The organism is Streptomyces xanthochromogenes (assembly GCF_014650455.1).
Classification (GTDB): Bacteria; Actinomycetota; Actinomycetes; order Streptomycetales; family Streptomycetaceae; genus Streptomyces; species Streptomyces xanthochromogenes.
This window is the reverse complement of the sequence record NZ_BMUZ01000006.1, coordinates 1-461,373: the sequence shown is the minus strand read 5'-3', so window position 1 is coordinate 461,373 and position 461,373 is coordinate 1. Positions and strand designations below refer to the sequence as shown.

398 protein-coding genes, 3 tRNA genes and 6 pseudogenes (1 of these 407 only partly in view) are annotated in these 461,373 nt (G+C 71.7%); 250 read left to right on the top strand and 157 right to left on the bottom strand.

All coding sequences use genetic code 11. The annotated features are described in order from the left end of the window. The 8 genes from uraH to IE267_RS18845 form a co-directional block, all read left to right on the top strand. Nucleotides 1-110, top strand: the 3' portion of a protein-coding gene (uraH, locus tag IE267_RS18880; protein ID WP_161244859.1) for a hydroxyisourate hydrolase. It extends 280 nt beyond the left edge of the window; 110 of the gene's 390 nt are visible here — the last part of the coding sequence; its start codon lies off the left edge, out of view; the stop codon is at nt 108-110. Nucleotides 111-115: 5 nt separating this feature from the next. Then, the gene (pucL, locus tag IE267_RS18875; protein WP_100579974.1) at nt 116-1,039 is read left to right on the top strand and encodes a factor-independent urate hydroxylase; all 924 of its coding nucleotides are present in this window, start codon (nt 116-118) and stop codon (nt 1,037-1,039) included. A gap of 67 nt (nt 1,040-1,106) precedes the next feature. Further along, a complete protein-coding gene (locus IE267_RS18870) occupies nt 1,107-2,507 on the top strand; it encodes a nucleobase:cation symporter-2 family protein (RefSeq protein ID WP_167152620.1) in 1,401 nt (466 codons plus the stop codon). A gap of 83 nt (nt 2,508-2,590) precedes the next feature. Then, complete coding sequence (locus IE267_RS18865) at nt 2,591-3,982, top strand: 8-oxoguanine deaminase (protein WP_161244857.1); 1,392 nt, start codon at nt 2,591-2,593, stop codon at nt 3,980-3,982. A 496-nt stretch (nt 3,983-4,478) separates the two neighbouring features. Continuing rightward, complete coding sequence (locus tag IE267_RS18860; RefSeq protein WP_229861307.1) at nt 4,479-5,888, top strand: nucleobase:cation symporter-2 family protein; 1,410 nt, start codon at nt 4,479-4,481, stop codon at nt 5,886-5,888. Nucleotides 5,889-6,139: 251 nt separating this feature from the next. Then, nucleotides 6,140-7,408 (top strand): PTS transporter subunit EIIC, encoded by a 1,269-nt coding sequence (locus tag IE267_RS18855; RefSeq protein ID WP_189764013.1) that lies wholly within the window; start codon nt 6,140-6,142, stop codon nt 7,406-7,408. A 2-nt stretch (nt 7,409-7,410) separates the two neighbouring features. Continuing rightward, nucleotides 7,411-8,340: a DUF7916 family protein gene (locus tag IE267_RS18850; RefSeq protein WP_189764012.1), complete on the top strand. Its 930-nt coding sequence runs from the start codon at nt 7,411-7,413 to the stop codon at nt 8,338-8,340. Continuing rightward, a complete protein-coding gene (locus tag IE267_RS18845) occupies nt 8,334-8,582 on the top strand; it encodes a DeoR family transcriptional regulator (RefSeq protein ID WP_161244854.1) in 249 nt (82 codons plus the stop codon). Before IE267_RS18850 ends, IE267_RS18845 begins: the two co-directional genes overlap by 7 nt. 3 nt (nt 8,583-8,585) lie before the next feature. Here IE267_RS18845 and IE267_RS18840 read toward each other — a convergent pair whose 3' ends face one another. Beyond that, complete coding sequence (locus tag IE267_RS18840; RefSeq protein WP_189764011.1) at nt 8,586-9,068, bottom strand: excalibur calcium-binding domain-containing protein; 483 nt, start codon at nt 9,066-9,068, stop codon at nt 8,586-8,588. 189 nt (nt 9,069-9,257) lie between these two features. Beyond that, the gene (locus IE267_RS18835) at nt 9,258-10,124 is read right to left on the bottom strand and encodes a chitosanase (RefSeq protein WP_229861306.1); all 867 of its coding nucleotides are present in this window, start codon (nt 10,122-10,124) and stop codon (nt 9,258-9,260) included. A gap of 224 nt (nt 10,125-10,348) precedes the next feature. Between IE267_RS18835 and IE267_RS18830 the strand changes: the two genes are divergently transcribed. Continuing rightward, nucleotides 10,349-11,194: a pentapeptide repeat-containing protein gene (locus IE267_RS18830; protein ID WP_167152616.1), complete on the top strand. Its 846-nt coding sequence runs from the start codon at nt 10,349-10,351 to the stop codon at nt 11,192-11,194. Between the two features lie 20 nt (nt 11,195-11,214). Here IE267_RS18830 and IE267_RS18825 read toward each other — a convergent pair whose 3' ends face one another. Then, nucleotides 11,215-11,835: a TIGR03086 family metal-binding protein gene (locus IE267_RS18825; RefSeq protein ID WP_189764009.1), complete on the bottom strand. Its 621-nt coding sequence runs from the start codon at nt 11,833-11,835 to the stop codon at nt 11,215-11,217. A gap of 273 nt (nt 11,836-12,108) precedes the next feature. On the opposite strand from IE267_RS18825, the gene IE267_RS18820 reads away from it, so the two are divergent. The 3 genes from IE267_RS18820 to IE267_RS18810 all read left to right on the top strand — a co-directional run bounded on the left by IE267_RS18820 (nt 12,109) and on the right by IE267_RS18810 (nt 16,193). Beyond that, complete coding sequence (locus IE267_RS18820) at nt 12,109-13,059, top strand: fibronectin type III domain-containing protein (RefSeq protein WP_189764008.1); 951 nt, start codon at nt 12,109-12,111, stop codon at nt 13,057-13,059. An 84-nt stretch (nt 13,060-13,143) separates the two neighbouring features. Beyond that, nucleotides 13,144-14,502 (top strand): M20/M25/M40 family metallo-hydrolase, encoded by a 1,359-nt coding sequence (locus IE267_RS18815; protein ID WP_189764007.1) that lies wholly within the window; start codon nt 13,144-13,146, stop codon nt 14,500-14,502. A 125-nt stretch (nt 14,503-14,627) separates the two neighbouring features. Next, nucleotides 14,628-16,193: a YfcC family protein gene (locus tag IE267_RS18810; protein WP_229861323.1), complete on the top strand. Its 1,566-nt coding sequence runs from the start codon at nt 14,628-14,630 to the stop codon at nt 16,191-16,193. Between the two features lie 62 nt (nt 16,194-16,255). Here IE267_RS18810 and aceB read toward each other — a convergent pair whose 3' ends face one another. Together aceB and IE267_RS18800 are read right to left on the bottom strand one after the other, a co-directional pair. After that, entirely contained in the window at nt 16,256-17,875 is a 1,620-nt protein-coding gene (aceB, locus tag IE267_RS18805) for a malate synthase A (protein ID WP_189764005.1), read from the bottom strand. 266 nt (nt 17,876-18,141) lie between these two features. Then, the gene (locus tag IE267_RS18800) at nt 18,142-18,774 is read right to left on the bottom strand and encodes a nucleotidyltransferase family protein (RefSeq protein WP_189764004.1); all 633 of its coding nucleotides are present in this window, start codon (nt 18,772-18,774) and stop codon (nt 18,142-18,144) included. Nucleotides 18,775-18,927: 153 nt separating this feature from the next. On the opposite strand from IE267_RS18800, the gene IE267_RS18795 reads away from it, so the two are divergent. Further along, entirely contained in the window at nt 18,928-19,245 is a 318-nt protein-coding gene (locus IE267_RS18795) for a DUF5955 family protein (protein ID WP_167152610.1), read from the top strand. 91 nt (nt 19,246-19,336) lie between these two features. Here IE267_RS18795 and yczR read toward each other — a convergent pair whose 3' ends face one another. Beyond that, nucleotides 19,337-20,824, bottom strand: a complete 1,488-nt coding sequence (gene yczR, locus IE267_RS18790; protein ID WP_189764003.1) for a MocR-like transcription factor YczR — start codon at nt 20,822-20,824, stop codon at nt 19,337-19,339. Nucleotides 20,825-20,935: 111 nt separating this feature from the next. Between yczR and IE267_RS18785 the strand changes: the two genes are divergently transcribed. After that, the gene (locus IE267_RS18785) at nt 20,936-21,127 is read left to right on the top strand and encodes a hypothetical protein (RefSeq protein WP_189764002.1); all 192 of its coding nucleotides are present in this window, start codon (nt 20,936-20,938) and stop codon (nt 21,125-21,127) included. Nucleotides 21,128-21,364: 237 nt separating this feature from the next. On the opposite strand, the gene IE267_RS18780 is transcribed toward IE267_RS18785, so the two are convergent. From IE267_RS18780 to IE267_RS18760, 5 genes are all read right to left on the bottom strand, one after another. Continuing rightward, a complete protein-coding gene (locus tag IE267_RS18780; RefSeq protein WP_189764001.1) occupies nt 21,365-21,937 on the bottom strand; it encodes a hypothetical protein in 573 nt (190 codons plus the stop codon). A gap of 9 nt (nt 21,938-21,946) precedes the next feature. After that, nucleotides 21,947-22,756, bottom strand: coding sequence for a papain-like cysteine protease family protein (locus IE267_RS18775; RefSeq protein WP_167152606.1), 810 nt, complete (start codon nt 22,754-22,756; stop codon nt 21,947-21,949). Between the two features lie 9 nt (nt 22,757-22,765). After that, nucleotides 22,766-23,092, bottom strand: a complete 327-nt coding sequence (locus IE267_RS18770; protein WP_189764000.1) for a hypothetical protein — start codon at nt 23,090-23,092, stop codon at nt 22,766-22,768. A gap of 109 nt (nt 23,093-23,201) precedes the next feature. Continuing rightward, nucleotides 23,202-23,843 (bottom strand): response regulator, encoded by a 642-nt coding sequence (locus tag IE267_RS18765; protein WP_167152604.1) that lies wholly within the window; start codon nt 23,841-23,843, stop codon nt 23,202-23,204. Continuing rightward, nucleotides 23,840-25,021 carry a sensor histidine kinase gene (locus IE267_RS18760; protein WP_189763999.1) on the bottom strand — a complete coding sequence of 394 codons (1,182 nt, stop codon included), beginning with the start codon at nt 25,019-25,021 and terminating at the stop codon, nt 23,840-23,842. Before IE267_RS18760 ends, IE267_RS18765 begins: the two co-directional genes overlap by 4 nt. Before the next feature lie 133 nt (nt 25,022-25,154). Between IE267_RS18760 and IE267_RS18755 the strand changes: the two genes are divergently transcribed. Together IE267_RS18755 and IE267_RS18750 are read left to right on the top strand one after the other, a co-directional pair. Further along, complete coding sequence (locus IE267_RS18755) at nt 25,155-26,198, top strand: ABC transporter permease (protein WP_189763998.1); 1,044 nt, start codon at nt 25,155-25,157, stop codon at nt 26,196-26,198. Next, nucleotides 26,195-27,001: an ABC transporter ATP-binding protein gene (locus IE267_RS18750; RefSeq protein WP_189763997.1), complete on the top strand. Its 807-nt coding sequence runs from the start codon at nt 26,195-26,197 to the stop codon at nt 26,999-27,001. The genes IE267_RS18755 and IE267_RS18750 overlap by 4 nt, the downstream gene beginning before the upstream one ends. Nucleotides 27,002-27,098: 97 nt before the next feature. Here the strand turns inward: IE267_RS18750 and IE267_RS18745 are convergent, their stop codons facing one another. After that, a complete protein-coding gene (locus IE267_RS18745; RefSeq protein WP_167152600.1) occupies nt 27,099-27,902 on the bottom strand; it encodes an IclR family transcriptional regulator in 804 nt (267 codons plus the stop codon). Between the two features lie 339 nt (nt 27,903-28,241). Between IE267_RS18745 and allB the strand changes: the two genes are divergently transcribed. The 3 genes from allB (at nt 28,242) to IE267_RS18730 (ending at nt 31,635) form a co-directional block, all read left to right on the top strand. Then, on the top strand, nt 28,242-29,579 hold the full coding sequence (allB, locus tag IE267_RS18740; RefSeq protein ID WP_189763996.1) for an allantoinase AllB: 1,338 nt from the start codon (nt 28,242-28,244) through the stop codon (nt 29,577-29,579). A 4-nt stretch (nt 29,580-29,583) separates the two neighbouring features. After that, nucleotides 29,584-30,699, top strand: coding sequence for an allantoicase (gene alc, locus IE267_RS18735; RefSeq protein ID WP_189763995.1), 1,116 nt, complete (start codon nt 29,584-29,586; stop codon nt 30,697-30,699). A 309-nt stretch (nt 30,700-31,008) separates the two neighbouring features. After that, nucleotides 31,009-31,635 carry a dihydrofolate reductase family protein gene (locus tag IE267_RS18730; protein WP_189763994.1) on the top strand — a complete coding sequence of 209 codons (627 nt, stop codon included), beginning with the start codon at nt 31,009-31,011 and terminating at the stop codon, nt 31,633-31,635. Between the two features lie 109 nt (nt 31,636-31,744). Here IE267_RS18730 and IE267_RS18725 read toward each other — a convergent pair whose 3' ends face one another. Next, on the bottom strand, nt 31,745-31,951 hold the full coding sequence (locus IE267_RS18725) for a hypothetical protein (protein WP_189763993.1): 207 nt from the start codon (nt 31,949-31,951) through the stop codon (nt 31,745-31,747). A gap of 146 nt (nt 31,952-32,097) precedes the next feature. On the opposite strand from IE267_RS18725, the gene IE267_RS18720 reads away from it, so the two are divergent. The 4 genes from IE267_RS18720 to IE267_RS18705 all read left to right on the top strand — a co-directional run bounded on the left by IE267_RS18720 (nt 32,098) and on the right by IE267_RS18705 (nt 36,558). Then, the gene (locus IE267_RS18720) at nt 32,098-33,321 is read left to right on the top strand and encodes a sensor histidine kinase (protein WP_161250328.1); all 1,224 of its coding nucleotides are present in this window, start codon (nt 32,098-32,100) and stop codon (nt 33,319-33,321) included. Next, nucleotides 33,318-34,001 (top strand): response regulator transcription factor, encoded by a 684-nt coding sequence (locus tag IE267_RS18715; protein ID WP_161250326.1) that lies wholly within the window; start codon nt 33,318-33,320, stop codon nt 33,999-34,001. The genes IE267_RS18720 and IE267_RS18715 overlap by 4 nt, the downstream gene beginning before the upstream one ends. Nucleotides 34,002-34,027: 26 nt before the next feature. Beyond that, nucleotides 34,028-35,215, top strand: a complete 1,188-nt coding sequence (locus IE267_RS18710; RefSeq protein ID WP_189763992.1) for a cytochrome P450 family protein — start codon at nt 34,028-34,030, stop codon at nt 35,213-35,215. A gap of 140 nt (nt 35,216-35,355) precedes the next feature. Continuing rightward, nucleotides 35,356-36,558, top strand: a complete 1,203-nt coding sequence (locus tag IE267_RS18705; protein WP_189763991.1) for a cytochrome P450 family protein — start codon at nt 35,356-35,358, stop codon at nt 36,556-36,558. Nucleotide 36,559: 1 nt separating this feature from the next. Here the strand turns inward: IE267_RS18705 and IE267_RS18700 are convergent, their stop codons facing one another. Continuing rightward, entirely contained in the window at nt 36,560-37,576 is a 1,017-nt protein-coding gene (locus tag IE267_RS18700) for a Gfo/Idh/MocA family protein (protein ID WP_189763990.1), read from the bottom strand. Nucleotides 37,577-37,700: 124 nt separating this feature from the next. Between IE267_RS18700 and IE267_RS18695 the strand changes: the two genes are divergently transcribed. The 15 genes from IE267_RS18695 to IE267_RS18625 all read left to right on the top strand — a co-directional run bounded on the left by IE267_RS18695 (nt 37,701) and on the right by IE267_RS18625 (nt 51,500). Then, complete coding sequence (locus tag IE267_RS18695) at nt 37,701-38,450, top strand: GntR family transcriptional regulator (RefSeq protein ID WP_189764054.1); 750 nt, start codon at nt 37,701-37,703, stop codon at nt 38,448-38,450. A gap of 137 nt (nt 38,451-38,587) precedes the next feature. Then, nucleotides 38,588-39,592: a substrate-binding domain-containing protein gene (locus IE267_RS18690; RefSeq protein WP_189763989.1), complete on the top strand. Its 1,005-nt coding sequence runs from the start codon at nt 38,588-38,590 to the stop codon at nt 39,590-39,592. A gap of 98 nt (nt 39,593-39,690) precedes the next feature. Continuing rightward, nucleotides 39,691-40,704 (top strand): sugar ABC transporter substrate-binding protein, encoded by a 1,014-nt coding sequence (locus IE267_RS18685; protein WP_373304567.1) that lies wholly within the window; start codon nt 39,691-39,693, stop codon nt 40,702-40,704. After that, nucleotides 40,701-41,738 carry an ABC transporter permease gene (locus IE267_RS18680; RefSeq protein WP_161250265.1) on the top strand — a complete coding sequence of 346 codons (1,038 nt, stop codon included), beginning with the start codon at nt 40,701-40,703 and terminating at the stop codon, nt 41,736-41,738. Before IE267_RS18685 ends, IE267_RS18680 begins: the two co-directional genes overlap by 4 nt. Continuing rightward, on the top strand, nt 41,735-42,589 hold the full coding sequence (locus IE267_RS18675; protein ID WP_189763987.1) for an ATP-binding cassette domain-containing protein: 855 nt from the start codon (nt 41,735-41,737) through the stop codon (nt 42,587-42,589). The genes IE267_RS18680 and IE267_RS18675 overlap by 4 nt, the downstream gene beginning before the upstream one ends. Nucleotides 42,590-42,664: 75 nt before the next feature. After that, nucleotides 42,665-43,834, top strand: a complete 1,170-nt coding sequence (locus IE267_RS18670) for an ROK family glucokinase (protein ID WP_053725755.1) — start codon at nt 42,665-42,667, stop codon at nt 43,832-43,834. After that, nucleotides 43,834-44,421 carry a hypothetical protein gene (locus IE267_RS18665; protein WP_167152588.1) on the top strand — a complete coding sequence of 196 codons (588 nt, stop codon included), beginning with the start codon at nt 43,834-43,836 and terminating at the stop codon, nt 44,419-44,421. Before IE267_RS18670 ends, IE267_RS18665 begins: the two co-directional genes overlap by 1 nt. 326 nt (nt 44,422-44,747) lie before the next feature. Beyond that, nucleotides 44,748-46,121 (top strand): bifunctional 3-oxoadipate enol-lactonase/4-carboxymuconolactone decarboxylase PcaDC, encoded by a 1,374-nt coding sequence (gene pcaDC / locus IE267_RS18660; protein ID WP_229861305.1) that lies wholly within the window; start codon nt 44,748-44,750, stop codon nt 46,119-46,121. 44 nt (nt 46,122-46,165) lie between these two features. After that, the gene (locus IE267_RS18655) at nt 46,166-46,804 is read left to right on the top strand and encodes an MBL fold metallo-hydrolase (RefSeq protein ID WP_189763985.1); all 639 of its coding nucleotides are present in this window, start codon (nt 46,166-46,168) and stop codon (nt 46,802-46,804) included. A 30-nt stretch (nt 46,805-46,834) separates the two neighbouring features. Then, the gene (locus tag IE267_RS18650) at nt 46,835-47,614 is read left to right on the top strand and encodes an exodeoxyribonuclease III (protein WP_167152587.1); all 780 of its coding nucleotides are present in this window, start codon (nt 46,835-46,837) and stop codon (nt 47,612-47,614) included. Nucleotides 47,615-47,698: 84 nt separating this feature from the next. Then, nucleotides 47,699-48,133 carry a DUF6278 family protein gene (locus IE267_RS18645; RefSeq protein WP_161250283.1) on the top strand — a complete coding sequence of 145 codons (435 nt, stop codon included), beginning with the start codon at nt 47,699-47,701 and terminating at the stop codon, nt 48,131-48,133. 165 nt (nt 48,134-48,298) lie between these two features. After that, nucleotides 48,299-49,042, top strand: coding sequence for an amino acid ABC transporter ATP-binding protein (locus tag IE267_RS18640; protein WP_189763984.1), 744 nt, complete (start codon nt 48,299-48,301; stop codon nt 49,040-49,042). Between the two features lie 19 nt (nt 49,043-49,061). After that, entirely contained in the window at nt 49,062-49,967 is a 906-nt protein-coding gene (locus IE267_RS18635; protein WP_373304566.1) for a glutamate ABC transporter substrate-binding protein, read from the top strand. 7 nt (nt 49,968-49,974) lie between these two features. Further along, complete coding sequence (locus IE267_RS18630; RefSeq protein ID WP_100575132.1) at nt 49,975-50,619, top strand: amino acid ABC transporter permease; 645 nt, start codon at nt 49,975-49,977, stop codon at nt 50,617-50,619. Then, nucleotides 50,616-51,500, top strand: coding sequence for an amino acid ABC transporter permease (locus tag IE267_RS18625; protein ID WP_189763982.1), 885 nt, complete (start codon nt 50,616-50,618; stop codon nt 51,498-51,500). The genes IE267_RS18630 and IE267_RS18625 overlap by 4 nt, the downstream gene beginning before the upstream one ends. Nucleotides 51,501-51,555: 55 nt before the next feature. On the opposite strand, the gene IE267_RS18620 is transcribed toward IE267_RS18625, so the two are convergent. Next, nucleotides 51,556-53,166: a CocE/NonD family hydrolase gene (locus IE267_RS18620; protein ID WP_189763981.1), complete on the bottom strand. Its 1,611-nt coding sequence runs from the start codon at nt 53,164-53,166 to the stop codon at nt 51,556-51,558. 111 nt (nt 53,167-53,277) lie between these two features. Further along, the gene (locus IE267_RS18615) at nt 53,278-54,573 is read right to left on the bottom strand and encodes a L,D-transpeptidase (protein WP_189763980.1); all 1,296 of its coding nucleotides are present in this window, start codon (nt 54,571-54,573) and stop codon (nt 53,278-53,280) included. A 179-nt stretch (nt 54,574-54,752) separates the two neighbouring features. Here IE267_RS18615 and IE267_RS18610 point away from each other — a divergent pair, with 179 nt between their 5' ends. The 8 genes from IE267_RS18610 (at nt 54,753) to IE267_RS18575 (ending at nt 63,098) form a co-directional block, all read left to right on the top strand. After that, nucleotides 54,753-55,913: a lipid II:glycine glycyltransferase FemX gene (locus IE267_RS18610; protein ID WP_189763979.1), complete on the top strand. Its 1,161-nt coding sequence runs from the start codon at nt 54,753-54,755 to the stop codon at nt 55,911-55,913. Nucleotides 55,914-55,972: 59 nt separating this feature from the next. After that, nucleotides 55,973-57,550 (top strand): murein biosynthesis integral membrane protein MurJ, encoded by a 1,578-nt coding sequence (murJ, locus tag IE267_RS18605; RefSeq protein ID WP_229861321.1) that lies wholly within the window; start codon nt 55,973-55,975, stop codon nt 57,548-57,550. 34 nt (nt 57,551-57,584) lie between these two features. Continuing rightward, nucleotides 57,585-58,274 carry a response regulator gene (locus IE267_RS18600; protein ID WP_189763977.1) on the top strand — a complete coding sequence of 230 codons (690 nt, stop codon included), beginning with the start codon at nt 57,585-57,587 and terminating at the stop codon, nt 58,272-58,274. Continuing rightward, nucleotides 58,271-59,734, top strand: a complete 1,464-nt coding sequence (locus tag IE267_RS18595) for an ATP-binding protein (RefSeq protein WP_167152578.1) — start codon at nt 58,271-58,273, stop codon at nt 59,732-59,734. Before IE267_RS18600 ends, IE267_RS18595 begins: the two co-directional genes overlap by 4 nt. Continuing rightward, nucleotides 59,731-60,234: a hypothetical protein gene (locus tag IE267_RS18590; RefSeq protein WP_189763976.1), complete on the top strand. Its 504-nt coding sequence runs from the start codon at nt 59,731-59,733 to the stop codon at nt 60,232-60,234. The genes IE267_RS18595 and IE267_RS18590 overlap by 4 nt, the downstream gene beginning before the upstream one ends. Before the next feature lie 128 nt (nt 60,235-60,362). Beyond that, the gene (locus IE267_RS18585; protein WP_167152576.1) at nt 60,363-60,965 is read left to right on the top strand and encodes a hypothetical protein; all 603 of its coding nucleotides are present in this window, start codon (nt 60,363-60,365) and stop codon (nt 60,963-60,965) included. A gap of 115 nt (nt 60,966-61,080) precedes the next feature. Continuing rightward, on the top strand, nt 61,081-61,854 hold the full coding sequence (locus IE267_RS18580; protein WP_167152575.1) for an alpha/beta fold hydrolase: 774 nt from the start codon (nt 61,081-61,083) through the stop codon (nt 61,852-61,854). 11 nt (nt 61,855-61,865) lie between these two features. Then, nucleotides 61,866-63,098 (top strand): cytochrome P450, encoded by a 1,233-nt coding sequence (locus IE267_RS18575; protein WP_189763975.1) that lies wholly within the window; start codon nt 61,866-61,868, stop codon nt 63,096-63,098. Here IE267_RS18575 and IE267_RS18570 read toward each other — a convergent pair. Beyond that, nucleotides 63,095-63,838: a hypothetical protein gene (locus tag IE267_RS18570; RefSeq protein ID WP_189763974.1), complete on the bottom strand. Its 744-nt coding sequence runs from the start codon at nt 63,836-63,838 to the stop codon at nt 63,095-63,097. The genes IE267_RS18575 and IE267_RS18570 overlap by 4 nt on opposite strands. A 104-nt stretch (nt 63,839-63,942) precedes the next feature. Here IE267_RS18570 and ggt point away from each other — a divergent pair, with 104 nt between their 5' ends. The 11 genes from ggt (at nt 63,943) to IE267_RS18515 (ending at nt 75,550) form a co-directional block, all read left to right on the top strand. Further along, entirely contained in the window at nt 63,943-65,757 is a 1,815-nt protein-coding gene (gene ggt / locus IE267_RS18565; RefSeq protein ID WP_189763973.1) for a gamma-glutamyltransferase, read from the top strand. A 154-nt stretch (nt 65,758-65,911) separates the two neighbouring features. Next, complete coding sequence (locus IE267_RS18560; RefSeq protein WP_189763972.1) at nt 65,912-66,631, top strand: glycoside hydrolase family 75 protein; 720 nt, start codon at nt 65,912-65,914, stop codon at nt 66,629-66,631. A gap of 149 nt (nt 66,632-66,780) precedes the next feature. Beyond that, entirely contained in the window at nt 66,781-67,041 is a 261-nt protein-coding gene (locus tag IE267_RS18555; protein ID WP_161247401.1) for a helix-turn-helix domain-containing protein, read from the top strand. Between the two features lie 71 nt (nt 67,042-67,112). After that, complete coding sequence (locus tag IE267_RS18550) at nt 67,113-67,262, top strand: hypothetical protein (protein WP_229861304.1); 150 nt, start codon at nt 67,113-67,115, stop codon at nt 67,260-67,262. An 85-nt stretch (nt 67,263-67,347) separates the two neighbouring features. Next, nucleotides 67,348-68,598: an alginate lyase family protein gene (locus tag IE267_RS18545; protein ID WP_229861303.1), complete on the top strand. Its 1,251-nt coding sequence runs from the start codon at nt 67,348-67,350 to the stop codon at nt 68,596-68,598. 73 nt (nt 68,599-68,671) lie between these two features. Next, the gene (locus IE267_RS18540; protein ID WP_167152568.1) at nt 68,672-69,211 is read left to right on the top strand and encodes an HAD family hydrolase; all 540 of its coding nucleotides are present in this window, start codon (nt 68,672-68,674) and stop codon (nt 69,209-69,211) included. 135 nt (nt 69,212-69,346) lie between these two features. Then, the gene (locus tag IE267_RS18535; RefSeq protein WP_167152567.1) at nt 69,347-70,189 is read left to right on the top strand and encodes a nitrilase-related carbon-nitrogen hydrolase; all 843 of its coding nucleotides are present in this window, start codon (nt 69,347-69,349) and stop codon (nt 70,187-70,189) included. Next, nucleotides 70,186-71,469, top strand: a complete 1,284-nt coding sequence (locus tag IE267_RS18530; RefSeq protein WP_189763969.1) for an aspartate aminotransferase family protein — start codon at nt 70,186-70,188, stop codon at nt 71,467-71,469. Before IE267_RS18535 ends, IE267_RS18530 begins: the two co-directional genes overlap by 4 nt. A gap of 83 nt (nt 71,470-71,552) precedes the next feature. Beyond that, the gene (gene hydA, locus IE267_RS18525; protein WP_189763968.1) at nt 71,553-72,956 is read left to right on the top strand and encodes a dihydropyrimidinase; all 1,404 of its coding nucleotides are present in this window, start codon (nt 71,553-71,555) and stop codon (nt 72,954-72,956) included. Nucleotides 72,957-72,968: 12 nt separating this feature from the next. Beyond that, complete coding sequence (locus tag IE267_RS18520; RefSeq protein WP_167152564.1) at nt 72,969-73,970, top strand: TIGR03842 family LLM class F420-dependent oxidoreductase; 1,002 nt, start codon at nt 72,969-72,971, stop codon at nt 73,968-73,970. Between the two features lie 65 nt (nt 73,971-74,035). Further along, the gene (locus tag IE267_RS18515; RefSeq protein WP_189763967.1) at nt 74,036-75,550 is read left to right on the top strand and encodes an NCS1 family nucleobase:cation symporter-1; all 1,515 of its coding nucleotides are present in this window, start codon (nt 74,036-74,038) and stop codon (nt 75,548-75,550) included. Nucleotides 75,551-75,632: 82 nt separating this feature from the next. On the opposite strand, the gene lplAB is transcribed toward IE267_RS18515, so the two are convergent. Then, entirely contained in the window at nt 75,633-76,688 is a 1,056-nt protein-coding gene (lplAB, locus tag IE267_RS18510) for a lipoate-protein ligase LplAB (RefSeq protein WP_167152563.1), read from the bottom strand. Nucleotides 76,689-76,902: 214 nt separating this feature from the next. Between lplAB and IE267_RS18505 the strand changes: the two genes are divergently transcribed. After that, on the top strand, nt 76,903-77,727 hold the full coding sequence (locus tag IE267_RS18505; RefSeq protein ID WP_189763966.1) for an inositol monophosphatase family protein: 825 nt from the start codon (nt 76,903-76,905) through the stop codon (nt 77,725-77,727). Between the two features lie 27 nt (nt 77,728-77,754). Here IE267_RS18505 and IE267_RS18500 read toward each other — a convergent pair whose 3' ends face one another. Continuing rightward, a complete protein-coding gene (locus IE267_RS18500; RefSeq protein ID WP_189763965.1) occupies nt 77,755-78,573 on the bottom strand; it encodes a nucleotidyltransferase domain-containing protein in 819 nt (272 codons plus the stop codon). Between the two features lie 89 nt (nt 78,574-78,662). On the opposite strand from IE267_RS18500, the gene IE267_RS18495 reads away from it, so the two are divergent. The 3 genes from IE267_RS18495 to IE267_RS18485 all read left to right on the top strand — a co-directional run bounded on the left by IE267_RS18495 (nt 78,663) and on the right by IE267_RS18485 (nt 82,271). Then, nucleotides 78,663-80,078: a phytoene desaturase family protein gene (locus IE267_RS18495; protein ID WP_373304565.1), complete on the top strand. Its 1,416-nt coding sequence runs from the start codon at nt 78,663-78,665 to the stop codon at nt 80,076-80,078. 181 nt (nt 80,079-80,259) lie between these two features. After that, the gene (locus IE267_RS18490) at nt 80,260-81,729 is read left to right on the top strand and encodes an AlkA N-terminal domain-containing protein (RefSeq protein WP_189764053.1); all 1,470 of its coding nucleotides are present in this window, start codon (nt 80,260-80,262) and stop codon (nt 81,727-81,729) included. Beyond that, nucleotides 81,726-82,271, top strand: a complete 546-nt coding sequence (locus IE267_RS18485) for a methylated-DNA--[protein]-cysteine S-methyltransferase (protein WP_373304564.1) — start codon at nt 81,726-81,728, stop codon at nt 82,269-82,271. The genes IE267_RS18490 and IE267_RS18485 overlap by 4 nt, the downstream gene beginning before the upstream one ends. 34 nt (nt 82,272-82,305) lie before the next feature. Here IE267_RS18485 and IE267_RS18480 read toward each other — a convergent pair whose 3' ends face one another. From IE267_RS18480 to IE267_RS18465, 4 genes are all read right to left on the bottom strand, one after another. Then, on the bottom strand, nt 82,306-84,144 hold the full coding sequence (locus IE267_RS18480; protein WP_189763963.1) for a serine/threonine protein kinase: 1,839 nt from the start codon (nt 84,142-84,144) through the stop codon (nt 82,306-82,308). A gap of 201 nt (nt 84,145-84,345) precedes the next feature. Further along, the gene (locus IE267_RS18475; RefSeq protein WP_189763962.1) at nt 84,346-85,068 is read right to left on the bottom strand and encodes an SIR2 family NAD-dependent protein deacylase; all 723 of its coding nucleotides are present in this window, start codon (nt 85,066-85,068) and stop codon (nt 84,346-84,348) included. A gap of 62 nt (nt 85,069-85,130) precedes the next feature. After that, complete coding sequence (locus tag IE267_RS18470) at nt 85,131-85,625, bottom strand: NUDIX domain-containing protein (RefSeq protein WP_189763961.1); 495 nt, start codon at nt 85,623-85,625, stop codon at nt 85,131-85,133. 60 nt (nt 85,626-85,685) lie between these two features. Next, nucleotides 85,686-87,401, bottom strand: a complete 1,716-nt coding sequence (locus tag IE267_RS18465) for a BCCT family transporter (protein ID WP_161256315.1) — start codon at nt 87,399-87,401, stop codon at nt 85,686-85,688. Nucleotides 87,402-87,543: 142 nt separating this feature from the next. Here IE267_RS18465 and IE267_RS18460 point away from each other — a divergent pair, with 142 nt between their 5' ends. Continuing rightward, the gene (locus tag IE267_RS18460) at nt 87,544-88,698 is read left to right on the top strand and encodes a glycerate kinase (protein ID WP_189763960.1); all 1,155 of its coding nucleotides are present in this window, start codon (nt 87,544-87,546) and stop codon (nt 88,696-88,698) included. A 149-nt stretch (nt 88,699-88,847) separates the two neighbouring features. Next, nucleotides 88,848-90,383, top strand: coding sequence for an MFS transporter (locus IE267_RS18455; RefSeq protein WP_189763959.1), 1,536 nt, complete (start codon nt 88,848-88,850; stop codon nt 90,381-90,383). 683 nt (nt 90,384-91,066) lie between these two features. Here IE267_RS18455 and pssA read toward each other — a convergent pair. The 10 genes from pssA to IE267_RS18405 form a co-directional block, all read right to left on the bottom strand. After that, on the bottom strand, nt 91,067-91,921 hold the full coding sequence (gene pssA / locus IE267_RS18450) for a CDP-diacylglycerol--serine O-phosphatidyltransferase (RefSeq protein WP_167152553.1): 855 nt from the start codon (nt 91,919-91,921) through the stop codon (nt 91,067-91,069). Then, nucleotides 91,908-92,564 carry a phosphatidylserine decarboxylase gene (locus IE267_RS18445; protein ID WP_161253660.1) on the bottom strand — a complete coding sequence of 219 codons (657 nt, stop codon included), beginning with the start codon at nt 92,562-92,564 and terminating at the stop codon, nt 91,908-91,910. Before IE267_RS18445 ends, pssA begins: the two co-directional genes overlap by 14 nt. A gap of 173 nt (nt 92,565-92,737) precedes the next feature. Continuing rightward, nucleotides 92,738-93,943, bottom strand: coding sequence for an acyl-CoA dehydrogenase family protein (locus IE267_RS18440; RefSeq protein WP_161253663.1), 1,206 nt, complete (start codon nt 93,941-93,943; stop codon nt 92,738-92,740). Between the two features lie 2 nt (nt 93,944-93,945). Then, nucleotides 93,946-94,494 carry a MaoC family dehydratase gene (locus tag IE267_RS18435; RefSeq protein ID WP_189764051.1) on the bottom strand — a complete coding sequence of 183 codons (549 nt, stop codon included), beginning with the start codon at nt 94,492-94,494 and terminating at the stop codon, nt 93,946-93,948. A 5-nt stretch (nt 94,495-94,499) separates the two neighbouring features. Continuing rightward, nucleotides 94,500-95,468 carry an HpcH/HpaI aldolase/citrate lyase family protein gene (locus IE267_RS18430; RefSeq protein WP_161253666.1) on the bottom strand — a complete coding sequence of 323 codons (969 nt, stop codon included), beginning with the start codon at nt 95,466-95,468 and terminating at the stop codon, nt 94,500-94,502. Next, nucleotides 95,465-97,492, bottom strand: coding sequence for an ethylmalonyl-CoA mutase (locus IE267_RS18425; RefSeq protein ID WP_167152552.1), 2,028 nt, complete (start codon nt 97,490-97,492; stop codon nt 95,465-95,467). Before IE267_RS18425 ends, IE267_RS18430 begins: the two co-directional genes overlap by 4 nt. Nucleotides 97,493-97,506: 14 nt before the next feature. After that, nucleotides 97,507-98,844, bottom strand: coding sequence for a crotonyl-CoA carboxylase/reductase (gene ccrA / locus IE267_RS18420; protein ID WP_161253685.1), 1,338 nt, complete (start codon nt 98,842-98,844; stop codon nt 97,507-97,509). A gap of 422 nt (nt 98,845-99,266) precedes the next feature. Continuing rightward, nucleotides 99,267-100,073, bottom strand: a complete 807-nt coding sequence (locus IE267_RS18415; protein WP_229861301.1) for a TetR family transcriptional regulator — start codon at nt 100,071-100,073, stop codon at nt 99,267-99,269. A 91-nt stretch (nt 100,074-100,164) separates the two neighbouring features. Beyond that, nucleotides 100,165-101,946, bottom strand: coding sequence for a 3-hydroxyacyl-CoA dehydrogenase family protein (locus IE267_RS18410; protein WP_189763957.1), 1,782 nt, complete (start codon nt 101,944-101,946; stop codon nt 100,165-100,167). A 417-nt stretch (nt 101,947-102,363) separates the two neighbouring features. Then, nucleotides 102,364-103,731 (bottom strand): hypothetical protein, encoded by a 1,368-nt coding sequence (locus tag IE267_RS18405; RefSeq protein ID WP_189763956.1) that lies wholly within the window; start codon nt 103,729-103,731, stop codon nt 102,364-102,366. 94 nt (nt 103,732-103,825) lie between these two features. Here IE267_RS18405 and IE267_RS18400 point away from each other — a divergent pair, with 94 nt between their 5' ends. Further along, complete coding sequence (locus IE267_RS18400; protein WP_161246499.1) at nt 103,826-104,407, top strand: adenylosuccinate lyase; 582 nt, start codon at nt 103,826-103,828, stop codon at nt 104,405-104,407. A 35-nt stretch (nt 104,408-104,442) separates the two neighbouring features. On the opposite strand, the gene IE267_RS18395 is transcribed toward IE267_RS18400, so the two are convergent. Continuing rightward, the gene (locus IE267_RS18395; RefSeq protein ID WP_161246497.1) at nt 104,443-104,853 is read right to left on the bottom strand and encodes a RidA family protein; all 411 of its coding nucleotides are present in this window, start codon (nt 104,851-104,853) and stop codon (nt 104,443-104,445) included. 68 nt (nt 104,854-104,921) lie between these two features. Then, nucleotides 104,922-105,959 carry an Rv2578c family radical SAM protein gene (locus IE267_RS18390; RefSeq protein WP_167152549.1) on the bottom strand — a complete coding sequence of 346 codons (1,038 nt, stop codon included), beginning with the start codon at nt 105,957-105,959 and terminating at the stop codon, nt 104,922-104,924. Between the two features lie 161 nt (nt 105,960-106,120). On the opposite strand from IE267_RS18390, the gene IE267_RS18385 reads away from it, so the two are divergent. From IE267_RS18385 to IE267_RS18370, 4 genes are all read left to right on the top strand, one after another. Next, nucleotides 106,121-106,564 (top strand): SRPBCC family protein, encoded by a 444-nt coding sequence (locus IE267_RS18385; protein WP_161246493.1) that lies wholly within the window; start codon nt 106,121-106,123, stop codon nt 106,562-106,564. Between the two features lie 134 nt (nt 106,565-106,698). Continuing rightward, entirely contained in the window at nt 106,699-109,167 is a 2,469-nt protein-coding gene (locus IE267_RS18380) for an MFS transporter (protein ID WP_189763955.1), read from the top strand. A 134-nt stretch (nt 109,168-109,301) separates the two neighbouring features. Then, nucleotides 109,302-111,731 carry an ATP-binding SpoIIE family protein phosphatase gene (locus IE267_RS18375; RefSeq protein ID WP_189763954.1) on the top strand — a complete coding sequence of 810 codons (2,430 nt, stop codon included), beginning with the start codon at nt 109,302-109,304 and terminating at the stop codon, nt 111,729-111,731. A gap of 275 nt (nt 111,732-112,006) precedes the next feature. Continuing rightward, nucleotides 112,007-112,744: a class I SAM-dependent methyltransferase gene (locus IE267_RS18370; RefSeq protein WP_167152546.1), complete on the top strand. Its 738-nt coding sequence runs from the start codon at nt 112,007-112,009 to the stop codon at nt 112,742-112,744. 183 nt (nt 112,745-112,927) lie between these two features. Here the strand turns inward: IE267_RS18370 and IE267_RS18365 are convergent, their stop codons facing one another. Together IE267_RS18365 and IE267_RS18360 are read right to left on the bottom strand one after the other, a co-directional pair. Further along, a complete protein-coding gene (locus IE267_RS18365) occupies nt 112,928-113,320 on the bottom strand; it encodes a response regulator (RefSeq protein WP_189763953.1) in 393 nt (130 codons plus the stop codon). Nucleotides 113,321-113,639: 319 nt separating this feature from the next. Further along, entirely contained in the window at nt 113,640-114,365 is a 726-nt protein-coding gene (locus tag IE267_RS18360) for an alpha/beta hydrolase (protein WP_189763952.1), read from the bottom strand. Between the two features lie 248 nt (nt 114,366-114,613). Between IE267_RS18360 and IE267_RS18355 the strand changes: the two genes are divergently transcribed. Then, on the top strand, nt 114,614-115,744 hold the full coding sequence (locus tag IE267_RS18355) for a hypothetical protein (RefSeq protein ID WP_189763951.1): 1,131 nt from the start codon (nt 114,614-114,616) through the stop codon (nt 115,742-115,744). A 480-nt stretch (nt 115,745-116,224) separates the two neighbouring features. Here IE267_RS18355 and IE267_RS18350 read toward each other — a convergent pair whose 3' ends face one another. Continuing rightward, complete coding sequence (locus tag IE267_RS18350; protein ID WP_161247252.1) at nt 116,225-116,830, bottom strand: flavin reductase family protein; 606 nt, start codon at nt 116,828-116,830, stop codon at nt 116,225-116,227. 203 nt (nt 116,831-117,033) lie between these two features. On the opposite strand from IE267_RS18350, the gene IE267_RS18345 reads away from it, so the two are divergent. The 5 genes from IE267_RS18345 to IE267_RS18325 all read left to right on the top strand — a co-directional run bounded on the left by IE267_RS18345 (nt 117,034) and on the right by IE267_RS18325 (nt 124,034). Beyond that, a complete protein-coding gene (locus IE267_RS18345) occupies nt 117,034-117,867 on the top strand; it encodes a M55 family metallopeptidase (protein WP_167152542.1) in 834 nt (277 codons plus the stop codon). Further along, complete coding sequence (locus IE267_RS18340; protein WP_189763950.1) at nt 117,860-119,191, top strand: M20/M25/M40 family metallo-hydrolase; 1,332 nt, start codon at nt 117,860-117,862, stop codon at nt 119,189-119,191. Before IE267_RS18345 ends, IE267_RS18340 begins: the two co-directional genes overlap by 8 nt. Before the next feature lie 22 nt (nt 119,192-119,213). Beyond that, complete coding sequence (locus IE267_RS18335; protein WP_189763949.1) at nt 119,214-121,202, top strand: prolyl oligopeptidase family serine peptidase; 1,989 nt, start codon at nt 119,214-119,216, stop codon at nt 121,200-121,202. Then, nucleotides 121,199-122,134: a S66 peptidase family protein gene (locus tag IE267_RS18330; protein ID WP_189763948.1), complete on the top strand. Its 936-nt coding sequence runs from the start codon at nt 121,199-121,201 to the stop codon at nt 122,132-122,134. The genes IE267_RS18335 and IE267_RS18330 overlap by 4 nt, the downstream gene beginning before the upstream one ends. Nucleotides 122,135-122,246: 112 nt before the next feature. Further along, nucleotides 122,247-124,034 (top strand): CocE/NonD family hydrolase, encoded by a 1,788-nt coding sequence (locus tag IE267_RS18325; protein WP_189763947.1) that lies wholly within the window; start codon nt 122,247-122,249, stop codon nt 124,032-124,034. Here IE267_RS18325 and IE267_RS18320 read toward each other — a convergent pair. Next, complete coding sequence (locus tag IE267_RS18320; RefSeq protein WP_189763946.1) at nt 124,015-125,118, bottom strand: adenosine deaminase; 1,104 nt, start codon at nt 125,116-125,118, stop codon at nt 124,015-124,017. The two genes, IE267_RS18325 and IE267_RS18320, sit on opposite strands and share 20 nt — an antisense overlap. 44 nt (nt 125,119-125,162) lie before the next feature. After that, nucleotides 125,163-125,894: a GntR family transcriptional regulator gene (locus IE267_RS18315; protein ID WP_189763945.1), complete on the bottom strand. Its 732-nt coding sequence runs from the start codon at nt 125,892-125,894 to the stop codon at nt 125,163-125,165. A gap of 218 nt (nt 125,895-126,112) precedes the next feature. On the opposite strand from IE267_RS18315, the gene IE267_RS18310 reads away from it, so the two are divergent. Continuing rightward, nucleotides 126,113-126,352 (top strand): LapA family protein, encoded by a 240-nt coding sequence (locus IE267_RS18310; RefSeq protein WP_161248962.1) that lies wholly within the window; start codon nt 126,113-126,115, stop codon nt 126,350-126,352. Between the two features lie 31 nt (nt 126,353-126,383). Beyond that, nucleotides 126,384-126,977, top strand: coding sequence for a GNAT family N-acetyltransferase (locus tag IE267_RS18305; RefSeq protein ID WP_167152535.1), 594 nt, complete (start codon nt 126,384-126,386; stop codon nt 126,975-126,977). On the opposite strand, the gene IE267_RS18300 is transcribed toward IE267_RS18305, so the two are convergent. Then, nucleotides 126,974-127,315: a DUF6204 family protein gene (locus IE267_RS18300; protein WP_161248958.1), complete on the bottom strand. Its 342-nt coding sequence runs from the start codon at nt 127,313-127,315 to the stop codon at nt 126,974-126,976. The genes IE267_RS18305 and IE267_RS18300 overlap by 4 nt on opposite strands. A 333-nt stretch (nt 127,316-127,648) precedes the next feature. Between IE267_RS18300 and IE267_RS18295 the strand changes: the two genes are divergently transcribed. The 3 genes from IE267_RS18295 to IE267_RS18285 all read left to right on the top strand — a co-directional run bounded on the left by IE267_RS18295 (nt 127,649) and on the right by IE267_RS18285 (nt 134,703). Further along, nucleotides 127,649-129,616, top strand: a complete 1,968-nt coding sequence (locus IE267_RS18295) for a DUF5107 domain-containing protein (RefSeq protein WP_167152534.1) — start codon at nt 127,649-127,651, stop codon at nt 129,614-129,616. A 148-nt stretch (nt 129,617-129,764) separates the two neighbouring features. Then, nucleotides 129,765-133,163, top strand: a complete 3,399-nt coding sequence (locus IE267_RS18290; RefSeq protein ID WP_189763944.1) for a molybdopterin-dependent oxidoreductase — start codon at nt 129,765-129,767, stop codon at nt 133,161-133,163. A gap of 223 nt (nt 133,164-133,386) precedes the next feature. After that, a complete protein-coding gene (locus IE267_RS18285) occupies nt 133,387-134,703 on the top strand; it encodes a M48 family metalloprotease (protein ID WP_229861300.1) in 1,317 nt (438 codons plus the stop codon). A 169-nt stretch (nt 134,704-134,872) separates the two neighbouring features. Here the strand turns inward: IE267_RS18285 and IE267_RS18280 are convergent, their stop codons facing one another. Then, on the bottom strand, nt 134,873-135,226 hold the full coding sequence (locus IE267_RS18280) for a VOC family protein (protein ID WP_161248952.1): 354 nt from the start codon (nt 135,224-135,226) through the stop codon (nt 134,873-134,875). Between the two features lie 232 nt (nt 135,227-135,458). Between IE267_RS18280 and IE267_RS18275 the strand changes: the two genes are divergently transcribed. From IE267_RS18275 to IE267_RS18265, 3 genes are all read left to right on the top strand, one after another. Next, nucleotides 135,459-135,821 carry a hypothetical protein gene (locus IE267_RS18275; RefSeq protein WP_189763942.1) on the top strand — a complete coding sequence of 121 codons (363 nt, stop codon included), beginning with the start codon at nt 135,459-135,461 and terminating at the stop codon, nt 135,819-135,821. 71 nt (nt 135,822-135,892) lie between these two features. Then, on the top strand, nt 135,893-136,555 hold the full coding sequence (locus tag IE267_RS18270; protein ID WP_189763941.1) for an RNA polymerase sigma factor: 663 nt from the start codon (nt 135,893-135,895) through the stop codon (nt 136,553-136,555). Further along, nucleotides 136,552-136,881 carry a hypothetical protein gene (locus IE267_RS18265; protein ID WP_189763940.1) on the top strand — a complete coding sequence of 110 codons (330 nt, stop codon included), beginning with the start codon at nt 136,552-136,554 and terminating at the stop codon, nt 136,879-136,881. Before IE267_RS18270 ends, IE267_RS18265 begins: the two co-directional genes overlap by 4 nt. Before the next feature lie 13 nt (nt 136,882-136,894). On the opposite strand, the gene IE267_RS18260 is transcribed toward IE267_RS18265, so the two are convergent. Continuing rightward, a complete protein-coding gene (locus IE267_RS18260; RefSeq protein WP_189763939.1) occupies nt 136,895-137,728 on the bottom strand; it encodes a class I SAM-dependent methyltransferase in 834 nt (277 codons plus the stop codon). 345 nt (nt 137,729-138,073) lie between these two features. Between IE267_RS18260 and IE267_RS18255 the strand changes: the two genes are divergently transcribed. The 9 genes from IE267_RS18255 (at nt 138,074) to IE267_RS40435 (ending at nt 142,555) form a co-directional block, all read left to right on the top strand. Next, nucleotides 138,074-138,490 carry a phage holin family protein gene (locus IE267_RS18255; RefSeq protein ID WP_167152528.1) on the top strand — a complete coding sequence of 139 codons (417 nt, stop codon included), beginning with the start codon at nt 138,074-138,076 and terminating at the stop codon, nt 138,488-138,490. Nucleotides 138,491-138,554: 64 nt separating this feature from the next. After that, the gene (locus tag IE267_RS18250; RefSeq protein ID WP_167152527.1) at nt 138,555-138,953 is read left to right on the top strand and encodes a gas vesicle protein GvpO; all 399 of its coding nucleotides are present in this window, start codon (nt 138,555-138,557) and stop codon (nt 138,951-138,953) included. A gap of 255 nt (nt 138,954-139,208) precedes the next feature. Beyond that, nucleotides 139,209-139,631, top strand: a complete 423-nt coding sequence (locus IE267_RS18245) for a gas vesicle structural protein GvpA (RefSeq protein WP_161248930.1) — start codon at nt 139,209-139,211, stop codon at nt 139,629-139,631. Next, the gene (locus tag IE267_RS18240; RefSeq protein ID WP_167152526.1) at nt 139,628-140,344 is read left to right on the top strand and encodes a GvpL/GvpF family gas vesicle protein; all 717 of its coding nucleotides are present in this window, start codon (nt 139,628-139,630) and stop codon (nt 140,342-140,344) included. The genes IE267_RS18245 and IE267_RS18240 overlap by 4 nt, the downstream gene beginning before the upstream one ends. A 4-nt stretch (nt 140,345-140,348) precedes the next feature. Next, nucleotides 140,349-140,603, top strand: a complete 255-nt coding sequence (locus tag IE267_RS18235; RefSeq protein WP_189763938.1) for a gas vesicle protein GvpG — start codon at nt 140,349-140,351, stop codon at nt 140,601-140,603. Then, nucleotides 140,603-141,121 (top strand): gas vesicle protein, encoded by a 519-nt coding sequence (locus IE267_RS39665; protein ID WP_167152524.1) that lies wholly within the window; start codon nt 140,603-140,605, stop codon nt 141,119-141,121. Before IE267_RS18235 ends, IE267_RS39665 begins: the two co-directional genes overlap by 1 nt. After that, a complete protein-coding gene (locus tag IE267_RS18225) occupies nt 141,118-141,948 on the top strand; it encodes a GvpL/GvpF family gas vesicle protein (RefSeq protein WP_189763937.1) in 831 nt (276 codons plus the stop codon). The genes IE267_RS39665 and IE267_RS18225 overlap by 4 nt, the downstream gene beginning before the upstream one ends. After that, nucleotides 141,945-142,157, top strand: coding sequence for a gas vesicle protein (locus tag IE267_RS18220; RefSeq protein ID WP_167152522.1), 213 nt, complete (start codon nt 141,945-141,947; stop codon nt 142,155-142,157). The genes IE267_RS18225 and IE267_RS18220 overlap by 4 nt, the downstream gene beginning before the upstream one ends. Nucleotides 142,158-142,294: 137 nt before the next feature. Next, on the top strand, nt 142,295-142,555 hold the full coding sequence (locus IE267_RS40435) for a gas vesicle protein K (RefSeq protein WP_100575206.1): 261 nt from the start codon (nt 142,295-142,297) through the stop codon (nt 142,553-142,555). 290 nt (nt 142,556-142,845) lie between these two features. Here the strand turns inward: IE267_RS40435 and IE267_RS18210 are convergent, their stop codons facing one another. Next, a complete protein-coding gene (locus IE267_RS18210; protein WP_189763936.1) occupies nt 142,846-144,315 on the bottom strand; it encodes a bifunctional phosphatase PAP2/diacylglycerol kinase family protein in 1,470 nt (489 codons plus the stop codon). A 335-nt stretch (nt 144,316-144,650) separates the two neighbouring features. Between IE267_RS18210 and IE267_RS18205 the strand changes: the two are divergent. After that, nucleotides 144,651-145,448, top strand: a pseudogene (locus IE267_RS18205) (SigB/SigF/SigG family RNA polymerase sigma factor); the annotation flags it as partial. A 361-nt stretch (nt 145,449-145,809) separates the two neighbouring features. On the opposite strand, the gene IE267_RS18200 reads toward IE267_RS18205, so the two are convergent. Next, nucleotides 145,810-147,039 carry a PAS domain-containing protein gene (locus IE267_RS18200; protein WP_189763935.1) on the bottom strand — a complete coding sequence of 410 codons (1,230 nt, stop codon included), beginning with the start codon at nt 147,037-147,039 and terminating at the stop codon, nt 145,810-145,812. A gap of 162 nt (nt 147,040-147,201) precedes the next feature. On the opposite strand from IE267_RS18200, the gene IE267_RS18195 reads away from it, so the two are divergent. The 3 genes from IE267_RS18195 (at nt 147,202) to IE267_RS18185 (ending at nt 150,510) form a co-directional block, all read left to right on the top strand. Further along, complete coding sequence (locus tag IE267_RS18195) at nt 147,202-147,912, top strand: ANTAR domain-containing response regulator (protein ID WP_189763934.1); 711 nt, start codon at nt 147,202-147,204, stop codon at nt 147,910-147,912. 124 nt (nt 147,913-148,036) lie between these two features. Further along, nucleotides 148,037-149,254, top strand: a complete 1,218-nt coding sequence (locus IE267_RS18190) for an aminotransferase class I/II-fold pyridoxal phosphate-dependent enzyme (protein WP_167152518.1) — start codon at nt 148,037-148,039, stop codon at nt 149,252-149,254. A 128-nt stretch (nt 149,255-149,382) separates the two neighbouring features. Next, complete coding sequence (locus IE267_RS18185) at nt 149,383-150,510, top strand: MBL fold metallo-hydrolase (protein ID WP_189763933.1); 1,128 nt, start codon at nt 149,383-149,385, stop codon at nt 150,508-150,510. Nucleotides 150,511-150,796: 286 nt separating this feature from the next. Here IE267_RS18185 and IE267_RS18180 read toward each other — a convergent pair whose 3' ends face one another. Both IE267_RS18180 and IE267_RS18175 read right to left on the bottom strand, forming a co-directional pair. Continuing rightward, nucleotides 150,797-151,450: a DedA family protein gene (locus tag IE267_RS18180; RefSeq protein WP_189763932.1), complete on the bottom strand. Its 654-nt coding sequence runs from the start codon at nt 151,448-151,450 to the stop codon at nt 150,797-150,799. Next, complete coding sequence (locus IE267_RS18175; protein WP_189763931.1) at nt 151,447-152,217, bottom strand: MBL fold metallo-hydrolase; 771 nt, start codon at nt 152,215-152,217, stop codon at nt 151,447-151,449. The genes IE267_RS18180 and IE267_RS18175 overlap by 4 nt, the downstream gene beginning before the upstream one ends. Before the next feature lie 306 nt (nt 152,218-152,523). Here IE267_RS18175 and IE267_RS18170 point away from each other — a divergent pair, with 306 nt between their 5' ends. From IE267_RS18170 to IE267_RS18140, 7 genes are all read left to right on the top strand, one after another. Then, on the top strand, nt 152,524-152,946 hold the full coding sequence (locus IE267_RS18170) for a hypothetical protein (protein WP_167152515.1): 423 nt from the start codon (nt 152,524-152,526) through the stop codon (nt 152,944-152,946). Between the two features lie 52 nt (nt 152,947-152,998). Continuing rightward, on the top strand, nt 152,999-155,191 hold the full coding sequence (locus IE267_RS18165; RefSeq protein WP_189763930.1) for a phage holin family protein: 2,193 nt from the start codon (nt 152,999-153,001) through the stop codon (nt 155,189-155,191). Nucleotides 155,192-155,260: 69 nt separating this feature from the next. Next, nucleotides 155,261-156,607, top strand: coding sequence for an amino acid permease (locus tag IE267_RS18160; protein WP_189763929.1), 1,347 nt, complete (start codon nt 155,261-155,263; stop codon nt 156,605-156,607). Between the two features lie 122 nt (nt 156,608-156,729). Further along, nucleotides 156,730-158,181: an LmeA family phospholipid-binding protein gene (locus IE267_RS18155; RefSeq protein WP_189763928.1), complete on the top strand. Its 1,452-nt coding sequence runs from the start codon at nt 156,730-156,732 to the stop codon at nt 158,179-158,181. A 128-nt stretch (nt 158,182-158,309) separates the two neighbouring features. Then, nucleotides 158,310-158,504: an antitoxin gene (locus IE267_RS18150; protein ID WP_161257105.1), complete on the top strand. Its 195-nt coding sequence runs from the start codon at nt 158,310-158,312 to the stop codon at nt 158,502-158,504. A gap of 403 nt (nt 158,505-158,907) precedes the next feature. Beyond that, entirely contained in the window at nt 158,908-159,261 is a 354-nt protein-coding gene (locus IE267_RS18145) for a hypothetical protein (RefSeq protein WP_189763927.1), read from the top strand. Between the two features lie 60 nt (nt 159,262-159,321). After that, nucleotides 159,322-159,483: a hypothetical protein gene (locus IE267_RS18140; RefSeq protein WP_189763926.1), complete on the top strand. Its 162-nt coding sequence runs from the start codon at nt 159,322-159,324 to the stop codon at nt 159,481-159,483. A 150-nt stretch (nt 159,484-159,633) separates the two neighbouring features. Here IE267_RS18140 and IE267_RS18135 read toward each other — a convergent pair whose 3' ends face one another. The 3 genes from IE267_RS18135 to IE267_RS18125 form a co-directional block, all read right to left on the bottom strand. Further along, nucleotides 159,634-160,632 (bottom strand): glycoside hydrolase family 6 protein, encoded by a 999-nt coding sequence (locus IE267_RS18135; RefSeq protein ID WP_189763925.1) that lies wholly within the window; start codon nt 160,630-160,632, stop codon nt 159,634-159,636. A gap of 282 nt (nt 160,633-160,914) precedes the next feature. Then, the gene (locus IE267_RS18130) at nt 160,915-161,553 is read right to left on the bottom strand and encodes a GNAT family N-acetyltransferase (RefSeq protein WP_189763924.1); all 639 of its coding nucleotides are present in this window, start codon (nt 161,551-161,553) and stop codon (nt 160,915-160,917) included. A 171-nt stretch (nt 161,554-161,724) separates the two neighbouring features. After that, on the bottom strand, nt 161,725-162,303 hold the full coding sequence (locus IE267_RS18125; RefSeq protein ID WP_229861318.1) for a histone deacetylase: 579 nt from the start codon (nt 162,301-162,303) through the stop codon (nt 161,725-161,727). A 347-nt stretch (nt 162,304-162,650) separates the two neighbouring features. Here IE267_RS18125 and IE267_RS18120 point away from each other — a divergent pair, with 347 nt between their 5' ends. Next, on the top strand, nt 162,651-163,088 hold the full coding sequence (locus IE267_RS18120) for a nuclear transport factor 2 family protein (RefSeq protein ID WP_189763923.1): 438 nt from the start codon (nt 162,651-162,653) through the stop codon (nt 163,086-163,088). On the opposite strand, the gene IE267_RS18115 is transcribed toward IE267_RS18120, so the two are convergent. The 3 genes from IE267_RS18115 to IE267_RS18105 all read right to left on the bottom strand — a co-directional run bounded on the left by IE267_RS18115 (nt 163,078) and on the right by IE267_RS18105 (nt 165,844). Continuing rightward, entirely contained in the window at nt 163,078-163,923 is an 846-nt protein-coding gene (locus IE267_RS18115) for a helix-turn-helix domain-containing protein (RefSeq protein ID WP_189763922.1), read from the bottom strand. The genes IE267_RS18120 and IE267_RS18115 overlap by 11 nt on opposite strands. A 3-nt stretch (nt 163,924-163,926) precedes the next feature. Then, nucleotides 163,927-165,354 (bottom strand): glycosyltransferase family 87 protein, encoded by a 1,428-nt coding sequence (locus IE267_RS18110; RefSeq protein WP_229861298.1) that lies wholly within the window; start codon nt 165,352-165,354, stop codon nt 163,927-163,929. Nucleotides 165,355-165,454: 100 nt separating this feature from the next. After that, nucleotides 165,455-165,844, bottom strand: coding sequence for a VOC family protein (locus IE267_RS18105; RefSeq protein ID WP_161257090.1), 390 nt, complete (start codon nt 165,842-165,844; stop codon nt 165,455-165,457). A gap of 229 nt (nt 165,845-166,073) precedes the next feature. Between IE267_RS18105 and IE267_RS18100 the strand changes: the two genes are divergently transcribed. Then, the gene (locus tag IE267_RS18100) at nt 166,074-167,216 is read left to right on the top strand and encodes a molybdopterin-dependent oxidoreductase (protein ID WP_167152505.1); all 1,143 of its coding nucleotides are present in this window, start codon (nt 166,074-166,076) and stop codon (nt 167,214-167,216) included. Between the two features lie 83 nt (nt 167,217-167,299). Then, a complete protein-coding gene (locus tag IE267_RS18095; RefSeq protein ID WP_229861297.1) occupies nt 167,300-167,704 on the top strand; it encodes a hypothetical protein in 405 nt (134 codons plus the stop codon). A gap of 61 nt (nt 167,705-167,765) precedes the next feature. Here the strand turns inward: IE267_RS18095 and IE267_RS18090 are convergent, their stop codons facing one another. After that, a complete protein-coding gene (locus IE267_RS18090; protein ID WP_189763919.1) occupies nt 167,766-168,611 on the bottom strand; it encodes a TrmB family transcriptional regulator in 846 nt (281 codons plus the stop codon). Between the two features lie 846 nt (nt 168,612-169,457). Here IE267_RS18090 and IE267_RS18085 point away from each other — a divergent pair. Then, nucleotides 169,458-171,455 carry a putative Ig domain-containing protein gene (locus IE267_RS18085; RefSeq protein ID WP_229861296.1) on the top strand — a complete coding sequence of 666 codons (1,998 nt, stop codon included), beginning with the start codon at nt 169,458-169,460 and terminating at the stop codon, nt 171,453-171,455. A 248-nt stretch (nt 171,456-171,703) separates the two neighbouring features. Here IE267_RS18085 and IE267_RS18080 read toward each other — a convergent pair whose 3' ends face one another. The 3 genes from IE267_RS18080 to IE267_RS18070 are packed head-to-tail and all read right to left on the bottom strand — an operon-like array spanning nt 171,704 to nt 173,900. After that, nucleotides 171,704-172,372, bottom strand: coding sequence for a class I SAM-dependent methyltransferase (locus IE267_RS18080; protein ID WP_189763918.1), 669 nt, complete (start codon nt 172,370-172,372; stop codon nt 171,704-171,706). After that, nucleotides 172,366-173,100: a TIGR04282 family arsenosugar biosynthesis glycosyltransferase gene (locus IE267_RS18075; RefSeq protein WP_189763917.1), complete on the bottom strand. Its 735-nt coding sequence runs from the start codon at nt 173,098-173,100 to the stop codon at nt 172,366-172,368. Before IE267_RS18075 ends, IE267_RS18080 begins: the two co-directional genes overlap by 7 nt. Further along, entirely contained in the window at nt 173,097-173,900 is an 804-nt protein-coding gene (locus IE267_RS18070) for a glycosyltransferase family 2 protein (protein ID WP_167152499.1), read from the bottom strand. Before IE267_RS18070 ends, IE267_RS18075 begins: the two co-directional genes overlap by 4 nt. 85 nt (nt 173,901-173,985) lie before the next feature. On the opposite strand from IE267_RS18070, the pseudogene IE267_RS18065 reads away from it, so the two are divergent. The 4 genes and pseudogenes from IE267_RS18065 to IE267_RS18045 form a co-directional block, all read left to right on the top strand. After that, nucleotides 173,986-174,687, top strand: a pseudogene (locus tag IE267_RS18065) (response regulator transcription factor); the annotation flags it as partial. A 466-nt stretch (nt 174,688-175,153) separates the two neighbouring features. After that, entirely contained in the window at nt 175,154-176,272 is a 1,119-nt protein-coding gene (locus tag IE267_RS18060) for a sensor histidine kinase (RefSeq protein WP_189763916.1), read from the top strand. Between the two features lie 290 nt (nt 176,273-176,562). Next, nucleotides 176,563-177,132: an ArsR/SmtB family transcription factor gene (locus IE267_RS18055; RefSeq protein WP_189763915.1), complete on the top strand. Its 570-nt coding sequence runs from the start codon at nt 176,563-176,565 to the stop codon at nt 177,130-177,132. Beyond that, on the top strand, nt 177,129-179,918 hold the full coding sequence (locus tag IE267_RS18045) for an FtsX-like permease family protein (RefSeq protein ID WP_229861295.1): 2,790 nt from the start codon (nt 177,129-177,131) through the stop codon (nt 179,916-179,918). Before IE267_RS18055 ends, IE267_RS18045 begins: the two co-directional genes overlap by 4 nt. 7 nt (nt 179,919-179,925) lie before the next feature. Here IE267_RS18045 and IE267_RS18040 read toward each other — a convergent pair whose 3' ends face one another. Then, a complete protein-coding gene (locus tag IE267_RS18040; RefSeq protein WP_189763914.1) occupies nt 179,926-180,924 on the bottom strand; it encodes an NAD-dependent epimerase/dehydratase family protein in 999 nt (332 codons plus the stop codon). Nucleotides 180,925-181,004: 80 nt separating this feature from the next. Here IE267_RS18040 and IE267_RS18035 point away from each other — a divergent pair, with 80 nt between their 5' ends. Continuing rightward, a complete protein-coding gene (locus IE267_RS18035) occupies nt 181,005-181,316 on the top strand; it encodes a 4a-hydroxytetrahydrobiopterin dehydratase (protein ID WP_167152495.1) in 312 nt (103 codons plus the stop codon). Nucleotides 181,317-181,418: 102 nt separating this feature from the next. Here the strand turns inward: IE267_RS18035 and IE267_RS18030 are convergent, their stop codons facing one another. Beyond that, nucleotides 181,419-181,598, bottom strand: a complete 180-nt coding sequence (locus IE267_RS18030) for a hypothetical protein (RefSeq protein WP_189763913.1) — start codon at nt 181,596-181,598, stop codon at nt 181,419-181,421. Here IE267_RS18030 and IE267_RS39655 point away from each other — a divergent pair. Then, nucleotides 181,590-181,739, top strand: a pseudogene (locus tag IE267_RS39655) (AraC family transcriptional regulator); the annotation flags it as partial. The gene IE267_RS18030 and the pseudogene IE267_RS39655 overlap by 9 nt on opposite strands. Before the next feature lie 792 nt (nt 181,740-182,531). After that, a complete protein-coding gene (locus IE267_RS18025; RefSeq protein WP_444545459.1) occupies nt 182,532-183,602 on the top strand; it encodes a S1 family peptidase in 1,071 nt (356 codons plus the stop codon). Between the two features lie 172 nt (nt 183,603-183,774). Here the strand turns inward: IE267_RS18025 and IE267_RS18020 are convergent, their stop codons facing one another. The 3 genes from IE267_RS18020 to IE267_RS18010 form a co-directional block, all read right to left on the bottom strand. Then, nucleotides 183,775-184,491 (bottom strand): hypothetical protein, encoded by a 717-nt coding sequence (locus IE267_RS18020; RefSeq protein WP_189763912.1) that lies wholly within the window; start codon nt 184,489-184,491, stop codon nt 183,775-183,777. A gap of 235 nt (nt 184,492-184,726) precedes the next feature. Beyond that, entirely contained in the window at nt 184,727-186,112 is a 1,386-nt protein-coding gene (locus IE267_RS18015; protein WP_189763911.1) for a S53 family peptidase, read from the bottom strand. Nucleotides 186,113-186,450: 338 nt separating this feature from the next. Beyond that, nucleotides 186,451-187,287 (bottom strand): aldo/keto reductase, encoded by an 837-nt coding sequence (locus tag IE267_RS18010; protein ID WP_161245246.1) that lies wholly within the window; start codon nt 187,285-187,287, stop codon nt 186,451-186,453. A gap of 532 nt (nt 187,288-187,819) precedes the next feature. Here IE267_RS18010 and IE267_RS18005 point away from each other — a divergent pair. Beyond that, entirely contained in the window at nt 187,820-188,866 is a 1,047-nt protein-coding gene (locus IE267_RS18005; protein WP_229861293.1) for a chitinase, read from the top strand. Nucleotides 188,867-188,919: 53 nt separating this feature from the next. On the opposite strand, the gene IE267_RS18000 is transcribed toward IE267_RS18005, so the two are convergent. Next, nucleotides 188,920-189,966 (bottom strand): medium chain dehydrogenase/reductase family protein, encoded by a 1,047-nt coding sequence (locus tag IE267_RS18000; protein WP_229861316.1) that lies wholly within the window; start codon nt 189,964-189,966, stop codon nt 188,920-188,922. Nucleotides 189,967-190,344: 378 nt separating this feature from the next. Here IE267_RS18000 and IE267_RS17995 point away from each other — a divergent pair, with 378 nt between their 5' ends. After that, entirely contained in the window at nt 190,345-191,127 is a 783-nt protein-coding gene (locus IE267_RS17995) for a TetR/AcrR family transcriptional regulator (protein ID WP_189763909.1), read from the top strand. A 72-nt stretch (nt 191,128-191,199) separates the two neighbouring features. Here IE267_RS17995 and IE267_RS17990 read toward each other — a convergent pair whose 3' ends face one another. Further along, nucleotides 191,200-192,999, bottom strand: a complete 1,800-nt coding sequence (locus IE267_RS17990) for an AMP-dependent synthetase/ligase (protein WP_189763908.1) — start codon at nt 192,997-192,999, stop codon at nt 191,200-191,202. A 333-nt stretch (nt 193,000-193,332) separates the two neighbouring features. Then, on the bottom strand, nt 193,333-194,208 hold the full coding sequence (locus IE267_RS17985) for a LysR substrate-binding domain-containing protein (RefSeq protein WP_167152490.1): 876 nt from the start codon (nt 194,206-194,208) through the stop codon (nt 193,333-193,335). 429 nt (nt 194,209-194,637) lie between these two features. On the opposite strand from IE267_RS17985, the gene IE267_RS17980 reads away from it, so the two are divergent. The 3 genes from IE267_RS17980 (at nt 194,638) to IE267_RS17970 (ending at nt 196,874) form a co-directional block, all read left to right on the top strand. Further along, nucleotides 194,638-195,723, top strand: a complete 1,086-nt coding sequence (locus IE267_RS17980) for a bile acid:sodium symporter family protein (protein ID WP_189763907.1) — start codon at nt 194,638-194,640, stop codon at nt 195,721-195,723. A gap of 208 nt (nt 195,724-195,931) precedes the next feature. After that, nucleotides 195,932-196,465: an isochorismatase family protein gene (locus tag IE267_RS17975; RefSeq protein WP_189763906.1), complete on the top strand. Its 534-nt coding sequence runs from the start codon at nt 195,932-195,934 to the stop codon at nt 196,463-196,465. Between the two features lie 4 nt (nt 196,466-196,469). Then, nucleotides 196,470-196,874: a (2Fe-2S) ferredoxin domain-containing protein gene (locus IE267_RS17970; protein WP_167152486.1), complete on the top strand. Its 405-nt coding sequence runs from the start codon at nt 196,470-196,472 to the stop codon at nt 196,872-196,874. A 94-nt stretch (nt 196,875-196,968) separates the two neighbouring features. Here the strand turns inward: IE267_RS17970 and fdhD are convergent, their stop codons facing one another. Then, nucleotides 196,969-197,808: a formate dehydrogenase accessory sulfurtransferase FdhD gene (gene fdhD, locus IE267_RS17965; protein WP_167152484.1), complete on the bottom strand. Its 840-nt coding sequence runs from the start codon at nt 197,806-197,808 to the stop codon at nt 196,969-196,971. A gap of 43 nt (nt 197,809-197,851) precedes the next feature. Further along, nucleotides 197,852-198,006 (bottom strand): annotated as a pseudogene (locus tag IE267_RS17960) (2Fe-2S iron-sulfur cluster-binding protein); the annotation flags it as partial. Between the two features lie 245 nt (nt 198,007-198,251). On the opposite strand from IE267_RS17960, the gene IE267_RS17955 reads away from it, so the two are divergent. Then, the gene (locus IE267_RS17955) at nt 198,252-199,190 is read left to right on the top strand and encodes a beta-ketoacyl-ACP synthase III (RefSeq protein ID WP_167156011.1); all 939 of its coding nucleotides are present in this window, start codon (nt 198,252-198,254) and stop codon (nt 199,188-199,190) included. A 191-nt stretch (nt 199,191-199,381) separates the two neighbouring features. Then, complete coding sequence (locus tag IE267_RS17950) at nt 199,382-200,557, top strand: serine hydrolase domain-containing protein (protein WP_189763905.1); 1,176 nt, start codon at nt 199,382-199,384, stop codon at nt 200,555-200,557. 82 nt (nt 200,558-200,639) lie between these two features. On the opposite strand, the gene IE267_RS17945 is transcribed toward IE267_RS17950, so the two are convergent. Together IE267_RS17945 and IE267_RS17940 are read right to left on the bottom strand one after the other, a co-directional pair. Then, nucleotides 200,640-201,779: a DUF6891 domain-containing protein gene (locus tag IE267_RS17945; RefSeq protein WP_189763904.1), complete on the bottom strand. Its 1,140-nt coding sequence runs from the start codon at nt 201,777-201,779 to the stop codon at nt 200,640-200,642. An 81-nt stretch (nt 201,780-201,860) separates the two neighbouring features. Then, nucleotides 201,861-202,211 (bottom strand): hypothetical protein, encoded by a 351-nt coding sequence (locus IE267_RS17940; protein WP_189763903.1) that lies wholly within the window; start codon nt 202,209-202,211, stop codon nt 201,861-201,863. A 222-nt stretch (nt 202,212-202,433) separates the two neighbouring features. Between IE267_RS17940 and IE267_RS17935 the strand changes: the two are divergent. Beyond that, nucleotides 202,434-203,115, top strand: a pseudogene (locus IE267_RS17935) (GntR family transcriptional regulator). Nucleotides 203,116-203,174: 59 nt separating this feature from the next. On the opposite strand, the gene IE267_RS40155 reads toward IE267_RS17935, so the two are convergent. Further along, complete coding sequence (locus tag IE267_RS40155; RefSeq protein WP_268251561.1) at nt 203,175-203,309, bottom strand: hypothetical protein; 135 nt, start codon at nt 203,307-203,309, stop codon at nt 203,175-203,177. Nucleotides 203,310-203,606: 297 nt separating this feature from the next. Here IE267_RS40155 and IE267_RS17930 point away from each other — a divergent pair, with 297 nt between their 5' ends. Then, a complete protein-coding gene (locus tag IE267_RS17930; RefSeq protein WP_189763902.1) occupies nt 203,607-205,181 on the top strand; it encodes an aldehyde dehydrogenase family protein in 1,575 nt (524 codons plus the stop codon). Nucleotides 205,182-205,217: 36 nt separating this feature from the next. Here the strand turns inward: IE267_RS17930 and IE267_RS17925 are convergent, their stop codons facing one another. Continuing rightward, entirely contained in the window at nt 205,218-206,549 is a 1,332-nt protein-coding gene (locus IE267_RS17925) for a DUF2254 domain-containing protein (RefSeq protein WP_189763901.1), read from the bottom strand. A 172-nt stretch (nt 206,550-206,721) separates the two neighbouring features. Here IE267_RS17925 and IE267_RS17920 point away from each other — a divergent pair, with 172 nt between their 5' ends. Then, nucleotides 206,722-207,195: a hypothetical protein gene (locus IE267_RS17920; RefSeq protein ID WP_229861292.1), complete on the top strand. Its 474-nt coding sequence runs from the start codon at nt 206,722-206,724 to the stop codon at nt 207,193-207,195. Nucleotides 207,196-207,295: 100 nt separating this feature from the next. After that, a tRNA-Leu gene (locus tag IE267_RS17915) sits at nt 207,296-207,383 on the top strand. 126 nt (nt 207,384-207,509) lie between these two features. Here the strand turns inward: IE267_RS17915 and IE267_RS17910 are convergent. Further along, entirely contained in the window at nt 207,510-210,053 is a 2,544-nt protein-coding gene (locus IE267_RS17910) for a collagenase (RefSeq protein ID WP_229861291.1), read from the bottom strand. A gap of 294 nt (nt 210,054-210,347) precedes the next feature. On the opposite strand from IE267_RS17910, the gene IE267_RS17905 reads away from it, so the two are divergent. Continuing rightward, entirely contained in the window at nt 210,348-210,845 is a 498-nt protein-coding gene (locus IE267_RS17905) for an NUDIX hydrolase (protein ID WP_189763899.1), read from the top strand. A 42-nt stretch (nt 210,846-210,887) separates the two neighbouring features. Here the strand turns inward: IE267_RS17905 and IE267_RS17900 are convergent, their stop codons facing one another. Both IE267_RS17900 and IE267_RS17895 read right to left on the bottom strand, forming a co-directional pair. Continuing rightward, nucleotides 210,888-211,625: an SAM-dependent methyltransferase gene (locus IE267_RS17900; RefSeq protein WP_189763898.1), complete on the bottom strand. Its 738-nt coding sequence runs from the start codon at nt 211,623-211,625 to the stop codon at nt 210,888-210,890. Nucleotides 211,626-211,693: 68 nt separating this feature from the next. Further along, nucleotides 211,694-212,707 (bottom strand): helix-turn-helix transcriptional regulator, encoded by a 1,014-nt coding sequence (locus IE267_RS17895; RefSeq protein WP_189763897.1) that lies wholly within the window; start codon nt 212,705-212,707, stop codon nt 211,694-211,696. 117 nt (nt 212,708-212,824) lie between these two features. On the opposite strand from IE267_RS17895, the gene IE267_RS17890 reads away from it, so the two are divergent. The 3 genes from IE267_RS17890 to IE267_RS17880 all read left to right on the top strand — a co-directional run bounded on the left by IE267_RS17890 (nt 212,825) and on the right by IE267_RS17880 (nt 214,802). Next, nucleotides 212,825-213,229 carry a VOC family protein gene (locus IE267_RS17890; RefSeq protein WP_167152437.1) on the top strand — a complete coding sequence of 135 codons (405 nt, stop codon included), beginning with the start codon at nt 212,825-212,827 and terminating at the stop codon, nt 213,227-213,229. Nucleotides 213,230-213,344: 115 nt separating this feature from the next. Beyond that, complete coding sequence (locus tag IE267_RS17885) at nt 213,345-214,064, top strand: rhomboid family intramembrane serine protease (RefSeq protein WP_189763896.1); 720 nt, start codon at nt 213,345-213,347, stop codon at nt 214,062-214,064. A gap of 120 nt (nt 214,065-214,184) precedes the next feature. Beyond that, complete coding sequence (locus IE267_RS17880; protein WP_189763895.1) at nt 214,185-214,802, top strand: TOPRIM nucleotidyl transferase/hydrolase domain-containing protein; 618 nt, start codon at nt 214,185-214,187, stop codon at nt 214,800-214,802. An 18-nt stretch (nt 214,803-214,820) separates the two neighbouring features. On the opposite strand, the gene IE267_RS40150 is transcribed toward IE267_RS17880, so the two are convergent. The 3 genes and pseudogenes from IE267_RS40150 to IE267_RS17870 all read right to left on the bottom strand — a co-directional run bounded on the left by IE267_RS40150 (nt 214,821) and on the right by IE267_RS17870 (nt 216,474). Then, nucleotides 214,821-214,943 carry a hypothetical protein gene (locus tag IE267_RS40150; protein ID WP_268251560.1) on the bottom strand — a complete coding sequence of 41 codons (123 nt, stop codon included), beginning with the start codon at nt 214,941-214,943 and terminating at the stop codon, nt 214,821-214,823. After that, on the bottom strand, nt 214,940-215,986 hold the full coding sequence (locus tag IE267_RS17875) for a CopD family protein (protein ID WP_189763894.1): 1,047 nt from the start codon (nt 215,984-215,986) through the stop codon (nt 214,940-214,942). Before IE267_RS17875 ends, IE267_RS40150 begins: the two co-directional genes overlap by 4 nt. A 60-nt stretch (nt 215,987-216,046) precedes the next feature. Next, a pseudogene (locus tag IE267_RS17870) lies at nt 216,047-216,474 on the bottom strand (protein-tyrosine phosphatase family protein). Between the two features lie 253 nt (nt 216,475-216,727). Here IE267_RS17870 and IE267_RS17865 point away from each other — a divergent pair. Continuing rightward, entirely contained in the window at nt 216,728-218,068 is a 1,341-nt protein-coding gene (locus tag IE267_RS17865; RefSeq protein WP_167152429.1) for a serine hydrolase domain-containing protein, read from the top strand. 84 nt (nt 218,069-218,152) lie between these two features. On the opposite strand, the gene argG is transcribed toward IE267_RS17865, so the two are convergent. Further along, on the bottom strand, nt 218,153-219,601 hold the full coding sequence (gene argG / locus IE267_RS17860; protein ID WP_167152427.1) for an argininosuccinate synthase: 1,449 nt from the start codon (nt 219,599-219,601) through the stop codon (nt 218,153-218,155). A 232-nt stretch (nt 219,602-219,833) separates the two neighbouring features. Between argG and IE267_RS17855 the strand changes: the two genes are divergently transcribed. The 8 genes from IE267_RS17855 to IE267_RS17820 all read left to right on the top strand — a co-directional run bounded on the left by IE267_RS17855 (nt 219,834) and on the right by IE267_RS17820 (nt 230,131). Continuing rightward, the gene (locus tag IE267_RS17855; protein ID WP_189763893.1) at nt 219,834-220,850 is read left to right on the top strand and encodes a LacI family DNA-binding transcriptional regulator; all 1,017 of its coding nucleotides are present in this window, start codon (nt 219,834-219,836) and stop codon (nt 220,848-220,850) included. Next, nucleotides 220,847-222,397 (top strand): sugar ABC transporter ATP-binding protein, encoded by a 1,551-nt coding sequence (locus IE267_RS17850; protein ID WP_189763892.1) that lies wholly within the window; start codon nt 220,847-220,849, stop codon nt 222,395-222,397. Before IE267_RS17855 ends, IE267_RS17850 begins: the two co-directional genes overlap by 4 nt. Beyond that, nucleotides 222,387-224,339, top strand: coding sequence for an ABC transporter permease/substrate-binding protein (locus tag IE267_RS17845; RefSeq protein ID WP_189763891.1), 1,953 nt, complete (start codon nt 222,387-222,389; stop codon nt 224,337-224,339). Before IE267_RS17850 ends, IE267_RS17845 begins: the two co-directional genes overlap by 11 nt. Before the next feature lie 66 nt (nt 224,340-224,405). Beyond that, nucleotides 224,406-225,305, top strand: coding sequence for a ribokinase (locus tag IE267_RS17840; RefSeq protein ID WP_167152422.1), 900 nt, complete (start codon nt 224,406-224,408; stop codon nt 225,303-225,305). Nucleotides 225,306-225,446: 141 nt separating this feature from the next. Next, a complete protein-coding gene (locus IE267_RS17835) occupies nt 225,447-226,631 on the top strand; it encodes a low temperature requirement protein A (RefSeq protein ID WP_189763889.1) in 1,185 nt (394 codons plus the stop codon). A 130-nt stretch (nt 226,632-226,761) separates the two neighbouring features. Continuing rightward, nucleotides 226,762-227,949 carry an MFS transporter gene (locus IE267_RS17830; RefSeq protein ID WP_161249706.1) on the top strand — a complete coding sequence of 396 codons (1,188 nt, stop codon included), beginning with the start codon at nt 226,762-226,764 and terminating at the stop codon, nt 227,947-227,949. An 83-nt stretch (nt 227,950-228,032) separates the two neighbouring features. Further along, nucleotides 228,033-228,407 (top strand): nuclear transport factor 2 family protein, encoded by a 375-nt coding sequence (locus IE267_RS17825; RefSeq protein WP_100575281.1) that lies wholly within the window; start codon nt 228,033-228,035, stop codon nt 228,405-228,407. A gap of 113 nt (nt 228,408-228,520) precedes the next feature. Then, nucleotides 228,521-230,131 carry an FAD-binding oxidoreductase gene (locus IE267_RS17820; protein ID WP_189763888.1) on the top strand — a complete coding sequence of 537 codons (1,611 nt, stop codon included), beginning with the start codon at nt 228,521-228,523 and terminating at the stop codon, nt 230,129-230,131. Between the two features lie 79 nt (nt 230,132-230,210). On the opposite strand, the gene IE267_RS17815 is transcribed toward IE267_RS17820, so the two are convergent. The 6 genes from IE267_RS17815 to IE267_RS17790 all read right to left on the bottom strand — a co-directional run bounded on the left by IE267_RS17815 (nt 230,211) and on the right by IE267_RS17790 (nt 234,848). Continuing rightward, complete coding sequence (locus IE267_RS17815; RefSeq protein ID WP_167152415.1) at nt 230,211-231,041, bottom strand: SDR family NAD(P)-dependent oxidoreductase; 831 nt, start codon at nt 231,039-231,041, stop codon at nt 230,211-230,213. An 87-nt stretch (nt 231,042-231,128) separates the two neighbouring features. After that, entirely contained in the window at nt 231,129-231,578 is a 450-nt protein-coding gene (locus IE267_RS17810; RefSeq protein WP_189763887.1) for a VOC family protein, read from the bottom strand. 4 nt (nt 231,579-231,582) lie between these two features. Beyond that, nucleotides 231,583-231,963 (bottom strand): nuclear transport factor 2 family protein, encoded by a 381-nt coding sequence (locus IE267_RS17805; RefSeq protein ID WP_167152411.1) that lies wholly within the window; start codon nt 231,961-231,963, stop codon nt 231,583-231,585. Between the two features lie 27 nt (nt 231,964-231,990). Continuing rightward, entirely contained in the window at nt 231,991-232,791 is an 801-nt protein-coding gene (locus tag IE267_RS17800) for an ester cyclase (RefSeq protein ID WP_167152409.1), read from the bottom strand. After that, nucleotides 232,778-234,406 (bottom strand): GMC family oxidoreductase, encoded by a 1,629-nt coding sequence (locus IE267_RS17795; protein ID WP_189763886.1) that lies wholly within the window; start codon nt 234,404-234,406, stop codon nt 232,778-232,780. Before IE267_RS17795 ends, IE267_RS17800 begins: the two co-directional genes overlap by 14 nt. A gap of 28 nt (nt 234,407-234,434) precedes the next feature. Further along, entirely contained in the window at nt 234,435-234,848 is a 414-nt protein-coding gene (locus IE267_RS17790) for a nuclear transport factor 2 family protein (RefSeq protein ID WP_161249718.1), read from the bottom strand. Between the two features lie 353 nt (nt 234,849-235,201). On the opposite strand from IE267_RS17790, the gene IE267_RS17785 reads away from it, so the two are divergent. Genes IE267_RS17785 through IE267_RS17755 form a run of 7 tightly spaced genes read left to right on the top strand, consistent with a single transcriptional unit; the run spans nt 235,202 to nt 245,449 of the window. Beyond that, nucleotides 235,202-236,038: a type 1 glutamine amidotransferase domain-containing protein gene (locus IE267_RS17785; protein ID WP_100575289.1), complete on the top strand. Its 837-nt coding sequence runs from the start codon at nt 235,202-235,204 to the stop codon at nt 236,036-236,038. A gap of 47 nt (nt 236,039-236,085) precedes the next feature. Further along, nucleotides 236,086-237,765: a thiamine pyrophosphate-binding protein gene (locus tag IE267_RS17780; protein ID WP_189763885.1), complete on the top strand. Its 1,680-nt coding sequence runs from the start codon at nt 236,086-236,088 to the stop codon at nt 237,763-237,765. 2 nt (nt 237,766-237,767) lie between these two features. Beyond that, nucleotides 237,768-238,385 carry a DJ-1/PfpI family protein gene (locus IE267_RS17775; protein WP_189763883.1) on the top strand — a complete coding sequence of 206 codons (618 nt, stop codon included), beginning with the start codon at nt 237,768-237,770 and terminating at the stop codon, nt 238,383-238,385. Next, nucleotides 238,382-240,415 carry an alpha-1,4-glucan--maltose-1-phosphate maltosyltransferase gene (locus tag IE267_RS17770; protein WP_308428819.1) on the top strand — a complete coding sequence of 678 codons (2,034 nt, stop codon included), beginning with the start codon at nt 238,382-238,384 and terminating at the stop codon, nt 240,413-240,415. The genes IE267_RS17775 and IE267_RS17770 overlap by 4 nt, the downstream gene beginning before the upstream one ends. Continuing rightward, nucleotides 240,412-241,845, top strand: a complete 1,434-nt coding sequence (locus IE267_RS17765) for a maltokinase N-terminal cap-like domain-containing protein (protein ID WP_167152403.1) — start codon at nt 240,412-240,414, stop codon at nt 241,843-241,845. Before IE267_RS17770 ends, IE267_RS17765 begins: the two co-directional genes overlap by 4 nt. Nucleotides 241,846-241,896: 51 nt before the next feature. Then, on the top strand, nt 241,897-244,110 hold the full coding sequence (glgB, locus tag IE267_RS17760; protein ID WP_189764044.1) for a 1,4-alpha-glucan branching protein GlgB: 2,214 nt from the start codon (nt 241,897-241,899) through the stop codon (nt 244,108-244,110). Continuing rightward, the gene (locus IE267_RS17755; protein WP_189763882.1) at nt 244,103-245,449 is read left to right on the top strand and encodes a phosphohexomutase domain-containing protein; all 1,347 of its coding nucleotides are present in this window, start codon (nt 244,103-244,105) and stop codon (nt 245,447-245,449) included. Before glgB ends, IE267_RS17755 begins: the two co-directional genes overlap by 8 nt. Here the strand turns inward: IE267_RS17755 and IE267_RS17750 are convergent. Next, nucleotides 245,430-246,782 (bottom strand): helix-turn-helix domain-containing protein, encoded by a 1,353-nt coding sequence (locus IE267_RS17750; RefSeq protein ID WP_167152399.1) that lies wholly within the window; start codon nt 246,780-246,782, stop codon nt 245,430-245,432. The genes IE267_RS17755 and IE267_RS17750 overlap by 20 nt on opposite strands. 464 nt (nt 246,783-247,246) lie before the next feature. Between IE267_RS17750 and glgA the strand changes: the two genes are divergently transcribed. After that, entirely contained in the window at nt 247,247-248,443 is a 1,197-nt protein-coding gene (gene glgA / locus IE267_RS17745; protein ID WP_167152397.1) for a glycogen synthase, read from the top strand. A 4-nt stretch (nt 248,444-248,447) separates the two neighbouring features. Here glgA and IE267_RS17740 read toward each other — a convergent pair whose 3' ends face one another. From IE267_RS17740 to IE267_RS17730, 3 genes are read right to left on the bottom strand one after another with little or no spacing between them, the layout of a single operon-like run. After that, nucleotides 248,448-250,547, bottom strand: a complete 2,100-nt coding sequence (locus tag IE267_RS17740) for a dipeptide ABC transporter ATP-binding protein (RefSeq protein ID WP_189763881.1) — start codon at nt 250,545-250,547, stop codon at nt 248,448-248,450. Continuing rightward, on the bottom strand, nt 250,544-251,467 hold the full coding sequence (locus IE267_RS17735; protein WP_229861290.1) for an ABC transporter permease: 924 nt from the start codon (nt 251,465-251,467) through the stop codon (nt 250,544-250,546). The genes IE267_RS17740 and IE267_RS17735 overlap by 4 nt, the downstream gene beginning before the upstream one ends. Next, a complete protein-coding gene (locus tag IE267_RS17730) occupies nt 251,464-252,435 on the bottom strand; it encodes an ABC transporter permease (RefSeq protein ID WP_373304562.1) in 972 nt (323 codons plus the stop codon). The genes IE267_RS17735 and IE267_RS17730 overlap by 4 nt, the downstream gene beginning before the upstream one ends. A gap of 138 nt (nt 252,436-252,573) precedes the next feature. Between IE267_RS17730 and IE267_RS17725 the strand changes: the two genes are divergently transcribed. Next, nucleotides 252,574-254,268: an ABC transporter family substrate-binding protein gene (locus IE267_RS17725; RefSeq protein ID WP_229861289.1), complete on the top strand. Its 1,695-nt coding sequence runs from the start codon at nt 252,574-252,576 to the stop codon at nt 254,266-254,268. A 131-nt stretch (nt 254,269-254,399) separates the two neighbouring features. Here the strand turns inward: IE267_RS17725 and IE267_RS17720 are convergent, their stop codons facing one another. The 5 genes from IE267_RS17720 to IE267_RS17700 all read right to left on the bottom strand — a co-directional run bounded on the left by IE267_RS17720 (nt 254,400) and on the right by IE267_RS17700 (nt 262,100). After that, the gene (locus tag IE267_RS17720; protein ID WP_229861288.1) at nt 254,400-255,599 is read right to left on the bottom strand and encodes an IS701 family transposase; all 1,200 of its coding nucleotides are present in this window, start codon (nt 255,597-255,599) and stop codon (nt 254,400-254,402) included. Nucleotides 255,600-255,658: 59 nt separating this feature from the next. After that, complete coding sequence (locus IE267_RS17715; RefSeq protein ID WP_189763879.1) at nt 255,659-257,818, bottom strand: AGE family epimerase/isomerase; 2,160 nt, start codon at nt 257,816-257,818, stop codon at nt 255,659-255,661. Then, a complete protein-coding gene (glgX, locus tag IE267_RS17710; protein ID WP_189763878.1) occupies nt 257,815-259,920 on the bottom strand; it encodes a glycogen debranching protein GlgX in 2,106 nt (701 codons plus the stop codon). The genes IE267_RS17715 and glgX overlap by 4 nt, the downstream gene beginning before the upstream one ends. A gap of 41 nt (nt 259,921-259,961) precedes the next feature. Continuing rightward, nucleotides 259,962-260,696 (bottom strand): SDR family oxidoreductase, encoded by a 735-nt coding sequence (locus tag IE267_RS17705; protein ID WP_189763877.1) that lies wholly within the window; start codon nt 260,694-260,696, stop codon nt 259,962-259,964. Between the two features lie 63 nt (nt 260,697-260,759). Further along, nucleotides 260,760-262,100, bottom strand: coding sequence for a sugar phosphate nucleotidyltransferase (locus IE267_RS17700; RefSeq protein WP_167152383.1), 1,341 nt, complete (start codon nt 262,098-262,100; stop codon nt 260,760-260,762). 390 nt (nt 262,101-262,490) lie between these two features. Here IE267_RS17700 and qcrB point away from each other — a divergent pair, with 390 nt between their 5' ends. Beyond that, complete coding sequence (gene qcrB, locus IE267_RS17695; RefSeq protein WP_189763876.1) at nt 262,491-264,134, top strand: cytochrome bc1 complex cytochrome b subunit; 1,644 nt, start codon at nt 262,491-262,493, stop codon at nt 264,132-264,134. Between the two features lie 46 nt (nt 264,135-264,180). Here qcrB and IE267_RS17690 read toward each other — a convergent pair whose 3' ends face one another. Beyond that, nucleotides 264,181-265,425, bottom strand: coding sequence for an ROK family protein (locus IE267_RS17690; protein ID WP_189763875.1), 1,245 nt, complete (start codon nt 265,423-265,425; stop codon nt 264,181-264,183). Between the two features lie 486 nt (nt 265,426-265,911). On the opposite strand from IE267_RS17690, the gene IE267_RS17685 reads away from it, so the two are divergent. Together IE267_RS17685 and IE267_RS17680 are read left to right on the top strand one after the other, a co-directional pair. Further along, nucleotides 265,912-266,583: a DUF6445 family protein gene (locus IE267_RS17685; RefSeq protein WP_189763874.1), complete on the top strand. Its 672-nt coding sequence runs from the start codon at nt 265,912-265,914 to the stop codon at nt 266,581-266,583. Nucleotides 266,584-266,771: 188 nt separating this feature from the next. Continuing rightward, nucleotides 266,772-268,835, top strand: a complete 2,064-nt coding sequence (locus IE267_RS17680; RefSeq protein ID WP_189763873.1) for a phosphocholine-specific phospholipase C — start codon at nt 266,772-266,774, stop codon at nt 268,833-268,835. Nucleotides 268,836-268,931: 96 nt separating this feature from the next. Here the strand turns inward: IE267_RS17680 and metG are convergent, their stop codons facing one another. The 8 genes from metG to IE267_RS17640 all read right to left on the bottom strand — a co-directional run bounded on the left by metG (nt 268,932) and on the right by IE267_RS17640 (nt 278,458). Next, nucleotides 268,932-270,656: a methionine--tRNA ligase gene (gene metG, locus IE267_RS17675; RefSeq protein ID WP_167152373.1), complete on the bottom strand. Its 1,725-nt coding sequence runs from the start codon at nt 270,654-270,656 to the stop codon at nt 268,932-268,934. A 193-nt stretch (nt 270,657-270,849) separates the two neighbouring features. Next, the gene (locus tag IE267_RS17670; RefSeq protein ID WP_189763872.1) at nt 270,850-271,839 is read right to left on the bottom strand and encodes an NAD(P)-dependent oxidoreductase; all 990 of its coding nucleotides are present in this window, start codon (nt 271,837-271,839) and stop codon (nt 270,850-270,852) included. Nucleotides 271,840-272,252: 413 nt separating this feature from the next. Then, nucleotides 272,253-273,038 carry a hypothetical protein gene (locus IE267_RS17665; protein WP_189763871.1) on the bottom strand — a complete coding sequence of 262 codons (786 nt, stop codon included), beginning with the start codon at nt 273,036-273,038 and terminating at the stop codon, nt 272,253-272,255. 32 nt (nt 273,039-273,070) lie between these two features. Beyond that, nucleotides 273,071-274,354 carry a VWA domain-containing protein gene (locus tag IE267_RS17660; protein ID WP_189763870.1) on the bottom strand — a complete coding sequence of 428 codons (1,284 nt, stop codon included), beginning with the start codon at nt 274,352-274,354 and terminating at the stop codon, nt 273,071-273,073. Nucleotides 274,355-274,363: 9 nt separating this feature from the next. Continuing rightward, on the bottom strand, nt 274,364-275,845 hold the full coding sequence (locus IE267_RS17655; RefSeq protein WP_167152367.1) for an FAD-dependent oxidoreductase: 1,482 nt from the start codon (nt 275,843-275,845) through the stop codon (nt 274,364-274,366). Continuing rightward, nucleotides 275,842-277,029 carry an MAB_1171c family putative transporter gene (locus IE267_RS17650; RefSeq protein ID WP_189763869.1) on the bottom strand — a complete coding sequence of 396 codons (1,188 nt, stop codon included), beginning with the start codon at nt 277,027-277,029 and terminating at the stop codon, nt 275,842-275,844. Before IE267_RS17650 ends, IE267_RS17655 begins: the two co-directional genes overlap by 4 nt. A gap of 3 nt (nt 277,030-277,032) precedes the next feature. Continuing rightward, on the bottom strand, nt 277,033-277,563 hold the full coding sequence (locus IE267_RS17645) for a toxin-antitoxin system, toxin component (RefSeq protein ID WP_189764042.1): 531 nt from the start codon (nt 277,561-277,563) through the stop codon (nt 277,033-277,035). 229 nt (nt 277,564-277,792) lie between these two features. Then, entirely contained in the window at nt 277,793-278,458 is a 666-nt protein-coding gene (locus IE267_RS17640; protein ID WP_167152362.1) for a helix-turn-helix domain-containing protein, read from the bottom strand. A gap of 263 nt (nt 278,459-278,721) precedes the next feature. On the opposite strand from IE267_RS17640, the gene IE267_RS17635 reads away from it, so the two are divergent. Further along, nucleotides 278,722-279,489 carry an MmyB family transcriptional regulator gene (locus IE267_RS17635; protein WP_167152360.1) on the top strand — a complete coding sequence of 256 codons (768 nt, stop codon included), beginning with the start codon at nt 278,722-278,724 and terminating at the stop codon, nt 279,487-279,489. A gap of 335 nt (nt 279,490-279,824) precedes the next feature. Beyond that, nucleotides 279,825-281,969: a tetratricopeptide repeat protein gene (locus tag IE267_RS17630; RefSeq protein WP_189763868.1), complete on the top strand. Its 2,145-nt coding sequence runs from the start codon at nt 279,825-279,827 to the stop codon at nt 281,967-281,969. A gap of 131 nt (nt 281,970-282,100) precedes the next feature. Here IE267_RS17630 and IE267_RS17625 read toward each other — a convergent pair whose 3' ends face one another. Further along, nucleotides 282,101-283,345: a CDP-glycerol glycerophosphotransferase family protein gene (locus IE267_RS17625; RefSeq protein WP_189763867.1), complete on the bottom strand. Its 1,245-nt coding sequence runs from the start codon at nt 283,343-283,345 to the stop codon at nt 282,101-282,103. A gap of 232 nt (nt 283,346-283,577) precedes the next feature. Beyond that, complete coding sequence (locus tag IE267_RS17620) at nt 283,578-283,925, bottom strand: hypothetical protein (protein ID WP_308428818.1); 348 nt, start codon at nt 283,923-283,925, stop codon at nt 283,578-283,580. A 621-nt stretch (nt 283,926-284,546) separates the two neighbouring features. Here IE267_RS17620 and tdh point away from each other — a divergent pair. From tdh to IE267_RS17605, 3 genes are all read left to right on the top strand, one after another. Continuing rightward, nucleotides 284,547-285,575: an L-threonine 3-dehydrogenase gene (tdh, locus tag IE267_RS17615; RefSeq protein ID WP_161256643.1), complete on the top strand. Its 1,029-nt coding sequence runs from the start codon at nt 284,547-284,549 to the stop codon at nt 285,573-285,575. 116 nt (nt 285,576-285,691) lie between these two features. After that, a complete protein-coding gene (locus IE267_RS17610; RefSeq protein WP_167152354.1) occupies nt 285,692-286,873 on the top strand; it encodes a glycine C-acetyltransferase in 1,182 nt (393 codons plus the stop codon). 91 nt (nt 286,874-286,964) lie between these two features. Further along, the gene (locus IE267_RS17605) at nt 286,965-287,879 is read left to right on the top strand and encodes a LysR family transcriptional regulator (RefSeq protein ID WP_189763866.1); all 915 of its coding nucleotides are present in this window, start codon (nt 286,965-286,967) and stop codon (nt 287,877-287,879) included. A 76-nt stretch (nt 287,880-287,955) separates the two neighbouring features. On the opposite strand, the gene IE267_RS17600 is transcribed toward IE267_RS17605, so the two are convergent. Both IE267_RS17600 and IE267_RS17595 read right to left on the bottom strand, forming a co-directional pair. After that, the gene (locus IE267_RS17600; protein ID WP_373304561.1) at nt 287,956-288,348 is read right to left on the bottom strand and encodes a hypothetical protein; all 393 of its coding nucleotides are present in this window, start codon (nt 288,346-288,348) and stop codon (nt 287,956-287,958) included. An 83-nt stretch (nt 288,349-288,431) separates the two neighbouring features. Continuing rightward, the gene (locus tag IE267_RS17595; RefSeq protein ID WP_161244155.1) at nt 288,432-288,905 is read right to left on the bottom strand and encodes an ATP-binding protein; all 474 of its coding nucleotides are present in this window, start codon (nt 288,903-288,905) and stop codon (nt 288,432-288,434) included. Between the two features lie 206 nt (nt 288,906-289,111). Between IE267_RS17595 and IE267_RS17590 the strand changes: the two genes are divergently transcribed. The 3 genes from IE267_RS17590 (at nt 289,112) to IE267_RS17580 (ending at nt 291,202) form a co-directional block, all read left to right on the top strand. Continuing rightward, nucleotides 289,112-289,972: a Sco1979 family transcriptional regulator gene (locus tag IE267_RS17590; RefSeq protein ID WP_161244154.1), complete on the top strand. Its 861-nt coding sequence runs from the start codon at nt 289,112-289,114 to the stop codon at nt 289,970-289,972. Continuing rightward, nucleotides 289,973-290,239, top strand: coding sequence for a DUF397 domain-containing protein (locus tag IE267_RS17585; RefSeq protein ID WP_161244153.1), 267 nt, complete (start codon nt 289,973-289,975; stop codon nt 290,237-290,239). Between the two features lie 156 nt (nt 290,240-290,395). Continuing rightward, nucleotides 290,396-291,202, top strand: a complete 807-nt coding sequence (locus IE267_RS17580) for an SAM-dependent methyltransferase (protein WP_189763865.1) — start codon at nt 290,396-290,398, stop codon at nt 291,200-291,202. A 40-nt stretch (nt 291,203-291,242) separates the two neighbouring features. Here IE267_RS17580 and IE267_RS17575 read toward each other — a convergent pair whose 3' ends face one another. From IE267_RS17575 to IE267_RS17565, 3 genes are all read right to left on the bottom strand, one after another. Beyond that, entirely contained in the window at nt 291,243-293,024 is a 1,782-nt protein-coding gene (locus tag IE267_RS17575) for a hydroxysqualene dehydroxylase (protein WP_229861287.1), read from the bottom strand. Between the two features lie 100 nt (nt 293,025-293,124). Beyond that, nucleotides 293,125-293,784, bottom strand: coding sequence for a hypothetical protein (locus tag IE267_RS17570; RefSeq protein WP_189763864.1), 660 nt, complete (start codon nt 293,782-293,784; stop codon nt 293,125-293,127). Between the two features lie 148 nt (nt 293,785-293,932). Beyond that, complete coding sequence (locus IE267_RS17565; protein ID WP_189763863.1) at nt 293,933-294,544, bottom strand: GPP34 family phosphoprotein; 612 nt, start codon at nt 294,542-294,544, stop codon at nt 293,933-293,935. A gap of 342 nt (nt 294,545-294,886) precedes the next feature. On the opposite strand from IE267_RS17565, the gene IE267_RS17560 reads away from it, so the two are divergent. Further along, a complete protein-coding gene (locus IE267_RS17560) occupies nt 294,887-295,306 on the top strand; it encodes a YchJ family protein (protein ID WP_167152346.1) in 420 nt (139 codons plus the stop codon). Nucleotides 295,307-295,430: 124 nt separating this feature from the next. Here the strand turns inward: IE267_RS17560 and IE267_RS17555 are convergent, their stop codons facing one another. The 8 genes from IE267_RS17555 to IE267_RS17520 form a co-directional block, all read right to left on the bottom strand. Then, nucleotides 295,431-297,503, bottom strand: a complete 2,073-nt coding sequence (locus tag IE267_RS17555; protein ID WP_189763862.1) for an MDR family MFS transporter — start codon at nt 297,501-297,503, stop codon at nt 295,431-295,433. A 95-nt stretch (nt 297,504-297,598) separates the two neighbouring features. After that, on the bottom strand, nt 297,599-298,603 hold the full coding sequence (locus IE267_RS17550) for an urea transporter (protein WP_229861286.1): 1,005 nt from the start codon (nt 298,601-298,603) through the stop codon (nt 297,599-297,601). A gap of 239 nt (nt 298,604-298,842) precedes the next feature. Next, complete coding sequence (locus IE267_RS17545) at nt 298,843-300,261, bottom strand: M1 family metallopeptidase (RefSeq protein ID WP_167152344.1); 1,419 nt, start codon at nt 300,259-300,261, stop codon at nt 298,843-298,845. Continuing rightward, on the bottom strand, nt 300,258-304,205 hold the full coding sequence (locus IE267_RS17540; protein ID WP_189763861.1) for a Pls/PosA family non-ribosomal peptide synthetase: 3,948 nt from the start codon (nt 304,203-304,205) through the stop codon (nt 300,258-300,260). The genes IE267_RS17545 and IE267_RS17540 overlap by 4 nt, the downstream gene beginning before the upstream one ends. A 165-nt stretch (nt 304,206-304,370) precedes the next feature. Continuing rightward, entirely contained in the window at nt 304,371-305,579 is a 1,209-nt protein-coding gene (locus IE267_RS17535) for a PucR family transcriptional regulator (RefSeq protein WP_189763860.1), read from the bottom strand. A gap of 224 nt (nt 305,580-305,803) precedes the next feature. Beyond that, nucleotides 305,804-306,751 (bottom strand): hypothetical protein, encoded by a 948-nt coding sequence (locus tag IE267_RS17530; RefSeq protein ID WP_189763859.1) that lies wholly within the window; start codon nt 306,749-306,751, stop codon nt 305,804-305,806. A gap of 146 nt (nt 306,752-306,897) precedes the next feature. Next, nucleotides 306,898-308,427: a DUF6801 domain-containing protein gene (locus IE267_RS17525; RefSeq protein ID WP_189763858.1), complete on the bottom strand. Its 1,530-nt coding sequence runs from the start codon at nt 308,425-308,427 to the stop codon at nt 306,898-306,900. 130 nt (nt 308,428-308,557) lie between these two features. Next, complete coding sequence (locus IE267_RS17520; protein WP_167152334.1) at nt 308,558-309,190, bottom strand: hypothetical protein; 633 nt, start codon at nt 309,188-309,190, stop codon at nt 308,558-308,560. 782 nt (nt 309,191-309,972) lie between these two features. Between IE267_RS17520 and IE267_RS17515 the strand changes: the two genes are divergently transcribed. The 14 genes from IE267_RS17515 (at nt 309,973) to IE267_RS17450 (ending at nt 323,880) form a co-directional block, all read left to right on the top strand. Then, the gene (locus tag IE267_RS17515; protein WP_189763857.1) at nt 309,973-310,959 is read left to right on the top strand and encodes an ABC transporter ATP-binding protein; all 987 of its coding nucleotides are present in this window, start codon (nt 309,973-309,975) and stop codon (nt 310,957-310,959) included. 2 nt (nt 310,960-310,961) lie between these two features. Next, nucleotides 310,962-311,792 carry an MlaE family ABC transporter permease gene (locus IE267_RS17510; RefSeq protein WP_229861314.1) on the top strand — a complete coding sequence of 277 codons (831 nt, stop codon included), beginning with the start codon at nt 310,962-310,964 and terminating at the stop codon, nt 311,790-311,792. Between the two features lie 3 nt (nt 311,793-311,795). Next, a complete protein-coding gene (locus IE267_RS17505; protein ID WP_161249891.1) occupies nt 311,796-312,599 on the top strand; it encodes an MlaE family ABC transporter permease in 804 nt (267 codons plus the stop codon). Further along, nucleotides 312,596-313,849 (top strand): MCE family protein, encoded by a 1,254-nt coding sequence (locus IE267_RS17500; RefSeq protein ID WP_167152330.1) that lies wholly within the window; start codon nt 312,596-312,598, stop codon nt 313,847-313,849. Before IE267_RS17505 ends, IE267_RS17500 begins: the two co-directional genes overlap by 4 nt. Next, nucleotides 313,846-314,877: an MCE family protein gene (locus IE267_RS17495; RefSeq protein WP_161249895.1), complete on the top strand. Its 1,032-nt coding sequence runs from the start codon at nt 313,846-313,848 to the stop codon at nt 314,875-314,877. Before IE267_RS17500 ends, IE267_RS17495 begins: the two co-directional genes overlap by 4 nt. A gap of 119 nt (nt 314,878-314,996) precedes the next feature. Further along, nucleotides 314,997-316,001 (top strand): MCE family protein, encoded by a 1,005-nt coding sequence (locus IE267_RS17490; RefSeq protein WP_229861285.1) that lies wholly within the window; start codon nt 314,997-314,999, stop codon nt 315,999-316,001. Then, nucleotides 315,998-317,200: an MCE family protein gene (locus tag IE267_RS17485; protein WP_167152326.1), complete on the top strand. Its 1,203-nt coding sequence runs from the start codon at nt 315,998-316,000 to the stop codon at nt 317,198-317,200. Before IE267_RS17490 ends, IE267_RS17485 begins: the two co-directional genes overlap by 4 nt. Beyond that, the gene (locus IE267_RS17480; protein ID WP_373304570.1) at nt 317,200-318,441 is read left to right on the top strand and encodes an MlaD family protein; all 1,242 of its coding nucleotides are present in this window, start codon (nt 317,200-317,202) and stop codon (nt 318,439-318,441) included. Before IE267_RS17485 ends, IE267_RS17480 begins: the two co-directional genes overlap by 1 nt. Beyond that, nucleotides 318,441-319,748 carry an MCE family protein gene (locus IE267_RS17475; protein ID WP_189763854.1) on the top strand — a complete coding sequence of 436 codons (1,308 nt, stop codon included), beginning with the start codon at nt 318,441-318,443 and terminating at the stop codon, nt 319,746-319,748. Before IE267_RS17480 ends, IE267_RS17475 begins: the two co-directional genes overlap by 1 nt. Further along, nucleotides 319,745-320,251, top strand: coding sequence for an Rv1363c family protein (locus IE267_RS17470; protein WP_229861284.1), 507 nt, complete (start codon nt 319,745-319,747; stop codon nt 320,249-320,251). The genes IE267_RS17475 and IE267_RS17470 overlap by 4 nt, the downstream gene beginning before the upstream one ends. Before the next feature lie 619 nt (nt 320,252-320,870). Further along, the gene (locus IE267_RS17465; protein WP_189763853.1) at nt 320,871-321,284 is read left to right on the top strand and encodes a hypothetical protein; all 414 of its coding nucleotides are present in this window, start codon (nt 320,871-320,873) and stop codon (nt 321,282-321,284) included. Nucleotides 321,285-321,327: 43 nt separating this feature from the next. Further along, a complete protein-coding gene (locus IE267_RS17460) occupies nt 321,328-321,855 on the top strand; it encodes an Rv1363c family protein (protein ID WP_189763852.1) in 528 nt (175 codons plus the stop codon). A 31-nt stretch (nt 321,856-321,886) separates the two neighbouring features. After that, nucleotides 321,887-322,666, top strand: coding sequence for a hypothetical protein (locus IE267_RS17455; protein WP_189763851.1), 780 nt, complete (start codon nt 321,887-321,889; stop codon nt 322,664-322,666). 101 nt (nt 322,667-322,767) lie between these two features. After that, nucleotides 322,768-323,880 (top strand): lytic transglycosylase domain-containing protein, encoded by a 1,113-nt coding sequence (locus IE267_RS17450; protein ID WP_189764039.1) that lies wholly within the window; start codon nt 322,768-322,770, stop codon nt 323,878-323,880. Nucleotides 323,881-323,910: 30 nt separating this feature from the next. Here IE267_RS17450 and IE267_RS17445 read toward each other — a convergent pair whose 3' ends face one another. After that, entirely contained in the window at nt 323,911-324,987 is a 1,077-nt protein-coding gene (locus IE267_RS17445) for an ATP-dependent DNA ligase (RefSeq protein WP_189763850.1), read from the bottom strand. 61 nt (nt 324,988-325,048) lie between these two features. Here IE267_RS17445 and ligD point away from each other — a divergent pair, with 61 nt between their 5' ends. Next, entirely contained in the window at nt 325,049-326,068 is a 1,020-nt protein-coding gene (gene ligD / locus IE267_RS17440) for a non-homologous end-joining DNA ligase (RefSeq protein WP_189764038.1), read from the top strand. 12 nt (nt 326,069-326,080) lie between these two features. Here ligD and IE267_RS17435 read toward each other — a convergent pair whose 3' ends face one another. Both IE267_RS17435 and IE267_RS17430 read right to left on the bottom strand, forming a co-directional pair. Then, nucleotides 326,081-327,133: an SIS domain-containing protein gene (locus tag IE267_RS17435; protein WP_189763849.1), complete on the bottom strand. Its 1,053-nt coding sequence runs from the start codon at nt 327,131-327,133 to the stop codon at nt 326,081-326,083. Nucleotides 327,134-327,206: 73 nt separating this feature from the next. Further along, complete coding sequence (locus tag IE267_RS17430; RefSeq protein WP_167152311.1) at nt 327,207-328,538, bottom strand: PTS transporter subunit EIIC; 1,332 nt, start codon at nt 328,536-328,538, stop codon at nt 327,207-327,209. A 242-nt stretch (nt 328,539-328,780) separates the two neighbouring features. Here IE267_RS17430 and IE267_RS17425 point away from each other — a divergent pair, with 242 nt between their 5' ends. The 3 genes from IE267_RS17425 to IE267_RS17415 all read left to right on the top strand — a co-directional run bounded on the left by IE267_RS17425 (nt 328,781) and on the right by IE267_RS17415 (nt 331,773). Next, a complete protein-coding gene (locus IE267_RS17425) occupies nt 328,781-329,548 on the top strand; it encodes a GntR family transcriptional regulator (protein ID WP_161251500.1) in 768 nt (255 codons plus the stop codon). A 201-nt stretch (nt 329,549-329,749) separates the two neighbouring features. Further along, nucleotides 329,750-330,001 (top strand): WhiB family transcriptional regulator, encoded by a 252-nt coding sequence (locus IE267_RS17420; protein ID WP_161255495.1) that lies wholly within the window; start codon nt 329,750-329,752, stop codon nt 329,999-330,001. Between the two features lie 167 nt (nt 330,002-330,168). Then, a complete protein-coding gene (locus IE267_RS17415) occupies nt 330,169-331,773 on the top strand; it encodes a GMC family oxidoreductase (RefSeq protein WP_189763848.1) in 1,605 nt (534 codons plus the stop codon). A 55-nt stretch (nt 331,774-331,828) separates the two neighbouring features. Here the strand turns inward: IE267_RS17415 and IE267_RS17410 are convergent, their stop codons facing one another. From IE267_RS17410 to ssgD, 3 genes are all read right to left on the bottom strand, one after another. Continuing rightward, nucleotides 331,829-332,797 (bottom strand): acyl-ACP desaturase, encoded by a 969-nt coding sequence (locus tag IE267_RS17410; protein ID WP_161247625.1) that lies wholly within the window; start codon nt 332,795-332,797, stop codon nt 331,829-331,831. A 246-nt stretch (nt 332,798-333,043) separates the two neighbouring features. Then, a complete protein-coding gene (locus IE267_RS17405; protein WP_189763847.1) occupies nt 333,044-334,684 on the bottom strand; it encodes an ABC-F family ATP-binding cassette domain-containing protein in 1,641 nt (546 codons plus the stop codon). A gap of 457 nt (nt 334,685-335,141) precedes the next feature. Then, nucleotides 335,142-335,558: a spore wall synthesis regulator SsgD gene (ssgD, locus tag IE267_RS17400; RefSeq protein WP_161247621.1), complete on the bottom strand. Its 417-nt coding sequence runs from the start codon at nt 335,556-335,558 to the stop codon at nt 335,142-335,144. A gap of 357 nt (nt 335,559-335,915) precedes the next feature. Here ssgD and IE267_RS17395 point away from each other — a divergent pair, with 357 nt between their 5' ends. Continuing rightward, entirely contained in the window at nt 335,916-337,046 is a 1,131-nt protein-coding gene (locus IE267_RS17395; protein ID WP_373304560.1) for a WD40/YVTN/BNR-like repeat-containing protein, read from the top strand. Here the strand turns inward: IE267_RS17395 and IE267_RS17390 are convergent. Continuing rightward, nucleotides 337,043-337,342, bottom strand: coding sequence for a YciI family protein (locus IE267_RS17390; protein WP_167152301.1), 300 nt, complete (start codon nt 337,340-337,342; stop codon nt 337,043-337,045). The two genes, IE267_RS17395 and IE267_RS17390, sit on opposite strands and share 4 nt — an antisense overlap. Before the next feature lie 269 nt (nt 337,343-337,611). Here IE267_RS17390 and IE267_RS17385 point away from each other — a divergent pair, with 269 nt between their 5' ends. Further along, nucleotides 337,612-338,316, top strand: coding sequence for an endonuclease V (locus tag IE267_RS17385; RefSeq protein ID WP_167152299.1), 705 nt, complete (start codon nt 337,612-337,614; stop codon nt 338,314-338,316). Between the two features lie 59 nt (nt 338,317-338,375). Here the strand turns inward: IE267_RS17385 and IE267_RS17380 are convergent, their stop codons facing one another. Then, the gene (locus tag IE267_RS17380; RefSeq protein WP_189763845.1) at nt 338,376-339,557 is read right to left on the bottom strand and encodes a saccharopine dehydrogenase family protein; all 1,182 of its coding nucleotides are present in this window, start codon (nt 339,555-339,557) and stop codon (nt 338,376-338,378) included. Between the two features lie 211 nt (nt 339,558-339,768). On the opposite strand from IE267_RS17380, the gene IE267_RS17375 reads away from it, so the two are divergent. From IE267_RS17375 to IE267_RS17360, 4 genes are all read left to right on the top strand, one after another. Continuing rightward, nucleotides 339,769-340,953 carry a CaiB/BaiF CoA transferase family protein gene (locus tag IE267_RS17375; RefSeq protein WP_189763844.1) on the top strand — a complete coding sequence of 395 codons (1,185 nt, stop codon included), beginning with the start codon at nt 339,769-339,771 and terminating at the stop codon, nt 340,951-340,953. A 1-nt stretch (nt 340,954) separates the two neighbouring features. Further along, nucleotides 340,955-342,097: an acyl-CoA dehydrogenase family protein gene (locus IE267_RS17370; RefSeq protein ID WP_161247930.1), complete on the top strand. Its 1,143-nt coding sequence runs from the start codon at nt 340,955-340,957 to the stop codon at nt 342,095-342,097. Between the two features lie 89 nt (nt 342,098-342,186). After that, on the top strand, nt 342,187-343,401 hold the full coding sequence (locus tag IE267_RS17365; RefSeq protein ID WP_189763843.1) for an acetyl-CoA C-acetyltransferase: 1,215 nt from the start codon (nt 342,187-342,189) through the stop codon (nt 343,399-343,401). A gap of 50 nt (nt 343,402-343,451) precedes the next feature. Further along, nucleotides 343,452-345,626 carry a 3-hydroxyacyl-CoA dehydrogenase NAD-binding domain-containing protein gene (locus IE267_RS17360; RefSeq protein ID WP_189763842.1) on the top strand — a complete coding sequence of 725 codons (2,175 nt, stop codon included), beginning with the start codon at nt 343,452-343,454 and terminating at the stop codon, nt 345,624-345,626. A gap of 105 nt (nt 345,627-345,731) precedes the next feature. Here the strand turns inward: IE267_RS17360 and IE267_RS17355 are convergent, their stop codons facing one another. Both IE267_RS17355 and sph read right to left on the bottom strand, forming a co-directional pair. Then, complete coding sequence (locus tag IE267_RS17355; protein ID WP_167152288.1) at nt 345,732-346,505, bottom strand: MerR family transcriptional regulator; 774 nt, start codon at nt 346,503-346,505, stop codon at nt 345,732-345,734. Nucleotides 346,506-346,734: 229 nt separating this feature from the next. Continuing rightward, nucleotides 346,735-347,721: a sphingomyelin phosphodiesterase gene (gene sph / locus IE267_RS17350; RefSeq protein ID WP_229861282.1), complete on the bottom strand. Its 987-nt coding sequence runs from the start codon at nt 347,719-347,721 to the stop codon at nt 346,735-346,737. Nucleotides 347,722-347,907: 186 nt separating this feature from the next. On the opposite strand from sph, the gene IE267_RS17345 reads away from it, so the two are divergent. After that, the gene (locus IE267_RS17345; protein WP_189763840.1) at nt 347,908-348,366 is read left to right on the top strand and encodes a F0F1 ATP synthase subunit B family protein; all 459 of its coding nucleotides are present in this window, start codon (nt 347,908-347,910) and stop codon (nt 348,364-348,366) included. Nucleotides 348,367-348,725: 359 nt separating this feature from the next. Then, nucleotides 348,726-349,604, top strand: coding sequence for an oxygenase MpaB family protein (locus IE267_RS17340; RefSeq protein ID WP_189763839.1), 879 nt, complete (start codon nt 348,726-348,728; stop codon nt 349,602-349,604). Between the two features lie 50 nt (nt 349,605-349,654). Here IE267_RS17340 and IE267_RS17335 read toward each other — a convergent pair whose 3' ends face one another. Beyond that, nucleotides 349,655-350,680, bottom strand: coding sequence for a LacI family DNA-binding transcriptional regulator (locus IE267_RS17335; protein WP_189763838.1), 1,026 nt, complete (start codon nt 350,678-350,680; stop codon nt 349,655-349,657). Between the two features lie 170 nt (nt 350,681-350,850). Further along, nucleotides 350,851-352,383, bottom strand: a complete 1,533-nt coding sequence (locus IE267_RS17330) for a M1 family metallopeptidase (protein ID WP_167152276.1) — start codon at nt 352,381-352,383, stop codon at nt 350,851-350,853. Between the two features lie 211 nt (nt 352,384-352,594). On the opposite strand from IE267_RS17330, the gene IE267_RS17325 reads away from it, so the two are divergent. Then, nucleotides 352,595-354,580 carry a Xaa-Pro dipeptidyl-peptidase gene (locus IE267_RS17325; protein WP_189763837.1) on the top strand — a complete coding sequence of 662 codons (1,986 nt, stop codon included), beginning with the start codon at nt 352,595-352,597 and terminating at the stop codon, nt 354,578-354,580. A gap of 20 nt (nt 354,581-354,600) precedes the next feature. Here IE267_RS17325 and IE267_RS17320 read toward each other — a convergent pair whose 3' ends face one another. Then, on the bottom strand, nt 354,601-355,377 hold the full coding sequence (locus IE267_RS17320; protein WP_189763836.1) for a thioesterase II family protein: 777 nt from the start codon (nt 355,375-355,377) through the stop codon (nt 354,601-354,603). 171 nt (nt 355,378-355,548) lie between these two features. Here IE267_RS17320 and IE267_RS17315 point away from each other — a divergent pair, with 171 nt between their 5' ends. The 5 genes from IE267_RS17315 to IE267_RS17295 all read left to right on the top strand — a co-directional run bounded on the left by IE267_RS17315 (nt 355,549) and on the right by IE267_RS17295 (nt 361,929). Further along, entirely contained in the window at nt 355,549-357,186 is a 1,638-nt protein-coding gene (locus IE267_RS17315) for an ABC-F family ATP-binding cassette domain-containing protein (protein WP_189763835.1), read from the top strand. 123 nt (nt 357,187-357,309) lie between these two features. Further along, nucleotides 357,310-358,437: a PAS domain-containing sensor histidine kinase gene (locus IE267_RS17310; RefSeq protein ID WP_229861281.1), complete on the top strand. Its 1,128-nt coding sequence runs from the start codon at nt 357,310-357,312 to the stop codon at nt 358,435-358,437. Then, nucleotides 358,434-359,126, top strand: coding sequence for a response regulator transcription factor (locus tag IE267_RS17305; protein ID WP_167152266.1), 693 nt, complete (start codon nt 358,434-358,436; stop codon nt 359,124-359,126). The genes IE267_RS17310 and IE267_RS17305 overlap by 4 nt, the downstream gene beginning before the upstream one ends. Nucleotides 359,127-359,318: 192 nt before the next feature. Next, nucleotides 359,319-360,455 carry a non-hydrolyzing UDP-N-acetylglucosamine 2-epimerase gene (wecB, locus tag IE267_RS17300; RefSeq protein ID WP_229861280.1) on the top strand — a complete coding sequence of 379 codons (1,137 nt, stop codon included), beginning with the start codon at nt 359,319-359,321 and terminating at the stop codon, nt 360,453-360,455. A 145-nt stretch (nt 360,456-360,600) separates the two neighbouring features. Continuing rightward, nucleotides 360,601-361,929, top strand: a complete 1,329-nt coding sequence (locus IE267_RS17295; protein ID WP_189763833.1) for an XrtP-associated glycosyltransferase — start codon at nt 360,601-360,603, stop codon at nt 361,927-361,929. A gap of 66 nt (nt 361,930-361,995) precedes the next feature. On the opposite strand, the gene IE267_RS17290 is transcribed toward IE267_RS17295, so the two are convergent. Further along, nucleotides 361,996-364,422 carry a Tex family protein gene (locus IE267_RS17290; RefSeq protein ID WP_189763832.1) on the bottom strand — a complete coding sequence of 809 codons (2,427 nt, stop codon included), beginning with the start codon at nt 364,420-364,422 and terminating at the stop codon, nt 361,996-361,998. A 123-nt stretch (nt 364,423-364,545) separates the two neighbouring features. Beyond that, nucleotides 364,546-365,409 (bottom strand): SCO6745 family protein, encoded by an 864-nt coding sequence (locus IE267_RS17285; protein ID WP_189763831.1) that lies wholly within the window; start codon nt 365,407-365,409, stop codon nt 364,546-364,548. Nucleotides 365,410-365,550: 141 nt separating this feature from the next. On the opposite strand from IE267_RS17285, the gene IE267_RS17280 reads away from it, so the two are divergent. From IE267_RS17280 to IE267_RS17270, 3 genes are read left to right on the top strand one after another with little or no spacing between them, the layout of a single operon-like run. Then, the gene (locus IE267_RS17280) at nt 365,551-366,519 is read left to right on the top strand and encodes a GlxA family transcriptional regulator (RefSeq protein ID WP_189763830.1); all 969 of its coding nucleotides are present in this window, start codon (nt 365,551-365,553) and stop codon (nt 366,517-366,519) included. A gap of 10 nt (nt 366,520-366,529) precedes the next feature. Then, nucleotides 366,530-367,177, top strand: coding sequence for a DJ-1/PfpI family protein (locus IE267_RS17275; RefSeq protein ID WP_189763829.1), 648 nt, complete (start codon nt 366,530-366,532; stop codon nt 367,175-367,177). Nucleotides 367,178-367,216: 39 nt separating this feature from the next. Continuing rightward, nucleotides 367,217-367,855 carry a DJ-1/PfpI family protein gene (locus IE267_RS17270; RefSeq protein ID WP_189763828.1) on the top strand — a complete coding sequence of 213 codons (639 nt, stop codon included), beginning with the start codon at nt 367,217-367,219 and terminating at the stop codon, nt 367,853-367,855. Here the strand turns inward: IE267_RS17270 and IE267_RS17265 are convergent. Continuing rightward, nucleotides 367,846-368,595, bottom strand: coding sequence for an enoyl-CoA hydratase/isomerase family protein (locus tag IE267_RS17265; RefSeq protein WP_189763827.1), 750 nt, complete (start codon nt 368,593-368,595; stop codon nt 367,846-367,848). The genes IE267_RS17270 and IE267_RS17265 overlap by 10 nt on opposite strands. A gap of 74 nt (nt 368,596-368,669) precedes the next feature. On the opposite strand from IE267_RS17265, the gene IE267_RS17260 reads away from it, so the two are divergent. Beyond that, nucleotides 368,670-369,347 (top strand): HdeD family acid-resistance protein, encoded by a 678-nt coding sequence (locus IE267_RS17260; RefSeq protein ID WP_189763826.1) that lies wholly within the window; start codon nt 368,670-368,672, stop codon nt 369,345-369,347. A 133-nt stretch (nt 369,348-369,480) separates the two neighbouring features. Continuing rightward, nucleotides 369,481-369,984 (top strand): ATP-binding protein, encoded by a 504-nt coding sequence (locus IE267_RS17255; protein WP_167152254.1) that lies wholly within the window; start codon nt 369,481-369,483, stop codon nt 369,982-369,984. Here the strand turns inward: IE267_RS17255 and idi are convergent. Both idi and IE267_RS17245 read right to left on the bottom strand, forming a co-directional pair. Then, nucleotides 369,959-370,564, bottom strand: a complete 606-nt coding sequence (gene idi / locus IE267_RS17250) for an isopentenyl-diphosphate Delta-isomerase (RefSeq protein ID WP_161256128.1) — start codon at nt 370,562-370,564, stop codon at nt 369,959-369,961. The genes IE267_RS17255 and idi overlap by 26 nt on opposite strands. 115 nt (nt 370,565-370,679) lie before the next feature. Further along, nucleotides 370,680-371,621 carry a cation diffusion facilitator family transporter gene (locus tag IE267_RS17245; protein ID WP_167152252.1) on the bottom strand — a complete coding sequence of 314 codons (942 nt, stop codon included), beginning with the start codon at nt 371,619-371,621 and terminating at the stop codon, nt 370,680-370,682. A gap of 409 nt (nt 371,622-372,030) precedes the next feature. Between IE267_RS17245 and IE267_RS17240 the strand changes: the two genes are divergently transcribed. The 18 genes from IE267_RS17240 (at nt 372,031) to IE267_RS17155 (ending at nt 392,192) form a co-directional block, all read left to right on the top strand. After that, nucleotides 372,031-373,836 (top strand): DUF5941 domain-containing protein, encoded by a 1,806-nt coding sequence (locus IE267_RS17240; protein ID WP_189764036.1) that lies wholly within the window; start codon nt 372,031-372,033, stop codon nt 373,834-373,836. After that, on the top strand, nt 373,833-374,570 hold the full coding sequence (locus tag IE267_RS17235; protein ID WP_167152250.1) for a phosphocholine cytidylyltransferase family protein: 738 nt from the start codon (nt 373,833-373,835) through the stop codon (nt 374,568-374,570). Before IE267_RS17240 ends, IE267_RS17235 begins: the two co-directional genes overlap by 4 nt. Beyond that, nucleotides 374,558-375,619 (top strand): iron-containing alcohol dehydrogenase family protein, encoded by a 1,062-nt coding sequence (locus tag IE267_RS17230; protein ID WP_189763825.1) that lies wholly within the window; start codon nt 374,558-374,560, stop codon nt 375,617-375,619. The genes IE267_RS17235 and IE267_RS17230 overlap by 13 nt, the downstream gene beginning before the upstream one ends. After that, the gene (locus IE267_RS17225; protein ID WP_189763824.1) at nt 375,597-376,376 is read left to right on the top strand and encodes a CDP-alcohol phosphatidyltransferase family protein; all 780 of its coding nucleotides are present in this window, start codon (nt 375,597-375,599) and stop codon (nt 376,374-376,376) included. Before IE267_RS17230 ends, IE267_RS17225 begins: the two co-directional genes overlap by 23 nt. After that, nucleotides 376,373-377,257 carry a glycosyltransferase family 2 protein gene (locus IE267_RS17220; RefSeq protein ID WP_167152244.1) on the top strand — a complete coding sequence of 295 codons (885 nt, stop codon included), beginning with the start codon at nt 376,373-376,375 and terminating at the stop codon, nt 377,255-377,257. The genes IE267_RS17225 and IE267_RS17220 overlap by 4 nt, the downstream gene beginning before the upstream one ends. 55 nt (nt 377,258-377,312) lie before the next feature. Beyond that, entirely contained in the window at nt 377,313-378,194 is an 882-nt protein-coding gene (locus IE267_RS17215; RefSeq protein ID WP_167152241.1) for an ABC transporter permease, read from the top strand. After that, nucleotides 378,181-378,996 carry an ABC transporter ATP-binding protein gene (locus IE267_RS17210; protein ID WP_167152239.1) on the top strand — a complete coding sequence of 272 codons (816 nt, stop codon included), beginning with the start codon at nt 378,181-378,183 and terminating at the stop codon, nt 378,994-378,996. Before IE267_RS17215 ends, IE267_RS17210 begins: the two co-directional genes overlap by 14 nt. Nucleotides 378,997-379,415: 419 nt before the next feature. Beyond that, nucleotides 379,416-380,309, top strand: a complete 894-nt coding sequence (gene hpnC, locus IE267_RS17205) for a squalene synthase HpnC (RefSeq protein ID WP_161255417.1) — start codon at nt 379,416-379,418, stop codon at nt 380,307-380,309. Then, the gene (hpnD, locus tag IE267_RS17200) at nt 380,306-381,256 is read left to right on the top strand and encodes a presqualene diphosphate synthase HpnD (protein ID WP_167152235.1); all 951 of its coding nucleotides are present in this window, start codon (nt 380,306-380,308) and stop codon (nt 381,254-381,256) included. Before hpnC ends, hpnD begins: the two co-directional genes overlap by 4 nt. 136 nt (nt 381,257-381,392) lie before the next feature. After that, on the top strand, nt 381,393-382,775 hold the full coding sequence (gene hpnE, locus IE267_RS17195; RefSeq protein ID WP_189763823.1) for a hydroxysqualene dehydroxylase HpnE: 1,383 nt from the start codon (nt 381,393-381,395) through the stop codon (nt 382,773-382,775). Beyond that, complete coding sequence (locus IE267_RS17190) at nt 382,772-383,881, top strand: polyprenyl synthetase family protein (RefSeq protein WP_167152231.1); 1,110 nt, start codon at nt 382,772-382,774, stop codon at nt 383,879-383,881. The genes hpnE and IE267_RS17190 overlap by 4 nt, the downstream gene beginning before the upstream one ends. Nucleotides 383,882-383,988: 107 nt before the next feature. Continuing rightward, a complete protein-coding gene (gene shc, locus IE267_RS17185; RefSeq protein WP_189763822.1) occupies nt 383,989-385,983 on the top strand; it encodes a squalene--hopene cyclase in 1,995 nt (664 codons plus the stop codon). Next, nucleotides 385,983-386,627, top strand: a complete 645-nt coding sequence (locus IE267_RS17180) for a phosphorylase family protein (RefSeq protein ID WP_189763821.1) — start codon at nt 385,983-385,985, stop codon at nt 386,625-386,627. The genes shc and IE267_RS17180 overlap by 1 nt, the downstream gene beginning before the upstream one ends. 5 nt (nt 386,628-386,632) lie before the next feature. Further along, a complete protein-coding gene (gene hpnH, locus IE267_RS17175; protein WP_100575387.1) occupies nt 386,633-387,655 on the top strand; it encodes an adenosyl-hopene transferase HpnH in 1,023 nt (340 codons plus the stop codon). Between the two features lie 211 nt (nt 387,656-387,866). Then, on the top strand, nt 387,867-389,774 hold the full coding sequence (dxs, locus tag IE267_RS17170; protein ID WP_189763820.1) for a 1-deoxy-D-xylulose-5-phosphate synthase: 1,908 nt from the start codon (nt 387,867-387,869) through the stop codon (nt 389,772-389,774). After that, nucleotides 389,771-391,321, top strand: coding sequence for an aspartate aminotransferase family protein (locus IE267_RS17165; RefSeq protein WP_229861279.1), 1,551 nt, complete (start codon nt 389,771-389,773; stop codon nt 391,319-391,321). The genes dxs and IE267_RS17165 overlap by 4 nt, the downstream gene beginning before the upstream one ends. Nucleotides 391,322-391,389: 68 nt before the next feature. Continuing rightward, nucleotides 391,390-391,986, top strand: a complete 597-nt coding sequence (locus IE267_RS17160; RefSeq protein WP_161248373.1) for a helix-turn-helix domain-containing protein — start codon at nt 391,390-391,392, stop codon at nt 391,984-391,986. A 32-nt stretch (nt 391,987-392,018) separates the two neighbouring features. Further along, complete coding sequence (locus IE267_RS17155) at nt 392,019-392,192, top strand: DUF6126 family protein (RefSeq protein ID WP_229861312.1); 174 nt, start codon at nt 392,019-392,021, stop codon at nt 392,190-392,192. 6 nt (nt 392,193-392,198) lie between these two features. On the opposite strand, the gene IE267_RS17150 is transcribed toward IE267_RS17155, so the two are convergent. Next, nucleotides 392,199-393,014, bottom strand: a complete 816-nt coding sequence (locus tag IE267_RS17150) for a tyrosine-protein phosphatase (protein ID WP_189763819.1) — start codon at nt 393,012-393,014, stop codon at nt 392,199-392,201. Between the two features lie 165 nt (nt 393,015-393,179). Between IE267_RS17150 and IE267_RS17145 the strand changes: the two genes are divergently transcribed. Together IE267_RS17145 and IE267_RS17140 are read left to right on the top strand one after the other, a co-directional pair. Next, nucleotides 393,180-395,273: an alpha-galactosidase gene (locus tag IE267_RS17145; RefSeq protein WP_189764034.1), complete on the top strand. Its 2,094-nt coding sequence runs from the start codon at nt 393,180-393,182 to the stop codon at nt 395,271-395,273. Nucleotides 395,274-395,578: 305 nt separating this feature from the next. Further along, nucleotides 395,579-396,817, top strand: coding sequence for a S53 family peptidase (locus IE267_RS17140; RefSeq protein ID WP_189763818.1), 1,239 nt, complete (start codon nt 395,579-395,581; stop codon nt 396,815-396,817). Nucleotides 396,818-396,883: 66 nt separating this feature from the next. Here the strand turns inward: IE267_RS17140 and IE267_RS17135 are convergent, their stop codons facing one another. After that, nucleotides 396,884-398,047, bottom strand: a complete 1,164-nt coding sequence (locus IE267_RS17135) for an erythromycin esterase family protein (protein WP_229861278.1) — start codon at nt 398,045-398,047, stop codon at nt 396,884-396,886. A 213-nt stretch (nt 398,048-398,260) separates the two neighbouring features. On the opposite strand from IE267_RS17135, the gene IE267_RS17130 reads away from it, so the two are divergent. Further along, a complete protein-coding gene (locus tag IE267_RS17130) occupies nt 398,261-399,052 on the top strand; it encodes an SGNH/GDSL hydrolase family protein (protein WP_167152215.1) in 792 nt (263 codons plus the stop codon). Nucleotides 399,053-399,115: 63 nt separating this feature from the next. Here the strand turns inward: IE267_RS17130 and IE267_RS17125 are convergent, their stop codons facing one another. The 3 genes from IE267_RS17125 to IE267_RS17115 form a co-directional block, all read right to left on the bottom strand. Then, the gene (locus IE267_RS17125; protein ID WP_189763816.1) at nt 399,116-400,105 is read right to left on the bottom strand and encodes an NAD-dependent epimerase/dehydratase family protein; all 990 of its coding nucleotides are present in this window, start codon (nt 400,103-400,105) and stop codon (nt 399,116-399,118) included. Nucleotides 400,106-400,198: 93 nt separating this feature from the next. Further along, nucleotides 400,199-400,990, bottom strand: coding sequence for a polysaccharide deacetylase family protein (locus IE267_RS17120; protein WP_167152213.1), 792 nt, complete (start codon nt 400,988-400,990; stop codon nt 400,199-400,201). A 220-nt stretch (nt 400,991-401,210) separates the two neighbouring features. Then, entirely contained in the window at nt 401,211-401,810 is a 600-nt protein-coding gene (locus IE267_RS17115) for a GNAT family N-acetyltransferase (RefSeq protein ID WP_189763815.1), read from the bottom strand. A 70-nt stretch (nt 401,811-401,880) separates the two neighbouring features. Here IE267_RS17115 and IE267_RS17110 point away from each other — a divergent pair, with 70 nt between their 5' ends. The 3 genes from IE267_RS17110 to IE267_RS17100 all read left to right on the top strand — a co-directional run bounded on the left by IE267_RS17110 (nt 401,881) and on the right by IE267_RS17100 (nt 404,426). Beyond that, a complete protein-coding gene (locus IE267_RS17110) occupies nt 401,881-402,330 on the top strand; it encodes a TIGR03618 family F420-dependent PPOX class oxidoreductase (RefSeq protein WP_167152208.1) in 450 nt (149 codons plus the stop codon). Nucleotides 402,331-402,495: 165 nt separating this feature from the next. Further along, nucleotides 402,496-403,692, top strand: a complete 1,197-nt coding sequence (locus tag IE267_RS17105; RefSeq protein ID WP_189763814.1) for an MBL fold metallo-hydrolase — start codon at nt 402,496-402,498, stop codon at nt 403,690-403,692. Nucleotides 403,693-403,940: 248 nt separating this feature from the next. Continuing rightward, nucleotides 403,941-404,426 (top strand): hypothetical protein, encoded by a 486-nt coding sequence (locus tag IE267_RS17100; protein WP_189763813.1) that lies wholly within the window; start codon nt 403,941-403,943, stop codon nt 404,424-404,426. Between the two features lie 73 nt (nt 404,427-404,499). On the opposite strand, the gene IE267_RS17095 is transcribed toward IE267_RS17100, so the two are convergent. Then, nucleotides 404,500-405,600, bottom strand: a complete 1,101-nt coding sequence (locus IE267_RS17095) for an alpha/beta hydrolase (protein ID WP_189763812.1) — start codon at nt 405,598-405,600, stop codon at nt 404,500-404,502. Nucleotides 405,601-405,893: 293 nt separating this feature from the next. Between IE267_RS17095 and IE267_RS17090 the strand changes: the two genes are divergently transcribed. The 6 genes from IE267_RS17090 to IE267_RS17065 all read left to right on the top strand — a co-directional run bounded on the left by IE267_RS17090 (nt 405,894) and on the right by IE267_RS17065 (nt 412,237). Next, on the top strand, nt 405,894-407,960 hold the full coding sequence (locus IE267_RS17090) for a transglycosylase domain-containing protein (protein WP_161248101.1): 2,067 nt from the start codon (nt 405,894-405,896) through the stop codon (nt 407,958-407,960). A gap of 227 nt (nt 407,961-408,187) precedes the next feature. Continuing rightward, nucleotides 408,188-410,254, top strand: coding sequence for a sensor histidine kinase (locus tag IE267_RS17085; RefSeq protein ID WP_189763811.1), 2,067 nt, complete (start codon nt 408,188-408,190; stop codon nt 410,252-410,254). A 7-nt stretch (nt 410,255-410,261) separates the two neighbouring features. Further along, entirely contained in the window at nt 410,262-410,696 is a 435-nt protein-coding gene (locus IE267_RS17080; RefSeq protein WP_053730984.1) for a roadblock/LC7 domain-containing protein, read from the top strand. Between the two features lie 2 nt (nt 410,697-410,698). Beyond that, nucleotides 410,699-411,070 (top strand): DUF742 domain-containing protein, encoded by a 372-nt coding sequence (locus tag IE267_RS17075; protein WP_161248097.1) that lies wholly within the window; start codon nt 410,699-410,701, stop codon nt 411,068-411,070. Continuing rightward, nucleotides 411,048-411,665, top strand: coding sequence for a GTP-binding protein (locus IE267_RS17070; RefSeq protein WP_161248095.1), 618 nt, complete (start codon nt 411,048-411,050; stop codon nt 411,663-411,665). The genes IE267_RS17075 and IE267_RS17070 overlap by 23 nt, the downstream gene beginning before the upstream one ends. A gap of 2 nt (nt 411,666-411,667) precedes the next feature. After that, nucleotides 411,668-412,237, top strand: coding sequence for a GAF domain-containing protein (locus IE267_RS17065; RefSeq protein WP_161248093.1), 570 nt, complete (start codon nt 411,668-411,670; stop codon nt 412,235-412,237). 24 nt (nt 412,238-412,261) lie between these two features. On the opposite strand, the gene IE267_RS17060 is transcribed toward IE267_RS17065, so the two are convergent. After that, nucleotides 412,262-413,467: an acyl-CoA dehydrogenase family protein gene (locus IE267_RS17060; protein WP_161248091.1), complete on the bottom strand. Its 1,206-nt coding sequence runs from the start codon at nt 413,465-413,467 to the stop codon at nt 412,262-412,264. A 1,360-nt stretch (nt 413,468-414,827) separates the two neighbouring features. Between IE267_RS17060 and IE267_RS17055 the strand changes: the two genes are divergently transcribed. The 3 genes from IE267_RS17055 to IE267_RS17045 all read left to right on the top strand — a co-directional run bounded on the left by IE267_RS17055 (nt 414,828) and on the right by IE267_RS17045 (nt 416,604). Continuing rightward, entirely contained in the window at nt 414,828-416,009 is a 1,182-nt protein-coding gene (locus IE267_RS17055; protein WP_189763810.1) for a Gfo/Idh/MocA family protein, read from the top strand. A 65-nt stretch (nt 416,010-416,074) separates the two neighbouring features. After that, nucleotides 416,075-416,425 carry an MmcQ/YjbR family DNA-binding protein gene (locus IE267_RS17050; protein ID WP_189763809.1) on the top strand — a complete coding sequence of 117 codons (351 nt, stop codon included), beginning with the start codon at nt 416,075-416,077 and terminating at the stop codon, nt 416,423-416,425. Between the two features lie 105 nt (nt 416,426-416,530). After that, nucleotides 416,531-416,604 (top strand) — tRNA-Pro (locus IE267_RS17045). A 250-nt stretch (nt 416,605-416,854) separates the two neighbouring features. On the opposite strand, the gene IE267_RS17040 is transcribed toward IE267_RS17045, so the two are convergent. Continuing rightward, nucleotides 416,855-417,706, bottom strand: a complete 852-nt coding sequence (locus IE267_RS17040) for a LysR family transcriptional regulator (RefSeq protein WP_189763808.1) — start codon at nt 417,704-417,706, stop codon at nt 416,855-416,857. 95 nt (nt 417,707-417,801) lie between these two features. On the opposite strand from IE267_RS17040, the gene IE267_RS17035 reads away from it, so the two are divergent. Then, on the top strand, nt 417,802-418,533 hold the full coding sequence (locus IE267_RS17035) for an SDR family oxidoreductase (RefSeq protein WP_189763807.1): 732 nt from the start codon (nt 417,802-417,804) through the stop codon (nt 418,531-418,533). A 9-nt stretch (nt 418,534-418,542) separates the two neighbouring features. On the opposite strand, the gene IE267_RS17030 is transcribed toward IE267_RS17035, so the two are convergent. Continuing rightward, entirely contained in the window at nt 418,543-419,082 is a 540-nt protein-coding gene (locus tag IE267_RS17030) for a YbhB/YbcL family Raf kinase inhibitor-like protein (protein ID WP_167152190.1), read from the bottom strand. A 164-nt stretch (nt 419,083-419,246) separates the two neighbouring features. Between IE267_RS17030 and IE267_RS17025 the strand changes: the two genes are divergently transcribed. The 6 genes from IE267_RS17025 (at nt 419,247) to IE267_RS17000 (ending at nt 427,090) form a co-directional block, all read left to right on the top strand. Next, nucleotides 419,247-419,951: a GntR family transcriptional regulator gene (locus tag IE267_RS17025; RefSeq protein ID WP_167152188.1), complete on the top strand. Its 705-nt coding sequence runs from the start codon at nt 419,247-419,249 to the stop codon at nt 419,949-419,951. 58 nt (nt 419,952-420,009) lie between these two features. Next, complete coding sequence (locus IE267_RS17020; protein WP_167152186.1) at nt 420,010-420,873, top strand: SCO6745 family protein; 864 nt, start codon at nt 420,010-420,012, stop codon at nt 420,871-420,873. 107 nt (nt 420,874-420,980) lie between these two features. After that, complete coding sequence (locus IE267_RS17015) at nt 420,981-422,594, top strand: Na+/H+ antiporter (protein WP_189763806.1); 1,614 nt, start codon at nt 420,981-420,983, stop codon at nt 422,592-422,594. Between the two features lie 193 nt (nt 422,595-422,787). Then, nucleotides 422,788-424,305 carry a flavin-containing monooxygenase gene (locus tag IE267_RS17010; RefSeq protein WP_189763805.1) on the top strand — a complete coding sequence of 506 codons (1,518 nt, stop codon included), beginning with the start codon at nt 422,788-422,790 and terminating at the stop codon, nt 424,303-424,305. Between the two features lie 138 nt (nt 424,306-424,443). Continuing rightward, the gene (locus IE267_RS17005) at nt 424,444-425,412 is read left to right on the top strand and encodes an AurF N-oxygenase family protein (RefSeq protein WP_167152180.1); all 969 of its coding nucleotides are present in this window, start codon (nt 424,444-424,446) and stop codon (nt 425,410-425,412) included. Between the two features lie 67 nt (nt 425,413-425,479). Next, entirely contained in the window at nt 425,480-427,090 is a 1,611-nt protein-coding gene (locus tag IE267_RS17000) for an FAD-dependent oxidoreductase (RefSeq protein WP_189763804.1), read from the top strand. A 42-nt stretch (nt 427,091-427,132) separates the two neighbouring features. Here the strand turns inward: IE267_RS17000 and IE267_RS16995 are convergent, their stop codons facing one another. Beyond that, nucleotides 427,133-427,822, bottom strand: a complete 690-nt coding sequence (locus IE267_RS16995) for a TetR/AcrR family transcriptional regulator (protein WP_189763803.1) — start codon at nt 427,820-427,822, stop codon at nt 427,133-427,135. A gap of 81 nt (nt 427,823-427,903) precedes the next feature. Here IE267_RS16995 and IE267_RS16990 point away from each other — a divergent pair, with 81 nt between their 5' ends. The 4 genes from IE267_RS16990 (at nt 427,904) to acuI (ending at nt 433,922) form a co-directional block, all read left to right on the top strand. Beyond that, nucleotides 427,904-428,518, top strand: a complete 615-nt coding sequence (locus IE267_RS16990) for a class I SAM-dependent methyltransferase (RefSeq protein ID WP_167152174.1) — start codon at nt 427,904-427,906, stop codon at nt 428,516-428,518. Nucleotides 428,519-428,716: 198 nt separating this feature from the next. Continuing rightward, a complete protein-coding gene (locus IE267_RS40430; RefSeq protein WP_373304559.1) occupies nt 428,717-429,625 on the top strand; it encodes a DUF308 domain-containing protein in 909 nt (302 codons plus the stop codon). 510 nt (nt 429,626-430,135) lie between these two features. Beyond that, nucleotides 430,136-432,805 carry a glycoside hydrolase family 31 protein gene (locus tag IE267_RS16980; RefSeq protein WP_229861277.1) on the top strand — a complete coding sequence of 890 codons (2,670 nt, stop codon included), beginning with the start codon at nt 430,136-430,138 and terminating at the stop codon, nt 432,803-432,805. Nucleotides 432,806-432,935: 130 nt separating this feature from the next. Next, a complete protein-coding gene (acuI, locus tag IE267_RS16975) occupies nt 432,936-433,922 on the top strand; it encodes an acrylyl-CoA reductase (NADPH) (RefSeq protein ID WP_189763801.1) in 987 nt (328 codons plus the stop codon). A gap of 102 nt (nt 433,923-434,024) precedes the next feature. Here acuI and IE267_RS16970 read toward each other — a convergent pair whose 3' ends face one another. Next, on the bottom strand, nt 434,025-434,939 hold the full coding sequence (locus tag IE267_RS16970) for a DMT family transporter (RefSeq protein WP_189763800.1): 915 nt from the start codon (nt 434,937-434,939) through the stop codon (nt 434,025-434,027). Continuing rightward, on the bottom strand, nt 434,936-435,853 hold the full coding sequence (locus IE267_RS16965; RefSeq protein WP_189763799.1) for a phosphatase PAP2 family protein: 918 nt from the start codon (nt 435,851-435,853) through the stop codon (nt 434,936-434,938). Before IE267_RS16965 ends, IE267_RS16970 begins: the two co-directional genes overlap by 4 nt. Nucleotides 435,854-436,024: 171 nt before the next feature. Here IE267_RS16965 and IE267_RS16960 point away from each other — a divergent pair, with 171 nt between their 5' ends. Continuing rightward, nucleotides 436,025-436,624, top strand: coding sequence for a TetR/AcrR family transcriptional regulator (locus IE267_RS16960; RefSeq protein ID WP_189763798.1), 600 nt, complete (start codon nt 436,025-436,027; stop codon nt 436,622-436,624). 114 nt (nt 436,625-436,738) lie between these two features. Here IE267_RS16960 and IE267_RS16955 read toward each other — a convergent pair whose 3' ends face one another. After that, a complete protein-coding gene (locus IE267_RS16955) occupies nt 436,739-437,518 on the bottom strand; it encodes a DeoR/GlpR family DNA-binding transcription regulator (RefSeq protein ID WP_167152167.1) in 780 nt (259 codons plus the stop codon). A gap of 140 nt (nt 437,519-437,658) precedes the next feature. Here IE267_RS16955 and IE267_RS16950 point away from each other — a divergent pair, with 140 nt between their 5' ends. The 6 genes from IE267_RS16950 (at nt 437,659) to IE267_RS16925 (ending at nt 443,645) form a co-directional block, all read left to right on the top strand. Then, entirely contained in the window at nt 437,659-438,540 is an 882-nt protein-coding gene (locus tag IE267_RS16950) for an SIS domain-containing protein (RefSeq protein WP_189763797.1), read from the top strand. A gap of 53 nt (nt 438,541-438,593) precedes the next feature. Next, nucleotides 438,594-439,451: a class II fructose-bisphosphate aldolase gene (locus IE267_RS16945; protein ID WP_189763796.1), complete on the top strand. Its 858-nt coding sequence runs from the start codon at nt 438,594-438,596 to the stop codon at nt 439,449-439,451. 144 nt (nt 439,452-439,595) lie between these two features. Beyond that, entirely contained in the window at nt 439,596-440,825 is a 1,230-nt protein-coding gene (locus IE267_RS16940) for a cytochrome P450 (protein WP_189763795.1), read from the top strand. Between the two features lie 23 nt (nt 440,826-440,848). Continuing rightward, nucleotides 440,849-441,604: a (Fe-S)-binding protein gene (locus IE267_RS16935; protein WP_189763794.1), complete on the top strand. Its 756-nt coding sequence runs from the start codon at nt 440,849-440,851 to the stop codon at nt 441,602-441,604. After that, the gene (locus tag IE267_RS16930) at nt 441,601-443,019 is read left to right on the top strand and encodes a lactate utilization protein B (RefSeq protein WP_189763793.1); all 1,419 of its coding nucleotides are present in this window, start codon (nt 441,601-441,603) and stop codon (nt 443,017-443,019) included. The genes IE267_RS16935 and IE267_RS16930 overlap by 4 nt, the downstream gene beginning before the upstream one ends. Then, on the top strand, nt 443,016-443,645 hold the full coding sequence (locus IE267_RS16925; protein WP_189763792.1) for a LutC/YkgG family protein: 630 nt from the start codon (nt 443,016-443,018) through the stop codon (nt 443,643-443,645). The genes IE267_RS16930 and IE267_RS16925 overlap by 4 nt, the downstream gene beginning before the upstream one ends. Here IE267_RS16925 and IE267_RS16920 read toward each other — a convergent pair. Beyond that, a complete protein-coding gene (locus IE267_RS16920) occupies nt 443,635-444,117 on the bottom strand; it encodes a DUF309 domain-containing protein (RefSeq protein WP_189763791.1) in 483 nt (160 codons plus the stop codon). The genes IE267_RS16925 and IE267_RS16920 overlap by 11 nt on opposite strands. 93 nt (nt 444,118-444,210) lie before the next feature. Here IE267_RS16920 and IE267_RS16915 point away from each other — a divergent pair. Beyond that, a tRNA-Pro gene (locus IE267_RS16915) sits at nt 444,211-444,284 on the top strand. A gap of 150 nt (nt 444,285-444,434) precedes the next feature. Here IE267_RS16915 and IE267_RS16910 read toward each other — a convergent pair. The 6 genes from IE267_RS16910 to IE267_RS16885 form a co-directional block, all read right to left on the bottom strand. Continuing rightward, entirely contained in the window at nt 444,435-446,345 is a 1,911-nt protein-coding gene (locus tag IE267_RS16910; protein WP_189763790.1) for an anthranilate synthase family protein, read from the bottom strand. 26 nt (nt 446,346-446,371) lie between these two features. Further along, nucleotides 446,372-447,031 (bottom strand): isochorismatase family protein, encoded by a 660-nt coding sequence (locus IE267_RS16905; RefSeq protein WP_167152151.1) that lies wholly within the window; start codon nt 447,029-447,031, stop codon nt 446,372-446,374. Between the two features lie 135 nt (nt 447,032-447,166). Beyond that, the gene (locus IE267_RS16900) at nt 447,167-448,339 is read right to left on the bottom strand and encodes a 3-deoxy-7-phosphoheptulonate synthase (RefSeq protein ID WP_161251705.1); all 1,173 of its coding nucleotides are present in this window, start codon (nt 448,337-448,339) and stop codon (nt 447,167-447,169) included. 321 nt (nt 448,340-448,660) lie between these two features. Next, complete coding sequence (locus IE267_RS16895; protein WP_229861276.1) at nt 448,661-449,404, bottom strand: 4'-phosphopantetheinyl transferase family protein; 744 nt, start codon at nt 449,402-449,404, stop codon at nt 448,661-448,663. Nucleotides 449,405-449,504: 100 nt separating this feature from the next. Beyond that, complete coding sequence (gene car, locus IE267_RS16890; RefSeq protein ID WP_308428816.1) at nt 449,505-453,023, bottom strand: carboxylic acid reductase; 3,519 nt, start codon at nt 453,021-453,023, stop codon at nt 449,505-449,507. A 222-nt stretch (nt 453,024-453,245) separates the two neighbouring features. After that, a complete protein-coding gene (locus IE267_RS16885) occupies nt 453,246-454,112 on the bottom strand; it encodes a helix-turn-helix transcriptional regulator (protein WP_167152149.1) in 867 nt (288 codons plus the stop codon). A gap of 103 nt (nt 454,113-454,215) precedes the next feature. Between IE267_RS16885 and IE267_RS16880 the strand changes: the two genes are divergently transcribed. From IE267_RS16880 to IE267_RS16870, 3 genes are all read left to right on the top strand, one after another. After that, a complete protein-coding gene (locus IE267_RS16880; RefSeq protein ID WP_189763789.1) occupies nt 454,216-455,736 on the top strand; it encodes an MFS transporter in 1,521 nt (506 codons plus the stop codon). Nucleotides 455,737-456,352: 616 nt separating this feature from the next. Continuing rightward, on the top strand, nt 456,353-457,243 hold the full coding sequence (locus IE267_RS16875; protein ID WP_189763788.1) for an AfsR/SARP family transcriptional regulator: 891 nt from the start codon (nt 456,353-456,355) through the stop codon (nt 457,241-457,243). 231 nt (nt 457,244-457,474) lie between these two features. Beyond that, the gene (locus tag IE267_RS16870) at nt 457,475-459,442 is read left to right on the top strand and encodes a helix-turn-helix domain-containing protein (RefSeq protein WP_189763787.1); all 1,968 of its coding nucleotides are present in this window, start codon (nt 457,475-457,477) and stop codon (nt 459,440-459,442) included. Here the strand turns inward: IE267_RS16870 and IE267_RS16865 are convergent. Together IE267_RS16865 and aroC are read right to left on the bottom strand one after the other, a co-directional pair. Next, nucleotides 459,403-460,641 (bottom strand): IS701 family transposase, encoded by a 1,239-nt coding sequence (locus tag IE267_RS16865; RefSeq protein WP_308428815.1) that lies wholly within the window; start codon nt 460,639-460,641, stop codon nt 459,403-459,405. The genes IE267_RS16870 and IE267_RS16865 overlap by 40 nt on opposite strands. Nucleotides 460,642-460,815: 174 nt before the next feature. Next, the coding region (gene aroC / locus IE267_RS16860) for a chorismate synthase (protein ID WP_189763786.1) at nt 460,816-461,373 on the bottom strand (558 nt) is incomplete at its 5' end.

The following is a 461,373-nucleotide window of genomic DNA, read 5'->3' as shown; positions in this document are numbered from 1 at the left end:
GTGCGTTCTTCCCGGAGGTGGCGATCACTTTCGCCGTCACCCCGGGCGAGCACTATCACGTACCGCTGCTGCTCAACCCGTTCGGCTACTCCGTTTACCGAGGGAGCTAGCAGACATGCCCACGATTCTCGGCCAGAACCAGTACGGCAAAGCAGAGAACCGCGTCGTCAAGATCACGCGGGACGGCGACACGCACCACATCAAGGACCTGAACGTCTCGGTCGCCCTGTCCGGCGACATGGAGGACGTGCACTACTCCGGCTCGAACGCCAACGTGCTTCCGACGGACACCACCAAGAACACGGTGTACGCGTTCGCCAAGGAGTACGGCATAGAGTCCGCCGAGCAGTTCGGCATCCACCTCGCGCGGCACTTCGTGACCTCGCAGGAGCCGATCAAGGTCGCGCGCATCCGCATCGAGGAGTACTCGTGGGAGCGCATCGCGACCTCGGAGGCCAACTCGAAGTTCATCGGCTCCGACGACGTCAAGCACTCCTTCGTCCGCAAGGGCCAGGAGACCCGGGTCACCCAGATCACCTACGACGGTGAGAAGTGGGAGGTCATCTCGGGCCTCAAGGACCTCGTCGTGATGAACTCGACGAACTCCGAGTTCTGGGGTTACGTCAAGGACAAGTACACGACGCTCCAGGAGGCGTACGACCGCATCCTGGCCACCCAGGTCTCCGCCCGCTGGCGCTTCAACTGGAGCGACGACGAGCAGAAGGCGCCCAACTGGGAGAAGTCCTACGAGCAGGTGCGCAAGCACATGCTGCAGGCCTTCGCCGAGACGTACTCGCTCTCGCTGCAGCAGACCCTGTACCAGATGGGTTCGCGCATCATCAACAACCGGTCCGAGATCGACGAAGTTCGTTTCTCGCTGCCGAACAAGCACCACTTCCTGGTGGACCTCGAACCGTTCGGGCTCAAGAACGACAACGAGGTCTACTTCGCGGCCGACCGTCCGTACGGTCTGATCGAGGCGACCGTCCTGCGCGACGGCGTCGAGCCGCAGATCCCGGTCGACATGACCAACCTCTGACGCGGCACTGAGCCGGCCCCCGCCCGCCCGCAGTCGGGCGGGGGCCGGCCAGACCGGAGGGAATCTCATGGCACAGCCTGCAATGGGGCCGGCACCAGCCGACGGCCCATGTCCCACCCCACCTGAAGGTGCCGTGCACCCGGTGGACGAAAAGCTTCCTGCCTCGCGGCTCGTCCCCGCCGCGCTCCAGCACATCGCCGCCATGTACGCGGGCGTCGTCACCCCTCCGCTCATCATCGGCCAGGCCGTCGGCCTGGACACCGCAGGGCAGACCCGTCTGATCGCGGCCAGCCTGCTCATCGCCGGGCTCGCCACCGTCCTGCAGACCATCGGCCTCGCGAACTTCGCCGGAAACCGGCTCCCGTTCGTCAACGCCGCCTCCTCGGCCGGCATCGCGCCCATGCTCGCGATAGCCGAGACCAGCGCCCCGGGCCATCAACTCCCCGCCATCTACGGCGCGGTGATGGTCGCCGGAGTCTTCTGCCTCTTGGTCGGCCCCTTCTTCGGCCGGCTGCTGCGCTTCTTCCCGCCGCTGGTGACCGGTGTCGTGATCACGCTCATCGGCGTCACCCTGATGCCCGTACCCGTCTCCTGGGCCCAGGGCGGCGACAAGACCGCCACCGACTTCGGGTCCATGAAGAACCTGGCGCTCGCCGCCTTCACGCTCGTCGTGATCCTGCTCTTCCAGCGCTTCGGCCGCGGTTTCCTGCGCCAAGTCGCCTTGTTGCTGGGCCTGTTGATCGGCACACTCGCCGCGATCCCGTTCGGCATGGCCGACTTCGCGGCGATGAAGTCCGCCCCCGTCGCCGCCCTGCCGACGCCCTTCTCCTTCGGTGCGCCCGAGTTCCATCCGGCAGCCGTTCTGTCGCTGTGCATCGTGATGCTGGTCCTGATGACCGAGTCCAGCGCCGGCATGCTCGCCATCGGCGAGATCTGCGAGCGCCGCACCGACGGGCGCACCATCGCCCGCGGTCTGCGCACCGACGGCATCGCCACCCTCCTCGGGCCCGTCTTCGGCGGCTTCCCCACCAGCGCGTTCGCCCAGAACGTCGGTGTGGTCTCGCTGACTCGCGTACGCAGCAGGTACGTTGTCGCCGTCGCGGGCTGCGCCCTGCTCGTGCTCGGCGCCTTCCCGGTGCTCGGCGCGGTCGTCTCCCTGGTTCCGATGCCCGTCCTCGGCGGCGCCGGAATCGTCCTGTTCGGCTCGATCGCGGTGAGCGGTATCCGTACCCTCTCCGAGGCCGGGCTCGACGACAGCTCCAACATCATCCTGGTGGCCGTGGCGCTCGGGGCGGGCATCATCCCGCTCGCCTCGCCCACCTTCTACGCCGGTTTCCCCGCCTGGGCACAGACCGTGCTCGGGTCCGGCATCAGCGCGGGAGCGCTCACCGCGGTCCTGCTCAACCTTTTCTTCCACCATCTCGGCACCCGGAGCCGCGTCGCGGTCCCGGCACTCAAATCCTCGTAGGGTCCTGCCGTGCCCGCCCCCAAGCTCTCAAGGAGCAGGGGGTACCCCCATCACAGCCGCCACTGAACGAAGAAGGAAGCACCATGGCACCTTCGGCAGCCCCCCAGCGCATCGTCATCGAGAACTGTGCGATCGCCACCGTGGACGCGAATGACACCGAGTACGCCTCCGGCTACCTCGTCGTCGCCGACAACAAGATCGAGTCGATCGGAGCCGGCCAGGCCCCGAAGGGCCTGGAGAACGTGGTCCGCCGCATCGACGGCACCGGCCACCTGGTCACCCCCGGCCTGGTCAACACGCACCACCACTTCTACCAGTGGATCACGCGTGGTCTGGCCACCGACCACAACCTCTTCAACTGGCTGGTGGCCCTCTACCCGACGTGGGCGCGCATCGACGAGCAGATGGGGCGCGTCGCCGCCCAGGGTTCGCTCGCGATGATGGCCCGCGGTGGTGTCACCACCGCGATGGACCACCACTACGTCTACCCCCAGAACTCCGGCGACCTGTCCGGCGCGATCATCGGCGCGGCCTCCGAGATGGGCGTGCGCTTCACGCTGGCCCGCGGCTCCATGGACCGCAGCGTGAAGGACGGCGGCCTGCCGCCGGACTTCGCCGTCGAGACCCTCGACGGTGCGCTCGCCGCGACCGCCGAGACCGTCGACCGCTTCCACGACGCCTCCTTCGGCTCGATGACCCAGGTCGCCGTCGCGCCCTGCTCGCCCTTCTCGGTCTCCACCGAACTCATGAAGCAGGGCGCCGAGTTGGCCCGCGCCAAGGGCGTACGGCTGCACACCCACGGCTCGGAGACCGTGGAGGAGGAGCAGTTCTGCAAGGAGCTGTTCGGCATGGGCCCGACCGACTACTTCGAGTCGACCGGCTGGCTCGGCAGCGACGTGTGGATGGCGCACTGCGTCCACATGAACGACTCCGACATCGCCGCCTTCGCCCGCACCGGCACCGGCGTCGCCCACTGCCCGTCCTCCAACGCGCGTCTCGCCGCCGGCATCGCCCGCGTCCCGGACATGCTGAAGGCCGGCGTCCCGGTCGGCCTCGGTGTGGACGGCACCGCCTCCAACGAGTCGGGCGAGCTGCACACCGAGCTGCGCAACGCGCTGCTCATCAACCGCCTCAACGCCCAGCACCGCGAGGCCGCGCTCAACGCCCGCCAGGCCCTGCGCCTCGGCACCTTCGGCGGCGCCCAAGTGCTCGGCCGCGCCGACCAGATCGGCTCCCTCGAAGCGGGCAAGCTCGCCGACTTCGTGCTGTGGAAGCTGGACACCCTCGCCCACGCCTCCATCGCCGACCCGGTCACCGCGCTCGTCTTCGGTGCGGCGGCCCCGGTCACCGCCTCGTTCGTGAACGGCAAGCAGATCGTCGAGAACAGCCGTCTCACCACGGTCGACGAGGACGCCATCGCCGTCGCGACCCGCGAAGAGGCCCAGCGCCTCGCCCGGATCGCCGCGCAGGCCTGACCCCAAGGAGTCCGGCCGAGGGGGACGGCCCTCGGCCGGTCGCCGTGGACCCGAGCGGGGTCCACGGCAGCTGGACCGGGGGGTGCGTACTACAAGGACGTACGCACCCCCCGGAACGGTGAAACGTGCCAACCCCCGCACGGAATGCGTGAGTTGGCGCCAGCAGCGCCGACCGGTCCAGCACCACCGGACGCGCCGTGCGCGCTCCGCCCGCACCGTCCGGCACCCTCGACGGCGATCGCCGCCCGACCGGAGAACCGCCCGACCGGAGAACCGCCCGACCGGAGAACCGCCCGGCGGCCGGCAACGCCCGTACCACCCGCACCCGTTCGGTCCCATCCCCAACCGTCCGGCGCCACCCCGTACCACCCGACAGCCGAGCCGTGCTGTCCGTACTGCCTCGCACCACCTGTTCCAGCTGCTCAACGCACCACAACGCACCACCTCCAAGACACCCGCGTCCACCGCCGACGTGTAACCGACCGGAGGAACCGCCGTGGCCGCACAGCCCAGGTTTCGCAACTTCGCAGTCAACTCCGCCCAGACCGGCGAGAAGCACCCGGTCGACGAGACGCTCCCCCCGCTGAAAATGTTCACCAGTGGCCTCCAGCACGTGGCCGCGATGTACGCGGGTGTGGTGGCCCCGCCCATGATCGTCGGCCCCGCCGTGGGGCTCGACACCAAGGAGACCGCCTTCCTGGTCGCCGCGAGCCTGTTCACCGCGGGTCTCGCCACGCTCCTCCAGACCCTCGGGATCTGGAAGATCGGCGCCAAGTTGCCCTTCGTGAACGGGGTTTCGTTCGCCGGGGTGAGCCCGATGATCGCCATCGGCAAGGAACACGGCACCGACGCCATCCCCGTCATCCTCGGCGGGGTCATAGTCGCCGGACTGCTCGGCTTCATAGCCGCCCCCTACTTCGGCAAGCTCGTCCGCTTCTTCCCGCCGGTCGTCACCGGCACCGTGATCACCCTGATCGGCGTCTCGCTGCTTCCCGTCGCCTTCAACTGGGCCTCCGGGGGCAACGACAAGGCCTCCGACTACGGTTCGCTCTCCAACCTCGCGCTCGCCGCGATCACCCTGGTCATCGTGCTGGCACTGCGCAAACTGCTGCACGGGTTCATGCAGCAGATCGCGATCCTGCTCGGTCTGGTGGCCGGCTCGATCATCGCCATCCCGATGGGCAAGACCAGCCTGGACGCCATCAAGAACGCGGACGTCGTCGGCTTCCCGACGCCGTTCCACTTCGGCGCCCCGCAGTTCGACGTCGCCGCCATCGTCTCGATGTGCATCGTGATGCTGGTCTGTATGACGGAGTCCACCGCCGACATGCTGGCCCTCGGAAAGATCGTCGAGCGTCCGGCCGACCAGAAGACCATCGCCGCGGGGCTGCGTGCCGACACCCTCGGGTCCGTACTCAGCACCGTCTTCAACGGCTTCATGGCCAGCGCCTTCGCCCAGAACATCGGGCTCGTCGCGATGACCAAGGTGCGCAGCCGGTTCGTCGTCGCGACCGGTGGTCTCATCCTCGTCGTGATCGGGCTTTCGCCGGTCGCGGCCTCGGTCATCTCCCTCGTCCCGCTGCCGGTGCTCGGCGGCGCGGGCATCGTCCTGTTCGGATCGGTCGCCGCGAGCGGCATCCAGACCCTGTCGACCGCGGCCCTGGAGAAGGGCGAGAACGCGCTGATCGTGGCCGCCGCCGTCGGCATCGGCCTGATACCGATCGCCAAGCCGGACTTCTACCACGCCTTCCCCGACCAGGTCCTCGTCGTCCTCGACTCCGGGATATCCACCGGCTGCGTGGTGGCCATCGTCCTCAACCTGGCCTTCAACCACTTCGGCAAGCAGCGGCAGGAGACGGAGGTCGAGGCGCTCCAGGCGGCCGAACCGGAGGTCGCCCTGCACTGACCGGCGCATCGCGCCACTACGCGGTGCGCCCGCTGCGCACGACGTCTCATCCCTTCGGCCCGGCAGGCCACGGGACCCTCGGGGACCTGTGGCACCACCTGCCGGGCCGAAGGTCGTCCGTAGGCCACTCGGCAGCTGTTTTCGCTGGTCACGGTGTTAGAACGGAAGGGCCGCGGCTCCCTCACGGGGTCGCGGCCCGTTCGGATGTTGCGCCCCCTGCCATGGCAACACCCTGTCCATGGAGGAAGCAGATGAGTACGGCCGCACCGACGGACGCGACCGAGAAGAAGAAGCGGGGCGCCGGGTTGATGGCGGTCCTGCAGCGGATCGGCCGCAGCCTGATGCTGCCCGTGGCCGTGATGCCGGCGGCGGCCCTCCTGGTACGCCTCGGCAACACGGACATGCTCGGCAGGGAGTCCTTCCCGACCGTCGTCACCAAGATCGCCGGATACATGTCCGCGGGCGGCGGCGCGATCATCAGCAACATCGCCCTGCTCTTCTGCGTCGGCATCGCGATCGGCTTCGCGAAGAAGGCGGACGGCTCGACGGGCCTGGCCGCCGTTGCCGGATACCTGGTCTTCCAGAAGGTGCTCGCCACCTTCACCGACAGCACCCTGCCCAAGGTCGCGGCCGTGGTGGACGGCAGGATCGTCATGAACGACGCGCCGGTCGACGCCGGTGTCCTCGGCGGTGTGGTGATGGGCATCGTGGTCGCCCTGCTCTACCAGAAGTTCCACCGGACCAAACTGCCGGACTGGGCGGGCTTCTTCGGCGGCCGTCGCCTCGTGCCGATCCTGTCGTCCTTCGCGGGCCTGCTCATCGGTATCGCCTTCGGCCTGATCTGGCCGGTGCTCGGCGCCGGGCTCCACCACTTCGGCGAATGGCTGGTCGGCTCGGGCGCCGTCGGCGCCGGCATCTTCGGCATCGCCAACCGCGGTCTCATCCCGGTCGGCATGCACCACCTCCTGAACTCCTTCCCGTGGTGGCAGGCGGGCGACTACCGGGGCGCGCACGGCGACATCCCCCGCTTCCTCGCGGGCGACCCGACCGCCGGCCAGTTCATGACGGGCTTCTTCCCGATCATGATGTTCGCCCTCCCGGCGGCCTGCCTCGCGATCACCCACTGCGCCCGCCCCGAGCGCCGCAAGGTCGTCGGCGGCATGATGTTCTCCCTCGCGCTCACCGCCTTCATCACCGGCATCACCGAGCCGATCGAGTTCAGCTTCATGTTCATCGCCCCGGTCCTCTACGCGATCCACGCGGTGCTCACGGGCGTCTCGCTGGCACTGACCTGGGCGCTCGGAATGAAGGACGGCTTCGGCTTCTCGGCCGGCGCGATCGACTTCTTCCTCAACCTCGGCATCGCGCAGAAGCCCTGGCTGCTCGCCCTGGTGGGCCTCTGCTTCGCGGTCCTCTACTACGTGGTCTTCCGCTTCGCGATCACCAGGTTCAACCTGCCGACACCGGGCCGTGAATCCGACGAAGAACTTGCCGAACTCCTGAAGGCCGAGGCCAAGTAGCCATGCAGAACACGACAGTTGAGCCCAACACCCGCATCCTCGACCTCGACCGCGAAGACCTCGCGGCGCTGCGCGGACGGCGCCTCACCGCCGCCGTCGCGGCCGCCGAGGGCCGCACGATGGTCGCCGAGGTCTTCGCCGAACGCGCTGCGCTGATCCCGGGCGAGGACGGCCGGGGTGTCCACAACATGGAGCTCGTGGCGGCCTTCGGCGCCGACCTCGTCGTCCTGAACCTCATCGAACGCGCCTGGGACGGGCGCAGGTTGACGTTGCCGGGCCTCGGCACCTTCACCTCGATCGGCGACCTCGCGGCGCACATCGGCCGCCCCGTCGCCGTCAACCTCGAACCCGGTGACGTCCCGGAGATCCGGCGGGCCAGGCCCGAGTACGCCAAGCGCCTCGTCGACCTGGGCGCGGCCATGCTGTGCCTGACCGCGAACCCCGGCACCGGCGGCTCCTACGACGGGCTGGCACGCGTAACGGAGGAGCTCCGCAAGGGACTTGGGGACGAGGTCGCCCTGTGGAGCGGCAAGATGCACCACGCCGGGCACCCCGAGCGCGTCACCCCCGCCCGGCTCACCTCGCTCGTCGAGGCGGGCGCCGACGGGGTCGTGCTGCCGCTGCCCGGCACCATGCCCGGCGTCACCAAGGAGCTGGCCGCCGAGGCGGTCGCGGCCGTGCAGGACGCGGGAGCCGTGGTGATGGGCGCGATCGGCACCAGCCAGGAGGGCTCGCACACCCATGTGGTGCCCCAACTCGCCCTCACCGCAAAGGAGATAGGGGTCGACGCCCACCACTTCGGGGACTCCTTCATCCCCGGCATGTGCGACCCGGAGCTGCTCTACTCCTACTCCGTCGCGGTCCGCGGCCGGCGCCACACCTGGAACCGGATGGCGCTCGGCGGCCGCGGCCGCAGGTGCTCGCCGTGCTGACCGCTGACGTCCGTCGTGCCCGGATCGCGCGCTGGGTCGAGTACAGGGGCCATGTCTCGATCGCCGAGCTGATCAGGGAAATGCGAGTGAGCCGGATGACCGTCTACCGCGATCTGGCGCTGCTCGAAGCGGAGGGGCGGCTGCACCGCGTGCGCAGCGGTGCGACCGCCTTCCCCAGCGCCCAGTTCGCGGACGGCGCGGACTGGATGACCTGGCGGCTCGGGCAGGAACGCGCGGCCTGAGGCTCAGCGCTCACAGGCGACGCCGTCGCCGTCCCGGTCCAGATGGGAGTCGTAGCCGGGGTCGCCGCGGTGCAGCGGGGTGACCCCGGCGGCCCGGGCGGCGGTGCAGTTCTTGTAGTACACGGCGCCACCGGCCTTGCTGCCGCCGCCCTTGTTGCCGCCGCCGTTCATCGGGGGCGGCGGGACCGGGGCCGTCATCCTGGGCTTCGGCGGGGCCTTGGGGACCGGCGCCTTGGTGGCGGCGACGGGCGGTGCGGCGGGCGTCGCGCTGTGCGTCGGGGTCGGGGTCGCACTCGCGCTCCGGCTCCCGGCCGGCGACGGCGAGGAGGAGGGCGTGGCCGACTGCGTGGGGGTGGCGGCCGGGCTGCTCGCCGTGGGCTTGGCCGGCTTGGCGGCGTCGTCCTGGCAGCCGGCCGTGGTGAGGGCGACCGCACCGAGCAGACCGGAGATGAGCAGAGTGCGAACGGCTGGTCTTGATATGCGCATGCGGCGGCTCTCTCGGACGATCGTGGCTCTTGTGATGATCTGGTGAAGGAGAGAATACGGGCCGCAAAGGTTGCGTAAAGCGAGTTTCATCAACTCGGCCGATTTCGGCCATCGATGCGCAAGGGGCGGTCACGGCGGCCTGTCGCCGCCGTGACCGCCTTTCCTGTGGGGGGAGTTGGGGGATGGGGCCTAGCCGATGTGGTACGGGTCGCCGTACACCTTCCAGTCGAGCGGCGTGTTCAGGTCGAGGTTGCCCTTCTTCAGGAACACCCGCTGCTCGGTGTCGACGCGGCTGGTGTCGCTGTGCGCCTCCTCCTGCTTCATCGCCCAGACCCGGGCGTCCAGGAAGGCGTTGAGGTACGTCGTCTCGTTGCCGCCCTGGGCCGGGGTCTTGGCCTTGGCGAGCGCACGCTTGCGGATGGAGCTGAAGCTGGTCGGGTCGCTGCCGTCGCCGTGCATGACGATGGCGTCGTAGTAGATGAACTGGCCGAGCGTGCCGAGCCCGTCCGACTTGCCCCGGCCGACCGCGGGGTCGAAGTACACCCGGTCGCGCTCGTCGTTCTGGGCCTGCTTGAACTCCGTCTCCGAGGCCGCGGTCTTCCAGTCCTTGGTGAAGTTCGGATCGAGCCCCTTGTGCGAGTCCGTCCCGTCGACCTCCTCCAGGGCCGGAATGTACTTCGCCAGGACGTTGCCCGGGTTGCGGGCCGTGTACAGCTTGACCAGGTCGAGCATGTCACCGGTGCCGGAGCAGAAGCCGATGATGCCGGCGGTGTAGCCCCGGCCGTCCTTGATGTCCTCGATGTACTTGTACTGCGCCTTCCAGTCCAGCGAGGAGTTCTCCGCGCTGGAGACGAGCTGCATGGCTATGTCCTTCTTCGCCGGGTCGTCGAGCCCGGTCGCGGCGGCGTTGATCACCGACGCATTGTCCGCCGTGGGGGCGGCCGGGTTCTCCGCGGCGTACGCCGTGACCGGTACCGCGAGGAGTGCGGTGCCCAGCAGGGCGCGGACGGCGATCTTGGTACGACGTGCGGTGGCCTTGCGGTGGGGGGTGTGCACGTGGACCTCCATGAGGAAGTTCGTCGCTCGGTGTTCTGTTAGGAAACTTTCCTACCATTACCGGGAAGTGGTCGTACACCCCTGCGGCACAAGGAAGTTGGGGAGTCGGGCGGTGCGTCCTCGCCGGGTCCTGCCGTCGCGGAACGCTCGGCGCCGGTGCGCGACTAGACTGTCGGGTCGCCGTCACCGCAGGCCGGCGCGCCCGTCAGAAGGAGCCCCGCACGTTGTCCCAGAACCACGAGGCAGCCGTCCCGTCTCCGGGTGCGACCCGTCTCGCCCTCGTCTCCGACTGCGGCAGTTGCTTCGGCCTGTGCTGTGTCTCCCTCGCCTACTCGGCGTCCGCCGACTTCGCGATCGACAAGCCGGCCGGGAAGCCCTGCCCCAACCTCCAGCAGGACTTCCGCTGCGGCATCCACCGCGAGCTGCGGGGCCGCGGCTTCCAGGGCTGCACGGTGTACGACTGCTTCGGAGCCGGCCAGAAGGTGTCGCAAGGGACCTTCCAGGGCCGTGACTGGCGGGCGGCTCCGGAGACGGCCGCGGCGATGTTCGAGGTCTTTCCGGTGATGCGCCAGCTCCACGAACTGCTCTGGTACGTCACCGAAGCGCTCGCCCTGCCGAAGGCGCGGCCCGTCCACGCGGAGCTGCGCGCGGCCCTTTCGCGGACCGAGGCGCTGACGGCGCTCGCCCCGGAGGCCCTGGCGGTGCTCGACGTGCCGAGCCATCGTGAGGAGGTCAACCAACTGCTGCTGAGGGCGAGCGAGTTGGTCAGGGCCGAGTTCCCCGGCAGGAAGAAGGACCGCCGGGGCGCCGACCTCATGGGCGCCCGCCTGAAGGGCGCGGACCTGCGCGGGGCGAACCTGCGGGGCGCCTTCCTCATCGCCGCCGATCTGCGCGGGGCGGATCTGCGTCTGGCGGATCTGATCGGCGCCGACTTCCGCGACGCGCGCCTGTCCGGTGCCGATCTGACCGAGGCGTTCTTCCTGACCCAGGCCCAGCTGAACGCGGCGAAGGGCGACGCGACGACCAGGATTCCGCCGTCGCTGGTACGCCCCGCGCACTGGGAGGACTGACAGGTCGCGGGGCGGTCAGCTCAGCGGACGGTACGGGGGGTCCAGCCCGGGTCGCGGCCGCTCATGCCGATGAGGCGGTCCAGCATCGGGGCCTCGTCGGGGACGTCGACGGCGGGGCCGAAGGCCGTGCCGCGGGCGGCCGGGTCGTCCTTCGACGGGGCGAGGAAGGCGTAGGAGATCTCCAGGTCGTCCGGGGCCGCACGGAAGTCCTGTCCCGTGGACCTCGCCAAGTCCCAGCCGTGGACGACCAGTTCGTCGAGGCCGACGCGGCCCGTGACCGCGGCCGGGAGCGTGAGGCCGCCCACTTGCGCCATGCCCTCCCAGGCCGCCGGCTCCCGCCAGGCCGCGGCCATCGCGGCGAGGCTCCCGGGCAGCGCGGTGCGCCAGTCCGCGGGCAGCTCGGGCGGCGCCACCGTGCCCGGGGGAGTGCCGGTCGTCGGACCGGACTTCTTGTGCGCGGCGTCCTGGAAGGCGACGCTCAGGCCGAGCACATGGGAGAGGAGTTCCCGCAGCGCGTACTCGGGGCAGGGCGTCGGGCCGTCGAGGTGCTCGTCGCGGACGCCACCGAGCAGACGGCTCAGCTCGGCCGCCGCGGGGCCGAGGTCGGGCAGGGGCGCGTGGGCATTCGGTTGGCTGCTCATGCAGGGGAGACCGCGCGCGGGCCCGGAACTCATCGGGAGCGGCGCCGGGGTTCGGCGATCCCGGGCGAGGAGGGCCTGCCCATCCGGTGATCTCCGGTGCGGGCCACGATCTTGGCCCGCACTCTTGCCGTGTTCGCGTCACCGTGTCATACAGGTCTGGACCTTTTCCGTCGGGCGGAGGGCCCAGCCGTGCGCCGAGATGCAAGCCGCCGAGCCGGCGGTCGAACGTTTGGCCGGTCCGAGGGCCGGACCGGCCGCCGGACCGCGGGAGTCGTGGCCCTCGTCGCCGTGCTGCCCCTGCTGCTCACCGCGTGCGGCGCGGGCGGCGGCAAGGACCGTACGAGCCCCACCGTGCCCGGCGCGGTCACCGCGCAGGCGAGCAGCGCCACCTCGGTCCACGTCATGTGGCGGGCATCGTCCGACAACAAGGCCGTCACCGGCTACGAGATCCTGCGCGACGGGACGACGGCCAAGGAGGTCCCCGGCGACCGCAGCATGATCGACGTCGACGGGCTGACCGCCTCGACCCCGTACCGCTTCACCGTGCGGGCCCTGGACGCCGCCGGGAACCGGTCGGTCCCCAGCGCCCCCGCCTCGGTCACCACCCCGGCCGCCACCCCGGACGACAAACGTCCGCCGAGCGCCCCGGCCCGGCTCACGGGCCGCGCGGACGGCACCGGCGCGGCCGTCCTTACCTGGGGCCGGGCCACGGACGACGTGGGCGTGACGGCGTACGACGTCTACCAGGAGGGCGCCCGCATCCACAGCGTCGGCGGCGCCCTGACCACGGCCCACGTGACCGGACTTCGCCCCGGCACGGTCTACACCTTCACCGTGCGCGCCCGGGACGCGGCCGACAACTCCTCGCCGGACAGCGTCGCCGTCGACGTCACCACCGCCTCCGCAGCCGGCGCACCCCCGAGCACCGCGCCGGCCGGCCTGCGGGCGTCCGTCGCCCGGGCCGCGTCGGGGAGCGCCACGGAGATCACCCTGCACTGGGTTCCCCCGCGGACCGGCGGGGACATCGGCGCCTACCAGCTGTTCCTCAACGGCGCCCCGACCACCACGATCGTGCCCGGCACCCCGTCGCCCGAGGGCCTCGGCTCGTACAGGTTCACCGTCACCGACCCGCCCGGCACCCGCTACAGCGTGAAGATCCGGGCCAGGCTGCCGGACGGCAAGTGGGGTGACTTCTCGGCCCAGCCGACCGTGGCCGTTCCCTGAGTCCGGTCCCGGGGCGGCCCGGGGGTGCTGCACCCGGCCGAGCACCGGATGCGCGGCCGCCCACCTCGTGGTGCATTGAGTCCCATGGACGCGGACCAGGACCTGCGAGCGACGGTCGATGCGCTGATGGACGGGCTGCGGGCAGACCTGGAACGGCTGGCCCGCATCCCCTCGATCGCCTTCCCCGGCTTCCCTCCCGAACCGGTGCACCAGGCGTACGACCTGGTGGTGGAACTGCTGAAGGAGGCCGGAGTCGAGCACGTCGAGCGGCTCGACCTGCCCGACACCGCGCCCGTCGTCTACGCCGAGATCCCCCCGCCGCACCCGCACGCGCCCACCGTGCTGCTCTACGGCCACTACGACGTCCAGCCGCCCGGCGACGCGTCGCTGTGGCAGTCGCCGCCGTTCGAGCCGACGCCGGTCGAGGGCGGCCTTCGGGCCCGGGGCATCGCCGACGACAAGTCCAACATCCTTGTCCACGTCGGCATGCTGCGCGCGTACGGCGGACGTCCGCCGACCGGCATCAAGATCGTGATCGAGGGCCAGGAGGAGTACGGCAGCGCCTTCGACGACTATCCGCCCACCGACCCCGAGCGGTTCGCCTGCGACGCGATGGTCATCGCCGACATGGGCAACATCCGCCCAGGCTCACCCACCCTGACCACCGGCCTGCGCGGCGCGAGCGAAGTGGTCGTCGAGGTGCGCACGCTGGCCGAGGCGCGGCACAGCAGGGAGTTCGGCGGGGCCGCCCCCGACGCCCTGCTCGTGCTGCTGCACGCGCTCGCCACCCTGCACGACGCCGATGGCGATGTGGCCGTGCCCGGCCTTCGCCGCGAGGCGTGGTCCGGCACCTCGTACACGGAGGAGGAGTTCCGCGACCTCGCGGCGGTGTCCGACGGGGTGCCGCTGATCGGCACCGGCAGCCTCGGCGAACGGCTGTGGAGCGGGCCCGCGATCACGGTGATCGGCATCGACGCCCCGAGCGTCGACCACGCGGCCTCGGCGGTGGTGCCGTACGCCCGCGCCAAACTGAACCTCCGCTTCCACCCCGAGCAGGAGCCGAAGGAGGCGCAGGGCAGGCTCATCGCCCATCTGGAGGCACTGCGGCCGTTCGGAATCGAGCTGACCGTCACGGCGGGCGACACCGGCCCCGGGTTCGAGCCGGCGACCGGTGGCCCGGCCTATCGCGCGGCCCTCACCGCGCTGCGCGAGGGCTGGGGCGCGGAGCCCGCCTTCGCGGCGAGCGGCGGCTCGATCCCGCTGGTCAACGGGCTCGCCAAGGCGGTGCCGGGGGCCGAGGTGCTGCTCTTCGGCGCGCAGGACAGCCTGTGCGCGCTGCACGCCCCGAACGAACGCGTCCTCTTCTCCGAACTGCGCGGCGCGGTCATCGCGGAGGCCGCCTTCCTGCGGGAGTACGCGGCGGCTTTCGGGAGCGGGTCGTGACAGCGCCGCCCGGGCCGGGGCCGGACGCGGGCGGTCCCACGCCCGGGCCGGGGCCGGACGCGGGCGGTTCCGCCGGGGCCGCCGGAGCGGGGGCGTCGCCCCAAGTCCCGCCCCCGGAACCGCCGTTGGAGGAGCCGGAACCGTCGAAGAGTGCGGGGCTGCGGTTTCCCAGCGCCCTGACGATCCTGGCGATCGTCACCGTGGCCGTGTGGATCCTGGCGTTCGTCATCCCCTCCGGCACGTACGACCGCAACGCCGAGGGGGCGCCCGTCGAGGGCACGTACCACCGGGTCGACAGCGGCCGGAGCTTCGTGGACCGCCTGAACGACCTCTTCCTCTCCCCGGTGAACGGTCTGTACGGCATCCAGGACGCCAAGACGGGCCAGGTCGGCCCGTCGCTGGCCGGCGAACTGTACGGCAGCGCCGGGGTGTTCCTCTTCGTGCTCGCCATCGGCGCGTTCATCACCGTGGTCTTCGCGACCGGCGCGCTCGACCGGGGCATCGGCCTGCTGGCCCACCGGTTGCGCGAGCGCGGCGCGCTGCTGATCGCCGGCGTGATGACGGTGTTCTCCGTGCTCGGCACGGTGGAGGGCTTCGCCGAGGAGACCCTCGGCTTCTACGGACTGATCGTGCCGTTGATGCTGGCGCTCGGCTACGACCGGCTCGTCGCGACCGGCACGATCATCGTGGGCGCGGGCATCGGTGTGCTGTGTTCGACCGTCAACCCCTTCGCGACGGGCGTCGCCTCGTCCGCGGCCGACATCTCCCTGGGCGACGGCATCGTGCTGCGCTTCGTGATGTGGCTGGTCCTGACGGCGGTGTCGATCCTGTACGTGGTCCGTTACGGGCGGCGCGTACAACGGGACCCGTCGAAGTCCCTGTCGGGCTTCCTGCCGGGTGACCGGGACCACGCCCGGACGGAGCCGGCGGGCGGGGCCCGGGGACCCGGCGAGGTGAACCGGTCGCCGGGGTCGTCGCCCGGCCCGGAGGGCCCCCCGGAGCTGACCGGCACGCACAGACTCGTCCTCACCCTCCTCGTCCTCGTCTTCGCCTTCATGATCTTCTCGGTGGTGCCGTGGTCCAGCGCCCTGACGGGCAAGGCGGACGCCACCCCGTACGGCTGGGAACTGGGCTGGTCCTTCCCGCAGTTGGCCGCGCTCTTCCTGGTGGCCGCGGTCCTGGTGGGCGTCGCGGCCCGGCTCGGCGAGGCCGCACTGAGCTCGACGATCATCCAGGGCGCGGCGGACTTCATCTCGCCGGCCCTCGTCATCGTGCTGGCCCGGGGCGTGACCGTCATCATGAACAACTCGCAGATCACGGACACGGTGCTGCATTCCATCGAGGGCGTGGTGCGCGGCGCCCCGTCCGCCCTGTTCGCCGTGCTCGTCTTCGTGGTGAACCTGCCGCTGGCCTTCCTGATCCCCTCGACCTCGGGGCACGCCACCCTCGCGATGCCGATCCTGGCCCCGCTGGCGGACTTCGCGGGCGTCTCGCGGGCGGTGGTGGTCACCGCCTGGCAGGCGGCCAGCGGCTGGATGAACCTGTGGGTGCCGACCACCGCCGTCACCATCGGCGGGGTGGCCCTGGCGAAGGTCGGCTACAACAAGTACCTCCGCTTCGTGGCGCCGCTGCTCGCGATCCTGTTCGTGCTGATCTGCGCCTTCGTGGCCGCGGGCGCGGCCCTCACGTGAAACGGCTCCGCCCCCGGTGCTGTGCGGTACCGGGGGCGGAGCCGAAGGCGTAACTCGTGGGGTCAGCCCACCAGTTGGTCGTACGCCGGGAGGGTCAGGAAGTCGGCGTAGTCGGCGTCGAGGGAGACCTTCAGGAGGAGGTCGTGGGCCTGCTGCCACTTGCCGGCCGCGAAGGCCTCCTCGCCGATCTCCGCGCGGATCGCGGCGAGTTCCTCGGCCGCGACCTTGCGGGCGAGGTCGGCCGTGGCCTTCTCGCCGTTCTCGAAGACCACACCCGCGTTGATCCACTGCCAGATCTGCGAGCGCGAGATCTCGGCGGTGGCCGCGTCCTCCATGAGGTTGAAGATGGCGACCGCGCCGAGGCCGCGCAGCCACGCCTCGATGTAGCGGGTGCCGACCTGCACGGCGGAGACCAGGCCGTCGTACGTGGGCTTGGCGTCGAGGGAGTCGATGGCGATCAGGTCGCCGGGCGCCACCGAGACGTCCTCGCGCAGCCGGTCCTTCTGGTTCGGCTTGTCGCCGAGCACCGCGTCGAAGGAGGCCATCGCGATCGGGACCAGGTCGGGGTGGGCCACCCACGAGCCGTCGAAGCCGTCGCCCGCCTCGCGGTCCTTGTCCGCCTTGACCTTCTCGAAGGCGACCTTGTTCACCGCGGCGTCACGGCGCGAGGGGATGAACGCGGCCATGCCGCCGATCGCGTGGGCGCCGCGCTTGTGGCAGGTGCGCACCAGGAGTTCGGTGTAGGCGCGCATGAAGGGGGCCGTCATCGTGACCGCGTTGCGGTCCGGCAGGACGAACTTGGCGCCGCCGTCGCGGAAGTTCTTCACGATGGAGAAGAGGTAGTCCCAGCGGCCCGCGTTCAGGCCGGCCGCGTGGTCCTTCAGCTCGAAGAGGATCTCTTCCATCTCGTACGCGGCCGTGATCGTCTCGATCAGGACGGTGGCGCGCACGGTCCCCTGCGGGATGCCGACGTAGTCCTGCGCGAAGACGAAGATGTCGTTCCACAGGCGCGCCTCAAGGTACGACTCCGTCTTCGGGAGGTAGAAGTACGGGCCCTTGCCGAGGTCGATCAGGCGCTGCGCGTTGTGGAAGAAGTACAGACCGAAGTCGACGAGCGCGCCCGGGACCGGGCGGCCGTCGAACTGGAGGTGGCGCTCCTCCAGGTGCCAGCCGCGCGGCCGCATCACGACGGTCGCGAGCTGGTCGGCGTCCTTCAGTGCGTACGACTTGCCCGACCTGGGGTCGGTGAAGTCGATGCGGCGCTCGTAGGCGTCGATCAGGTTGAGCTGGCCAAGGACGACGTTCTCCCAGGTGGGAGCCGAGGCGTCCTCGAAGTCGGCGAGCCAGACCTTCGCGCCCGAGTTCAGGGCGTTGATGGTCATCTTGCGGTCGGTCGGACCGGTGATCTCCACACGGCGGTCGTTCAGCGCGGCCGGGGCCGGCGCGACCTTCCAGTTTCCCGCGCGGATCTCGGCGGTCTCGGGGCGGAAGTCCAGCGTGGAGGTGCGGGCGATCTCGGCGCGGCGGTCCTGGCGGCGGGTGAGGAGCTCGTCACGGCGCGCCGTGAAGTTCCGGTGCAGCTCCGCCACGAAGGCGAGGGCCGCGTCGGTGAGTACCTCGTCCTGCCGGGGCAGGGGCTCGGCATCGACGATGGCCAGCGGAGACGGCGCTGGTGCGGACATGAGCTGTCACTCCTTCGCGGGGCGGTGCCCTGACGGCCGCCGGGTCGCCAAGCATGGCACTCAGTGCCAGGGCTCCGAGGTACGACTGTGGGCGCCGGTTGATCTGACGGGCGCTTCTGAACAGTGGATACTAGTTTCCTCATGGTGGAAGTTCAATGGTTTGTTGATGTCGAGATTCTCCGGGTCGAGGGACCATGGCGCTGGGTGCCACCCCGTTCACTCCGTGTTTTCGGCGGCTGCCCGGTGTTCTCGCGTCCATTCCAGGTCTACTGGAGCCGGCGCAGATCCGCCTCCGTGTCGATGTCGTACGGCTCGGCCACGTCCCCGCATTCGACGAGCGCGATCTCCGTCTCGTGGGCCTTCAGATAGGCCCGGGCGCCCCGGTCGCCGGTCGCGCTCGCCGCGATGTCCGCCCAGCGCTCCGCGCCGAAGAGCACCGGATGGCCCCGCTTTCCGTCGTACGAGGCCGCCGCCAGGGAATCGCCCGAACGGTGGGCGGCGAGCACCCGGGCCACCGCCTCGGCGCCGATGCCGGGCTGATCGACGAGCGAGACCAGCGCGGCCCGCGCCCCGCCGTCCCGGCCGCCCTCCGTCGCCGCCTTGCCCAGCGCCTCCAGCCCTGCCCGCAGCGAGGAGCCCATGCCCTCGGACCAGTCCGGGTTGTCGATCAGCACGCAGCCCGCCAGGTCCGCGCGGGCCCGCACCTCCTCGGCGGCGGCGCCCAGCACCACGTACACCGTGCCGCAGCCGCCCTCGCGCAGGACCCGGACCGCGTTCTCCAAGAGCGGGCGGCCGCGGTGCGGGAGCAGGGCCTTCGGGCGGCCGCCGAGGCGCCGGCCGCCGCCCGCGGCCAGCAGCAGTCCGGTGGCCCGTGCCGCATTTGTCGTCGGTTGCGTCATGGCCCCAGATATACCCCGGGCTTCCTGCGAATTCCGTCCCCGGAGTGGCGCACGACACACCGTATGGCGTTAACTTGCCCGCGAATCCCGGCAGTTGACCTTCACTGCACGGTTTCAGAACACCTGCACGAGGACGTGCGTGGGGGAGGACTCTTGTTGCGAGGCGTGGGGCAGAGGGCCGTGACCGGCAGTGGTGAGGACCCCAGAGTGAGTGAGCTGCGAGCGGCCGTGTCGCGGCTGCGCCGCGAGCTGGCCGGTCATCCGGCGGAGTTTCCCGACCGGGCCGTCGCCGAGGACGAGCTGGCGGCGCTGGCCGCGATGGCCGTCAGCGGCGTACCCGAGGTGCCGCGGCTGCGTCGCTCGCTGCTGCTGATCGCGGGCTCGATCGGCTCGGTCAGCGCCCTGGCGGCCGCGGTGACGGACGTACGGAAGGCGGTCGAGCTGTTCGGCGGGCCGCCGGGCCGCCGCTGAACGGCGGGGCGGTCAACTGCTCGTGGGGCAGCCATAGGTGAGGCACCGTCACATCAAGTAACGCCTGAACGCCCTTCGGTAGCACACAAGTTCATGCCACCCAATGCGGGCGGTTCTGGCCGCCCGTGACGGCGGGCAGGCCGGCATCCAGGGTCGCGGCGAGGCGGCGGACCGCCTCCTCCGAACGTTGGGGCTCGTGTACGAACGGGAGCCGCAGGCGGTGTTCGTGGGTGCCGGCGTCCGCGGCGAAACGGGATCCCGGTTGCAGGTTCACCCCGTGGGCGAGCGCCGCCTGGGCCAGCGCGCCCGCGATCGGGCGGCCGAGGTCGACCCACAGGCTGAGCCCGCCGACCGGCGTCCGCCAGCGCCACTCGGGCAGATGGCGGCCCAGCGAGTCGGCGAGCGCATCGCGCCGCTCGCGCAGGAGCGGAAGGCGGGTGCGCAGCACGTCGTCCATGCCGGGGAGCAGCGTCTTGGCGAGGACCTGGTCGACGAGTGAGGGCGCCAGGTCCACGTGGATGCGCAGGGCGGCGAGCTCGTTGACGAGCCGGGAGCCCGCCCGGACCCAGCCGATCCGCAGCCCGCCCCAGTGGGTCTTGCTGAGCGAGCCCACCGTGACGATCTGTTCGGCCTCGCCCTGGTGGGCCAGGGACACGAAGGGCGCCGGGGCCGGTCCCTCCAGTGACATCTCGGCCATGGTCTCGTCGATGAGCAGCCAGGTGCCGGTGGCCCGGGCCGCGCGCAGGAGCCGTGTGCGCTGCTCGGTGCCCATCAGGGCGCCGGTGGGGTTCTGGAAGTCGGGGATGAGGTAGGCGAGGCGGGGTGCGGTCTGGCGCAGGGTGCACTCCAGGAGGTCGATGTCCCAGCCGTCCTCGGTCACCGGCACCGGTGTGATCCGCAGCCCGGCGTGCCGTACCGCGTCCAGGGCGTTGGGGTAGGACGGGCTCTCGACGACGGCCCGGTCGCCGGGGCGGCCCAGGAGGTTCACCACCAGGGACACCGCGGACTGGGCGCCGGTGGTGATCAGGATCTGCTCGGGCAGGGTGGGCAGACCGCGACGCGTGTAGCGCTCGGCCACGGCGGCCCGCAGCTCGGGCAGGCCCAGCGGGTGGTAGCCGTTGGTGGCGGCGTGGCAGGCCAGTTCGGGCCCGGCCAGCTCGAACGCGGCCGCCAGTTCCGCGGCCGGGGCGCTCGGCGCGGCCATCGCCAGGTCGATGACCCCGTCCGGCGCCTGGTAGCGGGCCACATTGGCCGGGGCCGCGCCTTCGGGAAGCCCCGTCCAGGTGCCCGCGCCGCGCCGGCTCAGCGCATAGCCGCCCTCCCGGAGCAGGTCGTAGGCGGCGGTGATGGTGGCCCGGCTGACCTCAAGGGCGGTGGCCAGCTCGCGCTCGGCGGGCAGCCGCGTGTGCAGCGGGATGCGGCCGTCGAGCAGCAGGGTGCGCACGCCCTGGGCGAGCGCCCGGTAGCCGGGGTGGGGGCCCGTCAGGGCGGTGATCTGCCCGGCGAGCTGTCGGCTGCCGAGCGTCCGCGCGGTACCGCTCACGGTGTCCACGGACCGGACCACCCGCATCTCTGCCATACCAACCTCCGCGAATTGGCCCTGCCGTCCAGGCCAATCAGCGTACAGACTCGGTGTTGGAAGCGCATTGGCATGGCGCAGTGGCCCGGTGGCCCAGAGAGGTGGGTAGTCATGGGACTCGACGTGGTGGCCGGCGATGTGGTGGTCACGGACCGGTTCGAGCGGGAGATGCAGCGGCGGTGCGAGGAGCGGCCGCGGGGGATTTCGCTCTCCTGGGTACGGGGGGTCGGGGCCTGGCTGGCCCGCCGCACGCCGGGGCTCCGCCCCGGGCCCCGGTTCGACCCCACCCCGCCCCTTCCCTGAACCCGCCGGGGGAGAGGTGGGTGGCTGCGGAACTGCGGGCGTCGAGCCGTGGGTGGTTGCTCGCGCAGTTCCCCGCGCCCCTGTAGGTGACCCGACGTCCCTTGGGGCGCGCCCGCGCGGCGGAGCCGCACAGGTCGCAGCCCCGCACCCCCAAGGGCCTCGGTGCCGGCCCGCGCAGGCATCTTCGGCCCCGGGGGCTGGGCCGTACCAGGGACGGCCCCATCTGCTCGGGCGCCGCTAGCCGCCGCCCCGGTCGTCGTCGGCCGTCAGGGCCGGTGGCGTGAACTCGGCCACCAGGGACAGGAGTTGGGCCGCCGGATAGGGGCGCCCCGCCTCGATGCCCGAGGGCGCCGGCGCCGCCGGGACGAGGGTGTCGGCGGAGTCGGCGTGCAGCCACACCGCAATCAGGTGCACGGCCGGAACGTGCAGCAGCCGCACCTCGGCGTCCCCGGGCCGCTCGCCCCCGGCGTCGCCCGCGGCCGCGAGCGCCGCCGCCGTACCGGCCACGAACGGGCCGTAGTTGAGCTGGCCGAAGACATGGGCGCCGGACGCGTCCCGTACCGTCTCGGCGAGCGCCACCGGTTCGTCGCCGTGCCGGACCAGATAGCGCCAGGAGACCGGCCGGGCGTCGGTCAGCGCACCCGTGGAGGCGACCGTGTACATCTGCACCGGGTCCACGAGGCGCAGGTCCTCGGGGGCGGCCGGGAGCAGGGTCGCCGTACGCACCCGGCCCAGGCCCGCGAGGAGTTGGAGACCGGCCTCGGCCGCCTCGCGGGACTCGTCCGGGGGCTGTGGTGACTGGAGTGTCATGATCGGTCCTCACGCCCTCGTGTAGTAGCTGTGCGTCCAGGTTCCGCTGCCCTGGTAGCTGGTGGCGAGGGTGTTGTACACCTGGTCCGACTTGCCGTAGATCGGGTCGTCCACGGCGACGATCGCCTGGTCGGCCGGGGCGTCGACGCCGATGGCGGTGCAGAAGTGCCCGCCCCCGGCCGCCCAGCCGATCCGGATGCACAGCGGCCGCCCCGCCTTGACCTCGCTCTCCACCTCCGCGAAGTCGACCCGGTTGCCCACCATCCGGTTCAGATGGCCGACGATGCGCAGCGGGTTGTCCAGCGGCTGCTGGCTGTTGCAGGCCGTGCCGGACGCGCCGGCCGGAGTGCAGCAATTGGTCTGACCGGTCTGGGAGTTGGCGACGGTGCACTGCGTCCAGGTGCTCGCCGCGTTGTAGTAGAGCGCGATGCTGGTCGCGACCGCCGCCCAGCACCAGTTGCTCTGGGTCTGCGCCTGCATGTTGAAGGCGAGCCGCTGGTAGTCCCAGAGCCGGTAGTCCGGTTTGCCGTCCAGGACCGTGATGTCGGTGACGATGTTCAGGGGCGCGCCCCAGTCGACGTTCACGACGAAGGTGACGCCGTGGTTGGGGTCGTACGGCGGCGAGTGCGGACTGATGTTGCCGACGCGGACGTTGGCGTCGCCCACGAAGCGCGGGCTGTGCTTGACGTCGGCCGCGTTCACCGAGTACTCGGACACGGTGACCCAGACCGTCGAGTCGTGGTCGATCTCGTTCCAGTTGAAGTTCAGCACGGTACGGCCGCTCAGGCCGTGCCAGTACTGGCGCACGGTGCGTGGCATCGGGCCCCCTCAGCCGTTCTGGTACTCGATGTCGACCGGTGGCCCGTCCAGGACCGTGATGTCGGTGACGATGTGCAGGGGCGCGCCCCAGTCGACGTTGACGACGAAGGTGACGCCGTGGTTGGGGTCGTAGGGCGGCGCGTGCGGGCTGATGTTCTCGACGGTGATGGTCGCGGCGCCGACGAAGCGCGGGCTGTGGCGCGGGTCGTTGCCGTTCACGCTGTATTCGGACGCCGTCACCACGACGGTCGAATCGTGGTTGATGGCGGCCCAGTTGAAGTTGAGCCTGCACCGCCCTTGAAGGTTCCACCAGTACTGGCGGCAGGTCTGGGGCATGAGGGCCTCCACAGTGTCCGGTTCATGCCTGGGACATGCCAGCAGCATGACGGACTCCGGGCCCTCTCGGCCCGCCTTTGCGAGCGGGGATCGGGTGCGCCGGGAGCATTCAGCCCGGCTGGCGGATCAGACGGCGCGCGCTCGCGGCGGCGACCGCCGAAGTGCGCGAATCCACCCCCAACTTGGCGTAGATGTGCACCAGATGGGACTTGACAGTCGCCTGGCTCAAAAACAGCTGCTTGCTGATCTGCTGGTTGGAGAGTCCGTCGCCGACGAGCTGGAGCACTTCGAGCTCGCGCCGGGTCAGCGCCTCCGCGGGCGTCCGCATCCGGTCCATGAGCCGGTGCGCCACGGCCGGGGCGAGCGCCGACTGGCCCGAGGCCGCGGTGCGGACCGCCGCCGCCAGCTCCTCGGGCGGGGCGTCCTTGAGCAGATAGCCCGACGCGCCCGCCTCCACCGCCGCCAGGATGTCCGCGTCCGTGTCGTACGTGGTGAGGACCAGGACGCGCGGGGCGCCGGGCCGGGCCGTGATCGCGGCGGTCGCCTCGGCGCCGTGCATCCCCGCACCGAACTGGAGGTCCATCAGGACCACGTCGAAGGCGTCGGAGGAGGCCAGCTCCACCGCGCGCTCGGCGGTGGCGGCCTCCCCGGTCACCGCGAAGTCCGGCTCGGTGTCGAGGACCGCACGCAGCCCGGCCCGCACGATGGGGTGGTCGTCGGCGAGCAGCAGCCGGATCGGCGCCGCGCTCATCGGACGCCCGCCACGGGCAGCGGCAGCGTGATCGCGACGGCCGTGCCCTGGCCAGGCGCGGACTCCACGCTCAGCGTGCCGCCGAGCGACTGGGCGCGCGAGCGCATCGCGGGCAGGCCGAAGCCGCTGGTCTCCCTCGGCCGCCGCCGCACCGGGTCGAAGCCGCACCCGTCGTCGACGACGTCCAGGGCGACCGAGGTGTCCATGAAGCTGAGGGTGATCTCGGCCCGGCCGGCCGCCGCGTGCTGCACGGTGTTGGCGAGCGCCGACTGCGCGACGCGCAGCAGCGCCACCTCGTACGGCGTCGGCAGCTCGACCGGGGTGCCGCTCACGCCGAACTGCACGGCGGGACCCGGCGCCGCCGCGCACAGCCGCTCCAGGGCGCCGGACAGCGAGCCCTGCTCCAGGTCCGGCGGGGTCAGCGCCTTCACGAAGCGCCGGGCCTCGGCCAGGTTGTCCTGGGCCGCGCGGCGGGCCTGCTCGACGTGCTCGCGGGCCGGGACACCGGCGGGCAGCGCGCGCTCGGCGGCGCGAAGCAGCAACTGGATCGAGGACAGGCCTTGGGCGAGCGTGTCGTGGATCTCGCGGGCCAGGCGCTCGCGCTCGGCCAGGGTGCCCGCCGTGCGCTCGGCCTCCGCGAGTTCGGCCCGGGTCGCCACCAGCTCGTCGATGAGCTCGCGGCGCCGCTCGCTCTCCCGGTACAGCGCGTCGTAGCCGAGCACGGTCGCCACGGCGACCGCGGCCCCGAGCAGCGGGCCGATGAAGGCGCCCGGGGTGATCTGCTGCCCGTGCAGCAGGAAGCTCGCGATGGCCGCGCCCGCCGTGACCAGGACCGCGGGCAGGGCCCAGCGCAGCGTCAGCAGGTGGAGCAGCAGGAAGTAGAGCGGGAAGGCCGCCCACAGCGCGTCGGGGGAGACCACGAGCAGTGCGAGCCACGCAGCGCCGAGCGCCCCGAGCCACACCGCCGCCGCCGCGGTACGCGGCCGCACCGAGGGAAGCGCCACCCCCGCCGCGTACACCGCGGCCATGGCGACGACCGCGCCGATGACGGCCCCCGCGTGCGGCGCGCGGTCGCCGACGGCCCGCACCGCGGCCAGCGCGAGCAGCCCGCAGAGCAGGGCGTGCAGACACAGGCGCAGCAGGTACGCGACGGGGGTGTGGGGGCGTGCGGAATCCATAGGACATCCAGCGTACGGGGGAGGCGGGCGGGCCCGGTCAACCGAAAGTTTGATGTGCGGATGCATCTTTCGATACCGGGGAGCATGCTCCGGCGCGATGTGGCGAAGGGCCCCGGCGACCAGGCTTGAGCCCATGTTCGTCGCATGGAGAGACCTCCGGTTCGCCAAGGGCCGGTTCGCGCTGATGGGTACGGTGGTGGTGCTCATCACCCTGCTGGTGGGGCTGCTTTCCGGGCTCACCGCCGGGCTTGCCCGGGACAACACCTCGGCCGTCAGCGCCCTGCCAGCCGACCGGCTGGCCTTCGCCGCGCCGCCCTCGGGGCAGTCCGCTTCCTTCACCAACTCCGTTGTGCCAAGCGGGACTTGGCACCAGTGGCGGCAGGCTCCGGGGGTGCGCGAGGCCCAGCCGCTCGGCATCTCCACGCTGAACGCCGAGGCGGGCGGGCGCACCGCCGCGGTGTCCTCCTTCGCGGTCCCGCCCGGCTCGGAGCTGGCCCCGGCCGCGGTCACCGCCACCACCGTCGTGCTGTCCCGGGGTGCGGCCGACGACCTCGGCGCCGGGGCGGGCGACACCGTGACGCTCGGCGGCCGCCCGCTGACGGTGTCGGCGGTGGCGGGGACGGACTCCTACAGCCACACCCCGGTCGTGTGGACCGCGCTCGCCGAGGACGCGCCCGCCACCGTCGTCGCGCTCACCCTCGCCGGCGGCGCGGACCCGGCCGCCCTCGACCAGCGGTTCGGCACCCGGAGCCTGACGCTCTCCGACGCCCTCGCGGCGCTGCCCTCCTACCAGGCCGAGAACGGCTCGCTCCAGCTGATGCGGGGCTTCCTGTTCGTGATCTCGGCGCTGGTCGTCGGCGCGTTCTTCACGGTGTGGACGATTCAGCGCAGCGGTGACATCGCGGTGCTGAAGGCGCTCGGCGCCTCGACGCCCTACCTCCTCAAGGACGCGCTCGGCCAGGCGGTCGTGATGCTGACGACCGGCACCCTCCTCGGCACCGGGCTGGCAGCCCTCGCCGGAGCGCTGGTCGGCGGCGCGGTGCCCTTCGTGCTCGACCCGGCCACCACGCTCGGGCCCGCCGCGGTCCTGATCGTCCTCGGCGTGATCGGCGCCGCCCTGTCCATCCGGCGCATCACCGCCGTCGACCCGCTGACCGCGCTCGGGAGTGCCCGATGACCCCTCGTACGAACCCGATCCCGACCCCGGGGCCGATCCCGGACCCGGCCCGCCCCGAGGGCCCGGCCAAGGCCTCGAACCACGAACCGGCGCCGGAGCGGGCCGGAGCCTCGGACCCGGCCCTGCTCCTCGACGACGTCACCCTGACCTATCCCGACGGCGAGGGCCGCCTCACCGCCCTGGACGCGGTGTCCCTCGGGGTCGACGCCGGGACCGTGACGGCGTGCGTCGGGCCGTCCGGCTCCGGCAAGTCCAGCCTGCTCGCGGTCGCCGCGACCCTGGTGACCCCGGACGCCGGACGCGTCGTGGTGGCCGGGACCGACACCGCCGGACTCGGCCCGGCCCAGAAGGCCAGGCTGCGCCGAGACTCCATCGGCATCGTCTTCCAGCAGCCCAACCTGCTGCCCGCGCTCACGGCCGCCGAACAGCTCCAGGTGATGGCCCACCTGGCCGGCCGGAAGCCGCGCGAGGCGCGGGAGCGCGCCCTGGAACTGCTGGCCGCCGTCGGCCTCGCCGACCAGGCCGGCCGCCGCCCGCACCAGCTTTCGGGCGGTCAGCGCCAGCGGATCAACATCGCCCGCGCCCTGATGAACGAACCCGTGGTGCTCCTCGTCGACGAGCCCACCAGCGCCCTGGACCACGAGCGGGGCGCCGCCGTGCTCGACCTCCTGCTCACCCTCACCCGCGAGCGCGGCACCGCCACCGTCCTGGTCACCCACGACCGCGCGCACCTGGAGCGGATGGACGCGGTGGTGACGATGGCCGACGGGCGCCTGAGCGCGGCGCACGCGGTCGTGAGCTGACAGCGGCCGGGCTGGGGCCGGTGCCCGGGCCCGGACGCGCGGAACCCCGGCGGTGTGCCACCGCCGGGGTTCCGCGCGTCCGGACCGAGGGACCGGCTCAGGCCTGGGCGGCCGTGTTGGCCAGCGCCGTCGAGAGTTCCTGGGCGATGCCCTGGAGGATCGGGACGATCCGGTCGGTGGCCGACTCGGTGACCCGGCCGGCCGGTCCGGAGATCGAAATGGCCGCGGCGGTGGGGGAGTTGGGCACCGACACCGCGAGGCAGCGCACTCCTATTTCCTGCTCGTTGTCGTCGACCGCGTACCCGGCGCGCCGCACCTGCTCCAGGGCGTCGAGGAAACCGTCCGCCGTGGTGATCGTCTTCTCCGTCGCGGCCGGCATGCCGGTACGGGCGAGGAGCGCGCGCACCTCCTCCGGCGGGGTGTGCGCGAGCAGCGCCTTGCCCACGCCCGTGGAGTGCGGAAGCACGCGCCGGCCGACCTCGGTGAACATCCGCATGGAGTGCTTGGACGGCACCTGCGCCACGTACACGATCTCGTCGCCGTCGAGCAGTGCCATGTTCGCCGTCTCGCCGGTCTCCTCGACGAGGCGGGTCAGATACGGCCGCGCCCAGGTGCCGAGGAGCCGGGACGCCGATTCGCCGAGCCGGATCAGGCGCGGGCCGAGCGCATAGCGCCGGTTCGCCTGCTGGCGCACGTAACCGCAGGCCACGAGCGTGCGCATCAGCCGGTGAATGGTCGGAAGGGGAAGGCCGCTGCTCGCGGAGAGCTCGCTGAGCCCGACCTCGCCCCCGGCGTCGGCCATCCGCTCGAGGAGATCGAAGGCGCGCTCAAGAGACTGGACTCCTCCGCTGGCGGCGGAGGGCTTGGAGGCGTCGGTGGTGCTGGCGCTTGACGTCGGCACGGCGCGTTCCTTTCGGTACTGGCAGGCGAAGGAGCAGCCTATCGGGCGGTTGTCCGTCCTACCCTGGACAGGTCAGGTGTCCCTGCCGGTCAGAGGCGGTTTGTCCGTTCGTCGGCAGCGCCCCGTGGTGATAACTACATTCTGCTTGGCGAAATTCTAATTCCATTCTGTGGAAACCTCCAAGACTCGCGTCCGTGTCGGCCGTCACGCCTCGGCCACCCTTGACGGCTTCGTCCGGCAGCGCGCAAACTCCTTCAACAGATCGTTGAATTCCGGTGTACGGAAAAGTTCCGGAGCACGGAAAGATTCCGCTGGGAAGTCTGGGAAGTGAGGGCTCGGGTGTCCGACGTCAACCTGGTACTGCGCTCGACGCGCGTCATCACCCCCGAGGGGACGCGTCCGGCGACGGTCGCCGTCGCCGACGGGAAGATCGCGGACGTACTGCCGTACGAGGCCGAGGTCCCGGCCGGCGCGCGCCTGGAGGACTTCGGTGACGACGTGCTGCTGCCCGGCATCGTCGACACCCACGTCCATGTGAACGACCCGGGCCGCACCGAGTGGGAGGGCTTCTGGACGGCCACCCGCGCGGCGGCCGCCGGGGGCATCACCACCATCGTCGACATGCCGCTCAACTCGCTGCCGCCGACCACCACGGTCGAGAACCTGCGGGTCAAGCAGGAGGTCGCGGCGAGCAAGGCGCACATCGACACCGGCTTCTGGGGCGGCGCGCTGCCCGACAACGTCAAGGACCTGAAGCCGCTGCACGAGGCCGGGGTCTTCGGCTTCAAGGCGTTCCTGTCGCCGTCCGGCGTCGAGGAGTTCCCCGAGCTGAACCAGGAGCAGCTCGCGCAGTCGCTCGCCGAGATCGCCGGGTTCGACGGCCTGATGATCATCCACGCCGAGGACCCGCACGAGCTGGATGCCGCCCCGCACCTGACCGGACCCAAGTACGCCGACTACCTGGCGTCCCGGCCGCGCGTCTCGGAGAACACCGCGATCGAGGGCCTGATCGCCGCGGCCAAGCGGATCGGCGCCCGGGTGCACGTGCTGCACCTGTCGTCGTCCGACGCGCTGCCGCTGATCGCCGCCGCCAAGCGCGAGGGCGTCCGGCTCACGGTCGAGACCTGCCCGCACTACCTCACCCTGACCGCCGAGGAAGTCCCGGACGGGGCAAGTGAGTTCAAGTGCTGCCCGCCGATCCGCGAGGACGCCAACCGCGACCTGCTGTGGGACGCGCTGGCCGACGGCACCATCGACTGCATCGTCACCGACCACTCGCCGTCCACCGCCGACCTGAAGACCGACGACTTCGCCACGGCCTGGGGCGGCATCTCGGGCCTCCAGCTCAGCCTCCCCGCGATCTGGACCGAGGCCCGCAAGCGCGGGTACGGCCTGGAGGACGTGGTCCGCTGGATGTCGAGCGCGACCGCGAACCTCGTCGGGCTGACCCAGAAGGGCGCCATCGAGGCCGGGCGAGACGCCGACTTCGCGGTGCTCGCCCCGGACGAGACCTTCACCGTGGACCCGGCCGAACTCCAGCACCGCAACCGCGTCACCGCCTACGCGGGCAAGACACTGCACGGCGTCGTCAAGTCGACGTGGCTGCGCGGTGAGCGCATCCAGCACCACGGCGTCATCGCCGAGCCCACCGGCCGCCTGCTCGAAAGGAACAACTGACACCGTGAGCACCCTTCCCTCCTTCACCGGTGACGCCAGCCCCTACGGCGGCGGCGACCCGTACGCGGACTACCGCAGCGCGGACTTCTCCTTCACCCAGTACGTCGACCTCGCCGACCGGCGCCTCGGCGCGGGCGTGATCGCCGCGAACGACGAGTTCTTCGCCGAGCGCGAGAACCTGCTCAAGCCCGAGGCCGCCGAGTTCGACCCGGAGCACTTCGGGCACAAGGGCAAGATCATGGACGGCTGGGAGACCCGGCGCCGCCGCGGCGTCTCGGCCAGCCGGCCGCACCCCACCGACGAGGACCACGACTGGGCGCTGATCCGCCTGGGCGCGCCCGGCGTGGTGCGCGGCATCGTCGTCGACACCGCCCACTTCCGCGGCAACTACCCGCAGGCCGTCTCCGTCGAGGCCGCCTCCGTGCCCGGCTCCCCGTCGCCCGAGGAGCTGCTCGCCCCGGACGTGAAGTGGACAACGCTCGTACCCCGTACGGCAGTTGGCGGCCACGCGGCCAACGGCTTCGCGGTGGACGTGGAGCAGCGCTTCACCCACCTGCGGCTCAACCAGCACCCCGACGGCGGTGTGGCCCGGCTGCGCGTCTACGGCGAGGTCGCGCCCGACCCGCGCTGGGTGGCCGCGCTCGGCACGCTCGACCTCGCGGCGCTGGAGAACGGCGGCCAGGTCGAGGACGCGTCCGACCGCTTCTACTCGCCCGCCACGAACACCATCCAGCCGGGCCGCTCCCGCAAGATGGATGACGGCTGGGAGACCCGGCGCCGCCGGGACAAGGGCAACGACTGGATCCGCTACCGGCTCGCGGCCCAGTCCGAGGTGCGCGCGGTCGAGATCGACACGGCGTACCTGAAGGGCAACTCGGCGGGCTGGGCGGCGCTCTCCATCCGCGACGGGGAGTCGGGGGAGTGGGTGGAGGTGCTGCCCCGTACGCGGCTGCAGCCCGACACGAACCACCGCTTCCTGCTGGACGCGCCGGCCGTCGGCACGCACGTCCGGATCGACATCTTCCCCGACGGCGGCATCTCCCGCCTGCGCCTCTTCGGCTCGCTGACGCCCGAAGGCGCGTCCCGTCTGATCGCCCGCCACCAGGAACTGGGCGGCTGATCCCCGGAATCGGGGGCCCGGCCCCCGATTCCCCCTGAACCGGGGGCGGTTGCCTCCCGGTTCCCCCTGAGCAGGGCGGCACGACACCCGCCCGCCGACGCGAGGCACCCCGACCCGACAGCACCGGGGTGTCTCGCGTCGTTTGTCCTCCCCTGCCCGGGGCTGAGCCCCAGGGAGGTCGGTCCGCGCAGCCTCCGTCGGCCGACGGCTCCGCGTCGGTCACCTGGGACGCCTCCGGCAGCCGGGAACCCGGGCCCGGGACCGGCGCGGCACGACCGCGCGCGGGCGGCACTGCGGAAGGCTCGGGCCATGCAGCTCACCTTCACCACCTTCATCACCCTCGACGGCGTGGTCCAGGCTCCCGGCGGCCCCGAGGAGGACCCCGGCGGCGGCTTCCCGCACGGGGGCTGGCAGGTTCCGTTCGACGACGAGGAGGCGGGCCGGTACGTCACCGAGTGGTTCGCCGGCGCCGACGCCTTCCTGCTCGGGCGGCGCACCTACGACATCTTCGCGGCGTACTGGCCCCGCGTCACCGACCCGGACCATCCGGTCGCGGCCCCCCTCAACGGGCTCCCCAAGTACGTCGTCTCCCACACCCTCAAGAACCCCGAGTGGCAGCACACCACCGTCATCGGGGGCGCCGACGCCGACATCGTCGCGGAGATCCAGGTGCTCAAGGAGCGGCCGGGCGGGGAGCTCCAGGTCCACGGCAGCGGCACCCTCGGCCGGTTCCTGATGGCGCACGGCCTCATCGACGAGTACCGCCTGTGGACCTACCCGGTCGTGCTCGGCGAGGGCCGCCGCCTGTTCGCCGAAGGCGTCGCCCCGACCTCGTTCGCGCTCGCCGACACCCGCACCACCTCCAGCGGCGTCTGTGTCAACAGCTACCGGCCCACCGGCCGTCCCCAGTACGGGAGTTACGACCTCGACGGGTGAGTCCGCCCCGGGAACGGACGGCCCTTCCCGGGCCGATCGCGTACCGGTACGGCGACCGTTCCCGTGCACCGGCCGGGGACGCCGGGCCGCACACGGATCACGCGGCAGGCTACCTCTGTCCCACCCGCTCCGACGCGATGAGCACCGCCACGCCCGCCACCGCCAGCACGATGCTCGCGAACACCTCGTGGCCCTGCAGCGCGTCGGGGCGGTGCACCACCGTCCACAGACCGAACCACCCGGTCCACTCGTGCACCAGTCCGCCGATGCCCTGGACCAGGAGCAGGAATCCGGCGGTCTCCAGGAATTTCCTCATGCCCCGAGCCTGCACGGACCGCCCGCCACGGCGCGTCGGCCGTCGGCACACCGCGTCCGCGTCCAAAGTCTCGGGCCCCGCGACTTTGGTAGCGACCCGCCCCCACAGAGCGCCGCCGGGCCGCGGGGCTGCGTAACTTTGCCGACATGACACGAGCCGGACCCGAGTTCCGCTGGCTGCTGCCCTCGGCGGTGGCCGATCCCGAGCTGCCCGGCGACCGGGCCCGGCCCAGGCGCACCGTGCGGGACTGGGCCGTCGACATCTGCGCCTTCCTCGCCGCCGCCCTGATCGGCATGATCACGGCCGACACCCTCGGCAAGAGCCCCGGCTACTCCGACACCGTGATGGTCCTCGACCAGCTGGTGGGCGCCGCGGCCTGCTGCGCGGTGTGGCTGCGCAGGCGCTGGCCCGTCGGGCTCGCGCTGGCGCTCACCGCGGTGTCGCTGGTCGCACCCGTCGCCTCGGGGGCGTTCCTGGTCGCCCTGTTCAGCCTCGCCGTGCACCGGCCGTTCAAGCCCGCCGTGCTCGCGGTGGGCGCCGCCGCCGTCGTCAGCTCGGTCTTCCAGCCCGTGCTCCGACCCGACCCGACCACCAGCCTGCTCACCAACGCCGTCGTGGGCACCGTGCTCATCCTGCTCGCCACCGGCTGGGGCATGCTCGTGCGCTCCCGGCGCCAGCTCGTCGTCGCGCTGCGCGAACGGGCCGCCCGCGCCGAGGCCGAGGCCGCGCTGCGGGCCGAGAACGCGCAGCGCCTCGCCCGTGAGGCCATCGCCCGCGAGATGCACGACGTGCTCGCCCACCGGCTCACCCTGCTCTCGGTGCACGCCGGCGCCCTCGAATTCCGGCCCGACGCCCCGCCCGCCCAGGTGGCCCGTGCGGCCGGGGTCATCCGGGACAGCGCGCACGAGGCGCTCCAGGACCTGCGGCAGATCATCGGCGTGCTGCGCAGCCCCGGCGAGGGCGCCGACGACCGGCCCCAGCCCACCCTCGCCACCCTCGACGCGCTCGTCGCCGAGTCCCGTGAGGCGGGGATGAAGGTCGCCCTCGACAGCCGGATTCCGGACGCCTCCGGAGTACCCGCCGCCACCGGGCGCAATGCCTACCGCATCGCGCAGGAGGCCCTCACCAACGCGCGCAAGCACGCCCCCGGCGCCGAGGTCACCGTCACCGTCACCGGCCGCCCCGGCGAAGGGCTCACCGTCGAGGTCCGCAACCCGCCACCCCCGGGCCCGGTCCCGGAGGTCCCCGGCTCGGGGCAGGGGCTCATCGGCCTCACCGAACGCGCCACCCTGGCCGGCGGCCGGCTCGACCACGGGCGCGGGTCCGACGGCTCCTTCGCGGTGGTGGCCTGGCTACCGTGGCCCTCATGACCATCCGCCTGCTCATCGTCGACGACGACCCCCTGGTCCGCGCGGGGCTCACCTTCATGCTCGGCGGCGCCGAGGACATCGAGATCGTCGGCGAGGCGGCCGACGGCCACGGCGTCGGCGAACTCGCCCTGGAACTGCGCCCGGACGTCGTGCTCATGGACATCCGCATGCCGCGCGTCGACGGCCTCAGCGCGACCGAGACGCTGCGCGCCCGGCCCGACGCCCCCGAGGTGATCGTCCTGACCACCTTCCACGCCGACGAACAGGTGCTGCGCGCGCTGCGCGCCGGAGCCGCCGGATTCGTCCTCAAGGACACCCCGCCCGTAGAGATCGTCGACGCCGTACGCCGCGTCGCGCACGGCGATCCGGTCCTCTCCCCGGCCGTCATGCGGCAGTTGATGACCCAGGTGTCGGGCGGCACGGCCGCGCCCGGCGACCGGGCGGCCCGCGCCCGCGAGCGGATCGCCCTGCTCGCCGACCGCGAACGCGAGGTCGCCGTGGCCGTGGGGCGCGGCCACTCCAACGCCGAGATCTCCGCGCGGCTCTATCTGAGTGTGCCCACCGTGAAGACCCACGTCTCGCGTGTCCTGGCCAAGCTCGGCCTCAACAACCGTGTGCAGATCGCCCTGTTGGTGCACGATGCCGGGCTGCTCGACGGCCCGGACACAGACGTAGGCTGAACGGCAACCGAACGGAGGGCGGGACCATGACGGTGGTCGATCTCAGCGAGTACGTGGCGGAATTCAACGCCGACCCCTACGCGATGTACGCCGAGCTGCGCGCCGCGGGCCCCGCCCATCAGGTGCGTACGCCGACGGGCGACGAGGTCTGGCTGATCGTTGGCCACGAGGCGGCGCGGGCCGCGCTCGCCGATCCCAGGCTCGCCAAGGACTGGCGGCCGCTGGCCGAGACGGGCTATGCCGAGCTGCCCGCCAGCCTCAACATGCTGGAGACCGACCCGCCGCAGCACACCCGGCTGCGCAAGCTGGTCGCGCGCGAGTTCACCCCGCGCCGCGTCGAGGCGCTCCGCCCGCGCGTCCAGGAGATCACGGACGGTCTGCTCGACACCATGCTGGCCGCGCCCGGACGCGCCGCCGACCTGATCGATGCGCTCGCCTTCCCGCTTCCCATGACCGTCATCAGCGAGCTCATCGGCGTGCCGGACCTCGACCGCGAGGCCTTCCGTACGCTGTCCAACCAGGCCGTCGCGCCGCTCTCGGGCGACGAGGGCCCCGAGGCCGTCGGCAAGATCGGCGAGTACCTCGCGGAGCTGATCGAGGACAAGCGCTGCTCCGGCCCCGCCGACGACCTCCTGAGTGCCCTGATCCGCGCCCGGCACGAGGACGGCGACCAGCTTTCGCAGGACGAACTCATCGGCATGGCCTTCCTGTTGCTCGTCGCGGGCCACGAGACGACGGTCAACCTCATCTCCAACGGTGTACGCGCGCTCTTGAGCAACCCGGACCAACTGGACGCCCTGCGCGCCGACTTCGACGGCCTGATCGACGGCGCCGTCGAGGAGATGCTGCGCTATGACGGCCCGGTCGAGACCGCCACGTACCGCTTCGCCCGCGAGGCCGTCCAGATCGGTGACGCTCTCATTCCGGCCGGCGCGTCCGTCCTGGTCGCGCTCGCCTCGGCCGGCCGCGACCCGCAGCGCCACCACGACCCGGACCGCTTCGACATCCGCCGGTCGCCGCAGAGCCACCTCGCCTTCGGCCACGGCATCCACTTCTGTCTGGGCGCCCCGCTCGCCCGCATGGAGGGCCGCATCGCCGTCCGCACCCTCCTGGAGCGTGCCCCCGACCTGCGACTCGACGTGCGGACGGATGAGTTGCAGTGGCTCCCGGGCATGCTCATCCGGGGCGTACGGCATCTGCCGGTGCGTTGGTAGATCCTTCCGGTTCCGTCCTCGTCCGCTGCCCAGGCGCGCAACGGCACAGCGGACCGGGGCGGGTTGGGGAATAGGCTACTGAGCAGTCGGGGTACCCCAGGGTCCGCCGGATCCGCCCGCCCCTCGTGAAGGGACACGCGTTGACCAGCGACGTCATAGTCGATCTCGCCGCGCTCGGCGAGGACTTCACCCGTGACCCCTACCCGGTGTACGCCGGACTGCGGGCCCGGGGACCGGTGCACCACATCAGGATGCCGGAGGGGGCCGAAGCCTGGCTCGTGGTCGGGTACGAGGCGGGCCGGGCCGTGCTCGCCGACGAGCGACTGTCCAAGCAATGGCGCAACGCCTCGCCCGCGCTCGGCGTGAAACAGGTCTCCGCCGGCATCACCATGCTGAGCTCCGACGCCCCGGACCACACCCGGCTGCGCAAGCTGGTGACCCGCGCGTTCACCCCCCGCCGCGTGGACGAACTCGCCCCGCGCGTACAGGAGATGACCGACGCCTTCGTGGACGCGATGCTGGCCGCCCCGGACCGCCGGGCGGACCTCGTCGAGGCGCTGTCCTTCCCGCTGCCGATCACCGTCATCTGCGAACTCATCGGGGTGCCCACCCTCGACCAGGACACCTTCCGGCACTGGTCCAACATCTCCGTCTCGGCGCCCCTGCTCGAAGACCGGCTCGACGCCGCCAAGACGATCAACGAGTATCTGACGGATCTCCTGGAGAGCAAGCGCAGCCGCCCCGGCGACGACCTGATCAGCGCGCTGATCCACGCGGCGGACCAGGAGGGCGGCGACCACCTGTCGCACGACGAACTCCTCGGCATGGCCTGGCTGCTGCTCGTCGCGGGCCATGAGACGACCGTCAACCTGATCTCCAACGGCATGCTCGCGCTGCTGAGCCACCCGGATCAACTGGCCGCCCTGCGTGCCGACTTCGACGGGCTCATCGACAACGCGGTGGAGGAGATGCTGCGCTACGACGGCCCGGTCGAGACGCCGACGTACCGCTTCACCAAGGAGCCCGTCGAGATCGGCGGCACCCTCATCCCCGGCGATGGCCAACTGGTGCTCGTGGCGCTCGCGGACGCCGACCGCGACCCGGCCCGGTACGCGGAGCCCGACCGCTTCGACATCCGGCGCGACGCACGGGGACATGTCGCCTTCGGGCACGGCATCCACTACTGTCTGGGCGCCCCGCTGGCCCGGCTCGAAGCCCGGATCGCGGTCCGTACCCTGCTCGACCGCTGCCCGGACCTCGCGCTCGACATCCACCCGGCGGCCATCCAGTGGCGCACCGGCATGATGATGCGCGGACCCGAACTACTGCCGGTGCGCTGGTAGTTCACCCCTCCCGGCCCGCCGCGCCCGGGATCTCGGCCAACGGCACCACCCGCCGCTCCCGGCGGGACACCTCGCACGCCTCCGCGATGCGCAGTGCGTGCAGCGCGTCCCGGCCGTCGCAGGGGTTCGCCGCCTCGCCCCGTACGAGCCGGACGAAGGCGTCCAGTTCGGCTTCGTACGCGGGGGCGAAGCGTTCCAGGAAACCGGTCCACGGCTTGTCGGGGCGGCCCGGGCCGTGCGGCTCGGCCGAGGTCAGCGGGGTGCGGTCGTCCAGGCCGACCGCGAACTGGTCGTACTCCCCGGCCAGTTCGAGCCGTACGTCGTAGCCCGCGCCGTTGCAGCGGGCGGCCGTCGCGGTCGCGAGCGTGCCGTCGTCCAGGGTGAGGACCACGGCCGCCGTGTCGATGTCCCCGGCCGCACGGAACATCGCGGGCCCGGCGTCCGAGCCCATGGCGTACACCTCGGTGACCTCGCGGCCGGTCACCCAGCGCACGATGTCGAAGTCGTGGACCAGACAGTCGCGGTAGAGCCCGCCGGACAGCGGCAGATAGGCGGCGGGCGGCGGCGCCGGGTCGGAGGTGACGGCCCGTACGGTGTGCAGCCGGCCGAGCCGCCCCGAGCGCACGAGTTCCCGGGCGTTGCGGTAGCCCGCGTCGAAGCGGCGCATGAAGCCGAGCTGGAGCTCGGTGCCCGCCGCCTCCACCGCGCCGAGCGCCTCCAGGGTGCCCGGCACGTCCAGGGCGACGGGCTTCTCGCAGAAGGCGGGCAGCCCGGCGCGGGCGGCGGCCGCGATGAGCCCGGCGTGCGCGGCGGTCGCCGAGGCGATCACCACCGCGTCGGCTCCGGCGAGCGCCTCGGCCACGGTGGCCGTCGCCGTCGCGCCGGTGAGCGCCGCGACCTCGGCGGCCCGCGCCGCGTCGGCGTCCGCGACCACCAGCTGTCCGACCTCGGGGTGGCGGGCCAGGACTCCGGCATGGAAGGCGCCGATCCGTCCCGTCCCGATCAGTGCGATACGCATGGCCACACCGTGGCCGGGACGGCTCATCCTGTCAAGACTTTGTCCTGACAATCGAACTTCACGACTTCCCGTCAACATCCCCGGGCACTACGCTCGCTCCGTGCCCAAGCAGCCCAGACCAGCGATGGACTTCCCGAAGCCGCTCCAGCTCGGCGTGGACCGCACCAGCCCGGTCCCGCTCTACTTCCAGCTCTCGCAGCAGCTGGAGGCGGCCATCGAGAAGGGCACCCTCACGCCCGGCAGCCTCCTCGGCAACGAGATCGACCTCGCCCATCGGCTCGGGCTCTCCCGGCCCACCGTCCGCCAGGCCATCCAGGCCCTGGTCGACAAGGGCCTCCTGGTGCGCCGCCGGGGGGTGGGGACCCAGGTGGTGCACAGCCAGGTCAAGCGCCCGCTGGAGCTGAGCAGCCTCTTCGACGACCTGGAGGCGGCCGGCCAGAAGCCGGCCACCACCGTGCTGCGCAACACCTTCGAGCCGGCCACCGCCGAGGTCGCGGCCGCGCTCGGGGTGCCCGAGGGCAGCGACGTCCACCTGGTGGAGCGGCTGCGGTACGCGCACGGCGAGCCCATGGCGCGGCTGCGCAACCACCTGCCGACCGGGCTGCTCCCGCTGGACACCGAGTATCTGGAGGGCACCGGGCTCTACCGGCTGATGCGGGGCGCGGGCATCACCCTGCACAGCGCGCGTCAGACGGTGGGGGCGCGCGCGGCCACCGGGCAGGAGGCCGACCTGCTCACCGAGGCGACGGGCGCCCCGCTGCTCACCATGCAGCGCACCACCTTCGACGACACCGGCCGGGCCGTGGAGTTCGGCTCGCACATCTACCGGGCCTCCCGCTACTCCTTCGAGTTCCAGCTGCTCGTACGTCCCTGAGCGACCGCCGCTCGGGGCCTGCCGCCGCGGAAGCGCGTATCGGGTCAGAATGTTCGGACAAAGTATTGACGGTGTCCCGGGCCCGCCGCTAGAACTCACGTGCCGCAACCGGGCGGCCGGGACAGAAGGCGGAACCCATGCGCACACCCCGCACGGCAACCACGGCGGCCGTGGCCGTCGCCGCACTGGCGCTCACGGTCGGCGGCTGCAGCAGCTCGGGGGGCAAGAGCTCCGAGGGCAAGGGCTCCGCGCCGGCGAGCGGCGGAAAGGCGGTGACCACCCCCCGCCTCAAGATCGCGATGGTGACCCACTCCGGCGAGGGCGACACCTTCTGGGACATCGTGCAGAGCGGCGCGAAACAGGCCGCGGCCAAGGACAACGTCGACTTCCTGTACTCGGCGAACAAGGAGGGGCAGCAGCAGGCGCAGCTGGTCCAGGCGGCCATCGACCAGAAGGTCGACGGGATCGTCGTCACGCTCGCCAAGCCCGAGGCCGTCAAGGACGTCGTCAAGAAGGCCGTCGCCGCCGGGATACCCGTCGTCACCATCAACTCCGGCGCCGACTACTCGGGGGCCGTCGGCGCGCTCGGCCACATCGGCCAGGACGAGGAGGTGGCCGGTGAGGCGGTCGGCGACGAGCTCACGAAACGCGGGAAGCGGAAGGTCCTCTGCGTCCTGCACGAGCAGGGCAACGTCTCCCTGGAACAGCGCTGTGCGGGTGTGAAGAAGACGTTCCGGGGCGGCGTCGAGAACCTGAACGTGGACGGCACCAACACGCCCGCGTCCACCTCCTCCATCGAGGCGAAGCTCCAGTCGGCCAAGGACATCGACGCGGTGGTCACGCTCGGCGCGCCGATGGCGGCGGCCGCGGTCCGGGCGAAGGCGGACGCGAGCAGCTCGGCCGAGATCGACACCTTCGACCTGAACGCGGCCGTGGTCAAGCAGTTCGAGGCGCAGCAGATCGGTTTCGCCGTCGACCAGCAGCCCTACCTCCAGGGCTACCTCGCCGTCGACGAGTTGTGGCTGAACAAGACCAACGGTGACGTCATCGGCGGCGGCAGGCCGGTCCTCACCGGACCCGCGATCGTCACCGGCAAGGACGCGCCGACGCTGGAGAAGTACACCGCCCGCGGTACCCGATGATCGCCCGTCGACCCGGCGTGACCCATACTTGGGCGGCCGGGGCAGGCCTGAACCAGCCCCGGCGGCACCCGGTGGTACAGCAAGAAGGGCACGGCGTCGTGGCAAGGGTTCGGACAGGGGTACGCGTCATGGGCGCGGTGCTGGCAGCGGTGCTCGGAGCCTCCTTGGCGGGGTGCAGCAGCACCGGCGGCAAGCGCGCCGAGGACGCGCGCAAGTCCGCTCAGGCCCAGGGCAGGGCCGCGGTGAACACCCCCCACTGGAAGTTCGCGATGGTCACCCACTCGGGCGACGGCGACACGTTCTGGGACATCGTGCAGAGCGGCGCCAAGCAGGCGGCCGTCAAGGACAACATCGACTTCCTCTACTCGCACAGCGACCAGGGGCAGCAGCAGGCGCAGTTCGTACAGGCCGCCATCGACCAGAAGGTGGACGGCCTGATCGTCACGCTCGCAAAGCCGGACGCCCTCAAGGACGTCGTGGCCAAGGCCGAGAAGGCCGGCATCCCGGTGATCACGGTGAACTCGGGCTCGGAGAAGTCCAAGGAGTTCGGGGCGCTCACGCACATCGGCCAGGACGAGACGATCGCGGGCGAGGCCGTCGGCGAGGAGCTCACCAAGCGCGGGAAGAAGAAGGCGCTCTGCGTCCTGCACGAGCAGGGCAACGTCGGCCACGAACAGCGCTGCGCGGGTACCAAGCAGACGTTCAAGGGCGAGGTGCAGAACCTCTACGTCACCGGCACCAGCATGCCCGACGTGCAGTCCTCCATCGAGGCCAAGCTCCAGGCCAACCCGTCCATCGACGCGGTCGTCACCCTCGGCGCACCCTTCGCGGACACCGCCGTCAAGGCCAAGCAGTCGGCCGGCAGCTCCGCCGAGATCGACACCTTCGACCTCAACGAGAAGGTCGCCACGTCCCTGAAGGCCGGCACCCTCGGCTTCGCCGTCGACCAGCAGCCCTACCTCCAGGGGTACGAGGCGGTGGACCTGCTCTGGCTCTACAAGTACAACGCCGATGTGCTCGGCGGCGGACGCCCGGTCCTGACCGGACCCCAGATCATCACCAAGGACCAGGCCGCCGCGCTGGAGGCGTACACGAAGCGGGGGACACGATGACCGCGACCGACACCGCCGGGGACGAGCGCCTGCTGCGCCGCTCGGTCTGGCGCAAGATCCTCGGGCGTCCCGAACTCGGCTCGGTGGTCGGCGCCGGCGCCGTCTTCCTCTTCTTCTCGGTCGTCGCCGGAAGCTTCCTGCAGCCCTCCAGCCTCTCGACCGTCCTGTACGCGGCCTCGACGATCGGCATCATGGCGGTGCCGGTCGCGCTGCTCATGATCGGCGGCGAGTTCGACCTGTCGGCCGGCGTCCTGGTGACGACATCGGCGCTCGTCTCCTCGATGTTCAGCTACCAGATGACGGCGAACGTCTGGGTGGGCGTGCTGGTCTCGCTGCTCGTCACCGTCGCCATCGGCGCGTTCAACGGCTTCATGCTGACCCGCACCAAGCTCCCCAGCTTCATCATCACGCTGGGCACGTTCCTGATGCTGACCGGCCTCAACCTCGGCTTCACCAAGCTGATCAGCGGCACGGTCTCGACGAAGTCCATCGCCGACATGGAGGGCTTCGAGTCGGCGAAGAAGCTCTTCGCCTCCCAGCTCACCATCGGCTCGGTCAACCTGAAGGTCACCATCCTGTGGTGGTTCGCCCTGGTCGCGATCGCCACCTGGATCCTTCTGCGGACCCGCTTCGGCAACTGGATCTTCGCGGTGGGCGGCGAGGCGGACGCGGCCCGTGCGGTCGGCGTCCCCGTCTTCAAGACGAAGATCGGCCTGTACATGGGCGTCGCCTTCGCCGCCTGGGTCTCGGGCCAGCACCTGCTGTTCTCGTTCGACGTGGTGCAGTCCGGCGAGGGCGTCGGCAACGAGCTGATCTACATCATCGCGGCCGTCATCGGCGGCTGTCTGATCACCGGCGGCTACGGCTCGGCGATCGGCTCCGCGGTGGGCGCGTTCATCTTCGGCATGACCAGCAAGGGCATCGTGTACGCGGAGTGGAACCCGGACTGGTTCAAGTTCTTCCTCGGAGCGATGCTCCTGCTGGCCACCCTGCTCAACGCGTGGGTGCGCAAGCGGGCGGAGGCGACAGCATGACGACGAACCCGGAGACGGCGCCGGACGCGACGCACGGGCGCACCGCGCTCGTCGAGCTCGACGACGTCAGCAAGTACTACGGCAACATCCGCGCCCTCGAAGGGGTCTCCCTGGAGGTCCACGCCGGGGAGATCACCTGCGTACTGGGTGACAACGGCGCGGGCAAGTCGACCCTCATCAAGATCATCGCGGGGCTGCACCGGCACGACGCCGGCACCTTCCGCATCGAGGGCGAGGACGTCTCGCTGAGCAACCCCCGCGAGGCCCTGGACCGCGGCATCGCCACCGTCTACCAGGACCTGGCCGTGGTCCCGCTGATGCCGGTCTGGCGCAACTTCTTCCTCGGCTCCGAGCCCACGAAGGGCAAGGGCCCCTTCCGGCGGCTCGACGTCGACAAGATGCGCACCACCACCCGCGCCGAGCTGCTGCGCATGGGCATCGACCTGCGGGACGTGGACCAGCCCATCGGCACCCTGTCCGGCGGCGAGCGCCAGTGCGTGGCGATCGCCCGCGCGGTCTACTTCGGCGCCAAGGTCCTCGTCCTCGACGAGCCCACGGCCGCCCTCGGCGTGAAGCAGTCCGGGGTCGTCCTGAAGTACGTGGCGGCCGCTCGTGACGCCGGACTCGGCGTGGTTCTCATCACGCACAACCCGCACCACGCGTACCTCGTCGGAGACCGTTTCGTGCTCCTCAAGCGCGGCACGATGACCGGCAGCCATCTGCGTTCCGACATCACCCTGGACGAGCTCACCCGCCAGATGGCGGGCGGCAGCGAGCTCGAAGAGCTCAGCCACGAGCTCCAGCGCGCACCCGCCCCCGGCCACCTGGGCGGCCCGGCCGAGAAGGAGTGAGCAGGCCGCCCCGGGCCACCGGGGCGGCCCCTCGCGCAGGGTCCGGGTCCGGCAGGGGTGGCAGAATCGGCCCCGATGACCACGTACCGCGACTTCGCCCTAGCCCACCGGGGTTCCGCCCGGGCCACCGTGCTGCGCACCGTAGGCACCCGGGAACGCCGCTCGCACCTGACGGCCCCCCGGGTCCCGACGGTCGGCATCGACATCGGCGGTACGAAGGTGATGGCCGGGGTCGTGGACGCGGACGGGAACATCCTGGAGAAGCTCCGCACGGAGACCCCGGACAAGTCCAAGAGCCCCAAGGTCGTCGAGGACACCATCACCGAGCTGGTGCTCGACCTCTCCGACCGGCACGACGTGCACGCCGTGGGCATCGGAGCGGCCGGCTGGGTCGACGCCGACCGTTCCACCATCCTGTTCGCCCCGCACCTCGCCTGGCGCAACGAGCCGCTGCGCGACGCCCTCCAGGCCCGTCTCGCGGTCCCGGTGATGGTCGACAACGACGCCAACACGGCCGCCTGGGCCGAGTGGCGCTTCGGCGCCGGCCGCGGCGAGGACCACCTCGTCATGATCACGCTCGGCACCGGCATCGGCGGCGCGATCCTGGAGGACGGGCAGGTCAAGCGCGGCAAGTACGGCGTGGCCGGCGAGTTCGGCCATATGCAGGTCGTGCCCGGCGGACACCGCTGCGCCTGCGGCAACCGGGGCTGCTGGGAGCAGTACAGCTCGGGGAACGCGCTCGTGCGCGAGGCCCGCGAACTGGCGACCGCCGACTCCCCGGTGGCGTACAACATCATCGAGCGGGTCGGCGGGAACATCCCCGAGATCACCGGGCCGCTCATCACCGAGCTGGCCCGCGAGGGCGACGCCATGTGCGTCGAGCTGCTCCAGGACATCGGGCAGTGGCTCGGCGTCGGCATCGCCAACCTGGCCGCCGCCCTCGACCCCTCCTGCTTCGTGATCGGCGGCGGCGTCAGCGCCGCCGACGACCTGTTGATCGGGCCCGCGAGGGACGCCTTCCGGCGCCACCTCACCGGCCGCGGCTACCGGCCCGAGGCGAGGATCGCCAAGGCCCAGCTCGGCCCCGAGGCGGGTATGGTCGGCGCCGCCGACCTCGCCCGTCTGGTGGCCCGCCGCTTCCGCCGGGCCAACCGCCGCCGGGTCGAGCGCTACGAGCGCTACGCCAAGGCGGCAGAAGCCGTCCGCAGGACGGGCACCACCCGCACCACCCAGGGATCCGACTGATGACACCGTCCGACCGCCCCGCGGTGCCACGCCAGTCCCCGCCGCCGGACGAGCGGCCGCCCGAGACGCATGAGCACATGGTCAGGCGGCGCTGGATCACCGCGGTGATCATCGTGCTGCTCATCGGGGTGCCCGCGGGCTATCTGGCGATCTCCGCCGAGCAGAGCCGCACCAGCGGCCGCGACAAGGAGGCCACGGCCGCGCCCAACGGCCTCCGGCACGACTGGCCGTCCAAGACCCAGCGGCGCATCTACAACGTGCCGATCCCGGCGGACGCCGTCGGTGTCGACTACTTCGAGTCCAACACCTGGAACGTCAGCAAGCTGTACGTCAACTTCCGGACGAGTGCGGCAGGCCTCGCCGAGTTCATGAAGGAGAGCGGCACGAGCACCGCCGCGCTCAAGCCGGGTGACGTGACGGTCTCCCCGCAGGACGCCAAGCGGGTCGGCTGGCCCTTCGCCGCGGGCCACGACTGGGCGGGCGCCACCCATACCCAGAAGGACCCGCTGCCGACCCGGAACATCACGGTCGACGAGACCGACCCGGACCGGCCGGTCGTCTACGTGGTGTCCACGGCGACTCCCTGACGGGCCTGCGGGGTGTCACTCCCGGCCCGGTCCCCAGGGATGTCGTTCCTGTTCTGCGGGCGGTTTCCGCCGACGGGCTTACGAGAAACCCCCAAGTGCCGGACGCAGCAACAGAACTGACCCTGCGTCAGAATGTTCCGCGACTTCGCTGGGTGACGACGGTCCGCGGGGCGGCCCCACGGGACGAAAGGGCCGGCCGCTCGGGCCTCCGCGTCGCCGGAGGCCGTTCACACAGCTGCGTACATAGGGGGCATGTCCCGAAACGAGGGGCCTGAGGTCCACCCCCGGCCATGGGGGGCCACGTGACGGATGAGAGGGTCGGAAGAGTGAGCGAGATACCACCGGACACCCTGCAATACCGCTGCGACGGCCCAGAAGACGCCCCGGTCCTGGTCGTGGGCCCCTCCCTGGGTACGACCTGGCACATGTGGGACCGCCAGATACCCGAGCTGGCCAACCACTGGCGGGTGGTCCGGTTCGATCTGCCGGGACACGGCGGCGCGCCCGCGAGCCCCGCCCACTCCGTCGCCGAGCTCGGTGACCGGCTGATCGCCACCCTCGACGGGCTCGGCGTGCAGCGCTTCGGCTACGCCGGCTGTTCCATCGGCGGCGCGATCGGCGCCGATCTGGCCCTGCGCCACCCGCACCGCCTCGCTTCGCTCGCGCTGGTCGCCGCCGCGCCCCGGTTCGGCACCGCCGACGAATACCGCCAGCGCGGCGTGATCGTCCGGACCAACGGCATGGACCCGATGGCGCGCTCCGCGCCCGAGCGCTGGTTCACCCCCGCCTACGCCGCGGCCCAGCCCGCGATCGTGGAGTGGGCCGTGCAGATGGTCCGCACCACCGACCCCGCCTGCTACATCGCGGCCTGCGAGGCGCTCGCCGCCTTCGACGTCCGGGCCGAGCTCGGCCGCATCACCGTGCCCACGCTCGCCCTGGTCGGCGCCGAGGACCGGGTGACCGGCCCCGGTGACGCGCGCACCCTGGTCGCGGGCATACCGGGCGCCGGCCTCGCCGTGGTGCCGGGCGCGGCCCATCTCGCGCCGGTCGAGCAGCCCGGCGCCGTCACCGATCTGCTGGTGCGCCACTTCTCCACGGCCTGGCAGGCCGCGCCCGAGACGACGACGGGTCTCACCGCGATGCCCGCGCCGGCCGCCGCCGCACCGATGGCCCCGCTCGCCCCCGCCACGCCCCTCGCACCCCCCGCACCCAGTGCTCCGCTCGCCCCCGAGGGCCCGCAGGCTCCGCCCGAGACCGCGGCTCCGGTCCTCGACCAGCCAGCCGCCGTCGAGCCCGCCGCCGTCGAGCCGCCCGCCCGGCCGGACGCGTACGAGCTAGGCATGAAGATCCGGCGCGAGGTGCTCGGCGACGCCCACGTGGACGCCGAGACCGCCGGTGCCGACGCCTTCGGCCGCGACTTCGACGAGCTCACCACCCGCCACGCCTGGGGCGAGGTCTGGGCGAGGGACGGCCTCGACCGGCGCACCCGGGCCGCGGTGGCCCTGGCCGCGCTCGCCTCGGGCGGTCACCTGGACGACCTCGCGGCCCACACCCGGGCCGCGCTGCGCGCGGGCCTCACCCCGGACGAGATCAAGGAAGTGCTGCTCCAGACCGGCGTGTACTGCGGCGTCCCCGCCGCGAACGCGGCGTTCCGGGTCGCGGGCGCGGTCATCCGTGAGGAGACGACTCCCCGCGGATGACGCGATCCCGTGCCGCTTCCCGGCCCCGGGAGCAGGATGGGGGCATGAGCCTGAAACTGACGAAGAAGACCCATGCCTGCGTCCAGCTGGAGAAGGACGGCCGCACTCTGGTCATCGACCCGGGCACGTTCAGCGAGAGCGACGCGGCGCTCGGTGCCGATGTCGTCCTGGTCACCCACGAGCACCTCGACCACTTCAACGAGGAGCGGCTGCGGACCGGCCTCGAAGCCAACCCCGCCGCCGAGATCTGGACCTTGCGCAGCGTCGCGGAGAAGATTTCGGCGGCCTTCCCGGGGCGCGTCCACACGGTCGGCCACGGGGACGCCTTCAGCGCGGCCGGCTTCGACGTCCAGGTGCACGGCGAGCTGCACGCCGTGATCCACCCCGACATCCCGCGCATCACCAACATCGGCTTCCTGGTGGACGGTTCGGTCTTCCACCCGGGTGACGCGCTCACCGTCCCCGACCGGGCGGTGGACACCCTGATGCTGCCCGTGATGGCTCCCTGGAACAAGATCTCCGAGGTCATCGACTACGTGCGCGAGGTGAAGCCGCGCCGCGCCATCGACATCCACGACGCCCTGCTCACCGACCTCGCCCGGCCCATCTACGACTCGCAGATCGGCGGCCTCGGCGGCGCCGAGCACCGGCGTCTGACGCCGGGGGACTCGACGGATCTGTGAGTGTCACAGCCGGGCGGTAGGTTGGGATCCATGCGCATCGCCACCTGGAACGTCAACTCGATCACCGCCCGGCTGCCCCGCCTGCTGGCCTGGCTGGAGAGCACCGGCACGGACGTGCTGTGCATCCAGGAGACCAAGACCACGGCCGAGGGCTTCCCCGCCGCCGAGCTCCGCGAGCTCGGCTACGAGTCCGCCGTCAACGCCACCGGCCGGTGGAACGGGGTGGCCCTGGTCTCCCGCGTCGGCCTCGACGACGTCGTGCTCGGGCTGCCCGGCGGCCCCGACTACGAGGGTGTCGAGGAGCCTCGCGCGATCTCGGCGACCTGCGGCGGAGTCCGCCTCTGGTCGGTCTACGTGCCCAACGGCCGCGAGGTCGAGCACGACCACTACGCGTACAAGCTGACCTGGTTCGAGGCCCTGAAGGCGGCCGTCGCCGAGGATGCGGCGGGACAGCGCCCCTTCGCGGTTCTGGGCGACTTCAACGTGGCCCCCACCGACGAGGACGTCTACGACCCCGCCGTCTTCGAGGGCCTCACCCATGTCACCCCGGCCGAGCGGGCCGCGCTTGCCGCGCTGCGCGAGGCCGGCCTGTCCGACGTGGTGCCCCGCCCGCTGAAGTACGACCGTCCGTACACCTACTGGGACTACCGCCAGCTGGCCTTCCCCAAGAACCGGGGCATGCGCATCGACCTGGTCTACGGCAACGAGCCGTTCGCCAAGGCCGTCAAGGACAGCTACGTCGACCGCGAGGAGCGCAAGGGCAAGGGCGCGTCCGACCACGCGCCGGTCGTGGTGGACCTGGAGGTCTGAGCCCCGCGCCGTCAGCCCGGGGTTGACGTGACCCGCCGCGTGCCCTGTAGTGCGATCAAGCCACCGAGTGGGACTCTGGATCGTATGAACTTCCTCCAGAACTGGCGCAAGCGGCACTCGGCGGCAAGCGGGGTGGCGGTCTCGGAGGCCGTCAGGGAAGACCCGGAGGGCGTTGCCGAGCTGCTCTCCGAATGCGAGCTGCTGCGGACCCGGGCCTGGCAGAGCAAGCTCGAACTCGACGACTCCCCGGGCTCGTTGCAGGCCCTCGATCAGCTGCCGCCGCGCTGGCGCGACGACCCGGAGGAGCTGCCCTGGCTGGGCAACGACGCCGGCCTGTATCTGGGGACCGTCATCGTCCGGACCGTTCCCGGCGCGCTCTGGGACGTGTGGCCCAGCGGCAGGCCCGTCGTGCGGCTCGCCTCGGGCCGGGAGATCGACGTCGTGGACGCCGGCCTGACCTGGGCCACCACCGGGGCCCCCGAGCTGTTCCAGGTGTACGCCGAGGCCTCGGAGGCCTGATCGGCGGCCGTTTCCCGGCGCCCGCCCGGCCGACGTGAGGACGGCGTGGGCCGGTTCGGTCAAAATACGGTTTATGCCCTATTCGTGCGTGTCGAGATGAAGTCCCTTACCCGGCTGGATAGTTTGCGCTGACCTCGACACAGCGATGAGTGGGCAGGACAGCGTATGGCCGTCGATCCGTTGATCGAGCTGCGTGGCGTCAACAAGTACTACGGAAAGCTGCACGTCCTCCAGGACATCGACCTCACCGTCGGCCGGGGGGAGGTGGTGGTGGTCATCGGCCCGTCCGGCTCGGGCAAGTCGACGCTCTGCCGGACGATGAACCGCCTGGAGACGATCGAGTCCGGTTCGATCGCCATCGACGGCCGGCCGCTTCCGGAGGAGGGCAAGGGCCTCGCGCAGCTCCGGGCCGAAGTGGGCATGGTCTTCCAGTCGTTCAACCTCTTCGCGCACAAGTCCGTCCTCGCCAATGTCTCGCTGGCCCAGACGAAGGTCCGGGGCCGCAAGAAGGAGGAGGCCGACAAGCGCTCGCACGAGCTCCTGGACCGGGTCGGCCTCGCCTCCCAGGCCGAGAAGCTCCCCGCCCAGCTCTCCGGCGGCCAGCAGCAGCGCGTGGCCATCGCCCGCGCCCTGGCCATGGACCCCAAGGTCATGCTCTTCGACGAGCCCACCTCGGCGCTCGACCCGGAGATGATCAACGAGGTTCTCGAAGTCATGCAGCAGCTCGCCCGCGACGGCATGACCATGGTCGTCGTCACTCACGAGATGGGCTTCGCCCGCTCCGCCGCCAACCGCGTGGTGTTCATGGCGGACGGCCGCATCGTCGAGGACCGCACCCCCGACGACTTCTTCACCAACCCGCGGAGCGACCGGGCCAAGGACTTCCTCTCCAAGATCCTCAAGCACTGAACGGGGGGTGTACGCAACGATGATGGCCACACGACGCGCGCTCGCCGCGCTGTTGCTCGCACTGGCCCTGGCCGGCTGCGGAAAGTCGGGCAGCCCGCCGGTGAAGGGCCCGAAGGCCGAACTGCTCCCGCACTACACGGTCGCCAAGGACTTCAGCCTCCCGGACTCCTCGGTGTGGCGGCGGGCCAAGAACCGCGGGCACCTGATCGTCGGCGCCAAGGAGGACCAGCCCTACCTCGGCGAGAAGGACCCGGCCACCGGCGTCTACACCGGCTTCGACATCGAGATCGCCAAGATGATGTCGGCCTCGCTCGGCTTCGAGCCGTCGTCCATCCAGTTCAAGACGATCGCCTCGGCCAACCGCGAGACCGCCCTGCAGAACGGCCAGATCGACTACTACGTCGGCACCTACACCATCAACGACAACCGCAAGAAGCTCGTGGGCTTCGCGGGCCCGTACTACATGGCGGGCCAGGGACTGCTCGTGCGCACCGACGAGAACGGGCTCACCACGCCCCAGGACTTCGACGGCAAGCGCGTCTGCTCGGCGGCCGGTTCGACCCCGTACCAGCGGATGGAGAAGGACTACCCGAAGGTCGACATGGTCGCGTACGACACCTACTCGGTGTGCGTGGACAACCTCCTCACCTTCCAGGTCGACGCCGTCACCACCGACGACACCATCCTGAGCGGCTACGCGGCCAAGGTGCCCGACGAACTCAAGGTCGTCGGCAAGCCGTTCTCCAAGGAGCCCTACGGCATCGGCGTCCCCAAGAGCGACAACGCGCTGCGGTTCGCGCTCGACGACGCCATCGAGGCCCACGAGAAGAACGGCGACTGGAAGAAGGCGTACGACGCGACGCTCGGCCTCTCGGGCCGGCCGCCCGCCCCCGCCCCGCCCATCGACCGCTATCCGGCGAGCTGAGGCCGCAATGGACGTACTCACCAAGAACTTCTCGCTGTACGGCAAGGGCTTCCTCGGCACCGTCGAACTGACCGTCTACGCCTCGGTCCTGGCCCTGGTGCTCGGCTTCGTCATGGCGTCCTGCCGGGTCTCGCCGGTCGGCTCGTTCCGGGTGCTCGGCACGGTGTGGGTGACCGTGCTGCGCAACACCCCGCTGACGCTGCTCTTCTTCGCCGTCCTGCTCGGCCTGCCCCGCTTCGGCCTGGTGCTGCCCTTCCAGCTCTTCGCGGTGATCGCCCTCGGCTGCTACACCTCGTCGTTCATCTGCGAGGCGCTGCGCTCCGGCATCAACACCGTGCCCAAGGGCCAGGGCGAGGCGGCCAGAAGCCTCGGGATGACCTTCGGGCAGACCCTGTCCACGGTGGTGCTTCCGCAGGCCTTCCGGTCCGTGATCCCGCCGATCGGCTCCACGCTGATCGCGCTCGCCAAGAACTCCGCGATCGCCGGGGCGTTCAGCGTCACCGAACTCCTCGGCACGTACAAGACGTTGAGCGAGCTCGGCTACAACATCATCTGGACGTTCGTCTGGATCGCGATCGGCTACCTGATCATCACCCTCTTCATCAGCGCCGTCTTCAACGTCCTCGAGAAGCGCTGGGGAGTCGCCCGATGAAAGCGCCACTGGCCACGGAGTCCACCGCCCTCTACGACATCCCCGGCCCCAGGACCCAGCAGCGGCACCTGGTGTACGGGATCATCTCGACGATCCTGATCCTCGCCCTGTTCGGCTGGCTCGTCTATCTCCTGTTCGACACCGACCAGTTCACCGCGGTCAAGTGGCGGCCCTTCGAGTACAAGGGCATCCAGGAGCTGCTCCTTCGCGGGCTCGGCAACACGCTGCGGGCCTTCGCGTTCACCTCGGTGCTCTCGATCGCGCTCGGCGCGGTGCTCGCGGTCGGCCGGCTCTCCGACCACCGGCCGCTGCGCTGGATCGCCACCGTGCTCGTGGAGTTCTTCCGCGCGATGCCGGTCCTGGTGATGATCTTCTTCATCTTCGTGGCCCTGAAGGTGCAGCCGCTGCCCGCCCTGGTGGCCGGGCTCACGCTCTACAACGGGTCGGTGCTCGCCGAGGTCTTCAGGACCGGCGTCAACTCCGTGGAACGAGGCCAGAAGGAGGCGGCATTCTCACTCGGCATGCGCAAGACGCAGGTCATGACGTACGTGCTGGTCCCGCAGGGAATCCGGGCGATGTTGCCGACCATCATCAGCCAGCTGGTGGTCGCCCTGAAGGACACGTCGCTGGGCTATCTGATCACCTATGAGGAGTTTCTGCACGCGGGAAAGCTCATCGCGTCGAATCTCGACTACGATTTGCCGTTCATCCCCGTGGTGATGGTGATCTCGCCGATCTACATCGGGATGTGCATGCTGCTCTCCTGGTTCGCCACCTGGATGGCCAGGAGACAGAAGCGCAATCCCAAGACGGAGGCCGTGGACGTCGCACCGGCCGAACCAGGGACCCTGCTGCCGAGGGGGGTCCCCCCTGGACCTTGAGTCCTTGGGGGAGCAGTAGCTGAGGGGCAAGAACCCACCCGGCAGCAGCCGGTGATCACTTCTCGCGGAGAGGGACCGTCAGATGCGACGGGTCTGACGCGGGCGAGGAGAAGGTCAGCTGCGCGCCGAGCGGGTTGTGCTCGATGTAGAGCGGGTCGACGGTGTCCACCACCAGTGCCAGACGATGGCCGGCCGGAACGTCGTACGACGTGGAGGAGAGCTCCAGGTCGACGGGGAACGGGCGGCCGGGTGTCTGGCCGTGGAAGGTGTAGGGGGCGTTGCTGACCAGCTTGCCGAGGCCGAGCGGGCCCACGTCGTAGAGGTATGCGACGAGGGTGCCGCTCTCCTTGGTGGAGGTGAGCGTCGTGTGCAGCTTCGCGGTCCCGCGAATCCTGCGGTCCTCGCCGTACGCACCCGACTGCCACACCGCCGCGAACGACCGCGGCAGCAGCGGGATGGACGCCATCGGCGGCAGCTTCGCGAACTGGTCCAGGAGGCTGGACAGGAAGATGACCCCGCCGTCCGCGCCCGAGTCGACGTTCGCCGTGATCTTCTTCGTGCCGGAGAGCGCCAGGTCCTCCTTGGCCGGGCCGACCGCCTGCCAGCTGGGATAGCCCTCGTAGGAGCCGTCGGTACGGGACTTGAGCTGGACCGGCTGCTCCTTGTCGATGCCGTTGTCGGCGCCCTTGAGGTAGTGGTCGAACCAGCGGTGGGCGTCCGTCCACACGTCGTTGGGCAGCCCGAGCAGACCGGTCGCCTCGGCCGTGGCGTGGTCGCCGGGGCGGAACTCCAGGCGCTTGGGGCCGGTCAGTCTGCCGAAGAAGTCGGCGTACTGGTTGGGCGGGAAGAGGCTGTCGCCCCAGGCGTTGCCCAGCATGAGGGCGGCGCCGTTGCGATTGATCTGGTCGACGTAGGCGGCGGGCGAGCGCTTCCGGCCCCAGTCGATCATGTCCTGTTCCTTGGCCAGGTCGGAGCCGAGGAACTCCTTGAGGATCCGGTCGAGTTCGGCGCTCGGGCGGCCGGTGATCTGCCCGGCGGCGCCCAGCAGGGCCGCGGCCTGGAGGTGCTGGGTGCGGCCGCTGTAGATGGACCGGATGAGGTCGGCCCAGCCGCTCATCGCCACAACTGCCTTGATGCGCTTGTCGTGTCCGGCCGCGAGCAGGCTGATGCCCGCGCCGTAGGAGACGCCGCCCATGCCGATCCGGGCCGGGTCGGCGGGGGTGTTGGCGAGCGCCCAGTCGATGACCGCCGACACGTCGGCGATGTCCGGCGGCCCCGCGACCTCGATGCTGCCGCCCGAGAGCCAGAAGCCGCGCGAGGTGTAACTCACCACCGTGTAGCCCGAGTCGGCGAGCTTCTGGGCCTGGGCGAGGTACTCGATCTGCGGCAGGCCCCAGCTCGTCGGGAAGACGACCAGCGGGTACTTGTCGCCGGTCTTCGCCCCGGCGGGCGTGAACACATTGCCCTTGAGGGTGATCTCGCCGGAGCCGGGGATGTCGTGGAACGTGAGGCTGCTGCCGCTCGCCGGGGCGGCGGCGGTGGCTCTCGCCGGGGCCGCCGTGGCCGCCGGGGCGAGACCGAAGGCGGCGCCCGCGAACAGGGCCGCGACGGTGACCGCCACCGCCGTGGTCCTGGATGGGCGGCCGGACGGGTGGTGGGGGGCCATGAATCGCTCCTCGCGTGCGCCGGTGCAAAGTGACCCGACGGTAACCGCGGAGCCTTACCTGGGGTAACTGGTCGGTAAGTTACGCGAGGGTAACGATTATTGGACGCGGTGTCAGTTACCGGTGGTGCCGGTGCTCCCCGTGGTGCCGGTGTTCCCCGCCGCGCCCGCGAGCGCGCTCTTCGCCTTCCAGGCGTCGTACGTCAGATTCCACTCGCCGTAGCCGTTGTTGAGGGCCTGGGTGCCCTTGGCGTCGTCGCCGGTGATCTCGAACGGGTCGCCCACCTGTACCGAGTCGTAGACGAACTTGGCGTTGGCGTCGCTCATGCCGATGCAGCCGGAACTCTTGTTGGCGGAGCCGAAGTACGAGGCGTTCCACGGCGCCGCGTGGGCGTACATGCCCGACCAGGTGAGCCGCATCGAGTAGTCGACCATCTTGTCGTAGGCGTCGCCGAGGCCGACGGTCTCCGACTTCATGTTGATCGTCCCCTCCTTCGACATCAGGACGGTCTTGCCGCGCCAGGACGCCTTCTCGCCGCCGGGGGTGCCGGCCGACATCGGGACGTCCTTGACCAACTCGCCGTCGCGGAACAGCTTCAGGTGGTGGCTGTCGAGGTCGATCTTCACGAGCTGGTTCTTGCCGACGGTGAAGCCGGTCTTGTAGTCCTTGGTGAACCAGCCGCCCGAGGGGCCCGAGTCGACGCCGTTGAGGTTCGCCTCCAGGGTCACCTTGGTGCCGGACTTCCAGTAGTCCTTGGGGCGCCAGTCCACCCGGGACTTGCCGGAGTAGTCCTCCATCCAGCCCCAGGAACCCTCGGTGTTGTTCGACGTCGTCACCTTCAGCTGCTTCTCCACCTCGGCCTTGTTCTTCACCGGGTGGTCGAACACGATCGAGAGCGGCTGGCCGACGCCGACGGTGGAGTCCTTGCCGGGCGCCAGGGTCAGCTTGTTGATTTTGTCGGGGGCCGCCGTCGCGAACTCGGCCTTCGCGCTGCCGCCCTTGTCGTCCTTGGCCTCTACGCTGTACGAGGTGCTGGGCGCCGCCGTGCGGACCGAGGTCCAGGACTTGCCGTCGGCCGACAGCCTGCCGTCGAGCCTGCCGCCCTTGGCGTCGGTGACCGACACCGTCTGGAGCCTGCCGTCGGCGAGCGTCACCTTCACCGGCTCGCCGGCCTTCGCCTGCTTACCGGTCAGATTCACCGAAATCTCGGTCTTCTTCTGGGCCTTGAGATCGGACTTCGCGTCACTGGACGAGGAGTCGCCGCCCCCGCAGGCGGTCAGCGCCGCGGCCAGGACCGCCGTTCCGGCGATGGCGGCGATACGGGCCGGACGGCGGGGCAGGGTGTGACGGCGTATGCGGCTCAACTGGAAAACCTCCGTTGCAAATGCTTTTCCGTAGGTGAGAGTCATCGATTGGACTTTAGGTTGCGGGACTCGCCGGAAAACTCTCAATTCGTTGTGTGACGAGGACCGCAGAGGAATGGTCATCGTCCCGTCACATACGCCGCGCGGCCCCGTCACGGACCGCTGTGAGCATCCTGTGAACCCCCGGAGGACCGACGACGGGGCGCACTTGGGAGGCCACGGACGTGTCCGCACTGCTGGTGACCGATGACCGGGATCAGGACGCCGGGGTCCGCGGACTCGGCACCGCCGAGTACCGCTCCTTTCTCGCGAGCCGCGCCGACGTCAGCTTTCTGCAGTGCCCGTCGTGGGGCGACGTGAAGGACCAATGGGTCGCCGAAAGGGTCGGATGGTCCCTTGACAACGGCGAATTGACCGGTGCCGCCCAGATCCTCTACCGACAATTCCCCGGCACCCGTAAATACTTCGCCTATCTGCCGGAAGGCCCGGTCGCCGACTGGGCCGACCCGGACATCGACCGCTGGCTCCAGCCGTTGCTGCGCCATCTGCGCAGGGCCGGTGCCTTCGCGGTACGGATCGGGCCCACGCCCGCCTACCGCCGCTGGGACGCCGCCCGCCTCAAGGCCGCCACCGGAGCCGGCCGCAGGATCGGCGACATCCTGGCCACCGAGGTCGACCCGCTCGGCTCCGCCGTCGCCGAGCGGCTGCGCACCCGCGGCTGGAGACGCTGCGGCGGGGACGACCACGGCGACGCCGACGCACAGCCCCGCCACGTCTTCCGGCTGCCGCTCTTCGGACGCGGCACCGAGCAGCTGTGGGCCGGGCTCAACCAGGAGTGGCGGCGCAACGTGCGCACCGCCCACAATGCCGGGGTGCGGATCGTGACCGGCACCGCCGCCGACCTCCCGGAGTTCTACCGGCTCCTGCGGATCACCGAGGAACGCGACGGCTTCCGGCTCGGCCGCTCCCTCGCGTACTACCGGCGTCAGTACGAGGCCCTCAACGCCGAGCAGCCGGGTCGGATGCGGCTGTGCCTGGCCGTCCACCGCGGTGAGGTGCTCGCCGCGCACACCATGATCACGGTCGGCCGGCGGGTCTGGTACCAGACCGGCGCCTCCGCCGACCACCGCCGCGAGGTCCGCCCCAGCAACGCGCTCCAGTGGCAGATGATCCAGGACGCCCACGCGCTCGGCGCCGAGGTGTACGACATGCGCGGGGTACCCTCCACTCTCGATCCGCAGGACCGGCCCTTCGGCCTCCTGCGCTGGAAACTCGGCACCGGCGGGCAGGTCGTCGAGACGCTGGGCGAGTGGGAGACATCCATGGGCGGGACCACCAACAACGCGCTGTACCGCGCCTTCCAGGCGTACCTGGCGCGCCGGTGACCGCGACCGCGACGACCACCGTCACCAAGGGTTCCGCGCTGCTGCGCAGCAGCGCGCTGATGGCGGCGGGCTCCGTCGTCTCGCGCGCGACCGGCTTCGTGCGCTCCGCGGTCGTCGCGGCGGCCCTCGGTGTCGGGCTGCTCGGCGACGGCTACGCGGTCGCCAACAACGTCCCCAACATCCTCTACATGCTCCTCATCGGCGGCACCCTCAACGCGGTCTTCGTGCCCGAGCTGGTGCGGGCCGCCAAGGAGCACGCCGACGGCGGGGCCGCCTACACCGACCGTCTCATGACCGCCTGCACCACCGCGCTCGTCGCCGTCACCGCGCTCGCGGTGGCCGGGGCCCCCTGGATCGTCGGCGCCTACACCGACTACAGCGGCGGCCAGGCCGACCTCACGGTCGCACTCGCCCGCTACTGCCTGCCGCAGATCCTCTTCTACGGCCTGTTCACGCTGTTCGGCCAGGTCCTCAACGCGCGCGGCCGGTTCGGCGCCATGATGTGGACGCCGGTGCTCAACAACCTCGTCGTCATTGGGGTGTTCGGGCTCTACCTCGCCCTCGCCGCCGGTGGCTCGGGCACGCTGAGCGCGGGCGATGCCCGGCTGCTCGGCTGGGGCACCACCGCGGGCATCGCGGTCCAGGCCCTCGCACTCGTCCCCTCGCTGCGCTCGGCCGGCTTCCGCTGGCGCCCCCGCTTCGACTGGCGCGGCAGCGGGCTCGGGCGGCCGCTGCGCTCGGCGGGCTGGGCGGTGCTGCTCGTCGTCTCCAACCAGCTCGCGTACTGGGTGGTGACCCGGCTCGCCACCACGGCCGGGGCCCGGGCGGCGGCCGAGGGCGTCGCCGGGGGAGCGGGCTACACCGCGTACACCAACGCCTATGTGCTCTGGATGGTGCCGCACGGCATCGTCACCGTCTCCCTGGTCACCGCCCTCATGCCGCGCATGAGCCGGGCATCGGCCGACGGTGACCTCGCCGGGGTGCGGTCGGACGTCTCCTACGGTCTGCGCACCTGCGGCGCGATGATCGTCCCCGCCGCGTGCGCGCTGTTCGCGCTCGCACCCTGGATCCTCGCCTCGGTCTTCGAGTACGGCAGGACCGGCGCGGCCGACATCACGGTGATGGCGGGCATGCTCATGGCGTTCGCCCCCGGACTGATCGCGCTCTCGGGGCAGTACGTCCTGTCCCGCGGCTTCTACGCGCTCGGTGACACCCGCACCCCGTTCCTGCTGAACCTCGTCATCGCCGGGGCGAACGCGGCCCTCACCTTCGTCGCCCACCTGACGCTGCCCCCGCGCTGGGCGGTGACCGGCATCGCCGGTGCCTACACGGTGGCGCTCCTCGCGGGGCTCGCGGCCACCGCGTACACCCTGAACCGCAGGCTCGGTGGCGGCCCGCTGCTGCGCTCCCCGGCGCTGCTCGCCCATCTGCGGCTGCTGCTCGGCTGCGTGCCCGCCGCGGCGCTCGGCCACGCGGCGGCCCGCTCCACCGACGGGCTCGGCAGTGTCGCCGCGGCCGGCGCCGGAACCGTGACGCTCGTCGTCGCGCTCGCGCTGCTCGCCCGGCCGCTGGGGCTCACCGACATCAACGCCGTACTCGACAAGGTGCGCGGCGGCGGCAGACACCGAGCCCGGTGACGGGACAAATGAGACGGTTGGGATACTGACGCCTATGCCACGCGTGCTCCTCATCGAAGACGACCCCTCCGTGCGCGAAGGGGTCGAGCTCGGCCTGCGCAGGCGGGGCCACGAGGTGCTGGCCGCCGGGACGGGTGAGGCCGGACTCGCCTCGCTGAAGTCCTTCCACCCCGATCTGGTGCTGCTCGACCTGATGCTTCCGGGCATGAACGGCGTCCAGGTGTGCCGGAAGGTACGCGAGACCAGCCAGCTGCCGATCATCATGCTCACCGCGCGCGGCGACGACTTCGACGTGGTGATCGGGCTGGAGGCCGGCGCCGACGACTACATCGTCAAGCCCGCCCGCACCGAGGTCATCGAGGCCCGCATCCGGGCCGTACTGCGCCGCCTCGCCGACCCGGTCACCCGCTCGGGACCGGAGTTCCACGGCGAGCTCGCCCTGGACCGGGCGGGCCTGACCGCCGCTCGCAACGGCGAGCGCCTCGCGCTCGCCCCCTCCGAGTTGAAGCTCCTGCTGCACCTGGCCGCCTCGCCCGAGCAGGTCTTCAGCCGTCAGCAACTCCTCGAATCGGTGTGGGAGCACAGCTACCACGGCGACGCCCGCCTGGTCGACGCCTGCGTGCGGCGGCTGCGCCAGAAGCTCGGCGACACCGCGGGACCCGACGGGGCACCCCGCTACATCCAGACCGTGCGCGGCTTCGGCTACCGCTTCGGTCCGCTGTGAGGTTCCCCCGCCGCCGCGCCCTGCGCCCCGGCCTGCGCACCCGTCTGATCGCGGCCTTCCTCCTGGTGGCCGCGATCAGCGCCGTCACGACCGCGGCCCTCACCTACCAGTCGGCCCGCTCGGCCATCCTCAAGCAGGCCCAGGACCAGGCCATCGAGCAGTTCCGCGAGCAGATAGGCACCGAGTACTTCGCGCTGCCCACCTCCACCGCGGCGCTGCAGAACGCCTGCCGCACCCTGGCCCGGGCCGGCAAGCCGCATCCCTGGTTCGTGTTCGCGGAGTACGGCACCCTGCGCGCCTCCTCCACCAACCGGCCGACCTCCACCGTGATCACCGACGAACTGCGCCGCAGGACGCACGCGAACGCGCACGGCTCGTTCCAGCGGGTGATTCAGGACGGCACCCCGTACCTGACCATCGGCATGCCGGTGATGTTCGACTCCTTCACCGACCAGCGCAGCGGGGTCTACCTGTACGCCGTGATGGACCTCACGACGGAGGGCGTCACCATCCAGGCCATGGTCACGGCGGCCAAGAACGGCGCGCTGCCCGCCCTCGCCATCGCCGTGGTCCCGGCCCTGCTCGCCGCCCGCAGCGTGCTGCGCCCGGTACGTGATCTGCGGCGGGCCGCGAGCAGCATGGGCAAGGGCAGGCTCGACACCCGGATCGAGGTCAAGGGGTCGGACGAACTCGCCGATCTTGCCTGGACGTTCAACGAGTCGGCGGAGGAACTGGAGCGTTCCGTCGAGGAGTTGCAGAAGGCGGAGGCGCGGGCGAGGCGCTTCGCCTCCGACGTCTCGCACGAACTGCGCACCCCACTGGCCGGCATGCTGGCGGTGACCGAGGTCCTCGACGAGGACGCCGACGGGCTCGACCCCGACACGGCCCGCGCGGTCCGCCTCATCTCGGCCGAGACCGGCAAGCTCGCCACCCTCGTCGAGGACCTGATGGAGATCTCCCGCTTCGACGCCAAGGCGGCCGAGCTCAACGCCGACGAGGTCGACGTCGGCGAGACCATCCGCAAGACCCTCCAGCGACGGCACTGGCAGGACCGTGTGATCACCCAACTCCCGGACGGCGTACGGGCGATGATCGACCCGCGGCGCTTCGACATCGTGGTGGCCAACCTCGTCGGCAACGCACTGCGGCACGGCTCGGAGCCGGTGACGGTACGGCTGCGCCCGGGAGCCGGCGACGGCCCCCTGGTGGTGGAGGTCGCCGACCGCGGGCCCGGCATCGACGCGGCTGTGCTTCCGCACATCTTCGACCGCTTCTTCAAGGCGGACGCGGCCCGTACCCGCTCGGCCGGCAGCGGACTGGGGCTCGCGATCACGCTGGAGAACGTGCGGCTGCACGGTGGCACGGTCCGGGCCGCGAACGGGCCGGAGGGCGGCGCGGTGTTCACGGTCGAGCTGCCCGCCGGTGTGCTCGGGGACGCTCCCGTGGAGGCCGCCCGATGAGGCCCGGGTCCACCGGGCTGCGGGGGCTGCGGGCCCTGGCCGCACTCGCCCTGCTCCCCGTCGGGCTGTTCGCGGCGGGCTGCGGCATCCAGTCCACCGATGTCGTCGCGGTGGGCGATCCCGCGACCGCGCAGGCGATGCCGCCCGCCCAGGGCGCCACCGTGCTGTACTTCGTGGGCGCCGACGGATTGCTGCCCGTGGTGCGCCCGGGCACCCCCCGGCCGGTCCTGCCCCTGCTCTTCGGGGGCCCGGACGAGGACGAGCGGGCCGCCGGGCTGCGCAGTGAACTGCCGCCGCTGCGGGGCGCGTTGAAGATGGCCGTCGAGGAGGGCGGGGTGACGGTGGTGCTCGGCCAGGACGTGTCGGGGCTCACCCCGCTCGCCCAGCGGCAGATCGCCTGCACCGCCCTCCAGATGGCGGCGCGCGGCCCGCGCCTCAAGGCGACGATCCTCGGCAACGGCTCCCCGAGCTCGCTGAGCCCGCTCGCCTGCTCGCCCTGACCGGGGCCGCCGCCCGGCCCACGTCCCCGGTGGGCCCGACGTCCGGGGCGCAGAGCTGTTGACTTCAATTCAGTAAACCCGTGGGTAACACTCTGGCGTCCGGGCCGCCGACCCACCAAGCTCTGCGTGTGGAGAATTCAGCCAACGCAACAAGGCCCACGGCCGCCCCGATGGTCCTCAGGCTGCGGCGTGCCCTGCTGTGGGTCCCGCTCGCCTCGGTCGTGGTGCTCGCGGTCTGGTACATCGCCGCCGCCGCGATGTTCGACGGCCCCAACGGCGGTGTCGCGGGCCCGGTGATGGCCGTCGCGGGTGTGTTCCTGCTGCTCGCCGCGGGCACCGCCCTGGGCTATCTGCTGCGCCCGCTGCGGATCGACGTGGACGACGACGCCTTCACCGTCCGGCTGCCGACCTGGCTCGCGGGGCGCATCGACTGGGACGAGGTGAACGCCGTGACCGCCGTCGCCGTGCGGACCGACCGGCGCGTCCGCCGCTTCCTCGTCGTGGACCTGCGCTCACCCGCGCTGCCCTACGGCAGCCGCCCCCGGTCCATGTACCGGCGCCTGGCACCCGTCCTCGGCCGCGCCAAGGGCACTCACGGACTCTGCTTCGAGGAACAGCTCTTCGACTTCGACGCGGCCCAAGTCCTCACCGTGGTGCGCCCGTTCGCGCCCGCGGAGGTCACCGTCGAGGACCGGACGGCGGAACCGGCCGACAGCCACTGGCAGTTCTGACGGGCTTCTTGCCTCGTGGCAGGGCGACCGCCACCGTGTACGCGTACGTCTCGCACGCCGACAGCACCACCGCGAGCACGTACGCCGACGACCGCTGCCCGGAATCGGAGTGCACATGGCCGGATTCACGCTGCCCCACACCCTCCACGGCGACGGCCCGCACCGGGTCGTCGCCGTGCACGGCTGGCTCGCCGACCGCGGCGACTACGCCGCCGTCCTGCCCGACCTCGACGCCGCCGTGTTCACCTACGCCTTCGTCGACCTGCGCGGCTACGGGGAGGCCAGGAACGCCTCGGGGGCCTTCACCACGAGCGAGGGCGCACTCGACGTCCTCGGACTCGCCGACCGGCTCGGCTGGCATCGGTTCTCGATGATCGGGCACTCGATGGGCGGTGCCGTCGTCCAGCGCGTCCTGGCCGCGGCCCCCGACCGGGTGCGGCGCATGGTGGGGATATCGCCGGTCCCGGCCAGCGGAATGCCGATGGACGAGGCGACCCGCGCGCTGTTCACCGGGGCCGCCGAGCACCCCGCCAAGCGCCGGGCCATCATCGACCTCACCACCGGAGGCAACCGCCCCGACGCCTGGCTCGACCGGATGACCCGCCGTTCGACGGAGCGCAGCGACCCGAAGGCGTTCCGCGCCTGGCTCGACTCCTGGTCGGGCGAGGACTTCCACGAGGAGACCGAGGGCTCCCCGGTACCTGCCCTCGCGGTGACCGGCGCGCTCGACCCGGCCGTCAACGCCGAGTTCCTGCGCGGTACTTGGCTGCGCTGGTACCCCGCGGGCCAGCTCGTCGAACTGCCCTTCGCCGGGCACCACGCCATGGACGAGGCGCCGCTCGACCTGATCCGTACCGTCGAGGACTTCCTGCGGGCCGACCATGTCTGACCCGGACCACCATGGCTGACGTCCCCGACGTCTTCGACCCCCGCGCCTACGCGGCCGGCCCGCCGTACGCCGCCTACCGCGAGCTGCGCGACCGCCGTCCGGTCGCGTGGCAGGCCGAGCCCGAAGTGCTCGGCTGGCCGGCCGGGCCCGGCTTCTGGGCGGTCACCCGGCACGCGGACGTCGTACGGGTCCTGAAGGACGCGGGCACCTTCTCCTCGACGCTCGGCGCCACCCAGATCCGCGACCCCGACCCGGCGGACCTGCCGTTCATCCGCCGCATGATGCTCAACCAGGATCCGCCCGAACACCACACGCTGCGCCGCCTGGTGAGCCGCGCCTTCACGCCGGGCCGCATCGAGCGCTTCGAGGCACTCGCGCGCGAGCGGGCCCGCGCCCTGCTCACGGGCGCCCGCGACGGTGCCGAGGACGGCGTCGTCGACCTGGTCGCCGACGTCACCGACGACTACGCACTGCTCAACCTCACCGACCTGCTCGGGGTGCCGCCCGGTGACCGGGGTCTGCTCCTGGAGTGGACCGAGCGCGTCATCGCCTACCAGGACCCGGACGAGCCCCCGGTGCGCGGCCCCGACGGGCGACCGGTCAACCCGCGCTCGCCCGCGATGCTGGCGGAGATGTTCGCGTACGCGCAGGAACTGGCCGCCCACAAGCGGGAGCACCCGGCCGACGACATCATGACCTCGCTGGCGCACTCCCGACTGGCGGACGCCGAGCTGGAGATGTTCTTCTTCCTGCTGACCGTGGCGGGCAACGACACCGTGCGGTCCGCGGCCCCGGGAGGCTTCCTCGAACTGGCCCGACACCCTCGCGAACGAGGCATGCTGATGGGCCGCCAGGTCCCGGTGGACACCGCGGTCGAGGAGCTCCTGAGGCGGCATCCCCCGGTGCTGAGCTTCCGGCGCACCGCCGCCCACGACACCGTCCTGGCCGGGCAGGCCGTCGCGCGGGGCGACAAGGTCGTCGTCTTCCACGCATCGGCCAACCACGACGAGCGCGTCTTCGGCGACCCGCACCGCCTGGACCTGGCCCGCAGCCCGAACCCGCACGTCTCCTTCGGGGACGGCCCGCACGTGTGCCTCGGCGCCCACTTCGCGCGGCTGCAACTGAGGGTGTTGCACGAGGAGGCGCTGCGCGTCCTGCCCCGTACGGAACTCGCGGCGCCGCCGCGCCGGCTCGTGTCCAACTTCATCAACGGCATCAAGTCCCTTCCTCTGAAGGTGACTTAGCCGGTCGCCCGGTGCGAGGTGCGGACCGCCGGGACCGGCTCCTGGGCGGCCCGGGTCACATCGGCGACGAGCTCGACGACATCGGGGCCGTAGGCCTGGGAGTTGACGACCTTGAGGAGCAGACAGAACGACCGGTTGCCGTGCTTTCGGGTCAACTGGGCCTGGTTGCGCGCGAGATAACGGGTGGCGGCCTGGTTGTTGATGGCGCGCTGGCCGCAGAAGAGGAACACCGGCCGGGCGTCCTGGCCCACCGTGATCCGGGCGAGGATCACGTATTCCGCGACACCCCGGTCCATGGTGTAGCGCTCGGCGCCGATCTGGAAGGAGCCGCGGTGCGGGCCCGGTTCGGTGTCCACGTCGACCTTCACGCCGGGCAGCAGCGAGGCGAGATGGGCCGCGGTGCGGCGGTTCGAGTACGGGCCCCCGACGCAGAACTCGGTGCGTTCGCCGAAGCCCTGCTGGGCGAGTTCACCCTGGATGATCTGCGCGTGCGCCCCGCAGTCCTTGATGAGCGAGGAGAGTTCGAGCAGGGCGAACACGTCGTAGCGGTGCACGGCCCCGTCGAGCCCGGCCTCGCGGTTCACGACGAGCAGGCACTCCGAACCGCCGGGCAGCCCGAAGAACTCCTGCTTGCGGCGGAGCGCGCGTCTCCAGAGCTGGGTGCGGCCGAGCCAGCCGAAGGCGGCGCTGATGCCCGCGGCCACCACACCGAGCACGATGTTGCGTACGTCGTCATTCATGGCCGCGCATGCTAGCGGGAGTTCGCCCCTCTGTTCGACGTGCTCATGACGTCACCCGCGGGCCGACGCTACGCTGCGCGGACGTTCGCCAATGGGAGGTATGCATGCGTCGTCCTGCAGTCCGCACCCTGTCCCTCCTCGCCGCGGCGGCCGCGGTGGCGGCCTCGGTCGCGGCCGCCCCGCCCACGACGGCCGCGCCCCCCGGCCGCACCCCCGCCAAGGTGCCGGAGGCGGTCGGCTACGGGGGAGCGGTGTCGAGCGTGGACGCCGACGCGTCCGCCGCCGGCCTGGAGGTGCTCAAGAACGGCGGCAACGCGGTCGACGCGGCCGTCGCCACCGCCGCGGCCCTCGGCGTCACCGAGCCGTACTCCTCCGGCATCGGCGGAGGCGGCTACTTCGTCTACTACGACGCGGCCTCCCGCTCGGTGCACACCCTCGACGGCCGCGAGACCGCGCCCGCCTCCGCCACCTCCTCGCTGTTCCTGGAGAACGGCAAGCCGCTCCCCTTCGCGGACGCCGTGACCAGCGGGCTCAGCATCGGCACCCCGGGCACCGCCGCCACCTGGGACCGGGCCCTGGACGCCTGGGGAAGCAAGTCGCTCGGCACGCTCCTCAAGCCGGCCGAACGGCTCGCGCGGGGCGGGTTCACCGTCGACGACACCTTCCGCTCGCAGACCAAGGACAACCAGGCCCGGTTCGCCGACTTCCCCGACACGGCCAAGCTGTTCCTGCCGGGTGGTCGGCTGCCGGAGGTCGGCTCCACCTTCAAGAACCCCGATCTGGCGCGCACGTACGAGGAGTTGGGGCGCAAGGGCGTCGACGCCGTCTACCGCGGCGACCTCGGCGCGGACATCGTCCGTACCGTGCGCAAGCCCCCCGTCGACCCCAAGTCGACCCGCAAGGTGCGCAGCGGCGATCTGACCCGGCAGGACCTGCGCGCCTACCGGGCGACGTTCCGGGCGCCCACCAAGGTCGGCTACCGCGGCCTCGACGTCTACGGCATGCCTCCCTCCAGCTCCGGCGGCACCACCGTCGGCGAGGCGCTCAACATCCTGGAGCGGACCGACCTGTCGAAGGCCTCGGACGTCCAGTACCTGCACCACTACATCGAGGCCAGCCGGATCGCGTTCGCCGACCGGGGCCGTTGGGTCGGTGACCCGGCCTTCGAGAAGGTCCCCACCCAAGGGCTGCTCTCGCAGCGGTTCGCCGACTCGCGGGCCTGCCTGATCAAGGACGACACGGCCCTGACCAGCCCGCTCGCGCCCGGTGACCCCAGCGATCCGCAGGCGTGCAGGACATCGGGCGCCGCGTCCCCGACCACGTACGAGGGCGACAACACCACGCATCTGACCGTCGCCGACAAGTGGGGCAACGTCGTCGCGTACACCCTCACCATCGAGCAGACCGGCGGCAGCGCGATCACCGTGCCCGGCCGGGGATTCCTGCTCAACAACGAACTGACCGACTTCTCCTTCGCTCCGGCCAACCCGGCCGTCCACGACCCGAACCTGCCCGGTCCGGGCAAGCGTCCGCGCTCGTCCATCTCGCCGACGATCGTGCTCGACGGGCACGGCAAGCCGGTCCTCGCGCTCGGCTCGCCGGGCGGCGCGACCATCATCACCACCGTGCTGCAGACCCTGGTCAACCACCTGGACCGGGGCATGCCGCTGGTCGCCGCGATCGCGGCGCCGCGCGCGAGCCAGCGCAACGCGGCGCAGACGGAGCTCGAACCGGCGCTCTACAACAGCCCGTTGAGGGCCCGATTGGAAGCGCTCGGCCACTCGTTCTCGCTGAACCCGGAGATCGGGGCGGCGACCGGAGTGCAGCGACTGCCCGACGGGCGCTGGCTCGCGGCGGCCGAGACGGTGCGGCGCGGCGGCGGCTCGGCGCTCGTGGTCCATCCGAGTGGAAAGCGGTAGCCGCGGCTGAAGCCGCCCCTGAGGCCCGTGGCCCCGACCTGAACGGCCGGGAGCCACGGGCCTCTTGTCGTGGGCGGGGCCGCGGTGCTGCGGGCCGAAGATCGGATCGGTCGCACAACGGGTAAGGACGCTTTCCTGACAGAAGGGTTCTTTCGTGCGCTCCAGAACGCTCGCCCTCGCCGCGGCATCCGGCGCCGCCCTGCTCTGCGCCGTCGCCCTCCCGGCGACCGCACAGCCCGCCACCGCGCCGGCCGGCCGCTCCGCGGACGCGTCCGGCCGGTCGGCCGCGGGGCCGGTCGGCGCGGCCGACCTGCTCGCCAAGGTGCAGACCTGCGCCCAGATCTCCCACGGCAAGTACCGCACGGACCCCAAGGCCGAGGCCACCGTCCCCGTCTGCGGCAGGAACGGCGCGGTGTACTGGCAGGCCGACCTGGACGTCGACTGCGACGGCCAGGCCACGACCGCCTGCAACAGGGCGACGGACCCGTGGTTCCAGCCCGACACCCGCTTCCACCAGTCGAACGACAAGCCCCTCAGCGCCGAGAAGGTGTCGTACGTGGTGGTCCCGAACGCGGGCCCGCTCTGGAACTACAGCGCGTCCGGCATCAAGGGCGGAGGTGTGGTCGCCGTCGTCTACGGCAGCCGGGTCGAGTACGCGGTCGTCGGCGACACGGGCCCCAGCGCCGTCATCGGCGAGGCGTCGTACGCCACCGCCAAGGCGCTCGGGATGGACCCCAGCCCGAAGACGGGCGGTGCCGAATCCGGCGTCACCTACATCCTGTTCCAGAACTCCCGGGCCGAGCCGATCGAGAGCCACGAAGAGGCCGTGGCCCTGGGCCAGGAACTGGCCAAGCGGTTCGTGGCCGCCGACTGACGCCGACGCCACCGCCCCGCTACGGCAGGGCGAGGACGCGGGGTCCGCGCGCTCGGCGTGCGCGGTCCCGGGCCCGCTCACCGTGCTCGGCGTCCGGGGGAACGCCACTCCTGGCCGTCGCCCCCGGCCCCGGCGCTAGACTCGGCCGCATGGTCCGCACCCCACTCACCCCCGCGGAGCGTGAACGAGGCGAGCGGCTCGGCCGGCTGCTGCGTTCGGCGCGCGGGGACCGCAGCATGACGGAGATCGCGGCGGCGGCGGGCCTCTCCGCCGAGACCCTCCGCAAGATCGAGACGGGCCGCGCGCCCACCCCGGCCTTCTTCACCGTGGCTGCCCTCGCCTCGGTCCTCGGCCTGTCGATGGACGAGATCGTGACCACCTGCGCGCTGCCCCCGGCGGTCGCCGCATGAGCCCGGCGACGACGCGCCCGCGCCCGCCGCGAGGAGACCGGCCGGGCCGACCGGGGACCGGGCCCGCCGCCGTGCACCTGGACCCGGAGGAGCCGCGGCGCACCGACGAGCAGATCCGGCCGCCCCGGCTCCACGCCCTGCTCGACGACCGGTCGCCCGGACAGGACCCGGTGGAGCTCGGTCATGTGTCCGTCCGCGGCCCGGCGGACCCCGTCGGCTGAGACCCCGCCCGCCCGCGGGGGAGCGACCAGCCTGTTCGGCGCAACAGATCCTGCAGCGGCGCGTGCCCCGGGCGACCGTGGGAGCGTGGTCAATCCGTCTCAGTCCCCCCGCCGGCTCCGCCGTCCGCTGCGGGCGGCCGCCGCCCTGGCCCTCGGCGCGCTCGCGCTGCTCGCGGCCTGCGCCCCCGACCCGCACGCCTCGGCCGCCTCCGCCGCCGGGCAGGCGGACCCCGCGACGCTGGTGTTCCACCATCCCGGCGTCGTCGTCGGGCGGGGCCAGCTCGACACCGTGCGGCAGAAGGTGCGGGCCGGGCAGGAGCCGTGGAGCTCGGCGTACGAGAAGATGCGGGCCAGCCGCTACGGCTCGCTGCGCTACGTGCCGCACCCCGCGGCGGTCGTGCCCTGCCCGCCGAACGCGGGGCCGCCCGCCTGTCTCGCCGAGCGCGAGGACGCCATCGCCGCCTACACCCAGGCGCTCCTGTGGTCGGTCAACGGAGACGAGGCGCACGCCAGGAAGGCCGTCGAGATCATGGACGGCTGGGCGCAGGTGATGAAGCAGCACACCGAGGGCAACGCCGACCTCCAGACCGCCTGGGCCGGCTCCACCTGGGCCCGGGCCGCCGACATCGTGCACGCGGGCTACCCGCGGTGGCAGGCCCCGGCCGTGCAGCGCTTCAAGTGGATGCTGCGCAAGGCGTATCTGCCGGCGGTGACCGCCAAGGTCCCGGACTACAACGGGAATTGGGAACTGGCGATGACGGACGCGGCCATCGGCATCGCCGTGTTCGTCGAGGACCACCAGATCTTCAAGGACGCCCTGGACCGCTACCGCGCGCGGGTGCCCGCCTACTTCTACCTCACGTCCGACGGCAAGCTGCCCAAGCCGCCGCCCGGCGGTTCGATGGACACCCCGGACAAGCTGGCGACGTACTGGTTCGGCCAGCGCACCTACGCGGACGGGCTCGGCCAGGAGACCTGCCGCAACTTCATGCACATCGGGTACTCGCTCGCCGCCTCCGCCCACATCGCGGAGACGGCCTGGCAGCAGGGCGTCGACCTGTACGGTCCGACGGCCGAGCGCCTGAAGGCGGCGGCGGAGTTCCACGCCCGCTACCAGCTGGGCGAGCCGCCGCCGAGCTGGCTGTGCGCCGGCAAGGTCGAGCGGTCCATGGGCCCGGACGTGGAGGTGCTGCTCAACCACCTCCAGAACCGGCTGCACATGTCGCTGCCCCGGACGCGGAGGCTGGCGGAGCAGCAGCGCCCGGCCGGCACCGACGACCTCTTCGTCGCCTGGGAGACGCTGACCCACGCGCAGAATCCGGGCACACCCGTGTGATTCCGGCCGGATTCAACAGAACGTTGAAGATTGGGGATTGAGGCGCCGGGCGGGCTGGGCATGGTCCCGGACAATGGACACGACCCGCCGCACCCGGCCAGACGACCGCCCGCGCCGGCCCAGCGCCGCCGCCTTCTTCGACGTGGAGGGCACCCTGCTCGCCGTGCCGGGCCTGGCCGGCCTCTCCGGGCCGCTCGGCCGGCTCTGGCACCCGCCGGTCCTCGCCGCGCTGCACGCCCATGCGGCGCTCGGGCACCTCGTGGTGCTCGTCGCCCTCGCCGGCGTCGCCGACCTTGCGCCGATCGTCCGCCAGCTCGCCCCCGACGCCGTGCTCTGCTCCCGCCCCGGGGCCCCCATGGTCGGCCAGGGCAAGGGGTACGCGGCCCGCGCCCTGCTGCGCGAGCACGGCATCCGGGCCAGGCGCTGCTATGCGTACGCGGACGAGGCGGCGGACCTGCCGCTGCTCGCCGAGGTCGGCCACCCCGTCGTGGTCGGCGAGGACCCGGTACTGCTGCGTCATGCCCGGCGTGGCAACTGGGGGCGCCTTCCGGGCCCGAGCCGCGCGCGAGGTGACGCCGCGTCAGCTGTCGGGGGCACGTCCACCCCGGGTTGACCTGTGGCGCCGCAATTAGCCTCGCCGAAGCTGCGATGGTCTTGCCACGGTGCGTAACGCGCCTTACGGTCTCATCCACACGCGGATCTACGCGTGTGGATTTGGCTGGCTGACGACCCGTCGAAGGAGCAGCTCATGGCCAATGTCGTGCGCGCCGCACTGGTTCAGGCGACCTGGACCGGCGACACCGAATCCATGATCGCCAAGCATGAGGAACACGCCCGCGAGGCCGCCCGGCAGGGTGCGAAGATCATCGGCTTCCAGGAGGTGTTCAACGCCCCCTACTTCTGCCAGGTGCAGGAGGCCGAGCACTACCGGTGGGCCGAGCCCGTACCGGACGGGCCGACCGTCACCCGGATGAAGGAGCTCGCCCGGGAGACCGGGATGGTCGTCGTCGTCCCGGTCTTCGAGATCGAGGGCGAGGGCTTCTACTACAACACCGCCGCCGTCATCGACGCCGACGGCAGCTATCTCGGCAAGTACCGCAAGCACCACATCCCCCAGGTCAAGGGCTTCTGGGAGAAGTACTACTTCAAACCGGGCAACCTCGGCTGGCCGGTCTTCGACACGGCCGTCGGCAAGGTCGGCGTGTACATCTGCTACGACCGCCACTTCCCGGAGGGCTGGCGTCAACTCGGCCTCAACGGAGCCCAGTTGGTCTACAACCCCTCCGCCACCTCGCGCGGACTCTCCGGGTACCTGTGGCAGCTGGAGCAGCCCGCCTCCGCCGTCGCCAACGAGTACTTCGTCGCCGCGATCAACCGCGTCGGCATCGAGGAGTACGGCGACAACGACTTCTACGGCACCAGCTACTTCGTCGACCCGCGCGGCCAGTTCGTCGGCGAGGTCGCCAGTGACAAGGAGGAGGAACTCCTCGTCAGGGACCTCGACTTCGGGCTCATCGAGGAGGTCCGCCAACAGTGGGCCTTCTACCGCGACCGCCGCCCCGACGCCTACGAAGGCCTGGTGAAGCCGTGACCCGCCCCCTCCACGACCGCCACCGGGCCGTCCTGCCCGACTGGCTGGCGCTCTACTACCGGCAGCCCATCGAGATCACCCACGGCGAGGGCCGCCACGTCTGGGACGCCGACGGCAACAAGTACCTCGACTTCTTCGGCGGCATCCTCACCACGATGACGGCCCACGCGCTGCCCGAGGTCACCAAGGCCGTCGCCGAGCAGGCCGGCCGGATCATCCACTCCTCGACCCTCTACCTCAACCGGCAGATGGTCGAACTCGCCGAACGCATCGCCCAGTTGTCGGGCATCCCCGACGCCCGGGTCTTCTTCACCACCTCCGGTACCGAGGCGAACGACACCGCGCTGCTGCTCGCCACCGCCCACCGGGGCTCCAACCAGATCCTCGCGATGCGCAACAGCTACCACGGCCGCTCCTTCAGCGCGGTGGGCATCACCGGCAACCACGCCTGGTCACCCACCAGCCTCTCGCCACTCCAGACGCTGTACGTGCATGGCGGCGTCCGCTCCCGGGGACCGTACGCACACCTCGGGGACGGCCAGTTCATCGAGGCCTGTGTCGCCGACCTCGAAGACCTCCTCGGCCACACCCGCAACGTGGCCGCCCTGATCGCCGAACCCATCCAGGGCGTCGGCGGCTTCACTTCGCCGCCCGACGGCCTGTACGCCGCGTTCCGCGAGGTCCTCGACCGGCACGGCATCCTGTGGATCGCCGACGAGGTGCAGACCGGCTGGGGCCGCACCGGCGACCACTTCTGGGGCTGGCAGGCGCACGCCCGGAGCGGTCCGCCCGACCTGCTCACCTTCGCCAAGGGCATCGGCAACGGCATGTCCATCGGCGGCGTCGTCGCCCGCGCCGAGGTCATGAACTGCCTCGACAGCAACTCCATTTCGACCTTCGGCGGCTCCCCGGTCACCATGGCCGCGGGCCTCGCCAACCTCTCCTACGTCCTCGAACACGACCTCCAGGGCAACGCGCGGCGTGTCGGCGGACTGCTCATCGAGCGGCTGCGCGCCATCTGCGCCCAGCTCCCCGTGGTCCGCGAGGTGCGCGGCCGAGGGCTGATGGCCGGCATCGAGCTGGTGCAGCCCGGCACGGACCGGGCCAACCCCGAGGCCGCCGCCGCGGTCCTGGAAGCCGCCCGCGAAGGCGGCCTCCTCATCGGCAAGGGCGGCGGCCACGACACCAGCGTGCTGCGCATCGCGCCGCCCCTCACCCTCACCGTCGCGGAGGCCGAAGAAGGCGCGGCCATCCTCGAACGCGCCCTGCGCACCGTGTAGTTGGAACGGATCAAGCACGAGCACGAGTACGTGTCCACGTACCTGGACGCGTACTCGGACGTGTACGAAAGGGAGCTCCACCCATGAGTACCCGCACCCTCATCCAGGGCGGCCTGGTCATCACCGCCGCCGACGAGACGCACGCCGACGTACTGATCGAGGACGGCCGCATCGCGGCCGTGGCGGCACACGCCTCGACCGTGGCGCAGGGCTGGACCGCGGACCGGGTCATCGACGCCACCGACCGGTACGTCATCCCGGGCGGCGTCGACGCCCACACCCACATGGAACTGCCCTTCGGCGGCACCTTCGCCTCCGACACCTTCGAGACGGGCACCCGCGCCGCCGCCTGGGGCGGCACGACCACGATCGTGGACTTCGCCGTGCAGGCGCAGGGCCAGGCCCTGCGGGCCGGCCTGGACGCCTGGTACGCCAAGGCCGACGGCCAGTGCGCCATCGACTACGGCTTCCACATGATCCTCTCCGACGTCAACGAGGGCTCCCTCAAGGAGATGGACCGCCTCGTCGAGGAGGGCATCACCTCCTTCAAGCTCTTCATGGCCTACCCCGGGGTCTTCTACAGCGACGACGGACAGATCCTGCGCGCCATGCAACGCGCGGAGTCCAACGGCGGCCTGATCATGATGCACGCCGAGAACGGCATCGCCATCGACGTCCTGGTCGAGCAGGCGCTCGCCCGCGGCGAGCGCGACCCCCGCTACCACGGCGAGGTCCGCAAGGCGCTCCTGGAGGCCGAGGCCACCCACCGGGCGATCCAGCTCGCCCGGGTCGCGGGCGCCCCGCTCTACGTCGTCCACGTTTCGGCCGAGGAGGCGCTCGCCGAACTCGCCACCGCCCGTGACAAGGGGCTGCCGGTCTTCGGCGAGACCTGCCCGCAGTATCTGTTCCTGTCCACCGACAACCTTGCCGAGCCGGACTTCGAGGGCGCCAAGTACGTGTGCTCAACTCCCCTGCGGCCCAAGGAACATCAGGCCGCGCTGTGGCGGGGGCTGCGCACCAACGACCTCCAGGTGGTGTCCACCGACCACTGCCCGTTCTGCTTCACGGGACAGAAGGAACTGGGCCGGGGCGACTTCTCCAAGATCCCCAACGGGCTGCCGGGCGTCGAGAACCGCATGGACCTGCTGCACCAGGCGGTCGTCGACGGCCACATCACCCGCCGCCGCTGGATCGAGATCGCCTGCGCCACCCCGGCCCGGATGTTCGGCCTCTACCCGAAGAAGGGCACCCTCGCCCCCGGCGCCGACGCGGACGTCGTCATCTACGACCCGCACGCCGAGCAGACCGTGTCCGCCGAGACGCACCACATGAACGTCGACTATTCGGCGTACGAGGGGAAGCGCCTGACCGGGCAGGTGCAGACGGTCCTCTCGCGCGGTGAACTGGTCATCGACCAGCGGAAGTTCACGGGACGGGCCGGACACGGCAGTTACGTCCCGCGCGCCACCTGTCAGTACCTCGGCTAGGAGCACCGCACCATGGACTTCGGACTCGTCCTGCAGACCGACCCGCCGGCCGCCCAGGTCGTCAGCCTCATGAAACGGGCCGAGCGCAACGGCTTCCGCTACGGCTGGACCTTCGACTCGGCCGTGCTCTGGCAGGAACCCTTCGTCATCTACAGCCAGATCCTGGCGAACACCCGGCGGCTCACGGTCGGCCCGATGGTGACCAACCCCGGAACCCGCACCTGGGAGGTCACCGCCTCCACCTTCGCCACCCTCAACGACATGTACGGCAACCGCACCGTCTGCGGCATCGGGCGCGGCGACTCCGCGATGCGCGTGGCCGGCCGCAAGCCCAACACCCTGGCCCGCCTCGGCGAGGCGATCGGCGTCATCCGCGACCTCGCCGAGGGCCGGGAGGCCGACGTCGACGGGCAGAGCCTGCGACTGCCCTGGGTGAAGGACGGCAGGCTGCCCGTCTGGATGGCCGCCTACGGTCCCAAGGCCCTCGCGCTCGCGGGCGAGAAGGCGGACGGATTCATCCTCCAGCTCGCCGACCCGTTCCTCACCGAGTGGATGGTGAAAGCCGTCCGCAAGGCCGCCACCGACGCGGGCCGCGACCCCGCCTCGATCACCATCTGCGTCGCCGCCCCCGCCTACGTCGGCGACGACCTCGCGCACGCCCGCGAGCAATGCCGATGGTTCGGCGGCATGGTCGGCAACCACGTCGCCGACCTGGTGTCCCGCTACGGCGAGCACTCCGGCCTCGTGCCCGAGGCGCTCACCGAGTACATCAAGCAGCGCCAGGGCTACGACTACAGTCACCACGGCCGCACCGGCAACCCCGACACCGCCTTCGTGCCCGACGAGATCGTCGACCGCTTCTGCCTCCTCGGCACCGCCGAACAACACATCGCGAAACTGAGGGAGTTGAAGGCGCTGGGCGTCGACCAGTTCGCGGTGTACGCCATGCACGACGCCCGCGAAGAAGTCATCGACGCCTACGGGCAGCAGATCATCCCCGCCCTCACCCGATAGGCCCCGACTCCCGCTCCCGCACGGCCCGTTCGCCCCCCTCGCCCTCCCGAACGAATGGCCTGCCCATGACCGAAACCACCTCGATACCCGCCACCGCCGCAGCCGAGGACGGCAGGTTCGCCAACGCGGACCTGCGCCCGGTGCCGCCCGAGGGGCGGACCTGGACGACGTACAACTTCGCCGCCCTGTGGGTCGGCATGGCCCACAACATCCCCTCCTGGACGCTTGCTTCCGGTCTGGTCGCACTCGGCATGGACTGGAAGCAGGCCGTCTTCACCATTGCGCTCGCCAACCTGATCGTGCTCGTCCCGATGCTCCTGACCGGACACGCGGGCCCCAAGTACGGCATCCCCTTCCCGGTGCTCGCGCGCGCCTCCTTCGGGCTGCGCGGCGCCAATCTGCCCGCCCTGATCAGGGCCGCCGTCGCCTGCTGCTGGTTCGGCATCCAGACCTGGATCGGCGGGCAGGGCGTCTTCGTACTGCTCGGCAAGATCTTCGGCGGCTGGACGGACGTCTCGGAGGTCGGCGGCCAACCCTGGACGCTCTGGCTGTGCTTCCTGCTGTTCTGGGCCCTCGAACTCGCCCTGATACACCGGGGGATGGAGACCCTGCGCCGCTTCGAGAACTGGGCGGCGCCCTTCGTCCTCGTCGGCGCGCTCGTGCTGCTGATCTGGATCGCCCACAAGGCCGGCGGCTTCGGCCCGCTCCTCGACCAGCCCTCGAAACACGGCTGGGGCCCCGGCTTCTGGCCGGTGTTCTTCCCCTCCCTCATGGGCATGATCGGCTTCTGGGCCACGCTGTCCCTGAACATCCCCGACTTCACCCGCTTCGGCCGGAGCCAGGGCGCCCAGGTGCGGGGTCAGACGCTCGGGCTGCCCACCACCATGACCGCGTTCGCGCTCCTGTCCGTCCTGGTCACCTCCGGCTCCCAGGCGGTGTACGGGGTGCCGATCTGGAACCCGGTCGACCTGGTCGCCAAGACCGACAACGTCTTCGGACTCCTCTTCGCGCTGCTCACCGTCCTCGTCGCGACGATTTCCGTGAACGTGGCGGCGAACATCGTCTCGCCCGCGTACGACCTGGCGAACCTCGCGCCGAAAGTCATCAACTTCCGCCGGGGCGCGCTCATTTCGGGCGTCGTCGGGGTGCTGATGTTCCCGTGGAAGCTGACCTCCACTCCCGAGCTGTACATCTTCACCTGGCTCGGCGTGGTGGGCGGCCTGCTCGGCACCGTCGCCGGCATCCTCATCGCCGACTACTGGGTGGTGCGCCGCACGGTCCTGGACGTCGCCGACCTCTACCGGCCCGGGGGCCGCTACTGGTACACCGGCGGCTGGAACTGGCGGGCGGTGGCCGCGTTCCTGGTGGGCGGGGTGCTCGCGATCGGCGGCTCGTACTCGACATTGAACGACAAGGGGGCCAAGGCCGGCCCGTTCCCCACCGGCGGCCTCATCCCCTTCCTCAAACCCCTTGCCGACTACGGCTGGGCGGTCGGGCTCGGCTCGGCGCTGCTCCTGTACGTCGCGCTCTCGGCCTCGACGCCGGCCCGGCGCGGGCGAGTCGAGGCGTCACCGGGCTAGGGCCCGGGTCACCGGCCCGGGGCCCGGCTCGGCGCGGGCGGCCGCCTGGCCGCTCGCGCGCGAGCGGACGGCGCCTACGGCGCTAAGGGACCCGCGCCGTCCACTCCTCGGTGGCGAACTTCGTCGCCGCGAGTTCGCGTGCCCGGGCCATCTCCTCGTCCGTGACGCGGCCCTCGGCGAGCCCGTACCGGGAGCGGAACGACGCGATCATCCGCTCGATCACGGCCTCCCGGGGCAGCCCGGTCTGGCGGCGCAGCGGATCGACGCGCTTCTTCGCGCTGCGGGTGCCCTTGTCGGACAGCTTCTCCTTGCCGATGCGCAGGACGTCCAGCATCTTGTCCGCGTCGATGTCGTACGCCATCGTCACGTGGTGCAGCACCGCGCCGTCGTCCGCGACCATCCGCTTCTGCGCGGCGCCCGCGATCTTGCCGGCCTCGGTCGCGATGTCGTTGAGCGGCTGGTACCAGGCCTTGATGCCCATGTCGCCGAGCGCGCTCAGCACCCAGTCGTCGAGATAGGCGTAACTGTCCGCGAAGGACAGCCCCTGCACGAGGGCGTCGGGCACGGAGAGGGAGTACGTGATCGTGTTGCCCGGCTCGATGAACATCGCGCCGCCGCCGCTGATCCGGCGTACGACGGTGATCCCGTGCCGCTCGGCGCCCTCCGGGTCGACCTCGTTGCGCAGCGACTGGAAGCTGCCGATGACGACCGCGGGGGCGGCCCACTCCCACACCCGCAGCGTCGGCGGGCGCCGGCCGGCCGCGACCTCGGCGGTGATGACCTCGTCGAGCGCCATGTGCAGGGCGGGGGACTGCGGCGCCTCGTGGATCAGCTGCCAGTCGTAGTCGGTCCAGTCGGTGGCGTGCGCCAGCGCCCGGCGCACGGCGACCGCCACGCCTTCCGAGGTCAGCCCGTACATGGTGGTGCCCGGTGGCAGCGCCGCGTCGATGCGGGCCGCCAGCTGGGCCGCGCCCGTATCGGCCGGGGCGCCTTCGAGTGCCGTATTGATCGCCAGGATCGCCTCGTCGGGTTCGAGGAAGAAGTCGCCCGCGACCGTCACGTCCCGCAGGACCCCGTCGCGACTGTCCAGATCGACGACCACCAGCTTGCCGCCGGGGACCTTGTATTCGCCGTGCACCGTTGTGCCTCCATTTGTTCCGCGCGGTCCAACGGTAAATCCCTGGGCCGCATTCCCGCGCCGGGCGGGCCGCGCCCGATGCGCCGCTGGACGCACCGGTACCGGACCGGCCCGCCCGGGACCGGCCGTTCGCGGGGGCCGACCGCGCCGAGCGCCGAGCGGCCGGTTCGAAAGCGGCTCGCCGATTGTCGGTGCCGCGTGCTTTGCTGGACGCATGATCGACGACTTTCTCGCAGGTGACCTGGCAGTAGTGGAAGAGGCGGTCCGCAAGGCGGCCGCGGCCGAGATCATGCCGAGGTTCCGGCAGCTCGCCGCGCACGAGATCGTCGAGAAGAACGGCCCGCACGACCTGGTGACCGTCGCCGACCGGCTCGCCGAAGAGCACCTGACGGCGGCCCTGACCGCGATACTTCCCGGCTCGGTCGTCGTCGGCGAGGAGGCCGTGCACGCCGACCCGGCGGTGTACGAGGCACTGCGCGGAGACGCGCCGGTGTGGATCGTCGACCCGGTGGACGGCACCCGCCAGTTCGTCCGCGGCGAAGCCGGATTCTGCACCCTGGTCGCCCTCGCCCACCGGGGCGAACTGCTGGCTTCCTGGACGTTCGCCCCGGCGCTCGACGAGATGGCCGTGGCGGTGCGGGGCCGGGGCGCCACCCTCAACGGCCGTCCGCTGCAAGCCGGTTCGCCCGCGGACGCTGCCGTCCTCGAAGTCGCCACCTCCCACCCCGACTACACGACGCCCGACCAGAAGCGCGCCCTCCTCGCGCTCGACACCGAGGGCGTCCGGCCGCGGCCGTGCGGCTCGGCCGGTCTCGAATACCTCGCGATCGCCCGCGGCGAGCTGGACGGCCTGGCCTTCTCCTGGGAGTACGCCTGGGACCACGCGGCGGGGCTGCTGCTGGTCGCCGAGGCGGGTGGCGCCCACACCACCGTCGCCGGCGAGCCGTTCCGCATCGCCGGTGGCAATGCGCTGCCCTTCACCGCGGCCCGCGACGCGGCGACGACCGAGCGGCTGCGCCGTCTGCTCGCGGGGGAGTGACAGCCCCACGACGGCGTCCCGGCCACGTCACACGAGCGCCGCGCGTACCTCGGCGACCAGAACGGCCGCGTGCTCGACGGCCTCGGCGTCCAGATCGGCCAGGGCCGCCCGCACACGCGCCGCGAAGTCCGGCGGGGCCGCGGGCAGCGCGGCGGCCGAGGCCAGCGCGCCCTTCTCGTTGAGCAGCCAGCGCCGGTGGTGGGCGTGCAACGACTGGGCGAGGATGCCGAACGCCCGGGACAGACAGAGCGAGACATAGAGCGCGTCGCCCGACCCCACCGCCTTGCGGGCACCCGCCACCGAGAACTCCGCCTCCCACGCCGCAGCCACCAGGGCCGCCCGCAACGGCTCGGGATAGTGCCGCACCGCTCGCTGAAGCTCCGTCAACTCGCCCCGGGGATCGGCCAGTACGCGCCCCAGGGCCACCTCGCCGGGGTAGACCGGCGACCAGAACCCGAGCGGGTGGCCGGGCTGCGTGGCGACCTCGTAGCGGCCGTCCCGGCACTGCGCCCAGACCCGTTCGACCCGGTCCAGGTCGCGCAGGATCCAGTCCACCGCGACGCCGTCGACCACCAGCCAGGCGCCGCCGTTCACCCACGGCCCCCAGCCGCCCGGCCCCGCGACCTCGACCGGAGTTCCCGTGAGTTCCCGGGCGAGGCGGGCCAGGGCGGGGACATCCAGGTCGCCGCGGTAGTAGAGGCCGAGATCCCAGTCCGAGTCCACCCGGTGCGTGCCGCGGGCCCGGCTGCCGCCCAGGGCGACGGCCACGACCCCTGGGACCTCGGCGAGCCGCTCGGCGACGGCGGCGATACGGGCGCTGAGGGCGGAGTCCGCGGGCGAGTTCACCGGCCGGACGCTACCGGGCGTCGCATTGTCGGTGCACCGGAATATCCTGGGGGCCCTGGCCGTGGCGTGAGGAGTCCGAGGTGCCGTCGATGCTCGATGCAGTCGTCGTGGGGGCGGGCCCCAACGGGCTGACCGCCGCCGTCGAACTGGCCAGGAGAGGACTGCGTGTTGAGGTCTTCGAGGCCAAGGACACCGTGGGCGGCGGTGCGAGGACCGAGGAGCTGACGCTCCCCGGCTTCCGCCACGACCCGTGCTCCGCCGTCCACCCCCTGGGCATCGGCTCGCCCGCCTTCCGCGACATGCCGCTCGGCCGGTACGGGCTTGAATGGCTCCATCCCGAGCTGCCGATGGCCCACCCCTTCGACGACGGCACGGCCGCGGTCCTCTCCCGCTCGGTCTCCGAGACCGCCGCGTCCTTCGGGCCGCGCGACGCCGGGACGTACCGGCGTCTGATCGCCCCCTTCCTCGGCAAGTGGGACGTCCTGGCACGGGACTTCATGTCGCTCCCCCTGACCGCGCTGCCGCGCGATCCGCTCGGCCTCGCCCGCTTCGGCGCCGTGGGCCTGCCCCCGTACACCTGGCTGATGCGCCGCTTCCGCGACGACCGGGCGCGCGCCCTGATGGCCGGGCTCGTCGCCCATGTCATCGCCCCGCTGGGCGGGGTGGCCACCGGCGGTGTCGGCATGCTCTTCGCGCTGGCCGCGCACGAGAACGGCTGGCCGCTGCCGCGCGGCGGCTCCCAGTCCATCTCCGACGCGCTCACCGCCTATCTGCGGGACCTGGGCGGGGAGGTGCACACCGGGTTCGAGGTCAAGCGCCTCGACGATCTGCCGCCGGCCCGCACCTACCTCTTCGACACCTCGCCGACCGCGCTGGCCCGGATCGCGGGCCTGGGCCGGGCCTACGACGGGTACAAGTACGGCGCCGCGGTCTTCAAGATCGACTATGCCCTGGACGGGCCGGTCCCGTGGACGGCGAAGGAGCCGCAGCGGGCCGGGACGGTCCAGATCGGCCCCTCCAGCCACGAGATCGCCACCGCTCTGGCCCAGGCCTCCGGCCGCACGGCCCCCGACACACCCTTCCTGATCACCGCCCAGCCCAGCCTGGTCGACCCGTCCCGCGCGCCCGAGGGCAAGCACGTGTTCTGGGCCTACGGCCACGTGCCCAACGGCTGGGAGGGCGACTTCACGGACGCGATCGAGCGGCAGATCGAGCGGTTCGCGCCCGGCTTCCGCGACCGGGTCCTGGCCCGGGCGACCGCGGGCCCGCCCGAACTCGTCGCGCGCAACGCCAATTACGTGGGCGGCGACATCGCGTGCGGCGCGGCCCGCGGCCTCCAGCTGCTGCTCCGCCCCAAGGTGTCCCTGTTCCCGTACGCGACCCGGCACCCGTCGGTGTTCCTGTGCTCCTCGGCCGCGTGGCCGGGCCCGGGCGTGCACGGCATGTCCGGCCACAACGCGGCGAAGGCCGCGTGGCGCGCCCTGCGCAGGGCGGACCGGGGCTGACCCCTGGCCACCTCTCCGGCCCGCGCAGCGACCCGCGCCCTGGTGGGGCCGGTGCTGGGCGGGGTCGGCGGCCTGGGAGGTTTCGCGGTGCCGGTCGGGCGAGGTCGATGTCGGATTCTCGCCAGCGCCGAGCGACCCCGTGCCGGATGCTTGACGCATGGCTCCCGTCGCTCCCGCCCCGATGCACACCGACACCGAGCGCTGCGTACGCGCCGTCCAGTCCAAGGACGCCCGCTTCGACGGCTGGTTCTTCACGGCGGTCCTGACCACCCGCATCTACTGCCGGCCCAGCTGTCCCGTCGTGCCGCCGAAGGTCGAGAACATGACCTTCTACCCGAGCGCGGCCGCCTGCCAGCAGGCCGGGTTCCGGGCCTGCAAGCGGTGCCGCCCCGACACCACGCCCGGCTCACCGGAGTGGAACGCCCGCGCCGACTCCGTCGCCCGGGCCATGCGCCTCATCAGGGACGGAGTCGTCGACCGCGAAGGCGTCCCCGGGCTCGCGGCCCGCCTCGGCTACAGCGCCCGCCAGATCGAACGCCAGCTGCTCGCCGAGCTCGGCGCGGGCCCCCTCGCCCTGGCCAGGGCGCAGCGGGCGCAGACCGCGCGGCTGCTCATCGAGACGACCCCGCTGCCCATGGCCGAGGTGGCCTTCGCCGCCGGGTTCTCCTCGATCCGTACCTTCAACGACACGGTCCGCGAGGTGTTCGCGCTCGCCCCGACCGAGCTGCGCACCCGTGCCGCCCGCGGCATCGCCCGCCAGACACCCGGCGCGATCACCCTGCGGCTGCCGTTCCGCGCCCCGCTGACCCCGCACAATCTGTTCGGCCACCTCGCCGCGACCGGAGTCCCCGGGGTGGAGGAGTGGCGCGACGGCGCGTTCCGCCGCACCCTTTCCCTGCCGTACGGGCACGGCATCGCCGAACTCACCCCGCAGCCCGAGCACATCGGCTGCGTCCTGCACCTCACCGATCTGCGGGACCTGACCATCGCCATCAGCCGCTGTCGCTGGATGCTCGACCTGGACGCCGACCCCGTAGCCGTGGACGACCGGCTGCGCGCCGACCCGCTGCTCGCGCCGCTGGTCGACAAGGCCCCCGGGCGACGGGTGCCGCGCACGGTCGATGCGGCGGAGTTCGCCGTGCGGGCGGTGCTCGGGCAGCAGGTCTCGACGGCCGCCGCCCGCACCCACGCGGCCCGGCTCGTGCTCGCGCACGGCGAGTCCGTCGATGACCCGGCCGGCGGCCTCACCCACCTCTTCCCGACGCCGGAGCAGCTCGCCGCCATCGACCCCGAGACGCTCGCGCTGCCGCGCAGCCGCCGCGTCACCCTGACCACGCTCGTCGCCGCTCTCGCCGACGGCACGCTTCGGCTCGGCCTCGACAGCGACTGGGACCGGGCCAGGGCCCAGCTCATCGAGCTGCCCGGCTTCGGGCCCTGGACGGTCGAGGCGATCGCGATGCGGGCGCTCGGCGACCCGGACGCCTTCCTGCCCACCGACCTCGGCATGCGCCGGGCCGCCCAGAACCTCGGACTGCCGGCCACCCCCGCCGCGCTCACCACCCGCGCCGCCGCCTGGCGTCCCTGGCGGGCCTACGCCGTCCAGTACCTCTGGGCGACCGACGACCACGCCATCAACCACCTGCCCGCATGAGTCCCCGATCCGACAACCCCCGTCCCGTTCAAGGGAGTTCAGCCGTGCGCGTCACGCACACCGTCATCGAGAGCCCCTACGGCCCGCTCACCCTCGTCGCCGCCGACGGGGTCCTGAGTCGCCTCTACATGGAGGGCCAGCGCCACCGGCCGCCGCAGGAGACCTTCGGCGAGCGCGCCGAGGGCGGGCCCTTCCCGGAGGTCGTCCGTCCGCTTGAGGCGTACTTCTCGGGCGAACTGACCGAGTTCGACCTGGACTTGAACCTGCTGGGCACCCCGTTCCAGCAGCGCGTCTGGCACCAGCTCCAGCAGATCCCGTACGGCGAGACCCGCTCCTACGGCGAGCTCGCCGAGGCGCTCGGCAGCCCGAGCGCCTCGCGTGCGGTGGGCCTGGCCAACGGGAAGAACCCGGTCGGCATCATCGTGCCCTGCCACCGCGTCATCGGAGCCAACGGCAGCCTGACCGGCTACGGCGGTGGCCTCGACCGCAAGCAGCGGCTGCTGGCGTTCGAGCGGGGCGAGTCGGCGGACGCCCTGTTCTAGCGTCCGCCGCGGCTCAACGCCCTTTCGCCCAATGTCAGTTGCTCGACTTCGGCTCCTCGGCGTTGCGCCAGATCCTGAGGTCGAGCGTGATGTAGGTGCTCGGGTCGTTCGCGCCCGACTTGCCGCGGTACGTCGCCACCGCGATGTGGCCCGCGTCGCTGAGCACACAGACCTCCGAGCCGTCCGTGAGCTGATCCAGCCCGATCTTGTCGGTGTAGCGGGTCTCGGCGCGGCAGGTCGCGAGCGACCCCTTCTGCGAGTTGTTCAGGACGACCAGCTTGCCGTTGTCGGTACCGAGCTTGGTGTCGCCGAACATGGTGTCCTTGTAGAAATACAGATCGCCATGGTTGTACGTCACGCCGGCATCGCCGCCGGAGCCGGGCCGCGGTGGGCTGTCGGCCAGCATGAGCTGGTAGTTGGCCGTCAGATTGATGCCCTGGTACGAGGCGGGGGCGGGATCGGCGCGCTTCTGGCCGCTGCCGCTCGCCCCGGAGCCGCCCGCCGGGCTCTTGGCGCTCGCGCTCCTCGAACTCCCGCCGCTGCTCGCCTTGTTGTCGTTGTCGCTGCCGTCCGGCAGCAGGGACACGATGACGGCGATGCCGATGACCCCCGCCGCGACGCTCCCCGCGATGATCGGGCCCGTCCGCCTGCGGCGCGGCGCGGGGGCCGGATAGCCGGGCACGGGGTGGCCAGGCGCCGGGTACCCAGGCCCGTAACCCGGCTGCGGCGTCCGGTAGTTGGGGTAGTTGGGGGCGGCCTGCGTGGGGTGGCCGGGCTGGGCCGGGTGGCCGGGCGGCGGCGTCGGGTGCGCGGGCTGAGTGGGCTGGGCCGGGTAACCGGCCTGCGTCGGGGCCGCGGCCACGGCATGACCGGCCGGCGGGTACGGGGGCGCGGCCTGCGCCGGAGGCTGCGGGGAGAACTCGGTCGGCGTCGGCGGCACGGCGGGCGGCGGCGGGGTCTTCGCCGGCTCGGGCAGGTGGAGGCGCTCGGTGATGGAACCGGCGACCGCCTGCGGCAGCCAGTCCTCGCCCTGGCGGAGCGGCACGGGGGAGAGGTCGTGGCACAGCTGGATGACCTCGGTCAGACTGGGCCGGTCGGCGGGGTCACGGCTCAGGCAGCGCGTCACCAGGGGCCGCAGCTCGTCCGGCAGCGCGCCGAGGTCGGGGTCCTCGTGCACGATGCGGTACAGCACGGCGTGCGAGGCACCCTCGCCGAAGGCGGGCGCGCCGATCGCCGCGAACGCCACGATCTGGCCGAGCGCGAAGATGTCGGTACCGGCGGTGACCGTACCGGCGGAGGCCTGCTCGGGCGCCATGAACGCCGGGGTGCCGACGCTGACACCGTGCCCGGTCAGTGACGTGGCGTCCGCCGCGCGGGCGATGCCGAAGTCGATCACGCGGGGGCCGTCGCCGGCGAGCAGGACGTTCGCGGGCTTCAGGTCGCGGTGGACGATGCCCGCGCCGTGGATGACGTGCAGCGCCTCGGCCACCCCCACCGCGAGCAGCAGCACGCTGCGCAGCGGCAGCGCCCCGTGCCGGCCCACGGCGTGCGCGAGCGAGGGCCCCGGCACATAGGCCGTGGCCAGCCAGGGCCGCGCGCCCTCGGTGTCGAAGTCGATGACGGGCGCGGTGTAGAGCCCCTGCACCCGCTGCGCCGCCCGCACCTCCTGCTGGAAGCGCCGCCGGAACTCGGGGTCCTCGCTGAACTCGGGCCGGATCACCTTGAGCGCGATCGGCCGCCCGCCCGGCGTGTAGGAGAGGTACACCTTCCCCATGCCGCCCGCTCCCAGCAGGGCGGTCAGCCGGTAGCCGCCCACGACGGCCGGGTCGTCCGGACCGAGCGGCTGGAAAAGGTCGTTGGAAGGTGCACTCATGAAAATCCATCCCCTGTCACGGCAGTTCAGCCCGCCGATGCCCCGAAGTCAACCGAGAGGGTATCCAACTCCCTGACTCGTTCCGGCCACGAACGTGGGGGGAGTTGGTGCAGGCTGCGCCGTACGCCCGAGTGCGGTGCCGACGGCCCGGGGCGACGGGACGCCGACAGCCGGGGCGGCCTTCCGGCGGGGCAGCTCAACTCATCCGATTTTGCTCAGCAGTTGGGGCAGAGCCGTCCCGATCGGCTCCCGTACGATCTCGTCGGCCAGCGGGTCGTAGGGGGTCGGGTCGGCGTTCACGACGATCAGGCGGGCGCCGCTGTCCGAGGCGATGCCCGCCAGGGAGGCGGCGGGCTGGACCTGGAGGGTGGTGCCGACCGCGATGAGGATCTGGCACGCCTTGGCGATGGCCATCGCCCGGGCCAGCACTTCCGGGTCGAGCCGTTGGCCGAACATGACCGTCGCCGCCTTGAGGACGCCCCCGCACACCGTGCACGCCGGGTCCGCCTCGCCCGCCGCGACCCGGGCCAGTGCCTCCTCCATCGAGGACCGTACGTGGCATCGGGTGCAGGTCACCGCCCTTGCGGTGCCGTGGAGTTCGAGGACCTTGCGCTCGGGGAGACCGGCCCGCTGCTGCAGCCCGTCGACGTTCTGGGTGATCACCCGAACCGGCACCCCGGACCGTTCGAGCGCGACGATCGCGTGGTGCGCGGCGTTCGGCTCGGCCGTGATCGCGGGGCTGTCGCGCCGCATCAGCCAGGACCGGCGCCGGATCTCCGGGTCGGCCATGTAGGAGGAGTACGTCACCAGCTTTTCGGCCTCGGGGTCGCGCCGCCACAGCCCGTTCGGCCCGCGATAGTCGGGGATGCCCGAATCGGTGGAGATCCCGGCACCGGAAAGAATCGCGACGAGTGGCTTGCCCATGCCGGGAGCGTAGGCGGACCCGGCGTGGGCGGCGAACGTATTTCCGCAGCCGCACCCCCGGCTCACCCCACCCGGTGCCCGTTCTCCAGCTCCGCTGTGCCGTGGCCTTCCGCCAGGACGTCGAGCGAGGTCATGACGCGGTGGCTCAGGGCGCCCAGCAGATGGCCGGGGAGGTCCTCGCGGGGGACCAGGCGCCAGGAGAGGAGTTCCTCCTCCTGGAGGCGGATCGAGTCCAGGGCCTTCTCGTCGAGCACACCGCCGTCGTAGAGGTAGGCGACGATGGGCGGGCGGGCCGCGCCGTGCACCCAGTCCACGGCGAGCAGGCGACCCGGCTCGACATCGAGGCCGATCTCCTCCAGGGTCTCCCGGCGGGCCGCCCGGCGCGGGGTCTCGGCGGTGTCGGACTCCACGGTCCCGCCGGGCAGCACCCAGCCCTCGCGGTAGTTGGGCTCGACGAGCAGCACCCGGCCCTCGGCGTCCCGGAACAGCATGGCCGCGCCGGCGAGCACCCGGGGGAGGCCGGCGATGTAGGCGGCGTAATCGTTGTCGGTCGTCATGGGGTGAAGCGTAGGGGGCCAGGTCAGCGGCTGACGTGCGACGCCGGGGGCCCGGCCTTGTCAGGGCTGTGCGGGGCCCGAACTGTCGTCACCCGTACGGGACTTGGCGGCCCGGCGCAACCGGTGGTGCCGGGCGCCGCTCTGCTCGCTGATGGCGTCGCCGACCATCGTCCGTACCGCGTCGCGCATGCCGTGCAGCGCGCCGTGCCGGGACGGCCCCGCGCCCGGGTCCTCGCGCAGCTCCTTCACCAGCGACCAGCACAGGCCGAGCATCACCACGACGAAGGGCAGCGCGACCAGGATCGTCGCGGTCTGGAGCGACTTGAGGCCGCCCGCAACCAGCAGGACCGCGGCGACCGCCGCCATGAGCACGCCCCACATCACCACCAGCCAGGTCGGCGGGTGCAGTGAGCCCCGACTGGTGAGCGAGCCCATCACCAGGGACGCCGAGTCCGCGCTGGTGATGAAGTACGTCATCACCAGGACCATCGCGATGTACGAGGTGACCGAGCCGATCGGCAGCGCGTCCAGCATCGCGAAGAGGGAGGCCTCGGCGCCGTCCTTCACCGCCCCGGCGAGATCGGCCGCGCCGGTGGAGGCGATCCGGATCGCCGTGCCGCCCATGACGCAGAACCAGATGACCGTCGCGCCGCTGGGCACGAGCAGTACCCCGACGAGGAACTCGCGGATCGTGCGGCCCTGCGAGATGCGGGCGATGAAGGTGCCGACGAACGGCGCCCACGAGAGCCACCAGGCCCAGTAGAAGATCGTCCAGGCGCCCAGCCAGTCACGGTCGCTGAAGGCGCCGGTGCGGCTGGCCATCGGGAGCAGATCGTGCAAGTAGCCGCCGATGGAGGCCGGAATGGTGTCGAGGACGTACACGGTGGGGCCGAGCACGAACACGAAGACCATCAGGACCGCGGCCAGCACGATGTTGATGGTGGACAGCCACTTCACGCCCTTGTGCAGGCCCGAGAACGCGGACAGTACGAAGGCCGCCGAGAGCGAGGCGATGATGACGAGCTGGGTGGTCTGCGAATTGGCGACGTTCGAGGTGATGTGGAGGCCCTCGGCGACCTGGAGGGCCCCGAGGCCCAGGCTCGTCGCGGTGCCGAAGACGGTCGCGAACACGGCGAGCAGGTCGATGCACTTGCCGGGCAGGCCGTCGGCCCGCCGTGCGCCGATCAGCGGCACGAACGCCGAGGAGAGGCGGTTGCCGCGCCCCTTGCGGAACCCGGCGTAGGCCAGTGCGAGGCCCGCGATGCCGTAGATCGCCCAGGGGGTGAGCGTCCAGTGGAAGAAGGAGTACTCCAGGGCGGTGCGCGCGGCATCGCCCGTGCCGGGCAGGGCGCCGCTGGCCGGGGGCGGGCTGAGGAAGTGGGTGAGCGGTTCGCCGACCCCGTAGAACATCAGGCCGATGCCCATGCCCGCGCTGAACATCATCGCGATCCAGGCCAGGTTGGTGAACTCCGGCTCCGAGTCGTCCGCGCCCAGCCGGATCCGCCCGTACCGGCTGATCGCCAGGACCACGCACAGCACCAGGAAGGTGTCGGCGGCGACCACGAAGAGCCAGGCGAAGTTGTTCAGGACCCAGGCGAGCGCGGTCGAGGAGGCGCTGTCGAAGGAGCTCTTGCCCAGCGCCGCCCAGGCGACCGCGGCCACCACCGCGAGCACACCGATGACGATCACGGTGGTGTCGGGGGAGGGTTCGGGGGCCGGGGGCGGGTCGCCCGGCGGGGGACCCGAGGCGGAATGATCGATCGAATCCATGCTCATGTCGCCCCACTATGGTGTGGGATGTATGCATTTTGTGGGGTGGCGCGCCGTCCGTGGACCCCGGTGGCTATGGGCAGGCGCGCGCCGGGCGGATAGGGTCTGAAGCGGCGCGACTGCCTGTTCGAAAGCAAGGGATAGCAAGGTGACGGACGGCGCAGTTTTGGAGACCGCCCGCGTACTCGTGGCGGCGGACAAGTTCAAGGGCTCGCTCACGGCCGTACAGGTCGCGGAGCGGGTGACGGCCGGGCTGCGGCGGGTCGTCCCGGATCTGCGGGTGGAGACCCTGCCGGTCGCCGACGGCGGCGACGGCACGGTGGCGGCCGCGGTGGCGGCCGGATTCGAGCGCCGCGAGGTGCGGGTGACCGGCCCGCTAGGCACCCCGGTGACCGCCGCGTACGCGGTACGCGACGGTGTGGCCGTGGTCGAGATGGCGGAGGCCTCCGGGCTCCAGCACCTGCCCGAGGGGGTCTTCGCGGCGCTCACCGCCACCACGCACGGCTCCGGCGAGCTGCTGCTCGCCGCCCTCGACGCGGGCGCGCGGACCATCGTGTTCGGTGTCGGCGGCAGCGCCACGACCGACGGCGGAGCTGGCATGCTGGCCGCGCTCGGCGCCCGTTTCCTGGACGCCTCGGGCGAGCCCGTCGGCCCCGGCGGCGGCGCGCTCGCCGACCTCGCGACGGCCGACTTCTCGGGGCTCGACGCCCGCTTCGAGGACGTGGAGCTCGTCCTCGCCAGCGATGTCGACAATCCGCTGACCGGCCCGAAGGGCGCCCCGGCGATCTACGGCCCGCAGAAGGGCGCCTCGCCCGAGGACGTGGCCACCCTGGACGCGGCTCTGGCCCACTACGCCAAGGTCCTGGAAGGCGTGCTCGGCGAGAAGGCGGCCGAGGCCGCGCTCGCCCCGGGCGCGGGAGCCGCGGGCGGCATCGGCTACGGCGCGCTCGTGGCGCTCGACGCCACCTTCCGGCCCGGCATCGAGGTCATGCTCGACGTCCTCGGCTTCGCTCCCGCGCTCGCGGGGGCCACCCTGGTCATCACCGGCGAGGGTTCGCTCGACGAGCAGACCCTGCACGGCAAGGCCCCGGCGGGTGTCGCGGCGGCGGCGCGGGCGGCGGGCATCGAGGTCGTCGCGGTGTGCGGCCGCCTGCTGCTCCACCCGGGCCAGCTCGGCGAGGCCGGCATCCGCCGCGCCTACGCACTGACGGACCTCGAATCCGACCCGGCTCGCTGCATGGCGAACGCGGGCCCCCTCCTGGAGCAGGTCGCCCAGAACATCGCGAACGACTTCCTGCGTTAGAGCGCCCCGCCTCGGAACGGCCCCCCTCGCACTCGCGAGGGGGGCCGTTCTGTCGTTCCCTGAAGCAGCCGGCGGTGCGCGTGCGACCAGGTGTGCGAGTTCCTTCAGATCATGAGACACTAATGTCTCATTCGATACTGGAGTGTTCCATGACGTCGCCCCTCGGCACGCCGGCCCTCGACCCCCGGCGCTGGCTCGTTCTCGCGATCCTGTCCGGCAGCCTGCTGCTCATCGCGATGGACACCACGATCCTCAACGTCGCCTTCCCCTCCCTGGTCAGCGACCTTCAGCCCAGCTCCGTACAGCAGCTGTGGATCATCGACGTGTACGCGCTCGCGCTCTCCGGCCTCCTGGTGACGGCCGGCGCGCTCGGCGACCGCTGGGGGCGCAAGCGACTCCTGCTCACCGGCTTCGCGATCTTCGCGCTCGCCTCCCTGATGGCGGTGTTCGCGACCGCGGCCTGGCAGGTCATCGGCGCCCGTGCGCTGCTCGGCGTCGGCGGTGCGGCCATCATGCCGTCCACCCTGTCGATCCTGCGCGACGTCTTCACCGACGCCCGTGAGCGCGCCCTCGCCTACGCGGTGTGGGCGGCGGTCTTCGGCGGCGGCATGGCGCTCGGCCCGGTGGTCGGCGGTCTGCTCGTGGAGCAGAACGGCTGGCAGTCCGCGTTCCTGATCAACATCCCGGTCGCCCTGGTGATCATCGCGTTGGGTGCCTGGATCCTGCCCGAGTCGCGTCAGCCCCGCGAAGGCCGCTGGGACTGGTGGGGCGTGGGCCAGTCCGTCGTCGGCATGCTTGCCCTGGCCGGCGGCATCAAGCAGCTCGGCAAGGGCGGCCCGGCCGACCCCGTCGCCTGGGTGCTGCTCGTGGTGGCCGCCGTCGCGCTCACCGTGTTCGTCCGCCGTCAGCTGCGGCTCGCCCACCCGCTCTTCCATGTGCGGCTCTTCACCAACCGCTCCTTCAGCATCGCCGCCGCGTCGATCTTCCTCGGGATGATCGCGCTCGGCTCCGCGCTGTTCCTCGTCACCCAGTGGTTCCAGTACGGCCAGGGCTACAGCCCCCTGGAGGCCGGTGTGCGGCTGCTTCCGGCGCCGCTCGGCCTGGTCGTCACCTCGCTGGTGACCCCGGTCCTGATGCACCGGCTGCCGATCCGGCACGTGATCGGAGGCGGGCTGCTCCTGATGACGGCGGGCCTCGCCCTGCCCTGGCTGTTCCAGCAGTCCGGGCCGCTGGCCTACCCGGGCGTCGCCGTGGCGCTCGGCGTGCTCGGCTGTGGTGTCGGCATCGCGACCACGGCGGCCTCGGTGACCCTGATGGCCTCGGCCCCCAAGGAGCACGTCAGCGGTGCGGCCGCCGTCGAGGAGACCTGCTACGAGCTGGGCGCCGCCATGGGCGTCGCCATCCTCGGCAGCATCGCGGCGGCCCTGTACCGGGCCAAGCTGCCCGAGCTCGGTCTGGACGGGGCCGCGACCGCGTCCGTACGCGACTCGGTCGGCGAGGCGGCCCATGTGGCGTCCTCGCTCGGCGGGCCGGCCGGGGCGCTGCTCCTGGAGCGGGCCTCGGCGGCCTTCACGGCGGGCATGACGCCGACGTTCCTGCTGGCCGCGGTGTTGCCGTTGGCCGCCGCGGGCCTCGCCTGGGCGAAGATCCCGGGCGACCTCCGCCCCACGGACAACGCCCACTGACCCCGGGGGCTGCGCCCCGGGCCCCGGGGGGTCTGCCCTCCCGCCCGCCCATATAGCGGGTTGCATCGGCTGAGCCCTGGGGCTGCGCCCCAGACCCGCTGAGGGGCTGCGCCCCTCGAACCCCCGCAAGGGGCTCCGCCCCCTGCACCCCCGTTCGCGCCTGAACGGCGCTCGTCCTCAATCTCCCCCAAGGCCTTAAGGGCCAGGGGGGACCCCCATGACAGGCTGAAGGTGCCCCAGAACCGGTACTGCCAGGGGCGCGAGGAACTGCGCGAGAAGCGGGCACGGTCCGCAGCCGAAAAGGGGGTTGGGGGCGCGGGGAACTGCGCGAACGGCCCCGCGGTCCGCGGACGAAGGCGGGTTCAGGGGCGCGGGGAACTGCGCGAGCAACCACGCACGGTGCGACGCCGACCGGCAACGGGTTCTAGGGGCGCGGGGAACTGCGCGAGCAACCACGCACGGTGCGACGCCGACCGACAACGGGTTCCAGGGGCGCGGGGAACTGCGCGACAAGCGACCACGGCCCGCAGCCGAGTAACCGGCAAGCGGTATCGTGCCCCGCCGGCAAGCAAAAGCAGCCCGCCCCGCACGCACGCGAAACTGGGCGGAGCACGGCGGTGCGGGAGCACGGAAAGGGGCCCCGGGTTCAAGAACCCGGGGCCCCTTGCCAGCGCCGTGAGGAACTAGGGCAGCTGCGCTGCCCGCGCCTCGCGGCGGTTGTCGCGGAAGGTGTTCACCCGTCGGGCCGTCGCGAAGAGGGGGATCGTGGCGGCCAGGACGATCTGCAGCGCACAGCCGGTCTGGAGCAGCGTCTGACCGCCGGGGGCGTCGAACGCCCACGCCGCGAGCAGACCCATCGCACCGATGATCCAGCTGAGCATCGCCACCGCGAGGATGCCCCGCGGCTTCGGGTACTCGACCCGGCTCACCATGAGCCAGGCGACTCCGATGACGGCGAGCAGCGTCGGAACGAACGGCAGCTCCAGCAGGACGATCGAGACGACCGTGAGGGCGCCGAACGGGCTCGGCATGCCCTGGAACATGCCGTCCTTCAGCGTCACGCACGAGAAGCGCGCGAGTCTCAGCACCACGGCGAGCAGCACCGTGATCGCCGCGACCGCGGCGACCCGCTGGTGGGCGTCGTCCGCGACCATGCCGTACACGAGCACGAAGTAGGCCGGGGCGAGCCCGAAGCTGATGAGGTCCGAGAGGTTGTCCAGCTCGGCGCCCATGGGGGAGCTGCGCAGCTTGCGGGCGACCAGGCCGTCACAGAGGTCGAAGATCGCGGCCAGCAGCATCAGGATCACGGCGGTCGCGGCGGAGTGCCGCGCCATGCCGGTCTCCTGGCTGCCGGAGAGGTGCGGGATGAGGATGCCGGTGGTGGTGAAGTACACCGCCATGAAGCCGCACGTGGCGTTGCCCAGCGTGAGGGTGTCCGCTATCGACAGCCTCAGTGAGAGCGGCATGTCCTCGACGTCGTCCTCGGACTCCGCCTCGGGGACCCAGCCGGCCTGCGTCTCGGGATCAATCACGGTCAATTCGAGTCACCCCCGCCGTGGTCGCCTGACCGACCTCGACCGCGACCTCGACACCCTCGGGGAGGTAGATGTCGACCCGCGAGCCGAAGCGGATGAGGCCGATGCGCTCGCCCTGCTCCACCTTGGTGCCCTGAGGGACGTACGGCACGATGCGCCGCGCGACCGCGCCGGCGATCTGGATCATCTCGATGTCACCGAGCTCGGTGTCGAAGTGCCAGACGACGCGCTCGTTGTTCTCGCTCTCCTTGTTGAACGCCGGAACGAAGCCACCGGGGATGTGCTCCACCGAAGTCACCGTGCCCGCGAGGGGCGCGCGGTTGACGTGGACGTTCAACGGGCTCATGAAGATCGCGACGCGGGTACGCCCGTCCTTCCACGGCATGATGCTCTGCACCACACCGTCGGCGGGGGAGATGACCCGCCCCTGCGTGATCTCACGCTCGGGGTCGCGGAAGAACCACAGCATGCCCGCCGCGAGAGCGGTGGTGGGTACGGCCACGATCGCGGCGCCCTTGGAGCGGCGCGAACGGGCCAGGCTGAGGGCTGCGGTGGCGACGGTCGGCAGAAGCCACGGCGATGCTCCGCGAGCAAGGCGTCCCTTGAGGAAGCCGTCGCGTGGTGCAGAGGTTTGGCTGTGGGGCATGGATGACCTTCGTAGCGGATGATGCCGCGCTGGCAACGGGGGACGGCGGCAGGTTTACCGGCGATGGTATCGGTTGCGAGCCGCAACTGGGCAAGCCAGAAGCCGAGTCGGCGGCCGGAAGACGATGACAGGGTGTGATGTTCTTCGCGGCCAGACCGACTCAAAAGCGACAATCAACCCTGGAACCGGTACTCCTCAAGAAGTCGACGCCCAATGATCATTTTCTGGATCTCGGCGGTACCTTCACCGATGAGCAGCATCGGCGCCTCGCGGTACAGGCGCTCGATCTCGTACTCCTTGGAGAAGCCGTAACCGCCGTGAATGCGGAACGCGTCTTCCACCACCTCCTTGCAGTACTCGGAGGCGAGGTACTTCGCCATCCCTGCTTCGAGGTCGTTTCGTTCCCCGGAGTCCTTTTTGCGTGCTGCATTGACCATCATCGCATGCGCCGCTTCGACCTTGGTAGCCATTTCGGCGAGCTTGAACTGGATGGCCTGGTGCTGGGCGATCGGCTTTCCGAAAGTGTGCCTTTGCTGGGCATAGGAGACACCCAACTCAAATGCACGCTGAGCGACTCCACAGCCACGTGCCGCGACGTTGACCCGGCCGACCTCGACGCCGTCCATCATTTGGTAAAACCCTCGGCCGGTGGTCCCGCCGAGCACGCGATTGGCCGGAATTCGCAGTCCGTCCATGACCAGTTCGGTGGTATCGACGCCCTTGTATCCCATTTTGTCGATCTTGCCGGGAATTGTCAGGCCCGGCCGGACCTCGCCGAAGCCCGGCTCCTTCTCCACCAGGAAGGTCGTCATCGACTTGTGGGGCGCGGTGCCCTCGGGGTGGCCTTCGTCACTCCGGCACAGAACGGCTACGAGCGATGACGTTCCGCCATTGGTCAGCCACATCTTCTGGCCGTTCAGGACGTACTCGTCGCCGTCCTTGACGCCCTTGGAAGTGATCGCCGACACATCCGAGCCGAGCGCCGGCTCGGACATCGAGAACGCGCCGCGCACCTCGCCGAGCGCCATGCGCGGCAGGAAGGTGTCCTTCTGTTCCTGGGTGCCGTGCTGCTTGAGCATGTAGGCCACGATGAAGTGCGTGTTGATGATGCCGGACACCGACATCCAGCCACGCGCTATCTCTTCCACGCACAGGGCGTAGGTGAGCAGCGACTCTCCGAGGCCGCCGTACTCCTCGGGGATCATCAGGCCGAACAGGCCCAACTCCTTGAGCCCCTCGACGATCTGCGTCGGGTACTCGTCCTTGTGCTCCAGCTGGGTCGCGACCGGAATGATCTCCTTGTCGACGAAGTCCCGCACGGTGGCCAGGATTTCCTGCTGGACGTCGGTCAGACCGGCGGTCTGCGCGAGACGGGCCATGGCTACTTCTCCGTCTTCTCGGCGGGCTTCTCGGCCGCCTTCTTGGCGGGCTCGACGAGCAGGGGCCGGCCGGGCTGCTCGCCGCCGCGCTCCTTGATGTACGTCTCGGTCGGCACCATCACCTTGCGGCGGAAGACGCAGACCAGGGTGCCGTCCTGCTTGTAGCCCTTCGTCTCGACGTGGACGATCCCGCGGTCGTTCTTCGACTTCGAGGGGGTCTTGTCGAGGACCGTCGTCTCGCCGTAGACCGTGTCGCCGTGGAAGGTCGGCGCCACGTGCCGCAGGGACTCGATCTCCAGGTTGGCGATCGCCTTGCCGGAGACGTCCGGCACGCTCATGCCGAGCAGCAGCGAGTAGATGTAGTTGCCCACCACGACGTTCTTGCCGAAGTCGGTCGTGTTCTCCGCGTAGTTGGAGTCCAGGTGCAGCGGATGGTGGTTCATGGTGAGCAGACAGAACAGGTGGTCGTCGTACTCGGTGACCGTCTTTCCGGGCCAGTGCTTGTAGACGGCGCCGACTTCGAACTCTTCATAGGTACGGCCGAACTGCATGGTGCTCACGCCTCCGGGATCTCGAACTTGGACGTGCGCTGCATGCCCGCCGCCCGCCCCTTGCCGGAGATGACCAGGGCCATCTTGCGACTGGCCTCGTCGATCATCTCGTCGCCGAGCATCGCCGAGCCCTTCTTGCCGCCCGCCTCGGACGTGCAGTACTCGTACGCGTCCAGGATCAGCTCGGCGTGGTCGAAGTCCTCCTGCGACGGCGAGAAGATCTCGTTCGAGGCCTCGACCTGGCCCGGGTGCAGCACCCACTTGCCGTCGAAGCCGAGGGCGGCCGCACGCTGGGCGACGGCGCGGTAGCCGTCGACGTTGCGGATCTGGAGGTAGGGACCGTCGATCGCCTGGAGGTCGTTGGCGCGCGCGGCCATGAGGATCTTCATCAGGATGTAGTGGTACGCGTCCGCGCCGTACCCGGGCGGCTGCTCGCCCACGACCAGGGACTTCATGTTGATGGACGCCATGAAGTCGGCCGGGCCGAAGATGATCGTCTCGGTCCGCGGCGAGGCCTCCGCGATCGCGTTGACGTTGTTCAGTCCGCGCGCGTTCTCGATCTGCGCCTCGATGCCGATCTTGCCGACCTCGAAGCCCATCGTCTTCTCGATCTGGGTGAGCAGCAGGTCGAGGGCGACGATCTGCTGGGCGTCCTGCACCTTCGGCAGCATGATGCAGTCGAGGTTCTGGCCCGCGCCCTCGACGACGGTGACGACGTCGCGGTACGTCCACTCGGTCGTCCAGTCGTTCACGCGCACCACGCGCGTCTTGCCCGTCCAGTCGCCCTCGTTGAGGAACTTGACGATGGTGTGCCGCGCCTCGGGCTTGGCCAGCGGGGCGCAGGCGTCCTCCAGGTCGAGGAATACCTGGTCGGCCGGCAGGCCCTGGGCCTTCTCCAGGAAGCGGGGGTTCGACCCGGGGACCGCGAGGCAGGAGCGGCGGGGGCGGAGCCGGTTGACGGGGGTGGTGCTCATGCGGGGACCTCCAACGGGTCGAGCTTGTTCGCTTTCCGGATCTCGTCGACGATACGGCCGATGATCTCCGTGATACCGAAGTCCTTGGGAGTGAATACGGCGGCCACGCCCGCCTTGCGCAACTCTTCGGCGTCCGCCGGCGGGATGATCCCGCCCGCGATGACCGGGATGTCGGGCGCGCCCGCCTCGCGCAGACGCACCAGGACGTCCGGGACGAGTTCGGCGTGCGAGCCGGACAGGATGGACAGGCCGACACAGTGCACGTCCTCGGCGAGGGCGGCACTCACGATCTGCTCCGGGGTGAGCCGGATGCCCTGGTAGACGACCTCGAAGCCGGCGTCCCGCGCCCGCACCGCGATCTGCTCGGCCCCGTTGGAGTGCCCGTCGAGACCCGGCTTGCCGACGAGCAGGCGCAGCCGGCCCGAGCCCAGATCGGCGGCCGTTCGCGCCACCTTCTCGCGGACCGCGGCCAGGGGGGTGCCCTCCTCCGCGGTGACCGCGACCGGGGCCGAGGAGACACCGGTGGGTGCCCGGAACTCGCCGAACACCTCCCGCAGCGCCTCGGACCACTCACCGGTCGTGACACCGGAGCGCACGCACTCCAGGGTCGCCTCCATGAGGTTGCCGGTGCCCTTGGCCGCCTCCTTCAGCTTCTCCAGGGCCTTGCAGGGCCGCGGGTGGTTGAAGGGCGGCTGGTAGCGCGTGTCGCGCCAGTTCTTCAGCGCGGCGACCACCCGGGCCTCGACGGCCGGGTCGACCGTCATGATCGCCCCGTCCAGGTCCGCGGTGAGCGGGCTCGGCTCGGTGGACTCGTAGCAGTTGACGCCGACGATCTTCTCCTCGCCGGCCTCGATCCGGGCCCGGCGCTCGGCGTGCGAGGAGACGAGCTGCGACTTGAGGTAGCCCGACTCGACGGCGGCGAGCGCCCCGCCCATCTCCTGGATGCGGTCGATCTCGGCCAGGCACTCCTCGACGAGGGAGCTCACCTTGGCCTCGATCACATGGGACCCGGCGAAGATGTCCTCGTACTCCAACAGGTCGCTCTCGTGCGCGAGCACCTGCTGGATGCGCAGCGACCACTGCTGGTCCCAGGGGCGCGGAAGCCCCAACGCCTCGTTCCAGGCGGGGAGTTGGACCGCGCGGGCGCGGGCGTCCTTGGACAGTGTCACGGCCAGCATCTCCAGGACGATCCGCTGGACGTTGTTCTCCGGCTGGGCCTCGGTCAGGCCGAGCGAGTTGACCTGGACGCCGTAGCGGAACCGGCGCTGCTTGGCGTCCTCGATCCCGTACCGCTCCCGGGTGATCCGGTCCCAGATGCGGCCGAAGGCGCGCATCTTGCACATCTCCTCGACGAAGCGGACGCCCGCGTTCACGAAGAAGGAGATGCGGGCGACCACGTCGCCCTTGCGGTCGTCGGGGATCTGGCCCGACGCGAACACCGAGTCGAGCACGGCGATGGCGGTGGACATCGCGTAGGCGATCTCCTGGACCGGGGTGGCCCCCGCCTCCTGCAGGTGGTAGCTGCAGATGTTGATCGGGTTCCACTTGGGGATGTTGTTGACGGTGTAGCAGATCATGTCCGTCGTCAGGCGCAGCGAAGGGCCCGGCGGGAAGACGTGCGTCCCGCGCGAGAGGTACTCCTTCACGATGTCGTTCTGGGTGGTGCCCTGGAGCTTGGTGATGTCCGCGCCCTGCTCCTCGGCGACCACCTGGTACATGGCGAGCAGCCACATCGCGGTGGCATTGATCGTCATCGAGGTGTTCATCTGCTCAAGGGGGATGTCCTGGAACAGCCGCCGCATGTCACCGAGATGGGACACCGGGACCCCGACCCGGCCCACCTCGCCGCGGGCGAGGATGTGGTCGGGGTCGTATCCGGTCTGCGTCGGAAGGTCGAACGCGACCGACAGACCCGTCTGGCCCTTGGCCAGGTTGTTGCGGTAGAGCTCGTTGGACGCCTCGGCGGTCGAATGACCCGCGTACGTCCGCATGAGCCACGGCCGATCCTTCTGACGCTCTGTCATGAATGGTCCTGGGCCTAGATGTTGCGGAAGCGGTTGATGGCGTCGATGTGCTTCTCGCGCAGCTCGGGGTCGCTGACGCCGAGGCCCTCGCGCGGGGCGAGCGCGAGCACGCCGACCTTGCCCTGGTGCAGGTTGCGGTGCACGTCGTAGGCGGCCTGCCCGGTGTCCTCCAGGGAGTACACCTTGGAGAGCGTCGGGTGGATCTTGCCCTTGGCCACCAGGCGGTTGGCCTCCCACGCCTCGCGGTAGTTGGCGAAGTGCGAACCGATGATGCGCTTGAGGGACATCCACAGGTAGCGGTTGTCGTACTCGTGCATGTAGCCCGATGTGGAGGCGCAGGTGGTGATGGTGCCGCCCTTGCGCGTGACGTAGACGCTCGCGCCGAAGGTCTCCCGGCCGGGGTGCTCGAAGACGATGTCGATGTCCTCGCCGCCGGTGAACTCGCGGATGCGCTTGCCGAAGCGCTTCCACTCCTTGGGGTCCTGGGTCCGCTCGTCCTTCCAGAACCTGTAGTCCTCGGCGTTGCGGTCGATGATCGCCTCGGCGCCCATCGAGCGGCAGATGTCCGCCTTCTGCGGGGAGGACACCACGCAGATCGGGTTGGCGCCGCCCGCGAGCGCGAACTGCGTCGCGTAGGAGCCGAGTCCGCCGCTGGCGCCCCAGATCAGGACGTTGTCGCCCTGCTTCATGCCGGCGCCGTTGCGGGAGACCAGCTGGCGGTACGCGGTCGAGTTCACCAGACCGGGCGCCGCCGCCTCCTCCCAGCTCAAGTGCTTCGGCTTGGGCATGAGTTGGTTGGACTTGACGAGCGCGATCTCCGCGAGGCCGCCGAAGTTCGTCTCGAAGCCCCAGATGCGCTGCTCGGGGTCGAGCATCGTGTCGTTGTGCCCGTCCGAGCTCTCCAGCTCGACCGACAGGCAGTGCGCCACGACCTCGTCGCCGGGGTGCCAGGCGTTGACGCCGGGCCCGGTGCGCAGCACGACGCCGGCGAGGTCGGAGCCGATGATGTGGTGCGGCAGGTCGTGCCGCTTGGTGAGCTCGCTGAGCTTCCCGTAGCGCTCCAGGAAGCTGAAGGTCGAGACGGGCTCGAAGATCGAGGTCCAGACCGAGTTGTAGTTGACCGAGGAGGCCATGACGGCCACCAGGGCTTCGCCCGGGCCGAGTTCGGGGATCGCGACCTCGTCCAGGTGCAGGGACTTGCGGGGGTCCTTGTCGCGGGTGCTGAGCCCGGCGAACATCTCCGCCTCGTCCTTGTGCACGGTGATCGCGCGGTACGACTCGGGGAGCGGCAGAGCGGCGAAGTCGGCGGAGGTGGACTCCGGCGACTGGATCGCGTCCAGGATTTCCTTCACGGTGTTGCCTCCGTCGAAGCGCCCCTGAGGGGCGTTGAGGGTCTTCGGGGGTGGTGCTGTGGAGGTGTGCCGTCGGTTCGGCGGTGTGGTTCGAGTGCGGCAGCGCCTGGTGGGCGCGGGAGGGTTGCCTGTGACGCAGGCGTCCGGGCGCACGCGCCAGTGGCGGCTCGTGGGGACAGTCGGCATATGGCGGTTGCGCCGGCCGCCGACCGCCCGGACAACATCAACGTATGGCACCCGGTGCCAAGTGACAAGACACTGCGTGCCAAGAGTTTCTCTCAATTGCGAAATGGCCCGCGCATATGAGCGATGATCGATCGTTGCAGGTCAGCAGGGTCCAGCGGGGTCCTCCGCGGACGCGCAGACGCCGATGGCCGGAGCCCCGGGAGGGAGCTCCGGCCATCGGCGGTGCGGGCGGAGTGCTACTTGGCCCTGAGGGCCTGCTTGATGCTCTGCATGATCTCGTCGAGCGGCGCGTCCGTGCGGGCCACCGCGACCAGCACCTCGTCGCTGGTCGACACGGACGCCGCGGCTGCTCGCGGCTTGGCCGTACGGCCCGCTCCTATGCCCGAGCCGAAGGTCTCCCGCACGATCGCGAAGGCGTGGTCGAGCTGGCTCTCCACGTCGCCCTGGCCGCCGGCCCGCAGCCAGCGGCGCAGCACGTGGTTGTGCGCGGTGACGACCGCCGAGGCGGCGACCTCCGCGAGCAGCGGGTCGTCGTTCCCCGGCTGGTGGTCGTGCTCGTCGAAGTGGCCGAGCAGATAGCGGGTGAAGAGGCGCTCGTAGCGGGCGACCGAGGCGATCTCGGCCTCCCGCAGGGTCGGCACCTCTCGGGTCAGCTTGTAGCGGGCCACGGACACCGTGGGGGAGCCCGCGTACATCTTCATGACCTCTTTGATGCCCCGGCACACGGTGTCGAGCGGATGCTCGTGCGGCGGCGCCGCGTTCAGGACCGCCTCGGCACGCACCAGCGTGTCGTCGTGGTCCGGGAAGATCGCCTCTTCCTTGGAACGGAAGTGACGGAAGAAGGTCCGCCGGGCGACCCCGGCGCGAGCCGCGATCTCGTCGACGGTGGTGGCCTCGTACCCCTTCGCGGAGAACAGGTCCATCGCCGCGGCCGCCAGCTCGCGGCGCATCTTGAGGCGCTGCGCGGCCGCCCTGCTGCCCGCGGCGGTTTCCGGGGCGTCGGGCACAGCGTTCGTACGGGAGGACCTGGCTGGCTGGGGCATGGACCGAACGTACTGCATATCCGCAGGAAGTCGCGCCCACGGGGGCGGGCTGCCCGGAGGTTCGAGCAGCCCGCCCCACCCCGCCTCCGGATCAGCGCCGGGCATACTCGCGGAATCCGCGGCCCGTCTTGCGGCCGAGGCAGCCGGCCGCGACGAGGTGTTCGAGCAGCGGCGCGGGGGCCAGGCCCGGGTCGCGGAACTCGGCGTGCAGCACCTTCTCGATGGCCAGCGAGACGTCCAGGCCCACCACGTCGAGGAGTTCGAACGGGCCCATCGGGTAGCCGCCGCCCAGCTTCATCGCGGCGTCGATGTCGTCCAGGGTCGCGTAGTGCTCCTGCACCATCTTGATCGCGTTGTTGAGGTACGGGAAGAGCAGCGCGTTGACGATGAATCCGGCACGGTCGCCGCAGTCCACCGGGTGCTTGCGGATCTTCGCGGTGACCTCGCGGACGGTGGCGTGCACCTCGTCGGAGGTGAGCACCGTGCGGACCACCTCGACGAGCTTCATCGCGGGGGCCGGGTTGAAGAAGTGCATCCCGATGACGTCCTGCGGGCGCGAGGTGGCGCGGGCGCACGCGACCACGGGCAGCGAGGAGGTGGTGGTGGCGAGCACCGCGCCCGGCTTGCAGATCTTGTCCAGGGCCGCGAAGAGCTGCTGCTTGACCTCCAGGTCCTCGGCGACCGCCTCGACGGCGAGGTCGACCTCCGCGAAGGACTCCAGCGCCCCCGCCGCCGTGATCCGGTTCAGGGTCTCGTCGCGTGCCTCGGCGGTGATCCGGCCCTTGTCGACGGAGCGCGAAAGCGACTTGCCGATACGGGACTTGGCGGTCTCCGCCTTCTCCAGGCTGCGCGCCGCGAGCACCACGTGGTAGCCGGCCTTGGCGAAGACCTCGGCGATGCCGGAGGCCATGGTGCCCGAGCCGGCCACGCCGACCGAGCGGATCTCCCGGCCGCCGCCCGCGCCCGCGATGCTGCCCGGCGTCTGGGCGTCGGGCACCACGACCGAGCTGCCCTCGCCCTCGTACGTGTAGAAGCCGCGGCCCCGCTTGCGGCCGGTCAGCCCCGCCTCGGTGAGCTGGCCGAGGATGGGGGCGGGCGCGTGCAGCCGGTCCTGGGAGGAGGCGTACATCGCCTCCAGGACGGTCCGCGCGGTGTCGATGCCGATCAGGTCGAGCAGTTCCAGCGGGCCCATCGGCAGCCCGCAGCCCAGCTTCATCGCGGCGTCGATGTCCTCGCGCGAGGCGTACTTGGACTCGTACATCGCGGCCGCCTGGTTGAGGTAGCCGAAGAGCAGCCCGTCGGCGACGAAGCCGGGTCGGTCGCCGACCGCGACGGGCTCCTTGCCGAGGTCGAGGGCGAGCGCGGTGACCGCGTCGACGGCCGGGGGCGCGGTGAGCACGGACGACACGATCTCGACGAGCTTCATCGCGGGCGCCGGGTTGAAGAAGTGCAGGCCGATGACGCGCTCGGGGTGCGCGGAGTCGGCGGCGAGCCGGGTCACCGAGAGGGCGTTGGTGCCGGTCGCCAGGATCGTGGTGGGCGCGACGATGGAGTCGAGCGCGTGGAAGACCTGCTGCTTGAGCTCGTACGACTCGGGCACGACCTCGATGACGAGCTCGGCCTCGGCCGCGGCCTGGAGGTCGGTGAAGGTACGGAACCGGGCGAGGATGTCACCGCGCTCCTGCGGGGTGATCCGCTCACGGGCCACCGCGCGGGCCGTGGAGGCCTCCAGGGCGGCCACGGCCTGGCGGCCGGCGCGCTCGCTGATGTCGATGCCGATGACCTCGCGCCCGGCGCGGGCCAGGACCTCGGCGATGCCGGTGCCCATCGTGCCGAGTCCGACCACGGCGACAGTGTTCAGGGGGACGTCCATCACGGGACTCCAGGGATGAGTGACGACTGAGAGAGGGCGCACGCAACCGGCATCAGGGGGCGCTCGAATACGCCAACGGGCGCACGGCGTGCGGGAGTTGTGTCGTGGTGCAAAGGCCGACGGCCCTGTCCCGGGGCACGTCGTACAGAACTGCCGAACCGACGATCACTCGCGGTGGCTGCGTCACCAGGCCACCGGAGTCGCGGGGGTTACCCGCTCACTTGAGGTTAACCGGCGAGTAACGAGCGCGCCAGACCCGCGGTGCCACCTGTGTGTGTGATCTGGCTCGCCCTGGTCGAGGACGGGTCGACCACGGGGCGAGGGGCGGGGCGAGGGCGGCCCCGGGGACGGGGACGGGGGCGGGGGCGGGGCGGGGCCCTTCGCCGACTGGCCCCCGACCGGTCGTCGGGGGTCCGGTCAGCCGGACGGCCGGGGCGGTTCACCCGCGGCCCGCAGTTCGTCGGCGGCCCGTTCCGCCCACGGCCGGGCGCCGATCCGCTCGAAGGCGAGCCGCGCGGACCGCAGCAGCGGGCGCGCTTCGGCGGTCCTGCGCTGCAGGCGAAGCCAGCGGCCGTACGCGCACTCGGCCCGGGCCCGCGGCCACGGCCAGCGGGCCAGGTTGTCCGCGAGGGCCCGCCGGAACAGGGTCTCCGCCTCCACGTCGTCGGCAAGCACCGCGGCCGCGTACCGCAGCTGGACGCGGAGCAAGGAGGCCGGGGAGCCCGCGGTGCGCCGCGCGAGGGAGCCGGCCACCGCCGCGGCGTCGCCCCGGCGCCGCAGGTGCAGGGCGGCCTCGGCCAGGAAGCCGATCGCGCCGAAACTGTCACGGCACGGCGAACCGCCGTCCGGCGCGGGCGAGTCGGAACCCTGCCCGTCCCCCTCGGGCGGGTCGAGACCGACCCCGTACGGACCGGGCGCACCGGGATCGGGTCCGTCCTCCTCGGGGAACAGCCCCCGCAGCAGGTCGTACGCCGCTTCGTACCGCCCGTCCGCGCAGGCGGCGATGCCCCGCACCAGGCGCACCCGCGCGCCTGCCTCGGCGCTGTGGCCCGCGGCCCGGTCCACGAGGAGCAGTGCGGCTTCGGTGTCTCCGCGCAGGGCCGCGGCCTGCGCCCCGGTCGTCACCGCCTCCACCGTGCACGCCTCGTGCCCCGGGGCGGAGGTGAGCCGGCGGATCTCCTCGGCGGCCCGGGCGGCCCGGTGCCGGTCGCCGAGATCGAGCAGGGCCCGGGCCTGTGTCGCGAGGACGCAAGGGAGCGGGCCGAGCCGGTCCTGAGCGCGGAGCAACGACTCCGCGCGGTCGAGGAAGTCCGCCGCGAGCACCGGTTCGCCCACGGCGTGCGCGGCCGTACCGAGCAGCCGCAGATCTTCGGCGTCGCTCATCTGCTCCGCACGGAACCGGCCCAACTCGCCCATCACCCAGGCGGCTTGACGCACTGGCTGGGCCAGGGCGAGGGTCGCGATCCGGCGGATGCCCGGCTCCTGCCCGGCCGGTGACGCCGCCAGGGCGGCGATGCGTTCGCGCGCGGCCGCTCCCGTCCGCGCCCGCCAGCCGCGCAGCGCCGCGGCGAGCAGGAGGTCGGGAGCGAGCGACGGATCGCCCCCGAGCACGGCCCGCTCGGCCGCGGTGCAGAGGTCGAGCACCTCGGCGGTGGCGTCCGTCGGGCCGGCTGTGCAGCTCTCGTCCGGACACGTCGCCGGGGCCGGGTCGCGCTCGGCCCGGCGGCCGGGTAACCAGGGGCGCGCGGGGCGTTCATCCCGCGCGGGGACACCGTTGGGCTCCATGGAACCGCTCCTTGCCCGTGGCATTTTCCCGGCGGACGCCGGGATCCGATCATCCTTGGGGTGCCAACGCCCTTGCGCTACTAGGCTTTTGGACATGGACGAGGAGTTCCGGTCCCTGGTGGACCGGGTGCGGGGCGAGAGCGGTGGATCAGCGGCGTACGAGCGGCTGATCGCCACCGTCGACCAGGGCGAACTGGCGGCGGTGCTCATCGAGCCCGAACGCCCGCTCTGGGCACGGGAGATCGCGGCGTTCCGGCTCGGCGTCGCGGGGGACCGGCGGGCCTTCGAGTCGCTGATCCTGCTGCTCAACCACCGCGACCCGGAGCGCTGTGTGACCGCGGCGTACGCGCTGGCCAAGCTCGGCGACCCGCGCACCGCGCGTGCCGCCGCGGCCCTCGCCACCAATGAGCTGCGCACCGCCTACGCGCTGCACCCCGTACGGCTGCTCACCGCGCTGCGCGCCCCGGAGTCCGTACCGGCCCTGATCAAGACCCTGCGTCCGCTGCTCTCGCCGCACAACCCCTACGGACGCGTGGCCACGGCCTGCATCGAGGGGCTGGGCGAGCTCGGCGACAAGCAGGCCGTCGAGGTGCTCAACGAAGCCCTGGCCCACCCCAGGCTCGCCCGCTCGGCGGCCTGGGCGCTGCGCCGGATCCAGGCGGGCCGGGGGCGCTAGCGCCGTCGGAAGCGCTCGGGGCGGGGCGGGGCAGCTCAGGCGTGATCGGCCGGGTCCGTCACCGCGAACGCCTCGATCTCCACCAGGAGTTCGGGCCGGAACAGCGCGCTGACCTGGACCGCGGAGCTGGCCGGCAACTGGTCGGGGGAGATCACGGCGTCCCGGGCGGCGCGCACGGCGGGCAGGTGCGCCACGTCCGTGACGAAGTAGGTCAGCTTCACCACGTCCTCGAACGTGGCGCCCGCCGCGGCCAGGCAGCGGCGCAGGTTCTCGAAGACCTGGTCGGCCTGCGCCCGTGCGTCGCCCTCGCCGACCACCGCCCCCTTCTCGTCCAGCGCGCACTGCCCCGATATCGCGACGAACCGGCCGGTGCCCCAGACCACATGGCTGTAGCCGTTGCCGGGAGCGATGCCTTCGGGGGCCAGGATGCGCGTCGGTGAAGTCATGGTCACCATCCTCGCGCACGCCACTGACAATCGGGCCCGGACCCCGGAGTTGGGGGTGTCCGTCCTGTTCAGAGCAGCGTGAGCTGGGTCGGTTCCGGCTCGGCGGGCGCCTGGACGACCGGGATGCGCCGGGCGGCGCCCCGGTGCGCCGGGCCGATACCGAACTCGGTGGCGAGCTCGTGCACCTGGCCGGTGATCCGGCGCTGGTACCACTTCGGCGCGTACGCGCCCTCCGCGTACAGCCGCTCGTAGCGCCGCACCAGGTGGGGATGGTGCTGTCCCAGCCACGCCATGAACCATTCGCGTGCGCCCGGCCGCAGATGGAGCACGAGCGGGGTCACCGAGGTGGCGCCCGAGGCGGCGATCGCCCGCACGGTGGCCCGCAGTTGGTCGGGGTGGTCGCCGAGGAAGGGGATCACCGGCGCCATCAGGACCCCGCAGCCGATGCCGTGCTCGGTCAGTGTGCGGACCACGTCGAGCCTGCGCTCGGGGGCCGGGGTGCCCGGTTCGACCGTGCGCCACAGCTCCCGGTCGACGAAGCCCACCGAGACCGAAATGCCCACCTCGGTCACCTGGGCCGCCTGCTTGAGCAGTTCCAGGTCGCGCAGGACGAGCGTGCCCTTGGTCAGGATGGAGAACGGGTTCGCGTGGTCGCGCAGTGCGGCGATGATGCCGGGCATCAGCTGGTAGCGGCCCTCCGCACGTTGGTAGCAGTCGACGTTGGTGCCCATCGCGATGTGCGCGCCCTGCCAGCGGCGCGAGGCCAGATGCCCGCGCAGCAGCTCGGGGGCGTTCACCTTCACCACGATCTGCGAGTCGAAGCCGAGGCCCGTGTCCAGGTCCAGATAGCTGTGCGTCTTGCGGGCGAAGCAGTACACGCAGGCGTGCGAGCAGCCGCGATAGGGGTTGACGGTCCATTCGAACGGCATCCGCGAGGCGCCCGGCACCCGGTTGACGATCGAGCGGGCCCGGATCTCGTGGAAGGTGATCCCGCGGAACTCGGGGGTGTCGAACGTGCGGGTGGTCACCGTGTCCGCGGCGAACAGCGCGGCGGTGCGGCCCGCGGCCTCCGGGGCGTCGTCGTCGGCGAGATTCTCCCAGCGCATGAACGCCTCCTCCGTTCCCGTGGGCCCTGTTCGGTCACGCCCACCCCTGAATAGAACACATGTTCCCTTCTTGATCGCAACCCGGATTATGACCGGAGACCCCGAGGTGGTTGGCTTGGCCCACCCCGAACCCCGGAAACACAAGTGCTGGAGGAAAAGCCATGGCGCAGGTCGAGGCCACGACGGAGCGGATCGTCACGGCGGATCCGGAGACCGTGTTCGACATGCTGGCCGACTACAAGGACGGCCGCCCCAAGCTCCTGCCGGAGCACTTCAGCGAGTACGAGGTCCGCGAGGGCGGCGACGGCGAGGGCACCCTCGTCCACTGGAAGCTCCAGGCCACCAGCAAGCGCGTCCGCGACTGCCTCCTGGAGGTCACCGAGCCGACCGACGGACAGCTCGTCGAGAAGGACCGCAACTCGTCCATGGTCACCACCTGGACCGTGACGCCCGCGGGCGAGGGCCGCTCCAAGGTCGTCGTCAGCACCGTGTGGAACGGCGCGGGCGGCGTCGGCGGTTTCTTCGAAAGGACCTTCGCGCCCAAGGGACTTGGCCGCATCTACGACGCGATCCTCGCCAAGCTCGCCGCCGAGGTCGAGAAGTAGCCCGCTCGAACCCTTTCGTACGGTCACCGGTTCGGGTGGATTTCCGTTCCGGCCCGTTGTGCGCCGTAGGTGCTCCCGCCAGCGCTTAAGCCCCCGGCGCACGCCCGTCGCCCCCCTCGTCTCGCTTGCCCCGGATGTCGGCCAATGCGAGAAATGCCTCGGCGCAAGCGCGACGAGGGGAGAGTTACGTGGGCGGGATCACTCTGGTGAAGGACGACGAGCGGGCTGTCGAGCCCGTTCCGGTCCCGGCACCACCACCGGAGGACCAACTCCCGCAGCCCGAGGCCGCGTTGGACCCGCGCCGGGTGCGGACGGTCTTCCTCGGGCTGATGCTCACCCTGCTGCTCGCGGCGCTCGACCAGATGATCGTGGCGACCGCGCTGCCCAAGATCGTCGGCGATCTGCACGGCCTGGACAAGGTCTCCTGGGCCGTCACCGCCTACCTCCTCGCCTCGACCATCGGACTGCCGATCTACGGCAAGCTCGGCGACCTCTTCGGGCGCAAGCCCGTCTTCCAGTTCGCGATCGTCGTGTTCGTGATCGGCTCGGCGCTCGCCGGCTGGTCCCGCACGATGAACGAGCTGATCGCCTTCCGCGCGATGCAGGGCATCGGCGGCGGCGGCCTCATGATCGGTGTCCAGGCGATCATCGCGGACATCGTGCCGCCCCGACAGCGCGGCCGGTTCATGGGCCTGATCGGCGCCGTCTTCGGGCTCGCCTCGGTGGCCGGTCCGCTGCTCGGCGGCTTCTTCACCGACCACGCCTCCTGGCGCTGGTGCTTCTACATCAACGTGCCGTTCGGCCTGGTCACCCTCGCCGTGATCACCGTCGTACTGAAACTGCCCCGGCCCCGCGTGCGGCCCCGGCTCGACGTACTCGGCATGCTGCTGCTCGCCGCCGCCTCAACCTGCCTGGTCCTGCTGACCAGTTGGGGCGGCACCGAGTACGCCTGGGGCTCGCGCACCATCCTGGGACTCGCCGCGGGCGCCGCCGGAACGACCCTGCTGTTCCTGGTCGTCGAGAACTTCGCGGCCGAACCCGTCATCCCGCTGCGGCTGTTCCGCGACTCGATCTTCAACATCTCCGGGCTCGTCGGCGCGGTCATCGGCGTCGCGCTCTTCGGCGCCGCCAGCTACCTGCCGACCTATCTGCAAATGGTCGACGGGGCCAGCGCCACCGAGTCCGGACTGCTGGTGCTGCCCATGATGGGCGGCATCGTCGGCGCCTCGATCATCTCCGGTCAGCTCATCAGCCGGACCGGTCACTACCGGATCTACCCGATCCTCGGCGGCGCGATCTCCGCGGTCGGCATGTGGCTGCTCTCCAAGCTCGGCACCGACACCCCGCGCCTCGACTACAGCCTCTGGATGGCCGTGCTCGGCGCGGGCATCGGCCTGGTCATGCCGGTCCTGGTGCTCGCCGTGCAGAACGCGGTGGCCCCCGCCGACCTTGGCACCGCCACCAGCGCCAACAACTACTTCCGGCAGATCGGCGGCAGCGTCGGCGCGGCGATCTTCGGCACCCTGTTCACCAATCGCCTCGCCCACGCGCTCACCGAACGCCTTCCGGCCGGAGCCCGTCTGCCCGACCCCGAGTCGATCACCCCGCAACTGGTGCACGCCCTGCCGCCCGCGCTGCGCGACGGGTACATCCGGGCGTACGCCGACGCCATGCCGCGGATCTTCCTCTACCTCGTGCCGGTGCTCGTGCTCGGCTTCGTCCTCGCCTTCTTCCTCAAGGAGAAACCGCTGGTGTCCCACAACGCCCCCGCCACCGAGAACGCCCCCATCGGCGACACCGCACCCCTGCCCCACGCCCGCACCGCGCCCACCTCCGGTTACGTCAGCGGCGTTCCGGTCACCGGCACCGTCCAGCACCACGACGGCAGCACCGTGCCGCGCGCCGCCCTCACCCTCGTCGACGTACGCGGCCAGCAGGTCGGGCGCGGCGCCAGCGGTGCGGACGGGCGGTACGCGCTGAGCGTGCCCGGCGCCGGCTCCTACGTCCTGATCGCCGCGGCCGGCGGTCACCAGCCGCAGGCCGTCGCCGTCACCGTGGGCGAGCGCCCGGTGGACCTCGACGTGGTGCTCGGCGGCGCGGGCCGCCTCGCCGGGACGGTGGTCACCGCCGACGGCACTCCCGTACGGGACGCCGCCGTCACCCTCACCGACGTACGCGGCGAGGTCGTCTCCGCGACCCGCAGTGGACGCGAAGGGACTTACGTCATCGGGGAGTTGGTGGCGGGCGAGTACACCCTGGCCGCCAGCGCCCCCGCCTTCCGCCCCGCCGCCCTCCCGGTCAGCGTCCAGGCCTCCCGCGAGACCCGCCAGGACATCGAGCTGGCCGGGGGAGCGGTCCTGCGCGGCACGGTCCGCGCGGGCGGCGGCCGCCCGGTCGAGGACGCGAGGGTCACCCTGCTGGACGCCGCGGGCAACGTGGTCGACACCCTCACCACGGGCCCCGACGGCACCTTCCGCTTCGTGGACCTGTCCTCGGGCGAGTACACGGTGATCGCGGCGGGGTACCCGCCGGTGGCCACGGTGCTCCAGGTCGCGGGCGGGGGGCGGACCGAGCGGGACCTTCAACTGGGGCACGAGGACTGACCTTTGGTCAATGCGCCCGGCATGTGCGCGCGGGCGCACGCCCATTCACAGGTTGGCTCCCGCGCGGCACCGCGGACCCCGTACGGTGGTGGGACAGCCGCCGTTCCTCGCGGCGGGGAAGGAGCCTTCCACCCATGGACAGTGGTACTCCGCCGAAGCTGCCGCACCAGCTTGCCGCGGCCGGCCGGATCCCGCTCGCCGTGATCGTCGTGGACGGTGACGGCCTCGTGTCGCACTGGTCTTCGGGTGCCCGCAGGCTGTTCGGCCCCGGCAAGGAGGAGGCGGTCGGCAGGCCGGCCGCCGATCTGCTGCCCGTCTCCGGGGCCCTGGAGCAGAGTTACGACGACTACGACGTGTTCGACGAGTTCGGCCCCGGGCTCGACGCGCCGCTCGCCGGGCGCACCGCCTACCCCAGCGCCGGCCGCGCCACCCTGTCCGAACCGGGCCGGGAGCGTACCGATGTGCTGTGGTGGGCCTACCCGTTGGTCGGGCCCGGGTCCGAGCGGCTGCTGGTGCTCGCGGCCGACGCCCGGCAGTTCCAGGAGGACGGCGATGGCGACGACGCCTCGGTCGAGCGGATAGCTCCCGGCTTCGCCCTGCACACCGACTTCCCCGGCGCCGACGAGCTGGCCCGGCGGCTGCCCGAGATCCTGCCCAGCATGAGCGTCGGCGAGAGCTCCCGGATAGTGTCCCAGGTCCTTGAACTGGGCTATCCCGTGCTGGAGTTCAGCCAGCACGACCGCGTGCCGGTCACCCCCGACTGGGGCGTGCCCCGGCGCGCCGAGCACCGGGCCGCACGGCGCCGCCACCCCCTGGAGCCGGTCACCCAGCCCCAGGGGCCCGCGCCCGAGTTCGCTGCCGACCTCGAATACGCGGCGGTCCGCGAGCGGCTCGAATTCCTCAACGAGGTCAGCGGCCGTATCGGTTCCTCCCTCGATCTGTCCCGCACCATCCAGGAGGTCAGCGCGGCCGTCGTGCCGCGCTTCACCGACGTCGCGGGCACCTATCTGCGCGAGCAGGTCATCGCGGGCGAGGGCTTCCTCGACGGGCCGCCCGACGAGCGGACCCTGTGGCACCGGGTGGCCGTCGAGCACGTCGACGCCCCGGGCCGCTGGGACGACGTGGTGCCGGTCGGCGAGTCCATGCCGTTCCCCGCGCACACCCCGTTCTTCCAGTGCATGACGTCGGGCGACCCCGTCCTGGTGCCCCGGATCAGCGAGCAGATGGGCACCGCCATCGCCTCGCAGTTCGAGAAGCGCGACATCCGTCCGCTCATCAACGGCCGCTCGATGCTGGTCGTACCGCTCAAGGCGCGCAACGTGGTGCTCGGTTTCATGGTCCTGCTGCGGCACGCCGAGCGGGCCGAGTTCAACGACATGGACCGTGTCACCGGCGCCGAACTGGCCGCCCGCGCCGGGCTCGTCCTCGACAACGCCCGCATGTACACCTACCAGGAGAGCGTCGCCGACACCCTCCAGGATTCGATGCTGCCGCAGGTCACCCCGCGCATGGCCGGCTGCGACACGGCCACGCGCTATCTGCCCGGCACCCTGCTCGGCCGGGTCGGAGGCGACTGGTTCGACTCGATCAAGCTGCCCGGCTCACGCACTGCCCTGGTGGTCGGCGACGTCATGGGTCACGGCCTCAACTCGGCCGCCATGATGGGGCAGTTGCGCACGGCGGTGCAGACGATGGCCGCGCTCGACCTGCCGCCCGACCAACTCCTGCGCAATCTCGACGACTTGGCCCAGCGCCTGGGCGAGCACTACCTCGCCACCTGCCTGTACGCGGTCTACGACCCGATCAGGGGCGAGCTCCTGATGGCCAACGCGGGCCATGTGCCACCGGTGATCGTACGGTCGGCCGACGGCCGCAGCGAACTCCTCGAACTGCCCACCGGCGCCCCGATCGGCGTCGGCGGAGTGCCGTTCGAGACGGCCCGCATCAGGGTCGAACCCGGCGACCGGCTCGTCATGTGCACCGACGGGCTCGTCGAGGTGCGTGGCGAGGACATAGGGGTCGGCCTCGCCACGCTCTGCGAGTCCGCCGCCCACCCGGCGGCCTCCATGGACGACGCCTGCGACACGATCATCCGCGCCCTCAACACCTGCGGCGGCCGCAAGGACGATGTCGCGCTGCTCCTGGCCCGGCTCAACGGCATCGCCCGCGAGGACGTCGCCGAATGGCGCCTGGACGCGGACCCGCGCGAGGTCGGCCGGGCCCGCCGCCTGGTCCGCGAACAGCTCGCCCAGTGGGGCCTTTCGGAGGTCGCCGAAACCGTGGAGCTGCTGGTCAGCGAGGTCGTCACGAACGGCGTCCGGCACGCACACGGCCATCGGGTGGAGCTGCGTCTGGTGCGCAGCGAAGCGCTGCTGTGCGAGGTGGTCGACGACGACCACATGCTGCCCACGCTCCTGAGCGCGGGCCCGGACGACGAGACGGGCCGGGGCCTGCGCGTCGTCAACGCGCTCGCCCGCGAGTGGGGCACCAGCCGCACCGGCAGCGGCAAGACCGTCTGGTTCGACGTGGCACTCCCGCGCCGCACGGGGCGCCGCACGCGCTGACCTCCTGCCCCGGAGCGCGGGCACGGGCCCCGGAGCGCGGGCACGGGCCCCGCCGGGCGGCCACGGGCGGCGCTCCCCAACTCCCCGCGCACGGGGCTTTGTTCGTGCCAGTACTCCCGCGGCGTACGGGCAGGGTGGCCTCCGGCTGCGCCCCGACACGCCCCAACTTCGCCTGGTCGAACGGCTGGTGAAGGTATCGGCACGCTTCTTGTCCGGCGTGCGCCCCGCGGGGTACACCGATCTTGACACTGTGCATGCTGCCTGGGGAGTCGGTCATGAGCGTGACGAGCAAGTATCTGGACGCCTGGGAAGGGTTCTGGCGAGAGGCGCCGGACGAGCAGGGTGCGGTCTTCTGGGACGCGGAACCCGCCCTGACCGCAGCCCGTCACCTCGCCCACTTCGCCGCCCGCATCGACCGCCCCGACCTGCCCCTGGTGGACCTCGGCTGCGGCAACGGCACCCAGACCCGCTATCTCGCCGCCCGCTATCCGAAGGTGACCGGCGTCGATCTCTCGCTCGCCGCCGTCGAGCACGCCCGGGGCCAGGACCCGGACGGGGAGGCCGAGTTCGAGCAGCTGGACGCCACCGACCCCAAGGCCGTGGCGGAACTGCACGGCCGCCTCGGTGACGCCAACGTGTACGTACGCGGCGTACTGCACCAGTGCGATCCCGTCGACCGGCAGCCGGTGGCCGATGCCATCGCCACGCTGCTCGGGGAGCACGGGCGGGCCTTCGTGGTGGAGCTCGCCGAGGCCGCGAAGGCGGTCCTGGCAGGTCTGGCCCAGAGCCCGCAGGGCCCGCCGCCCAAACTCCGCCCCGTCTTCGCGCACGGGCTCGCGCCGGCCGAGGTCTCGGACGCCGCCCTCGGGCAGCTCCTCACCGACGCGGGTCTGACGGTGGTGGCCGAGGGCCAACTCCCGCTCATCAGCACGGAGTACACGGCCGACGGCCGTCGCATCGAGCTGCCGTCGAGATGGCTGGTCGTCGGCAGGGCGGGCGCGACGGCCTCCTGAACCGCGGGACGGCTCAGCTCCCGCCGGAGGTGGGCCGCGCGACGGTGCGTCCGCAGTCCCAGGAGCCCTCGCTCCCGGGAATGTCGGCATACCGACGCATGCGCCACTTCAGCATCCCGCGCCCCACCGCAGCCCGCGTGGCGCGACCCCACGGGGACCGGCGGCGCCGGGGCCGCGCGCGGCTCACTGGTCCGGGTCGCAGCTCTCCCGGCGCCGCCCGATCGTGATCAGCGCGTCCATGAGCGCGTCCTGGTCGTCCCGCGCCGCCAGATGTACCGCCCCCTCCTCCAGGACGGCGTGCAGTTCGGGCAGCACGGCGGTGGCGGGGGTCGTCCGCAGGATGACTCCGCTGGGCGGGGTCAGCGAGCGCAGCCCGATGAACAGGGCGGCCGGATCGCTGTCGCCGTGCATGCTCGGGTCGAGGACGGTGACGTCGGGCAGCAGGACATGGGCCTGTGCCAGAGCGAGCCGGGGGCTCGGGGTGTGCGAGATCACGCGGAAGTGGTGGTTGCGGTGAATGCGCTCACGCAACAGCGCGGCTTCCTCGTCAGTGGCTACGAGCAGGACGGTCATCACCCGTCCAGCATGGGCGAACCCGCCGCCACCAGCCACGCGAGCCGCCGCCGGCAGCCACGCGAGCCGCCGCCGGCAGCCACGCGAGCCGCCGCCGGCAGCCACGCGAGCCGCCGCCACCAGCCACGCGAGCCGCCGTCCCGGCCCGCCAGGGCCCGGCGCCGACCGGGTGCGACCCGCGCGTGGGAGGGACCCGGCCCCGCCGGCGGGAGCGGTACGGGCCTGGGCGCGCGGCGGGTGGGCCCAGGTCCGGGAGGGGCGGACCGGGTCGCTCCTGCGCCCGGGTGCACAGCAGGGCCGACGACGTTCCGGGTCGGCCGGGTCAGGCCGCTCCGGTGAGGGCCGCCGCCGCGATGAGCCGGGCCGTCTCGCGGCCGGCCCGCAGGGCGTCGGCGCCGGTCGCGGGCACACAGTGGCCGAGGGCCGGGTCGTAGCAGGTCATGACGATGCCCGCGTGGTCGGTGTCCGCCTCGTGCAGGGACACGGGCCACTGGCGCTTCTCCAGCTCGGCGGCGAAGGTGCGCGAATGGTGGCTCTCCACCACCGTGTCCGCCGTGCCGTGGATCAGGACGGCGGGCACGCGGGGCCCCTCGGCCGCGGCCAGGTCCTCCAGCGGGACGGAACCCGTGCTGCGCCCGGACCGCGAGTACAGACCGGCGATGCCCACGACGGCCTTCGGCACGAAGCCGTCCATCAGGTCGGGGCGCAGCGCGGTGCCGATCGCCGCCCCCGCCCCCACCGACCAGCCCGCCACCACGAGCCGCCCCGCGGCGTCGGCACCGGCCGCGTTCTCCCGTACGTATCGCAGGGACGCGAGCAGCTGCGCGCGGCCGCCGTCGGGTGCGTCCGAACGCCAGTCGGGCACGAAGACGGTCAGCCCGTGCGAGGCGGTCTCCGCGGCGAGCGTCGCGACCTCGAACCGCGTGTCCGGGCCCATGCCGTGCCACAGCAGCACCGCCGGGGCGCCCTCGGGCCCGTACACATCGAGGAGTTGGGGTGTGTCCCCGTCCTCCCGGTAGGTGACGGTCCGGACGGTGCTGATCGGCATGGGGTGTCCTCGGGTCGCGCGGCTCGGCACCGCTGAAGTGACCTTCACCGTAAGGGTGGCCGTGGGAGGCGGGCCCGCCGGGGTGGGGATCGGGCGTATCCGACAATCGTCGCGCCTCGGCGCGGGATGCGACCTAAATTGCCCATTGCTGGGACCAATTGCGTCCATTTACGGGAATTGCCGTTGCCCTGGCGCGAGTTGGGGAACGCGTGGGGCAGTACGGGCCGTCGACCGGATACGGTGCTGGTGTGCTGATCAAGGGGGATGACCCGGGGACGGCGTTGCTGCTGGCGGCCGCCCCGGTGAACAAGAGCCGTCTCGTGGACGCGGCCTCGGTCCTGCCGGGCCTGGCGGCGGTCGCTCCGGCCGTGCTCACCGGTACTGCCGCGGCCACCGTCGTGGAGCTCGCCGACCCGGTGGACCCGCAGACCGTGCTGACCCGGATTCGTGCCGTGGCCGCCTCGCCGGGGCCGCTGTTCCTTTTCGTGGCGGGCCAGTTGCACATCGACGGCAAGCAGCACCAGGTGCATCTCGCGCTCGCCCGCACCACCCCCGCGAGCCTGCGCTACACCGCGCTGCCGTGGGCCTGGCTCGCCCACGAACTCCAGGTGCGGGCACCCGGTACGACGACCGTGCTGGTCGACCTGGCCTGCGATCCGGCGGCCTGGGAGCGGGTGGCGCAGGAGGGCCTCGCGCTCGGCCCCGGGGTCCGTCTGTACGGCAGGGTCGCCGCTCCCTCCGGGCGCGGAAGGGCGGTCGCCCCGGACTATCTGAAGACGTACGCCGAGGTGTGGCGGGGCGGCGCCCGTCCCTCGCTCGCGGAACTCCACGCGTACGCCGCGGACCGTGCGGGCCACGAGAACGCCCGCTACCTGGCGCTCGACGGCCCGCCCCTGGGCCCCGGCCCCGCCCCGGTCCAGGCGCCGGCCGGCCCACCCGCCCAGGCCGACCCGCATCCGGCGATCCTGGCCGCCGCCCACGCCGGGCGGCACGGCGAGGCGGCCTCGATGGCGGCGGTGTGGGAGAGCGAGGCGATGCGGATGTACGGGCCCGGGTCCCTGGAGGCGGTCCACTGGCTGGAGGTCCGCGCCGACCTCGCCCGCCTCGCCCTGGAGCCCGCCCGCTCCTGCGAGCTGTGGATGGCCGCGGCCCAGGCCAGGCTCGCCAGGCACCAGAGCACCGACAACACCGATGTCGAGGCGGCCGTCGACCGGGCCCACCACCAGTGGGAACAGCTCCGCGACGCGGAACGGGCCCGTTCCCTCGGCCCGGCCCTCGTCACCCTGCGCCGCCAGGTCGCGGGCCGTCGGCGTGGGGCCCTCGAAGCGGTGCAGCGCAGGATCGAGCAGTTGCAGGCGGTCCCGGCCGCGGGTCGTTAGTCCCCTTGCCCCACAGCGCGGCCGCGCGCGACGGACGGCCGCGCCCGTCCCGTCCGGTCCGGTGGCGCTGAGGTCAGGGCCCGCCGCCCCCTGCGGGGCCGTTGCCGCCAGGTCCGCAGCGCGCACCCGGAGCGGCCGGGGCCCGCTCCGGTGCTACCGCCGCAAGCGGCGCAGGCGCTCCTGCCAGCGGCCCGTGAAACGCCCGGCCAGATAGACGCGGCGTGCACAGCTGCGCGCGCGGCGGGCCGCCCATGCCGCTCGACGGGCCCGGGTCCGCAGCGGGCCGGTCCGTACGGAAGGGAGCGAGCCGTGTGCCCTAGGTCTGCCCATGCCTCCAGGGTGGTCCGCCCGCACGGCCCGCGCACGCCGAGGGAACGCAGGCCCGCGTCCGGCACGCCGGGGGTCAGGGGAGGGAACCCCGGCCCTCGCCAGGCACGCCAGGACCCCGCTCGGCCCGGCCCCGCTCGCCGGGCTGTTGCCTCAGCCGCGCCCGTGCTCCGCGTACGGCACCCGTGCCAGCTCGCGCACCTGCCCCAGGGTGCTCCACTCGTCCTTGCCGAGCCGGGCCAGCGGGAGGAGGCGGGTGATCTCGGGGTGGCCGTCGACCATGACCTCCTCCGACACCACGGCGTGCACCACGCGTCCGAACACGACCGTCGAGTTCCCGATGCCGAGCGTGCTGTGCAGCTCGCATTCGAGGGCCACCGGCGACTGGGCCACCCGCGGCGGCTTCACCCGCAGGCTCGGCTCGGTGGCCAGACCCGCCTGCTCGAACTCGCTCACCCCGTGCGGGAAGTCGGTCGCGGTGCCGTTGACCGCGTCGAAGAGCGGCTCGGAGGCGAAGTTGACCACGAACTGCCCGGTCGCCTCGGCATTGCGCAGCGAGTCCTTGCGTCCCACCGAGGTGAACTGGACGACGGGCGGTGCCACGGAGGAGATCGTGAAGAAGGAGTGCGGCGCCAGGTTGGGGGTCCCGTCCGCGGTCACCGTCGACACCCAGGCGATGGGCCGCGGCACCACGGTGGCGGTGAGCAGCCGGTAGAAGTCCTGGGGGGCGACGCTCGCGGGATCGAAGTCGATACGCATGCGGCCCAGTATCCAACGCGGCCTCTTGCGCGCTGCCCCGGCCGGGTCGTGCCGGACCCACCCGGCGCCCCCGTGTCCCCGGCCGGGCCGTGCCGGACCGACTCGGGCGCCCCCGCGTCCCCGGGCCGCGTCACAGGTATGGACCTCTGGGTGTCCGTGCGGTCCCTGGCCCGGGTATTGCGCTGCGGGTACGGTGGGGCGCCATGAAGATCCTCATCAGTGCGGACATGGAAGGCGCCACCGGAGTCACCTGGCCGGCCGACGTGCTCCCCGGTACGCCGCAGTGGGAGCGCTGCCGGAGCATGTTCACGTCCGACGTGAACGCCGCGGTGCTCGGGTTCTTCGACGGGGGCGCCGACGAGGTGCTCATCAACGAGGCGCACTGGACCATGCGCAATCTGCTCCTCGAACGGCTCGACGAACGGGCCCAGATGCTCACCGGCAAGCACAAGTCGCTGTCCATGGTGGAGGGCGTCCAGCACGGTGACGTCGACGGGATCGCCTTCGTCGGCTACCACACGGGCGCCGGTACGGCCGGAGTGCTCGCCCACACCTACCTCGCCAACTCCATCACCGGAGTGTGGCTGAACGGCACCCGCGCGAGCGAGGGGCTGCTCAACGCCCATGTCGTCGCCGAGTACGGGGTGCCCGTGGTCCTGGTCACCGGCGACGACCTCACCTGCGCCGACGCCGAGGGCTACGCGCCCGCGGCCCGCAAGGTCGCCGTCAAGGACCACGTCTCGCGGTACGCGGCGGTGTGCCGCACCCCGGCCCGCACCGCCGGGGACATCAGGGCCGCCGCGAAGGAGGCCTGCGCGCTGGCCCGCAGAGCCGCGCCGCTGGCCGGCGGTCCCTTCACCGTGGAGATCGAGTTCGACGCCGAGCACCTCGCGGACGCGGCCACCGTGGTGCCCGGCGTGGAGCGTACGGGTGAACGGCGCGTCTCCTACACCGAAGTGACGATGTATCAGGGAATCCGCACTTTCAAGGCGGTCACCACGGTCGCCTCGTCCGCGGTGGAGGAACAGTATGGCTGAGGTGGAGACGGCCGATCAGGTGGCGCTCGACGAGGCGGTGACCTTCACCTCCGAGCTGATCCGGATCGACACCAGCAACCGGGGCGGCGGCGACTGCCGGGAGCGGCCCGCCGCCGAGTACGTCGCCGAACGCCTCGCGGCGGCCGGCCTGGAGCCCCGCATGCTGGAGCGCACCGAGGGGCGCACCAACGTGGTCGCCCGGATCGAGGGAACCGACCCGTCGGCCGACGCGCTGCTCGTGCACGGACACCTCGACGTGGTGCCCGCCGAGGCCGCCGACTGGAGCGTGCACCCCTTCTCGGGCGAGATCGCCGACGGCATGGTCTGGGGCCGGGGCGCCGTCGACATGAAGAACATGGACGCGATGGTCCTCGCGGTCGTCCGCGCCTGGGCCCGGCACGGAGTGCGCCCCCGGCGGGACATCGTCCTCGCCTACACCGCCGACGAGGAGGCCAGCGCCGTCGACGGCTCGGGCTTCCTCGCCGACCACCACCGCGAACTCTTCGAGGGCTGCACCGAGGGCATCAGCGAGTCGGGCGGCGTCACCTTCCACGCCGGCCGCGGCATGGAGATCTACCCGGTCGGGGCGGGGGAGCGCGGCACCGCCTGGCTGCGCCTGACCGCACACGGCCGCGCGGGCCACGGCTCCAAGGTGAACCGGTCCAACGCGGTCAGCCGGCTCGCCGCCGCCGTCGCCCGCATCGGCGAACACGAGTGGCCGGTCCGCATCACCCCGACGGTCCGCGCGAGCCTCGTCGAACTGGCCGCCCTGCACGGCATCGACGCCGACCCCGACGCCCCCGACTTCGACGCCGACGAACTGCTCGGCAAGCTCGGCCCCGCCGCCGCCTTGGTCGAGCCGGTGATCCGCAACAGCGCCAACCCGACCATGCTGGACGCCGGTTACAAGGTCAACGTCATCCCCGGGCACGCCACCGCACACGTCGACGGGCGGACCGTGCCCGGCGGCGAGGCCGAATTCCGCACCGTCATGGACGAGTTGACCGGGCCCTACGTCGACTGGGACTTCCACCACGGCGAGGTCGCGCTCCAAGCGCCCGTCGACTCGCCGACGTACCGCAAACTGCGGGCCGCCATCGAGCGGTTCGCGCCCGAGGGCCATGTCGTGCCGTATTGCATGTCGGGCGGCACCGACGCCAAGCAGTTCTCGCGGCTCGGCATCACCGGATACGGTTTCGCACCGCTGCGCATGCCGCCCGGCCTCGACTACCAGGCGCTGTTCCACGGCGTCGACGAACGGGTCCCCGTGGACGCGCTGCACTTCGGCGTCCGCGTCCTCGACCACTACCTGCGCTCCGCATAGCCTCCCGAGGAGAGTCCCCACGATGGTGCCCACCGCGCCCTACGGAAGCTGGCCTTCACCCATCGACGCGGCGCTCGCCGCCGCCCACGAGGGCCGCGCCGACGATGTCGCCGTCGTCGGCGACCACGTGTGGTGGACGGAGCCACGCTCCGCGGAGGGCGGCAGGCGGACCCTCGTGCGCCGAGGCCCCGACGGCACGGCACGCCAGGTCCTGCCCGAGCCGTGGAACGTCCGCAGCAGGGTCATGGAGTACGGAGGACGGCCCTGGGACGGCGTGGACCGCGGCGCCGACGGCCCGCTCGTCGTCTTCGCGCACTTCACCGACCAGCGCCTCTACGCGTTCGAGCCGGACGGCACCGCCGCGCCACGGCCGCTCACCCCGCTCTCGGCGGTCGGCGAGGGGCTGCGCTGGGTCGACCCCCGGATCGACCTCGACCGGGGTGAAGTGTGGTGCGTGCTGGAGGAGTTCACCGGTGCGGCGCCCACCGACGTGCGCCGCGTGATCGTCGCCGTCCCCCTGGACGGATCGGCTGCCGAAAACCGGTTCTCGGTAAGGGAGTTGAGTGACGGAAGGCATCATTTCGTCACCGGCCCCCGGCTCTCGCCGGACGGCCGCCTGGCCGCCTGGATCGGCTGGGACCACCCCCGGATGCCGTGGGACGGAACCGAGTTGATCGTCGCCGAGGTCGGCGAGGACGGAGACCTGCGGCGCACCCGCACCGTGGCCGGCGGGCCGGAGGAGTCCGTCGCGCAGGCCGACTGGGCCGCCGACGGCAGGCTCCTGTTCGCCTCCGACCGCAGCGGCTGGTGGAACCTGTACCGTGCCGACCCGGCCGACCCCGCCGACGGCCCGGCCGTCGCGCTGTGCCCCCGCGACGAGGAGTTCGCGGGCCCCCTGTGGCAGGCCGGGCGGCGCTGGTTCCAGCCCCTGGACAGCGGCCTGATCGCCGTCGTGCACGGAGCCGGCGCCACCACGCTCGGCATACTCGACCCCGAGAGCGGCGAGGTCGTCGACGCCGCCGGACCCTGGACGCAGTGGTCCTCCACGCTCGCCGCCCACGGCAGCCGCGTCGTGGGCGTGGCCGTGAGCCCGCGCACCTCCGCCGAACTCGTCGAACTCGACACCGCCACCGGCCGCGCCCGCGTGATCGGCTGCGCCCACACCGACGCGGTCGACCCGGCGTACTACCCCGAACCGCTGGTCCGCACCTACACCGGACCGGGCGGCCGGGAGATCCACGCCCACGTCTACCCGCCGCACAGCCCCGACCACACCGCCCCCGCCGGTGAACTGCCGCCCTATGTGGTCTGGGCACACGGCGGCCCCACCGGCTGTGTGTCCCTCGCACTCGACCTGGAGACCGCCTACTTCACCTCGCGTGGCATCGGCGTCGTCAAGGTCGACTACGGCGGCTCCACGGGCTACGGGCGCGCCTACCGCAACCGGCTGCGCGAACAGTGGGGCATCGTCGACGTCGAGGACTGCGCCGCCGTCGCCCGCGCCCTGGCCGAGAACGGCACCGCCGACCCCCGCCGCCTCGCGATCCGCGGCGGCAGCGCGGGCGGCTGGACCACGGCCGCCTCCCTCGCCGGCACCGACGTCTACGCCTGCGGCACGATCCTCTACCCCGTCCTCGACCTCGCGGGCTGGCTCGACGTCACCCACGACTTCGAATCGCGCTACCTGGACAGCCTCATCGGTCCCTACGCCGAGGTGCCCGACCGCTACCGCGACCGCTCGCCCGCCCAGCACACCGATCGCATCACCGCGCCCTTCCTGCTGCTCCAGGGCCTGGACGACGCGATCTGCCCGCCGGTGCAGTGCGAGCAGTTCCTGGAGAAGCTGACCGGGCGCGGCATCCCGCATGCCTACCTCACCTTCGAGGGCGAGGGCCACGGCTTCCGTCGCGCGGACACCGTGATCCGTGCCCTGGAGGCCGAACTCTCCCTGTACACGCAGGTGTTCGCGATCGACCGGAACGACATCCCGCTCCTGGAGCTCACCAAGTGAACGCCGCCGGACTCACCCGCCCGCACCGCCTCGCCCCCGGCGCCAGGATCGCCGTGGTGGCGCCCAGCGGACCCGTCGTCGAGGAACGCCTCCAGGAAGGGCTCGACGTCCTGCGCGGCTGGGGCCTCGATCCCGTCGCCACCCCCCAAGTCACCGACCGGCACCCACAGTTCAGATATCTGGCGGGTGAGGACGAGAAGCGGGCCCGGGACTTCCAGGACGCCTGGTGCGACCCGGGCGTCGACGCCGTGATGTGCGGCCGGGGCGGCTACGGCGTCCAGCGCATGGTCGACCTGCTCGACTGGGAGGCGCTGCGGGCGGCCGGGCCCAAGGTGCTCATCGGCTACAGCGATGTGACCGCCCTGCACGAGGCGTTCGCCGTCCGGCTCGGCCTTTCCACCCTGCACGGCCCGATGGCCTCCACGCTCGCCTTCATCAACAACGCCACCACCCAGCAGTCCCTGCGCACCACCCTGTTCGAGCCCGAGGCCGCCCTGGTCCTCGGCCTGCCCGGCGCACGGCCCCTGGTCCCGGGCCGCGCCCGGGGCGTCACGGTCGGCGGCTGCCTCTCCCTGCTGGCCGCCGACCTCGCCACCCCCCACGGCCGACGGTCCGCAGGGGGCGGGCTGCTGCTGCTCGAAGACGTCGGCGAGGAGGACTACCGGCTGGATCGCACCCTGACCCAACTCCTGCGCGCGGGCTGGCTGGAGGGCGTCACCGGCGTCGCGCTCGGCTCCTGGAAGGACTGCGGACCGTACGAGGAGCGGGTGCGCCCGGTGCTGCGCGAAAGGCTCGGCCGGCTCGGCGTGCCCGTCGTGGAGGACCTGGGCTTCGGCCACTGCGACACGGCCCTGACGATGCCGCTCGGGGTGCCCGCGGTCCTCGACGCGGACAGCGGCACGCTGACCCTCGAGATGCCCGCTCTGGCATGAACTCCCGCCTGAGGCAAGAAGGTTGTGTCCCAGCCGTTGACGCGGAGTTTCACGTGTCACAGCATGAGGCGGGCCTACCGGTCGGTAGGCCCGCCGTGCCGTGGAGGACGCCGTGACCCGTCGCCGTACCGTGCCCCGAACCCGCAAGCCATTGGCGGCCGCCCTCGGCGCGGCGCTCGCCGTGCCGCTGCTCGCCTCCGCGCCCGCCGTCGCGTCACCGGGGGCGGATGAGGGCCAAGTCACGGTCACCGCACTGAAGTTCACCGTGCGGGCGGGAGGCCGCACCTGTGCGGTGGACGCCGACCTCTACCGTCCGGCCGGCGTCGACAAGGCGCACCCCGCGCCCGCCGTGCTCACCACCAACGGCTTCGGCGGCAACAAGGCGGACGGCTCCACGGCCGGCACGGCCAAGGCGTTCGCCGCCCGTGGGTACGTGGCCCTCGCCTACTCGGGGCTCGGCTTCGGCAAGTCGGGCTGCCTCATCTCCCTCGACGACCCGGCGATCGACGGCCGCGCGGCCTCCCGTCTCATCGACTTCCTCGCCGGGACCCGGGCCGCCGACGACGGCACCCGCGTCGACTTCGTCACCAGGGACCGCCCGGGCGACCCCCGCGTCGGAATGATCGGCGGCTCCTACGGTGGCGCCGTCCAGATGGCCACGGCCGCCGTGGACCACCGCGTCGACGCCCTTGTCCCCATGATCACCTGGAACGACCTGTCGTACGCGCTCGACCCCAACAACGTGGCCGACCGCAAGGTGCCCGGCGCCTTCAAGTGGCAGTGGACCAACGGGTTCTACCTCATGGGCGAGAGTCAGCCCATCACGCTGCCGAACCTCGACCCGTCCCGCTGGGGCACGCTGGGCTGCGTGCACTTCGTGTCCGACGCCTGCAAGACGATCGGCCTGCTCAACTCGGGCAGCTACCCGGCCGCCCGGACCGCCGCGATGCTGCGCTACGCCCGGAGCGTCTCCCCGGTCAGCTACCTCGACCGCGTCGAGGCGCCCACCCTGCTCATCCAGGGCCAGACGGACAGCCTGTTCAACCTCAACGAGGCCACGGCCACCTACCAGGCGCTCAAGGACAACGGCACCACGACCAAGATGATCTGGCAGTCCTGGGGTCACAGCGGCGGCCAGGCCCCGGGCGAACTCGACCTGACCCAGGGCAACTTGGAGACCAGTTACACGGGGCAGCGCATCCTCGCCTGGTTCGACCGGTACCTGCACAAGGACCGGCACACCGACACCGGGCCCGCGTTCGCCTACTACCGCGACTGGCAGAGCGGCTACGGCGAGGCGTCCAAGGTGCCGCCGCTCTCGCAGAAGGTGTACCTCTCCGGCGACGGCAAACTCGTCGACAACCGGGCGAAGGTGGCCCGTGGCAGCCGTACGTACACCAACTGGCTCGTCCCGACGAGCCATTCGGAGAGTTCCCTGGCCGGCACGATCGGACTGCCCGACCCGGCGCCCTACGACACCCCCGGCACCTACCTCGGGTGGGACACCGCCCCGCTGAAGGCGCCGGTCGACGTCGTAGGCTCGGCGAAGGCCATCCTCAAGGTGTCCTCGCCCGCCGCGCGCGCGACCCAGGACTCCGGCGACGCCGCCGACAAGCTGGTCCTCTTCGCCAAGCTGTACGACGTGGCACCCGACGGCACCAAGACGCTGGTGCGCCGACTGGTCGCGCCGGTGCGGGTGCCGGACGTCACGAAGCAGTTCACCGTCGCCCTGCCCGGCATCGCACACCGCTACGAGGCCGGGCACCGCATCGAGTTCGCGATCGCCGCGAGCGACGACGCCTACCTCGGCAACAAGGGCGTCAAGCCGGTGACGGTCGTGAGCGCCCCCGGTGACACGGGGACGCTCCAACTGCCCTTCGTCAGCGGGACGTTGAACTGAGCGCCGCGTAACCCGGGCGCACCAGCTCGTCGATGATGCGACGGCGTTCCGGCAGCGGCAGGAACGCCGCCTCGACCGCGGCGACGGTGAACTCCTCGAAGACCTCCGGGCCGTAGCCGAAGGCGTCCGCCATGTGCTGGAACTCCTCGCTCATGGTCGTGCCGGACACCAACCGGTTGTCGGTGTTGAGGGTCACCGTGAAGCCGAGCCGGCGCAGCTCGTCGATCGGGTGCTTCTCGTACGAGATCGCGGCGCCCGTCTGCAGGTTGGAGGTAGGGCAGACCTCCAGGGCGATCCGGTTGTCCCGGACGTACGCGGCGAGGTGGCCGAGCGTGCCGTCGGCGCCGATGTCGTCGGTGATGCGCACGCCGTGACCGACGCGCTCGGCGCCGCACACCTGGACCGCCTCGTGCACCGACTCCGCGCCGACGGCCTCGCCGGCGTGGATGGTGATGTGGCAGTTGGCCCGCTTGAGGTGCTGGAAGGCGGGCAGGTGCTCGGCCGGCGGGTTGCCGATCTCGCCGCCAGCGATGTCGAAGCCCGCCACGCCCCGGTCCCGGTGGGCGACGGTCAGCTCGGCTATCTCCAGGGAGCGCCGGGTGTGCCGCATGCCGGTGAGGAGCGCGCGCACGGTGATCCGCCCGCCGGTGCGGCGCTCGCCCTCGCGCAGGCCCTCGTTGACGGCGTCGACGACCTCGTCGAGGGTCAGGCCGCCCTCCAGGTGCTGCTCGGGCGCGTAGCGCACCTCCGCGTACACGACGCCGTCGGCCGCCAGGTCCTCGGCGCACTCCGCCGCGATGCGGTGCAGCGCCTCGCGGGTCTGCATCACCGCGCAGGTGTGGGCGAAGGTCTCCAGGTAGCGCTCCAGCGAGCCGGAGTCGGCGGCGTCACGGAACCAGAGCGCGAGCTCGGCCGGGTCCTCGGTAGGCAGTGCGGCGTACCCGCAGGAGCGGGCCAGCTCGACGATGGTGGCGGGGCGGAGGCCGCCGTCGAGGTGGTCGTGCAGGACGGCCTTCGGGGCGCGGCGGATCCACTCGGCGGGGGTGACCGAGGGGGTGGCGGCAGGGTTGTCTGACAAGTGCATGAGGCGGGAGTGTACAGCGTGCCGTGCCCGGGCCCGCCCGGGTGCTAGCAGGACTGGAGTACGGGGAGCGCCGGGGCTCCCGTCGGCAGCATGTGCTTGGCGGCCATCACCGGGGTGCCGTCGACCCGTACGACCTGGGTGATGAGCACGGCCGGGGTGTCCGCCGGGCGGTCCAGCTGCTCGCCCCTGCGCCGGCCGAGCAGCGTTGCGCTGATCCCGCTGTGCGCGGTGAGCTGGACGCCCCGGGAGGCCTCGGCGAGGACGGTGAGCATGGAGGCGGCGGGCTCGGCGCGCAGGGCCTCGGCGAACGCGGGGTGCAGGCGCTCGACGACGTCCTCGGGGGCGGCCCACTCATGGCTGAGCGCGACCGCGAGAGACTCCCCGACCAGCACGGATTCCCAGAATCTGAGGTCCGATCCGGCGGGCGCGAGCAGATGCTGGGCGGTGAAGTCGGTGGGTTCCTCGCGGCTGCGCAACAGGGCCCGTACGCGGACCGGCCCGAGGAGGTCGTCGAGCGGCTGGAGCTGCTCGAAGCCGCGCCGGGGCGGCCGGTCGTTCACGGTCCGGCCCACCCCGCGCCGCACCGAGAGGAGACCGTCCTCCTGGAGCAGGAGCAGCGCCTCGCGCAGGGCCGGGCGGCTCACCCCCAGCTCGCCCGCGAGCTTCGGCTCCGAGGGCAGGGTGGAGCCCCGGGGATAGGTGCCGTCGTGGATCGCGTCCGCGATCCGCTCGTACAGCGCCACGACCGGCCTGCGCTGCTGCCCGCCCTCTGCCATGAACTCGCCTCTCGCCGTACCGGAAGGCCAGCATGCCCGGCCCCTACTTGTCTGACAAGCACGGGAGGTCGTCTCCGCACGGACGGGGGGACGTCCCCGTCCGTGCTGCCGCTCGCCCTCACCCGTACGGCCCGCAGGACCGCACGCCGGTGTGCCCAGTCCCGCAACCTGGGACGAGGGGAGCCGCTACAGCGCGGCACGAACGAAAGGGCCGGACCATGAGCCCCAAGGGCGAGACGAGCAGTACGCAACGCACGGCGGGCGGTGTCGTGACCCCGGGCCGGATCGCGGTCCTGGTCCTCGCGATCCTGGCCCTGGTCTTCATCTTCGAGAACACCCGGCACGTCAAGATCCGGCTGCTGATCCCCGAGGTCACCATGCCCCTCTACCTCGCGCTGCTGGCGGTGTTCGTGGTGGGGCTGTGCTGCGGCTACTTCCTGAGAAGGCGGAACCGGTAACGCCTCCGTAGTGGATCAGTAATCTGAGGCGATGCGCACTGAAGCCGGCTTCCTGGCCGAGGGCCCCCGCGTGGGCATACGCCATTTCACCCTGGAGGACGCGGCGGAGTTCACCGCCCTCGCCGCGTCGAGCCGGGCACTGCACGGCCCCTGGCTCGCCCCGCCCGCCGACCCCGAGTCCTACGCGACCTACGCGCGGCGCCTGATCGAGGAGCCGACCCGGCACGGCTTCCTGGTCTGCGAGCGGGGCGACGGCCGCATCGCCGGGTTCATCAACATCAACAACGTGGTGGAGGGCGCCTTCCTGTCCGGCGCCCTGGGCTACGGCGCCTTCGCCCACGCGGCCGGGCGCGGCCTGATGGGCGAAGGCCTCGCGCTGGTCCTGCGGTACGCGTTCGGCACGCTCGGCCTGCACCGGCTGGAGGCGAACGTCCAGCCCGCCAACACGGGCTCGATCAACCTCGTCCGCCGCGCGGGCTTCCGCCTGGAGGGCTACTCGCCGGACTTCCTCTTCATCGACGGCGCGTGGCGCGACCACGAGCGCTGGGCGGTCACGACGGAGATGTGGCGGGCGCGGGGGACCGAGGACGCCGGAGCCGCCGGGCGGACGGGGCAGGGCGGCTAGCGCCGCCCGCCCTTGTAGTTGATCTTCATTGTGTCGAGGTCCGTGACCGTCGAGCGGAGATCGCGGAAGCCATGGCCCTGCGCGGTCAGCGCCGACTCCGCCCGGTCCTCGGCGATCGCGGCGGCCATCTCGTCGCCGTCGGCGGCGTCCGACACGACCGTGAAGCGCCAGGAGAAGTGCTTCAGGACGCGGTCGTAGGCGAGCGAGCCCTCCTCGGTGAAGGTCATCGCGGTCAGGCCGTGGTCGTCGGCCTCGGCGAGCAGCCTCGCGCGCGAGTCCTCGCTCAGGCCGTCCCACACTCCGCGCACGATGACCCGGTAGGTGTGCTGCTCACTCATGTCCTGCTGTCCTTCCGTACCGCACGTCCGTTGCGGGCCGATCGTCCCCCACGGGGCGGAACGTGTCGATCGATATACCGGCGGGCGGGCTCCACGCGGCCCTGACGGGCCGGGGCGGGTTCGGCGAGCCGTCCCCACGACGTCCCCGCCGCGACCCCGCCCCGGACCCCGGACGGCACGGCCTCGGCTCCGCCCGCCGGCCTCGCCGCGGCGGCTTTTGCGCAACCGTGACCGGGGTAGCCCCTGGCCGTTGTCAGTGGCGCGGTGTTCCATGGTCATCGGGGGACCGGCCGAAAGAGCCGCCGAAACCCCGTACGAGGGAGTGAGGTTGCCTTGGCCACGACCGTGCGACGTGCCGTACTGACCCTGCCCGGCGCCCCGTTGGGCGAGGCGAACCCGCTGCCCGCGCTGCGCCCGCGCGACGAACTGCATCAGCTCGACGAGCGCGCACGCCAGGGCCTGCCGAGGGACATGGCCCGCCAGATCGGGTACGCGCCGCTGGAGACACTGCTTCCGGTGCGGGTCCTCGACGGCTACGGGCGCGAGCGCGAGACCGTCGAGCTCGACACGATCGTGATCGAGAACGACCGGCTGCGGGTCACCGTCCTGCCGGGCCTCGGCGGCCGCGTCCACTCGCTGTTCCACAAGCCCACCGGGCGTGAACTCCTCTACACCAACCCGGTGTTCCAGCCCGCCGACTTCGCGCTCAACGGTGCCTGGTTCTCCGGTGGCATCGAGTGGAACATCGGCGCCACCGGACACACCACCCTGTCCTGCGCCCCCCTCCACGCCGCCCTCGTCCCGGCGCCGGACGGCGGACAGATGGTCCGCCTGTGGGAGTGGGAGCGGCTGCGCGACCTGCCCTTCCAGGTCGACCTGTGGCTCCCCGACGACTCCGACTTCCTGTACGTGGGCGTCCGCGTCCGCAACCCGCACGAGCGGACCGCACCGGTCTACTGGTGGTCCAACATCGCGGTGGAGGAGGGCGAGCGCACCCGTGTCCTGGCCCCCGCCGAAGAGGCCTGGCACTTCGGGTACGAACGCACTCTGCGCCGGGTGCCCGTGCCCGAGTTCGACGGCGCCGACCGCACCTATCCGCTGCGCAGCGAACACCCCGCCGACTACTTCTACGAGGTCCCCGACGGCGCCCGCCGCTGGATCGCCTCGCTCGACGACGGCGGCCGGGGCCTCGTCCAGACCTCCACGGACACCCTGCGCGGCCGCAAGCTCTTCCTGTGGGGCTCGGGCCGCGGCGGCCGGCGCTGGCAGGAATGGCTGACCGAGCCCGGCACCGTCGGATACGCGGAGATCCAGGCGGGCCTGGCCCGCACGCAGCTGGAGCACGTACCACTGGACGCGGGCGCCGAGTTCGCCTGGCTGGAGGCGTACGGTCCGCTGAGCGCCGACGGGGCCGTGGTGCACGGCGACGACTGGGCCGCGGCCCGCGCCGAGGCCGAGGGCAGACTTGAGCAGGCCCTGCCGCGGGCCACGGTGGAGGAGGCCTACGCCGCCTGGCGCCCCTTCGCCGACACCGAGCCCGGCGAGCGCCTGGCCACCGGATCCGGCTGGGGCGCCCTCGAAGTCCTGCGCACCGGGGCGAAGCTCCCCGGCACCCCCTTCCCCGACCTGACGCTCACTCAGGAGCAGCAGCCCTGGCTTGAGTTGCTGCACAATGGCGTGCTTCCGGAGCCGCGCAGGGTGACCCCGCCGGGGCCCACCCTGGTCGCCGCGCACTGGCGGGACATGCTGGAGACGGCACCGGCCGACCCGCTCACCGAGTACCACCTCGGCGTCGCCCAGTGGCACGCGGGCGACCACGCCCAGGCCGTGCGCAGCTGGGAGCGCGGCCTGCCGCTCGCCCCGTCCCGCTGGCCACTGCTGCGCTGTCTCGCCGTGGCCGACCAGCTGTCCGGGCACGCGAGCCGCGCCGCCGACCGCTATGCCGAGGCGTACGACGACTTCTGCCAGGAGCGCAGGGAGGGCGAGCCCTGGACGGCGGCCGACGCCGCGCTCGGCCGCGAGGCGATCGAGGCACTCCTCGCCGCCGGCCGCCCGGCGGACGCCCGCGCGATATGGGACCGCCTGCGTCCCGCCGTCCGCGAGCGCGGCCGCTTCCGCCTCGTCGAGGCCCAGCTCCTGCTCGCGGAGGGCGAGCCGGCCGCCGCCCGGGCCCTCTTCGACGCCGGCTTCGAGGTCGCCGACCTGCGCGAGGGCGCTGAGATACTGAACGAGGTGTGGGCCCGCCTCACCGACGAGCCGCTCCCGGACCGCTACCAGTACCGGATGCGCCCCGAGGACTAGACCCCGTGCCTTCGCCGGGGCCGGGGCAGGATCTCCCGGGCCCGGCGGGCCCTTGGGCCCTGGCGCAGGGGGCCAAGGGCCGACGAAATGATCGATCAAACCGGGCTTCAATGGGGGAGGCAACGACGCCGGCGTACGGAGGCCTGTCATGGCGGTCGAGGAGAAGCGCGGATTCTGCACGTTGTGCAAGTCCCGCTGCGGTGCGATCTTCACCGTGGAGGACGGCCGCCTCACCGGCGTCCGCCCCGACCCGGACCACCCCACGGGCGCCGCGATGTGCCCCAAGGGCCGGGCCGCCCCCGAGATCGCCCACAGCACCCGCCGCCTGACCACACCCCTGCGCCGCACCAAGCCCAAGACCGACCCCGACCCCGGCTGGGTGGAGATCTCCTGGGACGAGGCGATGGCCGAGATCGCCGCCAGGCTCGCCGCCGTCGCCGCCGAGAGCGGGCCGGAAGCGGTGGCCTTCGCGGTCGCCACCCCGAGCGGCACCGCCGTCTCCGACGCGACCGAGTGGATCGAGCGCTTCGTACGCCACTTCGGAAGCCCCAACACCGTCTACAGCGCCGAGATCTGCAACTGGCACAAGGACTTCGCCCACGCCTTCACCTTCGGCACCCCGATCCCGCCGCCGGACTACGAACACGCCGACCTCGCGCTCCTGTGGGGCTTCAACCCGGCCAAGACCTGGCTCGCCCAGTCCGCGGCCGTCTCGGCGGCGCAGGCCCGGGGCATGAAGCTGGCCGTCGTCGACCCGCGCCGCTCCACCAGCGCCCTGCGCGCCCACCACTGGCTCCGCGTACGCCCCGGCACGGACGCGGCACTCGCGCTCGGCCTGGCCCACCTCCTCATCCAACAGGGCGCCTACGACGAGGAGTTCGTGCGCGCCTGGACCAACGGGCCCCTCCTGGTGCGCCGCGACACGGGCCGCTTCCTGCGCGCGGGAGAGCTGTCCGGGACCGCCGACGCCGAGGGCTTCGCCGTGCTGGACCTAGACACGGGCCGCGTCGAGGCGTACGACACCCGCAAGGCGGCCGTCCGGCCGGAGCGGTTCGCGCTGCACGGCACCGTCGAGGTGCGTACCGCCGACGGCCGCCGGGTGGAGTGCGTCCCGGCGTTCCAGGAGTACGCGGACGCCTGTGCGCGCCGGCCCATCGAGGAGGTGGCGCGGACCACCTGGATCCCGGAGAGCGAGATCCGCGCCCTCGCCGCCGAGATCGCGGCCGCCCGCTCGGTGACGTACTACGGCTGGACCGGCGTCGGCCAGAGCGCCAACGCCTCCCAGACCGAGCGCGCCCTCGCCACCCTGTACGCCCTCACCGGCTCCTTCGACGCGCCCGGCGGCAACCACGTCGTACCGCCGCCGCCCTACAACGCCGCCACCAGCACGGCCCAGTTCGCTCCCGAACAACGGGCCAAGGCGCTCGGCCTCGACCGGCATCCGCTCGGCCCACCCGCATCCGGCTACATCAACGCGGGCGACCTCTGCACGGCCATTGAGACACAACAGCCTTACGCGGTGCGGGCGTTGGTGGGTTTCGGCTCCAACCTGGTCGTCGCCCAACCGGACTCGGACCGGGTGGCCCGGGCCCTGCGACAGCTCGAATTCCAGGTGCACCTGGACCTGTTCGCCAACCCGACCAGCACCACCGCCGACATCGTCCTGCCCGTCAACAGCGCCTACGAGCGCGAGGCGCTCCGCTTCGGTTTCGAGATCGGCCACCGCGCGCAGGAGCAGGTGCAACTGCGGCCGAAGCTGGTCGAGCCGCAGGGCGCCTCCCGGTCGGACACCGAGGTCGTCTTCGACCTGGCGTGCCGGCTCGGCATGGGCGAGCTGTTCTTCGACGGGGACATCGAGGCCGCCTGGAACTGGCAGCTGGAGCCGCTCGGCCTGACCGTGACGCAGCTGCGCGAGAGCCCCGGCGGCGTACGGGTCCCGCGTCCGCTCGCCCACCGCAAGTACGCGGCCTGCGACGGAACGGGGGTGACGGGCTTCAACACCCCCACCCGGCGCGTCGAGTTGTACTCCCAGCGCCTGCGCGACCACGGCTATCCGCCGGTGCCGGAACACCGCGACCCGGCGCCCACCGGCACGGCCTTCCCCCTCGTCCTGACCTGCGCCAAGCACGGCTACTTCGTGCACAGCCAGCACCGCTCGGTCACCTCGCTGCGCCGCCGCGCCACCGACCCCTCGGTGGATCTGCACCCCGGGACGGCATCCGCGTACGGCATCACCGAGGGCCAGTGGGTCGACGTGGCGACCCGGCTCGGCTCGATCCGGCTGCGGGCCCGCTTCGACGACTCACTGCACCCGTCGGTGGTGGTGGGGGAGTACGGCTGGTGGCAGGACGCACCCGACCTCGGCCTGCCCGGCTCCGACCCGACACGGCCGAGCGGCCACAACCTCAACCGCCTGATCGACCACGCCGACGCCGACCCGCTGAGCGGCTCCGTCCCGTTGCGCTCCGCGGCCTGCCGCATCGCCCCGGCACCGGCCGACGGCCACTGGGACGGCACCCGGCCCTTCGTGGTCAGCGCGCTCGGCACCGCGGGACCCGGGGTGCGGACCGTACGGCTGGCGGCGGCGGACGGCGGCGCGTTGCCCGACTTCCGCCCGGGCCAGCACCTGACCGTACGCGCCGAGAACGCCGACGGCACGCTCCAGACGCCCGCGCGGGGCCGGAGCTACTCCCTCATCGGCTCGGCCATCGACCCCGACCGCCGCTCCTACGGCCTCGCGGTACGCCGCGTTCCCGACGGCGCCTTCTCCGGATACGTCCACGAGGACCTGAAGGTCGGTGACCGGCTCCATCTCGCCCGCCCCGGCGGCACGTTCGTCATCCCCACCCACACGGACGCGCCCGTCGTCCTCGTCGCGGGCGGCATCGGGATCACCCCCTTCCTCGGTTACCTGGAGACGCTGGCGACGCGAGGCGGCACGGTTCCCGAGGTGGTCCTGCACTACGGCAACGCGAACTCGACGGACCACCCCTTCCGCGACCGCATCCACGAACTGGTCCTGCAATTGCCGCAGTTGACAGTGATCAACCACTATGCGGCCCCCGCCCCGGACGACGTCCTGGGCCGCACCCACGACCACGAGGGCTTCATGACGCCCGAGTCCTTCGCGGACGACCTGATAGCCCGAAGGGCCCGGTTCTATCTCTGCGGCCCCGCACCGATGCTCGACTCCCTGACGGCGGGGCTGCGGGCGCGAGGCGTGCCCGCGTTCGAGATCTTCAGCGAACGCTTCCGGGCGGCGGCCCGCGATGTCGCCCTGCCGGACGACGCGGCCTTCACCGTCACCTTCGCGCGCTCCGACCGCACGGTCCGCTGGACCAAGGAGTCCGGCACCCTGCTGACCACGGCCGAGTCCGCGGGCCTCACCCTGCCCAGCGGCTGCCGCGTCGGCCAGTGCGAGAGCTGCGCGTGCCCGGTGCTGTCCGGGAACGCCGCGCATTTGGTGGCGCCCGACGAGGGCCTGCCCGACACATCGGTCCTGACGTGCCAGTCGGTCCCGACGTCCGACCTGGTCCTGGACGCCTGAGCCGCGCACCATGACGGGCTGAGGACGCTCCCGTGCCCGGTGCCGTCGAGGGGCGCGGGAACCGCGCGAACGGCTCTGCTCGCCGCGGGGGCGAGGGCGTGGCCGAGGGTGCGGGCGTGGGCGAATCGTGACCCCGGCCATGGCCGTCGACCGCCGGGAGCGGGTTACAGTGCGGCTTTGCGCAACGGCCCTGGGGAGGGCCGCGGGGGAGAGGAACAGTTCGGTGGGGGAATCGCTGGATGCCCGACTCGGTTCGACCGTCGGCCAGTTGGGGGCACGCACGTGCCCACAGTGCGCGGCGGACGTTCCGTACGACGAACGCTTCGTCATGTGGTGCTCCGCCTGTGACTGGAACGTCGACCCGGAGGGCGAGGCACCGGCCCGCGGGCGGTTCGAGGCGATGCAGCGCCGCCTCGCCCACCGCCACGGGGAGCAGTTGCACGCCGAACTGCTCGCAGCGCCGAACGCCTCCGCCGTAACGAACCGTGGCGTGGTCGCCCGGCTCGTGGCCGTTTGCGTGCACGCCCTCACGGCCGTACTGGCCGTCGCCGGAACCCTGCTCGTCGTCCTCGGCTGGAGCACGCTGGTCCAGCCGATCATCGGTGTGATCCTGCTGCTGGCCGCCTTCGTGCTGCGGCCGAGGTTCCCCAGGCTGCGGCGCGACGGGCGGGTGCTGCGCAGGGCGGACGCGCCCTGCCTGTACGCGCTGGTCGACGAGGTCGCCGCGGCGTTGGGGACCCGAGGCGTGGACACCGTCGTCGTGGACGCGCAATTCAACGCCTCCGTCGCCGACTTCGGCCTGCGGGGCCGTCGGACGCTGCATCTCGGACTTGGCCTGTGGGAGGTGCTCGACCAGCAGGAGCGCGTCGCGCTGCTCGGCCACGAACTCGGGCACTACGCCAACGGCGACCCGCGGCGTGCCCGCCTCATCGGTGCCGCCCTGTACTCGCTGCACACCTGGCTGTACCTCCTGACTCCGGTCCGCGCCGTACACCTGCGCCGGACCGCGCTGGAAATGGTCACCGACCTCCTCATGGACGTGCCGCGCTGGGCCGTCTACGGCGTCACCCTGCTTCTCGAACGGCTGACCCTGCGGGACGCGCAACGCGCCGAATACCTCGCCGACCGCGCCGCGGTACGCGTCGGCTCGGCGGCCGCGGCGGCGGGCCTGATGGACCGGCTGCTCATCGGCGAGTCCATCGCGGCCGCGCTGCGCACCGAGTCCGTACGGGCGCAGACCAGGATCGGCGGTGTCGAGCCGCGGGCTGCGGCGGCCGGCCTGTGGGAGCGGATCGCGGAGCGCGCGGCCACCGTGTCCGAGCGCGAGTACGAGCGGCTGCGCCGCGTCGGCGTGCTGCGCGGCCACAGCGTCGACTCCACGCATCCGCCCACTCACCTGCGCCGGAGCCTGATCGAGGCGGGGGAGTACGGGTCCGCGGCCGTCGTCGTCGGACCGGAGACGGCCGCCGGCATCGCCGCCGAGCTGGCCCCGGCCCGCAGCGCCGTCGCCCACGCGGTCATCCGCGACCTCGCGGGCTGAAGCCCCGCGGTGCTGCGGAGCTGAAGCGCTACGGTGCTGCCGAGCTGAGGCTCTGCGGCGTTGCAGTGCTGCGGTGTTGCAGCGGCGCTGAAGCGCTGCCGTGCCGCAACGCCGAAGCGGGCCGGGTGCGGCCCGGCCGCGGGCCGGTCCCCCCGGTCCGTGCCGTCGCTCAGTACGCCGGTTTGCGGTCGACGTACTCGAAGACCGAGCCGTCGGGGTGCAGGGCGATCAGATTCCGGCCCGCCGGAGTCGCGACCGGGCCCGCGATGACGTGCGCGCCCGCCGCGGTCAGGGTGACGTTGGCCTCGTCGACGTCCTTGACCGCCACGGTCGCCGCGACCTTGCGCAGCACCTCGATCTCCTCCTCGGGACCGCTCATCAGCAGAAAGGCGCCGACCGCGGCGACGGACACCCCGCCGCGGTCGAAGCGGAGCGCCTGACTGCCGGTGACGCGTTCGTAGAAGACGATCGCGCTCTCCAGGTCGTCGACGCAGATGCGCAGCGTGGTGCCCAGAATCTCCATGACACGAAGCCTAGTTGGGGGAGATCGTCCCCGGCAGGGGGTCCGGCGGTCCGGTCGGCGGCCATGGCGCGGCACATTCCGTGCGGGTGCCCGTGCCACGCGGCCGGGCGTGCGCCGCGGAAACTTTCTCCGACGGGGTCGCAACCCCGGGGGGCGCCGGACGTCTGGTGGGGTGAAGGCGCCCTTCAGCAGTTCGTCCCGAGCGTGTTTCCCCACTTCCCCGGAGAGTTCCATGTCCCAGCACGTCAAGCGCGACCGCAGCCCCCGCCCCCGGTTCCTGGGCGCCGCCGTCACCGGTGCCGCACTCCTCCTGGGTGGCGCCTTCGCCGCGCAGGCCGCCGCGGACACCGGTGCGAAGCCCGCCGCACCCAAGGTCGCCACGAGCGGCGACACGGCCGCGGCTGTCTCCGCACCCGGCGGCGCCAAGGCATCCGGCTCCGCCGCATCCGGCTCCGCCGCATCCGGCTCCAAGGCCGACGGCACTGCCAAGGTCACCGGCGCGGGCAAGGGGGCCGCCGCGGCCGAGCCCGCCGCGGGCGGATCCTCCGACGTCGCGCCCAAGGTGATCAAGCCGGGCAGCGGCGTCGGAAAGTAGCGGCAGCAGCACCACGGGGCGGGCCGGCTGTCACGCGCCGGCCCGCCCCTCCCGGACACGGATCGAGGCCCATGCAGTACGCCATACCCGCAACATCGCGGTCGCCCTGGTGGTCCCGGCTGCTCGCGCGGATGCCCCGCACCGAGGAGGCGCCCGCACGGGCGCGCCGGCTCCGGGCGGTGCCCCCGCCGGTCGCCCCGGTGTACGGCGGGACATATGACGACGGGGCGCGGGACGAGGAGCCGGCGCCCAACCTGACCGAGCTGTACTTGGCGCGCCGGCTCGACATGGTGCGTCTGGCGCTCTTCCTGGTGGACGACCTGCCCACCGCCGAGGACGTCGTTCAGGACGCCTTCGCCGCCCTGTGCCGCAGCTACGGCACCTCGCTGCACGGCCTCCAGGACCCCGCGGCATATCTGCGGACCGCCGTGGTCAACGCGGCGCGATCCGTATTGCGCAGACGCCGCACTTCCCGTGCCTACACCCCGCCCCACCAGGGTGCCGGTGCGCCCGTGGACGAGCGGCTGCTCCTGGCCGAGGAGCACCGCCAAGTCCTGGACGCCATGGCACTGCTGACGCAGCGTCAGCGCGAGGTTCTGGTGCTGCGTTACTGGTCGGAACTGACCGAGGCGCAGATAGCGGAGACCCTCGGCCTGGCCCGGGGCACAGTCAAGTCCACCGCGAGCCGCGCGCTGGACGTCCTGGAGAAGAGACTGGGGGCGGCTGTCAGTTGAAGCCGAACACCGAGGACCGACGGTTCGCGACCGATGCCCGGATACGCGCCGCGCTGCTGGCCGGTGGCGCCCTGGTCGCCCACGCCGACCTGCGCCGCGACCCGCCGCCGCAGGGTCGCGCCCGGGGAGTCCGCCAGGTGCGGGGACTCGCCCTGGCGGCACTCGGCGTCGCGGCCGCCGTGGTGGTCGTATGCCTGTTGGCGCTGCTGCCCGGCGGCCCGCTGGAGCCGGCCCCCGTTCCACCCGCCCGCACCCCGGGCGTGGACCGGGCGCCGAGCGTACCGAGTTCGCCGTCCGGCCCGCCCCGCGTGATCCACACGCCGTAGCGGGCGGGGGCGGTCACACCCGGCAGAGGATCTCGCCGTGCGGCACCATGAACCACCCGTCGTCCCGGCTGCTCCACTCCCGCCACGCCTCGGAGATCGCGGCCAGTTCGTCCGGGGTGGCGTGCCCGCCGTCGACCGCCAGCTCCGCGTACGAGGACGCGACCGTACGGTCCGCCCACAGGCCGCCCCACCACGCACGCTCCTCCTCGGTGGCGAAGCACCACGTGCTCGCGGAGGTCCTGAGGTCGTTACAACCGGCCTGCAGGGCCCAGGACTTGAGCCGGCGTCCGGCATCCGGTTCGCCCCCGTTGGCCCGGGCCACCCGGTGGTACAGGTCCAGCCATCCGTCCAGCACCGGTGACGCGGGGAACCAGGTGAAGGCGCCGTAGTCGCTGTCCCGCACCGCCACGATGCCGCCCGGCTTGGTGACCCGGCGCATCTCGCGCAGCGCCTGCACCGGGTCGCCGACGTGCTGCAGTACCTGGTGCGCGTGGACCACGCAGAACGTGTCGTCGGGGAAGTCGAGCGCGTGCACGTCCGCCACCGCGAACGACATGTTGTCCAGGCCGCGTTGGGCGGCGTGCGCACGGGCCTGCTCGACGATGCCCGGCGCGTGGTCGACCGCCGTCACATGGCCGTCCGGCACCAGCGCGGCCAGGTCCGCCGAGATGGTCCCCGGCCCGCAGCCGATGTCCAGGACCCGCATGTGCGGCTTCAGCTCACCGACGAGGTACGCCGCCGAGTTGGCCGCCGTGCGCCAGATGTGCGAGCGCAGCACCGACTCGTGGTGGCCGTGGGTGTAGACGGCGGTCTCGCCCGGCGTGGCCGGGGGCGTCTCCTGGGACATGAACGGACTCCCTCTCCGAGAACTCGACGGCGAGCGGCCCATCGCCCGGCGCTCCGCGCCCGAGCGGTGAACTGCCCCGATGGTGAGTCCACTTTAGAACCGCTCTCCAGATGATGAGATACGCGTCTTGCGATGTGGACATCCTGGAGGTGTCGGAGGTGTCGGAGGTATCGGAGGTATCGGAGGGGTCGAAGGGGTCGCCCAGGGGGCACCGAGAGGAGGCGCTCGGAGAAGGCGTGGAGAGCATCGAAAGGGGGCGCCCGGAGGGGCGTGAAGAGGAGCCGTCGAGAGGGCGCGGAGGGCGGCGGAGGGACTGTCGAACGCCTGCGCGGGTACTCGGGCGCCATGGACACGAACCTGCCGAACCTGCCGGAGCAGCTCTCCCAGGTCGTCCGGGACGCCATCCGGGACGAGCTGCGCGAACAGACCAAGAAGCAGCGCCGAGCCGCGCGGATGTACGCGGGAGCAGGAGCAGCCGGCCTCTACGGCGGCGCCGCCCTCACGGTGTTCCTGCTCCTCGTCCTCGCGATGGCAGTGCCCTACTGGGCGGCCGCGCTGATCGTCGCCGTGCTGCTGCTCGGTGCCGCGGCACTCCTGAGCCGGGGCGCCCGCAGCAGCCGGAGCGAGCTTCCCGACCGGCCCGCCGCACCCCTGGAGCCGGGAGTGCCGCCGGGCGCTCCGGTCATGCCGTCGATGGCACCGCCGAGCGTCCCCGAGCAGTCGCGCGGCCCGCTGGGCAACCCGCGCGACACCGGCCGCTGACCACCCGCAGGGGTTTGATCCGGCGCTGAGGGGCTACCCGAACGTTCCGACCCGGGAGGTGAACATGGCCGACGAGGACGAGGACGCATCGACGACGCCGTCCAGAACTGCGGCGAAGAAGACCGCGGCGAAGAGGACCACCTCGAAGACCACCGCGAAGACCACCGCGAGAACCGCCGAGAAGAGCCGTGACGACGAAGGCCTGCCCAGTGCGATGGAGGTGCTGCGGGGCGCTCGTGCCCAGCTCTCCGAGCTCATCGGCATGCCCGCCGAGTCCGTCTCGTCCTTCGAACGCAGCGAGGACGGCTGGCAGTTGAGGATCGAGGTCCTCGAACTGAACCGCGTCCCGGACACCATGAGCCTGCTCGCCTCCTACGAGGTCGAGCTCGACCCCCGGGGCGAACTCACCGGATACCGCAGGCTGCGCCGCTACGAGCGCGGCCGGGCCGACAAGGGCAACTGACCGGAGCGTCATCGGACGGCCTGGTAGCAAGCCGCCGGCCCCGCGAACGACAGGCAATCCGCGAACCGCCAGTACCCGCGAACGACCATCACCCGTGAACCGCCAGTACCCGCGAACCACTTGCGGAACGACAGGAACCACCCGACGGCGAAACCGATGGGCGAAGCCCAGCGACCAAGCCCCTCGACGGAGCCGGACGGCACAGCAGACGACGACACAGAACATGACGCCAACAGACAAGGAGGGCCGGAGACCATGACGGTTGTCCCGGCACAACAAAGCGGCAGTGGCGGCGGCTCCAGTGGCCTCTACGACGTCCTGGAGCTCGTCCTCGACCGAGGGCTCGTGATCGACGCGTTCGTGCGTGTCTCCCTCGTCGGCATCGAAATCCTCAAGATCGACATACGAGTCGTGGTCGCCAGCGTCGACACCTATCTGCGGTTCGCCGAGGCGTGCAACCGCCTCGACCTGGAAGCCGGTCCGAAGCGCAGCCCCGGCCTGCCCGACCTGGTCGGTGAGATCACCGAGTCCGGTGCTCGCGGCAAGTCCAAGGGAGCGCTCTCGGGCGCCGCTCAGACCATCTCGGAGGCATTCAAGGAGGCGCGCAGCGAGGGCGAGGAATCCCCCCGGCCCCGGTCCCGTCGCACCACCACGCGCCGTAAGGAGGAGCAGGAATGACCACGTACGTCTACGGCATCGCCCGTCGCGGGCACGGCCGCCTTCCGGAGCAGATGGGCGGCATCGGTGATCCGCCGCGCCCGGTCCGCACGGTCGAGCAGGGCGACCTGGTGGCGCTGGTCAGTGACGCGCCGGAAGGGCTCAGGCCCAAGCGCCGCGACCTGCTGGCCCATCAGAACGTGCTCGCCGAGGCGGGCGCGGGCGGGGCCGTGCTGCCGATGCGGTTCGGCGGGGTGTCGGCCGACGACGAGGCCGTGCGGGCCGTGCTCGCCGAGCACGAGGAGCGCTATCTGGAGCGGCTCGAAGCGCTCGACGGCAAGGTCGAGTACAACGTGAAGGCCACCCACGACGAAGAGGCCGTTCTGCATCAAGTGCTCGCGGAGAACGCCGAGTTGAGGGCACTGAGTGACGCCAACCGCAAGGCCGGCGGCGGCAGTTACGAGGACAAGCTGCGGCTCGGTGAGCGCATCGCCGCGGCCGTGCAGCAGCGCGAGGTGTCCGACGCCGCTCTTGTCGAGAGCGCTCTCGACGACTCGGCCGAGGAGCGCAGCCCCGGTCCGCAGTCCACGGGCTGGCTCGCCAACATCTCCTACCTCGTGCCGCGGGACGCCACCGCCGAGTTCGTGGCCGCCGTGGACGCCCTGCGCGAGCGTGCCCCGCACCTCGTCGTCCAGGTTCACGGGCCGCTGCCGCCCTACAGCTTCACGGGGTGAACCCGTGGGACTCCTGAAGGAACTGCTGCTGCTTCCGGCGGCGCCCGTCCGCGGCACCTTCTGGGTGCTCGGGCAGGTCGCCGCGGAGGCGGAGCGGCAGTACTACGACCCCGCCACCGTGCGCCGCGAACTCGCGGCACTGGAAAAGCAACTGACCAGCGGTGAGATCGACGAGGCAGAGTTCGACCGGCGCGAGGACGAGCTCCTCGACCGGCTCGAACACCTCGCCAAAGGCGTAGCCGATCCGCGGAGGACCTGATGGTGACCCCGGCACGTTTTCCCGACGCGTACCAGCCCGATGGCGGCGGTGCGAACCTGGCCGACATACTCGAACGCGTCCTCGACAAGGGAATCGTCATCGCCGGGGACATCCGCATCAACCTCCTCGACATCGAACTTCTCACGATCAAACTGCGGCTCATCGTCGCCTCGATCGACAAGGCGAAGGAAATGGGCATCGACTGGTGGGAGGACGACCCCGCCCTCTCCACCGGCGCCCGCCGCCGTGAACTATCGCGTGAGAACGATGAGTTGAAGGCTCGAATAGCGGCCCTGGAGGCCGCGTCCCGCCCCCTTGAGAGCGCTCCCGAAGCCGCTCCTGAAACCGTCACCGAAGCCAGGGCGCAGAAGAGCGCGAGCTCCCCATCGACCAAGACGGCCGGGCGCTCCACGGCGGCGAAGGGGGCCGGGCGCTCCATGTCGGCCAAGGGGGACGAGAGCTCTACACCGGCCAAGGGTGACGAGAGCTCCGATCCGGACGGCAGTGGTGACCGATGAACGACGGCGGCCAACTGCTGTACGTGTACGCCGTGACGCGCCCCTTCGCCGCCGCGCTCCCCGACGCGGTGCGCGCTCTCGACGGCGAACCACCCGCACTGATCGAGCACCGGGGGCTGTGCGCGGCGGTGAGCCGCGTCCCCGCGGAACACTTCGACGCCGCCCCGCTCCGCGCCCATCTGGAGGACCTGGACTGGCTCGCCGAGGTCGCCCGCAACCACCAGGCGGTGATCGCGGCGCTCGCCACGGTCGGCTGCCCCGTGCCGCTCAGGCTCGCCACGGTGTGCCGGGACGAGAACGGGGTGCGCCGCCTCCTGGACTCCGGGAGGGCCCGTTTCGAGTCCGCCATCGAGCGCCTGGACGGGCGCGTCGAGTGGGGCGTCAAGGTGTACGCCGAGTCCGCACCTCCCGAACGGGCGGCGCCCGCACCGGAGTTGACGGCGGCCACCGGACGGGAGTACCTGCGCCGACGGCTCGGCCAGCGCCAGAACCGTGACCGGAGCTGGCAGCGCGCGGGAACGCTCTCCCGGGCCCTGCACGCCGACCTGTGCGAGCGCGCCGAGGCCGGGCGCCTGCACCCGCCGCAGAGCGGACGGCTCTCCGGTGCGCCCGGTGAGAACGTTCTCAACGCCGCCTACCTGGTGCCGCGCGAGCGGAGCGAGGAGTTCGTGGCGGCGGTGCGCGAGCGCACCCCGCAGGGCGAGGACGTCCGCGTGGAGCTGACCGGCCCCTGGGCGCCCTATTCCTTCGCGTCCGGCCAGGACGACGGCCAGGACGACGGCCAGGACGACGGCCCCGAAGGCGGCCCGGGCCAGGGGGAGTCGTGAACGACGGCGATGCGCTCGCCCAGCGCGAGATCGCCCTGGTCGACCTGCTCGACCGGCTGCTGGCCGGTGGCGTGGTGATCACCGGCGACCTCACACTGCGGATCGCGGACGTGGACCTCGTACGCATCGACCTGAATGCCCTCGTGAGCTCGGTCAGCGCCGAAGTCCCGTCACCCTTCCAGGATCTCGACTACGAGGAGCCCGCGTGATCGACGACCTGCTGAACGGCGACCTGCTGAACGACGTGACCGAGCGCGCGCTCGGAGGGCTGGGAGACCCGGCAGGTCCGCAGCCCGCGCGCGAGAGGACGGACAGCGCGGAGAGCGCGGGCAAGCCCCGGCGCCGGGTGGAGCTCGATCCCGACACCGTGGAGCGCGATCTCGCGCGGCTCGTTCTGACCGTCGTGGAGCTGCTGCGTCAGCTCATGGAGCGCCAGGCGCTGCGCCGGGTGGAGACCGGCGAACTCACCGAGGACCAGGAGGAGCGGATCGGGCTCACGCTGATGCTCCTGGAGAACCGGATGGGCGAGCTGCGGTCGAAGTTCGGGCTGCGCCCGGAAGACCTCAACATCGACCTCGGCCCGCTCGGTCCCCTGCTCCCGAGGTAGACGGACGGCCTGCCGGGGTGGACGGGCGGCGGCCTGCCGAGGTGACGGTTTGCCGCGGCAGTCGGCAGACGTCCGATTCCTCGTCCGCTCCGGGGTGTTCCAAGGGGACCGGCCGGGCCTTCCTCCTCCCCCCGAGCGCCGCCGAGCAATGTCGCGCCGTGCTGAGCGACGCGTTCGAGGGTTCGAGGGTTTCGGGGTTCGAGAGGGGAGGGCCCGGATGGCGGGCGATCGGTGGTCGTCGGCTGCCTCAAATGCTGTCCGCAGCAGCGATGTTGGGGCGCCCGGAAGCGTCAGAGGCGCACCTGCGGGCGGTAGACCGTGAGGGCCTCCGGGAGCTTGTCCAGCGTCAACTCGGCCGGTGCTCGCGCTACTTCACCGTCGTACGCCAGTGAAGTGCCCTCGGCGAGACCCGCGACGTCGAGGCGTCCGGTGCGGTGCGTGGCGTGCACGGGGGAGCGGCGCAGCGGACCCGCGAGGGCGGCGGCCAGGAGATGCAGTCCGGGCAGTCGGCCGCCGCGTACCGCACGCACATCGAGGAGTCCGTCGGCCAGGTCGAAGCGGCGGGCGGGCGCCGGGCCGAGCCGTTGGTAGACACAGTTGCCCGCGAACAGGAGCCACAGCGCGGGACGACTGCCGTTCGGATCGGCCGGCAACGGCCGCTCGCCGCGCAGCACCTTGTAGGCGCCGAGAATCCCCGCCGCCCAGCCGCCGATCCGGGGCGACCAGCGCTCGCGCACCCGCACCAGCTCCGGATAGACGCCCAGGCTGAACGTGTTGACGAAGTACCCGGCGTCCGCGCCGTCGGGTCCCGGCCTGAACCGGCCGAGGTCCACCCGCACCGCGTCGCCCGACACCAGGGCCCGGCAGGTGTCCTGCACCTCTTCTATGCCGAGGTCGAGCGCGAAGTGGTTGAGCGTGCCGCCCGGGAACACGGCGAGCGGCACACCGACGCGGGCCGCGACCGACGCCGCCAGATTGACCGTGCCGTCGCCACCGCACACCCCGAGCACCCGGCCGCGCCCCGCTGCCTTCTCCAGGGCCGTCGGCAGTTCGTCGGGATCGCACTCGACGACCTCCGCGAGCGGCAGCGCCCGGCGTACCAGATCGGCCTTGGCGAGCGCGGTGCCGGAGGCCCGGTTGGCGACGACGACCAGGTCCCGACCCGCGGGCAGCGCGGGCGCCTCGGCGTGCGGGCGCCCCGGCGGCGGGAGTTGGGCCCGGGTCGGCACCAGACCGCGCACGGCGAAGGCGGCACCCACGCCGAGTGCCGCACCCGCCAGCACATCTCCCGGATAGTGCACCCCGGTGTACACACGGGATGCGGCCACCGAGAATCCCAGCGGGGCCAGGGCCGCGCCCCAGGCCCGCGACTCCAGGGCGACACCCGCGACGAACGCCGCGGCGGATGCGGAGTGGCCCGAGGGGAACGACGTGGTGATCGGCCGACGCTTCAACTGCCGTACCAGCGGCACCGCGTCGGCCAGCGGACGGGCCCGGCGCACCGAGTGCTTGGCCACCGTGTTCACGGTCAGCGAGGCCAGCGCGAGTGAGGCGACGCCGCGCAGCGCGGCACGCCGGGCCCGGGGTGAGCGGGTCGCGTTCATGACGGCGGCGGTCGCGAACCAGAGGGCGCCGTGGTTGGCGGAACGGCTCAGCCGGGGCAGAACCGCTTCGGCGGCCGGCCAGTGCCGGGTGGCCGCGAAGTCGAAGAGCGCCTTGTCCCGGGCGCCGAGTCGCTTGTGCCAAGGAGAGTCAGTCATGGCACGCGACTACCCGGCCGCCTCCCGCCCAACCGGCCCCCGACCTGCGGCTCGGCTCCCGGCGGCAGGTCTGCGCGATGACGACCGCCGCCGCGTGCACGTGGCTGTCCCCACCCGGGCCGGGTACCGGCCCCGGCCCGCGGGAAACACGTTTTCCCAGCCCTTGGGGTTTACGCCACGTTTGGCCCGACAAGGCCCGGGCAGGCGAATTCCGTGCTTCGGACCGGAGGCACGTCCGTGGGAGCGGCTGTCCGCTCCGGGCGTGCCACGACGCCCGGCCGCAGGCTCCCCGGTGACAACCAACCGCCGCACCGTTCCAGGGAGCTGGATCGCATATGCGTACCGACACCAGCACGGCGAACCACAGGCACCCGCACGACGACGCGCCCAGGACCGCGGCCGCCTTCGAACGCCTCGCGGCACTGCCGGACGGGCCCGAACGGGACACCCTGCGCCAGGACCTCGTCCGCGCCTGGCTGCCCATGTCCGAGCGCCTCGCCGGCCGCTTCCGGAACCGGGGCGAGGCCCTTGAGGACCTCCGTCAGGTCGCGGCGCTCGGACTCGTCAAGGCCGTCGACCGGTACGACCCGAGCCGCGGTGCCGCCTTCGAGAGTTACGCCGTGCCCACCATCACCGGTGAGATCAAGCGGCACTTCCGCGACCACATGTGGACCCTTCATGTGCCGCGCCGGGTACAGGACTTGAGGGGTCGCGTGCGTTCGGCGACGCAGGAGCTCGCCGCGAACGGCTCGGCCCAGCGGCCCAGTACGGCGGATCTCGCGGCGCACACCGGCATGACCGAGGACGAGGTCAGAGCGGGGCTCGAAGCCATCAACAGCTTCAGCGCGCTTTCCTTGGACGCCGAACTCCCGGGGGATGGCGAGGGATACAGCCTGAGCGACTCCCTGGGGAGCGCCGACCCGGCCCTCGACGTCGTAGTCGACCGCGAGGCCATCAAGCCGGGCCTGCGCTGCCTGCCCGAGCGCGAACGGAAGATCCTCTACATGCGGTTCTTCCGGGAGATGACCCAGAGCCGGATCGCGGAGGATCTCGGCATCTCGCAGATGCATGTGTCCCGGCTGATCACGCGCTGCTGCAGCCGACTGCGGGAACAGGCCCTGCGCGAAGAGGCGCCGCCGGGTGAGGAGTTGAAGGGCCGGGAGCCGAAGGGTCGGGAGTCGCGGGGCCGGGAGTTGTGGGGCAAGGACTTGCGGGGCCGGGAGGCGCGGGTCCAGCGCGTGCGAGGCCGACGTGTCGAGAACCCCCGAGCGTTCCGCCCGGGAGCGGGAGCGGGAGCAGGGGTGGCGGCCGCCGCGGGGACGGAGCTCAGCGGGACGGCACCCGCAGGAACGCGACCCGCGGGAACGAAGTCCGCAGCAACGGCGCCCGCGGGAACAGGAACGAAGTCCGCAGGAACGAGGCCCGCAGGAACGAGGCTCTCAGGGACGAGGCTCTCAGGGACGGCGGCCGAGAGGGCGAAGGCGAAGGCGAGGCTCAGGGCCGCGGCAGCACGGCGGGCGGAGGAGGTGACCCGGCCGAGGAAGGTGATACGGGCGCTTCAACCGAGGTGCAGGGAGGAGCTTCTGCCGGTGCGTCAGGAGCCGGACGCCGCATAGCGAGAGCGATATGACGGGCCATCACGTCCAGCGCGCGGCCCTCGGCCAGGGAGAAGGGCCGCGCCGATCCGGTACGGAACAGGGTGAGCACCCCGGCCACCGGCCCCGGCGACCCCAGCGGTACGCACATCAGGGACGACGCCTCGGCGCGGGCCAGGACCGGGGTCCCCGCGGCGTCGTGGCCGAACCCCTCGATGTCCTCGGGCTGTACCTGCAGCGCCCCGTTGCCGGCCCGTGCGGCCTCGACGACCAGAGGGCAGTCCGCCGGGTCCTGGCCGGCCACCATGTGAAGGAGCGGAGCCACCGCGGGATCGGAAGGGCCCAGGACGGTGACGCGCCGCAATGCGCCGCCGGCCAGGTCGGCCACGATCCAGTCGGCGAACCGCCCGCACAGCACTCCGGCTGCCGCGGCGAGCACGGACTCCTTTTCACCTGGAGGCAGTTGGAGCAGCTCGGACGCCATGGCCTCGATGACATCCATGAGTTCGGCGTGCCGGGTCGAATCGACCAGGTCGGGCAGTTCCGACGGCGGGGGAACGGCAGCCGAACCGCGCGCGCTGCCCTCCTGGAACACGACGAGCACCGCCGGTTGCGGTTCGTCCGGCGGTCGCAGCGCGGTCAGTGTCGCCAACAGGGGCTCGTACGGCCGCTGTTGGAGATGGACCGTGAGACCGCGATCGCCCTCGCCCCGGGCCACCGCGGCGGCCTGCGAGCGGAACGCCGCCCGGTCGTCCGGCGTGAGCAGCGACGCGAGCGGCCGTCCGGTGGCGTAGCCGGCCCGCACCCCCGTCAGGCCGGTCGCCGCGACGTTCAGCCGGCGTACGACGGTCTCCCGGTCGACCAGGACCACCGGCAGCGGCAACTGCTGGAACAGGGCCTTGAGGAACTGGCGTTCCTGCCGGTCGACCGGTGCTGCTGCCCCCGCCCCGGCTGCGATCCGCTCGTACCGCGGCCACAACTGCTCGGCCACGTGCTGGAGTTCGAACAGGGCCGCGTCCAGTACCACGGACTGCTCACCGGCCGGGCGGGCGCGCGCGGTGCGCAGCTCGCCCACCCGTCTGACGAAGTCAGCCAGTTCCTCGCCGAAGCCGTCCTGCGTCTGCGTCATGGGAGAAAGCTAACTCTTCACCCCCGTGCCGGAGCCTCGCTGTTTCGGAGCCCCGCGGTTTCGTCGTTCCCCGCCGTTGTCCACCTCCGTCGTCCTGCGCCGTCGGCCCCGCCGTTTCGGGAGTCGGGGGCCGGGCAGCCGCAGGAGGAGGAGGTTTCTGTGATGCTGCCCGAGCCGGAACATCAGGAACCCGAAACCACCACCACCGCACGGCGTCTCTCCCTGCTCGCCGAACAGTCGGTGCGCTGCGCGCCGGCGTGCTGCGGCGCGGTGACCACCATCAGCGGCAGCGGCCCCGAACGCCGGATCACCGCCACCCACCCCGACCTCGCGCCCCTCGCCGCCGTCCAGCTCGCCTGCGGCGACGGTCCGATCCCGAGCGCGCTGGAGGCCGGTGAACCCGTCGACACCGAGGACCTGTTGACGGAGGACCGCTGGCCCGGCTATCGCGCCCTCGCCCTCGAATCCGGCGTACGCTCCAGCGTCACCCTGCCCTACCGGCGATCGGGGATCGAGGTCACCGTCAGCCTCTACGGCTACCGGCCCGGCTCCCTCGAACAGAGCGTGCGCGGCCCCGTCGGCATCCTGGTCAACGAGATCACCACCGGCCTGCTCCGCGACCGCCGCTATCGCGCCGCGCTCGCCGAGGTCGGACAGCTGGAGACCGCGCTGCGTTCGCGCTCGGTCATCGACCAGGCGAGCGGCATCGTCATACACGTCCTGGGCTGCGAGGCCGAGCAGGCCTTCGGACTCCTTCGCACCATCTCGCAGCGCACCAACCGCAAACTCGCCGAAGTGGCCGAGGCGGTCGTACGCGCCAAGGGCCGGGGCCTGGAAGCCGAACTGTCCGCCCTCGCGGGCCACCAGCGCTGACCCCGTCGCCTCCGGGTGCCCGCAGCACCCGTATAAGCGGCGCGGTGTGCCAAACCTCCGTATAAAGGCAGGAAAGGCATGAAAGGCACGGCTCGTGCCGGACAGGGCCCGAGGAGGAAACGGGATGCAGGGGACGGCGGCCACGGGGCGCGGACCGGTGCGCTACGGACCGCCCGCGCCCGGACCCGGGCTGCCCGTGCTCCCGGAACTCGCCGAGGCCCTCGCCTCGGCGGCCGGGCGCACCGAGCCCGAGCCGCCCGGCGGCGGCCCCGAACTGCGCGAGGCGGCCCGCGGCTACTGGCTGCGCCGAGGCCTGCCCACCCCGGCGGAGCGGGTCGTCGCCGCCCCCGGAGCCCAGGCCCTGCTGATCGCCCTGCTCGGCGCCTACGGCGGTGACGTCCTGCTGCCCCGGCCGTGCCCCGCCTGGTGGAGCCCGCAGGCCCGCCTGCTCGGCCGCCCCTCCTACCACGTGCCGACCCCGGCCGAGTGCGGCGGCGTACCCGACCCCTACGCCCTGCTCGAAACCGTCCGCCGGGTACGCGCCGAAGGCGGCAGGCCCCGGCTGCTCCTGCTGTGCGTGGCCGACGACCCGACCGCCACGGTAGCGCCGCCCGAGACCGTGAGGGAGGCCTGCGAGGCGGCCGTCGGCGAAGGGCTGCACATCATCAGCGACGAGACCTGGCGCGACACCGTCCACCACCCGCACGAGACGGTGCCGATCAGTCCCGCCGAGATGTGCCCCGAGGACGTGACCGTCCTCGCCGACCTCGGCGGCGCCTTCACCCCGCCCGGCTGGCCCGCCGCCGTCGCCCGCTTCCCGGACACCGCGGCCAACGCCCCGCGCCGGGCCCGCACCCTGGACGTCCTCGCCGCACTCGGCGCGGTCGTCGCGGCCCCGCTGGCCGCGGCGGCCGCCCTGGCGCTCACCGAGCCGGCCCCCGTCGTCGAGCGCACCCGCCGGGCCGCGGCCCTGCACGGCCGTATCGCGGCCGCCGCCCACCACGCCGTGCTCGACGCCGGCGCCCTCGCCAGGCCCCCACAGGCCGGGCGCCACCTCTACGCCGACCTCGGCCCGTTCCGTGCCCGTCTCGCCGCCCACGGCGTCACCGACTCCATGGAACTGGAGGACTACCTGACGGCCCGCCTCGCGGCCCCCGCCCCCGGCGGCCACCGTTTCGGCGACGAACTCGGTGCCCTGCGCGTCCGCCTCTCCACCGGCCCGCTCCTCGGTGCGACCGAGGAGCAGCGCCTGGACTCCCTCGAAGCGGCCGACCCGCTCCAACTTCCGCACGTGCGCGAGGCGTTGGACCGGTTCGCCGCGGTGTTCACGGAACTGCGCTGACCCGTGACCGACCGCCGCCGCGCCCCCACCGAGCGGCCTCCCGCACCGGCCACCCCGGGCCGCCCCCTGCTACTGCACCGCCCGCCCTGCCACCGACCCGTGCGACGCCACCGAACGGAGTTGCCTCGATGACGGAACAGACGGAACAGACGGAACAGACGGAGAAGACGGAGAACTCGGCCCAGGTGCATCCGACGGATCGGCCGGATCGGGCGGATCGGCCGGATCGAGCGGATCGGCCGGATCGGGCGGATCGGAGTGAGCCCCCGGGGCCGGGCACGGGCCCGGGGGCTGCGCTGCAACCGCTCGGTGAGCTGCGGCGCTGGCCCCGCTCGTTCGCGGACCGCCTCACCGCCCCGCTCCCCGGGGTACGTGCCATGGCCCGTCTCGCGCGCGAGGGCGCCATCCGGCCCCGCCCGGAAGGGCTGCGTGCCATCCCCGACCTGCCGTTCGCGCCGGGGCCCCTGCCGGCCGCCGACACCGACACGCTGGCCGTGACGTGGGCGGGGCACGCGAGTTGGATCGTCCGCATCGGCGGGCTCACCGTTCTGACCGACCCCGTCTGGTCGCGGCGCATTTTCGGCATCCCGCCCCGGATCACCCCGGTCGGAGTGCGCTGGGAGGACCTGCCGCCGGTCGACGCCGTCGTCATCAGCCACAACCACTACGACCACCTCGACGCCCCCACCCTCAAACGGCTCCCGCGCGACACACCGCTCTTCGTCCCGGCGGGTCTCGGCCGTTGGTTCCGGCGCCGCCGCTTCCACCACGTCACCGAGCTCGATTGGTGGGAGGCGGCCGAATACAAGGGCGTCCGTTTCGACTTCGTACCGGCCCACCACTGGTCCAAGCGCGGGCTCACCGACACCTGCCGCTCGCTGTGGGGCGGCTGGGTCCTGGGCGACCGAAGGCAGCGCAGGCTCTACTTCGCCGGGGACACCGGGTACGGGCACTGGTTCAAGGAGATCGGCCGCCGGTACCCCGACATCGATCTCGCGCTGCTCCCCATTGGCGCGTACGCCCCGCGCTGGTGGCTGCAGGACGTCCACACCGACCCGGAGGAGGCCGTCCAGGCCTTCGCGGACCTGGGTGCCCTGCGGATGGCACCGATGCACTGGGCGGCCTTCGTCCTGTCCGCCGAACCGGTCCTGGAGCCGCTCACCCGCGTGAGAGCCGCCTGGGCGCGGGCCGGCCACCCCCGAAAGGACCTGTGGGACCTGCCGGTGGGCGGTTCACGGGTGCTGGCGGAGTCCTGAGCCGAGCCCTTTCGGAGGACAGCGTGGAGGTGACGCGTGAGAGCGCTCTCGCGCGGCCTGATGCCATGCCTTGCTGAGCCCTCACTGAGACCGAGAGCGCTCTCACGCGCCGCGCCGACGAGCGGCCATACCGCAGCCGAAAGACCGAGAGCCCTTTCACCGGCCCTCCCCCCGGCGGGAGCGCTAGCACTGGCCCCCTGCGGGCTCGCTATCACTAGCCCGGGTGGGATCGCTATCACTAGCCCCGGGTGGGAGCACTACCATCAGCCCCCCCCCGGGAGCGCTCTCACCCACCCTCCGGCGCAACCGGCCCACCCCGCCGTCGCCGGAGCCGCCGCCACCCCGCCGGAGCGCCGCTGATCAGCAGCGTCAGGACCACGGCCACCACCACGCCCTTCCACGGCTCGTCGAACAGGGAGCCGCCGAGGATGCCGATCAGGCCGTACGCACCCGCCCACGCGAGGCACGCCGGGATGTCGCCGTGTATGAACGCCCGCAGCCGCATCCCGCCGAGCAGGCAGGCCAGCATGATCGGAATCCGCCCGGCCGGCACCAGACGAGAGAGCACCAGGACCACCACCCCGTGGTCGTCGAGCTTGCGCTGGGCCTGTTCCAGGTGGTCCGGCGCGACCCGTCCGCGCAGGGCGGCGAGCCAGCGCGAGCCGTTCTTCGAGCGCACCCCGCGCTGCCCGAGCCAGTACAGCGCGACATCACCGATGAACGCGGCCAGCGCCCCCACGCCGAACACCAGGAGCAGCGAGAACCAGGCGGTCTGGTGGAAGGCCACCACCGCGGCGGTCGAAACCAGGGCGCCCGTCGGCACCACCGGAAGCAGTGACCCGAGGGCGACCAGGACGAAGAGCGTCGGGTAGCCGGCGGCCTGCTGGGTCGTCTCGGGCGTCACCACCCCGGCGACTGCCAGCAGCCGGTCGGCGTTCATCGGGTGGCCTCGATCCGCACGTTCTCGCCGTGCCCGAGCCGGTGCACCGCAGCCTTCGGAGCGAGCCGGGCCGCATGGCGTACGAACTCCTCGCCCGGCGCGTGGAACTCGTGCGGCCGCACCCCGTCCATGCCGATCGGCCAGTAGGTGCCGTAGTGCACCGGCACCGCGGAGAGCGCTCCCAGCAAGGCCAGTGCCTCGGCCGCACGCCCCGCGTCGAGATGGCCCTGTCCCAGGTACGGGCCCCAGCCGCCGACCGGGAGCAGCGCCGCGTCCACGGGCCCTACTGCGTCCGCCATGCTGTCGAAGAGGCCGGTGTCCCCCGCGAAGTACGTCCTGGCCGTCCCCTCGACGACGTAACCGAGTGCGGGGGAGCGGAGCGGTCCCACCGGCAGCCGGCGGCCGTCGTGCAGGGCGGGCACGGCCCGCACCCGGACGTTCCCGATCTGGACGGTGTCGCCGGCGCGCACCTCGGTGACCTGTGCCCCGAGCCGTCGCAGCCCGGGCACCGCACGGGCCGCCCCGGCCGGAACGATCAGCCGGGTGCCGGGCGCGACCCGGGCGAGCGAGGGCAGGTGCAGATGATCGGCGTGCAGGTGCGAGACGAGCACCGCGTCCGCCACCGCGGCCTCGGGCGGCGGGACCGCGCCCCGGCGCCGGCGCAGATGCGCGAGACGGCGCGCGAACAGCGGATCCGTGAGCAGCCGCACCCCGGAATCCTCGATCGTGCAGGTGGCATGACCCCACCAGGTGACCTCCACCGGCACGAAAACCTCTTCTCCGCTCGACGACGACGCATGACGACCGATGACGAGCCTAAGTCTCCCCGCGCGCAAAGCACGGCCCGGCCATTGCGGTCCGCCCGTCCGGGGTCGTCCCGTCCGCCGGGCAGGACGTCCGCGGTGGTCCCCGCCCGCCGGGCAGGCGTCGCACACCAGCAGCCGTCCGTCGGCGAGGACGTGGAGCCCGAGCCGTCGCCCTGTCGGGAGGACCGGGCCGCTGTCAAGGCAGGGAGAGGGAGGGGATAGAGGGGGAGTAGGGTCGGCCCCCGGCAGTTCGTACAGGGGGACGACATGGGCGACACGGACCGCACGGACGATGTACGGGTGGCGGCGATCGCCAGTCTGACCCCGCTCGAGGAACTCGATCGTGACCCCTTCCTGGTGGACACCCGCAGCCAGCACGAGATGTGCGTGAAGTGGGCCGCGGGCCGCGGCTACGTCATCACCCGACAGCTGCTCATCTACGGTCTGCGACCGGACCACGTGGGCCTGTGGGCGGACGTGGACGCGGGCCTCGTCGACGTCTTCGTGGCGCCCAACGAGCGTGTGCTGGCACGGGCGTTGACGTCCGCGGCGGAGTTCGCCGCCGAGTGCGAGCGCCGCGGGGTGCGCCTGGAGACGGCGGGCCTCGACGAGCCGGGCTACGACGGTGCCAAGAAGGCGCACATCCACCGGCGCCTGTCGATGCCCACCGCCGGGTACGACGGCTGCTGACCCGGCGGGCGCCCCTCGCGGCAGGCCGACGCCACGGCTCCCACCTCCCCTTATGGCAGGGTTGGGAGGCAACAGGCGAGGCGAGAGGCGGGCGGCAGTGGGGCGATGGCGGACGACGGGCAGCGCCCTGCTCCGGGTGATCGTGGTGTGGGTCGTCTCGACGCTCACCATGATGCTGCTGGCCGGTGTCCTGCCCGACTTCAAGCTGACCTCCGACAACGGCGAGAGCATCACCCGCGTCGCGCTCACCGCGGCGTGGGGCGCGGGCGCGTTCGGGCTGCTCAGCGCGCTGGTCTGGCCGCTGGTGGTGCGGGCGTTCCTGCTGGTTCCTGCGCTGGTGCTCGGCCTTCTGGTGTTCTTCCTCAACGGTTCGCTGCTCCTGGTCGCGCTGCGCCTCATCCCGACCGGCCACGGCGCGGCCGAGCCCGAGACCGCGGTGATCGTCGCCGCCGTGATGTCGGCGGTGGCGTCGGCGACCTCGACCGCGCTGGCCGTCCGTGACGACGACGCCTACCGGCGCAGGCTCTCCCGGCTCGCCGACCGGCGCCGGCGCGGGCGCGGCCTCGATTCGTCGCCGCAGCCTCCGGGCGTCGTCTTCATCCAGCTCGACGGCGTCGGTGAACGAACGCTGCGGCACGCCGTCGACACCGGCCTGATGCCGACCGTGGCCGCCTGGCTCCAGGACACCCACCGGCTCACTCCCTGGCGCACCGACTGGTCGAGCCAGACCGGCGCCAGCCAGCTCGGCATCCTGCACGGCAGCAACTTCGACGTGCCGGCCTTCCGCTGGTACGAGAAGGAGAGCGGCGAGGTGATGGTCTCCAACCGGCCCGCCTCCGCCGTCGAACTCCAGCGCCGGGCCGTCGAGCGCACCGGCGACGGCGGGCTGCTCGCCCACGACGGGGCCAGCCGCGGCAACCTGTTCTCCGGCGGCGCCGAGCAGGTGGCCCTCGTTCTGACGGCGGCCGCCCGGCGCGGGCGCCGCAACCGCTCTCGCGCCGGATACTTCGCCTACTTCTCCGACCCCGCCAACGCGGTCCGTACCGCGGTCTCCTTCATCGCCGAGGTCGGCCGCGAGCTCGCCCAGTCGACCCGGGCCCGGGTCCGCAAAGAGACACCGCGCATCAAGCGCGGCGGCCTCTACCCCTTCATCCGCGCCTTCGCGACCGTCGTCGAGCGGGACGTGGTGGTCGCCGCCGTCATGGGCGACCTGCTGGCCGGGCGCACCGCCGTCTATGCCGACCTCGTCGCCTACGACGAGGTCGCCCACCACTCCGGGCCGCGCGGCCGCGACACCGACCAGGTGTTCAGGCGCCTCGACCGTTCCCTCGCCCTCATCGCCGGCGCCGCGGGGCAGGCCCCGCGGCCCTACCGGATCGTGCTCCTGTCCGACCACGGCCAGAGCCCCGGCGAGACCTTTGAGAGCGCTTTCGGGCTGACCCTGAAGGACCTCGTGCGGGCCGGGTGCGGGCTGCCCGTGCCGCGCCGGGCCCGGCGCACCCGCAGCGGCGCGGAGGCCCGGTACGCGGTGCGGGTCGCCCTGCACCGGCCGGTCGAGGAGGGCGAGACCCACCCGCCGCAGCGCGAGTCCGACCCGGTCGTGCTCGCCTCCGGAAACCTCGGCCTGGTCTCGTTCCCCGACACCGAGGGCCGCATGACCCGCGAGCAGATCGACCGCCGCCACCCGGCGCTGCTCACGACCCTGGCGAACCACCCCGGCATCGGCTTCCTCCTCGTCCGCAGCGAGGAACACGGTGCGGTACTGCTCGGGCGCGCCGGAAGCGCGGTGCCGCTGGCCCAACTCGCCGACGGAGAAGGCCCGTTGAAGGGATTCGGGCGTGGCGCCGCCAACGCGGTGCGGCGCACGGACACCTTCCCGCACACCGCCGACATCATGGTCAACTCGATGTACGACCCGGCCACCGGACAGGTGCACGCCTTCGAGGAGCAGATCGGCTCGCACGGCGGGCTCGGCGGCGAGCAGTCGCACCCCTTCCTGCTCTCCCCCGTGGAGCTCACCGAACCGGTGCCGCACGGCGGACAACTGGTCGGCGCGGAACAGGTCCACCACGTCCTGCGGCGCTGGCTGGGCGAGGGGCAGGGGCCGCAGATCCCGGTGGGCGCCGCGGCCGTGACCGGGATGGAGGCCGAGGCCGCGACCGGGCTGGAGGATTCGCCGCCGACCGCGCGAACGGAAGGATCATTTCCGGTTCTTGGCCGGGCGGCACAGGACAAAACCTGCTGATTTGGCGCACTGCCTCACGTACCCGACCATGGTCAGGTTTGTCCCGTACGAGAGGCCTGCCACCCCGTCATGACCACGCAAGAAACCCAGAGCAAGCACGCCCGGCAATTCGGCCTGCCGGTCGCCACCGCGCTGGTCATGGGCAACATCATCGGCGGCGGGATCTTCCTGCTGCCCGCCTCCGTCGCCCCGTTCGGCACCATCAGCCTGGTCGCCTTCGCCGTGCTCACCGCCGGAGCGATCACGCTGGCCCTCGTCTTCGGCCGGCTCGCCGAACGCCATCCCCAGACCGGCGGCCCCTACGTCTACGCCCGTGCGGCCTTCGGCGACTTCGCCGGGTTCCTCGCCGCCTGGTCCTACTGGATCACCACCTGGGTCTCCAACGCCGCCCTCGCGGTCGCCGCCGTCGGCTACCTCGACGTACTCATACCCGTACGCGAGTCCAAGGCGGCGACGATCACCGCGGCCCTGGTGCTCCAGTGGCTCCCGGCCCTCGCCAACCTCGCCGGTACCCGCTACGTGGGAGCGGTCCAACTCGTCGCCACCGTACTGAAGTTCGCTCCGCTGCTGCTCGTCGCGGTCGGCGGCCTGTTCTTCTTCGACCCGGCCAACCTCGGCCCCTTCCAGGCGGGCGGCCAGTCCGGACTCGGCGCGATCTCGGCGTCCGCCGCGATCCTGCTCTTCAGCTACCTCGGAGTCGAGTCCGCCGCCGTCAGCGCGGGCGAGGTCCGCGACCCGCGCCGCAACGTCGGCCGCGCCACCATTCTGGGCACGCTCGGCGCCGCCGTGATCTACCTCCTGGGAACGCTCTCCGTCTTCGGTACGGTCCCGCACAACACGCTCGTCGCCTCCACCGCACCCTTCACGGACGCCGTGAACTCCATGTTCGGCGGCTCCTGGGGCGGCACCGCGGTCGCGCTCGCCGCCCTCGTCTCGATGGTCGGCGCGCTCAACGGCTGGACGCTGCTCAGCGCCCAGACCCCGTACGCCGCCGCCAAGGACGGCCTCTTCCCGCAGGTGTTCGGCAAGAAGCGGCGCGGCGTCCCGACCGTCGGCGTCCTGGTCACCGCCGTCCTCGCCTCGCTCCTCACCGTCTACAACTACACCGCCGGGTCCAAGGGCGTCTTCGAGATCCTGGTGCTGGTGACCACGTTCACGGCCACCGTCCCCTACCTCCTGTCGACCGCCGCCCAGATCTACTTCCTCGCCTCCGGCCGGCCGGAGCGCGTCAGCCGCTCCCGCCTGGTGCGTGACGCGGTCCTCGCCGTCCTGGCCTTCGGCTTCTCGATGTGGCTGGTGGCGGGCTCCGGTTACGAGGCCGTCTACCAGGGCGTCCTGTTCCTCTTCGCGGGCGTCCTCGTGTACGCCTGGATGGCCGCCCGCAAGCAGCGCGACCGGGCCGGGGCCGAAGCCTGACGTGTTGTTCACCACGATCGCGGCCCCCGGAAGGGGCGTGCGGGCGGCGGGGTCCGGGGCATAACGGACGTACCGCCGGTAGCGGTTGCGGACGAGTGGATCATGTGTGGTGGGATGAGGTGATGCGAACCCCCACCCGCATGCATCCCCGTTACCGCAACCCCTATGACGAACTGGCCGCACTGGCCGACCCCGAGCCGGACCCCCACCCGGCCGACGAATCCTGGACGAACCCCGCTCCCACGTCCCAGGAAACGACGTACGCCACCCAGGAACCGGCTCGTGCCGCCCAGGGGCCTGCCCCTGGCAGCGCCGAGATATCCCAAGCGGCGGCCCGCCGGGCCCCGGCGGATGCGCTGGGCGGACCCGCCCCGGGACCCGGGACGCACACCTTCGTCGACGGCGACATCGACGGCGACATCGCCGGAGCCGGAGCCGGAGCCGGGACCAGGACCGGCCCCGGCCCCGGCGAGGACTTCTTCGCCGAGCCGCGTGGCCGCCGACGCCCCGGGCCCGGGCGTCGCGCCAGGCGCGGCCGCCGACGGCGCAGCAGCCTGCTCGCCGCCGTGCCCCGCACCGCGAAACTGCTCGTCGCCCTGGCCGTGGGCGGCGGATTCCTGGTCCTCGGTGACCGGTGTGCGGTGATGTACGCCGAGAAGAAGGCGCAGCAGGAGCTGCAGTCCGAGCTCCACCTGGAGGCCGCGCCCGAGGTGGACATCCACGGCTTCCCCTTCCTCACCCAGGTGCTGGACAAGCGCCTGCAGCGCGTGGACGTGACCGTGCCGCACGTGCCGGCCGACCGGATCTCGCTGGCGAAGGTGCAGGCCGGAGCCCAGGACATCCGGCTGACCGGCCATCTGCCGAGCGACATCAGCGGCGCGGTCATCGGCCGGCTGAACGGCGAGATCACGCTCTCCTTCGACGACATGAACCGCGAACTGGCCGCGTCCCAGGTCAAGTTCAGCCGCCGAAGCGACAACACGGTAGGCGCGGAAGGCAAGTTGAACATCGCCGGCCAGGAGCTGCGCGTCAGCGCGGAGGCCCGGCTGAGGCTCGTGGGCGACCGCGGCCTGTCCACCGACGTCGGTGGCATGAGCCTGGACATGCCCGGCATCGCCACCTATCGGCCGGGCCGCGACCGGGGCCTGACCCTGCACCGCGAGACCGCCGAACTCATCAGCCGCGACACCGCCCGCGCGAAGGCGCTGCTCGCGGTGCCCGCCGTGGTCAAGCGGCTCGGAGTGCCGGACAAGGACGTCCAGTTGGCCCTGCACAATGAGGAGAAGCTCCACGAGCTGGTCGGCACCCCGCGGTTCGCCGAACAGCTGACCCACGTCAATCTCGTCGACGTGGTGGTGGACCACCCCTGGCTGCTCTCGAAGATCGGCATCGACCCGAAACTGATCGCCGGCGTGCTCGCCATGCGCCCCCCGGAGCTGTCCGACCGCCTGTCCTTCTCCTTCACGCTCCCCAAGCAGGCCCAGGACCTGCACCTGCGTGCGGTGCGCGTCGAGAAGAACGGCATCGTGGCGACCGCCTCCGGCGCGGGCCTCGCGATCGGCAAGGGCAAGTAGCGCGTGCCCTGCGCACGGCAGGGTGCCGCCAATGCCTCCGCCCGCCCCCGGTGCGGGCGGACTCTGGGGGTGCGAACCCTGCCGAATGCGCGGATGCTGGGTGTGCCAGCATCCGCAAGGAGGCAGATATGTCCATGCTCGACAAGCTCAAGGGTCTGATCAAGGGCCACCCGGACCAGGCGCGACAGGGCGTCGAGAAGGCGGGTGACGCCTTCGACGCGAAGACCGGCAACAAGTACCAGAGCCAGGTCGACACGGCGCAGCAGAAGCTCAATGAGCAGCTGGGCACCGACCGGCCGCAGAACCCCCCGCCGGGAACCTAGCCCCGCCGGAAACCCGGCCCGCCGGGAACCTGGGCGGCCGGGAGTCTCGCACGGCCGTCCCACGACAACCCGGCCCTCCGTGCCGTGACCACGCCTCCGCCCCCCGCCGGCCCCGCTGGACCGCGCCCGGGGGCGGCGCGTGGCGGGGCGACCCGCTTCCGGCACTCCCGGCACTCCCGGCCCTTCCGCGCGACGCGCCGAGGCCATCGACACCTGGCTGTGCGCGTACGTGTGGGACAGAACGGCCTCAGGTGCCCGGTGAGGCGCCTGGCTCCGCCCGACCGGCGGGGTCGATACGCCAGGAGTGGCGAGGTCGACGCGCCGAGCCCGGCGGGGTCAATACGTCAACGGGAGTCACCCGGTAGAGCGGATCTGTCCGGTTCCGCGCACGTCACCGGCACCGATGGGCAGAGCTGTCCTCGTGCCGTCCGCCTCCCTCGCCACCCTGCGCCGCGCCCTCGTGGTGCTGCTGGTGCTCGGTGCGCTGTTCGGGGCGGCGCCCGGCGTGCAGGCGTGCGAGGGGCGGACGGTGGCTTCGGTCGAGGTGTCGATGGCGCCCGAACCGTCCAACGAGGGCGTGCCCGACGCGGCCGACGCGGTCCTTCCCGTCCAGCCGGGCCGGATCGCCCGCCCGGACCGCCCCACGGCGGTCGACGCTGGTCGGCCCGAGCCGGCACCGACACCCGCCACCCCGAACGAAGACGCCCGCAGGCCTGCCACGGCCACGGGCGTCCGCTGTGTGGTGCTGCGCTGCTGACCGTTCCGTACGGAACCAGGTCGGACAGCCAACTCACATACACAGCAAGGTGGTTCAGCCATGCCCATCGACCCCTTCGCGGCGCTCAACGCCATGATCCGCGCCGAAGCCGCACGCGTACGGCCCCCCGGTGTCGGGGTCCCCGAGGACGGGACGAGCCCGGCCGAAGGCGAGGAGGAGCGCGCGAGGCAGCAGCGCCAGGACGACCGACAGACCGGCTAGGAGCGGTCGGTAGCGGGCCCCACTGGGAGCGGGGGCCGCCAGAAAGGGAGGGGGCGGGCTCCCGAGAGCGCTCTCGGGAGCCCGCCTGGCCAGATCGGGCGCCAGGTCTGCGCGCCGCCGAACCCGGTGTTCGACGCGCTCAGCGAGGCATTATGGCTGCGCCGCGCGGGCCAGCCCGAGGGCGTACTCGGGCCACCAGCGCCCCGCCGCCGGGCCGCCCCGGCAGGCGCCGTCCGACTCGCCGGGGCGCTTGATCCACAGGTAGGCGTCGATCAGGGCGTCCCCGGTGGCCGTCGTGGGCGGCGTACCCAGGGCCCGTCCTGGCGGGTTGCACCAGTTGTCGGTGCCCGTGCCCGCGTAGGGGCCGTTGCCGTTGCGACTGGTGTCGACGACGAAGTGCTTGCCGCCGAGTGCGGCCGACAGCCGGTGCCCGTACTCGGCGCTGGAAGCGTTCGTCTGGAACGACGAGACGTTGAGCGCGAAGCCGTCCGCCTGCTCCACCCCGGCCTGCCGCAGCGGTTCGAGCAGCGTCGACTGGTCGCTGATCCAGGCGGAGTGCCCCGCGTCGAGGTACACCTTGGTCGCGGGCCCGCGCTTCAACTCCTTTACCGCATAGGCGAGAAGCGAGAGCCGCTCGGCCGACGGCGCTCCCTGGCAGCCGCTCACCAGGTGGGCGATCGCGTCCGGCTCGACGACGACGACGGCGGAACGGTCGCCGATGCCGCGCGCGAACGCGTCCACCCACGTCCGGTAGGCGGCCCCGTCCTCGGCGCCGCCGCGCGACTCGCCGTCGCAGTCGCGGTAGGGGATGTTGTACGCGACGAGGACCGGGACCCGTCCGGCGCGGGCGGCCGCCCCGGTGAGGCCGCGCACCTCCTGCTCGACCCCCTCCGGATGCGGCCAGTCGGCCTGGGGCCGCAGCGAGATGCGCTCGATCAGCGCCGCGTCCGCGTCCCGGCCGGCCCGCCGCCACTCGGCGACCTGCTCTGCGGCCGGCCCTGCCGGGTTCACCCAGTACGGGCCCGGATACGGATCGGCGGGGGCGGGCACCGGGGCGCCCGGAGCGGCCGGAGCGGCGAACCCGAGTGAGAGGGCGGCGGTGAGCGCCGCGAGGCCGTAGCGGATACGGGAGCGTGACCAGCCGGACATGAGGACTCCAAGGATGCCGAACCCACTGATTCCGGAGATCTTGGCATCCGGGACTGATCGACCGCCCGGATCCGGGGCCGTACGGGGGAACCGGCGTGTACGGCGTGGCCCCTTCGCTGCCGGTGCTCCGGCCGCTTGTGGGCGCTCTCCTGCGAGCGCTCTCCTACGACGGGGTTCGTCGGCGGGGTTCGTCGGCGGGTTTTGCGTGCTGTGCCCAGGTCGGCCTGTACGGCCGGGGCAGCCAGGTAGGCCAGATCGGTCAAGTCGGCCTGTACGGCCGGGTCAGTCCGCCTCGCGCACGTGGAGGTGACCGTCCCGGGGGTAGGGCGGCTCGGCCGGGAGGAGCCGTTCGAAGAGGTAGCCGGTCTTCGCCGCCACGCGGCACGAGGCGAGGTTGTCGACCTGGTGGATCAGTTCGATGCGGCGCAGGCCGTCGTCCGCGAACGTTGCGAACGACCAGCGTGAGAGCGCTTCCACGGCGCGTGGTGCCACACCCTGCCCGCGCGCGTGCGCCATCACCCAATAGCCGACCTCGGCGCTCCCGGGGCCGGAGGCATCGGTCCACCTGAGGGAGACGTTCCCCAGCACGAGGCCTTCCAGAGCGCCGAGTTGATCGCCTCGGCCCGATTGGCCCGAGTGGTCTGACCGGCCCGACCGGTCTGCGTGCACTGCCTGCTCGGTGTGCGCCTCCACGGCGGCGCAGACCGCGAAGGAGAGCCGAGTGCCGTTCTCCCTGCCCCGGCGCTGGATGTCGAGCCAACACCGCGCATCCTCCCGGCTCGTGATCGGCCTGGGGGTCCAGCGGGATATCTCGGGATCGCCGTAGGCCTCGATCACCGTCTCGACATCGTCCGCCCGCCACGGCCGCAGCACGAGCCCGCCCGTGGCCGCAGTCCCCGCCACCCGCAAGGTTTCCGTCATCCCCGTCATCCCCGTGGCCCCTCGACAACGCGCTCTGTGAAGTCCCGGCGTTCGGAGTCCATGTCGAGGACCCGCGCCGGAGCCACCAGGGTACGGAGGGCGGACCCGACGGCTCCTCGTGGGTCGGGGCCCCGTCAAATGCGTTACTCCGGAGAGTAGTTGCACGGGCTGTCACTCCGTCAGGAGGTTGGCTACCGCGCGCTCGGTCCACAGGCCCGCCGTGCCGGGGCGCCCCGCCAGATACGCGGTCACCGTGCTCTCGTCCCACGCGCCCGTCTCCAGGAGTCCTTCCGCGAGATGCCTGAGGTAGGCGGCCGAGGGCGCCGTCCAGGGCACCTCGTCCATGCGCCAGGGTGCGGTGAACGTGAGCACGGGGCGCCCATCGAGCCGTCCGCCATGGACGAGGGTCTCGTAGCGTCCTGGGCCGAGGGCGGACCGCCCCGTACTCAGTACCTCGCCGAGGTCGAGGTCCGACCCGGGGTCCCGGTACATCTCCTGCGCCGCGATATCGGCGAACTGACCGACCGTCACCAGATGGGCGCGCGCGTACACAAGCCCGTCCGCCGCCGGGTCGTAGAAGGCACGGCCACCCCGCCAGACGGGGGACCGGGTCGCGAAGTACAGTGCGCCCGGGAGTTCCACCGGCACCGACCGGGCGGGCGGCCGCCGGTCCCGGCAACCCGGGTAGGACCGGGCAGCCCCCTCCGGACGCCCGCCCTCGATGTAGTGGGCGAGGCGGTCGAGATGCATGTTGGAGCCGTACGAGGCGTACCAGATCAGCCCGCCCGATCCTGAGCCGTTCGGCTCGCCGGAGTCGTCCGGTCCGGAGCCGTCGGGGCTCGGGGTGTCCGATCCCGGGGTGTCCGAGGTGACGGGACGCCGGTCAGGCGTGCTGTCCTCCACCGCAGTTACCTCCGCCCTCCGCAGCTGTTGCGCCGCAGCCCGTCGGATCTCGTCCGTCCGCCCATTACCTCGGCGGTAATCGACCCCCGGTCCGCCTCGCGGCACAGTGGGGGACATCGGGACCCGGGCGGCGCACTCCGGCCGGGTCTCGGGTTCCCGACCAGGTAGAACGTACTTCACGGAGGCTGATTTCCATGTCCGAGAACCGCTACGAGACCGCCGTCGCACGCTACTTCGAGGCGTGGAACGCCCGCTCGGCCGAGGCTGTCGCCAGGGCCGTGGCCGCCGGGTGGACCGAGGACGGCGGCTACACCGACCCGCTCGCGGAGGTCACCGGACACGACGCGATCGCCGCAGTGATCGCGGGGGCGCAGGCGCAGTTCCCGGGGTTCGAGTTCCGCCTGCTCGGCGCGGTCGACGGGAACCACGACATCGCCCGCTTCGGATGGGAACTGGTGGCGGTGGCCGACAGCTCCGCGCCCGTCGCGGGATTCGATGTGATCGCCCTTGCCGAGGACGGCCGGATACGTTCCGTCGCCGGATTCCTGGACCGCGTACCGGCAACGGCAGAGGCAACGGCAACGGTCCCGGAGCCCGCTGCGGCCTCGGCTACGGCTACGGCTACGGCATGAACGACTGAAGGTACTTCGCCGTCTCCGGGTCCGCCGGCAGGAACGTCTCGATGGCCAGCTCGGAGACGGTGACGTCCATCGGCGTGTTGAACGTGGCGATGGTCGAGACGAAGGAGAGCACCGTGCCCGCGTGCTCGATGCGCAGGGGCAGCGCGAAAGGGAACGTGGGGTGGGCGGCGGCGTCTCCCGGCCGTGGTGCGGCGTCTCCTGGTTGTTGTGCGTCGGCCGGCCGGGAGTGCGCGGGGGGCACGAGATGCGCGGCGACCTCCTCGTACAGTTCGCGCAGGGTGTCGCTGCGCAGCAGGGCGATCTGCCGCTCCATCTGTTCCAGGAGGTGGCCGCGCCACTCGGGAAGATTACGGATGCGCGGGGCGAGGCCCTCGGGGTGCAGGGTGAGGCGCATCGCGTTGACCGGCGGGGCGAGCAGATGCGGAGCCACACCGTCGAGCAGCATCCCCATGCCCCGGTTGGCGGCGACCACCGTGTACGTCGCGTCCACCACCAGCGCCGGGTAGGGGTCGTAGGCCCGCAGCAGCCGCTCCATTCCCTCGCGCAGGGCGCTCATCGACGGGTCGTCGAGCGGGGTCTGTGCGTAGTGCGGGGCGTAACCCGCCGCCAGGAGAAGGGCGTTGCGTTCACGGACCGGCACGTCCAGGTGCTCGGCGAGGCGCAGGACCATCTCCTCGCTCGGGCGGGACCTGCCGGTCTCGATGAAGCTGATGTGACGGGCCGACGAGCCGGCGCGCAGGGCGAGCTCCAGCTGGCTGATCCGGCGCTGCTCGCGCCAGCCGCGGAGCATCAGCCCGACTCCCGTCTCGAGTGAGGCAGTTGTCATACCTCAGACACTATCTCGCCCCTGTGACAGCGCCCCGGCCTGACCCGCGTCGCACTCCGGGCGTCGCCGCAGGCGCAGCAGGGACCCCGCGAGGACGGCGCCCGCCGCGACCGCGTACGCCGTCGTCGCCACCGGGAAGCCCGGTGCGGCCCGGGCCGTCACGTAACAGGCCGCTCCCGCTCCCGCGACCGTGAGCCACTCCCAGCGCCCGTCCAGTGCCACGAGGGCGACCAGGAGCAGGGCGTACCAGGAGTAGCCGGGGGTGAGGAGCAGGAACGCCGAGCCGAGCAGCAACAGGCCGCCCGACCACGGGCGTTCGGGCCTTCCGCGCCGCAGGACGTGGACCGTCACCGCGCACAGAACGACGAGAGCCACCGGCAGGGACCAGCTCGCGGGCAGTGCCAGGCGCAGCAGGGCGAAGCGGCCGCGCGCGTCGGGATCGTCGTACCCCTCCTCCTCGGTGTATCCGCCGAGGTAGCCGAACACCGAGGAGTGCGAGGCGAGCACGTACGGGAGGTAGGAGAGCGCGATCAGAGCCGCCGTCGAGAGCAGTACGGTGACCGGCCGCCGCCGCAGCACCGCGGGCAGCACCACGGCCGGCAGCATCTTGACCGCGACACCCGCGCCGATCAGCGCCCCGCCCAGGGCGGCCCGCACGCGGCTGATCGAGCTCTCGGGACCGTGCCCGGTCGTCAGCGCGCCGAGGCCCGCGACCGTCAACAGGACGGCCAGCACATCGACATGGGCGTTGTTGACCGCCTCTACCGGAAGCGCGGGACACCACGCCCAGTACGCGGCACCCGACACCCGACCCGGTGCTCCGTCCGGTCCGCGCCGCCGCAACAGGCGCACCAGGACGAGCGTCGTGCCCACCGCACACAGCGCGCCGCCGATCTGGAGCGGTTTGATGCGGGCGGAGCCGGGCGAGATCTCGTTCACCACAAGGAAGTACGCCTCGGCGACCGGCGGGTAAATGGTGTGCACCGACGGCCTGTTGAGGCGGGTGCAGCCGCCGTCCACCCGGGCGTGGTCGGGCAGTGCGCACTGGGCCGGGTCGGTGGGGAACAGCCAGGGGTCGCGCAGCCCGGCCAGCTCGCGGTCGCGCGGCGCGTGGTCGTAGGGGGAGATCCCGGCCGCCTGTACCCGGCCGTCCCATGCGTAGCGATAGGAGTCGGTGCTGGTGCGCGGCGGGGCGAGCAGGCCCGTCGAGGCGATGGCGATGCCGCCCGCGACGATCAGTGCGGCCTGCCTGCGCACCGGAACCTTGCGCAGCGACCAGGCGGTGGCACCGAACAGCAGCCAGGAAGCCGCGTACCACCAGGAGAGCCCGCCCGGGTCGGTGTTGTAGCCGTCGTGCAGGACGGTGAGGGCGAGCACCGCGGAGAGCGCGGCGAGCAGGGCGGCGGTGCGAACGGTGGATCCATGAGTCACGCCGTGAGCCTGCCAGCTCCGGGGCGCTCCGGACGGCAGGCCGCCCCCGCCGTCCGCGAACCGTAAGGTTCTGCCGCACATGCGGAGGCGGCCCGGTGAATTACTTCCAGCCGCCGTACGGAACGGTCAGGATTTCCATTCCGTGTCCGGCCGGATCAGGGAAATACACCCCGCGCCCGCCGTCGTTGTGGTTGATCTCGTTCGGGTGCTGCTGATGCGGATCGGCGAAGTACGGCAGCTTCATCCGCTTGATCCGATCGAATGCCGCGTCGAATTCCTCTTCGGATACGAGGAACGCGTAATGCTGCGGTGTGATGTCCGTTCCCTCGGGTGCCGTGGCGAAATCGAGGGTGACGCCATTGCTGGTCGAGACGGGGATGAAGGGTCCCCATTCCTTCCCGACCTCAAGGCCGAGGACTTCGCCGAGGAACTCGGCGGAAACCCGCTTGTCGCGGGCGAAAACGATCGTGTGGTTCAACTGTACTGACACGGTGGAATGCCTCCAACAGGCATCTCACAGGCACCTCCATGTCTCACCCGGCCGGTGACCGACACGCGATGCTGCCGGAAGATCCTAACCGCACATCGACGGCCTTGTCACGGAATTGATCGCGTCGGCCCATTCCTCTTCCGGACACCGGCCATCCGGGCGCCGGCGTTCGCGAACCGTAAGGTGTCGACCCGCCCGGAACGACGGCCCCTCGCGGTGGGATGGGAGCATGAAGCCACGACTCCCCGCAGTGCGGCCGCCCACCTTCCGCGGCCGGCTGCACGACGCCCGTACGGCGACCTCCATCGGCCGCTGGCTCGGCGCCGCGATCGCGGTCTGCTTCGGCACCGGACTCGTCAGCCACTACCTCCAGCACCCGCCCGACCGGCTGGTCGACGTGCTCCCCAGCCGGCCCCTCTGGGGATACCGGCTCACCCAGGGCCTGCACGTGGCGACCGGTATCGCCGCGATTCCGCTGCTCCTCGCCAAGCTGTGGACCGTGTACCCGAGGCTGTTCGCCTGGCCGCCGGTGCGTTCCGTGCGCCACGCCCTGGAGCGGCTCTCGGTCGCGGTCCTCGTCGCGGGAGCGCTCTTCGAACTGTTCACCGGGCTCCTGAACACCGTGCAGTGGTACCCCTGGCCCTTCTCCTTCGTGCCCGTGCACTTCGCGGTGGCCTGGCTGCTCGTCGGCGCGCTGCTGCTGCACATCGCCGTCAAGTACCCGGAGATCAGGGCGCATTGGAGCCGCGAGTCGTCGGGAACGCTGACCCTTCCCGCGACCGACGGGCCCGACCGGCGCTCCCTCCTGACCGGCGTGGCAGCCGCGGTGGGCGCGGTCACCCTGACCACCGTCGGCCAGTCCCTCACCCCGCTCAAGGCCTTCGACCTGCTCGCCCCGCGCCACCCCGACCACGGTCCCCAGTCGCTCCCGGTGAACCGGACCGCGGCGGCGGCGGGAGTCGCCCAAGTCAGCGCTGCTGCCTACCGGTTGACGGTGTCCGGACCGAATCCGTACACCCTCACCCTCGAAGAACTCGCCGCCCTCGCTCAGCACGAATCCGTCCTGCCCATCGCCTGCGTCGAGGGCTGGAGCAAGTCCGCCCACTGGACGGGCGTGCGCATGACCGACCTGCTGCGCCGGGCCGGCGCGCCGCCGGACGCGCGGGTGCGCGTGACGTCCCTGGAGCGCTACGGCGCGTACCGCGTGATGGAGATGGGCCGGGAGTACGCCCACGACCCGCTGACCCTGCTGGCCCTGAAGCTCAACGGGCAACCCCTGACGCCGGATCACGGCTACCCGGCCCGCATCATCGCGCCGAACCGCCCCGGCGTGCTGCAGACCAAGTGGGTCACCAGGCTGGAGGTCCTGTGATGCGTACGGGGATGCGGAGGCTCAACGGGATGAGGATGCCCATGGGAATGCGGAGGCCCACGAAGATGCGCAGGCTCACGGGGGTGCGTACGGTGCTCGGTGCGGCGGGCCTCGCGCTGATGGCGCTCGGCGCGGTGCTGCTCTGGGGGCAGGCCACGCGCTGGAACGTAGTGATCTGGCTGGCCGGGGCCATCGTCGTGCACGACGGGCTGATCGCGCCGCTGGTGCTGGGCGCGGGCCTGATGCTGGGCGGCGTGAGGAACCGTGGCCTCCTGCGCGGCGCGTTGCTCTCCGCCGCGTGCCTCACCTTGATCGCGCTTCCGCTCCTCCTGCGTCCGCTGCCGACGGCCAACTCATCGGTGCTGCCGCTGAATTACCCGCGGGGACTGCTGATCTCCCTGGCGGTGGTCGCCGCCGTCGCGGGGCTGGTCGGGGTAGTGCGTCGAGGGAGGGCGAGGTCCAACAGGCGTCGTCCGAACGCTCGTTGAGGCGTGCGCTCGATGCCGCGTGACGTGACCGGCCGTCCGATTCATGCGGCGGCCAGCCCCCTCAGTCCAGCTCCAGAGCCGCGTCCTCCATCGGCTCTGCTGCCTCCCTCATCGGCTCCGCAGCCTCCCACACGCTCTGGAACGCCAGCCGCAGACAGGCCGCGAGCGCCGGGTGCTCGATGTACAGGGCGGTGGTGGCGCCCGTTCCCGCGACCGGGTCCGGCATGTCGCACAGCACCAACGAGGCGTCCGCGATGACCAGTTTGAGCGGAAGGTGCTGTGCGAAGCGGGCCTCCTCGCCCGCCTCGGTGAAGCGGCGTACGTTCTCCAGGACCTCCTCGTCGGCGAGCGCGTCGTGCGTGTAGAGCGCCCGCACCGTGCCCTTGGCGCGGCGCAACCGTCGCGTCGCCTTGATCCCGCTCGTGTTCGCGGCCGGCGCGACGAACGGCGGCATGCAGAAGGTGAGGAGTTCCGAGTCGGCCTGCTCCTGGATGTCGGCGAACCGCTCGGCGATCTGCCGTTGGTCGCGCAACACCTCGATGTAGTCGAGGGGGTCGGTGTGCGCCCGGCCGTCAGCCCACAGTGGGAGCAGCGTCGAGGTGAGCCCCGCCGACACCTTCTCCAGCCTTTCCAGGGACTCCCTTTGACGGCTCATCAGACGGGTGAGCGCGAGCTCCGGCGCGACTGCCGTGAACGTGGCGACCCTGCCTCGGTGGGCCACCGCCAGCTGGGCGCGCACCAAGCCGTCGAGGACGTCGTAGATGCGCTGCCGCGGCACCTCCGCCTCCCGTGCCACCTGCGCGGCGGTGTAGGAGTCGCGCCTGACGAGGGCGAGGTAGACCCGTGACTCGTAGCGGGACAGGCCCAGCTCGACGAGATCGTTGACCGACCCTTCATCAGCCTCCATGCGCATCCCCGTCCGGCTCCGTGTATGTCTTCCCCCGGCAAGCTGCCCGCCACCGTATACACGTACACCCGGCTCTGAGCAGCCCCGTGATCCTTCGGATTCGGCGGGCGCGCCCTGCGGTGATCCATCCCCTTTCGAGGGAAAGGCTTTGCCTCGGGCTTGCCTAACGCTGTTGTCGCCCTCGTCGGCCGTCGCTACCTTCGTCCCTGCCACCACTTGAGCGGGTGGCAGTATTCGCGAGGCGCCACCGTCACGCACTGATCACGCAATGCCGCACTCGCTGATCATGTGCACCTACGTACCGCCGAACGTGCCGCACACACCGCCGATCGCACCGCACGCGTACCGCGATCACATCGCACACGCACCGCATCGCACACGCACCGCATCGCATACGCACCTCATCGCATCGCACACGTACCGCACAACGGGCCGCACTTGTGACGCCGATAGCGCATCCGCCTTCGACCGGCGTTCCGCACACGCCATACGTGCTCCCGTCATACGTGCTCCCGCCATATGTGCTCCCGCCATATGTGCTCCCGCAACACGTGCTGCCGCACTACGTGTTCCTGCACCATGCGTCCCGCACCACGTACGGGCGCACGTACCGCCCCTTGACGCGCCACGTACGGCCACACCACCACGGAGTGCCGTACCGCGCACTTCCGCACCGCAACACCACGTACTGCCGACCGCGCCGGATCAGTTCCGCCGAACACCCGAACGCTCAAGACCCGGATATCAGGACACCCGGATGGACTCGGATGTGCCCGGATGTCCAGCTCCCGGCACCTCGCCGCTCGCCCCGATCCGGCGAACCAACCCCCCATGGAGGGCAGTTCCTTGTACTCGAAGAGACCCTTCGGCTTCCCCGGATTCACCCGCCGGGCCGCCACCGCCGCGCTCTCCGCGGCGGCCCTGGTCACCGGCGGACTCATCGCCGTCGCCCCGTCCGTCGCCGCGGCCACCGACAGCGGCAGCGCTCAGCCCGCCAACGTCCAACGGCTGTGTGCCCAGCAGGCCAAGGCCGGGATGATGTCCTGCCTGGCCCTGGCGCGTACCGACGTCCAGCACCACCTCGGCATATCGCCGGCCGCGGCTCCCTCCGGCTACGGCCCCACCGACCTCCAGAGCGCCTACGCCCTGCCGTCGAGTGCCGGCGCCGGTGCGACCGTGGCGATCGTGGACGCGCAGGACGACCCGAACGCCGAGTCCGACCTGGCGACCTACCGCTCGCAGTACGGGCTGCCCGCGTGCACCACCGCGAACGGCTGCTTCAAGAAGGTCGACCAGAACGGCGGCACCAACTACCCGACGGCGGACTCGGGTTGGGCCGGTGAGATCTCGCTCGACGTCGACATGGTCAGCGCCGTGTGCCCGCAGTGCCACATCCTGCTCGTCGAGGCGACGTCGGCGAACATGGACGACCTCGGTGCTGCCGTGAACCGCGCGGTCACCATGGGCGCCAAGTACGTCTCCAACAGCTACGGGGGCAGCGAGGACTCGACCGACCCGAGCTCGGACGCCTCCTACTTCAACCACCCGGGCGTTGCCATCACCGTCTCCTCCGGTGACAGCGGCTACGGCGTCGAGTACCCGGCGGCCTCCCAGTACGTGACCTCCGTCGGCGGAACTTCGCTCAGCCGTGCCAGCAACACCCGCGGCTGGTCCGAGTCGGTCTGGGGCTCCAGCTCCGGCGGGGAGGGCGCGGGCTCCGGCTGCTCCGCGTACGACCCTAAGCCGTCCTGGCAGAGCGACACCGGCTGCGCCAAGCGCACCGTCGCCGACGTGTCCGCGGTCGCCGACCCCAACACCGGTCTCGCGGTCTACGACAGCTACCAGGCTTCCGGCTGGAACGTGTACGGCGGCACCAGCGCCTCCTCACCGATCATCGCCGGCGTGTACGCGCTGGCCGGCACCCCCGCCGCGAACACCAACCCGGCGTCCTACCCGTACGCCCACACCTCATCCCTCAACGACGTCACCTCCGGCGCCAACGGCAGCTGCAGCCCGGCCTACCTGTGCAAGGCGGCCGCCGGTTACGACGGCCCGACCGGTCTCGGCACCCCGAACGGCACGGCGGCCTTCACCGGCGGCACCAGCACCGGCAACACCGTGACGGTGACCAACCCGGGGAACCAGTCGACGCAGGTCAACACCGCGGTCTCGCTCCAGATCCACGCGACCGACTCCGGCAGCGGCCAGTCGCTGACCTACAGCGCCACCGGCCTGCCGGCGGGCCTGTCCATCAACGCCTCCACCGGACTCATCTCCGGCACCCCGACCACCGCCGGCTCCTCCAACGTCACCGTGACCGCCAAGGACGCCACCAATGCCAGCGGCTCGACGTCCTTCACCTGGAACGTCACCACGTCGGGCGGTGGCTGCACCGCGTCCCAGCTGCTCGGCAACCCGGGCTTCGAGACCGGCAGCGCCGCACCCTGGTCCGCGACCTCGGGCGTCGTCGACAACTCCACCGGTGAGGCCGCGCACTCCGGCTCGTGGAAGGCCTGGCTCAACGGTTACGGCACCACCCACACCGACTCGCTGTCCCAGACGGTGACCATCCCGGCCGGCTGCCACGCCACCCTCAGCTACTACCTGCACATCGACACCAAGGAGACGACCACCACCACCGCCTACGACAAGCTGACGGTGACGGCCGGTTCGGCCACCCTGGCGAGCTACTCCAACCTCAACAAGAACACCGGCTTCGCACAGAAGTCCTTCGACCTCTCCTCGTACGCGGGGCAGACGGTGACCCTCAAGTTCAACGGAGTGGAGGACAGCAGCCTGGCCACGTCGTTCGTCATCGACGACACGGCGGTCAACGTGAGCTGACCTCAACACGCGCGGGGCGGGGCGGGGTTGAACCCCACGGGATCGACCCCCCCACGGGATCAAACCCCCACGGGATCAAACCCCCACGGGATCAAACCCCCACGGGATGGAACTCCCACGGGATCAAACCCTCACGGGATGGAACTCCCACGGGATGGAACTCCCACGGGAGGGGAATCCCACGGGAGGGGAATCCCGTGGGGTGGATCCCCGCCCCGCCCCTTCGCACGTCGTACCGGCGCCTTCCCCTAACCGCGCCGAAGGGCCACGAACGGGCGGCCCGCCGAGGTCCAGCGCCCGGCCGGACGCCAGCCCAGGGGACGGGCGCAGGACAGCAACGCGGCTGTACCGAGCCGTGCCCAGGGGAAGTCCCCGCCCACCGCCCCGTGCGCGCCGGAGACCCGGACCCGGAGTCGCTCGTCGATCTCGTACGGAGCCGTCTCAACGATCAACATGCCGTCAGATACGACGAGTTGAGCGATCCGGTCGAGCAGCTTCGCCGGGTCGCCGCCGATCCCCACGTTGCCGTCCATGAGCAGTGCGGTGTCCCAGCGGCCCTCGCCCGGCAGCCGGTCGAAGACCGAGCGGCACAGGGCGCTGCCGCCCCAGTCGCGGGTGCGGCGGACCGCTTCGGGGCTCACGTCGACGCCCAGGGCCGCGACTCCGTCGGCGGCGAGCGCGGCCACCAGGCGGCCGGGCCCGCAGCCGATGTCCAGGACCGTGCCCCGGCAGCGCCGCAGCACCGTCCGGTCCGCCAAGTCCGGTTCCGCACACCAGCGTTCGACGTCGAGCGGCAGCAGCCAGCCGTCGGGTCTGCGCAGGAACAGCGGGCCACGCCCGGAGCGCAGGGCGTCGGTATAGGGGTCGGCATGCCAGGCGGCCGGAGCAGCGGCGGGGGCTGAGAGCGCTCTCACCATGCGTGCGGCCAGGGTGTCGAAGGCGCGCCCTGGCCGGACACGGCCGCGAGCGGCGCCGGCGGGTGAGGCTCGGGGCCGGTAGTCACCGGGCGGCCCGCATCGAGGGCCCGGGCGAATCGGCCCAGCGGCGCGAGCTCCGCGACCAGGCGGGCATCCCGGGCGGTGTCCACATCCCGCAGCCACGCCAGCTCGCGCACCACGAGCCCGGCGTCGACCAGCCGCTGACGCTGGACGCGCCCGGTCTCGGCCACCGACATCGGCACCCCGAGCAGCAGGGCGGGGTCGGGGTCGGTCAGGCCGAGCGCCCAGAACCCGCCGTCCTCGGCCGGCCCGAACCACGCCTCGCCGGGGCGGGGATCGGCGAGCGCGGGCGCGAGCAGGGCCGGGCTCACCTGCGGGGTGTCCATGCCGATCAGCAGTGCGGGCCCGGAGCACGCCGCGAAAGCCGCCGCGATCCGCTCGTCCAGACCTCCCGCGCACTGCGGCAGGACCTCGAAGCCCGGCGGAAGCCACGGCCCCGCCTCGCCGTCGAGGACCAGGACCCTTCTGCGTACGGGGGTGGCGAGCGCCGCGTCGAGGGTGTCGGCGAGCGAGGCCTCGGCGATGCGCGCCGCCTCCTGCGGGGTGTACGGCGGAGTGAGCCGCGTCTTGACCCGGCCGGGCACCGGCGCCTTCGCCAGGACGATCAGCGTCGTGTCCGAGGCCCGCCCGTCTGCCGCGCCGCTCATCGCACGCCTGCCGGAACGCGCTCGGCCACCGCGGGCTCGGCCAGCACCTTGCGCATGTCCCGCACCGCGTGCCAGGTGCCCCGCCATGTTCCGGTCACCTTGGACTTACCGGTGCGCGGCAGATAGGGCACGTCGTACTCCGCCACCCGCCACCCCGCGTCCGCCGCGCGGACCACCATCTGCAGCGGGTAGCCGCTGCGCCGGTCGGTGAGGCCGAGCCCGAGCAGCGCCTCGCGGCGTGCCGCCCGCAGCGGGCCGAGGTCGTGCAGCCGGAGTCCGGTGCGCCGCCGCAGCATCCGGGCCAGGGCCAGGTTCCCGGCGCGTGCGTGCGGTGGCCAGGCGCCGGGACCCTGCGGCCGCCGTCGGCCGAGCACCAGATCCGCGGTGCCGGACGCCACGTCCCGTACGTAGCGGACGAGCTCGGCCGGATCGAGGGAGGCGTCGCAGTCGCAGAAGCAGACGTACTCGGCCTCGGCGGCGAGCAGCCCGGCGTGACAGGCCGCGCCGAAGCCCCGGCGGGGCTCGTGGACAACGGTCGCGCCGAGCGAGCGGGCCACTTCGGACGAACCGTCCGACGAGCCGTTGTCGACCACGACGGCTCGCCAGCCGTCCGGGATGCGGGCCAGCACCCAGGGAAGTGCCTCGGCCTCGTCGAGGCAGGGAAGCACCACGTCCGCGACCAACCCTCGCGGCGCGGAGGGGGGAGTCGGAGGGGGAACGGGAGGCGGCGACCCGGGGGTTGCGGAGGGGGATTCAGTCACGCCCTCACCGTACGAATTCAAACCGGGCAAAACAGACATCGGGTTCTTACGAAACGCGGACGTCCCCCGGTCGGGGCCCACCCGGAGCTGACGGACGCCTGCGCGCGGTGCGAGGGTGGATGCCATGCACAGCACCGAGAGCCGCATCCTGGTCGTCGATGACGATCCGACCGTAGCCGAGGTCGTCACCGGCTACCTGGAACGCGCGGGCCATGCCGTCGACCTCGCCGTCGACGGCCCCGCCGCCCTGCGCGCGGCTGCCGCGCGCCGCCCGGACCTGGTGGTGCTCGACCTGATGCTGCCGGGCATGGACGGTCTTGAGGTCTGCCGCCGCCTGCGCGCGACGGCTCCGGTGCCCGTGATCATGCTGACCGCTCGCGGCGACGAGGACGACCGCATCCTCGGTCTGGAGATAGGTGCGGACGACTATGTGACGAAACCCTTCAGCCCGCGTGAACTCGTCCTGCGGGTCGAGTCCGTTCTGCGCCGGGCCCGCGCCGCTGTCGCACGCCCGGGGCCGCCGGTGTCCCGCTCCGGCATCACCCTCGACCCGGCCGCCCGCACCGCGGCGAAGGACGGTCGCGAACTCGCCCTGACGCTGCGGGAGTTCGACCTGCTGGCCTATCTTCTGGACCGCCCCGGCGAGGCCATCACCCGGGAGCGGCTGATGCACGAGGTGTGGGGCTGGGAGTTCGGCGACCTGTCGACGGTCACCGTCCACGTACGCCGCCTGCGCGGCAAGATCGAATCCGACCCGGCCAAGCCGGCCCTGATCCGCACGGTGTGGGGAGTCGGCTACCGCTTCGAGGCCGAGTCGCAGACGGCGGCGCACCCGACGACGGGGATGGGCGCGGAGCCGCCCGCGGACGTGGCAGTGGTCGCGGACGTTGGGGTGGCCCCGGACGTGACGGTGGCCGCGAGCGCGAGCTCGACCGGGACGAGTGGCGTTGAGCCGAGTGGCGCCGGGACAGTCGATGCGTCGGCGGGTGCTGCCGGGCGGAGTGGCATCGACCTGGGCGAGGCCGGACTGGGCGAGGCCGAGTTGAGGGGGGCCGGATCTGGCGCGGCCGGGCTGAATGGGGCTGGGCGCGGTGCGGCCGTGGCGACTGATGCTGTGGCGACTCACGCCGCTCTGACCGGTGCCGGGCCGACCGGTGCCGGGCCGAATGGGGTTGGACCGAGCGGCGTGGGGCCGGTCGGCGTGGGGCCGCTGGGGCCGGGCGGCGTGCGCCCGGGCGACGCAGCACCGAGGCGGGCGGGGCTCGACATCGGCCTGCGTCAGGTAGCCGACCATGGGTGACATCCTCCTCATCGCGCTGTACGCCTTCCTCGGCGCCGCGGCCGCCGGTCTCGCCGGGGCGATGGCCCTGCGGCTGCTTCGCCACCGTTCGCTCACCGCGTCCGTGGCCGTCGTCGCGGCCGTGGCGGTCCTCGCGATGCTGGCCGGCACGCTGGCCGTGGCCCGTGCGATGCTCCTGAACTCCCACGACCTGACCGTGGTGACCGTGGTCGTCGCCATGGCCGCGGTCGCCTCCCTGGTGACCGCGCTGCTGCTCGGCCGACGCGTCGTGGCCAGCAGCCACCGACTTGCCCTGGCCACTCGCTCGTTCGGCGACGGTGGCAGTTTCGACGCCCCGGCAGGCCCCGCGACCGCCGAACTCGCCGCGCTGAGCCGCGAGTTGGCCGCCACCAGTGCCAAACTGACCGAGTCGCGCGAACGGGAACGGGCGCTGGAAACCTCACGCCGTGAACTCGTTGCCTGGATCTCTCACGACCTGCGCACCCCGCTCGCGGGTCTCCGCGCGATGGCCGAGGCCCTGGAAGACGGCATGGCCAAGGACCCGGACCGCTACTTCCGCCAGATCAGAACCGAGGTCGAACGCCTCAACTCCATGGTGGGCGACCTCTTCGAGCTCTCGCGCATCCACGCCGGAGCACTCTCGCTCAACCCCGCCCGCATGTCCGTCCACGACCTGATCGGTGACGCACTGGCCGGTGCGGACCCATTGGCCCGCGAACACAGAGTACGCCTCGTGGGTGAGCGCGTGGACGCCGTGCCCGTCGAGGTGGACGGCAAGGAGATGACCAGGGTACTCGCCAACCTGCTGGTCAACGCCATCCGGCACACCCCGGCAGACGGCACCGTCGCGGTCGCCGCAGAGGACCGCGACGGCGCGGTCACCCTCTCCGTCACGGACGGCTGCGGTGGCATTCCCGACGCCGACCTGCCGCGTGTCTTCGACACCGGCTGGCGCGGTACCGAGGCGCGTACCCCGCCCGGCGGAGCCGGCCTCGGCCTCGCTATCGTCCGCGGCATAGTGGAGGCCCACTCCGGACGCGCCGAGGTACGCAACGTGGCCGGCGGCTGCCGTTTCGAACTCACCCTCCCCGCGGCCTCCGCCGGGCGCTGACAACCCCATCCGCCCGGCCTCCGCCGGGGGCTGACAACCTCATCTGCCCGGCCTCCGCCGGGGGCTGACAACGCCATCCGCCCGGCCTCCGACGCAGGTCCCGCGCCGAAGGTCACACCCCAGGGGCCCTGTCGCACATCGCAGGACAGCCCCGGCGCCGACGCTGTGATCGGGTCTGTCCCGAGGCGGCACGCCCCGGGGCAAGGCAGCCCTGCGGGGGGTTACCCCCACCCTCAGGACGCCGGGACGCTCCAGTGCACAGGAACCTGTGCGCCGACGACTGTGTACGCATGGCACAGACACCCCGCGCCACCGAGGTCGTGGAGCTCGCAGCGCTCAAGGCGCTGGCGCAGCCGCGGCGCCAGCAGATCCTCCAGAATCTCACCCTCGGCGGCCCCGCAACCGCGGCCATCCTGGCCCGCAGCCTTCGCCTGAACACCGGCGCCACGAGTTACCACCTGCGCGAACTCGCCCGGTACGGATTCGTTGAGGAGGCCGAAGGGCAGAGCCCCCGGCGGGAACGGTGGTGGCGGGCCGTCCCGGCCGACCGGCGGTTTCCGCCACGCAGCCGGCAGACCCCCGAGATGCGCCTCGTCATGGACGAGCTCAACCACCACGCCTATGCGGCGGACGTCGAACTCTTCGAACGCCTCCAACGAGCCTCCACCACCGACGACTTCGTCTACTCGCGCAGCGAGATCACCCTCACCGAGGCAGAACTCGGCGCGTTCTTCGAGGAGTACATCGGACTCCTCAACCGCTACAAGCGCTCCCCGGACCAGACACCTCCGGACGCCCGCACCGTACACACCCGGCTGATGGCCTTCCCTGTTCTGCCCAACCCCGAGGACGCGTCATGATGCTGCGTTACGCCCTGCAGAGCATCCGGCACCGCAAGGGCGCATTCCTGGGCTCCCTCATCGCCTTGATGTGCGCGGCCGCCCTGATCACCGCCTGTGGCACCCTCCTCGAAACCGGTCTGCGCGGCAGGATCGCCCCCGAGCGCTACGCCGCCGCGCCGCTCGTCATCTCCGCCGACCAGAACGTCTACCAAACCACGGTCGAGAAGAAGAAGGGCAGGACCAGGGTCAAGCACAAGGCGAAGCCGGTGGCCGAACGCGCGTGGCTGCCCGAGAGCACGTTGCAAACCGTCCGTGCCCTGCCCGGCGTCAAGGCGGCGACCCCCGAACTCACCTTCATGGCAGTGGCTTTGCTCCCCAACGGGCCGTCGAAGACGCCCAGCTCGTCCAGCACGTCGAGCCCGCGGAGTGCTTCGGGTGCGGCGGAGATGGCGGACACCGCGAGGACCGAGGGCGCGTCGGGCGTGTCGAATGTGTCGGGTGCGTCGCTCGGGGCGAGGGTGAGGAGCACGGCGCGCGGGGCGAATGTCACGAATACGGTGGACGCGTCGCGCCGGGCGGACTCGCCGCCCGAACTGCGGCCCGACACCGCGAGCACCTCCTACGGACACAGCTGGGACTCCGCGTCCCTCACCCCCTTCAAGCTCACCCAGGGCCGCGCCCCCGTCGCCCCCACCGACCTCGTCATCGACCAGGCACTCGCGACGCGGGCGCACATCGGGCTCGGCGCCCGGCTGACCGTGCAGTCGACCCAGTCACCGCGTACCTACACCATCACGGGTATCGCCGCTCCCGGCGCGGGCGGCCGACTGAACCAGCAAACCTCCCTCTTCTTCTCCACCGCCGAAGCAGCCCGCCTCGCCGCCCGCCCCGGCCAGATCGCCGCCATCGGCGTCACGCCCGAAACCGGCACCACCCAAGCCCAGTTGGCCGATGCCCTCCGCAAGGCGCTGGCCGGAAGCTCGGCCCAGGTTTCCATGGGGGAAGCCCGTGGACCGGTCGAGTTCCTGGACGCGGCCGGAGCCCGGGTCAAGCTGGTCTCCCTGGGCGGCGCCATCGGAGGGACCGCTCTCCTGGTCGCTCTCCTTGTCGTCGTCGGCACGTTCGCACTGTCCATCCAGCAGCGCCACCGCGAACTCGCCCTGCTGCGCGCGATCGCCGCCACGCCGCGCCAGATGCGGCGGCTGATCAGCCGCGAGGCCCTGATCGTGGGCGCTGTCGCGGGGGTGCTCGGTTCGCTCGCCGGACTGCCGCTCGGTGCCTGGTTGCACGGCAGATTCGTCGAGATGGGCGCCGTCCCCGCCACGCTCGAACGCGCCGTCAGTGTCTTCCCCATGGCTGCCGCCGTAGCGGCGACCCTGCTCGCCGCCTGGGGAGCGTCCCGAATCTCCGCCCGACGTATCTCGCGCATCCGGCCGGCCGAAGCGATGGCCGAGGCATCGGTGGAGCGCCATCCGGCCCGGGGCCGGATCATCGTGGGTCTCGTAGTCCTCACCGCGGGTGTGGTCCTCGTCGCCGTGCTGAGCGCGCTGCGCACAGAGGCTTCCTCAACTCCCGTCACCTTCCTGTCGGTTGTGATCCTCTCCGTGGCGGTCGCCCTGCTCGGGCCGGTCGTGGTCAGGGCCGCGGCGGTGCTGCTCTCGGGCCCGCTCGGCGTCAGTGGCCCCGGTGGCCGGCTCGCCACCGCCAATCTGCGCGGCAACGCGGCCCGCATGGCCGCGGCGGCCACGCCGCTCGCCCTGCTGATCGGTATGACCTGCACCGTCCTCTTCGTCCAGCCCACCCTCGGCGATGCCGCCCGCGCCCAGACCCGCGACGGCATCCGCGCCGACTGGGTGCTGGCCGCCCAGGGCCCGGGCGTGCCGGACGAAGCGGCGCGCCGGGTCCGTGCTCTTCCGGGTGTGGCCGCCGCCACCGAGATCGTCCACAGCACGGTGCACGTCGGCCTCGACAAGTACGCGGCCCAGGGCGTCACTCCGGGCGGTCTGGCCCGGACGTGGAATCCCGATGTCACAAGCGGCAGCATCGAACGCTTCAGCACGGACAACGCGACCGAGGCCCGCTCCGCCGCGGTCAGCCAACTCGCCGCGGACCGGCTGGGCCTCCACCCCGGCAGCCGGCTCCGCCTCACTCTCGGTGACGGCACCCCGGCCACGCTCACCGTCGCCGCCGTGTATGCCCGCGGGCTCGGCTTCGGTGACGTAACCCTCCCGCACGACCTTCTCGCACGCCACATGGACAACCCCCTCGCTTCAGCCGTCCTCGTTTCTCTGGACCGGTCAGGCCCGTCCGTTACGCACAGTGAACTCGCGAGCAGCGTCCGGGAGTTCCCCGGCATCTCCGTCCTCACCCGTTCGAGTGCCGACGGGATCCAGGCTGACAAGCAGCAGAGCAACGCCGAGGTCAACTACCTCGCGATGGGACTGGTCCTGGCCTTCACCGCGATCGCCGTCGTCAACACCCTGGCGATGTCCGTGTCGGAACGCGTCCGCGAGTTCGCGATGCTGCGGCTCGCCGGCGCGACCCGCAGGCAGGTCCTGAGAATGCTCCGGGCCGAGGCACTGGCCGTCCTGTTGATCGCGGCGGTGCTCGGCTCGGGAATCTCGCTCGCGGTCCTGACCGCGTTCAGCATCGGCATGACGGGCAGCGCCGCCCCCACCGTCGTGCCCCTCGGCTACGCCACGGTGGTGGGGGTAGCCGCCTTGCTGGCACTCGTCGCCACCGCAGTGCCGGGCCGCCTCGCGCTCAAGCCCCGCCCGGTGGAAGTGGCGACCGCCAGGCAGTAGCCCGGGTCTAGGCCTCCGCGGCCGCGAACTCGGCCATGCCCTCCGCGAAGCCCACCGCAGGCTTCCATCCCAGCTCGCCGCGCAGCCGCGCCGAGTCCGCCGTGATGTGGCGTACGTCTCCGAGCCGGTATTCGCCCGTCACCACCGGCTCGGGGCCGCCGTGCGCCGACGCCAGCGCCCGCGCCATCTCGCCCACGGTGTGCGGGGTTCCGCTGCCCGTGTTGTACGCGGTGAGCGCACCGGGCGGGCGGCCCGAGAGCGCTTCCAGGGCCACCACGTTCGCCCCCGCCACATCACGTACGTGCACGAAGTCCCGGCGCTGGCGGCCGTCCTCGAAGACCCGCGGCGCCTCGGCTCGCGCAAGCGACGAGCGGAAGAACGAAGCCACCCCTGCATAAGGCGTATCGCGCGGCATCCCCGGCCCGTACACATTGTGGTAGCGCAGCGATACCGCCCGCCCGCCCGTCGCGCGCGCCCACGCAGCGGCCAGGTGCTCCTGAGCCAGCTTGGTGGTGGCATACACATTTCGAGGGTCGGTCGGGGCGTCCTCCGCCACCAAACCGGGGCTCAACTCGGCCTGACAGTAGGGGCATTGAGGCTCGAACCGGCCGGCATCCAGCCATTCGACCGGCCGCGGCGCAGGACGTACGACGCCGTGCTCGGCGCATTCGTAGCGGCCCTCGCCGTAGACCACCATCGACCCGGCGAGCACCAGGTTGCGCACCCCCGCGTCGGCCATCGCCGTCAGAAGCACCGCGGTGCCGAGATCGTTGCAGCTCACATAGTCCGCCGCGTCGCCGAACCCCGTTCCCAGGCCGACCATCGCCGCCTGATGGCACACCGCGTCGACTCCGCGCAGCGCCCGGGCGACGACCGCCGGATCACGGACGTCGTCCCCCGGACGTACCGCCCGGTCCAGGACGGACGGCTCATGGCCGTGGGTGGCAAGGGCTGTGACAATGTGCGAGCCGATGAAGCCCGCGCCTCCCGTGACAAGTACACGCATAGGGGGAACGCTACGGATGCGGAGCCCCTCCGTCATCACTCCACCCCGCCGTGTCACCACCCCGTAAGGAGTACCCGGACATGCCTGTTGAGCCGCTGTCGCAGAAGGACATCGAGGACCGGCTGCGCGAACTGCCCGGCTGGTCGCTGTCGGACAACCATGACCGGATCTCCCGCAGCTACCGGCTGGCGGGGCATTTCGCGGCGACGGCCATGGTCGTCCACGTCGCCCAGATCCAGGAGGAACTCGACCACCACTCCGACCTCACCCTCGGCTACAACACGGTCGCCCTGACCGTGAACACCCATGAGGCGGGCGGCGCGCTCACCGAGCGGGACTTCCAACTGGCGCACCGGATCGAGGAAATCGCTCCCGTACACGGCGCGGCATGATCCTGGGCGTCGCCGCGAGGGAGCGCTCTCAGAGGCGCGGGTGGGCCGACCCCCGTGCGGCCCTGCCCCGTCCCTGTGCGGCCCCGCCCCGCTGAGGCGGTCTCAGCCCTGCCAGTCGCCGGCCGCGGCCGCGTCCCGGGCGAACTCGGCGAAGTCGCGCGGCTCCCGGCCCAGGACCCGCTTCACGCCGTCCGCCGTGAACGCATTGTGGCCGTCGAGCAGCGTGGAGAACAGCTCGGCCAGCCACTCCACCTCCGGTACGGGCAGCCCGTCGTCGCCCACCAGGTCGGATACAGCGGAGCTTTCGCGCTGAGCGCCGCGTTCAAGCGGGTACGCGGCATCAGCCCACAGGAACATCGGACGCCGGGCGAGAGAGGTGCGGGGGAGCGGGGATCTCCGGTGACGGCGGGCGCCGAGCGCTGAGCGTCGGGGGCCGGGGGCCGGGGCTCGGCCTGGTGCGATGTGCCGGAAGCGCTCGCTCACGTCGCGCCAGTCGGAAGGGCGCGTACACGCCGCGGGGTTGGGAGCGCTCGCACACCTCGCGTGAGCTGGAAGCGCTCGCACACGCTGCGCCTGTCGGAAGCGCTCACACACGCGGCGCGGTTCGGAGCGCTCTCACACCTGGCGTGCGTAGAAAGCGCTCACACGCCCCGCGCGGTTGGGAGCGCTCTCACACCTCGCGTGCGCCGGAAGCGCTCTCTTCGCCGCGGCTTGATGCGGCGCGCTGAAAGCGCTCGCGCAGGTAGTGCGGGCCGGAAGCGCTCTCTCCGGACCTGGGCGGGTGCCGAATGTGCCGGTGTGCCGGGTGCTTCGTACGCGCCGTGGATTTCATGTGGCCGGCTGTCGGGACATGGAGGGGAGATCTGCGGGGCCTGAACCGCGGCCGTCGTCGGTTGTCGCAAGCCGTTGGCGGCGCGGCCACCCCCGACGGAGGGGCGTTTCAACCCCCTTACGAACGGCTTCGGTTCCTTCACGAACGGCCCGCAGTCCTTCGCGTAACACCTCTGCTTGCGCTCAAGTGGCGTCAACCCCCTTACGTATCGCGCGAGTTCATTACTTGCGCAACGGAGCAATGGATGGCAATACTCGACCCGGCGAGTTGACATGAACGCGCTTTGTGCCGGGGATCCCGGCCGCTGCGCCCGGGTCGGCGCGCACATGGGCCCGGAGTACGACCCGAGGCCGGGCTCAACCCCCCCCACAGGAGGTTGTGAGTTGAAGCAGCGATGGATGTCAGGCCGACGCGCGGCCACCGCCGCGGCGGGAGCCCTGGCGCTCGGCGCGACCCTGACCATGCAGAGTGCCGACGCCGCCCCCGCACCGAACGCCGCTCCGCTGACCGCCGCATCGGCCGGCCGGCTGGCGCACCGGATCGACACCACTCTCGCAAGTGGCACGGCCGGCTCGTACTACGATGCCAAGACCAAGAAACTCGTGGTGAACGTGGTCGACGCCGCGACCGCCGACGCTGTTCGCGCGGCGGGTGCCGAGCCTCGTGCAGTCAGGCACTCGATGGCACAACTCGACGCGACACGGCAGAAGTTGAAGGCACAAGCCTCCATACCGGGCACCGCATGGGTAATGGACCCCGTCAGCAACACCATGGTCGTCAAGGCCGACCGTACCGTGACGGGTGACCGGCTCGCCCGGCTCGACAAGGTGGTCCGCGGCCTCGGTGACACGGTCACCCTGAAGAGAGCGGCGGGTCGCTTCCAGCCCCTCATCGCGGGCGGCGACGCGATCTGGGGCAGCAATGCCCGTTGCTCGCTCGGCTTCAACGTCACGGTGGGCGGCCAGCCGTACTTCCTGACCGCGGGGCACTGCGGTAACGCCGTCTCCAGCTGGTCGGACCAGCAGAGCGGTTCGGAGATCGGTGTCACCCAGGCCTCCACGTTCCCCGGCCATGACTACGCCCTGGTGCGCTACACCAGCGGCATCGATCACCCGAGCGCCGTGGACCTGTACGACGGTTCGTCGCAGCAGATCAGCGGGGCGGGCGAGGCCACGGTCGGCGAGCAGGTCCAGCGCAGCGGCTCCACCACGGGCGTCAACGGCGGCCAGGTCACCGGCCTCAACGCCACCGTGACGTATGAGGAGGGCCAGGTCGACGGACTGATCGACACCACCGTCTGCGCCGAACCCGGCGACAGCGGCGGTTCGCTCTTCGACGGCGGCACGGCCCTTGGCCTGACCTCCGGTGGGAGCGGCGACTGCTCCTCGGGCGGAGAGACCTTCTTCCAGCCCGTTCCGGACGCGCTCCAGGCGTACGGGGCGCAGATCGGCTGACCCCGGCCGGCCTGTGATGGGCGTCCCGTGCCGCTCGACCTCCCCCCACGGAACGGGACGCCCATTGCGCGTCAGGGAGTGGCCTGCTTTGGGGCAACTCCCTTCAGTGCATGGAGAATTGACGACAGGAGTTGCCCCGTCACGACCCCGGCCATCAGGGCAACGGCGATGTTCAGGCGTCGCTCGGCAGTAGATGCTGGGGGACCGACTGAAACGTCCAGGTGCCGGCCCGCCGGGTGAACACCCACACCAGATCGAACCGGTCGGGCCACTCCTCTGGAACTCCGGCAACCTGCGCGGCTCCCAGCGCTTCGACGATCGACGGGATCTTGGAGTGCTCCCAGCAGATGAGCACCGGGGAGGCAGCCGCGAGAGCGGCGGCGGCCAATTCCTTCTCCTCGCCCTCGGCGAACTCCGTGTTCACCCGGACATGCAGAGCCGCGCCGAGCGGTGTCACGGTCTGCCGCATCCGGTGGGCGCCGGCGTGTGGGCCCTGATCCGCCGCGGCGTAGAGGGCCGAGGGTCGGGGGAGGCCCGCTGAGCCCGCCGTGCTGGCCGATCGCGCGGAACCCGCGGAATCCGCCGAACTCGCCGAACCTGCGGCCGCCGAACCCGCGGAACCCGCCGTGTTGGCCGTGCGGGCGAAAAGTCGAGGTAGTGCGTGAGAGCGCTCCCAACCCTGTCGGGTCAGGGACTTCTTGTCCTGCTTCCCGGTCTCGTCGAAGCCCGGATCGCCGGAGCTGGGCTTCTCGCCGTGCCGGATGATCATGATGGTGGCGTCCCGTCCCGAGTCCGGCGGTGGACCGGCCGTCGATGCCGACGCGGACTGCTTGTTGGTGCTTCCGCCGCAGCCCGCCGCCACCACCGGTGTGGCCAGCGCAAGGCCCAACAGAACGGCCCGTCGGCTGGGGCCATCGCTCGCCCGACTCACCTTCGTATGCCTCTTCCCTCGATCTTCACAGTTGTTCCCAGGGGAGCGTGTCAGGTCGGCGCACACAAGACGGTGGCGATCAACGACCATAATCCGAGGGCCAGTTGGGTGGTCCACTCGCAGACGCGCAGGACGCCGCCGCCCAGTGGTCGGGGCGGCGGCGTCACCTGCGGGGCGCGTGGGCACGGGGCCGTCAGTGGTGGTGGCGGCTCTCGCGGGCCAGCGCGGGCACGAAGCGGGCCGCGTCGATGGTGCCGACGCCGGTCGCCATGTCGTAGCCCTTCACAGCGGTGTAGCCGGTGACGCCGGCGTAGCTGTTGTTCGTGCCGTCCTTGACGTCGACGAGGCCGGAGCCCGGCTTGTACCCCTCGTTCTTGTAGAGGGAGTACAGCGCGTCGTTGATGTTCCCCAGGCGGTGCCCGGCGGCCTGGTCGGCCAAGGCCACGATGCCCGAGAAGAGCGGGCTGGCCTCACTCGTTCCGCCGGACACGTCCCAGCCCACGGCGGTCGGGTCGTAGCTGGAGTACACCCAGGCGCCGCCGTTGACCGCGGCGGACATCGAGATGTCCGGGGTGCCGCGCCGGTTGCCGACGGCCGCCCGTACGCCGTTCTGGTAGGAGGGTCGCTCGAAGACGTGCGACTGACCGCCGCCGCCCGAGCCGTTGTCGTTGTACACGCTCTCGGGGCTGAGGCGGTTGCCCTTGTCGTCGAGGTGCAGCTGGGTGCCGCCGATGGAGGTGACCAGCGGGTCGGAGGAGGGCCAGGAGTTGACGCGCTCCTTGTAGTAGCCGCTGCCGTCCGCGGTGTTGTCGGTGGCGCCGCCGTCACCCGAGGAGGCGAGCACGGTCACCCCGTGGTCGGCCGCGTCCTTGAACGCGTACCGCAACTTCCTGATGCTGGAGAAGTCGCCCTTGTCGAAGCCGGGGAACGTGTTCTCCGTGGCGCCGAAGCTCTGCGTGATGACGTCGCCGATGCCGCGGTCGATGAGGTGCTTCTCCGCGTCCATCATCTCGGGCAGACCGGTGACGCCCTCGGTCTCCGCGACGGCGGTCTCCACCAGGACGATCTTCGCCTCCGGGGCCACGGCGTGCGCCATCTCGACGTCGAGGGTGGACTCACCGGCCCAGCCGGTCATGTCCTTGTTCTTCGGGTCCCACTTGGGAACGTTGCCCCACTTGACCACGTCGACCTTGCCGCTGGGAATGCCGTACGCCTTGCTGTACACGTCCAGGTCGTGCTGGATCGTCGGCGAGCCGAAGGAGTCCACGATCACGATCGTCCGGCCCTTGCCGGTGATGCCCGCCTTGTAGAGCGGGTTCAGGTTGTACGCCTGGCGGTACTGCAGGGGGCCGTAGCAGGCGATCTTCCACTTGGCCTGGCACTGCTCGGTGCTGAGCGGGCCGCTGGTCGAGTGGGCGAGCAGGTGCCCGGCGATGGCCGGAACGGGCTTTACCTGCGGGACGGCAGGCGCGGCGGTGGCGGACCCGGACAGCGGGGTGGCTATCACCGCGGCGGCGGCAAGGGCGGTGGCCCCGACTGTCGCTGCTGCGGTACGAGTCCGGGGGCGGGCTATGCGCATGAAAGCTCCCTGAGTGGGGGTGAAGCCGCGCGGGGCGGTCTTCGCGATCCCATCGGGAAGGTCATGGGCAGGACAAGAGCATTTAGCGCTTGATGTCGAACGCTTTGCCTGGATGGTGCACTTGAATGAACATTCTTGGTTGGGAGCTGACCAACCAAAGTCGGAAACCGACAAAAGGGCCGGGTTGGCAGCTGATGAAGAACCGGCCTGGAAAGTGGCAAAAGGGGCGCCGCGCGACCGGAGTCGGGCGACGCCCCTTCTTTGCCGCGCTGGTCAGCGCGGGTGTGCTGGGCGCCTGCTCGAAGGCAGGGGCCGGGGCAGGTGCCAGGAGCAGATGCTCAGGCGCCGAGGTTGAACTCGGCCGGGTTGGGCCCCAGACGCTTGCCCTCGTCGAGCGCGGCCAGCGCCGCCAGGTCGTCCGCGTCGAGCTCGAAGCCGAAGACGTCGATGTTCTCCTTGATGCGCGACGGCGTCACGGACTTCGGGATTACGACGTTGCCGATCTGGAGGTGCCAGCGCAGCACGACCTGGGCGGGGGTGCGGTCGTGCTTCCGGGCGATCGCGACCACGGTCGGAACCTCCAGGAGGCCACGGCCCTGACCGAGCGGCGACCAGGCCTCGGTCGCGATGGAGTGCTTGGCGTGCAGGGCTCGGGACTCCGCCTGCGCGAGCTGGGGGTGGAGCTCGATCTGGTTGACGGCGGGGACCACCGAGGTCTCGCCGAGCAGCCGGTCCAGGTGCTCCGGCTGGAAGTTGGAGACGCCGATGGAGCGGGCGCGGCCGTCCGCGAGGATCTTCTCGAAGGCCTTGTACGTGTCGACGTACGCGTCCTTCGCCGGCACCGGCCAGTGGATCAGGTACAGGTCGACGTAGTCGAGGCCCAGCTTGTCGAGCGAGGCGTCGAAGGCGCGCAGGGTCGACTCGTACCCCTGCTCCGAGTTCCAGAGCTTCGTCGTGATGAAGAGCTCCTCACGGGCTACCCCGGAGGAGGCGACGGCCTTGCCGGTGCCCGTCTCGTTCTCGTAGATCGCGGCGGTGTCGATGCTCCGGTACCCGGACTCGATGGCCGTGGCGACCGCCTTCGCGGCTTCGTCGTCCGGCACCTGCCAGACGCCGAAACCGAGCTGCGGCATCTCGACGCCGTTGTTGAGGGTGATGGAGGGGACCTTGCTCACGAGCGGTCGATCCTTACGTCGTCGGTTGGTACTCTCCTCGACAACGAACGAGCGGAGCGTCGCATTCCCGACGCGCCGTCCGATTCGAGCCGCGTGGTGCGGCCGAGCCGCGGCTTTCCGTCGCCCCCATCGCGGCCCCCCACCGCTCCCATCCGGAGCTCCCCACGGCTCCCGTCAGGGACTCCCCGCCGCCTCGACCTGCGGGCCGACGCCGTTTTGACCTGCGGCTGCGCGTCGCCATGCCCTGCGGCTCGGAGTCGGCTGCATGTCGCTGCCATCTCCTACTCCGCGCCGCTCTCGCCTCGCGGCCGCTCGTCGCCCGTCATGCCGGGCGTGCCGCTCCTGGCCTGTCGTCCGGGCCCCCTTGTCGCCCGCCGCGGTCGGGCGACAAGGGGGCCCGCCTTCTTGGTCCAAACCATTGACCGTGGCCCGACAAGGCGCAACTCTATGGCAGATGTCTGAACGTCGATCACTTATGTGAACGACGTCTCTGATCCCGCACGCTCAACTCGCGTGGAAGGAACCCCCCCTCATGAACGCTGCCGTACCCCCGCGCCGACTCGTCCCTGCCCTGGCCGCACTCGGCTGCCTGCTGCTGCCGCTGCTCGCCACGGCCCCCCAGGCCGACGCGGCCGACGCTCCCCCTGCCGGAAGTGCCGCTCCCGCCAGGGGAGTTGCCCCCGTCGCGGCCGGCACGATGGCGGTCGCCCCGTACGAATACCTCGGCTGGGGCGACCCGCAGAAGCCGACCGATGTGATGGCGGCGACCGGCGTCAAGTGGTTCACGCTGGCGTTCATCCTGTCCGACGGCGGCTGCAACCCGAAGTGGGACGGCTCGCGCGCCCTGACCGGCGGCTCGGATGAGAGCGCGATCAAATCCATTCGCGGGGCGGGCGGCGACGTGGTCGTCTCCGTCGGCGGCTGGAGCGGCAACAAGCTGGGCGAGAAGTGTTCCAGCGCCTCCGCGCTCGCGGGCGCGTACCAGAAGGTGATCGACGCGTACCACCTCAAGGCGCTGGACATCGACATCGAGGACACCGAGTTCTCCAACGCCACTGTGCGGCAGCGGGTGGTGAGCGCGCTCAAGATCGTCAAGACGAACAACCCGGGAATCGTCACATACGTGACCATGGGGACCACCACGAGCGGGCCCGACAGCAACGGCAAGGACCTCATCAAGAAGGGGGCTGCCGCGGGCCTCGCCAATGACGGCTGGACGATCATGCCCTTCGACTTCCAGGGCCACAGCGGCAGCATGGGCTCGACCACTGTGAGCGCTCTCGAAGGCCTCAAGGCGGCGGTGAAGAGCGCCTACGGCTACAGCGACGACGCCGCCTACCGGCACATCGGCGTCTCCTCCATGAACGGCAAGACCGACGAGGCCGACGAGACGGTCACCACGGGCGACTTCCAGACCATTCTCGGCTACGCCAAGCAGCACCACATGGCGCGCTTCACCTTCTGGGCGGTCAACCGGGACCGCCAGTGCGGCTCGGGCGGGGATGCCGGAAGTTCGTGCAGCGGCGTCAGCCAGTCTCCGTACGCCTTCACCAAAATCGTTGCCCAGTACGGGGGTTGAGGTTCTGCCGTAGTCGGCGGGGGTGCGACACCTCGCCGGCTACGGCACTCCGGCTACGGCGTCAGGACGACCTTGCCCGTGACCGTGCCGGACTCGGCAAGTCGCAGCGCCTCGGCGGCGCGGCCGAGCGGGAGTTGGGCGGCGATCTGGGCGGTGATGTCACCGCGTTGGAGAGCCGCGAACACCTCGGTCAGGTCGTTGCGCAGCCGGGTCCGGAAGCGGCCCTTGGCCAGGGCCCGACCGGCCCAGACGTTGAAGAAGTAGGCGTGGCGCCCGTTGGGCAGGCTGTTCCACAGCCACACCCGGCCGAGCAGCTTGAGTACCGGCCACTGCTTGGAGCCGGAGTCGTCACGGGTGGACGCGCTGCCGTAGGAGACGAGGGTGCCGCCGGGGGCGAGGAGGCGCCAGGAGTCGACGATGCCGCGACCGCCGACGTGGTCGAACACGGCGTGCACACCGTCGGGGGCGAGGCTGCGGATGCGTGCGGCGACGTCGTCGTCGCGGTAGTCGACGGGTTCGACTCCCCGTTCCCGCAGCGCGTCGTGGTGACGGGCGGAGGCCGTGCCGATCACCCGTGCGCCCGAGGCGAGGGCGAGCTGGACCAGGACCGATCCGACGCCCCCGTTGGCGCCGTGCACCACCACGGTCTTCCCCACCCGGACGCGGGCCTTGCGGTGCAGCATCTGCCAGGCGGTGATGCCGTTGACGACGAGGGTCTCCGCCTCCGCCGCCGCGACGCCCTCGGGTACCCGCACCACATCAGCCGCGTCGACGCGTACGTGACTCGCCCAGCCGCCTACTTTGAGCAGCACGGCGACCCGGCTGCCGGTGAGGGCTGCGTCGACGCCCTCGCCGGTCGCCACCACCGTGCCCACCACGTCGTAGCCCGGCACGAACGGGAACGGGGGCTGGTCGTAATACCGCCCGCGGCGCATCTGCTGCTCGGCGAAGGAGACGCCGGTCGCCTCCATGCGGATCACCACCTGGCCCCGGCCCGCGACGGGGACGGCGCCGTGCCGGATCTGGAGCCCCTCGGGCTCGACCTTGCCCGGAAGCACGACCTCGACGAGTCCTTCGGTCTCCGGCCCCGGGCCGCCCAGCACCTTGTCGTCCTCCGATGCCTTGACGCCGTCCTGGGTCTTGCTGCTGCCCACGGTCTCCACGATGTCCTCCACTGTCTGTCCCAGGAACCAGGACCGAGACCGGGACCGGACCCACTCCCACGCACGCATGCACGCATGCACGGGTCGACGTCCGGCCTGCCGTCACTGTCTGTTCCACACCGCTGTTCCACACCGCTGTTCCGCCACGCTCGGCGCTGGTTGTGTGCTGTGCGCCGGTCGAGACGAATTAGTTATGTGCTGTCGTCTTCGTTATAAGTTCTAACACTCCCGAGATGAGTGCGTCAATAACCTTGGTGATAGCCTCTAACCAAGTCTTGCGACTGTGGTCGTGAGGATGTGGAGAGGTGGCTGGTCATGGCGGAAGCGGACGGTGCGGGGACCCCGCGAGAGCGGTACCGGGCGCAGGTGCGCGCGGAGATCAAGCAGCACGCGTGGGAGCAGATCGGTACGGCGGGCGCCTCCGGGCTGTCGCTGAACGCGATCGCGAAGCAGATGGGGCTCAGCGGTCCGGCGCTCTACCGCTACTTCTCCGGACGTGACGAGTTGATCACCGAGCTGGTCCGGGACGCCTACCGCAGCCTGGCCGACACCCTGCACGCGGTGGCCGCGGAGTCCGGCTCGGCGAGCCCCGGCGCCGAGCCGTCGGGCTCCGGGAAGGCGGCCGGCGCCGAGCCGTCAGTCTCCGGGAAGGCGGCCGGCGTCGAGCCGTCGGCCACGGGGAAGGCGGCGCCCGGGACATCCCGCACCGCCGACCTCGCCGAGCTCGCGCACGCCCTGCGCGGCTGGGCCCTTGAGGACCCCAACCGCTACTTCCTCGTCTACGGCACGCCTGTGCCGGGCTACCACGCGCCCGCTGACACCACCCTCATCGCCGACGAGATCATGCGCATGCTCCTGGACGCCTGCATGGCGCTGCCCCCGCGGCGCGAACCGGCGCCGTTCGCGGCCCACATCGTCGAGCACCGGCAGTGGGCCGAGGGCCACCCCGCGCCGCCCGCCGCACTCCACAAGGCGGTGACGTTCTGGACCCGGTTGCACGGCGTCCTGTCCCTGGAGGCCGCGGGCCACTTCAGCGGAATGGGCTTCGATCCCGCCCGGCTCTTCGAGGCCGAACTCGACGACCTCCTGGACGGCTAGCCCAAGTCCCCTGCTGGCAGGGCGAGTTGGGGTCGGGTCGCTTCGGCCGTGTCGTGGCTCCGCCCCGACACCTCACCGATACAGCGCGTCCACCTCGACCTCGTACGCCTCCTCGATCGCCCGGCGTTTCAGCTTCAGGGAGGGGGTGAGCAGGCCGTGTTCCTCGGTGAACTGGTGGGCCAGTATGCGGAACGTACGGATCGACTCCGCCTGCGAGACCAGGGTGTTGGCGGCGACCACAGCGCGCCGCACCTCGGTCTCCAGATCGGGGTCACGGACCAGTTCGGACGGAGTGAGCGGCGGCTTGCCGCGCATGGCGAGCCAGTGGTCGATGCCCTCTTGGTCGAGGGTGACCAGCGCCGCGATGTACGGGCGGTCGTTGCCGACCACGATGCACTGGGCGACCAGGGGATGCGCCCGCACCCGTTCCTCCAGGGCGACCGGCGACACGCTCTTGCCGCCCGAGGTCACCAGGATCTCCTTCTTGCGCCCGGTGATGGTGAGGTAGCCGTCCTCGTCCAGCATGCCGATGTCCCCGGTCGACAGCCAGCCGTCCCTCAGTACCGCCTCGGTGGCCTTCGGCTCGTTGAGGTAGCCGGAGAAGATCTGCCCGCCGTGGACCCACACCTCTCCGTCGTCCGCGATGTGGACCGTGGTGCCCGGGATGGGCTGTCCGACCGTGCCGTACCGGGTGCGCTCCGGGGGATTGGCCGTCGCGGCGGCCGTCGACTCGGTCAGGCCGTAGCCCTCGTAGACGGTGACACCGGCACCCTCGAAGAAGAGGCCGAGCCGACGCCCCATGCTGGAGCCGCCCGACATGGCGTGCCGCACCCGTCCGCCCATCGCCTCGCGGACCTTCCCGTACACCGTTTTCTCGAAGAACTGGTGCTGCATGCGCAGCGCCGCCGAGGGGCCGGGGCCGACGCCGAAGGCCTTCTGTTCCACGGCCTCCGCGTACTTGACCGCGATGTCCACGGCCTTGTCGAACGGACCGGTCTTCCCCTCGGCCTCGGCTCTGCGGCGAGCCGCGTTGAAGACCTTTTCGAAGATGTACGGGACCGCGAGGATGAAGGTCGGCCGGAACGACCGGAGGTCGGGCAGCAGCGCGGAGGCGGAGAGGGCCGGCTGGTGGCCCAGCTTCACCCGGCCCCGGATCGCCGCGACCTCCACCATCCGCCCGAACACATGGGCCAGCGGCAGGAAGAGGAGGGTGGACGCCTCGTCGCCCGGCCGTGAGTGGAACACCGGCTCCCAGCGGGAAATCAGCATGTCCGTCTCGAACATGAAGTTGGCGTGGGTGATCACACACCCTTTGGGGCGGCCTGTGGTGCCCGAGGTGTAGATGACGGTCGCCACCGACTCCGGTGTCACGGCCCGCCGGTGGCGGTGCACCACTTCGTCGTCGATGGAACCGCCCAGCCCGAGCAGCCCTTCCAGCGCCCCGGTGTCCAGCTGCCACAGCCGTTTCAGATGGGGGAGGCGGTCGACGACCGAACCGATGGTCATCGAGTGGTCCTCGTGTTCCACCAAACATGCCGTGGCCTCGGAGTCGTGCAGCATCCAGAAGACCTGCTCGGCGGAGGACGTCGGGTAGATCGGGACGGACTGGGCGCCGATCGTCCACAGGGCGAAGTCGAAGAGCGTCCACTCGTACCGGGTGCGAGCCATGATCGCGACCCGGTCCCCGAATCGCACTCCATCCGCGATCAGCCCCTTGGCCAGGGCGAACACCTGGTCCCGGAACTGCGCCGAGGTCACGTCCTGCCAGTGCCCCGCGCCGTCCTTCCGGCAGAGGGCGACGCGCCGCGGGTCGTCCAGGGCATGGTCGAAGACGGCGTCCGCCAGCCCGCCGACCTGAGGCGCCGTGTCCATGGGTGGGACCGTGAACTCGCGCAATGACCTGCCTCCCTCCGGGGTGGCCACTCCCGGTGGCGCTCCGCACAGCGCGGTGACCGTACCCCACGGGCAAGTCCAGTGGCAGGGGTCTTCTGGAAGTCGAGACGTACGACGTCTTCACAGGTCAGCGGCCGAAACAGGCCCACATGGGGACTGCTCGGGCGCTCAGCTGACTCAAAGGCAGGCTCTGCGCAAGGCAATCTCCACGGAATCTGTACGCTCCGGTCACCCTCGGCCCACGGCTGCACCGCGTCTGGTCCGGACCGCGTTCCGTGTCCGGTGCCGGGACCGTGCGGAACGGGCCGGCGGTCAGCCGGTCCCGCGCCCCCGGTGCAGCCGGTCGCCACCTGCCAGGATCGCCGAGGCCAGCGCGCCCGCGGCCTCCTGCGCGGCCGAGCCCTTTCGATTGTGCAGCAGGACGAAGTCGACGCCGCCGAGGTCCGGAAGGCCCGCCCGGGCGGGCAGCGGGTCGAGACCGGGCGGGATCAAGCCACGGGTGTGGGCCATCACGCCGAGACCGGCCCGGGCCGCGGCGATCAGGCCGCTCAGGCTGCCGCTCGTACAGGCGATGCGCCAGGAACGCCCGTGTTCCTCCAGGACTTCGAGCGCCCGGGCCCGGGTGATGCCGGGCGGCGGAAACAGGATCAGAGGCACGGGGCGCTCCGCGTCCAGGCGCAGCCCCGGTGCCCCGATCCAGCAGAGCTCGTCCGTCCACACCAGCTCTCCGTGGCTGTCGCCGTCCCGCCGCTTGGCGAGCACCAGGTCGAGGCGGCCCGCTTCGAGCCGCCGGTGCAGGGTGCCGGACAGCTCGACCGTCAGCTCCAGGTCGACCTCGGGGTGGTCGCGGCGGAAGGACTGGAGGATCTCCGGCAGCCGGGTCAGAACGAAGTCCTCGGAGGCGCCGAACCGCAGCCGGCCGCGCAGCCGCGTCCCGGTGAAGTAGTTGGCGGCCCGCTCGTGCGCGGCCAGGATCGTCCGGGCGAAGCCCAGCATCGCCTCGCCGTCCTCCGTCAGCCGCACGCTGTGGGTGTCCCGGCTGAACAGGAGCCGCCCGGCCGCGTCCTCCAGACGCCGCACGTGCTGGCTCACCGTCGACTGCCGCAGCCCGAGCCGCCGCGCGGCCTGCGTGAAGTTCAGGGTCTGCGCGACGGCGAGGAACGTCCGTAGCTGAGAGGCGTCGTACATGCCCCCACGCTAACGCTGCCCATCGCCGAACGTGATGACAGTGAGAGTGGTGTGCGGGATTCCCGATCGGAGAGGAGGGGAGGACCATCGAAAGGGCACGATCCGGGCTCGTACGCCGTGGCGCGCTCACGGTGTGGTGCATCGCCATGGCGCGAGCATCGCGAGCCCGCGTACGCGTAGCGCGCCCACATATGACCCGCCCCTACATGATCCGCCCACACGTATCCCGACCACATATTCCGAGCACGCCGACATCCAGAGCACGCAGGCATCGCAAGCACGCAGGCATCGCAAGTACGCAGACATGCAGAACACGCAAGCACGCAGGCATCGCGAGCACGCAAGCGTCCAGAACACGCAAGCGTCCAGAACACGCGAGCCCGCAGGCATCGCAAGCACGCAGACACCCCGAGCACGTAAGTGGAGCACATGAGCCGCCGCACCCCGAAGCTGCCGTCCTGGCTGCCGGTCGACCCGTACATCCTGGCGCTGCTCGGCACGGTGGGGCTCGCTGCCCTGCTGCCCGCGTCCGGGGCTGCGGCCCCCGTGGCGAGCGGCGCCTCGACCGGCGCCGTCGCGCTCCTCTTCTTCCTCTACGGCGCCCGGCTCTCGACCCGCGAGGCGCTGGACGGGGTACGTCACTGGCGGCTCCATGTCGCCGTCCTGGCCTGCACGTTCGTGGCGTTCCCGCTGCTCGGCCTGGCGGCCCGGGGGCTCGTCCCGTTCGTCCTGACGCCGGACCTCTACAACGGACTGCTCTTCCTTTGTCTGGTGCCGTCCACGATCCAGTCGTCGATCGCGTTCACCTCGATCGCCCGCGGCAACGTGCCCGCCGCGATCTGCGCGGGCTCCTTCTCCAGCATCGCCGGAATCGTGATCACGCCGCTGCTCGCGGCCGGCCTGCTCGGCAACAGCGGGGGCGGCCTCTCCGCGGACTCGCTCCTGAAGATCGTGCTGCAACTGCTCGTGCCCTTCCTGGCCGGGCAGTTCCTGCGACGCTGGGTCGGCGGGTTCCTCGTCCGGCACAAGAAGGTGCTCGGCTATGTGGACCGGAGCTCGATCCTGCTGGTGGTGTACAGCGCGTTCAGCGAGGGCATGGTGCGCGGCATCTGGCACCAGGTGAGCGTCGTCAGGCTCGGCGCGCTGCTCGTCGTGGAGGCCGTCCTGCTGGCCGCGATGCTCGCGCTGACCTGGTACGGGGCGAAGCGGCTCGGCTTCGACCGGGGTGACCGGATCGCGATCCAGTTCGCCGGATCGAAGAAGAGCCTGGCCGCCGGGCTCCCCATGGCCAGCGTCCTGTTCGGCGCCCAGGCCTCGCTCGCGGTGCTGCCGCTGATGCTGTTCCACCAAATGCAGCTGATGGTCTGCGCGGTGATCGCCAAGCGCCGCGCCCGCGACCCGCTGCCCGAGCGACTCGCGCAGGCGGGCGTGGACACGGACGTGAACACGGACACGGGCGCGGACACGGCTTCCGACGGGCAGGGCCGCACTCCGGGCGTACGGACGGGAAGCTAGCGGACCTCTGCGACGGCGGGCGACGACGGTGCCGGGAGAGTGTGACGAAGTGGCGCCGGGGGCAACGGAATTCACCCCTCCCGCATCCGGGCCACCCGCCGCGGTGCGGGACGCCCCCGCGCCCCCCGAGCCCCGCGCGCCGTGCCCGCATGGCCAGAACAGGTCCCCGGTCTCCGGTCTAGATCATCGGGGCCGGTACGGTGCGGCCATGACCGCAATCGAAGGCGAGCCCGCCATTCTCGACCCCGCGCACACCGCGCTCGTCCTCGTCGATCTGATGGACCGGATCACGGCGCTTCCGCTCGTCCCGCACTCCGGGGATCAAGTGGTCGACGTGTCAAGGGAGTTGGCGGGACGGTTCCGGGCGGCCGGCGCGGCCGTGGTGCTGGTCCGGGTGGAGCGGCCCGGTGTCGCCGTGCAGCCGCCCGGCAGCGATCTCGTCGCCGGGCTCGCCCAGGACGGCGACCTGGTCGTGGTGAAGCGCACCATCGGCGGCTTCCACCGGACCGGTCTGCACGAGACGCTCGCCGAACGCGGCGTCACCACCCTCGTGTTCGGCGGCATCGCCACCAACCTCGGGGTCGAGTCCACGGCCCGTGCGGCCGGCGACCACGGCTACGAGCTTCTGTTCGTCGAGGACGCGATGACAGCCCTGACCGAGGACGAGCACCGGGCGGCGGTCGCCCTGAACTTCCCCCGCCTCGGCCGGGTCGTCGCCGCCTCCGCCGTCGGGTTCGGCTGAGCGCATGCCCAAGTTCTCGATATCCGCGGCCGGTTCACGCCCCTGCACCCTCGTCGTCTGCCGCGGCTGCTGCTGCGGGGACGCCCGCAAGACCCCCGGCACCGACCACGCGCGCCAGCTGGAGCGGCTGCGCGCCGCGGCCGCGGAGTCCGGTGGACGGATCGCCGTGCGCACCACCGACTGTCTCGGCCCGTGCGGCCAGGCGAATGTGATCGTGGTCCAGCCCTCCGGCCCGGCCCGGCGGAGCGGGGCCCGCGCGGCCTGGATCGGCTGGGTCCTCGACGACGACGCCACCGACGACATCCTGGCCTGGGCCGAACAGGGCGGCCCCGGAGTCGCCGAGCCCCCGGCCACCCTCGCCCTCCAGCTGATCCCGGCCCCCGCCGAGGCCCGCAGGCGCGTGCGCTAGCGGGCCGGTCGCGGGCGGTCGGCCCGGACAAGGGGAAGGCCCGGCCGGCGCAGGGAGCGCTCCCCGCCGGCCGGGCCGCTCGTTCGGAACGGGGTCAGACGCCCGAGTGCAGGGCGATGCGCTCGTCCCCCGCGTACACGTTCATGGAGCTGCCGCGCAGGAAGCCCACCAGTGTCAGGCCGGACTCGACGGCCAGGTCGACGGCGAGCGAGGACGGCGCGGAGACGGCCGCGAGGACCGGTATGCCCGCCATCACCGCCTTCTGGGCGAGCTCGAACGAGGCCCGGCCCGACACGAGGAGGATGCAGCGCGACAGCGGGAGCCGGTCGTCCTGGAGCGCGCGGCCGACGAGTTTGTCGACCGCGTTGTGGCGGCCCACGTCCTCGCGTACGTCGAGCAGTTCGCCCTCCGGCGAGAACAGCGCCGCCGCGTGCAGACCGCCGGTCCGGTCGAAGACCCGCTGCGCCGCGCGGAGCCGGTCGGGGAGGATCGCGAGCAGTTCGGGCGCCACCCGGACCGGGGGAGTGTCGGCGATCGGGAAGCGGGCCTGCGTACGGACGGCGTCCAGGCTGGCCTTGCCGCACAGGCCGCACGAGGACGTCGTGTACACATTGCGTTCGAGGGTGATGTCCGGCACCTCTACGTCCGGCGCGAGCCGCACGTCGACCACGTTGTAGGTGTTCTGGCCGTCCGCCGTGGCCCCCGCGCAGTACACGATGGACCGGAGCTCGGCCGCGGCGCCGAGCACCCCTTCGCTCACCAGGAACCCGGCCGCGAGCGCGAAGTCGTCGCCCGGCGTACGCATCGTGATCGCGAGCGGCTTCCCGTTCAGCCGGATCTCCAGCGGCTCCTCGGCCACCAGGGTGTCCGGGCGGGCCGACACCACCCCGTCCCGGATGCGGATGACGCGGCGGCGTTCGGTGACCCGTCCCATGTCCTCAGTCCCTCGATCGCTCTCGTCAAACTCGTCGGGCTCGTCAGTCTCGCGTCTGCACGTGCTGGAAGCCGAAGCGCCCCTTGATGCAGAGGTTGCCGTGGGTCACCGGGTTGTCGTGCGCGAGGTGACCTCGACGATCTCATTGTCCTGCACATGGAGGGGGAGGTTGCAGCAGCCGCCGCAGTACGCGCGGACGTGTGCGGCACCGCGATCCGCCGCTCCGCGGAGACTTGTCTACAGTTTGTGCCTCGAAAGGGCCAGGACGCTCGATGCGCTTCGCGCGGGGGCCTCGCGGGCGAAACGCTGACACAAGGCTCCAAAGGTGCGGCAGTGAATCCTGTGGGATCTCGCGCCCCTGTACCCATCAGTAGCCACGAAGACTGGATGGCTCCGGATGTCAGCAGTCAATGCTCGTACCGAGGGGATCCGCCATGACCGGCATGCGAGGCTCACGTCTAGTCGCAGTCGGGCACTACCAGCCCGCCAAGGTGCTCACCAATGAGGACCTCGCCGAGCTGGTCGACACCAGCGACGAATGGATCAGCAGCCGGGTCGGCATCCGCACCCGGCACGTCGCGGGGCCCGACGAACCCGTGGACGAACTCGCCGCGCACGCGGGGGCGAAGGCGCTGGCCGCCGCGGGGCTGACTCCCGCCGACATCGATCTGGTCCTGGTCGCCACCTCCACCGCCGTCGACCGCTCCCCGAACACGGCGGCCCGGGTCGCCACCCGTCTCGGCATGGGCTCGCCCGCCGTCCTGGACCTCAACGTGGTCTGCGCCGGTTTCACCCACGCCCTCGCCACCGCCGACAGCCTGGTGCGGACCGGAACCGCCAGGCGGGCCCTCGTCATCGGTGCGGACAAGATGACGGCGGTGACCGACTGGACCGACCGCAGCACCTGCGTCCTGGTCGGCGACGGCGCGGGCGCGGCGGTGGTCGAGGCGAGCGAGGAAGCGCTGATCGGGCCGGTGCTGTGGGGTTCGGTGCCGGAGATGGGGCACGCGGTGCGCATCGAGGGCACCCCGCCGGTGTTCGCACAGGAGGGCCAGTCCGTCTACCGCTGGGCCACCACCCAACTGCCGCCCATCGCCCGTCAGGTGTGCGAGCGAGCGGGGCTCACCCCCGAGGACCTCGCCGCGGTGGTGCTCCACCAGGCCAACCTGCGGATCATCGAGCCCGTCGCACGCAAGATCGGTGCCGTCAACGCGGTCATCGCCCGCGATGTCGTCGAATCCGGCAACACCTCGGCGGCCAGCATTCCGATGGCCCTGTCCAAGCTGGTGGAGCGCGGCGAGATCGCCACCGGCGACCCGGTCCTCCTCTTCGGCTTCGGCGGCAACCTGTCGTACGCGGGGCAGGTCGTGCGCTGCCCGTGACGCGCCGCGCGGGGTCCGGGCCCGACCGGGCCGGCGACCGCCGCCGCACCGTCGGGCGGGGAATCCGCAAGGCTCCACGACACAGTGTCCATCCCAGTGGCCCCCGTCGCGGTGTCCATCCGGGTGGCCCCCCTTCAAGAGGGGGAGGAGGCCGGATGGATGGGGGACCGTGCCGTTCCTAGGCTCGCGACATGATCTTTCGTCGTGTGTGGTTGTCGGCCGGGGCGCTCGGCCTGGCCCTGTCCTGCCTGCCCTGCGTCGCGGCTTCGGCCGCGCCGGTCCCGAGCGGTCCCGGGTGGTCCCTGCAGCGCGATGCCGACGCGGTGCGGGACGCGGGGGTCACCGGGGTGGAGGTGCGCCTGGACACGCCGGGCGGGACGGTCACCGCCCGTTCCGGGGTGGGGGATTCGGCCACCGGCCGCCCGGTCCCCGCGGACGGTTATCTGCGTCTGGGCAGTACCACCAAGACGTTCGTCGCCACCGTCGTGCTCCAACTCGTGGGCGAGCGGCGGATCTCCCTCGGCCAACGGGTGGAGGACTTGTTGCCCGGGGTCGTGTCCGGTGCCGGCAACGACGGCCGGACCATCACCGTCCGCGACCTGCTGCGGCACACGAGTGGCCTGCCCGAATACGTCTCCGATGTCCTGCCGGAACCCACCGCGCGGGCCTACTTCGCCAACCGGTGGCGTACCTATCGGCCCGAGGACCTGGTGCGCCTGGCCATGCGTCACGCGCCCGCCTTTCCGGCGGGCACCCGCTGGGCCTACTCCAACACGAATTACGTACTCGCCGCGATGATCGTCGAGAAGGTCACCGGCCGCACCTGGGAGCAGCAGGTCCACGACCGCATCCTGCGCCCGCTCGGCCTGCGGGGCACCGACACCCCCGGCACCGATCCCCTTCTCCCGTATCCGCACGCGGCCAACTACCAGCAGTTCACCGTGAACGGTCCGATGGTCGACACCACGATCCCCTACCGGCCCTTCGACAGCGGGGCCGACGGCTCCATGACCGGCACGGCCCGCGATCTCAACCGCTTCTTCGCCGCGTTGGCGAGCGGCCGGCTGTTGAAACCGGCCGAACTCGCCGCCATGCGCACCACGGTGGCGATGCCGGACGACAGCGGCCACCCGAAGGGAACCCGGGACGGCCTCGGGCTCTTCTTCAACCCCCTTTCCTGTGGCGGGGGTTACCTCGGCCACGGAGGCAACGGTTTCGGCTACGACGTCCAGGCGGCGACCACCATGGACGGGCGACGGACGATCACCGTCGCCGCGCACAGCCGGTCGGCCGATCCGGGGACCTCGGCCCGACAGGAAGCCGCGGTGCGCGACCTCATCGACCACGCCCTGTGCCAACCCGCGTGAACCCTCGGGCTAGCCGATCGGCCCCGGCTGCCCAGCGAACGGTCGGACAGACCGGTCGAAGCTCCCGGCCGCCCGGCTGCACTCAACCGGTTAGGCGCTTGCGCCAGTCGAGCCGTGTGATGTCGAGGGCGCGTCCGGGATCGCCGTTCCACTCCACTGGCAGGCCGGAACGCTCCAGTGCGGCCACCACCTCGCGGCCCACGGACGCGGTGGTCCCCGGCAGGCCGTCGAACCCGCCGTAGTGCAGGGTCAGTCCGTGGCCCGAGGCGGCCGCATCCGTGCTCTGGGAGTGGAAGTACACGAAGCCGCGAGCCTCCGGCGATCCTGCCGCGCCGATCTCCGACTGGCCGCAGGAACGGCAGCAGCTGAAGTTCTCCCGGGCCGTGATGCCCGCCGCCTCCAGCGCGGTGAAGGCCCGGGTGAGCCGCTCGGGATCGGTCTCGCCCTGCCAGGTGGCCTGTTCGGCCACGCGCTCCAGCCATATGCGGTCCACCAATTGCCGGGCCTGTGCGAGTGAAATGGGGTGGACTCCGCCCGACACGAGATAGTCCTCGGCCAGCTCCGCGAGCTCCGCCCGTGTCGCATAGCCGCCCGCGATCACCTCACGGACGCGTGCTTCGAGCAGTCCCCGGTCCTCGTCCGTGAGGTCCAACTCGGGTACGGGCGCCGGGGGTTCGAACTCCAGCCGCTCCCACTGGAGCTCTGCCTTCCAGGTCTCGTCGGCGCGCGCCCAAGCCGTCATGGCGGCGATCACCGGGTCCGGCGAGCCGAGCGTCGCCCGGAAGTGCCGGTCGTACGCGCCGTCGCGGTACTCCAGCATGTAGCCGCCGGGGCCGGGGCCGGGGCCGGGGCCGGGGCCGGGGCCGGAGCCGGAGCCCGAGCCGGGGCTGGAGCCCGAGCCCGAGCCGGGGCTGGAGCCCGAGCCCGAGCCCGAGCCGGGGCTGGAGCCCGAGCCCGAGCCGGGGCTGGAGTTGGAGCCCGAGCCTTCGCTCAAGCCCTCGCCCGCACCTGCATCCGTACCCGCACCCACACCCTCGCCCGCACCCATTTCCTCGCTCTCGTGCCACACCTGCAGGAACACGTCCGGCAGGTCCGGTATCCGCTGGAGCACCAGGAACCTGTCGCCGTCCGCCCCTATCCGGCGCACCAGAGCGGCCAGTTGACCGGCCGTGACCCCGTTGTGCCGTCGGCCGTTCTCCGTGTCCACCGTGATCGCGAGCATGTGGCCCACTGTCGCACGGGCCACTGACAACGCCCTCGCGACGGCCCCCGTGCGGGGAAGGGCAACCACCGCGTCCGCCCGTCAGAGCCGGCGCCGGGCAGCCTCTACGCTGTCGCCCCCGCTGGTGTTGAATGCGATCGCGGCCCCCGGAGCGTGCCGGCGGACCAGGTTCACCACCAACTCGAAGAAGACGAGCAGAGGCTCGGGCTTGCGGATGCCGCCGCCGATGACGACAACGTCCCAGGCGCGCTCGGTGAGCGCCGCCACCACCGTGGACTCGGCCGTTTCGTCCAGCGTGATCAGCGTCATGGACGCCTCGATGCCGTGCTCGGCGAACCGGGCCAGTTCCCTGTCGAGGGCGGCGCGCACTCCGTCACCGTCCATGCCGGGCACGGAGTGCGGATCGATGCCGAGAATCAGAGTGGAAGACATGCTCCGAAGGACGTCCGGCGGGTCTGCCGAGTTCCGCCGCAGGGGCATGGCGTTGGACAGGTCCGCGGGACCGGTCGACAGTCATCGGCACTCGAAGAAGGAACCACGAACCTGTGCAACCGAATCCGGTCGAGCGTGTGCTGCGGGATTGCGTCGGTAGAAGGTGGACGATATTCAATTCGCTCGACCGGCTCTACACCCGTGGTGCCAGAGGGGGAAGCGATGTCGTCCGCAGGACTGCCGCAGGGGACCGTGCCCAAGCTGGAGCGGCCCGGGGCCGCTGCGCGAGCGCGTCCACGACGCCCTCCTCGAACTGATCGCCACCCGAACCCTGCGCCCCGGCCAGCACCTGGTCGAGAGTGAGCTCGCCGGCCGGCTCGGGGTCTCCCGGCAGCCGGTGCGCGAGGCGCTCCAGCGACTCAGCACCGATGGCTGGGTCGATCTGCGTCCCGCGCAGGGCGCGTTCGTGCACGAGCCCACCGAGGAGGAGGCCGACCAGCTGCTCTCGGTGTGCAGCCTCCTGGAGGCCGAGGCGGCCCGGCTTGCTGCGGCCAACTCCGGTTCGGCTGGGATCGCCGCCCTGGAGAGGCTGTGCGCCCAGGGCGAGCAGGCCGTCGCGGACGACGACGTGGACCTCGCGGCGGCGGCCGACGCCGCGTTCCGTGCCAAGGTCATGGAGCTGGCAGGAAACGTGGTGCTCGCCGAGCTGGCGGGCCAGGTCGACCGGCGGGTGCGGTGGTACTGCGCGCCGGTCGTCGGCCGACGCGGGAAGCAGTCCTGGATCGAGCACCGGGAGCTGGTTGCCGCGATCTCGGCGCGTGACGAAGGGCGGGCCGTGGAGGTCATGCGCGCCCACGCCGAGCACACGCGCACCACCGTCCACGAGCGATCCGACCGCACCTGACCGCACTGGGCCGCACCTGACCGCACGGGCCGCGCCGGGCCCCATGGCGGGTCCACCATCTACGTGCTGCTGTGGCCGAGCAGATCGCGGCCGCTCTCGCCGAAGCGGTACCCGCGCCCCTTGCCGTCCGTCACTTTGCGGTACCCGACACCCGCCGCGTGCCGCGGTTCACCGGATGCGGAACTGCCGCCCACGGGCGACCCCTTGGCGTCGAAAGAACCGTCCTTCGGAAGGGGAAGGGGAAGGGGAAGGGGAGGGGGAAGGGGAAGGGGAGGGGGAAGGGGAGGGGGAGGGGTAAGGGGGGGCGGGGTGGGATGAGGCGGGGAACAGGCCTCGCCGCGGGCGCTGGCCCCTCGCCGCGCCCCATCACGTGACGTCACTCACCTTCACGCCGTGTGCGTACCCAACCCCGCCCCGCCTCGCTACCGTCCGGTAACACAAGCCATCGCACCCCCGCCCCGACAGCCGTCGCACCGAGAGCGGAGTCCCTCATGGCACCCGGTCCCACCCCCAGCCCCACCGGTCTGAGCGCCCGCCCGACCCTCAAGCCCGGCACCGCCTGGTCCGACGCCTGGCGGCGCAGCCGGGCCGCCGCGCCGGAGGCCTTCCGGGACGACCGTGTCCTGAACCTCTGGGCGGGCCGGTGGCACGCCGACGGCCGCGTCCTCCCGGCCATCAGCCCCGTCGACGCCACCCCCATCGCGGGCCCGCCCCGACTCGACGGCCCGGCCGCCGCGCAGGCCGTACGAGCCTCGCTCGACCAGCACCGCGCATGGCGCCACGTCCCGCTCCCCGAACGCCGGGCCCGGGTGGGCGCCGCCCTCGACGCCCTGACCGAACACCGCGACCTGCTCGCCCTCCTCCTCGTCTGGGAGATAGGAAAGCCCTGGCGCCTCGCCCGGGCGGACGTGGACCGGGCCATCGACGGTGTGCGCTGGTACGTCGACACCATCGACACGATGCTGGACGGACGCACCCCGCTGCCCGGCCCGGTGTCCAACATCGCGAGCTGGAACTACCCGATGTCGGTCCTGGTCCACGCGATGCTGGTGCAGGCCCTCGCCGGCAACGCCGTGATCGCGAAGACCCCCACCGACGGCGGCGTCGCCTGCCTCACCCTGGCCGCGGCCCTCGCCGTACGCGAGGGCATCCCGATCACCCTGGTCAGCGGCAGCGGGGGCGAGCTGTCCGAAGCCCTGGTCCGCTCCCCGGAGATCGGCTGCGTCTCGTTCGTCGGCGGGCGCGACACGGGCGCCCGTATCGCCACGGCCGTGGCCGACCTCGGCAAGCGGCACATCCTGGAACAGGAGGGCCTCAACACCTGGGGCATCTGGAACTTCAGCGACTGGGACGCCCTCGCGGCCGTCGTTCCGAGGCTCTTCGACTACGGCAAGCAGCGCTGCACCGCCTACCCCCGGTTCGTGGTCCAGCGTGCCCTCTTCGACCGGTTCCTCGCCGCCTACCTGCCGGCCGTGCGGTCGGTGCGCACCGGCCATCCGCTGGCCGTCGAGCACCCCGAAGACGCCCTGCCCGCACTGGACTTCGGGCCGCTCATCAACGCGGCGAAGGCCAAGGAACTCGGCGATCAAGTGGCCGAGGCGATCGACCGGGGCGCCGTCCCGCTGCACCGCGGGAGCCTCGCCGACGGCCGTTTTCTGCCCGGACAGGACACCGGCGCCTATCTGCCGCCGGTCACCCTCCTGAACCCGCCGCCGTCCTCGCCCCTCTTCCACGCGGAACCGTTCGGCCCGGTCGACACGATCGTCCTGGTCGACACGGAGGCGGAGCTGCTCGCCGCGATGAACGCCTCCAACGGCGCCCTGGTCGCCACCCTGTCGACCGACGACCCGGCGACGTACGACCGGCTCGCCCCGCACATCAGGGCGTTCAAGGTGGGCCGCGGCAAACCCCGCTCGCGCGGTGACCGCGAGGAGCTCTTCGGCGGCTTCGGCGCCTCGTGGCACGGCGCGTTCGTCGGCGGCGAACTCCTCGTACGGGCCGTCACCGAGGGCCCGGCCGGCGAGCGCGCCCCGGGCAACTTCCCGGCGCACCAGCTGATCCCGTAACGCCGGGTCCCACGACGTCGGACCGGCACGGCCATCTCACCCGATGCCCTGCCGGTCCGGTTCCAGCGCGAAGGCGCGCTCCGCCTCCGGGACCGCGAGCGCGACGGACCGAACGAGCAACTCCCTTTGCCGCAGCAGCGGTTGGCGCCGCTCCTCGGGCGCGATCCGGAGCAGATCGTCGAACCCCGCCATGATGCGCCGGGTCACCTGCGGGCTGCCGACCGCGCAGATCCGGATCTCGGCGAAGGCGAGATCGACGAGGTCCGCCCAGCCCGGCACGTCCTGCACCAGCCGGATCTCGCCCTTGCCGTCCGGATGGCCCACGGCGCCCAGCGGCCGGTTCGCCAGCACCGTGAGCAGCTGGACGATCCGGTCGAGGCACAGGACGGCGGTGGTCGGGTCGTTGATGGCGCGGGACAGCGCCCGCAGAGCGATGTCGCACAGCTGCCGAAGCCCGAACGCCAGGTCCTGGTGGAACGTGCGCTCCACCCCGACCATCACCGTGTAGCGCAGCGCCCCCCGCGCGGGCTCCCTGCCCTGTTCGCTGCCGTGCACCGAGAGCAGGGGTGTGCCCGGCACCACGAAGTCCCCGATGCGGGGCAGTAGCCGCAGCACGACGCCCTGCCCCCTGGCGGCACGTACGAGGCGGGCGATGTTGACGTCCCGCAGCACCCCGGCCTGCCCGGCGTACCCGACCCGCCCGATCTCCGGGCCCACCACCGCCTCGTCGAAAGCACCCCGCGGCATCCTGTCCAGGACCCGCAGACACTCCCCGGTGATCCGGTCGACGACGTGCCCGACCCGCATGAGCCGCAGCGTCGAGTTCACGTAGGCGATGAACAGGAACAGGCTCAGCGCGACCATGAACAGCGTGAGGACGCTCTGCACGAAGGGCACGGTGGTCACGCGCCGCGCCTCGGCCTCGCTCTCGAAGGAGGTGAGGACGAGCAGCGACAGCGTGAACGTGGCCAGGAAGACCGCGAAGGTCAGCTTGGTGATGCGGGACCGCACGAAGATCCGCACCACGCGCGGGGTGAACTGGCCGCTCGCCATCTGCACGGCGACCAGGGAGATGCTGAACACCACACCGATGAACGTCATCATCGCCGAGCTGACCGTGCTGACCACGGGCTTGATGTCATTGACGATTCTGATGAGCTCGTCGATCTCGGCGAAGTTCCGGTGCTCCTGGAGCAGCCGGACGAGGGCCGCGTCGAGTTCGGACGCGCCGGTCCACAGCAGGAGGATCAGCACCATGGCGGCGGTGGGCGCGAACCAGAAGGTGTCGCGCAGGTGCTCCCGCAGCGGCGAGAGCGCACGCGGCCGCCGGTATCCGCTGCCTCTGTCCTTGTCCTTGCCCTTGCTCACCCGGCGAGGCTAGGCCTGCGCCTCAGTGCTGAGGCCGCCACGCCACCGAGTGGTCCCACAGTCGTACACACATTGGTCCTCACGGAGTACGAATCTGTACATCCGCGTCAGAAGAATGGAAGGAAACCAAGCAGGCCCCCATCCAGCCCGAGCCGAACCAGGAGCGATTGCCATGCCTCCGAAGCGCACCCCCCGCCGGCCCCGGACCATCGCCGTCACCGCGGTCTCGGTCCTGGTGGCCCTGGGCTTCGCGGCCTTCGTCGCCGTACCGGCCGCGAAGGACTGGTACCAGAACCGCCACGACGAGGCCGCCTCCTACCGCTCGGGCAAGGAGGCGAAGGGCGACCGCATCTCGGTGCCCCGCTGGCTGCCCGACGAGGCGAGGCGCATCGAGTACGCGATGAAAACCACCGGCGGCGACCGCCTCATCAAGGCCGCCCTGCCCTCGCGGGCCTTCCCTGCCGGCTGCAAGCCCCACAAGCCGGACACGACCCCGCGCCCCCCGGCCATCAGGTCCACCTGGTTCCCGAAGAACGCCGAGCGGCGCGCGGAGGCGCGCTGCGGCCTGTACTACGCGTACATGGAGGGAAACACGCTGTACGCCTGGCAGGCCAACGACGACTGGGCCGCGGAGAGGGGGGTCTGACGCTCCCCTGACCACGCAATATGCGGGTGAACAGCACCTCGAACCCCTGGTAGAGTTCTCTATGTCGCCGCGGGGAACACACCGCGAAGACAGACACCTTGTCCGGGTGGCGGAATGGCAGACGCGCTAGCTTGAGGTGCTAGTGCCCTTTATCGGGCGTGGGGGTTCAAGTCCCCCCTCGGACACCAGCAGAAACCCCAGTTGATCTGGGGTTTTTCGCGTTTCTGGGGGATGTGCCCCGCCCCTCCCGCCACCGCGGTCGGTGCCGTCCCGGGGATCCGGAACGGCACCGCACACGGTCGACGGGCCCGGGGTCAGTACGCCGTCGTCAGCGTCACCCCGCTGAAGGCGCTCTGCCCGTACAGGCTGATGTAGCGGTAGCCGGCGGCGCTGTTCGTGACCGTGATGCTCTCCGCGTTGCCGGACTTCGCCGAGCGGGCGGTGTAGGCCGTGGTGGTCGCCCAGGTGCTCGGGTTGTAGTAGAGGTCGGCGTTTCCGGTGCCGCCCGTGCTGGTGATCTTCAGGGTCACCTTTCCGGCCGGCAGGTAGAGGTAGAAGTAGTCGAGCCCGCCCGCGGCCGCCGAGAGGGCGGAGCGCGAGCAGTTCCGGCCCAGGACGCGGGTGTCGGGGTCCGTGCAGTTCGGCGGGGCGCCGGTCACCGCGACGGACCGGGAGGTGGTGGCGGTCAGGCCCTTCGAGTCCGTGACGGTCAGGGCGATCGTGTACGTACCGGCGGCCTGGTAGGTCTTCGACGGGTTGGCGGCCGTGGAGGTGGTGCCGTCGCCGAAGTTCCAGGAGCGCGCGGTGATGGTGCCGCCGGTGTCGGTGGACCGGTCGGTCAGGCCCACGGTCAGGCCGGAGACGGCCGCGTCGAAGGCCGCCGTCGGGCCGCTGCCCGTGCTGCCGCCGCAGGCGCCGGCGGCACACGCGTCGAGCCAGGTGTTGAAGTCGGCGTCGTAGCGCGTGCCGATGCCGGTGCCGTAGACGGCGTACGCGCCCTGGTAGTCCCCGGAACGGAACTTGGCCAGCATGTTCTGGACGTCCGCGGGGTGCTTCTCGACCATGTAGCGGGTGGCCAGATAACCCCACGGATAGGTGCGGGTCAGGTCGGAGTTGGCGTACGAGCTCTGCCACAGGGTGCTCAGCGCGTAGGTGTGCTGGGCGGCGTCCGCGATGGCCTCGGTGTCGGCCATGCCGCGGTAGCTGTACGAGACGTACTCCGCGAAGCCCTCGATCCACCAGATGTCCGGCACGTCCTGCCCGGCGTTGAAGTCACCGGCCATGTCGTAGCGGCCGTCGAGGTAGTGCGTGTACTCGTGGTTGAGGTTCCAGATGTCGCCGGGGAAGCCGTCGCCCACGCTCTTCACGTAGGACAGGAAGCGGGCCTGGTTGGCCGGGTCGGAGGGGTCGCCCTCCAGGTACTCGCCGCCGTTGTCGGTGCTGTTGCCGAAGATCCAGCCGGAGTACGTCTGGTAGTCCTTCGGGCTCGCGAACGTCACGATCTGGATGTTGGTGTTGTGGTCGTTCGCCACCGGGCCGCTGTCCTTCACGATGCCGTGGAAGTAGGCGTCCTGGCCCTTGACGCTGGTGCAGGCCGCGGCGAGGGCGGCGTCGCTCAGCGACTGGGCGCGGAAGGTGTGGTCGGCGTCGCAGTTGTACGTGATCGGCAGCGCGGCGGCGGTGAGCTGGCCGACGAAGTCACAGGTGCCGTAGTACGAGCACTGGGCCTGGTCGTAGGCGTCCGTCATCGCGGCCACCGCGACCCACAGGGGCGCGGTCGGGCCGGTGATGGCGGAGACGCCCAGCAGGCTCTTGACCAGCGGCCGCACCTTGGCCTGCAGCGCGGGCGTGTCCAGGAAGCGGGCCATCTCGCTGCCGGCGTTGGCGTCCAGGTAGAACCACGCGTCGTTGAGCTTGGCCAGGTGGTTCTGGGCGAAGGCGCTCAACGTGTCGATGATGCTCGGATCGGCGGTCACCGCCGCGATGTACGCCGGGTTCCAGTGGCCGCGGAAGAGCGGGGTGAACACGTCGTTGACGGCGGTGTCCATGCTCCAGTACGCGTCGTAGGAGCTGTTGTAGGCGTTGAGCACCTTCTTGTACGTGGCCAGGTAGCGGGCCTGCTCGTTGGCGCTGTCGGTCAGGATCAGCACCTCGCCCATGATGTCGCCGTTGGCCGCGCTGACGTCCATGAAGTGCGGGGACGCGGTGAACGTGTCCAGGGCGGCCTCGATGGCACCGGCCAGGGCCGTTCCATAGGGACCGACGGCATCGGCGTTGTAGGACTGCACGTAGTATCCGGCGCGCAGGAACAGCACGAGCTGCCACACGTTGGCGGAGTTGTCGCCCGGGTAGGAACGGGCGCTGCTGTCAAGGGCGTTGGCGACGGTGACCATCTGCGGCTCACGGAACGCGTTGTGGGCGTCGGTCCCGGTCAGGCTGAACAGGGTGTTGACGCAGCCCGTGGTCGACGCCTGGATGAAGGCGACCAGTGCGGACCCCGTACGGCTGCCGAAGTCGCCCGGTGTGCAGGAGGCGGCGGCTCCCTTCGTGGCCCCGTTCCGTGTCTTCTGCGGCACCGGTGAGGTTGTCGGGCGCTTGGGGGGAAGGTGCGCCTTGTCGATCGGGGTGCGCCGGGCATCGGAGCGGTCGGACACCTCGGCCGTCGAACTCAGCGGCTTGGGAGCCGAGTTGGGCTTGGGCGCGCTCGCATAGGCGGCGGTGCGGGCCGCGCCGGTCGGGCCGTCCGCGGCGGCCGCGCGGCTCGGCTGCGCCAGTACGGCGATGCCCAGGCAGAGTGCGAGGGCGAGGATCAGGAAACCGGTGAGACTTCGTCTCAGTCCCTCTGGTCGGGTGTTCACGTGCCGCCTCCCAGCGGTGTGAAGGCCGCGCCCGGGGCGCGACGGTGGGGGATACCGCGGGCCGGGCCACCCCGCCGCCCCTGGCTCCGGGGCGTGCGTCCCCGGCTCGGGGACGCGATGCCCCGACCTCGGGGCGTGGCGGAGCGGACCCGTCGACCCACGGGCCTGGCCGATCATTTGGCATGAACGCGACTTACGTCTGTGCGCTCTGTAAAATTGCATATGTCACATGGCTTGGGAAGGGAGTGCGGGTAAACCCGAGGCAATTCCTGGGGGGTGCCCTACCGTGAGCGCATGGTGGAGAGGCAGCGCGGCCCGGTGGTGGTCGACCGTGGCGTCGAGGTGCCGGTGCCGGCCGACGACGAGGTCTGGGTGGTCGGCGCGGTGATCCTGAACCGGCAGGGCAGGGCCTTCGCCCAACGGCGCAGCCCCGACCGCCGCCTCTTTCCCGGCTGTTGGGACATCGTGGGCGGCCACGTCGAACCGGGGGATTCCCTCATGGCGGCCCTCGCCCGGGAGGTCGAGGAGGAGACGGGCCGGCGGCTGCGCCGGGTGCGCGCCCTGCTGGGGACCGGCAGCTGGACGGGCGACGACGGGGGCGGACCGCGGCGCGAGGCGGACTACCTCGTGGAGGTCGACGGCGACCTGGACCACCCCGCCCTGGAGTGGTCCAAGCACACCAGCTACGGCTGGTTCGGCGCCGAGGACCTTCCTCGGCTCAAGGCGGGCCGGGCTCCCGCGGAGCATTTCATCCATGACCTGATCGCCACGGCGCTGGGGAGCGAAGGCTGAACTGGCGCACCTGTGGCGCCAGTTGGACCTACCTAGTTGGACCTACTTGGACGAGCGGCGCAGGACCAGGGACGCGAAGCCGAACGCGTCGCGGTAGGCGCGCAGCCATTCGTCGCGGTGGGTCGATGCCGCCCGCAGGGCCTGGGCGCTGTCCGGGTCGTCGGGGTGGTCGAGGGCCCACGAGGACAGCGATCCCGTCCAGGACCACTCGTAGGCGTCGAGCTCCGCACGGGTGCTGAGGTGTCCGTGGACGGGGGTCCATCCGTCGGTCACGACCTGGTCGAGGAGGCTCGGCAGGGCGTGGAGATCGCCGAGCAACTCCTCGGCCTCGGCGGAGGGTTCGCGCTCCCAGTAGCCGTCGCCGATCAGGACGCGGCCGCCCGGTGCGAGATGGGCGCGGGCCGCGGCGAGCGTGGGGAGCAGGCCACCGAAGGCGTGCGCGGAGCCCACGCTGACGACCAGGTCGAAGACGGGTTCGGCGGCGAAGCGTGCCGCGTCCTCGCGGTGGAGCACGAGCCGGTCGTCCACGCCTTGCTCCCGGGCCGCCTCCCGGGCACGGCTGAGAGCGCTCTCGGCGATGTCCACGCCCTCGGCCCGCAGCCGGGGATGCGCGGCCAGTGCCCGCAGCAGCCACTCGCCGCCGCCGCAGCCGAGGTCCAGTATGCGGGCGTCGTCGCGCGGGACGCCGTGTTCCAGGAGGAGGCGTACCGCGTCGTCGTCGAGCGGGGCCGCGATCGGGTGGCCGGCGTGGGCGAGTCGGGAGATCTGTTCACGGTTCATCGGGGGAGCGTGGCACGGGGTGCGCCCGTGCGCACCGGCTTTCTCCGAGTTTTCCGACGCGCCCTGGTTCACGGCCCCTTGGGGTCGGGCGGTGCGGCCGCGCGGGCGAGCCGCTCGGCGAGGGCGGCGACGAGGTCGCGGAGTTGGGCGGGGCGCTCGATGGTGAACGGGAGGTCGAGCGTCGCCAGCACGCCGGGCAGCCAGTTGAGGCGCTCCACCCTCAACTCGGCCCGGAAGCAGGGGGGTTCGGAGTCGCCCTCCGCGCTGGGCGGCAGTTCTGTCAGGGTGGCCAGATCGGCGGGCAGGTGGAGGCGGATCTGCTCGGCCGTCCCCTGGATGCGCAGGCTCACCTCGTGCCGGTACGGGGCCTTCGCGAGCCCGGACAGGACGCGGTCGGCGGGGTCGGGGCCGGTGGGCGCAACGAACGAGCCGGGCAGGGTTCGCGCCACCGAGATGCGGTCGAGCCGGAACGTCCGGTCGGCGCCGATCGCGGGATCCGTACCCGTGACGTACCACTTGCCCGAGTGGGCGACGAGCCCGTGCGGATGCAGTGTGCGTTCACTGCGTCGGCCGTCCCCGCCGGTGTACCGGATCATGACCGGCCGGTGATGGCGCACGGCGTCGGCGAGCGGCAGCAGGACGGCGCCGGGGGGCGGGCCGGGCGGGGCCGGAAGAGCACCGCGCGGAGCCGTGAACGTGAGCGCGCCGAGGACGGCGTCGAGGCCTCGGCCGAGCCGCTCCGGCAGCACCCGGCGGATCTTGGCCGCGGCCGTCTCGCTCGCCACCCCCGTACTCGTCATCAGGCCCGCCCGCTGTCCGGCGACGAGCCCGAGGAGCACGGCGAGCGCCTCGTCGTCGCTCAGCATCAGCGGAGGCATGCGGTAACCGGGGGCCAGCCGGTAGCCGCCGTACCGGCCGCGCACCGATTCGACCGGGACGTCGAGGTCCAGGAGGTGCTGGGTGTAGCGCCGCACGGTCCGCTCGTCCACGTCGAGTCGTGCGGCCAGTTCGGCCACGGTCCGGGTGCCGCCGGACTGCAGGAGTTCGAGGAGGGTGAGCACGCGGGCTGTGGGTCGGGCCATACCCGGAAGTCTCTCGCGAATACCGGGCGGATTCTGTCCGGTATTCGTCCTAGCGTGTGACCGGAGGCGCGGAACGCCCGCCTCCGGACAGCCCCTCACCCACCTCGGGAGATCACCATGGACTTCGTCTCGATCCGCGTCATCACCGGCGACATCACGCGCCTCGTCGGCTTCTACGAGGGCGCCACGGGGGCCACGGCGCACTGGTCCACCGAGGACTTCGCCGAGCTCAGGACCGCCTCGGCCACCCTCGCGATCGGCAGCACCCGCACGGTGGGGATGTTCGCGCCGGGCGCCGCGCACCCGGCCGACAACCGGAGTGTCATCCTCGAATTCCGTGTCGAGGACGTCGACGCGGTGCACCGGAAACTGATCGACTCCGGTCTGGTCGACGCGTGCGTCCAGGCGCCCACCACCATGCCCTGGGGCAACCGCTCACTGCTCGTGCGCGACCCCGACGGCCACCTCGTCAACTTCTTCACGCCGGTCACCGAGGACGCTGCCGCGCGGCTCGCCCGCTGACGCCCGAGGGTGGCCCGTACCGGGTCCCACCTGGGACGTCCGTCGTCCGCCGGACTCCGCGCGGCCTACTATGCACCCGGGGAGTTCCGGACACAGGGGCAAGGGGGCACGGCGCATGGGCAGGACCACGCAGGGGTGGGACGGGGCCGGGCGAGGGACCGCCGACGACCTGGTCGCGGAGGCGCGCAGGGCACTCTTCGTCATGTTCGGGTTCATGGCGGCGGTGTGGGCCCTGCAACTCGTGAACTGGCTGGGTGACTACCGGTTGGACCGGGAGTTCGGGCTCGTCCCGCACGACGTGAGCCGGCTGCCGGGCATCCTGGTCGCGCCGTTCCTGCACTTCGGCTGGAGCCATATCGAGGCCAACTCCGGGCCGCTGTTCGTCTTCGGCTTCCTGGCCGCCTACCGGGGCGTGGTCCGCTTCCTGTGGCTGACCCTGCTCGTCGCGACGACGAGCGGCCTCGCCGTATGGCTCTTCCAGGACACCCACACCCTCGGAGTGGGCGCCAGTGGCGTGATCTTCGGATACTTCGGATACGTGGTGCTGCGCGGCCTGTTCGACCGGCGGCTGATCGACACGCTGATCGGCGTGGTCATGGCGGCGTCCTTCGCCTACCTGGTGACCGTGGCCGTCCCTGGCACCCCCGGGGTGAGCTGGCTCGCGCACCTCGGCGGCCTCGTCGGCGGCATGGCCGGGGCGTACCTCCTGCGCGACCGCCGCGATCCGGTGCCGGCCGCCGCGACCGCGACGCCCGCCGTGACCGGGGCGCCGGCCGCGCCGGACCCGGCCCGTGCCGAACTCCACAAGGAACTGCGGGACTTGGGCCTGCTCTGAGCCCTGATGTGCGCGCACGTCGCGCGCTCTCCCGCCACGTCCGGCGGGTGCCGTGGGGGGAGTGCGGGGCGGGAGGCGAAATCAGGTGCCGTGGCGGCGGCCGGAGTGCAGACTCGCCCCATGGCGGATCCATGGGCATTCCGGGAGGCGGTCGGGCTCTGGGCGGCCGGCGGCTCCTGCGGCCGGGCGACCGAGCTGGCGGCCGAACTCGGGCTGCGGACGGCGGTGTTGCTGGAGGGGCCGAGCGATCTCGCGGCCGTCGAGGCGCTCGCCGGGCTGCGCGGCCGCGATCTCGGCGCGGAGGGGGTGTGCGTCGTGCCCATGGGCGGGGCGATGAGCGTGGGCCGCTACGCCGGTCTCCTCGGCCCGCCCGGCCTGGGCCTTCGCCTCACGGGGCTCTGCGACGAGCGCGAACGGCGCTACTACGAGCGCGCCCTGCGGGGCGCGCGGGCGCCGCTCCCCGGCTTCTTCGTGTGCGCGGCGGACCTGGAGGACGAGCTCATCCGCGCCCTGGGCACCGCACGGGTCGAGGGCATCATCGCGGCGGAGGGCGATCTGCGGGCCTGGGAGACCTTCTTGCACCAGCCCGCTCAGCACGACCGTCCCCGCCACCCTCAACTGCGCCGGTTCCTGGGCACCAAGAAGGGCCGCAAGATCCGGTACGGGCGGCTGCTCGCGGAGTCCCTCGACCCCGCGAACGTGCCGGCTCCGCTGGACGCCCTCCTCGCGAGCCTGTGACCGCGCGCCCGTCAGGGATCAGGCGACGGCCGCGTCCCCGCGGCGGGCCAGCGCGTCGGACGTCCGCACGGTGATGCAGAGGGAGGCCGCGAGGGTGAGGACAGGGGCCGCGCCCGCGGTGACGATGCCGGCGCTCGTCACCGGCTGCGGGCTGCCCGCCTCGGACCGGGCCGAGCCGCTGAGGAAGGGGGCACGCCCAGGACGGCGATGCCGAGGGCGACCTCGGCCCGGACGACCTTCGGGAAGTGACACATCGTCAGATGCAGGAGCGAGCCCGTGGCGTCGGCGCGGCGGGCCCGGGCGATGCGGGGCATCAGCCAGAACTGGTTGACCCCGCCGGCCGTGACCATGGCGAGCACCAGCAGGACCTTGACGAGCAGGAAGAACCCGTAACGCGTGGTCCACAGCTGGCCGATGCCGCCGACGTGCTTCCAGCTCATCCAGAGCCCCGAGGTGAGGACCGCGCCGACGCAGACCAGCGCGACGAGGCTGAAGCGCCGCCACACGTCCGCCCACAGCGCGCCCGCGCCCGCGCTCAGGCGGCCGCGCGTCGTGGTGAGCGCGGCGAGGACGGCCAGACCGCCGATCCACACGGTGCCGCTGACGATGTGGATCTGGTCGAAGACGAGGTCGAACGTCTTGTCCGCGTTCTTCGGCGCGGTGGCCGGCACCGCACCGACCGGCGTCACGGCGAGCGAGAGGGGCAGGGCGGTGAGCGCGAGCGCGTCGAGGCATCTTCGCGCGCGGGGCAGGAACAGGGCGATCAGGGCCGCCGACGCCAGGGTCAGGAGGACGTTCTGCACCACGTAGACGGTGCCCTGCGCCACCCAGGCGCCCTTGGCCGCGGGCGCCCTCAGGAAGTCCCCGATGTTCCCCGGGGCGAGCGCCTCGCCGAACGGCATGCCCTTGCCGGCCCGGGCGACCCTACCGGCGAGCTGGAAGTAGCCGCTCACGAGCAGGACCGCCCCGGCCCAGGCGAGGTACAGCGCGGTGCGCCGACGCAGCACCTCGACGTCCCCGCGCTCGTTCCCCGGTGCGCGCAGGGCGGGGCGGAAGGTGGTGGCGTGGGTGACGGTGGCGCCGATGGCCCCGGACAGGCCGAGGAAATAGCCCGATTTCGTCAGGATGCGCCAGAGCGGGGGCGTGCTGTATCCGGCCGAGGCGGCCAGGTGAACGAGAGTCATGAGAGGTGAGGCCAACCTAAGTAAGTCAAGGCTTGGTTAAGCAGCCCAGGGCCTGGCTCCTCAGGCGAAACGGGTCACGAAGCGCCGCTGCCAGGGTGTTTCGACCGCCCGGTGCGCATAGTGCCGCCGCACATGGGCCACGGCGTCCGCGGCGGGACGCCGTCCAGGACGGCGAGACAGGCCAGGGCCGTACCGGTGCGGCCCAGGCCGCCGCCGCAGGCCACCTCCACACGCTCCCGCCCGGCTCGCGCCAACAGCGTACGCAGGGCCGTGGCGAACCCTGCCCGGTCGGACGGCAGCCAGAAGTCCGGCCAGCGCACCCACTGGTGCTCCCAGCCGGTCGGCTCCGGGCGGCGGCCGAGCAGGTAGAGGGCGAATTCCGGCTCGGGGCCCACGGGCGGCGGGTTCCTCAGGCCCCTGCCGCGTACCAGGCGTCCCGACGGGAGGCGCAGGACGCCGTCCGCCGCGGGGTCCCAGGTCGTGTTCATGAGCCGAGGGTAGTGGGTGGATGCCCGGCCCAACGGCCTTTCACGGTGCGGTCGTTGGCGGTGGCGCAAGCGCGCGTCGGCGGCCGGTGGCGCACGGCCGCGGGCGGGGCGCAGCACGGGGGCGGCCGTCCCGCAAGCCGGGCGCCACCATGCGGGGCCGACCCGGCGGGCCTAGCGTGGTAGCGGAGTGACGTCCCTGTCCGGATGCCGAACGCGGCGTCCGGACGTTCCTCGACCGGCAGGAGGCCTGCCCGTGAGGTACTCACCGACCCAGTGGCGCAGAGCGTGCGCGGGAATCGCCGCCGCCGCGTTGCTGACCGTACCGGCGGGCGTCGGCAGCGCTTACGCCGCCACCACGCCCCCTGCACCGACCCCCTCCGCCTCCGCGTCCAACGGCTCCGGCTTCGCCCGGATCACTCCCGCCGTCACGGCGCGACTGGACGCCGCGATCCAGAAGGTGATGCGCGAGGCGAACGTCCCGGGTGTGTCCGTCAGTGTGTCGGCCCCCGGCAGGGGCACCTACCTCAAGTCCTTCGGGGTCGCCGACAAGGCGACGGGCACGCCCATGACGCCGGACCTGTTCGTGCGGATCGGCAGCGAGACCAAGACCTTCACGGTGACGGCCCTGCTCGAACTGGTCGACCAGGGCAAGGCGGGCCTGGACGACCCGATCGCGAAGTACATCAAGGGCGTCCCCAACGGCGACAAGGTCACGCTGCGCCAGCTCGCCGAGATGCGGAGCGGCCTGCCCAGCTACACGGAGGACCCCGCCTTCGTCCAGGCGCTGCTCTCCGACCCGAAGCGGCCGTTCACGCCCCAGCAGCTGCTCGCCTACGCCTACAAGCAGCCGATCCAGTTCCCGCCCGGTACCAAGTACTTCTACTCCAACACCAACCTGATCCTGCTGGGTCTGGTCGTGGAGAAGCAGGGCGGCATGCCGCTCGGGGACTTCATCCAGCAGAAGGTCCTCAAGCCCGCCGGTCTCAAGAACACCAGCTTCCCGACCGGCGCCGAGTTCCCGAGCCCGCATCCGCAGGGCTACACCAACCAGACCCTGGACGGCAAGGAAGCCGTCACCACCGACTGGAACCCCTCCTGGGGCTGGGCGGCGGGAGCGATGATCTCCACGCTCCCTGACCTCAAGAGCTGGGCCCGTACGGTCGCCACCGGCACCCTGCTCTCCCCGAAGACGCAGGCCGAGCGCCTCAAGGTCCTCCCGACGGGCATTCCGGGTGCCGGGTACGGCCTGGGCATCATCAACGTCCAGGGCTGGATCGGTCACAACGGATCGCTGCCGGGCTACGAGACCTTGACCGTGTACCTGCCCGAGTCGCAGGCCACGATGGTGGTGGTCCTGAACACGGACATCCTGGACGGCAAGACGGAACCGAGCACGCTCTTCGGCCAGGCGGTCAGCAGCATCGTGACGCCGGGGCACGTGTTCAACCTGCCGGTGCCGGAGCCCCGTCCGTCCTCGTCGACGTCGGCCTCCTCGTCGCCCTCGGCTTCGTCCTCGCCGTCGTCGAGCTCGTCACCCTCGTCATCGGCCTCGCCGTCGGCCTCGTCCTCCTCGGCCACCCCGTCGTCCGGGTAGGCGGGAGGCGGCAGTCGGACCCCCACGACCGCGGCGGCCCGTTCCCCTCGGGGAGCGGACCGCCGCGGTCGTGGGCGCGGAACGTCAGTCGGTGCCGAACTCCATCGCCGCACGGTCGAGCAGCTCGTCGTCACCGGAGACCTGGCCGCGCGAGGCGATGACCTCGGCGCCGCCCTCCGGCATCGAGCCGATGAGGCCGGTCGCCGCCGCCTGGGCGGCGCCGATCAGCTCCGGGTGCGCGGTGCCGACGATGCCGAGGCCGGCGTACTGCTCAAGACGGGCACGGGAGTCCGCGATGTCGAGGTTGCGCATCGTGAGCTGGCCGATCCGGTCCACCGGGCCGAAGGCCGAGTCCTCGGTACGCTCCATCGACAGCTTGTCGGGGTGGTAACTGAACGCGGGGCCCGTGGTGTTGAGGATCGAGTAGTCCTCACCGCGCCGCAGCCGCAGCGTCACCTCGCCGGTGACGGCCGAGCCGACCCAGCGCTGGAGCGACTCGCGGACCATCAGCGCCTGCGGGTCCAGCCAGCGGCCCTCGTACATGAGCCGGCCGAGACGACGGCCCTCGTTGTAGTACTGGGCGAGGGTGTCCTCGTTGTGGATCGCGTTGACGAGCCGCTCGTAGACGGCGTGCAGCAGCGCCATGCCGGGCGCCTCGTAGATGCCGCGGCTCTTCGCCTCGATGATCCGGTTCTCGATCTGGTCGGACATGCCCATGCCGTGGCGGCCGCCGATGGCGTTGGCCTCCATGACCAGGTCGACCGGCGAGGCGAACTCCTTGCCGTTGATCGTGACCGGGCGGCCCCGGTCGAAGCCGATCGTCACGTCCTCGGTGGGGATCTCGACGGAGGGGTCCCAGAAGCGCACGCCCATGATCGGCTCGACGGTCTCGACACCCGTGTCCAGGTGTTCAAGCGTCTTCGCCTCGTGGGTGGCGCCCCAGATGTTGGCGTCCGTGGAGTACGCCTTCTCCGTGCTGTCGCGGTAGGGCAGCTCGTGGGCGAGCAGCCACTCCGACATCTCCTTGCGGCCGCCGAGCTCGGTCACGAAGTCCGCGTCCAGCCACGGCTTGTAGATCCGCAGGTGCGGGTTGGCGAGGAGGCCGTAGCGGTAGAACCGCTCGATGTCGTTGCCCTTGAAGGTCGAACCGTCGCCCCAGATCTGGACGTTGTCCTCCAGCATCGCCCGCACCAGGAGCGTGCCGGTGACGGCACGGCCGAGCGGGGTGGTGTTGAAGTAGGCGCGGCCGCCGGAGCGGATGTGGAACGCGCCGCAGGCGAGTGCCGCCAGGCCCTCTTCGACCAGCGCGGCCCGGCAGTCGACCAGGCGCGCGATCTCGGCACCATAGGCCTTCGCACGGCCGGGCACCGACGCGATGTCGGGCTCGTCGTACTGGCCGATGTCGGCGGTGTAGGTGCACGGGACGGCACCCTTGTCGCGCATCCACGCGACCGCGACGGAGGTGTCGAGGCCGCCGGAGAAGGCGATGCCGACGCGCTCGCCGGCGGGCAGGGAGGTGAGAACCTTGGACATAGGAAGAGTATGCATCTTCCTGAATGTTTATGCAACCCGACTTCGGTGCTCGGTGGATTCTCGGTCACGATCCGGTCTCGCTACCCCACAAGGGGCTTGCCCCGTCTCGATGTAATCGATTCCATGAGGCGTGTAATCGATTCCATCGCGACGGTGCAACGGGTCCCGCGCCGGATGCGGGGCGGGGGATCGGGGACGAGGTTCCACGGTTCCACGAGGAGGTGGTCCGGCGATGGCGGGCATCAAGGACGTCGCGGCCGAGGCGGGGGTGTCCGTCGCCACGGTGTCGCGGGTGCTCAACGCTCATCCGTCGGTCAGCGAGGCGGCGCGGGCCCGGGTCCTCGCCGCCGTCGAGACGCTCGGCTACCGGCCCAACGCCGTGGCCCGCTCGCTGCGCACGGACCAGACGCGCACCCTGGGCCTGGTCATCAGCGACGTGCTGAACCCGTACTTCACCGAGCTCGCGCGCTCCGTGGAGGAGGCGGCCCGGGCCCTCGGCTACAGCGTGATCATCGGGAACGCGGACGAACGGCCCGACCTCCAGGACCACCACGTCCGCACCCTCCTGGACCGCAGGATCGACGGGCTGCTCGTTTCGCCCACCGACGGCGGTTCGCCGCTGATGCTGGAGGCCGCGCGCGGCGGCACCCCCATCGTGTTCGTGGACCGCTGGATTCCCGGCATCGACGTCCCCGTGGTGCGCGCCGACGGCCGGGCCGCCATTGGCGACCTGGTCGCCCATCTGTACGCGCTCGGCCGCCGCAGGCTCGCCATCATCGCGGGCCCGGCGGCCACCACGACCGGCAGTGAGCGCGTCGAGGCCTTCCGGGCCGCGCTCGCCGGACACGGCCTCGCCCTGCCCGACGCGTACGTCGGCCAGGGCGACTTCCAGGCGGCCAGCGGGCGCCGGGCCACCGAGCGGTTCCTGGCCCTTCCCGAGCCGCCGGACGCGGTGTTCGCCGCCGACAACCTGATGGCCCTCGGCGCGCTCGACGCACTGCGCGCCCACGGGCTGCGCATCGGCGCCGACATCGCGCTCGCCGCGTTCGACGACATCCCGTGGTTCGTGCACACCGATCCGCCCGTCACCGCCATCGCCCAGCCGACCGGCGAGCTCGGCCGGGCCGCCGTGCACGCGCTCGCCGCCCTCATCGACGGCGGCACCCCGCCGTCCGTCACCCTCCCCGCCCGCCTCGTCGTACGCCGTTCCTGCGGCGAGGACGCCCCGAACCCGAGGAGCGAGCAGTGAGTCAGGACGAACGCCAACCACCCCTGCAACAAGGGGAGTTGCTGCGCATCGAAGGGGTGCGCAAGGTCTTCCCCGGGGTGCTGGCCCTGGACGGCGTGGACTTCGATCTGCGCCGCGGCGAGGTGCACGTCCTGCTCGGCGAGAACGGTGCGGGCAAGAGCACCCTCATCAAGATGCTCTCCGGCGCCCACCGCCCCGACGGCGGCCGCATCCTCGCCGAAGGGCGCGAGGTACGCATTCACGGTGCGCAGGACGCCGAGCGCCTCGGCATCGCGACCATCCACCAGGAGTTCAACCTGGTGCCCGAGCTGAGCGTCGCCGAGAACATCTTCCTCGGCCGCCAGCCCCGGCGCTTCGGCATGATCGACCGCCGGGCGATGGAGGCGGCCGCGGGCGAGCTCCTGAAGCGGGTCGGCGTCGATGTGCCGCCGCGCACCAAGGTGCGCGAACTCGGCATCGCACGGCTCCAGATGGTGGAGATAGCCAAGGCGCTCAGCCTGGACGCCCGCGTCCTGATCATGGACGAGCCGACGGCCGTGCTCACCTCCGAGGAGGTGGACAAGCTCTTCCGCATCGTGCGCACGCTGCGCGACGACGGCGTGGGCATCGTCTTCATCACCCACCACCTTGAGGAGATCGCGGCTCTCGGCGACCGGGTCACCGTCCTGCGCGACGGCCGCAGCGTCGGCCAGGCCCCCGCCACCACCCCCGAGGACGAGCTCGTACGTCTGATGGTCGGCCGGAGCATCGAGCAGCAGTACCCGCGTGAACGGCCCGATCCCGGTAGCCCGTTGCTCCGGGTGAGCGGCCTGACCCGGCACGGCGTGTTCCACGACGTGAGCTTCGAGGTGCGGGCGGGCGAGGTCGTCGGCCTCGCCGGTCTCGTCGGCGCGGGACGCACCGAGGTCGTCCGCGCGGTGTTCGGCGCCGACGCCTACGACACGGGCAGCGTCGAGGTGCGGGGCGAACGCCTGGCGCGGGGCGATGTGCACGCGGCGATGGGCGCCGGGGTCGGGCTCGTGCCCGAGGACCGCAAGGGGCAGGGCCTGGTCCTCGACGCCTCCGTGCAGGAGAACCTCGGCCTGGTCACGCTGCGCTCGGCCGGCCGGTGCGGGTTCGTCGACCTCAAGGGCCGGCGGGCGGCCGCCGCCCGCATCGCCGGACAGCTCGGGGTGCGGATGGCCGGGCTCGACCAGCGGGTGCGCACCCTGTCCGGCGGCAACCAGCAGAAGGTCGTCATCGGCAAGTGGCTGCTCGCCGACACCAGGGTGCTGATCCTCGACGAGCCGACCCGGGGCATCGACGTCGGCGCCAAGGTCGAGATCTACCGGCTCATCAACGAGCTGACCGCCTCCGGCCACGCCGTCCTGATGGTCTCCAGCGATCTGCCCGAGGTGCTCGGCATGAGCGACCGGGTCCTGGTCATGGCCCAGGGCCGGATCGCCGGCGAACTCCCGGCGCACGAGGCGACCCAGGACGCCGTGATGGCGCTCGCCGTCGCCGCACCGAACGTACAGGAAGATGTGGAGGGCTCCCGTGGCCACTGACACGCTCGACAACCGGACCGGCACGGGCGTGGCCCCGGGCCTGCGCCGCCTGCTGCTCGACAACGGCGCGCTCAGCGCCCTGGTGGTCCTCGTGGCGGCCCTCGCGCTGCTCTCCGGTGACTTCCTCACCACCCAGAACCTGCTGAACGTCGGCGTGCAGGCCGCGGTCACCGCGATCCTCGCGTTCGGTGTCACCTTCGTCATCGTCTCGGCGGGCATCGACCTGTCGGTCGGCTCGGTGGCCGCGCTCTCGGCGACCGTGCTCGCCTGGTCGGCGACGTCCGAGGGCGTGCCCGTGTGGCTGGCCGTCCTGCTGGCCGTCGCCACCGGCATCGCCTGCGGCCTCGTCAACGGCGTACTGGTCTCGTACGGCAAACTGCCGCCGTTCATCGCGACGTTGGCGATGCTGTCCGTCGGCCGGGGCCTGTCCCTGGTGATCTCCCAGGGCAGCCCCATCGCCTTCCCGGGCTCGGTGTCCCACCTCGGCGACACGCTCGGCGGCTGGCTGCCGGTCCCCGTCCTGGTGATGATCGCGGCCGGACTCCTCACGGCGCTCGTGCTGTCCCGCACCTACATCGGGCGCTCGATGTACGCGATCGGCGGCAACGAGGAGGCGGCCCGGCTCTCGGGGCTGCGGGTGAAGCGGCAGAAGCTCGTCATCTACGCGCTGTCCGGTCTGTTCGCGGCCGTCGCGGGCATCGTGCTCGCCTCACGTCTCGCCTCGGCGCAGCCGCAGGCGGCCCAAGGGTACGAGCTCGACGCGATCGCCGCGGTCGTCATCGGCGGGGCCAGCCTGTCGGGCGGTGTCGGCAAGGCGTCGGGCACACTGATCGGCGCGCTGATCCTCGCGGTGCTGCGCAACGGGCTCAACCTCCTTTCCGTGTCGGCGTTCTGGCAGCAGGTCGTCATCGGCGTCGTCATCGCGCTCGCGGTCCTGCTCGACACCCTGCGCCGCAAGTCCGACGGCACGCCGGGCGCCACCGGCGGCGCGGCCGGGGCCGGCCGCAAGGGGCCGGGGGCGAGGAAACTCGCCGTTGCCGCGGTGTGCCTGGCGGCCGTCATCGGCGCCGGGTACCTCCTGAACCCCGGATCGTCCGGCAGCGGCACCACCAAGCTGGGGATGTCCCTGTCCACCCTCAACAATCCCTTCTTCGTGCAGATGAAGGCGGGTGCCCAGGCCGAGGCGAAGGCCGAGGGCATCGACCTGACCGTCACCGACGCCCAGAACGACGCGTCCCAACAGGCCAACCAGATAGAGAACTTCACCAGCTCCGGCATGAAGTCGATCATTGTGAATCCGGTGGACTCGGACGCGGTCGGCCCCGCCGTCCGGGGCGCCAACAAGGCGGACGTTCCGGTGATCGCCGCCGACCGCGGTGTCAACAAGGCGGAGACCGCCACGCTGGTCGCCTCCGACAACGCGGCCGGTGGCCGGCTCGCGGCGCGGACCCTCGGCGAGAAGCTCGGCGGCAAGGGCCGGATCGTCGTCCTCCAGGGCACCGCGGGCACCTCGGTCAGCCGGGAGCGCGGCGCCGGCTTCACCGAAGGCCTCAAGGCGTACCCGGGCATCGAGGTCGTCGCGAGCCAGCCCGCCGACTTCGACCGCACCAAAGGCCTGGACGTCATGACCAACCTGCTCCAGTCCCACCCCGACATCACCGGAGTCTTCGCCGAGAACGACGAGATGGCCCTCGGCGCCGTGAAGGCCCTGGGCGGCCGGGCGGGCAGCGCGGTGGCCGTCGTCGGATTCGACGGAACTCCCGACGCGATCAAGGCGGTCGGGGCGGGTTCGCTGTACGCGTCGGTGGCCCAGCAGCCCGGGGAGCTCGGCCGGATCGCCGTACGCAACGCGGTGCTCGCGATCCGGGGCAAGAAGCCGGACAGTGCGGTGAAGGTGCCGGTCAAGGTCGTGACCCGGGAGAACGCGGCCGCGTTCTCCTGAAGTCGCACGACACACCCGGCGCCTGACGGGCCATCATCATCTACAGCACCACCGAAGGATGAACCCATGCACCACCACGACCTGTTGATCGTCGGGTCGGCCAACGCGGACCTCGTCGTCGCGGTGGACCGCAGGCCCGCCGCCGGCGAGACCGTGCTCGGCTCCGACCTCGCCGTCCACCCCGGCGGCAAGGGCGCCAACCAGGCGGTCGCCGCGGCCCGTCTCGGGGCCCGGACGGCCCTGCTCGCCAGGGTGGGCGACGACGACCACGGGCGGCTGCTCCTGACGTCGTTGCGGGCGGCCGGGGTCGACACCGCCGGTGTGCTGGTGGACGAGGCGCCCACGGGCGTCGCCCTGATCGTCGTCGACCCCGGCGGCGACAACAGCATCGTCGTGTCCCAGGGCGCCAACGCGCGCCTCACCCCCGACGACATCCGCGCCGCCGGGGCCCTCCTCGCGTCGGCGCCCGTCGTCTCCGTACAGCTGGAGATCCCTCTGGCGACGGTCACCGAGGTGGCCCGGGCACTGGCGCCGGGCGCCCGTCTGGTCCTGAACCCCTCGCCGCCGGCCCCGCTGCCGGACGAAGTCCTCGCGGTCTGCGACCCGTTGATCGTCAACGAGCACGAGGCGCGCGTCATGCTCGGCGACTCGGCCGGGGAGCGCCCCGAGGACTGGGCCCCGGCGCTCCTCGCGCTCGGCCCGCGTTCCGTGGTCGTCACCCTGGGCGCGGCGGGCGCCCTGGTCGCGGGGCCGGACGGTTGCGAGCGGGTGCCGAGCCCGCGCGTCGAACCGGTCGACACCACCGGCGCGGGCGACGCCTTCACCGCGGCCCTGGCCTGGCGACTCGGCCGGGGCGATGACCTGCCGCGGGCCGCCGCCTACGCGGCCCGGGTCGGGTCCGCGGCCGTCACGAGGAAGGGCGCCCAGGAGTCCTACCCGACCGCCGAAGAGCTGCCCGGCGCCTGACGGTCGAGTTGGGATAGCCCCCGCCCCGACTTACGGCAATGCGCCCCCGCCCCGCCGGCCGGCCCCGGGGGCTTCCGGGCGTACGGACAGATTGGACACCGCAACCGCAATTCCCGTCGTCCGAGGGGAGCAGGTGCAGCGGTGGTCTACCTCGCTGGTCAAGTACGGTCCGCGGAAGCCGGGTTCGTCGATGTCAGGGACCGGGCTACCTGGACGGAACTCTTCTACGATCTCGTGCTCGCCTTCGGGGTGAGCCAGATCGCCCATGTGCTGGCCCAGCATCCCGACTGGGCGACCCTGGCCGGCTGTCTGCTGGTCCTGGTGCCGCTCTGGTGGGCCTGGGTCGATGTCGTCATGGCGATGAACGCCGTGCACGAGACCGTCATGCAGCGGGTGTTCCTGCTGCTCGCCGGCCTCGCCACGTACGGCATGAGCGTCGCCGCCCCGCACGCCCTGGAGACCCGCTCCGAGGCGTTGCTCTACGCCGGGTGCTATCTCGCGCTCCGGCTGCTCATCGGGGAGGCCATCCGGCGCGAGTGCGCCGTCTACACCATCCACCCCTACCGGGCCGGGCTCGCCTTCGCCCTCGTCCTGTTCGCCACGGCCGTGCTGCCACCGGGCCTGCGGACCGCGGGCTGGGCCCTCGCGGTGGTCGCGGAGATCCTCGCGCCGCTCGTACTGAGCGGACATCTGCGGCAGTTGGCGTTCGGCGTCAATCATCTGCCCGAACGGTTCGGCCTCTTCATCATCATCGCGCTCGGCGAGAACGTGGTGTCCGTCGGCGCCTGGGTCGCCGGGCGACGGCTCGGGCTGCTCGAACTCCTCGCCGTCTCCCTCGCGTTCCTCACCGGCTGCGCCCTGTGGTGGCTCTACTTCCACCTGGTCGCCTCCGCCATCGCCCACGCCCTGCGCACCCATCCCACCCCGTCCGTCGTGGTGCGTGACGTCCTCAGCTACGGCCATCTGGTGCTGGTGCTCGGCCTGTTGCTCGTCTCCGTCGGCGCCGACCGGATCGTCGTCGAGCCCACCCATGTACCCCATCGGTTCGCCGCGGCCCTGCTGCCCGTCGGCGCCGCCCTGTTCACCCTCACCTTCTGCTACACCCGCCGCCGGATGTTCGGCGCGGCCTCCCTGACGCGGTTCGCCGGGGCCCTCGCCCTGTTCGCGCTCGGCGGCGCCGCGCCGTGGCTGCCGGGGCTCGCCACGCTCGGCTCGGCGGCCGCGCTCCTCGTCGCCGTGAACGGTCTCGAACACTGGCTGATCAGCAGCGGACGAGAGGTGCCGATGATCTTCAGGAAGACTCAACTCGCCTCGTCAGGCGCTTAGTTGACGTAGTACGAGGGGGGACCTCGCAGAGTGCCGCGAGGGGTGCCCGCCGAACGCGAAACCCAGGGTCTTCGGACCCTACCGTTCCTGCGTACTCAAGTTTCTCCGGCATGGAAAAGGAGGTGGCGTGATGCCGTCCCGCAGTTCGACACCGGCCCTGCTCGCGTTGTCGCTGGGCTATTTCAGTCTGGGGACGATCTCACTTGCAGTGGTCGGCCTCAACGGTCCCATCGGGGACGACCTGCACGTCGCGCCGGCTCGCGTGGGCTTCCTGGTCACCGTCTTCGCGCTCACGTTCGCCCTGTTCGCCCCGGCCGCCCCGATCCTGCTGCGCCGCTGGAACCGCAAGCGGGTGCTCCTGCTCGGCATCGGCCTGCTGACCGTGGGCGCGGCGCTCGGCGCGCTGGCCCCCAACTACGGCTTCCTGGTCGTGACCCGGGTCGTCGGCGCGATGGGCGCGGCCGTGTTCGGACCCGGCGCCTCGGCGGCTGGCTCGCTGATCGTCCCGCCCGAGCGCAGGCAGCGCGCCCTGGCCACCGTGTTCGCCGGGATGACGGCGGCCGCGGTGCTCGGCGTCCCGCTCGCCTCGTTCCTCGGCGGCAGCCTCGGCTGGCGCCCGGCGATGCTCGGAGTGGCCGCGCTGTCGGCACTCGGGTGTCTGCTGGTCGCGGTGTACGTGCCGGAGATCCCCTCCGGTGAGCCGCCCACGGTCAAGGCCTACCGCTCCGCACTGCGCACCCCCGCCGCGCTCTCCACCGTCTCGACGACGCTGCTGTTCATGGCGGCCCAGTTCACGGTCTACGGCATCGCGGGTGCCTATCTCAAGGAGCGCTTCGGAGCCTCGTCCGGCCTGATCTCGGTCACCCTGCTCGCCTTCGGCGTCATCGGTGTCCTGGGCAACGCCTCGTCGCCCCGGATCGCCGAGAAGCTCGGCGGCTCGCGGACCATCACCATCGCGGTCGCCGGCCTCGCCGCCGGGTTCGTGCTGCTCCTGGTGGCCCCGCACTCCGAGCCCGGACTCGTGCTCTTCGCGATCTGGGCGTTCTTCAGCCAGATGTACCAGGCGCCCCAGCAGGCCCGCCTCGTGGACCTGCTGCCCACCCAGCCCGGTCTCATCCTGGCGATGAACGCCGCCGCCCTCTACCTCGGCATGAGCCTGGGCAGCTTCATCGGCAGCGCCCTGCTGCCCGGCACGGGCGCGGGCCCCATCCCGGCCGTCGCCCTCGTCATCCTCGCCGTCGCCGCCCTCGCGCACGCCTCGTCGGCCCGCAAGGTCACGGTGGCCGAACGGCCCGCCACACCGGTCCCCAGCTCGTAACGGGGCCACCACCGGTCCCCGGCTCGTAGCGGGACCACCCCCGAACCCCACCTCGCAACAGGCAGAAACAACAAGGAGACACCGTGTCCAACCACCACGTGCAGCTCGTGCGCGACTACATCGAGAACATCTGGAACGAGGGGCAGACCGAGCGGGCCGACGAGTACCTGGCCGACCGCCTCATCCAGCACAACCCGAACCTGCCCGACGGCCGCAAGCCGCTGGTCGAGTTCATCGAGGGCTTCCGCAAGCAGCTGCCCGAGGCCCGGTTCGAGATCCGCCGGATCGTCGGCGACGACGGACTGGTCTTCACGCACTCCCACTTCCGGCCGCAGCCGGGCCACCGCGGCACCGTCGTCGTCGACGTCTTCCGCATCGACGACGGCCGCATCGTGGAGCACTGGGACGTGCGCGAGGACGTGCCGGAGACCACCGTCAGCGGCCACGACGTCTACTGAGCCGGCCCCCGGCCCACCCCGCTGCCGCTCCTCGAAGCCCCTGCTTCGAGGAGCGGCAGCTCCTTTTGACCCACCTGTTGACGGCACGTCCACGGATACTGAAGGAGACAACCATGGCTGGAGTGACCCGCCGGGGATTCCTCGGCACCGCCTCCAAAGTCGGCGGCGCCGCCGCGCTCGGCATCACCGCGGCAGGGCCCGCACGGGCCGCGTCGAGCGCGCCGGCCACCACGAGCACCACGGTCGCCGCCGTGACCGTCACACCCGGCGACCCGCGCTATCTGGACCTCACGGCCCGCGGCTACAACGCCAGATTCGCCGCGAAGCCCGACTCCGTACGCCTGGTGCACTCCTCCGACCAAGTGGTGGCGGCCGTCCAGGAGGCCGTGTCCGGCGGCAAGAGAATCGCCGTCCGCGGCGGCGGACACTGCCTCGACGGCCTCGTCGACGACCCGGACGTGCGGATACTCGTCGACATGTCCGAGATGGACGCCGTCACCTACGACGCCGCACGCCGCGCCTTCGCCGTGGAGGCGGGCGCCATGCTGGGCCATGTCTACCGCACCCTCTACCTGGAGTGGGGCGTCACCATACCCGGCGGCACCTGCCCCACCGTCGGCGTCGGCGGCCATGTCAGCGGCGGCGGGTACGGGGCGATGTGCCGCGAGTACGGCGCGGTCGTGGACCACCTGTACGCGGTCGAGGTGGTGTACGTCGACGCCTCGGGCACCGCCCGCTGCGTGGTCGCCACCCGCGACGCCGCCGACCCCAACCGGGAGCTGTGGTGGGCACACACCGGCGGAGGCGGCGGGAACTTCGGCATCGTGACCCGGTACTGGTTCCGCTCCCCGAGCGCCACCGGAAGCACCCCCTCGACGCTGCTCCCCAAGCCCCCGGCCACCCTCCTGAAGGCCAGTGCCAGCTGGAAGTGGAGCGACCTCACCGAGGCGGACTTCAACCGCCTGGTGCGCAACCACAACAACTGGCACCACGCGAACAACACCGTCGGCACCCCGTACGACAGCCTCAACAGCGTGTTCATCCTGAACAACTACGTGCAGGGTGCCCTGGTGCTCAGCGCGCAGATCGACGGCTCGCTCGCCAACGCGGCAGCGCTGATGGACAGTTACATCGCGGCCGTCGCCGACGGGGTGGCAGCCCCGCACACCACCGCCACCTCCAGCTGGCCCTGGCTCAAGGCCACCCTGAAGGACCCGTACGACACCGGGGTGTTCAACCGCGGCAAGTTCAAGGGCGCCTATCTGCGCCAGAGTTGGTCCGACGCGCAGCTCGCCGTGCTGTGGCGGGGCCTCTCCGACAAGACCTACGACGGCCACGCCGGCATCCTGCTCTACACCTACGGCGGCCAGGTCAACAGTGTCGCGCCGAGCGCCACCGCGCTGGCCCAGCGCGACTCGATGCTGAAGGCCAACTTCACCACCTACTGGAGCGACCCCACCCAGGACGCCCGGCACATCGCCTGGATGCGCAGCCTGTACCGCGACATGTACGCCGACACCGGCGGGGTGCCGCTGCCCGACGGGGCCGCCGACGGCAGCTACATCAACTACCCCGACACCGACCTCACCGACCCGGCGTGGAACACCTCGGGCGTGCCCTGGCAGACCCTGTACTGGAAGGGCAACTACCCCCGCCTGCAGAAGGCCAAGAAGACCTGGGACCCGCGGAACGTCTTCCACCACGCCCTGTCCATCACGGCCTGAGCCGCCGCACGCGAAGGTGCCCCGCCCCGGTTCGGCCGGGGCGGGGCACCTTCGCGCAGGGGAGGCGGGGTAGAGGGAGTCAGGCCAGGGCGGGCAGGGCCACCCCGGTCAGGGACTCGCTCAGCTCGCGAAGGCGGGCGCGGGCCGCCGGGTCGTAGGCCTGGGCGCCGGCCCGCGAGCGGCGGTCACGGTCGAAGTACTCGCCGGTGACCTCCGCGAGCGCGGGGTCGGTGATCAGACGCGCCACATTGCGCATGCCCTCGGCGACCGTGCTCTGCGGTGTGAACAGGTGCACCACCATCTTGGTCGGCATGTACGAGGCCGGGTGCAGGGCGTTGACCGTGACACCCGTGCCGGCCAGCTGCTCGGCGAGGTCCACGGTCAGGCTGATCTGCGCCAGCTTCGCCTGGCAGTACGCCTGCACCCCGTCCCAGCGACGCTCCAGCATCACATCGCCGAAGTCGATCGGGGCCTGCCCGGCCGAGCTGACGTTGATGACGCGGGCCGGCGCGGAGCGCACGAGCAGTGGGGCGAGGCGGCAGCTGAGCATGTAGGCCGCCAAGTAGTCGACCTGGAAGGTCAGTTCATAGCCGTCCTGGCTCTCCTGGCGGGCCAGCTCCACGCCGATGCCGGCGTTGTTGACCAGGACGTCGAGCCGGTCGTGCCGCTCCAGAATCCGGTCGGCGAGCGCACCGATGTCCTTCAGCGAGGCGAAGTCGGCCAGCTCGTAGCTGATGTTCTGGTTCCCGGTCTTCTCGCGCAGCTCGTCGAGGAGCTCCTGCCCCTTGGCGGCGCTGCGGCCGTGCAGGATCAACGAGTAGCCCTGGGCGGCCAGTTCATGGGCGAGGGCCCGGCCGAGGCCGTCGGTCGCACCGGTGATGAGGACGGTCTGCTCGGTGACAGCGGTCATGCGGTTTCACTCCGTGGGATGTCGGATGGTGCCCATGGGGGCACGGCCGGTCCTGCGACCGGCCGTGCCCCCTGCGGTCGTGCGGATTCACGCGTACGTCCGCAGCTCCTGTGCGGACTGGTCGGTGTAGCCCTGGCTCACCTCGATGACGACACCGTCGGGGTCGCGGACCCAGACGGTCCGCCAGCCGGGGATGAACTCGTCGAACGAGAGCGGACCGAGCGTGATCTCCAGCTCGCCGCCCGCCGCCGCGAGGAACGCGTCGACGTCGTCGACCTGGAAGGCGAGGTGCCGGGCAGCGCCCGGGTTGTCGGGCCCGTCCTTGACGGTGTCGAAGGCGGGCGCCGAGTCGGTGGGGAAGAGCTCCAGATAGACCGGGCCGCTGCGCAGGAACACCACGCGGCTGCCGTCGGCCTCGACGACCCGGGCCCGGCCGAAGCCGAACCAGCGGGTGTAGAACTCCTCGGTGGCTTTCTGGTCCAGGCAGTTGAGCCCGACGTGCGACCAGCGGACGTTCACATCGACGGGTGCGGACATGGCCTCACGCCCCGGTGACGGCCGCGAACGGCACGCTGTCGTGGTGGTTGGACATGTAGTGGATCAGGCTGCCGGAGACCTGGAAGTAGTTGCAGACCTCCGCCTCCACACGGTCGCCGCCGGTGGTGACGGCCGAGATGTGCGAGACCACGGCCGCCTGCTCGCCGTCCACCACGATGTGCACCGGGGTGTTGGAGAACGAGGCGTACATCTCGGGGAAGCCCTTCATCATGTCCCGGAGCGTCTCGCGTCCCTCGACGTGCCCGGCGAGCTGCTCGTCCATCGTCTGGTCGACGGCGAACAGGTCGCACCACTCGTCCCACTCGCCCGCGTTGGCGAGCCGGTAGTAGGTGTCGACGATCTCTCGCGTGCTCTTCGTGCTCATGGGGAGTCCCTTCCTCGGTGGACGTGACTACGGCAGCGGTACGTCGAGCTGGCGCATGAGGCCCGTGGTGTCGGCCTGGACCCAGCGCTCCACGACCTTGAAGTCCTCCAGGCGGTAGACCTCCAGACTGGTCCAGGAGACCTCCTTGCCGCTGGCCTCCATGCCGAAGAACGGCGCGATGTGCTTGCCGTGGAAGGTGATGTGCATGATCACCTTGTCCGGCGCGGCGGCGTACAGGGCGTCCAGGGTGACCCGGAAGTCCAGCGCGTCGTGGGCGGCCTTGATGATGCCCTTCAGCTCGTCCAGGCTCTGCACGTCCCAGGCCGGGTTGTTGTCCTTGAAGGTGGGGCCGAACAGGGCGTCCAGGTCGTCGTAGCGGCGCTCGTTGACCGCGTCGGAGACCTTCTGCACCACCGCGACGTTCTCCTCGTCGGGCGAGAGCTGGCCGCGCAGGCCGAACAGGTCGTCCTCCGCCCAGCGCTCCACCAGCCGGCCGTCCTCGGCCCGCCAGATCTCGGTGGTGGTCCACTCCACCTTGCGTCCGGTGGGCGGGATGTCGAGGACGGGTTCCTGGTGGGTGCCGGTAAGGCGGACCCGGGTGATCACCTTGTCGCCCGACTCGATGGTCTCCAGGAGCTCGCCCCGGATGCCGAGCGTGCGGTGCGCGCCGCGCAGGGCGTCCAGGTAGGAGTCCAGGCCCAAGATGTCGAAGCCCGGGTGGTGGTCCTCGAAGTCGGCGCCGATCACACGGGCGATCTCGGCGTAGTCCTCGGTGTTGAGCGCGGTGAGGAACCGCTCGTACAGCCGGATGTTGTCAGACGTGGGCATGGGGATTCCCCTCGGTCCGAAGTGAGGTGTGCGACTGGGACTGCTGGATGAGAGCGGCCGCCTTCTCGCCGATCATCACGCTCGGTGCGTTGGTGTTGCCGGCGACGATCGTCGGCATGACGGAGGCGTCGGCGACCCGCAGCCCGTCGATGCCGTGCACCCGCAGCTCGGCGTCGGTGACCGCGTCGGGCCCGGTGCCCATGCGGCAGGTGCCGACCGGGTGCCACAGGGTGGTCGCGTGGGCCGCGACGTAGCCGCGCAGCTCGCGCGGGTCGGTCACCCGCTCGCCGGGACCCAGCTCCGCGCCGCGGAACGGGCCGAAGGCGGAGGTGTGGGCGAGCTCCCTGGCGAGCAGGATGCCGTGCACCAGGACATCCGTATCGGCGGGCGAGGCAAGGTAGTTGGCGCGTACGACCGCGTTGGCCGTCGGGTCGGCGCTGCGCAGCCGCAGCCGGCCGCGGCTCTGCGGGAGCAGCGAGATCGGCGCGAAGGTGAAGCCGGGGCCCCGGTGGTGGTCGGCCGGGGCGTCGGGCGCCAGGAACTTGATGGGCCCGAAGGTGAACTGGAGGTCGGGCGGTGCGGCGGGCCCGGCGTCCTTGGTGTGGGTGAACAGACCGGCCTCGGAGATCAGCGCGCCCTCGGGGTGCTCCTGGAGCGACTGGTAGCAGACCGGCACGAACAGATGGTCCTGGAGGTTGCCGCCGACACCCGGCAGGTTCTGTACGCAGTCGATGCCGTGCGAGCGCAGATGCGCGGCCGGTCCGATCCCCGAGAGCATGAGCAGCTTCGGCGACTCGAACGCGCCCGCCGAGACCACGACCTCCTGCTCGGCGCGGACCCGGTGCAGGCGTCCGCCCCGCTCGTACTCGACGCCCGTCACCCGGCTGCCGTCCAGGATCAGCCGGGTCGCCCGGGCCCCCACCTCGACCGTCAGGTTGGGCCGCTTCAGGGCGGGGCGCAGGTAGCCGTCGGCCGTGGACGACCGGCTGTTGGCCGCGTCCCGGGTGGTCTGGTACAGGAAGCCGTAGCCGTCCTGGCGTTCGGCGTTGTAGTCCGACTCCGGCGCGGTGTAGCCGAGTTCGGCGGCACCCGCGACGAAGGCCTCGGCGAGCGGGGTGGGGTCGTCGAGGTCGCGCACCCGGACCGGGCCGCCGGTGCCGCGCAGCGCGGAGGGGCCGCCCGAGTAGTCCTCGGAGCGCCGGAAGTAGGGCAGTACGTCCTCGTAGGACCAGCCCGGGTTGCCGAGCGCCGCCCAGCGGTCGTAGTCGTGGCGGCTGCCGCGCACCCACATCAGCGCGTTCACGGAGCTGCAGCCGCCGGCCACCTTGCCCCGGGCGACCGGGATGCGGCGGCCGTCCAGGGCCGGTTCGGGCTCGGTGGCGTACCCCCAGTCGATGTCGGGGCTCCACTCGGAGGCGAGCAGTGCGAACACCGCGGCCGCGTCCGTGCGGTGGATCTCCGGGCGCTCGTCCCAGCCGCCCGCCTCCAGGACGAGCACCGCCGCACTCTCGTCCTCGCTCAGCCGGCTCGCCACGGCGCAGCCGGCCGACCCGGCGCCGACCACGATGTAGTCGAAGGCGCGGCCGGGGGAAGTGCCCGCCAAATCGGGGGACATGGAACCTCCAGGATCAACTAGGGCGCACTCAGGCCGGGTTGAGGTCGCCGACGCGGTAGCCGGAGATGAGCGGACGTCCGGTGCCCGCTTCGCGCACCAGGCGCCAGGTCTGGTCGATGCGGAACGAGCCGACGGTGCCGTCGGAGGTCTGCTTGGCCGTCCACACGACGGTGAGCGAGATGTCGACGCCGGCGTCGTCCTCGCTCACGTCGAGGCGCTCGACGACGTGGGTCTGGTCGCTGAAGGCCTCGCCGACCACGTCGTACCAGTCGCGGAAGTCGGCGTGGCTGCGCAGGGTGCGCTCGGGGAAGGCCATCTCCAGGCCGTCGTCGACGATGTGGGCGAGGAGTTCCTCGACCGGCTCGTGGTCGCTGAGAATGTCGAACCAGTGCTGGACGAACGCGGCGATGCCCGTGCCGGGCGCGGTCTTTTCGGCCGTCATGGCTGACTCCCTTCCGGTGCGCGGGCCCAGGGCCCGCGGCACGTCTCGGCGCGGCGCCCATGCCGGGGTGCCGCCCCACGATTTCGGCACGGCCCCCGCCGTCGCGCACGGCCCGGCCGGTGGCCGGTACGCACTGCGTGAAGTCGCCCCACGGGCTGCGGCAACTCGCCGCACAAAAGGGCCCGTTGAGCCCTCCCACCCCCTGTGGCCTGGGCCGGAGCATGACATGCCGTAGTGCGTCCGCCCACTTGTGGATGTCCGTCCGGCGGGCCGCGGGGGGCTGGTCCCGGCCGAGTGCGCGGACCTAGACATGACCCCGGCACCACGTGGAACCCCCAAGGAGAGGAACTCCCGTGAGCAAGCGCATCCTCGTCGTCCTGTCCGAATACGGTTACTGGGGCGAGGAGTTGATCGGCCCCCTGGAGACGTTCGACAAGGCCGGCTATCACGTCAGCTTCGCGACCCCGACCGGCAAGCGGGCCCCGGCCCTGCCGCCGAGCATGGACCCCGACTACATCGACCCGCCGCTCGGCCGCTCGGTCACCACTCCCGAGATGGCCGCCAAGGTCCGGGCCATCGACACCTCGGACCGCCTCGACGACCCGCTGGACCTGTCGTCCTGGCTGCCCGACCGCCCCTACCGCAGCAAGCCGTACTTCCTGCGGGACTGGGAGGCGTACAACACCCGCCTGGAGCAGGTCCGCGAGCAGATCGCGGGCCGCTACGACGCGCTCCTCATCGTCGGCGGCAGCGGCCCCATCGTCGACCTCGCCAACAACTGGCGGGTCCACGACCTGATCCTCGCCTTCCACGGCCTCGACCTGCCGATCGCGGCCGAGTGCTACGGCGTCGCGGCGCTCGCCTTCGCCCGTGACCAGGAGGACCGCACCAGCATCATCCGGGGCAAGCATGTCACCGGTCACTGCATCGAGTACGACTACAAGGACGGCACCGGCTTCATGGGCACCGACTTCGTGATCGGCCCGCCGCCGTACCCGCTGGAGTACATCCTGCGCGACGCGACCGCTCCCGGAGGCGCCTATCACGGCAACTTCGGCAAGGAGACCTCGGTCATCGTCGACTACCCGTTCATCACCGGGCGCTCCACGCCCGACTCCTACCTCACCGGCGAAAAGGTCGTCGAGGTACTGGAGCAGGGTCTGCGGCAGTGGGGCTTCCTCGCCAACTGACGCGCCGGGCAAGGCAGTTACCGTTCCGCACGAGAGGTGAGCACACCATGGTCAGCAGGCCCGCGCGGGTCGCGATGCTGGAACAGCTGCAGGCCGACGGGGTCCGGTACATGTTCGGCAACCCCGGCACGGTCGAGCAGGGTTTCCTCGACGAACTGCGCCACTTCCCCTCACTCGAGTACGTTCTCGCGCTGCAGGAGGCCGTTGCCGTCGGGATGGCGGACGGCTACGCGCGGGCCACCCGGCGCCCCACCGTCGTCCAACTCCACACCGGAGTGGGCCTCGGCAACGGCATCGGAATGCTCTACCAGGCCAAACGGGGCCACGCCCCGCTCGTGGTGATCGCCGGCGAGGCCGGTCTGCGCTACGAGAACATGGAAGCGCAGATGGCCGCCGACCTGGTGGCCATGGCCGAGCCGGTCACCAAGTGGGCCACCCGCGTGGTGGACCCCGAGTCCACGCTGCGCACCTTGCGCCGCGCCTTCAAGGTGGCCGCCACACCCCCCTACGGTCCGGTACTCGTCGTCCTGCCCGCCGACGTGATGGACCGGCCCACCACCGAGGCGGCCGTCCCGGTCAGCTACCTCGACACCGCGAGCGCCCCCGACCCCGCGACGCTCGGCCGGGCGGCCGATCTGCTCGCCGGCGCCGAGCGGCCGATCGTCGTCGCCGGTGACGGGGTGCACTTCTCCGGCGCCCAGCAGGAGCTCGCCCGCCTCGCCCAGACCTGGGGCGCGGAGGTGTGGGGGGCGGACTGGTCCGAGGTCAACCTGTCCGTCGAACACCCGGCCTACGCGGGACAGTTGGGCCACATGTTCGGCGAGAACAGCCGCCGGGTCACCGCGGCCGCCGACGCCGTCCTCATCGTCGGCACCTATGCGCTGCCCGAGGTGTATCCCGCCCTGGACGGCGTGTTCGCGCCGGGCGCCCCGGTCGTGCACATCGACCTGGACTCCGACGCCATCGCCAAGAACTTCCCCGTCGACCTCGGACTCGTCGCCGACCCCAGGCGCACCCTGGCCGGACTCACCGACGCGCTGGAATCCCGGATGAGCCCCGAGAGCCGGCGGCGCGCCGAGGACTGGCTGGGGCGCCGGGCCGCCGAGCGGTCCTACGAACTCGCCGCGAACCAGCAGAAGAACGAGGCGGCACTCGACCCGCTGGCCCTGCCCACCACCGCCTTCGCACAGGAGTTGGCCCGCCAGCTCCCCGAGGACGCGATCCTGTTCGACGAGGCGCTCACCGCCTCGCCCGACCTCTTCCGCCATCTGCCGCCCACCCGGCCCGGCCACTGGTTCCAGACCCGCGGCGGCTCCCTCGGCGTCGGTATCCCGGGCGCCATCGGAGCCCAACTGGCCCATCCGGACAAGACGGTTGTGGCCTTCACCGGTGACGGCGGCTCGATGTACACCGTCCAGGCGCTGTGGACGGCGGCCCGCTACGGCATCGGCGCCAAGTTCGTCATCTGCAACAACGGCAGCTACAAGCTCCTTGAGGACAACATCGAGCAGTACTGGCGCTCGGTGGACGTGCCGGCCCACGAGCACCCCGAGATCTTCGACCTGAGCCGGCCCGCCATCGACTTCACCGCCCTGGCCAAGTCGCTGGGGGTGCCGGCCGTACGCGTCGACAAGCCCGGGCAGGCCGGAGCGGCCGTTGCCGAGGCGCTGGGGACCCCGGGGCCGTTCCTCATCGACCTGGTCACCGGCCGAGGGAAGGAGGAGTAGCCATGCGGCTCACCGGCCACAAGATCGCCGTCCTGATGGAGAGCGACTTCTACGAACCGGAGATCCTCTACTACCAGCACCGCTTCCCCGAGGAAGGCGCCGAGGTGCACTTCCTCACCCGCCTCTGGGGCCAGGACCGGATGACCTTCACCGGGCACGAGCACCGGATGCCGTTCGAGGTGGACCGATCCTTCGAGGACATCGACGAGTTCGCGCTCAAGGAGTTCTCGGCGGTGATCGTGCCCTCCGGCATGGTCTCCGACCGGCTGCGCTACACCGAGGACCCCGACCGGCTGCCGCCCGCCACCACCTTCCTGCGCCGGGCCTTCAACGACCCGGCGATCGTCAAGGGCATCATCTGCCACGGCATGTGGCTCGCCGCCCCGGTCCCGTCCCTGGTGCGCGGACGCAAGGCGGTCGTCCACAACAACCTGCTCGGCGACCTGCGCAACATGGGCGGCGAGTACGTCGACCAGGACGTGGTCGTCCACGACGACCTGGTCACCGCGCGGACCGGCGCCCACTGCCATCTGTTCGCCCGCACCATCATCGACCTCCTCGCGGACCGGGAGCGCCCGTCCCGCGCCGGGGCCCGCACCGTGGTGAGGAGTACCCGATGACCTCCATGACCTCCGCCCGTTTCACGACCCCGGCCGCCCCGCGGGGCGGCCGCATCCCCGTCCTCGACGTCACGCCGCAGGTGCGCGGCGGCGAGGCGCCGGCCAAGGCGGTCACCGGGGAGAGCGTGACCATCGGCGCCACCGTCTTCCGCGAGGGCAGCGGCCTGGTCGGCGCCAACGTGGTCCTGCGCGACCCGGCGGGCCGGCCGGGACCCTGGACGCCGATGGAACTGGTCGACGCGGACGCCGACCGCTGGGAGGCGACGGTCGTCCTCGAAGCCCCCGGGCTCTGGACCTACACCGTGGAGGCCTGGGCCGACCCCGTCGGCACCTGGCGCCGCGACGCACAGCTGAAGATACCCGCCGGGGTCGATGTGGAGCTCACGCTCGCCGAGGGGGCCGTGCTGCACGAACGGGCCGCCCTCGCGACCCCGGACACAGGCCGCCGGGAGGCGGTGACAGCGGCAGCGGGTGCGCTGCGCGACGAAGCGAGCCCCACCCCCCGTCGGCTCGCCGCGACCACCGACCCGAAGGTGATCGCCGCGCTGGACGCCCGTCCGCTGCGTGAACTGCTCACCGTCTCCCGGCCGTTGCCCCTCCTCGTGGAGCGGCGGCGCGCCCTCGTCGGCTCCTGGTACGAGCTGTTCCCGCGCTCCGAGGGGGCACGGCTCACCCCGGGCCTCCCACCCGTCAGCGGCACCTTCGAGACCGCCGCCGAGCGGCTGCCGGCGGTGGCCGCGATGGGCTTCGACGTGGTGTACCTGCCGCCCGTCCACCCCATCGGGCGCAGCCACCGCAAGGGCCCGGACAACGCCCTCACCGCGGGCCCCGACGACGTGGGCTCGCCGTGGGCGATCGGCTCGGCCGACGGCGGGCACGACGCCGTCCACCCGGCCCTCGGCACCCTGGACGACTTCCGTCAATTCGTAGTCAGAGCAGGGGAGTTGGGGATGGAGGTGGCCCTGGACTTCGCGCTCCAGTGCTCGCCCGACCACCCCTGGCTCACCGAGCACCCCGAGTGGTTCACCCACCGCGCGGACGGCACCGTCGCCTCCGCCGAGAACCCGCCGAAGAAGTACGAGGACATCCACCCCCTCGACTTCGACACCGACTTCGAGGGCCTGGTCGCCGAGACGGTACGCGTCCTGCGCCACTGGATCGCCCAGGGCGTGCGCGTCTTCCGCGTCGACAACCCGCACACCAAGCCGGTCGCCTTCTGGGAGCGGGTCATCGCCACGGTGGGCGTCACCGACCCCGATGTGGTCTTCCTCGCCGAGGCGTTCACCCGCCGGGCCATGGTGCACGCGCTCGCCCAGGCCGGCTTCCAGCAGTCGTACACGTACTTCACCTGGAAGAACACCAAGGAGGAGCTCACCGAGTACGGCAGCGAACTCGCCCACGACAGTGCCGACTTCCTGCGCCCCAACCTGTTCGTGAACACCCCCGACATCCTGCACGCCTACCTCCAGGACGGCGGAAGGCCCGCCTTCGAGGCGCGCGCGGTGCTCGCCGCGACCCTCGCCCCGACGTGGGGCATGTACGCGGGCTTCGAGCTGTACGAGGGCGAGGCCCTGGAGCCGGGCACCGAGGACTACGCCCGCTCCGAGAAGTACGAACTGCGCCCGCGCGACTGGGCCGCCGCCGAGGCCGAGGGCCGCACCATCGCCCCGCTGATCACCCGCCTCAACGCGGTGCGCCGCGCCCACCCGGCCCTGCAGGAACTGCGCAACCTCCGCTTCCACCCCACCGATCACGACCAAGTCATCGCGTACTCCAAGCAGTTGACGCGGCCGGACGGGACCAGCGACACCGTGCTCGCGGTGGTCAACCTCGATCCGCACCACGCGAGCGAGGCCACCGTCTCCTTCGACCTCGCCTCGCTCGGCCTGCCCGACGACGGCTCCCTGAAGATGCGCGACGAGCTGACCGGCGCCCTGCACGCCTGGCATCCGCACACCTATGTACGCCTGGAGCCCTCGCGGGGTCCCGCCCATCTGCTGACCCCGGTCGTCGAGGGACAGGCGCCATGAGCGTCACCGCCACCGAGGCCGGGGTCCTCGCCCCGCTGCTGCCCGCGCTCGAACCGTGGCTGGTCACCCGCCGCTGGTTCGCGAGCGGCGGCGGCCCGCTCGCCGAACTGGCCCCGCTGGCCGTCACCGTCGTGCGGGAACAGTCCCCGGCCCTGGTCCACGCCGTGCTCAGAGCCCGCCACACCGGCGGCCCCGAGCGGCTCTACCAACTGCTGCTCGGGCTGCGCCCGGACCTGCCGGCCCGCCTCGCCCCGTCCGCCATCGCCGAGGTGGCGGACGGGCCCTGGCGGGGCTGGACCCTGTACGAGGCCGTCGAGGACCCGGCGCTGCTCGGGGTGCTCCTGCGCACCCTGGCCGTGCGCGGCGGTTCCGGCGGCCCGCGCCTCGCGCGCACCTCGTCCCTGCCGCTGCCCGTCGGCCTCGTGCCCCGCGCGCTGACCGCCGAGCAGAGCAACAGCACGGTGGCGTACGGCGAACGGCTGCTGCTCAAGCTCTACCGGCGGCCCGAGCCGGGCCCGCACACCGAGATCGACACCCTGCGCGCCCTCACCGAACAGCGCTGCGCCCGCACTCCGCGCCTGCACGGCGCGCTGCACACCGACGCGCCGGGCGGCGAGGGCCTGGTGCTCGGGCTCGTCGAGGACTTCCTGCCCGCCGAGTCCGATGGGTGGCAGAGCGCGGTGCGGCACGCCGCCGACTGCGTCGAGGGCAGCTGCCGCACGGTCCCGGCCACCGGCGGGTTCACCGCGCACGCCCGCACGCTCGGCCAGGCCGTCGCCGAGGTGCACACCGCGCTCGCCGAGGCCTTCCCGAAGAGCCTGGTCGGGCCGGGCGAGGTGGCCGACGACGCCGCCCGGATGCACCGCCGTCTGAAGGAGGCCATCGAGGAGGTGCCCGCGCTTGCCCGCTACCGCGCCGCGCTCGGCGCCCTGTACGACGACTACGCGGCGATGGCCGCCCGCGGCTGCCCGCTCTTGGTCCAACGCACGCACGGCGACCTGCACTTGGGACAGGTGCTGCGCACCGCGGACGGCTGGCGCGTCATCGACTTCGAGGGCCAGCCCGCCACCCCCGCCGCCGAGCGGGCCCGCCCGCAGTCGGCCCTGCGCGACGTCGCCTCCATGCTGCGCTCCTTCGACTACGCCGCGCGCACCGCGCTCGCCGACGTCCTCGAACGCGCCGACGACACGGGCCCCGGGCCCCGGACGCGGCGCACCCGCAGGGCGCAGGCCTGGGCCCTGCGCAACCGGCGCGCCTTCTGCGACGGCTACCGCGACGCGGGCGGCGCCGACCCCTACTGCCGGCCCGTGCCGCTGCGCGCCTTCGAGGCCGACAAGGCGGTGTACGAGGCCGTCTACGAGGCGCGGCACCGCCCGGCCCTGCTGCCCGTCCCGCTGGCCGCCGTCCACCGGCTCGCCCACTCCCGCTGACCCCGAGAGGAATACCGACCCGTGCTCCAGACGCGGCAGTTGACGACCCGTATGGCCGATGCCGAGCTCGACCGGCTACTGGCGGGGGCCCACCACGACCCGCATTCCGTGCTCGGCGCCCACCCGGTGGCCGACGGCGTCGCGGTCCGGGTGCTTCGCCCGCTCGCCCGCCGCGTCGCGGTGGTCACCGGCGACGGCGACCGGGTCGAACTCGCCCATCAGCGCGACGGGTTGTTCACCGGGCTCCTGCCGGGCCGGGCCGCCCCCGTCTACCGGCTCCAGGTCGCCTACGGCGAGCGGGCGCCCGGCCCACAGGAGAGCCACGAGGACGGCTACCGCTTCCTGCCCACCCTCGGCGACCTCGACCTCCACCTGATCACGGAGGGCCGGCACGAGGAGCTGTGGCGGGTGCTCGGCGCCCGGGTCCGCACCCTGGAGGGCATCACCGGCTGCGCCTTCGCGGTGTGGGCCCCGAACGCCCAAGGGGTGCGCGTCATCGGCGACTTCAACGGCTGGAACGGTACCGCGCACCCCATGCGGTCGCTGGGCTCCAGCGGCGTATGGGAGCTGTTCGTGCCGGGGGTCGGCCCCGGCACCCGCTACAAGTACGAGATCCACACCCGCGACGGCCGGATGCTCCAGAAGGCCGACCCGCTGGCCCGTGCCACGGAGTGCCCGCCCGCGACCGCCTCCGTCGTCGACGCCTCCGCCTACGAGTGGGGCGACGCCGAGTGGATGGCGGAGCGCGGCGGCGCCGACTGCCGGCAGCGCCCGATGTCGGTCTACGAGGTCCACATCCCGTCATGGCGCCCGGGGCTCGACTACCGCCGGCTGGCCGAGGAGTTGCCGAAATACGTCGCCGGGCTCGGGTTCACACATGTGGAGCTCATGCCGGTGATGGAACATCCCTTCGGCGGGTCGTGGGGCTACCAGGTGACCGGCTACTACGCCCCCACCGCCCGCCTGGGCACCCCCGACGACTTCCGGTACCTCGTGGACGCGCTGCACGGCGCCGGGATCGGCGTCATCGCGGACTGGGTGCCGGCCCACTTCCCGAAGGACGAGTTCGCCCTTTCCCGATTCGACGGCGAACCCCTCTACGAGCCCGCCGACACCCGGCGCGCCCACCATCCGGACTGGGGCACCCTGGAATTCGACTACGGCCGCCGGGAGGTGCGCAACTTCCTCGTCGCCAATGCCGTCCACTGGTGCACCGAATTCCACATCGACGCGATCCGCGTGGACGCCGTCGCCTCGATGCTCTACCTCGACTATTCCCGCGACGAGGGCGGCTGGAGCCCCAACGAGTACGGCGGACGGGAGAACCTGGCCGCCGTGGCCTTCCTGCAGGAGTTGACCGATACTGTGCGCCGCCGCGCCCCCGGTGCCCTCACCATCGCCGAGGAGTCCACGTCCTGGCCGGGCGTGACGCGCCCCACCTACGAGGTGGGCCCGGACGGATTCGGCGGTCTCGGCTTCGACCTGAAGTGGAACATGGGCTGGATGCACGATTCGCTCGGCTATGTCGCCCGGGACCCGGTGCACCGCGCCTATCACCACGACGAGTTGACGTTCTCGATGGTCTACGCCTACAGCGAGGCCTATCTGCTGCCGCTCTCGCACGACGAGGTGGTGCACGGCAAGCGGTCCCTGGTCGCGAAGATGCCGGGGGACTGGTGGCAGCAGCGTGCCAACCTCCGCGCCTACCTCGGTCACACGTGGGCCCACCCGGGGAAGAAACTGCTCTTCATGGGGCAGGAGTTCGGACAGGGCGCGGAATTCGACCACGACCGGGGGCCGCAGTGGTGGGTCCTCGGCGACGACTGGCCCGGCCACGCCGACCACCACGGCATCCGCGCACTGGTCAGCGATCTGAACCAGGTCTATACCTGTACCCCCGCCCTGTGGGAGCTCGACCACGACCCCGCGGGCTTCTCCTGGATCGACGGCTCGCAGGCCGAGCACAATGTGCTCTCGTTCGTGCGGTACGACGCCGACGGCCGGCCCCTGGTCGTCGTCTGCAACTTCTCGCCGGTGGTCCGCACCGGCTACCGCATCGGCCTGCCGGACGCGGCCGCGTGGACCGAGGTCCTCAACAGCGACGCCGAACGCTACGGCGGCAGCGGCGTGGTCAACCCCGGTGTCATCACGCCCGAGCCGGTGCCCTGGCACGGCCGCGCGCAGAGCGCCGCCCTCACCCTGCCGCCGCTCGCCACCTTCTGGCTGCGGCCGGCCCGGGGCTCCGAGGTGAGCGCCGATGAGTGAGGTGCGCGGTGCGGCCGAGCGCATCGTCGGTGCACACGGCATCAGGGGACGGGTGCCGGAGGAACTGGACCCGGGCGGTGCCTACCGCACCGGAGCCGCCTTCGCCCTGCTCACCGGCGCGCCCGTGATCGCGGTGGCGCACGACCTGCGGGGCTGTTCGCCGGCCCTCGCCGACGCCTTCGCCCAAGGCGTCCTCGACCAGGGCGCGGACGCCCTCGACGCGGGCCCGGGCCCTGCCGACTGCCTCACCTACCTCTCGGGCTACCTGGAGGTGCCCGGCGCCCTGGTCACGGCGGGACGTGGCCCCGGCGCGCCGCACGGCATCCGGCTGTGCCGCGCCGGTGCGGTCGCGGTCGCCGAGGGCACCGGGCTCGAAGTGATCCGCGAGCGGCTCGCGGGCCCCCGCCCGGCGCTGACCGGCCGCCCGGGCTCCGTGGTCCGGGCGCCGGTGCTCGACGACTACGCCGGGCATCTGCGGTCCCTGGTCGACCTCGGCGGCATCCGCCCGGTGAGGGTGGTGGTCGACGCGGCCCACGGCATCGCCGCGCTGACCGCGCCCAGGGCGCTGCACCACCCGGCCGTGGAAGTCGTCCCCGTACGCCTCGCCCACGACAACGGGCGTGCCGGTCAGCCGGGTTGGGACCTCGGGGAGCGGGTGCGCCGATGCGGCGCCGACCTGGGGCTAGCCTTCGACGAGGGCGCTGACCGGTGCCGGGTGGTGGACGAGCGGGGCGCCGCCGTCCCGCCCGCCGCGGTCGTCGCGCTGGTCGCGGCGCGCGAACTCGCCCGCCGCCCGGGGGCCGCGGTGGTCCACGACCTCATCACCTCACGGGCCGCCATCGAGGCGGTCGAGGAGGCCGGCGGCATCCCGCTGCGGTCCCGGGTCGGCCGTGCGGCCATCCGCTCGCTGATGGCCGAGCAGGGCGCGGCGTTCGGCGCCGCCCACTCGGGGCGCTACTACTTCCGCGACTTCTGGTGCGCCGACTCGGCGATGCTCGCGGCGCTGCACCTGGTGGCCGAGGTGGGCGAGACCGGCCGCGACCTCTCGGAACTGACCGCGGGCCACGACCGCTACCCGCGCTCCGGCGAGATCGGCATCCGGGTCGAGGACCCGGCGACGGCGCTGCGCCGCGTCGCCGCGTACTTCGCGGGCTCCGGCGCCGAACTGGACCACCTCGACGGCGTCACGGGGGAGTTCGGCGACGGCTCCTGGTTCAACGTACGGGCCGCGCGCGGAGCCCCGTTGGTCCGCATCCACGTGGAGGCGGAGGCCCCGGCCGCGATGGAGGCGTTGCGCGACCGGGTCCTGGCGGTCCTGACTAGCGCGTCCGCTCGCTGAGCGCGTGGCGCGGACTCGGGGTGGGCTGGAGCCCGGAGGCGGAGAGGGCGGCGTCGTAGGCCGCGAGGGCCTGCTTGGTGTGCCCCTCGTCCCGCCACAGATCACCGATGCGGCGCCAGTACTCGGCGGTCTCGTGCGAGGCGCGGAAGTGCCGCAGCTGTCGGGTCGCCGCTTCGAGCACCTGCTTGCCCAGATCGTTCTCCTCGCGCAGGAAGTGGAGTTGGGCGAGCGCGGTGCGGGCGGCGACCGCGAGTGCGCGGGGTTCGCTGCCGAGGAGACCGAGGGCGCGTTCCGCGTGGGCGGCCGCCTCCGCCCAGTTGCCCAGGGCGGTGTCGGCCTCCGCCAGATGGAATTCGCAACGTGCCAGTTCCTCGGCGTTGCCGGCCTCCGCCAGCGACTGCTGTGCCCCTTCCAGGAGTTCCTTCGCCCGCTCCCGGTCACCGGACTCGGTCTGGAGCAGCAGCCACCCGTAGTTCATCTTGAGCATGGCCACATGGCGCGCGTTGTCGTCCTCGGCCATCATCGCCAGCGCGCGCTCGGTCAGGGCCAGGGCCTCGGTCAGCTGCCCGCGTGACTGCGCGACCAGACCCGCGTTCCAGTACACCGCGCCCCGCGCCGCCCGCGCTCCCTGCTTCTCGGCGACGGGGATGAGGCGCTGGGCGAGCAGATGTGCCCGGGTGTGGTCGCCGCGCATGCGGTAGGACCCCATGAGGGTGGAGCCGAGCTGGACGTGGTCAACCGTCACGTCCAGGCCCAGCGAGTCCAGCTTGCTCAGGGCCCGTTCGCCGATCTCGATGCTGACCGTGATGTCGCCCATGTTGCGGTAGCAGCGGCACAGCGCCACGGCCGTACGGCACCACTCGTCCGAGCCCGCCGCCATCGCGCGGTCCGCGAAGATCTCCTCCAAGAGGGGGATCGCGGCCTCCAGGCGCCCGAGCTTCTCCAGCGCGGTGGCCTGTCCCACGCGGGCGCGCCGCTTCATGGCGGCGTCCAACGGGAGCGCGCTGCCCAGCAGTTCGCTGAAGGTCTGCAACGCCTCGCCGTCGGCCCCGTTGCGCAGGGCCATGTCGCCGAAGGCCAGCTTGAGCCTGGCCTCCTCCAGTTCGTGCTGGTCGCGGCCCGTGCGCAGGTATTCGGCGGAGCATCCGAGCTTCTCCGCCAGGGTGCCGAGCACCGCGCCCGACGGGGCCCGCTTGCCCGACTCGATCAAGGACACGTAGCTGGTGGAGATCTCCTCGGACGCGAGGTCCTGCTGTTTGAGTCCGCGCCGGATCCGGAGCTCCCGGATGCGCTGCCCGAGGCCAACGGGAGAGGAAGGCTCAGAGTGATCCACGGCGACTCCTTGAGCAACGGTACTTGACTCAGATCATTACAAGTGATGCTACCCGTAAGTCAGGCACCCGCAAGCGTCCTGACTCCTACTTCTGGGGCCCGTTGGGCACAGAATGGCTGCTTCCGCCCCCTCCCTCTACGGCTGAAATCGGAATTCCTCCCTCCGCAATGCCCAAGATCGGTCATTGCCCAATCTAGACTTGACTCAAATGGTCACTCCTGATTGACTCATTGAGTCAAATTGAGTTGCTCAAGTGGGGGGCTATTTCAATGGGATCGAAGGGTATATGGCTGATCTTCGTCGCGATGTTCTCGGCGGGGATATTTCTCAGCGGCTGCCTGATATTCGAATCGGGGCCTCCGTCGGAATCTCCCTCCGTACGTCACGCCGCGATCTCGTTGCCCTCGACGGCCGGGGGTTGCTGCTGAGCAGCGCCGTGGGACTGCACGACGGAAGGAGGGAACATGCGGGTCGATCTGCTCACCCGTGAATATCCGCCCGAGGTCTACGGCGGAGCCGGCGTTCACGTGGCGGAGCTGACGCGGAGCCTTCGCCGGCTTGCGGATGTGCGTGTGCGATGCCTGGGAACGGCCAGAACAGAAGCAGGGGTCGACGCGTACGAGCCACCGGCGCATCTGGCCGCCACCGATGCCGCTCTGGGATTTCTCGGGGCGGACGCGGCGATGGCCGCGGACTGTGCCGGCGCGAACGTCGTGCACAGTCACACCTGGTACGCGAACATGGCCGGGAACCTCGCAAGCCTGCTGCACGGCGTCCCGCACATCATGACGCTGCACAGCCTGGAGCCGTTGCGCCCCTGGAAGGCCGAACAGCTCGGCGGGGGCTATGCCCTGTCGTGCTGGATGGAGCGCACCGCCGTGCGCTCCGCCTCGGCCCTCGTCGCGGTGTCCGCCGCGATGCGCGACGACATCCTGCGGGTGTATCCGGAGGTCGAACCCGAGCGGGTGCACGTCATCCACAACGGCATCGACCCCGAGGCCTACCGGCCCGACCCGCGCCTGGACGCGCTGGAGCGCCACGGCATCGACCCGGATCTGCCCATCGTGCTGTTCGTCGGCCGCGTCACCCGGCAGAAGGGCCTGCCGCATCTGCTGCGGGCCGCCTTCGGTCTGCGTTCCGACGCCCAGCTGGTGCTGTGCTGCGGGCAGCCGGACACGCCCGAGATCGCCGCCGAGGTCGCGGCACTCGTCGAGGAACTGCGCGCCGTGCGCACCGGGGTCTTCCGCATCGACGGGATGCTGGACCAGGACTCGGTACGCCAACTGCTCACCCGCGCAACGGTGTTCGTGTGCCCTTCGGTGTACGAGCCGATGGGCATCGTGAACCTGGAGGCGATGGCCTGCGGGACCCCGGTCGTGGCCTCCGCGGTCGGGGGGATTCCCGAGGTCGTCGTCGACGGGGTGACCGGGCGGCTCGTCGAGTTCGAGGCCCGTACCGACGCCACGGGCGAGCCGGTCGACCCCGACAAGTTCGCGGCCGGACTCGCCGACGCCGTCAACACCCTGATCGAGGACCGGGGCCGGGCCGCCGCCCTCGGCGCCGCGGGCAGGGCGCGGGCGGTGGAGCACTTCTCCTGGGACAAGGTGGCCGAGCGCACCCTGGAGGTCTACCGCGGCGCGGTCTCGGCCCACCAGGGATGAACTCTCAGCGCACCGGGGGGTGTTCCTCCGGCTCGGAACCGAGCCGGCCGGGCGCCCCCTCGGTGTCGTGGGGGAAGTGGCAGGCCGCGGTGTGCCCGGACAGGGGATCGGCGCCGACCGGCACGGGTGTCACCTGCTCGCACCGCGTCCGCTCCACGCCGAGCGCCGCGTACACCGGGCAGCGACCGCGGAAGCGGCAGCCCGCCGAGCGCTCGGCCGCCTCCGGGGGTTCGCCCGGCAGCACGACCCGGACGCGGGCCCGCGCGGCCGGCGGATCGGGCAGCGGCACCGCCGAGAGCAGGGCGCGGGTATAGGGGTGGCGCGGGGCTCCGAAGACATCGGGGACCGCTCCGCTCTCCACGGTACGGCCCCCGTACATCACCACCACCCGGTCGGCGATCTGGCGCACCACCGCCAGGTCGTGCGTGACGAACAGGCAGGCCGGGCCGTGCTCCGCGCGCAGCCGTCGCAGCAGATCGAGGATGCCCGCCTGCACGGAGACGTCGAGCGCGGACACCGGCTCGTCCAGGAGCAGCAGTTCGGGTCCGACGGCCAGGGCCCGGGCGAGCGCGATGCGCTGGCGCTGGCCGCCGGAGAAGCGGTGCGGACGGCGCTCCGCGTCCGACGCGTCGAGGCCGACCCGGCGCAGGAGTTCGGGCACCTTGGCCGCGATGGCGGCCTTGGGGTACCGCTGGGCGTGCAGCGGCTCCGCGACGAGGTCGGCAACGCGCATGCGGGGGTCCAGGCTGGCCATCGGGTCCTGCACCAGGATCTGCACCGCGCCGCGCAGCCTGCGGACGTCGGCACGGCTCAGCGCGGACGTGTCGTACCCGGCGATCTCGATCGACCCGGACTCGGGCGCACCGAGCGCGATGATCTCCATCAGGGTGCTGGTCTTGCCGGAGCCCGACTCGCCGACCAGGGCCACCGTCTCGCCCCGACGCACCTCCAGGTCCACCCGCTCCAGGGCGAGCCTGCGCTGCCGGGGCCGTCTTCGCCCCAGCGCGGCCGAACGGCCCGGCAGCGGGTACGACTTGGCGAGGCCCGTGACGCGGAGCAGTGGGGCACCGCCCGGGGGAGTGCGGCGCGGCGGAGCCGAGGCGGGGAAGAGGCCGGCGGCGGAGCACTCGGCGAGGGCGTCCTGGCGCACGCAGGCCGCCAAGTGGCCTGCGGAGCCTGCCAGTCGGGGCTCCTCGGTACGGCACTGCGCGGCCACGAGCGGACAGCGCGGGGCGAACGCGCAGCCGGGCCCGGCACCGCCCGGCGCGGGCGGGGTGCCCGGTATCGGGGTGAGCGGCACGGCGGCGTCCGGGCGGGGCACCGAGCCGAGCAGGCCGAGGGTGTACGGCATGCGGGGAGTGGCGAACAGGGCGTCCACGGGCGCGGTTTCGACGATGCGTCCCGCGTACATGACGGCCACCCGGTCGGCCGTGCCGGCGATCACGCCCAGGTCGTGGCTGACCAGGAGCAGGGCGGCTCCGGTGGCGCGCCGGGCGCCGTCCAGGGCGTCCAGGACCTGCGCCTGCACGGTGGCGTCGAGGGCGCTGGTCGGTTCGTCGGCCACGATCACGTCGGGGGCGTTGGCGATCGCCATGGCGATCATGGCGCGCTGGCGGAGCCCCCCGGACAGTTCGTGCGGGTAGGAGCGCGCGACGCGGGCCGGGTCGGGAACCCGTACGCCCTCAAGCAGCTCCATGGCGCGGCGACGCGCTAACTCTCCTGTGGGACGCGGCCGTTGATGGATGCGCAGCGCCTCGCCGATCTGGTCGCCGACGCGCTGGGCCGGATTGAACGCGGCGAGCGGGTCCTGGAAGACCATCGCGATGTGCCGGCCGCGCAGCCGGGCGAGTTCGCGCACCGGCAGGCCGATCAGCTCGGTGCCGAGCAGCCTCGCCGACCCGCCGGCCCGGGCGCCCGGCGGCAGCAGTCCGAGGAGGGCGAGGGCGGTCGCGGTCTTGCCGGCCCCCGACTCGCCGACCAGGCCCAGGACTTCACCGCGCCGCAACGTGAACCCCACGCCGCGCACGACCGGCAGCGCCCTGCCACCGGCGTCCCCGTAGGACACGCGCAGATCCTTGACCTCCAGCACCGTGGGCGCCGTCATCGCAGAGCCCCCGCCCGGTCCGACCCGATGTCGAGGACGTCCCGCAGCGCATCGCCCACCAGGTGCACGGCGAGGACGAAGAGCAGCAGCAGCCCCGCCGGGAAGAAGAACATCCAGGGGCAGGTCAGGGCGACGTCGGTGCCCGACGCGATGAGCGTGCCGAGCGACACGTCCGGCGGCTGCACCCCGAACCCGAAGTAGGACAGGCCCGTCTCGCTGATCACGGCGGCGGCCACGGCGACGGTGGCGTCCGTGATGAGGAACGAGGCGAGGTGGGGCAGGACGTGCCGGGCGATGATCCGGAACGGGCCCACGCCCATGTGCCGCGCGGCGGCGACGAAGGGCCGCTCCCGCAGGGAAAGGGTCATGATCCGTACCGCCCGTGCCGTGATCATCCAGCCGAGCGCGGCGAGCAGCCCCGCGAAGGCGGGCCAGCCGAAGCCGCGCAGCCGGGGCGCGAGCAGCACCAGGAGCAGGAAGCCCGGTATCACCAGCATCAGATCGACCACGAACATCAGCACCCGGTCGACCCAGCCGCCGAAGTACCCCGCACAGGTGCCGAACGCGGCCCCGAGCGCCGTACTGGCCAGGGCCACCAGGGCGCCGATGAGCAGTGACTTCTGCAGCCCGCGCACGGTCTGGGCGAACAGGTCCTGACCGATCCGGCTGGTGCCCATCCAGTGGTCGGCGCTCGGGGCGCCGCGCAGCGCCGTGTAGTCGATGTCGGTGTAGCTCCAGCGGGTCAGATACGGGCCCGCGTATGCCAGCACGAAGAGCGCGGCGACGAGCGCGAGGCCGGCCAGGGCGCGGGGTGAGCGCAGCAGTGCCCGGCCGGTGCTCGCGCCGCGGCCACGCAGCACGAGCGTCTCCGTGCTCCTCTCCGTGCTCGTCGGGCCGGCGCTCATCGGGTCGGCGCTCACCGGGACCGCACCCTCGGGTCGAGCACGGCGTGCAGGACGTCCGCGACGAAGCCCGCGAGCAGCACGGTGACCGCCGCGAACAGGTTGACCGCGACCACCGAGTTGATGTCGCCCTTCTGCGCCGACTCCATGAACCAGCTGCCCATGCCGGGCCAGCCGAAGATCTGCTCGGTGAACACGGCCCCGGTGAACAGGGTCAGGAAACCGAACGAGAAGAAGGTGGTCAGCGGGATCAGGGAGGTGCGCAGGCCGTGTCGCAACAGGGCCCGGCCCGGCGTGAGCCCCTTGGCCTGTGCGGTGCGCAGATGGTCCGAGCCGAGCACGTCGAGCGTGGCGGCCCGCTGGTAGCGGCTGTAGGAGGCGACCGCGCAGAGGGCGACCGTGGCCGCCGGGAGCGCGAGATGCACCGCCCGGTCCTTGACATGGGTGGCGAGCGAGCCGGTCAGGCCCGGCGTGCGCTCGCCGGTGTAGCGGATGACGGTGTGGCCGGCGCTCTGGTTGAACCACAGGGCGCCCTCCTTGAAGAGCAGTGCGAGCACGAACGTGGGCACCGAGAGGACGAGGAAGGAGAAGACGGTCAGCGCCCGGTCGGGCAGCCGGTGGCGGCGCACCGCGGCCCATACCCCGGCGAGCACGCCGAGCCCGGTGCCGACCAGGGTGCCGATCAGCAGCAGCCGCGTGGACACCCCGATCCGGCGCCCGAACTCCGCGTTCACCGCGTCCCCGTCGACGGTGCGCCCGAGGTCGCCGTGGACCGCCCGCCACGACCACTGCCCGAAGCGCGCCAGGACCGGCGTCCGGTCGTCGGTGCCCAGGAGCGCCAGTTCGTGGTTGACCGTCGCGGCCGACGGACGCGGCTGGCGGTCCTCGAAATAGGCGCGCGGACTGAGCGCCGCGGAGGCGATGACGTACGAGAGGAAGACCGAGCAGAGCAGCAGCAGTGCGCCGTGGGCGAGGCGCCTGGACAAGCGGCCGACCAAAATGTCTCCTCGAACGGGGCGCGGGCGTGGACGGTTCACCGGCCTGACAGGCGGCAATGTTAAGGTCCGGCCCATAAATCGCAGATCAGTTCGGCTAATTGACGGTTCGTCAGAATGGGGGCTGGAGTGACTCGGTTGCGGCGGGTGCGCATGTGGGCGGCCTTGGGGGCGGCGGTGGCGATGACGCTCGCCGGGTGTACGTCCTCGTCCCATCCGGCGCAGTCCCCCCGGGCGAAGAGCGTGCCGGCCTCCGGAACCGAGGACATGGGCCGCGAGCCACCGGGGACCCTCCGCCAGGGCGGCACCCTGACCCTCGCCACCTCCCAGTGGATCACGCAGTACAACGTGAACCAGGCCGCCGGAACGATCGGCGAGGCCCTGGAGATCGACAGCCTGGTCGAGCCCCAGCTGTTCCGCCGCGACGCCAAGGGCGTCCCGCACGCCGACCCCGACTATCTGCTCTCCGCCTCCGTCACCACGTCATCGCCGCAGACCGTCACCTACCGGCTCAACCCGCACGCCCGCTGGTCCGACGGAAAGCCGCTGGGCGTCGCCGACTTCCAGGCCCAGTGGAAGGCGCTCGGCCGCGGCGACGACCGCTATCTGGTGGCCGACCCCTCCGGCTACGACCAGATATCCGACGTGCGCCAGGGCAGCGGTCCGGGCGAGGTGCAGGTCGTCTTCCGCTCGCCGTACGCCGACTGGCAGCGTCTGTTCGATCCCCTCTTCCCGGCGTCCGCCACCAGCACGCCCGAGCAGTTCAACGACGGCTGGCGGGCCCGCATCCCGGTCACCGCGGGCCCGTTCAGGATCGCCTCGATGGACCGGACGACCCAGTCCGTCACGGCCGTGCCGGACCCGGCCTGGTGGGGCACCAAGCCGCGCCTCGACAAGGTGGTCTTCCGCGCGCTGCTGCCCGCCGCCGCCCTGCAGGCGTACCTGAACGGTGAGATCGACGCCGTGAACGCGGCCACGGCCGAGGCGTACCAGCAGCTCAAGTCGGCCCCGAACAGCACCGTACGGATCGGCTCGGCCTGGGACGAGGTGCATGTCAGCCTCAACGGGGCGGGCGGTCCCCTCCAGGACGTCGACGTGCGCCATGCCGTCCAACAGGCCGTCAACAAAGGGGCGTTGGCGGACGTGGCGGCCGAGGGGCTGCCGGTGGGCGTGCCGTTGCTCGGCAACCACATCTTCATGACCAACCAGCCCGGATACGCCGACAACTCCGGCCAGTGGGGCAGATTCGACCCCAAGGCGGCCGAACGGCTCCTGGACAGGGCGGGCTGGACGTCACCCGGCACGGGCAAGCCGCGCGTCAAGGACGGCCAGACCCTCAAGCTGCGCTTCGTGATCGCGGAGTCCACCAACCGGCTCGGCCTGGACCTCGCCCAACTGCTCCAGCAGATGCTCGGACAGGTCGGCATCACGGTGGAGATCCAGAAGGTGCCGGCCGACGACTACGGGCCCAAGTACCTCGACCTCGGCAACTTCGACCTGGCGATCTTCCGCTTCACCGACCTCACCTACCCGAGCCAGGCCCAGGCGATCTACCGGCTGCCGCGCGGCGCCCAGAGCTTCCAGAACTACGGCCGCATCTCGGACCCCGTGCTCGACGGCCTGCTCAAGCAGGCGTCCGGCACGCTCGATCCGGCCGCCGCGGCCCGCCTCTACAACCAGGCGGACGCGGAGATCTGGAAGCTCGGTCACGACGTCGAGCTCTACCAGCGCCCCCAGCTGATGGCGGTCCGCAAGGGGCTCGCCAACTTCGGGGTGGCCGGTCTCGGCGACCTCGACTTCGCCGCGGTCGGCTGGACCAAGTAGCCCCGGCCGTCCGCCGGACCCCAAGTGGGCCCGGCGGACGGCCGGTTGGAACCTCTCGCGGCGGCGGACGCCGCCCGGCGCGGCCACTCTCGGGACCCGGGCGGCGTCGTCGGCCCGGCCGCTCCCGGGTGTCAGGCGCCCTGCCCGCTCAGCCACTCCTCCTCGCTGTGCCGGCTCAGCGCGTCGAAGGCGAGCGCCGCCGAGGCGAGGGTGACGTGGTGGTGCCAGCCGCGGAACGAGCGGCCCTCGAAGTCACCGAGCCCGAAGTCGTCCTGGAGCCTGCGCAGACCGTCCGCGGACAGACTGCGCAACTGCGCCAGCGGAATCGCCTCGGCGAGGCGGCGGGCCGGCAGATTGGTCAGCCAGTAGGCACGCGGCGCGGGCCGGCCGTAGGGCCAGTCCGTGACCAGGTGCCGGGGCCGCTGCCGGTGCGCCGAGTGCTGCGCCCCTTCCGAGCAGAGCAGCGCCGGAGCGGACAGGAACTGCGAGCGCCGCATCCGCTCCGTCGTCCGGTCGTGCCAGGCGATCGGGGTGCGCTCGTCGCGGCGCGCCACGTGTTCGGCGAGCTCGGTCACCGTCCCCCGGGTCGCGGGAGAGGCGGCGTGCGGTCGCGGCAGGGTGACCCCGGTGCTCGGGGACACCTCGATCAGGTAGCCGTGACCGCGCGCCTCCAGACCCCGGAGCAGCGGCTCCACATCGCTCTCGCAGCGCCAGTCGGCGAGCACCGGCTGCGGCTCCAGGAGCCATTCCTCGGTCATCTCGTCGAGCGCCTCCAGGACATAGCTCCAGCGCGGCCGGCAGTGCTCCTCCTCGGGCAGATGGGCCTGACCGCGCAGCCGCTCGTCGCGGTCCCAGCGCTGGGGGAGCAGCAGCCGCCAGTTCACCGGCAGCCCCCCGCCGGTGCCGACCAGCGAAGTGGCGTACGCGAGCTGGCAGTTGACGGTGCGCTCCTGGGACGGTGCGTACTGGCGGGCCACCCCGACCGAGCGGTCACCGTTCTTCGCGAACACCACTTCGTCCACGGCCCACGCCTCGGTGCGGAACACCGCGCCCGTCCGTTCGGCGATCCTCCGGCGGACCGGCCCCGAGTCCCACGGGCTCTGGTGCACGAACTGCTGGAGCTGCTGCACGGCCCGGTGCCCCAGGACGTGCTCGGAGATCCGGGTGGGCGTCTTGCGGCCCGGTACGTCGAGCAGACCGCGCAGATACACCTCTCCCCAGCGTCTCTGGTCCGAGCGCGTCAGCGCGACGAACAGGTCCCGGCAGTAGGCGGCGAAGTCCGCCGTGGCGGGAGCCTCGCGGGCCTCGGAGAGTTGGAGGATGGAAGACACGGTGCCCCCGGATGTGTCCGAATCGATCGGTGACGCTGGAACCCAGCGGACGAGAGAGGTCATTCATGGGCGCACTCGTCGCCGCCTTCGAGCAGGAAGGCATCGGTGGCGAGCAGGGCGTCGGCCACGTCCGGCAGGGTGCAACCCACGATGACGAAGTCGGCGTCGAGCCCCGCCTTGGTGCGCTGGAAGAGGAGCTCGTTGATGGCGGGCCGGCACATCTCGGTGACCTGGCACAGGTGGAACTCCACCCGCTGCGGCTGCGCCGCCATGACCTCGCCCAGAATGCGGCGGAACTTCTCCAGCTCGGCCGCGTCGATGATCCCGTCGCAGCGGATGTGCGCGGTGTCGCCGTCGAACTCGGTGCGCATCCGCAGCCGCATCTGCGCCGGCTCCAGCTCGACGCGCACCCGCACCGGCAGGTCCCCCTCGGGCAGCTGGACGGTGAGTTCCTTGTTGTCGAAGCGGTGGTACGGCACGCCGTCCACCCACACCCGGGTGAGCTCCACCGACCCCGCCGGCAGTAGATCCGGCGCCACCCGCAGGACGCGCTCCGGCAGGTCGCACGGGCGCGGCCGGAAGTGCAGGGTGAGCGGGTCGTTGCTGATCAGGAGGCCGGTGTAGACGGCCGACAGATAGCAGAGTTCGAGCGCGTGGTAGCCGGCCATGGCGTGGCTGCCCTTGAGCCGCTCGGTGCCGAGCAGATACGGAATGCCGTTGGCCAGGACGTTGAAGTAGACCCCGCCGTCCTCGTAGTCGAGGAAGAAGGCGTTGTAGAACGAGGCCGCCTCCCGGGCCAGGCGCAGCTGCTCGGGGTCGCCCGAGGTGCCGGCCAGGATCAGATAGGCGAGGATCGCCTGCTCCTGCTGCCACCACGCCTTGCGGTCGTGCCACACCATGCGGTGGATGCCGCTGTCCGGGTCGGGGCGCCGCTCGACCACGTCGTACCAGCCGCCGCGCAGCTGGTCGCTGCCCACGGCCGGCATGATCTCGCCGATCCGGTCGGCCGTGACGCCGTACTCGCTCTTGTCGTGCAGCGCCTTGATGCGGGTCAGGTTCCAGGCGATCTTCAGGTTGTGCCCGACCACGGCCCGGTCCTGCTGCCAGCCCCAGGTGCGGTCGGGGCTCCAGTCGGCGTGGAAGCGCTCCTGCACGAACGGGCTGGTCTCCTCGTCCGGGAAGCGCTCCACGATGGTGTCCGCGGTCTCTTCGAGGAGCGCCGCGAAGTCCTCGCGCCCGGTGGCGAGATAGGCGTTGATCAAGTACGCGGGGGCGTGGTCGCCCACGGAGTTCCAGTTCTTGCGGGACCGGTTGCGGCCCAGCGAGTCCGCGTTCGGGTCGAGCGTGATCGGGTCCAGGTGCGAGAAGAACCCGCCGAGGTGGCGGTCCCGGAAGTAGCGCTCGAACAGGGCCACCGTGCCGTCGATGTCGCCCAGGATCCGCGGGTCGCCGGTGATGCGGTAGGTCTGGGTCGGCCCGGCGAGCGCGTAGATCTGCTCGTACATCGGGATCGCGTCGAAGTCGTCACCGAACTCGGAGGCGAACACCTTGCGCTGGCCGGTCCGGGTCACGTCGATGCCGTGGTACCAGTAGATGATCCCGTCCTGCGCGTCGGTGACCCGCATGTGCTCGCGCAGATACTCGGTACCGCTCTCGGCCGCCTCCAGGAAGCGGTCCTCACCGGTCAGCAGGTACGCGGTGGACAGGCCGTACACGAGCCGCGAGATGGTGTCGGTCTCCTGGCGCACGTCGGCGCCGTCGAAGTCGGGCAGATGGGTGCCACTGAGCGTCAGATTGGTCCGGAAGTTGCGCCAGTCGTACGTGCCGTCGGGGAAGTGTCCGCGCAGATAGAAGTCGGCGACGGCGGCGGCCTGTTGGACCCACCACGCCGGGTGCTCGAAGACGTAGGAACCGCGGCTCTCCTCGGGGAAGGTGATCTCCTTCGCCTCGAACCGCTCACCGCCCTCCCACTGGTAGGTGATCCCGTACGCGAACAGATAACGGCCCTCGGCGAGCATGTCCAGCGTGTTCGCGGTGGTGTCGCGGTAGTCGTCACCGAGGTTGCGCACGATGCGCGAGGAGACATTGCGGGGCAGGTGGACGGTGAATTCCCGGTCGTCCGAGGTGCGCAGACCGAAACGGTGCTGGGTGGGGCTGTAGTACGTGACGTAGCCCGCCAGGGTGTCGGAGAACGTGCGGCGTTCGGCAGATCCACTCATCGAAAGGTGCCCTTCTCGTCAGGCAGGGCCGCCAGCAGCACGACGCTGCGGCCGTGGGCATGGAAGGTGTGGTCGTCGATCAGCTCCTCTTGTCCGGCGGGGAGGATGTCGTACGGGCCGGGGCGCGCGGTGTCGAGCACGCGGTGCCAGCGCCGGCCGCGGATCCGGGGCAGCTCGAAGTCCAGACCCAGGTGGTACATGTTCAGCATCAGATGCAGGTCGGGGTCCTGGTTGAAGCCGCCGAGCGTGCAGGCCAGGACCCGGGCGTGGGTGTCCTCCCAGCCGGGCTGCTCCAGTCGGGTGCCGTGCCAGGTGACATCGGGCAGCAGACGGGAGTTGAGGTGTCCGTTGTAGAAGCGCGGTTCACGGAACGTGCGGTAGCGCCTGCGCAGTTCGATCAGTCGGCGGGTGAAGTTCCAGGTCTCCTGCTCCTTCTCGGCCTGGTCCCAGTCGAGCCATGACGTCGGGTTGTCCTGGCAGTAGGCGTTGTTGTTGCCTCCCTGGCTGTTGCGGAACTCGTCACCGGCGAGCAGCATCGGCACGCCGCGGCTGAGCATCAGCACGGCGAGCAGGTTCTTCATCTGCCGCACTCGCAGCCGTTCGACCTCGGGGTCGTCGGTGGGGCCCTCGACGCCGCAGTTCCAGCTGAAGTTCTCGCCGGCCCCGTCGGCCCCGGCCTCGCCGTTGGCGTAGTTGTGCTTCTCGTCGTAGCTGACCAGGTCGTTGAGGGTGAAGCCGTCGTGGCAGGTGATGAAGTTGATGCTGTTGGTGGGCAGTTCCTGCTGCGGTCCGAAGAGGTCCTCGGAGCCGCCGATCCGCGCGGCTATGTCCCCCACGAGCCCGGCGTCGCCGCGTACGAAGCGCCGCACGTCGTCCCGGAAGGGGCCGTTCCACTGCGCCCACCGCTTCCCCGGGAACCGGCCGACCTGATACAGGCCGCCACCGTCCCACGGCTCCGCGATGATCTTGGTCTCGGCCAGCACCTGGGACAGCTCGATCGCCCACAGAACCGGCGGCACCGCCATCTCGTACCCGAGCGCGCCACGCGACAGCTCGGAGGCGAGGTCGAAGCGGAAGCCGTCCACATGGTGCTCGGTGACCCAGTACTCCAGGGACTCCAGGATGAACTTGGTGACCATCGGATGGTTGGCGTTGACCGCGTTCCCGCAGCCCGTGAAGTCCATGTAGTGGCTGCGGTCCTGCGGCCACAGGTGGTAGTACGCCTCGTTGGCCTGACCGCGGAAGCTGATGGTGGGCCCGTACTCGTTGCCCTCGCTGGTGTGGTTGAAGACGACGTCGAGGATGACCTCGATGCCCGCCTTGTGGAACGCCTTGACCATGTCGCGGAACTCCGCGATGTGGCCCGCGAGATGGGGCTCGGAGCAGTAGCCGGTGTGCGGGGCGAAGAACCCGTACGGATCGTAGCCCCAGTAGTTGTGCAGCTCGCTCCCGTCCGGGCCGGTGCGCAGCACCTGCGTCTCGTCGAAGTCGAAGACGGGCAGCAGTTCCACCGCCGTGATGCCGAGCTCCTTGAGGTGCCCGATCTTCTCCGTCAGGGCCGAGAAGGTGCCGGGGTTCTCGGCGTGCGAGGTCGGTGACGCGGTCGCGCCCCGGACATGGAGCTCGTAGATGACCGTCTCGGACATCGGGGTGCGCAGGGGCTGGTCGCCCTCCCAGTCGTAGTCGTCGAGGTCGACGACCAGGCTGCGCATGGAGTGCGCGACGTTGTCGTCAAGACCGATGGCCTGGGTGCGCTGCCAGCGGCTGTTGATGTTGGCGCGGGCATAGGGGTCGAGCAGTACCTTGCGGTGGTCGAAGCGGGCGCCAGACCGGCTGGTGTCGTGCGGCCCGTCCATCCGGTACGCGTACACCTGCCCGGCGCCGAGGCCGCGGACATGGCAGTGCCAGAAGTGGAAGCTGCGGTGGCGGTCGGGGTGCAGTTGGATGGTCCGGGAAGGCTCGGGGTCGTCACACTTGTCGAACAGCAGCAGGTCCACGCGCGTGGCGTGCTCGGAGAAGACGGAGAAGTTCACCCCGTCGGCGTCGACCGTGGTCCCCAGTGGCTGCGGCCGTCCTGCGGTGATCTGCGGAGCCTCGGTCACGGGTGCCTCCCTGGTCTGATGACTCGACGTCAAGCGGATGGTCAAGCAATGGCCCGGTCGGGGACCGGATCCAGTAACTGGCGGGCACCGGCATCGAGGGTCGGCTCGTCGGTGCGGAGCCGGGCGAAGAGCGGCTCCCAGTCGGTGGGGCCGCTGCCGGGCTCGCTGCGCATCTCGAAGGTGACCCCGCGCGCGGACGGGCAGTACAGCGCCTGCACACACGCCTCCGCGACGTCCTGGCGGGAGACGTAGCCGTCCCTGCGGTCGCCCTGTTCGAGGGTGATGCGCGAGTCCCCGTCCAGATCGGTCAGCCAGCTCGGCCGCACGACCGTGTAGGGCAGGCCCGACAGGCGTACCGCGTCCTCGCCGGCAAGACGCCAGTCCAGCATCCGGCCGTAGGCGTTCATCGGGTGGTCCCTGCGGGTCACATAGCGCTGGCTCACCAGGACGAACTGCGGAAGCACGGTTCCGCCGAAGGCCGCGGTGAGCGCGTTGCGCACCCCGGTGTGCAGGGTGGACTCGGGGCTGTCGGGGCCGGCCGGATCGGTGCCGGGCTCCACGGTGTAGACGATCGCGGAGCAGCCGCGCAGCGGAATGCGCAGCGTCTCCGGTTCGCGGACGTCCCCGAGGAAGAACTGGGCCGGCTCCGGCAGGTCCCGGCCGCGCTCGACGCTGCGGCCGACCACGCGCACCGCCTCGCCGCGGTCGAGGAGCCGTTCGGTTATGAGCCGGCCGACCCGGCCGGTACCGCCTATCACTGCGATCGGACTGTTCACGGAAGTCTCCTGAAAGAGCATCAGATCGATCGATCGGTCAGGGAGTCGAGGCAGGTCCTCGGGTCAGACCCACTGGAGGATGTCGTCGGAGCTGGTGAGCTGCGTCCCGGCGGGGAGCCCCGATACGGTCGGCACGCGCAGCCTCGGATAGACGCTCACCCCGGACAGGCGGGTGCCCGGCCAGAGGTGGGCGCCGTCGCCGACGGCCGAGTGGTCGTCGAGCCGGACCGGGCTGCGCCGCTCGGAGTGCACATGGGCCATCGGCCCGATGTAGGAGTCGCTGATCTGCGCGTACGCCCCGACCACCGCGGCGTCGCCGAGGGCGGCACGGTGCAGGTGGACGCCCTCGTGCACATCGACGCCGTCCCCGATGTCGGTGTACTGGAGGTGGACTCCGGCGCCGATCTCGGCATGGCGGCCGATGCGCACCCCGGGGCCGATGACGACACTGCCGTCGGCGATCTTCTGGGCGAGCGTGGTGCCGGTGAGGTTGTCCTTGGTGCGCAGGCTGGACTCGTGTATCCAGTACCTGGGCTCCACGCTGAGCGGGCTCTCCATCGCCCGGTTCATCTGCGGGTACTCGCCGGTGAGCACCTCGCCGAGGGTGGTGAGGTAGTCCCCGATGCTCCCGAGGTCGCCGAGCCGGCCGATCCGCTCGACGGCCACCGGCAGGTCGTGGCCGACCAGCCAGGGCAGCAAGTCCGCGCCCCAGTCCAGGCGTTGCTGGGCAAGGCGGATCAACTCGGGGTTGCGGGCGGCGAGTCGGAGCCTTCCGCAGTCGATGAGATACATCCCCGCGCTGGTGGCGATGGTGCGCGCGTCGGGAGTGGTGAGCGCCTCGGGGAAGAGGTGCTCGATGAGCTGGAGCCGCGGCTTCTCGACGAAACCGGAGATCAGCCCCTGGTCGGTGGTGCGCATGACGCCGTACTTGCCCGCGGTCTCCTGCGGGGTACGGGTGACGGCCGCGACGGTGACCAGGGCGTCGGACGCGGTGTGGGTGGCGAGCAGCCGGTCGAGCGAGAAGTCGAACAGCGAGTCGACCGGCATGACGAGCGCGGGCCCGGTGAGGTCCCACTGCTCCAGGTTGTGCAAAGTGGCGGCGCCCGAACCGACGTTGTACTGGTCGAACCGGGACCGCGAATAGTTGATCTCGACCCCGTACCGCTCGCCGTGCCCGAGTACGAGTTTGATCTGGCTCCGGTTCTCCATGCCCTGGGCCACCACGTAGAAGCGGCGGATGCCCTGCTCGCGGCAGGCCTCGACGATCCACTCGATGAGCGGCTTGCCCGCGAACGGGATGAGCGCCTTGCTGCGGATGTAGTCGGCGGACTGCAGGGTTATGGGCTTCGCCCGTTCCCCCCGGCCGCCCGCCAGGATGATTCCGGCGGTGCTGTCGTCCCCCATCGTGTCCTGCCTCCTCGGCTCACTTTGCGACTCCACAAATTCAACAGCGGCAGTCATCTTGAGTCAAGTAACAAGTAAACCTGGCTGGTTGGAGGCGGTATGGCGGCGTCTTGCCCCTTCCGGAGGGTGGTGCTGGAGGGGTGCGAGTGAAGGCTGTGACGGGTGGTCGGGGCGCTCGATCGAATTCGGCCCCGATGGCTCACCCGGACCGGTTCCCGCCGGTTCCCACCGGCGCCGACCGCCGTGCCCGCCTCCTGTCGGCCGCCGCGTCGCCTCCGGTCGAAGGCGGTGACGCGGTCACCTGACGGCCGATCATGTTCCTTTACTCATAAGGCTGTTGGTCAATTCGGCGCATGTGTCTACCCTGGTATCCGCCTGAGGGGGAATCGCATGAGCGGACGCATCGAGCGCACCCGGTCCGACGGACGGCCGCCCGAGACGGGCAAGGGCGAACGGCTGGCCGACTGGGCCGACGGCCGCCTCGGCATCCACGCCCTGGCAAAGGCCAACATGCGCAAGATCTTTCCGGACCACTGGTCGTTCATGTTCGGGGAGATCTGCCTCTACAGCTTCCTCATCCTCATCCTGACCGGCGTCTATCTCACCCTGTTCTTCGAGCCGAGCGGCGTGGAGGTCGTCTACCACGGCTCGTACGTGCCGCTGAACGGCGTCCGTATGACCCGGGCCTACGAGTCAGCCGTGAACATCAGCCTGGACGTGCGCGGCGGGCTGCTCATCCGGCAGATCCACCACTGGGCGGCGATCGTCTTCGTCGCCGGACTGCTCGTGCACATGATGCGGGTGTTCTTCACCGGCGCGTTCCGCAAGCCCCGCGAGGTCAACTGGCTGTTCGGCTGGACGATCCTGATGCTGGCCCTGATCACCGGGCTCACCGGCTACTCGCTCCCCGACGACATGCTCTCCGGCACCGGCATCCGCTTCGCACAGGGCGCGATCCTGTCCGTCCCGGTGATCGGAACGTACCTGTCGTTCTTCCTCTTCGGCGGCGAGTTCCCGGGCCACGACATCATCTCGCGGCTCTACCCGGTGCACGTCCTGCTCCTTCCGGGCATCATGCTCGGCCTGGTCGTGGCCCATCTGATCCTGGTCTTCCACCACAAGCACACCCAGTTCGCCGGGCCCGGAAGGACCGAGAAGAACGTCGTGGGAGCGCCGTTCCTGCCCGTCTACATGGCCAAGGCCGGCGGCTTCTTCTTCCTGGTGTTCGGGGTGCTCGCGGTCATGGGCGCCGTCGCCACCATCAACCCGCTGTGGGCGATCGGCCCCTACCGGCCCGACCTGGTCTCGACGGGAGCACAGCCCGACTTCTACCTCGGCTTCTCGGAGGGCCTGATCCGGGTGATGCCCGGCTGGGAGATCAACGCCTGGGGGCACACCCTCCAACTCGGCGTGTTCATCCCGTTCATGCTCTTCCCGCTGATCATGCTCGCGATCGCGGTCTACCCCTTCATCGAGGCGTGGGTCACCGGTGACCCACGTGAGCACCACATCGCGGAGCGGCCGCGCAACGCCCCCGTCCGCACCGCCATCGGCGTCGCCTGGCTGGCGTTGTACGCGGTGCTGCTCGTGGGCGGCGGCAACGATCTGTGGGCCACCCACTTCCAGATCTCGATCAACGCGATCACGTGGTTCGTGCGGGTCGGCGTCTTCGTGGTGCCCGCCCTCGCCTTCGTGGTCACCAAGCGGTTCTGTCTGGGACTTCAGCGCCGCGACCGCGACAAGGCCCTGCACGGCCGCGAGTCGGGCATCGTCAAACGCCTGCCGCACGGCGAGTACGTGGAGGTCCACAACCCGCTCACCCAGGCCGAGTTGTACACGATCACCGCCCATGAGCAGCCCGGGCCCTACCTGCTGGGCCCCACCGTCGACGCCAACGGCGTGACGCGCAGAGCGCGCCGCTCCGACCGGCTGCGGGCGCGCCTGGCTCAGGCCATGTACGGCCCCGGCAGCCAGATCCCCAAGCCGACGGCCGAGGAGTACCGGGAACTGGAACGGGGCGACGGCCACCACTGACCGGCCGTGAACGCCCGTGGGCCGGGAGCGTGGCGGCCCCGTGGGCCTACCGGTACGCCAGCGGGTCGGCCAGCACACCGCGCACGACGCGGGCCGCCGCGCCCCGGGCGGCGTCCCCGGCGAGCGAGGAGGCGCGGAGCCGGCCGCTGCCGGGGGGCCAGAGGCCGGACACGGTCCGGCGGGTCAGCTCGCGGTCGGCGGCGGGCGCGAGCCAGGGCATCAGGGTGCGGTAGATGCCGCCGAGCACCACCGCCTCCGGATCGAAGAGGTTGACCGCACCGGACAGCACGACCCCCAGGGTGCGGCCCGCCTCGGCGAGCGCGCCGAGAGCGCTCTCCTCACCGGCACGGGCCCGGCGTTCGAGCTCGGCGACACCCGGAACCCCGGCATCCTCGTCCAGGCCCGCCGCGCGCAGCAGGGCCAGCTGCCCCGCGTACTGTTCCAGGCAGCCCTGGGAGCCGCAGCGGCACGCGGGACCCTGCGGGTCCACCACCGTGTGCCCGATCTCCCCGGCGAATCCGTGGGCGCCGCGCAGCAGTTCACCGCCGACGACCAGCGCCCCGCCCACGCCGATCTCCCCGGTCAGATACAGGAAGTGGTCCACCCGCTCCTGCGGGGCGCCGAACCACAGCTCGGCGAGGGCCGCCACATTGGCCTCGTTGTCCGAACTGACGGGCAGGGCTGGGGAGTCGGGCCGCAGCCTGCCGAGTGCCGCGCTGAACAGGTCCTCGGCCCCGACCTGGTTCCAGCCCAGGTTGGGGGCCTGGCGCACCGACCCCTGCGAGACGAGGCCCGGCAGGGCGAGCTCGACGCCGACCGGGTCCAGTTCCTGCTCGGCGGCCGATTCCACGGCGCGGGCGGCGATCCGGGCCGCCCGCTCCAGTACCTCGGCCGCCGGCTCGCGCCGGTTGTCCAGGTGCTCGGTCAGGCGCACCCGGTCGGTGCCCGCGAGGTCCACCACACAGACCGAGACGTAGTCGACATTGACCTCGACGCCCGCACCGGCGGGGCCGGTGCGGGCCGGAGTCAGCATCGTGCCCGGCCGCCCGGCCTGCCCGCTGAACGACTTGCCGGACTCGGTGAGGAACCCGCCCCGGATCAGCTGATCGGCGAGTGAGGACACCGCGGCCCGGGTCAGTCCGGTACGCGCGGCGGCGCCGGCCCGGCTGAGAGCGCTTTCGTCGTGCACGGCCCGCAGCACCAGGCTGAGGTTGTGTCGACGCACGGTGTCCTTGTCCGCCTTGGGTGCGAGCGGGGCGGGCCGGCCGCGCGGAGTCGATTGGTCGTCCATGTCACCCACGAGCCTAAGCCCAGCCCGGGGGCCACAGGAGGCCGAAGGCGCGGGGCGCGGCCGCCGGGAGCGCTTCCCGGCCGCGCCGCAGGCGGGCCGAGGGCAGAGGGCCGAGGGTCGAGGGGGGAGGGGAGAGGGGAGGGGGCAAGGGCTGTGCGAGCGGGAGTGCATGCGTTGGGGAGAGCACGCGACCGTGGGCCGGGAGCGCTCTCGGGAGATGGGCGGAGCGTTGGGCACGGGGGTGGTCGGCCGGTGGTGGGACGCCCGGCATCCCCGGATGCATGTATGCGCCAGCTGGTGGAATGCGGAGCAATCCCTTACCCGCCGATGGATCGCTCTTGGCCTGCCTTTTCTTTCCGTGCGATGACGCCCAGGACATATGCGAGGCCGCGTCCGAAATACCTCGGCCCGCAATTCCCTTATATTGGCGAAGGGTTGACCTTTTCGGTGGAGAGCCGCAGTTGGCCTGTCAGTAGGGTCGGCCGCATGCCCCCCAATCGTCCGGTGCTCCCGGTCCTTCCCTATCGCAAGCCCAAACTCGGCCGGGATTATTGGGTGTTGGACGATGTGCTGCCCAACATCGATGAGGTACGGGCGCGTTGTGTCGCCAAGGACGACTGGGTCGAGGGGTACCCGCACAAGCCCGAATCCTGGCCCGGGCTGCGCACCATGCCCGGTCTGGCACCGGCCGAGCTCGCCCGGGTGGAGCGCCTGGTCAAGCAGCACACGGGCGCCAAGGAACTGTGGCAGGCCACCGCTCCCGGCGGCGCCACCCTGAACCACAACTGCATTCAGGTCGTCGGCGCCGGTGAGAGCGAGCCGCGCCCGCACACCGACTCGCGGGCACTGTGCCGATTCGCGGCGGTCCTCTACCTCAGCCCGAAGGCGCCCAATGACTGCGGCACCAGCTTCTATCGGCAGAGCCTGCCCGGCGGCGTACTGGGCGGCAACATGGTCACCGCCCCGCACAACAATCTCGTCGAGGCGCTCGGCACACGCTTCGTCCCCCCGGACTCCTTCACCGAGGACGTACGCGTCGCCCACCGCTACAACCGGCTGCTCCTCTACACCGCCAACACCATGCACAGCGCCACCGGATACTGCGGCAGCACCATCGACGACAAACGCATGACCGCGGTCTTCTTCTGGATGGCGTGACCCGGATGGAATGAGCGAAAAGTACGGATACGCGCAAGCCCGGGGCGGGAGCCTCGGCGCGGGGTTCCTGTTCGTTTGACGTACCGCCGAACGTCACAGTGACGACATGGGGTCTTTCGCGGCCCCGGGTGTTCTTGATACACCCCTCTCGCCACCCTGTTCCCTCACGCTTGCAGAGGCCCCCACTCATGGCTGAACTCAACCGGCGCCGGTTCATGCAGCTCGCGGGCGGCACCGCCGCCTTCGCCGCGCTGTCGCAGAGCATCGCGCGGGCCGCCGCCATCCCGGCCGCGGGCAGCACCGGCACCATCCAGGACGTGGAACACATCGTCGTCCTGATGCAGGAGAACCGTTCGTTCGACCACTATTTCGGTTCCCTCAAGGGGGTTCGCGGCTACGGCGACCCGCGGCCCGTCACGCTGCCCAGCGGCAAATCGGTGTTCCACCAGGTCGGCGCCGGCAAGGAGGTGCTGCCCTTCAGGCCCCAGGCGGACAAGCTCGGCCTGCAGTTCATCCAGGACCTGAACCACGACTGGACCGGCAGCCACAAGGCGTTCAACAACGGCAAGTACGACCAGTGGATCCCCGCGAAGACGTCCACCACGATGGCGTACCTCACGCGCGAGGACATCCCCTTCCACTACGCGCTCGCCGACTCCTTCACCATCTGCGACGCCTACCACTGTTCGTTCATCGGCTCCACCGACCCGAACCGCTACTACATGTGGACCGGCTACACGGGCAATGACAACACCGGTGGCGGCCCGGTCCTGGGCAACGACGAGAAGGGGTATGGCTGGACCACATACCCCGAGCGTCTGGAGAAGGCGGGCGTCTCCTGGAAGATCTACCAGGACACCGGCGACGGCCTGGACGCGGCGGGCGGCTGGGGCTGGATCAACGACGCCTACCGGGGCAATTACGGTGACAACTCGCTGCTCTACTTCAACAGTTACCGCAACGCCAAGCCGGGCGACCCGCTGTACGACAAGGCGCGCACCGGCACCAGCGCCAAGAACGGCGACGGCTTCTTCGACATCCTCAAGGCGGACGTCAAGGCGGGCACCCTGCCCAAGGTCTCCTGGATCGCCGCCCCCGAGGCCTTCACCGAGCACCCCAACTGGCCCGCGAACTACGGCGCCTGGTACATCTCGCAGGTCCTGGACGCGCTGACGTCCAACCCGGCCGTGTGGGCCAAGACCGCGCTGTTCATCACCTACGACGAGAACGACGGCTTCTTCGACCATGTGGTCCCGCCCTATGTGCCCGCAGGCGCCGGCCAGGGCCTCTCGACGGTGGCGACCGGGCCGGACTACTTCCCGGGCAACGCGAGCTACGCGGCGGGCCCCTACGGGCTCGGCCAGCGCGTGCCCATGCTCGTCGTCTCGCCGTGGAGCACCGGCGGCTACACCTGCTCCGAGACCTTCGACCACACGTCGATCATCCGGTTCATGGAGCGCCGCTTCGGTGTGCAGGAGCCCAACATCTCGCCCTGGCGGCGCGCGATCTGCGGTGACCTGACGTCGGCGTTCGACTTCAGCCGGTCCAACTCCTCGGCGCCCGGGCTTCCTTCGACGACGGCGTACATCCCGCCGGACCACAACCGGCACCCCGACTTCGTACCCGTGCCGCCCGCGACCGGCACCCTGCCCAAGCAGGAGCGCGGCTCCCGCCCGACCCGGCCGCTGCGCTACGCGCCGTTCGTGGACGGCTCGGCCGACGTGGGCACCGGCAAGTTCACGCTCACCTTCGGCGGGGGAGCCTCGGCCGGGGCGCAGTTCCTCGTCACCTCGGCCAACCGCACCGACGGCCCGTGGACGTACACCACCGAGGCGGGCAAGACGATCGCCGACGCCTGGAACACGTCCTATTCGAGCGGGGCCACCAACCTGAGCGTCTTCGGGCCCAACGGGTTCCTGCGCACCTTCCGCAGCCCCGGTAAGACGGCGGGGCCCGAAGTCACCGCCCGGCACAACGCGGCCACCGGCAACCTCGACCTCACCATGACCAACGCGGGCAAGACCACCGTCCACCTCAAGGTGGCGAGCGCGGCGGCCTACGGAGGGGCAACCCAGACCTTCACGGTGGCGGCCGGGGCCACCGTCAAGTTCACCGTCGACCTGCGTGCCGGCAAGAGCTGGTACGACGTGTCGGTGACCTCCGACGCCGACGCCACCTTCCTGCGCCGCTTCGCCGGACACGTCGAGACCGGCGCGTCCGGGGTGAGCGACCCGGCGCTGCTCACGGTCTGACCCGTACCTGCACCCCCAGCCGTACCCGTGTGGCGCGACGGAGCGGCACACGACGAGGGCCCCCGTCCGCACCGGACGGGGGCCCCTCGTCGTGCGTCACGCCTCGTCGGCGCCGCCGAAGCGCTCTCGGTAGGCTTCCAGGTCCTCGTCCGTGATCTTCGCGAACAGGACGGGCGGCACCGTGAAGGCCGTACCGGCCGGAACCGTGTCGAGGGCCCTGGCCTGCTCCGGCGTGACCCAGGTCGCCGTGTCGTCGGAGAGCGCGAACGCCGAGCGCATCGCCTTCGCCGAGGACGGAATGAACGGCTCGGAGACCACCGAGTACAGGTGGATCAGGTTCATCGCCGTACGCAGCGTGAGCGCGGCGGCCTCCGGATCGGTCTTGATCTCCAGCCAGGGCGCCTTCTCCTCCAGGTAGGAGTTGCCGGCCGACCACAGGGCCCGCAGCGAGGCCGCCGCCTTGCGGAACTGGAGCGCTTCCATGTGGCCCTCGTACTCGGCGAGCAGCCCGGCGATCTCCTCGCCCAGCTTCGCCTCCGCGGGACCGGCCGCGGCGCCCGCCGGGACGTCGTCCCCGAAGCGCTTGCGCGAGAACGACAGGACGCGGTTCACGAAGTTGCCGAGCGTGTCCGCGAGGTCCTTGTTGACCGTCGCGGTGAAGTGCTCCCAGGTGAACGACGTGTCGTCGGACTCCGGGGCGTTCGCCATCATGAAGTAGCGCCAGTAGTCGGCGGGCAGGATCTCCAGGGCGTCGTGCGTGAAGACACCGCGGCGCTGGGAGGTGGAGAACTTGCCGCCGTAGTAGTTCAGCCAGTTGAAGGCCTTGACGTAGTCGACCTTCTTCCACGGCTCGCGCACGCCCAGCTCGGTCGCCGGGAACATCACCGTGTGGAACGGGACGTTGTCCTTGCCCATGAACTCGGTGTACCGCACGTCGGCCGCGCCCTCGGGCTCGTACCACCACGACTTCCAGTCGCGGTTCGCCGGGTCGAGGTCGGACCACTCCTTCGTCGCGCCGATGTACTCGATCGGCGCGTCGAACCATACGTAGAAGACCTTGCCCTCGGCGGCCAGCTCCGGCCAGGTGTCGGCCGGGACCGGCACGCCCCACTCCAGGTCCCGGGTGATCGCGCGGTCGTGCAGTCCCTCGGTCAGCCACTTGCGGGCGATCGACGACGCGAGCTGCGGCCATTCGCCACCGACGCGGTCGATCCACTCCTCGACCTCGCCCTGGAGCTTGGACTGGAGCAGGAACAGGTGCCGGGTCTCGCGGACCTCCAGGTCGCTGCTGCCGCTGATCGCCGAACGCGCTTCCAGCAGGTCCGTCGGGTCCAGGACGCGGGTGCAGTTCTCGCACTGGTCGCCGCGCGCCTTGTCGTAGCCGCAGTGCGGGCAGGTGCCCACGATGTAGCGGTCCGGCAGGAACCGGTCGTCGGCGACCGAGAAGACCTGGCGGATCGCCCGCTCCTCGATGAACCCGTTCTCCTTCAGCTTCCGCGCGAAGTGCTGGGTGATCTCCACGTTCTGCTGCGAGGAGCTGCGGCCGAAGTAGTCGAAGGCCAGCTGGAAGCCGTCGTAGATCGCCTTCTGGGTGTCGTGCGCCTGCGCGCAGAACTCGGCGACGGAAAGACCCGCCTCCTTCGCGGCCAGCTCGGCGGGGGTGCCGTGCTCGTCGGTGGCGCAGATGTACAGGACGTCGTGGCCGCGCTGGCGCAGGTAGCGGGAGTACACGTCCGCGGGAAGCATCGACCCGACCATGTTGCCCAGGTGCTTGATCCCGTTGATGTACGGCAGCGCGCTGGTGATCAGGTGTCGAGACATCCTCGGATGCTCCTTATGTTCGTACGTGCGGCACCGCGGCGCGGCCGCGGCGAACCCAGGTAGGGAGGCCCACCCGCGGGGTCACACCAGGTGACGCCCCCGCCCGATGGGCAGAGCCATGCTATCGAACCGGCCGCGCCCTTCTCGCCGGAGTTTCGGGTGCCCGCCGCCCCGGCGCGGCCGGTCGCTCCTCTCACTCCTCGGCGCGGCCCGCGTAGTACGTGGCGATCATGTCCTCGGAGCCGTGCCCGGCCGCCTCGGCCCGGGCGAACCGCTCGGCCGAAGCCTCGGTCAAGTCGAGCCGTACACCCGCCTGTTCGGCGGCTTCCAGGATCAGCCGGGTGTCCTTGAGGGCGGTGGACAGGGCGAAACTCGGGGTGAGGTCCCCGGTGAGGAGGGCGGCGGACTTCGCGTGCAGATAGCCGGTGTCCAGCGGCCCCCCGGCCACCGCGTCCAGGAAGAGGCGGGGGTCGACCTGGAGCCCCTCCGCGAGCCCGAGGCACTCGGCGACCGCGCCGACGAGGTTGATCACCCAGGTGTTCGCGACCAGCTTCAGCCGGGAGGCGCCGCCCGGCTCATGGCTCACCCAGACGGTCCGCTGCCCGATCGCTTCGAGCACCGGCGCGAGCCGCTCGCGCCCTTCGGGTGCCCCCGACACGAAGACGGTCAGCTTGCCCTGTTCGGCCGGTGCCTTCGTGCCGAGGACGGGGGAGTCGTAGTAGGCCACCCCCAACTCACCAGCTCGGGCGGCGAGTTCGAGCGCTGCGTCCGGACCGACGGTGGAGGTCTGGAGCCACAGCTGACCGGGGTGCAGGCCATCGGCGGCGGCTTCGAGGGCGGCGGACACGGACGGCCCGTCGTTCAGCGCGGTCAGCACGACATCCGCACCGCGCACCGCCCCGGCGGCGTCCGGGTGCACCGCGGCCCCGTCGTCGGTCAGCGCCCGGGCCTTGGCCTCGGTCCGGTTCCAGACCCGCACGACGAGCCCGGCCCGCAACAGGCTCCGGGCCATCCCGGACCCCATGATCCCGGTGCCGAGTACGGCGACGGTGGGCTTTCCGGACGTACCGGAGCTGCTGGACGTACTGGAGCTGCGGGCCGAGCCGGAGCTGCCGGACGGGCTGGACGAGCCGGACGGGCCAGACGAGCTGGACGGCCCGGACGGGAGGGAGGCTGAGGTCACGAGGAAACTCCTTCGCGTGGAGGGTGGTGCCCGGTCGGGCCGCTCGGGACTCGTGAGGAGAGCCGGGTACGCAGAGCCCCGTGCGGCCGAGTGTCGCGTACCCCGAGTCTCGTACGGATGGGGCGCCGCCGGGGCGACCGGCACCGCCGGAAACCAGCCCTGCCCGCCGTCCCCGGGTGGGGGACCCGCCGTCCCCGGGTGGGGGAGTGCGGGCAGGGCTGGTACGGCGGGATGGGGGGGCTGGGCTGGGCAGGACGGGGTGGAGCGGGGCGGGTGAGAGCGCTCCCGCGGTACGAGGGGCCGGAACGCGAGCGCGAAGGCGATGTGGTGAGAGCGCTCACGAGGTCGGCGAGCGGCCCGGGGTGTGGGTCGCCGGACGGACCGGGAGCGCTCTCAGCCTTCGCCTCTTCCTCTCACACCCCCCGCGGCACCCGCGAAGGCCGGCCGCGGCCGCGGGTCAGGTTGTAGCCGGCGACGCCCGCGAGCGCGGCGAGCAGGCCACCGCCCACGGTCCACAGCCAGCGGTCGGTCCACCGGCCGGAGGCCCAGCCGCCGTCGGGCTCGACGCCGGACTTCGCGCCGAGCGGGGTGGCGAGCTTGCCGTCCACGGCGTGCGCGCCGCCGGTGTCCAGGACGGTCGGCTCGACCTCCGCCTTGAACGGCAGGCCCCGGTCGGCGTCGGGCAGCGAGAGCGCGGTCAGCCGGATGTAGTACGTGCCCGGCAGCGGATCGGTCGACCAGGTGTCGGCCCAGGCGACGGTCGGCCGCAGGGTGCAGGACAGCTCCACGGTGGCGGCGTCCTGCGCCGCGGACCGGGACTGCATCCCGTACATGCAGGGCTGGCGGCGGCGCAGTCCGTCGTACACGTCCAGGCGCCAGGTGGAGGCGCCGTGCCGGGAGGCGGCCTCGGGGAGCGTGACCTTCGCGGTGACGGTGGGGCGCTGCCCGGCGTCGGCGGGGAACATCCAGTACAGGTAGTCGCCGCTCGACGCGGACGCGGTCGCCTGCTGGCCCTGGTGCACGGCGACCGCGGTACGGAAGGCGGTGCCGGCTTCGGTGGGTGCCGCGTCGTGTGCGGACGCGGAGGGGCTCGGTGCGGGCGAGTCGGCGAGCGCGGAGGAGGCCGCGCCGAACAGTGCCGCCCCGGTCAGCGTGGCTCCGGCCAGGCCCGCGGCTGCCAACTTCCGTACGGTACGCATCAGTTGGTTCCCGGGGTAAGTGGTGTTCGGCATCAGTTGGTCCGCCAGACCGCGATGCGCCAGCGCGAGATCCAGCCCCACACCAGGCCCGCGACGAGCCCGGTCAGGGCGAGGGTGCCGAGCAGCCACCAGCCCCGGCCGAGTCCGAAGGAGGCCACGTCGGACGCGTGGTCGGGGCCGTTCACCACGTCGATGGCGAGCTCGACCGGCAGACCCGGATCGGTCTTGACGCCCGGGCCCGCGGAGAAGGAGTTCGAGACCTGCAGACAGACGGTCTCGGGGGTCTTGTCGTCCGAGTCGTCGGCGGGCGCCTTGGGGTAGCGCAGGCCCGTCGAGATCAGGTCCGTACGTCCGTCGCCCGCCTCCGAGCCGCGGACGATCTCCCGGCCGTGCACGGTCACCGCGCGCAGCATTACGCCGTAGTCCGGGTTGGTCTGGCGGTCCATGCCGATGCTGGCCGAGGCGCGCAGCTCCTGGCCGGGCAGCACGTCCACCTTGTACGAGCGGTGTTCCGCGAACTTCTCGCGGTCCGTGTACAGGCCGGGCTTGAGCTGGGGAGCGCTCTCACAGCTCGCGGTGCCGGTGGTGGCGACGGGCACGGCGACGGGGTCGGCCGCCCGGTCCACCAACTGCTTGACCTTGCCCGAGAGTTGGTCGGTGTGCTGGACCGAGGTGTAGGTGCCGCCGGTCGCCTCGGCGATGCAGGTGAGCTGCGCGCGGGTCTTGGCGTCCGGGATCAGACCGAGGGTGTCGATGGTGAGGTGGATGCCCTGCGCCGCGATGTCGCGGGCCACCTCGCACGGGTCGAGCGGCTGGCAGGTGTCCTCGCCGTCGGTGATGAGCACGATCCGGCGGGTGGCGTCACCGCCCTTGAGGTCCTCGGCCGCGCCCTGGAGCGCCGGGCCGATCGGGGTCCAGCCGGTGGGCGCGAGGGTGGCGACCGCGGTCTTCGCCTCGGTGCGGTTCAGCGGGCCGACCGGGTAGAGCGCGCGGGTGTCCTTGCAGCCCACCTTGCGGTCCTCGCCCGGGTAGTTGGCGCCCAGGGTCCGTATGCCCAACTGGACTTCCTGCGGGACCGAGTCGAGGACCTCGTTGAACGCCTGCTTGGCGGCGGCCATCCGCGACTTGCCGTCGATGTCGGCGGTCCGCATCGAGCCGGAGACGTCGAGGACGAGGTCGACCTTGGGTGCGGCCTGCGCGGGCTGCCCGTCGGGCTGCGGGGCGGCGGAGGCCGTGCCCGCGGCCGGAAGGATGCCGGTGGCGAAAGTGGCGACCAGTGCGCACACTCCGGCCGCCAGCCGTTTTCTGGTGATCATCGCCGGATCCTATGGAAGATCGGATCCGGCCCTCAAATCCGGTGCCACGCAAGGTGCGTGGGAGTGTGCCCGCGTTGGCTTCCGGGACTCTCGCACCAACGCGATCTCACGGTCCGTCAGGGGAGGCGCCGTCAGTTGCGGTCGCCGGGGGCCGGACAGGGTGGCCAGCACCACGCCGGGCCGGGCCAGTGCGGTGACCGGAGCCGACAGGGTCATGACGTCGGTCAGTGCGGTGGCGACGGTGTAGTTGCCGGTCGAGGTGTGCATGAGGCGGTCGACGCAACGGCCCAGCAGCCGCTGGGCCGGCCCGGGCCGCCGGGAGGTGGCTCCGTCGTAGAAGACGTCCTGGCCCGCCAGCAGCCATGCCGTGCTCACCGGGCCCGCCACGGCGCGCTGGACCCGCCGGGCGAGCCGCGGGGCGTCGACGCCGTGTGCGGTCAGCAGCTCGCGGAGCGCCAGCGCGCCCTGGGCCGCGACCGACATGCCGTGGCCGTACACCGGGTTGTACACCGCGACCGCGTCCCCGAGCGCTGCGTAGCCCTCCGGCCACCCCTTGACCTTCTCGAAGAACTGCCGCCTGCTGGCGGTGTGCGCGAAGGTGGCCACCTCGCCGAGGGGCTCCGCCCCGGCGATGAGCTCACCGACGACGGGGTGCCGGGCCCCGAGTGCGAAGGCGTGGAAGGCCTCGGGATCGCCGCTCGGCCGTCCGCCGCGCGTGCCCGAGAGCGTGACCATCCACTGGCCGTCCTCGATGGGGAGGATCACGGCGGTCCGGCCGGGCTCCGACGCTCGCGCTCTCGCCTGTACGTTGACGACGGGGAAGGGCTGGTCGCCGACCGGTGAGCGAAAGACGCGGCTCGCATAGACCACCCCCGGATCGATGACCTCCTCCCGAGCGGCGCGTACGCCCAGGGCGTCGAGCCATCGCCGGGTGTGCGTGCCGCGGCCGCTCGCGTCCACGGTCAGTTCGGCCCTGACGAGTTCCTCGGTGCCGTCGGCTCGCCGTACGTGTACCCCCGTGACGCGGCCCGGGCTCCCTTCGAGCGCGGTCACCCGCGTCGAGTGGTGCACGGTGACCCCGGGGAGGGCGAGGACCAGGTCACGGACCGTGGCGTCCAGGAGGTCCCGGCCGCAGGCGATCAGATAGTGGGAGTCGGGCCAGCGCCGGTACCAGCCCTGCGATGAGAGCGCGACCATCTGCGAGGTGAGCGGGACCCGGCGGGCGCCTGCGGCGAGCCATGCCTTCGTGACTCCGGGCAGCAGTCGTTCCATGGCCTCCGCGCCACCCGACCACAGGATGTGCGCGTGCCGGGCCTGCGGCAGGTTCCGGCGCGGCCCGGGGCCGGACGGAAGGACATCCTGCTCGATCACGGTGACTTCGTCGACCGAGCCGCTCAGTGCGGCGGCGGCCAACATGCCGGCGAGCCCGCCGCCGATGACCACCGCTCTGCGTCTGTGGGCCGGTTCCGACAGGGCGTCCGATGCGCTCATGATTGCGTGCTCTCCGACCGTGCCGCGTTGTTGCGGACTGCTTCGACGATGGCTGAACGCCGGTACGCCTGGGAGACACCTATCAGATCACGGGCACGGGCGATGGAGGGGGTGGCGTCCGGGGCGTTGGAGTCCAGGGCCATGCCCTTCGGGTCCCTGGCCCGGGCCGTGAGGGCGGCGGCGACCATGGCCGCGTCCGCGACCGCCTCGGCCTGCTTCGGCTCGATGCCCGAGCGGATCGCGGCGCTGCGCGCGTCGCCGTGCAAAGCGCGGTCGCAGTACGGGGCGAGGGCGAGGAAGCCGTCGAGGATGCCGGATTCGCGCTGCGTCAGCCGCAATTGCACCGGCGACCACCAGGCCATCTTCACCGAGGCGCTCGGCGGTGCCGGTGCTGCGTGCAGGGCGCGCCACAGCGGACCCAGTTTGCGGTACGCGGACCACGACCGCCAGGTCTCCGAGAGCCGGGGTCCGACAAGGGGGACGATGAAGCCCGAGCCGATGAGCAGCGCGGACATCGACGCCACGGGCGGGGCGGCGCCCGTGCTGAGGTAGTCGAGGTCCCGTCCGAGCCAACGCGCGGCCACAGCAGTGTATTTGACGGTGTCGAAGACGAGGTTGAGCAGATACCCGATGACGATGAGGACGAGCCCGGCGCGCAGCCAGCCGTGGACCTTCACCGACCACCCCCAGCACAGCCAGGTGGTGACCAGTGCGGCGACGGTGTGCGCCACCAGGTACAGGACGATCATCTCGCGCATGTACGGGGTGTTGGCGTAGTAGGTGTCGAGGTCCCGCAGGCGCTCGGCCGGGGCATCGGCGAGCGCGAACAGCGTGAACAGGGCGACGATCACCAGCGAGTACGCGGTGACGCACCGTACCGTCGCCCGGCGTGCCGCCTCCGGGGGGCCGCCGCGCCAGTTGATGATCAGCACGAGGCACGAGGCGCTGAAGGCGGTGAGGATCGAATACACCAGGGGTGCCGAGAAGTTCGGCACTCCGGTGAGCCTGTTGACCGCCGCGATGGTGGTGGGAGCGGCGAAGAAGAACACCGAACTCGCCACGGCCAAAAGGGCGTTCACCGTGCGCAGCAGCGGGTCCCGCCACGTCTGACGCATGCCGGGAAGCCGACAGGCGAAGGCTGTGACCAGCAGGATCGCGGGCAGGTAGAACTCAGGGTCCTTCACGCCTCAGCCTTGTGGCCAGCGGTAGCCCAGCGCTGCTTCGATGCGGCCGGCGAGCAGTTCGCGGTCGGGCCCCCGCGCGCCGCTGGAAGCCTCCAGCCACGGGCGGCACTTGCTCCCGAGGAGCAGTCCGAAGCTCTCGGCCTCGGTTTCCTCGGAGAGGTGGGAACGCGTGCGGGCAGCCACTTTGCGCACGGCGGCGCTGAGGTCGCCCTCCGCGGACAGCAGTCGTGACGCGACGACGGCGCCCTCCACGTGGTGGCTTCCGTGGCCCGCGTTCATGTGCCACAACTCATGCCCCAGAATGACGAGTTGATGGTCAGGGGCAGTGCGCTCCTCTACCACCACCAGGTCCCGGTCCGCCATGTCGAGCCAGAGCCCGCTCGCGGTGCCCGAGGGAAAGGCCGCCATGCGGAACTCGACGGGGCGGCCCCGTCGCCTGCTCATGCCCTCGCACAGGGCGGTGTACAGATCGGCCGGTTCCGCCGGGGCCGGGATCGTGATGCCCGCGACCAGCTCGCCGCACAGCCGGCGCATCTCCTTGCCTATGCCCACCGTTCTCCCCGCCAGCCGTTCATGGAGCAGCACTTCGTCGAGCAGCCCGTCCTTGTGCAGCCTGCCGAGCCGTACGGGATTGATCCAGTCGACATTGAGACGGAGTTCGTTGAACTCGGCATCACATGAAGGCCGGAATTGAGCGAACGGCGACGTCCGGGCAGGCTGAGGGGTGCGGCGCGGTGCCGCCACCGGGTGGTGCGGGCCATGGTCAGGACTCCGACCGCTTGACGCTCTCCAGGAGCATGTCGAGCCATTCGGTGACCTTGTCGCGGTGCTTGTCGGTGGGCAGCTGGGCCGCCCGCCACGCGATGCCGCGGACCCCGTGGTCCTGGAGCAGCCGTTCAAGGGCGTCGCCGCCCGGGGTCCCGGCGTGCGCCACCTCCCGCTCGCGGCCCGCGAGTTGCTGCAGGAGCTCCTGCTCGGTGCGCAGCAGGGCGCCGCCGAGCGCATCGGTGTCGTCGGCGGTCAGGAAGCCCGCGTGGACGCCGAAGAAGCGCTGGATCGCGTCACAGTGCTCCATCGTCGGCCGCCGGTCACCGTTGATCAGGGCGCCCGCCTGCTGGCGCGACATGCCCGCGCCGTCGGCGATCTCCTGCTGCGTGTGCGGGCGCCCGTTGGGCTTGCGCCGGGTGCTGCGCAGCAGGCTGAACCGCTGGAGGAAGCGCGCCTGGAGATCGGGTTCACCGGCCGGCTGCCCGTCGAGCAGGGCGGCCACGACGTCGGCCGGGACGCCCGACGCCTCGGAGAGCCGGTGGACGTCGAACACGTCCGCCTGCCCCGTTCCGAGCTTCCCGGCGAGCTCGGCCACACGGGCGACGACGGCCGCGAGGGGGCCCGTGGCCGCCGGTCCCGGAACCAAGAAGCCGTCCGTCACCAGTAGTTCTCCTAGATCATGCGAGGTCGGTGGGCACAACAGTGGATGCTCCGGAGGTTAGCGGGTCCCGGCAACAACAACCAGAACTTGCCACAGTTGTGGCGCAATCAAAGCTTCGGGGGGCCGGAATGCCACGATGCTTGACATCATTGTGTCGGCGGTATCAGGATCGCCACGCGGTGTGAAGATCGCCCTCCGAGCCCCGGGCGGGCCCGAAGGCCGGCCGCCGCACTCGCGGGCCAGCAAGAGGAGTCGCGTACTCGATGGCGGAAGAATTGGTGGCGAAGGACTCGGTGACCAAGGTTCCGGCAGCGCATGCCCCCGTGGTGGGGCGCCCGTTCGCCCTGGTCCAGGAGCCGCCCGGACAGCAGACGGCAGCGGGGGAGCGTGCCGCCGACGACACGACGACCGTGGGAGCGGACACCCCCGGGGTCCCGGACGACCCCGAGATCCGGGCCTACGTCCACGACTACTTCGCGATGACGGACGCCCTTCCGTTCCCGTCCGTGGTCCTCGACCCCGGGTGGGGCGTGGCCCACACGAACCCGGCGTACGACGCGCTCTTCGGCGCTGTCGGGCCGCACCCCACGGCCATGCCCGACGACAACTTCCTGCGCTTCGTGCTGTTCCACCCGGACGCGGCGAGCGTGCTCGCGGAGCACGAGACGGCCTGGTGCCTGCCCCTGCTCGCCCAGTTCGCCGAGGCCTACGCCGACGACGAGAGCGCTCCCGGGCTCCAGGACATCCGTCGTGAGATCGCCGACGACCCGATCATGGATGCCGCCTTCCGCCTCGGACTTCCGCACTGGGTCGAGGCGGTCGGTGACGCCGCGGTCCACCACGACGGCGCGCTGCGCCACCTGCGCCACCCCGACCCGGAGCGCGGCCGCACCAGCTGTCGTCTGGTCAGTGAATCCCCGCGCACGCTCCGGAAGTTCGGGCTGCGCCGACTGACCCTGGTGCTGCGCGAGACCGAACCGTCCGCGGCCCGCCGGGGGCGCGCCCACCTCAGCGTGGTGCCCGCCCGGTAGTCCTCACGGGGCGCCCCCCGGCATGGAGCGGGCCGACCTTGTGGTGGCCCGCCTCCTCGGCGCGGTACGTCCCCGGGAGCGCTTCCGGCGCCCGCTCGTCGCGTCGCCGACACCTCGCCCATCGGGCACTCGGCGCCGGTCGATCGCGGGCCCCTCGGGCGAAAGGCGCCCCCGGACCGCACGATTTCAGCCAACCTCGAACGAACTCGGCCGACTGTAAAGGATGTTGCTAGGGTCGGTCCGGCGGTGGGCCCGCCCGCCGCCCGACGGGCCCGGAAGCCTCGGCCGCGGCGCCGCGGGCAGGACGGCGTGAACCGGGGCATCGGGGGCGGACAATGCTGGATCCCACATCGACGGCGGCCATCGCCGCCGTACTCGGCGCGGTCGGCTCGGGCCTGGCCAACGAGGCGGGCAAAGCGGCCTGGGAGAACGCCGGCGGTCTGGTCCGCCGCATCGTCGGCCGCGAGGTCCGCGCCCCAGGGGGCCGCCCCGAACTGGACGGCATCGCCCAGCAGGTGCACGACGCGGTACGCCACGACCCCGACCTCGCCCGCGCCTGGACGGCGTTCGCCCGCAGCGCCCCACGCCCCGGCCGGGGCGGCCGGGTGCCCGTGCTGGGCGCCTCCACTCGCTTCTTCACCGACCGCGACGGGGAGCGCAGGGCGCTGACCCGCGAGGCCTCCCGCAAGGCGGACGGCCGGCCCCGCATCGCCGTGCTGCACGGCCCCCAGGGCATCGGCACCAGCGCCCTCGCCGTCCACTGGGGCTGCGCGGAGGCGCGCCGCTTCCCGGACGGGCAGCTCTACGCAGACCTGCGCGGCACCGGCACCGCCTCGGGCACCGACCCGTCGACCGTACTGCGGCTGCTGCTCCAGCAGTTGGGCATCCCGGCCGCGGAGGTCCCGCCCGGCCGCGACGACCGCCAGGCCCTGCTGCGCGCCTGCACGGCGGACCGCCGGATGCTGATCGTCCTCGACCATGCCCGGTCCGCCGCGCAGATCCTCCCCGTACTCACCTCCGCCCCCGGTGTGTTCGTCGTCGTGGCGGCCCGCCATCCGCTGCCCGGCCTCGACGCGGTGGGGATTCCGGTGGGGCCGCTCGCCGACAAGGACGCCCGGCGGCTGCTCACCGAGGTCGCCGGGGCCGGGAACGTTCCGCTCGACCGGGCCGCCCTGCCCGCCGTACTCGCGCGCTGTGCGGGCTCGCCCTTCGCCCTGCGTGCCGCCGCGGCCCGCCTCACCGCGCAGCACTGGCGGCAGGAGGGCCACCCGGGCGCCGACGCGGCCCGCACCGCGGTGGCCGACGGGATGCGCGCCCTCGCCCCGGGTGCGGCCCGCGCCGTGCGGCTGCTGGCCCAGCGCGACTGGCCGGCCATCGGCGTACCGCTGGCCGCCGCGATCCTCGGCCTCGACGAGGCCGCAGCCGAACGCATCCTGGCCGAACTGGCCGGCAGCCACCTGATCGAGAGCGCTCACGACAGCGCGAACGGCCACGACGGCACGTACTGGATCAGACCGCTGATCCGCGAGTACGCCGCCACGGAGGCCCTGCGCGAGGACGGCCTGGCCGCGGCCGAGCAGGCCGTACGCGGCGCGGTGCGCTGGTGCGTCGCCTTCGCGGAACCGGCGAGCCGGGCGGCCCTCAGGCAGGGCTGGCGCCTGGGCGATACGGATGGTCCAGGGCCGGACGGTGTGCGCTACGCGGACGCGGGCGAGGCGCTGACCGCACTGCGCGAGGAACTGGGCAACCTCCTCCAAGCGGTGCGCGCCGCCGAGGAGTTGGGCGATACGGACGCGGTCTTCCGGCTGAACCAGGCGCTGTGGCCGGTGCAGCTGAAGATGGGCTGCCACGACGAACTGCTCCCCGCTCTGCGAGCGGGCGTCCGGGCCACCGAGGCCCGCGACCCCGATTCGCGCGAGGCAGCCCGTATGCACACCCTGCTCGGCCTCGACCTGACGGAGCTCGGGCAATGGCCCGAGGCCGAGAGCGCTTTCACCGCGGCCGCCCGCGCCGAACAAGCGGCGGGCCACTCCCGGGGGCGTGCCACCGCCATCGAGTCCCTCGGGCTGCTGCGGCTGCGCGAATGGCGCTTCCAGGAGGCGTACGACTGCTTCGAGGCGGCGGATCGCGCTCTCGACGGCGTGGCCGCCGACGGCGAGGAGAGCCGCGACCTGCCGCGTGCCCGCGCCCTCCTGGAGCGCCATCGCGGTCGGGCCCTGCGGGGTCTCGGCCGCTGGGCTCAGGCCGAGGCCCGGCTCGAGAGCGCTCTCGCCTTTTTCCGGGAGACCGGTGAGGCCTACAACACGGCCCGTACGCTCACCGATCTCGCCGAGACGTTCGAGGCGAGCGGCCGACCGGTGGACGCGCTTCCGCTTGTCGACGAAGCCATCGCGGCACTGGCCGGCGAACAGGCCCACTACCCCCTGGTGCACCTGAGAGCGCTCCGCGAGCGCTGCGTGGACGACCGCCCGGAATCCTGAACGCCCCCGTCTCCGGGCGCCGTTGGATCGGACCGCTCAGGTCCGAGCGCCCGGCTGCGACCGTCCAGCTCCGACCGTCCAACTGCGGTCCGTAGCTGTGATCGTCGATCCAAGCGGCGTGTCAGGGCGTGTCAGGGCATGACCGTGACATGGTGCGTGGTGCTGCCGGTGCGGACGGTCAGCCCCTCCTTCGTCGCCCGGTCGATGGTCCGTCCTGCCGCCAGCCACGCGTGCAGAGCCGAGGCCGAGGCCCCCGGGGCAAGGCCGTCCGGCTCGCCGGCGAGGCGGAGGAGCCGACCGGTACGGGTTCGTACGGTGCACGTCCGGGGACCGGTGACGTAGGCGGCGAGTGAACTGTAGGGGTGACGGGCCAGCACCTCGGCCGTCCACTGCTCGGGCGAGCCGAAGCGCGGATCGTCCGCCGCCCCCTCGCGCAACAGCACGTCGGCCAGGGCCAGTTGGCCGGGATCGCGAGTGTCCTCGGGGACGGCCAGGTGGACGTCACCCTCGCCCAAGGGCTCGTACCAGGGGTCGGAGTGCCGGGCCAGATGGATCGCGTACGGGTTCGTGGTCACCCGGGTGAGGACCTTCAACGGGGCGGTCGGGGAGGGGTGTTGGTGCGGCGGGAGCCTCAGCGGTTCCAGGAGTGCGGGGCGCTGGGGCTCGGGGGTGTTGAGCAGGCGGTAGAAGAGGCTGCGCAGCAGGGCGGCCGACGTGCCGGGAGCGGAGGTGGTGAGGCGGGCCGGGCCCGGCAGGGGGCGGTGGTTCGCGATCAGGCCGTGCAGGTGGTCGGCGAGCGGTGCGTGCGGGTCGAACTGCGGCGCCTGGGCGACGAATTGGGCCACGGGGGATAGGGGATCGAGCCCGGCCGACGGGGTCGTGCCGAGCAGTACGGGAATGCCGAGGGCCGCCGCGTAGTAGCTGACCGAACCGTGATCGCCGATGACCGCGTCCGCCGCGAGAAGTGCCTGGCGCCAGTCGTGCAGGGGGTCGACGAGTACGAGTCCGGCACGCAGGGCGCGGTCCAGCCAGGCCCGGATCTGCCCGGGGCCGTGGCCCTGCCAGATGTTGGGGTGCAGCACGGCCGCGACCCGGTACTCATCCGCCGGCAGCTCCGCGGTCAGCCGGGGCAACAGGGACGGGAACACGTCGGCCCCGCCGCCGTCGCCGAACAGGGACTCGGGGTTCCAGGTCGAGTTCAGCACCACCAGGCGTTGGCCCCGGCGCACCCCGAACGCCTTCCGGAAGCGCTCTCGGTACGGGCGGGCGGCCAGCATCCGGTCGAAGCAGGGGCCGCCCGCGAGGACCGCGGTGGCAACCGCCTCGGGGCAAGCGGTCCGCAACCGGTCCAGTTGCTCGGGGTGGGAGAGAACCATTGCGTCCGCGATCGGGATGCCGTCGTGGAGCAGCCAGTCGGGGGAGAGTCCGAATACCGGTGGGGCCGCGAGTGGGACCCGGGGTGGGGCCGGGGCTGGGGCCGCGAGAGCGCTTTCGGCGGCCTGCCCGAGCGAGAGAGCGCTCTCGGCGGCCCGCCCGTGGCGATGCGGGACAGCTCTTGGGCCCGCATCCGGGTCCGGGTCTGTACCCGGTCCCGCGTCCGGGGGCGAATCAGAGGTGAGAGGCGACTCCGGCGTCCGGCGTCCGGCGTCCGGCGTCCGGCGTGGCGAGCGTCTTATTGTAGCCAACACCGTGTGAAAGCAGGGCCAACTGCCCTGAAATGCGGTGCAGTTGACCACCCAGACTGGCCGTAATCGCCAGGTCCACCTTCGTTTCGAGTGCCTGTTCCCACGGGAGCACCGGCACCCCGGTCTCGGCGAGCAGGGCCGCCACACCGCCCTCGAACGCCGAGGAGCCGGTGCAGGTGGCCAGCAGTTGGATACCGAAGTCGTCGTGGAACAGTGGCAGCACATCGAGCAGCCGGGTAGCCGATGTCACGTTGTGCACCACGAACAGCACCCGCTTGCACCGGCCGCGGGACGCCCAGCGGGCAGCCTCGTCGCCGACCGGCACCCGTATGTACCGATCGCCCGCGCCCGCTCCCGTCACCGTGCCGCCCCCTGCTTCACGCCCGCGCCGTCCCCTCGTTGTGGTGCGGCCACGATAGCCAAGGGCCTTTCCCCGGGTGCGCTGCTCCGGGTACCGCTGCTCCGGGCGAAGCCGAGCAGCTCGCCGACCCCCGCGCGCTCAGCCGACCCCGCGCGGCACCCGACCCGCTCCCGCTCGCTCGCGCCCGCCACCCGCCCGCTCCGCTCGTAGACCCCGGGCACCCCACTGCTCCATACGGCTGCTCCTCCCCACCCCCGGGGCGCGCGCCGGGCCCGGACGACCCCCGGGTGGGTGGCGGCGGGCTCAGGGCGGGCGGTGCCCGGTCGCGGGGCCGTGCGAGGGGGCAGGCGCGTGGGGCGCGAGGGGCGCGCGTGAAGCTTGGCTGTTGCCCCGCTTAAGAAATCCTCGATGGACTCGGCGCCCCGCTCTCGGCAGATTGGTGATCAGCAACAGCTTCACCACCCACCACCTCGTACGCCCGGCCCCGATCCGTGGCCGGCCGCCCCTCTCCGTACGCCGGGAGCACCGCCCATGAAGGCACTTGTCAAGCAGCACGCCGAACCCGGACTGTGGCTCATGGACGTACCCGAGCCGGAGACCGGGCCCGGCGATGTGCTGATCAAGGTGCTTCGTACCGGGATCTGCGGCACCGACCTGCACATCCGCTCCTGGGACGGCTGGGCGCAGGGCGCCGTCAGGACGCCGCTGATCCTCGGCCACGAGTTCGTCGGCGAGGTCGCCGCCGTCGGAGCGGACGTCCAGGACATCGCGGTCGGCGACCTGGTCAGTGGCGAGGGGCACCTGGTCTGCGGAAAGTGCCGCAACTGCCTGGCCGGGCGCCGGCACCTGTGCCGTTCCACCGTCGGTCTCGGTGTGGGACGCGACGGCGCGTTCGCCGAGTACGTGGCGCTGCCCGCCTCCAACGTGTGGGTGCACCGCACCAAGGTGGACCTGGACGTCGCCGCGATCTTCGACCCGTTCGGCAACGCCGTGCACACCGCCCTGTCCTTCCCGCTGGTCGGCGAGGACGTGCTGATCACCGGCGCGGGCCCGATCGGCATCATGGCCGCGGCCGTCGCCAAGCACGCCGGCGCCCGCAGTGTCGTGATCACCGATGTCAGTGAGTCCCGTCTGGAGATCGCCCGCAAGGCCGGGGCCACGCTCGCGCTCAACGTCGCCGAGCACGACATCGCCCACGCGCAGAAGCAGCTCGGCCTCAAGGAGGGCTTCGACATCGGCCTGGAGATGTCCGGCCGTCCCGAGGCCATGCGCGACATGGTCGCGAACATGACGCACGGCGGCCGCATCGCGATGCTGGGCCTGCCGGCGCAGGAGTTCGCCGTGGACTGGGCGAAGATCGTCACCTCGATGATCACCATCAAGGGCATCTACGGGCGCGAGATGTTCGAGACCTGGTACGCCATGACCGTGCTGCTCGAAGGCGGGCTCGACCTCAGCCCCGTGATCACCGGCAAGTACGGCTACCAGGACTTCGACGCGGCCTTCGACGAGGCCGCCACCGCCCGCAGCGGCAAGATCATCCTCGACTGGACCGTCTAGCCCTTCCCGCAGGCCAGCCCTTCCCGCAGGCCCTCCCGTCCCAGAGGCCCGTCCCTCCCGCGGGCCCGCCCGGACGCCGGCCCCTCCCGCCTCCCGCCGCCTTAGGAGCACCCCGCATGTACGCGAACGTCCGAGACGACATCCAGAAGACCCTCGACGAGATCAAGGAAGCCGGTCTCTTCAAGCCCGAGCGTGTGATCTCCACCCCGCAGAGCGCCTCCGTCTCGGTGCCCTCGGGCGACGTCCTCAACTTCTGCGCCAACAACTATCTCGGCCTCGCCGACCACCCCGAGGTGGTCGCCGCCGCCAAGGACGCCCTGGACCGCTGGGGCTACGGCATGGCCTCGGTCCGCTTCATCTGCGGCACCCAGGACGTGCACAAGGAGCTGGAGGGCCGCCTGTCGGCGTTCCTCGGCCAAGAGGACACGATCCTGTACTCCTCCTGCTTCGACGCCAACGGCGGGGTCTTCGAGACGCTGCTCGACGCGCAGGACGCCGTCATCTCCGACGCCCTGAACCACGCCTCCATCATCGACGGCATCCGGCTCTCCAAGGCCGCCCGCTTCCGCTACGCCAACCGCGACATGGCGGACCTGGAGGCCAAGCTCAAGGAGGCCTCGGGCGCGCGCCGCCGTCTGATCGTCACCGACGGCGTGTTCTCCATGGACGGCTACATCGCCCCGCTCCAGGAGATCTGCGACCTCGCCGACCGTTACGACGCCATGGTCATGGTCGACGACTCGCACGCGGTCGGCTTCACCGGCCCCGGCGGCGCCGGCACCCCCGCCCTGCACGGGGTCGGCGACCGCGTCGACATCATCACCGGCACGCTCGGCAAGGCCCTCGGCGGCGCCTCCGGCGGCTATGTCGCGGCCCGCGCCGAGATCGTCGCCCTGCTGCGGCAGCGCTCCCGCCCGTACCTGTTCTCGAACTCGCTCGCCCCCGTCATCGCGGCCGCGTCCCTCAAGGTCCTCGACCTCCTGGAGTCGGCCGGTGACCTGCGCGAGAAGCTCGCCGCCAACACGACGCTCTTCCGTACTCGGATGGCCGAGGAAGGCTTCGAGATCCTGCCCGGCGAGCACCCCATCGCGCCCGTCATGATCGGCGACGCGGCCGAGGCGGCCCGCATGGCAGAGCTGCTCCTGGAGCGCGGCGTGTACGTGATCGGCTTCTCCTACCCGGTGGTACCGATGGGCGCGGCCCGTATCCGCGTCCAGCTCTCGGCGGCCCACTCGACCGAGGACATCGAGAAGACCGTGGCCGCCTTCGTCGACGCACGCTCGGCCATGCAGGCCTGACCTGCGGGCGGCCGGGCGGGCCCGGCACTCACGGGTCCGCCCGGATTCCCGGGCGTCGGTGCGGGCCCCGCGTCCGGGCGACAATGGCTGGGTGATCGACCCCCGCCGGCTCCGCATCCTGCGTGCCGCGGCGGACCACCGTACGGTGACCGCCGCGGCAGCAGCGCTGTATCTGACCCCCTCCGCCGTCTCCCAGCAGCTCGCCGCCCTGGAGCAGGAGACCGGGCACACCCTGCTCACCCGCAGCGGCAAGGGCGTACGGCTCACGGCCGCGGGCGCGATCCTCCTGGAGCACGCCAACGCGGTCCTGGCCCAGCTGGAGCGGGCCGAGGCGGAGCTGGCCGCCTACGCGGGCGGCGCGGCCGGAGAGGTCACGGTGGCCGCCTTCGCCACCGGCATCGCGGAGGTGCTCGCCCCCGCGATCACGCGGCTGCGCGACACATACCCCTCGATCCGGGTCCGGGTGCGCGACGCCGAGGGTGACGAGGCGCTGCCCCTGGTCCTGGACGGAGAGGCCGATCTGGCGCTGGCCGTCGAGTACCGGGGCGCGCCCCGCGAGGACGACAGCAGGCTCTCGCGCGTCCCGCTGTACGCCGAGCCCTTCGACGCCGTGCTGCCCGCCGGGCACCCCCTCGCGCAGGTCCCGAACGTGCCGCTCTCGGCGCTCGCCGACGACGACTGGATCGGGCCCTACCCGGGCAACCCCTGCCACGACGTGATGCTGCTCGCGTGTGAACTCGCCGGATTCCAGCCCGAGTTGGTGCACTCGTCGGACGACTTCCGGGCCGTGGTGGCCCTTGCGGGCGCGGGGGCGGGCGTGGCGCTCGTGCCGCGGTCCGCGCTGCGCGGCATGGCGCAGAAGGGCACCGTGGTCCGCCCCGTGGACGGTCCGGCGGCGACCCGGCGGGTGTTCGCGGCGGTCCGCAGGGGAGCGGAGCGGCACCCTTTGTTCCACCCGGTCCTCGACGCCCTGGCGGAGGCGGCGCGCGGCCTGCCCACCGACTAGCGCCGGCGCCGCCCGAGGAGCGGCCCCTGGGCGGTACTGCGGGACGGACCGGCGGCCCTACGGGCTCGGGCTCGGCTCAGGCCCAGGCCGGAGCGGTGCCGGTCAGCTGGCAGACCACCAGGTACAGCGGGATGGGCGGGGTGTAGGGCGTCGCGCCCTCCGGGAAGTTGATCAGGCGGGGGCGGTCGGCGTCCGGGACCACGGCCCCGGGTGCGTAGCGCACCGGCCGGGGCCAGGGCAGCTCGTGGTCGGAGCCGGCCGGCACGATCCACCACCACCAGTCGGCGGAGGCGAACACGCAGCCGGACCTCGGCAGCCGGGACAGCAGCCGGAAACCGTGCACGGCGGGCACGCCCACCGCGTCACGGCCCAGGGCGGCGGGCCTGACCTGCGGCAGCAGTACTCCGCCGCCGGGTCGAGCGGCGGAGCCGCCGGGCCCGGGCACACCGTGCGCACCCCCACTGCGCACGGGGCCTCGGGGCCCGGCGGTTCCGGACCCATCGGTTCGCGAGCCCTGTCGCTCGGACCGGGGTCCCCAAGGAAGCTTTTCTCTCAGCACGGGCGGGCCGCCCGACCCGGCCCGTCGTGCGCGAGCTCGGCCCAGACGATGCGGCCGGGGCCGTACGGGGCGTCGTGCGAACCCCAGGCGCTGCTCACCGCGTCCACGAGGAGCAGCCCGCGCCCGCGCTCCTCGTCGTCGCCCGAGTTGCACAGGCGAGGCCCGGCCGAACCACAGCCCAGGTCCCTGACGGCTATCCGCAACGCCCGCTGCAGATCGGTGAGTTCGCACAGTATGTGGTCGCCGGCGGTGTGCACGACGGCGTTGGTGACGAGCTCGGAGATCACCAGCGAGGCGGTCTCGTGGAGCTCGTCGTGGTGCCCCCAGCCGGTCAGCATGTCCCTGCTGCGCAGCCGGGCGAGGGAAACCGATTCGGTACGGGCCGGCACGTCGAAGGCGTACCGCCGCACGGCGGTCCCGGAGCAGGCGCCTGTGAGCCGAGGGACGAGCGCGTTACCAGGGGCCACGACCGGGATCCTCACAGTGGGGAGGCGGCTCGGGACGCAGCCCCTTTCGAGACCGCGCACGTTCACCGCGTGTGAACTGGTTCACCGACCTACCTTGTACCCGCGGCGGACACTTGGCAAGGGGCACTCTGAAAAATGCAGAGTGCCGTTCTCCTATCTGCAACGACGTGGCACACTGCTCGGAACAGCGCGTGGGGAGGTCTGTCGTGAGTGAACCCCGGTCCGCCCCGACCGTGGGCCAGGTCGTGCTGGGCAGACGCCTGCAGGACCTGCGCGAGCGGGCCGGTCTCCGGCGCGAGGAAGCGGCCAAGGTGCTGCGGGTCGCTCCGGCCACCATCCGCCGCATGGAAATGGCCGAGGTCTCCCTCAAGATCCCCTACGTGGTGCTGCTCCTGCAGGCGTACGGGATCGCCGACAGCGAGGCGGAAGGTTTCGTCGCCCTGGCCGAGGAGGCCAACAAGCCCGGCTGGTGGCAGCGCTTCCACGACATCCTGCCCGACTGGTTCAGCATGTACGTGAGCCTGGAGGGCGCGGCCTCGCTGATCAGGTCGTACGAGCCGCACTTCGTGCCCGGCCTGCTGCAGACCGAGGAGTACGCCCGCCACGTGATGCGCAGCGGCGCGCTCGGCGCGACCAGCCACGCGGACATAGACCGGCACGTGGCGCTGCGCATGGCCCGCCAGTCGCTGCTGACCCGCGAGGACGCCCCGCGCCTGTGGGTGATCATGGACGAGACGGTGCTGCGCCGTCCGGTCGGCTCGGCGCAGGTGATGCGGGACCAGATCGACCGCCTCCTGGAGGCATCGACGCTGGCGAACGTCACCGTGCAGCTCGCCGAGTTCGCCTCCGGGCACCATCCGGGAACGTACGGGCCCTTCGTGCTCTTCCGCTTCGCCGTGCCCGAACTGCCGGACATGGTCTACAGCGAGTACCTGACCGGCGCCGTCTATCTGGACGCGCGCCCCGAGGTGGCCACGCACCTGGAGGTCATGGACCGCATGGCGGCTCAGGCCGCGACTGCACAACGCACGAAGGAGATCCTCAGGGACCTCCGCAAGGAGCTGTGAATGGATCACATATACGACGGCGGGCCGGCCGGCGGGCACATCTACAACGGCATGCCCGCGGCCCTGCTCGGCGCCGAGGGCTGGCACAAGCCGTGGAGCGGCGGCAACGGCGGCAACTGCTTCGAGGCGATGAAGCTGGCCGACGGCCGGGTCGCGGTGCGTCAGTCGGCCGATCCCGAGGGCCCCGCGCTGATCTACACGCCCGGCGAGATCGCCGCGTTCATCCAGGGTGCCAAGTCCGGCCAGGCCGACTTCCTCCTGACGTGATCCGCCCGGCCCGCCCGGTCCCTCCGGCGTTCCCGGCCCTTTGATCCTCCCGGCTCCTGATCATCCGGACCCCTGACCCTCCCGATCCATCCGCCTTTCGCTCGACTCCCTTGATTCCCCCACCTGTTCACTGACCTTCATCCCCATGGAGCGCACATGACCGGGCAAGACCGCAGCGCCGTGACGATCGACACCAGCAAGCCCCACCCGGCCCGGGTGTACGACTGGTTCCTCGGCGGCAAGGACAACTACCCGGTCGACGAGGCGCTCGCCGAGCAGCTGCTCGCGCTCGACTCGCGCGGCCGGGACATCGCGCGGGTCAACCGGGCCTTCATGCACCGCGCCACCCGCTGGCTCGCCGAGCAGGGCGTGCGCCAGTTCCTGGACATCGGCACCGGAATCCCCACCGAGCCGAATCTCCACCAGGTCGCCCAGAGCACGGCCTCCGACGCGCGCATCGTGTACGCGGACAACGACCCGATCGTGCTGCGGCACGCGGAGGCCCTGCTGCGCTCCACCCCCGACGGCGTCACCGAGTACATCCAGGCCGACGTCCGCGAACCCGAGCGCATCCTCGAACTCGCCCACGGCACCCTGGACTTCGACCGCCCGATCGCGCTCTCCCTCATCGCCCTGACCCACTTCATCGGGGACGGCGACGATGTGTACGGGATCGTCGACCGCCTTCTGGATGTCCTGGCGCCGGGCAGCTATCTGGTCCTGTCGCAGATCACCGGCGACTTCGACCCGGAGAGCGCGGCCCGTGCCGTCGAGCTCTACAAGGAGGGCGGCGTCACCCTGCGCCCGCGCACCAAGGCCGAGGTCACCCGGTTCTTCCACGGCCGCGAACTGGCGGAACCGGGCGTCGGCCTGGCCGCCGAGTGGCACCCGGAGCTCGGCGAGAGCGCGGCCGAGGGCGACCACACCATCCCCGTGTACGCGGGCGTGGCCCGCAAGGCCTGAGCCCCCGGGCGCGGTCCCGGCCGGGACCGCGCCCGCCCGCTCACCCCAGGTCGAAGACGTTGGGCAGGCCGATCCGGTAACGCAGCCGGTCGGTGTTCTTCAGGAGGTCCAGCTCCGGCGCGCTGTAGAGCCGGGTCACCGTGCAGCGCGGCGCGGTCGAACCGACCCTGTCCAGAAGGGCGTTGGCGGCCAGGCGGCCCGAGGTGTTGGCGCCCTCCATGGTGGCCAGGTCGATGGGGACGGCCACGTAGTCGCCCGCGAGGTAGAAGTTGGGGATCTTCGTGGCGGCCGAGGGGCGGTTGTGGAAGGTGCCCGTGGGGTGGATGAGCAGCTCGTCCTCGTTGCGCGGATCGGGTGTACCGATGCCGGAGACACCGGGGTCCAGGAACCACGAGTGCAGCCTGGAGTCGCTGAGGACCGTCCTGCCGGTGTCGTTGAGCGCGGCCTTCAGCTGCGCCCACACCTCGCGCGCGACCTCGTCGCGGGTGCACTGCTTGGCCGTCTTCCCGTACAGGATGCCGGGCTTGTCCCATTCGGATATGTCCACCGAGAGGCAGTCGGCCACCGACCCGTCCCCGTAGTCGTCTGCGAAGGGGTGCCGGGGCCAGTGCTCGGCCTGGGCGATGGCGGTCAGCGACCACTGCGAGTCGATGCAGTCGACGTGCCCGTGCACGATGTCCGGCCGTTCGGTCAGATAGAACTGAATGCCCGTCATCCAGTCGGTGCGCAGCAGGTCGCAGCGCGCCAGCTGGGGGTCTGCGGCGCGCATCGCGGCACTCCAGGTGGGCCGCGCGTGCTCGACGGGGAGCGCCGAGACGTAGTGGTCGGCGGTCACCGTCCGCACGACGCCGCTCGCGTCGGTGATCTGAATGCCCGTCACCCTGCCGCCCGCGTAGGTCACTTCCCGTACCGTCCAGCCGACGTTGAACTCGACCCCCAGTGAGCGGAGTTGTGCGACCCAGGGATCGATCCACGCCTCATTGGTCGGGGCGTTGAGGATGCGGTCGAGGGGGCCGTCCGCGCCCCGGCCGAGCGCGTTGAACGCGAAGGCTTCGAGGAGGCTGCCCACCGTGCGGGTGCTGGCCTCCTCGGCCTTGGTCGCCACGATGTTGCGGGTCACGCCCACGGCGAGGATGCGCTGGTAGTCGTAACTCATCTGCGCGGCCCGGGTGAACGTCCACCACGGGACGCTCTCCCACTGGTTGTCCCGGCGCTCCTGGCAGCTGGTGAGGAAGACCGCGAGCCGGTCCACGAAGTAGGCGACCTCGCGGGCCGGCAGTCGCTGGAAGGTGCCGAGGACGCCGGTCAGGGCGCGGCGGATGTCGTCGAGGGTGAGCGGCTGGGGGGTGCCCGCACCCGGCATCGGCAGGCGCAGGTCCTCCTGGCCGGTCCGGGCGAACATCATCTCCTTGGGTGCCACCAGGTTGTCCCAGACGCCATGGGCGTTGCCCGGGAACGGAATCCGCCGCATCGTGTCCGGCAGGTTGTGGTAGATGCCGGGGATGAAGCGGAAGCCGTGCTCGGCGGGGAGCGGCTTGCGGCCGCCCTTCGCGCTGTCGGGGACGTCCATGGAGCGGGCCTTGCCGCCGAGTGCCCGGCGCTCGAAGAGGGTGACGCGGAAGCCGCGCTCGGCCAGCTCGTGAGCCGCCGTCAGTCCCGCGACCCCGCCGCCGAGCACGGCCACGCTCTGCCCGCTCGCCGTGCCCGGTGCCGTGTGTGCGGCGGCGGAGGCGACGGGCGCCTCCATTCCCAGGGCGGCGGCCGCGCCCGCCGCCGCCGTACCCGCGACAAAAGTCCGTCTCGTGCTGCCCGTGCGCGTCACAGTGCTCCCTATTACCGGTGGTAACGGTCACGTCCGGCGCAGGAGCATACGGTCGCCCCGTCCATCCCGGAAGACTGATCGGGTGTGCGACGCACGGCGATTACGAGACGAATTCCTCGTCCCCGTAACGGACTTGGGCCTTGTTCCAGTCCACGCCGAGGGACGCGGTGAACTTCCTCGCCAGCGGCAGATCGGCGAGCGGGGCGATGAGAACGAGCCGCCCGTCGAGGGTTACCGAGCCGCCGCCCAGCTCGTCCCGCGCCTCGGGGTCGTCGACCAGCGCGTCGTGCAGCCGGCTCGCCGAGACGCCCGGCGCCTGGATCTCCACGGCGTCGGCCCCGGGCGCCGTCCGCGGCAGGCAGCGGAAGGTCAGCACCGACTCCTGGTGGTACTGCTTGGCGATCACCCCGGCGATGTGGTGCAACCCGTCCCGGTTCACCCGGGTGACGTCGAACTCGCGCGAGCGCTCGTAGGTGGTCTGCTTCAACTCGCCCGACCAGAAAACCCCGTTGAGCAGCTCGGAGGCGCCGGCCCGCGCCCCGTTGGCGTGGATGATCCCGCGCACCTCGCGGTCGAAGCGTTCGAGCCGGGTCCTGAGGCGCGGGTCGGCCGGATCGGTGATGATCGCCGTGTTGTTCGTCGCGAAGATCTCCGCGGGCGGGCAGCCGTGCCCCGCCTCGGCGGCCCGCGCGGTGCCGGCGCCCGCCGTTCCCAGGGTCAGGGCCCCGACCGTGACCAGGACGCGCAACCTCTGTCTCATGCCTCAACTCCCTTGCCAGTGGCTCGATCTGGTGCGCCGAGGCGCATCTGGATCACCGTAGGGGTCGTGGCACGGAGTTAACCGCGGTAACTCCACGTATGGCCGACATCGGATGCCGCACCTGCGGCACGTACGCGCGCCGCCCGTGTCACTGGCCGCGCCAGATGTTGTCGAAGGCCGCGTCCTCGATGCTGCGCCGCTGGCGTACGGCGGCCAGTTCGGTCACCGCGTCGTCGACGGCCGTCACCACGGTCACCGCCGTGTCGCCCGCGCGGGCCGCGAGGGCCTCGGGGGCCTCGTCGCGCAGCCGGGCGGCGACCCCGAGGCCCGCGAGGACCGGCTCGCCCGAGGCCCAGCGCTCCATCGCCGCACGCCGGTCCGGTGAATCGGCCGCCGCCGCGCGCCCGGTGCGCAGCGGCAGCCAGCGGTGGTGCTCCCGGGTCACGCCGCCGTCCGTCTCCAGGGCGGTGAGATAGGCCGCGTACAGGCCACGGCCCCGGCGCCACAGCCAGTCCTCCACGGACTCGTACGGGCTCTGCCGGACGAGGGCCGCGGCCGCTTCGGTCAACTGCCGGTCGGCGAGACCGCTCGGCGCTGGGCCGGGGACGATGCGGTCGCCCTCCAGGGTGAGCGCGAAGAGGTCGGCGAGATCGAGGAGTTCGGCTCCGGCGAGGGCCAGCGAGAGGTCGCCCTGCTCGACGGGGTGGCCGGCGGGCATGACGTCCATGCTGACGATCAGCAGGTCCCGTGCTGTGGTCATGTCGGATTCCCTGTCGAAGGCGTCGGGGTGTCGGTCGGGGTGTCGAGGTGTCCAAGGCGTCGGGGTGTCGGTCGGGGTGTCGAGGTGTCCAAGGCGTCGGGGTGTCGGTCGAGGTGGCGAAGGCGTCGGCGGTACGCGCGGGGCGCACGGCATGCGCGCATCTTGAGGAGATCGCGGCGCACGGCATGCGGGCATCCTAAGGAGATCGCGGGGCCCGTGGCAGGGGGCGCTCCGGTGACGGCCGGGGACGCACCACCGCCGAAGGCGGTCATGGCGCGCCGGAAGTGCCGGGCGACCCGGCCGGGGCCGCGCCGCGAGCGGGGCCTGTGATCAGATGAGGGCATGTCCCGTCGCACCCAGCGCCCCGTACGTCCCGCCGCCCCGAAGGCCTGCCCCTGCGGGCTGCCCGCCGCCTATGCCGAGTGCTGCGGCCGCTATCACTCCGGCACTGCCGCGGCCCCGACCGCCGAGGCGCTGATGCGCTCGCGGTTCAGCGCCTTCGCGGTCCAGGACGGGCCGTACCTGCTGCGCACCTGGCACCCCGACACCCGGCCCGCGGGGCTCGACCTCGACCCCGGCATGCGGTGGACGCGCCTGGAGATCCTGGACACCACCGACGGCAGCGCCTTCCACACCACCGGCACGGTCACCTTCCGCGCGCACTACACCCACGGCGGCGAGGCCGGGTCGCTGCACGAGCAGAGCCGGTTCTCGCGCGTCGAGGGCGCCTGGGTCTACCTCGACGCGGTGTTCACCGACTGACGGGCGACGCAGGGAAGCCCCAACGCGGCCTTGGTGGAGGCCAGTTGGGCGTGATGAGGCCTTCGGTGCCAGGTGTGACCGCACACTGCCGCGAGCCCCTCGGCGCCGGTCGTGACCCGCACGCTCAGGGCCGAACCGTGGCGCCCTCCCCGGCGCGGGCCGGCGGCAGGCCGTTCGTCAGGTCCTCGGCCATCAGGCGCTTGGCGATGCTGTCCGCGGCGGCGCGCAGTTCCGCGCTGCGGGGGCGTCCGCGGTCCTGCTCCAACTGCTCGTTGAGCCACGCCGACCAGGAGTGGGTGATGGTCCGGACCTCGTGCTCCCCGGCCGGGGTGTGCGAGAAGTAGCTGCCCTCGCGGCTGAGGAAGCCCTCCTCGACCATCCGCTGGAAGACCGGCACGAGCACCTCCGGCGGCACATGGCGCCGGGACGCGATCAGGCCGAGGCTCGCGTACCCGACCATGCGCGTGTGCTGCTCGACCTGCATGACCGCCCAGGCGCCGGCCACGTCGAGCCGGGTGTCGGAGGCCGCCACGATCCGGCGCGCGGTGTTCATGTCCGTACTCCGCACGATCTTGCCGACGGCGAGTTCGAGCACCTTCTGGGAGTCGCCGGTGCTCGGCTGCGCGAAGCCCTCGCCCATGTCGGTGGAGGCGGACCGCGCGCTGTCGCGCAGCTTGACCTGCTTGAGGAACAGTGCGACGACGAAGCCCACGGCCGCCACCGGCACGGTCCACAGGAAGACGGTGTGGAGGCTGTCGGAATACGCCTGCACGAGGGGCGCCGCCGTCGCCGGAGGCAGCCGGTGCAGGCCCTCCGGCGACTGCGCGGCCTGCGCGAGCCGCGCGGGGTCGGTGCCGGTGGCCTTCGCCGCGGCGGCCACCCCGTCCTGCAGGTTGGTCTTGAGGGTGTTGGCGTAGATGGTGCCGAAGACGGCGGTGCCGAACGAGCTGCCGAGCGTACGGAAGAAGGTGACACCGGAGGTGGCCGTGCCCAGGTCCGCGTAGTCGACGGTGTTCTGCACGGCGATGGTGAGCACCTGCATGCACAGACCGATGCCGAGCCCGAGCACGAACATGTAGAGCGATTCCAGCCATGCGCTGACGTCCGGCCCCATCAGCGACAGCAGATAGAGGCCGACGCCCATGACGAGGGCGCCGACGATGGGGAAGATCCGGTACTGGCCGGTCTTGCTCACCACGTTGCCGCTGAAGACGGACGCGATGAGCAGCCCGATGACCATCGGCAGGGTGCGCACACCGGAGATGGTCGCCGAGTCGCCGTCGACGTACTGGAGATAGGTGGGCAGGAACGTCATCGCGCCGAGCATCGCGAAGCCCACGATGAAACTGAGGACCGAGCACACCGTGAAGACGGGGTTGCGGAACAGCCGCATCGGCAGCATCGGTTCGGCGGCCCGGGTCTCCACCCAGCAGAACAGGGCGAGCGCGATCAGGCCGCCCGCGAACAGGCCGATGATGGTCCCCGAGCCCCACGCGTACTCGTTTCCGCCCCAACTCGTCGCCAGGATCAGGGCGCTGGCCCCGGCCGCGACCAGGCCGATGCCGAGGTAGTCGATCACGGGCTTGGCGACCGAGCGGACCGAGGGGATGTTCCGGGCGGCCGCGATCACGACGAGGATGGCGATGGGCACGTTCACGTAGAACGCCCAGCGCCAGCTCAGATGGTCGGTGAACAGACCGCCGAGCAGCGGCCCGATGACGGTCGAGACACCGAACACCGCGCCGATCGCGCCCTGGTACTTGCCCCGTTCGCGCAGCGGGATCACATCGGCGATCAGCGCCATCGCCGTGACCATCAGACCGCCGGCGCCGATGCCCTGGAGCGCCCGCCAGGCGATGAGCAGCGTCATGTTGGTGGAGAGGCCGCACAGGAACGAGCCGGTGATGAAGATGATCGCCGAGACCTGGAAGACGACCTTGCGGCCGAACAGGTCGCCGAACTTGCCGACCAGCGCGGTCGCGACGGTCTCCGCGAGCAGATAGGAGGTGACCACCCAGGACATGTGGGCGGCGCCGCCCAGGTCCGAGACGATCGTGGGGAGCGCGGTGCCCACGATCGTCTGGTCGAGGGCCGCCAGCAGCATGCCGAGCATGATCGTGCCGAACACGATGTTCCGCTGCCGGACATCGAGCACGGGCGGTGTGGACACGGGTGCTGTATCGCTGGCGGTGGTCACACTGGCACCCTCACACCGGCCCAGGTGGCGCGCATGCCGTGTCGGCCGGGTGAGTGACGTACCGGAGACCCGGGAAGGCCCCCCGGCGGGGCGGCTCAGGCGCCCAGCACGACGCCGGAGGCGACCGGCTCGGTGAGCGGCAGGACGGTGGGGGGAGCCGCGCGGCGGAGGCGGGGGAGCGCCGGCACGGAGGCGAGGAACACCAGGGTGGTGAGAACGAACGGCCAGGTGAAGGAGTGCCCGCCGGCCGGTTCGAGGAGCGCGTTCAGGGCGGGCCCGAGCACGGTGGCCGCGGCCGCCCCCACCATCGCGAAGCCGAGGCTCCACCGGTCGGCGGCGAGCAGCACCCCGCACAGCGCCATCGCGACGAGCACGGCGTTGTAGCCCATGGTGCCGTCCACGATCCGGGCGGTCGGAGCACCGAGCGCCCAGGCCGTCACCACCGCGACGGCGCTGCCGACACAGGCCATGGCCCCGGCCGTGCGGCTCGCGGCGAAGATCCCGACCAGGAGGATCAGGCCCACGTACCACTGCGGCATCAGGAAGATCTGCGCGATGTTCGCGAAGAACGCGCGCCCGATGTCGTCGACGGCGAGGGCGACGGAACCCTCGGCCGCCCGGATCGGTCCGGCCGCGGCGGGCCCGCCGTGCCACACCCGCTCGAAGCCGGGCGCGGCGATCGTCATCGCGCTCGCCGTGAGACAGAACGGCAGGGTCAGGGTGGGCAGCCCCCAGCCGCGAAGGAGTGTGGTGGCCGCGGCCGTGACGACGGTGACCACCGCGCAGCCGCCCGCCGCGAGGACCATCGTGGAGGGATGGCCGGGGCCGAGGAACACGGCGAAGGCGACCGCGACCAGACAGGCGTTGAACCCTTCGAGCCCCGCCGACACCCTGCTCCGGTCCACGCCGAGCAGCTGTGCGGTGGCGGTTCCCAGGGCGGTGCCGATCAGCCCGTAGAGGCCGTACTGCCAGCCCGCGGCGAACAGCGCGACCGTGAAGATCACCCCGGTGACCGCGCTCGGCATGAACTGCACCTGCGCCTGGCCGCGCAACACGTGCACCGCGAACAGGCCGCCTCGTCCGGTACGCGGTATCCGCACGTGATCCTCCCCCTAAGACGCGTGAAATCGGCCCGTAACAGCCAAGCGCACAGTAAGGGGTGGCATGGGGGACTTAGCAAGGGAGAGACAACGGGGCAAAAAGCGTGAAAGCAGAACAAAGGCCCGCATGGCCGGAAAGCTTTGTATACGACGACGGGGCGCCCGGGCCGGTCCCGGACGATGGCACGAGCCCGGCCCGGCGCCCCCTGCCGTGCGCCGCGGCTCCCGCCGCGCCGGGGTCAGTCCGCGATCTTCGTGGGTAAGTCCGGGAGCTTCTTGTCGTAGAGCCAGCCCTGGAGCAGCGGGCGCAGGGTCTCGCCCGAAGCGGCCTCGGCGTGGGCGACGAAGGCGACGGTGTCGCCGATCCGGCCGCGCCGTGCCGCGTGCCAGCCGCGCAGCACCGCGAAGAACCGCTCGTCGCCCAGGGTCAGGCGCAACGCGTGCAGGGTGCAGGCGCCCCGGTTGTAGAGCCGGTCGTCGAAGATGCGGCGCGGTCCCGGCTCGGCGAGCCGCAGGTTCTGACTGCGCCGGGCGAGGTTGCGCCACTCGCGACGGGCGATCTCGTCGGCGCTGTCCTCGCCGATGTGCTCCGACCACAGCCATTCGGCATACGTGGCGAAGCCCTCGTTGAGCCAGATGTGCCGCCACTCGCGAATGCCCACGCTGTTGCCGAACCACTGGTGTGCCAACTCGTGGGCCACCAGCGTCTCCCAGCCCCGGCGCCCGTCGATGTGGTTGCGCCCGAACACCGAGCGCGTCTGGTTCTCGACGGGCGCACCGAGGTCGGCGTCCACCACCACCGCGCCGTACGCCTCGAAGGGGTACGGCCCGAACAGTTCCGAGAAGTGCCGCAGCATGTCCGGCTGTCGGCCCAGATCGTGCCGGGCCGCCTCGGCGATGCGGGAGGGGTAGGCATTGTGCACCGGGATCGCCTTGCCTCCCGGCGGTCCCGGCGCGAGCACGCTGTCGTGCTGGAAGCGGCCGGTGTAGAGCGCGGCCAGATACGTGGCCATGGGGCCGGGATGGTGGTACGTCCACACATCGGTGGCGCCCTCGCTGCGGCACTCGGTGAGCGTTCCGTTCGCGAGTGCCTGCCGGTCGCGCGGCACGGTGACCCGGAACGTGTACGCCGCCTTGTCGTCGGGCCGGTCGTTGCAGGGGAACCAGGACGGCGCCCCCAGCGGCTGGGAGGCGACCAGGGTGCCGTCGTGGCTGTCGCCCGTGCGGTCCCAGCCGATGCTCCCGAACGGCGAACGGAGCGGACCCGGCCGTCCCCCGTACCGCACCTTGGCGGTGAACGTGGCTCCGGGAGCCAGGGTCTGACTGGGCGTCACATACAGCTTGCCCTGCCGCTGGCGGATGCGGGCGGCCCGGCCGTCGACGTGCGCCGCGTGCGCGCTGAGCTTGGACAGGTCCAGCTCGACCCGGTCGAGGGGGCGCAGCGCGACGGCCTGGATGAGCGCGGTGCCCGCGAGCCGGCCGCTGACCGAGTCGTAGGCGATCCGCAGGTCGTAGGCGAGGGTGTCATGTCCGTACGAGCCGTGCTGCGGGAAGTAGCGGTCCCCGCGGCCGGTGGCCTCGTCGTCCGCCACGGCCATCGTGCCCAGGGCGGACAGCGCGGCCACCCGCACCAGCGAGCGCCGGGTGCAGCGCGTCATGCCGCGCTGCCTTCCCGCGAGGAACCCTGACGGAGCGTCATCACCGCTCGTTCAGCGGCTGGTTGAGTCTGGGGGAGCAGGGCGTGCTCACCCGCGATGGGGTTGCCCGCCCAACGGGTGTCCGGCGGCACGCTCTCCCCACGCATCACGAGGGACGCGGCGCCCACCGAGGCCCGGGCGCCGACGTCGGTGCCGGGCAGCGCGATGCTGTGCGGGCCGAGGGACGCGCCCTCCGCGAGCCGTACCGTGTCCAGGCGCATGATCCGGTCGTGGAAGAGGTGGGTCTGCAGCACACATCCGCGGTTCACACTCGCCCCGTCCCCGAGCGTGACCAGATCGGTCTCCGGCAGCCAGTACGTCTCCAGCCACACCCCGCGCCCGATGTGCGCACCGAGGCTGCGCAGCCACCAGTTGAGGACCGGTGTGCCGGTGAACGAGCCCGCCATCCACGGCACGGCGAGGGACTCGACGAACGTGTCGTACAGCTCGTTGCGCCACACGAAGGACGACCACAGCGGATGCTCGCCCGACTCGAACCGGCCGACCAGGACCCACTTCGCGGCGGTCGCGGTCAGCCCCGCCACCGCCGCCGCCCCCATGAGCAGCACGACCCCGGCCAGCGCCGCGAGCGGGAGGCCGCCCCGGTTGAGAGCGCTCTGCTCGCCGATCAAGAGGGCCTCGGCGAGCAGCACCGAGCACATCAGCGGCAGCACCCGGCACAGCTCGACCGCGGCCCGGGCGAGCACGAGGCGGCGCGGCGGGTCGAAGGTGCGGCCGGGGTCGGCGGCGGTCGCCACGCGTGGCAGCGGCAGGGCCGGCCGGCCGAGCCACGAACTGCCCGGCTCGCTGAGCGCGGGCGCGTCGCACAGCACCCCGATCAGGGCGCCGTCGGGCACGCGGCGGCCGGGGCCGACGATGCCCGAGTTGCCGACGAAGGCCTTGCGGCCGACGCTCGCCGTCCCCAACCGCAGCCAGCCGCCGCGGACTTCGAACGGCGCCACCAGGGTGTCGTCGGCGAGGAACGCCCCGTCCTCGACGGTCAGGAGCGAGGGCAGCGGCAGCACCGTGGAGATCTCGGCGCGCCGTCCCACCCTGGCCCCGAGCAGCCGCAGCCACACGGGGGTCGCCAGACTCGCGTACACCGGGAAGAAGCTGCCGCGGGCGCCGCCGACCAGCCGGGTCACCAGCCAGGCGCGCCAGGCGACACCCCCGCACACCGGATGGAAGCCGGGCTTGATGCCGCGGCCGAGGACGCGCACCAGGGCGGCGAGCGTGAGGAGCGAGAACAGGGTGGTGACCACGGTGACGGCCGGTGCGGAGAGCAGCAGCCGGACGGCGACCGACGAGAGCGTGTCGCAGGAGCGCACCAGGTAGTAGACGCCGATGAGCGCGGGTGCGGTGGACAGCAGGCTCAGCAGCGGCAGGCCGATCAGGGAGAGCGCGTACGCGGCGGCCCAGCGGCGCGAACGCTCCGGACGCGGCGCGGGCCAGCCGGTGCCGGCGACGCGCTCGTGGGAGTCGGCCGGGCGGGCCGGCGAGCCGAGCCAGCGCCGGCCCGCGGGGACCTCCCCGTCCAGGCAGGCGCCCGGGTCCAGTTCGGCGTGATCGCCGAGGACCGCGCCGGGCATCAGGGTGCTGCGGTGACCGACGCGGGCGCCCTCGCCGATGCGGACCGCGCCGATGTGCAGCGTCGCCCCGTCCAGCCACCAGCCGCTGATGTCGGCCTCCGGCTCCACCGCGGCGCCCCGGCCGATCGTGGCGAGCCCGGTCACCGGCGGCATGGCGTGCAGGGTGACGCCCCGGCCGACCCGGCACCCCAGGGAGAGCGCGTACAGGCGGGCCCAGGGCGTGCCGAGCAGGGACGGCACGCCGAAGGCGGCCACGACGCGTTCGGCCGTCCACAGCCGCAGATGGACCCGGCCGCCGCGCGGATACGCGCCCGGCCGCACGCCCCGGGTCAGCAGCCGGGCCGCCCCGCCGCCGATCGCGAAGCGGGCCGGGGCGCTCATCAGGACCACGGTGCCGATCAGCACGAACCACCAGGAGATGTGCGGAGCCCAGGCCTGCGGCGCGAGCCAGCCCAGAATGTTGTCGAGCGTCGCGAGACCGATCAGGCCGCGCAGCCCGGCGACCCCGAACAGGGCCGTGGTGACGAGGAGTTGGACCACGCCGGCGCTGCGCGGCACCGGCTGTACGGTCCGTGCCTCGGCGGCCGGCCCAGCGAGGGATTCGAGGTGCTGCGCCATGTCCCGCAGGACCGGACGCCGGTAGAGGTCGGCGACGGACACCCCGGGGTAGTGGGCGCGCAACTCGGAGGCGAGCCGGGCCGCGCTCAGGCTGGAGCCGCCGAGCGCGAAGAAGTCGCTGTCCGGCTCGGGGTGCACGCCCAGCATGCGCTCCCACGCCCCGGCGAGCCGGGCGGAGGTGGAGCCGTCGTCGGCCGGGTCGTCGCCGCCGAGCGGACCGCGCTGGGAGGGCAGCGGCCAGGGCAGGGCGTCCCGGTCGACCTTGCCCGAGGTGCGTGTGGGCAGCTCGGTGACCTCGACGATCAGCGGGACCAGGGCCGCCGGCAGGCGTTCGGCGAGGAAGCCGCGGGCCTGTCCGGCCTCGAAACTGCCCTGCTCGGGCACCACATAGCCGACCAGGATCTGGCCGCCGGCCGGGGTGCCGCGCACCGCGCCGGCCGCGGCGCGCACGCCGGGAAGCGCTCTCAGCATGGCGTCGATCTCGCCGAGTTCGATGCGCCGGCCGCCCACCTTGACCTGGTCGTCGGCGCGTCCGAGGTGGACGAGCCCGGCCGCGTCGGCGCGTACGAGATCGCCGGTGCGGTAGGCGCGGGAGGTGTCGAGCAGGCCGAGCGGCGCGAACCGCTCGGCGTCCTTGGCGGCGTCGAGGTAGCGGGCGGTGCCCGCCCCCGCGATGACGAGTTCCCCCTCGCCGCCGTACGGCACGGGCTCGCCGGAGGCGTCCAGGACCGCCAACTCCCAGCCCGCGAGCGGGAGTCCGATGCGGACCGGCTCGCCGGGCAGCATGCGCGCGGCGGTTGCCACCACCGTCGTCTCGGTGGGCCCGTAGGTGTTCCACATCTCGCGGCCCTTGACCGCGAACCGGTCGGCGAGCGCGCCCGGGCAGGCCTCGCCGCCGACGATCAGGAGCCGGACCTGGTCGAGGGCCTCGTCCGGCCACAGCGCCGCGAGGGTGGGCACCGTGGACACCACCGTGATGCCGCGCTCGACCAGCCAGGGGCCGAGTTCGTGACCCGCCCGCACCAGGGACCGGGGTGCCGGAACCAGGCAGCCGCCGTGCCGCCAGGCCAGCCACATCTCCTCGCACGAGGCGTCGAAGGCCACCGAAAGCCCGGCGAGCACCCGGTCGCCCGGACCCAACGGGCGCTCGGTGAGGAAGAGTTGAGCCTCCGCGTCGACGAAGGCGGCCGCCGAGCGATGGGTCACCGCGACACCCTTGGGCAGCCCCGTCGAGCCGGACGTGAAGATGATCCAGGCGTCGTCCTCGGGCCGCGCGGGTCGCCAGCGGGCCCCCAGGGGCGCCGCGGGCCCCGGCAGTATCCGCTCGTCCGCCTCGATCACGGCACACACCCCGGCCTCGCGGAAGACGGTCGCCGCCCGCTCCTCGGGATCGTCCGCGTCCACCGGCACGTACGCGGCACCGCTCAGCAGCACCGCCAGGACGGCGAGGTACAGGTCACAGGTGCCGGACGGGATCCGGATGCCGACCCGGTCGCCCGGACCGATGCCGTGGCGGGTGAGCCGCACGGCGCGTTCGGTGATCCGGTCGCACAGGTCCTGATAGGTGAGCCGCTCGCCGCCCGCGTCCAGTGCGGCCGCGCCCGGGTGGGCGGCCGCCGTCGCGTCCAGTACGTCGAGCAGGGTGCGGGGGTGCGGGGCGGCGGCGCCGCGGAAGACGGCCGGCAGATGCGAAGACATACGGCATGCCTCTGGCGTAGTGCGGGTGGTACGGACATCCTTCGGACATCCGCCCACTCAGACGGGCATATCCAGCGGCGGGTTCGCTCCGGCCTTGGGACTTGACGATATTTATCCGTTGTTTTCGAAGTGATTCGGATGATTATGGCGCCGATCGGGGCAAGTTCAGAGCTGTTCCCGGTGTCCGAGGTCCCTTGCGCGTAGCACTAGTTCGGTGGCGAACCGGTGTTCGGGATCGGTGAGCCGGTCGCCGAAGATGGACTCCAGGGTCCGCATCCGGTAGCGCACGGTCTGCGGGTGCACGTCGAGGATCTCGCCCATGTGGGCGGCGGTGCCCCGGGTCGCCAGCCAGGTCCGCAGGGTTTCGATGAGCCGGTCGCGCCGGCCGGGGGTGAGCGCGTCGAGCGGTGCGAGCTCGCGGCGGCCCAGGTGTTCGAGGAGGGCGGGGTCGGAGCGCAGCCAGAGGGTGACGAGATGGTCCTCGCAGTACAGCGTCCCCGAGTCGCTGTCGATGACCCCGGACGCGGCGAGTTCGAGGACCTGGCGGGCCCAGCGCAGGGAATCGGACGCATCGCCGATGGGCACTTCGAGGCCGACCGCCGCCCAGGAGCCGTGCAGGGCCGCGTCCAGCATCCGTCTTCGTACTTCGTCTACGGGGCCGGGGATCAGCAGGTGCGGCAGCGGCTCGCCGGGATCGGCCAGGACATCGTTGTCCAGGGCCGCACGGGTCAGGCCCGCTCCGGAGCGCAGCGCGACCAGGGTGACGCGTTCGGGCAGGGGCCAGTGGGCCCGGTCCGCCAGCTCCGCGATCGCCGCGCGCGGTACCGGGGAGCCGGCCAGGATCAGGTGGAGTAACCGTCTTCGCAGCGCGTCCGAGCGCTCCCCGGAGAACGACGTGACTTCCAGATAGCCCTCGCGTGAGAGCGCTTCCAGCTCCTCGACATAGGTGAACAGGGCGTCGGCGAAGCTGAGCATCAGGGCGGGGGAGAGATTGTAGCGCCGGCCGATCTTCTTGGCCCGGCGCAGCGCCACCCGGGCGCCGAGGCGGTAGGCGCCCTGCAGGGTGTCCAGGCTCCGGCCCTCGTACGCCTCGAACCGGCCGAAGCGGCGGCACATCTCGTCGCGGAGCGCGGAGGGGGCGCTGGGGGACGCCACCTGGTCGACGAAGACGCTGAGGTTCTGCTCCACGCCGACCCGGATCGCCTCGCCGTAGGGGCCCTCCAGCAGTCGGGCGTATTCCGGGTAGGCGCGGGTGATCTCCGTGCCGATCTCCTTGAGCAGGCCCGGGAGTTCGGGTCGCATGATCGCGGCGAACTCCTGGGGGAGCGGTCCCAACGGCTCCTGGGTGTCCGGTGATTGCGCGGCTGTGGGCATCTCACTCCCCTTGCACTACGGCGCCCGGTGGGGAGAGCCGATGGAGAAAGCGCTCCCACCGGCCGACAGGTGCGTACCTTTCGCGGACTGCTGAACCTAGAACAACTCTCATGTCCTGGACAACACTTGAGGCAGCGTTCGATTCAGCCTGCATCGGTTGTCGGCCGAATCCGGTACGGCCCGCCCCGGGCGTGGACGGGCCGTCGGCCGGGACCGCCCCGGGGCTACTGGGCCGCCGAATGCCAGTACTGGGAGAGCAGCTTGCCGTTGTCCGGGACGACCGTACCGGGGGCGTGCAGACCGGCCAGATAGGTCGACGCGCTGTTGAGCACGACGCTGTTCTTGCCGGCCGCCGAGGGCAGTCCGGTCTTCAGGTTCACCGCCCAGTCGAGCAGTCCGGCAAGGCCGCAACCGCTTGCACCCGGCACCGCGAACGTGGTGTCCGTCTGGCTCGCGTTGACGAGGCTCAGCCGATTCATGTCACCGGCGGTGTTGGGTGTGCCGTTGCCGTCGAAGCGCTGGATGCCGAGCGTGGGTGCCGTGACGTTCTGCGGGCGCAGCACGATGGGGTGGGCGGCGGAGCCGATGTAGCAGGAGTTGCCGAGGAACGGGTTCTGGAGGTGGATGCGGATCGGGATCGAGATGATCGGCTGGCCCGAGGTGGCACCCGCGGTGAGGTTGAAGGCCGTGGGCGTCCCGGCCGATTCGACGGTCGCGGTGACCCGGTTGAGGGTGCCGTTGGTGATCTGCCGGCAGATGTCGCCGATCACGGGGACGTCGTTCGGGCACATCAGGCCGAGCAGCCCGCCCGGTATGTCGGCCGAGTCGGCGATCAGTGCGCCGCCGGCCGGTGCGACCAGGCTGTTCGTGCCGTCGGAGTGCTGCACCACTCCGACCTGGAGGTCGCTGGCGCCGGTGATGACATTGGTGTTGCCGAGCTTGATGGTGCCGCTCGCCGAGTGGGAGGCGATGCACTGCACGATGTCGGTGCGGCCGTCGGCCGCCAGCATGGCCGGGTCGTCCACCGGGCAGCGGCTGAACGGGGCCCAGTCGCCCGCGAGCCGGGCGGTGGAGGCGGCGTCGGCCGAGGCCGGGCCGATCGTCGCGAGAGCGGCCAGGGCGGTGCAGGTGGCAAGGAGTCCGGCTCGCAGGCGGGCGGATGCGGGTCTCATCGGGTCGTCCCCTCTCGGACGTCTTGACTCATGACGTCCTGTACGTAGGTGGGCGGTGCGGTAACGGCCGTGCGCGGTGGGCGAGTTGGCTGGATCTGAACGTGGTTCGGCACCCCGGGGAGCGGGGAGCGCGGGGCGGGCGGTGCTCAGCGCAGGGGTGTCGGGATGGTCGTCGGCTGCTTGTCGGCGGTGCACAGCTGCGCCGGGTCGTCCTCGATGCCGGAGGCGCACGGCGCCCCCTGGTTCTGCTTGACCGTGTTGGCGGGTCCGGACACCGACGCGGTGAACAGCGGGCTGAGGTCCTCGCCCACCCCGCAGCCGGTGAACGGCGGGATGGTCACCGAGCCGTCGAGCGGTCCGCCGCGGGACAGCGAGTACCCGCGCCAGACGGTGTCCGCGCCCTTCTTCAGCTCCCCGAGCAGGACCAAGTGGTCCTTGGTGTTCCGGGCCGGGTCGGGGTCGGTGGAGTAAACCGGCCCGGTGGTACGGCAGTTGGGGCCGACGTCCAGCGGGGTCCCGTTCACCTTGACGTCGGAGATGTGCAGCACGAGGGGGGCCCTGATGTACGTCTCCCCGTGCCCCGCGGTGTTGTTGAGGTCCGACTCGATGGACAGCGGCCCGGTCGCCTCCAGGGTCATGGTGGCCGTGGTCGGCATGAAGCCGAAGGTGAGGAACGTGGCCGGGCCCGGCGGGGTCTGGGCACGGCCCTGGTAGTCGAGCCGGCCCATCGAGTTCTGGAGCAGATGCAGTTCGAAGACGCCGGGTCGGACCTCGATGCGCTTGAGCTGGTTGGGCCCCTGGACGACCTTGGAGCAGAAGACGGGGATGAGCGAGGCGTTGCCCATCTTGGTGACGTTGGAGTACCCGGTGGTGTACGCCGCCAGGGCGAGCGGGTCGGTGGTGTCGCCCTGGCACTTGGGCGCGGTGGCTGCCGGGGAGGCCGCTGCCTTGGGCGGGGCGATCCTGGGAGCGCTCTCAGGAGTGCTGCGCGACGCGCCACCCGCGGCAGGGGCCGTCGCGGAGGTGCTGGGGGTCGGGGCGGGCGAGGAGGATGCCGTGCCGATCGGCACGGTGGCGAGCAGGCCCTTCGCACCGGGGGCAGGCGTGCAGGGCACGGAGAGGGTGGCCGGGTCGGTGGCACCGCCCTCGGTGGTGACCGGGCGGAATTCGAGCGTGAGCCCGGCCGCCGTGACGGTGAGGTCGCCGGGGCTGTTGGCGGTGACGGTCGGCACGTCGCCGGTCGCACGGAACACGGCGCCGCCCGGGGAAGTGAGCGGCACGGAGGGTGCGGTGCCCAGCCAGAGGGCCTGGGCCGCGGCGCCGTTCTGCGCCACCTCGGTGGTGAGCCGGGTGGTGGCACCGGTCGTGGCGGCACGGAGTCCGGTGAGCTCGGCGACGGCGGCCTCGGGCAGCGTCACCGACGTCGTCACCTCGGCGGGCCGGATCGCGGCGCCCGTCGCGGCCCGGGCCGGGAACCTGGCCGCCACCTGCACCTTCACCGGATGCGGCCCGGCCGGGAACGCGCAGGTGTAGGCCAGTTCGGCGCTGGTGCGCTGGTCGCCGAGGGCCACATCGGCGCCGGGCACGATCGCGGCCAGGACCACGGTGGCCGCCGCCACCGCACCCCGGCTGCGCACGCTCCGCCACCGGCCGGCCGGTACCGGGGTTCTGGTCACGTCGCGTTCAGCTCCACTGGCTCAGCTCCTGGAGGGGGCCGGCGGCAGATGCGCCGCCGTTGGGGGACCGTCCGGCCTGCCGTGCGTCGGGCCGGACGGTCCGGGGGCGTAGCGAGGTGTCATGCCGCTGCTACGAGCCGACGATGGTGGGCTTGGTGGTGGTGCCGGTGACCACCGCGTAGTAGTCGCCGTTGAAGGACGGGTGGTCGCCGGTGGCCACCACGCCCGAGCACCCGGCCGTCGGCGCCGAGACCGTCAGCTCGGTGGGAGTGGCGGCGACCTTCAGGTCACCCGTGGAGTTGGTGTAGGTGCCGTGCGCGGTGCCGGTCACCGTGAAGGCACAAGTCGCCACGCTGACACGGGCGTTGACGCCGGAGATGTAGCCCTGCGAGACGCCGGTGGCCGCGGTGTAGTTGGTCACGTTCAGCGTCCACGGGGTGTTGGCGACCGTGTTCACGGTGCCGAGGAAGCTGGTGCACGGCTCGCCGGTCTTGCCGAAGTGCACGGGGTTGATGGTGCCGACGGCGGCCGGGTTGCCCGTCGCGCTCTTGAGGGAGCCGGCGGCGTCCGAGTACGTGCACGTCATGTCGATGCCGTTGATGGACAGCACCACGTTGGTGGACTTGGCGGTGAAGTTCTCCGGCGAGCTGGGGCCGACGACCCAGTTCGTGGGCACGAGGGCCATCGCGGGGGCGGTGGCGAGGGTGAACGCGGCTGCCGCGGCGCCGGACACCAACGCGAGCTTTCCGAGGGGGTTTCGCACAGTAATGCCTCCGATTTCACCAGCTACGGGGACGGATTCGGCCACGTACGATCCGTGACGAGGCGGACGTTACTTGCGAGAAACATGGGCGCACAATCCTGCCGTGCAAGATTGTCTCGGGCAAGGCCCTACCTTGTGCCCGCGATGAGCAACCGGCCGGTTTTTCTTGTCGATTGGTGCGCAATGGCCATGCCATTGCCATGTCATTCGTGGCGAAGTTCCCGGTTCTCTCCCCATAAGCGGTGCCCTGTCGGCCGGTGACAGGTGAAACCCCTCAACACATGACAAGTTCCGGGAATGAAGTACTGCGTCGGTGACAAGTTGGCGACGGCCGGGCGCGGGCTCGCGGAAACTTCTGGAACTGGTATTGCAGAGCGAGGTTACCGGGCCGTAGCGTCCGGTGTGCGGCCGGTCCGGGCAGCTCAGAAGCCATCCGGAGCGTTCGCGTACACGCTCCCGGCCGCGCCCCCGAAGGCCGGGAGCCGCACGGGCGACATGCCCGGCCCGCCCCCGTCGACGGGCCCGGGGGTCTCCCCGGGGCGGGGGTGCCACGGCTCCGCTCCCTCCGGCCGCGGCGCTCCCGTTCCGCACGCACCACCGCCTTACTGCTCCAATTCTGCGCAGTCGTCCGTCCGGCCGGCTTCGGAACTTATCAACGAGTGACAACGAAAAGGGAATTCGCCGATGCGGCCGTCCGGGATCTTGTTTCGGCGCCGCCCGGCAACTTACCGTGCGCCCCTCGGTGCCCTTGTGTCACGTCGTACGTGCCTGCTGGAGGTGGGATGGGAATTGAAGTCGTGGTCGAAGGTCTGACCAAGTCCTTCGGCAAGCAGAACATCTGGCAGGACGTCACCCTCACCCTGCCCGCGGGCGAAGTCAGCGTCATGCTCGGCCCCTCCGGAACCGGAAAGACGGTCTTCCTCAAGTCGCTCATCGGGCTGCTCAAACCCGAGCGCGGCCGGGTCCTCATCAATGGCGTCGACATGGTGAGCAGCCCCGAACGGGACATCTACGAGACCCGGAAACTCTTCGGCCTCATGTTCCAGGACGGCGCGCTCTTCGGCTCGATGTCCCTTTTCGACAACATCGCCTTCCCGCTGCGCGAGCACACGCGCAAGAAGGAGTCGGAGATCCGTCGCATCGTCATGGAGCGGGTCGACATGGTCGGGCTCCTCGGCGCCGAGGAGAAGCTGCCCGGGGAGATCTCCGGCGGCATGCGCAAGCGCGCCGGGCTCGCCCGGGCGCTGGTCCTCGACCCGCAGATCATCCTCTGCGACGAGCCGGACTCGGGCCTCGACCCCGTGCGCACCGCCTTCATCTCCCAGCTCCTGATCGACCTGAACGCGCAGATCGACGCGACGATGCTGATCGTCACCCACAACCTCGACATCGCGGCGACCGTCCCCGACAACATGGGCATGCTCTTCCGTCGCAACCTCGTCACGTTCGGCCCGCGCGAGGTGCTCCTGACCAGCGAGGAGCCGGTCGTCGCGCAGTTCCTCAGCGGGCGCCGCGAGGGCCCCATCGGAATGTCCGAGGAGAAGGACGCCGCCACCCTCGCGAAGGAACAGCTCAACTCGGCGCCCAGTACGGCCGGTTCACCGCCCCGCCGCATCGTGCCGCAGCTGGAGCCCTCGCCCGGACTGCCCGCCCGCCAGGCGGTGCTGCGCCGCAAGCTGCGCGTGATGGGCATGCTCGACGAGCTGCCGCCCGCCGCCCGCCGCGCCGTGGAGAACGGCATGGCCCCGGCCCAGGAGGCGACGCCGTGACCATGGAGGCCGAGAGGAACCCGGCGCCCGCCCCGCCCCGCCCGGACCGGCCGCCGCGCCGCCAGATCCCCGGACTCGGAGCGTTCCGCCAGACCGGCCGGCTCTTCGCGCTGGCCGCCGCCGTCACCCGGGCCGTCTTCAAGCGGCCCTTCCAACTGCGCGAGTTCATCGAGCAGTTCTGGTTCATCGCCAGCGTCACCATCCTGCCCGCGGCTCTCGTCTCCATCCCCTTCGGCGCGGTCATCGCCCTCCAGGTCGGCTCGCTGACCCAGCAGCTCGGCGCCCAGTCCTTCACCGGCGGCGCCAGCGTCCTGGCCGTCATCCAGCAGGCCAGCCCGCTGATCGTGGCGCTGCTCATCGCGGGCGCCGGCGGCTCCGCGATCTGCGCCGACCTGGGCTCGCGCACGATCCGCGAAGAGCTGGACGCCATGGAGGTCATGGGCGTCTCGCCCGTCCAACGCCTCGTCGTTCCCCGTGTGTTGGCGACCATGTTCGTCGCCGTACTGCTCAACGGAATGGTGTCCGTCGTCGGCACCCTCGGCGGCTACTTCTTCAATGTCATCCTGCAGGGCGGCACCCCGGGCGCCTATCTCTCCAGCTTCTCCGCGCTCGCCCAGCTGCCCGACCTGTACGTCAGCGAGATCAAGGCGTTGATCTTCGGGTTCATCGCCGGGATCGTCGCCGCCTACCGCGGGCTCAACCCGCGCGGCGGGCCCAAGGGCGTCGGCGACGCGGTCAACCAGTCCGTGGTCATCACCTTCCTGCTGCTGTTCTTCGTGAACATGGTGCTCACCGGGATCTACCTCCAGATCGTCCCCCCGAAGGGCGGCTGACCGATGGCCCTCTTCAGCATCCTGGACCGCTCCGGTGACCAACTCGCCTTCTACGTCAGGGCGTTGCTCTGGATTCCCCGCACCCTGCGGCGATACCTCAAGGAGGTGCAGCGCCTGCTCGCCGAGGTCGCCTTCGGCAGCGGCGGACTCGGCGTCATCGGCGGCACCATCGGCGTGATGATCGCCATGACCCTGTTCACCGGCACGGTGGTCGGCCTCCAGGGCTACGCCGCCCTGAACCAGATCGGCACCGCGGCCTTCACCGGCTTCGTCTCCGCCTACTTCAACACCCGCGAGATCGCGCCGCTGGTCGCCGGGCTCGCACTGTCCGCCACGGTGGGCGCCGGCTTCACCGCCCAGCTCGGCGCGATGCGCATCAACGAGGAGATCGACGCCCTCGAAGGCATGGGCATCCGCAGCCTGCCCTACCTCGTCACCACCCGCATCATCGCCGGAGTCGTCGCGATCATCCCGCTGTACGCGATCGGACTGCTCAGCTCCTACTTCGCGTCCCGGCTCACCACGGTCGTCTTCAAGGGGCAGTCACGCGGCACCTTCGACCACTACTTCAATCTGTTCCTCTCGCCGACCGACGTGCTGCTCTCCGTGCTCAAGGTGCTCATCTTCAGCGTGATGGTGATCCTGGCCCACTGCTACTACGGCTTCCGCGCCACCGGCGGCCCGGCCGGAGTGGGGGTCGCGGTGGGCCGCTCGGTCCGCAACGCCATCGTGCTGATCGCCGTCACCGACTTCTTCCTCTCGCTCGCCCTGTGGGGCGCCACCACCACCGTGAAGGTGGCCGGATGAACGCGCTCACCGTCCGGCGCCGCACCGCCGGAGTCGTCTTCCTGCTGGTCCCTGCACTGCTCGTGTGGCTCTCGATCGCCGTGTACGACAAGCAGTTCACCCGCTCCGACACGGTGACCGTCGAGACCAGCAGTGTCGGCAACGAGATGCACCCCGGTGCCGAGGTGAAACTGCGCGGTGTCGTCGTCGGCGAGGTCCGCACCATCAGCGCGGACGGCACGGGGGCGAAGCTCACCCTCGCCCTCCAGCCGGACAAGCGCAGCCACATCCCGTCCGACGTACGGGCGCAGATGCTGCCGACCACGCTGTTCGGCGAGCGGTTCGTCGCGCTCGTACCGCCGGCGAACCCGTCCACGAGAGCGCTCCCGGCCGATGCGACCATCCCCCAGGACCGGTCGAGCAACGCCATCGAGCTGGAGCAGGTGCTCGACAACGTGCTGCCGATGCTGACCGCGGTGAAGCCCGACAAGCTGTCGTCCACGCTCTCCGCCGTCGCGCAGGCGCTGCGCGGCCGGGGCTCCCAACTCGGAGACACGCTCGTCACGTTGGACGCCCACCTGAAAAAGTTCAACCCGAACCTGCCCACCCTTAACGCGGACCTGGTGCAACTCGTCAAGGTCTCCGGGACCTACAGTGACGCCGCCCCCGACATCCTGAGAGCGCTCACCGACGCCACCACCACGACCGGCACGCTCGTCGACCAGCAGACCCAACTCCTGGGTGTGTACGGCCAGACGACGAAGACGGCGCAGGACCTCACCGGCTTCCTCCAGCAGAACAAGGACAACATCATCCGGCTCAGCGACGTCAGCCGGCCCACTCTGGACGTCCTCGCGAAGTACTCCTCGGCCTTCCCCTGCACCCTGCGGACCCTGGCCGGATTCGTCCCCGCGATGGACAAGGCGCTGGGCAAGGGCACCGACAAGCCCGGTCTGCACGTCACGGTCCGTGTCGTGCCCTCGCTCGGCAAGTACGTGCCGGGCCGTGACACCCCCGTCTACCGGGGCGGCGACGGTCCGCACTGCTATCCGGTGCCGTACCTCGGCTCGCCGCTCCCCGCCGAGAGCGCTCTCGCGAAGACCGCCGCCCCTTCCGGTGCCGGGCTCGGCCTGCCGAACTCGCCGCAGGAGAACCAGCTGGTGAACGAACTGCTCGCGCCCGCGCTCCGACAGGCCCCGCAGTCCCTGCCGGACTGGAGCAGCCTGCTCCTCGGTCCCGCCCTCAGAGGGACGGAGGTGACCATCAAGTGAAGCGCCGCAGCATCGCGGGCCCGCTCGTGAAGTCGCTGGTCTTCGTCCTGGTGACGGTGCTCGCGACCACCGTGCTCGCCCTGTCCATCGCCAACACCGGGGTGGGCGACACCACCAGCTACCGGGCCCGCTTCACCGACACCACCGGCCTGATCGAGGGCGACAGCGTCCGCATCGCCGGGGTGAAGGTCGGCCAGGTCGACAAGGTGGAGGTGGTCGACCGCAGGCTCGCCCAGGTCACGTTCTCCGTGCAGCGCGGCCGGAGCCTGCCGGGCACCACCACGGCCTCGATCAAGTACCTCAACATGGTCGGCCAGCGCTACGTCGAACTGGGCCGGGGCACCGGTGCGGTCGGCTCGGCGCTCGCGCCGGGCGCGACCATCCCGGTGCAGCGCACCACCCCCGCCCTCGACCTCACCCAGCTGTTCAACGGCTTCCAGCCCCTGTTCGAAGGGCTCTCGCCCAAGGACATGAACGACCTTGCGGGCTCGATCGTGCAGGTCCTCCAGGGCGAGGGCGGCACCGTGGACAGCCTGTTGAAGCACATCGGCTCGCTGACCACGACCGTCGCCGCCAAGGACAAGGTCATCGGCGAGGTCATCACCAACCTCAACACCGTTCTGACCACCGTCAACGACCGCGAAGCGGGCTTCAACGACCTCGTGGTCACCCTCCAGCAACTGGTCTCCGGGTTCGCCGGCGACCGCAAGCCGCTCGGCGAGGCGCTGGCCGCGATGGGCGACCTCACCACCGTCACCGCCGGGCTCTTCCAGGACGGTCGGGCCCCGCTGAAGGAGGACATCAAGCAACTCGGCCGGCTGTCCTCGAACCTCGCCGAGAGCGCTCCCCAGATCGAGAACTTCCTCCAGAAGACCCCCGAGAAGATGCGGGCCGTCACCCGCATCGCGTCGTACGGATCCTGGCTCAACCTCTACCTCTGCGAGGCCAAGGTGTCCGGCGTGAAGAACGAGGACGGCAGCCCGCCGCCCACCGGAATCCCGGTCAGCGAATCGAGGTGCCAGGGATGAGACTCCCCGCACCGCGATGGCCCGGGGTCCTAAGCCGGTCCCGTCCCACCGCCGAGCGCCCCGCCCCCGAGCCCTCCGACCGCAAAAGCCCTGCCCGGCGCCGGCCCCGGCTCAAGCCCATGAAGGAGCGCAACCCCGTCGCGGTCAGCCTGGTGGGCCTGCTCGTGCTGGCCCTGATCGGGCTTGCCGCCTACAACGCGGACTCCCTCCCGCTCATCGGCGGCGGCACCACCTACACCGCCGACTTCTCCGAGTCCGCCGGGCTGCGCGACGGCGACGAGGTGCGGATCGCCGGGGTCAAGGTCGGCGAGGTCAGCGGAGTGTCCCTGGACGGCGCCAAGGTGAAGGTCGCCTTCAAGGTGAAGGACGCCTGGATCGGCGACGCCTCGACCGCCGCCATCGCCATCAAGACCCTGCTCGGCGAGAAGTACCTGGCGATCGACCCGCTCGGCAGCGCCCGGCAGAACCCGGGCCACCGCATCCCGCTGAGCCGCACGACGTCCCCGTACGACGTCACCCAGGCCTTCGAGGGGCTCAGCAACACGATCGGCGAGATCGACACCGCCCAGCTCGCCAAGAGCTTCGAGACGATCTCCGACACCTTCAAGGACTCACCGCCCGATGTGCGCACCGCCGTCTCCGGACTCTCGGCACTGTCCAGGACCGTCTCGCAGCGCGACACTCAACTTGCCCAACTGCTCAAAGGCAGCGAGCAGTTGACCAAGACGCTGGCGAACAGGAAGAGCAGCTTCGAGACCCTCATCGACGACGGCGGACTGCTGCTCGGCGAGCTCAAGCAGCGCCGCGACGCCATCCAGGCACTCCTCAGCGGAACCCGGGGCCTGGGCACCCAGCTCACCGGACTCGTCAAGGACAACCAGGCCCAACTGGCGCCGACGCTCAAGGCGTTGGGGCGCGTCACGGACGTCCTCGTCAAGAACCAGCAGGGCCTGGACCGCACACTCGCCCTGGCCGGGCCCTACTACCGCCTCGTCGGCAACACCGTGGGCAACGGCCGCTGGTTCGACACCTACATCTGCGGGCTCGTCCCCCGGAACTACCTCCCGGCGAAGTCGCTCCCGACCACCGGCTGCATGCCGCCGAAGAACGGAGGCTACCCGTGAGCCGGCGACGCGCTCTCACGATCGTCCTGGCCCTCGCGGTGATCGCCGTCACCGTGGTCGGCGGGCTGCGCGTGTTCGCCGACTCCGGCGGCAAGCGGATCACCGCCTACTTCGACCACGCGGTCGGCGTCTACCCCGGGTCCGACCTGCGCATCCTCGGCGTGAAGGTCGGCGAGGTCGATTCGGTGACCCCCGAGGGCCGGCAGGTCAAAGTGGTCGTCACCGTGGACCGGGGCGTACGGGTGCCCAAGGACGTCCGGGCCGCCGTCGTCTCGCCCAGCGTCGTCGCGGACCGGTACGTCCAGCTCGCCCCCGCCTACACCGGGGGTCCCGAGATCGCCGACCGGGCGGTGCTGCCGGCCGCCCGCAACGCCACTCCCGTCGAGGTCGACCAGCTGTACGCGTCCATCACCGAGCTCAGCAAGTCGCTCGGACCCGACGGCGCGAACTCCTCGGGAGCGCTCTCCGGCCTGCTCGACACGGGGGCCAAGAACCTGAACGGCAACGGCGCCGCGATCGGCGACTCCATCGAGCAGTTCGGCAAGGCCGCCAAGACCCTCGACGGCAGCAGCGAGCACCTCTTCGCCACGCTGTCCTACCTCCAGACGTTCACCACCATGCTGAAGAACAAGGACGGCGCGGTCCGCGACGCACAGAACCAACTCGCGGACGTGACCTCGTTCTTCGCCGACAACAAGGACAACCTGGCGGGCGCGCTCAAGGAACTCGGCACGGCGCTCGGCAACGTCAAGACGTTCATCCAGGACAACCGGGGCAGCCTCAAGGCCGAGGTCGACAAGCTGGCCCCGCTCACCCAGATCCTCGTCGAGCAGCGGGCCTCGCTCGCCGAAGCCCTGGACACCGCGCCGCTGGCCGCCGGAAACGCTCTCAACGCCTACGACCCGGTCCACCGGACCCTCGACGGCCGGGGCAACATCAACGAGGTCAGCATGGGCGGCGACATCGTGTTCCCCGGCAACCCCTCGGTGGCGGGCAGCGCAGGTCTCGTACCGGTACCGGAGAGCCGCCTGAAAGCGCTCCCGGCTTTGCCCCTGCCCGCCGTCGGCACCGTGTACGGGACCTCCGACGCCCCGGCGAAGGGCTCCGCCGGCGGCTCGGCTTCCGGCTCCACGGGCCAGAACTCCACGGGCCGGAACTCGACGGGCAAGAACTCCACGGGTGAGAAGGGGAGCCGATGATGGCGGCGCGCATCACCCGGCGGACCGGCGCCGCACTCGGCGCCGGGGTCGCGGTCGTCGTGGCCCTGGCCCTCACCCTGGGCAGCTGTTCGGCGCCCTCGTTCTCCGGGATCGACCAGCTCCCGCTGCCCGGCGGGGCCGACCTCGGCAGCCATCCCTACGACATCACCGCCGAGTTCGCCGATGTCCTGAGCCTGGTTCCGCAGGCCGCGGTGAAGGTCAACGACGTCGCGGTGGGCCGGGTCACCAAGGTGTCCCTGGCCGCCGACGGCTGGTCCGCGAAGGTCACCATGCGGATCAGGGGAGACGTTCGACTGCCCGCCAACGCCTATGCCCAGCTGGAACAGTCCAGCCTCCTCGGCGAGAAGTTCGTCCAGCTCTCCGCACCGGTCGAGGCAGGCAGGAAGACGGCTCAGGGCGCGGCTCGAAGCACGACCCAGGGGACGACGGGGGCGGCCCCCGCGGCCCAGGAGACGGCCGAGGGGCGCCTCGGGCCCGGCGCCGTGATCCCGCTCTCCCGGACCAACCGCAACCCGGAGGTCGAGGAGGTCCTGGGAGCGCTCTCGATGCTGCTCAACGGAGGCGGCGTCAGCCAGTTGAAGACCATCACGACCGAACTGAACAAGGCGATCGGCGGCCGCGAACCCGAAGTCCGATCGATGCTCCAGCGCGTCAACACCCTGGTCACGGACCTGGACGGACACCGGGGCGACATCACGGACGCGCTGGACGGCGTCAACCGGCTCTCCGCCACGCTCGCCACCCGCAAGGAACAGGTCGGCACGGTGCTCACCGGCCTGTCGCCGGGTCTCAAGGTCCTTGAGGACCAACGGGGTTCACTCATGACGATGCTCAAGTCCCTCGACACCCTCTCCACGGTGGCCGTCTCCACGATCAACAAGAGCAAGGACGACATGGTGGCCGACCTGAAGGCGATCGCGCCGACGCTCCAGGCCCTCGCGGACTCGGGCAAGGACCTGCCGGACTCGCTCCAGGTGCTCCTCACCTATCCGTTCACCGACGAGGTGCTGCGCGGTGTGAAGGGCGACTACCTCAACGTCTACCTTTCGGTGACGGCCGCGCCCGGTACCCAGCTCATCCCACCCCTCACGACGCCGTCGCCCTCGACGGCGCCGGGCGCCCAGAAGGCCCCGCTCGGCCTGCCGCCCGTCGCCGGCTCACCGGGCTCCGGTTCGGGTTCGGGCTCCGGTTCTGGCTCCGGTTCTGAGGGGAAGAGCTGATGCTGACCCTCGCCACCCGGCTCAAGAACCTCGCGTTCCTCGTCATCGGGGTGCTCGTCCTCGGCTACACCGGGTTCCGGTACGCCGACGTGGGCCACTACGTGGGCATCCGCGACTACTACACCGTCAAGGTCCATCTCGCCGAGACCGGGGGCCTGTTCACCCACTCCAACGTGACCTACCGGGGCGTGTCGGTCGGCCGTGTCGGGCCCATCGGACTGACCGACGACGGCGTCGTGGCCGAGCTGCGCATCAACAACTCGGCGCCGCCCATCCCGACCGCCCTCGACGCCGTGGTGGCCAACCTCTCCGCCGTCGGCGAGGAGTACATCGACCTGCGGCCCACCACCGACGACGGGCCCTACCTCGGTGACGGCGGTGTGATCGACCAGTACCAGACGAGCACCCCCGCGCCCGTGACCACCGTCCTCTCCAGCGTCAACGGCCTCGCCGCATCGGTGCCGTTGGACTCGCTGCGGACCGTCGTCGACGAGTTCGGGAAGGCCTTCGAGGGGCGCGGCGACGACCTCCAGGTCCTCCTCGACAACGGCACCGACTTCGTGCGGGCAGCCGACAAGGCGCTCCCGAGCACCACCACGCTGCTCGCGGACGGCCAGACCGTCCTGACCACCCAGGCCGAGGAGGGCCAGGCCATCAGGACGTTCGCCTCCGGGGCCAAGGAGCTGGCCGCGACCCTCAAGGGCTCGGACACCGATCTGCGCAGGCTGATCGCCGCCGCACCCGACGCGGCCGGGCAGGTCAGCGGTCTGCTCCGGGACCTCAATCCGTCGATCAGCGTGGTGCTCGCCAACCTCCTCACGACCGCGGACGTGGCGGTCACCCGGCAGCGCGGGATCGAGGAACTCCTCGTGAAGGTACCGCCGTTGGTGGCGGCGGGAGCCACCGCCATCGACACCAAGGGCGCCAACCTGGGCATGGCGGTCACCTTCTTCGCACCGCTTCCGTGCACCGAGGGGTATGGCGGCACGGTCTACCGCAACGGCCTGGAAACGGTCGACACGCCGAGCCTCAACACCAAGGCGCGGTGCGCCGCGCCCGCGAGCAGCGGCAAGGACGTCCGCGGCTCGGCGCACGCCCCGGCCGGCGCCCCGCTCGGCCCCCCGGCCCAGCCGGGTGCCCTGCCTCCCACCCCGGCCGCGGCCGCCACGGCCGCGCCGCCCACCGCCCGGCCGGCCGCGCTCCCCGGCGCCCTGGCGCTGCCCGCGCTCCCGAGCGGCGGCCCCTCGGACCTGGCCGGACTGCTCGGGCTCACGTCCGGCGCCGGCGGAAAGGACGGACGGCCGTGATCAGGCTCCCCGCCCGGCCCAGGCTGCGACGCGCCGTCGTCGCGGCCGCCCTCACCGTCTCGGTCGCCTTCGCCGCCTTCGCGGGCTGGACCTACTTCCAGGCGCGGAACGACGATTCGGTCGCGTACGCCACCTCGCGGGACGCCGCCCTCAAGGCCGGCCGTACGCAGATCGCCGCGCTCTCCACGCTGGACGCGGCCCGCCCCGACACGGCGCTGCGCAGCTGGCTCGACGCCTCTACGGGCCCGCTCCACGACGAGCTGCGCCGCACGGGCGCCGGAAAGCCGACGGCCTCGGCGCGGGGGGAGGTGACGGACGCGGCCGTCACCGAACTCGACGACCGTTCCGGCACGGCGAAGCTCATCGCGACGGTCGAGGTCCGGGTCACCCCGGCGGGCGGCGCGGCGACCACCGACCGCAAGCGGCTCGAAGCGGCGCTCGAACGCACCGACGGAGGTTGGAAGTTGAAGGCACTCAGTGCGGTCCCGGTCGCCGCGTCCTGAGCCCGGGCCGGTCGGCCCGGCCAGGGAGCGGCAGGCGGCGGCAGCAGTGGCAGGGACCGAGCGGGAGAGACGAGGGAGGGCCGGCGTGAGCACGGCAGAGCTGAGGTCGGTATCCGGCCCGGACCCGGACGAAGCGCGCCTCGAAGCGGGACGGGCAGCGGCGTCGGCTCCGGACGAGGCGGCCCTCGCGGGAGAGCGGCCCGGAGAGCCGGCCCTGGAGGCGGCCGCCGCTCCCACCAGCGAGGGCGCCGGGCGTCTCGGCGATGGCGCTGTGTCTTCTGGCGAGGGCGTGGCCTCTTCGGGACAGCGCGCCGCTCCTGCCGGTGGGGGCAACGCTCCTTCCGGTGGGTCCGCCGTACCTCCCGGCGATGGCGCTGCGCCTGCCGGCGAGGCCGTGGCCTCCTCCGGCGAGAATGCTGCTTCGTCCGGTGGGGGCGCCGCTCCTGCCGGTGGGGGCAACGCTCCGTCCGGTGAGGCCGCCGTACCCTCCGGTGAGGCCGCCGCTTCCTCCGAGGAATCCGCTGCGCCGTCAACGTCTCGCCTGCGCCGCGCCCTCACCCTCGTCTGTGTTCTCGTTCTCCTCCTGGGCGGGGCCGGACTCCTTTTCCAGGCGCGGCAGTTGACCACCACCCCCGCCACGGCCAACCGCGCTCTCACCGACGCCTCCGACACCACCCGTGTCATCGGCGACGTCAGCAACACGCTCGGCAAGGTCTTCTCGTACGCGGCGCAGGACACCAGCGCCACCGAACAGGCGGCCAAGGAGCTGCTCGGCGGGCGCGCGGCCACTCAATATGCGGCGCTGTTCGGCGAGTTGAGGCAGCGCGCCGCCGATCAGAAGCTCAGCCTCACCACCCACGTCGTGCGGGCCGGAGTCACCCGGCTCACGCACGACCGGGCGGAGCTGCTCGTCTTTCTCGACCAGCGGGCCCAGCGGGACAAGAGCGCCGCCACCACGGCCGCCGCCCAGCTGTCCGTCACCGCCCAACTCGACAACGGGCACTGGCAGATCACCGACATCCGAGCCCGTTAGGACCGGCCCGCCGCCGGGCCCCGCGAGAGGGAGCACGAAGAACATGGCACGCATGACGACCCAGCCCCTGCTCATCGCCGCGATGGTGCTCACGCTGCTCGCGGGCGGATTCGCGGTGTGGGCCGGCTGGTCCTGGTACGGCGCGGCGCACGACGACGCGGCCGCCTACGCCGCCTCCCGGGACAAGGTCCTCGCGGCCGGCGAGCAGGCCGTCCAGAACCTCTCCACCCTCGACCACAACGACCTCGCGCACGGCCTCGACATGTGGCAGGACTCCACGACCGGCGATCTGCACCAGCAACTGGCGGACGGTCGAGTCGAGTTCGAGAAGCAGGTGCAGCAGGCGCAGACCGTCACCACGGCGAAGGTACTGGACGGAGCGGTCACCGAGCTCGACGACCGGGCGGGCAAGGCCCGGGTGATGGTGGCGCTGCGGATCACCGTGCAGGCCCCCAAGGAGAAGCCCGCCGCCAAGGACAGCAGGATGCTCGGCGAACTCACCCGCACGTCGAGCGGCTGGAAGCTCAGTGCCCTCGGCCAGGCGCCGGTCGGCAACAGCGCGGCCAACTGACCACCCGTACGCATCCGGACAGGAGCCGCACATGTCGACGACCCGTCACCTGGTCAACCGTCAGCGCCGACTGGCCAGCGCCGGCGCCGCCCGCGTGGCCACCGAAGCCGCGCCGCCCGAGCGGAAGCCGAGAGCCCTCAACCCAGCTGACGGGAGGCCGAGTTCGCCGACGGGGGAGGCGCCGAAGGGGGCGACAGAGAAGACGGCAGAGGAGACCGCCGGGCCTCCCGCCCGGCGCCGACTTCCCGGTTCCCGGGGCGCAGTCCGGAGCGGGCTGCGCCGTGTGCTGTCCGTGCGCACCCCGGTGGTCCTGTGCATCCTGGTCGTGCTGCTCGGCGGCTTCGCCGCGTTCGCCGCGACCCGGGCCGACTCGCTGCGCTCCGACCCGGCCGCCCGGAACGCCGCGCTCACCGACCCCGCCCGCACCAGCGAGGTCAAGGGACAGACCGAGAAGGCCGTCGCCGCACTGTTCTCGTACAACTACGCGGACTCCGGACCTGCGGACAAGGCGGCCTCGACTCTGCTGACGGGCAAGGCGGTTCAGCAGCACCGCGGCATGCTGGCGGCGGTGCGGGCCCAGGCCAAGGACCAGAAGCTGGTGCTGACGACCACCGTGACCGAGAGCGGTGTGGAGATGATCGACGGCTCCCGCGCCCGGGTCCTGGTCTACGCCGATCAGAGCAGCACGCGCACCGCGGGCAAGAAGCCCGAAACGACGTACGCCGCCGCGATGTTCGCCGTCGACGTGGCGCGCGGGAGCAACGGCACCTGGCAGATCTCCGGCATCGACACCTTCGGGCAGGGATCGTGAAATCCTCTACGCACCTCGTCCGCCTACGTCGCCTCTCGCTCCTCGCGGGCCGGGGGCGGTTACGGCGCGGAGTCACGGGCACCGCGGTCGCGGCCGTCGCGATGGCCGCGCTCACCGCGTCCCAGGCCCCGGGCCTGCTGCGTCCCGCGCCACCGCACCAGGACCGGCCCCAGGCCGCCGGACCGGCCGCCGCGGCACAGGAGGCGCCCCCCGCCGACGGCGCGTACCACACCGAACTCCCCCCGCTCGTGGCCTCGCCGCGACCGGCGAGCGTGCCGCCCGTCGTGGGCGTCGTCGACCCGGTGTGGACGCAGGAGGGCATCCCGGCCACCGTGCTCGCCGCGTACCAGCGGGCCGAGACCCGACTGCGCGGGAGCACACCGCGCTGCCATCTGCCCTGGCAACTGCTCGCCGCCCTCGGCAAGGTGGAGTCGGGGCACGCGGGTGGCGGCCGGGTCGACGCGCAGGGCACCACGCTCACCCCGATCCTCGGCCCGGTGCTCGACGGCGCGGGCTTCGCGAACATCGCCGACACCGACCACGGCGCCCTGGACGGCGACACCCGCCACGACCGTGCGGTGGGCCCGATGCAGTTCATTCCGTCCACCTGGGCGACCTGGGGTCAGGACGGCAACGGGGACGGCCGCAAGGACCCCGACAACGTCTTCGACGCGGCGCTCGCCGCCGGGGTGTACCTGTGCGCGGACGCGCGCGACCTGGCCCGCCCGGCAGACCTCGACCGCGCGGTGCTCAGCTACAACCACTCGGCCGACTATCTGCGCACGGTCCTGTCGTGGCTGGAGTTCTATCACCGGGGCACCCACGCCGTTCCCGACGGCAAGGGAGTGCTGCCGAGCACGCCGGGCGCGGGCAGCGCCCAGCAGATCGGCGAGGACCAGGGCCGCAAACAGGGCGGCGGGATCGTGATCGGGCCGCAGCCGAGTGGCCGGCCGTCCTCCGTCCCCTCGCGCCCCGGCAGCAGCCCGTCGGCCTCGCTGCCCCCGCACTCGCCGTCCCCCACGGCCTCCCCGTCCCCGACCTCCTCCGGCAGCCCGAGCCCATCGCCCTCGCCGTCGGGGAGCGCGAGCCCGGGGCCCTCGCCGTCCGGCAGCCCGGGCCTGCCGGGCTGCGCCACCGGATCACCCTCCGCCTCGCCGACCCCGGAGCCCTCCGGCACGCCGACCGGCCCGGGCTGCCCCTCACCCACCCCCTGACGAAAGCACCTCCGCGAGCTCCGGCCGCCGTCACCCACCCCCTGACGAAAGCACCTCCGCGAGGTCGTAGCGGACCGGCTCCTCCAGCTGGGCGTAGGTGCAGCTGCGGGGCGACCGGTCCGGGCGCCAGCGGCGGAACTGCGCGGTGTGCCGGAACCGGTCGCCCTCCATGTGGTCGTACGCCACCTCCACCACCCGCTCCGGGCGTACCGCCACCCACGACAGGTCCTTCTTGCCGGTCCAGCGGCTGGGCGCGCCCGGAAGGCGGGCGCCCTCGTGCGCGGCCTCCTCGGCCCAGGCGGCCCAGGGGTGCTTCTCGGCGACCGGGTCGGCCATGAGCAGCGGGGCCAGTTCGTCGATCAGCTCCGCCCGGCGTTTCATCGGGAAGGCCGCGCACACCCCGACGTGCTGGAGCGCGCCCTCGTCGTCGTACAGGCCGAGCAGGAGCGAGCCGACCACCGGGCCGCTCTTGTGGTGGCGGTACCCGGCGACCACCACGTCCGCCGTGCGCTCGTGCTTGATCTTGTACATGAGCCGGGCGTCGGGCCGGTAGGGGAGGTCGAGCGGCTTGGCGACCACGCCGTCGAGTCCGGCGCCCTCGTACTGCTCGAACCACCGCCGGGCGACCTCGATGTCGGTGGTGGCCGGGGCGAGGTGGACGGGCGCCGACACCCCCTCCAGCGCCTCGGTGAGCAGCGCCCGCCGTTCGGCCAGCGGGGTGTCGAGCAGCGAGGTGTCGCCGAGGGCGAGCAGGTCGAAGGCGATGAAGCTCGCCGGGGTCTGTTCGGCGAGCAGCTTCACCCGGGAAGCGGCCGGGTGGATGCGCTCGCTGAGCCGGTCGAAGTCGAGTCGGCCCTCGTGCGCGACGACGATCTCGCCGTCCATCACGCAGCGTTCGGGAAGGCGCTCCTCAAGGGCTGCCGCGAGCTCCGGAAAGTACCGGGTCAGGGGCTTGCCGTTGCGGCTTCCGATGACGATCTCGGGCCCGTCGCGGTGGACGATCGCCCGGAACCCGTCCCACTTGGCCTCGTAACTCATCCCGGGCGGGATCTTCGCCACCGATTTGGCGAGCATCGGCTTCACAGGAGGCATCACCGGGAGATCCATACAACCGATTCTCGCCGATATGCGGCATTGGTGCCCGCCGCCTACCGTGGCGTGCATGGGCATGGGCATGGGCAAGGGCGAGGCGATCGAGCTGGAGGCCGGCGGGCGGACCGTGCGGCTGTCCAATCCGGGCAAGATCTACTTCCCGGGGCCCGGCTACACCAAGCTGGACGTGGCGCGGTACTACCTGGCGGTCGCCGACGGCATCACACGCGCCCTGCGCGACCGCCCCACCACCCTGGAGCGCTATCCCGACGGCGTGGAGGGCGAGTCGTTCTTCCAGAAGCGGGCGCCCAAGAACCTCCCCGACTGGATCCCGACCGCCCGCATCGCCTTCCCCAGCGGCCGGCACGCCGACGAGATCTGCCCCACCGAGCCCGCCGCCGTGCTGTGGGCGGCCCAGCTCGGCTGTCTCACCTTCCATCCCTGGCCGGTGCGGCGCGAGGCGACCGACCACCCCGACGAACTCCGTATCGACCTGGACCCGCAGCCCGGTACCGACTTCGACGACGCCGTCCCGGTCGCCCATGAACTGCGCGCCCTGTTGAGCGAGTTGGGGATCACCGGCTATCCCAAGACGTCGGGAGGACGGGGCATCCACGTCTTCGTGCCGATCGAGCCGCGCTGGACGTTCACCGAGGTGCGCCGCTGCGCCATCGCGATCGGCCGTGAGCTGGAGCGCCGGATGGCGGGCCGGGTCACCACCGCCTGGTGGAAGGAGGAGCGCGGCGAGCGGATCTTCGTGGACTACAACCAGACCGCCCGCGACCGCACGATCGCCTCCGCCTACTCGGTACGCCCCAAGCCGCACGCCCCGGTGTCGGCGCCGCTGCGCTGGGACGAACTCGACGACGTCCACCCCGAGGACTTCGATCTGCGCACCATGCCCGCGCGCTACGCCGAACTCGGCGATCTGCACGCGGAGATGGACGACCACGCCTTCGGTCTTGAGCCGCTCCTGGAACTCGCCGCGCGCGACGAACACGACCACGCGCTCGGCGACCTGCCGTACCCGCCGGACTACCCCAAGATGCCGGGGGAGCCCAAGCGGGTACAGCCGAGCCGCGCCAAGGACAAGTAGCCCGGGCCCGGTTCAGGCGACGGCGACCGGCGAGGCCAGCTCGAAGTCGGCCGCGTCGACGCCGCCCTCCTTGGTGTCGTCGTTGGCGAACACGAACGACTCGATGGGCACGCCCCGTTCGTCGCTGAGCGCGGCCACCAGCTCCTGCACCACGACCGTCTCCAGGACGACCCGGGCGCTGGGTGCGGTCCGCGGCAGGCGGACGACGCCGAGGCTGTCGGCCGGGTCGACGTCCTGGGTGGTGATCAGGAGGGTGAGGTGACCGGCCGAGGAGAGCGAGCGGGCGAGCTCGACCTCGCGGCCGTCGCCGAAGACGAGGTGCAGGGTGTTGCCCGCCGATTCCATCTCGCCGTGCAGGTAGTTGCGCGTGACCGAGGCAGCGGCCGGCATCCGGGGCACCTCGCGCAGCAGCAGGGCGGCCTCCTCGGCGCTGACCCGGGAGGCGCCGGAGGCCACGCAGTCGGCCGCGACACAGCGGGCCGCGCGGTGGCGCAGCGCTGCGACCACCTCGGCCGCCCGGGCGCGGACGCCCTCCAGATGCGGGGTGAGGCCGTCCCACGGGTCGTCCGCCCGGCCCGCTATCGCGCCGGCGACCAGGTCGAGGGCGACGACCGTGGCGGTGAAGCCGACGGTCGAGGCGTACGAGTCCGGCTCGTTGCCCAGGTCGATGGTCAGGCCGGCGAGTTCACCCAGCGGGGAGGGCGTGACATTGAGGACGGCGAGCGTCGGCACGCCCTCGGCCGCCTTGAACGCGGCGATCGTCTCCGAGCTGCGGCCGCCCTGCGAAACCCCGATCAGCAGATCGGTCTCGAAGCCGCGCAGCCCGTCCTCGATCTCGCTGGCGAGCACCCGCTGGGCCGGTACGCCGTGGCCGCGGAGCACCTCGACCGGCACGGCGAGCGCCGCGTAGGAGGCGCCGATCCCGGCCAGGAGCGGGCGCCGGGCCGCGCGCAACGGTTCCAGGGCCGGGCCGTCGAGCTGCCGGCGCACATGGGCGATCACGCGGTCCAGCGCCTGCGGCTGGCCGCTCTGGCCGTCGAGGAAGGTGATACGCGATCCGGACATGAAGGATTCCTTTCGTGGGCCCCGCCGGGTGCGGGCGGCGGGGACGCGGAACGAGTGCGAACGATTGGTGCGATCAGGCCCTGGAGGCCGGATCGTCCTCCACGGCGGCGCGGGAGGGAATGGCGGCGGGGGAGCGCACGGGAGTGTCCGCAGGTGCGTCGGTGGATGTGCCGGTGGCCACGACGTCCTCGCCCTCGACGGGTTCGCGGCCCGGCGTCGGCAGGTTGAACCGCACGATCGCGAACCGGAAGATCACGTAGTAGAGCGCGGCGAACGCGAGCCCGATGGGGATCAGGAGCCAGGGCTTGGTGGCGATGCCGTAGTTGACGACGTAGTCGATCGCGCCCGAGGAGAAGCCGAAGCCGTCCCGGATGCCCAGGGCGTAGCAGACCGCCATGGAGACGCCGAACAGGACGGCGTGGATGGCGTACAGGAGCGGGGCCACGAACATGAAGCTGAACTCGATGGGTTCGGTGACGCCGGTGACGAACGAGGTCAGCGCGACCGAGATCATCATGCCCTTGACCATGGTGCGGTTCTCGGGCCGTGCGGTGTGCGCGATCGCGAGGGCCGCCGCGGGCAGCGCGAACATGTAGATCGGGAAGCCGCCGGTCATGAACTGGCCGGCGCTCGGGTCGCCCGCCAGGAAGCGCGCGATGTCGCCGTGGACCTCGGCGCCGGTCTGCGGGTTGACGTAGGTGCCGGCGTCGAACCAGGGGAAGACGCTGAAGAAGTGGTGCATGCCGATCGGGATCAGCGCCCGGACCACCAGGCCGAAGATGCCCGCGCCCCAGGCGCCGGTGCCCACCAGCCACTCGCCGAAGTGGTAGAACCAGCCGCCCACCGTCGGCCAGATGACGCCGAAGACGATGCCCGTGCCGACGCCCGCGAAGGCGCACAGGATCGGCACCAGCCTGCGGCCGCCGAAGAAGCCCAGCCATTCGGGGAGTTTGGTCCGGCTGAAGCGCTGGTAGAGCAGTGCGGCGATGAGGCCCATGACGATGCCGCCGAAGACCTTGGCGTCCAGCGGCTTGCCGTCCACGCCCTTGGGGAAGGCGTCGCTGGCGAGGACCGCCTTGAAGACGAGGTAGCCGACCGCGGCGGCGAGCGCCGTGGAGCCGTCGGCCTTCTTGGCGAAGCCGATGGCCACGCCGATGGCGAAGAGCAGCGGCAGATAGTCGAAGACGGTCTGGCCGCCGGCGGCGAGGACGATGCCGAACTTGCGGATGAGTTCGGGGAAGTTCTCGCGGCCGAGCAGGTCGGGGCCGCCCAGGCGGACCAGGAGCGCCGCGGCGGGGAGGGTGGCCACCGGAAGCATCAGGCTGCGCCCGATGCGTTGCAGGACCGCCATAACACCGGCGCCGCCGCGCTTGTTGCCGGCGGCCTTCCCTTGAGCCGTACTCATCCGTCTTCCTCCATCGTGCAAGCGGTCCCGTGGCCATCCAGGGGCGTGGCCATCGGGCCGGTCGGCCGCCGGTTCTCGCCGGGAGCCGCAGCCCAAAGGTATGCAGTGGTATTCGAGTGGTCAATAGTGGTCTGCTCGGATTTTCTCGCGATGACCTAAGGCCCGGGGCGGTGGGCCCGTGCGCTGCGACGGGATCAGTGGTATGCGGTGGTATGCTCCGACGATCCCGCTGGAGGTTTCCGATGAGCGCCGACGCCACCCCCGCCCGCCCGACCCCCTTCCCGGAGCGGGGCAGCGGACCGGCCCCCCTGTGGGCCCAGACCGCCCGGCTGATCCAGGACGAGATCGAGCGGCGCGGCCTCACCCCGGGCGCCCGGCTGCCGGCCGAGCGCGAGCTCGGTGAGCGGCTCGACATCTCCCGGGTCACCCTGCGCAAGGCGCTCGCCCATCTCGTCGACCAGGGCCTGGTGACCGCCTCGCACGGGCGCGGCTGGTTCGTGGCGGCGCCCGTGGCGCCCCGCGAGTGGCCCAACGACCTGGAGTCGTTCACCGCGACCGCCCGCCGCAAGCACATGCGCCCCAGCTCCCTCGTGCTGCACCAGGAGCTGCGCCCCGCCACACTGGACGACGCCGACCGGCTCGACGTGCCGGCCGGCGCCCCGCTGCTGCGCCTGGAGCGCGTTCGGCTGCTCGACGACGTACGCATCGCCGTCGACCGCACCCTGCTCGTCGCCGCGTTCGCGCCGGGCCTTGAGGAGGTCGACTTCACCGCGGCCTCGCTCTTCGCCGAACTGCACGCCCGCGGCGTCGAGTTGGACCGCTCCGAGACCACCATCGAGGCGCGCGGAGCCGGCCCCGGGCTGGCGGAACACCTCGCCATCGCGCCGGGTTCGCCCGTGCTCGCCCTCGACCAGACGATCTACGCGCGGGACCAGCGTCCCGTGCTGCTCTCGACCGTCGAGTACAGCGGCGACCGCTACCGTCTGCGCACCACACTCCAGCCACGCTGACACGCCCCCGCGGCCCGGAGCGCCGCCGTTGGGCGCGACCGGCAGGGCCGTACGTCCCGCGTGCGCCCGCGCGGGACGTACGGCCCTGCCGGAGGACCCGCCCCGCGGCACCGCACGCGGCGGCCGGCCCGCGACGTGGTCGACGCCCGCGTTCACCATTCGTTGACCGGACGTTGATCAGCACCCGGCAGCGTGAACGGCATGCTGAACGACACCGTGACCACAGGCCAGGAACTCGCTTGGCAGGAGACCGCGTTGTGCGCCCAGGCGGGGCCCGAGTTCTTCTTCCCCGCCCCCGGCAGCTCGACCCGGGAGGCCAAGCAGCTCTGCGGGGCCTGCGAGCAACGCAAGGCCTGCCTCGAATACGCCCTGGCCAACGACGAGCGGTTCGGGGTGTGGGGAGGCCTGTCCGAGCGGGAGCGGCTGACGCTGCAACGCGCCCGGCAGCGCTGAGAGTTCACCCCGAACCCGCCAGTCCGCCGTCGAACGCGCCGGAGCGTGCGACGGCCCCTGGCGTCGCGCCGCCCCTGCGGTCCATGCTGGCCCCGCGATCACCCAGCGCGGGGCCCCGGCCGACCATGCCTCCCCGCGTCCATCAACTGCGGTGAAATGGGGCAGAGTTGAGCACTCGCGAAGCAGCGGGCGACGCGCGGTACGACTACATCGTGGTGGGCGCCGGATCGGCGGGGTGCGTCGTCGCGGCGCGCCTCTCGCAGGACCCCACGGTCCGGGTGGCCCTCATCGAGTCCGGGCCGCGCGACCGCAGGAGCGAGATCCGCGTTCCGGCGGCCTTCCCCAAGCTCTTCAAGACGTCCTACGACTGGCACTTCACCACGGCCGAGCAGAAGGAGCTGGGCGGCCGCGAGCTGTACTGGCCGCGCGGCCACACCCTGGGCGGCTGCTCCTCGATCAACGCCATGATGTGGGTGCGCGGCCACCGCGACGACTACGACGCCTGGGGCGCGGCAGCCGGGCCCCAGTGGTCCTACGACCGGCTCGTACGCCACTTCCGGCGCGCCGAACACTGGACCGGGCCCGTCGCCGAGGGCGGCACGGTCCACGGCGAGGACGGGCCGCTCTTCATCTCGCCCCAGCGCGACCCGAACCCGACGACCGCCGCGTTCCTGGCCGCCTGCCGGGCATCGGGCCTGCCCGAACTGCCCGAGCTCAACGGCCCGGACCACTCCGGCTGCGCGATCACCCCGGTCAACCAGTACCGCGGACGCCGCTGGAGCGCCGCGGACGGCTATCTCGCGCCCGCCGCCCGCAGGCCCAACCTGGACGTCCTCACCGGGGTCCGGGTGAACGGCCTGTGGTTCGAGGGCACCCGGGTCGCCGGGGTCACCGCCGAGGGGCGGCCGGGGCCGCTCACCGCCCGCCGCGAGGTGATCCTCAGCGCGGGCGCCATCGGCTCGCCCCACCTGCTCATGCTGTCCGGCATCGGCGACCCCGAGCGGCTGCGCGCCGCGGGCATCGCCGTGCGGGCCGCCTCACCCGAGGTCGGCCGGCACCTCCAGGACCATCTGTCGTACGGGGTCACCGTGCGCTGCCCCCGCCCCGTCACCCTCACCGGCGCCGACTCGGCCGCCAACGTGGCCCGCTACCTGCTGCGCCGCCGGGGCCCGCTCACCACCAACGTCGGCGAGGCCGTCGCGTTCCTGCGCACCGACCCCCAACTCGCCGCCCCCGACATCGAGTTGGTCTACGCGCCGGGCCCGTTCATCAACCACGGTCTCACCCCCGTCAGGGAGCACGGGCTCACCATCGGCGTGGTCCTGCTCCAGCCCGCGAGCGAGGGCCGCGTCGACCTGGCGGGCACCGACGTGTCGACCCCGCCCCGCATCGACCCCGGCTACCTCACCGCCCCCGAGGACCTCCCCCGTCTCCTGGCCGGCATCCGCAGGGCCGAGGAACTCTTCGCGGGCACGGCCCTCGCCCCGTACGTCTCCGGTCCGATGGCGCCCTATCCGGGCCCGGTCGACGACGAGCGGCTCGCCCGGAGCGTCCGGGAGGGCGTCGAGACCCTCTACCACCCGGTCGGCACCTGCCGGATGGGCAGCGACGAGGGCTCGGTCACCGACCCCCGGCTCCGGGTCAGGTCGGTGACGGGGCTGCGCGTCGTGGACGCCTCGGTCATGCCGCGCATCACCCGCGGCCACACCCACGCGCCCACCGTGGCGATCGCCGAGCAGGCCGCCGAGATGATCCGCCAGGACGCCCGCTGAACACGCCGGGCCGGCACGGGTCCTCCCGTGCCGGCCCGGTGCCGTCGCCCGCGGGTCAGCCGCGGGCGGCCATCCGCGCCTTGCGCGCGGCGAGCTTCTCGTCGAACTTGGCGGCCTCGCGGTCGAGCCCGCCCATGTACAGGCCGAGCTCCTCCTGCGCCTTCAGGCCCTCGGGGCCGAGCCCGTCGATCTCCAGGACCTTGAGGTAGCGCAGGACCGGCTGGAGCACGTCGTCGTGGTGGATGCGCATGTTGTAGACCTCGCCGATCGCCATCTGCGCGGCCGCCCGCTCGAAGCCCGGCATGCCGTGACCGGGCATCCGGAAGTTCACCACGACGTCGCGCACCGACTGCATCGTCAGGTCCGGGGCGATCTCGAAGGCCGCGCCCAGCAGATTGCGGTAGAAGACCATGTGCAGGTTCTCGTCGGTCGCGATCCGCGCCAGCATCCGGTCGCACACCGGGTCGCCCGACTGGTGGCCGGTGTTGCGGTGCGAGACCCGGGTCGCCAGCTCCTGGAAGGCGACGTAGGCGACCGAGTGCAGCATCGAGTGCCGGTTGTCCGACTCGAAGCCCTCGCTCATGTGGGCCATGCGGAACTGCTCCAGCTTGTCCGGGTCCACCGCGCGGGAGGCCAGCAGGTAGTCCCGCATCACGATGCCGTGACGGCCCTCCTCGGCGGTCCAGCGGTGCACCCAGGTGCCCCAGGCGCCGTCGCGGCCGAACAGCGAGGCGATCTCGTGGTGGTAGCTGGGCAGGTTGTCCTCGGTGAGCAGATTGACCACCAGGGCGATCTTCCCGAGGTCGGTGACCTTGGACTGCTGGGGGTCCCAGGCCTCCCCGTCCTCGAAGAAGCCGGGGAAGTTGCGTGCGTCCGACCACGGCACGTAGTCGTGCGGCATCCAGTCCTTGGCGACCTTGAGGTGCCGGTTGAGCTCCTTTTCGACTACCTCTTCCAGCGCGAACAGCAGCCGGGCGTCGGTCCACGCGTCCGAACTGCCGAGGTGGGGAGAAGTGATCGTCACGGGGGTGCTCCAGGGGGACGGAAACAGGGGACGGCAGGCTTACCTACGCAAACGTAGGTTACGAGACCGTAGGTTAAGGCGGCCGTAAGCCCCAGCCAAGCCCGCCTTCCCCTTCGTCCGATTACGTTCTGCTATATCCGCAGGTCGCCCACGAGGAACGAGAGGCAAGTCACCTCCTTCGGCCGGGCGGAAGCGAGGGCTGGGGCCAATCGGATCTCGACCGGCCCCAGCCCCTCGCCTCTTCGCCTAGCGCCCGCTCGGGCCGCCCCGCACCTCCTCCGCCGAGGTGCCGGTGAGCTCACCGTCGAGCAGCAGCCAGCGGGTGACGCCGATCGACTCCAGGAACGGCACGTCGTGGCTCGCCACGATCAGTGCGCCCTCGTAGGCGTCGAGCGCGGCCTGGAGGGCGCGCACGCTCGCCATGTCCAGATTGTTCGTGGGCTCGTCCAGCATCAGGAGCTGTGGCGCGGGCTCCGCGAGGAGCAGTGCCGCCAGCGCCGCCCGGAAGCGCTCTCCGCCCGAGAGCGTCCCGGCCGGCTGGGCGGCCCTTGCCCCCTTGAACAGGAAGCGGGCAAGGCGGGCCCGGATGGCGTTGTCGGTCGCGCCCGGTGCGTAGCGCGCCACGTTCTCCACCACGCTCAGCGCGTCGTCGAGCACATCGAGGCGCTGCGGCAGGAACCGCAGCGGCACATGGGCCACCGCCTCGCCCGCCACCGGCTCCAGCTGCCCGGCGAGCGTGCGCAGCAGCGTCGTCTTGCCCGCTCCGTTGCGGCCGACCAGCGCGATCCGTTCCGGTCCGCGCACCTCGAACTCACCCTCCACCCGTGCCCCGTAAGGGAGTTCAAGCTCACGCAGGGTCAGCACGGAGCGGCCCGGGTGCACCTTGGTGTACGGCAGCTCGATACGGATCTCGTCGTCGTCGCGCACCGCCTCGACGGCCTGGTCGAGCCGCTCGCGCGCCTGGTCGAGCCGTTCGCTCTGCAGGATGCGGTGCTTGCCCGCGGAGACCTGCGCCTCGCGCTTGCGGTTGTTCGCGACGATCCTCGGCACCACCTTGTTGTCGTAGCTCTTCTGCCCGTACCGCTGGCGCCGCGCCAACTTGACGTGGGCGTCCGACAGTTCGCGCTTCTGGCGCTGCACATCGGCCTCGGCCACCCGGACCATGCGCTCGGCCGCGTCCTGCTCGGCCCGCAGCGCCTCCTCGTAGGCGGTGAAGTTGCCGCCGTACCAGGCGAGTTGGCCCTCGCGCAGATCGGCGATGCGGTCCACCCGGTCGAGCAGTTCACGGTCGTGACTGACCACCACGAGCACTCCGCTCCAGGCGTCGACCGCCGCATAGAGGCGCTGACGGGCGGGCAGGTCCAGGTTGTTGGTGGGTTCGTCGAGCAGCAGGACGTCCGGGCGGCGCAGGAGCAGCGCGGCGAGCCGCAGCAGCACCGACTCGCCGCCCGAGACCTCGCCGATCGTCCGGTCCAGGCCGATCGAGCCGAGGCCGAGCTGGTCGAGCGTCGCCCGGGCCCGCTCCTCGACGTCCCAGTCGTCGCCCACCGTCTCGAAGTGCCGCTCGTCGACGTCGCCGGCCTCGATGGCGTGCAGCGCGGCGCGGACCCCGTCGATCCCGAGGGCCTGGTCCACCCGCAGGGCGGTGTCCAGGACCAGGTTCTGCGGCAGGTGCCCGACCTCGCCGGTGATCTTGATGCTGCCCTCGCTCGGCGTGAGGACACCGGCGATGAGCTTCAACAGGGTTGACTTCCCTGACCCGTTGAGGCCGACGAGCCCGGTGCGGCCGGGGCCGACGGCGAGCTGGAAGTCCGTGAAGACATCGGTGCCGTCCGGCCAGGCGAAGGACAGCGCGGCCGAGCTGATCTGAGGGGGGAAGGTTGACATACGGGTCTCCCGGTTGCGGAGGAGGAAGGGTGGCAACGGGGGTTCTGAGACACCGCTCAGGGCAGGAAAAAGGCCCTGGTCGTGATGGGGGACATCGCTCGGAGGCAGAGGTCACACCGGGACGCGCGACACGGAAGGGAGTGCGCGAAACGGTGTCTCAGGGGCCTCAGACGAGCAACGTCCTACTCCGATCGACGACAACAGGGCCAGTCACGAAGCTACGCCGCCGTCGAGCGGTCCCGCAAACCATTTAACGGCGATCCGGCCGTTCGACGGCCGCGGGGGACGGGGCGCGCGGGGAACAGCCGCGCGGGGAACGGGCGCGGAACCGCGCTGGGGGCAGCCGGGGGCAGGGGCCAGGAGGCGTGGCGCATCGCCGCGACCGGGCAGGAGCGGAGGCGGTGCGCAGGGAGTCGGGTTCGCGGGTCGGGGGGCCGGTGGTTCTTCGCCGGGCGGTTCAGCAGGCGTCGCGCAGCAGCGCGGCGAGGTCACCGTCCATGTCGAGGTGCTGGTGTTCGCGGCCGGTCGGCACCAGGTGCTGGGCGCGCTTGAGGAAGCGGCGCACTTCGGAGGTCCGGATGTGGACCATGGCGACACCCTCACGGGCGTGGAATTCGAGGACCGTGCGGTCGTATCCGTACGGCCGGACCCGGACGTCGCCCACCCCGGCGGCCGCCTCGACGCCCACTTCGAGCAGCTCGCGGGCGAACTCCCAGGAGACCTCGGTGCCTTCGAGGGTGGCGGGCGCGGGGAACGCCATGTGCACGGCGAAGGGGTCATCGGGGTCGTAGCGCAGCGTCGCGGGCACGGTTTCCATGCGGGGCGCGGACGCGATGAGGCGCACCTGGACGGGCTGCTCGATGACGGTGGACAAAGCCCAGCTCCCTCAACCTCGGGGGTTCTCTCCTGCCGCCCGGAAAGACGTCGAAATTCAGCGTTCCGTGCACCGGAGGTTCACGTGACCTGTGTCACTGCCCGGGCGGCGGGTTCGGCGCACCATCCGGATTGCTCGTAATAGGCCTGATTCCCCCTCTCACGGCAGCCACACGGACTCGTGCCCGCCTCTTGTGGCTCAATTTTTTCGGTCGCCACGAGCCCGTACGACCTCGGGCGCCGTACGCGTCGGAGGGTGCGCGGTGCGACTCGCGTACGCCTCGAAGCCCGGCACCCGGGGGCCCGTGGCGTAGGCACCCTGGACGGGTGGGGCGCGCTGGGGCTAGCTTCCGACGCCATGAGGTCCATGGGGAAGACGAGACGCGTGCTGTCGGTGGGGCTGGGTGCGATGGCGCTCGCGGCCGCGACGACCGTGCCGGCCCAGGCGCTGGCGCACGGACAGGGGCACGGCGCGGTGACGTGGCAGGTGAAGGACACCGGGACCGATGCCCGGTTCCGGGGGCTGGCGGCGGTCAGCCGGTCGACCGCCTGGGTGGCGGGCACCCGGGGGACGGTCCTGCGGACCTCCGACGGCGGCCGCACCTGGAAGAACGTGTCGCCGGCCGGTGCGGGGGACCTGGAGTTCCGGGACATCGAGGCCTTCGACGGGCGGCGCGCGGTGGTCCTCGCGATCGGTGAGGGCGAGGCGTCGCGGGTCTACCGCACGGAGGACGGCGGGACCACCTGGAGCGAGTCGTTCCGCAACACCGACCCGAAGGCGTTCTACGACTGCCTGGCGTTCTTCGACCCGCGGCACGGCCTCGCGATGAGCGACCCCGTCGACGGCAAGTACCGCATCCTGTCCACCGCGGACGGCGGCCGCTCCTGGAACGTCCTGCCGAACCGGGGGATGCCCGCCGCCGAGACCGGCGAGGCGGGGTTCGCCGCGAGTGGCCAGTGCCTGGTCGCCTCCGGGCCGCGGGACGTCTGGCTCGCCACCGGCGGCGGTGCGACCGGCCGCGTCCTGCACTCCTCGGACCGCGGGCTCACCTGGACGGCCGCCGAGTCCACCATCCCGGCCGGCGACCCGGCCCGCGGCGTGTTCGGCCTTGCCTTCCGCGACCGTACGCACGGGCTCGCGGTGGGTGGCGACTACCGGGCGGACCAGCCGTCGCCCCGGGCCGCCGCCGTCTCGGGCGACGGCGGCCGCACCTGGCGCCCCTCGTCGGCCCCGGTCGCGGCCTATCGTTCGGGCGTCGCCTGGCTGCCGCACACGCGCTCGGCCGCGCTCGCCGTCGGGCCGACCGGCACCGACCTGACCCGCGACGGGGGCCGGACCTGGCGGACCGTGGACACCGGTTCCTACGACACGGTCGACTGCACGGACGACGGCGCGTGCTGGGCGGCGGGGGAGCGGGGCCGGGTGGCCCGGCTGGGCCCGTCGGCCTCCTCGGCCTCCTCGGCCCCCACCGGTCCTCCGGCCGACTAGCGGGGCAACTGCTCCTGGAAACCGGCGAGTTGGGGCGCCACCTTGGTCGCGCGAAACTCGGTGATCCGGTAGGTGCAGAGCTCGTTGACCAGGAAGGGGTCGGTCGCGGCGAGCTGCTCGATGGCGGCGCGGTCGTCCCCGACCGCCAGGATCACGCCGCCGTCGCGCGGCTCCTTGCGCCCGGAGGCGATGAAGGTGCCGGCCTCGTACTGCGCGTCGAGCCAGCCGACATGGTCGGCGAGGAGCGCGTCCACGCGGTCGAGGGGGGCGGTGTAGGTCAGCTCAAGTATGAACATGATCGCCAGGCTAGCCCTCCCCGGCGTGCGGGGTGGTCGCCCCCTGTGCGGGTGCGGGCTGCGCTCTTCGTGCGGCTCCGCGCGTGACCGGCCGCGCGGGGTTTGCGGGCGTGCTGCTTGCCCCTGCGGGTTTCCTCTGCGGGGCGTGTGCTTGCGCGAGTGGTCCGTCGAGTGCGGCCCCTCGGTGGGCTGTTCGCGCAGTTCCCCGCGGGAACGCGTCGTCGGTGGGCCGGGCCCGGCCCGGGCGGGGTGGCCTACGCTGAGGCGTCATGGAGATCATCACGGGGGTTCCGGAAGGGTGGCCCGGCGACGAGGCGGCCGCGCTCGCCGTGCAGGACGAACTGCGCGGCAGGGTCGTGCTCGACGAGCCGGGGCCGGTGCCCGGCGCGGGGCTCGTCACCGGTGTGGACGTCGCCTACGACGACGAGCGGGACCTCGTCGTCGCGGCCGCCGTCGTCCTCGACGCCGCGACCCTGGAGGTCGTGGAGGAGGCCACCGCCGTGGGCAGGGTGGCCTTCCCCTATGTGCCGGGTCTGCTCGCGTTCCGCGAGATCCCCACCGTGCTCGCCGCCCTGGAGCGGCTCGACTCCGGCCCGGGGACGGTGGTCTGCGACGGATACGGCCTCGCCCACCCCCGCCGCTTCGGCCTCGCGAGCCATCTCGGCGTGCTCACCGGGCTGCCCGTCATCGGCGTCGCGAAGAACCCGTTCACCTTCCGCTACGACCAGCCGGGCCCGCGCCGCGGCGACAGCTCCCCGCTGCTCGCCGACGACGGCGCCGAGGTCGGCCGCGCGCTGCGCACCCAGGACGCGACGAAGCCCGTCTTCGTGTCGGTCGGCCACCGGGTGAGCCTCGAAGGGGCCTGCGCCCACACCCTCGAACTCGCCCGGCGCTACCGCCTCCCCGAGTCCACCCGGCACGCCGACTCGCTGTGCCGCAGGGCGCTCAAGGAGGCTCAAGCGGCCGCCGCCTGAGCCCAGTCGGGTCCCGGCCGGGACCGTGGCTCGGGCCCCGGCCGGGACCGCGGCGGCGATCAGCGGGTGTCGGCCACCCGGAAGCGCATGCCCGCGGCCCGCAACCGCTCGGTCAGGGCCGCGCCCATCGCGGTCGCGGGCGTCAACTGACCTGCCATATCCGGCAGTTCGTCGAAGGCGAGACTGAGCGCTCCCTCGGCGAGGATCTTGGCCGTCTCGTCGTAGCCGGGGTCGCCGCCCGACACCTCGGTGAAGACCCGCCGCCCGCCGCCCTCGCCGACGAAGCGGACGGTGAACCAGCTGCGCCGGCGCCGCGCCTCGTCCGGCCCGTTGCCCGCCTCGTAACGTCCCATCAACCACTGCCGTGCGGGCGGCAGTTGAGTCACCGCGGCGACGGCGCCCACCGCCGCCACCCCGCCGATCGCCACCGGAAGGTGCTTGACCGCGGCGAAGTGCCGGTAGCGGAAGTCCGGCCCGTAACGGTCGTCGGCCGTCGCCGAACGAGCGATGATCTGCGGATCGATCGTGGGCATGGGCAGCGCCCAGGTGCCCGTCTCCTTGCTGAAGTGCGGGGCGCCGAGCGGCGCGCGGGTGCGCCGGCCCACCAGACGCGGCTCGTGCAGCCGGCGCTCGCGGGCGGCCCGAGCGGTCTGCGCGCCCCGGCCGATGGCGGTCAGCGCGGAGGCCAACGTGCCGCCGGAGAACGTCGCGTTGGTCCGTACGAAGCCGTCGATCCGCAGCGGCACCCCGGCCGGGAGCTGCCGCACGGTGAACCGGACGCCGAGGTCGTGCGGCACCGAGTCGAAGCCGCATGCGTGCACCAGACGCGCCCCGCGCTCGCGGGCCCGTGCGTCATGGCGTACGTACATCGTGTCCACGAACTCCGGCTCGCCGGTGAGGTCGAGATAGTCCGTGCCCGCGTCGGCGCACGCCTCGACCAGGCCCTCGCCGTACCAGACGTAGGGGCCGACGGTGGTGGCCACCACCCGCGCCGACTCGGCGAGCGCGCGCAGGGAGGCGGGGTCGGTCGAGTCGGCGGTGAGCAGCGGCAGGGTGGCACAGGCCGGATTGAGTTCCGCGAGGCGCTCGCGCAGCCGCTCCAGCTTGGTGCGGTTGCGGCCCGCGACGGCCCACCGGCAGCCCTCCGGTGCGTGGGTCGCGAGATATTGCGCGGTCAGCGCCCCGACGAAGCCCGTCGCGCCGAACAGCACGATGTCGTAAGTGCGCTTCGAGGGTTCCACCGTGAGCCTCCGCGGGTCCGCTGCCAGGTTGCCGTCGGCCGATGCCGGGTTGTGAGGCTAGCGTGCGGCCCGCGGTCGGGGCACCCGGGTCACCGTCGGGCGCGGGCAAGCCCGGCGTATCGGGGCAACCGGTGGCGCGGTGTCGCCCGTCCGTGCTGAGCGGTTGCTCATGGGGGCTTGTGCGGAGTGGAACGTGTTCTTAGCATCATTGATGTTACATCAGTTGTGTCACAGTGCTGGGGGCTTGATGACAGCGACAGGAACCGGCCCGCTCGCCGGGGTGCGCGTGGTCGAGCTGGCGGGAATCGGGCCGGGCCCGTTCGCCGCCATGCTCCTCGCCGACCTCGGCGCCGACGTGGTGCGCGTGGACCGTCCGGGCGGTGCCGGCCTCGGCGTGGACCCGGCGTACGACCTGACCAACCGCAACAAGCGCTCCGTGATCGTCGACCTGAAGGCGCCCGAGGGGCCGGGCCTCGTCCTCGACCTCGTCGAGCGCGCCGACATCCTCATCGAGGGGTACCGGCCCGGCGTCGCCGAGCGTCTCGGCGTCGGGCCCGAGGACTGTCTCGGCCGCAACCCCCGGCTCGTCTACGGGCGGATGACCGGCTGGGGCCAGGACGGGCCGCTCGCCCAGCGGGCCGGGCACGACATCGCGTACATCGCCATCACCGGCACCCTCGGCATGATCGGCGGCGCGGACGGCGGCCCGGTCGTCCCGGCCAATCTCGTCGGCGACTACGCGGGCGGCTCGCTGTACCTCGTCATCGGGGTGCTCGCCGCGCTCCAGCACGCGCGCGGCGGGGGAACGGGGCAGGTGGTGGACGCGGCCATCGTGGACGGGACCGCCCACCTCGCCACCATGATCCACGGCATGCTGGCGGCGGGCGGCTGGCAGGACCGGCGCGGCGCCAACCTGCTCGACGGCGGCTGCCCCTTCTACGGCACCTACGAGACCTCCGACGGTCAGTACATGGCGGTCGGCTCCCTTGAGCAGCAGTTCTACGACGAGTTCGTCCGCCTCCTCGGCATCGCGGACGTGGCCCCCGCCCGCAAGGACCTGGCCCGCTGGCCGGAGCTGCGCACCACCATCGCCGAACGGTTCCGCACCAGGACCCGTGAGGAGTGGACGGCCGTCTTCGAGGACTCGGACGCCTGTGTGGCACCCGTCCTGTCCCTCAAGGAGGCGCCCCACCACCCGCACCTCGCGGCCCGCGCCACCTTCACCGCGCACGGCGGCATGACCCAGCCCGCGCCGGCGCCCCGCTTCTCCGCCACCCCCGGCTCCGTCCACCGGCCCCCGGCCCTGCCCGGCGCCGACACGGCGGACGTCGCCCGCGACTGGGACCTTCCGGCGCTCACCCCGGGCCCGGCGTCAACTTCCGTACAGGAGGCTTGAGTTGAAACGGCAGATCTTCAGTGCCGAGCACGAGGCGTTCCGCGAGACCGTCCGCACCTTCCTCGCCAAGGAGGTCCTGCCGCACTACGAGCAGTGGGAGAAGGACGGCATCGTCTCGCGGCAGGCGTGGCTGGCCGCCGGAAAGCAGGGACTGCTCGGGCTCGCGGTGCCCGAGGAGTACGGGGGCGGCGGGCAGGACGACTTCCGCTACAGTGCCGTCCTCGCCGAGGAGTTCACCCGGGCCGGGGCGGCCGGCCTCGCGCTCGGCCTGCACAACGACATCGTCGGGCCCTATCTGACCGGCCTCGGCACCGAGGAGCAGAAGCGGCGCTGGCTGCCCGGCTTCTGCGACGGCTCGCTGATCACCGCCATCGCCATGACCGAACCGGGCGCGGGGTCCGACCTCCAGGGCATCCGCACCACCGCCGAGGACAAGGGCGACCACTGGCTCCTGAACGGCTCCAAGACGTTCATCTCCAACGGCATCCTCGCCGACCTGGTCGTGGTGGTCGCCAGGACCACCCCCGAGGGCGGCGCCAAGGGACTGTCGCTCATCGTCGTGGAGCGCGGCGCCGAGGGCTTCGAGCGCGGCCGCAACCTCGACAAGATCGGACAGAAGGCGCAGGACACGGCCGAGCTGTTCTTCCACGACGTACGGGTCCCGAAGGACAATCTCCTCGGCGAGCTCAACGGCGCCTTCATCCATCTGATGACCAACCTCGCACAGGAGCGGATGGGCATCGCGGTCGCCGGAATCGCCGCCGCCGAACACCTCCTGGAGATCACCACGAGTTACGTCAAGGAACGCGAGGCCTTCGGCCGGCCACTGTCCAAGCTCCAGCACATCCGGTTCGAGATCGCCGAGATGGCCACCGAGTGCGCCGTCACGCGCACCTTCCTCGACCGCTGCATCGTCGACCACTCGGCCGGGGAGCTGGACGCCGTGCACGCCTCGATGGCCAAGTGGTGGGCCACCGAACTGCAAAAGCGCGTCGCGGACCGCTGCCTCCAACTCCACGGCGGATACGGCTACATGACCGAGTACCGGGTCGCCAAGGCCTTCACGGACGGCCGCATCCAGACGATCTACGGCGGCACCACCGAGATCATGAAGGAGATCATCGGCCGCTCCCTCCTCGGCTGACCCGGCCGGTACCTGCTCGCCCGCCCCCGGCCGGTCCCCGCCCGGCCGACCCGCTCCCCGGAACCACCCTCATCCGAAAGGCCCTGACGTTGAGCACCGAAGCGTATGTGTACGACGCGATCCGCACCCCGCGCGGACGCGGCAAGGCCAACGGCGCCCTGCACGGGACCAAGCCGATCGACCTCGTCGTCGGCCTGATCCACGAGATCCAGGCACGCTTCCCGGGCCTGGACCCGGCCGCCATCGACGACATCGTGCTCGGCGTCGTCGGCCCGGTCGGCGACCAGGGCTCCGACATCGCCCGCATCGCGGCGATCGCCGCCGGGCTGCCGGACACGGTCGCGGGCGTCCAGGAGAACCGCTTCTGTGCCTCGGGCCTGGAAGCGGTCAACATGGCCGCCATGAAGGTCCGTTCGGGCTGGGAGGACCTCGTCCTCGCGGGCGGTGTCGAATCCATGTCGCGGGTCCCGATGGCCTCCGACGGCGGCGCCTGGTTCGCCGACCCGATGACCAACTTCGACACCAACTTCGCGCCGCAGGGCATCGGCGCCGACCTCATCGCCACCGTCGAGGGCTATTCGCGGCGCGACGTCGACGAGTACGCGGAGCTGTCCCAGGAGCGGGCCGCCGAGGCGTGGAAGGACGGCCGGTTCGCGCGGTCCGTCGTGCCCGTCAAGGACCGCAACGGCCTCGTCGTCCTCGACCACGACGAGCACATGCGCCCCGGCACCACCGCGGACTCCCTCGCGGGCCTCAAGCCCTCCTTCGCGGGCATCGGCGAGATGGGCGGCTTCGACGCCGTGGCGCTGCAGAAGTACCACTGGGTGGAGGAGATCAACCACGTCCACCACGCGGGCAACTCCTCGGGCATCGTGGACGGTTCGGCCCTCGTCGCCATCGGCTCCAAGGCGGTCGGCGAGCGGTACGGGATGACCCCGCGGGCCCGCATCGTCTCCGCGGCCGTCTCCGGTTCCGAGCCCACCATCATGCTGACCGGCCCCGCGCCCGCCACCCGCAAGGCGCTCGCCAAAGCCGGTCTGACCATCGACGACATCGACCTCGTCGAGATCAACGAGGCCTTCGCCGCGGTCGTGCTCCGTTTCGTCAAGGACATGGGCCTCAGCCTCGACAAGGTCAACGTCAACGGCGGCGCCATCGCCATGGGCCACCCGCTCGGCGCGACCGGCGCGATGATCCTGGGCACCCTCGTGGACGAACTGGAGCGCCGTGACCTGCGCTACGGGCTCGCCACGCTGTGCGTCGGCGGCGGCATGGGCATCGCCACCGTCGTCGAGCGTCTCTGACCGTCCTGTTACGGCATCCCCTCATACGGACCCCTACGGAGATTTCAGCAATGACGAAGAGCACGACCATCCGCTGGGAACAGGACGAGACCGGCGTCGTCACCCTCGTACTCGACGACCCCAACCAGTCCGCCAACACCATGAACCAGGCGTTCAAGGACTCCATCGCGGCCGTCGCGGAGCGCGCGGAGGCCGAGAAGGACTCCATCCGGGGCATCATCTACACCTCGGCCAAGAAGACCTTCTTCGCGGGCGGCGACCTCAAGGACATGATCCAGGTCGGCCCCGAACTCGCCCAGCAGGCCTTCGACACCGGCACCGCCATCAAGGCGTCGCTGCGCCGCATCGAGACCCTGGGCAAGCCCGTCGTCGCCGCCATCAACGGCGCTGCTCTGGGCGGCGGTTACGAGATCGCTCTCGCCTCGCACCACCGCGTCGCCCTGGACGCGCCCGGCTCCAAGATCGGCCTGCCCGAGGTCACCCTCGGCCTGCTCCCGGCCGGTGGCGGCGTGACCCGCACCGTACGCCTCATGGGCATCACCGACGCCCTGCTCAAGGTGCTGCTCCAGGGCACCCAGTACTCCCCGCAGCGCGCCCTGGAGAACGGCCTCGTCCACGAAGTGGCCGCCACCCCCGAGGAGATGATCACCAAGGCGCGCGCGTTCATCGACGCCCACCCCGAGTCCCAGCAGCCCTGGGACGTCAAGGGCTACAAGATCCCCGGCGGCACCCCGTCCAACCCGCGCTTCGCCGCCAACCTGCCCGCGTTTCCGGCCAACTTGAAGAAGCAGCTCCAGGGCGCGCCCTACCCGGCGCCGCGCAACATCCTGGCCGCGGCCGTGGAGGGCTCCCAGGTCGACTTCGAGACCGCTCTCAGGATCGAGGCCCGGTACTTCACGGAGCTGGTCACCGGGCAGACCTCGAAGAACATGATCCAGGCGTTCTTCTTCGACCTCCAGGCCGTCAACTCCGGGGTCAGCCGCCCCCAGGGCATCGAGCCGCGCCCCGTCCGCAAGGTCGCCGTCCTCGGCGCCGGGATGATGGGCGCCGGCATCGCGTACGCGTGTGCGCGGGCCGGCATCGAGGTCGTCCTCAAGGACGTGTCGACCGAGGCCGCCCAGAAGGGCAAGGCGTACTCCGAGAAGCTCCTGGCGAAAGCGCTCTCACGCGGGCGCACCACCGAGGCCAAGCGCGACGCGCTGCTCGCCCTGATCACCCCGACCGCCGACCCTCAGGCGCTCGCGGGCTGCGACGCCGTCATCGAGGCGGTCTTCGAGGACACCGCTCTCAAGCACAAGGTGTTCCAGGAGATCCAGGACATCGTCGAGCCGGACGCGCTCCTGTGCTCCAACACCTCGACGCTGCCCATCACCGGCCTCGCCGAAGGCGTCTCGCGCCAGGCCGACTTCATCGGCCTGCACTTCTTCTCGCCGGTCGACAAGATGCCGCTGGTCGAGATCATCAGGGGCGAGCGCACCGGCGACGAGGCCCTGGCCCGCGCCTTCGACCTGGTACGCCAGATCAAGAAGACGCCGATCGTCGTGAACGACTCGCGGGGCTTCTTCACCTCGCGCGTGATCGGGCACTTCATCAACGAGGGCGTCGCGATGGTCGGCGAGGGCATCGAGCCCGCCTCCGTCGAGCAGGCGGCGGGGCAGGCCGGCTACCCGGCCAAGGTGCTGTCGCTGATGGACGAGCTGACCCTGACCCTGCCGCGCAAGATCCGCAACGAGACCAGGCGCGCCGTCGAGGAGGCGGGCGGCGTCTGGCCCGGCCACCCCTCGGACGCGGTCATCGACCGCATGGTCGACGAGTTCGGCCGCCCCGGGCGCAGCGGCGGCGCCGGATTCTACGAGTACGGCGAGGACGGCAGGCGCGGCAAGCTGTGGCCGGGCCTGCGCGAGCACTTCACCAAGCCCGGCTACGAGATCCCGTTCGAGGACATGAAGGAGCGGATGCTCTTCTCCGAGTCCCTGGACACCGTCCGCCTCTTCGAGGAGGGCGTCCTCACCTCGGTCGCCGACGCGAACATCGGCTCCATCATGGGCATCGGGTTCCCCGCCTGGACCGGCGGCGTCATTCAGTACATCAACGGGTACCAGGGCGGCCTGTCCGGCTTCGTGGCCCGCGCCCGTGAACTCGCCGAGCGCTACGGAGAGCGCTTCCAGCCGCCCGCGCTGCTCGTGGAGAAGGCGGAGAAGGGCGAGACGTTCAAGGACGCGTAAGCGCTCCGTGGGACGCCGGGTGCTTCATCCGCGGCCCGATGCGGGCCGGTCGCGGCGTTCCCCTTTCGGGGCGCGTTGCCGAGCCCGTGGCGGGCGCCCCGGGAATCACTTCCCGGGGCGCCCGGGCGCGGCCGGTCCGGTCGGTCCGCCCGCGGAGCCGAAGGCCGCCCGCAGCTCCTCCTTGAGGGAGCGCTGGAAGGCGGTGACGAGGGCCTGGAGCACCATCGGCTGCATGTGCGCGGAGAGCGATTTCATCGCCTCGACGTGATCGGGGTCCGACTCCCGCTCCCGGTACGGGTTCCAGACCTCGTCGCGGAAGAGCCGGGTCAGCTCGTGCGCGGCCGAGCGGGTGTGCTCCATAAGCACCGTGCGGGCCGCCAGGATCGTCTCGTGCGCGATGGGGACGTCCAAGAGCTGCACGCCCAGCGCGAGCAGGCCGGGATCGACCCGGAAGGTGTCGGGGGAACCCGCGATCCGTTCCAGGACGTTCATCGCGGCGAGCCGGTCGATGTCGGTCGCGGTCAGCGCGCGCCCGGCCCGCCGCTCCAGCTCCGCGAGGCTCGCGTCGTCCGCCGAGTCCGGAGCCCAGGACGCCACCACGGCCCGGTGGATGGCCAGGTCGTGGGCGCTCAGGTCGGCCGGCAGCTGCTGGAGGTAGCGCTCGATCGCGGCCAGCGTCATCCCGTGGTGCTGCAACTCCTCGATCAGCGCGAGCCGGGACAGGTGGGCGGGCCCGTAGTGGCCGACCCGGCGCGGCCCGATCACCGGCGGCGGCAGCAGACCCCGGGTGCTGTAGAAGCGGATGGTGCGCACGGTGACGCCGGCCCGCGCGGCCAGTTCGTCAACCGTGAGTGTCGGCTCCTCGGTCTCCGTCGCCATGGCAGTCCCTCGCCTCCCCGGTGGTTCCCGGCCGCCCGCGTGCGCGGCCGATCCGGTGCAACAGTATTGCTGTCTCACCAGCACTGCTCAATATGCCGGGGGCCCCGAAGATCGGCACGGCTGCGGCGCGCGGCACCGCGAGGCCCCGGCCGGCCGGTGGGTACCGGTCGGCCGGGGCCGGGTGTCGCGATGGGCGCGGGGGCGGCTGCCGCGGCGGGTGCCGGGCCGGTCAGTCGGTCCGTCCGGCCTGCAGCGGGTAGTGGTCGCTCAGGTCGGTGTAGGTGTAGTCGGTGCCCCAACTGCTCACCGTCCAGGGCGCGGTGGGCTCCTGCACCACCTTGTTGTTCCAGCCCGACGGGCGGGCGTGACCGGCCAGGTGCAGGACGTAGTCCAGGTCCTCGCTCGGGTCCGTGGGGTAGCGGTAGCGGGCGATCGAGTTCTCGGAGGTGTCGAAGGAGTACGCGTGCCCGGTGCGCGAATCGGCGCCCACCAGGCCGCTGTTGGCGAGCATCGAGGCGTACTCGGGGCCGTGCGAGTCCACGTTGAAGTCACCCGCGACCATGACCTCCTCGCTCGCCGGGATGTTCTTCGCGTCCAGGAAGGCCTTGATCGCCTTGAACTGTGCGGCCCGGTCCTTGACCGCCTCGCCCGCGCCGCACCCGGAGTCCGTCGACTGGGTGTGGGTGCCGACGATGTGCACCTTGGTGCCGTTGACGTTCAACACGGCATAGACGAAGCCCTTGTTGGACCACCAGTCGGAGCCGCAGGCGTCCTTGTAGACGTACTGCTCCTTGTGCAGGATCGGCCACTTGCTGAGCAGCGTGACGCCGCCGTCCTCGGGGGTGGTCGAGGAGTACGAGCCGCCGGTGGCGTCCCAGCCGTCCTTGCTCCGGCCCACGACCGGCGTCTGGTACGGGTACTGGGCGGCGGCGTTCCGCTTCAGCGCGTCGGACGCGGAGTTGTCGAAGGCCTCCTGGAGCACGACCACGTCGTTGCCCTGGAAGAAGGGCGCGGCGGGGATCGCCTGCGCCCGGTGGTCCTGGCCCCAGTTCGGGTACAGGCTCTGGCTCATCAGGAACGTGTTGTACGTCAGCACCTTCAGCCGGGGCGGCTCTGCGGCGGCCGCCGTGGCGGGGGTCGCGGCCGTCAGGGCTGCGGCTGCGAGCGCGGCGGCGAGGACCGCCCCGTGGACCCGGCGGTGCGAGGAGTGCGGCACGTGAACTCCTGTGTCTGGAGTGGGGATTTGGACCGGCGCGCACATCAAAGCAGCTGCGGTTACCTAGAGGTAACCTCCGTGCGCCCACTGTCTTACCCCTGTCGTACGATCACGAGTACGAATGCTCGCGCGACATTCGCGTGAGTGTGTGCGAGAGAGAAGGTGCCGACCGTGAAGCTTCTTCCGATGAATGTGGGTCCCCTCAATCCCACGGTGCCCGATCTCCTCATCGGCGGCGTGCTGTTCCTGCTCTGCTTCTGGATTCTCGCGGGCGTGCTGCTGCCGCGCATCAAGCGGACGCTGGAGGAGCGCGAGGCCCTGACCACGGGCCGCACGCACGAGGCCGAAGCGATCCTCGCCGAGGCCGCCGAGGTGCGCTCCCGGTACGAGGCCGAGCTCGCCGGGGCGCGCCACGAAGCGGCCCGCATCCGTCAGCAGGCCAAGGAGGAGGGCACGGCGGCGATAGCCGCCGCCCGGGCGGAAGGCACGCGCGAGCGGGACGCGCTGCTCGCCGCCGGCGCCGAGCGGATCGCCGAGGCCCGCGCCGCGGCCGAGGCCGAGCTGCGCCCGCACGTCGACGTGCTGGCCGCCGACCTCGCCGGACGCATCCTCGGCGAGCCGCTGCCCGCCCAGGTCGGCCACTGACCGGGCGCCGGCCGGCCATCGACCGGCCACTGAGGTCGGCCACTGACCGGACGGGCCGACCGGGTGCCCGGGCGCTGACCGGCCTCTGACACCTCGCGCCGAGCACCCCGGCGGGGATCGAGCACCCTGACGGTCGAGCACCCCGGAGGGTCGAGCGCCCCGGCGGGGGTCGAGCACCCCGGCGGGTCGAGCACACCCGTAGGCGCGCGCTCCGCCAAGGCTGGGGAGAGAGCCGTGCCCACGCCGGAGGAGGCCGGGTGGGGGACGGGCCGGGTGCCGCTGTGACCTGCGGGAATGCATACTGGAATCCCTACAGTCACAGCAGTACCACCAACCCCGTCAGCCCCAGGGAGCCCGTCATGAGCCGCCGCGACGCCGCGCCCGCGCCACCGCCGCCCGGGGGTGTCCTGTGGAGCCTGGCCGGGGATGCCCGGATGCTCCTCGCGCTGCCCGCGGCCCTCACCATGCAGGTCGCGCACCCCGCGGTCGGGGCCGGGGTGGACGAGCACTCGGTGTTCCGCACCGATCCATGGGGACGCGGAGAGCGCTCTCTGCGCTCGCTCCAGCTCTGGGTGTACGGCGGCGAGCGGGCGGCGCAGGAGGGGCGCCGGCTCCGGGAACTCCACAAGGCCGTCCAGGGCACCGACGCCACCGGCCGCCGCTACCACGCGCTCACCCCCGCCTACTACGCGTGGGTCCACGCGACCGGATACCCCGTCTACGCCCACGCACAGCAGTACATCGGCCGCCCCTTCACCGACGCCCAGCACCGCAAGCTGTACGCGGAGTGGCTCCAGGTCGGACGGGTCCTCGGGATCAACGACCGGGACATGCCGGGGACCATCGAGGAGTTCTGGGCCTACTACCGCAAGATCCTCGCCGACGAGATCGGCACCAACGCGGTCGTCGAGGAACTCGTCGCCACCGACCGGCCCGTCCCGCCCCCCGATCGGGGCCCGCTGCCGCTGCGCCTGCTCCTGAGAGCGCTCTGGCCGGTGCTCCTGCCGCCCCTCGCCCGGTTCCGCCGCTTCGTCACCATCGGGTTCATGCCGCCGGAGGCACGCGAGGCGATAGGCCTCGACTGGACCGACGAGCAGGAGCGCTCTCTTCGCCGCCTGGGGCGGGTGGTGCGCGTCGTCGTGCCGCTGCTGCCCGAGCGGCTGCGCTATCTGCCGATGGCGCGCCGGGCCCGGGCGGAGTACCGCCGCTCGGCGACCCGGCGCCCGGCCCCGCGCTGAACTCCCGGCCCGGGCACGGTGTTTCGCCGCCAAGAGCCGGGTGACAGGGGTCAGGCCGACGCGCGCCGGACCAGCGTGGTCGGGGTGATCACCGAGGAGGGGGCGGCCGGACCGGATACGCCCTGGTCGAGGCCGCGCAGCAACAGGCGGGCCATGAGGCGGCCCATCTCCTCGATCTCCTGGCGCACGGTCGTCAGCGGGGGGTCGGTCGCCTCGGCGATCGAGACCATGTCGTCGAAGCCCACCAGCGCGACGTCCTCGGGCACCCGGCGGCCGTGCTCGCGCAGCACCCGCAGCGCACCCGACGCCATCAGGTCGTTGGCGGCGAACACGGCGTCCAACTCGGGGCGCCTGTCAAGGAGTTCGGCCATGGCCCGCGCTCCGCTGGCCGTGGTGAACGCGCCCTCCGCCACCAGGGCGGGATCGGCCTCCGGGAGCATGTCGCGGTAGCCGGCGAGCCGGTCGGTGGAAGCCGTCTGGTCCAGCGGGCCCGCGATGTGCGCGATCCGCCGACGGCCGAGCGATTGCAGATGGCGCACGGCCTCGCGCGCACCGCCCCGGTTGTCGGCGTCGACGTAGGGAACGGCGGCGGGGAAGCCCGGCCGGCCGCCGAAGACCGTCAGCATGCCCGCGCCGCGGGTGATCCCGGGCAGCGGGTCGTCGTCGTGCAGCGAGAAGGCGAGTGCCCCGTCGACATGACCACCCGTCAGATAGCGGGAGATCCTTCCGTAGTCGTCCGGGCCCTCGACGAGCAACAGCACCAACTGGACGTCGTGGGCGGACAGTTCCTTGCTGATGCCGCGGATCTGCTGCGAGAAGAAGGGGTCGGAGAAGAACCGGGTCTCCGGCTCGGCGACGACCACGGCGACCGCTCCCGTGCGCCGGGTGACCAGTGAACGGGCCGCGGGGTTGGGCACGTAGCCCAGTTCCTCGACCGCTTGACGCACCTTGTCGACCAGCGGCGGGCGCACCCCGGTACCGCCATTGACGACCCGGGAAGCGGTGGCCCGGGAGACACCGGCGCGTGCCGCGACGGCTTCGAGGGTGGGTCGCGTCCCGAAGTACTGCTCGGTCAAGGCGGGCTCTCCTCATGGGCGGACCGCGGGCGGCCCCTGTGCGGACTGCGTCGCCCGGCAGCGTATCGGCTGTTCGGGTGCCCGTGGAGAGAGCGCTCCCACCGGGCAGGGCGGGTCCCGGCGGGAGTTCACCCGCCGGGACCCGCCCTGCCGTTGTCCACCCTGATGCGTCAGTGCCCGGCGTGGGCCGAGTGCGACTCGACGATCTTCTTCCAGGACTTCGGCTCCACCGGCTTCGCCGGGTTGACGGCCTTGGCCGACGGGGAGGCCGCGACGCCGGCCCGCGCGCCGAACCCGGCCTTGAGAGCGGCGGAGCCGGACGGCTTCGACGGCTGGAAGAGCCAGGTGTCGAAGAGCTCCGCGAGCGGCTTGCCCGAGACCTTCTCGGCATACTTCACGAAGTCGCCGACGGCCGCGTTGCCATAGGCGTGCTCGGCCGGCCAGCCCTTGAGGATCTTGAAGAAGGACGCGTCGCCGACCGTGTTGCGCAGCGCCTGGATGGCGAGGGCGCCCCGGTCGTAGACGGCACCGTCGAACTGGTTGTCCGGGCCCGGGTCGCCCGGCTTGACCTTCCAGAACGGGTCGTCGGCGGGGTGCTGCGCGTACACCCAGTCCGCCAGCTCCTGCGCGGTGCCGTCGCCCTCCTTCTCCGACCAGAGCCACTGGGCGTAGGACGCGAAGCCCTCGTTGTCCCAGATGTCCTTCCAGCCCTTGACCGAGACGCTGTCGCCGTACCACTGGTGCGCCAACTCGTGGACGACCACGGACACGTTGGCGCCGCCCGCGAACTGGGCGGGGCTGTAGAAGGGGCGCGTCTGGGTCTCCAGCGCGAAGTGGCTGGTGACGTTCGGGACGTAGCCGCCGACCGCGTTGAAGGGGTACTTGCCGAACACGCTCTCAAGCCACTCGGCGACGTCCTTGGTGCGCTCGATGCTGGCGCGCGCCGCCCCGTCGTTGTCGCCCAGGTCCTTGCTGTAGGCGTTGAGGACCGGCAGGCCGCTCGCCGTCCTGTCGGTGGTGATGTCGAACTTGCCCACCGCGAGCGTCGTCAGATAGGAGGCCTGCGGCTTGTTGGAACGCCAGTTGTACGTGGTCCAGCCGAGCTTCGAACTCTGGCTCTGCAGAACGCCGTTGCTGATCGCCTGGGTGCCGTCGGGCACCTTCACCGACACGTCGTAGCTGGCCTTGTCGAGCGGGTGGTCGTTGGAGGGGAACCACCACACGGCCGAGTCCGGCTCCTGGGCGGCCACTCCGCCGTCCGGGGTGCGCGCCCACGCCGTCCAGCCGTCGACCTTCAGCTCGGAGGGCTTGCCCGCGTACTTCACGACCACGGTGATGGAGCGGCCCTTGGGCAGCGGCGTCGCCGGAGTGATCTCCAACTCGTGGCTGCCGGACTTCGCGAACGTGGCCTTGGTGCCGTTCACCCGCACCTCGCTGACGGCGAGGCCGAAGTCCAGGTTGAAGCGGGACAGGTCCTGCTGGGTGGTGGCGAGCAGCGTGGCCGTGCCCTCCAGCAGGTCCGTCTTCGGCTGGTACCTGAGCTTGAGGTCGTAGTGCGAGACGTCGTAACCGCCGTTGCCGCTGGCCGGGTAGTAGGGGTCGCCGATGCCCGGGGCGCCCGGAGTGAAGTCCGCGGCCGACGCCGGGATCACCAGCAGCAGGGAGGCGGCGAGCACGCTCGGGGCGATGATTTTGCGGTGCACAAAAGCTCCAAGTCGTCAGTGTCGTCGTGGGGTGCACGATGGTGAACGATCTCTTCGGAGCCTATTCAGCCCTTCCCGCCCCGGTCATGTCCATGGCTCCTCCTGTCACACGATCGCCATTCGGCCGACACGTTGATGTGTGACCCTTCGTCCACTTCACGCCTTCGACTGCCCTCTTTTGCGCGGGAGTTGACCGGAGTACCTTCCGGCCATGCCGATACGCGCGCGGGCCAACCGCCACAGGTCAAGATCTCTCCGAATACTCGTCCTCGCGGCCGTGGCCGCCCTGGCGGCGGTGCTCCTGGCTCCGGGAGGTGCCCAGGCGGCCCGTGCCAAGGAGAGCCTGCCGGTCTATTCGTACGAGAACGCCGTCCGCGAGGCCGTCTGGGTCGACACCGGGCTCGACGGCGACGGGGACGGCAGGAACGACCGGGTCGCCGTCGACATCGTCCGGCCCCGCGAGCCCGCACAGCAGGGCCGCAAGGTTCCGGTCATCATGGACGCGAGCCCGTACTACTCCTGCTGCGGACGCGGCAACGAGGGCCAGCTCAAGACGTACGACGCGGCCGGGAACGTCGTGCAGATGCCCCTGTATTACGACAACTACTTCGTGCCGCGCGGCTACGCGGTGGTCGGTGTGGACCTGGCCGGAACCAACCGCTCGGACGGCTGCGTCGACGTCGGCGGCCCGTCCGACGTGCTCTCCGCCAAGGCGGTCGTGGACTGGCTGAACGGCCGGGCCCGCGGCTATACGACGCGCACCGGGAACCAGCGCGCCGGCGCCGGGTGGAGCAACGGCCGCACCGGCATGATCGGCAAGAGCTGGGACGGCACCATCGCCAACGGCGTCGCCGCCACCGGTGTCGAGGGCCTGAAGACCATCGTGCCGATCAGCTCGATCTCGTCCTGGTACGACTACTACTTCGCCAAGGGCGCGGCCCTCTACGACGGCGGCCCGGCCGACCTGGCCGGATACGTCGACAGCCCGGACGCGCAGGGCCGCTGTGCCGCGGCGCAGCAGAAGCTCGTCGACGGAGCACCGCGCAGCGGCGACTGGACGAAGTTCTGGACCGCCCGGGACTATGTGCTCGACGCCCACAAGGTGAAGGCCAGTGTGTTCGTCGTGCATGGCATGCAGGACCTCAACGTCCGGACGAAGAACTTCGGCCAGTGGTGGGACGCGCTCGCCAAGAACGGCGTCGAGCGCAAGATCTGGCTGTCCCAGACCGGCCACGTCGACCCGTTCGACTACCGGCGCGGCGCCTGGGTGGACACCCTGCACCAGTGGTTCGACCACTACCTCCTCGGCTACGACAACGGCATCGAGCGGCAGCCGATGGCCGACATCGAGCGCCATCCCGACCAGTGGAGCACCGACCGCGTGTGGCCGCCGGCCGGCACCGCCCCGACCGAGGTGCACCCGGTGAGCGGGCCCGTGGCAGGTGTCGGGGGTCTTTCGCTGAAGTCCGCTCCCGCCCGCTCCACCGCCACGTTCACCGACAACCCGGCGCTGGACGAGACGAGTTGGGCCGCAGCGATCGACAAGTACACGCCCGAGAAGGCCGGGTTCGTCACCCGGCCGCTGGCCAAGGACCTGCGCGTGTCGGGCTCTTCCAGGGTGACCGTCACCGCGACGCCCACCACCGCCGGCGCCCATCTCTCGGCGGTCCTCGTGGACCTCGGGCCCGACACGATCCGCAACTACTCGGGGAACGGCGAAGGCATCCTCACCGGCAGCGACCGCACCTGCTGGGGCGCGAGCACGGCCGGTGACAGCTCCTGCTACCTCACCACCTCCGCCGACAGGGCCGACGTGGGAGCCACCGTGTTCAGCCGCGGCTGGGCCGACCTCGGCCACTACGCCTCCGCCACCAAGGGTGTGGCGCTGACCCCGGGCAAGCCGTACACGATCACGCTCGACCTGGCCGCCACCGACCACGTCGTACCGGCCGGACACCGGCTCGCGCTGATCGTGGCGGGCACCGACAACGGGCTCATCGAGCCGGCGGCGAGCACGCCGACCCTGACCGTGGACCTGGCGCGGACGGCGGCCAGGGTGCCGTTCGTCGGCGGCGCCAGGGCGTTCGCGCAGGCGACGGCCGGGACGCCTGCGCGGCTCGGCGGCCGCCCGGCGTCACCCGAGGGCGTTGCGGTGCCGCGCATGACGCAGCGGATGCCCGGGGACACCCGCCGCTGACTCGGCCGCGCCCGGCCCGCTCAGCGGGCCGGGCGGGGAGCGGCGGAGGACGTGGACCGTGCCACGGCCTCCGCCAGCTCCCGCAGCACCGGGGCGGGGTCTTCGCGCAAGTAGAAGTGCCCGCCCGGAAATTGACGTACCGTCACATCAGCCGTGGTGTGTTGCTGCCATGCGTCGAGCTCCGCACGCGCATGGTCCGCGCTGCCGCCGAACACGGTGATCGGCACGGGCAGCGGTTCCGCCTCGCGCCAGGCGTACGTCTCCAGGACGCGGTAGTCGTCCCGGAGCGCGCCGACGACCAGCTCCCGCAGCTCCTTCGAGTCGAGGACCTCCTGCGGGATGCCGCCGTGGAGCCGCGCGACCCGGTCGATGAGCTCGTCGTCGGGCAGGTGGTGCAGGGGGTCGGCGACCCGTTCGTGGCGGTGGTGCGGGGCCGGGTAGCCCGACAGGACCAGCCGGTACGGCAGCGGCCGGCCAGCGTCACGCAGGGCACGGGTGATCTCGTACGCGATGAGCGAGCCGAGGCTGTGCCCGAAGAAGGCGAACGGCCCCGGACCGGGCGACACCTCGTCGAGGAACGCGGCCACCAGGGCGTCCATCGAGGCGAACATCGGCTCGTTGTAGCGCGAGCCGCGGCCCGGCAGCTGGACGGCGTGCAACTCGGCGCCCGGCATGTCCCGCGCCCAGCGCAGGTACTCCGTGGCCGAACCGCCCCCGTGCGCGAAGCAGTACAGCCGGGGTGCGCCGGGGCGCGGCTCCCCGGCGAAGAGCCAGCGGGGCGACGCGGCAGTGCTCATGGTGCGGAAACCTCCAGGGCGGGGCAGGGCCGGTTACTTGGGGAGTCTCGCATCGCGTCCGGCGGATCGCGTGCGGTTCCGGCCGACGCGAGCGTGATGCGCGGCACTGTCGGGCGGCACGGGCGGCCGGAATCGGGCAGGCCCGGACGACGGCTTAGGATCGGACACCTCATGACTGCAACTCTCGTCGCCAAGGACCTCGCCGCCGGCCACGGCGACCGCACCCTGTTCGCCGGGCTCGACCTGGTGGTCGCCCCCGGCGACGTCATCGGCCTCGTCGGACCCAACGGCGCGGGCAAGTCCTCCCTGCTGCGTCTGCTCGCCGGGCTGGACACCCCCGAAGAGGGCGAGCTGCGGCTCTCCCCGCCCGGCGCGAGCGTCGGCCATCTCCCGCAGGAGCCCGACCGGCGCCCGGGGGAGACGATCCGCGCCTTCCTCGCGCGCCGCACCGGTGTCGCCGCCGCCCAGGAGACGATGGACGCCGCCACCCAGGCCCTGGTCGACGGGGCTCCCGGCGCGGACGACGCCTACGCCGACAGCCTGGAGCGCTGGCTCGCGCTGGGCGGCGCCGACCTCGACGAGCGCGCCGAGGAGGTCGCGGCCTCCCTCGGTCTGACCACCGGCCTCGACCAGCCGATGACCGCGCTCTCCGGCGGCCAGGCCGCCCGCGCGGGCCTCGCCTCGCTGCTCCTGTCCCGCTACGACGTCTTCCTCCTGGACGAGCCGACCAACGACCTCGACCTGGACGGTCTGGAGCGGCTCGAAGCGTTCGTGAAGGGGCTGCGGGCCGGCACCGTCGTCGTCAGCCACGACCGCGAGTTCCTCGCCCGTACCGTCACCAAGGTGCTCGAACTCGACCTGGCCCAGCAGCAGATCAACCTGTACGGCGGTGGCTACGAGGCGTATCTCGAAGAGCGCGCCACCGCCCGCCGGCACGCCCGCGAGGACTTCGAGGAGTACGCCGACAAGCGCTCCGCTCTGGAGGGCCGTGCCCAGATGCAGCGCTCCTGGATGGACAAGGGCGTCAAGAACGCCCGCCGCAAGGCCACCGACAGCGACAAGCTCGGAAAGAAGTTCCGCAGCGAAGCCAGCGAGAAGCAGGCCTCCAAGGCCCGCCAGACCCAGCGCATGATCGAACGCCTCGACGTGGTGGACGAGCCCCGCAAGGAGTGGGAGCTGCGCATGGAGATCGCCGCCGCGCCCCGCTCGGGCGCGGTCGTCGCGACGCTGAACGGCGCCGAGGTGCACCGCGAGGGCTTCACCTTCGGACCCGTGTCGCTGCAGATCGACTGGGCCGACCGCGTCGCCATCACCGGTGCCAACGGTGCGGGCAAGTCCACCCTGCTCGCCGCACTCCTGGGGCGGCTGCCGCTGGACGCGGGGCAGGGCGCGCTCGGCTCCGGTGTCGTCGTCGGCGAGGTCGACCAGGCGCGCGGCCTGTTCCTGGGGGAGGAGTCGCTGCTCGACGCGTTCTGCGCGGCCGTCCCCGACACGGAGCCCGCCGAGGTGCGGACCCTGCTCGCCAAGTTCGGGCTCAAGGCGCACCACGTGCTGCGTCCGGCCGGTTCGCTCTCGCCCGGTGAGCGCACCCGGGCCGCCCTCGCGCTGCTCCAGGGCCGGGGTGTGAACCTCCTCGTTCTCGACGAGCCGACCAACCACCTGGACCTGCCCGCCATCGAGCAGCTGGAGTCCGCGCTCGACTCGTACACCGGCACCCTGCTCCTGGTCACCCACGACCGGCGGATGCTCGACGCCGTCCACACGTCCCGGCGGCTGGAAGTCGCGGACGGAAAGGTCACCGAGCACTGACTCCGCCCGGGGCGCCCCGCCGACCGTGCTCGGCTCACCGGACCGACTCCGCCCGGGTCACCGCACCGCGGACGCGCGCGTCCGCGACCGCGATGTGCGGTGGCCCGAGCGTACGGTGGTCGGGTGCACCGCGACCGACTGCAGGCCGTCCTGGAAGCACTGCCCAGGGCGGCCATCGTTCAAGGCGGCGACGACGTCGTGATCGCCGTCAACCGGCGTTTCACCGAGATGTTCGCCCTCGCGGGCCGCGTCGCGACCACCCCGGGCGCCCCGCTCGGACCGGTCGTCGACGCGGTGTGCGACACCTTCGCCGAGCGGCCCACCTGGGTCGTCGACACCACCCACGCGATCGCGGCCCGGCACATCCACCGGGCCGCCGAGATCGAGCTCGCCGACGGCCGGGTGATCCGGCGCGACGTGGAGCCGCTGTACGACGCCGAGGGCGTGCCCTTCGGATCGCTGTGGACGGCCGAGGACATCACCGAGGACAAGCGCCGCGAGCACGCGCTGGAGCGGGACAACGCCGCCCTCGCCGAGCTCGCCGGACAGCGCAACGCGTTCCTCGCCCTCGCCTCGCACAGCCTGCGCACCCCGCTGACCTCGATCCTCAGCTTCTGCGAGCTCCTCGCCGACCCGGCGTCCGGCCCGCTCGACCACGACCAGCGCACCCTCCTCGCCGCGATCAGGCGGAACGCCACCCGGATGGAGGGCGTCATGACCACGCTCATGGACACGGCCCGGCTGCGCTCCCCGCAGCTGAGGATGGAGTTCGGCCGGGTGGACGTCGCACGCATGGTCCAGCACGCCGTGCTCGACCGGATGTCCACCACCGCGGGGGCCGGGGTGTTCGTGGTGCTGCGCTGTTCCGAGGGCCCGCTGCTGCACGGCGACGAGCACCGCCTGGCGCACGTACTCGCCAACCTCCTTGAGAATGCTGCCAAGTTCACCCCGCCCGGCGGGCGCATCGACATCGAGGCGGCCCCGCACGGCGACCAGTGGCACATCGACGTGGCCGACACCGGGATCGGCGTGCCCGAGCAGTACCGCGAGGAGATCTTCTCCGGGTTCGTACGCGCCCCCAACGCCGAGACCGGGGGTTTCCCCGGCACCGGGCTCGGGCTCACCATCAGCCGCGAGATCGTGCGCCGGCACGGCGGCGAACTCACCGTCTCGGACGCCGAGGGCGGGGGAGCGGTGTTCGGCATCCGGCTGCCCGTGGCGGGGCCGCCCGCCGTGGGGGCCGGGCGGTGACGCGCATCCTGGTCGTCGAGGACGACACCGACGTGGCGCTGGCGTTGCGCATCCTGTTCACCCGGGCCGGATACGAGGTCGTGCCCGCCGCCGACGGCCGCGAGGCGCTGCGCAGGCTCTTCGCGGACGGCCCCGACCTCATGGTGCTGGACGTGGGCCTGCCGGAACTCGACGGCTGGCAGGTCCTGGAGCGCACCCGCGACATGACCGACCTGCCCGTGCTGCTGCTCACCGCCCGCGGCGACGAGGGCGACCGGGTGCGCGGGCTGCGGGCCGGGGCCGACGACTATCTGCCCAAGCCGTTCGGCAACGAGGAACTGCTCGCCCGCGTCGAGGCCCTCTTGCGCCGCGCCTCGCCCGCCCGCTGGGCCGGGGCGGCCCACGACGAGGCGCTGCGCCTGGTGCCGGAGCGGCGCTCCGCGGTCTGGCGCGGGGAGGAGGTGCGGCTCAGCGACATCGAGTACCGGCTGCTCCAGGTGCTGGTCCGCAACCGCGGCCGGGTCGTCACCACCGACCAGCTGCTCGACCAGGTCTGGGACGACCCCCAGGGCATCGGCCGCGAGCGGGTCAAATTCGCGGTGCTGCGGGTGCGGCGCAAGCTCCAGCAGGCGGCGGGGACCCTGGAGTCCGATCCGCTGGAGGCGGTGCGGGGGCTCGGCTATCGGTACCGGGGCGACCAGGGCGCCTGAGACCGCTCTCGAAGAGGGCGCGGGCGCGACGCAGGCGGCCGAGGGCGAAGGTCCCGGCCGCGGCAGGGCCGAAAGGCCCGGGTTATCCGGTTGGCGGCTTCGCAACCGTCGGGCAACCGAAAGCCATCCGGGCGCGCAACGGACACCGGCCACTCTCGTGGACGTCCCCGCCGGTCCGTTCCTGGAGTTTCCGTGCCCGCCCTGCCGCCCCGCAGCATCGCCGTCGTCCTCGGCACCCGCCCCGAGCTGGTCAAGCTGACCGAGGTGATCCGCCTCCTGGGGCCCGCCGCGCACGTCGTGCACACCGGGCAGCACTACGACGAGGAGCTCTCCGGCCGCTTCCTCGCCGACCTCGCCATACCTGAGCCGACCTACCTCACGGGCATCGGCGGGCGCCCCCGGGCGGTCCAGATCTCGGCGGCCCTGGGCCAGCTGGACGCGTTGTTCACGGCCGAGCCGCCGCGCGCGGTCGTCGTCCAGGGCGACACCAACGCGGCGCTCTCCGGTGCGCTCGCCGCCAACGCACGCGGCATCCCGCTCGTCCATGTCGAGGCGGGGCTGCGCAGCCACGACCGGAACATGCCCGAGGAGCACAACCGGGTGCTCATCGACCGGCTCGCGGACGTACTGTGCGCGGCGACGCCGGCCAACCGGGACAACCTCCTGGCCGAGGGCATTCCGGCGGGGCGGATCGAGGTCACCGGGAACACGGTCGTGGAGGCGGTACGCGGACAACTGCCTTCCCATGCGCAGCAGTTCGCGGAGCTGGCACGAATCGGAGTGGCCAGTGACGGATACGTCCTGGCGACCGTCCACCGGCCGGAGAACACGGACGATCCGACGGTGCTGCGGGCCGTACTCACCGAACTCGGTTCACTGGCGGGCGAGTTGCCGGTGGTGCTGCCGCTGCACCCGCGCACCCGCGGCCGCATCTCGGCGGCGGGGCTCGACGCTCTTCTCGAACCCCTTCTCGTCACCGAGCCGTTGGGCTACCGCACGTTCCTCGCCGTTGCCCGGCATGCGGCGCTGCTGGTGTCCGATTCGGGGGGTGTGCAGGAGGAGGTCACGGTCCTGGGCCGGCCGCTCGTGGTCGTACGCAACTCCACGGAGCGTCCGGAGGCGATGCCCGACTTCGCCGAACTCGTCCGCCCCGGAGCGGAGTTGCGGCAGGCCGCGCGTCGCCGCCTGGCCGAGAGCCCGGCCGGCCGCGCCCGCCTCGCCGCCCTCCCCAGCCCGTTCGGCGACGGACTCGCTTCGCGGCGGGTCGTGGCGCTGCTGACCGAGCTCGGGGCGCGGCGCGGGGGCGGGGTGTGCGTCGGGGCCCAGTAGCGCGGCCACCCTGCGCGTGGTGGCCCGGCCGCTCCGCTGCCGCCGGCCGTACGCGGCCGGTCGCGCAGTCCCCCGCGCCCGGGTGCCCCCGAACTCCCCGCCCCGAAAGCGTCTTCCGCCCGGCTCACGATCACCAAGGACTCCCGTGCCCAACAGCCTGCTGCTCTTCCTCTTCCCCTTCTTCCTCCTCGGGTGCTTCCTGCTCTACTGGGCCGGGGCCCGGCACGCCTATCTGCGTCGGCAGGAGACCGAAGCCGGGGACGCCGGAGCGTTCGCGTGGCACTTCTTCGTGCCCTGCCGGGACGAGGAGGCGGTGGTCGGCGACACCGTGCGGCAGCTGCGCGCGGACTTTCCCGCGGCACACGTCTGGGTCGTCGACGACGACAGCGACGACGGGACCGGGCTCATCGTGGCCGCGCTCGCCGACGACGACCGGCGGATTCACCTCGTCCGCCGGGTGCGGCCCGACGCGCGCACCGGGAAGGGCGACGCACTGAACGCCGCCTACGAGCAGCTCGGGGACTTCCTGCCGGCCGGGGCGGACCGGGAGCGGGTCGTCGTCTGTGTCGTCGACGCGGACGGGCGGCTCGACCCCTGCGCGCTCGAACTCGTCTCGGGCCCCGCGGCGTTCGCCGACCCGGAGGTCGGAGGGGTGCAGGTGGGCGTGCGGATGCGCAATGTCGACGACAAGCGCCCGCTGCCCGGCCGGGGCCGCGTCGCCAACGCGCCGGCCCGGCTCCTCGTGCGCGTCCAGGACATGGAGTTCGCCGTGTCCAACGCGGGCATGCAGCTGTTGCGCGCCCGGACCGGCTCGGTCGGGCTGGGGGGCAACGGCCAGTTCACCCGGCTCTCGGCGCTCGACCGGATCGCCGCCGCCGAGCGGCGCCCCTGGCAGCGCGGGGCGCTCCTGGAGGACTACGAGCTCGGCCTGCAGATGATCCTCGCCGGATACCGCGTCACGCACGTCGCCGACACCTGGGTCTCCCAGGAGGGCCTGCCACACGCCCGCCGGCTGCTCACCCAGCGCACCCGCTGGGCGCAGGGCAACCTCCAGTGCGTGCGTTACGCCGCCCGCATCCTCTCCTCGCGCCAGTACAGCGGAGCCGGTGTCCTGGAGACGCTGTACACGTTCTTCCAGCCGGTCGCGCACCTGCTCACCCTCGTGCTGTGCGCCTGGATGCTGGTGCTCGGCGGCCTCGGCTCGCTCGCGACCTGGCCGCTCACCCTGGTGCTCGCGGCGCTCTCCATCGGCCCGTTCGTGCTGTGGGGACCGGTGTACCGGCGCGACCACGCGCCGGAGGCCTCGCGCATCACCGGTGTGCTGTGGGGCTTCGCGCTGTGGCTGTACGCGTACCACCTGTTCGTGGTCTCGGCGCGCGGCTTCGTCCGCAGCCTGCGCGGCCGCACCGGCTGGGCCAAGACCCGCCGAAACGCCGAGCCGGTCACGGCGGGCCCGACCGCCCTGGAGGGCTGACCCGCCGTCAATCGGAGCCAGGTGTACGACAGTTGACGTAAGCCCGGCCCCGTATCGCTGTCCGGCTCAGCGGCCGCCGCGGCCCTTCGGGTCGACCAGGCCCGCCTTGCGCAGGGCGTCGGCCATCGCGCTGTTGGCGGGAGCCGGGGCCGAGGTGCGGCCCTGACCGCCGCTCTGACGGCTGCCGCCGCGGGCCTCGCCGGCGCCGCCCCGGCGCTGCTGGCCCTGGCCCTGGCGCTGCTGCGGCGGCCGGTTGCCCTGCCCCTGGCCTTGGCCCTGGCCGCGCTCCCGCCTCGGCGCGCCGCCGCCCGGCGCGGACGCGTCGTCGTCGAGCCGCAGCGTCAGCGAGATCCGCTTGCGCGGCACATCGACGTCGAGGACCTTCACCTTCACGATGTCGCCCGGCTTCACCACGTCCCGGGGGTCCTTCACGAACGTCTTCGACAGCGCGGAGACATGCGCGAGCCCGTCCTGGTGCACGCCGATGTCGATGAACGCGCCGAACGCCGCCACATTGGTGACCACGCCTTCGAGGACCATTCCGGAGGCCAGGTCGCCGATCTTCTCGACGCCGTCCTTGAAGGTGGCCGTCTTGAATGCCGGGCGCGGGTCGCGGCCCGGCTTCTCCAGCTCGCGCAGGATGTCGGTGACCGTGGGCAGACCGAACGTCTCGTCCACGAAGTCGTCCGGCCGCAGCGAGCGCAGCACCCCCGTGTTGCCGATGAGGGACGCGACCTCGCTGCCCGCCGTCTTCACCATCCGCCGGACCACCGGGTACGCCTCGGGGTGCACGCTGGACGCGTCGAGCGGGTCCTCGCCGTCGCGGATGCGCAGGAAGCCCGCGCACTGCTCGTAGGCCTTCGGGCCGAGCCGCGCCACGTCCTTCAGGGCCCGGCGCGAGCGGAAGGGGCCGTTCGTGTCGCGGTGCGCCACGATGTTCTCGGCCAGGCCCGAGCCGATGCCGGAGACGCGGGAAAGCAGCGGCGCCGATGCGGTGTTGACGTCCACGCCCACGCCGTTCACGCAGTCCTCGACCACCGCGTCGAGCGAGCGCGACAGCTTCACCTCGGACAGGTCGTGCTGGTACTGGCCGACCCCGATGGACTTCGGGTCGATCTTCACCAGTTCGGCGAGCGGGTCCTGCAGACGGCGGGCGATGGAGACCGCGCCGCGCAGCGACACGTCCATGTCCGGGAACTCCTGGGAGGCGAACGCCGAGGCCGAGTAGACCGAGGCGCCGGCCTCCGACACCATCACCTTCGCGAGGTTCAACTCCGGGTGCTGGGCGATGAGTTCACCGGCGAGCTTGTCGGTCTCGCGCGACGCGGTGCCGTTGCCGATGGCGATCAGCTCGACCGTGTGCTCCCGGCAGAGACCGGCCAGCTTCGCCAGCGCCTGGTCCCACTTGTTCGCCGGGACGTGCGGGTGGATCACATCGGTGGCCACGGCCTTGCCGGTCGCGTCGACGACGGCCACCTTGACGCCCGTGCGGAAACCGGGGTCGAGGCCGAGCGTGGCGCGGGTGCCGGCGGGGGCGGCGAGCAGCAGGTCGCGCAGGTTGGAGGCGAAGACGCGCACCGCCTCGTCCTCGGCGGCCGTGCGCAGGCGCAGCCGCAGGTCGATGCCGAGGTGCACCAGGATGCGCGTGCGCCAGGCCCAACGCACCGTGTCGGCAAGCCACTTGTCGCCGGGGCGCCCCCGGTCGGCCACGCCGAAGCGGCGCGCCACCATGTTCTCGTACGTCGAGGGGCCGGGCTCGGCCGACGGCTCCTCGGGCTCCAGGACGAGGTCGAGGACCTCCTCCTTCTCGCCGCGCAGCATCGCGAGCACCCGGTGCGAGGGGAGCGCGGTGAAGGGCTCGGTGAAGTCGAAGTAGTCGGCGAACTTGGCGCCCGCCTCCTCCTTGCCCTCGCGGACCTTCGCCGCGAGGCGGCCCTTCGTCCACATGCGCTCGCGCAGCTCGCCGGTCAGGTCGGCGTCCTCGGAGAAGCGCTCGGCGAGGATGGAGCGGGCCCCCTCCAGTGCGGCCGCCGCATCGGCGACGCCCTTGTCCGCGTCCACGAACGCGGCCGCCGCGGCGAGCGGGTCCACCGACGGGTCGGTGAGCAGGCCGTCGGCGAGCGGTTCGAGGCCGGCCTCGCGGGCGATCTGCGCCTTGGTGCGCCGCTTCGGCTTGAACGGGAGGTAGATGTCCTCCAGGCGGGCCTTGGTGTCGGCGCCCCGGATCTGCGCCTCCAGGGCCTCGGTGAGCTTGCCCTGCTCCCGTACGGACTCGACGATCGCGGTGCGCCGGTCCTCCAGTTCGCGCAGATAGCGCAGCCGCTCCTCAAGGGTGCGCAGCTGGGCGTCGTCCAGCATCTCGGTCGCTTCCTTGCGGTAGCGCGCGATGAACGGGACGGTGGACCCGCCGTCGAGCAGCTCGACGGCGGCCTTCACCTGCCGCTCCCGTACGCCGAGTTCCTCGGCGATCCTGCCTTCGATGGACGTCGTCACGTTGCCGTACCGCCTTCTCGCTGAGCCTGGGGCGCCATTGTGGCAGGCGGCACCGGCAATCGACGATCAGCCCTTGCCGACGGGACCGGCTCTCGACGGCTGAATCGGCTCGTGCCGAAGCGGTCAGCCCTTGCCGACGAGATCGGCCGGGAAGCCGCCTGCCAGGGCCGCCGCCACGGTGAAGCCCTTGGCGAGTTCGGTGAGCCGCGCCACGTCCCGCTCGCCGAGGAGTTCGTAGGGGGCGAGGTCGAGGCGGTCGGTGCGGTCCTCCAGCTCGGCGCGCAGCTCCACGCCCGCCGCGGTCAACCCGCCCGCCGCGTCCAGGAGTCCGCGCTCGCGCAGCCGTCCCGCGGCCGCGTCCAGGTCCTGGCGCTCCCAGCCTCGGGTGGCGATGACCCAGCGGGGGGACATGCCCTTGCCGGTCGCGGTGTGGCTGACGAGTGCCTCCAGCGGGTCGAGTCCCAGGTCGAGCAGCGCGGTGAGGTGACCGTCGCCCCGGTGCTCGCGCAGCAACGTCGCCGCGTGCCAGTAGGCGAGGTGCGGCTGCTCGGGCACGGGCAGGTCGGCGTGCGCCGCGTACAGGGGGCGGGCGTGGCGGGTGCAGCCCTCGGTGGCGCGCAGCGCGAGCCGGGCGGCCTCGGCCATCTCGGCCGAGGCGACGGCCTCCTCGCCGAGGAGCCGGCGCAGCGTGGTGTCGACGGCCCGCAGCCGTGCGGCGAGGACGGTTTCGGGGGAGGCGGTGTCCCACACGGCGGGCAGGTGCCGGGCGATGAGGTCGTGCCTGAAGTTGTAGAAGGTGGCGGCCACCACACCCGGGCCCACGGCGCCCATCGCCGCCGCGCGTCCGGCGAAGTAGGCGGCGCCGCGGTCCTCGATGCCGAGTCGGGCCAGCTCCTCGGTGAAGTCGGGCGAGAAGTAGACGGTGGCGTGCAGCGAGTTGACGGGGCTGTGGCAGTGGCGTCCGGCGCGCGGGGGGAGAGGGCTCATGCCCCGCACGTTACCGACTGGTCGGTACGGAGTGAAGAGGTGGGGCGGGACCCGGTGGCCGGGGCGCCCGACGGCGCGCATGGCAGGAAAGGTGGGGTTCTTGTCATTGCGGCCATCGCGTCCCGGCCCAAGGATGGTCGTATGACGCAGCGCTCCGTCCTGGTCGTCCTCTTCGACGAGGTCCAAAGTCTCGATGTGACCGGACCGGCCGAGGTGTTCGCCGCGGCATGCCGCATCCTCGGGGACCCGGCCGCCTACCAGCTGCGCTTCGCCTCGCTCGACGGGGCGCCGGTCACCTCGCACAGCGGGCTGCGGCTCATGGCCGACTGCGCGCTCGCAGACACCGCTCCGGCCGACATCCTGCTCGTCCCCGGCGGCGACGGGGCGAGTACGCCCGACCCGCGCCTCGTCAACTGGCTGCGGGCGCACGGCCCGCGCGCCCGGCGGCTCGTCTCGGTGTGCACCGGCTCGCTGCTGCTCGCCGAGGCCGGACTGCTCGACGGGCGCCGGGCCACCACGCACTGGGCGCTGTGCGAACGCCTCGCGCACCGCTATCCGGCCGTGCAGGTCGAGCCGGATCCGATCTTCGTGCGGGATGGCAACGTTGCCACCTCGGCCGGCGTGACCGCCGGCATCGACCTCTCGCTCGCCCTGGTGGAGGAGGACCACGGCCGGGACGTGGCCCTGACCATCGCCCGCACCATGGTGGTGTTCCTGCGCAGGCCCGGGAACCAGGCGCAGTTCAGCGCCCAGCTCGCCGCGCAGACGGCCCGCCGCGAGCCGCTGCGCGAGCTCCAGCAGTGGATCGCCGAGCACCCCGACGGCGACCTCTCGGTGGAGGCCCTCGCCCAGCGGGCCAGCCTCTCGCCCCGCCACTTCGCCCGCGCCTTCCACGCCGAGACCGGCACCACCCCCGGCCGCTATGTCGAGCGCGTCCGCCTCGAATACGCCCGCCGTCTCCTGGAGGAGACCCCGGACGGCATCCAGGAGGTCTCCCGTGCGGCCGGGTACGGCACCCCCGAGGCGATGCGGCGCGCCTTCGTCAAGACGCTGGGCACGGCCCCCGCCGAGTACCGCCGCCGCTTCCGCCCCGCCCCCGCCCAGCCTTGAGAGGTCCCCCATGCAGATCGCGATCCTGCTGTACGACCGGTTCACCGCGCTGGACGCGGTCGGACCGTACGAGATCCTGGCCCGCACGCCCGGCGCCGAGACGGTGTTCGTGGCGGAGCGGGCCGGGACCGTGCGCAACGACAACCGGGGCAGCCTCGGCCTCGTCGCCGACCGGACGCTCGGGGAGGTGCGGCGGCCGGACATCGTGGTGGTGCCGGGCGGGCCCGGGGGGACCGGGCAGATGGACAACCCGGCGCTCCTCGACTGGCTGCGCGAGGCCGACACCGCGACGACGTGGACGACGTCGGTCTGTACGGGCTCACTACTGCTCGCCGCGGCCGGGCTCCTCGACGGCCGGCGCGCCACCTCGCACTGGCTCGCCCTGGACGCGCTGCGCGGCTTGGGCGCACGGCCCACCGGCGAGCGGGTCGTCATCGACGGCAAGTACGTGACGGCCGCCGGTGTCTCTTCCGGCATCGACATGGGTCTCACCCTGCTCGGGAGGATCGCCGGCGACGAGCGGGCCCAGGCCGTACAGCTCCTGACCGAGTACGACCCGCAGCCGCCCTACGACGCGGGCTCGCCGCAGAAGGCCCCGGCCCATCTGGTCGAGGAGCTCCGTGCCGCCGGTCGCTTCCCCCGGACCGAGCGCCCCTGACCGTCCACCGATACCCCAGCGCAGAAGGAAGCCCGCTCCATGCAGATCGCGATCCTGCTGTACGACCGGTTCACCGCCCTGGACGCGGTCGGACCGTACGAGACGCTGAGCCGGCTCCCGGGCGCCGAGACGGTGTTCGTCGCCGAGCGGCCCGGCCCCGTCCGCAACGACAGCGGGAGCCTGGGCCTGGTCGCCGAGAAGTCCCTGACGGAGGTCGTCCGGCCGGACATCGTCGTCGTGCCGGGCGGGCCGCCCGAGGCCGTCGGGCCGCACCTGAAGGGCGGGCCGGTCCTCGACTGGCTGCGCACCGTGGACGTCATGACCACGTGGACGACGTCGGTGTGCACGGGCTCGCTGCTCCTTGGCGCGGCCGGGCTGCTCAACGGGCGCCGGGCCACCTCGCACTGGCTCGCCCTGGACGAGCTGCGCGGCTTCGGCGCGACCCCGACGGCGGAGCGGGTGGTCATGGATCACAAGTACGTCACCGCGGCCGGGGTGTCCTCCGGCATCGACATGGGCCTCGCCCTGCTCGGCGAGATCGCCGGGGACCGGCACGCCGAGTCCGTGCAGCTCCTCATGGAGTACGACCCGCAGCCGCCCTACGACGCGGGCTCGCCGCACAAGGCGCCCGCCGACCTGGTCGAACACCTCAGGGCCAGGGGCGTTCCTCAGGGCTGAGGGTGCCAGGTGAAGCGCGGGGACCGGCGCTCCAGGAAGGCGGCGATGCCCTCCGCGGTGTCGCCGCAGCCGCGCTCCTGAGCGGCCCAGTGCGCGTCCCGGCCGGTCCTGCCGTCCGCGAACTCCTTCGCCGCCGCCTGGGTGAGCAGCGAGCGCGACACCAGGACGCGGGTGAACTCCGCCACCCGCTTGTCCAGGTCGCCCGCCGGGAGGACCTCGTCCACCAGGCCGGTGCGCAGCGCCCGGGCGCTGTCGATCAACTCCCCCGAGAACAAAAGGTACTTGGTGGTCGCGGGCCCCACGAGCGCGGTGAGTCGTCGGGTCGCCGACGCCGGATAGACGATGCCGAGCTTCGCCGGGGTGACCCCGAACAGCGCGCCCTCTTCGGCGAACCGCAGATCGCAGGCGGCCGCGAGCTGGCTGCCGCCGCCCACGCAGTGCCCGCGCACCGCGGCCAGCGTCGGCTTGGGAAACGCCGCCAGAGCGTCCTCGGCCCGTACCGCGAGGGCCCTCGGGTCGTCGCCGGGCTCGCGCAGCGTGGAGATGTCCGCCCCCGCGCAGAACGTGTCGCCGGCGCCGGTCAGCACCAGGGCCCCCACGTCCGGATCGCCGGCCAGGGTTTCGAGCAGCGCCGGGAGCGCCCGCCACATCGCGGAGGTCATCGCGTTGCGCTTGGCGGGGTTGCTGATCACGACGGTGGCGACGCCGTCGGAGAGGCTCTGCTCCAGCTGTGGCTGCATGCGCCGGATGCTATCCGGGCGGCTGAAACCTATGATCACAAGGGGGTCGCACGCGGATCGACTAGGAGACGCTGATGGCCGGATCCAAGCAGAACGTCGGACGCGAGGGCAGGAAACTCAGCCGCAGCTTCGGACTGCTGGCCGTGCTGGGGGCGATCCTGGTGGCGGCCGGCCTGGTGGGCCTCGGCTACACCGAGTTCGCCACCCTCACCACGATGCTGCTCTTCGGCTGGCTGCTGTTGATCGGCGGCGTGATCGGCCTGGCGCACGCGATCCAGTCGCGCGGCTCCGGCTTCTTCTGGCTCGCCGTGGTGGTCGCCGCCCTGAACCTCGCCGCGGGCGTGGTGATCATCCGGCGGCCCGAGGGCAGTGCCGAGGCGCTCACGATGTTCGCCGCCCTGCTGTTCCTGACCGGCGGCGTCTTCCGCCTGGTGGGCAGCGTGGTGGTGCGCGGCCCGCAGTTCGGCTGGACGCTGGTGCAGGGCGCGTTCGGCGTGCTCCTGGGCATCCTGGTGCTCGCGAACTGGCCGAGCAACAGCCGGTACGTCATCGGCTGTTTCTTCTCGCTGGCCCTGCTGTTCGACGGGCTCGGGCTGATCGCGATCGGAGTGGGCGGACGCAGAATCGTCACTCTCGTGAGTGACGCGGTGGCCCCGGGAGAGGGTGGAAGAGGCACCCCTCCGATGTCTCCGACACCCCCGCAAGCCGTGGCAAAGCGGTCGGACGAGGGTCAGAACCCGCCGGAGGGATGACCTTCTCCGTCATCGGGGATCAAAAAGCGCCGATAGACGCTGACTTCTGTTCAGTCGGCCGGTCCGGACCAACGCACTCCCGACACTCTTCAGCAGACGAGAGCGCAGTCGAGCCACGAGGTGGTGCCGGAACATGGAGATCCGCGGGAGCCTGCCGCCCGAACCCGCGGCCCTGGTGGCCCGGCAGCAGTCGTACGAGGGCGTGTGGCGGTTCACCGCCCCCGCCGTCGACGCCTCGGTGCCGCAGGCCCGGCACGCGGTGCGCGACCTGCTGCGCCGCCAGGGCGTACCGGCCCACGAGGACCTCATCCAGGGCCTGCTCCTGATCGTCTCGGAGCTGGTCACCAACGCCGTCAGACACGCGGCACTGCTTTCGCCGCAGGTCGCCGTCGAGGTCGCCATCGGCGCCGAGTGGATCCGGGTGTCCGTCGAGGACAACCACCCCTACCGGCCCAAGGCCCTGGAGGCCGACTACGCGCAGACCGGCGGCCGGGGCCTGCTTCTGGTCCGAGAGATCACCGAGGAGGCCGGCGGGGTGTGCGACGTCGAGCAGACCGCCAACGGCGGAAAGATCGTCTGGGCCGCACTCCCGCTGGCCCCCCTGCCCGGGATCACCAGCCCGCGTCGGGCCCCGTGAGCTCCTTGACCGCGGGCCGTGCCGCGTCCAGCACGGTCATGAACCACGCCGAGAACGTGTCGCGCGCATGGCGCTCGGTGAGCTCCTGAGGCGTCACGAACACGGTTTCGGCGACCTCCTCCGGGTCCGGCCGCAGGGGTGACTGCACCAGGCCCACGAAGAGGTGGTTGAACTCCTGCTCCACCAGGCCCGACTCCGGGTCCGGGTGGTTGTAGCGCACCGTGCCCGCCTCGGCGAGCAGCGAGGGGGCGATGCCCAGCTCCTCGTAGGTGCGCCGGGCGGCCGCCGCGAACGGGGACTCGCCGGGGTAGGGGTGCCCGCAGCAGGTGTTGGACCAGACGCCGGGGGAGTGGTACTTGCCGAGCGCCCGCTGCTGGAGGAGCAGCCGGCCCGCCGGGTCGAAGAGGAAAACGGAGAACGCCCGGTGCAGTTGCCCGGGCGCCTGGTGTGCGGAGAGCTTCTCCGCGGTTCCGATGGTGTTGCCGCTCTCGTCGACGAGTTCGAGCATGATCTCTGGTGCGGTGCCGCCCGTGGTCCCGTTCGACGAGTTGTTCGCCGTGGTGGCTGATGTGCTCGGCATAACCATCCTTCGCTTCGGTCCTCGGCTGCTCAGTCTGCCGTACAAAAGCGGCGTGTCCGCCATTGACCGGCATCCGCATGTCCTGCCCCACGCGGGGCCGCCGGAACCGCGCGTTTCAGTGGCAGAGCCTGGCCTCGTGCTCGGCGTGGCCGCCGGGCTCCAACTGGAACGTGCAGTGCTCCACGTCGAAGTGATCGCCCAGGCACCCCTGCAGCTCGTGCAGCAGCTTCTCGTGCCCCACGCTGTCCAGCACCTCCTGGCTGACCACCACGTGCGCCGAGAGCACCGGCATCCCCGACGTGATGGTCCAGGCGTGCAGGTCGTGTACGTCCTCCACGCCCGGCAGCTCCACGATGTGCGCCCGCACCTCCGCCATGTCGACGCCCTTGGGTGCCGACTCCAGGAGCACGTTGAGGGTCTCGCGCAGCAGCTTGACGGTCCTCGGCACGATCATCAGGCCGATCACCAGCGAGGCGATCGGGTCGGCCGCCTGCCAGCCCGTGGTCAGGATGACTAGGCCGGCCACCACCACGGCCGCCGAGCCGAGCGCGTCCGAGAGCACCTCCAGGAAGGCGCCGCGGACATTGAGGCTGTCCTGCTGCCCCTTCATGAGGAGCGAGAGGGAGACCGAGTTCGCGACCAGGCCGATCAGGCCGAAGACCACGGCCGTGCCGCCCGCGGTGTCGGCCGGCTCGACGAACCGCGTCACCGCCTCGAACAGGACGTAGCCGCCCACCCCGAGCAGCAGCAGACAGTTGGCGAGCGCGGCGAGGATCTCGGCCCGGGCGTAGCCGTAGGTGCGGTTGCCCCCGGCCGGGCGGTTGGCGAAGTGGATGGCGAGCAGCGCCATCGCGAGCCCGAGGCCGTCCGTCGCCATGTGCGCCGCGTCCGCGACGAGCGCGAGGGAGTCCGCGAGCAGTCCGCCGACGATCTCCACGACCATCACGGTCAGTGTGATGCCGAGCGCGATCCGTAGCCTTCCGCGGTAGGCGGCGGCCGCGGTGCCGGTCGGCGGCGGCCCGCCGTGTGTGTGTCCGTGGTCGTGCCCAGCCCCCATGAAGGCCCTCCCCATCCGTCGCCGATCCGTCCCGATGTCTCTGTACGAGGGGCCAGTGAACTACGGGGAGGGGGTATGTGCAACACGGGAGTGAACACCGTTGTCATGTGCTCTGACCTGCGGAAATGCTTGCAGGTCAGAGCGTTGAGGTGATCAACTCGTGGGCAGGGCCGCAGGGTTCGCGCCTGGGGTGCGGCGGCGGCGTTCGAACGCGGTTTGTGGGCTGCGCCCTTGATCGACCATGATGATCGCGGCGTCCCCGCAACGGGCGCTCCCGGGCCTCATCGGGCGTAAACGGCCAGTGAATTCCCGGTTCCGGGCATCCGATAGCCTCTGCCGACGTGCCGCCCGCCCCCGTGCCGGGCCGGGCCGTGACTTCCGCCATGTCAGTCGCAAGGAGTGAATTCGTCTGTCGACCGCCATCCTTACCGGTCCGCCGGTGCCCGGATCGCAGCTCGGACCCGATCTGCGCGCGCTGGGTTTCGACGTGCAGAACGCCTTCCTCCCCGACGACCTGCCCCGCCTGCTCGCCGCGGTGCCGGCCGGTGAGCGCGTCGCCCTCGTGGACCCGCGCTTCCTCGGCCACGTCCACGCGCTGCGCCTCGCCCTGACCGACCCGCGCTTCCCGGCCGCTTCGGTGCCGGGCGCCCTCACCGTCCAGGCCGAGGCCCGCCCCGCGCTCACCCGCGTCCTGTCCGGTGGCACCTCGGCGCCCGCCGCCCAGGTGCGTACGACCTCGGTGCTCACCGACGACATCGCCGCGGCCATCGAGGCCGACGGCCTCGCGGTGCACCACCCCGAGCTCGGCTCGCTGGTCGCGACCGTCCCCGCCGACGAGGTGGCCGCGGTCGCCGCGAGCCGGGCCGTCGCGGCCGTGGACGACGAGGCCGTGCGCCTGCGCAACGCCGTCAAGTCCCGCGACGGGTTCTTCACCACCCACTGCATCAGCCCGTACTCCCGCTACCTCGCCCGCTGGTGCGCCCGCCGGGGTCTCACCCCCAACCAGGTCACCACCGCCTCGCTGCTCACCGCCCTGATCGCGGCCGGCTGCGCGGCGACCGGGACGCGCGGCGGCTATGTCGCGGCCGGGGTGCTGCTGATCCTCTCCTTCGTCCTGGACTGCACCGACGGGCAGCTCGCCCGCTACTCGCTCCAGTACTCGACGATGGGCGCCTGGCTCGACGCCACGTTCGACCGGGCCAAGGAGTACGCCTACTACGCGGGCCTCGCGCTCGGCGCGGCTCGCGGCGGCGACGACGTATGGGCGCTCGCGCTCGGCGCGATGGTGCTCCAGACCTGCCGCCACGTCGTGGACTTCTCCTTCAACGAGGCGCACGTCGTGGGCACTGACGCCACGGCCAACACCAGCCCCACCGCCGCCCTCTCCGACAGGCTCGACTCGGTCGGCTGGACGGTGTGGGTGCGGCGCATGATCGTGCTGCCGATCGGCGAGCGCTGGGCGATGATCGCCGTGCTGACCGCGGTCACCACGCCCCGCATCGTCTTCTACGCGCTGCTCATCGGCTGCGCCTTCGCCGCCTGCTACACCACCGCGGGCCGCGTCCTGCGCTCCCTGAGCCGCCGCGCCACCCGCTCCGACCGCGCCGCCCGGGCCCTGGCCGAGCTCGCCGACAGCGGCCCGCTCGCCCAGCTGATCGCGGCGAAGGCGCCGCGGATGCCCGGCGCTCCGGTCCTCGCGGCCGTCGGCGCCCTGCTGGTCGTCGCCGCCGCCCTCACGCTGCCCGTCGGCAGCGGCCTGGTGATCGGCGCGGCCGCGCTGTACGCGGTCCTGTCGGGCCTGGCCGTCGCCCGGCCGCTCATGGGTCCCCTCGACTGGCTGGTGCCGCCGCTCTTCCGGGTGGCCGAGTACTGCACGGTCCTGATCCTGGCGGCCCGCTCGGACGTGGCCGGGGCCCTGCCCGCGGCCTTCGGGCTCGTCGCGGCGGTCGCCTACCATCACTACGACACGGTCTACCGCATCAAGGGCGGCTCCGGCGCGCCGCCGCAGTGGCTCGTGCGGGTGATCGGCGGCCACGAGGGCCGCACGCTCGTGGTGACGGTGTTCGCCGCCGTCCTCGCCGCGCGAGACACAGACTTCACCCTGGCGCTCACCGCCCTCGCGGCGGTCATCGCGCTCGTGGTGCTCGTGGAGTCCATCCGCTTCTGGGTGTCCTCCGGAGCACCTGCCGTACATGACGAAGGAGAAACAGCATGATTGGCCTCGTACTGGCAGCCGGTGCCGGACGCCGTCTGCGCCCCTACACCGACACGCTCCCGAAGGCCCTCGTGCCTGTTGACGGCGACACCACCGTCCTGGACATCGCGCTGAAGAACTTCGCCGAGGTCGGCCTCACCGAGGTCGCCATCGTCGTCGGCTACCGCAAGGAAGCCGTCTACGCGCGCAAGGAGGCCCTGGAGGCCAAGTACGGCGTCGCGATCACGCTGATCGACAACGACAAGGCCGAGGAGTGGAACAACGCCTACTCCCTGTGGTGCGCCCGTGAGGTCCTCAAGCGCGGTGTGATCCTCGCCAACGGCGACACGGTCCACCCCGTCTCGGTCGAGAAGACCCTGCTCGCCGCCCGCGGCCGGGGCCAGAAGATCATCCTCGCCCTCGACACGGTGAAGAGCCTCGCCGACGAGGAGATGAAGGTCATCACCGCCGAGGGCAAGGGCGTTCAGCGCATCACCAAGCTGATGGACCCGGCGACCGCCACCGGCGAGTACATCGGCGTCACGCTCATCGAGGCCGAGGCCGCCGAGGAGCTCGCCGACGCCCTGAAGACCACCTTCGAGCGCGACCCCGACCTCTACTACGAGGACGGCTACCAGGAGCTCGTCAACCGCGGCTTCACCGTGGACGTGGCCCCCATCGGCGAGGTGTCGTGGGTCGAGATCGACAACCACGACGACCTGGCGAAGGGCCGTGAGATCGCGTGCCAGTACTGACTCGGCTCATCCCCTCGCCGGTTGTCGTCGACATCCGGCGCGGGGCCCTGGACGACCTCGCGGTCGTCCTCGCCGACCAGCGCATCTCCGCCAACGGCAAGCTGGCGATCGCGATCAGCGGCGGCTCGGGGCTCAAGCTGCGCGAGCAGTTCGGCCCCCTGCTGCCGGGCGCCGAGTGGTACCCGGTCGACGGCGGCACCATCGACGCGGCGGTCAAGCTCGCCGACGCGATGCGCGGCAAGCGCTACGACGCGGTCGTGGCGCTCGGCGGCGGGAAGATCATCGACGTGACGAAGTACGCGGCGGCCCGCGTCGGCCTGCCGATGGTCGCCGTCGCCACGAACCTCTCGCACGACGGCATCTGCTCGCCGATCTCCACCCTGGACAACGACAACGGGCGCGGCTCCTACGGTGTGCCCACGCCGATCGCCATCCTGATCGACCTGGCCGTGATCCGGGACGCACCCGCGCGCTTCGTGCGCTCGGGCATCGGCGACGCGATCTCCAACCTGTCCGCGATCGCGGACTGGGAGCTCTCGCACCGCGAGACCGGCGAGCCCATCGACGGCCTGGCCGCCGCCATGGCGCGCAGCGCCGGCGAGGCGGTCCTGCGCCACCCCGGGACCGTCGGCGACGACGACTTCCTGGTCACGCTCTCCGAGGGCCTGGTCATGTCCGGCATCGCCATGTCGATCAGCGGCGACAGCCGGCCCTCCTCCGGCGCCTGCCACGAGATCAGCCACGCCTTCGACCTGCTCTTCCCGCAGCGCGCGGCCAGCCACGGCGAACAGTGCGGCCTCGGCGCCGCGTTCGCCATGCACCTGCGGGGCGCGAAGGCCGAGTCCGCCCTCATGACCGAGGTGCTGCGCCGGCACGCCCTGCCGGTCACCGCGGAGGAAATCGGCTTCACCGCCGACGAGTTCGTCCGGGCCGTGGAGTTCGCCCCGCAGACCCGCCCCGGCCGCTACACCATCCTCGAACACCTCGACCTGTCCACCGACCAGATCAGGGACGCGTACGCCGACTATGCCAAGACCATCCGTAGCTGAGCTCCGCCCGGTCGTGCACCCGGCGGGTGTCAAGGACCGGGTCAGCGGAGAACACTGGGGCGGCCGCCTGTACATGCGCGAGATCTCGCTGCGCATCACCCGCGTCCTGGTCACCACCAAGGTCACGCCGAACCAGCTGACCTATCTGATGACCCTGAGCGGTGTCCTGGCCGCCCCGGCCCTGCTGGTGCCGGGCATCTGGGGCGCGGTCCTCGGTGTCATCGCCGTCCAGGGCTATCTGCTGCTCGACTGCGTCGACGGCGAAGTCGCCCGCTGGAAGAAGCAGTTCTCGCTGTCCGGTGTCTACCTGGACCGCGTCGGTGCCTACCTGTGCGACGCGGCGGTCCTGGTCGGCTTCGGCCTGCGCGCCGCCGACCTGTGGGGCCCCGGCCGCATCGACTGGCTGTGGGCCTTCCTCGGCACGCTCGCCGCCCTCGGCGCGATCCTGATCAAGGCCGAGACCGACCTCGTGGGCGTCGCCCGCCACCAGGGCGGTCTGCCGCTGGTCAAGGACGCGGCGGCCACCCCGCGCTCCTCCGGTGTGGCGCTCGCCCGCCGGGCCGCGGCCGCGCTGAAGTTCCACCGGCTCGTCCTCGGCATCGAGGCGTCCCTGCTGATCCTGGTTCTCGCGATCGCGGACCAGGTCCGCGGCGACCTGTACTTCTCGCGCCTCGGCGTCGCGGTCCTCGCCGGCATCGCGCTGCTCCAGACGGTGCTGCACCTCGTGTCCATCCTCGCGTCGAGCAGGCTCAAATGAACGCCCCCCTGAAGGTCGGCGCGGTCGTCATCACGATGGGCAATCGCCCCGCCGAGCTGCGTGCCCTGCTGGACTCGGTCGCCAAGCAGGACGGCGACCGGGTCGAGGTCGTGGTCGTCGGCAACGGCGCCCCGGTCCCGGACGTCCCCGAGGGCGTACGGACCGTGGAGCTGCCGGACAACCTGGGCATCCCGGGCGGCCGCAACGTCGGCATCGAGGCGTTCGGCCCCTCGGGCGCCGAGATGGACGTGCTGCTCTTCCTCGACGACGACGGCCTGCTGCCCAACCCGGACACCGCCGAGCTGTGCCGCCAGGCCTTCGCGGCCGACCCGGAGCTCGGCATCATCAGCTTCCGGATCGCCGACCCGGACACCGGCGTCACCCAGCGCCGCCACGTGCCGAGGCTGCGCGCCGCCGATCCGATGCGCTCCTCCCGTGTGACGACCTTCCTCGGCGGCGCCAACGCCGTGCGCACCCAGGTGTTCGCGGAGGTCGGCGGGCTGCCCGACGAGTTCTTCTACGCGCACGAGGAGACCGACCTCGCCTGGCGGGCCCTGGACGCCGGCTGGATGATCGACTACCGCGCGGACATGGTCCTGCACCACCCGACGACCGCCCCGTCCCGGCACGCGGTCTACCACCGGATGGTGGCCCGCAACCGGGTCTGGCTGGCCCGGCGCAACCTGCCCGCCCCGCTCGTTCCGGTCTACCTCGGGGTCTGGCTGCTCCTGACGCTGGCGCGCAAGCCCTCGGGTCCGGCGCTCAAAGCCTGGTTCGGCGGGTTCAAGGAGGGGTGGACGACGCCCTGCGGACCGCGCCGCCCCATGAAGTGGCGTACGGTCTTCAAGCTCACCCGGCTGGGCCGTCCCCCCGTCATCTGAGAGTCTCGGCTCTGAGACCATCGGGCGTACTTCTTGAACACGAAAGTTTCCACTTGTGAGTGACACAACCCTGTCCCCGGCGGACCTCGCCGCCAAGCACGGGCTGTCGGTGAGCGGTGCCCGCCCCGGGCTGACCGCTTACATCAAGCAGCTGTGGGGTCGGCGCCACTTCATCCTGTCGTTCTCCTCGGCCAAGCTGACCGCCCAGTACAGCGAGGCGAAGCTCGGCCAGATCTGGCAGGTGGCGACGCCCCTGCTGAACGCGCTGGTCTACTACTTCATCTTCGGCGTGCTCATGGGAACGAGGAAGGGCATCCCCAACGATGTCTTCATCCCGTTCCTGGTGACCGGTGTGTTCCTGTTCACCTTCACGCAGAACTCGCTGATGGCCGGTGTCCGGGCGATCTCCGGCAACCTGGGCCTGGTACGGGCGCTGCACTTCCCGCGCGCCTCGCTGCCGGTCTCCTTCGCCTTGCAGCAGCTCCAGCAGCTGCTGTTCTCGATGATCGTCCTGATGATCGTGGTGGTCGCCTCCGGCTTCATGCCGGGCATGACGTGGATCCTGATCGTCCCGGTGCTCGCGCTGCAGTTCGTCTTCAACACCGGCCTGGCGCTGATCTTCGCCCGGCTCGGAGCCAAGACGCCGGACCTCGCGCAGCTGATGCCGTTCATCATGCGGACCTGGATGTACTCGTCCGGCGTCATGTTCAGCATCACCGCCGTGCTCCACGACAAGCCGAGCTGGCTCAAGCACGTCCTGCAGGTCAACCCGGCCGCCATCTATATGGACCTGGCGCGCTACGCGCTGCTGGACGGCTACGGCGGCGGGTCCCTGCCCCCGCACGTCTGGGCACTCGCGGCCGGCTGGGCCGTCGTCGTGGGCGCCCTCGGATTCGTGTACTTCTGGAAGGCTGAGGAGCGGTATGGCCGTGGCTGAGGACATCAAGGACCGCGTCGCGGTCGAGGACGCGCGGATTCCCACCGTCATCTGCGACGACGTGCACATCGTGTACACCGTCAACGGTGGCGGCGGCGGAAGGGGCAGTGCCACCGCCGCCCTGAGCCGCATGGTGAAGAAGGACAAGACCGGCGGCGCCTCCCGTGGCATGCGCCGGGTGCACGCGGTCAAGGGCGTGTCGTTCACCGCGTACCGAGGCGAGGCCATCGGTCTGATCGGCTCCAACGGCTCGGGCAAGTCGACCCTGCTGCGGGCCATCGCCGGCCTGCTGCCGCCCGAGAGCGGCCGGGTCTACACGGACGGACAGCCCTCGCTGCTCGGCGTGAACGCGGCTCTGATGAACGACCTGACCGGCGAGCGCAACGTCATCCTGGGCGGCCTGGCGATGGGCATGTCCCGCGAGGAGGTCAGAGAGCGCTACGAGGAGATCGTCGACTTCTCCGGCATCAACGACAAGGGCGACTTCATCTCCCTGCCGATGCGCACCTACTCCTCCGGCATGGCGGCCCGCCTCCGGTTCTCCATCGCCGCGGCCAAGGACCACGACGTCCTCATGATCGACGAGGCCCTCGCCACCGGTGACCGCCAGTTCCAGATCCGCTCCGAGGAGCGCATCAGGGAGCTGCGCAAGCACGCCGGAACCGTCTTCCTGGTGAGCCACAGCATCGGCTCCATCCGGGACACGTGCGACCGCGTGCTGTGGCTGGAGCGCGGCGAGCTCCTCATGGACGGGCCGACCGACGAGGTCGTCAAGGCCTACCAGAAGGAGTCCGGCCGCTGACGCACAGTCATCCGGCGGACCGCGCGAGCCGAAGCCCCTGTCGATCAACCCCGGCAGGGGCTTTCGCGTCCTATGGTGTGTCGGACGGTCAAGATCCCGTCAAGTTGCCAGTGTGCGGGGAAGGTTGGGCCGGATTGGAGTGTTCTCGTAATGCTCTCAACACCCCGACGTGTTGTCGGCCGTTGTACAACGTAAGCTGTACCGGTGCTGATTCGCGGCAAGTGGGGTAATACGCCCCCGGCTCCTCGCACGACGGGTCACTCCGTCCGGGGAGGTCAGGCGGCGTGTCCGAAATAGGATGTTTTGGGTCGGCGGTGTAGAACGGGAGATGTGACGGCCATGGCTACGGAAAATCTCCAGCTCAAAGGGACGGCCGCCGTTCCCGCCCCGGGCGGTACCCGGTGACCCCAGTCCGGGACGTGCGCACCGCAAACCCCTCGCGCGCCACGCTCGACAAGGCCACGGACGAGAACTTCCCGGTGGCCCCCTTCTTCCTGCCGCGCGCCTGGCGCGACGACCTGATGGCCGTGTACGGCTTCGCCCGGCTCGTCGACGACATCGGTGACGGCGACCTCGCCCCCGGCGGCGCCGACGCCCGCCACCTCGGCGTGGCCGCGGCCGACGCCGACGACCGGCTCGTCATGCTCGACGCCTTCGAGGCGGACCTGCGCCGCGTCTTCGACGGGACGCCCCGGCACCCGCTCCTGGTGGCCCTGCAGCCCACCGTGCGGCGCTGCGCGCTCACCCCCGAGCCGTTCCTCGGGCTGATCGCGGCCAACCGCCAGGACCAGCGGGTCCGGCGCTACGAGACGTACGAGGACCTGCTCGCCTACTGCGAGCTCTCCGCCAACCCCGTGGGAAGGCTCGTCCTCGGCATCACCGGCACCACGAGCCCGGAGCGTGTCCGTCGCTCCGACGCGATCTGCACGGCGTTGCAGATCGTCGAACACCTCCAGGACGTCAAGGAGGACCTCGGGCGGGACCGGATCTATCTGCCGGCCGAGGACATGTCCCGATTCCATGTCACACAGGCCGATCTGGCCGTCCCCACGGGGAGCGCTTCGGTGCGCGCCCTGGTCGCGTTCGAAGCGGAACGCGCCGGGTCGTTGCTGAATGAAGGCACCCCTCTGGTGGGTAGCGTCCACGGCAGACTCAAGCTGCTGCTGGCCGGATTCGTGGCCGGAGGACGCGCCGCGCTCGACGCGGTCGCTGCCGCCGGCCACGACGTACTCCCGGGGCCGCCCAAGCCCACCAAGGCAAGGCTGATGCGCGAGGTGGGAGCCGTCTTGCGAAGAGCGCGTAGAGAGGGGTGAGCCGGACAGTGGAGGCACAGGCACCCGTGTCCGCACCGGTACAGGCCGCATACAGCTACTGCGAGGCCGTGACCGGGCAGCAGGCGCGCAATTTCGCGTACGGCATCCGGCTGCTGCCGGCCGACAAGCGGCAGGCGATGTCCGCGCTGTACGCGTTCTCGCGCCGGGTCGACGACATCGGTGACGGAACGCTGGCGAACGACGCCAAGCAGACGCGCCTGGAGGAGACCCGGGCGCTGCTCGGGCGCGTCCGCGACGACGCCGTGGCGGAGGACGACACGGACCCGGTCGCGGTGGCGCTCGCGGACGCGGCACGCCGTTTCCCCATCCCGCTCGACGGTCTCGACGAGCTCATCGACGGTGTCCTGATGGACGTGCACGGCGAGAGCTACGAGACCTGGGACGACCTGAAGACCTACTGCCGGTGCGTCGCGGGCGCCATCGGGCGCCTCTCGCTCGGCGTGTTCGGCACCCAGCCCGGCGCACCCGGCATCGAGCGCGCCCCCGAGTACGCCGACACGCTGGGGCTCGCTCTCCAACTCACCAACATTCTCAGGGACGTTCGCGAGGACGCCGGCAACGGCCGGACCTATCTGCCCTCCGACGACCTCGCCAAGTTCGGCTGCTCGACGGGCTTCGACGGCCCCGTCCCGCCGCCCGGCTCCGACTTCGCCGGGCTCGTCCACTTCGAAGTCCGCCGGGCCCGCGCCCTGTTCGCCGAGGGCTATCGGCTGCTGCCCATGCTGGACCGGCGCAGCGGCGCCTGTGTCGCCGCCATGGCCGGGATCTACCGCCGTCTGCTCGACCGCATCGAGCGCGACCCGGAGGCCGTGCTGCGCGGGCGCGTATCGCTGCCCGGCCGGGAGAAGGCGTACGTCGCGGTGCGCGGACTGTCCGGCCTCGACACCCGGTACGTCTCCCGGCAGACCGCCAGGAGGCGCGTCTGATGCACCACGCTCACCCGGACGAAGGGCCGAGGACGACGACGCGGGCCCGACGTGCAACTTCACCGTGCGGCGATGCGTCCTCGACTGCGTCGGCCCGCCGCGTGCGGGGCACCGGCGCGGCCCAGGGGGAGACGGCATGAACGACACGCGGTCCCAGCGAGCGGTGGTGATCGGCGGCGGACTCGCCGGCATCACCGCGGCGCTCGAACTCGCCGACGCGGGCCTCGGTGTGACCCTGGTGGAAGGCCGCCCGCGACTCGGCGGTCTCGCGTTCTCGTTCCGGCGCGGCGACCTCACCGTGGACAACGGCCAGCACGTCTATCTGCGCTGCTGCACCGCCTACCGCTGGTTCCTCGACCGGGTCGACGGGGCCGAACTCGCCCCCGTCCAGGCCCGGTTGGACGTTCCCGTCCTCGACGTCGCGCACCCCGGGGGGCCCCGGCTCGGACGGCTGCGCCGCGACCCGCTGCCCGTGCCGCTGCACCTCGGGCGCAGCCTCGCGACCTACCCGCACCTCTCGCTCGCCGAGCGCGCCTCGGTCGGGCGCGCCGCGCTCGCGCTCAAGAAGCTCGACCCGGCCGACCCGGCCCTCGACGACGTCGACTTCGCGACGTGGCTCGGCCGGCACGGCCAGTCCGACCGCACCATCGAAGCCCTGTGGGACCTGGTCGGCGTGGCGACCCTCAACGCCACCGCGCCGCACGCCTCCCTGGGCCTGGCCGCCATGGTCTTCAAGACCGGACTGCTCTCCGAGGCGGGCGCCGCCGACATCGGCTGGGCCCGGGTGCCGCTCGGCGAGCTGCACGACACGCTGGCCCGCAAGGCCCTGGAGTCGGCGGGCGTGCGCGTCGACACGCGCACCAAGGCCGAGTCCATCTCCCGTACGGAGAACGGCAGTTGGCGGGTCGAGCTGGCCGGAGGGACGCTGGAGGCCGAGGTCGTCGTGCTCGCCGTACCGCAGAAGGAGACCCACGACCTGCTGCCCGAGGGCGCGCTCGACGAGCCGGACAAGCTCCTCGGCATCGGCACCGCGCCGATCCTCAATGTGCACGTCGTCTACGACCGCAAGGTGCTCAAGCAGCCCTTCTTCGCGGCGCTCGGCTCCCCGGTGCAGTGGGTCTTCGACCGGACGGACTCCTCGGGCTTCACCGGCCAGGGGCAGTATCTGGCCGTCTCGCAGTCGGACGCCGGGGACGAGATCGAGCTCCCCGTGGCCGAACTGCGCGCCCGCTATCTGCCCGAACTGGAAAAGCTGTTGCCCGCGGCCCGCGGCGCGGAGATCCTCGACTTCTTCGTCACCCGGGAGCGTACGGCGACGTTCGCCCCCACCCCCGGCGTCGGACGGCTGCGGCCTTCGGCGCGGACCCGTGCGGACGGCCTGTACCTGGCCGGCGCGTGGACCGCGACCGGCTGGCCCGCGACCATGGAGGGTGCCGTGCGCAGCGGATTCAGTGCCGCCGGCGCCGCTCTCTCCACCCTCGGCCGCCCCCATGTCCATCCGCTTCAGGAGGCGGCATGACTGTTAGCAGTACTGGAACAAGAGGAGAGACTGTGCCGACTGTGCCTTCGGCTTCGGCGAATCCGGCTGTGGACACCGTGGACGTCACCGCCCTGCTGGAGCGGGGGCGCGCGCTGTCGACTCCGGAGCTGCGCGCGGCCGTCGACCGGCTCGCGGCTCCCATGGACACCGTCGCCGCCTACCACTTCGGGTGGATCGACGCCGAGGGGCGTCCGGCGGACGGTGACGGCGGCAAGGCCGTACGGCCCGCCCTCGCCCTGCTCTCCGCGGAGGCGGCCGGCGCCGCCGCCGAGGTCGGCGTGCCGGGAGCGGTCGCGGTGGAGCTCGTGCACAACTTCTCGCTCCTGCACGACGACCTCATGGACGGCGACGAGCAGCGCCGCCACCGCGACACGGTCTGGAAGGTCCACGGCCCCGCCCAGGCGATCCTCGTCGGCGACGCCCTGTTCGCCCTCGCCAACGAGGTCCTCCTCGAACTCGGCACGGTCGAGGCGGGTCGGGCGACGCGCCGACTCACCACCGCCACAAGGAAGTTGATCGACGGTCAGGCCCAGGACATCTCCTACGAGCACCGCGAGCGGGTCACCGTCGAGGAGTGCCTGGAGATGGAGGGCAACAAGACGGGCGCGCTGCTCGCCTGCGCCGTCTCCATCGGCGCCGTCCTCGGCGGCGCCGACGACCGCACGGCCGACACCCTGGAGGCGTACGGCTACCACCTCGGTCTCGCCTTCCAGGCCGTCGACGACCTGCTCGGCATCTGGGGCGACCCGGACGCCACGGGCAAGCAGACGTGGAGCGACCTGCGCCAGCGCAAGAAGTCGCTGCCGGTCGTCGCCGCGCTCGCCGCGGGCGGCCCGGCCTCCACCCGGCTCGGCGAACTGCTCGCCGCCGACGCCAAGAGCAATGACTTCGACAGCTTCTCCGAAGCCGAGTTCGCCACCCGCGCGGCCCTGATCGAGGAGGCCGGCGGCCGCGAGTGGACCTCGCAGGAGGCCCGCAGGCAGCACACCATCGCGATCCAGGCGCTCGACGCCGTCGACATGCCGGAAAAGGTCCGCGCACAGCTCACCGCGCTCGCGGACTTCGTCGTCGTCCGAAAGAGATGATCACTATTCGCATATGACTCGCAGTCGCCGGAACGGCCCGGGAGACCGGGCCGCCTCCGACGGAGACCCCAGCACAGCAGAAGTAGCTACTGCACGAAGGGGAAGCCATGACAGCGACGACCGACGGAAGCACCGGGGCCCCGCGGCCCCGGGCCGCCGCGGCCAGTGCAACAACCGGGATCACTCCCGGCGCGGACGCGGTACTCGAAGCCGCCCGGCAGGCCGCCGAGCGGGGCGTCGAGCACCTGCTGGCGCGGCAGGACGCCCAGGGCTGGTGGAAGGGCGACCTGGAGACCAACGTCACCATGGACGCCGAGGACCTGCTGCTGCGTCAGTTCCTCGGCATCCAGGACGAGAAGACGCTGCGGGCGGCCGCCCTCTTCATCCGGGGCGAGCAGCGCGACGACGGGACCTGGGCCACCTTCTACGGCGGCCCCGGCGAACTCTCCACCACCGTCGAGGCGTACGTCGCGCTCAGGCTGGCCGGTGACCTGCCCGACGACCCGCACATGGCCCGTGCCGCGGCCTGGATCAGAGCCAAGGGCGGCATCGCCGCGAGCCGGGTCTTCACCCGCATCTGGCTGGCCCTGTTCGGCTGGTGGAAGTGGGACGACCTGCCCGAGCTGCCGCCCGAGCTGATCTTCCTGCCCAAGTGGGTACCGCTCAACATCTACGACTTCGGCTGCTGGGCCCGGCAGACCATCGTGCCGCTCACGGTCGTCTCGGCGAAGCGGCCGGTGCGCCCCGCGCCCTTCGCGCTCGACGAGCTGCACACCGACCCCCGGCGCCCCAGCCCGGCCAAACCCCTTGCCCCGGTGGCTAGTTGGGACGGCGCGTTCCAGCGGCTCGACAAGGTGCTGCACGCCTACCACAAGGTGGCCCCCCGCGCGCTGCGGCGGGCCGCGATGCGCAGCGCCGCCCGCTGGATCGTGGAACGCCAGGAGAACGACGGCTGCTGGGGCGGCATCCAGCCTCCCGCCGTGTACTCGGTGATCGCCCTGCATCTGCTCGGCTACGACCTCCAACACCCGGTCATGCGGGCCGGGTTGGAGTCCCTGGACCGGTTCGCGGTGTGGCGCGAGGACGGCGCCCGGATGATCGAGGCCTGCCAGTCCCCGGTCTGGGACACCTGCCTCGCCGCCATCGCACTCGCCGACGCGGGCGTGCCCGGCGACCACCCCGCCCTCGTCAAGGCGGCCGACTGGATGCTGGAGGAGGAGATCACGCGCCCGGGCGACTGGGCCGTGCGCCGCCCCCAACTGGAGCCGGGGGGCTGGGCGTTCGAGTTCCACAACGACAACTACCCCGACATCGACGACACCGCCGAGGTCATCCTCGCGCTGCGCCGCGTCAAGCACCCCCAGCAGGAGAAGGTCGAGGCGGCCATCGCCCGCGGGGTGCGCTGGAACCTCGGGATGCAGTCGAAGAACGGGGCCTGGGGCGCGTTCGACGCCGACAACACCAGCGCCTTCCCCAACCGGCTGCCGTTCTGCGACTTCGGCGAGGTCATCGACCCTCCCTCGGCCGACGTCACCGCACACGTGGTGGAGATGCTCGCCTACGAGGGCAAGTCGCACGACCCGCGCACCCGGCGCGGCATCGAGTGGCTGCTGGCCGAACAGGAGGCCAACGGGGCCTGGTTCGGCCGCTGGGGCGTCAACTACGTATACGGAACGGGGTCGGTGGTGCCCGCCCTGGTCGCCGCCGGCATCCCCGCCGCGCACCCCGCGATCCGCCGGGCGGTCGGCTGGCTGGAGTCCGTGCAGAACGACGACGGCGGTTGGGGCGAGGACCTGCGCTCCTACGGCGAGACCGAATGGATGGGCCGGGGACCCTCCACCGCCTCGCAGACGGCCTGGGCGCTGCTCGCGCTGCTCGCGGCGGGGGAGCGGGACGGCAGGGCCGCCGAGCGCGGCGTCGCCTGGCTCGCCGAGAACCAGCGCGCCGACGGTTCCTGGGACGAGCCGTACTTCACGGGCACCGGATTCCCCTGGGACTTCTCGATCAACTACCACCTCTACCGGCAGGTCTTCCCGCTGACCGCGCTCGGCCGGTACGTCCATGGAGAACCGTTCTCCCCCAACGCCGCCAAGGGGAGCTGATGGACACCCCCCAGGGCCCGCCGCCCGTGCCGCTGGTGATCGCCTGTGCGCTCACCATCGAGCGGCTCGCGCTGCGCGGCGCCCACGGCGGCGCGGCGGGCCCGGTCACCGTGCTGCGCAGCGGCATGGGTCCCGCGGCCGCCGAACGCGCGATGACCCGCACGCTCGGCGCGGCCGGGATGCGCGACGCGGCGGTCATCGCCTCAGGCTTCTGCGCCGGCCTCGTCCCCGGGATGCATCCCGGGGACCTGGTCGTCGCCGAGGAAACCCGCGGCCCGGACGGCGTCACGGTGTGCACCGGCACCGAGGTGCTCGCCAAGGCACTCGCCGAAGCGCTGCCGGGCCGTACCGTCCACACCGGCCCGCTCACCGGGTCGGACCACGTCGTACGCGGCCCCGAACGGGCCGGTCTCAGGGCGACCGGGGCGATCGCGGTGGACATGGAGTCCGCCGCCACGCTGCGGGCCGCCCGGCAGGCCGGATCGCGCCCGGTTGCGGCCGTACGGGTGGTCGTGGACGCTCCAGAACATGAACTCGTCCGGATTGGCACGGTGCGCGGTGGAATATCAGCCTTCCGCGTTCTTCGTGCCGTCCTTCCCGCTTTCTTTGAATGGCACCGTTCTTTGCTGCTCCCCAGGAGGTGAGCCAGATGGCCATGCCGCTTCGCCAGTCCATCAGGGTCGGGACCTATCTCTTTGAACAGAAGCTGCGCAAGCGTGAGAAGTTCCCGCTGATCGTCGAGCTGGAACCGCTCTTCGCCTGCAACCTGAAATGCGAGGGCTGCGGAAAGATTCAGCATCCGGCCGGAATCCTGAAGCAGCGCATGCCGGTGGCCCAGGCCGTCGGAGCGGTTCTGGAGTCCGGCGCGCCGATGGTCTCCATCGCGGGCGGCGAACCCCTGATGCACCCTCAGATCGACGAGATCGTGCGCCAGTTGGTGGCCAAGCGCAAATACGTCTTCCTGTGCACCAACGCGCTCCTGATGCGCAAGAAGCTGGAGAAGTTCACACCGTCGCCGTACTTCGCCTTCGCCGTGCACATCGACGGGCTGCGCGAGCGGCACGACGAGTCGGTCGCGAAGGAGGGTGTGTTCGACGAGGCGGTGGAGGCGATCAAGGAGGCCAAGCGACAGGGCTTCCGGGTCACCACCAACTCGACCTTCTTCAACACCGACACCCCGCAGACCATCATCGAGGTGCTCAACTTCCTCAACGACGACCTCAAGGTCGACGAGATGATGATCTCGCCCGCGTACGCCTACGAGAAGGCACCCGACCAGGAGCACTTCCTGGGTGTCGAGCAGACGCGGGAGCTCTTCAAGAAGGCGTTCTCCGGCGGCAACCGGGCCCGCTGGCGGCTCAACCACTCGCCGCTCTTCCTGGACTTCCTGGAGGGCAAGGCCGACTTCCCGTGCACGGCGTGGGCGATCCCCAACTACTCGCTCTTCGGCTGGCAGCGACCCTGCTACCTGATGAGCGACGGGTACGTGCCGACGTACCGGGAGCTGGTCGAGGAGACCGACTGGAGCAAGTACGGACGCGGTCGCGACGAGCGGTGCGCGAACTGCATGGCGCACTGCGGCTACGAGCCGACCGCCGTACTCGCGACCATGGGGTCGCTCAAGGAGTCGCTCCGGGCGGTCCGCGAGACCGTCCAGGGCAACCGCGGGTGAGGCGATGAGCCCCGGGGAGCCGGCCTCCCCGGGGCTCACCGCACCGCCGGCCCGGCCGCCGCGCGTGCACCGCGTCGCGCGACTCGCCCCGGCCGGTCCGGGCCGGCCGCGGCCCGTGGGGACGCGCCCGTTCCCGTCCCGGTGCGGCCGACGGGAGCCGGGCCCGAGGCCGATCGTGAGCCGAACAGCATCAGAAAGTGGGGGCCCGAACGTGACGATCTTGGAGAACATCCGGGGGCCGCAAGACCTGCAAGCACTTGATCAGGCGGAACTCGGTGAACTCGCCCAGGAAATACGGGAGTTCCTGATCCCCGCGGTGGCCCGCACCGGCGGTCACCTCGGACCCAACCTGGGGGTGGTCGAGCTCTCCATCGCTCTGCACCGGGCCTTCGAGTCACCCGTCGACCGCATCCTGTGGGACACCGGGCACCAGAGCTACGTGCACAAACTGCTGACCGGGCGCCAGGACTTCTCGAAGCTGCGTACCAAGGGGGGCCTGTCGGGCTACCCCTCGCGCGCCGAGTCCGAGCACGACGTCATCGAGAACAGCCACGCCTCGACGGTCCTCGGCTGGGCCGACGGCCTCGCCAAGGCGAACGAAGTGCTCGGCAGGGACGGCCACGTCGTCGCCGTCATCGGTGACGGCGCGCTCACCGGCGGCATGGCCTGGGAGGCGCTGAACAACATCGCCGCCGCCCGGGACCGTCCGCTGATCATCGTCGTCAACGACAACGAGCGCTCCTACGGGCCCACCATCGGCGGCCTCGCCGGCCATCTCGCCACCCTGCGCACCACCGACGGCTACGAGCGGGTCCTGGCCTGGGGCAAGGACGTGCTGCAGAACACGCCCGTCGTCGGGCAGCCCCTGTACGAGTCGCTGCACGGTGCGAAGAAAGGCTTCAAGGACGCCTTCGCCCCGCAGGGCATGTTCGAGGACCTGGGTCTGAAGTACGTCGGCCCGGTCGACGGGCACGACACGGAGGCCGTCGAGTCCGCGCTGCGGCGGGCCAAGCGCTTCCACGGACCGGTACTCGTGCACTGCCTCACCGAGAAGGGCCGCGGCTATCAGCCCGCCCTCGACGACGAGGCCGACCGCTTCCACACGGTCGGCGCCATGGACCCGCTCACGTGCGTACCGCTCACACCCTCCAACGGCCCTTCCTGGACAGCGGTGTTCGGCGATGAGCTGGCCCGGCTCGGCGCCGAGCGGCCGGACATCGTGGCCCTCACCGCCGCCATGCTGCACCCCACCGGCCTGACCAGGTTCGCCGAGCTCTTCCCCGAACGGGTCTGGGACGTCGGCATCGCGGAGCAGCACGCGGCGGTCTCGGCGGCCGGGCTCGCCACCGGCGGTCTGCACCCCGTCGTCGCGGTGTACGCGACGTTCCTCAACCGCGCCTTCGACCAGGTTCTGATGGACGTGGCCCTGCACAGGTGCGGGGTGACCTTCGTGCTCGACCGGGCCGGGGTGACCGGCGTCGACGGGCCGTCCCACAACGGCATGTGGGACCTGTCGGTGCTCCAGGTCGTGCCGGGCCTCAGGATCGCCGCACCGCGCGACGCGGCCCAGTTGCGGGCCCAGCTGCGCGAGGCCGTGGACGTGGCCGACGCGCCGACGGTGGTGCGCTTCCCCAAGGAGTCCGTCGGGCCCGACGTCCCGGCGCTCGCCCGGCTCGGCGGCCTGGACGTGCTGCGCCGGGACGAGGACGCCGACGTGCTGCTCGTGGCGGTCGGCGTCCTCGCGCCCGTCTGCCTTCAGGCGGCCGAGCTGCTCGCCGGGCGCGGCATCTCCTGCACGGTGGTCGACCCGCGCTGGGTCAAACCCGTCGACGAACAGCTCCCGCCGCTCGCCGCGCGGCACCGCCTGGTCGCCGTGGTGGAGGACAACGTCCGTACGGGGGGCGTGGGTTGGGCCGTCGGGCAGGCCCTGCGCGACTCCGGGGTCGATGTGCCGCTGCGCGGCTTCGGCATCCCCGAACAGTTCCTCGCGCACGCCGGACGCGGCGAGGTACTGGCCGACATCGGGCTCACCCCGGTGGAGATCGCGGGACGGATCGGCGCCGCGCTGGCGGCCACGGAGGAAGCCGCCGCGGCGGCCGGGAAGGAGAACGACGCATGACCGACGGCGAGCCGACGACCGGCCCGACACCCGACACCGAAGCCCCCCGGGAGAGCTTCGCGACACCTTGCGCCGAGGCCTCCCGGGCCGCGGCCCCCGCAGCACCCGGGGCCGAGGCCGCCCAGGACGGGAGCTTCGCGGCGGGTGGCTCCGGTGCCCCGCGGGGCAAGGGCTTCGATCTGACGCGGCTGCTCGCCGAGCGCGGGGCCGAGCGCTACGAACTGCACGCCAAACACCTCAACCACCAGCTCCCCCGGATGCTGCACACCATCGGCTTCGACCGGGTCTACGAGCGGGCCGAGGGCGCGTACTTCTGGGACTCCGAGGGCAACGACTACCTCGACATGCTCGCGGGGTTCGGGGTGATGGGGCTCGGACGGCACCACCCCGTCGTGCGCAAGGCCCTGCACGACGTGCTGGACGCCTCGCTCGCGGACCTGACCCGCTTCGACTGCCAGCCGCTGCCCGGCCTGCTCGCCGAGAAGCTGCTCGCGCACAGCCCGCATCTGGACCGGGTGTTCTTCGGCAACAGCGGTACCGAGGCGGTGGAGACCGCTCTCAAGTTCGCCCGCTACGCCACCGGGAAGCCCCGCGTCCTGTACTGCTCGCACGCCTTCCACGGCCTGACGACCGGCTCGCTTTCGGTCAACGGCGAGTCCGGCTTCCGCGACGGCTTCGCCCCGCTGCTGCCCGACACCGCGCTGCCGCTCGGTGATCTGGCCGCACTGGAAAGGGAGTTGAAGCGCGGCGACGTCGCGGCCCTCATCGTCGAGCCGATCCAGGGCAAGGGCGTGCACGAGTCGCCGCCCGGTTATCTGCGCGCGGCCCAGGAGCTCCTCCACCGGCACAAGGCGCTGCTCATCGCCGACGAGGTGCAGACCGGCCTGGGCCGTACCGGTGACTTCTACGCCTACCAGCACGACGAGGGTGTGGAGCCGGACCTGGTGTGCGTCGCGAAAGCGCTCTCCGGTGGCTATGTGCCGGTCGGTGCGACCCTCGGCAAGGAGTGGATCTTCAAGAAGGTCTACTCGTCGATGGACCGCGTCCTGGTCCACTCGGCGAGCTTCGGCTCCAACGCCCAGGCGATGGCGGCCGGGCTCGCGGTGCTCTCGGTCATGGAGGACGAGGGTGTCGTCGCCAACGCACGCGCCACGGGCGATCTGCTGCGCACCCGGCTCGCCGCCCTGATCGACCGCTACGAGCTCCTCGCGGACGTACGCGGGCGAGGACTCATGATCGGCATCGAGTTCGGCCGGCCGTCCTCGCTCAAGCTGCGCAGCCGCTGGACGATGCTCCAGGCGGCCCGCAAGGGACTGTTCGCGCAGATGGTCGTCGTGCCGCTGCTCCAGAAGCACCGGATCCTCACCCAGGTCTCCGGCGACCATCTCGAAGTCATCAAGCTGATTCCGCCGCTGACCATCACGGAACGCGAGGTGGACCGCTTCGTGGCGGCCTTCACCGCCGTCATGGACGACGCGCACGGCGGCGGCGGGCTGATGTGGGACTTCGGCCGGACCCTGGTGAAACAGGCGGTCGCCAACCGCTGAGCCGGGCGGCTTTTGCCTCAGAGGCAAAAAGTTTGCCTCTGAGGCAATGGCCTGCCTGAATGGAGTGCATGAGCACTCCTGCCGACGACGACGTCGCGGCGCTTCCGGGCGTCGCGCCCCGGCTGCGCGAACTGCGCCGCCGCCGCGGTCTCACCCTGGAGGCCGCCGCCCAGCGGGCCGGCCTCTCGCCCGCGCACCTCTCACGGCTGGAGACGGGGGCCCGCCAGCCCTCGCTGCCGATGCTGCTCGGGCTCGCCCGCATCTACGGTACGACGGTCTCCGAGCTGCTCGGCGAGATGCCTCCCGAGCGCGAGCCCGTCATCCGGGCCGGCCGCGCCGCACCCCGCGAGGCCGACGGCTGGACATACCACCAGACCGGCGCGTCCGGCCGCGCGATGCAGGCGCTGCGCGTCGAGGTGCCGTACGGCACCCAGGGCGAACTCGTGCGGGTCCACCCCGGTGAGGAGTGGCTCTACGTCCTGACCGGACGGCTCCGGCTCAGCCTGGGGGACGCCACCCATGAACTCGACCCCGGGGACAGCGCGCACTTCGACTCGCTGACCCCGCACCGGATCTCCGCCGCCTCGCACGGGGGAGCGGAGTTCCTGTTCGTGCACACCCTGCTGCAGAGCCCCGATCCGCATCCGCACCACCCGCACAGCTGAGAGGACGGCACGCCATGGAGAACGGGACCGGGATGTCCGAGCACGAGGCCGAGCCCGCCGAGGCGCCGGCACCGCGCAGGAGCATCGAGGAGACCGCGGAGACCAAGTTCCCCCGGGGCCTGGTCGTGCGGCTCTTCGCCTACCTCGTCGCCGGACACATCTTCGCGGGGTTCCTCTACCTGCTCTTCGAGGTGGGCGGGAAGTAACCGCTCTCAGACCGCGCCGTCCAGGAGGCGCTCGCGCAGCCGCTCACGGGTCTCGGGGGAGACCCCGAGGCCCTCGGCGACGTAGCGGTCGGTGGTGCCCCAGGTCTCCTCGATGGTGTCGAACGCGGCGTGCAGATAGTCGGCGCGGGCGTCGAAGAGGGGGCTGAGGAGGTCCATCACCTCGGGGGACATCGCGTCCGCCGACGTACTGGTGCGGCGCACCTTGTAACGGCGGTGCGGATCGTTGGACTTGAGGTAGTCCGCCTCGATGGCGTCCCGCTCGACGCCGACCGCGAGCAGCGCCACCGCGATGGACAGACCCGCCCGGTCCTTGCCGGCGGCGCAGTGCATCAGGGCGGGCACGCTGTCCTCGGCGAGCGCGTGCAGCACCCGGCTGTGCTCGGCGGTGCGCCGGGTGATGATCTCGCGGTACGAGTGGATCATCCGGTCCGCGCCCTTGGTGCCTCCGAGCAGGGAACGCAGTTCGTCGAGGTCGCCGTCGCGGACCATCTTCCAGAACTCGGCCCCGTCGGCCGGATCGGTCAGCGGGATGTTCACGTTGCGCACGCCCGGAAGCGCGATGTCGGGCCCCTCCAGCTTCTGGTCCCCGGCATTGCGGAAGTCGAAGACGGTGTGCAGGCCCAGGGTGGCGAGGAAGGCCGCGTCGGCCTCGGTGGCGTGCGCGAGGTGCCCGCTGCGGAAGAGCCGGCCGCCGCGCACCCGCAGCCCGTCCACGGTCGGCAAACCTCCCACGTCCCGGAAGTTGCGCACCCCCGAGAGCTCGGGCTCTGCCGCGGGGACCTGCGGAATCTGCTGGGTCACGGGGACTCCTGACGTCGATCCTGGGTGGCGCGTCCTGCGCGTCTGTCGACGATACGACATGCGTTTCTGGGGCAACCATCGCCGGTGCGCCCCGGTGCACGGCCGTTGCCGTGGCGGTACCACGCCCCTGATCCTGTGCGTACGTGTGCGGATCTGGGGGGCATGATGATCGAGACCGGTGACAACGGACGCCTCTGGCTGCTTTCGGGGCGGTCGAGCAGCTACGCGCTGCATCTCACGGACCGCGATGAACTCCTCCACCTCCACTGGGGTCCCAGAATCACGGTCGCCGACGCGGAAGCCCTGGCCCGCGAGCCGCTGCCGCCCCACTGGCCCTTCGAGTCCCGCATGGACGGACGCGAGGAGTACCCGGTCGAGGGCGGACCCCGCTTCGTGCGCCCCGCGCTCTCGGTGCGCACCGGGCGGGCTCGCGGCACCGCCTGGGAATTCGTCGGCGCGGAGATCGCGGGGGACGAGCTGGGGGTGGGCTTCACCGACCCCGTGAACGGGCTCGCGCTCACCCTGCACTACCGGATGCGCGACGACTTCGACGTCGTCGAACGCCGGCTGACGGCGACCCACCAAGGGGCCGACGGATCAGTGGAGTTGCTGCGCGCGGATGCCGCGACCTGGACGTTGCCCGAACGCGACGGCTGGCGCCTGTCCCAGCTGCACGGCCGCTGGGCCGCCGAGTCCCGTCTCGTACGGGGCGGCCTCACGCCCGGCGAGAAGGTGCTCGGCAGCCGGCGCGGGCACACCGGGCACCAGCACCTGCCCTGGGTCGCGCTGGATGCCGAGGGCGCCGCGACCGAGGAGAGCGGCGAGGTGTACGGGTGCGCGCTCGCCTGGTCGGGGTCCTGGCGCATCGTCGTACAGCAGCTGCCCGGCGGCCGTGTCCAGATCAACGGCGGTGCGGGGTACGACGATGCGGGCCTGGTGCTGCTCGGGCCCGGCGAGACGTACGACTCGCCGGTGTTCGCCGGGCTGTGGAGCGCGGAGGGCTTCGGCGGGGCGAGCCGGGAGTGGCACAGCTGGCAGCTGGCCCATGTGGTCCCGCGATCCGGACAGCTGCGGCCGGTGCTCTACAACTCCTGGGAGGCCACCCGCTTCGACATCTCCGAGGACCAGCAGCGCACCCTCGCCCACCGGGCGGCCGGCCTCGGCGTGGAGCTGTTCGTCGTCGACGACGGCTGGTTCGGCGCCCGCACCCACGACGCCGCCGGACTCGGCGACTGGACTCCCAACCCGGCCCGATTCCCGGGTGGGTTGAGGCCACTGGCCGAGGAAGTGCACGGCCTGGGAATGCAGTTCGGCATCTGGGTGGAGCCGGAGATGGTCAACCCGGACAGTGAGCTGTACCGCGCCCATCCCGACTGGGTGCAGTTCCAGCCCGGCCGCGAACGCACCGAGTTCCGCAACCAGCTCGTGCTGAACCTGGCCCGCCAGGACGTACGCGAACACCTCTGGGGTCAGCTGGACGCCCTGCTCTCCAGCGTGCCCGTCGACTACGTCAAGTGGGACTTCAACCGCTGCTTCACGGATGCCGGCTGGCCGGGTGAGCCGTATCCGCAGCGGCTGTGGACCGCGCATGTGCACGCCTTCTACGACCTGCTCGACCGACTGCGCGCCGCTCACCCGCAGGTGGCCTTCGAGTCCTGTTCGGGCGGTGGCGGCCGCATCGACCTCGGGGTGCTCGCGCGCACCGACCAGGTGTGGACGTCCGACAACACCGACCCGCTGGACCGGCTCGCCATCCAGCACGGCTTCAGCCAGCTGCATCCGGCGCGGGTCATGGCCGCCTGGGTGACCGACAGTCCGAACACGCAACTCAACGGCCGCGTCAGCACCTTGAGGTTCCGCTTCGTGAGCGCGATGGCCGGGGTGCTCGGCATCGGCGGCGATCTGACCCGCTGGAGCCCCGCCGAACTCGCCGAGGCGCGCGACTGGGTGGCGCTCTACAAAGAGATCCGGCCCGTCGTGCAGCTCGGCGCCCAGTACCGGCTGCGGGCACCCGAGGGCGGCCTGAGCGCGGTGCAGTACACCCGGGGCGACGACACCGTGGTCCTGGCCTGGCTCCAGGCCCAGCACCACGGGGAGCCGCCGCCCGCCCTGCGGCTGCGCGGGCTGGATCCGGCCGCCTCCTACACGTGCCTGGAGACCGGGACCGCGCACAGCGGAGCCGTGCTGCTCCACCGGGGGCTCGCCACCGGCCTGCGCGGGGACCTGGACGCGACGGTCCTCCGGGTCCGCAGGAGGTAGCCGCCCGGCGCTCCGGCGGACATGGCGCGAAACCTCATTGCCCCCAACCCGACGTGCGTACAAGGGGGTTGACCGTTCCGCCCTGACCTCTTCACGGCTCCGTCACGCCGAGCTCACGCCTCCTCATAGTCGATAGAAAGCCTTTGCCTTGAGGCGCCTGTCAACCAGTGGGGCCTGTAGGTACGTTCGTGACTGCCCCCACTTCGCGTGGTGGCAGCATCCGAACGTCAATTTGTCATGCACACGACGTTTCTTCGCGTCCGGTCCGCCCCAGGACCGGACGATCCCCCCATGGAGGAAGAACCGTGCAACACATACGAACCCCCAGGTTCGGACAACGACGGGGCGGTGCATCGGCGCTGCTCTCCCTTCTCGCGCTCGTCACCGGCGGTCTGCTCGCCGCGGCTCCGTCCGCCACCGCGCAGCAGGCCGGCGATCCGGCGTCCAACGTGAAGCCGCTGTGCGCCTCGCAGTCCGCGGGCACCATGCACTGCCTCGCTCTCGAGCGCACGGACGTCAAGCAGCACAGAGGCATCACCGCCGACGCCGCCCCCTCCGGCCTCGGGCCCGCCGACCTCCAGAAGGCCTACAACCTTCCGGCCGACGGCGGTTCGGGCCAGACCGTGGCGATCGTGGACGCGCAGGACGACCCGAACGCCGAGCAGGACCTGGCGACCTACCGCTCGCAGTACGGGCTGCCCGCGTGCACCACCGCGAACGGCTGCTTCAAGAAGGTCGACCAGAACGGCGGCACCAACTACCCGACGGCGGACTCGGGTTGGGCCGGTGAGATCTCGCTCGACGTCGACATGGTCAGCGCGGTGTGCCCGCAGTGCCACATCCTGCTCGTCGAGGCGAACTCGGCGAACATGGACGACCTGGGTGCCGCGGTGAACCGCGCGGTGACCATGGGCGCCAAGTTCGTCTCCAACAGCTACGGCGGCAGCGAGGACGCCTCCGACACCACGGCCGACAGCCAGTACTTCAACCACCCGGGCGTCGCCATCACCGTCTCCTCCGGTGACAGCGGCTACGGCGTCGAGTACCCGGCCGCCTCCCCGTACGTCACGGCGGTCGGCGGCACCTCCCTGAAGCAGGACAGCAGCACGCGCGGCTGGTCCGAGTCGGTCTGGGGCACCAGCGCCGGCGGCGAGGGCGCGGGCTCCGGCTGCTCTGCGTACGACCCGAAGCCGTCCTGGCAGAAGGACTCCGGCTGCGCCAAGCGCGCGGTGGCGGACGTGTCCGCGGTCGCCGACCCGGCCACCGGCCTTGCGGTGTACGACAGTTACCAGGCCAACGGCTGGAACGTGTACGGCGGCACCAGCGCCTCCTCGCCGATCATCGCCGGCGTGTACGCCCTGGCCGGCGCCCCGGCCGGGGGCTCCACCCCGTCCTCCTTCCCCTACGCCCACACCGGGTCCCTGAACGACGTCACCTCAGGCGCCAACGGAAGCTGCAGCGACTACCTGTGCAAGGCGGGCGCGGGCTACGACGGTCCGACCGGCCTCGGCACCCCGAACGGCACGGCGGCCTTCACCGGCTGATCTCCCCCCCCCACCGAGGGGGCCGTCGCACCGCGGCGGCCCCCTTCGCCGTGTCCGGGGGGTGGATCAGGGCAGTGGGCGCACCGGCGACACCCGGCGGATGTGGACGAGCACGTCGAAGGCATCGGCGAGCGAGGCGACGCCGATGTACCCGGTCGCGTCCTGGGCCGGGTCGTAGACCCCGCTGATGACCCGTGCCTTCGCCGGGCCGTCCCACTGGCGGCGCACGTCCCCGGCCCGCAGGTCCAGCCAGTGGGCGGGCGCGTCCACCGCGCCGAGCCGCGCGTCGACCAGATCGGCGCCGGGCTCCGGGACGACGACGGACCCGAGGTCGCCGTGGTGGAAGCCGACGGCGACGGACACGTACCGCGACCCGAAGCGCTCGCGCAGCACGCTGCCGACACTGGCCCGGGGGCCGGCCTGCGGGGCCATGCCCAGGACCGTTCCGGCCGCCGCGGTGTGGGCGATGCCGTCCCAATAGACGACGCGCGCGCCGGTCCGGCGCCGGAAGTCCCCGATGACGTCCGACCACACCGCGGCCTCGCCCCCGTAGTCGCCCCGCCCGGCCACGCTGTGCTCGTGGAAGTCCACGATCAGCCGCAGCCGCGCCAGGACGTCGTCGTACCCGTCGGTGCGCGGCAGCGAGCGGACCAGCGCGAGCGCGTCCCGGGCGCGCTCGGCGAAGGGGCGCCCGGGGTGGGTGCCCCGGGCCCGCTGCACGTGTTCGTCGATGTCGTGGGCGGTGCGGACGGGGTCCAAGTGGGCTGCCACGGCGGCCAGTTGTCCGGGCGCCGAACTGCGCACATACCCGAGGACGGCGTCGTAGTCGTCCCGCCCGGCCTGAACGGGCTTGACTCCGAAGACCCGTACGGGATCGTCGGGGTGGTCCCGGTTGAAGGCGCGGATCCACTCCAGGGCGGCGACCGTCTCCTCGGTGCGCTGGGGCCGCCAGGCGCCGGCGAGCGCGTCGGCGGCCGAGCCCGCACCGCCGCGCACATAGCGGTCGAGCTCGGCGCCGGCCCCCGCGCCGTCCTGAAGGGCGAGCGCGCGGAAGCCGTGGTGCAGGACAAGGCGGCGCAGGAGCTGGTCCTGCACGCCGGAGACCTCCCGGGAGAAGCGGGTGGACCCTCCGATGCCGACGATCGTCGCCGCGCCGGCCACGCTCGCGGCGAGCTCGTCGAGTGCGGAGCCGGACAGCGGAACCCGGCTGGAAGCGGTGTCGTTGTTCATGCCGCCAACCCTCCGACCTGAAGCACGGTCGAGGTCAAGGGGTGAGTCCGCGACGCCTTCCACGGCGTCAACCATCCTGTCTCCAGGCCGAGTTGTGCGTTGCCGCCGCCCTATTCCCGAACTCGGAGAACTGACCGGGTGGTCTATATCACCCCCCGTCAACCCCTCCCTACGGTGGCGTAGGTCACTTGCCGAGGTGGAGGATAAGCACTCGTGGCAGACGATTCGAGATCATTCAGCAGCGGCACGTTCGGGTCGTACGCGGCGATCGGTGACAGCTTCACCGAGGGCGTCGGCGACCCCGGACCCGATGGGACGTTCGTCGGCTGGGCCGACCGGTTCGCCGTGCTCCTCGCGGACCAGCGGCCGGAGGGGACGTTCCGCTACGCCAACCTCGCCGTCCGGGGCAAGCTCCTCGACCAGATCGTCGAGGACCAGGTGCCCAGGGCCAAGGAGCTCGCTCCCGACCTGGTGAGCTTCTGTGCGGGCGGCAACGACATCATCCGCCCGGGTACGGACCCGGACGAGGTGGCCGAGCGGTTCGAGCGCGCCCTCGCCGATCTGAAACCGGCCGTCGGCACGGTCATGGTGACCACGGGCTTCGACACGCGGGGTGTCGCTCTGCTCCGCCATCTCCGGGGGAAGATCGCGACGTACAACGGGCATGTGCGGGCCATCGCGGACCGCTACGACTGCCCGGTGCTCGACCTCTGGTCGCTCAAGTCGGTTCAGGACCGGCGCGCCTGGGACGGCGACCGGCTGCACCTCTCCGCCGAGGGGCACACCCGGGTCGCGCTGCGCGCCGCCCAGGTGCTCGGCTTCGAGGTCCCGGCCGACCCGGACCAGCCGTGGCCCCCGCTGCCGCCGCGGGGCACCCTTGAGGTGCGGCGCGACGACATCCACTGGGCGCGCGAGTACCTCGTGCCGTGGATCGGGCGACGGCTGCGCGGCGAGTCGTCGGGCGACGCGGTCTCGGCCAAGCGCCCTGATCTGCTGCCTCTCTGACGGTCCGTCAGCACTGCTGCGGTGGGCGCCCGGGCCGCTGTGGTGCGGTGGGGGGCCTCGGTGTCAGCCGGCCAGTACCCTCGCCTCCACGGCCGGGTCGAGGCCGACCCGCGGGCGGTCGGCGCGCTGGGGCGCGGTGCCACCGATCGAGCGGAGCCAGGTCCAGGTGTCGGCGACCGTCTCCTCGACGGGACGGCACCGCAGTCCGGCTGCCAGCGCCTTCGTGACGGCGCTGCGGTGCATCGTGTCGTGCAGCTCGCCCGGCGGAATCCACACCGGAAGGTGCTGCCAGGGCTCGATCCCGGCGGCGAGGATCGGCTCGGGGCCGGTCCAGCGCGGCACCGCCCGGCCCCCGGTGACCCGTACGCAGGCGTCGAGGAGCGAGCCCATCGTGGCGTGACCCTCCGGACTGACGAGGGTGTACGGGCCGCCTAGTCCGGCCTCGGAGGCGTTCAGGATCCACTCCGCCAGGTCCCGGCAGTCGATGTATTGGATGCCCAGATCGCGCGGGCCCGGCGCCAGCATCTCGCCGCCACGCGCGGCCCGGCCCAGCCACCACGGCAGCCGGCCGATGTTCTCCCACGGTCCGAGGATCAGGCCCGCCCGCACCAACAGGGCTCCCTCCAGGCCGAATTCGCGTACCGCCGCCAGTTCGCCGCCGCGCTTGGCGCGGGGATAGTCCACCTCGCCCGACTCGTCGGGCGAGCCCGTCACCACCGGCGCGCTCTCGTCCGCGCCGGCCGGCGTCGGATGGGGGTGCACCGAGCGGCTCGACACGTACACGTAACGGCCCGCCCGCCCGGCCAGCAGCCGGGCCGTGTCCCGGACCGCGGCCGGCGCGTGCGACCAGGTGTCCACGACGACGTCCCACTCCCCGTCCGCGAGCGCCGCGAGGCCGCCGTCGGCGGTGCGGTCGCCGTGCAGCGTGCTCACCCCGGCCGGCGGCTCGTGCCGCCCCCGGTGGAAGACCGTCACCTCGTGGCCGCGTGCGAGCGCGGCCTGGGTCACGGCCCGCCCGACGAACTCCGTCCCGCCCAGCATCAGCACCCTCATGGCCATGACTCTGCCCCGCGCGGAGCCGTCGGGAAAGGCTGCTTGCTGTGGGCGTAATCGTCCGTCGGCGGGACCGGAACGCGCGGGCCGAGGCTACGGCCGGTAGAGCGCGCCGGGCCGGGGCGCGCCGGGTGCGAGCAGCTGAGGGACCGTCACGAAGGTGTATCCGCGCCGCTTCAGCTCGTCGATGATCCCGGGTACGGCGGGCACGGTGCCGTCGTAGATGTCGTGCAGCAGGATGATGCCGTCGCGTCCGGCCTGGTTCAGGATGCGCTCCTTGATCAGCGCGCTGTCGGTGGTGTCGTAGTCCTTGGCGGTGGCGCTCCACAGCACCTGGGAGAGTCCGAGCTCCTTGGTGACGGCCTTCACGTCGTTGTTGGTACGGCCCTGCGGCGGGCGCATCAGCGTGGGCTCATGGCCGGTGATGGCCTTGACCGCCTGCTGGGTGCGGTCGAGCTCCGAGCGGATCTCGCCCGGCTTCAGCTGGTCGAGACGGCGGTGCGTCCAGGTGTGGTTGGCGATCTCGTGTCCCTCGGCTGCCGCCCTGCGGACGGTCTCCGGGTAGGTGTCCACGTGCCTCTTGCCCAGGAGGAAGAAGGTGGCGTGCACCTTCTTCTCCGCGAGGATGTCCAGGAGCCGGGGCGTGTGCGGGCCCGGCCCCGCGTCGAAGGTCAGGGCGATGCACTTCGCCGTCGCGCAGTCCACCGCGCCTGGCGCGCCGGCTCCGGCCGCCTTCGCCACGCTGCCGGCGGGCGCCTGGCCGCGGGCCTCCTCGGGAGAGGTGGAGTCCTGGCCGCAGCCGGCCAGGGTCAGGGTCAGTGCGGCGACGGTGGACAGGCCCGCGGCGGCCCGCGTGCGTATGGAGCGTGCGGTGTTTTTGGGCATGGCGGTGCCCTCCCCGTCGGGTGTGTTCGTCGAGAGGTCCCCAGGTGGGGGCCCTCGTCGGACTATACGCGAGGTGTATACATCGAGTGCATAGCGGGGTGGCCGTGGGCTCTGCCCGGCCCGTGCGAACCGCTGGAGCGACGCAGGCGGTACCGGTGGCGCGCGCCGCCCCGGCCTCCCGGTGGGGCCGTGCGGTGCGCGACGGCCCCCGGGGGTGGGGTCAGCTGCCGTCCGGCCAGGGGTCGCCTGCGACGCGGGCGTGCAGGTGCTCGTCGTGCCAGCCGTCGGCGTGCAGCAGAGCGCTGCGCATCGTGCCCTCCAGGGCGAACCCGGCCCGCTGCGCCACCCGGCACGAGGCCGGGTTGCCCACGGAGTGCGTGAGCCTCAGCCGGTGCAGCCCGAGCTCATCCAGCGCCCACCGGCTGACCCGTACGGTGGCGTCGAGCGCGGCGCCTTCGCCACGGCCGGACGGGAGCAGCCAGTAGAGGAGCTCCGCGCTGCCGCCCCGGAGATCGAAGTCGCCCAGTCCCATCAGGCCCACGGCCCGGTCGTCCTCGCGCCGCGAGATCGCCCAGATCGCCGCTGCCTCCTCCGCCCAGCGCTGCCCCCATTGGGCGATCTTCCGGCGGGCCGTGGCCGGTGACAGCTGCTCGACGCGGTTCCAGCGCACGATCTCCGGATCCAGGCACGAGGCGACCAGCGTGTCCGCGTCGGTCTCCCGCCAGGGGCGCAGCTCACGGCCGCCGGGCAGGACGAAGGTCGGCTGCTGCTGCCGGGCCATGCGGCCCGCGGGCACCACGGGCGGTATCGGAGTGATCATCCCCGCATCATGGCAGGCGCCGCCGGGCGGCTCCCGGGAATCCGGGCGCCCGGATGGGCGTTCACCAGCCATGACGGCTATCGAGGTGTCCCAGGAAGCTCTGCTGAAGCTGGTCGGCGAGCAGGACGGCGGAGTGCTCGTCACCCTGAAACGGGACGGACGGCCCCAGCTCTCCAACGTGAACCACCACTACTACCCGGCGGAGGGCGTCATCAGGGTCTCCCTCACCGACGACCGGGCCAAGACCAGGAACCTGCGCCGCGACGCCCGCGCGAGCTACCACGTGACCAGCGACGACCGCTGGGCGTGGACGGTCGTGGAGGGTACGGCCGACCTCACCCCGGTCGCCGCCGACCCGCACGACGCGACGGTCGAGGAGCTGATCACCCTGTTCCGGGACGTCCGGGGCGAGCACGACGACTGGGACGACTACCGCGCGGCCATGGTCCGCGACCGGCGCCTCGTGCTGCGCCTGAGGGTGGAACGTGCGTACGGGCAGCCCCGGCGCGACGGGGCCTGAAGGCGGCCCTGCCGGTGCCGACGCGATGGGGCCCACCGGCGGGGACGGCGGACGCCGTTCCACCGTTGCCGGAGTGAAGACCCCCTCACCAGTACAGCCGTCCCCGCGGAAGTGCGCACGGGGCGGCCGCCCATAATGGAAACACCCCGAACCCCAGGAGGTGCCGTGACCGGCGCTGGTTCTCTGCTTCCCCTTCGCTCCAGACTCCGCGAGCTGCGGGCCGACGCGTTCGGCGCCGACCCAGCGGGGGAGCGGCTGGCGCGCATCCGCCGCTCGCCGAACTTCGCGGACGGCGTGTTCCAGAACCCCGAGGGCGCGCGGACCCGGCCGTCGGGCTCGACCCTGGAGTTCGCGAAGCAGTTCTTCGCCAAGGAGCAGCGCGCGCGCCGCGCCCCCACCGGCACCATCCCGGTCCACCCCACCACGCTCGCGGACATCGCGAAGCCGCCGGCCACCGGGCTGCGGATCACCTGGATGGGGCATTCCAGTGTGCTCGCCGAGATCGACGGGCGCCGGGTCCTCTTCGACCCGGTGTGGGGCGAGCGCTGCTCCCCCTTCGCCTTCGCGGGACCCAAGCGACTGCACCCCGTCCCGCTGCCGCTGGCCGCGCTCGGCCCGGTCGACGTCGTCGTCATCTCGCACGACCACTACGACCACCTCGACCTGCCCACCATCCGCGCCCTCGTCGGCACCGGCACGGTGTTCGCGGTGCCGCTCGGCGTCGGTGCCCATCTGGAGCACTGGGGCGTACCCGTGGAGCGGATCCACGAGCTGGACTGGAACGAGTCCGCGAAGGTCAACGGCATCACGCTCACCGCTACCCCGGCCCGCCACTTCTGCGGCCGCGGCCTGCGCAACCAGCAGCACACGCTCTGGGCGTCCTGGGTGGTGGCCGGGCCCGAGCACCGGATCTACCACAGCGGTGACACGGGTTACTTCGGCGGCTTCCGCGACATCGGGGCGGAGCACGGCCCGTTCGACGCGACGATGATCCAGATCGGGGCCTACTCCGAGTTCTGGCCCGACATCCACATGACCCCCGCCGAGGGCCTGCGCGCCCACCTCGACCTCCAGGGCGGCGCCCCGCACGGCGTGGTCATGCCGATCCACTGGGGCACCTTCAACCTCGCGCCGCACGCCTGGGCGGAGCCCGGCGAGTGGACGAAGGACGCCGCAGACGAGGCGGGCCAGACGGCGGCATTCCCCCGCCCCGGCGAGCCCTTCGAGCCCGCGGGAGCCGTCCCCGCCGACCCGTGGTGGCGCCCCCTCTCGGCCCCCCTCGCCCACCCGTGGCGCAGCCCCCGCGAAACGGCCGTCACCCCGCTCCCGGTGGGCGAGCTCGACCTGGCGGGCGAACGCTGACGATGACGGGCCCGTGCCGTGCGCCCGGCGTGGCCGGATTCCTGCGGTTCCGGCGCCAACTGCCGTGCGCGATCGCGTTCTTGACCCCGGCCGAGGTGCGTACCGTCGGCCAGGGCTGAGCGAACGCGGTGTCCAGCACCCCGTACCCCGACGTGTTCTGCTGAGGGACGGACGATGCGCCGCGCACGCGCGTGGGTGGTGGACCGGGCGGCCGAGCCGGTCGGTGGGGGCAGTGGGAGGGTGACGCGGTGACGGAACAACACGGTGCGCGACTGGTGGCCGATCTCGGCCGGGAGCTCGCGGCGGCGTCCTCGCACACGGGCGGCGCCCTGTGGCGGCTCGCCGAGAGCGGGCGTGATCTGGACGCCAACCTGCTGCGGCTGCCGCCCGGGCGCACCATCGACGAGCACACGGACCTCCGGCTCGACGTCCTGCTGGTCGTGCTCGAAGGCGGGGGTGAACTCCGTACGGAGTCGGGCACCCTGCCCCTGCGGCCGGTCACCGCGCTCTGGCTGCCCAAGGGTTCGCGCCGGGCACTCTCCAGCGGGGCCGACGGAATGGGCTACCTCTCCGTGCACCCGCGCAGGCCCGGGCTCACCATCGGGGCGCCGCCGCCTGCCGAGGGCGGCGAGAGCGCCTGTCTGCTCGGCCGGGTCTGCCCCGAATGCGGCCGCCTGGCCACGGAGCGCGCCGCCCGGTTCTGCTGGAGCTGCGGTTCGGCGCTGGAGGGGTGAGGCCGGGGCGCGGTGCCGCTCGTGATCCCGTCCGTCGTACGGCAGTTGGGGGCATCGGCCCTGCCCGGGCGGCTCAGCTGGTGCCGGTGCCGGTGCCGGTGCCGGTGCCGGTGCCGACGTCGGCGTCGGCGTCGGTGTCGGTGTCCGTGCCGGGCCGGGTGAGGGCGCGGCGGAGCCAGCGGGTGCGGGCGTCCAGCGCGTCCCGGCTGAGCGCCGCCCGGGGTGCGACGGTGTCGAAGCCGTGGAACGCGCCCGGCCACACGTGCAGTTCGGCCGCGCCGCCGGCTGCCCAGATCGCCTGGGCGTAGGCGACGCCCTCGTCCCGGAAGGTCTCTGCCGACCCGACGTCGATGTAGGCCGCTGGCAGCCCCGCCAGGTCCGTCGCGCGCGCGGGAGCCGCGTACGGCGAGAGGTCCGCGCTGCCGTACCGGGACCCCAACAGTGCTTGCCACGCTGTGGAGTTGGAGGTGCGGTCCCAGATGTCGACCGTCGCCGGCTGATGGCTGGAGAAGGTGTCGCCGCGATCGTCCAGCATCGGTGACAGGAGCAGCTGCCCGACCGGTACGGGCCCGCCCCGGTCGCGGGTGAGCAGCGCGAGCGCCGCGGCGAGCCCGCCGCCGGCGCTCTTGCCCGCGACGACGATCCGGCCCGCGTCGACGCCCAGCGCGTCGGCGTGCTCGGCCACCCACACGAGCCCGGCGTAGCAGGACTCCACCGGCACGGGATACCGCGCCCGCGGCGCCAGCGGGTACTCCACCGAGGCGACGGCCAACCCCAGGGGGAGGGCCCACTCGCGCAGCACCCGTGGCAGCACGGACCACGCGTTGCCCATGATCATGCCGCCACCGTGCAGGTAGTAGAGCAACGGCAGCGGCCCGACGGCTCCGGCGGGCCGCGCGCCGACCAGCGTGACACCGGGCCGGCCCGAGCGGCCCGGGACGCGTACCTCACGCACCTCGAAGCGCCCGTCGGCGCCGAGCTCGTCGGCCGTCGGCCGAGGCCGGGCGGCGGCATCGAGGCGCTGCCGCTCCGCGAGGTTCCCGGGGGTGACGGGCGCGGTCGCCGCGACCCCCAACGCCGCTCGCGCCAGGCTCAGTTCGGGATCGAGCGAGGGTGGGGCGGGAGCGGCCACCGGCACGTCCGGGCGGGGTGTGGGCGTGCGCGCTCGATCCATACCGCGCAGTCAATCACCACCGTCAATCACCACCGTCAATCACCACCGCGCAGTCCAGTATCCGGCGTCCGGGGCATCCGGTGCCGGGCGGGGCCCGGAGGCCGTCCTGCTGTCCTGCGTCTCGTGCCCGTGTCCTGCGTCCGGTCCCCGGCGGCGGGATGCTCGGGGCCGGACCGGCTGTGCGGGGCCTGGGGAACCCTCCGGCGAACGGTCTCGGCCCGAGTCGGCCGGAATCACGCTTCAAAGACGATTGTTTGACGCGATTCATAGGTCTGCTCAGTATGTTTCGCCGTATGCCCTTCACGCACCCGCGCCCGCCCGCCTCGCCGTTCACCCGCTTCCTCAAGTTCCTCGGGGTCAGCGTTCTGGCGGGCGGCATGGCCGCCGGGTTGGCGCTGCCGGTGGCTGGGGCGCTCGGCGTGGGGGCCAAGTCGGCCGCCGAGAGCTTCAACAACCTGCCCGACGTGTTCAAGACACCCCCGCTCTCCCAGGCGTCCCAGATATACGACGCCGACGGTGGCCTCATCGCCACCGTCTACGACCGGGACCGCACCGTCATACCCGGTGAGCAGATCGCCCCGGTGATGCGCAAAGCGCTGGTCGACATCGAGGACAACCGCTTCTACCAGCACGGGGCCGTGGACCTCCAGGGCGTCCTGCGCGCCCTGAACAAGAACGCGGCCAGCGGCGCCGTGTCCCAGGGTGCCTCCACCCTGACCCAGCAGTATGTGAAGAACGTCTTCGTCGAGCAGGCGGGCAGTGACCAGAAAGCGGTGCTCGAAGCCCAGCGGCAGACCATAGGACGCAAGATCCAGGAGCTGCGCTACGCGATCGAGCTGGAGCAGACGCTGCCCAAGGACCAGATCCTCACCAACTACCTGAACATCACGTTCTTCGGCGAGCAGGCCTACGGCATCGAAGCGGCCGCCGAGCGCTATTTCAGCGTGCACGCCAAGGACCTCACCCTGCCCCAGGCCGCCCTCCTCGCCGGGCTCGTCCAGTCGCCGTCCATGTACGACCCGGTGACCAACGCCCGCCTGGCCAAGCAGCGCCGTGACACGGTCCTGAACAAGATGGCCCAGTACGGTTCGATCACCGCGGCCCAGGCGCGGCAGGCCATCGCCGTACCGATCAGGCTCAAGGTGAGCAAGCCCCGCCAGGGCTGCATCACCGCCCAGCACGGCGAGGGCTTCTTCTGCGACTACGTACACAAGATCGTCCTTACCGACCCGGCCTTCGGCAGGACCGCGACCGACCGGCGGGCGCTGTGGAGCAGGGGCGGACTCCAGATCCACACCACCCTGTCGCCCAAGGCGCAGAACGCCCTGCAGGATTCGGTCACCTCGCACGCGTACACCACGGACGACGCCGCCGCCGTGATGAGCCTCGTCCAGCCCGGCACCGGCAAGATCGTCGCGATGGGGCAGAGCCGCGACTACGGCCTGGGCGATCACCAGACCGAGATCAACCTCAACGTCGGCACGAAGATGGGCGGCGGCCTGGGCTTCCCGACCGGTTCCACGTTCAAGCCGATCGTGGCGGCGGCGGCCCTGGAGAAGGGCACCAGCCCCGGCCAGCAGTACCCGGCGCCCTACTCCATGCCCTGGCCGGCAATGTCCGACTGCGCCGGCAACACCTACCCGGAGAACGGCGAGGTCCACAACGACAGCCAGTCCCTGACCGGGCCCTTCGCCATGCCGGACGCCATGGCCCAGTCGGTCAACACCTACTTCGCCCAGCTGGAGGCCGACACCGGCCTGTGCGACGTGTCGAAGATGGCCAACGCGCTCGGCATCACGGCCCAGGCGGGCGGCACCAAGCTGCAAGTGGTGCCGTCGCTCACGCTGGGCAGCAACGACCTGACCCCGCTGGAGATGGCCAATGTGTACGCGACCTTCGCCAACCACGGCACGTACTGCACCCCGGTCGCGATCAGCGCGGTGACCAAGCCGGACGGCGGGAGCGTCGCCGTGCCGCAGGCGGACTGCCACCAGGTGATGTCCGCGGAGACCGCCGACACCGTGACCACCATGCTGCTCGGCGTCGTGCAGGACGGCACCGGCAAGCCGGCCGGGCTCACCGACCGCGACAGCGCGGGCAAGACCGGAACCACCGACGAGAGCAAGCAGGTCTGGTTCGCCGGATACACGCCCGAACTGGCCGGCGCCGCCGTCGTCAGTGACACCCGCAGCCCGCACGACCTCGACGGCCAGAGCATCGGCGGCAACACCGTCGGCCAGGCGTTCGGCGGCACCCTCGCCGGGCCCGTCTGGCGCGACTCCATCGAGGGCGCGCTCGACGGACAGCCCGCCGGAACGCTCACCACGACCGCCCTGCCCGGGCCCGGCTCCAGCGACTGAGCCCGGCCCGGCACGGGTAACGGGCGCCGCGCCGCCCGGAACTATCGGTCTGTCGTACGAGGCGTCATACCAGAGCGGGACGCTGTGCGGGGAAGTTTGCCAACTGCGCACCGAGGGTGATGGATTGAACACTACGGTGAGTGGTCGACGATCAAAGTGGGCCGTACAAAAGCCGAGTTGGGCCCGCCGCAGTGACCCCCCTGAGACCCCACGCACCGAGGACGCCGATGTCTCACCTCCGCGCACCCGCAGCGCGGCCGGACCGCCGCGAGGGCGGGCGGCACGGCCGCAACACCACCCGGCCGCAGCAGCCCGCCGTCGACGCCGGACGCCCCGCCCCGGGCCGGGCGGCTACGCCCCCAGGGCCGCGCCCGGCACCCGAATCCCGCATACGTCCGCAGCTGGTGCGCGCCGCCGTGCTGCCCGCCACCGTTGCGGTGCTGTGCGGAGCGGCCGCCGTCGCCTTCACCCTGCACTCCACCGGCCGGCACCCCTCCATGGGCCTGTGGGCCATGCTCGCGGGATTCGCCGTGCTCGCCCTCGCCGCTCTGGTCGCGGCCGGGATCGGCGCGGACCGCGCGGCCAAGACCGTGCTCGGCCGCGCCAACGGGCTGCGCCGCGGCAGCGCCCGCTCCGCCGCGGACCTCCGTACGGTCGTGGACGCGCTGCGCCGTGGCGAGGGGCCGCCGACACGCAGGGCTCCGGCCCAACTGCCGCCAGGAGCGGACGAGTTCGAACTGCTGGCGCACGAACTGACCCGTTCCCACGACGCGGCCGTGGTCGCCGTGGTGCAGGCCTCCCAGCTCTCCAGCAGCGTCGGCAACGAACAGAAGGTCGAGGTGTTCGTCAACCTCGCCCGCAGGCTGCAGTCCCTCGTCCACCGGGAGATCCAGCTCCTGGACGAGCTGGAGAACGAGGTCGAGGACCCCGAACTGCTCAAGGGCCTCTTCCACGTCGACCACCTCGCCACCCGCATCCGCCGGCACGCCGAGAACCTCGCCGTGCTCGGCGGCGCCATCTCGCGGCGCCAGTGGTCGCACCCGGTCACCATGACCGAGGTCCTGCGGTCCTCGATCGCCGAGGTCGAGCAGTACCCCCGCGTCAAACTCGTCCCGCCGATCGACGGAACGCTGCGCGGCCACGCCGTCGCCGACGTCATCCACCTCCTCGCCGAACTCGTCGAGAACGCGACGGTGTTCTCCGCCCCGCACACCCAAGTCCTGCTGCGCGCACAGTTCGTGACGGCGGGTCTGGCCGTCGAGGTCGAGGACCGCGGCCTCGGCATGCCGGTCACCGAGCAGAACAAGATGAACGCGCTGCTCTCCGACCCCGACCAGGTCAACGTCGCCCACCTGCTGCAGGACGGCCGCATCGGACTGTTCGTGGTCTCCGCGCTCGCCCGCAGGCACGGTATCGCGGTACGCCTGCAGACCAACATCTACGGCGGTGTCCAGGCCGTACTGGTGCTGCCGCAGGGCCTGTTGGGTGCCGAGTCCGGAGGCCTCAACCAGCAGGAGCACCCCCAGCAGGAGTCGGCGCACGAACCCGAGCGCGAGAGCACCGGCCGGAACCAGGTGGTCCAGGCCCCCGCCGAGGCCGCCCGGCCCGCCGAGGCGACCGCCCCCCTCCCGGCCCCGATGTCCGCACCCGCGCTCACTCCGGCCCACCGGGAACCCGTACACCCCGAACCCGTACGGCACGAACCCCCAGTGACCCAGCCCGTACACCAGGAATCCCCGCGGCCCCAGCCCGTACACCAGGAGCCCGCACACCAGGAGCCCGCGCACCGCGAGCCCCGGCACGCGGACCCGCTGCGAGCGGAGCACGGGCATCAAGTGCGGCCCGCTGTCGACCTGTTGCCCCCTCCTCGGCCCTATCTCACCGAGCCGACCACGGCAGGGCGCGGCAACGGCCCGCTACCGGTGCGCGGGGCGCTCGACGAGCGGCCCAACCCGGCCGCGGCGACCCCCGGCATCCAGCACGGCACCACCGCCGAGCCCGCCGAACCGCGTCTGACCGGCGCGCCCCGGGAGCGGAACGGAGCCGTGCGCGGCACCATGGGCCGCCCCGACCTGCCCCGGCGGCGCAGCCAGGAACACCTCGTACCCCAGTTGCGAGACGCCCCCGTACCCCGCAGGAGCGAGGAACACGCCCTGCACGACCCGGGGTTGATGGCGGCGTTCCAGCGGGGCATCGGACTCGCCGAGGCACAGCAGAGCCACGCAGCACAGTCGACCCACACCTCCCCCCAGGCGCTCCAGTCGGACACTGACGCCGAACACTCCAAGGAGTAGATGCACCATGGCGAGCGATGCGCCGACCGGACACGTCTCGGACCTCGACTGGCTGCTGAGCGGACTGGTCCAGCGGGTCCCCTACACCCGCAACGCGGTTCTGCTCTCCTCCGACGGTCTGGTGAAATCCGTCCACGGTCTGGACACCGACAGCGCCGACCACATGGCGGCCCTCGCCTCCGGCCTGTACTCGCTCGGCCGCAGCGCCGGAGCGCGCTTCGGCGACGGGGGCGAGGTGCGGCAGGTCGTGGTGGAGCTGGACTCCACCCTGCTCTTCGTGTCCACGGCCGGCTCGGGCACCTGTCTCGCGGTCCTCGCCGGCCGGGAGGCCGACGCGGCGGTCCTCGGCTACGAGATGGCCATGCTGGTCAAGAGCGTACGGCCGTATCTGGTGACCCCGGCCAGGCAGGGCGCCGGAACCCCCAGCGGTCTGAGGAGCTGACCGTGGCGGCCCCGCAGGACGGGCCCTGGCTCGACGACGCGGCCGGACGGCTGATCCGGCCCTACACGGTGAGCAACGGCCGAACCCGGCCGAGCGCGACACTGGACCTCCTCTCCCAGGTCATGGCCACCGGCACCGTGCCCCAGACCCACCTGGGCCCCGAACACTCGCAGGCACTCGGCCTGTGCAAGGGGCCCACCTCGGTGGCGGAGATCTCGGCGCACTTACGGCTGCCGGCCGTCGTCACCAAAGTGCTCCTGTCCGACCTCGTGGACTGCGGGGCGGTGACCGCACGGGCTCCCCGCCTCTCCCACACACCCACCGACCGATCTCTGCTGGAGGCAGTGCTCGATGGCCTACGACGACGCCTTTGACGCCCTGCCCGCCAGGGATGCCCGGGACCTGTTCCCGACCGCGCTGAAGATCCTCGTCGCGGGTGGGTTCGGGGTCGGCAAGACGACCTTTGTCGGAGCGGTCAGCGAGATCGAACCGCTCTCCACCGAGGAGCTCCTCACCACGGTCAGCGCGGCCCACGACAGCCTCGAAGGCATCGAGTCCAAGACCACCACCACGGTCGCCATGGACTTCGGCCGCATCACGCTCGACGACCAGAACGTGCTCTACCTGTTCGGCACGCCGGGACAGGAGCGCTTCTGGTTCATGTGGGACGAGCTGTCCGAGGGGGCGCTCGGTGCGGTGATCCTCGCCGACACCCGGCGGCTCGACGAATGCTTCTGTGCCGTCGACTTCTTCGAGCGGCGGGGCATCGGATTCCTCGTCGCCGTCAATGAGTTCGACGGCTCCTACCGCTACGACCCGGAGGAGGTGCGGGCGGCCATAGACCTCAAGCCCGAGGTCCCCGTCGTACTCTGCGACGCCCGCATCGGCAGCTCCGGCATCCGCACGCTGGTCACCCTGGTCCAGCACCTGCTCGCCACCATCCCGGCAGCCACCAGCCCTGGAGCCTGACTATGACGTACGACCCGACCGGACACCTGCTCCTCACCCCCGTGGACCGCGAGGCGCCGGTCCGCGTCCAGCGGCTGCGCCAACTGGGCATGGGGGAGCGGCCCGACCCGGCCTTCGACGAGTTCGCGCACAAGCTCGCCGAGGTGACCGGGGCGCCCTTCTCGATGGTCAACTTCATCGACGAGAACCAGCAGTTCTTCGCCGGCCTGCACACCCCCGACGGCGCCCACACCGGCTCGGACCTGAACGCGGCGGCGGTCTCCGGCGGGGTCAGCCGGATCATGGCGCGCGACCACGGGTACTGCCCGCACGTCGTGGTCCGCCGCAAGGCGCTCGTCCTGGAGGACGTGTGCGACTACCCGCGGTTCGCCGGCAATCCCGTGGTGGACGAGATCGGAATCCGCTCCTACCTCGGGGCGCCGCTCATCGACCGCACCGGCATCGCACTCGGCACGATCTGCGTGGTGGACACCGAACCCCGGCCCTGGGGCAGGGCCGGTCTGGAGACGATCAAGTCGATGGCGGCGGAGCTCATCGAGCAGATCCACCGGCGCGAGGACGGCCGGTTCTGAGCCGTCCTCGCGCCGGCGTGCGCGTCAGTGGGCCGTGGCCAGTTCCTGCATGCGCAGCAGATCGGAGAGCCGCTGCGACCACTGGCCCTTCGCCGTGCCCAACGCCACCTCGGCCAGCCGCAGGAGCTGTACGTCGGAGGTGCCGGCCGGGGCGAAGATGTGGTGGGCGTCGCGCAGATACCGCTCGATGGGGCGGTCGGTGAACAGACCGGCCGCCGCATGGATCTCCATGGCGTTGCGTGCGGAGTCGAGCGCCGACTCCACGTTGACGACCTTGGCGTTCATGAGCTCGGCGTCGCACGGCAGCCCCTGATCCAGCAGCTGGACCGCGTGGTAGGCGACGAGCCGGGCCGTCATCACCCGGGACTGGAGCTGTCCCAACTTGATTTTGATGTTGGGGAGTTCGTACAGCGGCTTGCCGTAGCGGATGCGTTCGGCGCAGAACCTGGTGGTCTCTTCAAGGATCGCCTGATGAATGCCGAGCGACACGGCGGTGAGGTTGGCCCGCCCGTACAGGACGCTGGAGGAGTACGCGACGGCCAGGCCGTCCCCCTCCTCGCCGAGCCGGTTGGCCGCCGGGACACGGCAGTTGTCGAAGCGGACCTCTCCGAAGCTGAAGCCGTGCAGCCCCATCGCCTCGCGGTGCTCGCCCAGGGAGAACCCGGGGCGGTCGGACTCGACGAGGAAGGCCGAGAGGCCCCTGGAGCCCGGTCCGGTGCGCAGGACCACACCATGGAGATCGCCCACATGGCTGTTGCCCACATAGACTTTTCGGCCATTGAGTAGGTAATCGTCACCGTCGCGGACCGCGCTCGCGGCCATGCCCAGCACATGACCGCCCGACTCGGGCTCGGTGACCGCGATCGTCGGCAGGCACTCGCCCGCGGCGACGGCCGGCAGCCAGCTCTTCTTCTGGTCCTCGTTCCCGAAGTGCACGATCTTGGCGACGCCGAGCTGGGAGGCCTGCACCATGGCCCCCATCGCGCCGCTCACCCGGGACAGCTCCTCGATGATGATGGTCTTGCCGAGGTGCCCCACGCCCATCCCGCCATAAGCGGGGCTGACGGTCGCCCCTATCCAGCCCTGCCGGGCGATGAGCCGCGACAGCTCGTGCTGGACGGTGCGGGCCGCCTCCATCTCGGCTATCCGCGGTCGTACCTCACGTTCCGCGAAGTGCCTGACGTCTTCCCTGAGTTGTTGGTGCAGCCGGCTGTTGAAGTATCCGTCCATCCCGCAGCCCTCCTCCGCGAAACGCCTGCCGCGGGTGGTCCCGGCAGGTGGTGCATCGGCAGTGATCCCGTCCCGAAGAGGCCGACCTCCTCATGCTGTGAAGCGACTTCGACTCTTGCACCTTCCTCTGTCAACTATGGCCAGAATAAGGCGAGTTGACGTTTGGATGGCGATGTGTTGTGTGTGCCCCGGCCTGTTCGGTCCCAGTCGATTGCATCCCCTTCACACAACTTTCTGCCACATGACAACGGCAAAGGTTTCGTGGGCAAGTGGCACTGAGGGCCAGGAAGCGGAACCAGATGAGCACGGTCATGACATCTGAGGACAGCTGCAGAACCGATTTGGCTTCGACTTCGACGGAATATGTCGTCGTTTCACGCGTGTGGGTGATGGTGCGCTTCCCCCGCCACCCCGCCGACCAGCACTTTCGGCCGCCTGGGGTGGCGTTGGGTGGCGGACCGGACGGTCGTGTCGGGGGGCGGTGCCGGGGGAGCGGGCGCGGCCCCACCACGACCGGAACGCGCACGGCCTCATGCCTCACGCTGCTGACCTTGGCATTCTCCCTACCTCTCGCGTGTTGCGGAACCCGGAAGCCGTCGGCGGAGCGCGCTGCTCCGGGCGGTGGCGCGCCGGACGTCGCCTCGCGCGGCCGGCCGGTGCGGTGGAGGACGGTCGCGACGGGCCGCCCTGCGTGATCGGCAACTACCGACTCCCGTACGGCAGTCGACGCCCTTGGCAAGAGCAGGCGGGGCCATTTCCTCGCGGCGGTCGTTGTGCCCGCGGAGGGCGCGTTGGGGTGCGGGGTGGCGTGAACGGTGCGTTGCAGTGGTGCGGGGCGCAGGGGGGAGCGCGCGATGCGGAATCGACCGCCCGATGGGCGGGGCCCCACCCGTGCCGCAGCCGCCCGGACCAGCAGCGATGGAATCCGGCCAGGGCTGCGCGGGCGGGACAGGTGGTTGCCCTGGGACTTCCGCCGTGGGGCGGGGTGGGGCGGTGGGATGCGGTGTGGGGAAGTGGTGAGGAATTCGGCCACGGGGCGCGGAGGGGGCGTGAGTCGGGGCCGTGGGCCGCTGGGGTGCGGGCCGAGGCGCGGGGGGCTCGCCGGCCGTCGGGGGACCGGCCGGAAGGCGCCTGCGGCTCGGGCGGGCGTCGGGCCGGGGCCGCCCGGCCGGGCCGGTTCACCGGCTGCGACGATGCACCTGACGGCCCCGCCCGCATCGAGGACACCGTGCGGCGGGCTCCGGGACGGCCGGGGCGTTCGTCCCCCGGCGCGTCGCCGCGCGGGGACGGGCGCCCGGGCATCTCGGTCGTCCGGCGGCCGTCGCCCACAGCAACATCGCCTGACGAGAAGGGAGTTGACATGACCGACCTCCGTGTCGGCGTCATCGGATACGGGCTGCGCGGCAGCATCGCGCGTACCGCACACCGCCCGGGCCGCGGCTGTGTCGTCGCAGCCGTCGCGGACCCGGACCCCCTGGCCCGCGCGGCGGCCGCCGCGGCCTTCCCCGGCGCGCGGCTTCCGACCGACCCCCGCGAGGTCGTCGACGCGGCCGACCTCGACGCCGTACTCGTCCTCACTCCCGACCACACCCACGCCGACCTCGCCTGCGCCGCACTGCTCGCCGGGAAGCCGGTCTTCGTCGAGAAGCCCCTGGACATCACGGTCGAGCGCTGCGACGAGATCCTGCGCACGGCGCGCGAAACCGGTACGCGCCTCTACGTGGGCCACAACATGCGCCACATGCCCGTGGTGCGGATGATGCGCGACCTGATCGCCCGCGGGACCATCGGCACGGTCAAGACGGTGTGGGTGCGCCACTTCGTGGGGTACGGCGGCGACTGGTACTTCAAGGACTGGCACGCCGAGCGCCGCTACACCACCGGCCTCCTGCTCCAGAAGGCGGCGCACGACATCGACGTGGTGCACTGGCTGTCCGGCGGCTACGCGCGCGACGTGCAGGCCATGGGCGATCTGATGGTGTACGGCGACAACCCGCACCGCCGGGCGCCCGGCGAACCCAAGGCCGACGACTGGTACACCAAGGACGGTCACTGGCCGCCGCACACCCAGCGCGCACTCAATCCGGTGATCGACGTCGAGGACGTCTCGCTGCTCAACATGCGCCTCGACAACGGTGTGCTCGCCTCGTACCAGCAGTGCCACTTCACCCCGGACTACTGGCGCAACTACACGGTCATCGGTGACGCGGGCCGGTTGGAGAACTTCGGCGACGGCCCCGGCGGCCAGGTGAAGGTGTGGAACTCCCGGCGCTCCGAATACCGCGCCGAACCCGACCGGGCGTACGCCATCCCCGACGCCCCGGACGACGCCGCGCACGCCGGGGCGGACCCGCTGATCATCGACGAGTTCCTGCGCTTCGTGCGCGACGGCGGCGTCACCGACACCTCTCCGGTCGCCGCGCGGATGGCGGTCGCGGCGGGCTACGAGGCCACGGCCTCGCTGCGGAGCGGAGGCGCCCCGCGCCGGGTCCCCCCGCTCGACCCCGGCCTCGCGGCCTACTTCGAGCGGGGCCAGCGGTAGCTCGCGGGGGCGCCGCGGCCGGATTCCGCGGGCCCGCTGCCGGTGGTGCGGCGTACGGTCTCCCCATGGTCACCGCCGAGGACGTACGCCGCATCGCGCTCGGGCTTCCCGGGGCGACGGAGAAGCCCGCCTGGGGAAGGCCCACCTTCCGGGTCGCGGGGAAGATCTTCGCCTCCCTGGGCGACGACGACGCCTGGATGGGCGTGAAATGCCCGAAGGAGGAACGGGCCGAGCTGATCGCGGCCGAGCCCGGGAAGTTCTTCCTGCGGGAGGGGCACGACGACAACTACGCGTGGCTGCGGGTGCGACTCGCCGCGCTCACCGGCGACGACGAGCTGAGCGCGATCCTGACCGACTCCTGGCGCCAGGCCGCTCCGCGCAAACTCCTGGACGCCCACCCCGATCCCGGGGCGTAGGGCGCTGCCGGGCGCCCCGGGAAAGGGGTTCGTGACCACCCGACGAAGTGCGGTATTGTTCTCATGCACGAACGGCCGGGGGGAATCCCCAGGTCAGACGGGCATCGGGACGTGGCGCAGCTTGGTAGCGCACTTGACTGGGGGTCAAGGGGTCGCAGGTTCAAATCCTGTCGTCCCGACTTGCAAGAGTCGCAGATCAGGGCCGGTATCGGAGACATCCGACACCGGCCCTTGGTCGTTCTTCCGGGCCCCGCGTTCCCGCGAGCGCCGACCGGCCGACTGACTCGGCGGATCGGGTGGCCTCCCCGACGCAGGTTCCCGTGGCTCGACTTCTCCCCGGGCGGATGCCTGCCAGGCGCAGCCGCCCGCTCCCGACCCCGCTGGTGAGCCGGGCCCCCGGGAGATGGAACGTGGCCGGATGTGCCGGAGCTACGGGAGACGCAGCGCGGTCCGGACCAGATGGGCGACCGCTCTGGACCGACTGTGCGGTGGCCAGGCGATCAGGGTGGTGACCTGCGGCGCGTCGAGCACCGGTACGGCGGCGAGGTCACCGTGCAGTTCGGCTCGGCACGACTCCGGTGAGACCGCGCAGGCACGGCCGAGCGCGACGAGCTGCAACAACTGCGCGTGGTCGCGGACCCGCGGGCCGGGGCCGGGTGGGTAACTGCCGTCGGGGTTGGGCCAGCGCGGCAGGGGCAGGCCGGGCAGCCCCGTGATGTCGGCCATGTGCACATGGGCCCGGACGGTCAGCGGATGCCCGGTCGGCAGGACCGCCACCTGGCCCTCCGTACCGAGCTCCTCGGTGTGGAGCCCTGCCGTCGAGTCGAACGGATGGTGCAGCAGCGCCACGTCGGCCCGGCCCTCGCGCAGCAGCCGTTCCTGCTCGGCCGGGCCGCACAGGAGGACGTCGACGGGGACCGCGCCGGGTTCGGCGGCGTACGCGTCGAGCAGTTTCGCCAGCAGTTCTCTGGACGCGCTGGCCTTCGTGACCAGGGTGAGGGCAGGCCGGCCGGTCGCGGAAAGGGCGGCGCGGCGGGTCCGGCGCTCAGCGGCGTCGACCGCGTCGAGGGCCGCCCGGCCCTCGGCCAGCAGCACCGAGCCGGCCTCGGTCAGCGTGACGCTGCGGCTGGTCCGATCCAGCAGTGCTGCCCCGAGCCGGCGCTCAAGCTTCTGGATCGCCCGTGACAAAGGCGGCTGTGCGATCCCGAGCCGGTGCGCGGCGCGCCCGAAGTGCAGCTCTTCGGCGACAGCGACGAAGTAGCGCAGTTCCCGGGTCTCCATCCGTCCACGCTACTCCGGATCGATACCCGGACGGTATCGTCGCCCACCGCATCGGTCTTGGACCCCGGTCGGCGTTCGGGAGCAGCATGGTTCCCATGAGCGGACGAACGACCGCGCTGGTCACCGGCGCGAACAAGGGAATCGGTTACGAGATCGCCGCGGGCCTGGGTGCCCTCGGCTGGAGCGTCGGCGTCGGCGCCCGCCACGATCAGCGCCGCGAGGCCGCGGTGGAGAGGCTGCGGGCGGCCGGCGTCGACGCGTTCGGAGTACCGCTGGACGTGACGGACGACGCGAGCGTGGACGCCGCCGCACGGCTGATCGAGGAACGGGCCGGGCGCCTCGACGTGCTCGTCAACAACGCCGGTATCGCCGGCGACATGCCGCAGGAGCCCACCCGGGTCGATCCCGCGATCATCCGAACGGTCGTGGAGACCAACGTGATCGGTGTCATCCGCGTCACCAACGCGATGATGCCGCTGCTGCGTCGCTCCGCCTCACCGCGGATCGTGAACATGTCCAGCAGCGTCGGCTCCCTCACCCGGCAGTCGGGAACCGCCGCCGGGCGGACGGCGGGTCCGGTGGCCGTGGCGTACGCGCCATCGAAGACGTTCCTGAACGCCGTCACCCTCCAGTACGCCCGGGAGCTGAGCGGCACGAACATCCTGATCAACGCCGGCTGCCCCGGCTACGTCGCGACGGACCTCAACGGCTTCCAGGGCGTGCGCACCCCCGCACAGGGAGCGGCGATCGCCATCGAACTCGCGACCCTGCCCGACGACGGTCCGACCGGCCAGTTCTTCGAGGACGCCGGCGTCGTGCCCTGGTGACGGGTTCCGTCAGGCGAGCGTCTCGGCGGTGGCTGTGAGGACGGCGCGGCCGAGGACATGGCCGGCCATCGTGAAACCGAGGGCGGCCGGGGTGGCGTCGGCGGGGACGCCGATGGTGTCGACGTCGAGGGCATGCACCACCGTGAAGTAGCGGTGCGGGCCGTGTCCGGCGGGCGGGGCCGCGCCGATGAAGCGGGCCGCGCGGGCGTCGTTGGGCAGTTGGAAGGCGCCCTCGGGCAGCCCCGGGCCGGTCTCGTCGCCGGCGCCTTCGGGCAGCTCGGTGACGGTGGCGGGGATGTCGGCGACCGCCCAGTGCCAGAACCCGGACCCGGTGGGGGCGTCGGGGTCGTAGACCGTGACGGCGTAGCTCCTGGTGCCGTCCGGGGCGCCGCTCCAGGAGAGCTGCGGGGAGACGTCCTTCCCGCCAGGGACGCCGGAGAGACCGGAGTACTGCGCGATCGGCCAGGCGCCGCCGTCGGTGACGGTGGTGCTGACGACGGTGAAGGCGGCCGCCTCGGGGAGGCGGGCGAAGGGGTCGTTGGAACTCATGGTGTTGTCCCTCTCGGATGTGCGTGGGGTGGTGGTGATGCGGTCGGCGGAGGTCCCGCCGTAGCGGCGCCACGAGGCGATGTGGTCCGCTTCCGCTCGCCCTCGATCGAGATCGACGATAACACTGATAATCGATTATCTCTGGGATCGTCTATTGTGTAGTCATGACCCAGACGACCCATACCCCGGCCTCGGCGGGGAAGCAGATGCTCTCCGAGCAGGTCTACACACGCCTGCGGGAGGCGATCATGCGTGGGGATCACGCCCCCGGCGCTCCCCTCAAACCGCAGGACCTGGCCAAAGAGCAGGGCGTGAGCCTGGCCGTCGTGCGTGAGGCGCTCGTGCGAGTGGTCGGCGAGGGCCTCGCCGACCGCCTGCCCAATCGCGGTTTCGCGGTCCCGGCCTACTCCGACCGCCGCTGGCAGGAGATCGCGGAGGCCCGTCGGGCGATCGAACCGGTCATGCTGCGCATGTCCATCGAACGCGGCGATGTGGACTGGGAGGCCCGCGTACGGGCCTCCCACCACCGTCTCGCCCGCACCCCGGCCTACGTACCGGAGGAGGGCGAGCACTACAGCGGCGCATGGGCCGAAGCCCACCGCCTCTTCCACCGCACCCTGCTGGAGGGGTGCGACAACGCCGTCCTGCTGGAGAGCTTCGACCGGATGTGGACCGCGAGCGAACTGGCCCGCCGCTGGTCGGCGTACCGCAACCCCCAGCGGGACGGCGCCCTTGAGCATCGCCGACTGGAGGCCGCGGCCCTCGCCCGCGACGCCGACGCCGCGGCCGAGGTCCTGACCCAGCACCTCACCCAGACCGCGAACGGGCTGACCGACTGCCCCCACCACGAACCGGCGGACGAAGCCTGATGGGCCCTGCCCGCCCGGCCGCACGCCCCCACCCGATCACCGGAACCGGAGCCACAGCATGACCACCCTCGAAGCGAGCACGGGCCGCGACTGCCACAACGCCATCAGCCCCCTGCACTCGGCCGTGTACTTCGCGCCGGAGCCCGAGGACGAACTCGGGGCACTCGGGCTGGAGCGCGGAGCCATGACCTACCTCGCGGGCCGCGCGGCACCGCTCGGTGCCGTCGACGCGGGCACCGTCACCGCGACGTTCTACAACTTCAACCACGAGCACGTGCGGCGGCACATCCCCGCCGCATGGACCGCCACCACACCGGAAGAGGTGCTCTCGGCACGGCTGCGCGGCGCGGACCGGACGCTGCGGCGACTGCTCGGGAAGGAGGCCCTCACGTCCCCGGACATGACCGAGGCGGCCGAACTGGCGCTGCACGCCACCGAAGCCTGCCGCCGGGAGGCGCGACCGCTGTACGCCGCCAACGCCGACCTCCCCGTACCCGAAGCACCGCACCTGGCCCTGTGGCACGCCGCGACGCTGCTGCGCGAACACCGGGGGGACGGCCACCTCGCCGCCCTGGCGGTCGCCGGCCTGTCCGGCATCGAGGCGCTGGTCCTGCACAACGCCACCGGCACGGCACCGACATCGGCCCTGTTCATGCGGACCCGCGGGTGGTCCGCGCGGCAATGGGCCGCCGCCCGGAACCAGTTGCGCGAGCGCGGCCTGCTGGACGAGGCGGGCGGCCTCACGCGGGAGGGCACGGCCCTGCGCGCCGAGACCGAGGCGCTCACCGACCGCCTCGACGCCGCCCCCTACGACCACCTGGGCCCGGCCGCCACCGCACGCCTCACCGAACTGGCCGGCGGCTTCGCCGGAACCCTCAGGGCGGCGGGTGCCTTCCCCGCGGTGCACTTCGGCAAGGGCTGAGGGCCGGGGCCGCGGGCCGGTCCCGGCCGACACCCGGTCACCGCGGCCGGCTTCCGCACCGGCGCACGGCACAGTTGAGGGCACCGCCGTGTCTGAGGGAGGAACGTGTGCTCGGTCTGGAGCTTGTCGTGCTGCTGGGGGTCGCCGTCCTGGTCGGCTCCGCCCTCGGCGACCGGCTGCGCATCGCGCCGCCCGTGGTGCTCATGGTCATGGGCGTCCTGATCGGGCTGATCCCCGCGCTGCGGAAGGTGGAACTGCCGTCCGAAGTCGTGTTGTTGCTGTTCCTGCCCGCGCTCCTCGCCTGGGAGAGCCTCAACACGTCCCTGCGCGAGATCCGCCGCCACCTCACCGATGTCGCCCTGGCCGCCACGCTGCTGGTCATCGCCTCGGCGGCGTCCGTGGCCTGCGTCGCGCACGGACTCGGGATCGGCTGGGGCCCGGCCTGGGTACTGGGCGCGGCCGTCGCGCCGACCGACGCGACCGCGGTCAACGTCGTGGCCCGGCTCCTGCCGCGCCGGGACATCACCCTGCTGCGTGCCGAGAGTCTCCTCAACGACGGTACGGCGCTGGTCGTCTACGGCATCGCGGTCGGCGTGACCGTCGGCACGGAGCACATCACCGCCCCGCACGTCGGATGGCTGTTCGTCCTCGGGTACGGCGGCGGCGCGCTGATCGGCCTCGTCACGGGCACGGTCGTGCAGTGGCTCCGGGCCCGGATGGCGCAGACGGACGCGCTGCGCGGCCAAGTGCTGTTGCTGCTCGCCCCGTTCTCCGCATATCTCGTCGCCGAGGACATCGAGGCCTCGGGCGTGGTCGCCGTCGTGGTGTGCGGCCTCATGCTCAGCCAGAGCGGTCCGCGCACCGTACGGGCCGAGGTGCGGGTCCAGGCACAGAACTTCTGGGTGGTCGCCACCTACCTCCTCAACGGTTCCCTGTTCGTCCTGATCGGCGTCGAACTCGACTACTCGGTACGCGCGATGGGCGACGCCGAGATCCCGCGCGCGCTCGCCACCGGGTTCGCCGTGGCCGGCACGCTCGTGGCGGTCCGCTTCGCCTACTACTTCGGCGTCGCCGGGTTCTTCCGGATCGTCCGCAGGGGCACCGCCCGCGCCTCCGGTACGACGTACTCGGGCCGGCGCCTGACCGTGAGCGCCCTGTCCGGGTTCCGCGGGTCGATCTCGCTGGCCGCGGTACTCGGTGTCCCCGCCCACCTCGACGACGGTGCGGCGTTCCCGTCCCGTCAGCTCATCGTCTTCGTCACCGGCGTGGTGATCGTCGTGACGATGACGCAGGCGCTGATCCTGCCGTGGGTGGTGCGCTGGGCGCGGATCCCGCACGACCGGACGGTCGCCCGGGAGGAGTGGCTCGCCGAGTCCGCGGCGCTCGCGTCCGCGCTCGCGGCCCTGCCGGACCTGGCCACCCGCCTGGAGACGGCCCCCACCGTGCGGGAGGCGATCCTGCGCTCGCACCAACTGCGCGCGGACGCGGTCGCGCAGCGCTGCGCCTCGATCCCGGACGATCCCGAGGAGCTCGCCGTCCACCCGGTGCGCCTCACCGACGACCACACGGCACTCAGCCTCGCGCTCCTCGCCGAGCGCCGCGCGGTCGTCATCAGGCTGCGGGACACGGGCGACATCGACGACACGGTGCTGCGCCGCCTGCAGGGCCGGCTCGACACCGAGGAACTCCACCTGCTGGGGCACGTTCCGGTGGGGGAGTGAGCGGGCCTCTTTCCCGGTCGACGTGATCCAGCTCACGTTACCGGCGGTATCTGAAACGCCGTGTCGCAGGTAAATTGCGAGTACGCGCACGGGTGTCACCACGAGTCTGAGCAAGCGTCAGCGCCCCGAGCGGCAGCGGCTTCCCGCCGCTGCCCCGCCCAGGTGCCCACGAGCGAGAGCGAGGATCTCCGCGATGGAGCAGCAGCACGTCGACGTCCTGGTCATCGGCGCCGGGATCTCCGGTATCAGCGCCGCGTGCCACGTCCTGCGGGACAATCCCGGCGCCTCGGTCGTCGTCCTTGAGCGGCGCGCCCGGGTCGGCGGCACCTGGGACCTGTTCCGGTACCCCGGCATCCGCTCCGACTCCGACATGTCCACCTTCGGGTTCGGCTTCCGCCCCTGGCGTCAGGCGCGCATTCTCGCCGGCGGCGCGGACATCCGGCAGTACGTCGAGGACGCCGCGGCCGACGGTGGGGTCCTCGAACGCATTCGCTTCGGCCGCCGCGCCGTCAGCGCCGACTTCTCGCACGCCGACGGCCGGTGGACGGTCGACGTGGAGGACGAGACCACCGGCGGCCGCGAGTCGTACAGCGCGGGCTACCTCGTCGGCGCGACCGGCTACTACGACTACGACGAGCCCTATCGCCCCGAGTTCCCCGGCGAGGCGGACTACCGGGGCACGCTCGTCCACCCCCAGCACTGGCCCGAGGGCCTCGACCACACGGGCAAGCGCGTGATCGTCATCGGCTCCGGCGCCACCGCCATCACCCTGCTCCCCGCGATGGCCGGGTCCGCCGCGAGCGTCACCATGCTGCAGCGCTCTCCCACGTACATCCTCGCCCTGCCCGAGGTCGACCCGGTCACCGCCGTCCTGCAGAAGCTGCGTGCCCCGGCCCGGCTGACCCACAAGATCGCCCGTACCCGCAACATCGCTCTGCAGCGCGGGAGTTACGCCTTCTGCCGCAAGTACCCCCGGCTCGCCCGCAAGCTCCTGCTCGGCCTCGTGCGGGCCCGGGCCGGCAAGAACGTCGACATGCGCCACTTCAGCCCGCGCTACAAGCCCTGGGACCAGCGGCTGTGCGTCGTCCCCGGCGGCGATCTGTTCAAGGTGCTCAAGAGCGGCAAGGCGGCCATCGCCACCGACCGCATCGACACGTTCACCGCCGACGGCATCCGGCTGAAGTCCGGCAAGGAGCTGAAGGCCGACATCGTCGTCACCGCCACCGGACTGAGCGTCCGGCTCCTGGGCGGCATGGCGCTCAGTGTCGACGGCAGCCCGGTGGACGTCACCAACCGCGTGCTCTACAAGGCCGTCCTGCTGGAGGGCGTGCCCAACATGTCCCTCGTCATCGGATACACCAACGCCTCCTGGACCCTCAAGGCGGACCTGGCGGCCGACTACACCGCACGCCTCCTCGACCACATGCGGCGCCACGGGCACGACATCGCCACCCCGGTGGCAACGGAAGCCGACCGTTCGGAATTCTCCGTCATGGGCGAGGCGCTGACCTCCGGCTACATCGCGCGGGCCGACAAGGTCATGCCGCGCCAGGGCACCCGCGACCCGTGGCGGCTGTGGAACAACTACTACCGCGACCGCGCCATGCTGCGCGGCGCCCCCATCGAGGACGCCCCGCTGCGCTTCGCCAAGGCGGGCCCGTCCGGCGCGGACACCGCGGCCGGCACCCAGGAACCGACCCGCGCCGCCTGACCGCCGGGCCGGTGCCTCCCGGCGCCGCCCCCGGCACCCGTCACGCCGGCTCCGCACGCCGCCCCTGCATCCCGGCCCGGCCCGCGCACCGTCCCTCCGCCCCCGCCGGGGCGGCCCACCAGACAAGCGAGGACGAACATGACCGAGCACCTGACAAGGAAGGCCTACGACGAGCGCCTGCGGACCCTGTCCGAGGGCTCCGTCAACGTCCACTTCAACGCCTTCACCGACATCGCCTGGGACGACCCCGAGTTCGCCGTCGACCCGAGCGACCCGCGCTGGGTCCTCACCTCGGCGGACGCGCTCGGCGCCCACCCCTGGTACCAGGAGCAGCCGTTGGAGACGCGGATCCGGATCGGGATCTGGCGCTGGGCGGTGATCGCCAAGGTGGGCATGCAGTTCGAGAACCTGCTCATGCGCGGAGCGCTGGACTACGTCTACCAACTGGGCAACCAGGACCAGGAGTTCAGGTATCTCACCCACGAGATCACCGAAGAGACCCACCACACCCAGATGTTCCAGGAGCTGGTCAACCGCACCGGCGTGGACGCCGAGGGCGGCAAGCGCTGGTTCCGCCGGCTCAGCCGCGTCCTGCCGCTGCTCGGCTCCCTCTACCCGGAGGCGTTCTTCACCGGCATCCTGGCCGGCGAGGAGCCCATCGACCACCTGCAGAAGGGGGCCCTGCGCAGCGGGGAGCCGGTGCATCCCCTGCCGCAGCGGATCATGCAGATCCACATAGCGGAGGAAGCCCGCCACATCTCCTTCGCGCACGAGTTCCTGCGCCTGCGCGTCCCGCGCTTCGGCAAGGCCCGGCGCGGCGCTCTGTCCGTGCTCTTCCCGCTGATCATGCGCAGCCTGTGCGACGTCATCATGATTCCCGACCGGAAGTCCGCCGAGCAGGTCGGCATCCCGGCCTGGGTGATCAGGGACGTCTTCTGGCGGTCCGAGGCCGGCCGGAAGCTGCTCCACGAGCTCTTCTCCGACGTGCGGATGCTCGCCGAGGACATCGGCCTGATGAACAAGGCGTCCCGGCCGTTGTGGCGGGCCCTGCGCATCGACGGCCGCCCCGCCCGCTTCCGCGGCGAGCCCGCCCCGCTCACCGACTGAAGCCCGCGCGCCGGGGCAGGCCCCCGCGCCGCCTCTCGCCGAACACCCGAACGGAGACCAGCCCGCCGTGCCGTACGTCGTCACCCGATCCTGCTGCGCCGACGCCTCCTGCGTGCTGGCCTGCCCGGTCAACTGCATCCACCCCGCCCCGGGCGAGCCCGGCTTCGGGACCACGGAGATGCTGTACGTCGATCCGCGCACCTGCGTGGACTGCGGTGCCTGCACGACGGCCTGCCCGGTGGACGCGCTCAAACCCCACACGGCCCTCGGCGAGGCGGAGTTGCCGTTCCTGGAGCTGAACGCCTCGTACTACAGGGAGAACGCGCACGCCGACCGTGCCCCCATGTACGTGGTGCCGCGACAACGCCGCCTGCCCGTAGGTGAGTTGAAGGTCGCGGTCGTCGGCGCCGGACCGGCCGGACTGTTCGCCGCCGACGAGTTGCTGCGCCACTCGGGCGTGCGCGTCACCGTCTACGACCGCCTGCCGACCCCGTACGGGCTCGCACGGGCCGGCGTCGCGCCGGACCACCAGGACACCAAGCTGGTCACGGAGCTGTTCGGGGCCATCGAGTCGCAGGCCGCCTTCAGCTACCGCCTCGGGGTCGAGGTCGGCACCGACGTCACCCATGCCGACCTGCTGCGCGAGCACCACGCGGTGATCTACGCGGTCGGCGCCGCGACCGACAAGCGCCTCGGCATCGAGGGCGAGGACCTGGTCGGCAGCGTCTCCGCCACGGACTTCGTCGCCTGGTACAACGGCCACCCCGACCACGCGCACGACGACCACGACCTCGGCTGCGAACGCGCGGTCGTCATCGGCAACGGAAATGTCGCCCTCGACGTCGCCCGCGTCCTCACCGCCGACCCCGACGCCCTGGCCCGTACCGACATCTCCGACCGCGCCCTCGCCGCGCTGCGCGCCGGCCGCATCCGTGAGGTCGTCCTCCTCGGCCGCCGCGGACCCGCCCAGGCCGCGTTCACCGTGCCCGAACTCCTCGCGCTCAGTGCCCTGAAGGACGTGGACGTGTGCGTCGAGGGGTGGCCCGCCGACCTCGCGGCCGATGCCACCGAGAAGACCCGGCTGATGGCGGAGCTGGCCGCCCGCACGCCGGTCGAGGGCCGTCGCCGCATCGTGCTCCGCTTCCTCACCGCCCCGGTGCGGATCGTCGGGGACGGCTCCGTACGAGCCCTCGACGTCACCGCCACCACACTGGGCACCGACGGCGACGGCACCGTCCGCGCCCGGCCCACCGGCGACGTCCGCACCCTGGAGACCGGCCTGGTGCTGCGCTCCGTCGGCTACCGGGCCCGGCCCGTCCCCGGCCTGCCCTTCGACGAGGACACCGCGACGGTCCCGCACGAGTCCGGCCGGGTCGAGCCCGGCGTCTACGTCGCGGGCTGGATCAAGCGGGGACCGACCGGCTTCATCGGGACGAACAAGACCTGTGCCCACGAAACGGTCGAATCCCTCCTGGACGACTTCGCCGCCGGGCGCCTCACCAGGCCGGTGTCCACCGCGGGCACGCCGGGGAACGCCCTGGGCCTTGACGCCTGGCGGGCCATAGACCGCGAGGAGCGGGCGACGGGCGAGGCCCAGGGGCGTCCCCGCGTCAAGCTCACGGACACCGAGTCCCTGCACCGCGCGGCGGCGCGGGCCGTTCCGGCGGCACGCGGCTGAGGGCCCCGGCGGCCGGGCCCGCACCGGTGCCGGGGAGCACGCTCAGTGCCGCTCCAGGTCCGACACGCGCTGCTGCGGCGACACTTCCACGCCCAGGTCCCGCAGGGTCGCGTCGAGGACCGCCCAGACCGAGCGGCACAGCATCGCGCGCAACTCCTCCTCGGACTGCTCACGCCGCTCGTCGCGCACCCACTGGTTGACCGCGGTGTCCACGAAACCCACGATGCCGATCGCGACCGAACGGATCGGGGCCTGCGGCACCCCGAGCGCCTTGAGGACGTCCCCGAACCGGTCGCTCAGCATCAGGGCGATCGCCGTCTTGGTGTCCGCCACCAGCGAGCCGTCGCCCATCGCGTGCTCCGCGACCCCCATGTAGGCGTACAGGCGCGGGTGTTGGGCCACCCAGTCCAGGTGCGCGCCCACCACCCGGTGCACGGCGTCCTCGACGGTCCCCTCGAAGCTGAGGGTGGGTTCCATCCGTCGCAGGAACGAGTCCACCACCCGGCGGCGGATCAACGCGTCCAGATGGGCGCGGTCCTTGAAATGCCGGTACAGCACCGACCGCGGCAGCCCCACCCGCTCGGCGAGACGCTGCACGCGAAAGCGCGTGCCCTCCTCCTCGATGAGCGCGACGGCGGCGTCCACCAAGTCGACCTGACGCTGCGCCTTGTGCTCGTCCCACCGGGTGGAGCGTCCATCGATCTGCGGCTCTCCGCCGGTTCTGTCCGCCACCTCGTCAGGGTATCGGACCGGATCGGCGCGCCCCCGGGTCCGGGTGACGGCCGGAGCACCCGACGATCTACAGTCGGCCGCATGAGTCGTTGGCAGGAATTGACCGGTGGAACGTCCGGAGCCGAGTACGCCGCGCGCTTCGAGGCGCTGGTCCGTGACGGAAAGGACGTGCACGGCGAGGCGGCGTTCTGCGCGGCCCTGCTGCCGCCGGGCGCCCGGGTGCTCGACGCCGGGTGCGGGACCGGGCGGGTCATGATCCGCCTTGCCGAGCTCGGGTACGACTGCGTCGGCGTCGACCTGGACGCCTCGATGCTGGAGGTGGCGCGGGAGCGGGCGCCCCGACTGCCCTGGTTCCAGGCCGATCTGTCCGCATTCGATCCGGCCCCGCTCGGCATCGCCGCGGACTTCGACCTCGTCGTCGCCGCCGGGAACGTCCTGCCGCTGGTGACGCCGGGCACGGAGGCCGCGGTGGTCCAGCGGCTGACGGCGGCCCTGCGCCCGGGCGGCCTGCTGGTCGCGGGCTTCGGCCTCGACGCCGCTCATCTGCCGGTGCCGCCGTCCTTCACGCTCGCGGAGTACGACGCCCACTGCGCCGCCGCCGGCCTCGCCCCCGTCGCCCGCTTCGCCACCTGGGACGCGGCTCCCTACGACGACGGCGGCGGCTACGCCGTCAGCGTCCATCGCCGCGACCGCTGACCCCGGGCACACCGAGGAGGCGGCCGGGCGCGGAGCCGCAGGACTCCCTCGTCCGCGCCGCTCACCGCCCGTGCGCTGTCCCGGAGTTCGAGGTGGTCCTGTGCGGTGACGCTCCGTGAGCGGGCTCGCATCGAGGTCCGACGGCGGTACCGGTACGGGTGACATGTCGTGGTGGAAGAGCGATTACGATCCGGGCTCATGAGCACCTCGGATCAGGAACAAGCGGTGGGCGCGGCGCCGGAAGGGCGCGGAGCGTCGAACGCGGCGGAGGCGACGGTACCGGGCCAGGCCTCGAAGCGGCCCTCGGGCGGGCGGGGCGGCGCTGCGGCCGGGGATGCGAGAGATGCGGGCGCGGGCACCGACGCGCCGGGAGGCGCCGGGACCGGCGGCCCGGAAGGCGGGCCCGCCGATGCGCCCGACGCGGCGGAACTCCCGGGAGCGGGCGGGCCCGAGGCCCCGGGACGTTCAGGGCGAGCCACGCCCGGAGGTGCTGCCGAGGCGCGTGAGCCGGACGAGGGCACCGGGTCCGGCGGGGCGCCCGGCCCCGACCCGGCCGACCGCCCCGCCTCTACCGAGGCCGACCGTGCCGCCTCCGCCGGCCCCGACCCGGCCGACCGCCCCGCCTCTGCCGAGGCTGACCGTGCCGCCTCCGCCGGCCCCGACCCGGCCGACCGCCCCGCCTCTGCCGAGGCCGAGCCGGCTTCGCCCAGCCGTCCCGAGCGTGCCGGTATCCCGGAAACCTCCCGGCCCGCCGCCCCGGCCAGGTCCCCCCAACTACCGCAGGGGACAGCGGACTTGGCGGCCGCAGGCGACGAGCCCGAGGCCGAGCAGCCCGAGCCCGAGGTGCGGCAGGGCATGGCGCCCTGGAAGGCCCGGCGGGTCCGCATGGTGGCCGCCGGTGTGCTCATGGCGGCCATGGGCGTGATCCTCGTGGTCCGACTGGCCACCCGCTCGTCCGTGCTGGTGGTCGGTGTGTACGGGCTCGCCCTCATCCTCTGCGGCGTGGTGATCGAGCTGAGCCGCAACGGACGCACCCGGCTCGGCTCCTGGCTGCTCGTGGTGGGCCTGGCGGCGGCGTTCGGCATGGACTGGTTCGTCCTGCCGTAACGGCCCGCGGCGGCGAACGCCGCACGACCGCGTGCGGGGGAGTATCCCGCTGTCGCGACGCTCGGCCGTCGCGCCCGCCCTGGTCTCGGGGTGCGATGCGGGAGCGATCGTGTCCGCCCGTACGGCGAGGGCCGCGCCGAGGGACTCCTCTCGTGGAGCCGACCCTCGAACCGGGCCGCCCGGGGCCTCCCCGGCTCGAAGAGGCCTCGCAGGACCTCGTGGAGCCTCGCGCGGGACTGCCTTCCGCCCGGTCCCGGAGGGGGTGCCGGCCCTCGGCCGGGCCGGGCGCGACGGCCCCGCCGCGCCCAACCCGCCCCGGCGTCGCCGCACATATCCACCGTTCACACACCAACCACCCCGCACCACACGGGGGTTGGCCACCCCCTCACGCCCCACCCGTTGACATGTACCCGCCTCACGGTGAATCTTGATGCTCGAAACTCCTCGGTTCCAAGCATGAACACGCACGCCGCGCCCGGCTGTTGCTCGGTACGAACGGAGAACGAAACCTTGCGGACCCCCTGGCATGGCTCCCACCCGCCCCGACGGCCCGCCGTCGCCGTCCTCTCGGTGCTGGCGCTCGCCCTCACCGCCCTGGCCGTTCCGGCCGCCCACGCCGAGGGCGAGACGCCGCCCGGCGGCACCCTGGACAGCGGGACCAAGTCCCTGACCTGGCAGAGCCCGGTCTACGAGAAGGGCACCGTCGACTCGCCCGACAAGTGCCCGCAACCCGCGCAGGACCCGGACGGTGCGGTCTGCGCCCGCTTCGACCTGACCGTGAAGCCGCCGGCCGGGCAGTGGGACGACAACCCGGAGGGCGGTGTGCCGGTCTCCGTCCAATGGGCCACCCCCACCGACGACTTCGACCTGTACGTCTACGACGACGCCGGCAAACAGGTCGCCTCCAGCGCGGGCACCGCCGACCCCGAGGCCACCGTCATCCCGAAGGCGTCGGGGACGTACCACGTGGTCGTCGTCCCCTACGACGTGCACCACAACTCGTTCACGGGCACCGCCTACCTGCCCGAGCCGACCGATGCCGGGAACCTCACCTCCTTCGGCGGCAAGAGCGGCACGTACGACATCGCCGCCGGGGCGCTCAAGGCGCGGGTGGACTTCCTCGCCGACGACACGATGCGGCTGCGTGCCGCCCCGGACGGGACGTTCACCGACCCGCCCGGCAGCCACATGATCCAGAGCAGGCCCGAGCCGCAGCGGAACACCAACTCCTTCGACGCGGGCGTCTATTACGGAATCCGCAGCAAGGACGTCGTCCTGCGCGTCTACAAGAAGCCCCTGCGCTTCGCGCTCTACAAGGGCGACAACAAGACCGTGATCTGGTCCGAGGCCGACCCGCTGCGCTGGACCTCCGGCGGCATGCGGCAGAGCCTGACGCGCGGCGCCGACGAGCAGTTCTTCGGCGGCGGGGAACAGAACGGCAGCTTCTCGCACCGCGACCAGGTCATGAACGTCGGCAACAACACCAACTGGAACGAGGGCGGCTGGAACAACTCCCAGCCCTTCTACATCTCGTCCGCCGGATACGGCGTCTTCCGCAACACCTTCACGCCCGGTGCGTACGACTTCGGGCCGCGGGTGCGGACCGGACAGCAGGAACGGCGCCTGGACGCCTACTACTTCACCGGCGACGTGAAGTCCGTCATCGGCAAGTACACCTCGCTGGTGGGCAAGCCGTTCATGCCGCCGGTGTACGGGCTCGAACCGGGCGACTCCGACTGCTACCTGCACAACGCCAACCGGGGCGAGCGGCACACCCTGGACGCGCTGAAGGTCGCCGACGGGTACACCCGGAACCAGATGCCGCTCGGCTGGATGCTCGTCAACGACGGCTACGGCTGCGGCTACGAGAACCTCGCCGAGACCGGCAAGGGACTCCAGGCCCACAACGCCCAGCTGGGGCTGTGGACCCAGGACGGCCTCGACAAGCTCGCCGAGCAGGTCAAGGCGGGCCAGCGGGTCGCGAAACTGGACGTCGCCTGGGTCGGCAACGGCTACGGCTTCGCCCTGAACGCCTGCGACCAGGCGAAGTCCGGCATCGAGGACAACAGCGACGCGCGCGGCTTCGTATGGCTGCCGGTCTCCTGGTCCGGCGCCCAGCGCTGCGGCGTCCTGTGGAGCGGCGACCAGAAGCTCAGCTGGGACTATCTGCGCTGGCAGATCCCCACGTACGCGGGTGCCACGCTCTCCGGGATCGCGTACAACACGGGCGACGTGGGCAGCATCTTCGGCCACGACCCGAAGATGTACGCCCGCGACCTGCAGTGGAAGGCGTTCCTGCCCGCCATCATGACGATGGACGGCTGGGCCAAGGACCTCACCACCGGCAAGGCCGCCGATCAGCAGCCCTGGCTCGACGGCGAGCCGTACGCCTCCATCAACCGGAAGTACCTCCAGCTGAAGGAGCGGCTCATCCCGTACATGTACGGGCTCTCCAAGGACGCCACGAAGACCGGCGTCGGCGCGGTCCGCCCGCTCTCCCTGGAGTACCCGGACGACCCCAACACCCTTGGCGCGAACGCCAAGTACGAGTTCCTGGCCGGACCCGACTTCCTGGTCGCGCCCGTCTACAGCGACACCAGCGTCCGCAACGGCATCTATCTGCCCAAGGGCACCTGGACCGACTACTGGACCGGCAGGACCTACCAGGGTCCCACGACGATCGACGGCTACGCGGCTCCGCTGGACACCCTGCCCCTCTTCGTGAAGGGCGGCTCCATCGTGCCGATGTGGCCCAAGGGCACCACGTCCTGGCAGAGCCGGGACAAGGGCGAGCTGGACTACGACATCTATCCGAAGGCGGGCAGTTCCTCCTACACGCTGTACGAGGACGACGGCGTCACCCGGCAGTTCGCCAAGGGCGCCTCCGCCACCCAGCGGGTGCGGGTCACCTCGGCCGGGAGGGCCTCGGTCATCGACGTCGGTGCGGCCGTGGGCAGTTACCAGGGCAAGCCCGCCTCTCGTGCGTACCGGTTCACCGTCCACACCAAGGCCGCCCCGGGCATCGTCGCGCTCGGGGGCACGCGTCTTCAGCGCTACGGTTCCGCGGCCGGGCTGGCCGCGGCGGGCACCGGCTGGTTCTTCGATCCCGCGACCGGGGTGACGGAGGTGAAGACGCCGTCGCGGTCCACCGCGCACGGCTTCGCCGTCGAGATCGCGTGACCTGAGGACCGCCACCGGGTCGGGGGCCGTGCCGTGAGCCGTCCGGTGCGGCCCCTCCGCATGCGCGCGGGGGAGGCTGGGGCAAGATCGACGCAGGACCGCACAGCCCCGACCGCAGGAGAGGGATTCGATGTCATTCCGCGCCATCCGTGTGTCCAAGGACGAGCAGGGCCACCGCGTCGACACGGTCGCCCTGGAGGAGCACGACCTCCACGAGGGCGATGTGACCGTCGCCGTGGACTACTCGACGGTCAACTACAAGGACGGCCTCGCGCTCGTCCACGGCAAGGGCGTCGTGCGGACGTATCCGCTGGTGCCCGGCATCGACTTCGCGGGCACCGTCGAGTCGTCCTCGCACGCCTCGTTCGCCCCCGGCGACAAGGTGGTGCTCAACGGGTACGGCGTGGGGGAGGAGCACGACGGCGGGTTCGCGCAGAAGGCCCGGGTCAGCGGCGACTGGCTGGTCCCGCTGCCCGCCGCGCTCACCACCCGGCAGGCCGCCGCGATCGGCACCGCCGGCTACACCGCGATGCTCAGCGTGCTCGCGCTTGAGGACGCGGGCCTCACCCCCGACAGCGGCGATGTGCTCGTCACCGGGGCCGCGGGCGGTGTCGGCTCGGTCGCGGTGACGCTGCTCGCCAAGCTGGGGTACCGGGTACTCGCCTCCACGGGGCGGCCCGCCGAGGCGGACTACCTGCGTGACCTCGGCGCGGCCGAGATCGTCGACCGTGCCGAACTCTCGTCACCCGGCCGCCCGCTCGGCAAGGAGCGCTGGGCCGGCGCGGTCGACTCGGTCGGCAGCCACACCCTGGTCAACGTCCTCGCGGGCACCCGCTACGGCGGCACGGTCACCAGCTGCGGCCTCGCCCAGGGCCCCGACCTGCCCGGCACGGTCCTGCCGTTCATCCTGCGCGGGGTGACCCTGGCCGGCATCGACTCCGTACAGGCCCCGATGGACCGCCGAGTCCGCGCCTACGAGCGCCTCGCCCGGGACCTCGACCTGACGCGCCTGGAGAAGATGACCACGCTCATCGGCCTGGACGAGGTGCCGGGCGTCGCCGAGCGCATCCTCGCGGGGCAGGTGCGCGGCCGGACCGTGGTCGACGTCAACGCCTGACGGGCTCGCACCCGGCGAGGCCAGGAACGCCGTCGCGCTGGACGTCCGAGGCGCGCCCGGGCCGCGGGCCGGCGAGGGACGCTGCCTGCCCGGGCCCGCCGCTCAGGCCGTGATCCGTACCGCCGGTTCCGGGGTCGGGAGGTCGGTGGGCAGGGCCGTGGGGAGCGGGGTGGGGAGGTCGGCGGGGGTGGCGCCGGTCAGCATGATCACGCCGCGGGCCGCTACGGCCGCCGACGCGGCGGCGGTCAGCCAGCCGAGCGGACCGCCGTGGAAGCTCTCGCCGAGCAGCGCCACTCCGATGACCGCGGCGGCCGCCGGGTTGGCGAGGTTCACCACGGCCAGCGGGGCGGCGAGGCCGCCGCGGTAGGCCGCCTGCGAGAGCAGGAGGCCGCCGACGGCGAACGTCGCCACGAGCACCGCGACCAAGGCGGTGCCCCACCAGGGCAGCGGGCCGCCGGGCAGTTCGCGGGAGAGCGAGGCGGTGACCGTCTGGGTCAGCGCGGAGGCCACACCGGAGGCGATGCCGGACGCGGTGGCGTGGCCGAGGCCGGTGCCGCGGGCCGAGTGGGCCCCGGCCCGCACCAGGAAGGCGAGCAGCAGCGCGGTGGCCGCGGCGATGGCGAGCGCCTCGCTCAGGCTGAGCGCGTCGCCGGGGCTCGCGGGCCCGGTGACCGCGATCAGCCCGGTGAGCCCCGCCAGCGTCCAGGCCGCGCCGCGCCACTCGCGCCGGGTGACACGGCGCCGCGCGTAGTACGCGGACAGCGGCAGCGCGGCGACCAGGGTGAGGGCGCCGAGCGGCTGGACCAGGGTGAGCGGGCCGTAGTGCAGCGCGGCCACGTGCATGAGGGCACCGGCGGCGTTGAGGCCGACGGCCCACCACCACAGCGGCCGGGTGAGCAACTGGCCCATGCCGCCGCCGCCCTGGGCGGCGAGCCGGGACTGGCCGACGGCGGCCAGCGCGTAGCCGGCGGCCGAGGCGAGCGAGAGCAGGATGGCGAGCAGCGCGGATTCGTTCATCGCACGGCCTCGGAGAGCTGGGGCGCGGGGGTGCGCGCGGAAACTGCGGACGCTACGGGTGCCTGCTGGGGCACGGGCGCCGGGTGCGACTGCGGGGTCGTCCCGGGCGCGTTCTGCGGCACGGACGGCCGACGAACCGCCCGCTTGGATGCCGCAGGCAACTGTGTGGGCCGCTTCGGCGCGGGCACGAAGTACAGCACGGTGCCGAGGAGCGCCGTGGCCACGATGGCGTCCAGCCAGTAGTGGTTCGCGGTGCCGACGACCACGAGCAGGGTGAGCAGCGGGTGCAGCAGCCACAGCCACCGCCGGCGGCTCCGGGTCGCCATGATCATGCCGATCGCGACCATCAGCGCCCAGCCGAAGTGCAGCGAGGGCATCGCCGCGAACTGGTTGGCCATCGTGTCCGTGTCCGGCGTCGACGCGTACACGGAGGGGCCGTAGACCTGTGCGGTGTCGACGAGTCCGGCCGTGGTGAGCATGCGCGGCGGGGCCAGCGGGACCGTGATGTGCAGCACCAGGGCCGCGGCGGTGAGGCCGGCGAGGACCCGGCGCGACCACAGGTAGTGACCCGGGCGGCGCAGGTACAGGTAGACCAGGAAGGCCACGGTGGCCGGGAAGTGCACGGTCGCGTAGAAGGTGTTGGCGGCCTTCACGAGGGTGTCGCTGTGCAGCAGCAGATGCTGGACGGCGCCCTCGCCGGGCAGGTGCAGTGCGCGCTCCCAGCTCCACACGCGATCCGCGTTGTCGAACGCCCTCGCCTCGTGCCCGTTGGCCAGCTGACGGCCGAACTTGTACACGAGGAAGAGCGCGGTCACGAGCAGCAGCTCGCGCACCAGGGGCGGCCGTGCGGCGGTCGTCTCCGGTCCGGCGGGGCGGGTCTGACGACGCGCCCCCGTGGTTATACCGGCAAACATGCTCCGGCCCCTTTGAACCTGGATCGATACGAAGAAAAAACACAAGCAAACAGAGGAAGGCTAGAGCGAAACTCATCGAGACGCAAACGTCTCGATACGTTTGCGTCTCGATTGAGCGGAGCCTACTCTCGTACGTGCAGGAGTGCCCCTTGTTTTTCTCCGGAGGGAACGATGTCGACGCAGGCCGCCACGGCCGCTGCCCGCCGCAGCAAGATCAGCCCCGAGCGTGAGCTTGAGCTGTACGACGCGGTGCTCGACCTGCTCAGAGAGGGCGGCTACGACTCCGTGACGATGGAGGGCGTGGCCGCGCGCACCAAGTGCGGCAAGGCCACCCTGTACCGGCAGTGGAAGAACAAGCCCCTGCTCGTCACGGCGGCGCTGGGCCGGAACCGCTGCTCGTTCTTCTCCGGCATCGACACCGGTTCGCTCGCCGGGGACCTGCGCGAGGCGGCCCGCGCGGTGGGCCGGCGCGAGGGGCCCGACACGGCACTCATGGAGGCCGTCGGGCAGGCCTACATCAAGCATCCGGATCTGCGCGAAGCCCTGCGCGAGACCGTGCTGAACCCCGAGATCGCGGCTCTGGACGCGATGCTGCGGCGCGGGGTCGAGCGCGGCGAGGTCGCCCCGGACAACCCGGCGATCGACTACGTCGCCCCCATGGTCATGGGCATGCTGCGCGTGGAGCGGCTCTTCGAGGACCGCTTCCACGGCGAGGGCACGGTGCTCGGGCTGATCGAGTCCGTCGTGCTGCCGGCCCTGCGGATCGGCTGAGCCGGCCCGGGGCCCGCCCCGGTGAACAGCGCCTGTGAGGGCTATGGCCCAAGTTGCCTGTGCTGTACGTGAGTTGGCCCTCCGCTGGAGGGTCGCCGAGGGGGCCGGGCGCGGTCAGACCGCGATGACCGTCACGCCCGCCTCGGTGAACTCGGCGACCGTCGCGTCCGAGACTGCCGTGTCCGTCACCAGCGTGCCCACCTGGTCCGTCGCGCAGATCCGGGCGAAGGTGCGCTTGCCCAGCTTCGTGGAGTCGGCGGCCACCACGACCCGCTCGGCCCGCTCGCACAGGAGCCGGTTGATGCCGGCCTCGTCCTCGTCGTGCGCCGAGGCCCCGTGCACCACGTCGAACGCGCCCACGCCGAGCACCGCCACGTCCATCGTGATCTGGTTCAGGACGCCGCCCGCGAGGGGGCCCGTGAGCTCGTAGGACTGGGGGCGGGCCACCCCACCGGTCACCACGATCTTGAACTGCGGCCGCACCGCCAGCTCGTTGGCGATGTTGAGCGCGTTCGTCACGATCGTCAACGCCGGTGATCCATGGGCCAGTTCGGGCCGCACGGCAAGCGCGCGGGCCACCTCCGTCGTCGTGGTGCCGCCGGTCAGGCCGACCGCCTCGCCCGGCGCCACCAGATCCGCCACCGCCTTCGCGATCCGCTGCTTCTCCGAGGCCTGGCGCGCGGTCTTGTAGCGCAGCGGCAGCTCGTAGGACACCCCGTGCACGAGCGCTCCGCCCCGGGTGCGCACCAGCATCTGCTGTTCGGCGAGCTGGTCGAAGTCGCGCCGGATCGTCGCGGCCGACACCCCGAGGGCCGTGGCTGCCTCGTCGACATCGAGACGGCCCTGCTCCACGAGGAGCTCCAGCAGCGCCTGCCAGCGGGCGTCGCGCGACATCCGCGCCCTCCGTTCTTCGTACCGGTAACCGTCCGTAGTGACCTTAGCGCACGCCCATATGCTTGATCGTGCTCGATATCGAGCTATATTTTGCAGAAACAAGCACGACAGCGCGTCACATCCAAGGGTGGGAGCCCGGCATGAGCCATGTCGAGAACGAACTGAGCAGTCAGCCCGAATGCTGGAAGAGGGCGGCCGAACTGGCTCTCCAGCACAAGGACGCCCTGCCGGCCGCGGGCGAGCGCGTCGCCGTCGTCGGCTGCGGCACCTCCTTCTTCATGGCGCAGGCCGTCGCCGCCCTGCGGGAGAGCGCGGGCCTCGGCGAGACCGACGCCTTCGCCGCCTCCGAGTTCCCCGCAGCCCGCCGCTACGACCGGGTCGTCGCGCTCACCCGCTCCGGCACCACCACCGAGGTGCTCGACCTCCTCGCGCAGGTGCGCGGCCGGATCCGGACCACCGCCATCACGGCCGACCCCACCACCCCGGTGATGGAAGCCGCCGACGACATCGTGGTGCTCGACTTCGCGGACGAGGAGTCGGTCGTCCAGACCCGCTTCGCCACCACCGCCTTCACGCTGCTGCGGGCCCACCTCGGGCTGCACACCGAGCAGGCCGTCGCCGACGCGCGCACCGCGCTCGCCGAGCCGCTGCCCGAAGGCCTCGTGGGATCCACCCAGTTCAGCTTCCTCGGCCGCGGCTGGACCAACGGCCTCGCCCAGGAAGCCGCCCTCAAGATGCGCGAGGCGTCGCTCTCCTGGACCGAGGCCTACCCGGCGATGGAGTACCGCCACGGCCCCATCAGCATCTCCACCACCTCGACCGCGACCTGGATGTTCGGCGAGGCCCCCGAAGGGCTCGCCGAGCAGGTGGCCGCCACCGGCGCCCTGTGGATCGAGGGCCGCCTCGACCCGCTCGCCGAACTCGTCCGCGCCCAGCGCCTCGCCGTCGCCGTCGCGGCCGCCCGCGGCCTGGACCCGGACCGGCCGCGCCACCTCACCCGCTCGGTGATCCTCGACGCCTGAGCGGGCCGGCACCAGAGACCGAACAACGTGACACAGGTGAAGGGGAAGCACTGATGCCACTCGCCCGGACCGGCACACTCGTCGCCGAGGCCGCCGACAAACGCCGCGCGGTCGCGGCCTTCAACATCATCACGCTGGAACACGCCGAGGCGGTCATCGCGGGCGCGGAGGCGGCCAAGTCGCCGGTCGTGCTCCAAGTCAGCGAGAACGCGGTCAAGTTCCGTTATGGCCGGGTCCTGCCGCTGGCCCGGGCGGCGGTGGCCGCCGCCGAGGCGGCCTCCGTACCGGTCGCGCTCCACCTCGACCACGTCAAGCAGGACGAGCTGCTGCGCCAGGCCGCCGACGCCGGATTCAGCTCCGCCATGTACGACGCGGCCCACCTGCCGTACGAGGAGAACCTGGCGGCGACGCGCGCCGCCGCCGATTGGGCGCACACCCAAGGGCTCTGGATCGAGGCCGAGTTGGGGGAGGTCGGCGGCAAGGACGGCAGGGCGCCGCTCGACGCCCACGCGCCCGGTGCGCGCACCGACCCCGACGAGGCGCGGCAGTTCGTCGCCGAGTCGGGCGTCGACGCGCTCGCCGTCGCCATCGGCAGCACCCACGCCATGACCTCGCGCACCGCCGAACTGGACCACGCCCTCCTGGGCAGGCTCGACGAGGCGCTGCGGGTGCCGCTGGTCCTGCACGGCTCCTCCGGGGTTCCGGACGACGCCCTGTCGGCGGCCGTGGCCGGCGGCATCGCCAAGGTCAACATCGGCACCGCCCTCAACATCGCGATGACCGACGCGATTCGCAGCTACCTCGCCGCCAACCCCGAGGCGGTCGACGCCCGCACCTATCTGACGGTCGGCCGTCAGGCGATGGCCGCGACCGTCACCCGGCTCATCGGCGTACTCGACCGGACCGTCTGAGGCGTGGGAACCCGCCGCCGGGGCCCCGTCGGGCACCCGGCGGCGGAGGCGTCGCGGCCCTGTCGGCCGCCCGGCGGCGAAAGCGCCACGTTCTGCCCGTCCGGCGCTCTTCCGATGTGGCCGGACGTCATAGACGATGGGCCTGTGGACAGGCATGAGCACGCTCGGCTCGACGCGCTGCAGCGCGACCCCTATCCGCACTATGCGCGGGCCCGGGAGGCCGAAGGGCTGACCTTCGTGCCGGAGCTCGACGCCTGGCTGGTGGCCCGGGACGCGGATGTGCGCGAAGTCCTGCGCCGGCCCGAGGCGTTCTCCTCCGCCAACGTGCTGCGCCCCGACGTGCTGCCCGGGCCCACGGTGCTCGCCGAGATGGGCCGGGGCTTCGGCGGCCGCCCCGTCGTGGTCAGTTCCGACGGCGCCCAGCACCAACGGCTGCGCGCCCCCATCGTGCACGGCCTCTCGCCCGCCCGCGTGGCCGCGATCGTGCCGTACGCGGTGGAGCGGGCCACCGCGCTCATCGACGGCTTCGCCGAGAGCGGCTCGGCCGACCTGATGGCCCAGTTCGCGCTCGAACTGCCCGGCCAGGTGATCGGACGCCTCGTAGGGCTCGACCCGGCCGACGTGCCGCTCGCCGTGCACGGCGGCTACCGTGCCGAGCAGCTGCTGTTCCGGCCGATGGACGAGCCCGGCCAACTGGCCGCCGCGCGCGACGTCGTCGCGATGCAGCACCTCCTCGACACCTACGTACGGGAGCGCCACGCCCGCCCCCAGGACGACCTGTGCACCTCGCTGATCGGCGCGCTCGCGGCGGGCGGGGAGTCACCGGGTGCCGAACTCACCCTGGACGAGCGGCACGAGATGGTCGCCCATCTGCAGAACTTCCTGCTCGCCGGGCACCTCACCACGAGCGCCCTGATCGGCTCCACGGTGCTGCACCTGCTGCATCATCGGGCGCAGTGGGAACTGCTCTGCGAGAAGCCCGAGTTGATACCGTCCGCCGTCGAGGAAGCCGCCCGCTACGACAGCCCGATCCAGGGCTTCCGCCGCATCACCACCCGCCCGGTCATGCTGTCCGGCACCGAACTCCCCATAGGGGCAGTGGTGTTCGTGGCGTACGGCTCCGCCAACCGCGACCCGAGCCGCCATGAACGCCCCGACGTCTTCGACATCACCCGCCCGCCCGCGCGCCACCTCGCCTATGGATACGGCGTGCACGGCTGTCCGGGCTCGTCCCTGGCCCGCGAACAGCTCCGGGTCGCCCTCGAACTCCTGACGGCTCGCCTCCCGGGACTGCGCCTCGCGGAGGACAGACCCGTCGTCATGCGCCCCACGATGATCCACCGCTCGCCCGAGGAACTGCCGGTGCTCTGGTAGGCGCCACGACATATCCTCCGACCATGCGCGTCGCACTCTTCGTCACCTGCGTTAATGACGCGGTGTACCCGGCCACCGGCATCGCGACCGTCAAGCTGCTCGAACGGCTGGGCGTCGAGGTCGACTTCCCGGCCGGCCAGACGTGCTGCGGACAGCCCCAGTTCAACACGGGCTACCGGCACGAGACCGAACCTCTGGTGCGCCGGACGGGCCGCGTCTTCGAGGGCTACGACCACGTCGTCACCCCGTCCGGCTCCTGCGTGGCGATGATCCGTGACAACTACCCGCGCATCGGCCGGCGGGCGGCCGCCGAGGGGCGGGGCGGCGAACTGGCCGAGGTCGCGCGGTCGCTGGTCCCGCGCGTGTACGAGCTGACGGAGTTCCTCGTCGATGTGCTGGGCGTGACCGACGTCGGCGCGTACTTTCCGCACACCGTCACCTACCACCCCTCCTGCCACGGGCTGCGCCTGCTGGGCCTCGGCGACCGGCCGCGCAGGCTCCTCGAAGCGGTCAAGGGCCTGGAGCTGCGGGAACTGCCCGGCGCCGAGGAGTGCTGCGGCTTCGGCGGCACCTTCGCCGTCAAGAACCCGGACGTCTCCGCGGCGATGGGCACCGACAAGGTGCGCAACGCCGTCGCCACCGGAGCCGATGTGCTGTGCGGCGCCGACAACTCCTGTCTGATGCACATCGGCGGCATCCTCCACCGCCAGGACGCCCCCCTGCGGGCCCTCCACATCGCCGAGATCCTCCTCAGCACGGAAGCGGAGCCCCATCTGTGAGCGGCACCTTCGTCGGCATGCCCGCGTTCCCGAAGGCGGCGCGCGACGCCGTGCGGGACACCACCCTGCGCGGCAATCTGCGGCACGCCACCCACACCATCCGCGACAAGCGCGCCAAGGCGGTCGCCGAACTCGACGACTGGCAGCAGCTGCGCGAGGCGGGCAAGCGCATCAAGGACCTGACGCTCCGTCATTTGGACCGCCATCTCCTGCGGCTGGAGGAGTCGGTCACGGCTGCCGGGGGAACGGTCCACTGGGCTGCGGACGCGGCGGAGGCCAACCGCATCGTGGGGGACCTGGTCAAAGCCACCGGAGAGACCGAGGTGGTGAAGGTCAAGTCGATGGCCACGCAGGAGATCGGCCTGAACGAGGCGCTCGCCGCCGAGGGCATCCACGCCTACGAGACCGACCTCGCCGAGCTGATCGTCCAGCTCGGCGACGACCGGCCCTCGCACATCCTGGTCCCGGCGATCCACCGCAACCGCGCCGAGATCCGCGCCATCTTCCGCGACAGGATGGCCGGTTGGGGCCGGCCCGCACCGGAAGGACTCACCGACAACCCCGCCGACCTCGCCGAGGCGGCCCGGCTGCACCTGCGCGAGAAGTTCCTGCGGGCGAAGGTCGGCATCTCCGGCGCCAACTTCATGGTCGCCGAGACCGGCACCCTCGTCGTCTTCGAGTCCGAGGGCAACGGCCGGATGTGTCTGACCCTGCCCGAGACCCTGATCTCCGTCGTCGGCATCGAGAAGACCGTCCCCACCTGGCAGGACCTGGAAGTTTTCCTCCAGACCCTGCCGCGCTCCTCGACCGCCGAGCGCATGAACCCGTACACCAGCATGTGGACCGGCACGGCCGACGGCGACGGCCCCCAGACCTTCCACCTCGTCCTGCTGGACAACGGCCGCACCGACGCCCTCGCCGACGACGTCGGCCGCCAGGCGCTGCGCTGCATCCGCTGCTCGGCCTGCCTCAACGTGTGCCCGGTCTACGAACGGGCCGGCGGGCACGCCTACGGCTCGGTGTACCCGGGCCCCATCGGCGCCATTCTGACCCCTCAACTCCGCGGCACCACAAGCGAGATCGACGCGTCGCTGCCGTACGCCTCCTCGCTGTGCGGCGCCTGCTACGAGGTGTGCCCGGTCGCCATCGACATCCCGGAGGTCCTGGTCCACCTCCGCGAGAAGGTGGCCGACCGAGGCGGCCCGGGGCACCGCCTGGAGAAGGCCGCGATGAAGGCAGCCACCTGGGCCATGGACCACCCCGGGGCCATGGCCGCGGGGGAGCGGGCGGCGTCGCGGACCCGCGCCCTGCACCCGAGGCGTCCCCCCGGCGCCGGCGCCTGGACCGACAGCCGCGACCTGCCCGAACTCCCCGCAGAACCCTTCCGTGACTGGTGGAGGAAGAACCGCACATGAACGCGCGCGACCGCATCCTGGCCCGGGTCCGGGCCGCAGTGGAGGGTGCTCCCGAGGCCCCGCCGGTCGTCCGCGACTACCTCGTGAGCCACACGCCCGACGACCCGGCGGCCGTCCTCGACCTGCTGCACGAGAACCTCGTCGACTACCGTGCCCGCGTGCACCGCACGGATGAAGCGGGCATCGGTGCCCTCGTCGCCGGACTCCTGGCCGCGCGCGGGGCCGGCAGTGTCCTCGTACCGCGGGGGCTGCCGCCCGAGTGGCTGGCGGAGGCCGCCTGCGCACATGTGGAGGACGGAGCGGAGTCGACCGCCGCGGATCTCGACGCCGTCACCAGCGTGGTCACCGGCTGCGCCCTCGCGATCGCCGAGACCGGCACCCTCGTCCTGGACGGGGGACCGGCCCAGGGGCGACGCCGCATCACGCTCGTGCCGGACCACCACATCTGCGTGGTGCGGGTGCCCGGCCAGATCGTCGCGTCCGTACCGCAGGCGATGGCGCGGCTGGACCCCGGGCGGCCGCTGACCTGGATCTCCGGCCCGTCGGCGACCAGTGACATCGAACTCGACCGGGTCGAGGGCGTGCACGGCCCCCGCACCCTGGACGTGGTCCTGCTCAGCCCCTGAGCCGGGGCGCCTCGGCCGCCGCGTCGAGCGGCCCCGGCAGGCGTTCCGCCAACTCCCGTGCCCAGGCCGCTAGCCCGGCCAGATCGATCCCGTACGTGGGCACGCCGTTCCCGGCCGCGTACCGGGCGAGGGAGTCCGTGCCGCGCTCCAGCAGGGAGGCTCCGCCCCGGGCGTTGCCGCGCGCGGCATGTGTGAGGCCCACCGCCAGCTGAGCCAGGCCCCGCCACAGCGGTTCCTCGCGCGAGGGGCCCGACTTCCACGCGTCCTCGAAGACCTCGTGCGCGTGGAACGGCATCCCGGCGTCGAGGAGCCGCTGGGCCTCGGCCAGGGTCTGCCCGGGCGTGCGCGCCACGCCCTCCGGCTGACGGGCCACCCCGTCGGCGCCGTAGGGCAGCGGCCGCCCGAGCCCGTCCCTGGGCCGCGCGTTGCGCGCCCGCCCCTCGGCATCACGATCACGTGCGGAACCGTCCATGTGCCGATTGTCCCCCGTTCCTGTCGCGGTGCCGGAGTGCGGTATGGTTCTCATGCACGAACGGCCGGGGGAAACCCCAGGTCAGACGGGCATCGGGACGTGGCGCAGCTTGGTAGCGCACTTGACTGGGGGTCAAGGGGTCGCAGGTTCAAATCCTGTCGTCCCGACTTGCAAGAGTCGCAGATCAGGGCCGGTATCGGAGAAATCCGACACCGGCCCTCGCTCGTGGTGCGGGACGGTCGGGTACCACCCCGGTCGTGCCGTGCCGCACGACCGCGGCGGTCGGGGTGCCACCCCGGTCGTGCGGGACGGTACGGCTAGGGCACGTACGTGCGTGCCACCTCCGTCAGCAGTCGGCCGAGGATACGGGGCCCGTTCTGCGTCAGGACGGACTCGGCGTGGAACTGCATGGACGCGAACCCCCGGGCTCTGAGGGCGTGCACCTCACCGGTCGACGGGTCACGGCTCACCTCGACCGGGCCGTGGACCGGATGCTCGAAGCCGTCCGCCCCCGACGTCGCGGCGAAGGTGTTGTAGAAGCCCACCCGCTCGTGCTGTCCGAACAGGTCGATCCGGTGCTGAGCGCCCTGGTTGGGAACCGCACGGCGCACCAGGGGCAGCCCGAGCAGCGTGCTCAGCACCTGATGGCTCAGGCACACCGCCAGGAACGGCCGCCGCTCCTGGAGGAGCTGGGCCACCGCGGTCCGCAGGTGCGCGATCTTGGGGTGGCCGAAGTCGCGGGGATCGCCCGGGCCCGGGCCCATGACGACCAGGTCGTACCCGTCGACGTCGTACGCCTCGTCGAAGCGCCGCACGGTCACCTCGCAGCCGAGGGAACGGACCTGATGCGCGATCATCGCGGTGAAGGTGTCCTCCGCGTCGATCACCAGCACGCTGCGCCCGGCGAGTTCCTCGACCGCGCCGGCGCGGCTGTCCAGGTCCTGGAGCCAGAACTGCCCGATGGTGCCGTTGCGTTCACCGAGCGCACCGAGGACGGCCGGGTGTGCGCCGAACCTGGTGGGCTCCGGCTCACCGAGCGCGGCGAGCAGCCCGGCCGCCTTGGCCCGGGTCTCCTGTACTTCGGACACCGGGTCCGAGTGCCGCACCAGGGTCGCCCCGACACCGATGTTCAGGCGGCCGTCGATGTCGATGTCGGCGGTACGGATCAGGATGGCGGAGTCCAGCGTGCGGTTGCCCGCGGCATCGTGGCCGATCAGCGCCGCGACCCCGCTGTAGTAGCCGCGACCGCCCGGCTCGTAGCGGTTGATGACCTTGGCGGCGCTCTCCAGCGGCGAGCCCGTCACCGTCGGCGCGAACAGCGTCTCGCGGAGGATCTCCCGGACGTCGCCCCGAGTCTGCCCCTCGATGAAGTACTCGGTGTGGGCCAGCCGGGCCATCTCCTTGAGGTAGGGCCCCACCACCCGGCCGCCCGTGGGGCAGATGCGCGCCATCATCTTCAGCTCTTCGTCGACGACCATGTAGAGCTCGTCGGCTTCCTTCGTGTCGGCCAGGAAGTCCAGGACGCCGTCGAGGCGCGGTCCGTCCGCCGGGTAGCGGTAGGTGCCGCTGATGGGGTTCATCACCGCCGTGCCGTCGCGGACGCTGAGGTGCCGTTCCGGGGTGGCGCCCACGAACGTCCGCTCCCCGGTGTGGATGAGGAACGTCCAGTACGCTCCGGCTTCGCGCTCCAGCAGGCGGCGGAAGAACGACAGCGCGGCAGATGTGTCGAAGCCGGGCAACTGGGCAGTGAACGAACGCTTGATGACGAAGTTGGCTCCCTCGCCGGTGCCGATCTCATCCGCGATCACGCGGCGCACGATGTCCGCGTAGGCGTCGTCGTCCACGTCGAAACGGCCCTCGGTCATCTTGACCGGTTCGTTCGGCAGCAGCGCCACCGTCTCGCCGAGCGGGAGGGCGGCCTGCTCACGCACCTCCATCGCGAGCAGCGGAGCGCCGTCGCGGTGGGCGGCGAAGCCACGCTCGGTGATCTGCTGGTAGGGGATGAGGACCAGGAGTTCCTGACCGGCTCCGGACCCGGCCCGGGCGGACAGGGGGAGCCCGGCGAGTGTGTCGGCCTGCGAGACGTCGCCGACCATCACCTCCAGGCGGTCCGGGCCGCCGGACTCGGGGCGGTGCAGCAGCGCGAACGCCCCCGCGGATCCGTCGAGGACGCCCGCCAGGAGTCGGTGTGCCGTGTCCTGTGGTGCCAGGGGGGCCTGTGGTGCCATGGGCCTTCCTTTCGCCCGGGTCGCGCTCACCGCGCTGCCCGCGTCGCGGCGTCGAGTTCGCTCAGCACGGACTTGGCCGTCATGACGCGGGCGGCTCGCCGGGCCGCGTAGTCGAGCGCCAGGCGGTGGTCGTCCGCGGAGAAGTCGGCCACCGCGTCGGCGACCAGGATGGGCTGGATGTCGTGGGTGAACGCCTCGACGGCGGTCATCAGCACGCCGACATGGGCGTACACCCCGCAGATGATGAGCTGGTCGCGGTCGTGGCGGCGCATCCGCTCCAGGAGGTCGGACTTGAAGAAGGCGCTGTAGCGCCACTTCGTGAACTCCCAGTCGCCCGGCTCCGGTTGGAGGGGTTCCACGACCTGCCGATGCTCGGGGGTGGGAGCCATGCCCGGGCCCCAGAAGTCGGCGAGCAGGCCGCGCTGTTCGGTGGTCATGCCGCCGGGCTGAGCGGTGTAGGCCACCGGGATGCCGAGTTCGGCGCATCGCGCGCGCACCAGCGCCGCGTTGTTCACCAGGGCGTTCCCCGGCGCCTCGGACGGCGGGAACGGAGCGAGGAAGTACTTCTGCATGTCGTGCAGGAGCAGCACCGCCCGGCGCGGGTCCACCGGCCAGGCAACGGTGTTGGGCGGGAGGTCGCCCTCCTCGGGCATCGGGTACGGCTCAATGGGGGGAATGCCAGGCATGGGCCTGTCGGTCCTTTCGTGACGGGACACCGAGCGCGGCACCGTCGTCCACGGTCGGATCGCGGACGACGACGCGGGCGGTACGGCACCCGCGCGTCGGCGGCGGAGGCTTTCCTTCGGCTCGACCGGGTGGGCTCATCCCCGCCATGCGGAGACGACTTCGATGGCCTGCCGCGGGTTGAGACGGGGGTCGCAGAAGCTGAGGTACTTGTCGCCCAGGCGGTCGAGGCCGGACTCGTCCAGAACGCATTCGGTGACCGTGTCCGGGGTCGTCTCCAGGTGCAGGCCCGCCGCGACGCCGCCGTTCTCGCCCACCGCGGCCTGGAAGTTCTCGACCTCGCGGACGATCGTCCGCACCATACGGGTCTTGAGCCCCTCGGGGCTGGAGACCGTGTTGCCGTGCATCGGGTCCGACAGCCACAGCACCGGGTGGCCGGCCTGGGCAACTGCCTTGACCAGCAAGGGCAGTTTCTCCCCGGCGTTGTCGGCACCCATGCGAGCGATCAGCGTCAGCCTCCCGGGCCGCCGCTGGGCGTCCAGGCGCTCGCACAGGGCGAGGAGTTCGTCGGGGCTCATGGACGGGCCGACCTTGACCGCGACCGGGTTGGAGATCGCGGCGAGGAGCCCGATGTGGGCGCCGTCCAGTTGTCTGGTGCGCTCACCCACCCACGGCCAGTGCGTGGACGTCAGCAGGAGCGAGCCGTCCGGCTCACGGCGCAGCAGGGGCAACTCGTAGTCGAGGAGCAGGGCCTCGTGGCTGGTCCACACCGGCACCTCCAGCTCGGACCGGCTCGCGGAGCCGCGCCAGCCGAGGTAGTGCATGGTGTCGCTCGCGGACCGGTATCCGCTCAGCAGGTGACGCGGATCGGGACGGCGCCGCACGGCATCCGGCTCCGGCCGGTTGACCATGTGCCCGCGGTAGACGGGCAGTTGGGTGCCGTCGACGGTCTCGGTGGGGGAGGAGCGGGGCTTGCCGTACTGCCCGGCGATCCTGCCCACCCTGATGACGGGGCTGCCCGAGGCGAGCTTCATCGTGCCGGCCAGCACGTCCAGTAGCGCGGCCTTGCGGCTGACGTCCTCGGGTGTGGCCTCGGCGGGGTCCTCGGCGCAGTCCCCGGTCTGAATCACCTGCAGGTGCCCGGCGGCCGCTTCCATCAGCAGCGCTCGCAGGCGGCGCACGGCATCGGCGTCCACGAGGGCCGGCATCCGCCCGAGGTCCGTACGGACCTCTTCCAGCGACGGGTGGCTCTCCCAGTCGGGCTGCTGCAACGCGGGTGTGGACCGCAGGTATGACTGAATGTCGATCATCGATTCCCTCATCGAGCATGCCGGAGCGAGTCCGGGCAGGAGCGGACGTGGTCAATCGCAGGGGGACACGGATTTCGCTCCGGGGAATGGAGCGGGCCGGTGTGCGTTCGCCATGCGCGAGGCGCGCGGACGGGCTTCAGGGGGAGTACGGGCAAATTCCGGGGAGTACGGGTGATTCCGGGGAACGCCACAGGATTGCCGCCGTCGGATTCCCTCTTCGGAGGACGTGCCCGCCGGCTTCGTTCCAGGGCTTGAACTGATCCGTTGACCCTTACTATCGGCCGACGGAATGAGCCGTGCAATGGCTGCTTCGCTAGTACGTCAAGTAACTTCACCATCGACTGCGTGCGGCCGGGCCCGACCGGAAGGGCGGGAAAGGGGCTGTTCCGAAGGAGCGGGAATCACGGCAGCGACGGAAACGGCTGTGAGCAGAAGATTACGGCGCCGCGTCCAGCCACCCGTGAATCCGCGGAGTCTGCCGTCGCCGATCCTGGGGCCGGGTACGAGCAGTCGAGCGTGGAACGTGCCGTCGTCCGGAGAGAGGGTGACCACCACCTGATCGAATTCCAGCCACCGGCCGGTCCATGGATACCAGGCCTTGAAGACGCTCTCCTTTGCGCTGAAGAGCAATCGATCCCAGCTGACCCCGGGCCGGCGCACTCCCAATTCGGCGAGATGAGTGCGCTCTTCGGCCACGGTCACGCGGGCGCGCACGCCGGTGGGGATCGGCGCGTCGGGCTCGGCGTCGATGCCGACCGCCGCGATGTCGGACCGCCGGGCCACGGCCGCCGCACGGTATCCCGCACAGTGGGTCAGGGATCCGACGACGCCGTGGGGCCACCGCGGAGCGCCTTCGTCGCCGGGCAGGATCGGCCCCGCGGGAATGCCGAGCTGTCCCAGCGCCGTGCGAGCGCAGGCCCGCACGGCGGCGAATTCGCGGCGCCGCGCGCTGCCGGCCCCGGAAATCACCCGGTGCTCGGAAGGGAAGAGGGTATCGCCCGGGACGTCTTCGTATCTTTCCGCGCAAGCCATCGGTGCGGGCAGCAGGAATTCGATCAACGCCACCTGCCTACAGTTCTTTTCAGGGCCCATCGCCCCGGCAGGGATTCGGGTAACCTGCCGGGGCGGCATACATGTTCCTTGACGGGGTGGGCGATGAACCGCTTCACAGGGCGATGAGTGACTTCAGGTCCTCGGCGTATTTGCGGATGAGGGAGGGTGAGAGCTGTGGAATGTCCGCGTCGGCCCCTAACTTCACGGCCCGGACGGCCGCACGGAATCGGTCGGAGGGTATGACGGAGCCCCGGACTGCCGTTTCCGGGTCCTTGAATCCGTGGATGAGCGGCAGGGCGGAATGCCGCCGTTGTTCTTCGGGAAGCGCCCGCATGGCCGCCTCGAATCGGTCGAGCCAGTCCGTGTATGCGTCGATGCGCTCGATGCGGTGGCCCGCATCAATCAGCCAGTCGATGAAGGTGTCGAGCGAGATTCCGTCGTCGTGCGGATTGACCAGGCTGAACGTCCGGTAGGCGTCGGACACTTGGCCGCCCAGGGTCACGACGGCGGCAGCCGTGAAGTCCACGGGCAGTCCGTCGTAGTGCGCCCTCGGCCGGTCCTCTCCGCCGTCACCGCGGTAGAAGGACGAAGGTGCGACACCGGTGGCGAGCACGCTGAAGAGGAGCCGGGTGAACATGTCGGGGACGTTGAGCTGCCCGCTGTACGTCCTGTGGGCGAGAATCATGTTGGAGCGGAACACGGTGACCGGCAGACCGCACAGGTCGTGGGCTTCGCGGAGCAGCACCTCTCCGGCCCACTTGCTCGTCGCGTAACCGCCGGCGTAGCCCTCGTCCACCGGCTGGACGGGAAGGGCTTGGCGTACGTCGGGGTCCTCGCCCAGAGCGGGACGCGTGGAGGTGGCGACAGCCACGCTGGAGACGTAGGTGAACGGCTTCTTCCGCCCGGTGAGCGCCAGCCGGATCAGCTCGGCGGTACCCAGCACGTTGGCTTCGAAGAGGTGGTTGTACGGCAGGACGTGGTTGACGAGCGCGCCGGCGTGCACGATCGAGTCCACCTGTTCGGAGAGCCTGTTCCAGGTGCGGTCGCTCAACCCCAGCTGGGGTTCGGCGATGTCGCCCGCCACGACCTCCAGGTGGTCCGCGGCCAGGGCCCGGAACCGTTGGGCCGGCGCTCCGTCACCGTCGGCGAACGAGTCCTCGATGCGCTTCCTGGCGGCCGCCACGTCCTTGCCGCGCACGAGGCAGATCAACTGCCCGTCCACGCTTGCCAGTTGCTCCAGCCACTCCAGGCACAGGAAGCGCCCCAGATATCCGCTGGCCCCGGTCAGCAGCACGGTCCGAGGCGCCCCGGCAGACGGCGCGAGCTGCTGGGCCCCGGCGATGATCCGCGCATCCATGAACTTCTCCAGGGTGAGGTCCCCGGCCCGGACCTCGGTGCTTCCCTTCCCGTGCACCGACGCGAAGCCGGGCCGGTTCCGTCCGGTCTCGCGCTTGGCCTGGATGTGTCCGGCCAGCTGCCGAAGGTCGGTGGCGGCGCTGATGATCATGTCCACGGGTACCCGGACCTCGAAGATGTCATCGAGGAGATCGGAGAACCCCACGGCGGTGAGCGAGTCACCGCCCAGATCCCTGAAGTGTGCCGAGGGGCTCACCTCGGCCCCCGAGCCGCCGAGCAGCGCCTGGACCGCGCGCTGGACCGTCTCCAGTACGGAGCGCTCGCCGGCGCCGCGACGGACGTCGAGCAGCTTCTCGCTCTCGCGCGCGGTGATGTCGGCGTACAGCTCCTCCAGACGCTCCCGGTAGCGCTCCAGGAGACGGGGGCGCAGAAACTTGCGGTGGTCGGACAGCAGGCCGTTCTCCTGGCTGAACGGCTCGGGCTCGATCAGGAACTCACGCGGGATCTCGTAGGAGTTCAGTCCCTCCTCCTTCGCGACCCGCAGGAAGGACTCGTTGAGCTGCTGCCGCAGATCCTCCGGCCGGCCCTCGAAGCGCCCGAGGGAGTCCGCGGAAGGGACGACGACCGCCAGCAGATAGGAGCGCTCACTGTTGCCGTACACGAACACCTGGCGGACCAGGGGGCTGTAGGCGAAGATCGCCTCCAGCCGGGAGGTCGCCACGAACTCGCCCTGGGACAGCTTCAGCACGCTCTTGCGGCGGTCGATGATGGCGTGCCGCCCCGGGCCGGTCTCGGCGACTATGTCACCCGTCCTGTAGTAGCCGTCCTCGTCGAGGAGGTCGGCCGTCAGCTCCGGGTGGGCGTAGTACCCGGGTACCAGGGCGTCGGTCTTGAGCAGCAGTTCTCCGCGCGGATGCGGCTGGTCGGTGAGGTAGTAGCCGAGTTCGGGAACGTCGACGAGCTTGTGGGCGGTCACCGGCGGGCTGAGCATCTCCCCGTCGACCGATACCGCCGCTGCCTCGGTGGAGCCGTAGATGATGTGCAGCTCGATGCCGAGGAGCGACTCCATGAAGGTGGTCAGTTCGGCGGACAACGGTGCGGACGCGCAGCCGGCCCACGCGACGTGACCGCCCAGCAGATTCACCCGCATATCTGCCTTGACCCGATCCTCGACGGCGGCCCGGTCGGCGGGTTCCGCAGCGGCCCGCCGGTCGAGTTCGCTCTGGTATTTCTGGAAGATCAGCTCACATACCCGCGGTATCAGCGAGAGTTCCGTCGGACGGGCCAGCGCGATGTCCTCGAAGAACGTCGACAGATCGCTCTTGGCCGTGAAATACGTAATGCCGCCCCGTGCCAGGGTGTTCTTCAACGAGGAATGGCCTGCCACGTGGCTCATCGGCATATAGCTGAAAGTGACCGTCTGGCCCTCGGAGAAGAGCTTCGACCACGCTCCGCCCCACATCGCACTCGTCAGGCGGTCGGTGTACATGGCGCCCTTGGGCGTTCCGGTGCTCCCCGAGGTGTAGATGAGCATCGCCAGCGGGTCGTCATCGTCGCCGGGGACGAACAAGGGCGCTTCAGGAAGGCCGACCCCGTGCCTCAGCAGCTCCGGCAGGGCATCGACCCGCACGGCGCGGCCGGCGCCGTCGAGACGGCCGCGGGCGGACTCCAGCGCGTCGACGTGGTCGCTGACTTCGGCATGGAAGTCGAACACCAGGATGCGCTCGACCGAGGGGCTCTCGACGGCGAGACCGACCGCCGCATCAAGGCGTTCGACGCTCGCGCCGACCAGGCGCGACTGGGTCTCGTCGATGATCGACCGCTGCTGTGACGCGGGCGAACTGGTCTGGAGCGGAACGCTGACGAACCCGAGGTGTGTGCAGGCAAGATCGACGACGGTGTAGTCACCGCTGGCGAAACCGAGCATGGCGACCCGGTCGCCCGGCTTCAGCTGGTGGTCGTCGTGCCAGGCATTGGCCACCGCGCGCACGCGGGCCCACAACTCGCCGAAACTGGTTGTCTCGTACCGCGGAAGCAGGCGGTACGAGACGCGGCCGGTCGCCGGGTCCCGCACGAACTCCTTCGCACGTTCGCCGATGGCGGGCCGGTCCGCATGGCGCACCATTACGTCTTCCATCACTTGCGCAAGTCGCATTGTTGGCCTCCGCGTAGTGTAACGACCTATTACCTCAGTTGCCGGCAACGGGGATTCATGGCCTTCGGAGACGGCATCCCGTGCACACGAAAAGGAGGGGTGTCGATATCGGGCATGCATGACCGGCCGCAGGGTCAAAAGATCTCCTGGACCGCCTTTGCCCGTGAGGCGACGCTACCTACTCGAACACCGGTCGGCCAGGCGGTCGGACTTCTATGTCAGGTCCGTCGCGCGGTAATTCTCCGACAGTCCGCGAAGCCACGGAGAACGCAATGCGAGAACGCAGTGCGAGAGGGAATTGTGCGCGCGAATCGCGGAAGGTCCGGACGGCGAACCCGCCGATCAGCCCTTGACCGGAGAGCCGATGCCGGACTGGCTCTGGTGGGTCAGGACGCGCAAGGCGTCCGCGGAACCAGGGTCGTTGGGGGTGTAGACCTCAAGACGGTGGTCGGGGCTGTCGGGCTGCAGCCAGACCTGGTAGTCGACGCTCGCGGCACCCACGGTGGGGTGCTGGATGTGCATGGTTCCCGTGGTGCAGTCCGCGACGTCCCGAGTGGCCCACATGGCCGAGAAGTCGTCGCTGCGCATGGTGAGTTCGCCGATCAGCTCCGCCAGGCGCGCATCGGTGGGATAGCGCCCGGCGGTCAGCCGGAGGTAGGCGACGTGCGCGCGGGCGAGTGCGTGCCAGTTGCGGTACAGGTCGCGCGTCACCGGATCGAGGAAGAACATGCGCGGGATGGACGGCCGGCGTTCGGGGTCCGACGGGCTGTCGTAGGCGATGTGATCGGCGAAAAGGGCGTGCCCGCTGCGGTTCCATGCGAGCACGTCCCCGCGCCGGCCCAGGACGATCGCCGGCGCGGCCTCACCGAGCGAATCGAGGAGCGCGAGCACGCGCTGGTGGGGTTCCTCCGCGGGGGGTTCGCCCAGCCGTGGCGTTGTCGAGTGCCGGGCGAGGTTGTGCAGGTGGACGGTCTCGGTCGGGTCGAGCTGGAGCGCTCGGGCGAGCGCGTCGAGCACCTGCTCGGACGCGGTCTCGGCCTGCCCCTGTTCCAGGCGTGTGTAGTAACCGGCGCTCACTCCGGCGAGTTGGGCGAGCTCCTCCCGCCGCAGCCCGGGAACACGGCGCCCCGTCCCATGAGTGCGCAGCCCGATCTCGTCCGGGGTGACCCGGTCGCGGCGGCTCTTCAAGAACGTTCCAAGGCTTTCCACGGCACGAGCGTAAGCGGAACCGGCACGGCGCTGGGTATACCTGTCGGGTCTACCCACGGCAGGGGGGTGGCTGTCGTCGGCGCGGTGCCCCACGGTCGAGGACATGTCGCAACAGCACACACCCAACTCACCCGGTCTGCGCGCATGGCTGGGCCTGCTGGTCGTACTGGGACCCGTCCTGCTGGTCTCCATGGACGGATCGATCCTGTACCTGGCGATGCCCCGGGTCACTCAGGACCTCACACCGACCGCCGATCAGGCGCTGTGGACCCTGGACATCTACGGCTTCGCGGTCGGCTCCCTGCTGATCGCGTTCGGCAACATCGGCGACCGGTACGGGCGTCTGAAGCTGCTGATGATCGGGGCGACTGTCTTCGGCCTCGCCTCCGCGGGGTCGGCGTTCGCGCCGAACGCGGAGCTCCTCATCGCGTCCCGCGCCCTGATGGGTGTGGCCGGCGCGACGCTCCTGCCGTCCGCACTGGCCGTGCTGAGTGAGCTGTTCAGCGATCCGCGACGGCGGGGACAGGCCATCGGGATCTTCGCCGCCGCCTTCGCCGCGGGGTTCGCCATCGGCCCGGTGGCGGGCGGCATCCTGCTGGAACGGTTCTGGTGGGGCTCGGTCTTCCTGATCAACCTGCCCGTCATCGCCCTGTTCCTGATCTTCGCGCCGATCCTGCTGCGTGAAGTGAGTACGACCCGCCCCGGCCGCATCGACCGGTTCAGCGTGGTGGCCTCCGCGGCCGGCCTCCTGGGCGTCGTCTACGGTCTCAAGAACGCCGCCGCCGAAGGCATCTCGCTCCTCCCCACCCTCGTGGGACTGGGCGGGATCGTGCTGCTGGCCCTGTTCGTGCGCCGCCAGCGGCACATCGAGTACCCGTTGATGGACTTCACCCTCTTCCGCGACCGGGTCTTCACCGTCGCGATCATCACCGGCCTGCTGCCTCTGGCGGCCTGGTCGGCGGCCGCTTACCTGTCGGGCGTCTACCTCCAGTCCGTCCTCGGCCTCCCGGTCCTGGAGGCGGCGCTCCTGGCCCTTCCCGGGGCGGCGGTGCTCACCACCACCTGCGTCGTCACGCCCCTCGTGGTCGATCGCATCGGCAAGCGGACGATGCTCATCATCTGCCACTTCTCCATCGCGGCCGGGCTGCTGTTCCTGCTCCCCGCCAGCACCACCGGCGGGATCGGCTGGTACATCGCCTCCACGTCGATCGCGGGTCTCGGCTACGGCATCTCCTTCAGCGTCGTCGCCGACACCGCCGTCGGCGCGGTGCCCGCCGAACGAGCCGGATCGGCGGGCGCGATCGCCGAGACCAGCAACGAGATCGGCAACGCCCTGGGCATCGCTCTCATCGGCTCCCTCGCCGCTCTGGTATTCCGCCTCCAGGGGCCCGATCTCGCGCCCACCCTCGACGAGACCCTCAACCTGCCCGGCCTCGCGTCCTCGGTGGTCGGCGACGCGAAGTCGGCCTTCGTCACCGGCCTGCACGTGGCCGTGGCCGTGGCCAGCCTGCTGCACGTCGCACTCGGCCTGCTGGCGCTTCGCTGGCTGCCCAGGGGCGCGGCCGAGGAGAAGGCCGCGGACTCCGTGTCCGACGAAAACGCCGATCTCTCGCTCCGCCCGTAGACACGCGATGCCCACCGCGGGACCCCGCACGGCCGGGTCCCGCGGTGGCACCACGGCACTCCGCCCACTGCCCACCCGTAACCGAAGCCGAAGCTGCGGCCGCACCCGTAACCGAAGCCGCACCCAAAGCCGCAGCCGGCGGTGCGTCTCGGCGGCCGCGTCGGCGAAGGCGCAGCAAGAACTGAGGCCCAAGTCCAGCCCCACGCCAGCACTTTGCTTAATAAAGATGAAACCTATGCCTGTGTTTTACGTCATAGCCTAGCTCGCCCGGGCCTGTTGGGATGGTGCTCGACCACGCGGCACACCTGAACGTCTCTCTCAGCGGGAGGGCGCTCCGTGCTGTGCCCGACAGCTCTCCCGAAGGAGTACGGGCGTGCAGAGCAGAGCCATCGTCCGCCGCAAGTCCCCGACGGCCACCGCAGTGGCCGTCGGCACCGGCACCCCCGACGCGCCCCTGAAGCCATGGCGCCAACGGCGTCCCCGTGCACACCAGTTACCCCAGCCGGGCCGGACAGGGAGGGGCGCGGGGACACGCGGCATCCGTTCTGGACACGAACCCATCCGTGGCACGGCGCGCGAGCGCCGGTACTAGGCCGCGCGGAACGGAGGGGGTGTCATGGACATCAAGGTGCTGGGTCCGTTCTCCGTTCGGGAACGAGGCGGCACGATCACCTCACCCTGGCCGCAGGCGACGCAGGTGCTCGCACTGTTGGCAGCGCAGGCCGGTGGCATCGTGCCGACCGCCCACCTGATCGAGGAGCTGTGGCCCGGCCTTCCGCCACGCCATGCCGAGGACCTGGTGGAGGGTCACGTCCGGCACCTGCGCTCCCAGGTGGGGGCGCCGGCCGCGCGTACGGGCCATGCCGAAGTCCAGCCCGCCGATGCGGCGTTGGCCTCCGTGCCCGGCGGATACCGTCTCGACAGCGGCGACGGTGCGCACGACGCGCGGGCCTTCCAGCGTGCCGCCGGAGCCGGCTACCGGGCCATGGAGACCGAGGACTTCGAGCGCGCCGCCGGGCGGCTGCGCGAGGCGCTGGGGCTGTGGGGAGGCAAGCCGTACGCGGGCGTGCGCACAGGGCCGCATCTGCGGGCCCACGCCGCCCGTCTGGAGGAGTCCTGGAAGCGGGCCCTCGATCAGTGGATCGCCGCCGGGTTACAGCTGGGACGGTGCCGCGAACTCCACGCCGAACTCCTGGTCCTGCTGTCCGACTTCCGTCCCCGCCAGCCCTTGTACGAAGGCCTGTGGGCAGGACTGCAGCTCGGCGGGGACCCCTGCCGACTGCTCAGAAACCACCAGCGGCTGAGCCGGGGGAGCCGAATCCCCTTGGCGTCGGCCTCCGTTCATGTCTGCGGCCACCCGAAGCGCTCCCTGGCGGGAGGCTTCGCCACCGAGCCGGCGATCACGGGCCGACCGGCCGGACCGCATCCCTTCGCATGGCACAGCCGTCCAACTGGACTGACCGCCAACGGCATTGGTGAGTGGGGAGCACTCTCGTACCCGTCGTAGCGGTGCGGACGCCCGCGCACCCGGCCGCCTCGCGGAGGTGAACGCACCGCCTCTGCGAGGGGCCCTCGGCGCCTGCCACCAGGATCGGGAGGTTCTCGGCCACCAGCTGTCGGCTCCGCTTGGTGACCCCGGCACCGTCGGACCTTGTTTGCGCAGGTCACGGTTGACTGGCGAATTGAACACGAACTAGTTTCAAGCGCGTCAGGGGACAGGACCGCCGGGGGGCGCAGCGTGTCAGCGGAAACATGGGGCACGGAATCGAGTCTGCTCACGGTCCTTGAGCTCCTGGCCCAGGACGCACCGCAGCACCGGTTCGACGAGCTCGTCCAGCGGGCGAAGCGCGCAGGTGCGGCCGCGGACGACGTACAGCGCCTCGAACGGGCCGTGCACCTGGTCGAAGAGGTCCAGAACGCCCGCGACTCGCGGCGTCGGCGCGAGAACGGCCTGGCCGAACTCGTCGAGACCGCACGGGAATTGACCGTCCCGCACGACCTCGAATCGCTGCTCCGGCTGGTCGCCCAGCGCGTCAAGAGGCTGCTCAACCTCGACATGACCTGCGTCGCCCTGCAGGACGCCCACCAGGACCTGTACATCCACACCTGTGAGGGGTCGACCACCGCGCTGGTCATGGGACACCCGATTCGGGACAGCCGTGGTCTGGGGCAGCGAGCGCTGATGAGCGGGGCGCCACTGTGGACGGCCGACTATCTCGGTGACGACAGCATCGCGCACAGCCTGGCGAGCGATGCGGTCGTGCGGGCCGAGGGGGTGCGCGCCTTGCTGGCGGTCCCCCTGCGCAACGGAGGCAGCAGCATCGGGGTGCTCTACGCGACGATGCGCACCGTGCGGCACTTCACCCCCGAGGAGATCAGCCTGGTCGACTCGTTCGCCGCCCTCGCGACGGTGGCCATCGAACGCGCCGACCGCCTCGACCGGGCCAGCAACGAGGTCAGCGAACTCGAACTGGACCGGTTCCGCACGCGGACCAGGCTGGTCAGACTGCAGCAGCTGAGCGAGGCCCACAGCTCCACCATGGACCTCCTGCTCTCCGGCGCGGACCTGGACACCGTGGCGAAAGCGATGGGTGACGCGCTGGACGGGGCGCTTCAACTGCGCGACACCTCCGGTCACTTCCTGGCAGGCAGTGCACAGCTGCCGGACCTGGACGAGGATGCCCTGGCGGCCGCGACGCTCGACGCACACACCTACCGCAGGCCCGTGGCCGCCTCTGGCACCACCTGGGTCGCTCCGGTGACGGCCGGAGCGGAGGAGCTCGGCACACTGGTGCTGTGCCCGGCCACCGCGCTGGTCGGGGGAGACGAATGGCTCCTGCAGCTCACCGCCCATGCCTTCGCCATCCAGTTGCTGCTCCAGCGCAGTGCGGCCGTGGGCGAAGGATCGGTGCGCGACGAACTCTTCAACGACCTGCTGACCCCCGGGCACAGCGGCCAGAACGAGCTCAAGGTCCAGGGGGCCGGCCGGCTGGGCGTGGACCTGGAGGTCCCGCACGTTCTGCTCGTGGTGCGCCCCGAGGGCGGCGAGCCGGGCCGCGCGGTGGCGTGGGGCTCGTCGTACGCCCACCGGGTGACCGGTCTCAAGACCGTCCGCGACGGCTGCGTCGTCCTCCTCGTACCCGGGCGCGACACGTCGGCGATCGCACGTTCCGTCGCCGACGAGCTGTCACCCCTGCTCGGCCATCCGGTGTCCGTCGGCGCGGCAGGACCTGGCCGGGGCGTGGACGAGGTCGCGCGCATGTATCAGGAGGCGAAGCGCTGCCTGGACGCGCTGACCGCCCTGAACCGCACGGGAAGCGTCGCCTCGATGCGGGATCTGGGGTTCTTGGGCCTGCTCCTCTCCGACGACCACGATGCCGGCCTGTTCATCGAGACCGCCATCGGACCGGTCCTCGGCTACGACTCCGACCGGTTGACGCACCTCACCGGAACGCTGGAGGCCTACATCCGTTCGGGCGCCAGCCCGACCAGCGCCGCCGAGGCACTGCACGTGCACCCCAACACCGTGTCGAGGCGCCTGGAGCGCATCACCGAACTCCTCGGTGCGCGATGGCAGCAGCCGGATCGCCTCCTCGACATCCAACTGGCGCTCCGCCTCCATCGCATCCGCGAGGTGCTGATCCGGCAGCCCGGCACGGGGACCGGTCACGCGGACACGGGCACGACGCCGCGCGCCATTCCGTAGTCGTCCCTCGCCAGCACGACCGCGGTGTGGGCCGCGGACGCGAGGGTGATGTGCCGGTGCCATCCGCGGAACGAACGGCCCACGAAGTCCCGAAGCCCCGTTGCCTCGCCCACGTGTGAGAAGTCGCGGTCGACCCGCCGGGTCAGCTTGGTCAGACGCAGCAGCGGTGCGACCTGAAGCTGCGTCATGTCGGTGAGCCACACCTGCGCCGGTGGCCGCGCGGGGTCGAGCCACTCGCCGACGAGCAGCAGCTGCCGCGGATGTCCCGCACCCGGGCCGGCCGGGCAGGTGACCGCGACCGCAGCTGCCAGAGAGGTACGCGACGTCCAGCTGGTTTCCGCGTCCAGCCAGTGCACCGGGCGGCGCATGCCCTTGACCATCTCCAGGATGCGGCGGGCCGGGAGAGCGCCGGCGCCGTAGCCCGGCAGGGCCCGGTCGCCAACGGCGAGGGGGTAGGAGGCATCGACGCGGGCCAGCACGGGCAGGCCGGCCGACGCGAACCGCGCCATCGCCTTCGCGACCCCGCCCTGCCGCAGATCGACGAGCACGGGCCTGCGCCGGCCGCCCCTCAACCGCACCGTGTCCAGTGCGGCGGCGACCGCACACTCCTCCAGGCTCTCCGTGTCGAACTCCTCGGGCACTTCCGCCCGGTCGCGCCGCTCGTGATCGTTCACCCACTGATGGGGCAGGAAGAGCCGCCAGTTGATCGGTGCGCTCAGCCGCTCGCTCACCGACCACACGCCGAAAGCCCGCTGGCCGCGGAACGTCTTTCCCGACTGCGGCGCGAACAGCTTGTCCACGCCCACCGAGTGCTCGCCCGCCTTGGGTATCTGCGTCGAACGCACCACCCAGGCCTGGGAACAGTGGATCTGCTCCAGATGCGAGGCCAGCGCCGCGCGCAAGGGACGCCAGTCCCAGGTGGAGCTCGAAATGAAATGGTGCAGCCCCTGTTCCGCCGACGAACCGCCGACCTGCGCGGCGATGTTGCGAATGGACTTGCGCCCCGGCGCCGTCAGCAGCCCTTGGAGGTACTGCTCGGCCTTGCGGCGCTGGTCCTTCCTGCGGAACGAGGAGAACAGGGTGGATGACAGGTCGGCGACGATCTCGTCGAACACGGTGGTGTCCGATGGCAGTCGCCACTCGGCATCGCGGTTGGCCGGATCCTCCGTGCGTACTGTGCTGATGGCAGTCGTCTTCACAATGCTCCAGCGATGTCGGGCCGTTTGCGCTACTGCCACACGATCGCTGCGCGGGACCTGCCCGGGGGAGGTGTGCAGAGCACCGTAATCGGACCGGACGCGCTGCTTCGGCCACCTCCCCCTGCACCCCGCGGACGGTCATGGGCCCGACGGCGGCCGCCGGGCCCGGCCCGGTCACCGGATCTGGAGGTTGTCGAGGTAGGAGGTGACGTTGCGGCGGGTCTCGGGCACGCTGTCACCGCCGAACTTCTCGGCGACCGCGTCCGCGAGGACGAGCGCGACCATGGCCTCGGCGACGATGCCCGCGGCCGGCACGGCACACACGTCCGAGCGCTGGTGATGCGCCTTGGCCGCCTCACCCGTGACGACATCGATGGTGGCCAGCGCACGCGGCACGGTCGCGATGGGCTTCATCGCGGCCCGCACCCGCAGCAGCTCACCGGTGGTCAGGCCGCCCTCGGTGCCGCCGGAGCGGCCGGAGGTGCGCCTGACGCCGTCGGCGGTGTTGACGATCTCGTCGTGCGCCTGCGAACCCGGCACCCGGGCAAGGTCGAAGCCGTCACCGACCTCGACGCCCTTGATCGCCTGAATACCCATCAGCGCGGCAGCGAGCCGCGCGTCCAGACGCCGGTCCCAGTGCACATGCGAACCAAGCCCCACCGGCACGCCGTAGGCCAGCACCTCGACCACACCGCCCAGCGTGTCACCGTCCTTGTGGGCCTGATCGATCTC

Excerpts from the sequence above, each read along its gene's own strand:
- pucL (WP_100579974.1), top strand. The coding sequence starts at position 116 with ATGCCCACGATTCTCGGCCAGAACCAGTACGGCAAAGCAGAGAACCGC.
- IE267_RS18870 (WP_167152620.1), top strand. The coding sequence starts at position 1,107 with ATGGCACAGCCTGCAATGGGGCCGGCACCAGCCGACGGCCCATGTCCC.
- IE267_RS18865 (WP_161244857.1), top strand. The coding sequence starts at position 2,591 with ATGGCACCTTCGGCAGCCCCCCAGCGCATCGTCATCGAGAACTGTGCG.
- IE267_RS18855 (WP_189764013.1), top strand. The coding sequence starts at position 6,140 with ATGAGTACGGCCGCACCGACGGACGCGACCGAGAAGAAGAAGCGGGGC.
- IE267_RS18850 (WP_189764012.1), top strand. The coding sequence starts at position 7,411 with ATGCAGAACACGACAGTTGAGCCCAACACCCGCATCCTCGACCTCGAC.
- IE267_RS18840 (WP_189764011.1), bottom strand. The coding sequence starts at position 9,068 with ATGCGCATATCAAGACCAGCCGTTCGCACTCTGCTCATCTCCGGTCTG.
- IE267_RS18825 (WP_189764009.1), bottom strand. The coding sequence starts at position 11,835 with ATGAGCAGCCAACCGAATGCCCACGCGCCCCTGCCCGACCTCGGCCCC.
- IE267_RS18815 (WP_189764007.1), top strand. The coding sequence starts at position 13,144 with ATGGACGCGGACCAGGACCTGCGAGCGACGGTCGATGCGCTGATGGAC.
- aceB (WP_189764005.1), bottom strand. The coding sequence starts at position 17,875 with ATGTCCGCACCAGCGCCGTCTCCGCTGGCCATCGTCGATGCCGAGCCC.
- IE267_RS18800 (WP_189764004.1), bottom strand. The coding sequence starts at position 18,774 with ATGACGCAACCGACGACAAATGCGGCACGGGCCACCGGACTGCTGCTG.
- yczR (WP_189764003.1), bottom strand. The coding sequence starts at position 20,824 with ATGGCAGAGATGCGGGTGGTCCGGTCCGTGGACACCGTGAGCGGTACC.
- IE267_RS18785 (WP_189764002.1), top strand. The coding sequence starts at position 20,936 with ATGGGACTCGACGTGGTGGCCGGCGATGTGGTGGTCACGGACCGGTTC.
- IE267_RS18780 (WP_189764001.1), bottom strand. The coding sequence starts at position 21,937 with ATGACACTCCAGTCACCACAGCCCCCGGACGAGTCCCGCGAGGCGGCC.
- IE267_RS18775 (WP_167152606.1), bottom strand. The coding sequence starts at position 22,756 with ATGCCACGCACCGTGCGCCAGTACTGGCACGGCCTGAGCGGCCGTACC.
- IE267_RS18770 (WP_189764000.1), bottom strand. The coding sequence starts at position 23,092 with ATGCCCCAGACCTGCCGCCAGTACTGGTGGAACCTTCAAGGGCGGTGC.
- IE267_RS18765 (WP_167152604.1), bottom strand. The coding sequence starts at position 23,843 with ATGAGCGCGGCGCCGATCCGGCTGCTGCTCGCCGACGACCACCCCATC.
- IE267_RS18760 (WP_189763999.1), bottom strand. The coding sequence starts at position 25,021 with ATGGATTCCGCACGCCCCCACACCCCCGTCGCGTACCTGCTGCGCCTG.
- IE267_RS18755 (WP_189763998.1), top strand. The coding sequence starts at position 25,155 with ATGTTCGTCGCATGGAGAGACCTCCGGTTCGCCAAGGGCCGGTTCGCG.
- IE267_RS18750 (WP_189763997.1), top strand. The coding sequence starts at position 26,195 with ATGACCCCTCGTACGAACCCGATCCCGACCCCGGGGCCGATCCCGGAC.
- IE267_RS18730 (WP_189763994.1), top strand. The coding sequence starts at position 31,009 with ATGCAGCTCACCTTCACCACCTTCATCACCCTCGACGGCGTGGTCCAG.
- IE267_RS18725 (WP_189763993.1), bottom strand. The coding sequence starts at position 31,951 with ATGAGGAAATTCCTGGAGACCGCCGGATTCCTGCTCCTGGTCCAGGGC.
- IE267_RS18720 (WP_161250328.1), top strand. The coding sequence starts at position 32,098 with ATGACACGAGCCGGACCCGAGTTCCGCTGGCTGCTGCCCTCGGCGGTG.
- IE267_RS18715 (WP_161250326.1), top strand. The coding sequence starts at position 33,318 with ATGACCATCCGCCTGCTCATCGTCGACGACGACCCCCTGGTCCGCGCG.
- IE267_RS18710 (WP_189763992.1), top strand. The coding sequence starts at position 34,028 with ATGACGGTGGTCGATCTCAGCGAGTACGTGGCGGAATTCAACGCCGAC.
- IE267_RS18700 (WP_189763990.1), bottom strand. The coding sequence starts at position 37,576 with ATGCGTATCGCACTGATCGGGACGGGACGGATCGGCGCCTTCCATGCC.
- IE267_RS18695 (WP_189764054.1), top strand. The coding sequence starts at position 37,701 with ATGGACTTCCCGAAGCCGCTCCAGCTCGGCGTGGACCGCACCAGCCCG.
- IE267_RS18690 (WP_189763989.1), top strand. The coding sequence starts at position 38,588 with ATGCGCACACCCCGCACGGCAACCACGGCGGCCGTGGCCGTCGCCGCA.
- IE267_RS18680 (WP_161250265.1), top strand. The coding sequence starts at position 40,701 with ATGACCGCGACCGACACCGCCGGGGACGAGCGCCTGCTGCGCCGCTCG.
- IE267_RS18675 (WP_189763987.1), top strand. The coding sequence starts at position 41,735 with ATGACGACGAACCCGGAGACGGCGCCGGACGCGACGCACGGGCGCACC.
- IE267_RS18670 (WP_053725755.1), top strand. The coding sequence starts at position 42,665 with ATGACCACGTACCGCGACTTCGCCCTAGCCCACCGGGGTTCCGCCCGG.
- IE267_RS18665 (WP_167152588.1), top strand. The coding sequence starts at position 43,834 with ATGACACCGTCCGACCGCCCCGCGGTGCCACGCCAGTCCCCGCCGCCG.
- IE267_RS18655 (WP_189763985.1), top strand. The coding sequence starts at position 46,166 with ATGAGCCTGAAACTGACGAAGAAGACCCATGCCTGCGTCCAGCTGGAG.
- IE267_RS18650 (WP_167152587.1), top strand. The coding sequence starts at position 46,835 with ATGCGCATCGCCACCTGGAACGTCAACTCGATCACCGCCCGGCTGCCC.
- IE267_RS18645 (WP_161250283.1), top strand. The coding sequence starts at position 47,699 with ATGAACTTCCTCCAGAACTGGCGCAAGCGGCACTCGGCGGCAAGCGGG.
- IE267_RS18640 (WP_189763984.1), top strand. The coding sequence starts at position 48,299 with ATGGCCGTCGATCCGTTGATCGAGCTGCGTGGCGTCAACAAGTACTAC.
- IE267_RS18635 (WP_373304566.1), top strand. The coding sequence starts at position 49,062 with ATGATGGCCACACGACGCGCGCTCGCCGCGCTGTTGCTCGCACTGGCC.
- IE267_RS18630 (WP_100575132.1), top strand. The coding sequence starts at position 49,975 with ATGGACGTACTCACCAAGAACTTCTCGCTGTACGGCAAGGGCTTCCTC.
- IE267_RS18625 (WP_189763982.1), top strand. The coding sequence starts at position 50,616 with ATGAAAGCGCCACTGGCCACGGAGTCCACCGCCCTCTACGACATCCCC.
- IE267_RS18620 (WP_189763981.1), bottom strand. The coding sequence starts at position 53,166 with ATGGCCCCCCACCACCCGTCCGGCCGCCCATCCAGGACCACGGCGGTG.
- IE267_RS18615 (WP_189763980.1), bottom strand. The coding sequence starts at position 54,573 with ATGACTCTCACCTACGGAAAAGCATTTGCAACGGAGGTTTTCCAGTTG.
- murJ (WP_229861321.1), top strand. The coding sequence starts at position 55,973 with ATGGCGGCGGGCTCCGTCGTCTCGCGCGCGACCGGCTTCGTGCGCTCC.
- IE267_RS18600 (WP_189763977.1), top strand. The coding sequence starts at position 57,585 with ATGCCACGCGTGCTCCTCATCGAAGACGACCCCTCCGTGCGCGAAGGG.
- IE267_RS18590 (WP_189763976.1), top strand. The coding sequence starts at position 59,731 with ATGAGGCCCGGGTCCACCGGGCTGCGGGGGCTGCGGGCCCTGGCCGCA.
- IE267_RS18580 (WP_167152575.1), top strand. The coding sequence starts at position 61,081 with ATGGCCGGATTCACGCTGCCCCACACCCTCCACGGCGACGGCCCGCAC.
- IE267_RS18575 (WP_189763975.1), top strand. The coding sequence starts at position 61,866 with ATGGCTGACGTCCCCGACGTCTTCGACCCCCGCGCCTACGCGGCCGGC.
- IE267_RS18570 (WP_189763974.1), bottom strand. The coding sequence starts at position 63,838 with ATGAATGACGACGTACGCAACATCGTGCTCGGTGTGGTGGCCGCGGGC.
- ggt (WP_189763973.1), top strand. The coding sequence starts at position 63,943 with ATGCGTCGTCCTGCAGTCCGCACCCTGTCCCTCCTCGCCGCGGCGGCC.
- IE267_RS18555 (WP_161247401.1), top strand. The coding sequence starts at position 66,781 with ATGGTCCGCACCCCACTCACCCCCGCGGAGCGTGAACGAGGCGAGCGG.
- IE267_RS18540 (WP_167152568.1), top strand. The coding sequence starts at position 68,672 with ATGGACACGACCCGCCGCACCCGGCCAGACGACCGCCCGCGCCGGCCC.
- IE267_RS18535 (WP_167152567.1), top strand. The coding sequence starts at position 69,347 with ATGGCCAATGTCGTGCGCGCCGCACTGGTTCAGGCGACCTGGACCGGC.
- hydA (WP_189763968.1), top strand. The coding sequence starts at position 71,553 with ATGAGTACCCGCACCCTCATCCAGGGCGGCCTGGTCATCACCGCCGCC.
- IE267_RS18520 (WP_167152564.1), top strand. The coding sequence starts at position 72,969 with ATGGACTTCGGACTCGTCCTGCAGACCGACCCGCCGGCCGCCCAGGTC.
- IE267_RS18515 (WP_189763967.1), top strand. The coding sequence starts at position 74,036 with ATGACCGAAACCACCTCGATACCCGCCACCGCCGCAGCCGAGGACGGC.
- IE267_RS18505 (WP_189763966.1), top strand. The coding sequence starts at position 76,903 with ATGATCGACGACTTTCTCGCAGGTGACCTGGCAGTAGTGGAAGAGGCG.
- IE267_RS18495 (WP_373304565.1), top strand. The coding sequence starts at position 78,663 with ATGCTCGATGCAGTCGTCGTGGGGGCGGGCCCCAACGGGCTGACCGCC.
- IE267_RS18490 (WP_189764053.1), top strand. The coding sequence starts at position 80,260 with ATGCACACCGACACCGAGCGCTGCGTACGCGCCGTCCAGTCCAAGGAC.
- IE267_RS18485 (WP_373304564.1), top strand. The coding sequence starts at position 81,726 with ATGAGTCCCCGATCCGACAACCCCCGTCCCGTTCAAGGGAGTTCAGCC.
- IE267_RS18480 (WP_189763963.1), bottom strand. The coding sequence starts at position 84,144 with ATGAGTGCACCTTCCAACGACCTTTTCCAGCCGCTCGGTCCGGACGAC.
- IE267_RS18475 (WP_189763962.1), bottom strand. The coding sequence starts at position 85,068 with ATGGGCAAGCCACTCGTCGCGATTCTTTCCGGTGCCGGGATCTCCACC.
- IE267_RS18470 (WP_189763961.1), bottom strand. The coding sequence starts at position 85,625 with ATGACGACCGACAACGATTACGCCGCCTACATCGCCGGCCTCCCCCGG.
- IE267_RS18465 (WP_161256315.1), bottom strand. The coding sequence starts at position 87,401 with ATGAGCATGGATTCGATCGATCATTCCGCCTCGGGTCCCCCGCCGGGC.
- IE267_RS18455 (WP_189763959.1), top strand. The coding sequence starts at position 88,848 with ATGACGTCGCCCCTCGGCACGCCGGCCCTCGACCCCCGGCGCTGGCTC.
- IE267_RS18445 (WP_161253660.1), bottom strand. The coding sequence starts at position 92,564 with ATGCCCCACAGCCAAACCTCTGCACCACGCGACGGCTTCCTCAAGGGA.
- IE267_RS18440 (WP_161253663.1), bottom strand. The coding sequence starts at position 93,943 with ATGGCCCGTCTCGCGCAGACCGCCGGTCTGACCGACGTCCAGCAGGAA.
- IE267_RS18435 (WP_189764051.1), bottom strand. The coding sequence starts at position 94,494 with ATGCAGTTCGGCCGTACCTATGAAGAGTTCGAAGTCGGCGCCGTCTAC.
- IE267_RS18430 (WP_161253666.1), bottom strand. The coding sequence starts at position 95,468 with ATGAGCACCACCCCCGTCAACCGGCTCCGCCCCCGCCGCTCCTGCCTC.
- IE267_RS18425 (WP_167152552.1), bottom strand. The coding sequence starts at position 97,492 with ATGACAGAGCGTCAGAAGGATCGGCCGTGGCTCATGCGGACGTACGCG.
- IE267_RS18415 (WP_229861301.1), bottom strand. The coding sequence starts at position 100,073 with ATGCCCCAGCCAGCCAGGTCCTCCCGTACGAACGCTGTGCCCGACGCC.
- IE267_RS18410 (WP_189763957.1), bottom strand. The coding sequence starts at position 101,946 with ATGGACGTCCCCCTGAACACTGTCGCCGTGGTCGGACTCGGCACGATG.
- IE267_RS18405 (WP_189763956.1), bottom strand. The coding sequence starts at position 103,731 with ATGGAGCCCAACGGTGTCCCCGCGCGGGATGAACGCCCCGCGCGCCCC.
- IE267_RS18400 (WP_161246499.1), top strand. The coding sequence starts at position 103,826 with ATGGACGAGGAGTTCCGGTCCCTGGTGGACCGGGTGCGGGGCGAGAGC.
- IE267_RS18395 (WP_161246497.1), bottom strand. The coding sequence starts at position 104,853 with ATGACTTCACCGACGCGCATCCTGGCCCCCGAAGGCATCGCTCCCGGC.
- IE267_RS18390 (WP_167152549.1), bottom strand. The coding sequence starts at position 105,959 with ATGCGCTGGGAGAATCTCGCCGACGACGACGCCCCGGAGGCCGCGGGC.
- IE267_RS18385 (WP_161246493.1), top strand. The coding sequence starts at position 106,121 with ATGGCGCAGGTCGAGGCCACGACGGAGCGGATCGTCACGGCGGATCCG.
- IE267_RS18380 (WP_189763955.1), top strand. The coding sequence starts at position 106,699 with ATGTCGGCCAATGCGAGAAATGCCTCGGCGCAAGCGCGACGAGGGGAG.
- IE267_RS18375 (WP_189763954.1), top strand. The coding sequence starts at position 109,302 with ATGGACAGTGGTACTCCGCCGAAGCTGCCGCACCAGCTTGCCGCGGCC.
- IE267_RS18370 (WP_167152546.1), top strand. The coding sequence starts at position 112,007 with ATGAGCGTGACGAGCAAGTATCTGGACGCCTGGGAAGGGTTCTGGCGA.
- IE267_RS18360 (WP_189763952.1), bottom strand. The coding sequence starts at position 114,365 with ATGCCGATCAGCACCGTCCGGACCGTCACCTACCGGGAGGACGGGGAC.
- IE267_RS18350 (WP_161247252.1), bottom strand. The coding sequence starts at position 116,830 with ATGCGTATCGACTTCGATCCCGCGAGCGTCGCCCCCCAGGACTTCTAC.
- IE267_RS18345 (WP_167152542.1), top strand. The coding sequence starts at position 117,034 with ATGAAGATCCTCATCAGTGCGGACATGGAAGGCGCCACCGGAGTCACC.
- IE267_RS18340 (WP_189763950.1), top strand. The coding sequence starts at position 117,860 with ATGGCTGAGGTGGAGACGGCCGATCAGGTGGCGCTCGACGAGGCGGTG.
- IE267_RS18335 (WP_189763949.1), top strand. The coding sequence starts at position 119,214 with ATGGTGCCCACCGCGCCCTACGGAAGCTGGCCTTCACCCATCGACGCG.
- IE267_RS18320 (WP_189763946.1), bottom strand. The coding sequence starts at position 125,118 with ATGCACTTGTCAGACAACCCTGCCGCCACCCCCTCGGTCACCCCCGCC.
- IE267_RS18315 (WP_189763945.1), bottom strand. The coding sequence starts at position 125,894 with ATGGCAGAGGGCGGGCAGCAGCGCAGGCCGGTCGTGGCGCTGTACGAG.
- IE267_RS18310 (WP_161248962.1), top strand. The coding sequence starts at position 126,113 with ATGAGCCCCAAGGGCGAGACGAGCAGTACGCAACGCACGGCGGGCGGT.
- IE267_RS18305 (WP_167152535.1), top strand. The coding sequence starts at position 126,384 with ATGCGCACTGAAGCCGGCTTCCTGGCCGAGGGCCCCCGCGTGGGCATA.
- IE267_RS18300 (WP_161248958.1), bottom strand. The coding sequence starts at position 127,315 with ATGAGTGAGCAGCACACCTACCGGGTCATCGTGCGCGGAGTGTGGGAC.
- IE267_RS18290 (WP_189763944.1), top strand. The coding sequence starts at position 129,765 with ATGGCGGTCGAGGAGAAGCGCGGATTCTGCACGTTGTGCAAGTCCCGC.
- IE267_RS18280 (WP_161248952.1), bottom strand. The coding sequence starts at position 135,226 with ATGGAGATTCTGGGCACCACGCTGCGCATCTGCGTCGACGACCTGGAG.
- IE267_RS18275 (WP_189763942.1), top strand. The coding sequence starts at position 135,459 with ATGTCCCAGCACGTCAAGCGCGACCGCAGCCCCCGCCCCCGGTTCCTG.
- IE267_RS18270 (WP_189763941.1), top strand. The coding sequence starts at position 135,893 with ATGCAGTACGCCATACCCGCAACATCGCGGTCGCCCTGGTGGTCCCGG.
- IE267_RS18260 (WP_189763939.1), bottom strand. The coding sequence starts at position 137,728 with ATGTCCCAGGAGACGCCCCCGGCCACGCCGGGCGAGACCGCCGTCTAC.
- IE267_RS18255 (WP_167152528.1), top strand. The coding sequence starts at position 138,074 with ATGGACACGAACCTGCCGAACCTGCCGGAGCAGCTCTCCCAGGTCGTC.
- IE267_RS18250 (WP_167152527.1), top strand. The coding sequence starts at position 138,555 with ATGGCCGACGAGGACGAGGACGCATCGACGACGCCGTCCAGAACTGCG.
- IE267_RS18245 (WP_161248930.1), top strand. The coding sequence starts at position 139,209 with ATGACGGTTGTCCCGGCACAACAAAGCGGCAGTGGCGGCGGCTCCAGT.
- IE267_RS18240 (WP_167152526.1), top strand. The coding sequence starts at position 139,628 with ATGACCACGTACGTCTACGGCATCGCCCGTCGCGGGCACGGCCGCCTT.
- IE267_RS39665 (WP_167152524.1), top strand. The coding sequence starts at position 140,603 with ATGGTGACCCCGGCACGTTTTCCCGACGCGTACCAGCCCGATGGCGGC.
- IE267_RS18225 (WP_189763937.1), top strand. The coding sequence starts at position 141,118 with ATGAACGACGGCGGCCAACTGCTGTACGTGTACGCCGTGACGCGCCCC.
- IE267_RS18210 (WP_189763936.1), bottom strand. The coding sequence starts at position 144,315 with ATGACTGACTCTCCTTGGCACAAGCGACTCGGCGCCCGGGACAAGGCG.
- IE267_RS18200 (WP_189763935.1), bottom strand. The coding sequence starts at position 147,039 with ATGACGCAGACGCAGGACGGCTTCGGCGAGGAACTGGCTGACTTCGTC.
- IE267_RS18195 (WP_189763934.1), top strand. The coding sequence starts at position 147,202 with ATGCTGCCCGAGCCGGAACATCAGGAACCCGAAACCACCACCACCGCA.
- IE267_RS18190 (WP_167152518.1), top strand. The coding sequence starts at position 148,037 with ATGCAGGGGACGGCGGCCACGGGGCGCGGACCGGTGCGCTACGGACCG.
- IE267_RS18185 (WP_189763933.1), top strand. The coding sequence starts at position 149,383 with ATGACGGAACAGACGGAACAGACGGAACAGACGGAGAAGACGGAGAAC.
- IE267_RS18180 (WP_189763932.1), bottom strand. The coding sequence starts at position 151,450 with ATGAACGCCGACCGGCTGCTGGCAGTCGCCGGGGTGGTGACGCCCGAG.
- IE267_RS18170 (WP_167152515.1), top strand. The coding sequence starts at position 152,524 with ATGGGCGACACGGACCGCACGGACGATGTACGGGTGGCGGCGATCGCC.
- IE267_RS18165 (WP_189763930.1), top strand. The coding sequence starts at position 152,999 with ATGGCAGGGTTGGGAGGCAACAGGCGAGGCGAGAGGCGGGCGGCAGTG.
- IE267_RS18160 (WP_189763929.1), top strand. The coding sequence starts at position 155,261 with ATGACCACGCAAGAAACCCAGAGCAAGCACGCCCGGCAATTCGGCCTG.
- IE267_RS18155 (WP_189763928.1), top strand. The coding sequence starts at position 156,730 with ATGCGAACCCCCACCCGCATGCATCCCCGTTACCGCAACCCCTATGAC.
- IE267_RS18150 (WP_161257105.1), top strand. The coding sequence starts at position 158,310 with ATGTCCATGCTCGACAAGCTCAAGGGTCTGATCAAGGGCCACCCGGAC.
- IE267_RS18145 (WP_189763927.1), top strand. The coding sequence starts at position 158,908 with ATGGGCAGAGCTGTCCTCGTGCCGTCCGCCTCCCTCGCCACCCTGCGC.
- IE267_RS18140 (WP_189763926.1), top strand. The coding sequence starts at position 159,322 with ATGCCCATCGACCCCTTCGCGGCGCTCAACGCCATGATCCGCGCCGAA.
- IE267_RS18135 (WP_189763925.1), bottom strand. The coding sequence starts at position 160,632 with ATGTCCGGCTGGTCACGCTCCCGTATCCGCTACGGCCTCGCGGCGCTC.
- IE267_RS18130 (WP_189763924.1), bottom strand. The coding sequence starts at position 161,553 with ATGACGGAAACCTTGCGGGTGGCGGGGACTGCGGCCACGGGCGGGCTC.
- IE267_RS18125 (WP_229861318.1), bottom strand. The coding sequence starts at position 162,303 with ATGCATCTCGACCGCCTCGCCCACTACATCGAGGGCGGGCGTCCGGAG.
- IE267_RS18120 (WP_189763923.1), top strand. The coding sequence starts at position 162,651 with ATGTCCGAGAACCGCTACGAGACCGCCGTCGCACGCTACTTCGAGGCG.
- IE267_RS18115 (WP_189763922.1), bottom strand. The coding sequence starts at position 163,923 with ATGACAACTGCCTCACTCGAGACGGGAGTCGGGCTGATGCTCCGCGGC.
- IE267_RS18100 (WP_167152505.1), top strand. The coding sequence starts at position 166,074 with ATGAAGCCACGACTCCCCGCAGTGCGGCCGCCCACCTTCCGCGGCCGG.
- IE267_RS18090 (WP_189763919.1), bottom strand. The coding sequence starts at position 168,611 with ATGGAGGCTGATGAAGGGTCGGTCAACGATCTCGTCGAGCTGGGCCTG.
- IE267_RS18080 (WP_189763918.1), bottom strand. The coding sequence starts at position 172,372 with ATGGTGAGAGCGCTCTCAGCCCCCGCCGCTGCTCCGGCCGCCTGGCAT.
- IE267_RS18075 (WP_189763917.1), bottom strand. The coding sequence starts at position 173,100 with ATGAGCGGCGCGGCAGACGGGCGGGCCTCGGACACGACGCTGATCGTC.
- IE267_RS18070 (WP_167152499.1), bottom strand. The coding sequence starts at position 173,900 with ATGTCTGTTTTGCCCGGTTTGAATTCGTACGGTGAGGGCGTGACTGAA.
- IE267_RS18060 (WP_189763916.1), top strand. The coding sequence starts at position 175,154 with ATGGGTGACATCCTCCTCATCGCGCTGTACGCCTTCCTCGGCGCCGCG.
- IE267_RS18055 (WP_189763915.1), top strand. The coding sequence starts at position 176,563 with ATGGCACAGACACCCCGCGCCACCGAGGTCGTGGAGCTCGCAGCGCTC.
- IE267_RS18045 (WP_229861295.1), top strand. The coding sequence starts at position 177,129 with ATGATGCTGCGTTACGCCCTGCAGAGCATCCGGCACCGCAAGGGCGCA.
- IE267_RS18040 (WP_189763914.1), bottom strand. The coding sequence starts at position 180,924 with ATGCGTGTACTTGTCACGGGAGGCGCGGGCTTCATCGGCTCGCACATT.
- IE267_RS18035 (WP_167152495.1), top strand. The coding sequence starts at position 181,005 with ATGCCTGTTGAGCCGCTGTCGCAGAAGGACATCGAGGACCGGCTGCGC.
- IE267_RS18015 (WP_189763911.1), bottom strand. The coding sequence starts at position 186,112 with ATGCGCATAGCCCGCCCCCGGACTCGTACCGCAGCAGCGACAGTCGGG.
- IE267_RS18005 (WP_229861293.1), top strand. The coding sequence starts at position 187,820 with ATGAACGCTGCCGTACCCCCGCGCCGACTCGTCCCTGCCCTGGCCGCA.
- IE267_RS17995 (WP_189763909.1), top strand. The coding sequence starts at position 190,345 with ATGGCGGAAGCGGACGGTGCGGGGACCCCGCGAGAGCGGTACCGGGCG.
- IE267_RS17990 (WP_189763908.1), bottom strand. The coding sequence starts at position 192,999 with ATGGACACGGCGCCTCAGGTCGGCGGGCTGGCGGACGCCGTCTTCGAC.
- IE267_RS17985 (WP_167152490.1), bottom strand. The coding sequence starts at position 194,208 with ATGTACGACGCCTCTCAGCTACGGACGTTCCTCGCCGTCGCGCAGACC.
- IE267_RS17980 (WP_189763907.1), top strand. The coding sequence starts at position 194,638 with ATGAGCCGCCGCACCCCGAAGCTGCCGTCCTGGCTGCCGGTCGACCCG.
- IE267_RS17975 (WP_189763906.1), top strand. The coding sequence starts at position 195,932 with ATGACCGCAATCGAAGGCGAGCCCGCCATTCTCGACCCCGCGCACACC.
- IE267_RS17970 (WP_167152486.1), top strand. The coding sequence starts at position 196,470 with ATGCCCAAGTTCTCGATATCCGCGGCCGGTTCACGCCCCTGCACCCTC.
- fdhD (WP_167152484.1), bottom strand. The coding sequence starts at position 197,808 with ATGGGACGGGTCACCGAACGCCGCCGCGTCATCCGCATCCGGGACGGG.
- IE267_RS17955 (WP_167156011.1), top strand. The coding sequence starts at position 198,252 with ATGCGAGGCTCACGTCTAGTCGCAGTCGGGCACTACCAGCCCGCCAAG.
- IE267_RS17950 (WP_189763905.1), top strand. The coding sequence starts at position 199,382 with ATGATCTTTCGTCGTGTGTGGTTGTCGGCCGGGGCGCTCGGCCTGGCC.
- IE267_RS17945 (WP_189763904.1), bottom strand. The coding sequence starts at position 201,779 with ATGCTCGCGATCACGGTGGACACGGAGAACGGCCGACGGCACAACGGG.
- IE267_RS17940 (WP_189763903.1), bottom strand. The coding sequence starts at position 202,211 with ATGTCTTCCACTCTGATTCTCGGCATCGATCCGCACTCCGTGCCCGGC.
- IE267_RS17930 (WP_189763902.1), top strand. The coding sequence starts at position 203,607 with ATGGCACCCGGTCCCACCCCCAGCCCCACCGGTCTGAGCGCCCGCCCG.
- IE267_RS17920 (WP_229861292.1), top strand. The coding sequence starts at position 206,722 with ATGCCTCCGAAGCGCACCCCCCGCCGGCCCCGGACCATCGCCGTCACC.
- IE267_RS17905 (WP_189763899.1), top strand. The coding sequence starts at position 210,348 with ATGGTGGAGAGGCAGCGCGGCCCGGTGGTGGTCGACCGTGGCGTCGAG.
- IE267_RS17900 (WP_189763898.1), bottom strand. The coding sequence starts at position 211,625 with ATGAACCGTGAACAGATCTCCCGACTCGCCCACGCCGGCCACCCGATC.
- IE267_RS17895 (WP_189763897.1), bottom strand. The coding sequence starts at position 212,707 with ATGGCCCGACCCACAGCCCGCGTGCTCACCCTCCTCGAACTCCTGCAG.
- IE267_RS17890 (WP_167152437.1), top strand. The coding sequence starts at position 212,825 with ATGGACTTCGTCTCGATCCGCGTCATCACCGGCGACATCACGCGCCTC.
- IE267_RS17885 (WP_189763896.1), top strand. The coding sequence starts at position 213,345 with ATGGGCAGGACCACGCAGGGGTGGGACGGGGCCGGGCGAGGGACCGCC.
- IE267_RS17880 (WP_189763895.1), top strand. The coding sequence starts at position 214,185 with ATGGCGGATCCATGGGCATTCCGGGAGGCGGTCGGGCTCTGGGCGGCC.
- IE267_RS17875 (WP_189763894.1), bottom strand. The coding sequence starts at position 215,986 with ATGACTCTCGTTCACCTGGCCGCCTCGGCCGGATACAGCACGCCCCCG.
- argG (WP_167152427.1), bottom strand. The coding sequence starts at position 219,601 with ATGTCCAAGGTTCTCACCTCCCTGCCCGCCGGCGAGCGCGTCGGCATC.
- IE267_RS17855 (WP_189763893.1), top strand. The coding sequence starts at position 219,834 with ATGGCGGGCATCAAGGACGTCGCGGCCGAGGCGGGGGTGTCCGTCGCC.
- IE267_RS17840 (WP_167152422.1), top strand. The coding sequence starts at position 224,406 with ATGCACCACCACGACCTGTTGATCGTCGGGTCGGCCAACGCGGACCTC.
- IE267_RS17830 (WP_161249706.1), top strand. The coding sequence starts at position 226,762 with ATGCCGTCCCGCAGTTCGACACCGGCCCTGCTCGCGTTGTCGCTGGGC.
- IE267_RS17820 (WP_189763888.1), top strand. The coding sequence starts at position 228,521 with ATGGCTGGAGTGACCCGCCGGGGATTCCTCGGCACCGCCTCCAAAGTC.
- IE267_RS17815 (WP_167152415.1), bottom strand. The coding sequence starts at position 231,041 with ATGACCGCTGTCACCGAGCAGACCGTCCTCATCACCGGTGCGACCGAC.
- IE267_RS17810 (WP_189763887.1), bottom strand. The coding sequence starts at position 231,578 with ATGTCCGCACCCGTCGATGTGAACGTCCGCTGGTCGCACGTCGGGCTC.
- IE267_RS17805 (WP_167152411.1), bottom strand. The coding sequence starts at position 231,963 with ATGAGCACGAAGAGCACGCGAGAGATCGTCGACACCTACTACCGGCTC.
- IE267_RS17800 (WP_167152409.1), bottom strand. The coding sequence starts at position 232,791 with ATGCCCACGTCTGACAACATCCGGCTGTACGAGCGGTTCCTCACCGCG.
- IE267_RS17795 (WP_189763886.1), bottom strand. The coding sequence starts at position 234,406 with ATGTCCCCCGATTTGGCGGGCACTTCCCCCGGCCGCGCCTTCGACTAC.
- IE267_RS17790 (WP_161249718.1), bottom strand. The coding sequence starts at position 234,848 with ATGACGGCCGAAAAGACCGCGCCCGGCACGGGCATCGCCGCGTTCGTC.
- IE267_RS17780 (WP_189763885.1), top strand. The coding sequence starts at position 236,086 with ATGGTCAGCAGGCCCGCGCGGGTCGCGATGCTGGAACAGCTGCAGGCC.
- IE267_RS17775 (WP_189763883.1), top strand. The coding sequence starts at position 237,768 with ATGCGGCTCACCGGCCACAAGATCGCCGTCCTGATGGAGAGCGACTTC.
- IE267_RS17770 (WP_308428819.1), top strand. The coding sequence starts at position 238,382 with ATGACCTCCATGACCTCCGCCCGTTTCACGACCCCGGCCGCCCCGCGG.
- IE267_RS17765 (WP_167152403.1), top strand. The coding sequence starts at position 240,412 with ATGAGCGTCACCGCCACCGAGGCCGGGGTCCTCGCCCCGCTGCTGCCC.
- glgB (WP_189764044.1), top strand. The coding sequence starts at position 241,897 with ATGGCCGATGCCGAGCTCGACCGGCTACTGGCGGGGGCCCACCACGAC.
- IE267_RS17755 (WP_189763882.1), top strand. The coding sequence starts at position 244,103 with ATGAGTGAGGTGCGCGGTGCGGCCGAGCGCATCGTCGGTGCACACGGC.
- glgA (WP_167152397.1), top strand. The coding sequence starts at position 247,247 with ATGCGGGTCGATCTGCTCACCCGTGAATATCCGCCCGAGGTCTACGGC.
- IE267_RS17740 (WP_189763881.1), bottom strand. The coding sequence starts at position 250,547 with ATGACGGCGCCCACGGTGCTGGAGGTCAAGGATCTGCGCGTGTCCTAC.
- IE267_RS17715 (WP_189763879.1), bottom strand. The coding sequence starts at position 257,818 with ATGAGTGGATCTGCCGAACGCCGCACGTTCTCCGACACCCTGGCGGGC.
- IE267_RS17700 (WP_167152383.1), bottom strand. The coding sequence starts at position 262,100 with ATGGGGGACGACAGCACCGCCGGAATCATCCTGGCGGGCGGCCGGGGG.
- qcrB (WP_189763876.1), top strand. The coding sequence starts at position 262,491 with ATGAGCGGACGCATCGAGCGCACCCGGTCCGACGGACGGCCGCCCGAG.
- IE267_RS17690 (WP_189763875.1), bottom strand. The coding sequence starts at position 265,425 with ATGGACGACCAATCGACTCCGCGCGGCCGGCCCGCCCCGCTCGCACCC.
- IE267_RS17685 (WP_189763874.1), top strand. The coding sequence starts at position 265,912 with ATGCCCCCCAATCGTCCGGTGCTCCCGGTCCTTCCCTATCGCAAGCCC.
- IE267_RS17680 (WP_189763873.1), top strand. The coding sequence starts at position 266,772 with ATGGCTGAACTCAACCGGCGCCGGTTCATGCAGCTCGCGGGCGGCACC.
- metG (WP_167152373.1), bottom strand. The coding sequence starts at position 270,656 with ATGTCTCGACACCTGATCACCAGCGCGCTGCCGTACATCAACGGGATC.
- IE267_RS17665 (WP_189763871.1), bottom strand. The coding sequence starts at position 273,038 with ATGCGTACCGTACGGAAGTTGGCAGCCGCGGGCCTGGCCGGAGCCACG.
- IE267_RS17660 (WP_189763870.1), bottom strand. The coding sequence starts at position 274,354 with ATGATCACCAGAAAACGGCTGGCGGCCGGAGTGTGCGCACTGGTCGCC.
- IE267_RS17655 (WP_167152367.1), bottom strand. The coding sequence starts at position 275,845 with ATGAGCGCATCGGACGCCCTGTCGGAACCGGCCCACAGACGCAGAGCG.
- IE267_RS17645 (WP_189764042.1), bottom strand. The coding sequence starts at position 277,563 with ATGCGCCGGCTGTGCGGCGAGCTGGTCGCGGGCATCACGATCCCGGCC.
- IE267_RS17635 (WP_167152360.1), top strand. The coding sequence starts at position 278,722 with ATGGCGGAAGAATTGGTGGCGAAGGACTCGGTGACCAAGGTTCCGGCA.
- IE267_RS17630 (WP_189763868.1), top strand. The coding sequence starts at position 279,825 with ATGCTGGATCCCACATCGACGGCGGCCATCGCCGCCGTACTCGGCGCG.
- IE267_RS17625 (WP_189763867.1), bottom strand. The coding sequence starts at position 283,345 with ATGGTTCTCTCCCACCCCGAGCAACTGGACCGGTTGCGGACCGCTTGC.
- tdh (WP_161256643.1), top strand. The coding sequence starts at position 284,547 with ATGAAGGCACTTGTCAAGCAGCACGCCGAACCCGGACTGTGGCTCATG.
- IE267_RS17610 (WP_167152354.1), top strand. The coding sequence starts at position 285,692 with ATGTACGCGAACGTCCGAGACGACATCCAGAAGACCCTCGACGAGATC.
- IE267_RS17585 (WP_161244153.1), top strand. The coding sequence starts at position 289,973 with ATGGATCACATATACGACGGCGGGCCGGCCGGCGGGCACATCTACAAC.
- IE267_RS17580 (WP_189763865.1), top strand. The coding sequence starts at position 290,396 with ATGACCGGGCAAGACCGCAGCGCCGTGACGATCGACACCAGCAAGCCC.
- IE267_RS17570 (WP_189763864.1), bottom strand. The coding sequence starts at position 293,784 with ATGAGACAGAGGTTGCGCGTCCTGGTCACGGTCGGGGCCCTGACCCTG.
- IE267_RS17565 (WP_189763863.1), bottom strand. The coding sequence starts at position 294,544 with ATGACCACAGCACGGGACCTGCTGATCGTCAGCATGGACGTCATGCCC.
- IE267_RS17560 (WP_167152346.1), top strand. The coding sequence starts at position 294,887 with ATGTCCCGTCGCACCCAGCGCCCCGTACGTCCCGCCGCCCCGAAGGCC.
- IE267_RS17545 (WP_167152344.1), bottom strand. The coding sequence starts at position 300,261 with ATGACGCGCTGCACCCGGCGCTCGCTGGTGCGGGTGGCCGCGCTGTCC.
- IE267_RS17540 (WP_189763861.1), bottom strand. The coding sequence starts at position 304,205 with ATGTCTTCGCATCTGCCGGCCGTCTTCCGCGGCGCCGCCGCCCCGCAC.
- IE267_RS17535 (WP_189763860.1), bottom strand. The coding sequence starts at position 305,579 with ATGCCCACAGCCGCGCAATCACCGGACACCCAGGAGCCGTTGGGACCG.
- IE267_RS17530 (WP_189763859.1), bottom strand. The coding sequence starts at position 306,751 with ATGAGACCCGCATCCGCCCGCCTGCGAGCCGGACTCCTTGCCACCTGC.
- IE267_RS17515 (WP_189763857.1), top strand. The coding sequence starts at position 309,973 with ATGGGAATTGAAGTCGTGGTCGAAGGTCTGACCAAGTCCTTCGGCAAG.
- IE267_RS17510 (WP_229861314.1), top strand. The coding sequence starts at position 310,962 with ATGGAGGCCGAGAGGAACCCGGCGCCCGCCCCGCCCCGCCCGGACCGG.
- IE267_RS17505 (WP_161249891.1), top strand. The coding sequence starts at position 311,796 with ATGGCCCTCTTCAGCATCCTGGACCGCTCCGGTGACCAACTCGCCTTC.
- IE267_RS17500 (WP_167152330.1), top strand. The coding sequence starts at position 312,596 with ATGAACGCGCTCACCGTCCGGCGCCGCACCGCCGGAGTCGTCTTCCTG.
- IE267_RS17490 (WP_229861285.1), top strand. The coding sequence starts at position 314,997 with ATGAAGGAGCGCAACCCCGTCGCGGTCAGCCTGGTGGGCCTGCTCGTG.
- IE267_RS17480 (WP_373304570.1), top strand. The coding sequence starts at position 317,200 with ATGGCGGCGCGCATCACCCGGCGGACCGGCGCCGCACTCGGCGCCGGG.
- IE267_RS17475 (WP_189763854.1), top strand. The coding sequence starts at position 318,441 with ATGCTGACCCTCGCCACCCGGCTCAAGAACCTCGCGTTCCTCGTCATC.
- IE267_RS17460 (WP_189763852.1), top strand. The coding sequence starts at position 321,328 with ATGGCACGCATGACGACCCAGCCCCTGCTCATCGCCGCGATGGTGCTC.
- IE267_RS17455 (WP_189763851.1), top strand. The coding sequence starts at position 321,887 with ATGTCGACGACCCGTCACCTGGTCAACCGTCAGCGCCGACTGGCCAGC.
- IE267_RS17450 (WP_189764039.1), top strand. The coding sequence starts at position 322,768 with ATGGCCGCGCTCACCGCGTCCCAGGCCCCGGGCCTGCTGCGTCCCGCG.
- IE267_RS17445 (WP_189763850.1), bottom strand. The coding sequence starts at position 324,987 with ATGGATCTCCCGGTGATGCCTCCTGTGAAGCCGATGCTCGCCAAATCG.
- ligD (WP_189764038.1), top strand. The coding sequence starts at position 325,049 with ATGGGCATGGGCAAGGGCGAGGCGATCGAGCTGGAGGCCGGCGGGCGG.
- IE267_RS17435 (WP_189763849.1), bottom strand. The coding sequence starts at position 327,133 with ATGTCCGGATCGCGTATCACCTTCCTCGACGGCCAGAGCGGCCAGCCG.
- IE267_RS17430 (WP_167152311.1), bottom strand. The coding sequence starts at position 328,538 with ATGAGTACGGCTCAAGGGAAGGCCGCCGGCAACAAGCGCGGCGGCGCC.
- IE267_RS17425 (WP_161251500.1), top strand. The coding sequence starts at position 328,781 with ATGAGCGCCGACGCCACCCCCGCCCGCCCGACCCCCTTCCCGGAGCGG.
- IE267_RS17420 (WP_161255495.1), top strand. The coding sequence starts at position 329,750 with ATGCTGAACGACACCGTGACCACAGGCCAGGAACTCGCTTGGCAGGAG.
- IE267_RS17405 (WP_189763847.1), bottom strand. The coding sequence starts at position 334,684 with ATGTCAACCTTCCCCCCTCAGATCAGCTCGGCCGCGCTGTCCTTCGCC.
- IE267_RS17395 (WP_373304560.1), top strand. The coding sequence starts at position 335,916 with ATGAGGTCCATGGGGAAGACGAGACGCGTGCTGTCGGTGGGGCTGGGT.
- IE267_RS17390 (WP_167152301.1), bottom strand. The coding sequence starts at position 337,342 with ATGTTCATACTTGAGCTGACCTACACCGCCCCCCTCGACCGCGTGGAC.
- IE267_RS17385 (WP_167152299.1), top strand. The coding sequence starts at position 337,612 with ATGGAGATCATCACGGGGGTTCCGGAAGGGTGGCCCGGCGACGAGGCG.
- IE267_RS17375 (WP_189763844.1), top strand. The coding sequence starts at position 339,769 with ATGTTACATCAGTTGTGTCACAGTGCTGGGGGCTTGATGACAGCGACA.
- IE267_RS17360 (WP_189763842.1), top strand. The coding sequence starts at position 343,452 with ATGACGAAGAGCACGACCATCCGCTGGGAACAGGACGAGACCGGCGTC.
- IE267_RS17355 (WP_167152288.1), bottom strand. The coding sequence starts at position 346,505 with ATGGCGACGGAGACCGAGGAGCCGACACTCACGGTTGACGAACTGGCC.
- IE267_RS17345 (WP_189763840.1), top strand. The coding sequence starts at position 347,908 with ATGAATGTGGGTCCCCTCAATCCCACGGTGCCCGATCTCCTCATCGGC.
- IE267_RS17340 (WP_189763839.1), top strand. The coding sequence starts at position 348,726 with ATGAGCCGCCGCGACGCCGCGCCCGCGCCACCGCCGCCCGGGGGTGTC.
- IE267_RS17325 (WP_189763837.1), top strand. The coding sequence starts at position 352,595 with ATGCCGATACGCGCGCGGGCCAACCGCCACAGGTCAAGATCTCTCCGA.
- IE267_RS17320 (WP_189763836.1), bottom strand. The coding sequence starts at position 355,377 with ATGAGCACTGCCGCGTCGCCCCGCTGGCTCTTCGCCGGGGAGCCGCGC.
- IE267_RS17315 (WP_189763835.1), top strand. The coding sequence starts at position 355,549 with ATGACTGCAACTCTCGTCGCCAAGGACCTCGCCGCCGGCCACGGCGAC.
- IE267_RS17285 (WP_189763831.1), bottom strand. The coding sequence starts at position 365,409 with ATGAGCCCTCTCCCCCCGCGCGCCGGACGCCACTGCCACAGCCCCGTC.
- IE267_RS17280 (WP_189763830.1), top strand. The coding sequence starts at position 365,551 with ATGACGCAGCGCTCCGTCCTGGTCGTCCTCTTCGACGAGGTCCAAAGT.
- IE267_RS17275 (WP_189763829.1), top strand. The coding sequence starts at position 366,530 with ATGCAGATCGCGATCCTGCTGTACGACCGGTTCACCGCGCTGGACGCG.
- IE267_RS17270 (WP_189763828.1), top strand. The coding sequence starts at position 367,217 with ATGCAGATCGCGATCCTGCTGTACGACCGGTTCACCGCCCTGGACGCG.
- IE267_RS17265 (WP_189763827.1), bottom strand. The coding sequence starts at position 368,595 with ATGCAGCCACAGCTGGAGCAGAGCCTCTCCGACGGCGTCGCCACCGTC.
- IE267_RS17260 (WP_189763826.1), top strand. The coding sequence starts at position 368,670 with ATGGCCGGATCCAAGCAGAACGTCGGACGCGAGGGCAGGAAACTCAGC.
- IE267_RS17255 (WP_167152254.1), top strand. The coding sequence starts at position 369,481 with ATGGAGATCCGCGGGAGCCTGCCGCCCGAACCCGCGGCCCTGGTGGCC.
- idi (WP_161256128.1), bottom strand. The coding sequence starts at position 370,564 with ATGCCGAGCACATCAGCCACCACGGCGAACAACTCGTCGAACGGGACC.
- IE267_RS17245 (WP_167152252.1), bottom strand. The coding sequence starts at position 371,621 with ATGGGGGCTGGGCACGACCACGGACACACACACGGCGGGCCGCCGCCG.
- IE267_RS17235 (WP_167152250.1), top strand. The coding sequence starts at position 373,833 with ATGATTGGCCTCGTACTGGCAGCCGGTGCCGGACGCCGTCTGCGCCCC.
- IE267_RS17225 (WP_189763824.1), top strand. The coding sequence starts at position 375,597 with ATGCCAAGACCATCCGTAGCTGAGCTCCGCCCGGTCGTGCACCCGGCG.
- IE267_RS17220 (WP_167152244.1), top strand. The coding sequence starts at position 376,373 with ATGAACGCCCCCCTGAAGGTCGGCGCGGTCGTCATCACGATGGGCAAT.
- IE267_RS17210 (WP_167152239.1), top strand. The coding sequence starts at position 378,181 with ATGGCCGTGGCTGAGGACATCAAGGACCGCGTCGCGGTCGAGGACGCG.
- hpnE (WP_189763823.1), top strand. The coding sequence starts at position 381,393 with ATGAACGACACGCGGTCCCAGCGAGCGGTGGTGATCGGCGGCGGACTC.
- IE267_RS17190 (WP_167152231.1), top strand. The coding sequence starts at position 382,772 with ATGACTGTTAGCAGTACTGGAACAAGAGGAGAGACTGTGCCGACTGTG.
- shc (WP_189763822.1), top strand. The coding sequence starts at position 383,989 with ATGACAGCGACGACCGACGGAAGCACCGGGGCCCCGCGGCCCCGGGCC.
- IE267_RS17180 (WP_189763821.1), top strand. The coding sequence starts at position 385,983 with ATGGACACCCCCCAGGGCCCGCCGCCCGTGCCGCTGGTGATCGCCTGT.
- hpnH (WP_100575387.1), top strand. The coding sequence starts at position 386,633 with ATGGCCATGCCGCTTCGCCAGTCCATCAGGGTCGGGACCTATCTCTTT.
- IE267_RS17165 (WP_229861279.1), top strand. The coding sequence starts at position 389,771 with ATGACCGACGGCGAGCCGACGACCGGCCCGACACCCGACACCGAAGCC.
- IE267_RS17160 (WP_161248373.1), top strand. The coding sequence starts at position 391,390 with ATGAGCACTCCTGCCGACGACGACGTCGCGGCGCTTCCGGGCGTCGCG.
- IE267_RS17155 (WP_229861312.1), top strand. The coding sequence starts at position 392,019 with ATGTCCGAGCACGAGGCCGAGCCCGCCGAGGCGCCGGCACCGCGCAGG.
- IE267_RS17145 (WP_189764034.1), top strand. The coding sequence starts at position 393,180 with ATGATCGAGACCGGTGACAACGGACGCCTCTGGCTGCTTTCGGGGCGG.
- IE267_RS17135 (WP_229861278.1), bottom strand. The coding sequence starts at position 398,047 with ATGAACAACGACACCGCTTCCAGCCGGGTTCCGCTGTCCGGCTCCGCA.
- IE267_RS17125 (WP_189763816.1), bottom strand. The coding sequence starts at position 400,105 with ATGAGGGTGCTGATGCTGGGCGGGACGGAGTTCGTCGGGCGGGCCGTG.
- IE267_RS17120 (WP_167152213.1), bottom strand. The coding sequence starts at position 400,990 with ATGCCCAAAAACACCGCACGCTCCATACGCACGCGGGCCGCCGCGGGC.
- IE267_RS17115 (WP_189763815.1), bottom strand. The coding sequence starts at position 401,810 with ATGATCACTCCGATACCGCCCGTGGTGCCCGCGGGCCGCATGGCCCGG.
- IE267_RS17110 (WP_167152208.1), top strand. The coding sequence starts at position 401,881 with ATGACGGCTATCGAGGTGTCCCAGGAAGCTCTGCTGAAGCTGGTCGGC.
- IE267_RS17095 (WP_189763812.1), bottom strand. The coding sequence starts at position 405,600 with ATGGATCGAGCGCGCACGCCCACACCCCGCCCGGACGTGCCGGTGGCC.
- IE267_RS17090 (WP_161248101.1), top strand. The coding sequence starts at position 405,894 with ATGCCCTTCACGCACCCGCGCCCGCCCGCCTCGCCGTTCACCCGCTTC.
- IE267_RS17085 (WP_189763811.1), top strand. The coding sequence starts at position 408,188 with ATGTCTCACCTCCGCGCACCCGCAGCGCGGCCGGACCGCCGCGAGGGC.
- IE267_RS17080 (WP_053730984.1), top strand. The coding sequence starts at position 410,262 with ATGGCGAGCGATGCGCCGACCGGACACGTCTCGGACCTCGACTGGCTG.
- IE267_RS17070 (WP_161248095.1), top strand. The coding sequence starts at position 411,048 with ATGGCCTACGACGACGCCTTTGACGCCCTGCCCGCCAGGGATGCCCGG.
- IE267_RS17065 (WP_161248093.1), top strand. The coding sequence starts at position 411,668 with ATGACGTACGACCCGACCGGACACCTGCTCCTCACCCCCGTGGACCGC.
- IE267_RS17060 (WP_161248091.1), bottom strand. The coding sequence starts at position 413,467 with ATGGACGGATACTTCAACAGCCGGCTGCACCAACAACTCAGGGAAGAC.
- IE267_RS17055 (WP_189763810.1), top strand. The coding sequence starts at position 414,828 with ATGACCGACCTCCGTGTCGGCGTCATCGGATACGGGCTGCGCGGCAGC.
- IE267_RS17050 (WP_189763809.1), top strand. The coding sequence starts at position 416,075 with ATGGTCACCGCCGAGGACGTACGCCGCATCGCGCTCGGGCTTCCCGGG.
- IE267_RS17040 (WP_189763808.1), bottom strand. The coding sequence starts at position 417,706 with ATGGAGACCCGGGAACTGCGCTACTTCGTCGCTGTCGCCGAAGAGCTG.
- IE267_RS17035 (WP_189763807.1), top strand. The coding sequence starts at position 417,802 with ATGAGCGGACGAACGACCGCGCTGGTCACCGGCGCGAACAAGGGAATC.
- IE267_RS17030 (WP_167152190.1), bottom strand. The coding sequence starts at position 419,082 with ATGAGTTCCAACGACCCCTTCGCCCGCCTCCCCGAGGCGGCCGCCTTC.
- IE267_RS17025 (WP_167152188.1), top strand. The coding sequence starts at position 419,247 with ATGACCCAGACGACCCATACCCCGGCCTCGGCGGGGAAGCAGATGCTC.
- IE267_RS17020 (WP_167152186.1), top strand. The coding sequence starts at position 420,010 with ATGACCACCCTCGAAGCGAGCACGGGCCGCGACTGCCACAACGCCATC.
- IE267_RS17010 (WP_189763805.1), top strand. The coding sequence starts at position 422,788 with ATGGAGCAGCAGCACGTCGACGTCCTGGTCATCGGCGCCGGGATCTCC.
- IE267_RS17005 (WP_167152180.1), top strand. The coding sequence starts at position 424,444 with ATGACCGAGCACCTGACAAGGAAGGCCTACGACGAGCGCCTGCGGACC.
- IE267_RS16990 (WP_167152174.1), top strand. The coding sequence starts at position 427,904 with ATGAGTCGTTGGCAGGAATTGACCGGTGGAACGTCCGGAGCCGAGTAC.
- IE267_RS40430 (WP_373304559.1), top strand. The coding sequence starts at position 428,717 with ATGAGCACCTCGGATCAGGAACAAGCGGTGGGCGCGGCGCCGGAAGGG.
- acuI (WP_189763801.1), top strand. The coding sequence starts at position 432,936 with ATGTCATTCCGCGCCATCCGTGTGTCCAAGGACGAGCAGGGCCACCGC.
- IE267_RS16970 (WP_189763800.1), bottom strand. The coding sequence starts at position 434,939 with ATGAACGAATCCGCGCTGCTCGCCATCCTGCTCTCGCTCGCCTCGGCC.
- IE267_RS16965 (WP_189763799.1), bottom strand. The coding sequence starts at position 435,853 with ATGTTTGCCGGTATAACCACGGGGGCGCGTCGTCAGACCCGCCCCGCC.
- IE267_RS16960 (WP_189763798.1), top strand. The coding sequence starts at position 436,025 with ATGTCGACGCAGGCCGCCACGGCCGCTGCCCGCCGCAGCAAGATCAGC.
- IE267_RS16955 (WP_167152167.1), bottom strand. The coding sequence starts at position 437,518 with ATGTCGCGCGACGCCCGCTGGCAGGCGCTGCTGGAGCTCCTCGTGGAG.
- IE267_RS16950 (WP_189763797.1), top strand. The coding sequence starts at position 437,659 with ATGAGCCATGTCGAGAACGAACTGAGCAGTCAGCCCGAATGCTGGAAG.
- IE267_RS16945 (WP_189763796.1), top strand. The coding sequence starts at position 438,594 with ATGCCACTCGCCCGGACCGGCACACTCGTCGCCGAGGCCGCCGACAAA.
- IE267_RS16935 (WP_189763794.1), top strand. The coding sequence starts at position 440,849 with ATGCGCGTCGCACTCTTCGTCACCTGCGTTAATGACGCGGTGTACCCG.
- IE267_RS16925 (WP_189763792.1), top strand. The coding sequence starts at position 443,016 with ATGAACGCGCGCGACCGCATCCTGGCCCGGGTCCGGGCCGCAGTGGAG.
- IE267_RS16920 (WP_189763791.1), bottom strand. The coding sequence starts at position 444,117 with ATGGACGGTTCCGCACGTGATCGTGATGCCGAGGGGCGGGCGCGCAAC.
- IE267_RS16910 (WP_189763790.1), bottom strand. The coding sequence starts at position 446,345 with ATGGCACCACAGGCCCCCCTGGCACCACAGGACACGGCACACCGACTC.
- IE267_RS16905 (WP_167152151.1), bottom strand. The coding sequence starts at position 447,031 with ATGCCTGGCATTCCCCCCATTGAGCCGTACCCGATGCCCGAGGAGGGC.
- IE267_RS16900 (WP_161251705.1), bottom strand. The coding sequence starts at position 448,339 with ATGATCGACATTCAGTCATACCTGCGGTCCACACCCGCGTTGCAGCAG.
- car (WP_308428816.1), bottom strand. The coding sequence starts at position 453,023 with ATGCATGCCCGATATCGACACCCCTCCTTTTCGTGTGCACGGGATGCC.
- IE267_RS16880 (WP_189763789.1), top strand. The coding sequence starts at position 454,216 with ATGTCGCAACAGCACACACCCAACTCACCCGGTCTGCGCGCATGGCTG.
- IE267_RS16875 (WP_189763788.1), top strand. The coding sequence starts at position 456,353 with ATGGACATCAAGGTGCTGGGTCCGTTCTCCGTTCGGGAACGAGGCGGC.